A 446963-nucleotide genomic window follows, 5' to 3' on the forward strand; every position below is an offset into this window, starting at 1 on the left:
TTCGGAGCGCTTGAATGCAGCCTTGCCGCCACCCCCGCCCGGGGCAAATGTCCCTGAAGCCCTTGGCCACAGGTGGGGCGCGCTTTCGCGCAGAGACTCAGCCCATTCGAGCGGAGTCAAAGGGGTCTTGCCGTCTTTACCGAGGATGACCTGGCCGGATTCATCAACGGCGACTGCATCGCCATCTTCGTTAAGGGTGAACACGCCTTTGGCGCGCAGGATGATGTCGTCGGTTGCTTCCGGCAGTGCGCCGGCTTTCAGTGCAGCGCCGCGCACCGAGTCGCCCAGGACTTTGCCCTGGAACTTGGCAGCGAAGGACTCAGCCTTTTCGGCGCGCTCGCTGATGGTCTTCAACTGCTTGTCGTAGTCACCCCGCAGGCGCTCGGTGCGACGGTTGAAGACCTCGTCCACCTTGCCCTCGGTCAGCAGCTTGGTTTCTTCGTCCTGGCCGGCACGACTTAGCAGGCCTTTGACGGCGTCGATGTCGATGCCTTCAAATTGGGTTTCGAACTGGGTCAGCTTGCCGGAGGTTTCCTTCAGCTTACCCAGCAGTTCCGAGTTCTTGGTTTTCAAACCCGAGACGGATGCTTCAACGGCAGTCGCGATAGCGGCCTTGATTGCCGGGTTTTCCAGGTCGATTTCGTTTTCTTCTGCCACGTTGATGCACCCCTTGGGTATGTGTTGCCCGCTTTGCAGGCGTAAAAAAACCGCCCGGAGGCGGCTGATTGAATGTGTTCGGTTAAATTCCAGCGCTCTCGAATGCCAGCGGTTCAAGCCCTTTCATCTGCACCAGCGTCAGCGGCGAGAAGTTGCGATCAAGCTGCAGCTCCGCGAAGCGCTCCACGGTCAATCCACCCTCCCGGAACAGCTTGGCCCGGACCGGGCCGATGGCCACGTCCTGAAACGCTGCCGGCTGAAGCTGAAGCCAGTGGTAATAGTCGAGGTCGGCACTGACCTGCTGCCCGCCATTGGCGCCCACCGAAGCCCGGGTAGCGCCCTTGGCGAACATCGCGCTGAGCTTTGTCAGCAAGATAAACGTGGTGCGGCAGTTCGGGTGAAACGGCGGCCTTGGGCCTGAATCCACTGGAAACTTGCGCTTGTCCATCGAGCGGCATTGCTGGCTGGTCTTGCTGTCCAGCGTGGCCACCATCTGGATTTCTTCCACGATGTCAGTGTTGGCCTTGGCCACCTCCATGCGCGCCTGAGACGACACATGCTGAATCGCGGTATGTACGACCGTGCCGGCATTGCGGTTGGTGGTCGCCAGGATGCCGTCTTTGTAGCCTGCCGCCTTAGTGCCGCGAATGTTGCGGATGATCTGGAAGTTCGTCTGCCCTTCGAAGAAGCCCTGCCGTATGGTGCCGGTGACGCGCTCTCGCTCGGCGCCGTTCCAGCCCTTGATGAAGGACTTCAGCAGCTTCCCGCCGCCGGTGCCGCGCACGCCGAGTGGATTCGTCAGCACTGCGGTTCGGATTGCCGCAGCCGTCGGGGCGACCACGTCCAGCGAAACCCCAACCGGCGCCGACCGGGCAAGGCTGGTCGCTTCGAACTCTGCCTCATAGTTGGCGATATCCACCAAGTCGAGGTTCAGTTGCGCGCTGTAGCGGTCGAATATACCCAGCAGCAGGCTATCCACCTCTTTCAGCAGCGCCTCAAGGCGTTTGACGTTGTACTCGGCCAGGTCCGACTGGGTCAGCCGGTCGCGGATCGAGCGATCGATCTCCTTGAGGAAGGGGGCGAACTTGCCCACCTCCCCCGCCTTCAGCTTTTCGAGGAAAACCGCGTGCCGGATAGTGGCGTCATGGATTGCTTGGTTTGCCGCCATTTGGTGTGTCCTCGTTGTCCAGGCCCAGGCCGTCGACCTGCTCCTGCAACTCGCCGTCGATCTGCAGGTCAGTGCGCTCTGGCGCGATCAGGCCCAGCTTCCGCAGGTAGGCCCGAAGGTCAGCCTTCGCGAATCCGCCGTTCTGCCACAAGCCGACCAGGGCCGTGATCATCTGCGGATCAGCCGTCAACTCGACGAACTCCTGATTCACCTGGTAGGCAACCTTCTTGTCAGCGATGCCCATGTAGGCACAGCACCACATGATTGCTCGGGTGTAAGCCTCGCTGACGTTTGCCACGCAGCCGGCCAGCACCGAAGTGGAAGCCGACTGATCGCCACGGGACTCCGTAGCAGTCTTGGTGGCAAGTGACGCAACCACCATCCGCGCGCCAAGCTCGATCATCATCTGGTTCTTATCGGCCATCGCCTCCTTGACCAACGTGTTTGGAGCGGGTTGCGCGTAACCGAAGGAGCCGCCCGCGGGCAGAAGCATCGGCGCACGCGACCCAACATAAACGCCCTTTGCCTCGAGCAGCTTTACCCACTGCTCGGTCAGGCCGGAAATCCATGGTTGAGCCTGGCCGCACCAGAAGACACTGTCTTCATAGTCAGCACTGTTCCGGTAATGGCCCAGGTTGATCATGGCGATGTCGTACAGCGGTGATTCGTCGATGCTGGGGTCGTTGTTCTGCGCGCCGACAAAGGTGAACGGGATCTCCTTGAGACGCCCCGTGACGCCTTCCGGCCTGAATTCTTCGATGACCGCCAGTGGCCCGCCACCTTTCGGGCCGGACCGGCGCCAGACGCGACAGACAAAACCGTCATCCTCCAGCGCCAACTCCCGGTATTGCTCAACTGTCTTGAAGCCGAAACCGTCGGGTATCTCCGGCGACTCACGCAGCACCACCAGCGTCAGCACGCTATGGCCGTTTACCATGCCAGTACGCCAGTTGATGATGTCTTCAGCGCAGTAGGACAAGATCACCGAATGCCCGCCAATACCGTCATCCTGGTGGTAGTCGACGTACAGGCCATGCCGTCCGGCCTCAAGCACCTTTTCAAGCGTGCCCTGCGAGTGCTGGTAAATGCTCACCCCGGAGCCGTTGGCATTGTCCTGCAGGTACTCCAATTTCTTCGGCACTGTGAGCGTCGGGTCTTTGTGGAAGGCCAGGCCCAGCAACCCGTTACGGGTGTGCCCAGTAGCGTTCTTGAACACCGCCCGCTCGCGGTAAGCCCGGTTCCGGTCTTCGTTCTCCGGCGACTTGTCGTGCGCGTTGATGTAGGGCAGTCGGTCGACAACCCGGTGCTGCCCGGCGCAGACATCGCGAACGGTCGCCCAGCGGTCCAGTACTGCCGTGTATTCCGCCCGCTTGAAGGAGACGTCGTTGCTCATCGGGCGTATCCCATTTTGATAGAGGTGGCCGGTTTCCTGGCGCTCTTCGCCACTGCGAAGTACCGGAACCCATCAGACCCGTGAGAGGTCCAGTCATGAAGTGGTCTGTCTTTCCAGCAGCCGCGCTTGTCATCCCATTCTTTTCGGTAGTTTTCGATGCAGTTGATGCCCTCTTCGCACTTCGACTCATCGAACACACAGAGCGGAAGAATCTCCCGCACCGCCTCTATGCCGTCGCTGATGCCAATTTTCGGGACTACGTCGAATGTCATACTGTAAATTTGCCCGTCGATCTCATAGCCCTCTTGGGCCAGCTCCCTGCGAGTCTTGGCATCACTGCCGAACTCCCGGTTATCGATATCGTGCGGCCCCCAGTGTTCGGAGTAGGTGTAGCCCTTGTCCTTGAGCACCTTCATGTAGTGCCGCAATCCCTCGCCACTGTTCTCGTAGTAGTCAATGACGTGAAACTCTTCGCCAACCTGGCGCACGAACCAAATGGCCGTGGAGTCGCCAACGCCGATGTCCCAGAAGGTCATCACCGGCAGGTGGTTGTTGTTCGGGATCACGCCGATGCGCTGCTGCGCGTAGAGCTTCGTCAACTGCTGGGCGTAGTAAGCACCCTCGACCGACTGCTGGAAGGCTTCGACCGGGATCGACGGGTATTCCCGCTTCATGTCGTCGCCGAGCGTCTTCTCCTTCGCCGCGTACCAGGCGCGCTGGCCTGGGTTTGTGTCGATTCCGTGCTTGGCGAACAGGTCGTTGAAATAGTCGGTCAGGCGCTGCGGGATGACGACGTCAGTCGGGTCAAGCCAATAGGCCTTGTTCTTCCACCAAGAGAAGAAGAAAAACTTCCAGTCCAGCAAGCCCAGGGGCACGCCGGCCAGTTGTTGGCGCTCCGCGCTCTGCGAGTAATCGAAGAAGTAGCCCGCCCTGCCCTCCGCCGTCGACTCAATCGTGACGAAGCAATCGGTGGCGACAGCCTCGAAGGCGCCGGTGACGATCTCCCGCGCCTTGTGCGGAAACTTGGCGCAGATCTTTCCGAATTCGGATACGTGCAGGTAACGCAGCGTGCCGCCCCGAAACGAGGTGCTGACGTAGAGCGAACCACCCTTGCTGAAGACCAGCTCGCCGGCGGCGTCATTGCTCGCGGGGTTGGCAGCGCGGATCTCAGCAGGCAGGTTGTCGTAGGCGTACTTCACCTTCTCCCGGAACAGGCGCTTGGCGTCGTTCAGGGTGTGAGCGATCAGAGCGCACTTGGCCGACTCGAACAGCGCCGCGTCGAGCTGAATGATGCAGCACTCGGTGGTGAAGCCAAGCTGCCGGGCCTTCAGGATGATGTTCCGGGTGTGCATCCCCTCGAAGTATTCGATCTGCTCGTCCGTCATCCGGAAGCGGACCTTCTTGCCCTGCTTGTCCGTGATGAAGTAGAGGTTGTTCAACCGCCAACGCTTATCCCGGAGCAGCTTCAAGTGCTCGGGCTTCATGTCAGGCTTCCTTCGATAGATCGTCCATCATTTTCGATAGCTCGTCGGCGTCACTGTTGCCGGCTTTGGTGTCGAGGTCGTAGGCCTGTCGCTCCAGGGTGATTAGGGTTTTCAGCGTCTCAGCCATTTCCTTCATCGTCTTGGATCGGCCCGGCAGATCGATAATCTTCTGGTACAGGTCGTTCCGCTTGTCCTGCCCTTTGTCGTCTTCAGAGCGCAGCAGCTCGCCCAGCTCTTCGAATAGCTGGCGGTTGTCCGTCAGCCCTTCCAGTTCATCCAGCAGTTTGTTTGCGAGTCGCCGGCCGCGTGAGATGTCGCCGCGGTGGGCCATACGGATGTTCGCGATGACCTCAGCGTTGACCTCGATGATCTCTCGCTCGGTTTCCACTGATTTGCTGGCAACCTGCGTGGCAACCTCTCGTTTGGCAACCAACGAATCAGCCTTGGCCTTGATCTTCGCCTTGAGGTCGCGCTCCCAGCCATTGGCCTTGGCACGCTTCTGGATGGCTGTATGTGAGACACCACAGGAAGCGGCGATCTCTCTGACGGAAAGCAGACCGGCCCGGTAGGCGCGTTCGATTGCCTCCCAGTCGGGTTGCTTGGTTGTCATAAATTGTCTCAGGTAACGCTAAAGGCGGGATTGAAATAGTGGCGCGTTGCCGGTATTGGTGGGGATCAACTCATCAGCAAGGAGAGCGACATGTCCGAACACTTTAAAAACCTGCGCCGACACTCAGGCATGAGCGAGGGCTCAGTTGAGTCCAAGCGTGAGGCTGCAGTTGCAGCCGCGCTGACACTCATCCAGGCCAAAGCGTCTAACTCACCCACTAACGGGGGACTGCTTGAGAACGAACTGAACAACTTGGGCAAGTACGCCGATCAGATCCAAGAAGCCTTGAAGGTGAAGTAACCCATCCGTGCCGCATTCACCTGCGGCACACCCTACATAACAATGGCTGGAGATCGGAAATGAGTGATCAGTATCTTCCCCACCACCTCTGGGTGGGAGCAATGCACTATGTCGCTGCAAAGCTCGTTCTTTCAGCTCCGGAGTTCAGCCAAGCAGATAGAGACAAGGCGTCAATCGTTGTCGAATACACCGGCGGCAAGCTGTCTTCGGCTGGCTTTGCGCCTGGCGAGGGGTCCTGGCTTCCGCCGGAAAATCTGGCCGTAGAGAACGTCGGCGGACCGGTCTACGCAATCCCAATGGCTGATGGCGACCATGTAGTCCCTGTTCCTAGTGACTCGTATCGCAAAGCGATCCAGGTTGCGTACAGCTGCCTTCTGATCTCCGACCCATCGAAAACTATCACGTAGCCCGGACAGCCATTGCAGCCTCGCTATACACATCCGGCAGGACCACCAGCGTCCGAACCTGCCCGCCAGTACACGTATCCCGCTTCTTGGACATCTCTACGGCTCCGGCAGCAGTTGCGCCCATGTCCATGGCGGCCAGGGCGAATGCTGAACCACTACCGATAGCGTCACCCGTATCCGGCCTGATTCTGTTCTTCCAGAACCCTGTATTGTCGTCGTGACCAAGAAGCCAGAGGGCTTCACCGTCGAACGCATAGCCGGATGCTTCAACGGGTGCCGATGCAGTAGCTCCGAAGTAGGCAGCGATCAGCGCGTCGAAGTCGCAGGTACAACCAGTGCAGAGGAAATGGACACCCTTCACACTCCAGCTTCTCGCAGTCGTCATCAGTGATGGTCGTTCCGCGCGTGCAGCGAGAGTCATAGGCGATCACGCCGTCTTTGTAGGCAATGGTCGTCATCTGCTTCCCCTTTTTTGAAAGCGCCGCATAACTTGATTGGCTCACCCGATGGCGGTATTGATACGTCTCGACACATAACAAGGTGCAATCGCATGGATCACAACAAGGCCGGGATCGTCATTCACACCGAAAATGTTGAGCCAGAGCAGCTAACCGACGTCCAGTTTCATTTCGCCCCTGGCGAGCGGTCACTCTATGCGGGCGCAGACAACACTGGCGCAATTGTCCAGAGGTCGGGCTGGCTAGGGATTCGAACCGCTCCGTTCTCAAATTGGCCAGGGAGCTTCTTAATTGAGCTGAGGCCTTCGCATGATCTACGAAGTGAGCATATGTTCGAGGTGACGCGCAGCTTCCATGAACCGCTTCAAGACGGCGAGTGGTTGTGGTTCCCCGTGAAGCCGGTGGTGGTGACGGCCTATAGCGATCACGACTAGATCGCGCCACGATTTGGCGCAGTCGAAAACGTGGCGCGGATTAATCGACCTTGCGACCGGGCAGTTTGAAGTCAGTCACCCTGTCAGCAATCGACCGGATCTTCTCCACACCCAGGAAGCCAACCCAGCCGCCTGCGAAGGTGGCCATGCTCTGGGGTAGACCGAAGAAGTCCAGGCCGCTGATGATCGTCAACGTCAGGCCGCCACAGATCGCGCCCTCCACCAGCATCTGGCGCCGCGTGCCGCCGCCGTAGGTGATGCGCAGGACGGCCATGGCGCAGGACAGCGCAGCCGCATAGAGGATTGGCGAATGCTGGCTAAACCACGCAAGCGCAATCGCCCATGTGTCTGGTTTGTCTGGCATGTTGGACATCTCGGTTCCTCCCCGTCAGGGAGTTATGAATATGACAGGCCATGACCTGCGGAATAGATCAGCCCCGGCGGCACTCCCAGCTCAGAGCGAAGGGTGCGGCGGGGCCGAAAACGAAAGGACCTCAGCGACTGCTAAAGCCTCAAAAATGAGCATCAAATTGATAGATCGAACGATTGGGGGGCTAATTAGTCGAACTTTAAAGCGATCCCATAACGCAGCGTCCGCAGTTCAGGCATCACGATTTCTATCGGTATCACCATCCGACAGACCTCTCTGAATTCCAGTTTCTAGGATCGACCCTTTTGGGTATGGCTTAGGCCAAGAGGCTCTAATGGCAAATTTAATACCCTATAAAATCCATTACCTACGCGATGGGGAGCCGGAGCACTTCTATACGAGTGCAACGGCATTCAGCGAAGATGATGCGATTCGCATGGCTGCAAGACATGCTGGTGAGGGCCCTGAATATTGGATACCGATAGGTCTGTCTCGGGACTCAATATTAAAAATTGCTGACAAGCTGGGTGTTACGAAGGTCCGTTGGAATAAAGCCGGATAAAACTGCGGGCGCTGCCGCAGTTCTAACACGCAAATTTTTCGAATAAAAACCCCAGCGTGGTGGCCGGGCTTGTTGACTGATACTTCAATCAGTTGTCGGGGTGCTCGCTCGCAACTGAATCGGCAGCGTCAACGTCCGACATATCCTCTTCAAGAGGTGCATCGTCGTCGGGCGGCAGCGAAGTCTTGTCCTCGTCACGCCTCGGATCGTGCCCTGTCTCATTATCCGTGCCGCGGGTCACTTCCTGTTGAGAAATGTTGCCTGGCGCACTCTTATCAATGTCCATGCTGACTCTCCGTTCAAACGCTCGGAATATCCGCGCTTAAACATTTGAGTCGGCAGGTCGCAGCGAGTGCCGAACACTGGACGAACGGCGCAAAGCAAAAAGCCCCGCACGGTGGCGAGGCTTTTTAGTGTCAATCCCTAACGCGCAAGATCGACAGGATGGGTAAATATTCTCTCACTTTCTCACTCATTGCAATGGCTAACTGCTACGCAGCGCAACTTTCGATGAGCCCCTCCGCATCGAGCAGCTCCTGGGCAGCAGTCAGCGCCTTGTTCACCTGGTCATCCAGTGCCTTGCGGATCGACGAGCGCCACCGGTAGCGGGTTGATTCCGGCTTGCCGTCGTTGTCCCAGTTGGTGATGTCGTACCAGGCGGCCGGCAGCACCGCGGCGGAACGCTTGCCCTCGGCACCTGCAACCTGCGGAATGGCCCAGGTCAGCACGGCGCACTCCCGAAATCGTTTCGGCGCCGGCGTGCGCACCGAGTTGAGCAGCTCCAAGATGGCGCCGTGCTTGCGCTCTTCGTGGGTTGAGTACTTCGCCACCAGCACCCGCCAGTGCGCCGGGGTAAGCGCTTTGTGCAGGCGACCGAACACCCAGCAGTCCTGGAGAAACGCCGCCTCTTTGCCGACGATCTCCCCCTTCTGCTTGGCGCATTGCACCTTGGGCTCAAAGTCGTAGCCGCCTGCGGACGAGATTGTCTCGGCGGCCAGTGCCCGAACCACTGCTGAAACAACGTTGCGATAGGTCATGCTGCGGCCCTCCGAGCCAATTTCTGTTCACATTTTTTGCAACGATCCCAGTTGCCAGGCTCGAACATCGGCATTTTGTCCGTGCTTACCGTGTCGATTCCGCAGAGCGAGCGCCAGAAATATGCCCTGCCTTGCGCTGTGATCGCAGCGAACTCCTTTTCCTGATTGAAGTAGTGGGCCTTACCCGTGATCGGGAACATAGGCTTCAGCCAGCCCTTGGAGGGCCTGCTTGCGCCGCCAGTGATTTGCACAATCTGATTCATGCTGCAGCCCTCTTGAATTCTCTGGACATTGCCCGGTACTCGGCCTTGATGACCTTGATCTCTTCCATGTCTCTAGGCCCTCAAATGCGGCAGGTCGTTCGCCGCCAGGTAATCGTTGCGCGCCTTAATTGCGTCCTTGATGTCCTTGAATCGGCCGAGATGTATTTGCTTTTTCTGCCACTGGACCTTTGCCGACCACTTGCCTCGATCCCAAGAAACCCCGACATGGCCGCTGGTGTTCTTATCGGTGAGGCGACGATTTGCCGCCTGGACGTTGTAGTCCGCGTACCGGCAGTTTCCTGGCTCGTACCCTTTGGAGGACTCGATGCGGTCAAGGGTCAGCTCATCGGTGTAGCCATTGGCTAGCGACCACTGCATGAATGGCTCGAAGCTCATCCACTCATCGCAGAGGGTGACGCCCTCGTACTTCTGCACCTCGGTGCCCCTTGGTTTCAGGCATCGCCTTTTCATGTTTGACCAGGTCACATGCAGCCGGCTGTTTCTGTTGTTGAACCCGTGGGTTGAACGCTTCTGACCGCCACGCTTGTTAGCGCAAGGGATGCAAAGCCCGGTCATGACCTTTGCCCGCTCAGTGCGCGTCTCAAACTCACCAAGGCAATCTCGGCACTGGAACACCCCGATAGATCGCCGTCCACCGGAGCGAATTTCGGTGAATTTCCGCAGAAGAATCACATCGCTGCACATGAGCCGAACTCCTCGTATCGTTTTTCAAGGCGCTTTGTCTTCTTCGTGAATACCGACTTCAAGCGCTTCAGATATGGGATTTCATGGCGAACCAGATCCTGATTGCGCTCCAGCCACGCCACCTTTTCGGCGCCGATCTTCTCGACCAGGCGAGGCCGGTAAACCATGATGTTTCCGCTCAGGTGGGCATTGCACTGAGAGCAGGACTTGTTCATGTTCCAGAGGTTGAAGCGCAGATGTGCGGCGGCGCCAACGCTGCGGAAGTGAGAGCAATGCCATTGGCCGCCCCAGGTCGCCGGCTTGTCGCAACTGATGCAGCCAAGGTGCGCGTCACGCAGACGGACATAGCGGTTTATGACTGCCTGGGCTTCCTTGGCGTAATCGCCGCGTCTTTTCAGGGCCTCCTTGCGGACCTTGATCTCGCGGCGCTCTACATCCGCCAGGGCCTTGCGAGCGCTTGCCTGCCCCCTCTCCGACTGACCGTGATCGATGGCGCACTCGATCTCACCGCACACAGCCTGCGAGCTTCTGGATGGCACGAACATCACCCGGCAGGACGGGCAGCGCTTGCGGCGTGGGCCGCCTGATGTGAGCGGGGTCTTTCGCTGTAGTGGGGTGCGCTTCATGCGTAGCTCCCAATCTGGTCGGCAGCGCTCAAGGCCGCCTCTTCGGTTTCAAAATGTGCAGACAGCACCAGGCGCCAGCAGGCGTTGAACACGTCGCGGTAAAGGGGCTCAAACGCCGTATCGTCCATTGACGCCCAACTGATCGACTTGGCCTCCTTGCGCACGCCGTCGGGCGTTCGCACCAGGTGGAAGTGACCGGCCTCGATCGTCACCCACTCGCGGAATGCCTCGCGGGACTTGTCCACGGCAGGAAAGCGCTCGGCCCTGGCCGACTCTAGGCCGGTAATGTACGCATCAACCGCATGCGACAACTGCCCAGGCTTTCCGCTCTGCGCCTCAAAGAACTTGGCCAACCCCTGGATACCGCGCAACTCCTGACGCGGCACCAGGCCGCCGACCGGCTCCCAGTACTCCCACGCCAGGTCCAGCATGGAGAAGAACTTGCCGTGGAACTTGGCGTTACGCATACGGGTGAACTTGCCATGGACGACCTGGCCCAGCTTCCATTTCTGGGTCAGCTCACGATCAGCCTCAGTGGCCGGCATTAAACCGTGGGCAGTGCGGATAAGGGCGAGTTCAGCCATTGTTCACCTCCGCCGTTTCTGCGATGAATGCCAGGCGCTCCAGGCGCTCGGATGCTTGACTGGCGAGGTTAGCGCCGTCGGCCTCATCTACCACCGGCATACACACAAAACGGATTCCGTGCCTAACCAGGGCGTTGGCCACCTCAAGGGATTGGCGCAGTTGGGCTGGGTTTGCACGCTTCATTGCGATATCCCCTTCAGCAGCTCCTGCAGCTGTTTCAGCTTGTTCACGGCCTCGGCATTGCTCTCGCGCTCAATCTCAACCGATAGCGCCACCTCTTCGATGCGAGTGGCGAGCGCTTTCATGCGCTTGCTGAAGTCGTCGGCCAGATTCACCACCTCACCGGAAAGGCTTGCCAGGACGTCCAGCGCGCCGGTCTCAGGCTTCTTGATCGAAACAGCGGATGTCTTGGCTACCTGGGTCACTGCCTGCTCCTTCTTAGGTTTTGGGGTTGCTGCGTCACGCTGAAACTTGCCACCGATCGGCTCGCGGATCAGGCCGGCTTCCTTGAGCTCGCCCAGGGCGCGACGAATTGCATAAGGCGATGCGCCGGTGGCCTTGGCCGTCGATACCGCACCGTGGATTTCATGGTTGCTCCAGCTCGTTTGGATCGGGACGTAGGCGAAGACCTTCTGTGCGATTGAAGACTGGCCCGCGAGGATCTGTTGCTGCCTGGATTCGTTCATTGCGCCGCCCTCTTCGCTTCCAGCTCCTGAGCCTGCTTGATCAGCATCGCCCGGCGATCAGCCAACTCATTGGCCGCATCAATTCGAATTTCATCCTTCCGCTTGGCCGTGGCCTTGCGCATTTCCAGCATCGAGTTCTTCACGATCTCGAGCTTTGCGCGAAGAGCCGGCTCTGGCCGGGCAACTGCACCTGTGAGCAGCCCGACGACAGCCCGGCCATCCTCGGTGATTGGCTCAATGCTCAGGTCTGCCAAGTACTTCTGGCCGTATTCGCGGGGGATACGCTGCATCTGCACTGCCCTGGTGACTGCCTGGATACGGCGGTTGGCGTCAAAGCCTACGGACACATGCCAGTTGACTGCCTTCGCATCCTCGCGGGCCTGGCCCACGAACCGCTCATACGCGCTGATGAAAGCCATGCGGGCACCTACCTTGTCGCCGGCATCGAGCACCGGCTTTGCAGCGGCCAAGGCCAACTGGATTTCGTCGGTCAGCACCACAGTTTCGAATTCGTCGTTGGTGGTCATGGCAATGGCCCAGGCCTCGTCCTTGCCTGGGCGGCCGTCGGAGGTCTGGACACGCTGCAGGATGTCAGCCATAGCCAGCTTGCCCTTCACTTCGAAGCGGCACGCCTTCAACGCGGCTTTGACGACAGGCACCGGGTAGGCACAGAGGTCTTCGGCCATCATCGCCGCAGTGCCTGGGTTCATTTCCTGACCCATGGCCTCGGCCGTCGCGCAGATGGCGGCGGCCAGTCCGGCAACCTGCTGATCATTCATTTCAGAGGTATTCATTTCGGTCACCTGCTTGGCGCTTGGCCAGAACCATCTGGGCGGCCTGCTCGGCTGCGGAGAGGTTTGCCTCAGTCCTTTCCATCTGGCGGGCGGTTGTTCCGTTGATGCGCTGCCCGGTGACCCACTGCGTGTGATAGCTCTCGGCGTTAGCCAGCAGTTCGTTGAGGCTGTGGCACTTGCGCAGGACGGCGGCATCACTGGTTTTCAGGAAGTGGGCTGCCACGTGGTGGGCGACGTCGGCGCCCAGTCTGTCGACGAGCAAAGCCATCTGCTTGCCAGTCTTGGCGTTCCACACCGGCCAGGCGTTGTAGCGTTTGCGGTAGGCCATGGCGTAGTTCGCCCAGACCTTGAAGGTTTTGCAGGTTTGGTCTTTAGGGCCTGGCATGTCGGCAGGGATCTCAACTCGTGGTTGCTGCGGAACGAATTGCACGACCTGCCCCGTCACGACCTTGGCGGTAGCCTGGGGCGTAATTGGTTCAATGACCGGTTCTATGACTGGTTCAAGAGAGTTACTGATTCTGGGTGCAGCTGCTGCACTACCCCCTGGTGCAGGAGATTCACTAGGGGGTGAACCTGCTGCATTACCCTGGTGAATCTGCTGCACTACCCCTGGTGCAGGAGGTACACCACCATCGAGGGTCAGGAAGTAGACGTTCGATGAGTTCCCCTTCGGGCCGCCCTTCCGAATTTCCTTACGCAACAGCCCTGCTTCACACAAGGCTGTAATGTGGTTCATGACAGAGCGCTTGCTGATCTCGCACTGATCGGCGATATGCTGATAAGACGGCCAGCACTCGCCTACGTCGCTCGCGTTGTCGGCCAGCTTGATCAGCACCAGTTTGCGCAATGGGTTGCCGACGCGAAGTTTCATCGCGGCGACCATGAGGGTCATGCTCATGTCGCACCTCCGGCGAAGGCGCGGAAATCAATCGTCTGCACGCCTTTCCAGCTATTGCAGGACATGCAAAGGGTTTGAAGGTTGCCCAAAGAGGCATCTCCGCCCTGGCTTTCAGGGGTGACGTGATCAGCCCTCAAACGCATCAGCACCGAGCAGCCACAGCGCAGGCAAGCGTGACCGTCGCGGGCGAACACTTGAGCGCGCAGACCGGAAGGTATTGGTTTCTTTTTCGTCCTGCGCCGAGTTGGGAGGACTGGAGGTTGGTAAGCAGTGACGTGGCCCATACGGTTCGGGTTCCACTCACAGCCTTTTTCGGTGAGTCGGAGTGCCTCAGGACGCAGCTCAATCAAACCGGCCTCTTCCAGGGCCTTCAGCATGCGGTAAGCGGTGTCCGGCTTGTCAGTGAGCAGCGGCAGCTCCTCGATGATCTTGGCCTTGCTGAGCGCAAAGAAGATACCGTTCTCGGTCTTTACTGGAGTCGTCCAGCTTGGGCATGAGTAGACGAAAGCGAACAAGAGCGCTTGCTGGGAGTTCAGACCCCACTCAAGCGACTTAACCTGGTTAATAGATAGCGTGAACTGCATGTCAGGCCTCCACCGCGCTAGCGATATCTGAGAGGCCTTGCAGCACTGGAAGAATGGCGGATAGCCGCGCCTGGATTGTGGCGTCCGCTTCGATCAAGTCAGAAAGAAACTGACCAGCAAAACTAGGCACACCAACCTCACTGCGCTCGACGTAGCGGCCTATCAGCTCCACCTGAGTGATTACGCTGAGGACGAGGTCAGATGCGCGAGCCTGCTCCTTAAGCGGCGCCTTGGCAGCCTTGGAGGCCTGCTGAATCGACTTCTTATCTCCGGCCGCAACAGATGCCTGCTGATCCTTTGGCAACACCAGCAGGGCTACGGCGCCAGATACCGAGGCGCGGCCCTCATCCATTGCCTGCACAAGTTCAGGGGCAGCCTCGTTAGCTACGCGCTTAGCCTGCTCATAGGTTTTGCCGTTGCCGAAACCAGCAGCCTTTGCTGCTATGTCTCGAGTCTGTCCCTGAGGGGTAAAGTCAGGAAATTTTTCCTTACTTTCATCTGATGGGCGGCCCATTCTGTCGCCGATTTCTCGCTCAATAGCCTCGCCAATAGCAACGCGCTCGGACGGGGTGAAGTCCTTGCGGAATTCATTCTCGGCCAGTTCGCCTTGCAAGATTGAATCGAGGTGAACGGTGCGGACCGGAATCTTCTTCCATCCGAGGGAAAGACACGCGCGCAGGCGCCGCTCACCGAAGACAAGGCGATACCCCGAGTCGATGCCGATTGGCTGCAAGAGCCCTATATCTGAAATACTTGCGGCCAGGCTTTCAATGTCGCCGAAGTCCTTGCGGAATCGATTCGCGACCTTGATCAGGGATGCCTGGCACTGAATGATTTGATCGGCCATTTTTTGACAGGGGACGGTTTCCCACCCCCATCCTATTTAGATGAAGGTCGGGAAGGTGTCGTCGACTCGCATAACGTTGGTCGCGTGCTTGATAGGCTTGCCACGCAGCTCTGCGTTCCAGGTGCGAATCAGGGCGGCAATGACTTGGCTGCGGTGGATCGGGCGACGATCAACCGAGGCGGCAAAGCAGCGATTGCGCAGATATAGAAGGTTGTCGTTGACCCCCTCAACGGCGCCCACCATGAAGCGCTCAAGGAATCGCTCAGCCAAGGGCTGGTTGCGCTGGCTTGCATAAAAATAAAACATTGCCGCGATGGAGCGCGGAACAGGAGATTGTCGAGGCAGGGTTTGGCCGTATTCGGCGGCAGCAATCAAGAGCGGGTTGCGTTTCACGAATTCAAGAACATCGGTCTTCTCAGCTTTGCCGGGGAAACCAAACTGCTCTTTCTCGTAATCAATGACCCAGGTGGTGGCGGTCGCCAGCATCTTGCAGGTTTCAACAGGTAGCCCCAACTGGACAAACAGCACATCCGACTTTTGGCGACCTTTCCCGCTATCGAGTACGTCGAAAATGCTTTCGTCAAAGCCTCGCATTACTACGCAAGTGACCGTGATACCGGACTGAAGAATGGCATGCAGGCGGTGCTGGCCATCCAGCAGGCTGCCGCCCTTTGAGAATCGGATGGGGTCGCCGGTCATCTTCCAGCCGCCATCCCGGATCGCTTTTTCCAGCTTCGCGACATGCGCCATGCTTGCCGCGCGATTTCCGGTGTTACGCTCAAGCCACGCACGAGCGATCTCAGGTGTCACCTGCTCGACGGTAATTGCCGGGCCGTTTACGTTGATGGCGTTTTGGGTTAAATTGCTCATGTAGATTGTCCTTTAGTTACGCAATGAGCCAGGCCACGAACCTGGCTTTTTTGTGCCTGGGATTCAGGCGATAGATTTCAGATTTGGTCGGGCGTCCTTGAGCAACTGCTCAGCCTTGCGCCCCAACTCCCCCGCCTTCGCTTCAACCTGACGACACTGCTTGGCGAACGCCGGCAAATGCGGCAGGTCCTGCTCGCACATCACCTGGTCGTCAAACACTTCGCTGCCGGTATCGATCACGTCGCCCAGGGCGCGGATCAGCGCGCCGAAACTTTTGTTCGCGCATTGATCGCTGGTCATCTGGCGAGCGCCGGTCAGGCCATGACGGCTCGCCAGCTCATTGATGCAGTGGTCGCGAAATTCAGGCTCAAGGGCGTTCACCCATGACTCTTCAAGCCAGGACGGCATTTCCTGATCGCCCGACAGCCAGCGCTGAACACGCTTGAGCCAGCGGCCGGTCGCCTTGATGAATTCACCTACGTCGTTTTGGCGGGCCAGTCCCTCAAAGTCAGGAACCTTTGCCAGCTCGATTTTCGAAGCGGGTACGGCCAGATAGATCTCGCGGCTCAGCGCCTGGGCGAAATCGTCTTGGCTCAGGCTGGTGCGCGCGATCTGGTTTGCAGCATGGGCGACCAGCACCTGATCACGGGTCTGTACGGTGTGTCTGGAACTGGACGTTTTCATGGGGACTGCTCTCTTCTAATCTGGCCTCAATGGAACGGCGCACAGGGATGTCGCTTAGGCGGCCATCTCGGCCCAGGGAAACGACGGACAAAGGGACTCTTTTTTGAAAGCACCTCCGGTCAACGCCTCCGCTCGCTTGGCAACCACTGGAGACATCCCGTGCTTTTCACGAACCCAACCGGAAACGGTGCTTTGATCAACCTTGAGCTTTTCAGCGGTGACCTCCTGAGTGCCGAAGAAGGCAACGAGGTCCTTATAAATAGTGTTCATGGTGCCCCTCCATACGGGAATACCCATATAGTAGATTATGGGAATACCGATTTGCAAGGATATGGGAGCACCCGTAATACTCGCCGAATGGAATTCAAAGACCGTTTAAAGACAGCGCGCCGACACGCCAAACTCAACCAGGGTGAGTTGGCTGCCAAAGCAGGCATCACGCAGACGTCGATTTCTGACCTCGAACGTGGAAAATCGAAAGCCACCGCGCACGTAGTGAAGATCGCCGACGCATGCGGAGTGAGCGCTAAATGGCTGTCCGATGAGATCGGGCCCATGCTATCGGCAGGTTCGACCGCGAGCTCTGGAGAGTCGAACATCTCCATTGCGGTCCAGCCCACCAAATCATTCCGCTACCCGGTAATTAGCTGGGTAGCCGCCGGCGCCTGGGCCGAGGCTGTAGAGCCCTACCCCGCCGGCTTCTCGGACAGCTATGAGTTTTCGGAGTACGACTCCAAAGGCACGGCGTTCTGGCTAAAGGTGAAAGGCGACTCGATGACGGCCCCTGCAGGCCAGAGCGTCACCGAGGGCACGCTGATCTTGGTCGACACCGAAGCCGAGGTCGCGCCAGGTAAGCTGGTCGTGGCCAAGCTGCCGGACAGCAATGAAGCGACATTCAAGAAACTCGTGAGCGACGGTGGCCGGCTGTTCCTGAAGCCACTGAACCCGAGCTATCCCATTGAGGCAGTCGACGAGAACTGCCGGATCGTGGGTGTGGTCGTACAGGCGCTGCAGAAATTTTATTGATCATCGCCGGAGCAGCTCCAAAATTATGGTGATGGCTCCACGCCAGATAGCTGATTCAACTGAGTAGGACTCGGGATGAACGAGGCAATCAAGCAGATTACCGAAACGCTAGACCAACAGATGGAGCTGAATTTTTTCATGGCCGGGAAGCTGATAGACCTGTCGCCTGCTGACGATCGAAAGCGACTGAAAAAAGAACTGCATACCAGGCTCAGCCTGCTTAGAGAGCGAACACTCGAAGCGACAATAGCCTTGGAAGACTTAGTAGGGCGGGGAAGCTCTCCGCAGGACTCGCTGCTGTCGAAGCTCGTCAAATCCTTCAGGCGAAGTGTATAGGAGGCTCCATGTCTCTCACCAAACTCAACCAGCAACTGCGCCGCGACCTCAAGGCCATCGCCTTCAACCTTGAGCAGTCCTGTATCGACCTGGGAAAGCTGGCGGAAAAGCTCAGCGATGCCGATGCCATAGCCCTGATGGGGCTGGTGGGCACGCTCTATGAGGAAGCCGACAGGTTGGTGGGTTATGCCGAGCAAGTGAAGAGCGGTCAAATAAAGCGGGTCGCGGAATAGCGCGGATGACTGCATGGCGAAATCAGAGCTTCTGGAGCAAGGTTGGGGTCATTGCTTGCCTGGCGTTGCTTATGGTGATTCCTGATGCTTCCGATGCGGTCGGGCTGGGCGGAAACCAATACGGCCGCAAGCGGGTGTTCAGCCCTGGCTTCCTCATGCTCTGCGTTTTCGTGGCCGTGTTTGAGCTGATAGCGCTGAACCATTTCTATGGTGTTCAAAAATGGGGTTAAATCGGAGTTCCTGTCGTAGAACAATAAGAGCCTATATTGCGAGCCGAAAAAAACCATCGAACTTAAACAAGCCACTAACTCTCATGGAACCGCCTCAAGGGCTAACAAGGAATATTTATGGTGTCCGCATTCAAGGCAAATGATTTTTCTGGAAACACTAAGATTACTGATGCCGGCATTCGAAACAACTTCAGCAAGTCTTTAGAGCCTTGGAGCCCGCTAGTCGAGCTAATCTGGAACGGTTTTGATGCGAATGCGGACAACATCTCAGTTACAACAAGAGACACCGGCCTGAATGCTACAGAGTCCATTACTGTTTTAGATGACGGCGCTGGAATCGACTTTACTCGCCCTGATGACAACTTCCTTAGATTCCGTGACTCACTAAAAAAGAAATCCCACGACGTGCACGGGGAAAAGGGCATAGGGCGACTCGCTTTTCATAGAATATGCAACAGGGCAATCTGGTACACGAAATTCAAAGATGAAAATGCAAGGATTGAGATAAGCAGCAGCTCTCTGAGCAGTGTGAAAGGCACAACAATTCCTGCAAGTGAGCAAAATGCACTTTTGGCAAATAGCACTTCCGGAACATGTGTTGAACTCTTAGAGTTCATCGGCTATTTCCCTAGCCAAGCCGCCCTAACCAATCAGCTTTCACTAGAGTTTGGGTGGTATCTTGCGTTGAACCCTAGCAAACAGCTTATTTTTAATGGCCACATTGTAACGCCACCAGAGCACTCATGTAGCGACACATCTTTCACAATCGAAGGCAGTGAGTTTAAATTAAGACTGATACATTGGCGAGATAAGCCGGCATCGGAGAGGTCGTATACATATTATAGAAGCAGCTCCGAAAATGTTATTTATCATGCGCCGAGCAGTCTTAACAAAAAGCCGAATTACCATACGACGCTATCGGTACTATCCTCTTGGTTTGACGAATTTTCAGAGGATGAAAACGGCCAGTCTTTAGATATGCGCAGTATGCAGCATTCTAAAGTATGGAAGGCTCTTCAAAAAGAGGTTGGCGCATTCGCCCAAGAGCACTATAAATCATATTTGGTTGGTCAGGCTGACGAACAGATCCAGAAGCTGATAGATGATGGTGATTTCCCAGACTATAGCGAGTTAGGAAAAAGTTACTCAGAGTGGCGCTTAGGGAACTTGAAGGGCATCCTCAGAATCATAATAATTTCAGAGCCAAGAATATTTAAGGATAGTAATAAAAGACAAAGGAAAATAATAATAAGGTTATTGGACAAAATATCTGTATCCAATGAAAATGACGCCATATTCGATGTGCTTGAGGGCATACTTGATTTAGACGAGGCGTCTATGCAGCTATTTTCCGATCAAATTAAAACCGCAAAATTGAATAATATTATTCAGACTATTGAAAAGCTTCAGAAGCGGGAAGCAGCAATCTCTCGCATATCCGAAATAATGCTTAATCATTATAACGAGACCCTTGAGACTCCAGATCTCCAAGGAGTTATAGAGGCTAACACCTGGCTGTTTGGAAATCAGTACGAAACTATCGGAGCTGAAGAAACCACTTTTACTGTCATTGCTGAAAATCTTCGCAACTCGATTGCAGGTATAAATGAAGTACTTGATGACGATGTCGACGACGGAGCTAATCTGTCAGGTGCCAATCGACAAGTAGATCTCTTCCTAGTCAGACGCAACATGCAGTATGACTCGTACAATAATCAACCGTACTTCAGATGCGTAATTATAGAAATAAAAAGACCAAGTATCGCTCTCAACAAAAAGCATCTTCGCCAGATTGATGACTATGCGGGAATTCTCGCAAAGCATCCGCAGTTCAATGGAATTCAAACTCGCTACGAGATTATACTGTTAGGTCGAAAGATATCCCCAAACGACTATGACATTTCCGAAAGGCTCGAGCAGGTTGCGGGACGAAATGATCCCGGCCTGGTAGGCGGCGGCCCCATCAAAAAATACGTGAAAACCTGGCAAACCATTATTGAAGAATTCCGAATTGCAAACGACTATCTTTTATCGACTCTTCAAACTCAGCGTGACACGCTTGAAAGCTCGAAAGAAGATCTTTTGAAGCATCTGCATTCGCCAACTCACTAAAGATTACGCCCGGCCCAGCGCCGGGCTTCTTGTATCTGCCCTTCCCTTCAGCAATCTGGCGATCGGCGGCCATTACTACGCATTCTCATGGGTTAAACTTGGGTTGAGATATGGAGGGAATACCAATGGAAAAGTCGAAAACCGCAGAAGAGATTCGAACGCTTCTGCTGTCCCAGCGTCCCGACCTGAGAGATGAGCTTGCGAAGATTTCCGACCTTGAGGTGCTGCAGCTCACGGCATGCGCCTACAAAAGCGCGATTGATATCAAGGAAGCCGAACTGATTGAGGTAGAAGCTCGCCTGGACGACGCCGCAAGGGCTCTATTTTCTCCTGTACCCCACTGACTTCATTAAGGCCATGCAATTGGACGGGCTTCTTGTACTGCCCCCCGATCAGAACTCTACTCTGCTAAGGTGGCGCACTCTGAATGCAATGGAAGCTTCGAAGAATGGACTCATGGAAGACACTGGCGATCGCCCTACTGGCATCTGTCAGCACTCAGGCCGTATCAGGTGATGGCGCCAACCCTATCGCTGCCGCGATATTTCTCACAATTTCCGCGCCAACCATTTTAATTGGGGCGACCACATCCCTCACGACCGAGCCGCCTGAGATTTTCAAGTCAGCCAAGACTGACGCTCTGGCCTTCATCGGTTCGGACGGGGAGATTCGCGGCGCGGAGTTTGAGCAGGCGTCCAGATACTACCAGTCGACCTATCCTTCTCCGCTCATGTCAGACATGCAACTGGCCCAGTCGATAGCTACATCATTCTGAAAGCGACCTTCAAGCCAGCCACCACACCATACCTTTCGTTTCGGCGACATCCTTTTCACCTGGCTTTTACAGGACAGAGTGCAAAGTCGCCCTACTCCTTTGAAGAATTCCCTTTAGGTCCGCCCACAAGCGGGCTTTTTTTTGCCTGCTGCTACGCTTTCCATGCCCTCTATGGAGACAGAGCCATGCCTTCCCCCGAATACTCCCTCACCGACACCCTTGAAAGAATCTACGAGAACCAGCTCGCCCTTGAGGCTGCGCTGATGGAGTTGACGTTGCTCGTCGAAAGCCAAGGCCATGCGGATGCAGGCCAGAACGTCCGAGGCGCCCTGGAGGCGATCGGGGAGAACGCCGGGCATATCAAGCAGGGCCTGGCCAGACTGAAGGCGCAGGAGCCGGATTGACCACTCTACCCCGGCCCGCCCATACATTGTGCAGTGCTGCAAAGCAATGCTCCGGCGTGCTGCACAAGCCTTCTCCACTCATCACTTGTGATGAGGTCGGCTCGCTCCATGGCGTCAGCCCGCCTCAGCAATTCGAAGTATTTAACCTCTGCGTCCATTCGACTTCCAGCCAGTGCAGAAAGCTCGCGCCAGCCTGTGAGGGCCAGGCCCCGCTGTGCCTCTCTCATTGATAGCCCCTAATGATCATATACGGGAGTATGGGCCAGGTTGCAGGGGTCGTTCAGTATGATGGAACGATGGGCGACCAATGGTGGCTGTACGCCTCTATCTGCAAAATGGCACGATGGAGTTCCCGCATCAAAAGTGATGGAGAGTCGCGGATGTTCAGTCACATCACCGTTGGAACAAACGATCTTGATCAGGCTGCCGCGTTTTATGACGCCATATTGATCCCTCTTGGGCTATGCCGCCGGGTTGTAACCCCCGATGGAGGGCCTGCCTCCGCATGCTGGGTTAACCCCAACAGGCCCTTGCCTCGCTTTTATGTTTACTGCCCTTACGATCTCAAAGAGGCCGAGGCGGGAAATGGCAGCATGGTGGCTTTTTCCGCGCCACATGCAGACGCTGTGGATGAAGCCTACGCCGCAGGCCTTAGCAATGGCGGTGTTGATACAGGCTCACCAGGGCCACGCCCGCACTATGGGGACGGCTACTATGGCGCTTACCTGCGTGACCCGGACGGTAATAAAGTGCACATAGTCCATCGTGGCGATTTGCACTTGCCCGGGTAGATGCGACTCTCGGTGTTTGCTTGAAGCCCGGCCCAGCGCCGGGCTTCTTGTGTCTGCCCTTCGTCGTGCCACCATTGAGCTGGCAATCCGCGTGATTGCAAACTGGCAGCGCTGAGGGATCAGCGCCCCAAGTATTACAGAGAGCCCGCCTCGTGCGGGTTTTCTGCTTTAGCGACATCCTTTTCACCTGACATTTACAGGACAGAGCGCAAAGTTGCCCTACTCATTTGAAGAATTCCCTTTAGGTCCGCCCACAAGCGGGCTTTTTTTGTCCGTAATTTGGCTTTCGTTATCGCGGGCCGATTGGAGCTAGATCGCCTCAACCTTTCTACATTGAGAAATCTCGGGCAATGCCTGATTGGCAGAGACTTTATTGAGCTGCCACTTCAGCTCAACCGCAACAGCATTGAATCGTTTTGCCTGCACTCTCGTACTGCTGGATGTGAGGCTGACGTAGGAGGCATCTGAGCTTTTGACGTCGACTACAGTGGTCGTGGTGCCGCCCTCAAGATCGGAGTTCCCCAATATTCCAGCTTTCCATTTCTGAGTAATCGTGTGCTCGCCAGGTGCAACTGGCACAGCTACGTAACCACCGTTCTCCAGAGAAGCTATCTGCTTTCCATCCAAAGAAATCAAGGCGGACATTAGGCCCATATCGTAGTTACTGGGCCTGTACACGTAGATCACGCCGTGTTGAGAATCCAAGTTTTCGAGTGGTGTGAATTTTGGTCCCGTCATCGTGCAGGAGCCGACAAGCCCAAATAAGACAAATGCTGAGATCTTCCATACCCGAGTCATAACTGCTCCATTCTGATTAAGTGCTTCATGATCAACACCGCCAGACCGTCAATCAAACCCTTTGTGCTGATTTTTCACGCACCCACTCCTGCCGCCCTCTCCTCCAATGGTGGCTGTACGCCACGAATGGTAAAGTGCGGGCTCAATTACGGGAGGGATCCAATGAAAGGATTTGGGACGTTCGCGCTGATCGTCGGCGTCTGCTGGCTGATCTTCGCGCTGAGCATGGATGTGTCCGTGTCGACTGGCGCCGGCGGCCGGGTGAACAACTTGGGTCTCATTGCGGACCGCCAGATGCACACTATTGTCGGCGGCATGATCGCGCTCGCTGGGTTGCTTATGGTGCTGCTCGGCGGCAAATCCTATGCACTGCAAGCCGCGACTGAGACAGATACTCGACCCTGCCCGCTCTGTGCTGAGACCATCAAAAAAGCCGCTATCAAGTGCAAGCATTGCGGTGGTGACGTGCTGCCATCGCCATCTGCACAAGCACCTTTGACATCAGGATGGACTGTACGAGTGGAGTGCGAGCCGTGGGCGCACGCAGAGGCGACCCGGTCAGTAAAGCGCCTGGGCCTCCCTACCACGAAAGGGTCAGCGAAATTTGTGGCGGTCGGACCCTTCGGCTCAGAATCCGAAGCATCAGATGCGCGCGATAATATCCGCTCGGTGAGCGACCTAATCGGAGAGATTCATATCGTAGCCCCGGACGCGTAGCGCTCCAGTTGAGTTCAAGCCCGCCGAGAGCGGGCTTTTTCATACCCCAAGCAAAGCGTCTGTGCGAATTATTTACACGCACCCTAAAGGCAATTCAATTCTTCCTTGCCATTATCTGGCGGCACAAATACTGTATATACATACAGTTACAGTAAGGAATGCCACATGTCTCACCCTGCTTTTTCTACCTCGCAAATGACCTCTTCCTACGAAGCCACAGGTCGGCGCCTGCAAGCGCTGATTGCCGCGCCAGGTGTTCAAAAGGTGCAAGCAGTGACGGTGGCGAGACTGGATCACGAAAGCCCTGAGGACTGGAAGCGACTGCTTGATGAGATCAGTGAAACCGCCGGTGTACGGATTGAGCACTTGGAAGGTGGCGTAGTCAGGATCGGTTGGCACGAGTACTTCGACGCGTAAATGAGCCCGCCACTGAGCGGGTTTTTTATCGCCTCCTATAAAAAATATGGGAATACCCATTGACGACAAATATGGGATTACCTATATTTACATCCATCGAGACGCCACCGCGAATCGCCATAGCCAAAAGCTCGCCGCTCTTTAGCGACACCCCTTGCCGGATCACCACCGGCCCAGATTCAAAGGCAGCGATGAACCGGCCTAAACGGTTCAGAGGGTTGGCAACTGACCCGGGCGTGCAGCGTAAAGCGCCAAGAACAGTTATCCAGCGGGAGAACAAGCCGAAAGGCCCGCGGCTGGAAGAACATTTGAGTCAAACCAGTGACCGACGCCAGTAGCGGGTCACGGCCAGCTCCAAAAGATTTGAATTAGCGATCCCGATAGCCTCGGCTGGGAACGCCGGACCTCATGCACCCTGCCCCACTCAGCCGGGCACTCAGAGCTGTAGCGTGCATGTTGTAGGGACCTGAGATCCATGGCGAACAGATGCTGTTTGACGCCGTGAGGAGGAAGCTCGCCGCCCACCCACGAAGACGACCGGCCAGCCCTGCAATCAGCAGCGGGCAACGGGCCACACCGCTGACGCAACAAACCCAGGCTGTCGCCAGTAGCGGGCCTGGGATCCACAGATTTACTGATGCCGCTTCGATGAGGCGGCATTGGAAATCAACGGAGGAATGAGCGATGCACCTGAAAGACCAAGGGTTCAAGTTCTGCATCAGCCCGGACAAGCAGCGAGGCCGCTGGCTTCACCCGGTCGAGATAAAGCAGGGGCACCAAGACTGGATCGATGTGACCGAATGGCCGAGCGAAAAGATGGTGGCTTTTTTGATGCCGAAACCGGCCCAGCAAGAGCTGTTCGCGGCATGACGCTTTCACTGGCAGGCCCTCGCAAAAGGGCCTGACGGGAAATCAACCCGGAGCAAGACCATGACCAGAACCGAATACGAAGACATTGAAGGCTACGCGGTGGCAGCAATCGTTGGCCTTCTCGCCAGCAAAGATGAACGTCCAGCGGAAACAATTTCCGCCCAGGCTTTCGGCTTGGCAAAGGCTTTTCAGGCGGAGAAGTTGAAGCAGCTCGGTGAAAAACCGGGTTACGAAGGCTGAACAACCAGCGCCACGACAGCCTGTCGTTAACTGCCCGGTCACCTGCGCGCCGAAGCGCAGGCTGTATCGGATATCGCTCGGCCCTCTGTCGTGATAGCAGGGTGCCCACCTTGTCCCGAGCCTGAGCGGATTTTGTCGCGGCGAAGACGGGCAACACTCGGAGGGATTCGAGCGATATCCGATGCAGAAGCGACGTTGAAAGCTGGGTTGAACGCTTAGGCGGCCCTGGAGAAACGCAGGTTAATAGGGCGCCAGCTATGCGTGGTTAGCCTCTCCGAGCGGTCGTCCCGAAAGGGTCCGCTCTCGCCGGGATCGCGTCCGGCCTTCTGCATCAAGGCGTTCGGTGCCATTAACCGACGGCGTGGGAAGCGTCGACAACTCTATCTCTGACAGCCGGAAAGACGGCACTCACCCTCTCGCCCCTACCCGTCACCCCCTCCGCCCTACCAGATCAGAGGTGCAGATGAGCATAAGCAGCTCCTACGTTATTTGTTTGCTCCGTTACGACCCCGCAGACGGCGCCATGTACTGGAAGCCTAGGACGACACATCAAGTTAGCCGCCCCGAAATGCTTGATCGCTGGAACAGGAAATACGCCGGAAAGCGTGCTGGATCGGTGAATAGCGACGGTTATGAGGTGATACGAGTGGGCGGAAATCAATTCCGCACCAATCGGCTAGTTTGGGAGCTGCACCACGGGCCCATCCCAGATGGCATGCAGATAGACCACATAAATGGCGATCGCCGGGACAACCGTGCCGCCAACCTGCGTGCTGTAACGATTACCGAAAACAACCGGAACATGAGGCTTTCGCACCGCAACACCAGCGGATTGCATGGGGTTGTGTTCCTCCGCCGTTACAGCCGGTTCCAAGCCACGATAGTCGTAGACAGGAAGCACATCCACCTGGGCTATCACCAAACCCTAATTGACGCAGCAGCGGCCAGGAAGTCAGCAGAATTTTGCCATGGCTTCCATCCAAATCACGGCCGCTGATTCCGCCTAACCCCAAACACTGGAGGTCGCCATGAGCGATTGGATCAAGTGCAGCGATCGGCTGCCGCCAGAAGGCGAGAAGCGCGATTACCTGTGCCTGTTCGAGTACGGCGAGATGCAGGTCACTGAGTGGCTGTACGACAAAACTCTCGGATGGTGCTTCTGGTACGGCGATCCAAGTCACTGGATGCCGCTCCCACCTCTTCCCACTGAATAACGCCATCCTGGAGGCGACCATGCACCACAGCATCCAATTGCGCCGCGACATCGTCGACGGCCTGCATCAGCGCTCCCGTATCGCCACTGCCGAATTCTACCGACTGATTAGGCGACCTGAGCCGGTGGTCACCTTCCGGATGATGGTGAAGCCTGCAGGCCGCGACTTCTTTCATGTGGTGGACAGCCGAACCGGAAAGGTCATGGGGTTCCGCCGCAGCCACAACGAAGCCTGCGCCCTCGCTCGGCGCCTGGAGCGCCTGCATGCCAACCAGCTACGCGGATAGCGCCCAGGCCAGGGAATCAGACAGGCGCTGGGACTTGCCGGACTTCGGCAAGAAGCAACACGTCGACCTGTTCCACGAGTACACGGCTGACAACCTGGCAGAGCGCGAGGCTCGGCGTATCAAGGAGCGCGCCAGCCTCAAGCTGCGCATTGGGCTGGCGATGGCGCAGATGGAGGCGATCTGTCCGCCGGCAGGAGGCGATCAATGAACGCTACTCAGCGGGACCACCTAAACGCCGTGAACTGGATCGAGGGAGAGATCAAAAACATGATTCTCGAACTTGGCAAGCCAAACGCCAGTGCGGCGGCCACATCATGCGTCACCCTCGCTTTCATGCTGCGGGTTATCGACGAAAACGAACACCGGCACTTCCGGGCACTCATCGACAAGATTTACGCCGACTACAACGCATCGCTCGTTTCTGCCGCCTGACGGCACAACCCAACCCCACCACTTTCAATGCTGCGCCTGGCGCGGCGAGGGATCGTCATGTCCAAAAATACCAACCAAGCAATCGCACAAGAATCGCTCCAAGCGAGCGAAACCGAAGAATCCAAGAAGTCCATTGCCCCTGCTGTCGCCGTCACCGACATCGTGGAGTATCGGCCGCACGAGGAGCAAATCGTTCGCCTGGAAACAACTTACGCGAAGCTGGTCGTTGACTGCTCGACGAGCGAAGGCTTGGCGAGCGCGAAGGAAGTTCGCGTCGATATCCGCGATGTGCGCTACGCCCTGGATAAGACCACCAAAACCGCATTGGTGCCATATCAGCAAAAGGTCAAAGAAGCTCAGGCTCGCGTGAATCAAGTCAAGGAGTTCGGTGAAACGCTCAAGACTCGTGTGCTGGCAATTGAAGAGCCTGTCGATGAAGCGATCAAGGCCGAAGAAAAGCGTATAGCTGATGCCAAGGCAGAGCGCGAGCGTGTCGAGGCTGAACGCATCGAAGCCATCCGGGCAAAAATCAACCGCTTCAGTTCTGTCGCTGCCGCCTATGCGAACCGCAGCGCCGCAGACGTCTCCAGCATTCTGCTAGGCGTCAAAGAGTCGGTGATCCTGCCAGAAGAGTATGGCGAATTTGAAGCCGAAGGCACCATCGCTCGTGACAACGCCATTGAGCAACTCGAAGCGCTGCTCAAGTCTGCCGTTGAGCGAGAAGAGGCTGCTGCCAAGTTGCTGGCCCAGCAGAAAGAACTGGATGAGTTGCGCGAGAAACAACGCATCGCCGACGCCGAAGCCGAGGAACTACGTAAGCAGCGAGCAGAGGAAGACCGCAAGCGGTTGAAACAGCAGCAGGACGAACTGGACCAGCAGCGCCGAGACATGGAGGCACAGCAACGCCAGCAGCGTGAACAGCAGGAAGAGCAACAACGCCAGCAGCGCGAGCGCGAGGCACAGTATCAACGCGACCAGGAAGAGCTGGTCCGTCTGCGCGCCCAGGCTGCCGCGCCTGCGCCCGTGGCGGCTGTCACCGCCGCTCCAATCGTTAAGAAAGCTGAAACCGCGCCTGTTGCCGTGGTTGCCGTATCCGTTGAACCCATCGACGTGGACCCGGCCACTCCCCCGGCTGACGACATTGTCGAGGTTGTAGCACTCGGCTTCGATGTGACCATCGCCACTGCCCGCGATTGGCTACGCGCCACCCGCTTCTAACCATCCTTTCCATCTGCCGGCCGACCCACTCCACGTCGACCACGGAGAGCGCAATGACCGATACAGACACCCAAGCACAAACCGGCCTCGCCACTTATCACGATCCATCGCACAACGCGGCCGCGCTCATCCTCGACCCTGGCACCATGCGGTCGATGAGCGACCTCGCGATGATGATGTCGAAGGGAGTGACAACCGTCCCGAAACATCTTAAAGGGAACCAAGCCGACTGCATGGCGGTGGTGCTTCAAGCAATGCAGTGGCAAATGAACCCCTTTGCTGTGGCGCAGAAAACGTTCATCGTCAACGGCGGCGCATTGAGCTACGAGGCGCAGCTTGTTAACGCAGTGATCACCGCCAAGGCGCCAGTCAAAGGTCGATTGAACTTTGAATGGTTCGGCGCTTGGGAAAACGTCATCGGGAAGATGCGCGAAGTTACCAGTAAGACCAAGAAGGATGAGGACACTGGCGAGTTTAAAAAATATCGCGTCCCCGCCTGGAGCTTTGACGACGAAAAAGGGCTCGGCATCAAGGTTTGGGCGACCTTTCGGGGCGAAGACGAGCCGCGCATTCTGGAACTTCTGCTGACCCAGGTCCGCACGCGCAACTCTACGCTTTGGGCGGAAGACCCCAAACAACAGATCGCCTACTTGGTGACCAAAAAATGGGCACGCCTCTTCTGTCCTGACGTGATCCTCGGCGTTTATACGCCCGATGAATTCGAGGATTCATACGGCGGCGAGATTGACATCACTCCCACCAAACAAGCCGCAAACATCGCTGCCGCTGCTGGCGTTTCGTTCGGCCCAAAATCCCCATCACCGGAAATAGACGGTGTATTCGCAGACCTCATGGTCGTTGCAAGGCAACAGGACATCGACGCCTACGCGGCCGCCTGGGCAGGTCTCAAGCCGAAGCAGCGCGCAGCGATCGGATTGGAATGCCACGAAGCCCTAAAAGGCTTGGCGGCTACCGTCGATGCCGACTTTACCGATATAACCGGTCCCAGCGGTGACCAGTCCCATTCAGAGGAGGCTGCGTAGTGAGAACGGAGCTTCAGGGCACAGAAAAGTGGCATGCGGACCGATCTGGGCGCGTGACAGCCAGCCGCTTCAAAGACGTGGTGGCCTGGGGGAAGCCTGACAAAAATGGTAAGCGCGAGCCTATGGGCGCGCGCACCTCGTACATGCGTGAGCTTTGCTTCGAGCGCCTGGCAAAGAAGTCCAAGCACAACGTCAGCAGCGCTTCTATGAAGTGGGGCCACACCGAAGAACAAAAAGCGCAGGACGCCTACGAGATGTTGACCGGCAACATCGTCCTGCCGTCGGAGTTCATCGTCCACCCGAAGTACGACTGGCTCGGCTGCTCGCCAGACGGCCTGATCAACGACGACGGGGGCACCGAATCGAAGTGCCCATTCAACGAAGCGGTACACGTCAGGACCTGGCTGGAAGGCATGCCCGAAGAGCATATGCCGCAGGTCCAGGGCTGCATGTTCGTTACAGGTCGCAAGTGGTGGGACTTTCTGTCTTTCGATTCTCGCCAAGATGAAGAGTGTCAGCTCTATATCGAGACGATTTACCGCGACGAAGACTACATCGCCAACCTGCACAAAGAACTGGTCCAGTTCAACCTGGAACTGAACCGCATGGTTGATGAGGTAGCGGACAAAGCTCGGGCGCAAGCCCATCGCCTAGGAGCCTGACCATGATCAGCAACCTAAAATCAGACATCGAGTTTCGGCGCGAGAAAGCACTGGAGCTTTCCGGCCAGGTCCATCGGCACCTGGCCGCCGGCGGAAAGCTCACCATCGGCGATAGCCCGGCGATCAATCCAGAGCCGGCCAAGCGTTCGGAAAAGATCGATCCCGACACCATCCTCAAGCGCCGCAAACCTCCGATCTCGAGGGCTGAACGTAGCGCGCTGCGCAAACTCGCGGAGGCATTATGAGCAAGCGCAAGCCGCATAACCTGCAGGCGCGCATTGCCCGGTCGTGCCGCTCGCTGCTGGCATCCAATCACGTCGCCGTGGTGAACATCGACCCCAGTGGCCGCCAGGGCATGATCAATTACAAGTCGCTGAAGAACATCGCACCGGGGAAGATTGGCCAGGCCGTCTGCGGCATCCCTCACCGGTGGACGATCTACCTCAGCGCCCTTTGCATCGATGCCCGCGGCGACCGCTACAGCAAGTCGGTGGAGGTGGCGCCCGATGGCGTCTACCTCTCCGACCACCTGGAAGACGTGATCGAGCATTGCTACAAGAAGCTGCGCGACGAGGCCAACCAAAGCCAGATGGTGGCTTCGGGCTGGATCGCCATTCCCGAAGCGATTTCGCTGGACGAGGCACACGCCGCGCAGATCTTCGAAGCGGTCGGCGCCTGGCACCAGGTGAAGGTGGATTCATGCGCCGCATAGCCCGCATCCAACAACGCAAACGTCAAACCTGGCTCGCACTGCCGGCCAGCGGAATAGAAGAGGTAGGCCATGGCCAAATCAGTACAGGAACGGTCGGCCAAAGCTGCTCAGAAGCGTCTGGCGGTCGCAGAGAAGGAATTGCGGCACAAGGTCAGGCCGGGTATCGAGCAGGCCATGGAGCGTATCCGGCTTCGCGGCCAGGTGCCGATCATCAGCGAACTGTTGCAGATCGCCATCATGAAGATGGACTTGATGGCAGACGACGAGCTTGCGGCGTTCTTGAGTTATCCGCGCCACGAAATCGTGATTAACGAAAACGTGGCGCTTGAATTCAGAAATCAAAGCCTGGCCGAGATTAGGCGCGACCCAGGTGACGAGGTTATAGCTCCAGATCAGCTTCAATCGGGGCGCCATGGTTGATAGTGCCAAACCATTCAAACTGACCGATCGTTTTTAACGCTGCACGCTTGATGTCTTCAGCGACCTCATCGAATTCTTCAACTGAGGGGCACAGCTCGAATGTGCAGCAGCAGCTGTTGGAATCGTAGAACAGGCTAATTACCCGGCTTTGTAATCCGGTTTTTTCAATAGCAACACAGAAACTCAACATCTCCGCTAACTCATTTGCTTTGCCATGCCTTGTATCAATGGCAATGCCAAATGCTTTCATCGAGTCTACGGACACTTCACCTGCATACATTTTATAGCTCCTTGATCCGGCTCCATGCCGGTCACCCGTAATACCCCATATCAACGAAATCTGCCAGAAGACTCAATCTCAAATAGTCCGGCCAGGTCACACCACCTTAACTTAATTTCGATGCTTCTCTAAGTTCTCTGAAATGAGAGTCCATATTGTTAGTGGCAGAATCTAAATCTCGCGAAAGCTCAAACATCTCCGCACTCTCACGACTATTCATTTCTATATTTTTCCTAGCAGCAACTACTCCTCTCTCCATCTGTGACTTAATTCCTATAAAAGGTACGAGCATTTCCTCGTAGGGAAAGGCAGTCAAGTCCACACTATTCAATGTTGCCATATTGGCCTCCGCAACTTTGAGAGCTGTTCCAAGAGAACCAAGTTCGCAATCACTCTTAGCCAAGTCATCCCTAAGGCTCACCATCGATACTTGAGCTCCTTGAGCAATATTGATAATTGCCAACTTAAAAACTTTTATTTTCTTTACATTCTCTTTTCTAAGCCGCTTCTCTGGAACATTTGCAATTCCAATCGCTACAGCAATCGCAATCATAGAGCCAACAAACTGCCCCCACGAAGCCAGACCCGGATGCTGTTCAATCCAACATAGCAAAAAACTCATAACTAACTCCCCTGTAGATCCCGGAACTATACCGGCGAGGATCACCTATGTCCGCACAACAGAAGAAACATCCCTTCGATTTCAAAACCCAATACGGACTCGGCTTCAACCCTCAGGACGATGAGATCGTTGTCGACTTCTTCTGCGGTGGTGGCGGCGCCGGTACCGGCCTGGAGATTGGCCTGGGCCGCGCGGTGAACGTCGCGAAGAACCACAGCCCGCAAGCCATCAGCATGCACACCATGAACCACCCAGGCGCCCAACACTTCACCACCGACGTGTTCGAGGGTGATCCGGACACCGAGTGTGGCGGCAAGGCCGTTGGCTGGTTCCACATGTCGCCGGACTGCACGCACCACAGCCAGGCAGCCGGCGGCCAACCGCGCAAGCGCGAGATCCGCAACCTGTCATGGATCGGGCTCAAGTGGGCAGGCATGAAGCGCCCCCGGGTGATCAGCCTGGAGAACGTGAAGCAGATCCTCCAGTGGGGCCGATTGATCGCCAAGCGCGACAAGGCAACCGGTCGCGTGGTGAAACTCAGCGGCGAAATTGCAGCACCTGGTGAAGTTGTGCCGGTGGGCCAGCAGTTCCTGATCCCTGACCCGAAGCAGCGCGGCCGCACTTGGCGCCGTTTCGTAGCCTTGCTGGAAGGCATGGGCTATGTCGTTGAGTGGAAGGTGATCAGGGCCTGCGACTTCGGCGCGCCGACCAGCCGGGAGCGGCTGTTCATGATCGCCCGGTGCGATGGACAAACGATCATGTGGCCGGAGCCGACCCACGCGAAAAACCCGGTCAAGGGCCAGCAGAAGTGGAAAACCGCTGCTGACTGCATCGACTTCACCGACCTGGGCAAAAGCATCTTTGGAAGGAAGAAGGACCTGGCCCCGGCCACCCTGCGCCGCGTTGCCAAGGGCATGAAGAAGTTCGTTATCGACAGCGCGGCCCCGTTCATTGTGCCGATCGCCAACTGGTCGGGAGAGGCAGTGCAGTCGGCCGGCGAGCCGCTGCGTACCATCACCTCCTACCCGAAGGGTGGTGCCTTCTCGGTGGTCAGCCCGGTTATCGCACCGGCAACTCACCAGGGCAGCGACAGGATCAACGACCCGCTCGAGCCGCTGCCGACGGTGACCTGCGCGAATCGCGGCGAGCTGACGCTAATCAGTCCAGTGATGGTTGGGGCCGGTGGGCCGGTGTACGCCGGGCACCCGGTATCAGCAGACCAGCCGATCGGCACACTCATGACTCGCAGTCACCGTGCGGTTGCATCGGCCTGCATCGTCCAGGCCGGGCACGGCGAAGGTTCTGGCGCAAACAAACGCCGCTCCCATGGGGTGAACGATATATGCGGGCCGATCGGCACCGTTACAGCCAGCGGCGGCGGCCAGTCCATCAGCACCGCAGTGATGATTCAGGCCAACGGCGGATTCAACACCACGCATGCCAAGGATATGCGCGAGCCGATGACCACGGTGACCAACACCGGCAGCCAGCAGCAGTTGGCCGTGGCGAACCTGGTGCACCTGCGTGGCAACTGCGATGCACGCGACCTCAACGACCCGCTGCACACCGTCAGCGCCGGCGGTCAACACCACGGGCTGGTCAGCGCATTCATGGAGCGAGCATTCGGCGGCAGTGTTGGCCAGGGCCTGGAAAATCCGGCGCCGACCATCACGGCAGGCGGCGGTGGCAAGAGCTCGCTGGTGTCGCTCACCTTGTCGCCTGAACACGAAGCCGGTGCCCTGAGGGTCGCCGCGTTCCTGATCAGCTACTACGGCACCGAGAACATCAGCGCTTGCGACTCGCCGTCGCCGACGATCACGACCAAGGACCGCTTGGCCATGGTCACCGTCATGGTTAAGGGAACCCCCTATGTGATCGTCGACATCTGCCTACGGATGCTGAAGCCGGCCGAGCTGTACAAGGCCCAGGGCTTCCCGGCCGACTACATCATCAGCCACGGTGCCGATGGCAAACCGTTCACCAAGACTCAGCAGGTGCACATGTGCGGCAACAGCGTAAGCCCGCCGCCGATGGCTGCAATTGCCAAGGCGAACGATCCGTGGCGGAACGCTATCGCTCAAATCGCGGCGTGAAAGACTTTACTCAGGTGTCGCATATAAATGGCTTACGCAAGTGCCGCAAACTTTCCTTCCAAGTTTGGCAGCCTTGGCTCTAGCCACGTCTTCGCTCCGGCAGCTCTCATTGATGTTGTCGGTGTCCTCATGCGCTACTTTTTTGCAGATTGATTCGGGTTGGTTATTGCACTGCAAGGGATCAGTTGTAAGCAGCTCTCCCTCGAAGATGTGGTGCTCTTCAGAATCTTTCCGCTTCCGTATTGAGTAAGTGATCATTCCGTAATCTCGATTAATGATGGCGGTACGCCACCCCTAATAGTGCCTAGATCCGTAAATTATTAACACCCCTCACACTTCAAAGTCAGCCGCTATAGCGGCAAGGAACTCTATGCGCCTGAAGAAAGCTGAGCGCGAGCAAGTGCGCCTGAAGTATGGCGGGCACTGCGCCTATTGCGGCGTGCTGCTGGGTGACCGCTGGCACGCCGACCACCTCGCCCCGGTGGTTCGTGAGCTGCTGTCCAAGCAAACAGCCGCCGGCACCTGGAAGCTGGTGTCAGGCAAACCGCTACGGCCTGAGTATGACGTGTTGGAGAACATGATGCCGGCCTGTGCGCCCTGCAACATCAGCAAGGGCGGCCAATCCCTGGAAGGCTGGCGGACCTGGATCGCCGGGCACATCAACTCCCTCAACAGCTACCACCCCATCTACCGCCTGGCCAAGTCCTACGGGCTGATCGCCGAGACCGGCGCGCCGGTGGTGTTCCACTTCGAAAAGGAGCAGCAGCCATGATCGCCACCCTCTGGTTCGCCTACGCCTTCATCTACAAGGTGAATAAGCCATGAATCAACACGTCCGAGTGAATACGGCTGAGCTGATCGGCCAAGCCCTTAACTGGGCAATGGCCCTGGCCGAAGGAAAGCAGGCCAGGATCACCAAGAGCGGGGTTCGCCTGGCGCTGGGCGGCAGCACTTACGGAATGATTAATCCGGCCACCGATGAGAAGGCCGGGACGCTGGCGATACTGCGGCACCGCGTGCGCTTTGATGTTCGGATGCCGGGGCATCAATGGGCTGCCAGGGTTGGCGAGGTCATCGCAGGCGGGCCAACTATCACTATTGCAGCTTGCCGCGCTATCGCCGTCGCCAGCCTGGGCGATGTCATCGATATCCCCGCCGAACTCATCTAACCCCAATCCCCCTACATGCCTGCCGGTGAGCGGCGGGCGCGCACCTGGAAATAAATATGACCATCACCGCCCCGGTCATCCGGTACCACGGCGCCAAGTTTCGGCTCGCGCCGTGGGTGCTGCAACACTTTCCACCGCACACCTGTTACGTCGAGTCATTCGGCGGCGCTGCGGGCGTGCTGATGCAAAAGCCACGATCGTATGCAGAGGTATACAACGACCTGGACGGCGACATCGTGAACCTGTTCCGGGTGCTGCAGGATCAGGACTCGCGATCAGGACTCGTCGAACGCCTAGTGTTCACCCCCTACTCCCGCGAGGAGTTCGAATTGTCCTGGGAGTCCAGCGCCGAACCGATCGAGCGCGCAAGGCGAACAATCATCCGTGCCCAGATGGGCTTTGGCTCCGCCGGCGCCACAAAGGGTGTGACCGGCTTCCGCATCGACACCAAACGACAGTACGGAACTGCCCAATCGCTTTGGGCAACCTATCCCGAACAGCTCGCCGAGGTTGGCCAGCGCCTGAGTGGCGTACTGATAGAAAACAGACCGGCGATCGAGGTGATTAAGGCGCACGACGGCCCGCAAACTCTGCACTACGTCGACCCGCCCTACGTGCACGACACCAGGTACAAGGGCGCGTCCAGCGGCCGTTACTACCGGCACGAAATGGACGATACCGAACACCGTGAATTGCTCGGAGCCTTGCTCGAGCTAGAAGGAATGGTCGTGCTGTCTGGATACCCGAGCGACCTGTATGCGGAACTGCTACCCGGCTGGGCCTGCTACAGCACATCAGCTCGCATCAGCGCCGGCCGGGGCACCGCCAACCGAACCGAATGCATCTGGCTAAACCCGGCCTGTGTCGATCGCGCAAGCCAAATCGGCCTGGATCTCTGCGAAAGATCATAACCCCAGCCCACCTTCTGCCGCCCAGCGCGGCAAGGACATCCCATGTTCGCAACGAAACTCACCCTGATCCTGCTGGGCGCTTTGCTGTACCTAGCTGGCACCGGTTGCTGGATCTTCTGGATCGGCCCCGGGCTGGTCATGGACGGAAAAATATCTGACCTCCTGTACGCATTCGCCGGCACCTGTGCCTGGATGCTGATCACCTTCGGCCTGGTCATCCACATCATCAAGACAGCGCGGCCCGCCGGCTCTCTCGACAAACCCGACGTATAGAGGTGCATAGCATGGAGATGCAAAGCGAAACGCTTGCCGAGGAAGAGCTGGCGGCGATCACCGGATACATGATTCCGTCAGGCCAGATCGCGTGGCTCAACCGGAACGGATGGAAGTACGTGCTGACCAGGGCAAGGCGCCCGGTAGTCGGCCGGGTCTACGCCCGCATGAAACTGGCAGGCGTGAAACCATCAGCAGAAAACGTCGCGGCTGAAGCCTGGTCGCTGGATCTGTCAAAAGTAGGATAAAGCGATGCGAGCAAAAAAGGCGGCAAACAGGGACCTGCCGCCGCGAATGATTCGGCGTGTGCGCACGTTGAAAGGCGGCAAAGAGTGGGTTGGGTACTACTACGACGGGAGGAACGAAGACGGGAAGCGGGTAGAAATCCCGCTCGGGGGTGACTTGGATATCGCCAAGGCTGAATGGGCAAAGCTCGACTGCAAGCCAGTACCGAAGAAGAACGCCCTGCTGGGCCAGGTGTTTGATCGGTACGAGCGGGAGGTCATCCCGGGAAAGGCGCCAAAGACGCAGAGCGACAACCTGCTGAGCCTGAAGCAACTACGCAAAGCGTTCACCGACGCCCCTATTGATGCCGTGACGCCGCAGGTCATAGCCCAATACCGGGATAGACGGAGCGCCAAGGTGAGAGCCAACCGGGAGATCTCCCTGCTTTCGCACATCTATAACATCGCACGCGAGTGGGGGATCACCGAGAGCAACCCGGCCGCCGGCGTGCGAAAGAACAAGGAGGTGCCGCGGGACTTTTACGCAACCGAGGAAATCTGGAGCGCCGTGTATGCGGTCGCGACCTCGGAGTTGCGCGACGCCATGGACCTGGCTTACTTGACTGGCCAGCGCCCCGCGGACGTGCTTTCGATGCGGGAAGCAGACGCGGTTAACGAGTTCCTGCAGGTTGCCCAGGGCAAGACTTCCAAAAAGCTACGAATCCGCCTGACTGCCGCCGGAGTTTTGAATGACTTAGGCACACTAGTGGAGCGGTTGATAGAGCAGAGGCGTTCCCGCGGCGTGCGGAGCCCGTACCTGATTGTCACGGAGGATGGGCGGCAGGTGACCAAGCCGATGCTGCGGCTGCGCTTTGACGATGCCAGGAACCGGGCGATTGCAACAGCTCGCGAGAAAGGAGACGGGATTCTCGCCGCGAGCATTCGCCAGTTCCAATTCCGAGACATCCGACCGAAAGCCGCCAGCGAGATCCTCGACCTGGGCGATGCCAGCCGCCTCCTGGGTCACACGGACAAGCGCATCACGGAGACGGTCTACAGGCGCGTTGGCGAGATCGTGAAGCCGACTCGTTGATCTAGAATCTGGCAGAGTTGCGGAAACCGCCTGAAATGATGCGGAAACGATCAGATGTTTCACTGCCGACATTCCCAAACCCCAGAAACGCAAAAGCCCCGCTAGTGCGGGGCTTTCGTGTAAATCTTGGCGGGAAACCAGGGATTCGAACCCTGGGAACGCTATTAACGTTCGCCGGTTTTCAAGACCGCTATGCAAACTCACGCGGGCCGACGTCCTGAAGACCGTCGGCGTTCCATTACTCATCGCAATCGATCAAGCTACAGGCCGCATTCTACAGGGGGTGCTTTTTGAGTTTGGGAACTGTTTTGCCCTCCCCCGGCGTCCCGCCGAATGAACGCAAAATACAGAAATGCCAAAGATTTACGAAAGGGATTGAGCCGCTGGGCTTCGACCCTGCCTTAGTCAGTGACTACCTCGACTGCTTCAAGTCAGATGCGTCGAAGGCTGCAGTCATGGACGAATTGGAGTTCCACTACGAAGAAATGGATCCCGAGGAAAGGAAGCAGCGGCTCGAAATGATGGGAGTTATCGGCGCGCCGACTGTCTACTTTTACGACAATGACGAAGATGAGCCGATAGAGGGTGTAGTGGTCTAATGAAACCGGACACCCTTTTAGGCGAGAATACTCGCCAGATCGAGGTGTCAGATGACCAAACAACGCCGTACCTTTTCCGCTGAATTCAAACGCGAGGCTGCCGACCTCGTGCTCAAGCAAAACTACAGCTTCATCGAAGCCAGTCGTTCACTGAGTGTTGGTGAGTCGGCGCTGCGCCGCTGGGTCGACCAGCTTCAGCAAGAGCGCACCGGCGTCACGCCCCAGAGCAAGGCCCTGACACCAGAGCAGCAAAAAATCCAGGAGTTGGAAGCTCGGATTGCTCGCCTCGAGCGCGAGAAATCAATATTAAAAAAGGCTACCGCGCTCTTGATGTCGGAAGATCTCGAGCGTACGCGCTGATCAATCAGCTAAGCGTCCATGAGCCTGTTGACTGCTTGTGCGAGGCGTTTGAGGTCGCTCGTTCGGGGTACTACGCGCATCGTCTAAGGCGGCGAACACCAGATGTTGAGCGGCTCAGGCTGCGTAGCCGAGTGAGCGAGTTGTTCACCCAGGGCCGAAGTGCTCCCGGCAGTCGAAGCATCACGTTGATGATGCAAGAAGAAGGTGAGCAAATTGGACGGTTTAAGGTACGCAGGCTGATGCGTGAGCTGGAGTTGGTCAGCAAGCAGCCAGGATCACACGCCTATAAAAAGGCGACAGTCGAGCGGCCGGATATCCCAAATATATTGAACCGAGAATTTGATGTCGAAGCGCCCAACCAGGTCTGGTGCGGCGACATCACCTACATCTGGGCACAGGGGAAATGGCACTACCTTGCGGTTGTCATGGATCTTTACGCTCGTCGAGTGGTGGGCTGGGCGTTATCAGAAAAGCCGGATGCAGACTTGGTGATCAAGGCGTTGGACGTGGCTTACGAGCAGCGTGGCAAGCCGCAAGGCCTGCTATTTCACTCAGACCAGGGATCGCAATATGGCAGCCGCAACTTTCGCCAGCGGCTGTGGCGTTATCGCATGCGTCAGAGTATGAGCCGCCGAGGAAACTGCTGGGATAATGCGCCGATGGAGAGGGTTTTTCGCAGCTTGAAAACAGAGTGGATACCAACCACTGGCTACATGACCGGCCACCAGGCTCAGAGAGACATTAGCCAGTACCTGATGCATCACTACAACTGGATCCGACCTCATCAATTTAACGATGGATTGGCCCCAGCGAAAACGGAAGAAAAACTCAAAACCGTGTCCGGGATGAGTTGACCACTACAGGTAAGGGTGGCGCATTGAAAACGGGCATAGCTATCGCACGTGATCGGGGAATGCCTTTTGTTCTGACTGCTGACGCCGACGGCCAACACTTGCCGGTAGACATTCTACGTGTCATGGCGGCCGGTATCGAAACAAACGATTCGGTGGTCCTCGGTCGTAGAGTATTTGACCAGTCGACGCCACTGCGATCCAAGTTCGGCAACGAACTAACTATTCGGGTATTCCACGTTGTGCATGGCAAGCGCGTGAACGACACCCAAACCGGACTGCGCTTTATTCCGGCGGGTTTTTATGAGGACTTGCTGGCCATCCCCAAGGACAAATACGACTTCGAACTGGCGGCGCTGATTATCTTCGCGCGCAGGGACAGACTGCAGGAAGTAGTAATTCAAACCGTCTACGAGCCGGGTAACCCGTCTTCGCATTTCCGCAAGTTGCAGGACTCGGCAAAGATCTATGCCGTACTGCTGCGCGGCGTCATGGTCTCGTTGTTCCTCGCCCTGATGGATTTCCTGACCTTCCACCTAGTCGATTCGATCACAGGTTCCACTACGCTGTCCGTGGTAGTGGCCCGTAGCGTAGGTACCTTGGGCTATTTCTATTTAGCCCGCAGCTTCATCTACAAGGTCGGCGGCAACACCGTCAGCACCTTCATAAAGTATCTACTCCTGGTGCTCCTGAACATCTCGATTCTGGTTCCGCTGATCGACTTGGCCAAGGAACAGCTCGAAATGCCTAAAGTGCTGACCTATATGCTCGGCACCCTCGGCCTGTTCTTCTTTAACTTCATCTTACAAAAGACTTTTATCTTCAAGGAAGCCGCCGCAGTGTCGACTGCATCGCCAGTCGTGGTAGCTGCTCCTCATAGCGCGGAAACGCCTCGTTAACTCCCTATCGGTCCGGGGCTGGTCAGCGGTGACTGGTCCTTGTGCTTTCGTGCGTCCTGGCTGTCGGTTTCCACCAAGGGAGCTACCGCTACCCTGCCTTTGCGAGCCATACATGAATCAGATCAATCAAACGCGTCCCTCCTCGCTGGGTAACGATCTGCAACTACCCAAGCGTACTTTCCGCTGGGTTGCGGTATTACTGGTACTGTGGCTTTTAGCAGGCACTAGCTACCTCTACCGGCAAGAGCTGTCCATGCAACTCGGACTGTGGGACGACTACGACATAAGTGCGGTTAACTACTCCCGCTATGTCGATTCTCGTGACTCCCAGCAGGTTTTCCAGGACCAATTGTTCCTAGTGCGCCAGGGCCACCATAGCGGTGCTCTATTCGTCGGACCTAACAACCTTTACAGCCGTCAGTTGCTGCCCATCGACAGTAACAAGAGCTACCAGATGAGTTTCGAACTGATGGCCGTCACCGACGGTACCGACGACAAGGGCTCGGCCACCTATGCCGGTGTGGTGTTCTTCGACAAAGACAAGAACATCATCATCGACCCACAATCACATATGTTTGGCGTAGCCGCGAACGAGGTGATCACCCGTGCCACCGGGCGCCTCCATCTCAAAGGCGTATTCTCGCCCATCGGGAGCGGGCCGAGCCGTATTCCGCCCAATGCCCGCTACATGAAGATCGCTATCAACCTCAACTATGGTGATTCGAAGGCCGCAGTGGTGCTCTCGGGCGTCAATTTTGTACCTTATGTCGCTGCTGGAGACAACAAGTGACGCTGTTTTTCGGATTTTTAGCTGTCGCGCTGTTCATGGTGCTGATCGGCTTCATCTGGCCGGTCAGGGGCCGCATCGACGCTCTATCCCTTACCACGCTGACGGTGGCCAAGTCGCTGTGGCTGAGCTGGCTAGTGGTGTTCATATCCTACTGGCTGAATCTGGGCGACATGTCGTTACTGATCCTTCTTATGGTGGCAACAGTCACCGTGCGCCGCTTTCTCAAGGGAAACGACGCCAGCGTCACATTCAGTTTCTGCGACCTACTACTGATGGTCGCGCTCATGATGCTCGGTTTGCTACTGAGCCCGCTGGGAGCACTCAAGCCGATCTTCGGTGGAGAAATCGTCCTCTCCGGTTGGGACGTTAACGCCTCCTGGAACAACTGGGCGATGCAGTTGTTCGAGAACAACTATTCCCCTTACATTGCCGCCTATCCGCTCTTCCTGCCGGGACTGTGGTCGCTGGTGTACAAGGCCCAGGCTAATCCGATGGTCTGGGTCATGACCCGTCTGCTATTGTGCGTCTTCCCTATGCTGCTGGTCGTGCAGATCGGATCGCTGACCATTGCGCGCCGGCCACTGGCGGCACTATTGGTATTTCTCTCGGTATGGGGCATATACCTGCTCAACCCATTTCTGCTGGCAGGTATCACCGACCCGATCGTGATGATGCTTTCCCTGATCGCCAGCGTGGCATTGTACCTGGCAACATGCTGCGACCACCGAGACGAACGGATCGACCATTACACACTATGCGCTGCACTGTTTGCCGGTATCTCTGCGATCACCAAGCAGCCGGGCATCCTCGGCGCGGTCGCAGTTACGCTGGGCCTGATCCTGATCGGTCTGCGCACGTCGAAAGGGCTTGGCTGGTACCTCGCTCGCCTAGTGGTGATATTTGGGCCGCCCACAACGTTCATGATAATCTTCTCCTCCGCACCATCAATGCCAACTGCGCTGGGCAACCTTAGCTTCCTCATGAGCCTTACCTCGCGGGCGTCCGACGGGGCGGGCATCTACGAGCATGGCTGGAGCTTGGTCGTGAGCATGTTCGGGCGCTTCCCGCTGCTACTCATGCTGACCCTAGCCACATTCAACCTTTTCACCCCAAAGCGCCTAGTCAGCCAGATCGGGCTGATCTACCTAATGTGCTCGGGGGTGGCTTTCGTCGCATACTCAAACTGCTGCGCCTATGACGAACGTAACGGCTGGTTCCTGATGGCCCTACTTGGTATGTCAGCGATCTGCGGCGCCTCGATCCTCGAAGGCCCGCTGATGCGTGAACTGGCGCCGTTTCGGACTCTCTTAGGTTCGGCGCAGAGCGCCCTGCAGCGTGAGCACACCTATGGCAGCGCGACGATGCAGCTCATAGGCCTGGTCCTCGCCGTTGCAATCGCCGGCCTGCTGCAAATTGTAATTGGCGAATCTCGCTACCTTGAAGCGGCAAAGCAGGCCCGTCGTGAAATTGTATGGCCCACCGTCAACCACCTGGCCTACACCGATATCGACAACCTTGGCGACGGCTTAATCATTACCAATTATCAGTTCGTCGCCTTGCTGCCGGACCTGGAAAAGCGCCATCGCATCTGCCCGGATATCACTTGCGTCATCGCCACCATCAAACAGAACCCGGGCAGCCGTGTCCTGATGGGACCAGATTCCTTCAACTACCCGGCACTGCGCGGGTCGCTGGCGAACACGGACTATCTGGCCAACGAGGATAAATATGGGTTCGTGATTACCCGGAGTTTGAGGATCGAGGATCTCCCGGCGGGGGTATTGGCCGAATCAAATCCTTAATGCGAGCTTCCTAGGTAGAAATGAAAGACCTGCGAGTTGCTTGTCTTTCACCTACCCAACGTGAGATTAAAAGACAGCAATACCAGCAGCGCGGGCAATTTTAGTTGAGTGAGGCCAACGCGCCACCGCTCAAGACGGCGGAACGCGTCAGACGAAATCGACATACCGTCAGCTCGCGCATAACTCACTTTGCGGGGGTTCTAGGTAGTTCCTATCGGAACAGCCCTCCCAATTCTGCTGGCTCCCAATTCAGGATTACCAACTCTACGCGGACCTCGGCCTTCCCCTGGCGCTGATTAACCGTGCTGTATCGAATATCCACTATCTCGAAGTGAAAGCCTTCAAACACACGTTGGATATCGGGATGGTCATTGATGCTTACCATTACCTTTCCCTCACAGCGACGCATGAAGTGAGCCATAAGCTCGTAGTTCTCGAAGGGAAAGTCCACGCCATAGCCTGTCGTCTGCCAGTAAGGCGGATCCATGTAGTGAAAGGTGTGAGCACGGCCGTAACGCTCGCCGCAGTCCAACCAGGGCAAGTTTTCAACGTAGGTGCCGGACAACCGCTGCCAAGCTGCAGAGAGGTTCTCCTCGATCCGCAGCAGGTTGATAGCCGGACCGGTGGTCGCGGTACCAAACGTCTGCCCCGTCACCTTGCCGGCAAAGGCATGGTGCTGCAGGTAGAAGAATCGAGCGGCGCGCTGGATGTCGGTGAGGGTTTCAGGGCGGGTCATCTTCTGCCACTCGAACACCTGGCGCGAACTAAGCGCCCATTTGAACTGGCGCACGAATTCTTCCAGGTGGCTCTGCACAACGCGGTACAGAGTGAATTGGACGCAGCTTCCCTGAATGCGCCGCTTTCGATAAGCGTTGAGCGGCCACTCTCCTCGCAATTTCCAAGTAAGATGCAATCTGGTGGACCAATGCTATGCTTTCCTATTTTCGTTGGAGCAGTGCACATGTCAGAGGAGTACTCATTACCGGATTTGCTTGAAAGAATGTACGAGAATCAGCTTGCGTTGGAAGCGGCTGTGATGGAGTTGACCCTCCAAAACGAGAAGCAAGGCTTGAGTGAGATGGGTGATAATGTACGTGGCGCTCTGTTCGTAATCGATGAAAACGCAGGTCACATTAGCAAGGCCTGGCGAAGCTACGAGCCAAATATATCTAACAATCACACCCCGATTGTGTAGGGGTATGTGGGGGATTTTGAGGGAAAGGCCCTTGGTTGCGGGCTGTGAAGTCCGTTCACAGAGGGTTGCTTAAATGCATAATTGGCATTGGATGGCATAGATTTGCGTATGGTTTGCCCAATTTTTGCCCCATACATGGTCTCAGAGTTCATCCCCCCCTCCACTCGATTATGGATTGGACCGCTCTAACGCTAACGCCCGTTTTCTCTTGATCTTGAAGACGAAAACATCTGCCGATTTAGCAATTTTCAAGCAACTGCAACGCGGGGCGGCAGCACCGTAAGCCGCAATTCCCATGCGTGCCTTACCGAGGCTCCCACGACGTAGTATCCTTAAATTTAAATATCAACTACCTCAATCACTGACAATGCACAAAACCCAGTCATTTTCACCAAACAAAATTGGTCGAGATTTTATAGTCGGTGACATCCACGGGCACTTCAAGCTATTAGAGCTTCTTTTAAAAAAATCAAGCTTTGATGGAAGCGTAGATCGAATTTTCTCTGTGGGTGACCTCATTGACAGAGGACCCGACTCCATTGACGTCATGGTCTGGCTACAGAAGCCCTGGTTCCACGCCGTGAGAGGCAACCATGAACAGATGGTTATCGACTGTGTTTCTGGTAATGGAGACATTGCCAGGCATTCACGCAACGGAGGGGCATGGTTCTACAAGCTATCACCCATATTTCAACAGACCCTGTCTGACGCCTTACAAAATCTTCCTCTAATAATAGAGGTTGAGTTAACGGATGGACGAAAAATTGGGATTGTGCACGCAGAGACCCCGCTGACACATAACAATGACACCTGGCAGAGTGCAAAAGACGCTATTACGGGTCAATTTGGCGAACCCCATCAACGTTTAGCGTTAGAAAAAGCACTGTACGCCAGAAGAAAAATCGAAAGTCTCGATGAAGTCTTAATTCAAGGTATCGATCAAGTTTATGTCGGCCATTCAACTGTACCTTCCGTTATGTATTTGGGAAACACGATCTACATAGACACAGGCTGCTCCTTTGACGACGGAGCGTTAACCCTCATTGAGCTAACGACTCAGACCCACACAAACATTTCCATGCAAGCGATGCAATAATAAAACCGCACACCAGGCCAGCAGTTCGCCGTGCCGAGACCAAATTATTACCGCCAGACAGGCATAGAAATAATGCCACTTCGCTTACACGAAACTCTATCGCGCTAGCGTCTTTGCTCTTATGTTTGCGATGAAGTTCAGAGCCTTTGCCGAGACACGCTTATGATAGTCCTCAGTAACTGACGCAACAACAAAAGCAATTATATTCGCTAGAACGAACGCTAAAAATAAACCAAACGCTCCCGCCCCCCCCATCTTATGCAACCAATACAGCACAGTATAATGCGTTAAAAACAACGTAAAACTATAACCCGCCAACTTATTAAAACACCACGAAATCCTTGAACCAAAAGACACTTCATTACCATTGAAATGAACAGCCATAAACAGCAGGCCAGATGAGAAAAGCAAACCGGCAAAAATATTATAAGCATCACACGTCAACAAATAAATAATCATTGCAAACGACAGAGACGCCCAAGCAATATATCGGGAATACGCATATTTTCCAATACGTTCAAAAACCATAGATGCAACAGCCCCCGCCATCCAAATCACCTCTAGATGACCAGCCTCTCCTTTCGCATTGACCTTAAAAGTATAATAGCCACCCACCCCAATGCATATCGCCGAAAAAATCCAATTTTTTCGAAAAAACACAACTCCACCGAATAGGATATATATCCACCACTCAAACATCAAACTCCAGATCGGCCTCATTGTTCCGAATGGCATCGACGGGGTAAGAAGTAGATTTTTGAAAAACGTGCTGAATGTTAAGTTAACCCCCAATTCGAAATCTGAAACTTGAAAAGAGAAGAAAAAATCCACCAAAAAAACAAAAATCAAACATGGAATAAGAGTGGTATACACTCTCGACAACCTATCAACATAATAGCGCACATAGTCGCCACCTTTATACCTTATGTTCGTCATTGCACTCCGACATATTAGAAACCCAGAAACAAAAAAGAACCCGACAACTGCAACCGACTGAATATAAGGTGCCTTGGATGGAAAAAAACCACCCCAATAGCCGAAAAAGAAGCCAAAACCATGACCTACGACTACTACTTGAGCCAATAAAAATCTCAAGCAGTCGAAGTAAGTAATACATCTAGAACTTAACGGATTCACAACCACCATCCTTCGAATGCAAACAAGAGGTGCAGTCTATCAGCAGTTTTATTTTGAGCAACAAAAAAAAGCACTCAACACTGCAAAGCAATCTTGAAGAGCCACGAGCACAGCCTTTAATGCCACCAGAGCCAGAAGACTTATAAATTTAGTCATAACGCATTGACACCGAAACACAACCCAATCTAGATGAGCCGCATCGCCTATACTTCAAACTCCCCAGCTTTTATCAGATAAACCTCCCGAGGCACACACATAAGCTTTACGCCTTTTACTAGACCTCTATCAGCCCTTAATCGTTTATTGCTTTCATCCTTCTTATTAACCTGAAACCTTGATAAATTTTGCACTCGTAAGAAACAACCACTTTTGAAGATTGATAAACTTGGCAGCGAACACTCACTGAACGGACCCTCACCTTAGCCATCGAAATCGTTAGACCAATTCAGATACTAGTTCAAGATTAAAACAGTCTGCCAAGAGCAGAAGGTACCCAGTTCATTATGACAAGTTCACCGGTCACCTCTGTTTTACCTTGGCGCTGGTTGGAGTTGCTGTAACGGATCTTCAGGCACTCGAAATGAAACCCTTCGAAAGCACGCCGAATGTCAGGATGGTCGTTGATGCTAACCATCACCTTCCCTTTACAGCGCCGCATAAAGTCGGCCATGCGTTCGTAGTTCTCAAATGGGAAATCCACGCCATAGCCCGCCGTCTGCCAGTAAGGCGGATCCATGTAGTGAAAGGTGTGGGCACGGTCGTAACGCTCGGCGCAGTCCAACCAGGGCAAGTTTTCAACGTAGGTACCGGACAACCGCTGCCACGCTGCAGAGAGGTTCTCCTCGATCCGTAGCAGGTTGATAGCAGGACCAGTGGTCGCGGTACCAAACGTCTGCCCAGTCACCTTGCCGGCAAAGGCATGGTGCTGCAGGTAGAAGAACCGAGCAGCGCGTTGGATGTCGGTGAGGGTTTCAGGGCGGGTCATCTTCTGCCACTCGAACACCTGGCGCGAACTAAGCGCCCACTTGAACTGGCGCACAAATTCTTCCAGGTGGTTCTGCACCACGCGGTACAGCGTCACCAGGTCGCCGTTGATGTCGTTGAGGACTTCAACTGTCGCGGCCTGGGGACGCATGAAGTAGAGCGCGGCGCCGCCGGCAAAGACTTCGACGTAGCATTCATGCGGCGGAAAGAGCGAAATCAGGCGATCAGCCAAGCGGCGCTTGCCGCCCATCCATGGAACGATTGGGTTTGTCATTTTTGCAATCCTTTGCAAGGTAGGTGTTCATTGGGTGTCACGTTAATTTTTGCGGCCGTAAATGTAGGTCAGCGGGCAATAGCTCTCACATAAGCCTGGCATGCCCGCAGCGCGATCAGTCCTTGATCGCCGTCACCGGTGATGGCGAGAATTCGTTGAGCATGCGCTGGGTCAAGTTGGGCTCGCGCGGCTCCATGAACCACGCCAACGGCACCGGGGGCGGCAGGCACGTTGCAACCACCGGCTGAATCGGCCGCGTCGAGAAGGACTGACAGCCGGACATCAGAAGTGGCAAGGCGATCGCGTAGAACAGCCTGGTTGCGTTGGGCATCGGATAATTCCCTGGTGTGTTGTTGGTCCTGGCCGGCGAGCTGCTGCTCCAGGGCCAGGCGCTTGTCGGTCTCGTCGCGCGCCTGTTTGGCTGCTGCAGCACTGACCAGGCCGAGGTCCGTCTGGAATTGGCCGGCCTGATCCGCAAGCTTTCCGTCGTAGCGCCAGTCTTGCACCCGCCAGGTACCGGCGGCGCTGACGGCCATCGCCAGCAGGATCGCGGCCAGGATCTGCCCGGGCGTCACGACATCACTCCGCCCGCCAGCCGGTACTGCTTCAGCAGATCCTCCAGGCGGTGTTCGCGCTGCCCATATCCCGCGCCGGGCAGGCTGGCCCAGATGCTCCGGCACTTCGCGATAGCCGTTTCGATCCGCCCGGCCACCACATCGGGCAAAGCCCGGCACTCGCGGACGTGCTGCAGCGCCAGAAGGTCTTGGCTGATCGGGCTGAAGTCCGGCAGCTTGAGCAGCGCCTTGTAGTGCGGCCAGTCCTTCAGCATCTGCTGGTATCGACCGGAAGCATTGGACGTCAGCCCCTTGCTGTTGATGACATTCGACGCGCGCCCCTTGGCGAACGGGTGATCTGTGAAGTCCTTGAAGACCTCGGGCTTACGATCGGCCCCGGTGACGATCACGTCGTAACCTTCCATGGCAGTGGCCGGAGATGTGCTGGTGCCCTCGCCCCAGGCGAGCATGTCCAGGAATGCCAACGCGTTACGGCCGCCGGCGAGCGATTCGGAAAGTCGTGCCATTACATTTCTCCAGGCAAAAAAATACCGGCTCGAGGGCCGGCGTTCGGGAGGATCTGCAGCAACTGCTGCTGGGTGATGGGCATACAAGCTCCTAACGTGAGTAGCCCGCACTTGGCGGGGGTTGTGGTGCGCGACCGCTAAGCCAAGCTGACGACTTTGACTGGCTTGGCGGCGTTCTTCGTTTTCTTGCCCTTCGCTTTGGCCTTACCCTTTTTGCCGCCGTTGCACTCGACGGTGGTGGACCAGCCCGCTTGGGTGAATGTCTGCTCCACCGAATCCACCAAGTACTCGCCATCAAGCCCCACCTTGAAGCCCTGGGCATTGATAGAGCGCTCCGCGAATAGGTCCGTGCGCCCGGGCATTTCCAGACGCACGCCAGCCGTAGATCGGTTGAACGCAGCCAAGCGCGCCTTGGCCGCGGATTCGGCAGCGGTCTTGTTCGGGTGGATATGGCGGTCGGTGTGTACTGCCGGTAGGCCGTCCGGCACGTCGTCATTCTCCAGGGAGACCACCGACAACTTGCCCGTCTTCTTGTCCTGATGCTTGGCCGCCACGGTCTTGTGCGCGTTGCGATCACCTAAGCGAAACTGCCAGCGGCTTACGTCGCTGCGCGTGAGGGTGATCGCGCCAATCACCTTGCCACTTGCACTAAGGCCCGCTTGGCGCTGCATCACCATCAACTTGCCGTCGCCCACCTTGGCGGTGCAGTCGTATTGCTTGGCCAGGCGCGTGACAAAGCTGAAGTCCGATTCGTGGAGCTGATCAGCCCGGGCGACCTTCGTGGCGATGGTGCAGGCCGACGTCCAGCCATTGCGTGCTGCGATGTCGGAAACGATTTTCGACAGCGGCACGTCTTCCCAGCTACCGCTGCGGATCGATTTACCGGTGCCGCGCATATCGCTGGCCTTGCCCCGAATAGCGATGGTGTCCGGCGGACCGGATACCTCGATCTCGTCGACCACATAGCGCCCCAAGCGCACCAGGGACGTTTCGGCATAGCCCAGGTAGACCTCGATCCCGGCGCCGCGCTTAGGCAGCGTCACCAGGCCATCACGGTCATCAATGCGCAACTCAAACTCGTCCGACTCCATGCCGGGCTTGTCTGTGGTGCGCAACAGCAAAAGCCGATCGTTAATCAGCGACGTGATATCGGAACCGTTCGCGACGATTCTAAATTGGGGAGTCATAGGGCATTGGCCAATAAAAAACCCGCACTGGGCGGGTTTTAGGGAAAAGGGGCGTTCCGCATAACGGAACAAGGGCGCAGCCGATAGAACTGAATCAATCCCACAGGGCCACCTGTTCATCCACAGGGCCTGGCAGATCCGGCAAGACAATCACCACGCCAGCACGGTAAGGCTGATCCTCATCCGCTAAGCCCTGATTGGCCGCCAACACCGCCTCGATACTGCCCACCAGATGGCCATAGAAGTTATGGCAAATGGTATCGAGCAGATCCCCGTCAGATGTTCTGCATGTCGTCGCCATAGCGCACAAACTCCAAGGTAAAGGCCTGCTTGCGAGGGATACCACCCTGCATCAGCGCGCTTTGGTCTTCGTCAACGTTCGTGAGGCACCAGGTGCCCAGCACAACGCCATAGCCCGTGGTCAGGGTTACCGGCTTGAGCTGGGAGCCTATCGAACGCAGCGTGTTTAGCTGTCCCAGGCCGCCCCGATAGCCCGGGAAAATATCGCCCTTGAGTGTGATTTTCTCGTCACCCATGCCAACGGCCTGCTGGGCCGACCGGCGCGTCAGGCGCTCTTGTGAGGCCCAGCGGTATGCCGTCGAGCGGCGCAATGAGTCAAAGGCCGCCGTATCAAGGTTGAAATAATACGGCTGCGCCTTCGGGTCCAGCGGCTGAATGATCAGCAGATGGGGGAAAGGCTTCACGGCCTCTTTCGCCGGCGTTGCATCCGTGGCGAATGCACCGGTGGGAATGATGTTGGCCAGTGACGGGTCAATCATTCCGGCGATCTTGTTGATAGCGGTTGCCGCCCTCCCTGCCTGCTCTTTTAGCGTGCCCATGCGCTCATCAATCTGCGACAAGGCGCGGGAAGCACGATTGTAGGTTGCGATAACCTTCCCAACTTTGGCCTGGGCCGTAGAAATTCCGCGCATGACTCGCTGTAGCTTCGCCCCCACCGCAGGACCAATAAACGGCAGATCCTCCAATTCATTGGCCGCGCCGGTGATTTCGCTGATCGCACCGTTTACCGGTCCCATCATGCCATCGATACTGCGCCGGCCCGCTTCACCGGCCGAGGCCAGATACTTCAGGCCGGACTGTAGCTGTGCCAGTGATTCCATATTTCCCCCTTAGACATGCGGCGCGTCGTAGAGCTTGCGGTTTTCGAGCTGCTGGGCGATTTCCCGTTGCTGCTGCTCCATCAGCGGCCGCAACTGGGCAATGATCTCGTTTGGATCCTTCACATCGCCTTGCACCGTCAGCGTGATAGGCGCGTGAATATCCACCTTGGTCTCGAACTTCGCCGGCTGCACCTTCGCAACCACGGCCGCCGCAAGTGGCCCGGCCGTCGCTTCTGCGTTGGCCTGAGGCATCATCATGGACCGCGCGACATCACCCGGATTAACAGCGCCAGGTGCTGCTGACAAAGCACCTTGACCTGGGTTGGTCAGCATTAGCGGCCCGGTGCGCGAAGGCGCAAACGACTTGGCGATATCCCCCAGCACTGGGGGAATGTCCTTGCCGGCATCCCGCATCATCAACGGCCCCGCCACCGGCATGGCCTTCGTACTTTCGTCAGAGCCAAACATCGACTTGCCGATGGTACCGCCCAGGGCGTCACCGCCCATGCTGCCCAGCCAGCCCCCAATCAAGCCGCCCAGGACGGTGCCGATTACCGGTACCGCCGAACCGATGAACGCACCGGCCGCCGCACCGGCGAGCGTGCCAGCAAGTCCGCCAGCCGCAGCGCCATATCCTTCGGCTTTTTCGTCCTGGGTTTCAGCGTTGTCGTAAGTGTCTTTGACCTTAAAACCGGCTTCTATCACGGCCAATACTGCCGGCCCCTTCATGCCTGCCCCAATGCGACGCCCGGGGCTTCGGCCACCACGGCCGCCGCCCTTGCCCTTACCTTTTCCATCCTTGCCGCCAGCGTCATCGACGCCGCCTAAATCCATGCCACCAGATCCGCCAACGGGCATGTTGGTGACAATGACTTTTTGCGGGATGTTTGGATTGCCCATCAGCGAGCCGCGCCCAATGTTGAGCAGCCCCTTGGCGATCTTGAATCCACTCATAGCGGTCTGAAAAGCGATCACCGCCGCGACAGCGGCGCCGATCCCCGTCACAACCCGGGGCGACTCGTCCGACAGCTTGGCCAGCCCCTGGGTGACATAGGCCAACCCATCCGCCACTTTGTCAGTGACCGGTCGGAACGCGTCACCAATGGCGCGCATGGCTTCATCCATGCCCTGGGCCATTTCCGACCATTTCTGCGCTGACGCCTGCCGGCGCTCCTCAAGGTTCTTATCAAGGATCCCGGTGGCACTGGCCGAGTCTTTCTTGAGCTGGGCATACAGCTCTTTGTTCTGCAGGTAGGCCGTCAAAGCGCCCTTAACCTGCATGTCCGCGAACAGATCCCCGGTCCGCAAAGCCTGCTCCAGGGACGCAATCATGGCTTTGGCTTTCTCCGGATCAGTCTCCTTACTGATCTTCGCCGTAGCAGCCGCCATGGCGGCGGCCTTCTTCGGATCCGTTGCCGCAATGTACTTCTGTGCCAGCTCAAAGCTGGATTCAAGGGTGGATTTACCATTCTGCAGGCCGGTATTCATCGACCCTTGGTAGTCAATCCCGGCGTCCTTGTAGGCTTTGACCGTATCGCCAGAACCGATTTTCTCCATCCAGTTCTTGAGGTTGTTGGCTGCTTCATCAGCGCCGCCGGCGGTCTTCATTTGCACCTGAAGCATTGAGCCCAGTTGCGTCACAGCATCCATGCCGGTAATGCCGATATTGCCCATTTTTGCCAATAGGTCAGGAAACCACCGAGCCATGTCAGCCGCTTCAAAACTGCCCGCTTGGCCCTGATAAGCGATAGCCTCCAGCGCCTGCTGCATCACAGCTGGGTCGGAGATCTTGGCGTTCTGTCCCAGGGCGTTGATCATTCGGGCCGTTTCTCCGCCGTCCGAACCCTGGCCAATTGCAAACTTGGCCGCCACAGGCGCGTATGACAGAGCCTTATCCAGCTCCATGCCAGCACCCACCAGGGCGTTGACCACCTCGGCCACCTGATTGCGAACCATGCCAGTATCACGCGACGTGCCGATGATCGTTTTCGACATCTGCGCTTCTTCGGGCTTGTTGGCAATGTTCGCCTTGATCGCAATGTCACGAATGATCGCGCCGTAATCCGCGCTCACTTTCGTAGGAATGGCCATCGCTGCCGTGGCGGCCGCCGCCTGACCAATGCTACTTTTCATCTGCTGCTTGCCAGCATCGAGCTGCATATGGCCCTTGGCCTTAAACTCGGCCTTAGTCGCCGTCTGCCCCATGGCCGCATAAGCCTTGGTCAGGTTGCGCACTTCCACGCCCTGCTTGCGCAGGCCATCCAGATTGTTCTCCAGCTTGCGCCGGAGAGCTTCGGCGCCCTTGTCGCCGGCCATGTGCGCTTTGCGCCATTCATCGCGCAGACGCATGGTCTCGCCGATGGTCTTTTCCAGCACCCGCGCCCGGGAACCTTGTTCCTCCAGCTTCTTGATTTTGTTGCTGACGTCCTTGAACGCCGCCCCTACCGTCGAGCTGACAGCCCCGCCAATGACCAGGCCGAGAGCAAGTTTGTTTGCCATGTGCGCGCCCTATACGTCGGGAAGATCAACAGCGGCTCAATCCGTGAGCCACCACACCATCACGTTAAAGGGCATGGCCAGGATCTCGGCAGACGAAAATCCCGTCTCTTTTGCCAAGCGCTTGGCCAGCACCTTAAGCGTGCCCTCGTTACACGTCGTCTTCTTCAACCAGGCGAAAATAGCCCGCCTGAAGGCGCATGTAATCCTTGTATTTGAGGCTGGTGAGCTCTGCCTCGGTAGCCGTGAGCAGACTGCAAAACAGGTTCAACTCCACCTTTTCATGGTCACCATTGCCGGCGATTTTGGCGGCCATAACGTCTTTTACGCTGGGTGCGCGCATCATCAGTTTGTCGGTCAAAACGCCATTGAGGTTGGCCTTGTGCTTGAGCGTTACGGTAACGCCGTCGTCGCTCAGGACCAGCCAGGACGGGAGCGGTGCAGTTAGAGAGTCGGTCATATCATCAATCCTTAAAGGCCCAGGGCCGAACGCTCAGCGGCCAACTGATCAACACCGTTAATCACCTGCACCATGTTGGCAAAATCGATTTCGTACATCACACGCCCATCGATTTCGAGCTTGTAATAGGTGACGGCCATGCCGTGCTTGATTTCGGACTTGTCGCCTGGCTTCCAATCGCCCATGTCCACTTCTTTGAGCGACCCGCGCAGCGTCACAGTTACCGCTTTGACAGTGCCTTTCTGGCCCTTGAACGAGCCACGGAAAACGGCATTGCAAGCCGTCTGGTCCGCCAGCCCGAAGAACTTCAGCGACTCTTTGCGCACGCCGTTGGTGGTCCATGCCGCCTCCAGCTTTTCCAGGCCGGTAGGCAGGTCGACAGGGCCGCTCATACCGCCGCCCCGGTATTCCTCGGATTTGGTCGCCAGCTTGGGCAGCGTCATGGACGGCACGTCACCGGAAAAGCTCACGCCATCAACGAACATGACGCAGTTGGTCAACATTTCAGGAATCATCAGACGGCCCCCTTAGGCTGCTTCAAGTACTTCGGTCAGCCACTCGTTGGTGACCTCGATCAGGAAATTCGGGTTTTCGGCCGGAGGCACGTCGGTGAAACGAATGCGCCAAAAGATTTTGCCCTGCTCGATTTGGCTGGCCGTGTTGCGCTCGGTGTCCGCGTAGACTTCGAAGTTGATCACCGCGCCGGCGTTCTTCTGATCACGCATGAAGGCCTGAAGCCCTTCAGTCACGTCCGATACATAGGTTTTCGTGATCGAGCGGTCTACCGCCCACTTGTGGCCGGCCTGGATCGCATCCATGAGGATGTCGCAGGTACGCACACGGGTAACAAACGACCACTTGGCATCAGCGGAGCAAGTACGGTTGCCCCACAGGCGGTAACCGCCATCGCGAATGATCGTGGTGATATTCGCGTTATTGAGCAGGTTGGCCCGGCACGTTTCGTCGCCGTCCAAGTACTCCACCGGCCGGGTGGTACCGGTGATGCCAACAAACTCTTTGTTCGATGGCGACGCCCAGTAGCCGTACTCGGCATCGGTCCAGGCAAACAAGCCCGCCACCCAGGCCGAGGCCGGGGCATCCACGGTCGCGCTGTCGACGGTGCTCCAGAACTGCACGCCCGGATCGACCAAGTAGATGCGCTTGCTGCCGAAGTTCAACGCGTAGGCCATAGCGGCCTCGTCGGTGGTATTCGGGCCATCAACAATGGCAATCGCGCGCAGCTTGCCGGCCAGGGCATCCATGGCGGTGGCCACCGCCTGCGTGGCCGAGTGCCCCGGGGCGATCAACAGCTTGGGCTGGGCGTTGTGTCGGCTCTTGCCGTCCAGCAGCGCCTGAAGGCCCGTGCGCTGCCCATCCGCCAGAACACCACCAATGATGGCGGACGTTTGCAGCGCGACATCAGCGAGCTTAGGGACGCCAATGGCAACGATCACAGCCTTTGCCCGCACATAGATCGCCTGGCAAGCGCGGGTAATCGCCGAGTCAGCTCCGAACGCTGCAATGGCTTCGCGCTCGGACGTGATCAGCTTCAGCTCGCCGGCCTTGGCATTACCGCCGCCAAGAATGCCCGGGGTGAAGGTGTCGCACAGGCCGATGATCGAGGACGACGGGAGCGTGATGGTGCGCGCGCCGGTGTCGATCAACGAGGTAGTGATGCCGTGAAAGAAACTCATAAGGCTCAATCTCCAGAAACGAAAAAGCCCCGCATAAGCGAGGCCGTTTTTGTTGTTACGCGTAACGCAGAAAGGAAAACGCCCCGTTGTGCGGGGCGTTATTGGGTTTGATCAAGCAGCCAGCTAGGTGGCGCCGGACGGCTATCCGCATCAGGAAAAACATCTACCGATGGCCACTCCCGTAGCGCCTGGCGGTATTTCAATAGCTCGGTGAATTGCTGAACGATCAGCGTCGTGGCTCCGCCCATGTCCTGCTCATCGCGGTGACGGGTAACCACCCACTCGTAACGAGCAAGCTCACCGGTGCGCCAAATCCGTTCACGTTCTTGCTGATCCCCGGAAGAAGGCGGGGCAGGATTAGAAGCCACCGGCTCACCTTTTTTACCGGGCCGTAAAACCTTACCTGTCGCGCTCTCCGCCAGTAACTGCGCATGATTTTCGCGACTGATTTCGACACCGCCATTGTCCGTAAGCCCGAAAGTAAAGCGCTGGTCAACTTCGACCCACTTGGCCCAAATGCTCATAGCTAGTCCTTAATAACCGATAGCAATCCAGCGAATGAACGCCGTGCCACTGAAAGATGAAATGCTGGTAATGTCCTCACGACGGGACTGAAAACCCGTCGCTGTTAACGTTCGAACCTGCGAGGTTACCGTCGACTGACTTAGCACCCCATCATGGCCGAAGGTACTGACGCACGCGGGAGTAACGTTAAAACCCAGTGGGAATGTAACGACTGTTTCAGCGTCAGCCACTTGTGCAAGGTGCACGCCCCACTGAATCATCACCCCCCCCAGCCACGTCGGGAACACGATGGCGTTATTGGCCCCGCCGCCACCCTTGATGAAAGCGAAGCCAAAACGCATCTTGGCGGGCGGCACAAATTTGTTATCCGCACTTCCGGTATCGACCTCTTCCTGGCTTGCGGCCTTACTAGCTACAAGGCTATCAACCTGCGTTTTTGTATACGCGTCGCCGATCCCGTAACCTGCCAGAGTGATCGCCCAATTGGCCTTGGGAGCGAGCAAACCGTCGACTTGCGTTCGGGTATACCCATTTGCCAGCGTCATATAGCTTGCCGGATTAAAGTTACCGCTGTGCCACAACGTGCGCGTGTTGCCCCACTGCCCGGAAGCTTTGGTCGAACGAGCAAGTATCGTAGGCTCGTCGCCGGCGTACTTGAACCCTAGCTGGGCGCTGTAATCGGCAGTGATGTAAGGGAAGCTCAAGACAGATACGTAATTACCAAAATTTGTATCCCCTCCCGCAAACGAATGAAACCCACCATCTAAGGCGATCGTTTCAATCTCACCAACTGGGGCAGTCTTCCCGCCCAAACCGACATAACCTTTTTGCAGGCCATCTGTAATGCCATGACCCGCCAATGTCGAAGGGTTGGTGCCAGCGATAACCCGACCGCATTTGTCGACCGTCACATTGGCGTAAGAGCCAGCGCTAACGCCTGTGCGGCCAACGGCCATTTCGAAGGAAAGCGCGGTAGTGCCCAGGACAATCGGCGCATCCGTCACCAGTTGCCAAACACTGTCGCCGTTTAAGGTGCCAGTTTCGACACTCACGAAAAGGCCCGGCGTCACCTCGACGCTGGTGTCTGCGTCCTGGGTTCTCTTCCACACGCCGGCAGAAGAAACCACGTACAGGCCGTTGTCCTTGGCTGCCGCCTGATTCTTCACCAGCACGCGCGCATCCGCCGGCAACAGCACGCCGTCGATGGTCTGCACACCGCTCAATGCGATGTTGGCAGTGGTGGCCACCAGCACCGAGTGCTTGAAGTCCATTTTCGCCATGGCTTCAACAATCTGAGAGTCAACGTATTCACGGGTCGCCAGGACAATCGCCGGGTCAATCTTCAGGACGACGCTCGCGGTATTCGCGACGATGAAATTCATTCGAATGATTTGGGTCTTTCCGGTCCCCTGCACAAGCAAAGGCTTGAAGCTCGGGGCACAGTTGGCCACCGCCACCATGTCGCCATCGGCGTCATACAGAGCAATTTCCCGGATCCATTTACCACCCACATCCGCCGGAATCACCTGCTCGGTAATGATGATGTTCGGGTTCGCTGGATCGGTTCGCACCTGATTGACCGAAGCCCGGCGCCACTCGTTGATCAGCCGCGTTTGGGTCCGAGTTGGAATAGGGTCTGTGTTGTTGGCATCACCTACGCCCATTTGCGAGAAGGTCCAGGGCTGGCCCAGGGCAGTTGCGTTTGCCTGTTTTGCCTCACCCACTGCTGTGAGGATGGCGAAAAACTGACTGTTCTGATCAATCATGGATACACGTCCAGGGTGTCAATTTCATCAATACACATGACCAGGCCATAGGTGCCGGTCACCTCGATGTCGCGGGGGGTTGGTGGGTAAACGTCGATCACTTCACCCTCACTTACACAGGCGCCAATGCAGATGTACCCGGTGGTTTCCAGGCTGATAGCCAGGCCGGTCATATGCCGACTGACAGGCTTGGCGTCATCTATGAGCCGGGTCAGCTCTTCGTACATTTCCTCGGTAATTCCGGTGTCCAGAACACCGACCTTCAGTGCGAACGTGCCCGGCACGCCCTCGGGCGCTGTCTGCCACCACTCCATGACCTCGATCAGGTAGCCCAGCGGCTCGACCACGCGGCGCAATGCGCCAATCGTGCCTTTGTGCTTGTGGATGTAATACGAGGCCTTGATGGCGGCCCGTTTGGTCGCCTCGCTCCACCGGTAATCCCAGCGGTCGACCGACCAGGCCCAAGCCAGATGCAGCAGCAAATGGGCCGGACAGGTATCGGCGTTGTAGAGCGTGCGCAACGGAACAATGGTTTTTTCGTAGAGCGCTGCCTCCATGGCCCGCTCTAGCTGTGTGCTATTGCTGGGCAGTAGGCTTTTCATCCGCCAACCTCACGCTGTAACCAGTGCAGTACGCGGCCTGGGCTTTAGTAGGGGCCAGGTCGACCCATCCGGGCAGCTCGACGCGCGAAACGCCAGCAACGTGCGCCTGGGCGTCCACGGCGGACCGGGCCACCTCAACGCCCAGGCGTTTACGGGGATTGATCCATTTCGAAAGGCGGCTTAGGGCTTCGGCCCGGGCCGCATCACCTTCTGGCCCGGCGCTATTCATGTGCAGGATTGCGTCAATTCGGTAATTCAGAATTTCGGCGCCCTGGACTGTTACCCGGTCACCCAGTGGCCGCACGTCATCGTCATTCAGGGCCAAAGCCACGGTGGCCAACAACTCCGACGTGGCAGTCCCATCCCCTTCGGTACTCAGCACCGTTACGGTAACGCTCGCAGGCGCCGGACTTTCCGCCGAGGCGTCCAGCACAAAGCCGGACACGTTACGCGCGTGCAGGATGTAGCTGTTACGCGGGCCCGCTGTGGTCAGCCCCTCATAGGCCAACTGGATGCGCTCACGAAACGGGTCATCATCCTCAAGAACTTCAGCCAGCGGCGGAACCGCTAGCAAATCCTCGGGCCGAATCACCAGGCGCTGAAGGTTGACGTTTGCGCCCAACTGATCGAGGTCGCCCTTGATGGCGTGAGCCAACAGCAGCGCCTTGCAGGCATCGTTAACCCGGGCGCGGTTACCGACCTTGTTGTAAGCCCCCACCTCCAGCACTTTGGTAACAGGATCGCTTTCGAGTGCGGCGTTCCAGTTGCCGCCCATGTAGTCGCGAAACGCTGACAGTCCTTCGTCGTAGACCTCTTCGAAGTCCAGCGGCTCAAGCACCTCCGGCGCCGGCAAAGCCGACAAGTCCACGATGCTCATACGCTTACCTCCAAGACAAAACTGTCGCCCAGGTACTCGCCAGCAACGAGCATGTTTATTTTCCCATCCAGCAGCGATAGAGCCGTCACGCGCTCAAGTTTCAGGCGCGGCTCATGAAGACCCAGGGCACGGGCCGCTTCGGCCTGAACCGCACTTTTCCAGCCTGCATTGATTGGCAAGTCAACGAACAGGCGTAGCTTGCTGCCGTACTCGGGCCGCTGCCGGCGACTGTCCAGAGGCGTACTCAATATGTCGGCAATGGACTGTCGCAAATGCTCGATGCCGGATATGGGCTGCCCGGTGTGGCGATCCATTCCGATCATCTGGCTTAGCCCTCCTGGGCGGCGTATTCGCTATTAGCCTTCAGGAAGGCCACAGCCTCTTTGTCGGACTCCGGCACCACCACCAGGCCCTTGGCCACCGGGTAAGTACGATCGGTGTCTGGCACAACCAGCGTGCGCGACGTGTAGACCAGATCGCGGAACGTCAGCGACGCTTGCGCGGCCGGGGCCTGTTCTTCGGGTGCGGGCTTCTCGATGGTCTTGGCCATGATTTCTCCGGGCATGAAAAAGCCCGCACGCGGCGGGCTGTAAGTGAATTGGGTTAGTGCTTGTGGTGGTTGTCGCTGTTACCGGCCGCCAGGATGTCGGCGGCGCCGGTGATGCTTTGCGTTACGTGCAATGGGCCGTCGATTTCCACCGCGCCGATCAACGCTATCTGTGGCGACTTAATAGCCGCCCAGCCGGGCGCCAGATCAAACTCGGTACCGCCCACAGTGGCATTCACCGCGTTATCCGTAACGGTCACAACGGTGCTGCCCACTTTGATAGTGACCGTACCAGTCGGCAGGGTGATGGTGTAGGTTTTGGCCGCCCAGTCGTAGACCAGCGAGCCGCCGTCGTCAAAACGCCAGACTTCGACATGATCGCGGTTATCCGGCGGGCCGCCGGCATTGCCGTACAGCCCAGGGATAAACGTGCCCATGCCCGCCTGGCCGCTGGGATTGAACAACACCCCCTGCTCGCCCAGGCTTGGCGCGCGCCAGTGCCGCGCCTTGCCGGCCGCCAGGCTGTGCCAGCGCACCCAGGCGCTCGTCCATTCGCCGTTGCTGACACGCACCGCCGGCGCCACCAGATCAACACCTACCACCACACAGGGCATCAGCATGGCGGCAATCATGCGGTCATGTTCCGCCTCGGCGTAACTCACGAAAGATCCTCGGGCGCCACAGGTTCGTCGCCCGGCTCGATGTTGAACACCAGCGAGCCAGGCGGCTCATCCGGCCAAGGCCATTCCTCAGCGCCCAGGTAAACCGTCTGATCCCACTCCACCAGCCAGACGAAGTAGCCATCCAGTTCGGGTTTGGTCCAGTCCTGGGTGGAGCGCACGAACTGCGCGCAGGCGACCTCCAAGCCCCAGTTCTGCCCTCGCAGAAGCACCGCCAGTTGTGAGGCCAGTTGCACGGCCTGACGTTGCGGATCCGCGCTGATCGAATCGACAATGATCCGCGCCTCGAACTTGCAGGTCACCGAGGTTTCACCGGTACCGATATCCGGCGCCGGTTCCATCTCGGCCATTTCCAGTAACACCACCGGCGTAGGAATGCTGGTGTCTGCCGACAGATCCGGCCAGAACGATGCGCCCCGAATGCCCGGCAATTGCTCCTGCAGGTGCTGCTCGATGGCGTCATACAGACAGTCGAGGCTGAAAGGCTGATCAGACACGGGCGGTCCCCTTGAGGTACTTCTGCAGTTCAAAGTTGAGTTCTTGCTTGAGGATCTCCAGCAAGCGTTCATCGGCACGTTTCACCCAGCTTTCGAAGTGAGGTCGCACCTGGTCCAACGAGACTTTGGCTTTCGCCAAGGGGAAGCGGTTGTCGCTTTCCGCAATGAAGCCAGAGCTGCGCCGCCCCTGCGTGCTGTCGGGGTAATCCGTGGCGTTGAAGTGCTTGCTCGACGTGCGGATCCAGATGTCAGGACTACTGCCGTACACCTGCTTGAAGAACGCGCCCTGGTAGCGCCGCCCCGCCACCGAGACACCGGCGCGGGATTGCCGAGGCCGTCCGATGCGGCTAGCCTCAATAGCGTTGACCCCAAACCACAACTTGCCGCGCATCGTCCCACCGCTGACCGGATAAGCCCGCAAGCGTTGCCGGACGGCGCCGATGGCGATCCGCTCCTGCTTGCCTACCGCCCGAGCTATGTGGGTACGCAGCCGACCCAACGTTTTATTAATCGCTCGACGCTGAGCCGCTGCCGCCGCCTTGGGCACCAGTTGGCCGAGCTCGCGCAAGACCTGGGAATGCACCGCCGACGGCAGGATGTTGATCATCCCGCTGTCGCGGTTTTGCTGCACATGGCTGCCGACGCTCATGGTCGCTTCCTCAAGATCAGGGCCACCAGGCCATCGCCGCCGGGCTCCAGTTGCAGCAGGTCGTAGTCGCCGCCGCCATCCAGGGTCGGCAGGTCGATGGTGACCCGCAGCCCCTTGCTCAGTCCGTCAGAATCCTTCACGCGGATCTCAAAGCGAGGTTCACGTAAGCCGGTGTGGACCTTGCCGAACTGCGGTTGCTTCCACGGCGCCGCGAACATGCCCAGCACGGGCTCAGCGCGGCCTTCGATCTGGGCGCTGTCGCCCAAGGTCTCGAACACCACGTCGTCGATGTCGTCGATCAGATCGCGGAAGGCCACGGTTAAAGTTCCAGCAGGATCTGCGCCAGGGGCCGCGTGCACAGGTGCAACGGGTTGGACTGGGCTTCACCGGCCACACCCTTGTTGAACGGCAGCGGCTCGATCTTGCTGTAGTACGGGATGCCCTGGGTGTTGACCGTTTCCATGTAGTCGGCCGGTGCGAAGGACGAGATGTACAGATCCGGGACGCCTTCGGGGATCAACAGGGCCTTGTCGTCGTGGACGAACGAAACACCGGCCACCTTGCCACGATAACGCTCCCAGACGATCCCGCCGAACTCGAAGCTTTCACGGGCATCGCCACGCAGGGACGCGGCTTGCATAGTGTTGAGGTAGGTCTCTTTGACCGACCGGTGAACGATCAGCTTGTTCCAGAAGTTCTTGCCGCAGAAGGCGCGGGAGCCGGTGCTGGTGATACTGCCCAGGGCTTCCTCTTGCATATCGAGAGCTTCACCGGCACGAACACGCAACTCAGTGTCCGGGTTGCCCAGGCCCATCGGCAGCTTTTTGCGATTGACGCCAAACGTCTTGTAGATATCCAGCAGCGAGGTCTTGCCGTCCGCGTCCAGGATCTGCCCGTTCAGGGCACCCATGCGCTGAAATTCGTGCGTGGCATCCAACTGGCGGCGAGCCTTCGCTAGGCGTTTGTTGACCACATCTTGCACCGACTGCAACTCGGTGCGAGTGCCGAAGGCTCGGATACCCTGGATCTCATCGGCCTTGATGGTGAAGCGTTCAGGCAGGTGCACGGTGTTGAATGGGATCAACTGACGCTTGGTCCCGCCGACCACCAGGCCCGAGGTGCCACGCTCCCCCGCCGGCACCAGGGCCAGCGTGTCGCCGTCCTTCTCGATCTGCACGGTGATCGTGCTGATGCCCTCTTCGCGAAACAGACCCAAGCTACTGATGCGGCCCGGCAGGTATTCCTGTTCATTGATTGCAGCGGTCAGCGAGGAGACGCTGAACGCATCGTCTTCAAAAATGGCGATATCGGCCATGGGGGTACTCTCCAGAAACGAAAAATCCCGCACTCGGCGGGATGGATAAACAGGGTGAGCGTCTTAGCGGACGATCAGGAAATGGGCGGCCAAAGCCTTTTCGGCAGTGGGGTCGAGGCCGGTCAAATGGGCTTCGCTGACCTCGGCCAGCCGCACAATAGCGCGACCACGACGGACAACATCAGACTGCCCCAGCGGACCGTAGAGGATCGCGATGGCGTTTTCAGTGCCGTCTTCAGCAGTTGGCTGATACGGCCCGAACTCACCGGTGGCAGTGATCAAGCCCAGGATCTGGCCCGGTTCCAGCGCCGGCCCGGCGGCGACATTGATCGCTTCGCGGGAAATGGTGCCAGCGCCTTCGGACAACAGGAATTCGCCCGCGTGCATCGATTCGATTTTCATGCTCTTGCTCCTTTCGAGGTTCCGTTCTGTGCTGCATGGCGAGCCGCCCAGACTGCGTGGGTGTCGACCTGTTTGGCCTTGATCGTTGGAGCTGGATCATTGTCCAGCAGCAGGCTGTTGTTGATTTCAAACCCACCGCCGCTGCCCACCAGCTTGTCGAACAGGCGCGCCCTGACGGCCGCCTCGTCCAAGCCCGCACTGACAAACTCGCCGGTCAGCTCTGGCAAGCGTGCAGCGACACATAGGCCGTGCAAGGCTTTGGCTTTGATCAGCGCCGCCTGGACTATCGCTTCGCTTTCCAGCTTCGTAGTGGCAAGTATCGGGTCCACCAGGTTGCTGATACCTGCCGCCGCACAGCCCTGAGTGACCAGCAGCGCCAGTTTGGCCGTGTCCAGCACGGGGGCCGGATCGGGTTCCGGCGGTTCAACTTCCGGTTCTTCGTCCAGTTGGGCGAGCAGCTCGGGCGGGGCATTCTGGAAGCGCTGCAACACGTTGCCCTGGCCGAGACAGGCGCTGACCTTGAGGCCGTCGCCGACTTCATCGGCCAGGCCCAGCGCCACTGCCTCATTGGCCGTGAGCCAGGTTTCGGCGTTGACCATGCGCCGCAGCTCGGCTTCGTCGATGTCCGGAGCCTTGGCTTTGTAGGCCGCGATGATCGCTTCCAGGGTCTGGTCCAGCACGTCAGCGACGCGGCGGAAGTCTTCAGCATCACCACCGGTAAAGGTGTAGGGGTTGTGAATCATCAACATGGCGTTGGCCGCGATCACGACCCGGTGAGCGCCGCACACCGCGACACTGGCCGCGCTGGCCGCCAGCGCGTCAATACGACCGGTGCAGCGCTCGCCCAATCGCGACAGCGCGTTGTGAATCGCCAGGCCGTCGAACAGATCACCGCCGATGCTATTGAAAGCGACAATCACGGGGGATGCGCCGTCATCCATGGCGCGCAGATCCTGCACGAACTGATTGGCGGTGACGCCCCAGGCACCGATCTCGCCGTAAACGAAGATCTCTATGCTGCGCTGCTCGGCTTCGCCGCTGGCTTGGAGGGTGTACCAGCTTTTATCGGCGACCGTCACCTGCTTGCCCGCCTTGTCATAAACGCGGGGCTTTGTCTTTTTGCTCATGGTTGTTCCTTGTCATCGATCAGCTCGATGGCTTCAAGAGTCGTGTAGTTGAGGCCAAGATTGGTGGCCCTAACGAGGTCGGCGGCGTTTTCCGTGTCGACCGTTTCCGCGTCGTAACCGGTACGCAGCACCATCTCGCTACGAGAGGCGAAGCCCGCTTGCACTTCCATCCGACGCGCCTGTACGTCCTGCACCGGCTGGATGTAGGCCCAGCCTTGCGGTACCCAACGCGTGCGCAAGTATTCGCGGCGACGTTGCGCGTAGTCCTCCAGCACCAGGGCACCGGACAACACCGCCATGTCCATCCAGGCAGCCCGTACCGGGCGACATAGCTGATGCACATACACGCCGAATTGCAGTTGCTCCAGGCGCCGCCGAAACTCGTTGAGCACCACCCGCAGCGCCCGGTCGTTGACCTCGCGCATGTCGCCGGTGAGGATCTCGTAGGGCGTGCCCGAACCCGCCGCCGCAGCCATCAGTTGCTGCCGCATGAAGTCCGGGTAGTTGTTGCCGGCGTCCGGTGGCTTGGAGAACTCCACCTCTTCACCTGGCCCCAGCTCCTGCATGGTGCCGGGCTCCAGGGCGACCATCGGCGTAAAGCCGTCGCGGTCGGTGGTCAGGAGTTGTCCCGTGACAGGGTCGCGTGGTTGCTGCCCCATGTCCGGCGATGGCCGTTTGATGAAACCGGCGAACAGGTTCGCCACTTCCTGGCGGAATAACACCGCGTCGTCGTAGTTGTCCAGGCTGCGCAGACGCTTCAGCACCGGGGCCAAACGCGGCACACCACGCAGTTGCCCTGGCTCCATCGGTTCAAAGATGTGCAACACCTGAATCGCCGGCACACGCACCAGTTGGTTGTAACCGGCGTTCAACGACGAAGAGTCGCGCGGATGTGAGAGATACATCCAATACGCCACACGCTTGCCGGCAGGGTTGAACTCGATCCCGGCGCGGATCACGTTGCCGTTTTTGGCGGTCTCGAACTTGTCGTGTGGGACAAACTCAGGGGCCAGCGCCTGCAGCTGCAGCGGCACCGCCAAGCCTTCGCTCGGACTGCGCGGCCTGAGCCGCACAAAGCACTCACCGGCCGTTTCCACGGTGCGCGCCACCAGGGCCTGCATGCCGTAGAAGTCGGTCAGCTCGTCGGCGTCCGCCTCATCCACCCAGTCATCCCACAGCTGTTGCTTGAGTTTGCGCAGGGCCGCGTCATCCGTGGTCGGCCTGGGCGTGATGCCGGTACCGATCAGGTTACTGACGCGCTTGTCGATGACGTTGAACGCATACGGATCATTGCGCACCGCCGCCCGCGAACGCGCCCGTAGATTGCGCAGTGCCGGGGTGTTGATGCTGTTGATGCCGTTGTCGGTAGCTTCCCAACTGGCCGAACGCCGGCCCTCCCCGGCGCCTTCGTAACTGGCCTTGATGTTCGACGGCAGCAAGAATCCACTACGGGTCAGCGTCGGATAATGTCGGGCCATTAGAGTCCCTTGCCTCCGTGAGTGAGCCGAACCACGCGAGAGCGCGGCCCGGCGGCGTTGGTCAGCGACGTGCGGATCTCGTCGCGCGCCTTGAGCAGTTCGTCGATGGAGCGGTACTCCACCGTGCGGTCGCTGTAGCGCACGGTCTTTTCACCGCGCGCAATGGCGCGCTCGATGGCTTCGAGGTGCTTCGGGGTAAACGACATATCAGCGTCTCTTCAGGTAACCGCTGGTGGAGCTGCGGCGTTGAGGGGGTGCAGCGGGTCGCGGTTCGGCGACAGGTGCAGCAGGTGGCGGTGCGGGTAGCGACTGACGCGCCGCAACTGGTGCCGGTGCCTGTGTTTCGTCAGCGTCGACGCGCTCGCCCTGCACGGACTTGACGCCCAACACATCGTCGAACAAACCGGACTGAGCCAGCGCCTGGTGTACCCGATCCCAGTCGTGTTCCTGGTAGCGGTTGATGCCGAGGTAATGCGCCATTGCCAGGCAGTACACCATCAGGTCGAGCGCCTCGTTGCGCTCTGCTTTGCTCTTGACCCATTCGATACGAACGGATTTGCCCCGGATATAGCGGGCAACTTTGCGCTCAGCGACGCACTGGGCGAAGAACTCGTCCGGTAGATCGTTGGCAAAATGCAACGAGCCAGGCCCGTCCTCGAAGGAGTAGCGGTTGTAGATCCAGTCCTTCGCAGTGTCAGTACCAACAAACCATAGCTCTACACCATTGCGCTCCGTCTGACCTTTCCAGGTCACATCCATCATGGATGGGCGTTGAGCAATCACGTTCCTACCAGGCTTGCTCGCACCTTTGATAGCGAGGATGTTGCGCCAACGTCGCACGCGGCAGAACTGGTAAACCTCGTCGGTGTGGTGACCGCCGGAGTCGACCCCCGTCGCCAAAATCGCCAGACCAACGCCGCAAGGGTGCCGGTATCGAACCTTGAGTTTTTCGTCCAACACTGCCCAGGTGCGTTCATCGGCAGGATTACCCCAGATCACCTGGTGGTCGACCACCCAACGCTCCATCCCTACACCGAAACCCATTACCATCAGCTCCAGGCGGTTGGCCTGGACGTCGACGGCACCGGTCAGCATCATCACCCCTTCCGGCATGCTGCCAAGGGTGTAGGTTTCCAGACGCGCCCGGGCGATCAACACCTCGGCCTTGGTTTGCTCTTGCGCGCTGTCCCAGACTTTGGCGAGACGAGTGTTGTAGAACACCTGCATCAGACCCAAGTTGCCTAGTGCTTGGGCTTTCTTGGCGTCTTCAAACTCCTCGGCCAGCGAGGGCCAGTCCTTCCAGCCAATCGGCGAGTAAAGCGCGTTAAGGTGGAAGCCCACCGTCTTGCCATCGCCATTGCCATGGGCACGCCACTCGCCACGGGCGAGCATGTCGGTCTTGTGATGCTCCTCGATCAGGACGTCACATTCAGGCGCGGCGCACTGATAGTGAACCGTGCTGTAGTCCTTGCTGTAGAGCAGCCGCTCCCACTCCAGCACCTGCATATGCCCGCAGGTGGGGCATGGCACGTAGTAGTAACGCTGGTCGCTGGACTCGAACAGGTCCGAGATCCGCGAGGCGCCCTTGATCGTTGGCGAACTGGAGAAGTAGATCTTGGCGTTGCGCCCAAAGTTGGTCGCCCGCGTCTCTGCCAGCACGATGGGATCACCCTCCTGGCCGACGTCATTCTCCCACCGGTCGACCTCATCGCCGTAGATGTAGCGTGCCGACAATTCGGATAGGTTGGCTGCCGAGCCCGCCGTGGTGACATACAAGGCGCCGCCCTCGAACTCCTTGGTGTCCATGGTGTTGCGGGCGTCCCGTGAGCGGCTGGCTGCCACACGCTTCGCCAGTTCTGGGGTCGCCTTGATCGTCTTGCTGATCCGTCCGGAAACCCGCTTGGACAGGCTCAGACTGGGCAACAGCGCCAGGATGTTGGACGGTGCCATGTGGATCAGGCCGCCCATCCAGTTCAAGGCGATCTGGGTTTTCATCAGCTGCGAGGCCACCATGGTGACGACCCGCCGGCACGGGTGAGCCGGTGACAGGCAGCGCATGGGTTCGCGAGCGTACGGCGTCCGATCCGTGCGGTACTGGCCGGGCTCAGGGGCACCGGTATCGCGCGGGATTCGCATGTACTCGTCGGCCCACTCGTCGATCCAAAGGTCTGGATCAGGTCGCAACCCACGGAAATACGCCTCACGGTACGCACGGTCCCCGTCAGGAATTTCCGTGGTCATAGGTCAGCTCGCTGTCATCGCTCGTTCAAGGTCGGACGAGGACATGCGCTCTGCCTCTTCCAGTGATTTACGGAGTGTCGCCGTCAGGTGCTTTTCGATGTCCCAGGGGTCGGACATGACTGCCAGCTTGTGCGAAAGCTGGGGCAGCAGGCCGAATAACTGGTCACGCAGATGGCGCCCGGCGTTGTAGGCCCCAAGCTCAACGGCATCCCTGGCAACCAGCGAGCCCTTCGCCTTGTGCAGTTCGATCTCGGCCAGTTGCGCCAGGTTGTGTTCGCGCATGGCGCGAGCCTTTTGAAAGTCGTGGCCCTTGGCGGTAAGAGGCTGCTGCGGCGCAGCCGTGTTAGTCGGCTCGACCAGGGGGGACAGTTGGCTGTAAACGTCACGCTGAATCCGGTCCTGCTGGTGTCGAGCAGCGACGGCGGCCTTGCTGGGGTCGGCGGTTTCGAGGATCAGCGCTTCGGTTGCCAGTACGTCGACCTTCTTGCCGTTCGGCGACAGCACCAGGCGATTGTTGTCTTTTAGCCAGGTGATGTAACTCGGCGTCCTGCCGATGCGAACCGCGAAAGCGCTTTTAGACAGATAGAGGGGCAGCATATCTAGATTTCCCTAGCTGAACGGAGGAGTACTGCCAGACACTCCTCCTCCTATTCGATTTGGGAGTCGGAACTACATGGTGAAATGGGCTTCCATGTACGTCAGCAATGTCGAGGTGGTCAGTTGGCTTTCGGGAAGCACCTCGTGCTTGACGTCATCATTCCCATCTTTCTTGTTTGCCACTGCGATGGCGAACTCACCGGGCTTACTATCCGCAGTCATTACGATGATCCGATTGTTCGTATGCGCGCAGTCGAGCACGGCAGAATAGCCGCCTTGGATATTCAAAGGCCCGCCGGATACACGGGCACCGTCATAAAGCTCTGTAAAAACGCTAACAGACTCAGCTACAACCATCATCATTTGTTGACCAATTGCCATGTGCTCTCCGAGTGTTTGATGAAAAACACATAGAAGCACATTCCTAGCGACAATGAATAGCGAAAAGCCACCACCAAAATTCAATGGAAAAGGACGGTTTTTCAATCCGGTTATTTCAATTTCAATGGATTGAATTTCAGTAAGCTGGCAGCCCATTCGCTAACGCTTTCCCGCGGGTTTCATGCCCCGTGTCCCTCGAATGCTGCCAGGGTCCCCGCCGACTTTTCGGCGCACCATTTTGGTGCGTCTCGATACAGGCCACGTATTACGTGGCCTCCAGCACATCACGCCTGACCACCGCCCGAGGGTGGCACATCGCACACGCCCAACCGCTTGGCGGCCCAGCGTTCGTACAGCCCGATGGCGACATCGGCGCCGGCCATCGCGGTGAGGCAGCCGATACTCCCCGCCGCCAGGACCGACATGCCCGAGGCGTGCAACAACATCATGGTGGAAAGCCCGCAGACCACGCAGGCCCCGGATCGAAGCAGCAAGCGGCGAACCAAGGACCAGCCGCTCACCCCCGCCTTGTCGGCCCGCCATGCCTCGCCGGAAATCCCGCCGACCAGGGACAGTACGATCACCATCCAGATCGGCATCTCAATAAGCGCTTGCTGCTCGTTCGTCATCGCCCTACCCCATAAACGCAAAAACCCGGCGCAATGGCCGGGTTCAGTGTGGTGGTGTGTCCCGCTGCTTGCGGTCGCACCTATCGAAGATGGGTACTTTTTACAGGTGGATTTTACTGGCAGCAAGCTGGTTTTAATGCCATGGCGCAATACGGGTGCAATACAGGTATGACGCAGGGACAACGTAGGGACAACGCATTCAATCGGCTATCGCTTCTGGTGCCCTGTCTTACCTGTCCCACTATTCTGAATTGAAGTAGGACAGCTACAGACGCCTGAATACGGGGCTCTGCCCTACTGTCCTACCTTTATTCCTTTTCCCTTGTGTATAGAAAGAAAGCTAAAAGCACGCGTGCGCGCCATGGGCACGATTACGTGTCCGCTATGCTCATGTGTGCGTGGGGCGGGTGAAGGTTGGACGGTAGGACAGGCCAACAACGGCGCGGCCTGCGCCTGTCCAACTGCGCCAAATGCGAGTCGGACAAGGCGGGACAGTCGGACAAAGGCACGCGGAGTGACGCCGAGGGTCATGCAGCTTTCCCCATCAGCATCCCCTGGATGAACACATGGGCGTCATGCAACCGCATGTAGTAAGTCCGCGAGCTGCATGCACAGTGCAAAAGCTTCTGAGACAGGAAGCTTTCGTGGTTGCAGTAGTGTTCCCACACGACCAGGGCAAGCCGAGGTGGAAGGTGTTTCCTAACGATCAGCTCGATGTCGGCCGATTCATCCAGCAGCACCCGACTGCCGCGTGTGCCGCGTATCAACTCGCCCTTGCATTCCATCAGCATGGCGATCATGTTGCCGCCGCTCGGCCCGCCCATGTTTTCCGGCATGGGTGAGTGCAGATCCTGCGCCCATAGTTTGAGCATCTCGTCGATTCGCTTAATCAAAGCAAGGCTCCTCGATCACCGACTGCTGCAACGCAGACGCACGTCCCCAGCCCTTCGGCTTTTCATAGGCCCATGGCCGCACGCCACTTTTCGGCAGTGCCGGCATACGCCGCTTGCGCCAACCCAGCCGGTGCATGATCGCCCCGACCCGCATCTGCTCAGGCTTACCCCAATGGCCGAAGTCCAGCTTCAGAGCCTGGGTAAGGATCTCGTTGCCTGTGGCGGTCTCGCCGATCTGCGACTCTTCCATCCAGGCCAAGATCGGCCCTTCCCATTCATCGACGACGAATCGCTCGTCTTGGGCCTCGGCGAACATCCAAGATTCGTCCTTGGTCACCCACCAGATGTCGCCAGCTTCAAAGCAAAACAGCGCCTCGGCCCATAGCTGGTCGCGGATCTCACGCAATTGTTCCAGGTCGACCTTGTTGCAGAACACCGGCCAGTAGCGGCGATTGCCTGTGGCGTCCTTGAGGTATTCCTCTTGGTTGGTGGTGCCCACGAAAACACACTGGCGTGGCACGTCATTCGTTCTGCGGCCGTAGCTCTCGCGGTAGGTGTCGGTGGATGCGGAGAAAAACTGTTTGGCCTTGGTGCTTTCGGCCTTGTTGAAGCTGTCCAGCTCCCCCAGCTCGACGATCCACTTGCCGCGAATCGCCTGAAAGCTGTCCTTATCGCCGAGGGCAAAAGGCGTATCCATGAACCACTCGCCGCCGAGGACGCCCATGGCCGTGGACTTGCCAGCGCCCTGCCCGCCTTCGAGGATCATCACCGAGTCAGCCTTGCAGCCTGGACGCATCACCCGAGCGACCGCAGAGATCAGCCAGCGCTTGCCGACCTTGGCCGAGTACTCGCTTGCCTGGACGCCCAGCACATCAGTGAGCCAGGTTTCGATGCGAGGCACGCGGTCCCACTCCAGCTTCTCAAGGTACTCGCGCACCGGGTGGAAGGCGTGGTCGTGTGCAACCACGCTGACCGCCTCGATCACATGGGATGCCTTTACGCGGAGGTTGTATTGCTGCGCGAGCCACTTCATCACGCGCATGTCGTCGATGTCAGCCCAATCGCCGGCACCGCCACCGAAGGGCGCGGACCGGAGCTTGACGATCTTGGAGCTGAACACGCTGTAACCTATGACTCCGGCCCAGCGCTCGTCATTACCCAGGATCAGCTCGACGTTTTGCATGTGCGCGATCAGGGAGCCGTTTTCGGTGCGGGCGAGCTGGTCCTTCCAACCACCCGCTGCAGGAGGCTTGACCACCGCAAGGATCTGTCGGCGAACGGCCTCCAAACCCTCGGAGACATGCAGGTCGTTAAAGTCGGTCCATTTGATCTCGCGTTCGCCGGAGAACACCGGGGCCACAACCTGGCCGCCGACAACCAACACGGCGTTGTTGGCCTTCTCTTCGCCAGGGTTCCAGGGATCGCCGTTGGGGCGTTTGGTCTTCCAGTCATCATCGCGACAGATGATCAGCGGGCAGCCGGGGAAACGCTCGCGCATGGCCTTGGAGACCGGCAGCAAGTTGCCCGCGTCAAAGGCGATGGCGACGGTGAGCGAAGTCGCCATGTGCAGGCTTGCGCCAGTGGCGTAGCCCTCACACACCAACACCGGTTCGCCGGGTTCAGGGTGTGGGCCGATCAGGTGGAAGGCGCCTTCCTTCGACATGCCGTAAGGCCAATACGCTTTGTCGCGCCCGGTGTCCTCTTGCTTCGCGGGGAAGATCACCTGCAGACCGACAATCTGGTCTCGCACATTGCACATGGGCACTAAAAAAGCGCCGGTACGGGGCGCATAGCGAACCTTGAAGCCGACGATCTGCTTTCTATCCAAGTAAGCGCTCTTGCCCTTTTCCGGCATGCGCCTGAACAGGCCGGCGGCACGGTTGGCGGCTCGACGTGAAGCATTGGCAGCGATCTCAGCAGCCTTGCGCTTGGCGTCTTCCTGGCGAGCGCGCATGACTTCACGCTCCTCAGGACTCATGCGTCCGGGCTTGACCTTGATCTTCTGGGTCTCGCCGGAGCGCCAGTCACCGAAACTGCCAAAGATCAGCGTCTCGTTCTTGTCGGTGCGGTGTTCGTGGATGACGTACCAACCGTTCTTTTCCTTGCCCTTATCCTGGGTGGTTTTGCAGCGAGTGAGCTTTCCGTATACGAGGGGCTGCGCGGGTTCGAGACCGTAGTCCGCGAACTGATTGAGCACGTCATCGAGCATAACGGGCAGCCCTCTGGTCATCGACGGTCTTGCACTCAATGCAGAGCGTGCAACCGGGTTGTGCCAAACGACGGGCTTCGGGGATGGGGCCATCGCATACTTCACAGAACATCAGCGAATTCTGAGCCGTGTTGGACATCAGCGCCAAGCGTGCAGCAACGGCTTGATCGATGCGCTCTTGCACCAGGTCATTTGCGAAATCAGCGATATCAGCCACGTTCCACCCCACAAGTCGTCTGGTTGACGTAGCGGGCGCGGTTGTACATGCCCAACAATCCTTGGATGCCTCGAAACACCAACTGGCGTATTTCGGCCAACTCGCGGTCATCGACCTTGCCGTCGCCAATGTGCTTGGCCCAGGTTTCGGACAAATCGGCAACCTGCCGGAAAAACATAGCGATACCCGTGGTCAGGGTCTCAGGCATGTCGTTGGTGTACGCCTCAGCCAGTTCCTGCCAGATCGTGTCGCCGACAAGGGCGTGCACCGCATCGAGAATGCGGCGGTCCTTGGTCAGTTCGAGGATCTCGCCGAACTCCTGGATGTTGACGGTGTGCGAGGGATGGGTGGGAGACAACTTGTGCTGCAGCGTGGTGGCATTGCGGCCGGTGGTGGCGGCGATTGCTGCGGCACCGCCGGGATAGTCCCGTGCGGCGTGATACAGGGCTAATTCGAGCGTCAGTATTTCCTTTTGCGCTCGATCAACACAGCTTAAAGCTACTCGGCTCATGGCATTAATCCTACTAAGTTGCCAGTGCCCCGCGACGTGTAGTGGTGATACATTTGCCGCGTGGCTTGAAAGGGCCCAAACGCCGGCTAGATCTAGGGATCGAAACCGGCACCGTGCCGAGGCGAACAATCCGTTGCTCACCTCTGGCGCAACAGCTGCCTAATCTGTGGTGGAAAAGGCAGCAACCCAAGACATCCGTGTCTTGGCAGCGCGATAAAGGGAGGTGGTTTGCATGTGGTGTGCCCTCCTACCTACGTCGCGACCCGACAGCACTGTGGTGGTGTGTGCCGGGAGGAACTGGGCGGCCCTTGGGTCGCCTTTTTTCTGACTATGCTGCTTTGCTTGTCGGAGATGCTTCAGTGATACCGAAATGCTCCAAAACCTCAGCTAGCGACACGCAACCTTCACTTTCACGGGTCAAGGACTTGATCAAAGAGACGCTTGGGTCCTTGCTCGCGTATTTGACGTGAAAACGCAAGTAGCTCACAGCAATCCGACAACGCAGGGCGTAGGCCTTGAGTGCTTCTGAATCCAAACGGTTGATGTATTCGCGCAGCTTCATGTGGTGTACCTCCTGACACGCAATTTAACCATTAAGGTTAATTTTTACAATACCAATATGGACATTCACCTTAAAGGTTAATCCAGCCAGAATCGACACATGAAAATCTCAGATACCCGCCTACAGAATTTCCGAAGAGTCCTGGCCGAGAAAAAGCTCCGCCTAACTGACATCGCCGACCTTCTGGGTAAAGCACCTGCGCAGGTGAGCGCATTCGGGGGCAAGAACCCCACGAAAGGCATCGGCGACCAGATTGCGCGAGAGATTGAGAAAGCGCTGGAGCTCCACAGTGGCTATCTCGATATGCCCTACGGGCTTGGTGAGTTCAATAACGCCACGGTGCTAAGCCATACAGGACGAAAATTGCCAGTTATCGGATCAATCGCTGCTGGAGCTTGGTGTGAAGCACACGGCAGTTTCGATCCGAGGGATGCAGAAGAATGGATCGATGCACCAGGGCCAGTTGGCCCACGCGCTTTCATTCTTCGCGTTGAAGGGATGAGCATGGAGCCAAAATTTGTGGAGGGCGATAAAATAGTAATTGACCCATCACTTGAAGCATTACCTGGCCATTTCGTTGCAGCTAAAAGGACTAGCGATCAAGCGGCTACGCTTAAGCAACTGAAACAAGAGGGAAATGAGCAATATTTGTTTGCGTTGAATCCTGACTGGCCAGAGCGAATTATTCGAATGTCTGAAGAATGGAGTATCTGCGGTAGGGCTCGTTGGAAAATATCAGACTTATAGCACGAATTAAAATAATGTAGACTGCCTATCTACATTTCTCAACAACTCAAGATCCACACCATCTACACCACCAATAAGAAATGGGCTATTACAGTCATGCGATTTTCGATTCTTTAGCACTACTTCTTTATTAAAGGTTGCATAACAATAAGAACACTCATGTAAACAAGTATTATACACCCCTATATCAACACTTCTCACACACCCGCACGCATCCCGTTGCCCTTGATCTTTCTTATTACTTAACGCAAGACCGAACACATCTCTTAGAAGCTGATCATCTACGCACTTACCATGAGGGACACCCGCCTCACTGGTATTGACAACCTCCGCACAGCTTTGAATCTGCATACCGAAATCATTAGCCACCTTTGCCATATAGCTAGACAAGTCCATCAACCTAGCATGCTCATCAATAATATCTGAATATATCAAGCCATCTACTGCATTTAAATTGCGCTCCGTTTTTTTATAAAAATCTGAAAAACTAATCACGACCCGTTCCGTTTTGCCCGCAAGAAGCCCTGCAATTTTTTTGAAGAGTCTTTTATGCTCTTCCAAATCAACAATATTCGACAGAAGAATTGGATCATATCGCCATACAACTTTGTCCTTCCCAATCAAGTCACTCAAGAGAATAAACATACGAATAGCATCGAGAGGCTTTGGAACTGATCGCTCAAGGGATCTTGGATACCCCGTAATCGTATATTGGAAATAGTATCTGAAACCCATTTTATCCAAGGTACTCAATGAGTGCATAAGCGCCTTTGGATTCCTAGTCCAAAATACGATAGCGTCGACATCTGACGGCCGCAATGAAATCCGAGATATTTGATTATAATTGAAAGGATTACGGGATAGTAAGAAACCCTCTTCAATTCTATTCATGAACCACTCATGATAGAAGGCCGGTATATCTGTACGCCTACTTGCACTGATGATCATTTAGCGAAAATACTCCATGAGTTGATAATCTATAAAACGATTACTCAGGATAGGTTTCTTAACTACATTACACCCATTACAAAGGGCAACATCCTCCTTCTTTCCACACTGAATCATATATTCATCTGGATAACAAAAATCAGAATGTATTTTCCGCAATCCGACGGACCCCTCTTCGGGCGTTCCCCCCCAACAATATGTCTGATTCCATTTTTCATTCGTACTAAATCCACTTGCTAGCATAGCATCATGAACGTATTTGAAAAAATTCACATCAGAAGATATCTTGTATCCATTACCACTCGACACGAATGAATTTAGAAAAAATACACGATCATTACTGGTAGAGGCAATCAATCTAGCCATTTCCGGCATTGCATTGACATCGCTCGCGGCTATATCTCCAATAGATTTTGGAAAGACAAATACATCTACGTTACTAATATCAGAAGTTGTTAAATTAAGGACGGTGTTACATGTAAATGCAAAATTTGCATCCGGGGAAGGTACTAATGCCTGAGTACTCCAAGACAAATGATCAAAACCATGATAATCGAAAGCAACATTCCCTAAATTGTCTCGCAATGCATAATAATCAGGAGCCAACCCACAACCAAACGAATAGATATTCAAATAATCATAATCATAATCATCTTCAACTTTTTTGCGTAAAAGGTCAGCCAATATACAATATTCAAGATAATATGCCGGAAAATACCTTAAAGCATACAACTTCTGAAATTTTTTGCTCATGTAATGATTGCCGCTTGGCTCATACCGGGCAATCTTGCACCAATCATTGTAGTCACCCATAAATGAGGTGTGAAAACTAACAAGCAACTCATCGACAAACTCAGCATTATATTCCATTAATAAACTCTGTCATTCCTTAGCAACTGTTTATATCGAATGTAGATCGATATTAGAGATATCAAATTGGCACTATCATATATTTTTAACCAATCCCAGTGCCCTCCTCTTCAACCACGTCTAACGAAAAAATCCTAAAAACAACCTAAAGGGTTATTTTTATCTTGACGAGTTAACCTTTAAGGTTATTATCCTCCTCACTCTCCCACCACAGAGCGAGGCAACACCATGCACACCACAGCCACCCTGCACGTCCACCCGGCCGCTGCTAACCCCTCCCGCATCTTCGAAATACGCCGCCTGGCGCAAGACTGCGGCTGCGCCTTCATCGCGTCCAAACCCAAGCTGAAACACCGCTCCGCACCTGACCCATTTGACCCAAACGGCGGAGGGCACGCGGCATGAACAAGTACAAACTCGACAACCGCACCCTGGCCCTGCTCAAGGCCCAAGTCAGCCTGACCGAAACCTTCAACCACCTCCTGCGCACCGAGACACAGCGCCAGGCCCTGTCCTTTCGCCTGAAAGTCGAACGCCGCATTGCCGACACGCACTTCACCGTTGAGCTGGGCAGCGAACGCCACACGCTGACCCTGACCAACAGCAAGAAGATGCACCTCAAGCTTGCGGACTTCATCGAAGAGATCGTCAACGGACCATCTAACCCTGCCGAAACACCTGCCACGCCGCATGCAGATCGACGCTACGGCGTGTTTGAAACCGAACATAAGCAACAGGTGTTCGATCTGGTACGCACCGGCGGCGCGCTCAGCCTCGACATGGGTTTTGAGCAACCGATCAACCTGGCGATCCATCGCAACAAATCCCGCGCCGGCATCACCACCATCATGAGCATCGGCGTCAGAAAGCCGCGCTCCAAGTGCTTCACGGTGTACGGCAGCGACGTGGAGATCTATTCCATGGTCGCGGAATCCATCACCCACCTGGCTGCCGTGGCGACTCCTGCCGCGCATGCAGCCTAGGAGATCGCGATGGAACGTAGCCTTGAAAAAGCCGCCAAGTACTTCGGCCTGACACGCCCAAAGCTGATTGCACTAATGCGCGAAAAAGGTCTGCTGAACGACCGCAACCTGCCGACCTTCCCGGTGCGGGATCGCGAGTACCTGCGCGTCAAAGACAGCAACTGGTATCACGAAACTGCCGGCATGCAGTACAGCCAATCGACCAAGGTCCGCCAAGCCGGCATCCGCTGGCTTGCCGACCAGCTGGGGCTCGAACTGCCAGCCATCCCGGCAGACAACCGTGACGTGGCCTAGGGAGTACGCCCGCCAGATCGTCGCCATGGGCACACGCGAGGAGCGCAACGCTGCGCTCCTCGAAGTGCCGGAACATCTGAGGGAGCTGACCAAACGCCATTGCCTGAACGCCTGGAACCACCCCTCACGACTCAAACGCAAGGAGGCCACAGCCCATGAGCAACACCAGCCAGACACCGCTACGACTGCAACCCGCACCGGATAGCGCCACCGTCGAGATGCTGCACCAACTTTTCGGCGACGTGCTTATCCCCCTAGAAAAGCTGCGCGTGCATTACTTCAAGAACCTCAATGAAAAGACCTTCACCGAGGCGATCAACAGCGGCCGCATTCAACTGCCGGTGACCACCTTGGACCACAGCGTCAAGGCGATCCGGTATGCCCACATCAAACACGTCGCAGCACTGATCGACATCCGCGCTTACCGAGCGGACGAAGACATGCCGCGACCACAAAACGACTCAACCGAGCAAGACCAGTAACCCCAACGGCTGCCACCACCAGCCACGAAACTACCAGGAGCACACCACATGACTGCAATTCAAATTTGCGCACTGATCAGCCTCATTACCGCTGCCGCAATTCTCTATTGGACCGGCTACCGAGGCGGCCTTACTGACGGTAAAAATGACGGTTACGAAGACGGCCATTCTGATGGTTTCACCATGGGGCAGAACGATGCCTCAGCCGCGTACGCAACCTCTATCCAAAAGGTGTCGACGCGTTGCCAGCGCCTTGAACAAATGTTGCATCGGGAACCACAAGACCGCCTGGACCTTCTCGCAATAGCAGAAAAGCTCAAGCTAGCCGCTGATACCTTCCGAGCGGTTAAAGCAGAAAGCCAGGCATCACAGGCCCTTGCCTTGCGTGAAAAAGCCTTGAACATGGCTGCAGGGCTGGACTCCTTCTTTCAGGAGGACGCTGCATGAGCCAGGCCATCCAAACGCTTCGCCTGACACCTCAGGCCGCCGGCACACTGCAACAGCAGCACACCAAGGCGACCAAGGAGCTGCGCGCACTGACCCGCTACAACAAGGAGCTCGACCGCCAGTTGAAAGCTCTGATCGGCCACGACTCCCTGCGTCAGCTGTACAAAGCCACCGCCAGCGCCCTGCTGCTGGCCGATCTTGTGAGGGAAGCCGCATGAACTGGATCCTCACCTCCACTGGCAAGCGCTTCGACCTGTTCGAGCCCGACGCCGACATGATCGACCCACGGGACATCTCGCACTCGCTGTCCCACCTGTGCCGCTTCAACGGCCACACCCGCGAGTTCTACAGCGTGGCCCAGCACAGCTGCATCGTTGCCGAGCTGGTGCCGGAAGAACACAAGCTCGCGGCCTTGCTCCACGATGCCGCCGAGGCGTACGTGGGCGACATGACTCGGCCACTCAAGCAGTGGATTAGCGCCTACCAGCACTTCGAAGATTGCATCTGGTGGCGGGTTTGCGAGCGGTTCGACATCGCTCCAGAACTCCCCGCCTGCATCTACAAGGCCGACTTGATTGCACTGGCGACCGAACGCCGCGACCTCATGCCAACCGATCCGGCTATCTGGGATTGCTTGGTCGGCATCGAACCCATGGCCGAAACCATCCGCCCATGGCCTGCAGCAGAAGCTCGACTCACCTATCACCAGCGCCTGATGGACCAACTCGCTATCGAACACCGGAGGAAAGCGGCATGAAGAATCACCAGGAGAACACCAGCGCCCTGCCCGCTTTGCTCCGCACAGACAATGATGGCGCCACGCTAGAAACAAACAGTCTCTGCTGCGCAGCAGCAGGCATTACTGCTCCTATCAGCGCCACTGCCGAGGCACTTATACCCCACAAAAAGCTGCGCGGGGCAGCGCTCGCTGATGCAACGCTAAACGCTCAGGAACGCCCGCTCGCGCAGCCTGCCGTGGGGTATACGCAGCATTCACCCACCAGAACTATAGAAACTGAAATTTTCTCTGACGAAGAACTGGCCGACCTGACTGGATACAAGCAGCGTGCCCATCAACGAAGATGGCTCAACGATCGCAATTGGGTATTCGTTGAGAGCCGTGGTGGCCGCCCATTGGTCGGGCGCATGTACGCTCGTATGAAGCTTGGCATGACCAGTCCAACGTTCGCAGAACAGAGCACACCGCCGCTGAGACCAGCTTGGACACCTGACTTCTCCAGGGTGAACTGAGATGCGACCTCGAAACACTGAAAACAGGGACTTACCGCCGGGAATGGTGCGGAGAAAACGCCCTCGCAAGAACGGTAAAGTGTGGGTTGGTTATTACTACAGAGACTCAACGGGAAAGGAGATACCGCTTGGGGGAGACTTGAGCAAAGCCCGATTGAAGTGGGCAGAGCTTGAGTCCAAGGAAAAGCCAGCCGATCTGACGATGATGAAGGGGATCTTTGATCGATACGTCCGCGACGTCATTCCGAAAAAAGGCGAGCGTACCCAGAAGGACAACCTAGCCGAGCTCAAACAATTGCGGCCCATGTTCGACGGGGCGCCCATCGACTCAATCACACCAGCCAGTATCGCCGGATACCGCGACGCCCGTACCGCCAAGGTACGGGCCAATCGGGAGATCGCCCTACTCTCCCACGTGTTCAACATGGCGCGGGAATGGGGCCTGACCGAGCGGGAGAATCCGTGCCAGGGCATCCGCAAGAACAAGGAAACGCCACGTGATTACTATGCCAACGCCGCGGTTTGGGATGCGGTCTACGGGATGGCTGAGCCGGAACTCAAGGAAGCCATGGACCTGGGCTACCTGACAGGCCAGCGGCCAGCAGACGTGATCGTCATGCGCAGGGACGACGTTGAGGGCGATTACTTCTTGGTCACGCAAGGCAAGACAGGGCTAAAGCTTAGGATCCTGATGTGCACAGAGGAGGGAGAAAACAGCTTGGGCAGGTTGATTCGGGAAATTACGGAGAGGAATGCCGGCCACATCTCGAAGTACCTGCTGATAAACAGACACGGAAAGCGAATGACGAAGGGAATGCTGCGCTTGCGCTGGGACAAGGCGCGGGAGAAGGCTTGTGCCAAAGCAATCGAAGAGGGCGATCCGCTCCTCGCCGCGAAGATTGGCGGTTTTCAGTTTCGCGACATCCGACCGAAAGCGGCATCGGAAATCATCGATATTGGCGACGCAAGCCTGCTACTAGGGCACAGCAAGCAGGAGATCACGAAGCGGGTTTACAGGAGAATTGGCGCCACTGCTAAACCAACAAAATAGGCAAAGTTTCGGAACGCCTACTCGAAAGTTTCGGAACGCCTCTCAAAAACCGTCGTGTTCCACCCAAACCCCAGAAACACAAAAGCCCCGCATTGCGGGGCTTTCGTATGAATCTTGGCGGGAAACCAGGGATTCGAACCCTGGGAACGCTATTAACGTTCGCCGGTTTTCAAGACCGGTGCATTCAACCACTCTGCCAATTTCCCTTTTGCATCACAGGATTATAGCAGCCCATCCTGTCTCAGCGGGCGCCATAATACCCGAATGAAACACACTGTCAAACTCTCACCATCGCTTGTTACAGAGCGTCTGTTATGATCTTTGCGACTGAACGTTTCAAAATCGAAGGAGTGTCGCCATGCGCGAACAGAATTACGCAGTGAATGGTAACGCGCAGGCTGAGCAGCTTGAAGTCAGCCGCGTCTTGCGCAACACCTATGGCTTGCTCGCCCTTACCCTCGCATTCAGCGGCGTGATGGCGTTCATGGCCCAGCAGATGCGCGTCGGCTACCCGAATATCTTTGTCGTGTTGATCGGCTTCTACGGTCTGTTCTTCCTGACCAACAAGCTGCGCGACTCGGCCTGGGGCCTGGTGTCGGCATTTGCATTGACCGGTTTCATGGGGTTTATCCTCGGCCCGATCCTTAACCGTTACCTCGGCATGGCCGGCGGCGCGGAAGTGGTCAGCTCGGCGTTTGCGATGACAGCCCTGGTGTTTGGTGGTTTGTCGGCGTATGTGCTGATTACCCGCAAGGACATGAGCTTCCTGGGTGGCTTCATCACCGCCGGTTTCTTCGTGTTGCTAGGGGCAGTGGTTGCCGGTATGTTCTTCCAGATCAGCGGTCTGCAGTTGGCGATCAGCGCAGGCTTTGTGCTGTTTTCCTCCGTGTGCATCCTGTTCCAGACCAGCGCCATCATCCACGGCGGTGAGCGCAACTACATCATGGCGACCATCAGCCTGTATGTGTCGATCTACAACCTGTTTATCAGCCTGTTGCAGATCTTTGGCATCATGAGCCGCGACGACTGATTGCCAGCAGCATAAAAATGCCCCGCATCGCGAGATACGGGGCATTTTTGTTTCAGAGGGCTTTGTTCTGGGCTCAGTACTGGTTGGGCTCCATCTCCAGATCGACCTTGAAACGTTCGGCAATATCCTGCTGGATACGTAGCGCCAGGTTCGCGATGTCATGCCCTGTGGCGCCACCGTAGTTGACCAGCACCAATGCCTGCATCTTATGCACGCCGGCATCGCCATCACGAAAGCCCTTCCAACCGGCCTTGTCGATCAACCAGCCGGCGGCGAGTTTCATCTGGCCGTCCGCCTGGGGATAGGCCACCAAGTCCGGATACAAGCCTTGCAGCTCAGCCGCCAACGCCTGGGATACCAGTGGGTTTTTGAAGAAGCTGCCGGCGTTGCCCAGCTCTGCGGGGTCCGGCAGTTTTTCCCGACGAATGCTGCAGACTGCCCGACTGACATCGCTCGGAGTGGCTTCGGTAATCCCCTGCCCGGCCAGGCGCTGTTGCACTGGGCCGTAGTCGAGCTTGAGGTGGCTGACGCGGCTCAAGGCAAACCGTACTCGCAGGATCAACCAACGCCCGATTTCGTGTTTAAACAGGCTGTCCCGGTAGGCGAAGTTACATTCTTCCAGGTTGAAATCACGCAACTCGCCGGTCTGGCGGTCCAGGGCCGTCAAGCCGGCGAACACATCCTTGATCTCCACACCGTAGGCGCCGATGTTTTGCATCGGTGCCGCGCCCACGGTGCCGGGGATCAAGCTGAGGTTTTCGAGACCGCAGAGGCCATGTTCCAGGGTCCACAATACAAACGGATGCCAGGCTTCGCCCGCTTCGGCCTCGACCAGCACGTGCTTGCCATCATCCTGCAGCACCCGAATGCCCCGGGTAGCCATGCGCAATACCAGGGCTGGAATGTCCCGGGTCAGCAGCAGGTTGCTGCCACCGCCGATCACCAGCAGCGGCACTGCCTGCGCAGCGGCGTAGGCCAGGGCTTCGCGAACATCCGCGTCGCTATGGGCCTCGGCGAAGAGCTGGGCACGCACGTCGATACCAAAGCTGTTGAATGGCTTGAGCGATACCTGCGCAAGCACGTGCAAGGTCATAACCGCCCCTTCAATTCGATCACCAATAAATCACAGGCTCGCTCGATCAGGTCCAGGACCCGCTCAAAGCCTTGTTCGCCTTCATAGTAAGGATCTGGCACCTCGTCCACTTCCGAGTCGTAGCGGCGCAGGAACAGGTCCAGCTCGGCCTTGCCCTGCCCCGGTTGCATGGCCTTGAGGTTGCGCAGGTTGCTGTGGTCCATCGCCAGGATCAGGTCGTAGCGCGCAAAGTCGGCGCTGCTGACCTGCTGAGCACGCTGGGCCGACAGATCATAACCCCGCGCCCGCGCTGCACGCTGGCTACGCTGGTCCGGTGGGTTGCCGACATGCCATTCACCCGTGCCGGCAGACGCCACGTCGACCTGGCCGGCCAAACCCGCTTCGTACAATTTATGACGCAATACACCTTCAGCGGTTGGCGAGCGGCAGATATTGCCCAGACAGACAAACAGAACCTCCATCAGGCCCCCAGCAGGCGGCGGACGCGGTCGAGGTCTTCCTGGGTGTCGACACCCGCAGGCGGTGCTTCCAGAGCATCGGCGACGTGGATGCGCACGCCGTGCCACAGGGCACGCAGTTGCTCCAGGGATTCGGTGTTTTCCAGCCAGCACGGGCCCCAACTAACGAAGTCCAGCAGGAAACCGGCGCGGTAGGCATAGATACCGATGTGACGGCGGTACGGCACGCCCTCTGGCAACAGGTCAGGGTTCCTGGCAAAAGCATCCCGCGCCCAGGGCAACGTCGAGCGACTGAACGTCAGCGCCAGGCCGTTGATGTCGCTGACCACCTTGACCACGTTCGGATTGAACAGGGTGTCGATATCTTCGATGGGTTCGGCCAGGGTCGCCATGCGCGCTTCACCATGGGCAGCCAGGTTGGCGGCCACTTGGTCGATCACGCTCGGCGGGATCAACGGCTCGTCACCTTGCACATTGACCACGATGGCATCAGGCGCCAGGCCAAGCTGTGTGGCCACTTCGGCCAGGCGGTCGGTACCGGAATTGTGGTCTTCGCGGGTCAGTACCGCTTCGGCACCGAAGGTTTTGCAGGCGTCGATAATACGTGGATCATCGGTAGCCACCACCACGCGCTCGGCGTTGCTTTTGCAGGCCTGTTCCCATACCAACTGAATCATCGGCTTGTTGCCGATCAGTTGCAGCGGTTTACCCGGCAGGCGGGTCGAGGCGTAGCGCGATGGAATGACAACGGTAAAGGCTGTAGTCATTTATCCAGACGCTCGTCGGTAGTCAGCGTGCGGGCTTCGCTTTCCAGCATCACCGGGATGCCATCACGGATCGGGTAAGCCAGGCCGGCGCCTTTGCTGATCAGTTCGGTCTTGTCAGCACTGAGCTTGAGTGGGCCTTTGCAGATCGGGCAAGCGAGGATGTCGAGCAGTTTGGTGTCCATGAGTGTTTCCTGGAATGAAGCGTTTAAGGCAAGAGACGGGAGGGCAACAGACGCATCAGTTGCGTGTCGAACCAGGCGACAAACGCCGGCGACGGCACCGCATCCACCGCAAGGTACCACCAGTCAGGCTGGGCAAAGACGCGGCACTTCACCGCGTCCTTCTCGGTCATGACCAGCGGCAATGATGGTGTGAAATTCAAGACCTCGGCGCTGTAGGGCGCATGGTCGGCAAAAACATGGGGTATCGGTTGCCAGTGTAGCGTTTCAAGGGTGTTGAAGAAACGTTGCGGGTTGCCGATCCCGGCGACCGCATGCACCTGCTGGCCTGCTGGGAAGTAATCGACCGGCTGGCGCTCGCCGGTTTGCAAGTTGACCAACGCCGTGGGCCGCAGGCAAAAGGCGAAGCCATCTTCGCGATCGGCCCCGGCGCCATTATAGAGCAGCGCATCCACGCTCTGCAGGCGCTCCACCGGTTCGCGCAACGGCCCGGCAGGCAGGCAGCGGCGATTGCCCAGGCCCCGAGCGGCGTCGATCAGCACCAGTTCAAGGTCGCGAGCCAGCCGGTAATGCTGCAGGCCGTCGTCGGAGAGGATCAGGTCCAGGGTTTCGCTGGCCAGCAGCGTCTTCACCGCGCGACTGCGGTCAGGGTCGATCATCAAGGGGACGCCGCAGCGCTGCACGATCAGCAAGGGTTCATCGCCAGCCACTTCGGCACTGTGGCCGGCCTCGACCCGCCACGGCAATTGCGGTGGCTTGGCGCCATACCCGCGACTGACCACGCCCACGCGCAAACCGCTACGTTGGCAGTGCTCAATCAACCACAGGATCAACGGTGTCTTGCCAGTCCCGCCCACGGTGATGTTACCGACCACCACCACCGGCACCGGCGATTGGTAGATCTCGCCCTCGCCCGCCAGGAAGCGCGCGCGCTTGCGCTGCACCACCGCGCGATACAGCGACTCCAGCGGCCGCAACAACGTCAGCGCCGGATGGCCCTCGTACCAGGCCTTGAGCAAACGATCGGACATGGCCATCAGGGTTGGCTCGCCGCCTCGACGGTGCTCATGCGCAAGTGGCTGAACCCCAGCTTGCCAGCAGCGTCCATCGCGGTAATCACCGCCTGGTGCTGGGTCTTGCCATCGGCACTGATGGAGAGTGGCATCTTGGTATCGCCACCGGACTCTTTCTGCAGGGCCTCCATCAGGCTGTTGAGGTCGTTCTTCTCGAGCAACTGGTTATTCACTGAAAACACGCCGTCGGCACTGATGGCGATATCCAGTTGCTTGACCTCCTGGTCCTCGGCCGGCGAGCCGCTGACCGCTTCCGGCAAATCGACCCGCAGCTCGGTCTGCCGTGTAAAGGTGGTGGTCACGACAAAAAACAGCAGCAGGATAAACACCACGTCGATCAGCGACGCGAGGTTGATATCAACATTTTCCCGTTGCTTGCGGCGAAATTTCACGCTTTGCCCCCGACCAGGTCCACGTCACGATCGCCCTGCACCACTTCCACCAGCTTGATGGCTTCCTGCTCCATGCCGACCACGAGCTCATCGATCCGGCGTTGCAGGAAACGGTGGAAGAACACCGAGGGAATACCGACCATCAGACCCGCCGCCGTGGTGATCAAGGCCTTCGAGATACCACCGGCCAGCACCGCCGCGTTGGTGGTCATGCCCGAGCCCATGAACGAGCTGAAAATATCGATCATGCCCAGGACTGTGCCCAGCAGACCGAGCAACGGTGCCATGGCGGCGATAGTGCCGAGGGCGTTGATATAACGCTCCAGCTCATGGATAACCCGCGCCGCAGCCTCTTCAATGCACTCTTTCATGATCTCGCGACCATGCTTGGAGTTGGCCAACCCGGCCGCGAGGATTTCACCCAGGGGCGAATTGGCGCGCAGTTCCTTGAGTTTCTGCTTGTCGAGTTGCTTGTTCTTGATCCAGCCCCAGACCTGTCCCAGCAGATGCTCGGGCGTGACGCGACTGGCGCGCAGGGTCCACAGGCGTTCGGCAACGATGCCGAGTGCGGCGATGGAGCTCAAGATGATCGGCAACATCATCCAGCCGCCGGATTTGACCAATTCCCACACAGTGAATGTCCCCTCGAAAAAGTGCGCCACTTTACCATATAGGTCAGGCGGCGGGGCTCGTCGACCCACGACCCGCCTGTCGCAGGCTTCGGTCATTGGTAACGCCCGGTTACGGTAACGCTTCTCGCCAGAAGCGGCGTTGACTGCGCGCAACAATCGGTGGCGCGAAGGTCCCTAATCGCAAACGCACCGCACCCTGTTCGGCGCTGTCATACACCTGACTACCCAATGCTTGATAGCGTTCCACCACCTGCGGATGAGGATGGCCGAACGCATTGCCACGCCCTCGGGAAATCAGCACCGATTTCGGCGCCAGCCGCTGCAGAAAGGGCCCGGATGAAGAGCTGCGGCTACCGTGGTGAGGTGCTTGCAGCCAATCGGTCGGCACCGCCAGGGCCGAGGCCAGAAACGCCTTCTCAGCGGCACGATCGATATCGCCAGTGAGCAGCAGGCGTTCGCCATTGGCCTGCACCTGCAATACACAGGACTTCGGGTTGCTGCTAATGGCGTCGGGCCATTACCAAAGTTCAAATGACACACCATCCCACACCCACTGCTCACCGCTGATACAAGGCTGAGTGTGAAGAAACGCCGGCAACCCTTCGGTTTCGCCACCGACGACCCGTTTGATCGGCAGCCCGCTGGCGACAGCTGCCGCACCGCCGGCATGATCGGCATCGGCATGGCTCAATAACATCATCTCCAAAGCGTCTATTCCGAGTTTCTTCAGCGACGGCAACACCACCCGCGCGCCGAGATCGGCCGCCCCGGAGCGCGGGCCGGCATCGTAGAGCAAGGTGTGATGGCGGGTGCGCAGGATCAATGCCTGCCCTTGCCCGACATCCAACTGCAGAACATCCACCTGCCCGTGGGGCACCGGCTCGCGCGGCGGGAACACTGCCAACAACAGCATCGGCCAGCCCAGCAGCCGAAACGGCACGCCCTTGGGCAGCAGCAGCAACACCGCACCGACCAGGCTTACCAGCCAATACCCCACGGGTACCTCGGCCGGTATCCACGCAGGTAATTGCGCCGCCAGTAGCGCAAGGGCGTTGAACAAGCCGCCCAGCGCCCCACCCGCCAGCCATAACAAGCCCTCGCCCACGAACGGCAGCGCCAGCAGTGCAGTCCCTAGTAAAGCTAGGGGCAACACCACCAGACTGATCCACGGCACCGCGAATAGATTGGCCAGCGGCGCGCTGAGACTGATGGGCAAACCGAGCACCAGCAACACGGGGAAAAGACCGATGGCAATCAACCATTGCGGACGGGTCCATGCCTGCCAGACGCTCCACCGCCCCAATCGCCCACCGAAAGTCAGCGCCAGCACCGCCACCGCCGCAAAGGACAGCCAGAAACCCGGCTGCAAGCTGGCCAAGGGCTCAAGGATCAGCACACCATTGAACGCCAGCAACAGTGGCCACCAGATGCCCAAATGACGGAAACGCAAACGCCACAGCAACACCAGCCCCACCATCACACAGGCGCGCTGCACCGGCACGCCGAATCCCGCCAGCAGGCCGTACCCCAGCGCGGCGCTAAACGCCAGGCCACACGCCCACGGCAGCCACGGCCAGGTGCGCGGCCAGCAGCCGTAGCGCGCCAGAGCGGCGACGAGCGCGTAGATCAACCCCGCCAACAGGCCGATGTGCTGGCCGGAAATCACCAGCAAATGCACCGTGCCGGTGTCCTGCAAGACACGCCAGTCCTCGGCCGCCAGCCCCGATCCGTCCCCCAGCACCAGGGCCGCCAGTCCTGCCTCGCGCCCTTGGGCATCCACCGCCATCAAGCGCTGACGGACCGCGTCGCGCCAAGCATTGCGGGCCGGCGCCAGGCGTTCGCCGTCCTTCACCGAGCCGGTGGCGCCAATACGTTGGGCCAGCAGCCAGGCTTCATGGTCAACGCCATGGAAGTTGAGCAAGCCCGACGGACGTTTAAGCGTCACCGCGAGGCGCCAGCGTTCACCGCTGCGTACCGGTGGCCCACCGTGCCAGGACAGCCGAATCCGCGCGGGCAGCCGGGCTTTGCGCGACCGGCTGTCGGTCAGTTCGAAACGCACGCCGCTGTCGGTCTGCTGCGGCAACCCGGTCACGCGCCCCTCCAGCCAACGTGTCTGGCCGTCGAGCGCCGGACGCAAGCGGTCATCCAGCGCCCACTGCGCGCTCATGCACGCCCAGCTCAAGCCGAATAGGAAAAACGCCAGCGGGTAAGTACGAAACGGCAGCAGCATCAACGCCACCAGCACCAGGGCCAACAGCGCCCCGGTAGGCGGCAGTGCGGGTAGAAATCGCAGCGCAAGCAGCCCGAGTGCAAGCGCAAACATCCCTGTCCTCATGGATCATTCCTTTGAAGTGATCCACTCAGTCTTAGCCGCCGCCCGGGCACCGCCTATGATGTTTTGTCACAAAGTCTGAATTTTCTGTTTATAGAATGCGGGCATACTTGCCCCTCGATCTGACCTGGACCCCTTATGCCCCGGCGCTTATTCAAACGGTACATGCCCGACCCCACGAGTATCAGGGAACACAAGTCATTACAGTTTCTTGGCACTTTGTTGCATGACCCGAACCTCTGGCACCTGAATCGGCACTCGGTGGCACGCGCCATGGCGGTGGGCCTGTTCGCGGCCTTTATCCCGATCCCCTTGCAGATGCTATTGGCGGCAGTGCTGGCAATCACAGTGCGTGGCAATATGCCGATTGCCATCAGCCTGGTGTGGTTGACCAACCCGATCACCATGCCGGTGGTATTTCTGTGTACCTACATGACTGGCGCCTGGCTGATGAATGTGCCACCGCGCAGCCTGCCTCACGACCTGACCTGGGAGTGGATCAGCGGGCAGTTGAGCACGCTGTGGCAGCCGTTCCTGCTCGGCTCGGTGGTACTGGGCGCGGTGCTGGGCACGCTGGCTTATTGCCTGACCATGGGGTACTGGCGCTGGTGGGTCGCGCACCAATGGAAAAAACGCAAACAGCGTCGCGCTTGAGCCCTAGGCTGCCAGCAAACGCACATGCACACGCAAGCCTTGGCCGGTATTTTCCGCCCACAGGCTACCGTCCTGACGCTGCACCGCATTGCGCGCGATGCTCAACCCTAGCCCGAAGCCGCCGTCGCCAGGTCGTGAGCCATCCAAACGGGTAAACGGCGCGAAGATCCGTTCTAGGTCGCGCTCATCAATGCCCCCGCCCTGATCCTCCAGCCACAGGTGCCAGTATTCGCCATCACGGCGCCCATCCAGGCTGACGACACCGTCCACCGGTGAATGCCGTATGGCGTTGCGCAGGATATTTTCCAAGGCCTGGGCCGATGCGTTCAGATTGCCGCGTACCCAACAGTCTTGCCCCAGCAAGCATGGCAGCCGCGAGGCTGGCCAATCGCTTTCGAAACAGGCGTTTTCCTTGAGCATGTCCCAGAGCGCCTGAACCTGAATATCTTCGACAAGCAGCGGCGTCCGTTCGGTATCCAGCCAGGCCAATTGAAGACTGTCCTCCACCAGGCGCTGCATCGCGTCGATCTCTCGCCCCAACCGTTCACGCAGTTGCGCCAGATCCTGCTCGCTGTCACAAGCCACGCGCAAACGGCTCAGAGGGGTGCGCAGTTCATGGGACATGTCCCGCAACAACTGTTGCTGCAACACCACCGTGCCCTGCAAACGCTCGGACATATGGTCAAATGCCCGACCCAGCTCGCCCAATTCATCCTGACGACTGGTGGCTGCGTAGGACAGCCGTGTGTTCAATTGGTCGACACGCCAGGCATTGGCCTGCTCGCGCAGCTGGTTCAGCGGCACGATCAGCAGCCGATAGAGGCCGATGCACAACAACAGGGTAAACAGACCGGGAATCACGCCATTGGTCACCACCCGCCAAAACAGTTGGTAACGTCCCGGCATAAAGCGCTGGGGCAACTCGATCACCAGCGAGCCGACGCTGGGGTCCAGGGGAAACGGGATTTTCAACCATGGCAGGCCTTTGACGTGGCGGCTGACCGGCCAGTCCAGGCCACGCAGGAAGGTCAGGCGCTGACTTTCCTTGTCGGTCAACGGCGTGCTGCCAAGGGACTGCAGGTCGTTGCCGATCACGCCGATCCAGATGCTTTCACGCGCCGCCATCAGTTGCAGCCAGGCGTCCACGCCGGCACTGTCCTGGGTCCTCCAGGCCAACTCCGCTCCCGCCGCATAACCGCTGAGAATCTCGCGAGAGGTTTCGGACAGGTAGGCGTTCTGCTGCTCCATGTACCGACCCCAGGACCAACTGAGCCAGATCATCAACAAACAGAAGGCAATCAGCAGGCAGGCCAGTTTCCAGAATAACGAGTGTTTACCCGGCAGCCGTTTCAAGCCCCCTTCAAAGGCCGTCATCGTGACCGCTCAGCACATAGCCCTTGCCCCACACCGTGCACACTTCACGCTCGCTGTAGCCGATGGCTTTGAGTTTGCGGCGAGTCTGGCTGATATGCATGTCGAGGCTGCGGTCATGCGGCGCATAACCGCGCTGCAGCACATGCTGATAAAGGAAGGCCTTGCTCAGCACTTCCTCGCCGCTGCTGTGCAAGGTGTGCAGCAGGCGGTACTCGCTGCGGGTCAAGCCGGCCCAGTGTCGCTGGTAGAAGACGTCGGACAGTTCGTCGTCAAAGCGCAGGCTACGGGCGTCGTCGCGCACGGGCGGCAAACTCGCCAGCGGGCGGCGATCCAGGGCCACCCGGCGCAGGATGGCTTCGATACGCACCCGCAACTCGACCATGCTGAACGGCTTGGGCAGGTAATCGTCCGCGCCCAGGCGAAAGCCGTTCACGCGATCGGCTTCGGCGCCCAGGGCCGACACCAGGATCACCGGCACCGAATGGCTCTGGCGCAGGTGCGTGAGGATCTCCAGCCCATCCAACCCAGGTAGCAGAATGTCCATCAACACCACGTCGAAGGCTTGCTCGCGGGCCATTTTCAGGCCTTGCTGACCGTTCTGGCACCACGTGACCTGGAAGCCACAGCGCCCCAGATGCTCATGGACATAGGCGCCCAGCACGGGGTCATCTTCGATGGTCAGGATACTGGGTAGGCCAATTGCTGCGGGATTCATTAGCGTCTGCAAGTAATTCTCAATCACTGATTATTCAAGATTCCCCTCCGCCAGGCAATCGCCACGTCGTGCCAAATGGCTCGTAGATTGCCATCCGTGATTAATTTGCAAGATTCCAGACCGCGCAAATGGCTACACTGCGCGGGTGACGCGGGCCGGATGCCCGCACGGACGATTGATAACAACGTGGTTGCAGGAGAGTGGCGTGCTTACAAGAATGGGGATAAAAGGCCGCGTACTGTTGCTGACCTTATTACCGACCAGCCTGATGGCCTTATTGCTGGGCGGCTATTTCACCTGGATGCAGCTCTCGGAGTTGCAGTCCCAGTTGCTGCAACGCGGCGAAATGATCGCCGAGCAGTTGGCCCCGTTGGCGGCTCCCGCCCTGAGCAGCAAGAACACCGACCTGCTGGAACGCATCGCCACCCAATCTCTGGAACAACCGGACGTGCGCGCCGTTTCTTTCCTCGCACCGGACCGCTCGTCCATGGCCCACGCCGGCCCGACCATGCTCAACCCGCCGCCGGCGGGTAACAGCTCACACCTGTTGCAGCGCACCGGCAACGATGCCACCCGCTACCTGCTGCCGGTGTTTGGGCGCCATCGCAACCTTGCCGGCGAGCTGATCCCCGATGAAGCCGACCGCCTGCTCGGTTGGGTCGAGGTGGAACTGTCCCACAACGGCATGTTGCTGCGCGGTTACCGCAGCCTGTTCGCCAGCCTGCTGTTGATCGCCATCGGCCTGATCTGCACGGCGGCCCTGGCCCTGCGTATCAGCCGCACCATCAATTCGCCGATCGGCCAGATCAAGCAAGCCGTGGCCCAACTCAAGGACGGCAACCTGGAAACCCGCTTGCCTGCGCTGGGCAGCCAGGAACTGGATCAACTCGCCTCGGGCATCAACCGCATGGCCGAGACCCTGCAGAACGCCCGGGAAGAACTGCAGCACAGCATCGACCAGGCCACCGAAGACGTGCGCCAGAACCTGGAAACCATCGAAATCCAGAACATCGAGCTGGACCTGGCCCGCAAGGAAGCCCTGGAGGCCAGCCGCATCAAGTCGGAGTTCCTGGCCAATATGAGCCACGAAATCCGCACGCCGCTCAACGGCATCCTCGGTTTCACCCACCTGCTGCAAAAAAGCGAGCTGACGCCGCGCCAGTTGGATTACCTGGGCACCATCGAAAAGTCCGCCGATAACCTGCTGGGCATCATCAACGAGATCCTCGATTTCTCGAAGATCGAAGCCGGCAAGCTGGTACTCGACAGCGTGCCCTTCAACCTGCGGGACTTGCTGCAAGACACCCTGACCATCCTCGCCCCCGCCGCCCATGCCAAACAGCTGGAACTGGTGAGCCTGGTGTACCGCGACACACCGCTGGCATTGGTGGGTGACCCGCTGCGCCTCAAGCAGATCCTGACCAACCTGATCAGCAATGCGATCAAGTTCACCCGCGAAGGCACCATCGTGGCCCGCGCGATGATCGAGGATGAACAGGAAGACAGCGTGCAACTGCGCATCAGTGTGCAGGACACCGGCATCGGCCTGTCCAACCAGGACGTGCGCACGCTGTTCCAGGCGTTCAGCCAGGCCGACAATTCGCTGTCGCGCCAACCGGGCGGCACCGGCCTGGGCCTGGTGATTTCCAAGCGCTTGATCGAACAGATGGGCGGCGAAATCGGCGTCGACAGCACACCGGGCGAAGGCTCGGAGTTCTGGATCAGCCTGAACCTGCCCAAGACCCGCGACGACGTCGAAGACCTGCCCTCTGCGCCGCTGCTCGGCCGCCGCGTGGCCGTGCTGGAAAACCACGAACTGGCGCGCCAGGCCTTGCAGCACCAACTCGAAGACTGCGGCCTGGAAGTCACGCCGTTCAATACCCTGGAAAGCCTGACCAACGGCATCACCAGCGCGCACCAGACCGAACAGGCGATCGACCTGGCGGTACTCGGCGTCACCGCCAATGACATCCCGCCCGAGCGCCTCAACCAGCATCTGTGGGACCTCGAACACCTGGGCTGCAAGGTACTGGTGCTGTGCCCGACCACCGAGCAAATGCTGTTCAACCAGTCCGTGCCCAACCCCAACAGTCAGTTGCAGGCCAAGCCCGCGTGTACGCGCAAGCTGCGCCGCGCCCTGGCCGACCTGATCAGCCCGCGCCCCTCTCGCTGCGAGCCGGGCGAGCCACTCTCCAGCCGCGCACCCCGCGTGCTCTGTGTGGATGACAACCCGGCCAACCTGTTACTGGTGCAAACCCTGCTGGAAGACATGGGCGCCAAGGTCCAGGCAGTGGAAAGTGGTTACGCGGCCATCGAGGCAGTCAAGCAGGAGACCTTCGACCTAGTGCTGATGGACGTGCAGATGCCGGGCATTGACGGCCGTAAAAGTACCGAGGCGATTCGCCAGTGGGAAAGCGAGCGCCACGGCACGCCGCTGCCGGTGGTGGCCCTCACCGCCCACGCCATGGCCAACGAAAAGCGTGCGCTGCTGCAAAGCGGCATGGACGACTACCTGACCAAACCCATCAGCGAGCGGCAATTGGCCCAGGTGGTGTTGAAGTGGACCGGCCTGGCCCTGCGCAACCAAGGGCCGGAGCGCCCGACCGAAGGCCTCGGCCCAGGCGTGCGATTGCTGGTGCTGGACCACGAGGAAGGCCTGCGGCTGGCCGCGGGCAAGGCTGACCTGGCGGCGGACATGCTCGCGATGTTGCTCGCCTCCCTGGAAGCCGACCGCCTGGCGATTACCCTCGCGCGCGAAGCCAATGACAACCACGCCTTGATCGAACGCGTCCATCGCCTGCACGGCGCCACCCGTTACTGCGGCGTGCCGCAACTGCGCGCCGCCTGCCAACGCGCCGAAACCCTGCTCAAGCAGGACGACGCCAAGGCCATGGCCGCGCTGGACGAGCTGGACATGGCCATTGCCCGGTTGGCCAGTGAAGCGCGGGTCAGCGCCTGACACTTTTTATGGAGGCGAACCCTGTGGGAGCGGGCGCGTTCGCTCCCACAGGGTTCGCGTTACCAAAACGTAGATTGCAGGGAGCATTTTAATGCGCGTCATTCTTTTCAGCAGCCAGACCTACGACCGCGACAGTTTTCTCGGCGTGCCGCTACCGCCCGGCCTGGAACTGCAATTCCAGCCCGCCCGGCTCACCCTCGACACCGTGGCCCTGGCCGAACATCACGAAGCGGTCTGCGCGTTTATCAACGATGACCTCAGCGCACCCGTGCTCGAGCACCTGGCCAAGGGCGGCACCCGCTTGATCGCGCTGCGCTCGGCCGGTTACAACCATGTCGACCTCGCCGCCGCCAAGCGCCTGGGCCTGACCATCGTGCGGGTGCCCGCCTATTCGCCGCATGCCATCGCCGAACACGCCGTGGCGCTGATTCTCGCCTTGAACCGGCGCCTGCATCGTGCCTACAACCGCACCCGCGAGGGCGATTTCAGCCTGCACGGCCTGACCGGCTTCGACCTCGTCGGCAAGACCGTCGGCGTGGTCGGCACCGGGCAGATCGGCGCCACCTTCGCCAAAATCATGGCCGGCTTCGGCTGCCACCTGCTGGCCTACGACCCGTTTCCCAACCCGCTGGTCCAGGCCCTCGGCGCTCGCTATGTGAGCCTGCCCGAACTGCTGGCCGAGGCGCAGATCATCAGCCTGCACTGCCCGCTCACCGCCGACAGCAAGCACCTGATCAATGCGCGCTCCCTGGCGCAGATGCAGCCCGGCGCGATGCTGATCAACACCGGACGCGGTGGCCTGGTGGACACCCCCGCGCTGATCGAAGCGCTCAAGGACGGCCAACTCGGCTACCTGGGGCTGGATGTGTACGAAGAAGAAGCCCAGCTGTTTTTCGAGGACCGTTCCGACCTGCCCCTGCAAGACGACGTGCTCGCGCGCCTGCTGACGTTCCCCAACGTGATCATCACCGCGCACCAGGCATTCCTCACCCGCGAGGCCCTGGCGGCGATCGCCGACACCACCCTGGCCAATATCGCGGCCTGGGCCGATGGCCGTGCGCAGAATCGTGTCGACGGATGATCAGCGGTCACATACCAGGCGCATGATCCGCAGGCGCGCGTGCTAGGATGCCGCGCCTATTTGGAGGAACCATGGCCGAACACGATTTCCGCTTCAGCTTGCTGAGCCCGCAACACACCCTGATCGAATGCCGCGCCCTGGTGCCGGGCCGTTACCAGGTCACCGGCAACGGTGGTTCGATCAAGCATGGCGACGTACTGATCGTCACCCTGCGCGGCAGTAAAACCCTGTCGATGCGCCTCACCGTCGAAGGTGACGCGCGCTACTCCATCCGCCCGGCGGGCCAGTGGGTCGCCATGGCCCAGGGGCCGAAGTTCGGCGAACTGGAGATTCACACCTGGAACGTCAACTGCGACAGCTGCGAGGCCGTGCTGGAGTTTGAATTCGCGGTGGAGACCAAGCTGACCAAGGAACCGCTGCAACCGGCCGCCAATGCGCGCATTGCCGAGTTGGGCTGGGCCAGCGAAGGCGCCAAGCACCGCTGCCCGAAATGCCAGAAGGCTGCGCAATGAAGGGCCTGCTTCTGCTGGCCGCCGTCGGGGCCGGCCTGATGGGCTGCGCCGGTGATGCGGTAAAGCTCGAGCAGGATCACAGCTACGTGGTGGAATGGATCGGTGAGCGGCCGCTGATGGATTACGCGCACCTGAGTGTCACCCTGGGCGCCGATGGTCGCGCCTACGGCAACGGCGGGTGCAACCACTGGTTTGCACCGTACACCGTGGAGGGCGACAAACTCAGCTTCGGCAAGATCGGCAGCACCCGCAAACTCTGCGGCGACGCCCTGATGGAACAGGAACACCGTTTCTTCCAGGCCCTGCAAGGCGTTGAGCGCTGGGACATCTCGCCGATCGAGCAGACCCGTTTCTGGCCTGCCGAAGGCAAACCCATTCGCCTGTGGCTTGAAGAAGGCTGATAGCGAAGCCCGCAGGCTCAATGTGATCTAACTGTGGGAGGGGGCTTGCTCCCGATGACGACCTATCAGTCAGCTCGTGTATCGACTGACACACCGCCATCGGGAGCAAGCCCCTCCTACATATTCAACCGCGCAGGGCCTTGAGTTTGGCCAGCACGCCTTGCGCCGTCTGCTCGCCCATCAACTGCTCACGCACCTTGCCCTTGTCATCGATGATGTAAGTCACCGGCAACGCTTCGCTGCGTGGAATATCAAAGATCCCGTCCGGGTTCTGTGCCAGCACGGTGAACTTGATGCCCAGCTTGTCGCTGGCGTCCTTCAGTTCTGCGCCCTGCACATTGTCGAAATTGACTCCGAACACGCCGACGTTCTGCCCTTTCAACTGTTCCGACAAGGCGTTGAGCTCAGGAATTTCCGTGCGACAAGGGCCACACCATTCCGCCCAGTAGTTGACCACCAGCCATTGCTTGTCCAAGCGCTCGGCCGCTACTTTCTGGCCATATTGGTCAACGCCGTAGTCATTACCGCAGCCGCTGAGCAGCAGGGTTGTGATGATCGCCAATGCACCGATCAGTCGCCTTGTCATGGGATAATCCTTCGCAAAAATGAACGTTGGCTGCGGCTGATCGCCTCTTACGGTTTAAGGACCGGGCGCAGCGCAGGTAGAATACCCGCCACCTTACGCAAGATGCGACCCGCACATGACCGATCTGACGCTTTATCACAACCCGCGCTGCTCGAAATCCCGCGGAGCGCTCGAACTGCTGGAAGCTCGCGGCCTCGCCCCGACGGTGGTGCGCTACCTGGAAACCCCGCTGAATGCCGCGCAATTGAAAGCCCTGCTGACCAAACTGGGGCTCAGCGCACGCCAACTACTGCGCACCGGCGAAGAGGAATACAAAACCCTCAACCTGGATGACGCGACGCTCAGCGAAACACAGTTGATCGCCGCCATCGCCGAGCACCCCAAGTTGATGGAACGTCCGATCCTCGAAACCAGCGACAAAGCCATCATCGGCCGGCCGCCGGAGAACGTGCTGGAGATCCTGCCGTGAGTACGCCGTATGTGCTGGTGTTGTATTACAGCCGCAACGGCTCGGTCAGCGAAATGGCCCGGCACATTGCCCGAGGTATCGAACAAGGCGGGATGGAAGCACGCCTGCGCACCGTGCCGGCGATCTCCGCCGAGTGCGAAGCCGTAGCGCCGAGCATTCCGGCCGAAGGCGCGCTGTATGCCAGCCTGGATGATTTGAAGAACTGTTCAGGCCTGGCCCTGGGCAGCCCGACCCGCTTCGGCAATATGGCCGCGCCGTTGAAGTACTTTATCGACGGCACCAGTAACCTCTGGCTGACCGGCGCCCTGGTCGGCAAACCGGCCGGGGTATTTACCTCCACCGCCAGCCTGCACGGCGGCCAGGAAACCACGCTGATGTCGATGCTGCTGCCGCTGCTGCACCACGGCATGCTGATCACCGGCCTGCCTTACAGCGAACAAGCGCTGCTCGACACCCAGGGTGGCGGCACGCCTTACGGCGCCAGCCACCATGCCGGGCCCGACGGCAAGCGCCTGCTGGATCAACATGAAATCGCCCTGTGCAAGGCCCTTGGCCTGCGCCTGGCGAAAACCGCTGTGCTGCTGGAGAACGGCCGTGGCCAAAAAACCTAAAATCCTGCCACCCCAGGCCTGGCTGGCGCCGCGGGTCAAAGTCGCACGCGCGCTGAGCCTGCTGGCGTTTTTCGGCCTGGTCGGTCTGCTCTGCGTGTATTACCTGTTCATCGCCGACCTGCACGGCGCACGCCCGTGGGTGATCCTGCTGATCGAGTTGGTGCCGCTGCTGGTGCTGGCGCCGGGGATGGTGAGCGGCAGCGCGCGCGGACACTCGTGGATGTGCTTTGTGGTGAACCTGTATTTCATCAAGGGCGCGCTGGCGGCCTATGACCCGAACCGCCAGTGGTTCGGTGTGCTGGAAATGCTCGCGAGCCTGGCGCTGTTCTGTACGGCGCTGCTGTATGTGCGCTGGCGGTTCCAGTTGGATCGGCGCTTGGCGGGCGAGGGTCAGCCAGCCTGACCCGCCGTCAGCGCGAGCAAGCCCCACGCTTGGAATGCAGTTCCTTGTGCTTGTGGGAGTGGGCTTGCCCGCGATGGCATCACCTCGGTTTCAATGATTGACCGTATACGCCAGCATCATCGACAACTGGCACATCGGCCGCCCACTCTCGGCATGCCACTGGTTGAACGCCCCCTGCACCGTCGCCAGGTCGCGCAGGCTGGTGGGGGCCTTGTCGACGATCTTCTGCGCATGCAGTGCCGCGACCACGTCATCGCTCGGCACGAACGTATCCTTGCCCACCATGCGCAGAAAGCGCGGCGCCGACAGCCCGCCCAACTGATGACCGTGCTTGCTCAAGTATTTCCACAACCCGACGATGTCGGTCACCGGCCAATCGGCGATAAACGCGCCGAAACTGCCCTTCTCCTGGGCGATGTCGAGGATCATCTGCGCGTTGCGCGGCACGCTCTTGAGCTTGCCCAAGTGGCGGATGATGCGCGTGTCCTGCATCAAGCGCTCCAGGTGCTCGGCGCCCATCAGCACGACTTTTTCCGGGTCGAAGCCAAAGAACACCTGCTCGAACGCGGGCCATTTGGCATCCACCACGCTGTGCTTGAGCCCGGCGCGAAAAACCCGCAGCGCCAGGGTCGACAGGTAACGATCATCACTGATCTGGCGTAATTGCGCCGGGGTGTTGGGGACAGGCAGGTGGGCTTCCAGCTCGGCCGCCGAACCGAAGCGGTTCAGACAATATTCGTGCAGCCATTTGTAATCGCGCATGCCCTCTCCTGGGGATTGAAATGAAAACGGCGCCTGTGAGCGCCGTCGTTCAGAGCGTTGAAAAGCGTCAGAGGTTCACTACGTTGACGAAGCGCGAAGCGGCGCTCTCGTCGATACGCAGGCTGGTGAAGTCGAACAGGTTACGGTCGGCTAACTGCGATGGGATCACGTTCTGCAAGCTGCGGAAGATACTCTCGGTCCGCCCCGGGGTCTTGCGTTCCCAGTCCTGGAGCATCTCCTTGACCACCTGGCGCTGCAGGTTTTCCTGGGAGCCGCACAGGTTGCACGGGATGATCGGGAATTGCTTGAAATCGGAGTAGGCCTGGATGTCCTTCTCGTTGCAATACGCCAGCGGGCGAATCACCACGTTGCGTCCGTCATCGGCGCGCAGCTTGGGCGGCATGGCCTTGAGGGAGCCGTTGAAGAACATATTGAGGAAGAACGTCTCGACGATATCGTCGCGGTGATGCCCCAGGGCCATCTTGGTCGCACCGATCTCATCGGCAAACGTGTAGAGCGTGCCACGGCGCAGGCGCGAACACAGCGAGCAGGTGGTCTTGCCCTCCGGGATCAGTTCCTTGACCACCGAATAGGTGTCTTTTTCAACGATGTGGTACTCGATGCCCAGTGCCTTGAGGTAGGCCGGCAGCACCTCTTCGGGGAAGCCCGGTTGTTTCTGGTCCATGTTGACGGCGACGATCTCGAACTTGATCGGCGCGACCTTTTGCAGGTGCAGCAGCACGTCGAGCAGGGTGTAGCTGTCTTTGCCGCCGGAGAGGCAGACCATGACTTTGTCGCCGTCCTCGATCATGTTGAAGTCGGCGACCGCTTCACCGGCCAGGCGACGCAGGCGTTTTTGCAGTTTGTTCTGGTTGACCGTAAGAGTGCCCATGGCGCTTGGATCCGCTAGAGGTGTGTGACGAAAAGCGCGGTATTTTACCGGTAAGGTTGACCAAGTTCCAATGTGGGAGGGGGCTTGCTCCCGATAGCGGGGTGTCAGCCACCCATTTGTTAGTGACAGACTGCCATCGGGAGCAAGCCCCCTCCCACACTTGACTGCATTGCCAACCTACAGACCGCGCCGCGATTAAGCCCGCTGTTTACAGCGCAATTTGCTCTAAAGCCCTACGGTTTTTCCGGTCATCACTTCCTATACTGCGACTTGAGGTCGCACATAACTATCCAGACCTTTCAGGCCATCTGGCCCGTGGGCGCTCCGATGGGGGGCGATGGTAATAACGACAGGAGTGACTGGCATGATCCATCACGTCGTGGGGCTTTTTACCCATCCCGACCAGGAATGGCGGGAAATTCGTGGCGATAAAGAAGAAAGCGTCGGCCACATGTACCTCACACACACCTTGATTCTTGCGGCGATCCCCGCCGTATCAGCCTTTATCGGCACCACCCAGGTCGGCTGGGTCATCGGCAACCGCTCCCCGGTCATGCTGACCCAGGAAAGCGCCTTGTGGATGACCCTCATGTCTTACGTGGCGATGCTCGGCGGCGTAGCGGTCATGGGCGCCTTCATTCACTGGATGGCGCGCACCTACGACGCCAGCCCCAGCATGGCGCGTTGTGTCGCCTTTGCCACCTACACCGCCACACCGCTGTTTATCGGCGGGCTGGCGGCGCTCTACCCGCACATGTGGCTGGGGATGGTCGTCGGCACGGCGGCGATCTGTTACACGGTGTACCTGCTGTATGTGGGGTTACCGACGTTCATGAGCATCGATCCGGACGAGGGCTTCCTGTTTTCCAGCTCGGTGTTGGCCGTGGGCCTGGTCGTGCTGGTGGCAATCATGGCGTTTACGGTGATCGTCTGGGGCTTGGGCGTTGGCCCGATCTATACCAACTAAGCGGTTTCACCCAGCAGGCAAGGCCACCGCAAGGTGGCTTTGTGCGTCATGCACGACCATTCGGCGCCTGACCGATTCGGAAACACCCGCCTTTGCGGCATACTGAGCGCCTCTGGAGATAGGTACAGCATGCCTGAGCAACTCAATACCCGCGTCGAAGATTGTTTCCTGCTAGCCGAATCCTTTTTCAAACGAAACTTCAAACGCCCTCAGGTCAGCCTCAAGCTGCGGGGCCAGAAGGCCGGTGTCGCGCATTTGCACGAGAACCTGCTGCGCTTCAACCCACAGTTGTACCGAGAAAACAGCCAACACTTCCTGAAACAGACCGTGGCCCATGAAGTGGCGCACCTGATCGCCCACCAATTGTTTGGCGAACGCATCCAGCCCCATGGCGAAGAATGGCAACTGATCATGCGAGGCGTGTATGAACTGCCGCCGGACCGTTGCCACACCTATGAAATCAAGCGCCGCCAGGTGACCCGCTATATCTACCGCTGCCCGTGTGCCGACAGCGACTTCCCGTTTTCGTCACAGCGCCATGGGCTGGTGAGGCAGGGGCGGCGTTATCTGTGCAGGCGCTGTCGGCAGACGTTGGTGTTTACCGGGGAAACCCGCGTCGAGTGAAAGGTGCGGTGCCTGTAAGCGCCTCATCGGGGGCAAGCCCCCTCCCACATTTTGACCGCGTACATCCTTTGGAATGCAGTCAAATGTGGGAGGGGGCTTGCTCCCGATAGCGCCCGCCCAGTCACTACACAATCACCTTGGCGCTGCGCAGTTCGCTGATGCGCTGTGGGCTCAAGCCCAACTCCATCAGCACTTCATCACTGTGTGCGCCCACAGCGACCCCAATATGCCGGGGCGCTGGCAACCCCTCGGAGAACTTAAGCGGGCAAGCCATTTGCGCCTGGGTCGAGCCGTCGGCCCGAGGCACCTGGGCGACCAACTCCCGCGCCTTCAACTGCGGATGCTCCACGCCTTCGCTCAGACTCAACACCGGTTCCACGCACGCATCCACCCCGGCAAACAACTCGCACAGTTCCTCAAAACTGCGCTTCTCGAACTCAACCTGCAGCGCCTGCTTGAGCGCCTTTTGCTGCGCAGGCTTGGGCGACAAGCCTTGTGCCGCCAACTCCGGTCGTCCCAACGTTGCACACAATTGCTGCATAAACGCCGGCTCCAGACTGCCCACCGACATCCAGCGCCCATCACGGGAGCGGTAATAATCGTAGAAACTGCCGCCATTGAGCACATGGGTCTCCCAACCGGGCTCCACGCCACAGGCCAGGTATCCAGCGCCGGCCATGGCATTCAAGCTGAACGAGCAGTCGGTCATGCTCACATCCAGGTATTGGCCGACGCCGCTCTGTTGTCGCGCAATCACCGCCGCGAGCAGGCCCACCACCGCGTGCAGCGAACCGCCGGCGACATCTGCCAATTGCACGCCCAAGGGCAGCGGCCCGCTGTCCTGACGCCCGGTATGGCTGGCTATTCCGGCCAACGCCAGATAGTTGATGTCGTGCCCGGCGCGATCCTTGTAGGGGCCGGTCTGACCGTACCCGGTGATCGACACATAAATCAGCCGCGGGTTGATCGCCTTCAACGCCGCATACCCCAGGCCCAGGCGCTCCATCACCCCCGGGCGAAACTGCTCGAGCACGATGTCGTAGCCCTTGACCAGCTCGCGCACAATCTCCAGCGCCTCGGCCTGCTTCAGATCCAGGGCGAGACTGCGCTTATTGCGATTGAGGTAAGCATGGCTCGCCGAGGTGCCCTGATCATGGGGCGGCAGCACGCGTAGCAGGTCCATGCGCGTGGGCGATTCGATGCGCAGCACCTCGGCGCCCATGTCCGCTAGCATCAGCGAAGCGAACGGACCGGGCAGCAAGGTGGAAAAATCCAGTACTTTAAGGGACGCCAAGGGACCTGACATGGAGACTCCGTTTCCGATTCGACTGACGACAGCGTAGTCAGCCTTCAGCGCCCAGGGCAATCGTCAGAACGATCATCGGCCGTGACCGTTTTGATCACGGCGGGCTTTTTCCCGGCGGCGGCCTTATCATTGGCCCACGTTTGCTTGCAGGGTGTTCCATGAAATTCGCGATAGCAGTGTTTTCCGCCGCCCATGCGCCCTCCTCGCGTCGCGCCTTGCTGTTCGCCCAGGCGGCGCTGGCCGGCGGGCATGAGATTGTGCGGCTGTTTTTTTATCAGGATGGCGTCTACAGCGCCTCCAACACCATCGTTGCGCCACAGGATGAGCAAGACATCGCCCGCCAATGGCGTGAGTTTGTCAGCGCACAACAGTTGGACGCCGTGGTCTGCATCGCCGCCGCCCTGCGCCGTGGTGTGCTCAACCGTGAAGAAGCCGCACGCTACCAACGCAGCGCGGTGAACGTGGATGCGCCATGGGAGCTGTCGGGCCTTGGGCAATTGCACGACGCGAGCCAGACCGCCGACCGCTTGATCTGTTTTGGAGGGCCGTGACATGTCCAAATCCTTGCTGGTGATCAGCCGCCAGGCACCGTGGTCCGGGCCGAGCGCGCGGGAAGCGCTGGATATCGTGTTGGCCGGCGGCGCGTTCGATCTGCCCATCGGCCTGCTGTTTCTGGATGACGGCGTGTTCCAACTGGCACCGCACCAGGACGCCAAGGCCGTGCAGCAAAAAGACCTCGGCGCCAACCTGCAGGCACTGGGGCTGTTCGGTATCGACGCGGTGTTTGCCTGCGAGCACAGCCTGGCCGCGCGCGGGCTGACGCACCCCGTCAATGCACAGCCGCTGAACAACGAACAGATCTCCCAGTTGATTGACCGTTACGACCAGGTGATAACCCTCTGATGTCGACTTTACATGTGGTGTCCCACTCCCCGTTTACCGATAGCCGCCTCGACAGTTGCCTGCGCATCTGCGGCAGCGACGATGCGATCCTGCTCTGTGGCGACGGCGCCTATGGGCTGCATCACCCGGCCCTGCAACTCAAGGGCGTGAAGGTGTTTGTGCTGGCCGAAGACAGCCTGGCGCGCAACCTGCCGCTGCCCGACTGGGCCGACTGCGTGGATTACCCGGGTTTCGTGCAACTGTCGATCGACTACGACAAGGTCAACACCTGGCTATGAACACCCTGACCGTGGGCGCGCACGCCCTCGAACTGGACAAGGACGGCTACCTCGTCAACCTGAACGAGTGGTCGGTCGACGTGGCCAACGCCCTGGCCGCCGCCGAAGCCCTCGAGTTGACCCCGGCGCACTGGGAAATCCTCGAGCTGCTGCGCCAGTTCTATCAAGAATTCCAGCTGTCCCCCGCCACGCGCCCGCTGATCAAGTACACCGCCTTGAAGCTGGGCACGGACAAGGGCAACAGCCTGCACCTCAATAAACTGTTCAACGGCACTCCCGCCAAACTCGCCGCCAAGCTGGCGGGCCTGCCCAGGCCGACGAATTGCTTATGACCGATTTTGCCCCGCTGACCCTTGAAACCCCCGCCGAGCACCCGTTTGCGCCGTTCGTGCGCATCCTGGGCAAAGGCAAGCGCGGCGCGCGCAACCTGACCCGCGAAGAAGCCCGCGAAGCCATGGGCATGCTGCTTGACGAGAAAGTCGAAGACACCCAGCTCGGCGCCTTCCTCATGCTGCTGCGCCACAAGGAAGAAAGCCCGGAAGAACTCGCCGGCTTCACCGAAGCGCTGCGCGAGCGCCTGCACGCGCCGGCGCTGAAGGTGGATGTCGACTGGCCGACCTACGCCGGCAAAAAGCGCCACCTGCCGTGGTTCCTGCTGGCCGCCAAGTGCCTGGCGCAGAACGGTGTGCGCATCCTCCTGCACGGCGGCGGCGCCCACACCGCTGGCCGGTTGTACACCGAGCAATTGCTGGAAGGCCTGCAGATCCCGTTGTGCCGCAATTGGCAGCAGGTCGAGACGGCCTTCGAGCACGGCAACCTGGCGTTTATCCCGCTGGGCGACTGGGCACCGCAACTGCAACGCATGATCGATCTGCGCAACACCCTGGGCCTGCGCTCGCCGATCCACTCCCTGGCACGCCTGCTCAACCCACTGAATGCCCGCTGCGGCCTGCAAAGCATCTTCCACCCCGGTTACCAGGGTGTACACCGCGATGCCAGCGGCCTGCTCGGTGACAATGTGATTGTGGTCAAGGGCGATGGCGGTGAGATCGAGATCAACCCCGACACCATCAGCCACCTCTACGGCACCACCGGCGGCGAAAGTTGGGACGAAGAATGGCCCGCCCTCTCCGCCCAGCGTCATGTCAAACCGGCCAGCCTGGAGCCCGAGCAGTTGAAAGCGCTGTGGCGCGGCGACGTCGAGGACAGCTACCCGCAACTGGCCTTGATCGCCACCATGGCCGTGGCCTTGCGCGGCCTGGGTCATCCGCGAGAGCAAGCGTTCGAACTGGCCCAGCACTACTGGGACGCGCGGGATAAATCGATTTAATCGATCATTGCGCCGCAGTTTTTGCGCTTTTAGTTCGAACTCATCCCTTTAGACTGGGCTCTAACGCTTATTAGCCAAGGAGCCAGTCATGGGTTTGCTGATCGAAGGACGCTGGCACGACCAGTGGTACGAAAGTAGCGCGGATGGCGCTTTCCAGCGGGAACAAGCACAACGCCGCCACTGGGTGACCGCGGACGGCCAGCCCGGCCCCAGCGGCGAAGGTGGCTTCAAGGCCGAAGCCGGTCGCTACCACCTGTATGTGTCGCTCGCCTGCCCATGGGCCCATCGCACGCTGATCATGCGCAAACTCAAAGGCCTCGAAGGTCTAATCGACGTGTCCGTGGTCAGTTGGCTGATGCTGGAAAACGGCTGGACCTTCGGCAAGGCCCGCGGCTCCAGCGGCGACACGCTGGACGGCTTCGACTTCATGCACCAGCGCTACACCGCCGACACGGCCGACTACACCGGTCGTGTCACGGTGCCAGTGCTGTGGGACAAACACCTCAAGCGCATCGTCAGCAATGAATCAGCGGAGATCATCCGCATGTTCAACAGCGCGTTCAACGGGCTGACCGGCAACACCCTGGACTTCTACCCCGAGGCTCTGCGCCCGAGCATCGACGCGTTGAACGAGCGCATCTACCCCGCCGTGAACAACGGCGTGTACCGCGCAGGTTTCGCCACCTCGCAGCAGGCGTATGAACGTGCGTTCGATGATCTGTTTGCCGAACTTGACCACCAGGAACAGCACCTCGGCGAGCATCGCTACCTGGCCGGTGAATACCTGACCGAGGCTGATGTGCGGCTGTTCACCACGCTGATTCGCTTTGATGCAGTGTATTACAGCCACTTCAAATGCAACCTGCGCCGGATTGCGGATTATCCGAATTTGTCGAACTGGTTGCGGGAGATGTATCAATGGCCGGGAGTGGCAGAGACGGTCGACTTTGAGCACATCAAGGGGCATTACTATGCCAGCCACCGCACCATCAATCCGACGGGGATTGTGCCCAAGGGGCCGTTGCAGGTGTTTGATGCCCCGCATGATCGTGGGCGGTTGAGCGGTAAGGGTGTCTGGAGCTGATCCGGAGGACTGGTTGGATCAAATGGCCTTATCGGGGGCAAGCCCCCTCCCACTTTTTGGAATGCATTTCAATGTGGGAGGGGGGCTTGCCCCCGATGCATTTAGGCTCAGACTTGGGCCTGGGCGCCTTCAAACCATTTGAGTTTCTCGCGCAGCACTACCACCTCACCGACGATCACCAGCGTCGGCGCATGCACTTCATGCTCCGCCACCATGCGCGGCAAGTCGGCCAAGGTACCGGTAAACACGCGCTGGTTGGACGTGGTGCCCTGCTGGATCAAGGCCGCCGGGGTGTCCGCCGAACGTCCATGCTTGATCAACTGTTCGCAGATGATCGGCAAACCGATCAAGCCCATGTAGAACACCAGGGTCTGCGACGGGCCCACCAGATCACTCCAAGGCAGGTCCGAGGTGCCGTTCTTCAAGTGCCCGGTGATAAAGCGTACCGATTGCGCATAGTCGCGGTGAGTCAGCGGAATCCCGGCATACGCCGCGCAACCGCTGGCCGCCGTGATGCCCGGCACCACCTGGAACGGAATGCCATGGGCCGCCAGTTCTTCGATCTCTTCGCCGCCACGGCCAAAGATGAACGGATCGCCACCCTTGAGACGCAGCACACGCTTGCCTTGCTTGGCCAGGTCGACCAGTTGCTGGTTGATCTGGTCCTGAGGCACGGTGTGGTCAGCACGCCGCTTGCCCACGTACACGCGCTCGGCGTCACGCCGGCACAGTTCAAGAATCGCTGGCGCCACCAGGCGGTCGTAGAGCACCACATCGGCCTGCTGCATCAGACGCAAGGCGCGGAAGGTCAATAGGTCCGGATCGCCGGGGCCGGCGCCAACCAGGTAGACTTCGCCCGGCGCATTCGGCGGTGCGCCGTTGACCTTTTCAATCAACAGACGCTCGGCTTCATCGCCCTGCCCGGCCAGTTGCCGATCGGCAATCGGGCCCTGAAAGACTTCTTCCCAGAACGCGCGGCGTTGCTGCACATCCGGGTACAACCCTTTGACCTGGGCTCGAAAGCGCGCCGCCAGCCCGGCCAGTTGGCCATACGTGGACGGAATCCAGGTTTCCAGCTTGGCCCGGATCAAGCGTGCCAGCACCGGCGCATCGCCGCCGCTGGACACCGCGATCACCAACGGCGAACGGTCGACAATCGCCGGGAAGATCACGCTGCACAGGGCCGGCGCATCCACCACATTGACCGGCACGCAACGGCGTTTGGCATCGCTGGACACTTGCGCGTTCAGCGGTTCGTCGTCCGTAGCGGCGATGATCAGGGTGCAACCGTCGAGGTCGGCCTCCTGATAACCGCGCACGATCAGTTCCCCGCCACTGCCCTGCACCAGTTCACGCAACTGGTTTTCGATCTGGGGAGCAACCACCCGCAGCAGCGCGCCAGCGTCGGCCAACAGCCGGGACTTGCGCAAGGCAATCTCCCCGCCGCCGACGACCAACACACGACTGCCGCGCAGGTTATGGAACAGCGGCAGAAATTCCATTTAGCCGATGACCTCGATGCCCGCCATGTAAGGCTTGAGCACGTCCGGCACACGGATCGAACCGTCGGCCTGCTGGTAGTTTTCCAGCACGGCCACCAGGGTACGGCCTACGGCCAGGCCCGAACCGTTGAGGGTGTGCACCAGTTCCGGCTTGCCGGTTTCCGGGTTGCGGAAACGCGCCTGCATGCGACGCGCCTGGAAATCACCGCAGTTGGAGCACGACGAGATCTCGCGGTATTTGTCCTGGCTCGGCACCCACACTTCGAGGTCGTAGGTTTTCACGGCGCTGAAACCCATGTCACCCGTACACAGTGCCAGCACGCGGTACGGCAGTTCCAGCAGTTGCAGCACGCGTTCGGCGTTGGCGGTCAGGCCTTCGAGGGCCTCCATGGAGGTCGACGGCTCGACCACTTGCACCATCTCGACTTTGTCGAACTGGTGCTGGCGGATCATGCCGCGAGTGTCGCGCCCGGAGGCACCGGCTTCACTGCGGAAGCATGGCGTGTGGGCGACGAGCTTGAGCGGCAGCTGCTTGGCGTCGAGGATCTCGCCGGCCACGATGTTGGTCAGCGACACTTCGGCGGTCGGGATCAGGTACAGGTCGGCTTCGCCATCGCGGCTGATCTTGAACAGGTCTTCCTCGAACTTCGGCAACTGGCCGGTACCCTGCAGGGCCGGGGCCTGAACCAGGTACGGCGTGTAAGCCTCTTCGTAACCGTGTTCGCCGGTGTGCAGGTTGATCATGAACTGCGCCAGGGCGCGATGCAGGCGGGCAATCGGACCACGCAGCAAGGCAAAGCGCGCGCCGGACAGCTTGGCGGCGGTTTCGAAATCCAGGCCACCGCTGAGTTCGCCCAGGGCGACGTGGTCCTTGATCTCGAAATCAAAGGCCTTCGGCGTGCCCCAGCGGCGCACTTCGACGTTCCCCTCTTCGTCCGCACCGACCGGCACCGACTCGTGCGGCAGGTTCGGAATGCCTAGCAGGATTGAATCCAGCTCGCCTTGAATCTTGTCCAGTTCGACTTTGCCGTCGGACAGCTCGGTGCCCATGCGCTCGACGTCCGCCATCAACGGCGCGATGTCTTCGCCGCGCTGCTTGGCCTGACCGATGGATTTGGAACGCGCATTACGCTCAGCCTGCAGTGCTTCGGTGCGGGTCTGGACGGTCTTGCGCTGTTCTTCCAGCGCTTCGATGCGCGCAACATCCAAGGCAAAGCCACGGGATGCCAGGCGGTCCGCTACGTCCTGAAGGTTGCTACGTAACAGTTTGGAATCGAGCATGTCGGTCTCTCGTTTATCAAAGTTTGGTCAAGGACAGGCCGGCCCAGGTGGCGAGCAGCCCGCCGAATATGCTGATGCCCAGGTACCCGAAAGCGACCAGGGCTTGCCCGCTTTCCAGCAGGCGCAGCGTATCCAGTGAAAAGGATGAAAAGGTCGTCAGACCGCCTACAAAGCCGACAATCAAGCCGGTACGAATTTCAATCGGCACGTCCGGGCGCAGCAGGAACCAGCCGTACAGCAGCCCGATGATCAAGCAGCCCACCAGGTTGACCGCCAGGGTCGCCGCATAAAAATGCTTTGGCCAGTTGGCGTTTACCCAAGTACCGGTGGCGAAACGCAATAATGTACCAGCGATGCCGGCAACGGACACGGCAAGAATCGTCTTGAGCACTACTTTCTCCGCTGTTTGGGGCTGAGGCGATCGAGTTGAGCGAGGTGATTGAGCTTTTCACCGATCTTCAGCTCCAGGCCACGGGGCACCGGTTGGTAGAACGGCTGCGGCTCAAGCTCGTCGGGGAAGTAATCTTCGCCGGCGGCATAGGCGTCCGGCTCATCGTGGGCGTAGCGGTATTCATCACCGTAACCCAGTTGTTTCATCAGCTTGGTGGGTGCATTGCGCAGGTGCAGCGGCACTTCGAGGGAGCCATGTTCGGCCGCCGCGCGCAGTGCTGACTTGAAGCCCATGTACACCGCGTTACTTTTCGGCGCACACGCCAGGTAGGTAATCGCCTGAGCCACCGCCAGCTCGCCTTCCGGGCTGCCGAGGCGCTCCTGAACTTCCCACGCCGCAAGGCACAGGCTCAGGGCGCGCGGGTCGGCGTTGCCGATGTCTTCACTGGCCATGCGCACCACGCGGCGCGCCAGGTACAGCGGATCACAGCCACCGTCGATCATGCGCGCGAACCAGTACAACGCGCCGTCGGGGTTGGAGCCGCGTACCGACTTGTGCAGCGCCGAAATCTGATCGTAGAACGCTTCGCCACCCTTGTCGAAACGCCGGCGTGTGTCGCCGAGCAGGCTTTGCAGGAGCTCGACGCCAATCTCGCTGCCGTCCTCGGCCAGGTCGGACGCGTTCTCCAGCAGGTTGAGAAAACGTCGCCCGTCGCCATCGGCGGCGCTGAACAGGATCTTGAAGCCTTCATCGCTGAGGCTCAACTGGCGCTTGCCCAAGCCCTTGTCTTCGCTCAAGGCGCGCTGCAGCAGCTTTCGCATCGCCGCGTCATCCAAGCTTTTGAGCACATACACCCGCGCCCGCGAGAGCAAGGCGTTGTTCAATTCGAAGGACGGGTTCTCGGTGGTTGCACCGATAAAAATCAGCGTGCCGTCTTCGACATACGGCAAGAACGCATCCTGCTGCGACTTGTTGAAGCGATGCACTTCGTCGACGAACAGGATGGTGCGCTTGCCATATTGCCCGGCCTGCTGCTTGGCCACTTCCACCGCCTGGCGGATCTCCTTGACCCCGGCCAGCACCGCCGAGACCGTTTCGAAGTGGGCATCCGAGACTTTCGCCAGCAGCCGCGCCAGGGTGGTTTTACCCACCCCCGGCGGCCCCCAGAAAATCATCGAGTGCAGCGCACCCTGCTCCAGGGCTTCGCGCAAAGGCTTGCCGCGAGCGAGCAGGTGTTCCTGACCGACGTACTCATCCAGATTGGTCGAACGCAAGCGTGCGGCCAGGGGTTGAGCGATCGGATCACTTCGAAACAGGTCCATGGGCAGCGTTTGAAACCTCTAGGCAGGTTATTCCTGGATCACGTCGGCACCCTTGGGGATGTCGAACTTGAACTTGGAGGCGGGCACCGGCTCGTTGGCCTTGACCCCGGTGAACAGGATATTGGTGCGCTGGCCAACGCTGTCGACCAGTTGCATGTCATTGATCACACCGTTGCGGAACGACAGGCGCAGGCTGTCGAACAGCGTGTCCTTGGATTTCGGCTTGAGGGTGAAGTCGATCACATTACTGGCTTGCTTGGAGGTGATGTCGAAACTGTCGCTGATTTTCGATACATCGCCCGACAGCAGCAGCGCCGGGGTCTGGTTCAGGCGCGGGTCGAGCTTCTTGATGGTCGCCTGTTCCAGGTCCGGGTCCCACAACGTGACTTTTTGGCCGTCCGAGACGATGGTCTGCTCATTCGGCGCGTCGGTCTTCCAGTAGAACAGCCCTGGGCGCTGCACGGCCATTTCACCGGCGGTTTCCTGCAACTGGGTGCCGCCGCCGTCCAGGGTCAACTGGGAGAAGCGCGCAGTCAGGGTCTTGGATTTGTCGAGCAGGTTGGTCAGGCTGGCGACGGAGGCCGGATCAGCGTGAGCAGAAACAGCAGTCAGGGCCAGTACCGGCAACAACAGCATGCGGATAAGACGCATGGGAGTCCTCATTGAGTCGTTAGGGCGCGCCGCGTGCTGCCACGCGGCGCGTGATCAGTCGCGCATCTGCCCGGGAGCGATGACTTCGCGCGAGCCGTTGGTGTTCATTGCGGTGACGACACCGGCATTTTCCATGGATTCGATCATGCGGGCGGCCCGGTTGTAGCCGATTTTCAGCTTGCGCTGCACGGCCGAGATCGAGGCGCGGCGGCTTTCCAATACGAAAGCCACGGCCTCGTCGTACAGCGCGTCGGTTTCGGCATCATCGTCGCCACCGCTGCCGCCGTCGAAGCCGCTGCCGGCCTCTTCAACACCCGCGAGAATGTCGTCGTTGTATTCCGGCGCGCCGCGCAGTTTCCAGGCTTCCACCACGCGATGGACTTCTTCGTCGGAAACGAACGCGCCATGCACGCGAATCGGCAGGCTGGTGCCCGGCGGCATGTAGAGCATGTCACCGTGGCCCAGCAGCTGTTCGGCGCCACCCTGGTCGATGATGGTCCGCGAGTCGATCTTGCTCGATACCTGGAACGCCATGCGCGTCGGGATGTTGGCCTTGATCAGACCGGTGATCACGTCCACCGACGGCCGCTGGGTCGCGAGAATCAAGTGGATACCGGCGGCACGGGCCTTCTGGGCGATACGCGCGATCAACTCTTCAACCTTCTTGCCGACGATCATCATCATGTCGGCAAATTCGTCGACCACCACGACGATGGTCGGCAACTTGGTCAGCAATGGCGCTTCGTCGTGGATGCTTTCGCGCTTGTACAACGGGTCGGTCAGCGGCGTGCCGGCGTCCTGGGCTTCCTTGACCTTGGCATTGAAGCCCGACAGGTTGCGCACGCCCATCTTCGCCATCAGCTTGTAGCGCCGCTCCATTTCGGCAACGCTCCAGCGCAGGGCGTTGGCGGCGTCCTTCATGTCGGTGACGACCGGGCACAGCAGGTGCGGAATGCCTTCGTAGATCGACAATTCGAGCATCTTCGGGTCGATCATGATCAGCTTGGCGTCTTCCGGGCCGGACTTGAACAGGATCGACAGGATCATCGCGTTGACACCTACCGACTTACCCGAGCCGGTGGTACCGGCCACCAGCAGGTGAGGCATTTTCGCCAGGTCAGTGATCACGGGCTTGCCGCCGATGTCGTGGCCCAGGGCCAGGGTGACCGGCGATTTGAAGTTGTCGTATTCCGGGGTCGACAATACCTCGGAGAAGCGCACGATCTGGCGGTCTTCGTTGGGAATCTCGATGCCCACAGTGGTTTTGCCGGGGATCACTTCCACCACGCGCACGCTGGTCACGGCCAGGGAACGGGCGAGGTCTTTGGCCAGGTTGGAGATACGGCTGACCTTGACCCCGGCCGCTGGCTGGATTTCGTAACGGGTAATCACCGGGCCGGGGTGGATCGAGTCCACCGAGACTTCGACGCCGAATTCCTTGAGTTTGATTTCCAACAAATGGCCGACGGCCGCCAGGGATTCAGGGGAGTAGTTGAGTTGTTTCTTCTCGGCCGGGTCGAGAATCGAGATCGGCGGCAATGTGCCTTCGACCGCGCTGTCGACAAACAACGGCGCCTGTTTCTCTTTCTGCACGCGATGACTCGGCTCGGGAGCCTTGATCGGTGCCGGGGCGATGACCGGCGGCACTTGCTTCTCGCGGTCCGACATGTGCTTGCTCAGGGCTTGCTCGCGCTCGATCAGGCGTTCCTTGGCCTTGGCTTGTTCACGCCGGTCCGGCGTGCTCGGGGCCACGACCTCGTTGACGCGGGTGTCCACCTCGCGCAGTTGGGCCACCATGCGCTTGCGCTCGACCCGAGCCGACCACCAGCGGTTGGCGGCGCCCTGGAACAGTTCCAGCAGGTCGAGGGTGATTTTGCCGGTCACATCCATCACCTTGAACCACGACAGGTCGGTGAACACGGTGAGGCCAAACAGGAACAGCGCGATAAACATCAGCGTGCTGCCCTGGATATTCAGGGTCTTGCGGGCCAGGTCACCGAGACTCTCACCCAACGCACCGCCGGCTCCCGCCGGCAGGCCGGTTGGGGCATGGAAATGGATATGCGCCAACGCCGCACCGGACAGCACCAGGAACACCAGGCCGATCAGGCGCCAGGAAAACAGCCAGCCGCTCCACTGCCACGGCTCATGACGCTGGCGGAAGATCTGCCAGGTCTTGATCGCCAGCAGCAACGGGAAGATGTAAGCGAAATAACCCAGCACCATGAACAGAATATCGGCGCTGTAGGAACCGGCAGGCCCACCGAAGTTCTGCACGTCTTCGATCTTGCTGTTGTGGCTCCAGCCCGGATCGTCCTTGCCATAGGTGAGCAAGGCCATCATCAGGAACAGGCACAGGGCGCCGATGGCGATCAGTGCACCTTCCTTGAGCCGATAATGCAGGTGCTGACGCCAGGCCGGCACGACTGTTTTTTGTGTCGCGGTGGATTTCTTCAAAACGGGTCTTTTCCTGCGCCTTTAGCGCGTCCATCTGTTGAATGACTGCACACTGCCGCCCAATCCGAGCAGCTGAAAAAATATACGAACGTCGTTAAATCTACCTTTAACACCGAGCGATTGACGAGTGAAACGGCGACAACGCCAGAATGCCCGCATTGTACGGGTTTGTGTCCCTGATGCCACGCACTTGCCCCTTGCGCGGCAGCCTGAACAATTCAAGTGTCACATACTGTTCAATTTGAGCACGCATTGTCTTTGCTGACAAAGGCTTATGCGCTGTTTATAGCAATCCAGGCAAGGTTGGCAATTGGCCTGCATGGGGCAATCCCGAATACGACCACGTCTCTAAGAGAGAGTTGCAGAAACACCCGTTCACGCTAATCCACACCAATGCCCGATTCGGGCTGGCTCCCTGGCGCCGGGTCGACAATAATCAATCATCTACAGGGCAGGCCCCGTACCTGCCACTCCCCTCCCCTTCCGTAAGCCTGGATGCCATGCTGACCTGGTTACAACGCGACACTCTGACCTTCCCCCCGCTGGCCAAAGCCATGCGCGAACCCAATGGCCTGCTCGCCGCCGGTGGCGACCTGTCGGCCGAGCGACTGATCCAGGCCTATCGCCACGGCTGCTTTCCGTGGTTTTCGCAAGGTCAGCCGATTCTCTGGTGGTCACCGGACCCACGCACCGTGATCTTCCCCGACGAACTGCACGTATCCCGCAGCCTCGGCAAATTATTGCGCCAGCAGCGCTACAGCGTGACCTTCGACCAGGACTTCGCCGCAGTCATCCAGGCCTGCGCTGCGCCACGCGCCTACGCAGATGGCACCTGGATCACCGAGGGCATCCAGAGCGCCTACCAGGAGCTGCACGCGCGGGGTTACGCGCATTCGGTAGAGGTATGGGACAACGGCGAACTGGTGGGCGGCCTGTATGGGCTGGCGATGGGCCGGTTGTTTTTTGGCGAGTCCATGTTCAGCCGCGCCGACAACGCCTCGAAGTTCGGCTTTGCCACACTGACCCGACAGCTACAGGCGTGGGGATTTGTGCTGATCGACTGCCAGATGCCCAACGATCACCTGCACAGCCTGGGTGCGCGCGCCATACCGCGCAGCGACTTCGCCGGCTTCCTGCGCGATTATCTGGACCAACCCAGCACTGGACCGTGGGTTTCCTAGGCGACTTCCTCGCACCTGGCTTACACTTATTTCAAAGCTTATCCGAGGGTTGATCATGACCGAGCTGGCGCGATTGAAGTTTTATGCCACTCAAGCCCACGCTTGCAGCTATCTGCCCGACGAGCAGGCCACCACGCTGTTCCTCGATCCCAGCCAGCCGATGGATGTGCATGTGTATGCCGACCTCTCGGAAATGGGGTTTCGGCGCAGCGGCGATCACCTATACCGACCGCACTGCCAAAACTGCAATGCCTGCGTACCGGCCCGAATTCCGGCGGCGCAGTTTGTGCCAGACCGCAACCAGAAGCGCATCCTCAAGCGCAACGCGGACCTGACTGTCACGGCGGCCAATCCCAGGTTCAGTGAAGAGTATTTCGACCTTTACCAGCGCTACATCGAACAGCGCCACGCCGACGGCGACATGTTCCCACCCAGTCGCGACCAGTTTTCCACCTTTCTGGTGCGTGAACTGCCCTTCTCACGCTTCTACGAATTTCGACTCGACGGGCGCTTGCTAGCCGTCGCCGTGACCGATTTGCTGCCCAATGGCCTGTCGGCGGTGTACACCTTCTATGAACCGGCCGAAGAGCGGCGCAGCCTGGGACGCTTCGCGATCCTCTGGCAAATCAGCGAGGCCCTGCGCCTGGAACTGGAGGCGGTGTACCTTGGATACTGGATCAAAAACTGCAAAAAGATGAACTACAAGACCCAATATCGCCCCATTGAACTGCTGATTAATCAAAGATGGGTCACGCTTAACTAGAACCCCTTGGCTTAAACACCCTTTTTCGGGCACAATGCACGCCGCTTTTGCCTGGCGCAGTTGCACCGGGCCATTCACTGGATACCGAGGGCTTTACTGCATGTCGAAAGAAGACAGCTTCGAAATGGAAGGCACTGTCGTCGACACCCTGCCCAACACCATGTTTCGTGTGGAGTTGGAAAATGGGCACGTCGTAACCGCGCATATCTCCGGCAAGATGCGCAAGAACTACATTCGTATTCTTACCGGTGACAAAGTGCGCGTCGAGCTGACGCCCTATGACCTGAGCAAAGGGCGCATCACTTACCGCGCCCGTTAATCAAGTCAATACAAGACGCCCGGTTATGCCGGGCGTTTTTGTGTGCGCGCAGGATTTACCTGACACCCAAAACCCAATGTAGCAGGGGACTTGCTCCCGATAGCGGTCACTCAACAACAAATTTAGCTGCCTGACCCACCGCTATCGGGAGAAAGCCCCCTCCCACACTGGACTTCCATTGTTCTGGAAATTGCATCTCAAGACAGCAAAAAGGCGCCTTTCGGCGCCTTTTGCGTAGCTGCAGAACAATCAGGCCATTTCGGCCGTGGTTTCGAACTCGAAGGTCAGCTCGCCGTCCTTCAGGTCGATATGCACCACGCCACCGTGGTCGGCAAGTTCGCCAAACAGGATCTCTTCGGCCAATGGCCGCTTGATCTTGTCCTGGATCAGACGCGCCATCGGGCGAGCGCCCATTGCCGCGTCGTAACCACCCTCGGCCAGCCAGTTGCGCGCCGCGTCCGTCACCTCCAACTGCACGCGCTTGTCTTCCAACTGCGCTTGAAGCTCGGTGAGGAACTTGTCCACCACGTTTTTGATGACCTCATGACTGAGGCGACCAAACTGGATAATGGTGTCCAGGCGGTTGCGGAACTCCGGCGTAAAGCTCTTCTTGATCACTTCCATCGCATCGGAAGAGTGATCCTGATGCGTAAAGCCGATCGAAGCCCGCGCGGCGGTTTCAGCACCGGCGTTGGTGGTCATGATCACGATCACGTTGCGGAAGTCCGCCTTGCGCCCGTTGTTGTCGGTCAGCGTGCCGTGATCCATGACCTGCAGCAGCAGGTTGAAGACTTCCGGGTGTGCCTTCTCGATTTCATCGAGGAGCAATACGCAATGCGGTTGCTTGGTGATCGCCTCGGTCAACAGACCGCCCTGGTCAAACCCGACATAGCCCGGAGGCGCACCGATCAGGCGCGACACGGTGTGACGCTCCATGTATTCGGACATGTCGAACCGCACCAACTCAATACCCATGGCCTTGGCCAACTGCCGGGCCGCTTCGGTCTTGCCAACGCCGGTCGGACCGGCGAACAGGAACGAACCGACCGGCTTGTCCGGCGACTTGAGGCCCGCCCGCGACAACTTGATCGCAGTGGACAGCGAGTCGATGGCCGCATCCTGGCCAAACACGGTGAGCTTGAGGTCGCGCTCCAGGTTACGCAGCAGCTCTTTGTCGGAACTGCTGACGTGTTTTGGCGGAATCCGCGCGATCTTGGCCACTATCGCCTCGACCTGAGACACATCGATGCGCTTCACACGCTTCTCGACCGGCTGCAGGCGCTGATAGGCACCCGCCTCGTCGATCACATCGATGGCCTTGTCCGGCATGTGCCGATCATTGATGTAGCGCGACGCCAACTCGGCAGCGGCACGCAGCGCTTCATCGGTGTACTCAACGCCATGGTGCGCTTCGAAACGCCCCCTGAGGCCACGCAGGATACCGATGGTGTCCTCAACCGAAGGCTCGGACACGTCGACTTTCTGAAAACGACGCGCCAGGGCGCGGTCTTTCTCGAAGATCCCGCGAAACTCCTGGAATGTGGTCGAGCCGATGCAGCGGATATCACCGGACGACAATAACGGCTTGAGCAGGTTGGAAGCATCCATCACCCCACCAGACGCCGCACCAGCACCAATGATGGTGTGGATCTCATCGATAAACAGGATCGCCTGCGGGCGTTTTTTCAGCTCGCCGAGCAACGCTTTGAAGCGCTTCTCGAAATCGCCACGGTACTTGGTCCCGGCGAGCAACGCGCCAAGGTCAAGGGAGTAGACGACGCTGTTGGCCAACAGGTCCGGCACCTGGTTGTCGACGATACGCTTGGCAAGGCCTTCGGCAATCGCGGTTTTACCCACGCCTGCCTCGCCCACCAGCAACGGGTTGTTCTTGCGACGACGCGCGAGGATCTGCGCCACACGCTCAACCTCAGACTCGCGCCCCACCAGCGGATCGATCCGCCCCTGGCGCGCCAGCTCATTGAGATTGCTGGCATAGGCATCCAATGGATTGCTCGAAGAAGAAGACTCACCGCCCTCGTCGTCCTGCATATCTTGCTCACCCTCGGAATGTTCGCCGTGCCCAGGCACTTTGGAGATACCGTGGGCGATATAGTTGACGACATCGATACGGGCAACGCTCTGCTGTTTAAGCAGAAACACTGCCTGGCTTTCCTGTTCACTGAAGATGGCGACGAGCACATTGGCGCCCGTAACTTCACGCTTACCGGAGCTCTGCACGTGGAAAACAGCACGCTGCAATACCCGCTGAAAGCCTAGGGTCGGCTGGGTTTCACGGTCCTCGTCATGCACGGGGATCAGTGGCGTCGTGGAGTCGATGAACTCCTGCAGGTCATGCTTGAGTTTGTCGAGGTTGGCGCCGCACGCACGCAGAACGGTGGCGGCAGCTTCGTTATCCAAAAGTGCCAGCAGCAGGTGCTCGACGGTCATGAATTCATGACGCTTCGAACGAGCCTCCTTGAAGGCAAGATTGAGGGTGACTTCGAGCTCGCGGTTTAACATAGCTTCACCTCATACCCAAGTGGTCGGCGTTAACCGTCCTTCTCGATTTCACAGAGTAGCGGATGCTGGCTTTCCCTGGCGTACTGGTTGACCTGCATGGCCTTTGTCTCGGCGATGTCGCGGGTAAACACTCCACATACTGCCCGTCCTTCTGTGTGAACGGCCAGCATTACCTTGGTCGCCAACTCGCGGTTCAGGTTAAAAAACACCTCGAGCACTTCGACGACGAAATCCATCGGTGTGTAGTCATCGTTGAACAAAACCACCTTGTACATCGGCGGCGCCTGTAGAGCAGGCTTAGCCTCCTGAACAGCAATGCCTGCAGAACCGTCGTCATCGTGTTCGTGATCCGGGCGATCCTGATTGAATGTTAGTCGAATCTGGCTGATTGCATGCATGGAAAGAAAGGTTCGTCAGTGGTTCAAATACAGTGGTGGGGGCGACCTGTCAGAATTTCAACTCTGACCGTTCGGTCACCTTGACTATCGGTAAATCGGTGTTACAACCAATAGAACCCACAGTGGGTAAAAAAGGTCCGCGCAGTCAACCTTATTATTCGGGTTAGGACGGATAAACTGGATGATACTCCAGTGATGGAGTCTGGTGCAGAGGGATATGGGTATGTCTGGCGTCAAGATCAGTGGCAAGGTCAAGTGGTTCAATAACGCCAAGGGATATGGCTTTATTAACGAAGAAGGTAAAAGCGAGGACCTTTTTGCGCACTATTCGGCGATCATCATGGATGGGTACAAAACGCTGAAGGCGGGACAAGCTGTGAGCTTTGAAATCATTCAAGGACCGAAAGGGCTGCACGCCGTGAACATTGATGCAGTGAAAGTTGGAACACCTGAAAAGCCCGCAGCATCGCACGCTCATAAAGAAAAGAAACAAACGGCCTGATTCGCCGCCGAGCATGCAGTCTTGCAATACGAAAACGGCCACCCCAGTCAATCCAGGGTGGCCGTTTTTTTATGCCACTTTGCTTACATATGCGAAATCAACGCATCGCCAAACCCCGACGAAGACAGCAACTTGGCACCGTCCATCAAGCGATGGAAATCATAGGTCACGGTTTTGGCCGAGATCGCGCCATTGGTGCCCTTGATGATCAAGTCAGCCGCCTCGGCCCAGCCCATGTGGCGCAGCATCATTTCCGCCGACAGAATCAATGAGCCCGGGTTGACCTGGTCCTTGCCCGCATACTTGGGCGCAGTACCGTGGGTAGCCTCGAACATGGCGATGGTATCGGACAGGTTGGCCCCCGGCGCAATGCCAATGCCCCCTACTTCCGCCGCCAGCGCATCAGAAAGGTAGTCGCCGTTGAGGTTCAACGTGGCGATCACATCGTATTCGGCCGGGCGCAGCAGGATCTGCTGAAGCATGGCATCGGCAATTGCATCTTTAACCACTACGTTCTTGCCGGTTTTTGGATTCTTGAACTGCATCCATGGACCGCCGTCGAGCAGCGTCGCGCCGAATTCTTTCTCGGCGATGCCGTAGGCCCATTCCTTGAAGGCACCTTCGGTGAACTTCATGATGTTGCCTTTGTGCACGATGGTCAGCGACTCACGATCGTTATCCACGACGTATTGCAGGGCTTTGCGCACCAGACGCTCAGTACCCTGCTTGGAGACCGGCTTGATACCGATGCCGCAATCCTGGTCGAAACGGATCTTGGTAACGCCCATTTCCTCCTTGAGGAACTTGATCACTTTGATCGCTTCTGGCGAACCGGCTTTCCACTCGATCCCGGCGTAAATATCTTCGGAGTTTTCGCGGAAGATGGTCATGTCCACGTCGCCAGGCTTCTTGACCGGGCTTGGCACGCCTTCGAACCAGCGCACCGGGCGCAGGCACACATAGAGGTCGAGCTGTTGGCGCAGGGCCACGTTCAACGAACGGATGCCACCACCGACCGGGGTGGTCAGAGGGCCCTTGATGGACACCACGTAATCCTTGACCGCGTCCAGGGTTTCTTGGGGCAGCCAGGTGTCCTGGTCGTAGACTTGGGTCGCTTTTTCGCCGGCGAACACTTCCATCCACGAAATTTTGCGCTTGCCGCCGTAGGCTTTTTCAACAGCTGCGTCGACCACCTTGATCATCACCGGGCTGATGTCGACGCCAATACCGTCACCTTCGATATAAGGGATGATCGGTTGGTCAGGAACATTGAGAGAATGGTCTGCATTGACGGTGATTTTGTCGCCGACTGCCGGAACCTGAATCTTCTTGTATCCCATGCTGAACTCCATCTATGGATTGAACATCTGGCTGCGTTCGAGCCTACTCCAGATAAATGACGACTGAAACCTCACGCCACGCTCATTTGCATCGAAAACAGCATATTTAGTTGCCTACTAGCTTGAAAGAAAAGGGAAAAGCGCCAATCTTGAGCACATCATGCGACTTTAGATGTAACGGGGTCCCTGCGACCTTTAGACCAATGGACGCCCCACCTTTTGTATGAGAGCTCGGCGTAAGCATAGCGACCTATGTATAATGCCGCCGCTGACCAAAGAGTCACGATGGCCGACCGCTTGCTTCTTCAATAGAAAGCATCGCCCTCCGCCTGAAAAAGCCGGACTAAACAATAGTCCACCCGCTTGACGCTCGACTGATGCAACCCAACATCACCGCGAAGAAATCTCGACCTTTCGCTCATGGATGACTTTGAACGAACGCGCTCTACCCGGCGCATCTCGAGTTTCTGCGCACGCTTTCAGCAAAGAAGAGAGTTAATCCGAATATGCCCACCCGCTCGAAGATCATCTACACCTTCACCGACGAAGCACCAGCCCTCGCCACCTATTCACTGCTGCCTATCGTAGAGGCCTTCACCGCTTCCGCTGATATTGCCGTGGAAACCCGCGACATCTCCCTCGCCGGGCGCATCCTCGCAAGCTTCCCCGAGCAACTGGGCGCCAAAGCCGTACCGGACCACCTCGCCGAACTGGGCGCCCTGGCCGTTACGCCTGAAGCCAACATCATCAAGCTGCCTAACATCAGTGCCTCGACCCCTCAACTGCAGGCGGCGATCAAGGAACTGCAGGCCCAGGGCTACGCCCTGCCGGACTACCCGGAAACCGTAACCACCGACGCGGAAAAAGAAACCCGCGCACGTTACGACAAGATCAAGGGCAGCGCCGTGAACCCGGTACTGCGCGAAGGCAACTCTGACCGCCGCGCACCGCTGTCGGTCAAGAACTATGCACGCAAGCACCCGCACAAGATGGGCGCCTGGGCTGCCGACTCGAAGTCCCACGTTGCTCACATGAGCCACGGCGACTTCTACGGCAGCGAAAAAGCCGTACAGATCGAGGCCGCCGACGCGGTCAAAATCGAACTGATCGCTAAAGACGGCACCGCGACCGTACTGAAGGAAAAAACTTCGGTACAAGCTGGCGAAATCATCGACAGCTCCGTGCTGAGCAAGAACGCCCTGCGCAGCTTCATCGCCGCCGAAATCGAAGACGCTAAGAAACAAGGCGTACTGCTGTCGGTTCACCTGAAAGCCACCATGATGAAGGTCTCCGACCCGATCATGTTCGGCCAGATCGTTGCCGAGTTCTATAAAGACGCCCTGACCAAGCACGCCACCGTGCTGGAGCAGATCGGCTTCAACCTGAACAACGGCATCGGCGACCTGTACGCACGCATCAAGGCCTTGCCGGCCGAGCAGCAAGCGCAGATCGAAGCCGATATCCAGGCGGTCTACGCCTCGCGCCCTTCCCTGGCGATGGTCAACTCCGACAAAGGCATCACCAACCTGCACGTGCCGAGCGACGTCATCGTCGACGCCTCGATGCCAGCCATGATCCGTGACTCCGGCAAAATGTGGGGCACCGACGGCCAACTGCACGACACCAAGGCCGTGATCCCGGATCGCTGCTACGCCACCATCTACCAAGCCACCATCGAAGACTGCAAGGCTCATGGTGCTTTCGATCCGACCACCATGGGCAGCGTGCCGAACGTTGGCCTGATGGCACAGAAAGCCGAAGAGTACGGCTCGCACGACAAGACCTTCCAGGTCAAAGCTGACGGCGTCGTCCGCGTCACCGACAGCAAGGGCAACCTGCTGATGGAACAGCCCGTCGAAGCCGGCGATATCTTCCGCATGTGCCAGGCCAAAGACGCGCCGATCCAGGACTGGGTCAAACTCGCCGTCAACCGTGCCCGCGCCAGCAACACCCCGGCCATCTTCTGGCTCGACCCACAACGCGCCCACGACGGTGCGGTGATCGAGAAAGTCCAGACCTACCTGAAAGACCACAACACCGAAGGCCTGGACATCCGCATCATGTCGCCGGTCGACGCGATGAAGTTCACCCTGGAGCGCACCCGCAAGGGCCTGGACACTATCTCGGTGACCGGCAACGTACTGCGCGACTACCTGACCGACCTGTTCCCGATCATGGAACTGGGCACCAGCGCCAAGATGCTGTCGATCGTGCCGCTGATGAACGGCGGTGGCCTGTTCGAAACCGGCGCTGGCGGTTCGGCACCGAAACACGTGCAGCAGTTGCTGGAAGAAAACTTCCTGCGCTGGGATTCCCTGGGCGAGTTCCTGGCCCTGGCCGCATCGCTTGAGCATTTGGGTGTGACATACAACAACCCCAAAGCCCTGGTACTGTCCAAGACCCTGGACCAGGCCACCGGCCAGTTCCTCGACAACAACAAGTCGCCATCGCGCAAAGTCGGCAACATCGACAACCGCGGCAGCCACTTCTACCTGGCGCTGTACTGGGCCCAAGCCCTGGCCGCGCAGACTGAAGACACCGCACTGCAAGCGCAATTCGCCACACTTGCCAAGACCCTGGCCGCGAACGAGGCAACCATCGTTGCCGAGCTCAACGCCGTACAGGGCCAGCCAGTGGACATCGGCGGCTACTACGCGCCGAACCCGGAGCTGATCAGCAAGGTCATGCGCCCAAGCAACACGCTCAATGCGGCGATTGCCAAGCTGAAGTAAGGTTGTAACGCTGCAAACAAGCCCCGGCCCAGTGCCGGGGTTTCTGTTTCCAGCGTTCAACTGAAGAAACCGAATCCAAATGTGGGAGGGGGCTTGCTCCCGATCGCGCTGAGTCAGTTACCAATAAGTCGACCGCCCCACCGCCATCGGGAGCAAGCCCCCTCCCACACTGACTGTAATCCTGCTTGAAGACCGCACCGTACTCAGAATCGAGAGGCATCCAATGACCTGGCAACCCCACATCACCGTCGCCACCATCGTCGAAGACAACGGCCGCTTCCTGATGGTCGAAGAACTCAAAGGCGGCCGTGCCGTGCTCAACCAGCCCGCCGGCCACCTCGACCCGCACGAAACCCTGACCGAAGCCGCCGTGCGCGAAACCCTTGAAGAAACCGGCTGGGACGTCGAAGCCACCGGCATCGTCGGCATCTACCTGTACACTGCCCCGAGCAACGGCGTGACCTACCAGCGGGTCTGCTTCACCGCCAAGGCGCTGAAACACCACCCGGACTATCAACTAGACGACGGCATCGTGCGCGCCCGCTGGCTGACCCGTGAGGAGCTGATGGCCCTGCGTGACACCTGGCGCAGCGAGCTGATCATCCGCTGTATCGATGATTATCTGGCAGGCTTTCGCCACAGTCTCGAATTGATCCGACCTTCTCTTTAGCCTTGAAGGCTTGGGCCTGTTAGAATCGCGTCCTTTTTCAAGACACCCGTTGAAACCCTATGCGTGATCCAGCCCCTTCTGACACACAAAAGAAGCGCGTCATCGTCGGTATGTCCGGCGGCGTGGATTCTTCCGTTTCCGCCGTTCTGCTCATGGAGCAGGGTTATGAGGTGGAAGGCCTGTTCATGAAGAACTGGGAAGAAGACGATGGAACGGAATATTGCACCGCCATGGACGACCTGGCAGATGCCCAGGCCGTGTGCGACAAGATCGGTATCAAGCTGCACACCGCCAATTTCGCGGCCGAGTACTGGGACAACGTGTTCGAGCACTTCCTGGCCGAATACAAGGCCGGCCGCACGCCGAACCCGGACATCCTGTGTAATCGCGAAATCAAGTTCAAGGCGTTCCTCGACTACGCCATGATCCTCGGCGCCGACCTGATCGCCACTGGCCACTACGTGCGCCGTCGCGATATCGACGGGCGCACCGAACTGCTCAAGGGCCTGGACCCCAACAAGGACCAGAGCTACTTCCTGCACGCCGTCGGCGGCGAACAGATCGCCAAGACCCTGTTCCCCGTAGGCGAACTGGAAAAGCCCGAAGTGCGCAGGATCGCCGAGCAGCACGACCTGGCCACCGCCAAGAAGAAGGATTCCACCGGGATCTGCTTTATCGGCGAGCGCCGCTTCAGCGACTTCCTCAAGCAATACCTGCCGGCGCAACCGGGCGAGATCAAAACCACCGAAGGCGAGGTCATCGGCCGCCACCACGGCCTGATGTACCACACCATCGGCCAGCGCCAGGGCCTGGGCATCGGCGGCTTGAAAGACGCCGGTGACGAGCCGTGGTACGTGCTGGTCAAGGACCTGGAACACAACGAACTGATCGTGGGCCAGGGCAATGAGCACCCATGGTTGTTCTCCCGCGCGCTGCTCGCTTCAGACATCTACTGGGTCAACCCGGTGGACCTGAGCGCCCCGCGCCGCCTGACCGCCAAGGTACGCTATCGCCAGAGCGACCAGCCCTGCACCCTGGAAAAAACCGCCGACGGCTACCGCGCTACCTTCGATGACCCGCAGCGCGCGGTCACGCCTGGCCAGTCCGTGGTGTTCTACGATGGCGAGGTGTGCCTGGGGGGCGGCGTGATTGAAATCGCCGAACCCTGGAGCAGCCAGGCATGAGCCCGACCCAGGAGCAATTGACGGCGCTTGGCGGGGTATTCCTCGCCGCAGTGCTGGTGGACAAGATCGCCAAGACCGGCCAGGTCACCGAGGCCGGCCTGACCTGCATGCTCGGCAGCCTGCTGATTCGCGACCCCAAGGACACCCTGGAAGTCTACGGCGGTGACGACCTGGCGCTGCGCGAAGGCTACCGTGCGCTGGTCGGCGCACTGGAACGCGACCCGAGTACCTTGCAGCGCGAACCACTGCGCTACGCCCTGTCGATGCTCGGCCTCGAGCGCCAACTGGCCAAGCGTGACGACCTGCTCGAGACCATCGGCAAGCGCCTGCCGCAGATCCAGTCCCAGGTTGAACACTTCGGCCCGGCCCACGAAAACGTCATCGCCGCTTGCGGCGCGCTGTACCAGGACACCTTGAGCACATTGCGCCAGCGCATCCAGGTGCATGGCGATATGCGCAACCTGCAACAACCGAACAACGCCTCGAAGATCCGCGCCCTGCTCCTGGCCGGTATTCGTTCGGCGCGGTTGTGGCGCCAATTGGGTGGTCATCGTTGGCAGTTGGTCATCAGCCGTCGCAAATTGCTCAAAGAGCTTTACCCGTTGATGCGCAACGAATAAGTCGCAGCCACGGGCTATTTTCAAGCCGTTACGCGTAATACGCCGGTCAGTTGGCAACGGACCGGCGGATTTTTTCATGTATGATACGCGCCCCATTTCGTTGCCCGACTGTCCGAGAACACCCCATGCAGCTCTCTTCGCTCACTGCGGTTTCCCCTGTTGACGGCCGCTACGCCGGCAAGACCCAGGCCCTGCGCCCGATTTTCAGTGAATACGGCCTGATCCGTGCCCGCGTACTGGTTGAAGTGCGCTGGCTCCAGCGCCTGGCCGCTCACCCTGCCATCAGTGAAGTGCCGGCGTTCTCCGCCGAGGCCAACGCTGCATTGAACACGCTGGCGGAAAACTTCTCTCTGGAGCACGCCGAGCGTGTCAAAGAGATCGAGCGCACCACCAACCACGACGTCAAAGCCATCGAATACCTGCTCAAAGAGCAAGCGGCCAAGCTGCCGGAACTGGCCAAGGTCAGCGAATTCATCCACTTTGCCTGCACCAGCGAGGACATCAACAACCTGTCCCACGCGCTGATGCTGCGCGAAGGCCGTGATGACGTGATGCTGCCGCTGATGCGCCAGACCGCCGAAGCCATCCGCGAACTGGCGATCCGCTTCGCCGCTGTGCCGATGCTGTCGCGCACCCACGGTCAACCAGCCTCGCCGACCACCCTGGGCAAAGAACTGGCCAACGTGGTGTACCGCCTGGAGCGCCAGATCGCTCAAGTCGCTGCCGTCCCGCTGCTGGGCAAGATCAACGGCGCCGTAGGCAACTACAACGCCCACCTGTCGGCCTACCCGGAGATCGACTGGGAAGCCAACGCCCGCGCCTTCATCGAAGACGAACTGGGCCTGGGCTTCAACCCGTACACCACGCAGATCGAACCGCACGACTACATCGCCGAGCTGTTCGACGCGATTGCGCGCTTCAACACCATCCTGATCGACTTCGATCGCGATGTCTGGGGCTACATCTCCCTGGGCTACTTCAAGCAGCGCACCATTGCCGGTGAAATCGGTTCGTCGACCATGCCGCACAAGGTCAACCCGATCGACTTCGAGAACTCCGAAGGCAACCTCGGCATCGCCAACGCGCTGTTCCAGCACCTGGCCAGCAAGTTGCCGATCTCCCGCTGGCAGCGAGACCTGACCGACTCCACCGTACTGCGCAACCTCGGCGTGGGCTTTGCCCACAGCGTGATCGCCTACGAAGCCAGCCTCAAAGGCATCAGCAAGCTGGAACTCAACGAGCAGAAAATCGCCGCTGACCTGGATGCATGCTGGGAAGTACTGGCCGAGCCGATCCAGACCGTGATGCGCCGCTACAACATCGAAAACCCCTACGAGAAGCTCAAAGAGTTGACGCGCGGCAAAGGCATCAGCCCTCAAGCACTGCAAACTTTCATCGACGGCCTGGACATGCCCGCCGCTGCCAAGGCCGAGCTGAAACTGCTCACCCCGGCCAACTACATCGGCAACGCCGTGGCCCAAGCCAAACGCATCTGATCATAGCAAGCCCCTTTGAGACGCCCGGCCGCGCCGGGCGTTTTTATTTCAGTCTGAAAAGTGCTTTTTTTCAATAGGTTACACATGAATCCTGATATCCCTCTTCAACTTCTGGGCGGCATCACGGCACGGGAATTCCTGCGCGACTACTGGCAGAAAAAACCGCTGCTGATCCGCCAGGCCATTCCTGACTTCGAAAGCCCGATCGATGCCGATGAACTGGCCGGCCTGGCCCTGGAAGAAGAAGTCGAGTCGCGCCTGGTGATCGAACACGGCGAGCGTCCGTGGGAACTGCGCCGCGGTCCGTTCGCCGAAGACACCTTCAGCACCCTGCCCGAGCGCGAGTGGACCCTGCTGGTGCAGGCGGTCGACCAGTTCGTGCCGGAAGTCGCCGAACTGCTCGAGCAGTTCCGCTTCCTGCCTAGCTGGCGCATCGACGACGTGATGATCAGCTTCGCCGCGCCCGGCGGCAGCGTGGGCCCGCACTTCGATAACTACGACGTGTTCCTGCTGCAAGCCCATGGCAAGCGCAACTGGAAGATCGGCCAGATGTGCAGCTCTGAAAGCCCGATGCTGCAACACGCCGACCTGCGCATCCTCGCCGAATTCGAAGAGAGCGCCGAATGGGTGCTGGAACCGGGCGACATGCTCTACCTGCCGCCACGCCTGGCCCACTACGGCATTGCAGAAGATGACTGCATGACCTACTCGGTAGGCTTCCGCGCGCCTAGCGCTGCCGAAGTGCTAACCCACTTCACCGACTTCCTGAGCCAGTACCTGACCGACGAAGAGCGCTACACGGACGCCGACATTCAGCCGGCCAGCGACCCGCACCAGATCCAGAGCGACGCCCTCGACCGTCTCAAAAGCCTGCTGGCCGAGCACATGAGCGACGAGCGCATGCTGCTGACTTGGTTCGGCCAGTTCATGACCGAGCCGCGCTACCCGGAACTGGTCGCAGGCCCAGAAGAGCTGCAGGAAGAAGACGTGGTCGGCAGCCTGGAAGACGGCGGCGTACTGATCCGCAACCCAAGCGCGCGCATGGCCTGGTCCGAAGTGGACGACGACCTGCTGCTGTTTGCCAGCGGCCAGAGCCGTTACCTGCCCGGCAAATTGCGCGAACTGCTGAAAATGATCTGCGCAGCCGAAGCCCTGCACATCGACAACCTCGGTGAATGGCTGGCGGACGAAGATGCCCGCGACCTGCTGTGCGAACTGGTCAAGCAAGGAAGCCTGGGGTTTGCCGATGAATAGGATTCACGTAAGTGTCGCGGACTGGCATAAGGATATCGCCGAGATTCGGCGCATTCGTGAAGCGGTATTTATCGCCGAACAATCGGTTCCACCGGAACTTGAATGGGATGCAGATGACGCGGACGCCGTGCATTTCCTCGCGTTCGAGGGCGACTTTCCGATTGGCACCGCACGCCTGCTGCCCAGCGGCGAGATCGGCCGCGTGTCGGTCCTCAAGGACTGGCGCGGGCTGAAAGTCGGCGACAAGCTGATGGAAGCGGTGATTGGCGAAGCCGAAAAACGCGGCCAGCGCAAACAGTTCCTCAGCGCACAGGTCTATGCTGCGCCGTTCTATGAGCGACTGGGCTTCAAGATTGTCAGCGAGGAATTCCTTGAAGTCGGGATTCCGCACGTCGATATGGTGCGCGAGGGCTGATCCTAGACCGCGTCGCGGCTATCGGGGGCAAGTCGAATCGTCGCACCGCCCCTCCCACACTTGACCGCATTCCAAGGGATGTCTCGGTCAAAATGTGGGAGGGGGCTTGCCCCCGATAGCTATTTCAGCAACACCAAAAATACCCTGCCCCGCCAGGGTGTTTTGCCGTCTACGATTCAACTTGCGACCCGCCAGGCCGACAAACTGGCACTATCAAGCCTTATGACTCGCAGAGATAACGGACATGTCCCTACGCACCCTGCTCACCGCCCTCCTCCTGACCGCCAGCTTCACGGCAGTGGCCGACACCGAAGTCGTCAACCTGAGCAACCGCACCAGCGCCGACCTGCTGCCCGTGGCGCAGAACTTCCTCGGCAAGGATGGCACCGTCAGCGCCTACGGCAATCAACTGATCGTCAATGCCGACCCTGCCAAGATCCAGGGCCTGCGCGCCCTGCTCGCGCAACTGGACACACCGGCCAAGCGCCTGCTGATCACCGTCGACACCAACGAAAACAACCAGCAAAACAGTGGCGACAGTCAAACCCGCATCATCAGCTACGGTACCGCCAGCCGCGACGGCGGGATCCAGCAGATCCAGGCCAGTGAAGGCGTGCCCGCACTGATCCAGGTGGGCCAGAGCGTGCCGCTGACCACCACCCAACCCGACGCCTATGGCCGCCCGCAAAACCAGACCCAATACCGCAACGTCACTCAGGGCTTCTACGTGACCGCCAGCGTGACAGGCGACACCGTACACCTGGCGATCAGCACCAACCGTGACCGTATGAGCCAGGAACGTCCCGATGTAGTGAACGTGCAGAGCACCGACACAAGCGTCAGCGGCCGCCTGGGCGAGTGGATTCCGCTGGCCGGCATCAATCGCGAAACCCAGGCCGACAAATCCTCTACAACCCGCACCTACACTACCCAGGGCCGCGACGACCTGACTTTACGCGTTAAAGTCGAGACCTTGAACTGAAGCACCAATAACTGACTGACGAGTCGTATGAGACTAAAGATGTAGTGCCAGAAAAAAAGCACTACAAAACATTTGACGATCCAAAAAAGCATGGGCATGATGGCGTCGCTCCCGCTAATCAGAGGCCCTGGCAAGGGCCTTCGGATCGTCACTCTAAGTTACCCACCTGAGCCGATTCGTGTCTGTACCGCCCACAAGGTGTGTTTGACGAGGTTGCGACTGGAACGAAGTTGTCCCGAGGGACGGAAGCTAACCAGGTAACGCGGCTACACACTGATGGATCGCCCAAAGGCCCACGATGCCCGAAGACCGTTCGCAGTTTGCCCTTACCTGCCCAACTCCCCTCTCGCCCTTCGTTCATCCCGTCGCCTCCCCGCCAGACTTGACTTGAACACCGGTGCTTCTGGTCAGCGAGCAGCCATCCCCACGCACTGTATACGTGGCTGGCAAACGGAATTTTCCACCCAGACCTATGCGACGAGGTTTATCTCCATGGCACTGACACGCGAACAGCAAATTGCAGCCCTTGAAAAAGACTGGGCTGAAAACCCACGCTGGAAAGGCGTGACCCGCGCTTACTCCGCTGCTGACGTCGTCCGCCTGCGTGGCTCGGTTCAACCTGAGCACACTTTTGCAAAACTCGGCGCCGAGAAGCTGTGGAACCTGGTCACCCAGGGCGCCAAGCCTTCCTTCCGTCCCGACAAAGATTTCGTCAACTGCATGGGCGCCCTGACCGGTGGCCAGGCAGTCCAACAGGTAAAAGCCGGTATCCAGGCGATCTACCTGTCCGGCTGGCAAGTGGCTGCGGACAACAACTCCGCCGAATCCATGTACCCCGACCAATCGCTGTACCCGGTGGACTCCGTGCCAACCGTGGTCAAGCGCATCAACAACTCGTTCCGTCGCGCCGACCAGATCCAGTGGAAAGCCGGTAAAGGCCCGGGCGACGAAGGCTACATCGACTACTTCGCACCGATCGTGGCTGACGCCGAAGCCGGTTTCGGCGGCGTGCTGAACGCCTACGAGCTGATGAAGAGCATGATCGAAGCAGGCGCTGCCGGCGTTCACTTCGAAGACCAACTGGCCTCGGTAAAAAAATGCGGCCACATGGGCGGCAAAGTACTGGTACCGACCCAGGAAGCCGTACAGAAGCTGACCGCTGCCCGTCTGGCTGCTGACGTTGCCGGTACACCGACCATCATCCTGGCCCGTACCGACGCCAACGCTGCCGACCTGTTGACTTCGGACTGCGACCCATACGACCAACCGTTCGTCACTGGCGAACGTACCCAGGAAGGCTTCTACAAAGTGCGCGCCGGTCTCGACCAGGCCATCGCTCGCGGCCTGGCCTATGCCCCTTATGCTGACCTGATCTGGTGCGAAACCGCCAAGCCGGACCTGGCAGAAGCCCGTCGCTTCGCTGAAGCGATCAAAAAGGAATACCCGGACCAACTGCTGTCCTACAACTGCTCGCCTTCCTTCAACTGGAAGAAAAACCTGGACGACGCAACCATCGCCAAGTTCCAGCGCGAACTGTCCGCCATGGGCTACAAGCACCAGTTCATTACCCTGGCCGGCATCCACAACATGTGGCACAGCATGTTCAACCTGGCGCACGACTACGCCCGCAACGACATGACCGCCTACGTGAAGCTGCAGGAGCAGGAATTCGCTGACGCCTCCAAGGGTTACACCTTCGTGGCTCACCAGCAGGAAGTGGGCACCGGCTACTTCGACGACATGACCACCGTGATCCAGGGCGGCAGCTCGTCCGTGACCGCGCTGACCGGCTCGACCGAAGAAGAACAGTTCCACTGAGTGACTGAGCAAACGGCCATTGCGGGCCCTATGAAAAGCTAACCGCAATGCCGCTCGATCTATGCCCCGACTGGTTCGGGGCGTTTTTTTGCCCGAAAAAACTCCCCCTGACACCACGCAAATCAAAAATATGGGAGGGGGCTTGCCCCCGATTACGGTGTGTCAGTCAATACTTCGTTGCTGATCCAGCGCAATCAGGGGCAAGCCCCCTCCCACATTGGGAAATGTGCCCAACCTAAAATTTTGGGCAAAACATTGATCCAAAGCGGTATTTTGTTCAGATAAATCGGATAAAAGATCCGCTCCGGCAACTAGCGGTATTCAAGCAAGTAACGACAACTTCCTGTGCCGAACCATGACCATCCGCTTAACGCTCACCCAAACAACATTCATTATCATTTGGACCATGAAAGCGTCGTTACAGGTTAAACAAAACATATTTGATAAAAAGCCCGCTAATGCCCGTAAATCAAGGGCTGCAGCCTCAAGGAGGTGTACTATGTGCTTATTCCACCGAATAATTTCGCTATAGGAATTTTACTTGCCCGGTGTTTAGCCATAAAATCACCGCGATTGATTCCGCTGCGACATATCGTCACTGCATTGTTACTTTTTCGAGCTCAGAGACCTTTGCTCTCTGTTAAGGATTACCAGCATGACCGAAGCGACAGGACTCATGGCCCACAACTGGGGCTTTGCCATTTTCCTCCTCGGTGTTGTCGGCCTCTGTGCCTTCATGCTCGGCGTCTCCAGCCTACTCGGGTCAAAAGCCTGGGGCCGCAGCAAAAACGAACCGTTCGAGTCCGGCATGCTGCCCACAGGTGGTGCCCGCTTGCGGCTCTCAGCCAAATTCTATCTGGTCGCGATGCTGTTCGTGATCTTCGATATCGAAGCCCTCTTTCTCTTTGCCTGGTCTGTGTCCGTCCGCGAAAGCGGCTGGACCGGATTCGTCGAAGCCCTCGTTTTCATAGCAATTCTGTTGGCAGGCCTTGTCTACCTATTTCGAGTGGGCGCCCTTGATTGGGCTCCGGAAGCTCGTCGCAAGCGGCAAGCGAAGCTGAAACAATGAGGCTTTGGCGATGCAATACAATCTCACCAGGATCGACCCGGATGCTCCTAACGAGCAGTACCCCATCGGCGAACGGGAAACCGTTTCCGATCCGTTAGAAGACCAAGTCCACAAAAACATCTACATGGGCAAGCTGGAAGACGTGCTGAGCGGTGCGGTCAACTGGGGGCGTAAAAACTCCCTGTGGCCGTACAACTTCGGTCTGTCCTGCTGCTACGTGGAAATGACCACCGCCTTCACGGCGCCCCACGACATCGCGCGCTTTGGCGCCGAAGTGATCCGGGCATCGCCGCGTCAGGCGGATTTCATGGTTATCGCCGGAACCTGCTTTATCAAGATGGCGCCGATCATTCAGCGTCTCTACGAGCAAATGCTCGAGCCAAAGTGGGTTATCTCCATGGGTTCGTGCGCCAACTCCGGTGGCATGTACGACATCTATTCCGTTGTTCAGGGGGTGGACAAGTTCCTGCCCGTGGACGTCTACGTGCCTGGCTGCCCGCCCCGCCCTGAAGCATTTTTGCAAGGCTTGATGCTGTTGCAGGAATCGATTGGCAAGGAGCGTCGCCCACTTTCCTGGGTTGTCGGAGATCAAGGCGTTTACCGCGCCGAGATGCCGTCACAAAAGGAACAGCGCCGCGAACAGCGTATTCAGGTCACCAACCTGCGCAGCCCCGACGAAGTTTGATCCAGAGCCGCTTCTTTTATAGAACGAAAACCTGGCTTCATTCTTTACGTTGACCGAAAGCGATAAAAAACCATGACTACAGGCAGTGCTCGACGCATCCCGCCTTATAAGGCAGACGACCAGGATGTGGTCGTCGAACTCAATAACCGTTTTGGCCCTGACGCCTTCACCGCCCAGGCCACACGTACCGGCATGCCGGTGCTGTGGGTGGCGCGTGCCAGGCTCGTCGAAGTCCTGACCTTCCTGCGCAACCTGCCCAAGCCATACGTCATGCTCTATGACCTGCATGGCGTGGACGAGCGCCTGCGCACCAAACGCCAGGGACTGCCGAGCGGCGCCGATTTCACCGTGTTCTACCACCTGATGTCGCTGGAACGTAACAGCGACGTGATGATCAAGGTCGCCCTGTCCGAGAGCGACCTGAGCGTCCCGACCGTGACCGGTATCTGGCCAAACGCCAACTGGTACGAGCGCGAAGTGTGGGACATGTTCGGCATCGACTTCCCGGGCCACCCGCACCTGTCGCGCATCATGATGCCGCCGACCTGGGAAGGTCACCCGCTGCGCAAGGACTTCCCTGCCCGCGCCACCGAATTCGATCCGTTCAGCCTGACGCTTGCCAAGCAGCAGCTTGAAGAAGAAGCCGCACGCTTCCGTCCGGAAGACTGGGGCATGAAGCGTTCCGGCACCAACGAGGACTACATGTTCCTCAACCTGGGCCCGAACCACCCTTCAGCGCACGGTGCCTTCCGCATCATCCTGCAACTGGACGGCGAAGAAATCGTCGACTGCGTGCCCGACGTCGGTTACCACCACCGTGGTGCCGAGAAGATGGCCGAGCGCCAGTCCTGGCACAGCTTCATCCCGTACACCGACCGTATCGACTACCTCGGCGGCGTGATGAACAACCTGCCTTACGTGCTCTCGGTCGAGAAGCTGGCCGGCATCAAGGTACCGGACCGCGTCGATACCATCCGCATCATGATGGCCGAGTTCTTCCGGATCACCAGCCACCTGTTGTTCCTGGGTACCTATATCCAGGACGTCGGCGCCATGACCCCGGTGTTCTTCACCTTCACCGACCGTCAGCGCGCCTACAAGGTCATCGAAGCCGTCACCGGTTTCCGCCTGCACCCGGCCTGGTACCGCATTGGCGGTGTCGCCCACGACCTGCCCAATGGTTGGGAGCGCCTGGTCAAGGAATTCATCGACTGGATGCCCAAGCGTCTGGACGAGTACCAGAAAGCCGCCCTGGACAACAGCATCCTCAAGGGCCGCACCATCGGCGTCGCGGCCTACAACACCAAAGAGGCCCTGGAATGGGGCGTCACCGGTGCAGGCTTGCGTTCCACCGGTTGCGATTTCGACCTGCGTAAAGCGCGTCCGTACTCCGGCTACGAGAACTTCGAATTCGAAGTCCCGCTGGCGGCCAACGGCGATGCCTACGACCGTTGCATCGTGCGCGTCGAAGAAATGCGCCAGAGCCTGAAAATCATCGAGCAGTGCATGCGCAACATGCCGGCCGGCCCGTACAAGGCGGATCACCCGCTGACCACGCCGCCGCCGAAAGAGCGCACGCTGCAGCACATCGAAACCCTGATCACGCACTTCCTGCAAGTTTCGTGGGGCCCGGTCATGCCGGCCAACGAATCCTTCCAGATGATCGAAGCGACCAAGGGTATCAACAGTTATTACCTGACGAGCGATGGCGGCACCATGAGCTACCGCACCCGGATTCGTACTCCAAGCTTCCCGCACTTGCAGCAGATCCCTTCGGTGATCAAAGGCGAGATGGTCGCGGACTTGATTGCGTACCTGGGTAGTATCGATTTCGTTATGGCCGACGTGGACCGCTAAGCATGAATAACACGCTTATCCAGACAGACCGTTTCACCTTGAGTGAAACCGAGCGCTCGGCCATCGAGCACGAGCTCCATCACTACGAAGACCCGCGCGCGGCGTCGATCGAAGCCCTGAAGATCGTCCAGAAGGAACGTGGCTGGGTGCCGGACGGCGCCCTCTACGCCATCGGCGAGATACTCGGCATCCCCGCCAGCGATGTTGAAGGCGTGGCCACGTTCTACAGCCAGATCTTCCGCCAACCCGTGGGCCGCCACATCATTCGCGTATGCGACAGCATGGTCTGCTACATCGGTGGTCACGAGTCGGTGGTCAGCGAGATCCAGAACAAGCTGGGCATCGGCCTCGGCCAAACCACCCCGGACGGCCGCTTCACGCTGCTGCCGGTGTGCTGCCTGGGCAACTGCGACAAGGCGCCGGCGTTGATGATCGACGACGACACATTCGGTGACGTGCAGCCTGCTGGCGTGACCCAATTGCTCGAGGGCTACCCATGACCCTGACTTCCTTCGGCCCGGCCAACCGCATCAAGCGGTCGCCCGAGACTCACCCGCTGACCTGGCGCCTGCGTGACGATGCCGAGCCTGTATGGCTCGAGGAGTACCAGGCCAAGAACGGTTACGCGGCTGCGCGCAAAGCGTTTGCCGACATGGCTCAGGACGATATCGTCCAGACCGTGAAGGACGCCGGCCTCAAGGGCCGCGGCGGTGCAGGCTTCCCCACTGGCGTGAAGTGGGGCCTGATGCCCAAAGACGAATCCATCAACATCCGCTACCTGCTGTGCAACGCGGATGAAATGGAGCCGAACACCTGGAAAGACCGCATGCTGATGGAGCAACTGCCCCATCTGCTGATCGAAGGCATGCTCATCAGTGCACGCGCGCTGAAAACCTACCGGGGCTACATCTTCCTGCGTGGCGAATACACCACCGCCGCCAAGAACCTCAATCGAGCAGTGCTAGAAGCCAAGGCTGCAGGCCTGCTGGGCAAGAACATCCTCGGTTCGGGTTTCGACTTCGAACTGTTCGTACACACCGGCGCCGGGCGTTATATCTGCGGTGAAGAAACCGCACTGATCAACTCCCTCGAAGGCCGCCGCGCCAACCCGCGCTCCAAGCCGCCCTTCCCTGCCGCCGTTGGCGTGTGGGGCAAGCCGACTTGCGTGAACAACGTCGAAACCCTATGCAACGTGCCGGCGATCATTGCCGACGGCGTGGACTGGTACAAATCGTTGGCCCGCGAAGGCAGTGAAGACATGGGCACCAAGCTCATGGGGTTCTCTGGCAAGGTCAAGAACCCTGGCCTGTGGGAACTGCCATTCGGCGTGACCGCGCGCGAGCTGTTCGAGGACTACGCCGGCGGCATGCGCGACGGCTACACCCTCAAGGCCTGGCAGCCAGGCGGCGCCGGCACCGGCTTCCTGCTCCCCGAGCACCTCGACGCACAAATGTATGCCGGCGGCATCGGCAAGGTCGGCACCCGGATGGGGACTGGCCTGGCGATGGCGGTGGACAACACTGTGAACATGGTCTCGCTGCTGCGCAACATGGAGCAGTTCTTTGCTCGCGAATCCTGCGGTTTCTGTACCCCGTGCCGCGACGGCCTGCCGTGGAGCGTCAAGCTGCTGATGGCCCTGGAAAAAGGCGAAGGCCGCGAGGGTGACATCGAAACCCTGCTGGGGCTGGTCGGCTTCCTCGGCCCAGGCAAGACCTTCTGTGCTCACGCACCGGGCGCCGTGGAGCCATTGGGCAGCGCAATCAAATATTTCCGCTCGGAGTTCGAAGCCGGCATCGCGCCCACCAGCGCCGCCGTCCCGCCTCTGGCGAGGCCGATCGTAGTCGGCGCGTAACGCTTAAACCGGCGAAGGGTCCGTGCCCCTCGCCTCGTCATGTGCTGACGCCGTCAAGGCTGTGTTGATGCACATGAATAACAAGATTCCATTAGCCACGCCCGCTGACAACGGGCCAACGAAGAACTTTGAACCATGGCCACTATCCACGTAGACGGCAAAGCGCTCGAAGTCGATGGGGCGGACAACCTGTTACAGGCGTGTCTGTCACTAGGCCTCGACATCCCTTATTTCTGCTGGCACCCCGCTCTTGGTAGCGTCGGTGCCTGTCGCCAGTGTGCGGTCAAGCAGTACACCGACGAGAACGACACCCGTGGTCGTATCGTCATGTCCTGCATGACCCCAGCCACCGACAACACCTGGATCTCCATCGACGATGATGAATCCAAGGCGTTCCGCGCCAGTGTCGTCGAATGGCTGATGACCAACCACCCGCACGACTGCCCGGTCTGCGAGGAAGGCGGTCACTGCCACCTGCAAGACATGACGGTGATGACCGGCCACAACGAGCGCCGCTATCGCTTCACCAAGCGCACCCACCAGAACCAGGAGCTGGGCCCGTTCATTTCCCACGAAATGAACCGCTGCATCGCCTGCTACCGCTGCGTGCGTTTCTATAAAGACTACGCCGGCGGCACCGACCTCGGCGTATTCGGCGCCCACGACAACGTGTACTTCGGTCGCGTTGAAGACGGCGTACTGGAAAGCGAATTCTCCGGCAACCTCACCGAGGTTTGCCCAACCGGCGTGTTCACCGACAAGACTCACTCCGAGCGCTACAACCGTAAGTGGGACATGCAGTTCGCCCCGAGCATCTGCCATGGCTGCTCCAGCGGTTGCAACATCTCCCCGGGCGAGCGCTACGGCGAACTGCGTCGCATCGAAAACCGCTTCAACGGTTCGGTCAACCAGTACTTCCTGTGCGACCGTGGCCGTTTCGGCTATGGCTACGTCAACCGCGAAGACCGCCCACGTCAGCCACTGCTGGCCGGCGGCGCGAAGCTGAACACCGACGAAGCCCTGGATAAAGCCGCCGACCTGCTGCGCGGTCGCAACATCGTCGGCATCGGTTCGCCACGCGCCAGCCTCGAAAGCAACTACGCGTTGCGCGAACTGGTCGGCGCCGAACACTTCTACTGCGGTATCGAAGCCGCTGAACTGGAGCGCATCCGCCTGGTCCTGCAAGTGCTGAACGACAGCCCGCTGCCGGTGCCGAACATGCGCGACATCGAAGACCACGATGCGATCTTCGTGCTCGGTGAAGACCTGACCCAGACCGCCGCGCGTATGGCTTTGTCGCTGCGCCAGTCGGTCAAAGGCAAGGCCGAAGCCATGGCCGACGCCATGCGCGTGCAGCCTTGGCTCGACGCCGCAGTGAAAAACATCGGCCAGCACGCGCTGAACCCGCTGTTTATCGCCAGCCTGGCCGAAACCAAGCTCGACGACATCGCCGAAGAATGCGTACACGCAGCGCCAGATGACTTGGCCCGCCTCGGTTTCGCCGTGGCCCACGCCCTCGACGCCAGCGCGCCTGCCGTTGAAGGCCTGGACGCTGAAGCCGTGGCACTTGCCCAGCGCATCGCCGACGCCCTGCTGGCGGCCAAGCGCCCATTGATCATTGCCGGCACCTCGTTGGGTTCCAAGGCGCTGATCGAAGCGGCGGCCAACATCGCCAAGGCCTTGAAGCTGCGCGAGAAGAACGGTTCCATCAGCCTGATCGTGCCGGAAGCCAACAGCCTCGGCCTGGCCATGCTCGGTGGCGAGTCCGTCGACAGCGCCCTGCAAGCCGTGATCGATGGCAAAGCCGACGCCCTTGTGGTGCTGGAAAACGACCTGTACACCCGCACGGATTCGGCCAAGGTCGACGCCGCGCTGAACGCCGCCAAAGTACTGATCGTTGCCGATCACCAGAAGACCGCCACCAGCGAGCGTGCCGACCTGGTATTACCGGCTGCGACCTTCGCTGAAGGCGACGGTACTTTGGTCAGCCAGGAAGGCCGCGCCCAGCGCTTCTTCCAGGTGTTCGATCCGAAGTACATGGACGCCAGCATCCTGGTTCACGAAGGCTGGCGCTGGCTGCATGCCCTGCGCTCGACCCTGCTGAATCAGCCGATCGACTGGACCCAGCTCGACCACGTCACCGCAGCCGTCGCTGCGAGCGCCCCGCAACTGGCGCGCATCGTTGACGCAGCACCGTCCGCCGCGTTCCGCATCAAGGGCATGAAACTCGCCCGTGAGCCGCTGCGTTACTCCGGTCGTACCGCCATGCGCGCTGACATCAGCGTGCATGAACCGCGTACTCCGCAAGACAACGACACCGCGTTCGCCTTCTCCATGGAAGGTTACTCGGGTTCGGTCGAGCCACGTCAGCAGGTGCCATTTGCCTGGTCGCCGGGCTGGAACTCGCCGCAGGCCTGGAACAAGTTCCAGGACGAAGTCGGTGGTCATATCCGCGCTGGCGACCCGGGCACCCGCCTGATCGAAACCCAGGGCGACGCGTTGAACTGGTTCGCCGCCGTACCGCGTCCGTTCAACCCAGCCCAGGGCACCTGGCAGGTTGTACCGTTCTTCCACCTGTTCGGCAGCGACGAGACCTCGTCCAAAGCCGCACCGGTTCAAGAGCGCATCCCGGAAGCCTACGTGTCCGTGGCCAAGTCAGAAGCCGACCGCCTGGGCGTCAACGACGGTGCCCTGCTCAGCTTGACCGTGGCCGGTCAGACCCTGCGTCTGCCGCTGCGCATCAACGACGAGTTAGGCGCCGGCCTGGTTGCACTGCCAAAAGGCATCGCCGGTATTCCACCGTCGATCTTTGGCCAAACCGTTGACGGTCTGCAGGAGGCAGCGCAATGACCTGGTTCACCCCTGAAGTCATCGACGTGATCATTGCGGTCGTCAAGGCCATCGTGATCCTGTTGGCCGTGGTCGTGGCGGGCGCTTTGCTCAGCTTCGTCGAACGTCGTCTGCTCGGCTGGTGGCAGGACCGTTACGGTCCGAACCGCGTTGGCCCGTTCGGCATGTTCCAGATCGCTGCCGACATGCTGAAAATGTTCTTCAAGGAAGACTGGACGCCACCGTTTGCCGACAAGGTGATCTTCACCCTGGCACCGGTGGTGGCCATGAGCGCCTTGCTGATCGCCTTCGCGGTCATCCCGATCACCCCGACCTGGGGCGTGGCGGACCTGAACATCGGCCTGCTGTTCTTCTTCGCCATGGCCGGTCTGTCGGTCTACGCGGTACTGTTCGCCGGTTGGGCCAGTAACAACAAGTTCGCCCTGCTGGGCAGCTTGCGGGCCTCGGCCCAGACCGTGTCCTACGAAGTGTTCATGGGCCTCGCGCTGATGGGCATCGTGGTGCAGGTCGGCTCGTTCAACATGCGCGACATCGTCGAGTACCAGGCGCAGAACCTGTGGTTCATCATTCCGCAGTTCTTTGGCTTCTGTACGTTCTTCATCGCTGGCGTCGCCGTGACTCACCGTCACCCGTTCGACCAGCCGGAAGCGGAACAGGAACTGGCCGACGGTTACCACATTGAATATGCCGGCATGAAGTGGGGCATGTTCTTCGTCGGTGAGTACATCGGCATCATCTTGATCTCGGCCCTGCTGGTCACGCTGTTCTTCGGCGGCTGGCACGGTCCGTTCGGCATCCTGCCGCAGCTGGCGTTCTTCTGGTTTTTCCTGAAGACCGCGTTCTTCATCATGCTGTTTATCCTGCTGCGCGCTTCCATTCCGCGTCCACGGTATGACCAGGTGATGGATTTCAGCTGGCGCTTCTGCCTGCCGCTGACCCTGATCAATTTGCTGGTGACTGCTGCCGTTGTGTTGTTGAACACGCCAGCGGGCGCGGTTCAGTGAGGATTTGACCCATGTTCAAATATATTGGCGACATCGTTAAGGGTACCGGTACCCAGTTGCGAAGCCTGGTGATGGTGTTCGGTCACGGCTTTCGCAAACGCGACACCCTGCAATACCCGGAAGAAGCGGTGTACCTGCCGCCGCGCTATCGCGGCCGCATCGTACTGACTCGCGACCCCGATGGCGAAGAGCGTTGCGTAGCCTGCAACCTGTGCGCCGTGGCATGCCCGGTGGGTTGTATCTCCCTGCAGAAAGCTGAAACCGAAGACGGTCGCTGGTACCCGGACTTCTTTCGCATCAACTTCTCGCGCTGCATTTTCTGCGGCCTCTGCGAGGAAGCTTGCCCGACCACCGCGATCCAGCTCACACCGGATTTCGAGATGGCCGAGTTCAAACGTCAGGACCTGGTGTACGAGAAAGAAGATCTGCTGATCTCTGGTCCCGGTAAAAACCCTGATTACAACTTCTATCGTGTTGCAGGTATGGCCGTTGCCGGTAAGCCGAAAGGCGCCGCACAAAACGAAGCCGAACCGATCAACGTGAAGAGCTTGCTGCCTTAAGGAAGAAAGATGGAATTCGCTTTCTATTTCGCATCGGGTATTGCAGTGGTGTCCACGCTTCGCGTGGTCACCAACACCAACCCCGTGCACGCCCTGCTCTACCTGATCATTTCGCTGATCGCCGTGGCCATGACCTTTTTCAGCCTCGGCGCACCGTTCGCCGGTGTACTGGAAGTGATCGCCTACGCTGGCGCCATCATGGTGCTGTTCGTGTTTGTGGTGATGATGCTAAACCTCGGGCCGGCCTCGGTCGCCCAGGAACGCGTTTGGCTCAAGCCCGGCATCTGGCTCGGCCCGGTGATCCTCGCCGCGCTGCTGCTGGCTGAACTGCTGTATGTACTGTTCGCTCACCAGAGCGGCCAGGCCATCGGCCACACCACCGTTGACGCGAAGGCCGTGGGCGTTAGCCTGTTCGGCCCGTACCTGCTGGTGGTCGAACTGGCTTCGATGCTGCTGCTCGCCGCAGCCATCACCGCCTTCCACTTGGGCCGTAACGAAGCCAAGGAGCAATGACGATGCCTGCTATCCCTTTGGAGCATGGTCTGGCGGTCGCCGGCATCCTGTTCTGCCTTGGCCTGGTAGGCCTGATGGTTCGCCGTAACATTTTGTTCGTGTTGATGAGCCTGGAAGTCATGATGAACGCTGCGGCACTGGCGTTCATTGTTGCGGGTAGCCGTTGGGGCCAGCCGGATGGACAAGTCATGTTCATCCTGGTGATCAGCCTGGCAGCCGCCGAGGCCAGTATCGGCCTGGCGATCCTGCTGCAACTGTATCGTCGCTTCCACACGCTTGATATCGACGCTGCCAGTGAGATGCGCGGATGAACATGATCTTTCTGACTTTCGTATTTCCCCTGATCGGTTTCCTGCTGCTGTCGTTCTCTCGCGGACGCTGGTCGGAAAACCTCTCGGCCCTGATCGGCGTGGGCTCCATCGGCCTGTCGGCGATTGTCACCGCCTACGTCATCTGGCAATTCAACGTCGCACCGCCCGAAGGCGGTCACTACACCCTGGTGTTGTGGCAGTGGATGTCGGTGGAGGGCTTCAAGCCCAACTTCGCCCTCTACATCGACGGCCTGTCGATCACCATGCTCGGCGTGGTGGTGGGTGTAGGCTTCCTGATCCACCTGTTCGCGTCCTGGTACATGCGCGGTGAAGCCGGTTACTCGCGCTTCTTCGCGTACACCAACCTGTTTATCGCCAGCATGCTGTTCCTGGTGCTGGGCGATAACCTGTTGTTCCTGTACTTCGGCTGGGAAGGCGTGGGCCTGTGCTCGTACTTGTTGATCGGTTTCTACTACAGCAACCGCAACAACGGTAACGCAGCACTCAAGGCCTTTATCGTCACCCGGATCGGCGACGTGTTCATGGCCATCGGCCTGTTCATCCTGTTCCAACAGGTGGGCACGCTGAACATCCAGGAACTGCTGGTGCTGGCACCGCAGAAGTTCCAGGTCGGTGACTTCTGGATCACCCTGGCGACCCTGATGCTGCTGGGCGGCGCCGTCGGTAAATCCGCACAACTGCCGCTGCAAACCTGGCTGGCGGATGCGATGGCCGGTCCTACCCCGGTGTCGGCACTGATCCACGCCGCCACCATGGTGACCGCCGGTGTCTACCTGATCGCCCGTACCCACGGCCTGTTCACCCTGGCGCCGGACATCCTGCACCTGGTGGGCCTGGTCGGCGGCGCGACCCTGGTACTGGCCGGCTTCGCCGCGCTGGTACAGACCGACATCAAGCGGATCCTCGCCTACTCGACCATGAGCCAGATCGGCTACATGTTCCTGGCTCTGGGCGTCGGTGCCTGGGACGCGGCGATCTTCCACCTGATGACCCACGCCTTCTTCAAGGCCCTGCTGTTCCTGGCCTCCGGTGCGGTGATCGTTGCCTGCCACCACGAGCAGAACATCTTCAAGATGGGCGGTCTGTGGAAGAAATTGCCACTGGCTTACGCCAGCTTCATCGTCGGTGGTGCCGCACTCTCGGCCCTGCCATTGGTGACCGCCGGCTTCTACTCGAAAGACGAAATCCTCTGGGAAGCCTTTGCCAGCGGTAACCAAGGCCTGCTGTACGCCGGCCTGGTGGGTGCGTTCATGACCTCGCTGTACACCTTCCGCCTGATCTTCATCGCCTTCCACGGTGAAGCCAAGACCGAAGCACACGCAGGCCACGGCATCTCCCATTGGCTGCCGCTGTCGGTGCTGATCATCCTGTCGACCTTCATCGGCGCCTTGATCACTCCGCCACTGGCCGGTGTACTGCCGGAAAGCGTCGGCCATGCCGGCGGCGACGCCAAGCACAGCCTGGAGCTCGCCTCAGGCGCCATCGCGGTGGCCGGTATCATGCTCGCAGCCCTGCTGTTCCTCGGCAAGCGTCGTTTCGTCACCGCCGTCGCCAACAGTGGCATTGGTCGCTTCCTGTCGGCCTGGTGGTTCGCCGCCTGGGGCTTCGATTGGATCTACGACAAACTGTTCGTCAAGCCTTACCTTGCGATCAGCCACGTACTGCGCAAAGACCCGCTCGACCAGACCATCGGTTTGATCCCGCGCGCCGCCAAGGCTGGCCACACCGCCCTGAGCCGCAGCGAGACTGGCCAATTGCGTTGGTATGCAGCTTCCATGGCGGCGGGTGCCGTTCTGGTGATCGGCGCCATCGTTGTGGTAGCGGTCTGACCATGTCTAAGTACATTGCGAACTTTGCGAACTTGCGAAAGGAAACGAGCCCGTCATGATTCTGCCCTGGCTAATCCTGATCCCCTTTATCGGCGGCCTGCTCTGCTGGATGGGTGAACGCTTCGGCGCCACCCTCCCCCGCTGGATTGCGTTGCTGACCATGTCCCTGGAACTCGCTCTCGGCCTCTGGCTGTGGGCCCATGGCGACTATTCATTTGCTCCGGCGCCTGGCGCCGATCCGACCTGGGCGCTCGAGTTCAAGCACGTCTGGATTCAGCGCTTCGGCATCAACGTACACCTGGCCCTCGACGGCCTGTCGTTGCTGATGATCCTGCTGACCGGCCTGCTGGGTGTCCTCTCGGTACTCTGCTCCTGGAAAGAGATTCAGCGTCACGTGGGCTTCTTCCACCTGAACCTGATGTGGATCCTGGGCGGCGTGGTCGGCGTGTTCCTCGCCCTCGACCTGTTCATGTTCTTCTTCTTCTGGGAAATGATGCTGGTGCCGATGTACTTCCTCATCGCGCTCTGGGGCCATAGTTCTTCGGACGGCAAGAAAACCCGGATCTACGCGGCGACCAAGTTCTTCATCTTCACCCAGGCTTCCGGCCTGATCATGTTGGTGGCGATCCTGGGTCTGGTATTGGTCAACTTCAACAGCACTGGCGTGATTACCTTCAACTACGCCGACCTGTTGAAAACCAAGATGTCCCTGACCACCGAGTACATCCTGATGCTGGGCTTCTTCATCGCCTTCGCGGTGAAGCTGCCGGTGGTGCCGTTCCACTCCTGGCTGCCGGATGCTCACGCCCAGGCGCCGACCGCCGGTTCCGTGGACCTGGCCGGTATCCTGTTGAAGACGGCGGCCTACGGCCTGCTGCGTTTCGCGCTGCCGTTGTTCCCGAATGCCTCGGCCGAGTTTGCGCCGATCGCCATGACCCTGGGTCTGATCGGGATCTTCTACGGTGCGTTCCTGGCCTTCGCGCAAACCGACATCAAGCGCCTGATTGCCTTCTCGTCCGTTTCCCACATGGGTTTCGTACTGATCGGCATCTACTCCGGCAGCCAACTGGCATTGCAAGGCGCCGTGATCCAGATGTTGGCCCACGGTATTTCGGCCGCCGCGCTGTTTATCCTCAGCGGCCAGTTGTACGAACGCCTGCACACCCGTGACATGCGTGAGATGGGTGGCGTGTGGTCGCGCATCGCCTACCTACCGGCGATCAGCCTGTTCTTTGCCGCCGCGTCCCTGGGCTTGCCGGGCACCGGTAACTTCATCGGCGAGTTCCTGATCCTGATGGGTACCTTCGCACAAACGCCGTGGATCAGCGCCATCGCCACTTCCGGCCTGGTATTCGGTTCGGTTTACTCGCTGATCATGATCCACCGTGCGTACTTCGGTGCGGCCAAATCCGACACCGTCCTGCACGGGATGGATACTCGCGAACTGATCATGGTGCTCGGTCTGGCGGTCCTGCTGATCTACATCGGCGTGTACCCACAACCGTTCCTGGACACTTCTGCCGCAACGATGCATGGCGTGCAGCAGTGGTTCGGCACCGCCTTCTCTCAACTCGCTTCGGCCCGGTAAGAGCGCTATGGAATTCACGATCCAACACTTTATCGCGCTTGCGCCGCTGCTGATCACCAGTCTCACCATTGTGGTGGTGATGCTGGCGATCGCCTGGCGTCGCAATCACGCGCAAACCTTCCTGCTGTCCTGCGCGGGTTTGAACCTGGCTTTGCTGTCGATCATCCCGGCACTCAAGGTCGCACCCCTGGCGGTGACCCCGCTGATGATGATCGATGACTTCGCGCTGCTGTATATCGCGTTGATCCTCGTCGCCACCCTGGCCTGCGTCACCCTCGCCCACGCCTACCTCGGCGAGGGCGGCACCGGCTACCCGGGCAACCGCGAAGAGCTGTACCTGCTGATCCTGCTGGCTGCAGCCGGCGGTATCGTGCTGGTCAGCGCGCAGCACCTGGCGGGCTTGTTCATCGGCCTGGAACTGCTGTCGATCCCGACCTACGGCCTGGTGGCCTACGCCTTCTTCAACAAGCGTTCCCTGGAAGCCGGCATCAAGTACATGGTGCTGTCGGCCGCCGGTTCCGCGTTCCTGTTGTTTGGTATGGCCCTGCTCTACGCCGAAGCCGGCAGCCTGAGCTTCACCGGTATCGGCCACGCCCTGGCGGCCACTAGCATGCCTGCGCCGATCGCCCAACTGGGCCTGGCGATGATGCTGATCGGTCTGGCCTTCAAACTGTCGCTGGTGCCTTTCCACCTGTGGACGCCGGACGTGTACGAAGGCGCTCCGGCGCCGGTGGCTGCGTTCCTGGCCACGGCGACGAAAGTGGCGGTGTTTGCGGTGGTGGTGCGTCTGTTCCAGATCTCCCCGGCGGCCAATACCGGCGTGTTGAGCGACGTACTGAGCGTGATCGCCGTTGCATCGATCCTGTTCGGTAACCTGCTGGCGCTAACCCAGAACAACCTCAAGCGTCTGCTGGGCTACTCGTCCATCGCCCACTTCGGCTACCTGCTGATCGCCCTGGTGGCGAGCAAAGGTCTGGCCCTGGAAGCGATCGGCGTGTACCTGGTCACCTACGTGATCACCAGCCTCGGCGCCTTCGGGGTCATCACCCTGATGTCCTCGCCTTACAAAGGCCGTGACGCCGACGCCCTGTACGAGTATCGCGGCCTGTTCTGGCGCCGTCCGTACCTGACCGCCGTGTTGACCCTGATGATGCTGTCCCTGGCTGGTATCCCGCTCACTGCGGGCTTTATCGGCAAGTTCTACATCATCGCGACCGGGGTTGAAGCGCATCAATGGTGGCTGGTTGCCTCACTCATCTTGGGTAGCGCCATCGGCGTGTTCTACTACCTGCGCGTGATGGTCACCCTGTTCCTGATCGAGCCAAACCTGCGCCGTGTGGATGCTGAGCTGCACTGGGAACAGAAAGCCGGCGGCGTGATGCTGCTGGCTATCGCCCTGCTCGCCTTCTTCCTCGGCGTGTACCCACAACCGTTGCTCACGCTGGTGCAGCACGCGGTACTGGGCGTTTGATCGCTTAGCGGTATGTGGTAAACAAAAACGGCACCTTTGGGTGCCGTTTTTGCATTTATGGGGCAGAGAACACGCTATCTCAAAGATTCTAAAGATCGGCCAACACTAAACCATCGAGCGTTTCGCGAAGTCGCTGATGCACCGGCAGGCGAAGGCCAAAGGTGCCGCGCAGCAAATCAAGCAGTTCATCGGCACTCGCTATCGCACGTTTTTCGCTGGGACCTTCCAGGGAGTGCACCGCGTAGTGGCCGTTGTTCAAGGTATGACGCTTACCCGGCGCTAACAGCGCCACTTTCAACTGACCGAGAAACGGCGAACCCGCATGCGTGGAGACATACCAGTTGCCGATTTCATAGTCGATGTCTGCCTGCACCAGCAGGTCGAACACATATAAGCCACGCCACTCCCCGCCGACCTGGGCCCACAAGGTGTAGCTGCCTTGCTTGCAGGTCAGGCGATAGGGTTCGTGGGCAGTCGCCTGGATCGCTTCGCTGTCCAGGCGTAACGGGCTGCTCGCCACCATGCCGCCAAAGCCGACGTCGCAGATATAGCGCACACCGTCCACCGTCACCAGACTCAGGCGATGGGTGCGCGCGGTGTGTGCGTCCGGCGGCCCGCCCATCACAACCCGTCCGGTGATACCGCGTGCGTCGAAGCCCAGTTCTTGCAGCAGTTCCAGGAACAGTTGATTCAGTTCATAGCAATACCCACCACGGCCATCGAGCAACACTTTTTGCTCGACACTGGGCAGGTCGATCGGCACTGGCAAGTGCAGCAGGGTCGACAGGCTTTCAAAGGCGAACGTACACACATGCCGCAATTGCAGGTCTTGCAAGGTTTGCAGGGTCGGCGGCGGCGGTGCATCGTAGCCCAGGCGTTGCAGGTACAGCTGGCTATGGGTCAGGCGGGACATAACGCGATCCTTGGGCGCGTGGCGAAGGCCTCACTATGACGCCCGGCGCAGTAATTTGTCATTTTGAATGAACCTTTTTGAACGCTTTCCTATCCATCTATAACAAGACAGGGAGGCAACATGATTACCGCAAAAATCTACACCATTACCTACCAACTGCACGGTCAACCGAAGTCCTTCGTAGTGCGTGCCGAAGTGATGAATAACGCCGAGGCCTGGCACTGGGCAGCGGTTGATGCCGATATTGCGCACGTCAGCCGCATTGGTCGGGTCGGCCATGAACAAGTGAAAAAAACCACCCGGCCCTGGGCCGAGAAGTACGGCATCAGCGACGTCACCTGGACACCGCCCAAATAAGCAAAAGCCCCTTCAATGCGACCTGTACCCTAATGGCACATAGTTTTGTGGATAGGTACAGGAGGTCTAGCAGGCGGAGGCTTTCGAACACCGACACCTTGCGCTGCAAAAACACATCGCAAGCCATTGCAACGTCTAAGCGCTGACAGCGATGTCGGCGCTTTTTATTACGGCTTTCATACTCATGTAGTGCTTTGTGTCCCGACTTCAACCACAGCCCCTCAGTCTCAGCTAAGTGTCTCTGCGTATCTTCCCCTCTACGCAAGTTCAGCGCAGATCAGCAGAGGCTACTCGCACATGAATCACATAAAAGCCGGATGGCTCAATAAAGTGCCCGAAGTGACACTGTCTTTCTGGGTCATCAAGATTCTGTCGACGACCGTGGGTGAAACCGGCGCTGACTTCCTGGCAGTAGATGCAGGTTTCGGCGCGGGCTGGACCAGCATTGGCATGGCGCTGTTACTGGCGGGCGCAGTATTTTTTCAGATGCGTAAAACAGCTTATTCGCCTTGGATCTACTGGTTGACCGTGGTGCTGGTGAGCGTCGTTGGCACGCAGATCACTGACATCATGACCGACATGCTCGACATCAGTCTGTACGTCAGCACGGCGGTCTTCTCGGTCCTGTTGGCGATCAATTTCCTGCTCTGGTACCGCGTGGAGCACAGCCTGTCGATCCGCGACATCGACACCCCACGGCGCGAGTTTTTTTACTGGACCACCGTACTCTGCACCTTTGCCCTAGGCACCGCCGCCGGGGACCTGGCCACTGAAGCGCTGGGGTTGGGTTTCACCGTCGGCAGCGTGATTTTCGGCGCACTGATTGGCGCGACGCTGCTGGCCTGGCGCCTAAGGGCCAATGCAGTGCTGACGTTCTGGATCGCCTACATCCTGACCCGCCCGTTCGGAGCTTCCCTCGGTGACTTGCTGACCCAAGCCAAGACCTATGGTGGTTTGGGTATGGGCGCGGCCTGGACCAGCGCCATCTTCCTGACGGTCATCGTGCTGTTGGTGGCCGTCGCGCAAATCAGCCTCGGCAATCGTAAAACCGTCACTCAATAACCGTTCAGACATCTCTCAAAGGAATCAACATGCGCTCGTTCCAAACAGCTCTTCGCCACGTAGCGATCATCTCGTCTCTGGTGCTGCTCGGCAGCATGGCCGGCTGCTCGAAACCCGCCGACAAACCCGGCACCGGCGCACCCACCACGTCTGTCAGCGTGCCTGCTCAGGCAGGCTCAAAACTGGGTGACCTGAGCGAGTTCCGGGCAATCGCCGTCGACGTTGCCGCGCTCGTCGAGAAGAACGACCTGCCCGGTGCCAAGGCCCGCATCAAGGATCTGGAAACCGCCTGGGACTCCGCCGAAGCAGGCATCAAACCGCGTGCGGCCAGCGACTGGCATGTACTCGACAAAGCAATAGACCATGCACTCGATGCGCTGCGAAGCAATCCTGCGAAGCAAAACGAATGCACGGCGGCAATGGGTGATCTGCTCAAAACCTTCGATTCCATGAAAGGCAAACCGTGAGCATGCACGGAACCGGTGGCGGACAAACACCGGTTCAAGTGCTTCAATACAGCGGCGATGGTTGTGAGCGTCGCGCCTTTTTCTGCCGGAGCGTGCATGCGGACTTTACTGGTCGAAAATGACCTGATGATTGGTGATGCCATCGAGGGTGCGCTCAACGATGCGAGCTACGCCACCGACTGGGTGAAAAACGGCCTCACCGCCTTGGCGGCTCTGGACACCCAGACCTATGATCTGGTGCTGCTCGACCTGGGTCTTCCCGGCAAAGACGGGCTTGATGTGCTGGACGCCATTCGTGCGCGTAACAACCCCGTTCCATTGATCATTATCACCGCACGGGATGACCTCGACGATCGCTTGCGTGGCCTCGATGGCGGCGCTGATGACTTCTTGCTCAAACCGTTCCCGATGGCCGAGTTGTTGGCGCGCATGCGCGCGGTATTGCGCCGCCGGGGCGGTAATGCTCAATCGGTACTGAATAACGGAACGGTGTCGTTAAATCTCGTCTCTAAGCAAGCAACCACCGCCGAAACCACCGACGTGCAACTCTCCAGTCGAGAATTCGCGCTATTGCAGGCACTTTTGATAAGGCCTGGCGCCATTCTGTCTCGCAGCGAACTCGAGGACCGTATTTACGGCTGGGGCAATGAAGTGGAAAGCAACGCAGTAGAGTTTCTGATCCATTCATTGAGACGCAAGCTGGGCAGCCACGTCATTAAAAACGTCAGGGGTATGGGATGGATGGTTTCAAAAGGCGCTTGAGGGACTCGGTACAGTTAAGGCTCTCTATAACGCTGTCACTCGCCATCCTGATCGTCGCCGTCCTGGCCGGTGCATTCGCGTTTGTCTCCGCCTTCGATGAGGCGCACGAAATGCAGGACGACGTCCTACGTCAAGTAGCGGCATTGTTTGATCGACAGCACATGACGCTGCAGTATCCCAGCGCAGACCCGATCGTCAGCGACGACGACGACGCCAAGGTCATCGTGCAATACCTGGCCGACAGCGAGAAAGCGAGCGGCAATAACGACGCCGTCATACCCCTGCCCTTTCCCACAACGCTGGCCGATGGTTTATCGACGTTGACCATCGCGGGCGAACAGTTTCGGGTACTGGTCAGAACCACTGCTGAAGGCCGACGTATCGCGGTAGCCCAAGAAGCAGACGTGCGCGACAAGGAAGCACGCGAAAGCGCATGGCGCAGTCTTTTGCCCTTCCTCATTCTCTTTCCGGTGCTGCTGGTGGTGGTGGGCGACTTGGTGCGCAAGCTGTTCCGTCCGATCGCGACGCTTTCGGCAGAAATCGATCAGCGCGATAAACAGGCGTTGCATCCTATCAACGAGAGTCACCTGCCGACGGAGATCCGGCCTTTCGTTGTGGCGATCAATCGATTGCTCAAGCGCGTCGAGCAGGCCATGGAAGCACAACGGCGTTTCATTGCCGACGCAGCCCACGAATTACGATCGCCAATGACGGCGCTGTCACTCCAAGCGGAGCGATTGAAGGCTACGCAAATGTCAGCCGACGCCGCAGAACGCTTTTTGCCATTGGCTCAGGGGATCGAGCGCAGCAGAAAACTGATCGAACAACTGCTGGCCTTGGCAGCCGCACAATCGATTACCGAGCGACCACAAGCATCGGTATCCATACATGCCGTTTTTCGCCGGGTGCTGGAGGACTTGCTGCCGTTGGCAGAGCACAAGAACATTGATATCGGTGTTGAAAGTCTCATGGATGTTCAGATCATCATCAACGAGATGGACCTGTTCATCCTCCTCAAGAACCTGGTCGACAACGCCATTCGCTATACCCCTTCTGGTGGCCGTGTCGACCTTAAGGTCGGATTGGATCGGGGGACAGTCAATATCGAAATCAAGGATTCGGGGCCGGGCATCAGCGTTGCGGAACAACTTCTAGTATTCGACCCGTTTTACCGCAGCCTGGGTACCGACGAAACGGGTTCCGGGCTGGGTTTATCCATCGTCATGGCGATCGCGGATCGTACCGGAGCACGCATCCAATTGAGCTTTTCAGATGAAGTGAAGCAGAGCGGATTGCGTGTTTCTGTCTGGTTAAAAAGGCGTTAGACCCCATGGGGATTGTGGCCTACACCGATTTAGAGAACGCCGCATCAGCCATCGTTCAACTTGTTTAGCGCACACCGCGTCGTCAAGCATGAGAAGATGCCGCCCTGCTCTATCCCCTACAAACGCCAAGGAGATTCCCCCCGGATGTTCGAGCTCAAACCCTGCGACCCCATCACCTACCGCCAGCAGACCCGCCGCAGTACGTTAATCGTGGCTGTGTTGTTCGTGTCCCTGGCGATGCTGTTGTCGAGCCTGGCGGTGATGCTGTTCGGCGAAGCTGGCGGCGACAACTTTCGCTACAACGTGGGTGGGGTGTTTGCCGGGGTGTTGATCACCCTCGCCCTGGTACGCGGCCCGTTCTGGACCCAGCCATGGCTGGCGCCGGCGGTGTATGGCTGGCAGCTCAAGCGCAACCTGATGCGCGTGACCAACGTGATGCACAAGGTCACCGACCGCGTGCAGGCCAATGACCCGATGGCGCTCAAGGTCCTGCGTTTCTATCACCTAGGGTTGACGCAGATGCATGAGCTGGACGCCAACTCCAGCGCCCAGGCGCAGTTGGTCGGCGAGATCGAGGCACATAAGGCGAAGATGCAAGCGTTGGGGCTCGATACCGAGCAAACCCGTTTCGACCCGTCCTGGCTGGTCAGTTTCAAAGGCGCTTAAGCCAACACCCCAATGCGCTGCGCATCCGGCCAGAACAGCGCCGCCTGCCCACACGGCAGGCCGGCGGCATCGAGCAACGTCCACACCACACCGGCATGGATCATGAACGGCTGCTGATGCGCATCCACCCGCCAGCCGCTGTAGCCATCGGCGATGCCGTTGGCGCTGACGTGCTCCAGCAATACCTGGCGCGCGGCGCGGTCAAGTTCCGACGCACTGAAGCGTGACGGCATGCCGATGAAGGTCTCGCGCGGGTATTTGAAGCACTGCAGGGCGCACGCATTGGCGTAGGTAAACCGCGGGTCCGCCGCGCCGTCATGGGCCAGCAGGCTGTAGGGCGCATCAGCGTGCAGCCAGCTCAGGCGTTGCTGTGCGTCCAGATGCTCGGGGGCCGGCAAGCCCTGGCCGGTCCAGTGTCGGTAGGCGTCATCCAGCACGCGCACGAAGTCTTCTTGTCGGCTCACACTCTACCTCTCATTGTCAGTTGGAACGCTTTGCCCGCCAGCAAAACACGGCGCTGACGGCTATCGCTGCGCCCGCCAGGCCAAACACCCAAGGAGCTGCGGCGACCGGCAGCAACAGCCCCGCCAGCAGCGGCCCGAGGCCGGCGCCGATATCGCGCCACACCGCGTTGGAGGCCAATGCCGACACGCGCATCGAACCGGGGTTGCGCTCGGCCACCAAGGTCGTCACCAGGGGCAATTGCAACGCCCGCAACACCAGCACTGCAGCCGCGCCGACGATCACCCAATAACTGCCGAAAGCCGCCAGGGCCAACGCGCTCAGGAATGAAAACAGCAACAGCATCGACGTCGCACCGAAGCGTTGCGCCGCGCGACCGCCCAACGGGCTCAGGAGCATTTCCGAGACATAACGCAAAGCCATCAAGCCACCGGCGATCAACACTGCGTCGCCACCGAGGAGTTTCTGTGCCTGGATCGACAGGCCAAAGATAAACAGCCCATCCAGCGCCACACCTTCGATAAACGACCACAGCGCGACACTGTCGGGCCACTTGAAACGGCGCCCCGGACTGCTGTGCAAATCGTGGCCGACAGTAGGCAACCCCCGCGCCATCCACAAGCCCAGCAGGCAGCACGCGGCGAGAATCAGAAAGATCGGACGCGGCCCGACCGATAAGGTCAGCCAGCCCCCGAGTGGCAATGCAAGCATCGGCCCGAGGGCGATCAATGCCCGCGAGCGCCCCGCCCGGCGCGCGGCGCCCGTCGGCTCGGCGGTCGCCAGCACTTGGGTCGACAGGTTCAACGCCGCAAAACACAGGCCCCAGACCAGCCGCAACCCCAACAATGCAGCGAAGCCCGACAGCATCGAGTTACCCAGGGCACACAGCATCGCGGCACCGGCGGCGATCATGCAGGTCAGACGATCGCCGTGGCGGGCATAGAAATTAAGCACATGCCGGTAACCGAAAATCCGCACCAGTCGGTTGGCCGCCAGCAGCACCCCGGCCTGGGCCAACGTGATACCGAACGCCTGGGATTCCATAGGCAGCAGCAGATAAAGCAACACATCACTGGGTAGGCATAAAGCCAAGGTCAGCGCGGCGCGGCGGGAGGTAATGTCGGCAGTGCGTTGGGCCTGGCTTGACATAAATCTGAAACATCCCGAAATATTCAGGTCGCCACCGTAGCCTTCTCGAATGGCTTTTTACAACGATCCATTAAACCTTTTTGTCATAAGGCAACAACCGCAGGCCGCTGGCCAGGGACCTGCAAGGCGATCGAAGGTATGCGCAGCCATGGAAATGACCGGCAATGTGCGTAGGCCCAACATCGGCGCCAGCAACCCCAGCGGCACATTGATCAGGTACAGCCAGTGCCAGCCCGCGACCGACAGAATCGCCGACGCAGGCAAGTGCCAGGCCTGAGGCGTGATTACATCAACACGGTGCTGAGGTCCAGGCGCCCGTCCTTGAGCGGCGGGCACCAGTAATAGCCGCCGGTCAACGGTGTGCTGATGCGGTACAGGCCGTCGACGATACCGTCTTCCAACCCACTCATGCGGCGCAGTTGTGCTTCAAACGCATCGAAGGAATGCCCGAACGCGAGGAACATCAAGCCGGCCTGGCCGTTTTCCGCCCACGGCATCGAGCGGCGGACCACAAACGCTTCCGGGGTGAAGCTTTCCTGGGCGGTGCGTTTGGTGTGGGCGGATTCGGGCGCATCTTCCAGTTCTTCGTTGTCGCCATGGCGGCGACCGATGATGTGGTCGCGTTCCTGGGCAGGCAACGCGGCGAAACCATCGAGGTCGTGCTGCCATTGCTGGATCGCGGCGAAGCTGGCGCCGCTGTCGGTCAGTGCGGCTTCGACGGCGGCATCGTCGTGGGGGTTTTCGGTGCCGTCTTCGTAATCGGTCAGGTCAAAACCGCTCTTGTAGCGGAAGCCTTCGGTCGACTGCACCAGGCGGAACGCCGGGGCCAGGGCTTTCTCGAGCGCACGGCTACGCAAGAGCAATTCACCGCGATCCACGCCATGCAGCCACACCCACAACGCCTGCTGGGTGGAGGGGTTATGCGCGCCCGGCCCGCTGACGGCAGGAAAGGCGCGCAGCCCTTCAATCTGCGCGCCCAGTGCGTTGACCAGCGGCTCACCCAGGCCGACCACTGCCGCCGAATCCGCCCACTGCACCAGTGCGTCCAACGCGGCAGGGACAGCGGCCAGGGAGTCCACGGCAAAAAACAGATGGCGTGCCTGCAAAGGCACCGGTGCGGCAAGAATGCCCGGCTGGTACTGACTCATGTGAACTCCTTCAAGTAAGCCGCGCAGTTTACCCGCCACGCGCCGCCGTGCGTACAAGAAAGCGCGCAAGCCTTGCCACAGAACCCGTTGTTGGGTGACTCTCTAGTCATGTTTTGCAACTATTCCAGGGGTAGCAACATGACCACCGATAACCTGCTCGCCCAACTGTTTCCCACCCGTGCCGCCGATATTCCAGAGCAATTTCGCCTGGCCGCGCCCATCGAACAGCGTGATTACCTGGTCGACGGCCAGTTGCAGGTCTGGAACGGCCCCTTGGCCCAGGTCCTCAGCCCGGTGCAACTGGGGGACGAACGCGTGAACATCGGCAGCACGCCGCTGCTGGATGCCGACACCGCCCTCACCGCCCTCGACGCCGCCGTGCGCGCCTATGACCGTGGCCAGGGTGAATGGCCGACAATGCGCGTGGTTGACCGCATCCGGCACGTCGAAGCGTTTTTGCGGCGCATGCGCGAACAGCGTGATGCGGTGGTCAAGCTGCTGATGTGGGAAATCGGCAAAAACCTCAAGGACTCGCAGAAAGAGTTCGACCGCACCTGCGACTACATCACCGACACCATCAATGCCCTCAAGGAACTCGACCGTCGCAGCAGCCGCTTCGAGCTGGAACAGGACACGCTCGGCCAGATCCGCCGCGTACCGATGGGCGTGGCGCTGTGCATGGGGCCTTATAACTACCCGTTGAACGAGACGTTTACCACGCTGATCCCGGCGCTGATCATGGGCAACACCGTGGTATTCAAGCCGGCCAAGCTCGGCGTGCTGTTGATCCGCCCGCTGCTGGAAGCGTTCCGCGACAGCTTCCCGGCCGGGGTGATCAACGTGATCTATGGCAGCGGCCGCGAAACCGTCAGCGCACTGATGGCCAGCGGCAAGATCGATATTTTCGCGTTCATCGGCACCAACAAGGCCGCCAGCGACCTGAAAAAACTGCACCCACGTCCGCACCGCCTGCGTGCTGCGCTGGGCCTGGACGCGAAGAACCCAGGCATCGTGCTGCCCCAGGTCGACCTGGACAATGCCGTCAGCGAAGCCGTCACCGGCTCACTGTCGTTCAACGGCCAGCGCTGCACCGCGTTGAAAATCCTGTTTGTGCATGAAGACGTGGTCGACAGCTTCATCCAGAAATTCAACGCCAAGTTGGCGACATTGAAGCCCGGCATGCCGTGGGAAGACGGCGTGGCACTGACGCCGCTGCCGGAAGCCGGCAAGGTCGATTACCTCAACGCGCTGGTGGCCGATGCGGCCCAACACGGCGCCCGCGTGGTGAATGCCAATGGCGGCGTCAGTCGCGGTACATTTTTCTACCCGGCGGTGCTGTACCCGGTAAACCCGCAGATGCGCGTGTACCACGAGGAACAGTTCGGCCCGGTGGTGCCGATCGTGCCCTACCGTGACCTGGAAACAGTGATCAATTACGTACTGGACTCGGATTTCGGCCAGCAACTGAGCCTGTTCGGCACCGACCCGGCCGAAATCGGACGGCTGGTGGACGCCTTTGCCAACCAGGTCGGCCGCATCAATATCAACGCACAGTGCCAGCGTGGCCCGGACGCGTTCCCCTTCAACGGCCGCAAGAACTCGGCCGAAGGCACGCTGTCGGTACATGACGCCTTGCGCGTGTTCTCGATCCGCACCCTGGTGGCGACCAAGTTCCAGGACAATAACAAGGCGCTGCTCAGCGAGATCCTGCGCAACCGCGACTCGAACTTCTTGACCACTGACTACATTTTCTAGAGGACGGCTTGCCGTTGATTAACCTGCATTTGCCTGTGTTTGCGCGGCGCTTACTGCGCCCGCTGCTCGACCCTTACCGCCGCTATCGCCACGCCAAGCTGATCCACGCCGTGCGCGTGTCCATCGGCTTGCTGGCGACGATCCTGCTGACCACCGGCATCAACCTGCCCCACGGCGAGTGGGCGTCGGTGACCATGCTGGTGGTGATCGGCGGCCTGCAGCACCACGGCAATATCGGCAAGAAAGCCATGGAGCGCGCCTACGGTACGCTGATCGGCGCCAGCGTCGGTTTGCTGCTGGTGGTGCAGGAGGCGTATGTGGGGCAGCCGCTGCTGACCTACCTGTTAATGTCGGTGGTGTGCGGGTTCTTCTCCTATCACGCCATCGGCAAGGGCGGGTACACCGCGTTGTTGTCGGCGATCACCGTGTTTATCGTCGCCGGGCATGGCGACAATCCGCTGTCGGACGGGTTGTGGCGCACGGTCGACATCCTGATCGGTATTGCGTTGGCCCTGGCGTTTTCCTTCGCTCTGCCGCTGTATGCCGTGTACTCCTGGCGCTACAACCTGGCCAGCGCCTTGCGCGACTGTGCCGCGATTTATAGCCGCATCATCAGCGGCCAATCGGTCACCGACGACGAACACCTCAAACTGCTCAGCCGCGTGAATACGGCGATGCTGCAATTGCGTTCGCTGATGCCCTCGGTGTCCAAGGAGGTGCGGATCTCCATGACCGAACTGGACACGATCCAGCGGCATTTGCGCATGTGCATCAGCACCCTGGAGATTCTTGGCAACACCCGGCCGGACCCTCGCGACGAACAGGCAATGGCGCGGATGCAGGTGATGTTGAAAGCCGAGCACCGGCAGATTCGGGTGCAATTGGTGGGGATGGCGCGAGCGCTGAGGTCTGGCGTGACACCCCGGTTGGAGCGGCCTAGCCAAGCCGTTGCCAGCGAGCCGACATTGGATGCGCCGGTCTACAGTGCATTGGATGGGTATCGGTTGTTGACCGTGCAATTGGCGGCGAATGTGGATGAGATGCGCCAGCGGTTGGCCAAAAGCGCTGGCCATTGGAAGATCTAATCCTCAGGGGTTTTAACGCGTTTACCCGCGACAACACTTTCACACTTTCTCTTACATATTTTTCACGATTTATTCACATGGCGAGCCGTAGGGTGAAGCCTCATCCGTTACAAACGTTGCACATCAAGCCCGCCGCCCCAGCGGGCTTTTTTTTGCCCCGGATTCGGGCTAGCGCGCCGCCTTGCCGACGGGCGCTGTCGCTTGCTCGCGAATCGCGCGCTGGGTGTCGAGCACCTTGGCCAACGCCGTTTGCGCCTCAGGGCTTTGCTGCGGCACGCGAATCGCCGCCGAGACCAGCGTGATCAACTTGGCCATCACTTCGGCATCCGTGGCCGGGCGGCCCAGGCTCATGGAGTTCATCAACAGGCGCAGTTCGGTACCGGCCATCACGCCGGAAATTGCCTTCAGGGCAAACTGCAGGCGTACCCCCAGTTCGTTGCGCGGCAAGTCCGGCAAGGCCAGGGCGAAGGCTTCGAAGAAGCGCTGGAACACCGGCTGGTAATGCACCTTGAGGTATTCCTGGATAAACGGCGACGTATCGCTGTAGACCCGCCCGAGGAAACGAATGAACGAACGCCCTTCCCCGCTCGCCGGATCACTGCGCTCCAGGCCCATGGCCGGAGCGAACAGTACGCCGAGCAGCGTGTCGCAATCGAGGGGGCCGTCGGATTCGGCTTCACAGCGTGCCAGCAATTCCAGGCGCTGCTCGTTGAGCGGCTCAAGGCGCTGCATCAGCAGGGTTTTCATCAGGGAATCCTTGTCCCCGAAGTGATAGTTCACGGCGGCCAGGTTCACCTGGGCACGTTCGGTAATCTGCCGTAACAAAACGGCGTCATAACCATATTTGATGAAGAGAGCCTCTGTCGCATCCAGCAATCGAGTCTTGGTAATGTTTGGAGAGCTGACTTTCTTCACGACCATAAAAGTTCCACGCGGGAAATATTGTTTTAAAAATAAATTTGATTTTTTATACCGGGGCCATCGTTCGAAAGCAAGCAGTGACACGCCACCATAGCATCGCAAGCCCTTGCAGCCCGGCTCGTTGAAGCTCGCCAACGGGTTTTTGAGCCGTCGATTTCGCCCCCGGTAGATTTATTTCAAAGGGTAAAAACCCTCTACAACGATGGCTGGCGGAGCTGGTTGAACGCGGTTAGTATTCAAACAATATTTTAAAAACAAGAAATCAAACCAGTCCGTGACGCGTTCCAGGCAACCCCCGAACTTGTTACAAATTTTTACCGGGGCGGCACGACGGCGTCGAGACTGCAGGCGTAGTCATGATGACAGACACCCCCGCGCACCCAGGCTTGATCTCCCTGCAAGGCATCGGCAAAAGCTATCAGCTCGCCGGTCAGCACCTGTCCATCCTCAATGATGTGTGCCTGTCCATCGCCCGCGGCGACAGTTGCGGCATTCTCGGCGCCTCCGGCTCCGGCAAAAGTACCCTGCTCAACATCCTCGGCCTGCTGGACTTGCCCGACGGCGGCCAGTACCGCTTTGCCGGCCACGATATTTTCAGTGCCAGCCCCGATGAACTGGCGGCAATCCGCAACCAGCAGATCGGCTTCGTATTCCAGAGTTTCAACCTGCTGCCGCGCCTCAGTGCCCTGGACAACGTCGCCCTGCCTCTGAGTTATCGCGGGGTGTCGCGCCATGAGTCGGTGGAACAGGCGCTGCGTATGCTCGAGCAGGTCGGCCTGGCCGAGCGCGCCCACCACCGCCCCGCCGACCTCTCCGGCGGCCAGCGCCAGCGTGTGGCGATTGCACGTGCGCTGGTGGGCAAGCCCTCGGTCATCCTGGCCGACGAACCCACCGGCAACCTCGACAGCAGCACCGCCCAGGACATCATGGACCTGCTCCTGGCGCTGAACCGCGAGCAACAGGTCACGCTGATCATCGTCACCCACGACGCGCACATCGCCGAGCGCCTGGAGCGCAAAATCCTGGTGCGTAACGGCGTGGTGCACGAGGCCGGCCGCCCATGAGCCTGCGCGTCGAGCAGAGCCTGAGCCAATTGCTGCATGAAGCATTCGTCAGCCTGCGCACCCTGGGTAAACGCTCGATCCTCGCGCTGCTGGGCATCGTGATCGGCAGTTCGTCGGTGGTGGCGCTGATCAATATCGGCCATAACGCGGCGGTGGACGCCGCGCTGATTTTCAAGGAAATGGGCACCGACACCCTGATCGCGCAGTTTCCGCCCAAAGGCGACAGCCGCGCACCGATGCGCTCGCGCCTCGACCTCGACGCCGTGCGCCAGGCCGTGCCCGGGATCGCGCACATCGGCGCGCTGAGCCTGTTCAGCGGCCCCGTCGTGTTCCATGGCCGCAGCGTCAACGCCAACTTCGTCGGCAGCACGCCGGATATCCCGGCCGCCCTGCGCCTGGTGCTGCACGAGGGGCGCTACCTGTCGGCGTTCGACGCCAATGAAACCTACGGCGTGATCGGTGACCAGATCGCCCAAGCCCTTGGTGCCCCCGGTGAGCCACTGAAACTGGGCGACCGCGTGCGCATCAACGACTACCTGTTCCTGGTGGTTGGCATCCTGCACAACCAGCCCCGGGCGATGCTGATGCCGGTGCAAGCCAACGAATCGCTGTTCATTCCCGCCGACGGCATGCGCCGCATCTACGCCAGCCCGCAAATCGGCAACGTGATCATTCGCGCCGCGCCAGGGCAGGACATGGAACGCATCGCACGGGACGCCGCTGCCGCGCTGCAACGCCAATTGACCGAGCACACCGTCGACATCACGGTGCCCCAGCAAATGATCGACGGCATGACCCGACAAAGCCGCACCTTCGCCTACCTGCTGCTGGCACTGGGCGCAATCTCCCTGGTGGGCGGCGGTGTCGGGGTGATGAACGTGATGCTGATGAACGTCTCCGAACGTCGCCGCGAGATCGGCATTCGCATGGCCCTAGGCGCGCGCCAACGGGATATTCGCAACCTGTTCCTGCTCGAAGCCATCACCCTCACCGCCGTCGGTGCGCTGTGCGGCGCGGTGCTCGGCATGACCGCCGCCTGGCTCTATGCCTGGCTGTCGGGCTGGGCCTTTGCCCTGGCGGTCGCCGCCCTGCCCCTGGGGGTGGGCAGCACATTGCTGGTGGGCTTGTTCTTTGGCATTTACCCGGCGGTCTCGGCCTCGCGGTTGCAGCCGGTGGAGGCGTTGCGCGATGAATAAACGCCTGCTGCTGCTCCTGGCCCTGTTCAGCCTGCCGAGTATCGCCGCCGACGTGGTGATCCGCCCCGCAGCGCCCAGCACCACGCGCAGTGGCTACGATCGCGGCGTCTCGCTGAATGCCCAGGTCACCGCCCTCACCCTGGGCGACGCGGTATACCTGGGCCTGCGCAACAACCCGGCGATTCGCAGCGCCTACCTGCAGCGGGTCGCGCAGAAGTTCGACCTGCGCGTGGCCGAAGACGTGTTCAACCCCAAGCTCAGCCTCAATAGCTATTACCGCAGCACCCGCGGCTCCGCCGACAACGCACGCAATGCCAACGTGGCACCGGCCACCAGCCTGCTGGGTGAGTACGGCACGCGCCTGAGCATGGCCTGGACCCAGCAACTGAATAACGCCAACCGTGCCGGTCGCTACCGCAGCGACGGCCTCGACCTGGCGCTCATCCAACCGCTGATGCGCGGCGCTGGCTGGGATGCGACCACCGCGCCGCTGCGCCTGTCGCGCCTGTCGGAGCAGGCCAACCGCCTGAACCTCAAGGCCACCGTGGCGCAAACCATCAGCCAGATCATCGCCACCTACCGCGAATTGCTGCGCGCCCAGGAGCAACTGAACATCGTCCAGGACGCACTGAAACGCTCCGGCACCTTACTGGACGTGAACAAGGCGCTGATCAGCGCCGGGCGCATGGCCGAGTTCGAGATCGTGCAGACCGAAGCCGACATCGCCACCCAGCAACTGGGCGTGGAAGAAGCGCAGAACCAACTCGACAGCAACCGCCTGGCCTTGCTGCGCCTGCTGGCCCTCGACCTGTCGACACCGATCCGCGCCACCGAGGCCCTGGAGGCCAAGCCCATGCAGGTCGACAAGCGCGAGGCGTTCAACCTGGCGCAGAACCAGCAACCGGAATACCTCGCCGCCCTGCTCGGCAGCCAGCAGGCCGACATCAACCTGGTGATCGCCAAAGACTCCGGGCGCTGGCAAGTGGACTTGGTGGCCGGGGCGAACCAGTTACGCGACAACTACAACAACGACGCCGGCAGCGGCAACAACCGCAGTTGGGACAGCTACGCCGGGGTGCAGGTGCAAATCCCGATCGGCGACATCAGCACGCACCAGGCCGAAGTGCGGGCGCGGGTAAATGTGGAGGATCAGGCCATCCGCATCACCGACGCCCGCCAGGAACTGGAACGCAGCGTGAACAACGTGGTACGCGACCTCGGCACGCGCTGGCGCCAGTATGAAATCTCCCAGCGCGCCGTGGAGTTGTCGCGGCGCAAGATCGAGATCGAGCGCGAAAAGCTCAGCGCCGGGCGCTCCACCAACTTCCAGGTGCTGAGTTTCGAAACCGACCTGCGCAACGCCGAAAACGCGCGCCTCAATGCGCTGATCGCTTATTTGAACGCCCAGACCCAGCTCGATCTGACCCTGGGCATGACGCTGGAAAGCTGGGAAATCGCCCTCAATGACTACTAACCAAAAACGCCTGCTGGCGGCTGGATTGATCGTGCTGCTGGCGGGCGCGGGAATTGCCGTGCAAAGCCATCGCAGCGCCGCCGAACCGCTGAACACGACCGAGCAGTGGCTGGCGGTGAAGCCTGACGCGCTGGTGCACCAGATCGGCCTGGTGGGCAAAATCGAGCCCGACACTACCCTCATCCTCACCGCGCCGTTCGACGGCAATGTGCAGGCTAACCTGGTGGAGCAAGGCCAGCGGGTCGACGCCGGGCAAGTGTTGCTGCGCATGGACCCGGCCCTGCTCGAAGTGCAACTGCGCGATGCGCTCTCCGCGCAACTCAAGGCCCGGCGCACCGTGCAGGACATGCAGGACTGGGACAACAGCCCCACCGTCAGCCGTGCGCGCCGCAGCCTGCGCACCGCGCAAATGAGCGCCGGCAACACCCAGCGCAAACTCACCGAAAGCGAAAACCTGTTTCAGCGCGGCATCATCCCGCGCAACGAACTGGACGACCTCAAGCAACAGACCCAGCAACAACAGCTGGACCTGATCGCCGCACGCGATGAACTGCAACATGCACTGGAGCAAGGCAAAGGCGAATACCGACAGATCGCGGATATGGAGCTGACCAATGCCACGGTAAAGTACGACGCCCTGTATCAGCAGCTCGAAGGCAAGGAGGTCAAGGCGCCCTTCTCCGGCATCGTGGTGCCCGCGCCCGGAAGCGGCAACGCGGCACAAGGCGCTGGCAACACCAACGCCCCGGTGCAGGCCGGCAGCAAGGTCAGCCAGGGCCAGGTGCTGTTCGGCCTGGCCAATATCGAACGGCTGAAAATCATCGCCAAAGTCTCCGAGCTGGACATCAACCAACTGCACCAGGGCCAGGCGGTGGAAGTGATGGGCGATGGCTTCGACGGCGAGCGGCTGAACGGCTCGGTGAGTGTGGTCAGCGGCTTGGCGATTACCGGTGATACCCAGGGCAGCGCGCAGTTTCCGGTAACTCTATCGATCCCCAAGCTGACCCCGCAGCAATTGCAGCGGGTGCGGCTGGGGATGAGCGCGCGACTGACCATCGTCACTTACAACAATGCACAGGCGATCGTGATCCCGAGCCAGGCGATCCAGCCGGACATGACGGTCGAATATCGGCCGGCGATGGACAAGCCGGTAGAACGTGTGACCGTGACCACCGGGCAATCGACGCCGCAGGGCGTCGAGGTATTCGGGCTAAAACCCGGCTTTGTGAAGACCCCTAGGTAGAAGGAATTCCCCTCTGGGAGGGGGCTTGCCCCCGATGGCGGTGGGTCAGTCCGCTTGTTTGTAACTGATCCACCGCCATCGGGGGCAAGCCCCCTCCCACATTTGGATCTCCATGGATCAGATAGATCTCATTTGGCTTTTGATATTGGCGAGGCGGCCCTATAGCTGACCTGGTACTGGAAGCCGAGCGCGGTCAAAAAGGTGGGAGGGGGCTTGCTCCCGATAGCGGTGTATCAGACACAGGTTTTTAACTGAACCACCGCCATCAGGAGCAAGCCCCCTCCCACATTTGGATATCCATGGATCAGATAGATCTCATTTGGCTTTTGATATTGGCGAGGCGGCCCTATAGCTGACCTGGTACTGGAAGCCGAGCGCGGTCAAAAAGGTGGGAGGGGGCTTGCCCCCGATAGCGGTGGGTCAGTCCGCTTGTTTGTAACTGATCCACCGCCATCGGGGGCAAGCCCCCTCCCACATTTGGATCTCCATGGATCAGATAGATCTCATTTGGCTTTTGATATTGGCGAGGCGGCCCTATAGCTGACCTGGTACTGGAAGCCGAGCGCGGTCAAAAAGGTGGGAGGGGGCTTGCCCCCGATAGCGGTGGGTCAGTCCGCTTGTTTGTAACTGATCCACCGCCATCGGGGCAAGCCCCCTCCCACATTTGGATCTCCATGGATCAGATAGATCTCATTTGGCTTTTGATATTGGCGAGGCGGCCCTATAGCTGACCTGGTACTGGAAGCCGAGCGCGGTCAAAAAGGTGGGAGGGGGCTTGCTCCCGATAGCGGTGTATCAGACACAGGTTTTTAACTGAACCACCGCCATCAGGAGCAAGCCCCCTCCCACCTTTAGATTGTTGTCACTTTCAACGCCAGCGCCTTGGCCTGAAGCGCCACATCCGTCACCGCCGTGCTCTCCCACCACATCCCGCGCAACGGCGGGCCCATGGCGAACAGTCGCGGGCTGGCCTGGCCCTGGGCATCCAGCACCGCACCCGAGGCATCCGCCGCAATCCCCAGCGCCAACGGCCCCGGCTGGATCAACCCGCGCTTGAGCAACTGCTGGGGCAACGGCCGGGCCACGCGGCGCCAGTCGTATTCGATGCCGCTGGAATTGATCAGCGCCGCGCCCGCGACCTGGGTGATCGTTTGCTCGCCACGCTGACGCAAGCGGATGCTGACCCCGTTGACCGCAGGCGCCAAGCCCTTGAACGACGCCGCGCGAATGCGCAGGCGCCCCTCTTCATGCAGGCGCGCCACCAACTGCGCGCTCAGCGGCGGCGAACGGTGGTGATGACTTTCCCACCACGGCCGCACATGCCGCACGAACTGGCGCTTCTCGCGTTCGCTGGCCTGGCTCCACAACCGGCCGATATGCGCGCGCACGGTGTCCAGCGGCGCCTGCCAATCGATGCCCCGCGCCGTCGCGATGCGGCATTGCCGACGCACCTCGCGCAGCAACTGCCGAGGGCTGCGCAGGCAGTGGTCGGCGGCGAGAAAATCGTCCCAGACCGGTGGCTGTCGACGCACATGGGGCAGCAGACCGTGGCGCGAGAACACCTCGATCGGCCCCCGGTGCCCGGCCTGTTCCAGGGACACCACGGCATCGACCATGGTCAGCCCGGAACCGATGATCAGCACCGTCGACCGGGGGTCGAGTTGGGTCATGGCCTGCACGTCCCACGGGTCTAGCGCGGCGGCGTTCAAGCCGCTGGATTCGGTCTGTGGCGTGCGCGCCGCCGGGAACATCCCGGTGGCCAATACCGCCTGGGCGCCACGCAGTTGCTGGCCGTTATCCAGGGTCAGCAGCGTCGCGGCGGGCTCCACTTGCAGGTCGACCACTTCGGCGCGGAGATGCTCGACGGTGGACGTCGACAGCACCTTGGCCTCGGCCAAGCGCTGCTGCGCGTACAACCCGAAAATCCCGCGCGGCGGGAACAGCTCGCTGATCGGCACGTGCTGCTGGTTCGACTCCGGCCAGCCACCAGCGCCGATGTAATCGGTAAGCCATTGAGTCAGGTCGTCGGCGTTATCCGGGTCGACACTCATGCGCGCCGCATTGCCGTTCAAGGTATGGCCCAGCTCGACCGCGCTGTAGGCCTCGCCACGGCCGAGTTCGGCGCGCGGTTCGATCACTAAAATCTGCCGTTGCCCGGGCAGGCGCAGCAGTTGCACGGCCAGCATCGTGCCGCTCAGGCCGCCACCGATGATCAGGACATCAGCGTTGCGGATGGATTCAGTCATGCCTGTTCGCCTTTACTGTTTACCCAGATAAATGTCATGCAAATCGCCCCGCGCCAACAGTTCAGCGGCATTGCCACTCAAGACCACGCGCCCAGTGTCCAGCACGTAGCCGTGGGACGCATAGTTGAGTGCGACGTTGATGTTCTGCTCGGCAATCAGGAAGCTCACCTGCTGCTCACGGTTGAGCTGCGCGATGATCTCGAATATCTCCTGCACGATCATAGGCGCCAAACCCATGGACGGCTCGTCGAGCAGTACCAAAGTAGGACGGGTCATCAACGCCCGGCCAATGGCGACCATCTGCTGCTCGCCGCCGGAGGTGAGGCCGGCGCGGGTGTGGCGCTTGGTCTTGAGCCTGGGGAACCAGGCGTAGATGCGCTCCAGATCGGCGTCCATGGCCTGGCGGCTCAGGCGGCGTACAAAACCGCCGCTGCGCAGGTTGTCCTCTACCGTCAGTTGACCAAACACATGGCGCCCCTCCAGCACATGCACCATGCCCTGGCGCACCCGTTGGCTGGGGTCGACACCGGCCAGGTCACGGCCTGCGTATTCGATCACGCCACGGCTGACTTCGGCACGCTCGGCGCGCACCAGCCCGGAGATCGCCTTGAGCGTGGTGCTCTTGCCCGCGCCATTGGCGCCGAGCAAGGCGACGATCGCGCCCTTGGGTACGCTCAGCGACACCCCGGCCACGGCGAGAATCGCGCCGTCGTAGATCACCTCGATGTCGTTGACCGTCAGCAGCGCGGCGTGTGCAGATCCAGCGGCGGGTAGGTTCATGATTTATTCATCCCCGGCGCAAGTGCGTGGCGTCAGGCCTTTTTCTTTGGCGAACGCGGTGGACTTTTCATCGATCAGCGGGCGCAGTAGCGCACGGTCGGCGGCGATCCAGTCGCTGACCAGCGTCCAGTTGGCGCCATCCCACTGCTGCACCCGCGCCGAACCGCCGCCTTCGTGGTCACGGCAGGACAGCTTGAGGTTCTGCATCAGGCCCAGGTAGCCCATGGCCTTGAGTCGCGCGTCGTCGATATTCAGGTGTTCCAGACCCCAGCGGCCTTCTTCGCCATTGAGCGGGCGCTTGCCGAACTTGGCCTGGGCGGTGCGGATCGCTTCCACCGCCACGGCGGCGTTCACCAGGCCGGAGTTGTAGTAAACGCTGCCGAAGTTTTTCAGGTCCTTGAGGTCGCTATGGCCTTTGTCGAGGACGTATTGCTTGAGGCGCTTGTGGATCTCGAAGTCGGCGCCGGCCGGGTATGGCGTGAGCGCCAGGTAGCCTTTGGCAGCGCTGCCGGCGGGCAATACGTCTTCGCTGGAGCTGGCCCAGATATCGCCGATGATATGGTCGACCGGGAAGCCAAAACGTGCGGCGGTTTTCACCGCGACCGGGGTGGACACGCCCCACGTGCGCAGGAACACCCAGTCCGGATTGGCCTGGCGCACCTGGCGCCATTGCGCGGACTGCTCGTTGCCGGGGTCGGCGACCGGAATTTGGATATTCTCAAAGCCGTACTTCTCGGCGAGCAGCTTCAGCGGGCCGAGGGTTTCGCGACCGTAGGCCGAGTCGTGGTAGACCGTGGCGATCTTCTTGCCCTTGAGTTTGTCGAAACCGCCTTCGCGCTGGGCGATGTAGTTCACCAGGCTCGACGCCTCGCTGTAGAAGGTCAGCATCACCGGGAAGTTATAGGGGAACACGGTGCCGTCGGTGGCTTCGGTGCGGCCATACCCGAGGGTGATCAACGGGACCTTGTCCACTTCGGCACGCTCACTCAAGGCATAGGCCGCAGGTGCGCCGTTAGGCTGGTACACCGCGACCGGCGCGCCATCCAGGCCGTTCTTGAAGCGCTCGTAGCACTCGATGCCCTTCTCCGCCGTCCATTCGGTCTCGCATTCCTGCCACACCAGTTTTACGCCATTGATACCGCCTTCGACCTCGTTGATGTAGCGCAGGTAGTCAATCATCCCGGCCCACACCTGCACGCCGCTGGAGGCATAGGCGCCGACGCGGTAGGTGGCCAGGGGAAAGAACTGCTGGTCGGGCGACGCCACGGCCTGGGGCACTGCACCGGCCAGGGCGGCCAGCGCGAAGGCGGCGCCGGCCAGGGAACGTTTCAAGGATGCACGCATGGGGGTTCTCATAGAGGTCAGAAACGTAGGGGCCACTGACGCAGCCGATCGCGAAGGTTATGCAACAGGCGAATCAAGCCTTCGGGTTCCTTGATCAGGAACACGATGATCAGCACGCCAAAGATGATTTTCTGCAGGTTCTGCAACTGCCCCGCATCCACCGAGCCGCCGAACAGCGCCTGCCCGGCGTGGCTGAGGAAGATCGGCAGCAAACTGATAAATGCCGCGCCGACGAAGTTGCCGGCGATGCTGCCCATGCCGCCGATAATGATGATGAACAGGATCTGGAACGAACGATTGATATCGAAGCTGCTGGCGCTGGCTGTGCCCAGATAGGCGAAGGCCCATAGCGCACCGGCGATGCCGAGGTAGAACGAGCTGACCGCAAACGCCAGGCGCTTGTAACGCACCACCGGGATGCCAACCACGGCGGCGGCGGTGTCCATGTCGCGGATCGCCATCCAGTTACGCCCCACCTGGCTGCGCACCAGGTTGACGGCGCTCCAGGTCAGCAGCAGCACGGTCAGCAACGTCAGCCAGTAGCGCCCCAGCGGCGTGTTGAGGTCATACCCGAACAACGCCAGCTTCGGCGCGGAGAGGGTGCCGGACGAACCGTAGTTGTAGAACCAGGGGAATTTGACGAACAGCCACTCGAGAAAAAACTGCGCGGCCAGGGTGGTGACCATCAGGTAGAAGCCCTTGATCCGCGAACTGGGCAGGCCAAACAGCAAGCCGACCAGCGCACTGATAAGGCCGCCACCGAGCAACGCCACCGGCAAGCCCAGCTCCGGCAGGCGCAGCAGAAAGCCGTAGGTGGCAAACGCACCGACCGCCATGAATCCGGCGGCGCCCACCGAAGTCTGCCCCGTGTAGCCGGTCAGCAGGTTCAGGCCCAGCCCGGCCAGGGACAGCACCAGGAACGGGATCAGGATCGCACTGAGCCAATAATCATTGCCCCACAGCGGCACCACGATAAACGCCAGCACCAACAGGCCGAGCAGGCCCCAGGGCACTCGGCGCTGAATCAGCAGTAACGGTGCGGTTTCTTGAGCAACAGGGATCGACATGGTTTCAGACTCGCTCGATGGCGCGCTCGCCGAACAGGCCGGCGGGACGGATATACAGGAAGGCCAGGGCCAGGACGTAGGCAAACCACGGCGTGATGCCGCCGCCGAGCAGCGGGCCGATATACACCTCGGCGAGGTTCTCCGCCGCGCCGACAATCAGCCCGCCGACAATCGCCCCGCCAATCGAGGTAAAGCCGCCGATGATCAACACCGGCAAGGCCTTGAGCACCACCAGTGACAGCGAGAACTGCACACCCTGGCGCGCGCCCCACAACAGCCCGGCCACCAGCCCGACGATCCCGGCCACCGCCCAGACGATCTGCCAGATCCGGTTGAGGTTGATGCCGATGGACAGCGCCGCCGTGGTGTCATCGGCCACGGCGCGCAACGACACGCCGATGCGGGTCTTGTTGAAGAGCAACGCCAGGACCGTCACCAGCACCACGGCGGCCGCGGCCGCGATCAGGTCGAACTGGCTGAGCATCAGCGGCCCGACGAACAGCGGCACATCGTCGATGCCCAAGTCCAGCGCACGCACCTGCGAGCCCATCAAGCCCTGGGCCAGGCCCTCGATAATGAACGACAGGCCCAGGGTGGCCATGAACAGGGTGATCTGCGAACGGTTCACCAGTGGGCGCAGCACCAGGCGCTCGATGAGCAAGGCGCCGACGATCATCACCACCACCGTCAGCAATAGCGCCAGGGCAAACGGCACGCCCTGGTCATGCAGGCTGACGAAGGTCAGCGCAGCAAACAGCAGCATCGAGCCCTGGGCGAAATTGAACACGCCGCTGGCCTTGTAGATCAGCACAAAACCGATGGCGACCAGCGAGTACATGGTGCCGGCGAGCAGGCCGCCGAGCAGGGTTTCGAAAAAGAACGTCATCAGTGGACCACTCCCAGGTACGCCGCGATCACGTCGGGGTTGGCCTGCACTTGGGCGGGGGTGCCGTCACCGACCTTACGCCCGTAGTCGAGCACCACCACATGGTCGGACAGGCCCATGACCACGCCCATATCGTGCTCGATCAACACCACGGTGGTGCCAAGGTCGCGGTTCACATCGGCGACAAAGCGCGCCATCTCCTGTTTTTCCTCGGCATTCATCCCGGCCATGGGCTCGTCCAGCAACAACAGGCTGGGCCCGGCGATCAACGCCCGGCCGAGCTCCACGCGCTTTTGCAGGCCGTAGGACAAGTTGCCCACCAGCACATCGCGGTGGGCCTGCAGCTCAAGAAACTCGAGGATGCCCTGGGCACGTCGGCGGAACGCTGCGGCCTCGCGCCGCGCACGGGGTAAGCCGAGGGCCTGTTCGATAAAGCTCGTGCGCATATGCCGCGACAGGCCGGTGAGAATGTTGTCGAGCACGCTCATCTTTTTGAACAGCGCGTTGTTCTGGAAGGTCCGCCCAATGCCTCGGCGCGCAGCGCCCAAGGGGTCGATTCGGTGGAAATGCTGCTGCTCGAACACGATCTCGCCGGCATCGAAGCGATACACACCGTTGAGCACATTGAGCAGCGAACTCTTGCCGGCGCCGTTGGGGCCGATCAGCGCGCAGATCTCGCCGCGCTGTACGTCGAAGGACAAGGCATTGATCGCCTTGACCCCCTTGAATGACAGCGAGATATCCCGCACCTGGAGAATGGCTTGGCTCATGCGATGTCCCGTTTGAATTCAGCCAGCCACACCGGGTCGCTCACGGACGTGCCCGTGCTGGGTGGCTGCCAGATAGAGGCCAGGCGTTGGAAGCCCAGCAGTTTGCGCACGCGGTTTTTCAGCAGACGGCGCAGGCCGCTGTGCGGCTGGGCAACGGCCCAGTCACACAGGCGTCGGCGCCAGGTGCCGTAGGGCGCGAGGCGGCTTTCGATGTCGTCAGCCAGGTGCTGCAGGCGCGCGGGTGACAACAGCAAGCCGGTGGGCGCAACTTCGCTGCGATCACGCCGGGCCGAAGCCGGGCTTTCCGGGAAGGCCAGGCCGCGACCGCTGCTCAGCCATTGCTCCAGCAGCACCGCCAGGCCGCCTTGCCAATGGGTGCCCTCCTCGCTCCACAGCACGGCCTCACCGGCAGGGTGCCACCAGCGGCTGAGGAGGCGGGCCGGATCGACGGGGCCAAGCAACTGGCCGAAGTCCAACACATTGATCGATGCCCCAGGCTGCTGCCGGCGATCGTGCACATGGGCATGGCTCGGACGAATGCGCCAGAGTTGTTGACGCAGGGCCTCGGGTTCCAAGTCATCGGCCAGGGTCAGCACCTGGCCGCCGACGGATTGGGCGGCCAGCGCCAGCAGCAACAAATTGGGTTCGAAAGCACCGCAGAGCGCCAACCGCGATTGTTCGTTGAACCCCTGCTGGCGCAAGCCATCGGCCAGACGCTCGACATCGCGCAAGGCGTCGATCCAGCGCCAGGCGTACCACTGGCCCTGGCGCTTGTGGCGCAGCGCGGTGTGCAGCGGCGTGATTTGCGCCCAGTGACGCAGTTGTTCCAGGGCCTTGGGCCGGTGACCGAGCAGCTCGGCCGGCCATTCCAACGCCAGTGGGCGTTTGAGGTCATGCACGCTCATAGGGGTAATGCTCCTATTGGGTGGGTAAGCGTGCGGTGGTCCGCTGGCTGATGTTGATCAGGCAATGAAGATCGAAACGTGGGAGGGGGCTTGCTCCCGATAGCAACGGATCAATCAAATATGTTCTAACTGACCCTCGGCTATCGGGAGCAAACCCCCTCCCACATTGGATTTGTTTTGGCCGGACAAATCGCGGTAGCCGGCGCCAGGGTGGTTCGACGGCAACCTCGGGCCTTCACCAAACAACTTCTCGCGCAAGGTGCCCTGGGCGTATTCAGTCTTGTACACGCCGCGCTTTTGTAACTCCGGCACCAGCAGCTCCACCGCGTCGATAAAGGTTTCGTGGGTCAGCGCATAGGCCAGGTTGAAGCCGTCCACGTCGGTCTCTTCCACCCACTCCTGCAGCAAGTCCGCCACCGTTTCCGGACCGCCGACAAACAGCGGGCCAAAACCCCCGATGCCGACCCAGTCGGCCAGCTCTTTGGGGGTCCAGACCTTGTTCGGATCGGCCGTGGAAAACGCTTCCACCGCTGACTGAATGGCGTTGGTATGCACATGCTTGAGCGGCTCGTCGGGCTTGAACTGGCTGAAATCGATGCCGGTCCAGCCGGAGATCAGCGCCATCGCCCCTTCGTAGCTGACGTAGGATGTGTATTCGTCGAACTTGGCCTTGGCCTTCGCGTCGGTCTCGCCGACGATCACCGTCTGCAGATTGAAGATCAGGATCTTGCGCGGATCACGCCCGGCCTCGGCCGCACGGCGACGAATGTCGGCGACGGTCTTTTTCAGCTGCACTTTGGACGGCGCGGCGACAAACACACACTCGGCCTGTTCGGCGGCGAACTGCTTGCCACGGCTGGACGCGCCCGCCTGGTACAGCAACGGCGTGCGTTGCGGCGACGGTTCGCATAGGTGAATGCCGGGCACCTGGAAATGTTTGCCGACGTGGCGGATCTCGTGAATCTTGCTCGGGTCACTGAAAATCCGCCGCTCGCGGTCACGCAGCACGGCGCCGTCTTCCCAACTGCCTTCCCAGAGTTTGTAGCAAACCTCCAGGTACTCTTCGGCGTAGTCGTAGCGGGCATCGTGTTCGGTCTGGGCGTTCTGGCCGAGGTTCTTGGCGCCGCTTTCCAGGTAGGAGGTGACAATGTTCCAGCCGATCCGGCCCTTGGTCAGGTGGTCGAGGGTAGAAAGGCGCCGAGCGAACGGATACGGGTGTTCGAAGGACAACGACGCGGTCAGGCCAAAACCCAGGTGTTCGGTGACCAGCGCCATCGGTGCGATCAGCGACAGCGGATCGTTGACCGGCACTTGGGTCGCCTGGCGAATCGCCGCGTCGCCATTGCCGTTGTACACGTCGTAGATACCCAGCACGTCGGCGATAAACAAGCCGTCGAACTTGCCGCGCTCGAGGATTTTCGCCAGGTCGGTCCAGTATTCCAGGTCCTTGTACTGCCACGAGCGATCACGCGGGTGCGCCCACAGGCCGGGGGATTGGTGGCCGACGCAGTTCATGTCGAAGGCATTCAAGCGAATTTCACGGGCCATCAAACAGCACTCCCGGGGGCGACACCGTTGAGGTGGTAGTTGCCGACAATCTGGTACTTCCAGCGCAGCGGGTCTTCGAGGGTTGGCGCCAGCGCGGTGCGTTGGCCCGTCAGTTCGAATTCGGCGGCGCTGGCGAACAGCAAGGCTTCGGCGGCGGCGATCTGCGCTTCGGTGACGGCGACAGGCGTTGGGTGGGTTTGCGCGTACTCGAGCAACGCGGCGGCCACCTCCACGCGGATCTGCCAGTCGCCGAAGCGGCTGATCACGTAGGGGTCATCACTTGTTTGCACAAGACGTCGGGTGCTCTCCAGCAATTGGCGAGCCTGGTCCAGCGCGGTGGGTTGGGTCAGTGCATTCATGGGGCAGACTCCTCAGTTCCAGGCATGGCGTGCGGGTTTGACGCCGTTGAGCACGAAGTTACCGATCAGGTGGTATTTCCAGCGGGCCGGATCGTGCAGGGTGTGGGTGCGCGCGTTGCGCCAGAAGCGGTCGAGGTTGTGCTTGCCGGTCACCGAGCGGGTGCCGCCCAGTTCGAAAAGCTTGCTGCTGGCGAGCAACGCGGTTTCGGCCGACAGGACTTTGGCCTGGGCGACGATCAGCGAGGCGTTGGCGACGGTGTCTTCGTTCGGTTCGGCGAGGGCCTGGTCGACCGCTTTACCGGCCTTGGCGAGAATCGCTTCGGTGCCGTGTACGCGCCATTCCAGATCACCGATGGCGGCGATGGTGAATGGGTCCTGCCAGCCGTGATCCTGTTGGCTGTCGATCCATGGACGGGCCTGGCGCGCGTAGATTTTTGCTTGTTCGAGGGCGCCCACGGCGATGCCGGTGTCGATCGCCGCCTGGATGATTTGCGAAATCGGGCCGTCGGCGGTCGGTTGATCGAACGCCAGGTGCGCGGGAATCACCGCGCTCAGGGGCACCGTCACGCCGTCGAGGGTCACGCCGCCGCTGGCGGTGGTGCGCTGGCCGAAGCCGTCCCAACTGTCGATGACCGTGAGGCCCGGCGCATCGCGCTCGACGAAGGCAATAAAGGCCTTGCCCTGTTCGTTGGTGCCGACGGCGGGCACGATATGGGCGAACAGCGCGCCGGTGCAGTAGAACTTCTCGCCATTGATCTGGGCGTGATCAGCGTGTACGCGAATCTGGGTGTCGAAGGTGCCGGCGTTTTTGCTCTTGGCTTCGGAGAACGCATTACCGAAACGGTAGCCGGCCAGGACCTTGCCGAAGTAGTGGCGCTTTTGCTCCTCGCTGCCGGTTTGCAGCAGGATATCCACCACACCCAGGTGGTTCTGCGGGATCTGCCCCAGGGACGGATCGGCGGCGGCGATCAACTTGATCACCTCGGCCACCGTCACATAGGACACTTCGGCACCGCCGTAAGCCTTGGGGATGGTGATACCCCACAGGCCACTGGCGGAAAACTCGTCGAGTTCGGCCACCGGCAGGCGGCGTTCGCGGTCGCGCACGCTGGCATCGACGGCGAAGCGTGCGGCCAGACGCGTGGCAACCTCGATGGCTTCAGCGTCTGAACGGATGATATGAGCAGGGTGTTGAGGGTGGGCTGACATGGGCCGACTCCAGAGTCCAAGGGGATACTGGAGTGATTGCAGGAGTCGTGCCTGAAACCAATCGTCAATAAAATCAGTGGGTTGCTAACATTTTAAGGCATGAGCACTCGCTTGCGATCGCGCAAAGTGCCCATCCACTGTTGCCCGGTAAACAGTTAGATCACCACATTGCGCACAAAGCACACCGCAACGTCGCCGTCATTGCGATAGGCGTGGGCCTGGCGGCTGGCAAACATGAAGAACTCACCGGCGGCGAGCGGTTTTTCCTGGTCATCCAGAATCAACGTCAGGCTGCCCTCGAATACGAACAACTGCACGCTCCAGCCATCCGGGTCCGGCTCGGGGCTGTAGCGATCGCCCGGCTCCAGGCGCATTTCCCACAGTTCGACTTCACGCCGCGCCGTGGCTTTGGCGAGCAGCACGGCTTTGCTGCCAGGGATGTCCCCGGCCCAGGCCAGTTCGTTGATGCGGCTATGGTCAGGCGCGTCCGGTGCCTGGATCAGGTCGCTGAAGGCTACGTCCAGCGCTTCGGCGACACGGTCGAGGGTGGACAGGCTGACGTTTTTCTCGCCGGCCTCAATGGCCACCAGCATGCGCCGGCTGACCCCGGACTTTTCCGAGAGCGCTGTCTGGCTCAAGTCGGCGGCATGCCGCAGGCGACGAACATTCTGGCTGACGTGCTGCAGGACCGAGGCCCGTTGCGGATTTTCTTTGTGCACTATATTGCTCAATGGGTGGGTGTGCGCAGTATACTGCCCAGCGTGCGGCGCATTGTGCGTTCCGCGCCCTTCCCTTGCAAGACTGAGCCGCCATGACCACCCCGAATGCTCCCTCGCGTTTCAACCGCTTCAGCAAAGCCGAATGCATCCTGGTGTTCATCACCATGATCTGGGGCGGCACCTTTTTGCTGGTGCAGCACGCCATGACCGTCAGCGGGCCGATGTTTTTCGTGGGCCTGCGTTTTGCCGCGGCGGCGATCGTGGTCGGCTGCTTTTCCGTGCGCACCCTGCGCGACCTGACCCTGTTTGAGTTGAAAGCCGGGGTATTTATCGGCGTGGCGATCATGTTCGGCTACGGGTTGCAGACCATCGGCCTGCAGACGATTCTGAGCAGCCAGTCGGCATTTATTACCGCGCTCTATGTACCGTTCGTGCCGTTGTTGCAATGGCTGGTGCTGGGCCGTCGTCCGGGGTTGATGCCGAGCATTGGCATCATGCTGGCGTTCGCGGGGTTGATGCTGTTGACCGGCCCAGCCGGCGCCTCGCTGAATTTCAGCCCCGGCGAAATCGCCACGCTGATCGGCGCGGTGGCGATTGCCGCCGAGATCATCCTGATCAGCGCGTTTGCCGGGCAAGTGGACGTGCGTCGAGTGACCGTGGTGCAACTGGCCACGGCGTCGTTGTTGTCGTTCCTGATGGTGGTGCCGATGGGCGAGGCGCTGCCGGGGTTCTCCTGGTTGCTGTTGTTCAGCGCGGTGGGCCTGGGCTTGACCAGCGCAGTGATCCAAGTGGCGATGAACTGGGCGCAACAGAGCGTTTCGCCGACGCGGGCCACGTTGATTTATGCCGGGGAACCGGTGTGGGCCGGCGTGGTTGGGCGGATCGCCGGGGAGCGGTTCCCGCCGATTGCCATGGTCGGGGCGGCGTTGATCGTGGCGGCGGTGGTGGTGAGTGAGCTGAAGACGCGCGGGCAGAAAGCCATCGAATTGCAAAATGCCAAGGAACAGGAGCAGCAGGGCTAAGGCCCGAGCTGTAGCGCTGGCAGTAAAATCGCCATTGTGGGCAAGCCCGGCGTCCACCTGGGGCGGTGGCGTTTGTGGGAAAGGGCGTTTGAAACAATGCCAAATGGGCGTTTTCAGCCTACCTTGTAGGATTCAGCCACATGTTGCCGTTTGGTGATCGACAAAGCGGCACGTATGATGCATCCCAAACTCCCGCAGATTAGAAGCCTATGTCCCTGATAGTTCTACTGCTTCTGCCTTTTATCGGCAGCTGTCTGGCGGCCTTGCTGCCGCACAATGCGCGCAACACCGAATCCCTGCTGGCCGGCCTTATTGCCCTGGCCGGTACCGTTCAAGTCGCCCTGCTCTACCCTCAAATCGCCCACGGCGGGGTGATCCGCGAAGAATTCATGTGGTTGCCCAGCCTGGGCGTGAATTTTGTCTTGCGCATGGATGGCTTCGCCTGGTTGTTCTCGATGCTGGTACTCGGCATCGGCACGCTGGTGTCCCTGTATGCGCGTTACTACATGTCGCCGGACGATCCGGTGCCACGCTTCTTTGCGTTTTTCCTGGCATTCATGGGGGCCATGCTCGGCCTGGTGATCTCCGGCAACCTGATCCAGATCGTGTTTTTCTGGGAACTGACCAGCCTGTTCTCGTTCCTGCTGATCGGCTACTGGCATCACCGCGCCGATGCGCGACGCGGTGCCTACATGGCGTTGATGGTCACCGGCGCGGGCGGTCTGTGCCTGCTGGCCGGGGTGATGCTGCTGGGGCATATCGTCGGCAGCTATGACCTGGACCGGGTACTGGCGGCGGGCGATCAGATTCGTGCGCACTCGCTGTACCCGGTCATGCTGGTCCTGGTGCTGGTTGGTGCCTTGAGCAAAAGCGCGCAGTTCCCGTTCCACTTCTGGCTGCCCCACGCCATGGCGGCACCGACGCCGGTATCGGCCTATTTGCATTCGGCGACGATGGTGAAGGCCGGCGTGTTCTTGCTGGCCCGCCTGTGGCCGTCGCTGTCCGGCAGCGACGAATGGTTCTGGATCGTCGGCGGTGCCGGCGCCGTGACCCTCCTGCTCGGCGCTTACTGCGCCATGTTCCAGAACGATCTCAAGGGTCTGCTGGCCTACTCCACCATCAGCCACCTCGGGCTGATCACCCTGCTGCTCGGCCTCAACAGCCCGCTGGCCGCCGTCGCTGCGGTGTTCCATATCCTCAACCATGCCACCTTCAAGGCCTCGCTGTTCATGGCGGCGGGCATCATCGACCACGAAAGCGGCACCCGCGATATTCGCAAGCTCAGCGGCCTGGTGCGCTTGATCCCGTTTACCGCGACTCTGGCGATGGTGGCCAGTGCGTCCATGGCTGGCGTGCCGTTGCTCAATGGCTTCCTGTCCAAAGAGATGTTCTTCGCTGAAACGGTGTTTATCTCAGCAACCGCCTGGGTGGAAATCACCCTGCCGGTGATCGCGACCATCGCCGGCACCTTCAGCGTGGCCTACGCGCTGCGCTTCACGGTGGATGTGTTCTTCGGCCCGCCCGCAACCGACCTGCCGCATACGCCCCATGAACCGCCGCGCTGGATGCGCGCGCCGGTGGAGCTGCTGGTGTTCACCTGCCTGCTGGTGGGGATATTCCCGGCCCAGGTGGTCGGCTCGATCCTCGCCGCCGCCGCGCTGCCGGTGGTCGGCGGGGTGTTGCCAGAATACAGCCTGGCCATCTGGCACGGCTGGAACGCACCGATGATCATGAGCCTGGTGGCAATGTCCGGCGGCGTGGTGCTTTACCTGCTGCTGCGCAAGCAACTCAAGCGCGGGCGCTTCAAGTACCCGCCGATCATCAGCTACTTCAATGGCAAGCGCGCCTTCGAACGCTGCCTGGTGGTGATGATGCGCGGCGTGCGCAGGATCGAGAAACGCATCAGTACCAAGCGCCTGCAGACGCAGTTGTTCCTGCTGGTGCTAGTCGCCGTGATCGGCGGCATGATCCCAATACTCAACAGCGGCCTCAGTTGGGGCGACCGGCCGAAGATCCCGGGGTCCATCGTATTCGTCACCCTGTGGCTGCTGGCGATTGCCTGCGCCCTCGGTGCCGCCTGGCAAGCCAAGTACCACCGGCTGGCGGCCCTGACCATGGTCAGCGTGTGCGGCATGATGACCTGCATCACCTTCGTGTGGTTCTCGGCGCCGGACCTGGCGCTGACGCAGTTGGTCGTGGAAGTGGTGACCACCGTGCTGATCCTGCTGGGCCTGCGCTGGCTGCCACGACGGATCGAAGAAGTCTCACCACTGCCCCATACGTTGCGCAAGGCACGCATTCGCCGGCTGCGCGACTTCCTGCTGTCCACCGTGGTCGGTGGCGGCATGGCGCTGCTGTCCTATGCCATGCTGACCCGCCAGACGCCCAACGATATTTCCTCGTTCTACCTGAGCCGCGCCCTCCCCGAAGGCGGCGGCAGCAATGTGGTAAACGTGATGCTGGTGGACTTCCGTGGCTTCGACACCCTGGGCGAAATCACCGTACTCGGCGCCGTGGCGCTGACTGTGTACGCGCTGCTGCGGCGCTTCCGCCCCTCCAAGGAAAGCATGCAATTGCCCGCGCAACAGCGCCAACTCGCGCCGGACGCGGCCACCGACCTGATCAACCCACGCCAGGCCAGCGACACCGCGTTGGGCTACATGATGGTGCCGGCGGTGCTGGTGCGCCTGCTGCTGCCGATTGCGCTGGTGGTGTCGTTCTATCTGTTCATGCGCGGCCATAACCAGCCGGGCGGTGGTTTCGTCGCCGGCCTGGTGATGTCGGTGGCGTTTATCCTGCAATACATGGTCGCCGGCACCCAGTGGGTCGAGGCGCAGATGAGTTTGCGACCGATGCGCTGGATGGGCTTCGGCCTGTTCTCGGCGACCCTGACCGGCCTCGGTGCCTTGTTCGCCGGCTACCCGTTCCTCACCACCCATACCTGGCATTTGAGCTTGCCGGTGCTGGGCGACATCCATATCGCCAGCGCGCTGTTCTTCGACGTCGGCGTGTACGCCATGGTCGTCGGCTCGACGCTGCTGATGCTCACCGCTCTCGGTCACCAATCGGTGCGGGCCCATAAACCGAGCAACCAGCCGAAAACCGTTGCTACACCGGAAGGAGCCGCCTGATGGAAGAAGTCATCGCAATTGCAATTGGGGTCCTGGCGGCCTCCGGCGTCTGGTTGATCCTGCGACCACGGACGTTCCAGGTGGTGATGGGCCTGTGCCTGTTGTCATACGGGGTCAACCTGTTCATTTTCAGCATGGGTAGCCTGTTTATCGGCAAGGAGCCGATCATCAAGGACGGCGTGCCGCAAGACCTGTTGCACTACACCGATCCCCTGCCCCAGGCATTGGTGCTGACGGCGATCGTGATCAGCTTCGCCATGACCGCGCTGTTCCTCGTGGTACTGCTGGCGTCGCGGGGCCTGACCGGCACCGACCATGTGGACGGCCGGGAGCCCAAGGAATGACGTGGGTCAATCAACTGATCGTCGCGCCGATCCTGCTGCCGTTGCTGACCGCCGCCCTGATGCTGATGCTCGGCGAGAAGCACCGCCCGCTCAAGGCGCGTATCAACCTGTTCTCCAGCGTGCTCGGCCTCGGTATCGCGATCTTGCTACTGTACTGGACACAACAAGGTGGCCCCGGTTCGATTGGCGTGTACCTGCCCGGCAACTGGCAAGTGCCGTTCGGCATTGTGCTGGTGGTGGACCAACTGTCGGCGCTGATGCTGGTACTCACCGGGATCATCGGCGTGAGTGCGCTGCTGTTCGCCATGGCCCGCTGGGACCGCGCGGGCACCAGTTTCCATGCGTTGTTCCAGATCCAGATGATGGGCCTCTACGGCGCCTTTCTCACCGCAGACCTGTTCAACCTGTTCGTGTTCTTCGAGGTGTTGCTGGCGGCCTCCTATGGTTTGATGCTCCACGGTTCCGGCCGTGCGCGGGTGTCGTCAGGGCTGCATTACATCGCGATCAACCTGCTGGCGTCGTCGCTGTTCCTGATCGGCGCGGCGCTGATCTATGGCGTCACCGGCACGCTGAACTTCGCTGACCTGGCGCTGAAAATCCCGCTGGTGCCGGAGGCCGATCGCGGCCTGTTGCACGCGGGGGCGGCGATCCTCGCCACGGCGTTCCTGGCCAAGGCCGGCATGTGGCCGCTGAACTTCTGGCTGGCGCCTGCGTACTCATCGGCCAGCGCGCCGGTGGCAGCGATGTTCGCGATCATGACCAAGGTCGGCGTGTACACCGTGCTGCGCCTGTGGACCCTGCTGTTCTCCAGCCAGGCCGGGCCGTCGGCGCTGTTCGGCGGCGACTGGCTGGTGTACGGCGGCATGGCGACCATCATCTGCGCGGCGCTGGCGATGGTGGCTGCGCAGCGCCTGGAGCGCATGGCCAGCTTGAGCATCCTGGTCTCGGCCGGCATCCTGCTGTCGTCGGTGGGTTTCGCCCAGCCCAGCCTGACAGCCGGGGCACTGTTCTATCTGGTCAGTTCCACACTGGCCTTGAGCGCGCTGTTCCTGCTGGCCGAATTGATCGAACGCTCGCGCTCGGCCAACGACCTGCCGCTGGACGAGGAGATCGACGCGCTGCCCAAAGCCATGGAATCCCTGCATCCACGCCCCGGCGTCAACCTCGATGACGAGCAGAAAGCCGTGGTCGGCCAGGTGATCCCCTGGACCATGGCATTCCTCGGCTTGAGCTTTGTCGCCTGCGCGCTGCTGATCATCGGCATGCCGCCGCTGTCAGGGTTTATCGGCAAGCTCAGCCTGTTGAGCGCGCTGGTCAATCCGCTGGGCTTGGGGCATTCGGTGGATGAGCCCATCCGCCCTGCCGCGTGGGGCCTGGTGACGTTGCTGATCCTGTCCGGCCTGGCCTCGCTGATCGCCTTCGCCCGCCTGGGCATCCAACGCTTCTGGACCCCAGAAGAGCGCCCTTCACCGCTGCTACGCCGTTACGAGTGCGTGCCGATCTTCTTCCTGCTCGGCCTGAGCATCCTGCTGACCTTCAAGGCCGAGCCGCTGATGCGCTATACCCTCGACACCGCCAAGCGCCTGAACAACCCGGAACAGTATGTGATGGCGGTCATGGCCACACGCCCGGTACCCAGCCCTGAAGCCAAGACCGCCGCGCTGGAGGTGCAGCCATGAAGCGCCTGTTCCCGGCCCCGTGGTTGTCGCTGGCGTTGTGGGTGTTGTGGCTGGTGCTGAACCTGTCCGTGAGCCCTGGCAACCTGCTGCTGGGCGCGCTGTTGGGCGTCCTCGCGCCGCTGCTGATGGCGCCGCTGCGCCCGTTGCCGATTCGTATCCATCGTCCCGGAGTGATCATTCGCCTGTTCTTCCGGGTAGGCCGTGACGTGATCGTCTCCAACCTGAAAGTGGCCTGGGGCGTGCTAGTGTGCGGCTCGCGGCCACCGCGTTCGCGCTTTATCAAAATCCCCCTGGACCTGCGCGACGCCAACGGCCTGGCCGTGTTGTCGATGATCACCAGCGTGACCCCAGGCACCGTCTGGTCGGAACTTGCCCTGGACCGCAGCATCCTGTTGTTGCACGTCTTCGACCTGGACGATGAAGCGCAGTTTATCCAGCACTTCAAACACGACTACGAACGGCCCTTGATGGAGATCTTCGAATGAGCGCCCTGCTCGCCAATGCGATCCTGTTCAGCCTGTTCCTGTTCTCGCTGGCCATGGTGCTGACGCTGATCCGCCTGTTCAAAGGCCCCTCGGCCCAGGACCGGGTCCTGGCGCTGGACTATCTGTACATCCTGGCAATGCTGATGATGCTGGTGCTGGGCATTCGGTATGCCAGTGATACCTACTTCGAAGCGGCGCTGTTGATCGCGCTGTTTGGCTTTGTCGGGTCATTTGCCCTGGCCAAATTCCTGCTGCGTGGCGAGGTGATCGAATGATGCCGTTATGGATTGAAGTGTGCGTGGCCGTGTTGCTGGTGCTGAGCAGCGTGTTTGCACTGATTGGCGCAATCGGGTTGCTGCGCATGAAGGATTTCTTCCAGCGCATGCACCCGCCGGCACTGGCCTCGACGCTGGGCGCGTGGAGCGTGGCGTTGGCGTCGATCATCTATTTTTCGGTACTCAAGTCCACGCCGGTGCTGCATGGCTGGCTGATCCCGATCTTGTTGTCGATCACGGTGCCGGTGACGACGCTGCTGCTGGCGCGCACGGCGTTGTTCCGCAAGCGCATGGCCGGTGACGATGTGCCCGCCGAGGTCAGCAGCCGTCGCTGAGTGCTGAAGCGAACACGGTCAAAAAATGTGGGCGGGGGCTTGCTCCCGATAGCGGTGTGTCAGTCAATGCATCTGTCGCTGACACACCGCTATCGGGAGCAAGCCCCCTCCCACATTTGGATCGACGCTAGGCGAAGGACCGGATGTGTGCCGCCAACTCCGCCAATTCGGCATCATCCGCCCGATCCGAATCGTGCGACGAGATATACCCTTCATAGGCCTCAAAGAACTTATCCACCTTCGAGCTCAACGGTTTGAACGTGCTGTCCTGCCCCGTCCCATGCATGGGAAACAGCTTCGCATGCAGATGATCCACCCCGTACCCTTCGAGGATCATCCCCGTGCGCGCCACATCGGGAAACGCCCGGTCAATCTGCAGCGCCGTTTTCTTCGCCGCCACCACCAGACCTGCCAGCACTTCATCCGACTGTGCAAACGCATAACTGCCGTAATGTTGCTTGGGGATCACCACGCTGAAACCTGGGGTGTTGGGGAAAATAGACAGGAAGGCCATATGGTGTTCGTCTTCCCACAGAATGTGGGCCGGGGAGGTTTGTCGGACAATGCTGCAGAAAATACAATCCATTTGAATCACCGTCAGTTTCATCATGGGTCGGGTTATGGCAACTATCTAAAAGCACGCTTCGGCCGGCGTCAAAAAAACCGTAGAAACGAGAACTTTCCGACATCTTTTTAGGGTTGCCCCTCGGAAGATGCATCACTAATCTTCGGCGGTCGCTGCAAATTCAGCGACCGGGTTTCGCAGCCCGGTTAAACTCTAGACGCACAGCGTCCACCTCAGATAGCGGGCGCTTTTTTATGCCTGATGTTATGGCGGCTGTGCGCGGGATACCTTCGGGTATGCCGGGTGCCTAGAGTCCCGGTCTGCGAACCTGCGTACAGCTGCCACCCGGGTATCGTTTCGCAGCGATGGGTGGTGGCTCCAATACTCTAGGAGCTAAGTCATGATTAAAGACAGTCCGAATCCGCCATCGAATTCAAACGCGTTTCAAGCTGCTGCTCATCGAGCGATTAACCATTATTTGAACTCACCCAAGAACACCGAACAGCCTGCACCAAACCATGGCCTCTTTGCCGTGCGCGATGGCGTGGATGCCGAGACACTTCTGGTCAATGCGTCGGAGGATCTTGCGTCAGCTCAGGCACTGGCGAGCCATTTGGCGTTCGAGATTGATGGCGCTTCGCGTAGCGTGGCGCTAGGAATTTGCCGAATGCTGGAGGGAATTGAATTATTAGTGGATAGAGCATTGGATCAGTATCCACTCCCAGCTCAGCGTTAGGACGAGAGCGACCTTACAACTGGCGTATCTATGAGGGGAGTAAATAGATACGCTCCTGCTACTTGATCGCAGCCGACGTGAACCTGATCTAGGGTTTTGATATTTTGCGGATTGAAGCGATTAATTTCTGTACCAACATTCCAACTGGATCGCTTGGATAGCCCAAGGAAAAACTCACTAACGCGTCTTAAAAAGCCAAAAGGAAACAGGGCAAATGGATTCACGCACCTTCAACATCCAGCAGATGTTCCAAGACAGGCGTCAGTATCGAGTTCCGTTCTACCAACGGCCCTACGTATGGAGTCGAGAAGACCAATGGGAGCGCCTTTGGGAAGACATACGCGACAAAGCAGAATCTCGTCTTACAGGCGATAAGGCAGTGCCTCATTTTATGGGGGCCGTCGTGCTGGAACCCCAAAAGAAGACAGGCCTGTTAGGAGTCGAGCGACACCACATCATTGATGGACAACAACGTTTGACAACGATGCAATATGTACTGACTGCATTGATGCACGCTTTGCGCGAATGGGAACAGCCAAATTTCCTGCCCGTCATCGAAACCTGTCTACGCAACAGCAACCAAGAGACCATGGAAGAAAAAGAGGTAGAGCTTTTCAAGCTCTGGCCCACATTTCGAGACCGTCATCAATATACCCAAGCGATGACGGCTATATCGATCGACGACCTGCGTGAAAGATTTCCTTCGAGCTTTACGCAAAGCGGCAGTATTCGAAAAATAGGCATTCACCATCCTCCAGCACTAGAAGCGATTGTATTTTTCCGTAATGCGATGATCGAATGGGGAGAGAGTCAGACGGAAGAGTCTTACCACACCGTCGCAGTGGCTTTAGCGACAGCTGTCCTTACAGACCTTTCAATAGTATGCATTTCACTGGGCGAAGACGACGATGCCCAAGTCATATTTGAAACACTCAATGGTCATGGCGCACAACTCCATGCGACCGATTTAATTCGCAACTTCATTTTTATGCGTGCTGGATTGAATGCTGATGATCTTTACAAAAATCTCTGGTCCAGATTTGAAGATGAATTATGGTCAGAGCCACAGTCACGTGGCCGACTCAACCGGCCCCGACTGGAGTGGTTCGTACAAACCGTACTGCAAGCAGAAACTGCTGAAGAAATAGATATCGGACGGTTATACGCTGGCTATCGCCGTTTTGTGGATGACACACCGAAACTATACAGCGCAGACGCCCAACTTGAGTTGCTCAACAGCCACGCCGAACACTATCGTAATTTGGTAAAAGGCAATGGAGAGACACCCATTGGCATATTCGGTCGACGCGTTGCTGCGTGGGATGCTTCTCCTACGCACGCCTTGGCGCTCAAGGTTGCTTCATCGTATCTTTCGTTTGAAGACCAGCACAACATTTTTGACTGCATAGAATCATATCTAGTGCGCCGGGCGGTATGCGGACTCACCAGAAAAAGCTACAACAAAGTTTTTGCACAACAACTGAAAAAACTTCAAGCTGGAGAACTAAGCGCCACTGCGTTTCGAAACAACTTGGCTGAACCGCTTGGGGACGCTTCGCGCTGGCCAACTGACGAAGAGTTTCTACACCATTGGCTGGAAGGTGATATTTATCCAGGTCGCCTCGATGCGATAAAACTACGGACCACCTTCCACCGTCTAGAAACGGCACTCCGTACAGAGCGAAGTGAAGAGCGCGTGCCATTGGCGTTGGATACCTTAGACATCGACCACATCCTTCCTCAGTCTTGGTATGCGCACTGGCCACTCTCCGACGGTACACTTTCAACCGCTGCTGAAGCAACTGAAGCGTACAAACTTGAATATGTATCAGGCCACTTAGACAATCGATCACAAGCCATTCTTAATCGTGAATACTCCGTACCTCGCATGGGCAATCTCACGCTCGTACACTATGGAGTTAACCGTTCACTGCAAAATCATGCATATTCTCAGAAGCGACAGGCATTGTTTGAACACTCAAATCTTCATCTAAATCGTGAGTTGATGCAAATAACTCAGTGGAACGAAACAACTATCACTGAACGTGGCGCCAAATTATTTGAGGTCGCACGGACATTGTGGATTGGTCCAAGTACGTGACGCAGGCCAGCACCTACATTTGATTGGAGCTCTGTCACGGTTTCAGACGCTTAGCCCCATTAAAAAAACGCCCCGAACCAGTCGGGGCGTTTTTCATTCAGCGCTGACTGATCAAACCTGATCAGCCAACCGCCACGTCGTCCCACCCTTGCCGTCTTCCAACACCACACCCATCGCGGTCAGTTGGTCACGGATGCGGTCGGACTCCGCCCAGTCCTTGTTGGCCCGAGCGGCCAAACGCGCCTGGATCAGCGCGTCTACTTCAGCCGCATCCACACGCCCTTCAGCGCCGGCTTGCAGGAAGTCTTCGGCTTGCATCTGCAACACCCCCAGCACGCTGGCCAGTTCTTTCAAGCGCGCAGCCAGGCCGGCCGCTGCGTCGAGATCGCTCTCACGCAGGCGGTTGATCTCGCGCACCATCTCGAACAGCACCGCGCAGGCTTCCGGTGTGCCGAAGTCGTCGTTCATCACTTCGGTAAACCGTGCCACGAACGCTTCGCCGCCGGCCGGGGCCACGCAGGGCAGGCCTTTCAACGCGTGGTAGAAACGCTCCAGGGCGCCTTTGGCATCCTTGAGGTTGTCTTCCGAGTAGTTGATCGCGCTGCGATAGTGGCTCGACACCAACAGGTAACGCACCACTTCCGGATGGTACTTTTCCAGCACGTCGCGGATGGTGAAGAAGTTGTTCAAGGACTTGGACATCTTCTCGCCATTGATGCGGATCATGCCGCAGTGCATCCAGGCGTTGGCGTAGGTCTTGCCGGTGGCGGCTTCGCTTTGGGCGATTTCGTTTTCGTGGTGCGGGAACTCGAGGTCGCTGCCGCCGCCATGAATGTCGAAGGTCTCGCCCAGGCAGCAGGTGGACATCACCGAGCATTCGATGTGCCAGCCCGGACGCCCGGCGCCCCATGGCGATTCCCAGCTCGGCTCGCCGGGCTTGGTGCCTTTCCAGAGCACGAAGTCGAGCGGGTCTTGCTTGGCTTCGTCGACTTCGATACGCGCGCCGATGCGCAGGTCTTCGATTTTCTTGCGCGACAGCTTGCCGTAGCCCATGAACTTGGCGACGCGGTAGTACACGTCGCCATTGCCTGGGGCGTAGGCGTAGCCCTTGTCGATCAAGGTCTGGATCATCGCGTGCATGCCAGGGATATGGTCCGTGGCGCGCGGTTCCATGTCCGGCTTGAGGATGTTGAGGCGCGCCTCATCCTCGTGCATCGCGGCGATCATGCGCGCGGTCAGCGCGTCGAACGACTCGCCGTTTTCATTGGCGCGGTTGATGATCTTGTCGTCGATGTCGGTGATGTTGCGCACATAGGTCAAGTCGTAGCCGCTGAAACGCAACCAGCGGGTCACCAGGTCAAAGGCGACCATGCTGCGGCCGTGGCCGATGTGGCAGTAGTCGTACACGGTCATGCCGCACACGTACATGCGCACCTTGTTGCCATCCAGCGGCTTGAAGACTTCTTTGCTCTTGCTGAGCGTGTTGTAGATCGTTAGCACGACGGTTCCTTAAATCACTGGCCCCACGAATCACGCAAGGTCACGGTACGGTTGAATACCGGGTGACCAGGTTTCGAGTCCTTGATATCCGCGCAGAAGTAACCTTCGCGCTCGAACTGGAAACGGTCTTCCGGCTGTGCATTGCCAAGGGATGGCTCGGCACGACAACCCGTGAGTACTTGCAGGGAGTTCGGATTGATGTTGTCGAGGAAGCTCGCGCTGTCTTCGGCTTTCTCAGGGTTCGGCGAACGGAACAGACGATCGTACAGACGCACTTCGCACTCGACGCTGGCAGCGGCCGGCACCCAGTGGACCACGCCTTTGACCTTGCGGCCTTCAGGGTTCTTGCCCAGGGTCTCTGGGTCATACGAGCAACGCAGTTCGACGATATTACCCTCGGCGTCCTTGATCGCTTCGTCGGCGCGGATCACGTAGCTGCCGCGCAGGCGCACTTCGCCGGCAGGTTCCAGGCGCTTGTAGCCTTTTGGCGGCTCTTCCATGAAGTCGTCATGGTCGATATAGATTTCACGGGCAAATGGCAGTGCGCGCACGCCCATGTCTTCTTTCGGGTGGCGTGGCAGTTCGAGGTTCTCGACCTGGCCTTCCGGGTAGTTGGTGATCACGACTTTCAGCGGGCGCAGCACGCACATGGCACGCGGGGCGCTGTGGTCGAGGTCGTCACGGATGCTGAATTCGAGCATGCCGAAGTCGACCACACCGTCGGAACGGTTGGTGCCGACCATTTCGCAGAAGTTGCGGATGGATTTGGGCGTGTAGCCGCGACGACGGAAGCCCGACAGCGTCGACATGCGTGGGTCGTCCCAGCCGTTGACGTGCTTTTCATCCACCAGTTGCTTGAGCTTGCGCTTGCTGGTGATGGTGTAGTTCAGGTTCAGGCGGCTGAATTCGTACTGGCGCGGCTGTGCCGGAACCGGCAAGTGCTCCAGAAACCACTCGTACAGCGGACGGTGGCTTTCGAACTCCAGGGTGCAGATGGAGTGGGTGATGCCTTCGATGGCGTCCGACTGACCGTGGGTGAAGTCGTAGTTCGGGTAGATGCACCACTTGTCACCGGTCTGGTGGTGGTGGGCATGGCGGATGCGGTACATGATCGGGTCGCGCAGGTTCATGTTCGGCGAGGCCATGTCGATCTTGGCACGCAGTACACGGGCGCCATCGGCGAACTCACCGGCGCGCATGCGGGCGAACCAGTCCAGGTTCTCTTCCACGGAACGGTCGCGGAACGGGCTGTTCTTGCCCGGCTCGGTCAGGCTGCCACGGTATTCCTTGGCCTGTTCAGGGGTGAGGTCGTCGACGTAGGCCTTGCCGGCCTTGATCAGTAAGATGGCCCAGTCGAACAACTGGTCGAAATACTTGGACGCATAGCGCACTTCACCGGACCATTCGAAGCCCAGCCACTTGATGTCGCTTTCGATGGCGTCGATGTATTCCTGGTCTTCCTTGGCCGGGTTGGTGTCGTCGAAACGCAGGTGCGTGACGCCACCGAACTCCTGGGCCAGACCGAAGTTCACACAGATCGACTTGGCGTGACCGATGTGCAGGTAGCCGTTGGGCTCTGGCGGGAAGCGGGTGACGATCTGCGTGTGCTTGCCCGAATCCAGGTCCGCCTGGATGATCGGGCGCAGGAAGTTGACCGTGGCGGCAGGGCCGGCCTTGGCGTTCGAGGTAGGGTCGACAGTGGGCTTGCTCATAATATCCTTGAACAGACGAGTACGTGGCCTTGGTCAGGCCAGATAAAACAAAGGGCTTATCATAGCCGAAGCGGCCAACCGCCTGACAGAGCGCGGCCCAAAACTGCTGCTTTAATTGCCCGGGCGGTAAAAAACCACCTCGAAATTCCCGCAGGGCACGCTAAACTGCGCGCCTTGGCCATCGTTTAGCCAAACAGGTCAGGCGCACAGCGCCTGAACCCACGAATTCCCTGAAAGAGTAGTGAACATGACTCAAGTCAAACTGAGCACCAACCACGGTGACATCGTCATCGAACTGAACGCCGAGAAAGCGCCGATCACCGTCGCCAACTTCATTGAATACGTGAAAGCCGGCCACTACGAAAACACCGTTTTCCACCGTGTCATTGGCAACTTCATGGTCCAGGGCGGCGGTTTCGAGCCTGGCATGCAAGAAAAGAAAGACAAGCGCCCAAGCATCCAGAACGAAGCGGACAACGGCCTTTCCAACGACAAATACACCGTCGCCATGGCCCGTACCATGGAGCCGCATTCGGCCTCCGCGCAATTTTTCATCAACGTCGCCGACAACGCCTTCCTCAACCACAGCGGCAAGAACGTGCAGGGCTGGGGCTACGCGGTGTTTGGTAAAGTCACCGAAGGCACTGACGTCGTCGACAAGATCAAAGGTGTTGCCACCACCAGCAAAGCCGGCCACCAAGACGTACCAGCAGACGACGTGATCATCGAGAAAGCCGAGATCATTGAGTGATATTGCTGATTTCAGACTTGCATCTGGAAGAGGAGCGCCCGGACATTACCCGGGCGTTTCTGGATTTACTCCACGGCCGCGCCCGTGGCGCCCAGGCGTTGTACATTCTCGGGGACTTCTTTGAAGCCTGGATTGGCGACGATGGGATCACCCCTTTCCAGCGCTCGATTTGCGCGGCCCTGCGCGAACTGAGCGACAGCGGCACGCCGATTTTCATCATGCATGGCAACCGTGACTTCCTGCTCGGCAAGGCGTTCTGCAAAGCCGCAGGCGCCACCTTGCTCAAGGACCCGAGCGTCGTGCAGCTCGCCGGCGAGCCCGTGCTGCTGATGCACGGCGACAGCCTCTGCACCCGCGACGTCGGCTATATGAAGCTGCGGCGCATCCTGCGTAACCCGATTGCGCTGTTTATCCTGCGTCACCTGCCCCTGCGCACCCGCCACAAGCTGGCCCGCAAGCTGCGCAGCGAAAGCCGGGCGCAGACGCGGATGAAGGCCAACGACATTGTCGATGTCACCCCCGAGGAAGTGCCGCGGGTGATGCAGCAGTTCGGCGTGCGCACCTTGGTCCACGGCCATACGCACCGCCCCGCCATTCATAAGTTGCAGATTGGTGACCAGGCGGCCAAGCGCATTGTGCTGGGGGATTGGGACAAGCAAGGCTGGGCATTGCAGGTGGATGAGCAAGGGTTTCAGTTGGCGGCGTTTGACCTTGTGAACCCGCAACTGGCGCTTCCCGGCGCCTGACCAAATGTGGGAGGGGGCTTGCTCCCGATGGCGGTGTATCAGTCAGCCTGTTTGAAGCTGACCCACCGCTATCGGGAGCAAGCCCCCTCCCACAGTTGATTGCATTCCAGCCTTGGTTGATTGCTTTCCAGCCCTGGCTGATTGCATTCCAGCCTTGACAGATTGCATTCCAACCTTGGTTGATTGCTTTCCAGCCCGGGCAGATCAGTGCCCTGATGCAGCCGGCCCCGCCTTCGCGGTGAACGGCGGCTTGGCCAGCCACACCAGCAGCATCAAGCCCATGAACATCCACCCCAGCAACGTGAAGTAATCCACGGTGGACATCATGTACGCCTGGCTGGTGAGGATCTGGTCCAACTGCGCATAAGCCTTGTGCCCTGCCCCACCGAGTGCGTCCAGTGCATTGCGGGTGGCCGCGTCATAGGTGGTCATGTTCTCGCTCATGTACGCATGGTGCTGGTCCGCGCGGCGAATCCAGATCCACGTGGTCAGCGAGGCCGCGAAGCTACCGCCCAGGGTCCGCAGGAAGGTCGCAAGACCTGCACCGTCGGCGATCTGGTGCGGCGGCAGGTCGGACATCAGGATGCTCAAGGTCGGCATGAAGAACAGCGCCACGCCGATACCCATGAACAACTGCACCAGGGCGATGTGCTGGAAGTCCACCTCATTGGTGAAGTTGGCGCGCATGAAGCAGCTCAAGCCAATCGCCAGGAACGCCAGGCCCGCCAGCAGGCGCAGGTCGAATCTGTGCGCGTACTTGCCGACAAACGGCGACATCAGCACCGGCAGAATACCGATCGGCGCCACCGCCAGGCCGGCCCAGGTCGCGGTGTAGCCCATCTGGGTTTGCAGCCACTGCGGCAGGATCAGGTTGATACCGAAGAAGCCCGCGTAGCCGAGGACCAACACGATGGTGCCGATGCGGAAGTTGCGGTAGGCGAACAGCCGCAGGTTGACCACCGGGTGTTTGTCGGTCATCTCCCAGATGATGAACACCGCCAGGGCAATCACCGAAATCGCCGCCCCCACGAGGATGAAGTTGGACTCGAACCAGTCCAGGTCGTTGCCCTTGTCGAGGATGATCTGCAACGCGCCGACCCCGACGATCAAGCTCAACAGCCCCACATAGTCCATCGGCTGGTAGCTGGTGACCACCGGGCGTTTCTTCAGTTGCGAACGCACCACCATCACCGCAAAGATGCCGATGGGCACGTTGATAAAGAAGATCCACGGCCAACTGTAGCTGTCGGTGATCCAACCGCCGAGGATGGGACCGGCAATCGGCGCCACCACCGTGACCATCGCCAATAACGCCAGGGCCATGCCGCGCCTCGCCGGCGGGTAGACCGCGATCAGCAGCGTTTGGGTCATCGGGTACAACGGCCCGGCCACCAAGCCTTGCAGCACCCGAAAGCCAATCAGCTCGGGCATCGAAGTGGAAATACCGCAAAGAAACGAGGCCAGCACGAACAGAATGGTGGCCCAGAGAAACAGCTTCACCTCGCCAAAGCGCCGGCTCAACCAGCCGGTCAGCGGCAGGGCAATGGCGTTGCTCACCGCGAACGAGGTGATCACCCAGGTGCCCTGCTCCGAACTCACACCGAGGTTGCCGGAGATGGTCGGCAACGCCACGTTGGCGATCGTGGTATCAAGCACCTGCATGAAAGTCGCCAGCGACAGGCCAATAGTGGCCATCAGCAAGCTGGGCGGCGAGAAGGACGCGTTATTGCTCATCAGCGTTGCGCAGCCTTGGGCGCGGCGAGGCTGTTGTCATGGATCAACTGAGTGATCATGGCGTCAGCCTCGGCCAATTGGCGATCATACACATTGGTGGTGAACGAGGCCTTTTGCGGCGCCTGTTGCGCCAATACCGGGCCGCTCTGGTCGTGCAGGTCAACGTTGACCACGGTGCTCAAGCCCACGCGCAGCGGGTGCTTGGCCAATTCTTCAGCATTGATATGAATGCGCACCGGCACCCGTTGCACGATCTTGATCCAGTTGCCGGTGGCGTTCTGCGCAGGCAGCAAGGCAAACGCACTGCCGGTGCCGGCGCCGAGGCTGTCGATGGTGCCGCTGTACTTCACATCGCTGCCGTAAATGTCAGCTTCGATGTCCACCGGCTGGCCGATGCGCATATTGCGCAGTTGGGTTTCCTTGAAGTTGGCGTCGATCCACAACTGGTCCAGCGGGATCACCGCCATCAATGCCGTGCCCGGCTGCACGCGCTGACCCAGTTGCACGGTGCGCTTGGCCACATAGCCGGTCACGGGGGCGATCAAGGTGCTGCGCGCATTGCCCAGGTAGGCCTGGCGCAGTTGCGCGGCGGCAGCTTGCACGTCCGGATGGGACGAGATCACGGTGTCATCCACCAGGGCGGTACTGGTCTTGAGCTGCTGTTCGAGGTTGGTCAGGGCGTTCTTGGCCGCAGTCAGCCCGTCGCGGGCGTGGGACAGCTCCTCCTGGGAAATCGCCCCCCCCTGGGCCAGCGTCTTACGCCGGTTGAAATTGTCCTGGGCGGTTTGCATGTCGGCTTTCTGCGCATTGACCTGGGCTTTTATGCCATCGACGTTGCTGTACAACCCTCGCACCTGGCGCACGGTGCGGGCCAGGTTGGCCTGGGCACTTTGCAGGCCGACGGCTGCGTCGTTGGGGTCGAAGTTGATCAGCACCTGGCCTTCGTGGACCAGGTCGCCATCGTCGGCGCCGATGCTGACCACCGTGCCGGTGACCAGCGGGGTGATTTCCACCACGTTGCCGTTGACGTAGGCGTCGTCGGTGCTTTCATTGAAGCGACCGTAGAGTTCATACCAGCCCCACACGCCGACGACGCTGAGGATGACGATCAGCGTCAGGCCGATCAGCATCACTTTACGTTTGCGTGGGTTGTTATCGGGTTTTCCCGTTGCGGTGTTGCTTTCGGCAGTGGCCATGTCAGTTACCTCAAATTATTCCGTGCGTGTAGCTGGGGTGGTCGACGCCACGTTTGCGGCGCTGTAGCCGCCACCCAGGGCTTGCATCAATTGGATCGACAAATCGATTTGCGCGGCATTCAGGGCCGCTAGCTGGCGCTGCGCTTGCAGCAATTGCTGCTCGATGCTGAGCACGTCCAGGTAGTTACCGATCCCAGAGCTGTAACGCAGCATCGCGGTGTCGTAGGACTGCTGGGCAATGTCCGCGGCGTGTTGCTGGGCCTGGATCTGCCGACCGGTTTCGCGCAGTTGTGAAAGGGTGTTGCCAATATCGCCCAGGGCTTGCACCAGGGTTTTGTTGTACTGGGCCACAGCCAAGTCGTAGTCGGCATCACGCGCATCGAGGTTGGCGCGCAGGCGACCGCCGTCGAAGATCGGCAGCGAGATCGTCGGCGCAATGTTGAAGAACCGGCTGGCCGAACCGAACATCGCGTCCCCCAGCAACGACTCGGCCCCGGCGCTCGCGCTCAGGTTGAGGTTGGGGTAGAAGTTGGCCTTGCCGGCGGCGATGTTCTTGCTCGCGGCCTCTACACGCCAACGGGCGGCGATCAGGTCCGGGCGGCGGCCCAGCAATTCGGCGGGCAGCACCGAAGGCACTGCGACGGCGCTGGGCTTGAGCACCGCCGGACGCGCCAGTTCGTTGCCGCGATCCGGGCCTTTGCCGAGCAACACCGCCAGGGCGATTTTGGCGCTCTGCAGTTGTTTTTCCGCATCGATCAGTTGCGACTGGGAGCTGGCTTCCAGGCTTTCGGTCTGTTGGAACTGGTACTGGCTGTCGATGCCTGAGTTGAGGCGGCGCTGGCTCAGGTTGAGCATTTGCCGGGTGCGTTTGAGGTCGTCATTGGCCAGGTCACGCACGATATGGGCCTGGCCCAAATCACTGTAGGCCTTGGCCACATCGGCCGCCAGGGTCAGGCGCGCGGCCTGTTGGTCGACTTCGGCGGCGCGGGCCTGGCCCAAGGCGGCTTCCCAGGCAGCACGCTGGCCGCCCCAGAGGTCGAAGTTGTAGTTGAAGCTCGCGCCGATATTTCGCACGGTCGAGTAGGCATCGCCCTGCCCCAGCGGGTCCTGGTCCTTGGCCAGGCGCGAACGGCTGACACCGGCGCTGGCGTCCAGGGTCGGCATGCGTGCGGCATTGGCGGCATAGGCGGCGGCTTCGGCCTGATGGGCACGGGCGCTGGCCACTTGCATGTCGGGGCTGTTTTGCAGGGCTTCCTGGATCAGGCCGTCGAGCTGCGGGTCGCCGAGGCTTTTCCACCAGTCGGCGCTGGGCCAGGCGGCGCTCGACAGGGTCACGCCGGTCAACGACTTACCGGTCTGCAGGGTGTTGGCGTCGAGGCGCTGGCCCTGAGTGTCGAGGCCGCTGAAGTTGGCGCAACCGGCCATGCTCATGGCCGCCAGCACCAGGCAAAGGGCACGTGTGTTCATTCTCTACCTACCCGCTGAAGGGTGATGGGATCACCGGCAGCTATCAGAATTTTCTTGAGGATTTTTTCCAGGGTTTGCAACTCACCCGGTTCCAGTGCGCTGGCCAACTGGTTCAACGCCTCGGCGCCGATGTAGGGCAGCATGTCCGCCAGGCGCTGACCGTCATCCGTCAGCACCAACTGCACTTGGCGGCGGTCCAGCTCCGAACGCTTGCGACCAAGCAGGCCCTTTTGCTCCAGGCGGTCGAGCATGCGGGTCATCGAACCGCTGTCCAGCGACAGGTTGCGGCACAGCTCCGCCGGGGTGTCGACCCCGAACTGCGCCATGATGATCAACACCTTGAACTGCGCGGCGGTGATGCCGTGGGGTTCCATATGGGTGTCGATGATCTTGTCTTTAAGGATGGCCGCACGGCCGAGCAACAGCCCAAGTTGGCAGTTGTGGAAGTTGTCCGGGGTGAAGTGCTTCATCGAAAGTCACCTTATTACTGCCTAGGCAGTGAATGTGTGACGAGATATTACTGCTTAGGCAGCGAATGTCAAATGGAATAATTAGCTTGCTTGGTATGTGCGAGCGAGCCCGCTCGCACTTTTTCATCGACGGCGGATCTAGAAATCCCGTTTGTAGAAAATATCCAACGAACTGGCCACGCCACTGGCCACTTCCAGGTAGACCTTCTTGCTCAACAGGTAGCGCAAAGCAATGGTGCTGGCCGGCTCGAACACCCCAACCCCATAACGCAGGCTGAGTTTCTCCGAGATCTTGCCGCTGGCGACCACGGCGGTGTTGGTGCCGCTGCCTTGGGTGTCGAGTTCGAAGTCCTGGATGCCGAGGTTCTTGGCAATGTCCGAGGTCACCCCGGCACTGCCCATCAAGCCCAGGCCCAGGGCGGCTTGGGCGAGCATATTGTTGTCTTCACCCGTGGTGGTGCGCGAACGTCCCAGCACGAGGTATGACAACGCATCCTCCTGAGCCATGGCCGGCTCGGAGAAGATCTGCGTCGTCGGCTGTTCGGCACTGCCACTCAAGCGGATACCGGCGGTGACGGTCCTGGAGGGCTCGGTAGTGACCCGCACCGCTTCGATATCCAGGAACGGTTGATCAAGAGGCCCGGCGAACAACAGCCGCGCTCGACGCACATTGAGCTTCTGGCCGTAGGCACGGTAGCGCCCATCGTTCAGCCACAGCTCGCCACGGGTGTCCAGGTTGTCGCCGATATGCACATGCCCCTGCACTTTGGCGGTGAGGCCGAAGCCCGAGAAGTTGAGCTGGTCTTCACCGACCGCCACGTCGATATCCATCGCCATCGCCATGGGCGGCTTGCCCTCTTCGGTCTGGGCGCCGACGATCACCGTGTCATCGGAGACCTTGACCGTCGACGGCGGCAATTCGCGCACAGTGATATCACCGCGCGGGATCTGCACCTTGCCGGCGATCGCGAGCTTGTCGTTCTTCAGGCTGATCTTCAGGTCGGGCGCGACTTCCAGCACCGCGTAAGGCTCGACGGTGACCGGCAGTTGCGAGCCTTGCAGGCTGAGGTCGACCACCAGGGCGCGACTCCAGTCGATATGGCCCTTGAAGCTACCCTGCCCGGCTTTGCCGCTGTGCCAGCCGCCATCGAGTTGCACACTTTCGCCAGCAATCAGCGCCTGCACGTTCAAACCTTCGAGGCTGATCGGCAGTTGCGGCCCGGAAATTTCGCCACCCACCAGGTTCACGTTGCCGTTGACCAGCGGCGCCAACAGACCACCGGAGATACGCCCATTGCCGTTGAGCTTGCCGTGGAGTTTTTCCACCATCGGCACAAACGGCCGCGCCACAGCAAGATCGAGACCGGTGAGGCTGAAGGTGCCGCTGATCGGCTTGTTTTTCGCCAGCGGGTTGATCTGTGCCTGCAACAGCAACTCACCGAGTTTGCCGCCCTGGAAGTTGAGCCGGGTGTCGATGCGCTTGGGGTTGAGGGTGGCGTCCAGTTTCAGCGTGTCGTAGGGGAAATCCAGCCACTGGTGCTTATCCTTGACGCGCAAAATGCCGCCGCTGGCATCCACCGCGATCACGCCTTTGGGGCCGCTGGCCGGTAGGTCGAGCTGTACGTCGGCGTTGAGCGTGCCCTGCCAGGCAAAGTCCTTGGGCAACCAGGCGGCCAGGCTGTCGATGGGGAATTGCTTGAGGTGATAACGCAGCTTCGGTTCGGGCATCAGCCGCTGGTCTTCACCGCACAGGCTGGCCGTGCCTGCGACCCAGCAGTGAGCGGCGAAGGTCAACTTGCCATCGGCCAGGCGCTCGATTTTCGCCGGGGCCTGCAGCTTCCAGTCCTGGCCACCGGCTTGCACGTCACCGCTGGCCAGGCGCCCACGCCAGTTGCCTTTGTCGAGGTTGCCGTCCAGGGCCAGGGCCAGCTTGACCAGTGGGCCGGCCAGATCCAACTGGACCTTCTGCTGCCTGATATCGCCCTGGGCGCTGGCAGTCAGTGTGCCGACTTGGGTGTCGCCGCTTTGGATGCCACTGCCCTTGAGGTCGATCTTCGCGCGCTGGGCGTTGTCGAGCGTGGCGTCGAGGCTCAGGCTTTGCAGGCGATTGTCGGCAAACGCCAGTTGCTGGCCCTTAAGGTCGAGTTTGCCTTGCGGCGCTTTGAGGCTGCCGGCCACATCGAGTCGGCCATTGATCTGCCCGCGCAACTGCGGCCACAACTGGGCCAGACGCGTCAGTTTGATATCGATCTGCCCCGCCAGGCGTTGTTGCAGGCTGCCGCTGCCGTTGATGCGGTTGTCGCCCAGGCGGATATCCAGGTTGGCCAGGGTCCATTGCTCGCCCGCGCCTTCGGCCTTGGCGGCCAACACGGCGGGCTGCCCGCGAAGACGGCCCTTGAGGTCGAGGTCGGCGTTCAGCTTGAGCTGTTGGTTTTTGAACTCGCCTTTGCTGCGCAGCGGTCCGGCCAGGGTGCCCGGCAATTCCGCGAGCCAGTACGCCGGGTTCAACGCCGACAGGTCGAGCGCCGTGTCCCAGGCGATGCCGTCGGCGAACTGCAGGTTGAGGTGGCCCACGGCCTTGCCTTGGCCAGCGGCCAGTTTCAGCTCGGGCAGGAACACTTGCTTGAGGTCGCCACTGAACGGTGTGACCACATTGAATTTGCCGGCGGGGCCATCGAGGTCGGCCTTGAGGTTGCCGAGGTAGTTGCCGTCCTTATAGGAAATTTCGCCATTGAAGGTGCGCACGGTGACCTGCGGCTCGTCGATCAATGGGTAGAGGCGATGCCAGGGGAAGTCCAGCCAATCGATCTTGGCGTCGGCACTGAAGCCTTGCTGCCAATCCAGCTGTGCCGTGAGTTTCAGGCTTTGTTTGTCGCCGGCCGTCAGATCCAGACCGGCGATTTGCGCGCCCTTGGCGTCCACCCGACCTTGCAGCAGCATAGCCACCGGGCCTTTTTCCGCCGGCAGTAAGGCTTTGCCGAGCAATTGGTAACCGCTGTTCAGGTCGCCTTTGGCGGTCAGGTCCAGTTGATTGAGTTGCAGGGTGTCCGGCAAATCGGCGCTGGGTTTGAAGGCGTCGGCGGTGATGTGCAGTTGCGCCGGCAGGTTTTCCACCAGCGGCTGCAACTCGCCGCTGAGCGTGGCCGACAGGTAGCCGCTGCTGTCGGCGTCGAGCTTGAGGGTCTTGAGCAGGTCGCCATCGACCTTGAGCGCGACTGTCCACGGCGCGCCGTCTGGCGCGTAGGGCAGGCTCAGGTTGCCGCTGGCGGTCAACGGCCAGTCGCCGACAGGTTGAAGCAGGCCCGACAGGTCCAGCACAAGGTCGTCGCGTTGCAGGTGTACGGCATCGATTTGCAGGCCGGCGGCGGTCCAATGTGCGGCCAATTGCAGGTCCTTGAGTTCTTCACTGCCATTAAATAGCAGGCTGCCGACGCGAACCTCGCCCAACTGGAGCGCAACCGGCAACTTCAGCGCCGGCAACTGAAGCGGCCCGCTGCTCTCTTCGGTGCTCGGCGCAAATTGCAGGCTGACTTGATCCACATCCAACCGATCAATGCACAGCGTCATGCGCAGCAGGCAGGCTGGCGACCAGTCAAAGGTCGGCGCATTAAGTTCGACGCGACTGCTGCCCTGCTGCCACACCAGATGATCGGCGCGCCACTGACCGCCCAAACGGCCCTGGAAATTGTCCACGTTCAAGCCCGGCACCTGGCCCAACGCCCAACGGCTGCCCGCCTGGGTCCCGAGTACCGTCCACAACGCCAGCAACACCACGCCCAGGAGGCCGACGGCAACCAGCCCGGCTATTTTCAAACCACGCATCACAGCTCAGGCCCCATGGAAAAGTGCAAACGAATACCGCCCGGGTCTTCCAGGGCATGGGCCAGGTCGAGGCGAATCGGCCCGACGGGGGACACCCAGCGCAGGCCGACGCCCACGCCGGTTTTCAGGCTGGGCATTTCCAGGGTGTTGAAAGAGTTGCCCTGGTCGATAAAGGTCGCGATCCGCCATTTTTCGGCGATGGAATATTGATACTCAGCGCTCAAGGCCACCATGTAGCGGCCACCGATGCGGTCGCCGCGGTCGTTCTCCGGCGACAGGGTCTGGTACTCGTAGCCACGCACGCTCTGGTCGCCACCGGCAAAGAAGCGTAGCGACGGCGGCACCGACTTGTAGCCGTTGGTGGCACTGCCGCCGATTTGCGCCCGTGCGAGGAAGCGGTGGTTGTCCCACAAGGTGGTCAGGCCTTTGACCATGGCCGTGCCGTAAAGCAGGTTGGTGTCGGAGCCGAGACCTTCCTTGGCCAGCTTGGTGTCGAATTGCAGGTGGTAGCCGTGGTGGGGATCGATGCGGTTGTCGCTGCGCAGATAGGAATAGCTGAGCCCCGGCATCAGCAGGTTGCTGAGGCCCGAATCGTCGCCCAAACGATACTCTTCACGCTGCCACTTGAGGGAGATCACCCGGGTCCAGCCGCTGGGCAACTTGCTGTGCCATTCCGGGCCGAGAGTGAGCAATTTACTCAAGGTGTCGGTGTTGGCCAGCTCTTCATTCTGGTAGCCGCCGGCGAAACGCAGCTTGTCGGTAAGCGGTGGGTCGAGCGGGATGTCGTACCACAGGCCGACGTTCTGCCGTGGCGCCGACAGTTCGGCTTCCCAGCCGTAACTGTGACCCTGGGAGTTGACCCAGTGGCGCGTCCAGTTGGCCTTGCCCCGCGGGCCGACGTCGGTGGAAAAACCCAGGCCCAGGCCCATGGTGCGTGGCTTGCGGGTTTCCAGTTGCACCGCGACCGGAATGACATCGTTAGTCGACGCGGCCGGCGCGGCGTCCACCCGCACGCCCTCGAAAAAGCCGCTGCCTTGCAGGTTCTGGTTCAGCTCGGCGATCAGTTCGGAATCGTAGGGCGCACCGTTTTTGAACGGCACCATGCGCTGCAGCAGCTCTTCATCAAAGGGCGTATTGCCGGCAAAGCTGACCTTGCCCAAGGTGTAACGCGGGCCGCTGTCATACACCAGTTCGATATCGGCGACGCCCGCCTTGGGGTCGACCGACAGGGTCTGGCGGGTAAAGCGCCCACTGAAGAAACCGTAGCGCGAGGCCTGGTTCTGGATCAGACGCTTGGCGTCTTCGTAATGGCCGTGGTTGAGCACGGCACCGGTTTGAAGGTCGTTGCTGGCGGGCACACGAAAGGCCTTGAGGGCCGCCGCCGGGCCATCGACCCGAATAGTCACGTTGCGCAAATGCACCGGTTCGCCGGGGTCGATGGTGAGGGTCAGGCGCGGGTTCTTGCCGCCCTGCACATCACTGCTGATCCGCGGCTGATAGAAGCCCAAGGCCTGGGCCGCTTTGCGCGCCTGCTCCTCGGCGCCACGGCTGAACCGCAGCAACGCTTCTTCATCGCGATCGCCTACCCCGCCGATGTAGCCTTCGATGTTGGCTTTCAACGCGTCGTTTGAGGGTTTGACGCGCACGTCCAGTTCGCTTTGCGCCAAAGCGCCGCAGCTTGTGAACAGCAGAATCAAGCCGCTGGTAAATCTTCCTGGAAACTTCATAGGCGCGGATGCTACACGAGCTGGGGAGCGTCTTTGAACTCGGATTTATCTGAAAAATCCTGACTCAAGTCGTTGCCGCCTGTAACGGCTGCGGATTGGCATGGAAAAACACATGCTCAAGGACCGGTCCTATGGCGACTTCGCCGATTTCCTCATAGCCCTGACGCTTGTAGAACTCCAGGTAACGCGAGTTGCCCGTATCGAGCACCACGCCGGACGAATGCGGGTCCTCGGCGCACCAGTCGTGTACCGCGCCGAGCAGTTGCTCACCGAAGTGCTTGCCTTGGAATTGCGGGTGAATGCCCAGCAACGGCAATACATGCACCGACTCGCTGGGCAGGCACGCCAGTACCGCTTGGTGATAATCCAGGTAACGCCGCGTACCGCGCACACCGGTGCTCAACCACATGCGCAATTGCCAGGCCCAGCTCTCGGTGATGCCCAGGCGCCGCTGGGGCGGCGCGATCAACGCAATGCCGATCAAGCGGTCGTCGACGAACAGGCCGATGGCGGGAAGTTTCTGGAAGAAATGCTGTTTGACCAGCTCGCGCACGGTGGCGCGCACCCGCTGCTCATACCCCGGGCGCTCAGCTTCGAAGATGTAGGCGAACGTCGGCTCATGGCGATAAGCCTGGTACAACAGGGAGCGTGCTTCGCGGGAATAGTCGCTATTGAGCAGACGGATTTCGGCAATCGCAGTTGAAGTGTCAGGCATACGGTGAATCTCCCTGGGCGCCATTCAAAAGACGGCGTTCTTATGGGTACGAACTTACGCAGCGCGAGTCGTTCCCAGACATTAGCAGTGCATCCGTCCTACCGCCACGCTGGCCCCCGTCCGACTTGTCGGCTAGCATCGCCCTTTTTCCAGACTGGACAGCCGACCATGAAAATCGTCTCTTTCAATATCAACGGGCTACGGGCTCGCCCGCATCAGTTGGCGGCGCTGATTGAAAAGCATCAACCCGATGTAATCGGCCTGCAGGAAACCAAGGTCCACGACGACCAGTTCCCGTTGGCCGACGTGCAGGCCCTGGGGTATCACGTGTACTACCACGGCCAGAAAGGCCATTACGGTGTGGCCCTGCTCTCGCGCAAAGAAGCATTGAGCGTACACAAGGGCTTTGCCAGCGATGAAGAAGACGCCCAGCGTCGCTTTATCTGGGGCACCTTCGCCGATGCGCAAGGCAACCCGGTCACCATCATGAACGGCTATTTCCCCCAAGGCGAAAGCCGCGACCACCCCACCAAGTTCCCGGCCAAGCAGCGCTTCTACGCCGACTTGCAACAGTTGCTGGAAAGCCAGTTCAGCAACGACCAGGCGCTGGTGGTGATGGGCGATGTGAATATTTCCCCGCAAGACTGCGACATCGGCATTGGCGCCGACAACGCCAAGCGTTGGCTGAAAACCGGCAAGTGCAGCTTCCTGCCGGAAGAGCGCGAGTGGATGGCCCGCCTGAAGAACTGGGGCCTGGTGGACAGCTTCCGCCACCTCAACCCCGACGTGACCGACCGTTTCAGTTGGTTCGACTACCGCAGCCGTGGGTTTGAAGATGAGCCCAAGCGTGGCCTGCGTATCGACGTGATCCTGGCGTCCAACGGCTTGCTGCACAGGATCAAGGATGCGGGGGTGGATTACGAACTGCGCGGCCTGGAAAAACCCTCGGACCATGCGCCGATCTGGCTGGAATTGAGCTGATTTCAAGGACGACGCGCTTAAACAATGTGGGAGCAAGTTCCTTCCACATTTTTACGCCTGGGTGTCAGTCATATTACTGAAACCCAACTGACTTAATCTCGCAGCACTCCCTTTGCCTTGAGACGGTGCCGGCATGATCCCGCGCGTTCTGTTACTGCTGACCCTTTTTCCGCTGTTTGCCGTTAGCGCGCCGCTGCCCGTTCCCGATCAGGGCCCCGCCTTGCGCATCCAGGGCTCTAACACGATTGGTGCGGCGCTTGGCCCGGCGCTGGTCAAGGGGTTGATGGAGCGGCAGGGTCTGCAAGGGGTACACGCTGAACCCGCCGAAGGCGCCAATGAAATGCGCGTGATCGGCAAGACTCGCCAGGGCCAGACGCTGACCATCGAGGTCGCGGCCCATGGTTCCAGCACCGGGTTTGCCGCGCTGCACAAAGCCAGCGCCGACCTTGCCGCCTCATCCCGCCCGATCAAAGACACCGAGCTGGTGGACCTCGAACCCCTGGGCGACCTGAAAAGCCCCGAGGCCGAACAGGTGATCGCCATCGACGGTCTGGCCATCATCCTCAACCCACGCAACCCGCTGAATACGCTGAACACCGAGCAACTGGCGCAAATTTTCAACGGAGAGATCAGCACCTGGGAGGCACTCGGCGGCATCGGCGGGGCGATTCATTTATATGCACGGGATGACCAGTCGGGCACCTATGACACGTTCAAGGACCTGGTGCTCAGCCGTCGCGGCAAGCCCCTCGCGGCGTCGGCCAAGCGGTTCGAGGCCAGCGAGCAACTGTCGGATGCGGTGAGCCAGGACCCGCAAGGCATCGGCTTTATCGGCCTGCCCTATGTGCGCCAGGCCAAGGCGGTGGCGATCGTCGACGGTGACTCGCAACCGATGTTGCCGCTCAACAGCCTGATTGCCACCGAGGACTACCCGCTGTCGCGCCGCCTGTTCTTTTACCTGCCGCCGACCACGCACAACCCGTGGGCCAAGGCACTGGTGGACTTTACCCAAAGCAGCAAGGGCCAGGCGATCGTGGCGGCCAACGGGTTTATCGCGCAGCGGGTCCAGGCGATGGGCGTGGAGCCGCGCCCTTCGATGCCCGAGGACTATCAGGCAATTGCCCGCGAGGCCCAGCGCCTGACGGTGAATTTTCGCTTCGAAGAAGGCAGCGCCAGCCTGGACAACAAAGCGCGCCAGGATGTCCAACGCGTGGTGGCGTATATAAAAAGCCACGACAAGCTCGACAAGCAGGTGACGCTAGTGGGGTTCGGCGATATCAAGAATGACCCGCAACGCGCGGCGCTGTTGTCCAAGCTGCGAGCGATGGCGGTGCGTCGGGAACTGGTCAAGAACGGCGTGGTGCTGCGCGATATTCGCGGGTTCGGCGCGCAGATGCCGGTGGCGGCGAATACGGCGGATGAAGGCCGGATCAAGAATCGGCGGGTGGAGGTGTGGGTGTACTGAGACCTTAGCCTTGCGGTGTTCGGAATGGCCTCATCGGGAGCAAGCCCCCTCCCACCCTAGACCGCGTTCTCATGCACAACTCGGTCAACTGTGGGAGGGGGCTTGCTCCCGATGGCAGGCGACGCGGTGTTACTGCCCGCCGCGCATCAGCTCTTTAGGCACATACTTGCCAACCTCGAACTTGCCGATCGCCGCACGGTGGACTTCGTCCGGACCGTCGGCCAGGCGCAGGGTGCGTTGCATGGCGTACATGTAGGCCAGCGGGAAGTCGTTGGAGACGCCCGCGCCGCCATGGATCTGGATCGCGCGGTCGATCACCTTCAACGCCACGTTCGGCGCCACGACCTTGATCTGCGCGATTTCGCTTTTCGCCACTTTGTTACCCACGGTGTCCATCATGTACGCCGCCTTCAGGGTCAGCAGGCGTGCCATGTCGATTTCCATCCGCGAGTCGGCGATCTTGTCGATATTGCCGCCCAGGCGCGCCAACGATTTGCCGAACGCGGTACGGCTGATGGCGCGTTTGCACATCAGTTCCAGCGCGCGCTCGGCCATGCCGATGGAGCGCATGCAGTGGTGAATGCGGCCAGGACCAAGACGTCCCTGGGCAATTTCAAAGCCACGGCCTTCACCCAGGAGGACGTTTTCATACGGCACGCGCACGTTATCGAACAGCACTTCGGCGTGCCCGTGGGGCGCATCGTCATAGCCGAATACCGGCAGCGGGCGCACGATTTTCACGCCAGGAGCGTCCACCGGCACCAGGATCATCGAGTGCTGCTGATGGCGCGGCGCATCGGGATTGCTCAGGCCCATGAAGATCAGGATTTTGCAGCGCGGGTCACAGGCGCCGGAGGTCCACCATTTTTTGCCGTTGATCACCCACTCGTCGCCCTGGCGCTCGGCGCGGGCAGCCATGTTGGTCGCATCCGATGAGGCGACGTCGGGCTCGGTCATGGCGAAAGCCGAACGGATCTCACCGCGCAGCAGCGGTTCGAGCCAGCGCTGTTTCTGTTCGGCGTTGGCATAGCGCACCAGCACTTCCATGTTGCCGGTGTCCGGCGCGGAGCAGTTGAACGGCTCCGGGCCTAGCAGCGAACGGCCCATGATTTCCGCCAGCGGCGCGTATTCAAGGTTGGTCAGGCCGGCGCCTAATTCGGATTCGGGCAGGAACAGGTTCCACAGGCCTTCGGCTTTCGCCTTGGCTTTCAGCTCTTCCATGATCGCGGTGGGCTGCCAGCGGTCGCCTTCGCTGACCTGGCGTTCGAACACCGGTTCGGCTGGGTAAACGTAAGCGTCCATGAACGCAGTGACGCGTTCACGCAGTTCCTGAACCTTGGGCGAATAGGCGAAATCCATGAGCAGCTCCCTTCTTTGAGAGGTTGTTTAGGTCATGCAATCGATGCTAGAACAGCGCTGATAATTTACCTAGCCTATTCTCGGCGTGTATTAACATTCATCACCGATATATGATCGGGGCATGGACACCTAACAATAAGAGCGCAACGAAATGAATCTGAGCAAGGTCGACCTCAACCTGTTTATCGTCTTTGACGCGATCTACACCGAAGCCAACCTGACCCGTGCCGGGCAGATTGTCGGCATCACCCAACCGGCGGTGTCCAATGCTCTGGCACGCCTGCGCGAGACCTTCAACGACCCGCTGTTCGTGCGCACCGCCCAAGGCATGGTGCCCACGCCGATGGCGCAGAACATCATCGGCCCGGTGCGCAATGCGCTGTCATTGCTGCGGGTGTCGGTGCAGGAAAGCCGGATTTTCAACCCGCAGCAAGCGGCCAAGACCTACCGCATCAGCATGACCGACTTGACCGAGGCGGTGATTCTGCCGCTGCTGTTCCAGCGCCTGCGTCGCCTGGCGCCGACGGTGGTGATCGAGAGTTTCCTGTCCAAACGCCGCGAGACTACCAAGGAACTGGCCGCCGGGCGCCTGGATTTTGCCGTCGATGCGCCGCTCAACACCGACCCGCAGGTGCGTCATGTCAAGCTGATGGAAGACCGCTACGTGTGCGCCATGCGCAAGGGCCACCCGATGGCGGGCAAGGACAAGTTCACCCTGGATGATTACCTGTCGCTGACCCATATCCATATCTCCAGCCGCCGCAACGGCTTGGGCCATGTCGACCTGGCCCTGGGCAAGATGGGCATCCAGCGCAAGATCGCCCTGCGCTCCCAGCATTACCTGATGGCCTCGCAAGTGTTGCAGCAGACCGACATGGTGATGACGGTTCCCGAACGCTTCGCCCGCCGTCATGAACTGCACTGGTTCAATCTGCCGGTCAACGACGTGCCAGCGGTGGAAACCCACTTGTACTGGCACGAAAGCACCGACCAGGACCCGGCCAACCGCTGGATGCGTGAGCAAATGATCGAGTTGTGCCAGCAGGTCACAGCCCATGAAAATAAGCTGGATAAACAACAAGCCTGAGGTTGAAGAACGCCCCCTGTGGGAGGGGGCTTGCCCCCGATGGGCTGCGCAGCGGCCCTTGACGTTTACGTCAACCTGACATTAGCTTAGCGCCAAGACCTTCTTGAGCGCCCTCATGAGCACGACCTACAGCATCTCCGACCTCGCCCGCGAGCTCGACATCACCACCCGCGCCATTCGCTTCTATGAAGAACAAGGCCTGCTGGCCCCGGAACGCCGGGGCCAGGAGCGCATCTACTCGGCGCGGGACAAGGTCAGCCTCAAGCTGATCCTGCGTGGCAAGCGCATCGGTTTTTCCCTGGCAGAGTGCCGTGAGCTGATCGAACTCTACGACCCCACCAGCGGCAACCATATCCAACTCAACAGCATGCTGGTGAAGATCGCCGAGCGTCGCGAACAGTTGGAGCAGCAGTTGTTGGATATCGAACAAATGAAGCTGGAACTGGACACCGCCGAAGAGCGCTGCACCCAGGCCCTGGCCGAAACCATCCAAGGCCAGGCTGGCCGTTGATCATAAGGTAGTTGCCATGTCCCTCCCCTCCCACGTGCGCCTGGTCGAAGTCGGCCCGCGCGACGGTTTGCAGAACGAAGCCCAACCCATCAGCGTGGCCGACAAGGTGCAGTTGGTGGATGCCCTAAGCGCCGCCGGCCTGAGCTATATCGAAGTCGGCAGTTTTGTCTCGCCTAAATGGGTGCCGCAGATGGCCGGCTCCGCCGAAGTCTTTGCGCAGATCCAGCGCAAGCCCGGCGTGACCTACGGCGCGCTGGCGCCGAACCTGCGCGGTTTTGAAGATGCGCTGGCCGCCGGGGTCAAGGAGGTCGCGGTGTTTGCCGCAGCGTCCGAGGCGTTTTCCCAGCGCAACATCAACTGCTCGATCAGCGAAAGCCTGGAGCGATTCGTGCCGATCATGGCGGCCGCCAAACAGCAGGGTGTCAGTGTGCGCGGCTATGTTTCCTGCGTGCTGGGGTGCCCCTATGAAGGCGCAGTCGCCCCGGAACAAGTGGCGGCGGTGGCCCGCGAACTGTTTGCCATGGGCTGCTATGAAGTGTCCCTGGGCGACACCCTCGGCACCGGCACGGCGGGGGCCACGCGCCGGCTGTTCGAGGTGGTGGGCGCGCACGTGCCACGGGACAAGTTGGCGGGGCACTTCCATGACACCTATGGGCAGGCCGTCGCCAACGTCTATGCCAGCCTGCTGGAAGGGATCAACGTATTCGACAGCTCTATCGCGGGCCTGGGCGGTTGCCCCTATGCCAAAGGCGCCAGCGGTAACGTCGCCACCGAAGATGTGGTGTACCTGCTCAACGGCCTAGGGATCGAGACCGGGATCGACCTGGAGCAATTGATTCTCGCGGGCCGGCAGATCAGCAACGTACTGGGCCGACCCAGCGGCTCACGCGTTGCCAAGGCGCGTAACGCCAGTTGAGTCGCTTAGCCGTGACAATGTGTTACCGCAGGCCGGCCAGACGAGTAACACGGGAACATATTTTGTCGTGTTTGCTACAGACCATTTCCTACAAAAAATACAACACATTGATTTTAAAAGATTTTTAAAAGTTGGCACGGCTTCTGCTATCTCTATTACATAACAAGAATAAAAAGCGCCAAACCTAATAAAAATAAGACGAAACGACTCTGACATAACAAAAACAACACGGCAGAGACGCAGCTAACAGATTTTTTTGGAGAAGATGTGCTTCGCAGGGTACGGCTTGCCGAAACCCGCAACCGGATAGAGAAAAATAAAACTACCTCAGGTAGCTACCCACTGGTTGGATCGCGTGCGAAGAAGCAGATCAGCGCTCAAAAAAATACGTTTGCTCTTGACCCCGAATGGGGGTCGCCAAAAACAGCGGTAAAGGGTAACGGTTGCTAAAAACAACAATAGACCGCCCCTCAATAATAAAAAAAGAGCACGTAACAACAAATTAAAGGGGACCTTCGGGTCCCCTTTGTGCTGTCTGGGATTGCGCAATTTTCAAGCACAGCCTCGATTTAAACTGTGGGAGGGGGCTTGCTCCCGATGGCAGTGTGCCAGTCATTGAGTGGGTTGACTGATGCACCGCTATCGGGAGCAAGCCCCCTCCCACAGTTTGATTGCAGGGTGTCAGCCCCGTCCCAGTGGCGTGAGTATGAAGGCGGCGACCACGCGATCATGGTCGGCTCGGTGAAGAACCTCATCGTGCCCCAGCGGAACGCCGGGCCATTAGTGTATTGCCACGGCAAGATAGTCGCCCTGCCCATGCCGGCCTAAGCCACACATCCAATCATGTGGGAGGGGGCCCCTCCCGCTGGGTTTCAGTGAGGCAACTAAGACTGCGTTCGCAGCTCCTCAAGCGAAATCTCGCGCATGCGAAATTTCTGGATCTTGCCCGTCACCGTCATCGGAAACGCGTCGACAAACTTGAAATACTTGGGCGTCTTGTAGTGCGCGATACGGCCCTTGCACCAGGTTTGCAGTTCCAGCTCATTGGCCACATGCCCGGGATGCAACTTGACCCAGGCGACGATTTCTTCACCGTAACGCTCATCGGGGATGCCAATGACCTGCACATCGGCCACCGCCGGATGGGTGAAGAAAAACTCTTCCAGCTCGCGCGGGTACACGTTCTCGCCACCGCGAATAATCATGTCCTTATTGCGCCCGACGATGCACACGTAGCCGTGCTCGTCCATGGTCGCCAGGTCACCGGTGTGCATCCAGCCGGCGGCGTCGATGGCGTCGCGGGTGCCGTCGGGGTTGTTCCAGTAACCGAGCATCACGCTATAGCCTCGGGTACACAGTTCGCCGATCTCGCCGCGCACGACGGTGTTACCGGCCAGGTCGATGATCTTGCTTTCCAACTGCGGCTGGGTGCGGCCGACTGTGGTGACGCGGCGCTCCAGATCGTCATCGGCGCCGGTCTGCAGGGACACCGGGCTGGTTTCGGTCATGCCATAGGCAATCTGCACCTCACTCATGTGCATCTCGCTGATGACCCGGCGCATCACTTCGATCGGGCACGTGGCACCGGCCATGATGCCGGTACGCAAGGTGGCCAGGTCGAACTCGCCCCGCCGTGGGTGATCGAGCATGGCGATAAACATCGTCGGCACGCCGTACAGGCCGGTGGCGCGTTCTTCGGCAACGGCGGTCAGGCTCAGCAGCGGATCGAAGCCGTCGTTCGGGTAAATCATGGTGGTGCCGTGGGTGATGCAGCCCAGGTTGCCCATCACCATACCGAAGCAATGATAGAGCGGCACCGGGATCACCAGGCGGTCCTGCGCAGTCAGGCCCAGGCTTTCGCCGACCATGTAGCCGTTGTTGAGGATATTGTGGTGACTGAGGGTGGCGCCCTTAGGGAAGCCGGTGGTGCCGGAGGTGTACTGGATATTGACGGCCTGGTCGAAGTGCAGGCTGGCTTGGCGCGCGCTCAACCGCTCAGGCGCGATGCCTGTACCGAGGGCCGAGAGCTGCGACCAGGGCAGAAATCCCGAAGGTGGACTGGCGGCGAGGCTGATCACGCCCCGCAGGTCCGCGAGCTTTTCGCAGTTCAATTGGCCGATGGATTGCTCCGCCAGCTCAGGCACCAACGCCTGCAACATTGCGTGGTAGTCGGAGGTTTTGAAGGAACCGGCACACACCAACCATTGGCAACCGGATTGCTTGAGCACGTATTCCAGCTCAGTGCTGCGGTAGGCCGGGTTGATATTGACCAGAATCACCCCGAGCTTGGCGCTGGCCAACTGGCTGATGCACCACTCGGCGCAGTTCGGCGCCCAGATGCCCAGGCGGTCGCCAGTTTGCAGGCCCAACGCCAGCAGCGCGCGGGCGTGCAGGTCAACGCTCTCGGCCAGTTGCCGCCAGGTGTAGCGGCGTTGCTGGTGACGCACCACCAAGGCTTCCCCGTCGGGATACTGCGCAACGGTGTGATCGAAGGCCTGACCGATCGTCATGGCCAATAAGGTCTTGTCCTGAGAGCCACGGCTGTAGCTCTGATTCGGTTGATCCATAACGACCCCTGTTGTCTTTTTTGTAGGTTGACGTAAACGTAAACTACGATTGACAGCGCCGCAACGCAAGTTTACGTTAACGTAAAGGTGAGCGCCCCTCCCCCGGCGCCGTCACCCCACAACAACAAAGCTCAATAAAGGTGCCTTCCATGAGTTATCCCTCCCTGAACTTCGCCCTCGGCGAAACCATCGACATGCTGCGCGACCACGTGCAGTCCTTCGTGGCCAAGGAGATTTCTCCCCGCGCGGCACAAATCGACATCGACAACCTGTTCCCCGCCGACCTGTGGCGCAAGTTCGGTGACATGGGCCTGCTGGGCATTACCGTGGCAGAAGAATACGGCGGTGCCGGCCTGGGTTACCTGGCCCATGTGGTGGCCATGGAAGAAATCAGCCGGGGTTCGGCGTCGGTGGCGTTGTCCTACGGGGCCCACTCCAACCTCTGCGTGAACCAGATCAACCGCAACGGCAACCATGAACAGAAACTCAAGTACCTGCCCAAGTTGATCAGTGGCGAACACGTTGGCGCCCTGGCCATGAGCGAGCCGAATGCCGGCTCCGACGTGGTCTCGATGAAACTGCGCGCCGACAAGCGCGGCGACCGCTACGTGCTCAACGGCAGCAAGACCTGGATCACCAACGGCCCCGACGCCAACACCTACGTGATCTACGCCAAGACCGACCTGGAGAAAGGCCCCCACGGCATCACGGCGTTTATCGTCGAGCGCGACTGGAAAGGCTTCAGCCGCAGCAACAAGTTCGACAAGCTCGGCATGCGCGGTTCCAACACCTGCGAGTTGTTCTTCGATGACGTGGAAGTGCCCGAAGAAAATATCCTCGGTGTACTCAACGGCGGCGTCAAAGTGCTGATGAGCGGCCTGGACTACGAGCGCGTCGTACTGTCCGGCGGCCCGACCGGGATCATGCAAGCGTGCATGGACCTGATCGTTCCCTACATCCATGACCGCAAGCAGTTCGGCCAGAGCATCGGCGAATTCCAACTGATCCAAGGCAAAGTCGCCGACATGTACACCCAGCTCAACGCCAGCCGCGCCTACCTGTACGCGGTGGCCCAGGCCTGCGAGCGCGGTGAAACCACGCGCAAGGACGCGGCCGGGGTGATCCTCTACAGCGCCGAACGCGCCACACAAATGGCCCTCGACGCGATCCAGATCCTGGGCGGCAATGGCTACATCAATGAATTCCCCGCCGGACGCCTGCTGCGTGACGCCAAGCTGTACGAAATCGGTGCCGGCACCAGTGAGATCCGACGCATGTTGATCGGTCGCGAACTCTTCAACGAAACCCGCTGAAGGAGCGCGTCATGGCCACCTTGCACACCCAGCTCAACCCGCGCTCGGCGGAATTTGCCGCCAACAGCGCGGCGATGCGCCAACAGGTCGACGCCCTGCACACCCTGCTCGCCCAGGTGCAGCAAGGCGGCGGCGCCAAGGCTCAGGAGCGTCACACCTCGCGTGGCAAACTGCTGCCACGTGAGCGGATCAACCGCTTGCTCGACCCGGGCTCGCCGTTCCTGGAACTCAGCCAGCTGGCCGCCCACCAGGTGTATGGCGAAGACGTGCCTGCGGCCGGGGTGATTGTCGGGATCGGCCGGGTCGAAGGCGTCGAATGCATGATCGTCGCCAACGACGCCACGGTGAAAGGCGGTTCCTACTACCCGCTGACGGTCAAGAAACACCTGCGCGCCCAGACCATCGCCGAACAGAACCGCCTGCCGTGCATCTACCTGGTGGATTCCGGCGGCGCCAACCTGCCACGCCAGGATGAGGTATTCCCGGACCGCGAGCACTTCGGGCGGATCTTCTTCAACCAGGCCAACATGAGCGCCCAGGGTATCCCGCAGATTGCCGTGGTGATGGGCTCGTGTACCGCTGGCGGTGCCTATGTGCCGGCGATGGCGGACGAAGCGATCATGGTACGCCAGCAAGCCACCATCTTCCTCGCGGGCCCGCCGCTGGTGAAAGCCGCCACTGGCGAGGTGGTCAGCGCCGAAGACCTCGGCGGTGCCGATGTACATTGCAAGATCTCCGGCGTGGCCGACCACTATGCCGACAGCGATGAACACGCCCTGGCCCTGGCACGGCGCAGCGTGGCCAACCTCAACTGGCGCAAACAGGGCCAGTTGCTGCAACGCACACCGGTGGCGCCGCTGTACAGCAGCGAAGAGTTGTACGGCGTGATTCCGGCGGATGCCAAGCAGCCGTTCGATGTGCGCGAAGTGATTGCGCGGCTGGTGGACGGCTCGGTATTCGATGAGTTCAAAGCGCTGTTCGGCACCACACTGGTCTGTGGTTTTGCGCACTTGCACGGCTACCCGATAGCGATCCTGGCCAACAACGGGATTCTGTTCGCCGAAGCCGCACAAAAAGGTGCGCACTTTATCGAGCTCGCCTGTCAGCGTGGGATTCCTTTGTTGTTCCTGCAAAACATCACCGGTTTTATGGTCGGCCAGAAGTACGAAGCCGGCGGCATCGCCAAGCACGGCGCCAAGCTGGTCACAGCGGTGGCCTGCGCCAAAGTACCGAAATTCACCGTGATCATCGGCGGCAGCTTTGGCGCCGGTAACTACGGCATGTGCGGCCGCGCCTACGACCCGCGCTTTTTGTGGATGTGGCCCAACGCGCGCATCGGCGTGATGGGCGCCGAACAGGCGGCCGGCGTGCTGGTGCAGGTCAAGCGCGAGCAGGCCGAACGCGCCGGCAACGGGTTCAGTGCCGATGAGGAAGCGGCGATCAAGCAGCCGATCCTCGACCAGTACGAAACCCAGGGTCACCCCTATTATTCCAGCGCACGCCTGTGGGATGACGGCGTCATCGACCCGTTGCAGACCCGCGACGTACTAGCCCTGGCCCTGTCTGCCGCGCTGAACGCCCCCATCGAGCCGAGCCGCTTCGGCGTGTTCCGCATGTAAATGGAGCTGTACCCCATGAACGATTTCAACACCCTCGAACTGATCACCGACAGCCGTGGTTTCGCCACGCTGTGGCTCAGTCGTGAAGCCAAGCACAACGCGTTCAACGCCCAGATGATCCGCGAACTGATCCTCGCCCTCGACCACGTGCAGGGCGATGCGTCGCTGCGCTTTCTGGTCCTGCGCGGGCGCGGCAAACACTTCAGCGCCGGCGCCGACCTGGCCTGGATGCAGCAATCGGCCGAACTGGATTACGCCACCAACCTTGACGACGCCCGCGAACTGGCGGAGCTGATGTACAACCTGGCCAAGCTGAAAATCCCGACCCTGGCGGTGGTGCAAGGCGCCGCCTACGGTGGCGCGCTGGGCCTGATCAGTTGCTGCGACATGGCGATTGGGGCGGATGAGGCACAGTTCTGCCTGTCGGAAGTGCGCATTGGTTTGGCGCCCGCCGTGATCAGCCCGTTTGTGGTGCAAGCCATTGGGGAGCGCGCCGCGCGTCGTTATGCGCTGACCGCGGAGCGCTTTGGCGGCGAGCGCGCGCGCGACCTCGGCCTGCTGGCCGAAAGCTATCCGGCCGAAACCCTGGATCAACAGGTGGACCAATGGATTGCCAATCTCCTGCAAAACAGCCCGGCGGCGATGCGTGCGAGCAAGGACTTGCTGCGCGAAGTCGGTAACGGCGCCCTTACCCCGGCGCTGCGGCGCTATTGCGAAAATGCCATCGCACGGATCCGCGTCAGCGCCGAGGGCCAGGAAGGCTTGCGCGCGTTCCTGCAAAAACGCCCGCCCAGTTGGCAGTCGCAGGAGCCACGCGCATGAACACACTGACCAGCGTGCTGGTGGCGAACCGTGGCGAAATTGCCTGCCGTGTGATGCGCACCGCCAAGGCAATGGGGTTGACCACCGTGGCGGTACACAGCGCCACCGATCGCGATGCGCGCCATAGCCGCGAAGCCGATATCCGCGTCGACCTCGGCGGCAGCAAAGCGAGCGACAGCTACCTGCAAATCGACAAACTGATCGCCGCCGCCCAGGCCAGCGGCGCCCAGGCGATTCATCCGGGGTACGGCTTCCTTTCCGAAAACGCCGGTTTTGCCCGCGCCGTCGAGGCCGCCGGGTTGATCTTCCTCGGCCCGCCCGCCTCGGCGATCGACGCCATGGGCAGCAAATCGGCGGCCAAGGCCTTGATGGAGACCGCCGGCGTGCCGCTGGTGCCGGGCTACCACGGCGAGGCTCAGGACCTGGAAACTTTCCGCGCCGCCTGTGCGCGTATCGGCTACCCGGTGCTGCTCAAGGCCACGGCCGGGGGCGGTGGCAAGGGCATGAAGGTGGTCGAGGACGTCAGCCAACTGGCCGAAGCCCTGGCCTCCGCCCAGCGTGAGGCGTTGTCGTCGTTCGGCAACGCGCAGATGCTGGTGGAGAAGTACTTGCTCAAGCCGCGCCATGTGGAGATCCAGGTGTTTGCCGATCAGCATGGGCACTGCCTGTACCTCAATGAGCGCGACTGTTCGATCCAGCGGCGCCACCAAAAGGTCGTCGAGGAGGCCCCGGCGCCCGGCTTGAGTGCCGAACAACGCCGGGCGATGGGCGAATCCGCAGTGCGTGCGGCCCAGGCCATTGGTTATGTGGGCGCGGGCACGGTGGAGTTTTTGCTGGATGCCCGGGGCGAATTTTTCTTTATGGAGATGAACACGCGGCTGCAGGTGGAGCACCCGGTGACCGAGGCGATTACCGGCCTCGACCTGGTAGCCTGGCAGATTCGCGTGGCCCAGGGCGAAGCGCTGCCGATCACCCAGGCGCAGGTGCCGTTGATCGGGCATGCGATCGAGGTACGCTTGTATGCCGAAGACCCGGCCAATGATTTCCTCCCCGCCACCGGCCACCTGACGCTGTACCGTGAGTCCGCGCCCGGCCCGGGCCGTCGGGTGGACAGCGGTGTCGAGCAAGGCGACAGCGTTTCGCCCTTCTACGACCCGATGCTCGGCAAACTGATCGCCTGGGGCGAGGACCGCGAACAAGCGCGGCTGCGCCTGTTGAGCATGCTCGACGAGTTCGCCGTCGGCGGGCTCAAGACCAACCTGGGCTTTGTGCGACGCATCATCGGTCATCCGGCGTTTGCCGCCGCTGAGCTGGATACTGGGTTTATTCCGCGCTATCAGGACGAGCTGCTGCCGGTGCCTGGCGCATTGAGCGACGCGTTCTGGCAGGCCGCAGGTTCGGCCTTCATGCAGAGCCTGCCAGCGGGTGACGGGCCATGGGCGGACACCCGTGGCTTTCGCGCGGGGCTGCCCGCCGACGTCTCGCTGCACTTGAGCTGCAACGGTCAGGATCGCCTGGTGACGTTGGCGCAGCACGCGCCGCGACTGCAAGGCGAACAGCTGCTGATCGAACACCAGGGGATACGCCGCGCCCATCTGGCGGTGCGCAGCGCCAGCACGCTGTTCCTGCGCTGGGATGGCGAAATGCATGCCATCAGCCTGTTCGATCCGATTGCGGCGGTCGAGGCCAACCAATCCCACCAAGGCGGCCTCACCGCACCGATGAACGGCAGCATCGTGCGTGTGCTGGTGGACGTCGGCCAGACCGTCGAAGCCGGCACGCAATTGGTGGTGCTGGAGGCGATGAAGATGGAGCACAGCATCCGCGCACCCCAGGCCGGCGTGGTCAAGGCACTGTTCTGCCAGGAAGGCGAAATGGTTGCCGAAGGTTGCGCGCTGGTGGAGCTTGAAACAGCGGACTAGAACTTCGCCGAGGCCTGCACGACGACGCCGAGGATGCGGCAATCGTCGCTGAACAGCCGCTTGGGGTAAGTCGGATTGAGCGGCACCAGGTACAGCTGGCCGCTCTCTTCGCGCAATTGGCGAAAGGTCGCCTGCGTGCTCTGCGCGCACTGCGCGACCACCAGCTTGCCGGGTTCGGCGTCGATGGCCGGGTCCACCAGGATGATCATGCCATCACCGATGCTCAGGCCACTGGGCGCGGTCATGGCATCGCCGACCACGGGCAGCCAGTAAGCCTCGCCCTGGGCGTGATAATCCGTCAGTTCAAAGCGTGCCGCGCCGTAGGCCGGGCGCTCTTCGCGAAGTTCGCACACACCTTTCCAGTCACTGACCGGGTAGCGAAAATACGGGTTGTAGTGTTGTAGCCCGGCCGGCAGTGCATCGGTCTTCTGGCGAATATCCAGCGCAACTTCCAGGTCGCCCAGCCCCAGTTCCTCCAGCACCCGGTTCATGTCCGCCAGGCTTGGCACCCGGCGCTTGTTCAGCCAATGCCCCACACCGCCCTGGGACATGCCCAGGCGTTCGGCCAGTTCATCCTGCGTGACCTTGCGGTCTTTCATGTTGGCCCTGACCAACGCTATCCAGTTATCCATGGTGCCTGACAATACGTTGCGTATTTTTCAGGGCAATAAACAGTTTGTAGTAATCCATAAAACGACATAAATACGATACGTACTATTATCGGGCATCCGCGTTTCGACACCCAACCCGAGTACCGACCTATGACGACAAGCCCCTATCGCCTGCCCGGCGAACCCGAATCCCATGAACTGCTCGACATGCGCAGCAGCGGCGCCGCTCAACGGGCGCTGGACTATTATTTGAAAGAAGATATGTGCGACTCAGCCCCGAATGACGCCTTCTTCAGCATCAAGCCCGGCATCAGCCCGGAAGAAGCCCTGGTGCATGCCTCGGACCTGTTGCGCAGCGCGGCCGCCACGGCCTACGAATCGGCGAGCAGCCATCAAGGCAACCAGCGCGACCTGGCATTTTCAGTGGTGTATTTGATTGATATGGCGAAGGCGATGGTGGAGCGATCGTTGCAGGCGCCGCAGGCTCAGGACAATCCATGAGCCACGCGAAAGAAAAATATTCCTATCCCTCGGATAAAAACATTTGACTTGCAAATGATAATGATTATTATTGGAGCCAGCTGATCGCGAGATCAGTCGATAGGCCAAGAGACCTTAGGTCGGACTCTTGGAATATCTCCTCATCAGGCTAATCACGGTTTTTGACCCGGCTCTTTGGCCGGGTCTTTTTTTTGCCAGTTTCCCTGGCATGGCTTCAGGCTAATGAAGACTGTGTGTTGCTTGATGACGCAAATGATAGCAAAAGACCATCGTCGAAAGAAAGCCGGGCGACCGCTCTAGCTCAGATCTTTGCGAAATAGCGCTTGAGAATCAATCTCATAGACCCTAAGCTGCAGCGGCGTCAAGGACGACGCCCCCCTCCTCTCGCAACAATTTTGCATCCAGATTTTGCCCAACCTCTGTGTAAGATAACCGCCACAACACTCATACTCAGGCAACCAGACTATGACCGTGGCCTTGACCTCCATCAAGATAAGCACCGACTTCGACAGCGGCAACATCCAAGTGCTGGATGCCAGCGATGCCTATCACTTGTTGCTGGCAATCAAACCCGATACCCGCAGTCACCATTTCCAATGGTTCCACTTCAAGGCCGAAGGCATGCATGTGGGCCACACCCACACCTTCCGCCTGAGCAACGCCGGGCAATCGTCCTATAAGCACGCCTGGAGCGGCTACAACGCCGTGGCTTCGTATGACCATGTCACTTGGTTCCGGGTGCCTACGCGCTTCGATGGCGAAACCCTGCACATCAGCCTGGAAACCCGCGAGAAGCATGCGTGGTTTGCCTACTTCGAACCCTACAGCCGCGCGCGCCACGCCGGGCTCATCGACCAGGCGCTGAACCACGCGGGCACCCAGCTACTGGCCACCGGTAAAAGTGTCGAAGGCCGCGATATCCAATTGTTGCGCCGTGGCAAAGGTGGCGCAGGTCGGCGCAAGGTGTGGATCATCGCCCAGCAGCATCCCGGCGAGCACATGGCCGAATGGTTTATGGAAGGCATCATCGAACGCCTGCAACAGGACGGTGATGCCGAGCTGAGAAAGCTGTTGGCCGTCGCCGACCTGTACCTGGTGCCGAACATGAACCCCGACGGCGCCTTCCACGGCCACCTGCGCACCAACGCCATGGGCCAGGACCTCAATCGCGCCTGGCAGAACGCCAGCCAGGAGATCAGCCCGGAGGTGTTGTTCGTCCAGAAGCAAATGGAAAAGTATGGCGTCGACCTGTTCCTCGATATCCACGGTGACGAGGAAATTCCCTACGTATTCGCCGCCGCCTGCGAAGGCAACCCCGGCTACACCCCGCGTATCGAAGGGCTGGAAAAACACTTCCGCAGCCACCTGAGCGCCTTGACCCGGGACTTCCAGACCACCCACGGCTACACCCGCGACCTGCCGGGCGAAGCCAATATGACCCTGGCCTGCAATGCCGTCGGTGAGAAATACGACTGCCTGTCGCTGACCCTGGAGATGCCCTTCAAGGACAACGACGACGCCCCCAACCCGCACACCGGCTGGTCGGGCAAACGGTCGATGCAGTTGGGCAAGGATGTATTGAGCAGCGTGGCCGATATCGTCAGCCTGTTGCGCTGAATGCGGCGAGCGTACTCGCCACAACCATCGAGCGCGGGCCTCAGTCCTGGGTGCCCGTCATGCTCCGCAGCACGCCATCACGGCGAATCAACCCATGGAACAGCGCTGCCGCCAGGTGCAACAGCACCGTGAGGAACAGCACGTAGGCAAGATAGCCATGGGCCTTGCGCAGTAACGCGAACAACGGCGCGTTGGCCGCCACCAGCGCCGGCAGTTGCACCGAACGGCTGAGCATCACCGGGTCGCCCGCCGCCGAAATCATCGCCCAACCGAGCAGCGGCAACACCAGCATCAACGCATATAGCACCCGATGCGACGCCTTGGCCGCCAAGGCTTGCCACAGCGGCAAGTCGGCGGGCAACGGCGGTTGGCGCGTAGAGAAACGCACCATCAAGCGCACGATCACCAACCCCAGGATCGCGATGCCCAGCGGCTTGTGCAGGTGAATCAACCATTCATGGCGTTCGGAAACCGAGGCCACCAGGCCCGCGCCGATAAACAGCATGGCGATGATCATCAGCGCCATCAGCCAGTGCAGCAGGCGCGCCAGCGGGGCGAAAAACCGTGGTTGGGCATTCATGGCTTCGACTCCTGAGCGCTGCGGTGCAACGGGCTGACTTCTGCGGCGCGACGCAGGTAAGAACTGGCGTAAGCGGCCGAACGTGCGGCCAGCAACGGGTCATTCGAGGCTTCGATACCGCTCGGCAGAATCAGCGGATCAAAGTTGATGTCGCGGCAATCGCCGTCTGCTTGCGCTTGGCTGCTTTGCAGCACCAGGGTGCCGGCGTTCAGCACTGTGTGCTCGCCGATCCAGGGTTTGCTTGCATCGTCGAGCGGATCGCCGGGGTTGCCCAGGGTCAGGTTCAACTGCCAACGTAGCGGTCCTGAAGCCAGGCGTTGCATCAGATCTTTTTCCAGGAAATCACTGCCGGCTGGCGCGGTATCCCCCGCAGCATCCAGGCTCTGCGGGACAACTCCCCAACGCACGGCCTGGCGCTTACCATCGGCGCCCACGAGGTAAAACGCATTGATACCGTTATAGGTTTCAGTCGTATAGCTGGCGGATGGCTTGGCCGTCTTGACCCACGCCAGGAACGGCGCGGCCTCGGGATGGGCCGCAAAGAACGCCGGCATATTCGCCGGGTTCGGCTTGCCGGTGGCCGGGTCGGGCGCGCCGGCCTTGAGCATTTGGTAGAACGCCTCAGGGGTGCCCACCGGGAATACCGGCATGCTATTCATCCCGGTGCGCCACTGCTGGCCGTTGGCCTGGCTGAATTGCACGGCAAAGCTGCGGATGGGCACGCTGCTGTCCGGCGCGTAGGGATTACCGTTGGGCAAGGCAAAACGGCCGATCAGCGGGGTCTTGGCCGCGTTGAATACCTGAGCACTCGAGTAGGCTCGCGCCTCGCTGCTGCTCTCGAAATACCCGGCGACACACACACCCTTGGCGTGGTTGCGGCGGAACCCCGGGTGTACGCCGTTATTGGTTTCCAGGGCATTGACCAGGGTTTTGGGCTGCAGACGTTGTGGGTCGAAGGTGCCGTTGACGTAGGCAAACGCCCCGGCGACAACCGCCACCACGCCACCGATACACGCCAGCCTGAGCACCAGGCTGGCCGTGCTGAGTGGCCGACGGGGCGGTGATGAGTGATCTACCATGAAAGCTCCAGGGCGCGTGGCCAAGGGGGAATTGAGCTATGAGACGAATCCCATGTAGGTTTATTCCCCCTTCACTGTAGTTTTTTTCATAGTAGCCCCAGCACCGCGTCCTGCGCCCTCCTAGACCTGATTAAACACGGCCGCTCGCTTGTCGAGAAACGCCCGCATGCCCTCCTGCTGATCAGGCGTGGCGAACAGGCTGTGGAACAGCCGGCGTTCCAGCCGCACGCCCTCGTGCAAGCCGAGCTGCAGGGATTGCTCGACCGCTTCACGCGCCGCCCGCGTGGCCAGGCGAGAAAAACCGGCGATTTGCGCGGCCACTGCCAGCGTCCGCTCGAGCAAGGTCGCCGCCGGATAGACACGTGACACCAGCCCGGCCTGTTCAGCCTCCTGAGCGCTCATCGGCCGCCCGGTCAGCACCAGGTCCATGGTCTTGGCCTTGCCGATCAAGCCTGCCAAGCGCTGGGTCGCGCCCATGCCCGGCATCACGCCGAGCTTGATTTCCGGCTGGGCAAAGGTGGCGGTATCGGCGGCAAAAATCATGTCGCACATCAGCGCCAGCTCACAGCCGCCACCGAAGGCGTAACCGTTGACGGCGGCAATGGTCGGCGTGCGCAGGCGGCTAAACGCCTCCCAGCCGACGAAGTAATCCTCGTTGAGCATGTCCAGATAGGACTTGCCACTCATCTCCTTGATATCGGCTCCGGCGGCGAAGTACTCCGCTGCGCCGGTGATGACAAAACACCCGACCTCGGGGTCTTGGTCGAGGGCCTCCAGACAGGAAACCAGCTGCGTCATCAGCGCCGAGTTCAGCGCGTTCTTGACATGGGGACGATTGAGCCTGGCCAGGACCACCCGGCCATGACGCTCGATCACTACATTCATAGGCACCTCCAGTGATTGATATCGTTGAATGAACACGCGCTTTTCAGGAATCCCAGATCGCGCCATAGGCGGGTATTCCCCGGGCTTCCAGTTCTTGCACCACCTGTCGCGTCAGACGCTGGTTGGCGATACAGATCACAGCCTCCGCGCCAAAGGCTTGCACCGCGCCGTAGGCCAACTGCACCAGGTCAGGTTTGCCGCGCGCATCGGTGTCCCAGATCAACGCGCCGGGCTGGGCGCGCAGGATCTCGTCGACCCATTCGTCGCCGTAGGTCTTTCTCGGGCTGCGGGTCGACCAGATCAGCTGGATCGGCAGCCGCGCCGCGAGTAAATGCGGCATGACCGGGCCGATCCCGCTGCCGGTGGCGACGTACACCACCGACTTGAACAGGGTTTCCACATTGGCCACGCCGGCAGTGGTGATGCCCTTGACCCATACATGGCTCGGCAAGTCCTCGATAAACCGCCCCGTCCAATCGCCGGCGCGGGAGATGGTCAGACGAAACCCGGCCTGGCCCGGCGTGGGGATGTTGGCAAAGGAGTGCCACTCCAGCAGCGGATGCCGGCTGATCGCGGTCGACGAACCGGCAAAAGGCGTGGTGTGGGTAAAGCGCGTAATTACCGCATGCCCGGAAGGCCGCGTGTGTTCAACGGCAACTTTGCGCAGCCGCAGCCAGGGCAGCGCGATGCTCAGCGTCAACAGCACCAGCATCCAGAACGCGCCACTGTGCAGCAGGCTCGCAAAGCTATCGACGGACGCCAGCAACGTCAGCGCCCAAAACAACAGCAACGCAGCCCACCCCGCAAACCGATGAACCCGCTCGAAGCCATTGTGAAACCGCCCCCGAATGCGTGGTTGAGCCATGACCACCATCAACAGCAACACGCCGAGCAACGTAGCGCCGAGCCACAACTCGGCGAGCGAAACACTGCCCGGCTGCTGCAGATAGTCCGTGGCCCGCACACCGACCCACCCCGCGAACCAACCCGTGGCCGCCAGGGCCGCGCCGCTGTGCAGCCCACCGAAGTGGTACACCTTGGCCGCACTGCGCCGCACACGCAGCGGCCAGGTGACGGGAACACGCGTCGCCAACCAGAACAACGCATTGATCAGGTATTGCTGGCGAATCAGGATGGCCAGCGACAGGTTGATCAGCACCAGCTCCGACAACGTCTGGGCGCTGATGCCCGGCAGGCCGACGCCGAACACGGCAAACGCGAGGTTGCTGATCAACACCAGCGCCACCAGGCGGTTGTAGTAGGAAAACACCGGCAACGCCGTCCAGCGCCGCCAGAGCGCCGGTTTGGGTGGCACCACGGTTTGGCTCAGCGCATCAAGCATGGCCAGACTCCTGCGGCGCGAACGCCTGCCATGCCACCCACCTTTCGCGCGCCCGTTGCAGCAACAGCGCCTTGTCGATCTTGCCCCTGGCGGTCAGTGGAAAATGCTCCACCACGTCAATCAGTGACGGCACGCAGTAGTAGGCCAGGCGTTGCTCGCACTGCAATCGGCAAGACGCCACGTCGGCGCTGGCCGGCGAAACAAAGGCCACCAAGGTGCGGCTGTCGAGCTTCAGCGTGACCGCCCGCGTGCAGCCATCGCCGGCCTCCAGGGCGGTGGACACCGCGTCCAGTTCCACGCGGAACCCGCGGACTTTCACTTGGTCATCGACGCGCCCCAAGTGTTCGAGTTGCCCGTCGGCCGTCCAGCGCCCCAGGTCGCGCGTGCGGAACATCATGGCATCGCCGCCCAGAAAGGGGTCCGGGCGGTAGCGTTCGTGGGTCAGTGCGCGGTTGTTCAGGTAGCCCGCCGTCACCCCGGCGCCGCCTGCCCACATTTCCCCGGTTTGCCCCAACTCACAGGGGCGTCCCTGTTCGTCGAGCACGTACACGCTGTTGTTGGGTGTCGGCTGGCCGATGGTCAATGGCGCGCCAGGCACATGCCGATGCAACGTGTTGACGATGGTGGTTTCGGTGGGCCCGCAGCCGTTGTAGAACGTACAGTGCTCGGCCCAACGCTCGGCCAGGGCCTGGGAACAGGGTTCTCCGGCGACCGCGACCACCTGGAGATCGGGGCACTGCCGAGGGTCGAGGCGCGCCAGTATCGAGGGGGTTGCAATCAACACATGGCACTGTGCAGCGGTCTGTGCAATGGCTTTGCCGCGAATCAGCAAGGTCGCGCCATGGGCCAGGCAACCGAGTATTTCCCAGACCGCCATGTCGAACCCGATATTGAGGATCTGCCCCACGTTGCGGCCCGGCGCCATGCCCATCCGCCCGGGCTGCGTCAGCAGGATGTTGCAGACGTTACGGTGACTGACACACACGCCGTTGGGGCGCCCTGTCGTGCCGGAGGTGAACAGCACGAAACACAGGTCATGGGTGTCGGCGGCGGCGAACACGTGATGATTGTCCTGGGTGATCCAGGGCTCTTCGGCCAGGAAGCTGTCAAGGCACAGGCGGCGCTGGGCGGCGTCCGGCGGAATGCGATCCGCCAGGTTCGACAGGGTCAGAATCACTGGGCTGGTCAAGGACTCGAGGACCATGGCCAGTTGCAGGGTAGGTACGATTCTGGCGTCCTGCGGCACATACGCGGCGCCGACCTTCAACACCGCCAACAGGCCCACCACCATGGGGATCGAACGCTCGACGAACAGCGCCACGGTGTCGCCGCGTTTCACGCCCTGTTCGACCAGGCGCGCGGCCAAACGATTGGCTTGGCGGTTGAGTTGTTCGTAACTGATGCGCTGTCCCGCCCACACCGCCGCCGTCGCGTGCGGCGCCAGCGCCGCTTGCGCTTCGATGGCGTGGTGGATACAGCCGTAGCCCGGAGGGGTTGACGGACCAAAGCCCCATTGCTCGAACAAGACTCGCTGCAGGACAGGCAAATGAGCCAGCACCGGGTGGGAAAAAAGCCGCTTGTCGGTCGGTGAAAACGTCATGGATACACCCTCATCGGTTGACTGCCGAAAAATAGCTGGCAGGTACGAGGGTGGATTGAGGCGCGAGCCGTTGATTACAGGTGCTCAGGATTTACAGAAACGTCTCACCGACACGCGTAACGTTTCTTTTCATCGCGAGTGGAATAACCTACAGGGAGCAGCGTCTACCTGCATACAACCGGCTAGACTCAACTCCCCATGCATGAACTCGACGAACAGTTACGTGAACTCATCCCCAGGCTGCGGCGTTTTGCCGTGTCCCTGAGCCGTAACGCCAGCAGCGCCGACGACCTGGTGCAATCGACCCTGGAACGGGCGATCACGCGCTGGGCCGACAAAACCGTCGACGGCGACCTGCGCGCCTGGCTGTTCTCGATCCTCTACCGGCAGTTCCTCGATGCCCATCGGCGCACCCGGCGCTATGCACGCATGCTCGAGTTGTTTACTGGCCGCGATGATGTGCAGCCCTCGGTCGAACGCACGGTGATCGCCCAGTCGACCCTGCAAGCCTTCGACCAGCTCAACAGCGAACAGCGCGCCCTGCTGTTGTGGGTGTCGGTCGAAGGCTTGAGCTACAAGGAAGTCGCGCAGATTCTCGATGTGCCCATCGGCACCGTAATGTCGCGCCTGTCCAGGGCGCGCCAAGCCCTGCGTCAACTCAGCGATGGCGAAATTAGCCGCCCTTCCCTGCGGATACTCAAATGATCAGCCTGCCCCCCAGCGAACATGATTTGCATGCCTACGTCGATCAGCAACTGCCAGAGAGCGACCGGCGCGTGCTGGAAACCTACTTGGCTGCCCACCCCGAGGTCGCCGCCCAGGTCCATGCCTGGCAGCAGGACGCGCACGTATTGCGCGCCGCCTTGAGTGGCGCACTCCAGCAGCCGGCCAACCCGAACCTGGACCCGGCGCTGATCCGCCAGCGCATCAAGCAGCAGTCGCGCCGCCATTTCGCCACGGCGGCGCTGCTGCTGATAGCGATCAGCCTTGGCGGTCTGGGCGGCTGGCAGGCCCGCGAAGCCACGCAATCGCCCATGCTGCCCATGACCGATGCCATGCAGGCCTACCGTCTGTTTGCCCAGGACGGTGTGCTGCCCGCCGACTATCACGCCCAGGGCAGCGACACCATGCAAGCCTGGCTCGACCGCTATTTCAACCAGGCCCAGCGCCTGCCCGACCTGAGCCAGGCGGGCTTCAGCCCTGTCAGCGGGCGCTTGCTCAGCACCGAACAAGGCGCGGCGGCGATGGTGCTGTACGAGGATCTGCAAGGCCGGCACATCAGTTTCTATATCCGCCCACCGGGCCCGGAAAACGCCTTCCTGCCCCGTGGCAGCCGCAGCGCCGATGGCTTGCAGGCCGAGTACTGGTCCGGCGGCGGGTACAACTACGCGATGGTCAGCCCGGTGGGTCAGCCGGCCACGCCGCTGCTGCGCTTCTAGAAACCGACGGCCAGGCGTTTTCGAGATAGCTGGCGGCGCGTTTCTCTATTGGTCAAATCCAAGGTGTCGCCCTAAAGTGAGCGACCACCGCACACAGAGTGACTCCCATTGGCGCCGCGTTCCCTGATCCGTCGTTTGCTCGGTAAAAAACACCACACCCACGACGACTCGCCCATCCCGACGTTCTTTCAGACCAAGGCCGCGCAGCACGGCTATACCCTCAGCGCCGCACAGGCCCAAGCGATTGCCGCGATGGCGCGCGAGACCCGGCACCTGCTCGCCGGCCAGCCTACCCGCAGCCTGTATTTGCACGGGCCGGTGGGGCGCGGCAAAAGTTGGCTGCTGGATGGTTTTTTCCAGGCATTGCCGATTGCTGAAAAACAACGCGTGCATTTCCATGACTTTTTCGCCCACCTGCACCGGGGCATGTTCGCCCATCGTCAGCACCACGACGCGCTGGCCATGACCCTTGATGCGCTGCTGGACGGTTGCCGCGTGCTGTGTTTCGACGAATTCCACGTCCACGATATCGGCGATGCAATGCTGATCAATCGCCTGTTTAAGGCGTTGTTCCAACGTCGCGTGCTGGTGCTGGTGACGTCCAATTACCCGCCGCACGGGCTGTTGCCCAACCCGCTGTACCACGAGCGCTTCAAACCGGTGATCGAGCTGATCGCGGCGCGCATGGACGTGCTGGAAGTCAGCTCGCCCGAGGATTTCCGCAGCCTGCCCCAGGCCCATGCCGAACAGCGCTTCAGCAGCGGTCAGTACGTGTGGCCAGGCACGACGGCGCAGCGCGCCGCGCTCGGGCTGCCGGCCACGGATTGCACGGCGCAGGTGCTGAGGGTCGGCAACCGCCAGTTGCGCTGCCGCAGCCAGCAGGCACGGCGCATCGCCTTCACGTTCGCTGACCTCTGCGAACAACTCACGGCGGTGATGGATTACCTGCTGCTGTGCCAGGACTTCGACCACTGGATCATCGACGGGCTGCCGCACCTGGCAGACTGCCCGATTGCCGTGCAACAGCGCTTTATCAATTTGGTGGACGTGCTCTACGACCAGGATAAACAGCTGATCCTGATCGGTGCGCACCCGCTGGAGCAGGCCTTGAGCGGCCAAGCCATTGATCTGGCGCGCACTGCCAGTCGCCTGAACCAATTGCAAGTGGTCCACCCGCAACACACGCCCGACCCGCTATCATGAGCGCCTTTTACACCCCCCTTGCCGAGTGACCGCGCCGTTCATGAATACCCTCGCCCAACTCAAGGCCGGCCAATTGGCCGGCATCCAGCGCCTGGACCTGTCCTGCGGGCTGACCGAATTCCCCCGGGAAATCTTCGAACTGGCCGACTCCCTGGAAATCCTCAACCTCAGCGGCAACGCCCTGAGTAGCCTGCCCGACGACCTGCATCGCCTGCCGCACCTGCGCGTGCTGTTCTGCTCGGACAACGCCTTTACCGAACTGCCGGCCTGCCTGGGCCAATGCGCAAAGCTGAGCATGATAGGCTTCAAAGCCAACCGGATCAGCCACGTGCCGGCCGCCGCGCTACCGCCGCTGTTGCGCTGGTTGATCCTCACCGACAACTGCATCAGCCAACTGCCCGACGAATTGGGCCAGCGGCCGCTGCTGCAAAAACTGATGCTGGCCGGCAACCACCTGGCGCACCTGCCGCCAAGCCTGGCCAACTGCCACAACCTCGAGCTGATCCGCATCGCCTCCAACCGCCTCACCGGCCTGCCGCACTGGCTCCTGGCACTGCCCAGCCTGACCTGGCTGGCCTACGCCGGCAACCCGGTGGAAATGGCGGTAGACGTAGCTGACGACGACGCGACGCCGGACATTCCGTGGTCGGCACTGGAACTGGCCGAGGTCCTCGGAGAAGGCGCCTCCGGGGTGATTCGCAAGGCGCTCTGGCAACCCTCGGCCAAGCCGGTGGCGGTCAAGTTGTATAAAGGCAGCATCACCAGCGATGGCTCACCGCTGCACGAAATGCAGGCGTGCATTGCCGCCGGGCTGCATCCCAACCTGATCAAGGTGGAAGGCCGCGTGGTTGACCACCCGGATGACCAGGCCGCGCTGGTGATGGACCTGATCGAGCCGAGCTACCGCAACCTCGCCGCCCTGCCGAGCCTGGCGTCCTGCACCCGCGATATCTACGAACCAGCCACCCGCTTCAGCCTCGCCGTGGCATTGCGCATGGCACGCGGCATCGCCTCGGTGGCCGCGCACCTGCACCGCCACGGCATCACCCATGGCGACCTGTACGGCCACAATATTCTGTGGAACGCGGCGGGCGACTGCTTGCTCGGGGATTTCGGCGCGGCATCGTTCCATGCCTCGGCGGACACCGTGGAAACCCGGGCGCTGCAACGCATTGAAGTACGGGCGTTCGGGGTGTTGCTCGGGGAGTTGCTGGAGCGGATTGACACGGGCTTGAGCGACGCCACGCGCCAGGCACTGGAAGGCTTGCAGGGGCGTTGCTGTCAGCCCGAGGTGTTGGCGCGGCCGAGCTTCAAAGAAGTCGAAGCGCTGCTGCAATCTATTCCACACCACTGAACCCAATGTGGGAGGGGGCTTGCTCCCGATGGCAGTAGCACATTCAACATCATCGTTGACTGAGGCACCGCTATCGGGAGCAAGCCCCCTCCCACCGCTTGGAGCGCGTTTATTCAGCCACGAATCAGCCAGCCAAGCCTTCGAGAAAGGCTTCGAATCTGCTCATCGTGGAAACCAGGGCGCTGCAACGCAGTCTATTCCACACCACTGAACCCAATGTGGGAGAGGGCTTGCTCCCGATGGCAGTAGCACATTCAACATCATCGTTGACTGAGGCACCGCTATCGGGAGCAAGCCCCCTCCCACCGTTTGGAGCGCGTTTATTCAGCTACGAATCAGCCAGCCAAGCCTTCGAGAAAGGCTTCGAATCTGCTCATCGTGGAAACCAGGGCGCTGCAACGCAATCTATTCCACACCACTGAACCCAATGTGGGAGAGGGCTTGCTCCCGATGGCAGTAGCACATTCAACATCATCGTTGACTGAGGCACCGCTATCGGGAGCAAGCCCCCTCCCACCGTTTGGAGCGCGTTTATTCAGCCACGAATCAGCCAGCCAAGCCTTCGAGAAAGGCTTCGAATCTGCTCATCGTGGAAACCAGGGCGCTGCAACGCAGTCTATTCCACACCACTGAACCCAATGTGGGAGGGGCTTGCCCCCGATGGCAGTAGCACATTCAACATCATCGTTGACTGAGGCACCGCTATCGGGAGCAAGCCCCCTCCCACCGTTTGGAGCGCGTTTATTCAGCCACGAATCAGCCAGCCAAGCCTTCGAGAAAGGCTTCGAATCTGCTCATCGTGGAAACCAGGGCGCTGCAACGCAGTCTATTCCACACCACTGAACCCAATGTGGGAGGGGGCTTGCTCCCGATGGCAGTAGCACATTCAACATCATCGTTGACTGAGGCACCGCTATCGGGAGCAAGCCCCCTCCCACCGTTTGGAGCGCGTTTATTCAGCCACGAATCAGCCAGCCAAGCCTTCGAGAAAGGCTTCGAATCTGCTCATCGTGGAAACCAGGGCGCTGCAACGCAGTCTATTCCACACCACTGAACCCAATGTGGGAGGGGGCTTGCTCCCGATGGCAGTAACACATTCAACATCATCGTTGACTGAGGCACCGCTATCGGGAGCAAGCCCCCTCCCACCGCTTGGAGCGCGTTTATTCAGCCACGGATCAGCCAGCCAGGCCGACGAACATATCCTGCACGTCATCGTGGTTGTCCAGGCCTTCGAGGAAGGCTTCGACTTCAGCCATCTGCTCGTCGGTCAAACCCGACACCGGGTTCTTCGCGATATAGCCCAGCTTGGCCGACAGCACGGTAAAGCCCTGCTCCGGCAGCGCTTTCTGCACGGCGTCGAGGTCGGTGGTTTCGGTGATGAACTGAGTGGTGCCCTCTTCTTCGCCCTCTTCGAAATCCTGGGCGCCCGCTTCAATGGCCGCCATTTCAGGATCGGCATCCGGGCTGTCCGGCGCGGCTTCGATCAGGCCGACGTGGTTGAAGTCCCAGGCCACGGAGCCGGAAGCGCCCAACTGGCCCTTGCGGAACGCCACGCGGATTTCCGCCACGGTGCGGTTGATGTTGTCGGTCACGCATTCAACGATCAACGGCACTTGGTGCGGGGCGAACCCTTCGTAGGTCACGCGGTGGTACTGCACGGTTTCACCGAGCAGACCGGCGCCTTTCTTGATGGCGCGGTCCAGGGTTTCCTTGGGCATCGAGGCTTTTTTGGCCTGCTCCACCACCAGACGCAAGTGGGCGTTGGTCGCGGTGTCGGCACCGTTACGGGCGGCGATGGTGATCTCTTTCACCAGTTTGCCGAAGATCTTGCCCTTGGCATTGGATGCCGCTTCTTTATGTTTGACTTTCCACTGTGCGCCCATGACTCACTCTCTTTCTCGTCCATCGCGCCGAGACGTCTACTGGCCAGCGCTTTGGGGGCAGAGTTTATAGGGCAAAAACGCAACGTTCCACCAAAAAACCTTCACGGCGCCAGCTCGAAAAACGCCTGAATCAAACGCAGCGACCGACGGCGCTCCATGCACCCCAGGCTGTGTCGGTTGACCAGCCCCTCCCCGTGGATCGGCAGCGCACGCACGCGTGGGTCCGGGCTGACCTCCATCGAGGACACCACGCCCACCCCCAACTGCGCGGCAACGGCTTCGGTCACCGCCTCCCGGCTGTCCAACTCCAGCAGTACTTTCGGTTGCACACCCGCCCCCAGGCAGGCGTGGTCAAAGGTGCGCCGCGTGATGGACCCGGGCTCGCGCAGCACCATGATCACCTCGTGCAATTGCGCCAGTTGAATGCCCTCGGCCAGCGTCGCCCACGGGTGGCCGGCCGGTACCAACGCGCAGATCCGCGACTCGCTCAACGCTTGCAGGTGCAGGCCGTTGCGCGGTTCAACTTCGGTGAGCACCGCCACATCCGCGTGCTCGGACAGCAGCGCCGCCAGGGTTTCCTGGGCATTGCCCAGCCGCAGGTTAACGGTAATGCCCGGGTAGCGCGCGCGCAGGCTGGCGATCATCGGCATCACCAGGTGCGGGCCATCCGCCGCCACTTCGAGGCGCCCGGTGAGCAACTGCCGATTCGCCTCCAGCAGCGCCTGGGCCTCATCCACCAGGCCGAAGATCGCCCGGGTGAGCGCCGCCAGGCGTGTGCCCTCTTCGGTCAACTCCACACGTCGCGCAGTGCGGCGCAACAACGGGATCTGGTAGTGCTCTTCCAGGGCCTTGATGTGCCCGGTCACCGCCGGTTGGCTGATGAACAACCGCGCCGCCGCACGGGTAAAGCTGCCCTCGCGGGCCACCGCATCGAATGCGCGTAGTTGGAACAAGTTCATGCTGACTGACCTGATTATCGGCCTAACTGATAGCTTGCATAACAACAAACAATTTGATTGATGACAAGCCAAACTGCAATTTAGGCGCCGTAACGTCAACCCCCGACACCTAGCAAGGACTTGAGATGAGCACCGCCGCGCCGATCCTGCTGACCCCTGGCCCCCTGACCACCTCTGCCCGCACCCGCCAGGCAATGCGGGTGGATTGGGGTTCATGGGATGAGCGTTTCAACCAGTTGACCGCCAGCGTCTGCTCGCAACTGTTGGCGATCATCAACGGCGCAGACAGCCACCATTGCGTGCCGTTGCAAGGCAGCGGCACCTTCGCCGTCGAAGCCGCCATCGGCACCCTGGTGCCACGCGACGGCAAGGTGCTGGTGCTGATCAACGGCGCCTATGGCAAGCGCCTGGCAAAGATCTGCGAAGTGCTCGGCCGCGACTTCACCACCGTTGAAACCGCCGAGGACGAACCCGCCAGCGCCGCCGACGTCGACCGCCTGCTGCACGCCGACCCGGCCATCACCCACGTCGCGTTGATCCACTGCGAAACCAGTACCGGCCTCCTCAACCCGCTGGCGCAGATCGCCCAAATGGTCAAACAGCATGGCAAGCGCCTGATCGTCGACGCGATGAGTTCCTTCGGCGCGCTGCCGATCGATGCCCGCGAAGTGCCGTTCGATGCCCTGATCGCTGCTTCAGGCAAATGCCTGGAAGGCGTGCCGGGCATGGGGTTTGTCTTCGCCGAAAAACGCGCGTTGGGCGCCGCCCAAGGCAACTGTCACTCCCTCGCGATGGACCTCTTCGAGCAGCACCACTACATGGCCAAGACCGGCCAGTGGCGCTTCACCCCGCCGACCCACGTGGTCGCCGCGCTGCACGAAGCGCTGCTGCAATACCACGAAGAAGGCGGCCGGCCCACGCGCCACCGACGCTACGCCAACAATTGCCAGGTGCTGCTCGAAGGCATGGCCGAACTGGGCCTGCGCAGCTTTCTGCCGGCGGCGATCCAGGCCCCCATCATCGTCACCTTCCATGCGCCGAAAGACCCGCGCTACCAGTTCAAGGCGTTCTACGAACGGGTCAAGGCCAAGGGTTTCATTCTGTACCCGGGCAAATTGACCCAGGTGGACACCTTTCGCGTGGGCTGCATCGGCCACGTCAATGCGGCCGAGATGCGTGCGGCGGTCGCGGCGGTTGCGCAGGTACTGCAAGAAATGCAAGTGCTGGACATCTGATTGCCCTTTACCCACAGGATCTGAACCATGAACTATCAACATCCCGACACCCTGCAGGCCGTCATCCTCGACTGGGCCGGCACCGTGGTCGACTTCGGCTCGTTCGCCCCAACGCAGATCTTTGTCGAAGCCTTCGCCGAGTTCGATGTGCACGTCTCTATCGAGGAAGCCCGTGGCCCGATGGGCATGGGCAAATGGGAGCATATCCGCACCCTGTGCAACCAGCCGCAGGTCGCCGAGCGTTACCGCAAGGCGTTCGGCCGCACGCCGACCGATGACGACGTAACCGCGATCTACCAGCGCTTCATGCCGCTGCAGATCGAAAAAATCGCCGAGCACTCGGCCCTGATCCCCGGCGCCCTCGACTGCATCGCTGCGCTGCGTGCGCAAGGGCTCAAGATCGGCTCCTGTTCCGGCTATCCCAAGCAAGTGATGGACAAGGTCGTCGCGCTGGCCGCCACCAACGGCTACGTCGCCGACCACGTGGTCGCCACCGACGAAGTGCCTAATGGCCGCCCATGGCCGGCGCAGGCGCTGGCCAACGTGATCGCCCTGGGGATTGACGATGTAGCGGCGTGCGTCAAGGTCGACGACACCGTGCCGGGCATTCTCGAAGGCCGTCGCGCCGGGATGTGGACCGTGGCCCTGACCTGCTCCGGCAACGCCCTGGGCCTGACCTACGCACAGTTCCGAGCCCTGGACAGCACCGCCCTGGCCCGCGAGCGCACGCGTATCGAAGCCCTGTTCGAAGGTTCGCGGCCGCACTACCTAATCGACACCATCACCGACCTGCCAGGGGTGATCGCCGACATCAACCGGCGCCTGGCACGTGGTGAAATGCCGCAAAGCCACTGATCAAGGTCAACTCAACGGCATTCACGTCGGGCAAACCCCGCAAAACAGGCTTAAAGTAAAAGAACTTCGTCGCCAAAGAACGGAGATTTGCCCTGATGAGAGAGGAACCAAGCGATGCCGTGGAAAAATTCCGAGTCACGTTACAGCACTATGTCGATAGCGTTGCATTGGTTGATGCTTGTGCTGCTGGCGGTGGTTTACGCCTGTATTGAGTTTCGCGGGATCTTCCCCAAAGGCAGTGGCGGGCGAGCACTGATCGTGGAAATGCACTACATGCTCGGCCTGACCGTGTTTGTGCTGGTCTGGCTGCGCCTGTTTGCGCGCTCGCTGGGGGTTGCGCCGAAGATTGTACCGGCACCGCCGCAATGGCAGAGCCTGCTCGCGACCCTGATGCATATTGCGCTGTATGCCTTGATGATCGGCATGCCGATTGCCGGCTGGCTGATCGTCAGCGCTCAAGGGCACTCCGTGATGTTCTACGGAATCGAGTTACCGCCCTTGATCGGCGAAAACAAGGACTTGTCCAAGCAGATCAAAGAGTGGCATGAACTGGGCGGTTCCATCGGTTATTGGTTGATTGGCCTGCATGCCGCAGCCGGTCTGTACCACCACTACTTCATGCGTGATAACACGGTGTTGCGCATGATCCCCAAACGCTAGGCAGCCAACCCTCGGCGGCCTTGCAAGCCGCCGGTGTGGACGAAGATCAGACGCGTGCCCGCAGGGAAGCGTCCGGCTGCGACCTGTTGCTTCAACGCCAGCAGTGCTTTGCCGGTGTAGAGCGGCTCCAGCGGTAAGCCGCAGGCCTGTTGCGTGGTCTCGATAAAGTCGAGCAATAACCGGTCGACCTTGGCGAAGCCGCCCCGGCTGGCGTCCAACAACTCATGCCCGCCCTGCACAATGGCGCGCACGTTCTGCGCTACGCCGTGATCGTCCGGCACCGCCATTGCGCCGTACACCGGGTGAGCGCCCTCCTCGGCCAATGCCAGCCCGGCCAGCGTCGTGCCGGTGCCTGCCGCCAGCCACCATGCGTCGTAATCATCCCACCCCACGTTGCTCAACTGCGCGCGCGCCTGCTCGACCAATACGCCGCAACCCAACGCCCCGGCGACGCCCCCGCCGCCTTCGGGCACTGGATAGAGATGGGGATATTGCTCGCGCCACGGCAGCCAGAAACCTGGCTCATGCCGCGCACGGTAGCCGCCATAACCCAGCCAATGCAGCTGCATGCCGAAGGCTTTCAGGTCGAGGACAGTGGGCGTGTCTTGGGGATGGCCGCGCAACAGGCCGACGGTGGGAAAATCAAAACGCTTGCCGGCCGCCGCCAGCGCATGCAGATGGTTGGAGTACGCCCCTCCAAGGCTGATGATCCCGCCGGCACCGGCCTGTTGCGCCTGGGCCAGGTGCTCGGTGAGCTTGAACCACTTGTTGCCGCTGATCAGCGGGTCAATACGGTCCAGACGCAGCACGGCCAACTCAACCCCGTTCAGCCAATCCAGCGGCAGCGGTTCCAGGGGCGCATGGGGAAGCCAATCGAAAGGGCCCATCGGGGCAAGTCCGCATGAAAAAAGGGGCGGTAGTCTAACACCGCCCCTTCCAGGCATTTTACAACTCAGCCGCCAGGCGCGAGCCCTGGTTGATGGCGCGCTTGGCGTCCAGTTCGGTCGCCACATCGGCGCCACCGATCAGGTGGACGTTCTGGCCCGCCGCGACCAGGCCGTCCTGCAATTCGCGCAACGGGTCCTGGCCGGCGCAGATCACAATGTTGTCCACCGCCAACAGCTGCGGCTCGCCCTCGGCGCCGATGCGGATATGCAGGCCCTCATCGTCGATCTTCAGGTACTCGACGCTGTTGAGCATCTGCACCTGCTTGTTCTTCAAACCGGTGCGGTGAATCCAGCCGGTGGTCTTGCCCAACCCATCGCCGACCTTGGAGGCCTTGCGCTGCAACAGGAACACCTCGCGCGCCGGCGGGTGGGGTTGAGGCTTGATCCCGGCGACACCGCCACGCGCTTGCAACTGCGTGTCGATGCCCCACTCTTTCCAGAACGCGTCGCGGTCCAGGCTGGTGGACACGCCCTGATGCACGAGGAACTCCGACACGTCGAAGCCGATACCACCGGCACCGATCACCGCGACGCGCTTGCCCACCGGTTTGCGCTCGAGAATCACGTCGAGGTAGCTCAGCACCTTGGGGTTGTCGATACCCGGAATCGCCGGCGTGCGTGGTGCGATACCGGTGGCCAGGATGATCTCGTCGTACCCGCCCGCCGTCAGCTGCGCGACGTCGACACGGGTGTTGAGGCACAGCTCCACATGGGTGGTCTGCAACTTGCGATTGAAGTAACGCAGGGTTTCGAAAAACTCTTCCTTGCCCGGCACGCGCTTGGCGATGTTGAACTGGCCGCCGATCTCGCTGGCCGAATCGAACAATGTCACCTGATGGCCACGCTCGGCCGCCACCGTGGCCGCGGCCAGGCCCGCAGGACCGGCGCCGACCACGGCGATTTTCTTGATCTGCTTGACCGGCAAGTAGTTGAGTTCGGTCTCGTAGCACGCGCGCGGGTTGACCAGGCAGGTGGTCAACTTGCCGCCGAAGGTGTGGTCCAGGCAGGCCTGGTTACAGCCGATGCAGGTGTTGATTTCATCGGCACGGCCGGCGGCGGCCTTGTTGACGAACTCTGGGTCGGCGAGGAACGGCCGCGCCATCGAAACCATGTCGGCATCGCCTGCGGCGAGGATCTGCTCGGCAATCTCCGGGGTGTTGATGCGGTTGGTGGTGATCAGCGGGATCTGCACCGCGCCACGCAATTTGGCGGTGACTTTACTGAACGCGCCACGCGGCACCTTGGTGGCGATGGTCGGGATACGCGCTTCGTGCCAGCCGATCCCGGTGTTGATAATGCTCGCACCAGCCTGCTCGATGGCCTTGGCCAGTTGCACGATTTCTTCCCAACTGCTGCCGCCTTCCACCAGGTCGAGCATCGACAGGCGGAAGATGATGATGAAATTCGGGCCGACGGCTTCGCGCACCCGGCGCACGATCTCCACCGCCAGGCGCATGCGATTTTCATAGCTGCCGCCCCAACGATCGGTACGGTGGTTGGTGTGGGCGGCGAGGAACTGGTTAATGAAGTAGCCTTCGGAGCCCATGATTTCCACGCCGTCGTATTCGGCGGACTGGGCCAGCAGCGAGCAGGTGACGAAATCCTGGATCTGCTTCTCGATGCCCGCTTCGTCCAGCTCCTTGGGCTTGAACGGGTTGATCGGCGCCTGGATCGCGCTCGGTGCAACCTGCTTGGGGCTGTAGGCATAACGACCGGCATGGAGGATCTGCATGCAGATCTTGCCGCCGGCGGCGTGTACGGCGCGAGTCACGATCTTGTGCTTCTGCGCCTCTTCGTCGGTGGTCAGCTTGGCCGCGCCGGAATACACCCCACCTTCATCGTTCGGGCCAATGCCGCCGGTGACCATCAGGCCCACGCCGCCAAGGGCACGCTCGGCAAAATAGGCCGCCATGCGTTCGAAACCGCCCGGTTTTTCTTCCAGGCCCGTGTGCATCGAGCCCATCAGGGTACGGTTGCGCAAGGTGGTAAAACCCAGGTCCAACGGGGCCAGCAGGTGCGGGTACGCAGCAGCGGTCATGGTCAAGCTCCACAACGGATCATCACGGGACGTGGCACGCTCTAACGGCTTGCCATCGGTTTATGTCCCACAGACTATAGAGGCGATCAGCCAGGGCTCAATGACTGAAACTGACAAGTTATTGATCCAAATGCACAGCACCCCTTGGCAAGCAGAGCCACGGGCCCTACCCTAGTCGCGAACCCTGCACTTGGTCCGTTGTCTGTTCCCCCATGCGTAAACTTCTAGCTTTTACCGTCACCATGGCGTTGGTTGCCGCCGTCGCCGCCTATCTGGTCTGGACCCAGGAGCGCCCCGTGGCGCATTACCTGTCCGACCTGCGCATCACCCTGGCCGTCAACGAGGGCCAGCCTGCCGATCGCGGCAACCTGCTGGGCATCCAGCCGGAACTGTTCCCCGGCGATTACCAGAGCCTGGAGCGCTTGCACCTGAAGCTCGCGGCCTACCTGCAAACGGCCCGAGACCAGGGGCTGCTCAATGAAAAAACCATCGTAGTGCTGCCGGAACACATCGGCACCTGGCTGATGCTCAGCGGCGAAAAAAACGAGCTGTATCAGGCGCCCCATCTGAAAGACGCGATGAATTGGCTGTCGATCAGCAACCCGGTGCAATTCATGCGCGCCTGGATCAGCGCCACTGGCGACAACCGCATGGACGACGCTTACTTACGCATGAAAGCCCCGGCGATGGCGCGGGACTACCAGGTGTTGTTCGGCGGCTTGGCCAAGGAGTTTGGCGTGACCCTGGTGGCCGGCTCCATCGCGCTGCCCAACCCCAGCGTAAGCCAGGGGCAACTGCAGGTCGGGGATGGCGCGCTGTACAACGCCAGCCTGGTGTTTGCGGCCGATGGCCTGCCCCTGGGCCAGCCGCAGCGTCAGCTCTACCCGATCTACGACGAGCGCGGTTTCATTGCGCCAGGCGATGAAAACACCGTCAGCGTGGTCGACACCCCGGCCGGCCGCCTGGGCATCCTGATCGGCAGCGACAGCTGGTACCCGGACAACTATCGCAAGCTCAATGAGCAAGGCGCCCAGTTGATCGCCGTCCCCGCGTTTGTCATCGGGCGCGACACGTGGGACCGCCCATGGCGCGGCTTCAAGAGCGTGTCGACGCCCACGGAAATCAGCCTCAAACCCGAAGAGCTCAGCGAGGGCGAAGCCTGGCGGCGCCTGACCTTGATCAGCCAGCAACCCATCAGCCAGGCCACCGCAGGCATGAGTGTGTTTTTGCGCGGGCAGTTCTGGGACCTGGGCAGCGCCGGCCGGAGCTTTCTCAGCAGCAACGGTCAAGTGTTCGCCGACGGCGACGCCCGTGGTGCGCGCTTGCTGAATCTCTGGTTGTAACGCCGTGAAGCCGGTACGCCTGGGGGATATGTCGGTGGGCTTCGTACACACCCTGGCCGACGCAATCACCCACCACGGGCTGGACCCGCAACCGCTGTTGCTGCAATACGGCCTGGACCCGGCGCGGCTCGCTGAAGCCGGCGCACGCTTGTCGATCCCGCGCTATATGCGCCTGGGCCATGCCGCCATCCAACTGACCGGCGACCCGGGCCTTGGCCTGCGCATGGGCCAATTGAGCCGCTTGAACCAGGCCGGCCTGGCGGGCGTCACGGCCGCCCAGGCGCCCAACGTGCGCGAAGCGGCCCGCACCCTCACGCGCTTTGAAGCGCTGTATGGTTCCAACTATCGCGGGCAATCGAGCTTTCATGAAGACGCCGAAGGCGCCTGGCTGCGTTTCTATTCCATCAGCCCCTACAACGCCTATAACCGCTTTGTGGTCGACTCGATCATCGCCGGCTGGTTGCACCAACTGTCGAGTCTGGCCCAGCAACCGGTGCAGGCGCAGCGCATCGAGATCGAATTCGACGCACCGGACTACAGTGAACAATACCGCGCGTTGGGCGACAGTCCGGTCCACTTCGGCGCCGACGCCAATCAACTGCGCCTAAGCCAACCAACCCTGGCCCTGCGCAACCCGCAGCATTGCCCAAGCACCTGGCACCTGCTGTTACAGCTATGTGAAAGAGAGTTGGAGCAGTTGACCCGCACCCGCAGCCTGCGCGAGCGCATTACCCGTTTGCTCGGGCCGATGCTCAATGGTGGCCGGGAGCCCGACCTGGAAGAAGTGGCGGCGCGCTTGAAGCTGCCGACCTGGACCCTGCGCCGCAAACTGGCCGAAGAAGGCACTCAGTTCCGGGCGATCCTCAACGATACCCGCCGCGACCTGGCTATGACCTACATTCGCGATACGGAACTGGCATTCGGCGAGATTGCCTACTTGCTCGGCTTTGCCTCGGCTCAAGCCTTTCAACGAGCGTTCAGGCGGTGGAACAACCAGACCCCAGGGGAGTTTCGCCGCAGTCAGCGGCATTCCGCCTGAAATCGGTTTTATAGCTCGGTGGCATCGTCGGCGGGGTCCAGCGGATCCCATTCAAAGGCCTGGTACTCGAGCAGTTCTTCCTGATAATCGTCCATATTAAGCTCCTTTAGGGTGAAAGCGGCTGCAGGTTAATGACCTACAAGACCAGCCTAAAGTGCCGTCATGACGAAAAAATGTCAGCGCCATGACGTTCCTGCACTACAGGATTAAACGTAGCAGCGCTGCAAGAATTTATCAGGTGCCAATCAGCCCCGCCCCGTCGAAGGCCGTCGGTGTCACTGGGAAGGCGTCGGCAGGGGCGGAATAGCTTCCGTCGGCGGCGGCAGCGTGGGAGCCGCTGGCTCTTGTTGCGGAGCAATCGGTGCGGGCTCGGCCGGAGGTGCGACCGGCTCGGAAACAACCGGTGCGGCGAGCTCCTGCTTCGGCGCTTCAACTTTTTCGGCGGCCGGCGCGGCTTTAGGCTCAGGCACGCCCAACTCCGCCTTAGGCTGCTCGGGAATATGCGCAGCCTTTTTCACTTCCTGCGGCAGGAATACATCCACCAACGCAAAGTACCGCTCATAGAACTTCGGTGCCGAGACAGTCTCACTCGCCACCTTCACCATCGAGTCGTCGGTGGAGCCGATCGGCATCGATACCGAGCCCAACACGCCCACACCCAGGCTTGCGGAGTTATTGACCTTCTTCAGCGCATAGCGATCCTGCAGGGCGTTGGCAAATATCGTCGAATGATTTTTACCTTTGCCATCGTCCGCACACACCACGTTGAAGCTGATCTGCAGATGAGTTTCGCCGGTCTGCTGGAAACTCTTGTTACCCACCACCAGCTTCGGATCGCTGCTGGTGATGATGTAACCCTGGCTCAGCAGTGCACGGCGCGCGGCCTCGCACGCGGCGATGTCACTGACCGGGTAATCACGGGAGAACGTACCGGAGTCGTCGAAATTCTCGTGCTCGTAAATAGCGGTCTTGGGTGACGAGCAGCCCGTGGCGCCCGCCAACACCAGCGCCAAGCCGAGGCTACGCAAGTGAAATGATGTCGACATTGAAAATCCTGAGGAAAACGATCTGGGCGGTATTGTGCAACAGAACGAGGCCTTGGCGCGCGCATTCCTGTCGGTAAAACGTCACAAGCCTACACAGCGGTGCCTACGGGGAAAAGCCCGGCGTACATATGGTCGATAAACACGCGTAACTTGGCTGAGGCATGGCGACTTGATGGCCACAGCAGCCAGAAACTGCCACGGTGTTCGAGATAATCATCCAACACCCGTTGCAAGCGCCCCTCCCGCACGGCCTCGTTGACCATGTAGTCCGGCAAGCAGGCGATGCCCAACCCCTCGTGTACCACATGCTTGAGGGACTCGATGGTGGTGCTGACCAGCGGTGTACGCAACGTGGGCTCGGCGGCGCCCGAAATGTGACGCAACGGCCAGTTTTCCAGCTTGCCGGTGGTACAGAATTTGTGGCGCAAGCAGGCGTGATTGCTGAGGTCCTGCGGTTGCTGCGGGGTGCCGTGTTGAACGAAGTAGCCCGGCGTGCCGACAAGTACCAACTGGTAATAGCCCAGATGACGCGCCATCAAGCGCGAATCTTCCGGCTTGCCCGTGCGAATCACCGCATCGAAACCTTCCTCGATCACGTCGACCATGCGGTCGGAAAAATCCACATCCAGCTCGATATCCGGGTAGGCGCGCATAAAGTCACTGAGTACCGGCATCAACAACCCGCGCACCTGCGGCAGACTGATGCGCAACTTGCCCCGGGGCGTGGCGCTGGCGTCCGTCAACTCCTGCTCGGCCGCCTCGACCTCGGCCAGAATACGCCGCGAACGCTCAAGAAACAGTGAGCCTTCGCTGGTCAGCGTGATACTGCGCGTGCTGCGGTGAAACAGCCTTACGCCCAAGCGCTCTTCCATGCGCGCGATACTTTTGCCCACGGCCGAAGAGGATACCCCCAGCACACGGCCAGCAACGGTAAAGCTGCGTGTCTCCGCCACCTGCACAAATACCGACAGGCTGCTCAAGCTGTCCATGATGACGCCCCGACCGATTACGGACATCCACGCCCGATAAGTTCGGAACCTTAGCCTGTTTTTCCGCGCACCACAGCCCCTTACTCTGCCGCCTTGCCCCTTTTATATGGATAGAGCGTTATGAGCGACAACCCGTCACTGACCCATTGCCCGGCGAACGCCCAGCCTGACGCGCTGCCGCTCGGTGGTTTGCTGGCCCTGGCTTGCGCAGGATTTATTACCATCCTCACCGAAGCCATGCCCGCAGGGCTTCTGCCGCAGATGGGCGCAGGCCTGGGCGTGTCACCCGCCCTGGTTGGCCAATTGGTCACCCTCTACGCCCTTGGATCGTTGCTCGCGGCCATCCCCTTGACGCTGCTGACGCGTGGTTGGCGCCGCCGACCTCTACTGCTGGTGGCCATTAGTGGCTTTGCCCTGGTCAACAGCGTGACTGCCGTATCCAGTCACTATGGGCTTACGCTGGTAGCGCGCTTTTTCGCCGGGGTATTCGCCGGGTTGCTCTGGGCCCTGTTGGCGGGTTATGCCAGTCGCATGGTCGCCCCTCATCTGCAAGGCCGGGCGATTGCCATCGCAATGCTTGGCGCGCCGCTGGCCCTGTCCCTGGGCGTGCCGGCCGGCACACTGCTGGGCACTCTCGTTGGCTGGCGCTTGAGCTTTGCGATCATGACCGGACTGACGCTGGTGCTACTGCTCTGGGCGCGCTGGCAACTGCCGGACTTTGCCGGTCAAGCGGCACAACAGCGCCTGGGCCTGCGCCAGGTGATGACGTTGCGCGGCATTCGCCCGGTGCTTTGGGTGACCTTTACCTACGTGCTGGCCCACAACATTCTCTACACCTACATCGCCCCACTGCTGGAGCACGCCGGAATCGAGGCCGATATCGACCGGGTGCTGCTGGTGTTTGGCCTCGCGGCGTTGTTGAGCATTTGGCTGGTGGGCCTGCTGATCGATCGATGGTTGCGCCCGCTGGTGCTGCTCAGTTGCGCGCTGTTTGGCCTGTCGGCGCTGGCGCTGGCGTTCTGGATCGACTCGCCGGCGGTCATCTACACCGCCGTAGCGGTTTGGGGCCTGGCATTCGGTGGCCTGCCGGCCTTGCTACAAACCGCTCTGGCCAAGTCCGCTGGCGAGTCGGCGGACGCAGCGCAATCGATGCTGGTGACCGTGTGGAACCTGGGCATTGCCGGTGGCGGGTTAGCGGGGGGGTTGCTGCTGCAGAGTTGGGGCGTGTTCGCGTTTCCCTTGGCGGTAGTTGCTTTGATGCTGCTTGCCCTTAGCAAACGCCCATGAAAAAGCCCCCGGTCTTTTCAGGCCGGGGGCTTTTTATTCAAACCGAGATCAGTACTTCTTGATCTCAGCCTTGGTTTCCAACTGCTTGCGGTACGCCGCAAAGTCCTGCTGACCCACACGGGAGGCGAGGAAACGGCGGTATTGCGCCTTCTCGTCGTCCGATGGCGCCGCCGCTTCGTTGACGCTGTTCAAGCGCACGATCACCAGGCTGCCATCAGCGAGGGTCACGGTGGTGAAGGTCGGTTTGTCCTTGGCCGCAGGCTTGGGCATGCGGAACAGGGCTTGCAGCACGACCGGGTCGATCGCTTCCTGGCTACGAGTAGCCACGGCGGTGACTTTCCAGGCCTGACCATCAATGGGCTGGTTCAGCGGGGTTTTGCCATCACGCAGGCTGGCGATCAACTCGTCAGCGTGAGTCTTGGCGGCCGCGCTGGCGCGTTCCTTGGTCATCTGTGTGCGGATCGCCGCTGACACGCTTTCCAGCGGCAGTTGCGTAGGCTTCAGGTGTTCTTTTGCCCGCAGCACGATGATGGTTTCCGGGTCGAGCTCGATGGCGGTGCTGTTGGCACCCTCATCCAACACTTCCGGACTGAACGCGGCAGTGACCACGGCACGGTTGGCTGCAACACCCTCCCCGCCGTCGCGACCAAACGGCGCAGAGGTGTGAACGGTCAGCTTGAGGTCGGACGCTGGCTGAGCCAGGTCGGAGGCTTCAAATGCCGCATCTTCCAATTGCTTGGTCGCTTCGACAAAACGCTGTTCAACCTGTTGATTCTTGAGCTCGTGAGTCAGCTTGCCTTTCAGGCTGGCGAACGATGGCACTTCTGGCGCTTCAACGCCCAGCAGCTTGATCAGGTGCCAACCGAAGGTGCTGCGCACCGGTGCCGAGACCTGGTCCTTATTCAAGGCATACAGGGCTGCTTCGAAGTCCGGATCGTAGACGCCAGGACCGGCAAAACCGAGGTCACCGCCATTGCTGGCCGAACCCGGGTCCTGGGAGAACTCCTTGGCCAGGGCTTCGAACTGCTCACCCTTGGCCAGGCGCGCCTGGACCTCCTCGATCTTGGCCTTGGCTTGCGCGTCAGTGACCTTGTCGTTGACTTCAATCAGGATGTGCGCGGCACGACGCTGCTCAGAGAGGTTAGCGGTTTCTTTCTCATACGCCGCCTGCAGTTCATCGTCCTTGACGGTGACCTGGTCGAAGAAGGACGACTTCTTCAACTCCAGATAGTCGATGACCACCTGGTCCGGAGTCATGAACTCTTTGGCGTGCTGGTCGTAGTAAGCCTTGACCTCGTCGTCAGTGAGTTTCACCGCCGCAGGGTTGGCCTTGATATTGACGGTGGCGAAATCGCGGGTCTGTTTTTCCAGACGGGCGAATGCCAGCACCTGTGCGTCAGTCACAAATGCGCTGGCGCCGATACCGTTGCGAACTTGCCCGATCAGCATTTCCTGGCTCAGCATCTGACGGAACTGCAGACGGCTGTAGCCCAGTTGACGGATCACCTGGTCAAAACGTTCGGCGTTGAACTTGCCGTCCACCTGGAATTGCGGCGTCTGTAGGATCACCTGATCCAGCGCAGCTTCAGAGAAGCCAAACTTGGAATCGGCGGCGCCTTGCAGCTCCAGCTTACGATCGATCAGCCCCTTGAGAGCGGCGTCGCGCAGTAGCTTTTCGTCGAGCAAGGAAGCATCGAAATCCTTGCCGAACCGTTGCATCAACTCGCGACGTTGCATGTCGACGGCCTGGCTCAGTTCGGTCTGGGTGATTGCTTCACCGTTGACCTTGGCCACGTCCTGCTTGGTGTTGGTCGAAGCCTGAAAAATAGCCTCGATACCGGTGAACGCCATCAATGCGACGATGATCCCGATAATGGTCTTGGCAATCCAGCCTTGTGAATTGTCCCTGATATTTTGCAGCATGCGTCCCCCAGAAACGGTTGAACTTCAAAAATTGGCAACCGTGGAGCGTGGGTAGAGTCCGGATAGAAGAAAGGCGCATCCGAGGATGCGCCTTCTCGTAACTGGCGGAGCGGACGGGGGTTAGAACCCACACCCCCGGCGTGGTGACCCGATGGATACGTGGGTCAGCTGCCGCTCCGCTGCCAGGCCAGACCTGCGTCGGACCCGGGTAGGTAAAGGCTTGAGCGAGGCTTAGTTAACGGCTTCTTTCAGGGCTTTACCGGCTTTGAAACCTGGTTTCTTGGCAGCAGCGATTTGCAGTGCTTTGCCAGTCTGTGGGTTACGGCCAGTGCGAGCTGGACGGTCAGTCACAGAGAAAGTACCGAAACCTACCAGTACCACCGAGTCGCCGGCCTTAAGAGCGCCAGTGACGGATTCGATTACTGCGTCCAGCGCACGGCCAGCAGCAGCTTTCGGGATATCAGCGGATGCGGCGATAGCATCAATCAGTTCCGACTTGTTCACTCTAAGTCCCCTTATATATCTATTGAGTATGATTCTAAGTTTTTTGGTGAAAGCAAAAACCAGTGCTGAATGGACTACAGACACTTAAGAGCCGCTTTATAACAAGGGCTCTAAAAAGCTGTCAAGGAAGCCCCCAGGCTTTAACGCATTAATGCGTGCTAATTCTTTCCTTGGAATCAGACTCGCGCTTTTCGTCCTTAGCGACTATCTCCGGAGCCACATCCGGCAAGGGCTCCGGCGCGTATTGCAGCGCAATTTGCAGGACCTCGTCAATCCATTTAACTGGTTTAATCTGAAGATCTTGCTTGATATTGTCAGGAATTTCCTTCAAGTCGCGGACATTCTCTTCAGGAATGATCACAGTCTTGATTCCACCCCGGTGTGCGGCGAGCAATTTCTCTTTCAGACCACCGATGGCCAATACCTGGCCACGCAGGGTGATTTCGCCGGTCATGGCCACATCAGCGCGCACCGGAATGCCGGTCAGGGCCGATACCAGGGCCGTACACATGCCTACGCCAGCGCTAGGGCCGTCTTTTGGGGTCGCCCCTTCCGGCATGTGGATGTGGATGTCGTGCTTCTCGTGGAAGTCCAGGGGAATCCCCAGGCTCCGGGCGCGGCTGCGCACCACGGTCTGCGCAGCGGTGATGGATTCGACCATCACGTCACCCAAGGAACCGGTCTTGATCAATTGGCCTTTGCCTGGGATCACCGCAGCTTCGATGGTCAGCAATTCACCGCCCACCTGGGTCCACGCCAGGCCAGTCACCTGCCCTACCTGATCCTGCTGTTCAGCCAAGCCGTAACTGAATTTACGCACGCCGAGGTAGTGCTCCAGCGCATCGGCCGTGACCTTCACCGAGAAGCGTTTTTCCAGTGCATGTTCCTTGACCGCCTTGCGGCAAATCTTCGCGATCTGGCGCTCAAGCCCCCGTACACCGGCCTCGCGGGTGTAGTAACGCACCATGTCGCGGATCGACTCGACCGCGAATTCAATCTCGCCTTTCTTCAGGCCATTGGCCGAAATCTGCTTGGGCGCGAGGTATTTGACGGCGATGTTGATCTTCTCGTCTTCGGTGTAACCCGGCAGACGAATCACCTCCATCCTGTCCAGCAACGCTGGCGGAATGTTCATGGAGTTGGAGGTACACAGGAACATCACGTCGGACAGGTCGTAGTCGACTTCCAGGTAATGGTCGTTGAAATTGTGGTTCTGCTCGGGATCGAGCACTTCGAGCAACGCCGATGCCGGATCGCCGCGCATGTCGCTGCCCATTTTGTCGATTTCATCGAGCAGGAACAGTGGGTTGCGCACACCCACCTTTGTCATCTTTTGAATCAATCTTCCTGGCATCGAACCGATATATGTCCGGCGATGACCACGAATTTCCGCTTCATCACGCACGCCGCCGAGGGCCATTCGCACGAATTTACGGTTGGTGGCATTGGCAATCGACTCGGCCAGGGAGGTTTTACCCACACCAGGCGGACCGACCAGGCACAACACCGGGCCACGAATCTTCTTCACACGCTTTTGCACGGCGAGGTATTCGAGAATGCGTTCTTTGACTTCTTCGAGGCCATAGTGGTCGGCGTCGAGGATATCTTCGGCGCGAGCCAGGTCCAGGCGGACCTTGGTCTGAGCCTTCCACGGCACCTGCACCAGCCAATCGATGTAGGAACGAACCACCGTGGCTTCGGCCGACATCGGCGACATTTGCTTGAGCTTATTCAGCTCGGCATTGGCCTTGGTCAGGGCGTCTTTTGGCAGGCCGGCGGCATCGATGCGCTTTTTCAGCTCTTCGATTTCGTTGTGGCCCTCCTCGCTGTCGCCGAGTTCTTTCTGAATGGCCTTCATCTGCTCATTCAGGTAGTACTCGCGCTGGCTGCGCTCCATTTGTTTCTTCACGCGACCACGGATGCGTTTTTCAACCTGCAGCAGGTCGATTTCGGCATCGAGCAGCGCCAGGACGTGTTCGACACGGGCCGGCAGGTCGATGATTTCAAGGATGTCTTGCTTCTGCTCGATCTTCAGCGCCATGTGCGCGGCCATGGTGTCGACCAGGCGGCTAGGCTCATCAATGCTGTTGAGGGAAGACAGGACTTCAGCCGGGACTTTCTTACCCAACTGCACATACTGCTCGAACTGCGAGAGCAGGCTGCGTACAAATACTTCGGACTCGCGCTCCGGGGCCTCGACTTCGTCGATCAGCGCCACTTCGGCACGCAGGTGGCCGTCCACCTCCATGAAACGCTCGACAGCACCACGCTGCTCACCTTCCACCAGCACCTTGACGGTGCCATCGGGCAGCTTGAGCAGTTGCAGGACAGTCGCAACGGTACCGACGCGATACAGGGCATCTTCGCCTGGATCATCATCAGCAGGGTTTCTCTGGGCCAACAGCAGGATCTGCTTGTCGCCCGTCATCGCAGCCTCGAGGGCTTCGATAGACTTCTCGCGCCCCACGAACAGCGGGATAACCATGTGCGGATAGACGACGACATCACGCAACGGCAGGAGAGGCAATTCGATGGTTGTCTTCATGATTTCGCCTCTATGACAGTTGAAAAGTAAGCATGAAACCAAGATGGGGGCTGCTAGCAAAAAAAACAAGCTCAATGCCAGCAGTTAAACGCAGGAAAAACACACCCTTAAAACAAAAGGGGCCCCTAAAGGCCCCTTGTTGTTATGCAGCTACAGGACGCTTAAGCGTCTGGTGCAGCCTTGGCAGCCGGCTCACTGTTTTCGTAGATATACAGTGGCTTGGACTTACCTTCGATAACGCTTTCGTCGATCACCACTTTACTCACCTCGGACTGCGAGGGAATTTCGTACATGGTGTCGAGCAATACGCCTTCGAGAATCGAACGCAGGCCACGCGCACCGGTCTTGCGCTCCAGTGCCCGCTTGGCCACTGATTTGAGTGCGTCGGTACGGAACTCGAGGTCTACGCCTTCCATTTCGAACAGCTTGGCATATTGTTTGGTCAGGGCGTTTTTCGGCTCGGTGAGGATCTGAATCAGAGCAGCCTCATCCAACTCGTCCAATGTCGCCAGAACTGGCAGACGACCAACGAATTCCGGGATCAGACCAAACTTGACCAAATCGTCAGGTTCGACTTCACGCAGGGACTCGCCCACCTTCTTGCCTTCTTCCTTGCTGCGCACTTCTGCACTGAAACCGATGCCGCCACGGGTGGAACGGTTTTGAATAACCTTTTCCAGTCCGGAGAACGCACCGCCGCAGATGAACAGGATATTGCGCGTATCAACCTGAAGGAATTCCTGCTGCGGGTGCTTGCGGCCACCTTGTGGCGGTACGGAAGCAACCGTGCCTTCGATCAGTTTCAGCAAGGCTTGCTGCACGCCTTCACCGGAAACATCCCGAGTGATCGACGGGTTGTCGGACTTGCGCGAAATCTTGTCGATTTCGTCGATATAGACAATACCCATCTGGGCTTTCTCTACGTCGTAGTCGCACTTCTGCAGCAACTTCTGAATGATGTTCTCGACGTCTTCACCCACGTAGCCAGCCTCGGTGAGGGTGGTAGCGTCGGCGATGGTGAACGGAACGTTCAGCAGGCGAGCAAGGGTTTCTGCAAGCAGGGTTTTACCCGAGCCTGTAGGACCGATCAGCAAGATGTTGCTCTTGCCGAGCTCGACTTCGTCGTTTTTCTTGTCACGCTGGTTCAAACGCTTGTAGTGGTTGTACACCGCTACGGCCAGAACCTTTTTTGCACGCTCTTGACCAATCACGTACTGATCAAGGATGCCGCTGATTTCTTTAGGCGAAGGCAATTTATGCGCGCTGCTCTCGGCCTGGGCTTCCTGCACCTCCTCACGGATGATGTCATTGCACAGGTCGACGCACTCGTCGCAGATAAAGACCGAGGGGCCGGCAATCAATTTGCGCACTTCATGCTGGCTTTTGCCACAGAAGGAGCAATAGAGCAGCTTGCCGTTGTCCTCGCCGTTGCGGGTGTCAGTCATTCGTTCGATCCAAATCCGATAGGCTTGCAACACAAGATGAAGGCTTATGCGGGCTTTTTCAAGCCCACAGGTGATCGGACTTGCCGACCAGCCCTATTTTGAGCTGCTTATATTAAGCGGGGCGCTTTTCAATCACTGCGTCGATCAACCCGTAATCACGCGCGGCTTCAGCGCTCATGAAATTGTCACGGTTGGTATCACGCTCGATTTCTTCCAAGGTGTGCCCGCTGTGCTTGGCCATCAGCGTGTTAAGACGCTCACGAATAAAGAGGATTTCCTTGGCATGGATTTCGATGTCCGATGCCTGACCCTGGAAACCGCCCAGTGGCTGGTGAATCATCACGCGCGAGTTCGGCAGGCAGTAACGCTTGCCTTCGGCACCCGCGGTCAGCAGGAAAGCGCCCATGCTGCAGGCTTGGCCGATGCAGGTGGTCGACACGTTTGGCTTGATGAACTGCATGGTGTCGTAGATCGACATACCTGCGGTCACCGAACCGCCCGGCGAGTTAATGTAAAGATGGATGTCCTTGTCCGGGTTTTCCGCTTCAAGGAACAGCAGTTGCGCACAAATCAGGTTGGCCATGTAGTCCTCTACTGGGCCCACCAGAAAGATCACTCGCTCCTTGAGCAGGCGCGAGTAGATGTCGTAGGCGCGTTCGCCACGAGCGGACTGCTCGACAACCATCGGGACCAGGCCGCCTGCGGCCTGGATATCAGAGTTCTGCTGAATATAGGAATTACGGAACATGCTCTGCAGTTACTCCCAAATAGTCATGTCTTGAAAACGCATAAGCCAGCGCGAGGCTGGCTTATGGTTGTATTTCGAACGAGTTGGACAATCAGTCGGCTTGTGCTGCTTCCGCCGGCTTGACTGCTTCTTCGTAAGAGACCGCTTTATCGGTCACCTTAGCCTTCTGCAGAACAGTATCCACAACTTGTTCTTCCAGCACAACCGAACGTACTTCGTTCAGCTGCTGGTCGTTCTTGTAGTACCAAGCCACAACCTGCTCAGGCTCCTGGTAGGCCGAAGCCATTTCCTGGATCATTTCACGAACGCGATCTTCGTCAGGCTTGAGATCGAACTGCTTGACCACTTCAGCCACGATCAGACCCAGCACGACGCGGCGCTTGGCTTGTTCTTCGAACAGCTCGGCCGGCAGTTGGTCAGGCTTGATGTTGCCACCAAACTGCTGAACAGCTTGTACGCGCAGGCGATCCACTTCGTTGGAAAGCAGAGCCTTAGGCACTTCGATCGGGTTGGCGGTCAGCAGACCGTCCATGACCTGGTTCTTGACCTTGGACTTGACGGCCTGACGCAGCTCACGCTCCATGTTCTTGCGAACTTCGGTGCGGAAGCCGTCGATGCCGGTTTCCTTGATGCCGAATTGAGCGAAGAACTCTTCGTTCAGCTCTGGCAGCTTAGGCTCGGAAACGCTGTTGACCGTCACGGTGAACTCGGCGGCTTTGCCGGCCAGGTCCAGATTCTGGTAGTCAGCCGGGAAAGTCAGGTTCAGAACGCGCTCTTCGCCAGCTTTTGCACCAACCAGACCCTCTTCAAAACCCGGGATCATGCGGTTGGAGCCCAGCACCAACTGAGTGCCCTTGGCGGAGCCGCCAGCGAATGCTTCGCCGTCAACCTTGCCCACGAAATCGATGTTCAGTTGGTCTTCGTTCTGAGCAGCACGCTCGGCCACTTCGAAACGCGTGTTCTGCTTGCGCAGGACTTCCAGCATGTTATCCAGGTCAGCATCAGCCACTTCAGCGCTCAGACGCTCGATCGCGATACCTTCGAAACCGGCAACTTCGAACTCTGGGAACACTTCGAATACAGCAACGTACTCCAGGTCCTTGCCCGCTTCCAGGGACTTAGGCTCGATCGACGGCGAGCCGGCCGGGTTCAGCTTTTGCTCAACAACCGCTTCGTAGAAAGAAGCCTGGATCACGTCGCCTACCGCCTCCTGACGCGCATCAGCACCAAAACGGCGCTTGATTTCGCTCATTGGCACTTTGCCTGGACGGAAGCCAGCGATCTTGGCCTTTTGGGCAGTCTGCTGCAGACGCTTGTTGACCGCAGTCTCGATGCGCTCTGCCGGCACGGTGATGCTCAGGCGGCGCTCGAGAGCAGTAGTATTTTCAACAGAAACTTGCATGGATATTCCTCGTTGCACAGACGTTAGCCGGCCGTTTCCGACCCCAGAATCAAGGGCATGCATTCTAGTGGGTCAAACTCAAGAAGTCACCCTACTGGAAACGGGTAAAAAAACAGCAGGCAATTTATCGGTACGAAGACACTGTTGCGCCTCGCCCCGGTGACAAATACAGCCAATCACGCCAGGGCTCTGCGCCGACCCTTCTATATATAGAAGCAGTCGCCAATCATCTCCCTGACGGCCCGCCCTGCGAACAGGACAGGCAGGCAGCGCGGCATCATCGAGACACATAAATACGACGAAACGCCCTGCCTTGCGACCCAGAACCTGCGGCCGCGGAATACTCGAACCGCTAAAACAAAAAAGGCGCCAGACTGTTAAATCTGGCGCCTTTCGAATATGGGGTGGACGAAGGGGATCGAACCCTCGACAACGGGAGTCACAATCCCGTGCTCTACCAACTGAGCTACGCCCACCATATTGCGTTAACAAAGAAACCAAACCACTTCTTTGTCTAACCTCACCCAGCCTTTCGGCCGGGCAAAGCTTTAATTGGTGCGGATGAAGAGACTCGAACTCTTACGCCTCGCGGCGCTGGAACCTAAATCCAGTGTGTCTACCAATTCCACCACATCCGCGCTTGAAGCTCTTAAAGCAAAGGCGCCAGATGGTTAATCTGGCGCCTTTTTCAAAATATGGGGTGGACGAAGGGGATCGAACCCTCGACAACGGGAGTCACAATCCCGTGCTCTACCAACTGAGCTACGCCCACCATCTAACGCTACTTGTGCCAAAGCTGCCTAATGGCGCACCCGGCAGGACTCGAACCTGCGACCATCCGCTTAGAAGGCGGATGCTCTATCCAGCTGAGCTACGGGCGCCTGATTAATCTGTACTCTTGGAGGATTACAAACTAAGTGCTTCCAGCCTTACAGAGCAACAACCCTGCTTGACCTTCTTAACCAGTGCTAGGCTGTGCCCGACAAGTGCGACGAATAGTATAGACGCACCAGAAAGCCGTCAAATCTTTTTTGAAAAAAATTCATTTTATTTAAGGGGTTAGGCCAATTTGCAGACCAAGCGCCTTTGCCCTCGCGCGTTGGCATGCGAGAATGCGCGCACTTTTCTTCCCCCTCTCGATGGTTAATCACGCGTAATGACTGCACAACTTATCGACGGCAAATCAATCGCCGCCAGCCTGCGCCAGCAGATCGCCAAACGCGTCACCGAGCGTAGCCAGCAAGGCCTGCGCACGCCTGGCCTCGCGGTGATCCTGGTCGGCAGCGATCCTGCGTCTCAGGTTTATGTCTCGCACAAGCGTAAGGACTGTGAAGAGGTCGGCTTTATTTCCAAGGCCTACGACTTACCTTCCGAGACCACCCAGCAGGCCCTTACCGACCTGATCGACGGCCTCAACGATGACCCGAACATCGATGGCATCCTGGTGCAACTGCCATTGCCCGCGCATCTGGACGCCTCCCAGTTGCTCGAACGCATCCGCCCGGACAAAGACGTCGACGGTTTCCACCCGTATAACGTCGGCCGCCTGGCCCAGCGCATCCCGCTGCTGCGCCCATGCACGCCGAAAGGCATCATGACCCTGCTGGAAAGCACCGGCGTCAATCTTTACGGCCTCGACGCCGTGATCGTCGGCGCCTCCAACATCGTTGGGCGCCCGATGGCCATGGAACTGCTGCTGGCCGGCTGCACTGTGACCGTGACCCACCGCTTCACCAAAGACCTCGCCGGTCACGTCGGCCGTGCCGACCTGGTGGTGGTGGCCGCCGGCAAGCCGGGCCTGGTCAAGGGTGAATGGATCAAGGAAGGCGCGATCGTCATCGACGTCGGCATCAACCGTCAGGCAGACGGCAAGCTGGTCGGCGACGTGGTGTACGAAACCGCCCTACCCCGTGCCGGCTGGATCACCCCGGTACCGGGCGGCGTTGGCCCGATGACCCGTGCCTGCCTGCTGGAAAACACGCTGTATGCGGCCGAAACCCTGCACGACTGATCATCTGCCGCACTGAAAAAGCCCTGCCTTATCGCAGGGCTTTTGGTTTCTGGTGAACCTCATGCTCTGCTATCGTGCATCTGCGGCTGACATTTTCGGTATCAACCAAATGCCGCAGGAACCCCAGGAGTGCTTTTAGTCATGCGTAATCTTCATGCCGCCCCTCTGCTGATCCTCATTGCGGTGTTGATCTCGGCCTGCACCACCCAGCTCACTGAAGCGGGCAAGCAAATCAACCTCGTCACAGCCTCATCCGCCAACGCTTGCCACGTCGTCAAAGCATTCACGGTAGAGGGTTCCTCCAACGGCGACGCACTGAACACGGCATTCAATAAAGCCGCCGAGGTTGGCGCTGACAGCGTGAGCATCGTCGATGTGAGGGACGGTGGCAAAATGCAGGTAGCCGCCTTGAATTGCCGACGCTGACAAATCCGCCCAATAAAATACTTACCCGAACATCCGGCTCGACAACCCGTGCGCAGCGCCGGGTTTCTCGTTTCTTCGACATCCTTTTCACCCGCTATCGACGGGATCGGGCGCAACTTACCCCTACTCCTTTGAAGAACTCCATTAGGCCCGCCCATAAGCGGGCCCTTTTTTTGCCCACGAATGCGTACAAACCCAACCAATCATCGTCTTACAGCCTTTATTTAAAGGCTCTCTATCGTTTTCTGATCCATACTCCTAAAATGTAACGTCATTTTTCATATAGCCCGTTGCAGAACGGTATTTCTTACTTTTTTTAGCGAGTTCATCCGCGTGAAAATTCGTCTCTCTCTCGTCAGCCTTTTATTTGCTTTCACCGGCACCTGTGCGCACGCCGCCGAAACCACCCTGGCCCCGCGTGACACCTCGAAACTGCAAATCGCTTCCGGCAGCGCCATGCTGGTCGACCTGCAGACCAACAAAGTCATCTATTCCAGCAACCCGGACGTGGTGGTGCCCATCGCTTCCGTGAGCAAGCTCATGACCGGCTTGATCGTGCTGGAAGCCAAGCAAAACATGGACGAGTACATCGACATCAACATCACCGACACGCCGGAAATGAAAGGCGTGTTCTCCCGAGTGAAGATCGGCAGCCAAATGCCGCGCAAAGAGATGTTGCTGATCGCCCTGATGTCCTCGGAAAACCGCGCCGCCGCCAGCCTGGCCCACCACTATCCGGGCGGCTACCCAGCCTTCATTGCGGCGATGAACGCCAAGGCCAAGGCGCTGGGCATGACCAGCACCCATTACGTCGAGCCTACCGGCCTGTCCATCCATAACGTGTCGACCGCCAGGGACTTGAGCAAGCTGCTGGCCTACGCGCGTAAATTCCCGATGCTGAGCCAATTGAGCACCACCAAGGAAAAGACCGTCGCGTTCCGCAAGCCCAACTACACCTTGGGTTTCTCCAACACCGACCACCTGATCAATCGCGCCAACTGGGATATCAAGCTGACCAAGACCGGCTTTACCAACCAGGCCGGCCACTGCCTGGTGCTGGTGACCAGCATGGGTAACCGCCCGGTGTCGCTGGTGATCCTCGATGCCTTCGGCAAGTTCACCCACTTCGCCGACGCCAGCCGTATTCGCAACTGGGTCGAGACCGGCAAGGGCGGTTCGGTGCCGGACGTTGCGTTGCGCTACAAGGCCGACAAGAACCTGAAAAACCGCCCGAACACGGCAGAAGTTCGCCGCTGAACCAAAACACACCCGTCTGACCAATGCCCCGACCTGTTCGGGGCATTGTTTTTTCTGCATGCACCACGCAAAAACAGACGGTTGGTCTGCGGCAAAATAGCGCACGAACGGGCTTTTACTTTGTGCCTGAACTGCCGCTAAATGTTCACCCCTTTTAATCGACTTCGTTCATGGCTCGTCTCAAACGCATCAGTCCCTGGATAGCCTGTCTGGCCGTCGTGCTGAACATGCTGGCCATGCCGCTCAGCCGCGCCATGCAGACGCCGGACATGGGACTGTTGCTGTGGGGCGGATTTTGCTCGGGGGGCGCCTCGCAAGCGCTGCCGCCCAACTTGAGCAAGCTGATCGACCCGCTCCAGACGGCGCCGTCAAACACTGCCATGAAACACAGCGATTGCTGCTGTGGCCACGCAGGGCTGGCGGCGCTGCCATCCAACTACTACAGACATTTCCTACCGCGCTACGCGCCCGACACCGCCCTCGACAACCCCGAGTTGCCGACGCTGCACCCCAGAATCCGCTGGCCGAGCCTGAGCCCGCGCGCCTCCCCTACCGCTTGATCGACACCGGCGCCGCCCCACAGGCGGCCCGATCTGCTTATCAGCCGCCCGACCGGGCGTCCTCGAAGTGTCTTGATCATCAGGAAAGGTGCGTTATGCCTGCTCGAATGACTTTGCCTCGCGCAAAGCGTGTCTCTGTGTCCCGCCCGCTAGGGCCCTTGCTGTCCATCGGCCTGTTCGCCCTCAACCCGTTGTCCTCGGCGCTGGCCGAAACCGGCAAAACCGAAGACTCAACCCTCACCCTCGGCACCGTCACGGTCCAGGGCGCCAGCGCCAGCAGGGGCCCGCTAAGCACCAGCAGCGTGCTCAGTTCGGTGGATGTGCTCGGCGCCGACATCCTCGAAAAAATGCCGGTCAACTACAGCTGGGAGCTGTTCAGCCGTGCGCCAGGGGTGATACTCACCGAGTTCAACCAAGGCACCACCTCCGGCAAGATTTCCTTTCGCGGCTTTAACGGCGAAGGCGAAGTCAACGCAGTGAAGCTGTTGATCGACGGCATTCCAAGCAATAGCAATGACGGCAACATGCCGTTCATGGACATGATTTTCCCGATGGAACTGGACAGCATCGAAGTGGTGCGCGGCACCAGCGATGCGCGCTATGGCCTGAACAACATCGCCGGCAACGTCAATATGCTGACCCGCACCGGCGGCGACTACACCAAGGCGCGGGTGCGCTACGGCAGTTACAACACCCAGGAAACGCAACTGGCCAAGGGCATCGAAGGCAGCAACTGGACGCAGAACTACTTCTTCGCCTATCAGAAGTCCGACGGTTACCGCGATCACGCCGAGGCGGACAAGTTTTCCATGTCCGGCAAATGGTTCTACACCCCGGACGACGACAGCTACCGCATCGGCCTGATCGCCCGTCACTACGAAACCGAGGCGCAGGAACCGGGCTACTTGAGTGAAGAGGATGCCCACCAGCACCCGAGCATGACCAACAGCTACAACGCCACCGACAAAGGCACGCGGCGGATGAACCAGGTCAGCGTGCACTTCGACACCGACCTGGCCGAGACGCTGGCCTGGTCGGCAAAAACCTACGTCAACACCTTCGACGACCGGCGCTGGACGCAATACTGGCGCACCAGCGCCCAGCAGGAGCGCGACGCCTACGAAACCCAGTACGGCGCCCTCACGTCCCTGACCTGGCGCCCGGAAGTCAGCTGGCTGTACGACTTCGCCCTGGAAGGCGGCGCGGACATGCAGCAGCAACAGAACAAGAGCGAGCGCTACCGCACCAAAGACCGCGTGCGTCTGGCCCAAACCCGCGACCAGCAATTCGACTTTGACACCTACGGCGCCTACGTCCAGGCCGAGATCAAGCCGTTCGAGTCGCTGAAAATCGTCCCGGCGTATCGCGTCGATAAAATCCAGGGCAACTTCACCAACGAAATGACCGGCATGGACTACGACATCAACGACTATGGGCTGATCAAACAACCCAAGCTCAGCGTGGTGTATTCACCGTGGGACGTGGCCAGCGTCTACGCCAACTGGGGGCGTACCTTCCAGGTCGGCACCGGCGCGGCGGCCTATAAGATTCCACCGCGGGATACCAACCTGGCGCCGTCGATCAACGAAGGCTGGGAAACCGGGATCAAGTTCACCCCGGCCGATTGGATCGATGGCCGCGTCGCCTATTGGCAGCAAGAGGCCAGTGGTGAAGTCAGTCGCCGGCTCAACGACCCGAGCGGCGAGTCGGATAACGTCGGCGAAACCCGGCGCTGGGGATATGACGCGCAGCTCAACCTGCACCCGAACGAGCGCACCGACATCTGGATGGCCTACTCCTGGCAGTATTCGAAAATCCTCCAGCCGAGCTCGAGCTTGCCCAACAGCAAAGGCCAGGAAATCGACCACATCCCTCATCACCTGTACAACGCCGGCGTCAGCTACAAGGCCACGCGTGCGCTGCAGTTGACGGCGTGGATGAACGGCCAGACCAACTACTACCTGGAACGCGAGAACACCAAGGGCACTTACGGCGGCTACGTCTTGATGAACCTCGGCGCCACGTACCAGGTGACTGAATCGGTCAGTGTCGACCTGCAGTTGAAAAACCTCACCAACCGCTACTACGAATACGTCTGGTATGACCCGGACGGCGCCCAGGCCTCGCTGCACTCACCCGGCGACGGGCGGGCGCTATACACCGGCGTCACCGTGGACTTCTGAGTGGCACAGCCGCCGGGGCTCGATGAACGTTCATGTCGGCAAGCGTAAAAACTGAACGTTCACTTCAAACCCGTCTTCCCTGCCTGGCGCTGGCGACGCCAGGGTCATACGCGCCTTGACCCCGTGGGCGATGGTCTTGGCAATCGCCAGCCCCAGCCCTGTACCGCTGGCCTCGCTGCTGCCGCGCACGAAACGCTCGGTCAGGCGCTGCAACACCGACGCTGGCACAGCCGGTCCACCGTTGACCACCCGCAGCAGTGCCTGGTCCGTGAGGCTGACGTCGACCGGTTGATCCGCCGCGCCGTACTTCAACGCATTCTCGATCAAGTTACGCAGCAAGATGCCGAACGCGTCCGGGTCAATCGCGCAATAAACGCTGCCCTCAGTTGGCAACTGCAACCGAATGCGCTGCCCGCTGCTGGGATTCCACTCATCGACCCCATGGGCCAGTAATGGAATCAGGTCCTGTGGTGCCTCGGACAACAGCCCGCCGCCCTCGGCTTTGGCCAACTGCATGAGTTTTTCCGAGAGCCGCGCCAGTTCGCGCAGGGAGTCTTCGATCTTCGCCGCACGCACGCGCAACGGGCCTTCCGGTGCTTCCTGGCGCAAGCGCTGGATCTGCGCCAACGTCGCCGCCAACGGCGTGCGCAATTCGTGGGCACTGTTGGCGGTGAAGCTGCGCTCGGCCTCCAAGGCCTTGCGCAAGCGCTCCAGCAGGTGGTTGACCGCATCGGCCAACGGGTCGATTTCAGCCGGCAGCCGCGCCACGCTGATCGGCGACAAATCCCCCACGCCACGGGCTTCCACGGCACGGCGATAAGCCAACACGCTACGCAGGCTGAGGCGCACAAACAGCCAAGTGCCCAGCAGGCTGATGGGGATCAGTGCCAATAACGGCACCAACAAGGCCAGCAAGGCTTCCCGCGCTGCTTCACGGCGATGCGCCAGCGGCTCGGCGATCTCAATGAACACGGTGTCGCGCAGCGCACTCGCGCCATACAGCCGGTACTTTTGCGTGGTGGAAAACCCTTCACTCGGCCGTTCGTTGAAGATCTTCGGATCGGCGTCATGGGACTGCATCAGAATCTGGCCCTGGGCGTCGCGCACCAGGTACGTCAGGTATTCCTTATGCACCTTCAAGGTGGCGACGTGCTGGGCCGCGCGCGGCTCCTCGCGGTTGCTGATTTCCAGCACGGCCAAGGGCAGGATGCGTTGGGCCGTCTCTTCCAGAGCGCTGTCGAACGCCTCGTTCAATTCGTGTTGCACCACCAGCCAGGCCCCGACAGTCGCCCCCAGCCAGAGCAAGGTCATGCCCAGGGTCAACCCCAGGCCGAGGCGTTTTTGCAGGCTGATCGACGACTTCATACGGCCATCAACCGATACCCCATGCCACGCACGGTTTCCACCAGGTCGCGGCCGAGTTTTTTGCGCAGGCGGCTGATGTAGACCTCGATGGTGTTGCTCTCGATTTCCGCGCCAAAGGCGTACAAGCGCTCTTCAAGCTGCGACTTCGACAGCAACGCCGTGGGGCGCTGCACAAACGCCTCAAACAATGCCCATTCACGCGCCGTCAGGTCGACGGTGATACCGGCGCGCTGCACGGTGCGCGCGTTCATATCGATCTGTAAGTCGCCGAGTTTGATCAGCGGGTTGGGGTTGCCGCTGTAACGCCGGGCCACGGCGGCCACCCGGGCCGAGAGTTCGAACAGGTCGAACGGTTTGACCAGGTAGTCGTCGGCCCCGGCGTTGAGGCCGGCGATGCGATCGGATATCTGGTCCTGGGCGGTGAGGATGATCACCGGGGTCACGTTGCCGGCCGAGCGCTGCTGGCGCAAAAAGTCCAGCCCGCGACCGTCGGGCAGCATCAGGTCGAGCAGGATCAGGTCATACGGCGTGGTGCGCACGCTGTTGTTCGCATGGTCCAGTCGCTGCACCCAATCGACCGCGTGGCCGTCATCGGCAATCTGTTCGCGCACCGCCTCGCCCAGCCCGAGTGCATCCTCGACCAATAAAACCCGCATCTGGCACCTCCTGTGATGGTTGTCGTGGAGCACCTTACCCACCTTTCCTGACGCGAATCTGAAGATTCAGCCAGTTGTCAGGAATGACCTTTAGGGTAAGCCGCAAATGCCAATCCGGCCGGAGACAGATCATGAAATCAGCTTTTATTGTCAGCACCACATTGCTCAGCGTCCTGCTCAGCGGGTACGCCTTGGCCGATGAAGACTGCAGCGAGCCGGTCAGCGACTGGCAACCACGCGAAACCCTGCGCCAGCAAGTGGAGCAGCAATACGGCTGGAGCGTGCAGCGCATCAAGGTCGACGACGGCTGCTACGAGCTCAAGGGCGCCGACCGCAAGGGCAATGCAATCGAAGCCAGCTACGCACCAGCCTCGCTTCGCCTGCGCAAACTGGAAATCCATTTCGGCGCCAACGGCGACGCCCGGGATTACCTCAACCGTCCTGGATCTGAATGATCGTCGCGTCTTTGCAAGGCTTTCAGGTTGCTGTCAGCCAGCAGGTCCAGGCTCTCGCCACAACGTTCAACCAGGACATCCTCATGAAAAAAATCATTGCTGCAACTTGCCTCGCCGGTGCCATTGCCCTGCCGGGGCTGGCCCAGGCCCGCGAAGTGACCCTGACCACCCAGCTCAAGGACTACAGCGGCAACGGCGCGTACCTGGCGATTTACGTCACCGACGCCAACGGCCAGTACCAGAAAACCCTTTGGGTCGCCGGCAAGAAGGCCAAGTACTACCGGCACCTGAGCGACTGGGCACGTGGCAGCGCCATGAACCCGAGCGAGTTTGACGGCCTCAGCGGCGCCAGTGTCGGCAGCGGCCGCAGCCTCACCGTCAGCGTGGAACTGGCCGACACCTTGATCGATGCTGGGTATCAGATCCGTATCGACAGCGCCGTGGAAGACAAGCGCGACAGCCGCGCCGACGTCAGTGTCCCGCTGACATCGGGCGGGGCGGGCAAGCCGGTCAGCGGCAACGGCTATGTCGAGTCCTTTACCTACGACCTGTAGCACCTGCGACTTCTGGAGGCTAAACATGCTTCGCCAGTTCCACTCACTGCCCGGTCTGATCGCCGCCCTGCTGGTCATGATATTGGCCATCAGCGGCGCAGTACTGTCCGTCAATCCGGCTTTGGAACGCCTGCACAACACGTCAACCGCAGCCGGGCAGCTCACTGTCGGCCAGTTGGCGGGGAACATCGCCAACCACTTCCCGGGGGTGGAGCAGATCCAGCGCAGCGCCTCCGGAACCGTGATCATCTACTACAACCAGGACGGCCAGGCCGGTGCGCAAACCATCGACCCACTCACCGGCCAGGGCCTCGGCCCCTATGAGCCGTCTGCCGTGTCGCGCTGGGTAAAAGACCTGCACCGCTCGCTGTTCATGGGCACAACGGGGCATGGGATCGCGGGCGTCGGCGCATTCGTCATGTTGCTGCTTTCCGTGTCCGGCGCGCTATTGCTGGCGCGCCGCCTGGGCGGCCTGCGCAACCTGTTGCGGCCGCTGCGCGGCTCGTTCAGCCAGCGCTGGCACGCCGAAGTCGGGCGCCTGGCCGTGCTCGGGCTGCTGCTGTCGGCCTTGACTGGGCTGTACATGTGCGCCACGACGTTTGGCCTGATCGCCGACGGCAGTCAGGCTGAACCGGCCTTCCCCGCGCATATCAGCGTCGGGGCGGCGCAGCCGGTGGCCAACCTGCAAGCCTTGCAGGCCACCGATTTGAATGACCTGCGCGAATTGGTTTACCCAAGCCCCGGCAACCCCGAGGACGTGTTTTCCCTGCGCACAGCCCAGGGCGACGGTTACGTGGACCCGGTCAGCGGCGCGCTGTTGTCGTATCAGGCCCACGACTCAATGCACAACCTTTATCAATTGATCTATCAACTGCACACCGGTGAGGGCCTCTGGTGGCTGGGCTTGCCCCTCGGGCTTTGCGCCCTCAGCGTGCCGTTGATGAGCGTGACCGGTATTGTGCTGTGGTGGCGGCGACGCAAAGCCGCGCCGAAGATTCGCCATAACAGCCCCGCCCACTCAGCCGACAGCGTGATTCTGGTGGGCAGTGAAAACAACAGCACCTGGGGCTTTGCCAATACCTTGCACGCGGCGCTGCACCAGGCCGGGCACCGGGTTCACAGTGCCGCGATGAATGAATGGAAAGGCACGTACCGTGACGCTCAGCGCCTGTTCATCCTCACCGCCACCCACGGCGACGGCGATGCACCCGCGTCGGCCACACAGTTCCTGGAGCGCCTCAAGCAAGTGGGCCTCAAACCCGGCCTGTCCTTTGCGGTACTCGGATTTGGCGACCGGCAGTTTCCCCGATTCTGTCAGTACGCCCATCAGGTGCAGGACGCGATGGTGCAGGCCGGCGGCTCGCCATTGCTGGGGCTGGAAACCGTGAACCGGCAATCCTCGCAGGAATTTGCGCGCTGGGGCGACGCGTTGGCTACGCCATTGGGCCACGACCTGCCGCTGATCCACACGGCGCAGCGGCCGCGCACTCGTCAACTTGAGTTGACCGAGCGCATCGTCTACGGCGAAGCCGTGAACGCACCGACCCATATCCTGCGCTTCAAGACAGCTGGCGAACTACCGAGCTTCCAGGCCGGTGACCTGGTCGGCATTTTCCCGCCGGACAACCCGGTGCCGCGCTTTTACTCGCTGGCCAGCCGCGCTGAAGACGGTGTGCTGGAAATCTGCGTGCGCAAACACGAAGGTGGCCTATGCTCGGGGTTCCTGCATGACCTGGAGATCGGCGCGTCTGTCGAAGCGTTCATCCAGCCCAATCCACAATTTCGCCCGGCTTCAGGCACGCACCCGGTGATTCTGATTGGTGCCGGCACCGGTATCGGGCCCTTGGCCGGTTTTATTCGCCACAACACCGCCAAACACCCAATGCACCTGTATTGGGGCGGACGCAACCCGGCCTCGGACTTTCTCTATGAGCCGGAGCTCAACCGTTACCTCGCCGACCACCGCCTGACCGCATTGCGCGCGGCGTTTTCCCAGGTTCAGGACCGCAGCTACGTGCAAGACCGCCTGATCAGCGACGCCCTGGCGTTGCGCGCCCTGATCGAAAACGGCGCCCAAGTGCTGGTGTGCGGCAGCCGCGAGATGGCCAAAGGCGTGATGCAAGCGCTGGATAACGTGTTAGCCCCGCTCCACCTGAGCGTGCTGGCCCTGAAAGCACAAGGACGCTACCGTGAAGACGTCTACTGAGATGCAACGCTACAGCCTGAACGGCGAGACCATGGGCACGCGCTACAGCGCCGTGTTCTATGCCCAAGCTGCCATCGACACCGCAGCGATCAACCGCAGCCTGGCTCAGGCCGTGGGTCGGGTGGACCAGCAAATGTCCACCTGGAAAGCCGATTCCGACCTCAATCGCCTCAACGCGGGCCCCGAGCAGACATGGCTGGCGGTGCCCAAAGAACTGGCCACTGTGTTGGCCGCCGCGCTGCGGGTCAGCCAGCAATCCGGCGGGGCTTTTGATATCGGCGTGGGTGATCTGGTGGACGCCTGGGGTTTCGGTCCGGGCGCACAATCAGTCACCGAACAGACCATCGACACCCTGCCGCCACGCGGCGGTCTCTCGGCCAATGCAGCGTTGACGGTGGACGCCCAGCGCCACCAAGTGCGCAAACGCGCGCCGCTGCACCTCAACCTCAACGGTATCGCCAAAGGCTTTGGCGTCGACGAACTGGCGCGCTGTCTGGACAGCTTCGGGCTCACGCGCTACCTGGTCGGCATCGATGGCGAAATGCGTGCCCGAGGCGCCAAGCCGGATGCTCAACCGTGGGTCGTGGCCATTGAAAAACCGAGCCGTGGCCAGCGTGAAGTGATGGGGGTCATGGAGCTCAGCGACGCGGCCATCGCCACCTCCGGCGACTATCGACACTGGATTGACGTGAAGGGCCGCCACTATGCCCACACCATGAACCCGGCCACCGGCGCTCCGTTGTGCAATACGATCGCGTCCGTCACCGTGGTGGCGGCCTCATGCATGCTCGCCGACGCCTGGGCCACGGCGTTGATGGTGCTGGGCGAAATCGAAGGCCCACGCCTGGCGCAGGCACGCGGGATGGACGCGCTGTTCGTGCTGCGCGAGGGTGAACAACTCAAAGAAATATCGATTGTCGGCGGCATTCTGCAAGCGCAGATTGAAAGCCGTCCGCCCCTAACCAGCCCACACACGTGAGTCCCGCACCCCCATGAAATTCATGCACCGGCACACCGAATCCCACCGCAGTGACCGTATCGGCTGGCTGCGCGCCGCAGTCCTGGGGGCCAATGACGGCATCGTCTCCACCGCCAGCCTGTTGATCGGCGTAGCCGCCGCCAACGCCAGCCACGCCTCGCTGATCGTCACCGGTATGGCCGGCCTGGTGGCGGGTGCGATGTCCATGGCGGCCGGTGAATACGTTTCCGTGCATTCCCAGGCCGATACCGAACAGGCCGACCTGGCACGGGAACGGGCAGAACTGGCCAGCAACCCCAAAGCCGAACACAGCGAACTTGCGCACATCTACATGCACCGTGGCGTATCACCCGAATTGGCCCATCAGGTCGCCGATCAATTGATGGCACACGACGCCTTGGGCGCACACGCACGGGACGAGTTGGGCATCAGCGAAGCCCTCACCGCCAAACCGCTGCAAGCGGCGCTGGCCTCGGCGGCGAGTTTCGTGGTCGGTGCCGCGTTGCCGCTGGCGGTGACGGTCATCGCACCGGCGCACAGCGTTGTGCCGTGGATATCCGGCACGTCCCTGCTGTTTCTTGCCAGTCTTGGCGCCGTGGCGGCCAGGGCCGGCGGGGCGAAAGTCATCGTCGGCGCTTGGCGCGTGACCCTGTGGGGCGTGCTGGCCATGGGCATTACGGCCGCCGTGGGGGCGATGTTCGGCGCCGTGGTGTAGTGCAAAACCACACCGCGCCCCAGCGTGGCGGGCGCGGTGTGTTTTACTTTCTTTCGGCCAGCACCTTGAGCGCCTGCGCCGCGGCCTGCTCTTGCCCGGCCTGCGCGGTGGCATTGGCCGCGTCGCGCCAGCGCTGCGCATCCACATTGGCCGGCAACTGGCTCGGGCGCTGGGTGACGATGGCCCAGTGACCGGCGCCTTTCCAGGCGGACTCGAAATCACTGAAGCCCATCAACAGTCGCCGGTCCATGCCCGAACTCAACAACACCGTGCTTTTGCGCTGGTTAAACCCTACCACCACCACGTAGCGCGGCTCAGACCAAAACCGCCCGCTGATCCGCGCCATCACCGGGTACCCCGCGGACACCTGCGCCAACACCGACGTGAGCTTGGCGTCGAGCGGATACACCATCAGCCCGTATTCACGCACCAGCACCTGCATGTTGCGCTCAAGGTTCGCCTCGCCGCCCGGCAAGTGCAGCGGCTTATCCAGTAAACCCGGTGTCATGACAATGCCTTGTTGCGACAGCATGCTGGCTAACGCCGTAGGGCCGCTTTGATAGGCGTCGCTGCGAAACGTCGGCACACCATTGAGTTCGACGCGCTCCGGCAAGCCCGGCAGCTTCGACGGGTGCCCGGAACAGGCCGCGAGCCCGAGGGCGCAGGCCAGCAGCAAGGAGGTTGTAACGTTCGACCGTAACCGCAATTTTTTACTCTCTTGATCAACTGCCGGTAAGGGCCCTGATCATAGGACGCTCTTCAGCCCGGGTATAGCCTTGAGCCGCAGTAAAACGCCCGGGATAGAGCAAAGAAGTTGGATCGACACGACCATTGGTCAATAGCAGGCAACCGTCGACTGACTAGACTGTCCATTGAGAAGACTGTGTGTGCCCCCTACTGGGCGAAAGGAGGCCAGAATGAGCCTTGCAACGACGATTTTCCTGTTGTTCTGCGGTTGGCTGGCGGTCGCCGGCGCCATGTTGTGGGGGGTGTTGCGCATTACCCGTCGGCACCATCACCCCCACGTCAAACCGGCTGCATCCGCCAAGCTGCACAATGCGGCGGTTCATCACGCCTAGCCAGGCATGCAATTGAAGTCCTGCGTTGCCGCGACTTCCTTGCCGTGACCATCCATGAGCGATGCGCGCACGGTGCTGCCCAGGCTGGATTCCACCAGGGTGTAGTGCTCACCCGCCTTGAAGTCCTTGTACTCCACGCGGCCCTGGCAGTCCTGCTGGTTGTCGTCGCCTGGCTCCTCTTCGAATAACGTCACATCCAAACGATGGTCGCCCGGCGGCACTTCAAAAAAGCGCCCGTCGTCCACGCGCTTGCCATCGACGCGCTCGGCCATCAGGTCATTCGGCGCTTCTTCTTTCAATCCGATCCAGGCTTCGCTGGGGTCGGCTTTGGGCATCGGGCCGGCGCAGGCCGACAGTAACAACACAGCGCTCAAGGCGGGGATCAGCAATAAAGGTTTCAGTGACATGGCAGGGCTCCAAAGGATTTCAGTTAAAAGACGCATCGCATCCGATGGGTCACAAGCTTGGAGAGGCGCCCCTTGTAGAACAAATGAATACACATGAAACGATCTTCAGCCCATACCTAAATCTTCCTTCACCTGGCTGAAAGGTGCGTGTTAGGTGGGTCGGGCAAGACTGCCGGGGTTTGCAATCCTGCTCCCTCGGAGGTTCACGCATGCTCGGGCTGGTAAAGACCGCACTGCACAAGCCGTACACGTTTATCGTGTTGGCCATATTCATCTGCATCATCGGGCCAATGGCGGCCCTGCGCACCCCCACCGATGTGTTCCCCGATATCGGCATCCCCGTCGTTGCAGTGGTCTGGCAGTACAACGGCCTGTCGCCGGACGCCATGGCCGGGCGGGTGATCTACACCTATGAACGCTCCCTGAGCACCACCGTCAACGACATCGAACACATCGAATCGCAATCCCTGCCGGGCATGGGCATCGTCAAGATTTTCTTCCAGCCCGGCGTCGACATCCGCACTGCCAACGCGCAAGTGACGGCGGTGTCACAAACCGTGCTCAAGCAAATGCCCCCCGGCATCACCCCGCCGCTGATCCTCAACTACAGCGCCTCGACGGTGCCGATCCTGCAAATGGCGTTCTCCAGCCCGACACTGTCGGAAGCCAAGATCCGCGATCTGGTGCAAAACAATATCCGCCTGCCCCTCAGCGCCCTGCCCGGCCTGGCCATGCCCACGCCTATGGGCGGCAAGCAGCGCCAGATCACCCTCGACCTCGACCCGCAGGCGCTGGCCGCCAAAGGCTTGTCGGCCCAGGACGTGGGCAATGCGCTGGCGTTGCAGAACCAGATCATCCCGGTCGGCACCGCCAAGCTCGGCCCCAACGAATACACGATCCTGCTCAACAACAGCCCCAAGGCCATCGATGAACTCAACGACCTGCCGATCAAGACCGTCGACGGCGCCTTGATCACCATCGGCCAGGTGGCCCACGTGCGTGACGGTTCGCCGCCGCAGACCAACATCGTGCGCGTCGACGGCCATCGCGCTGTGCTGATGCCGGCGCTGAAAAACGGCAGTATCTCCACCCTGTCGATCATCGACGGCATCCGCCAGATGCTGCCGCGCATCAACGAAACCCTGCCACCGTCGCTGAAGACCTCACTGCTGGGCGACGCGTCGGTGTTCGTCAAACAATCGGTGGGCAGCGTGGCCCAGGAAGGCATCATCGCCGCGCTGCTGACCAGCGCGATGATCCTGCTGTTCCTCGGCAGTTGGCGCTCGACGCTGATCATCGCCGTCTCGATTCCCCTGGCGGTGCTCGCGGCCATCGCGCTGCTGGCGGTCAGCGGGCAGACACTCAACGTGATGACCCTCGGCGGGCTGGCGTTGGCGGTGGGGATTCTGGTGGACGACGCCACGGTGACCATCGAAAACATCAACTGGCACTTGGAACAGGGCAAGGCGGTGAAGACCGCGATCCTCGACGGCGCCGCGCAGATCGTCGGCCCGGCGTTCGTCTCGCTGCTGTGCATCTGCATCGTGTTCGTGCCGATGTTTTTGCTGCAAGGCATTGCCGGGTACCTGTTCCGACCGATGGCCCTGGCGGTGATCTTTGCCATGGCCAGCTCGTTCATCCTCTCGCGCACCCTGGTGCCGACATTGGCGATGTACCTGCTCAAACCGCACACGCCGGAACCCGGCACCGGCCATCACCCGGAAGATGCATTCATCAACCATCACGAAGGCGAGCAGCACACCAAGCCACGCAACGCCGTGCTGCAGTCGGTGCTGAATTTCCAGCAGGGTTTCGAGCGGCACTTCTCGAATATCCGCGACACCTACCATGGCCTGCTGACGTTGGCCCTGGGCAATCGCAAGCGCTTCATCGTCGGCTTTTTGGCCTGCGTGCTCGCCTCGTTTCTGCTGCTGCCCAGCCTTGGCCAGGACTTCTTCCCGGCCACCGACGCCGGCGCGCTGGCGCTGCATGTGCGGTTGCCGTTGGGTACACGGATCGAAGAAAGCGCGGCCGCGTTCGACCGGATCGAGGCGCGGATACGCGAAGTGATCCCGGCCGCAGAACTCGACACCATCGTCGACAACATCGGCATTCCGCTGAGCGGCATCGACATGGCCTACAGCAGCAGTGGCACCATCGGCCCGCAGGACGGCGATATCCAGGTCAGCCTGAAACAGCACCACGCGCCGACTGCCGATTACGTGAAAAAACTGCGTGAAGCACTGCCGCAAAGTTTCCCCGGCAGCCACTTCGCGTTCCTGCCGGCGGACATCAGCAGCCAAATCCTCAACTTCGGCACGCCGGCGCCACTGGACGTGAAAATCTCCGGACGCAGCGATGCAGAAAACCGTGCTTACGCCGTGGAACTCGAACGCCGCCTGCAACACGTACCGGGCATCGCCGACCTGCGCATCCAGCAGTCCACCGGCTACCCGTCGCTGCAAGTGAATGTCGACCGCCTGCGCGCCAACGGCCTGGGCATCACCGAGCGCGATGTGACCAACAGCATGGTCGCGTCCCTCGCGGGCAGCTCGCAAACGGCGCCGACCTTCTGGCTCAACCCGGCCAACGGCGTGTCCTATTCCATCGTCGCCGCCACCCCGCAATACCGCCTCGACAGCTTGCCGGCGCTGGAAGCGCTGCCCGTGACCGGTGCCGATGGCCAGTCGCAAATCCTCGGCGGCGTGGCCAGCATCTCCCGCGTGCAAAGCCCGGCGGTGGTGACCCACTACAACATCGAACCGACCCTGGACCTCTACGCCAACGTGCAAGGCCGCGACCTCGGCGGCGTCGCGCGTGACGTGCAAAAGGTGCTGGACGATACCGCGTCCATGCGCCCCAAGGGCTCAGTGATCAGCCTGCATGGGCAGATCGATGCGCTGCATGAAGCCTTCAGCGGTTTGAGCGTCGGCCTGCTCGGTGCGGTGGTGCTGATCTACCTGCTGATCGTGGTCAACTTCCAGTCGTGGGTCGACCCGTTCGTGATCATCACCGCATTGCCGGCGGCGCTGGCGGGGATCGTGTGGATGCTGTTCCTCAGCGGCACGTCATTGTCGGTGCCCGCGTTGACCGGCGCCATCCTGTGCATGGGCGTGGCCACAGCCAACTCGATCCTGGTGGTGAGCTTCTGCCGCGAACGCCTGGCCGAACATGGCGATGCGCTCAAGGCCGCGCTGGAAGCCGGTTACACGCGCTTCCGTCCGGTGTGCATGACCGCCCTGGCGATGATCATCGGCATGCTGCCGCTGGCCTTGTCCGAGGAGCAGAACGCGCCGCTGGGCCGCGCCGTAATCGGTGGTTTGATCCTCGCCACCGTCGCCACCCTGTTATTTGTTCCCGTGGTCTTCAGCCTGGTCCACGGTCGTCAGCCTACTCGCGCAACTGTTGGAGAAACGCCCCATGTCGTCTGATCACAAACCCTCGCGCAAGCGTCTGATGCTCATGGGTGTCGGCGGCCTGACCCTGGCCGCCCTGCTGGTCGCCAACGGCCTGTACGCCCGCACAATGCACGAACGATCCGTCACGGCCTGGACCGAAACCGCCGCCGTGCCGCAGGTGATGGTGTTTGAGCCGCAACAGAACGTGGCCGGCGACACCCTGCGCCTGCCCGCTCACCTTGAAGCCTGGAGCAAAGCGCCGATCCATGCGCGGGTCAGCGGCTACTTGAAGGACTGGAAAGTCGACATCGGCAGCCAGGTCAAAGCCGGGCAAATCCTCGCCGAAATCGACAGCCCCGATCTCGATCAACAACTGGCGCAAACCCATGCGCGGCTGTTGCAGCAACAGGCCAATGCGCGGCTGGCCGCCACCACCGCGACGCGTTGGCAAAACCTGCTGGCCAGCCATTCGGTGTCGCGCCAGGAGGCCGATGAAAAAACCTCCAACGCCGCAGCGGCCAAAGCCAACGCCGAAGCGGCCGCCGCTGACTACGCACGGTTATCCGCGCTGGAAAGCTACAAGACCCTGCGCGCACCGTTCGCCGGCACCATCACCGCGCGTAACACCGACATCGGCCAGTTGATCAAGGCCGACACCGACAGCGACCCGGAGCTGTTCAGCATCGCCGACACCCACCAACTGCGCCTCTACGTGCCGGTGCCGCAGAACTATGCGGCCGTCATCCACCCAGGGCTTGAAGCCGAGCTGACCGTTCCCGAGCACCCCGGCGAGCACTTCAAGGCGCACCTGATCGGCGACTCCACCGCCATCGACCGCCGCTCCGGCACCCTGCTCGCGCAGTTTGTCGCCGACAACCCCAACGGCGAATTGCTGCCCGGCGATTACGCCGAAGCCACCCTGCCGATCCCGGCGGACACCCATGGCGTGAGCATCCCGGCCAGCGCGCTGATCTTCCGCGCCCAAGGCACCCAGGTCGCGGTGTTGGATGCGCAAAACCACGTGCACCTGCAGGCCATCCATATCGGCCTGGATCTGGGCGAACGCCTGGTGATCGACCAGGGCCTGAAACCCGCCGACCGCGTGGTCGACAACCCGCCCGACGCCCTGCGCGAAGGCGACCCCGTGCAACTGGCCGACGCCTCCGGAGGTGCCCATGCGCCCAAGGCTTAAACCGCTTGCTGCCGTGATGCTGCTGGCTTTACAAGGTTGCTCGCTGACGCCGACCTACAACGTGCCGGCGATCAAACTGCCGGCCAACTACCGCGAACAGACCAGCGACGGCCCCTGGCACAGCGCGCAGCCGTCCGACCAACTGGCGCCGCAGTGGTGGGCGCTCTACCACGAGCCGCGCCTGGATCAGTTGCAACAGCAATTGCTCAAGGCCAACCCGGACCTGGCGGCAGCGCTGGCGCACTTCGATGCGTCCCAGGCGTATGCCAGCCAACTGCATGCCGGGCTGTTCCCGCAAATCACTGCCAGCGCACAACCGCTGCGTCAGCGCCAATCGGACTCGCGACCGCTGCGCGGCACAACGCAGCCGTCGGTGTACAACAGCAACACTGCGGGGTTTTCGTTGAGCTACGACTTGGACCTGTGGGGCAAAATCCGCAACCAGGTGGCGGCGGGTGATGCGCAGGCGCAAGCGTCGGGCGACGATTTGGCGGTGGCGCGTTTGAGCTTGCAGCATCAGTTGGCGACCTTGTATGTACAGCTCAATGGGCTGGATGCGCAAAGTCGGATTCTCAACAACTCGCTGGAGGATTTCAGCCAGGCCCTGCAACTGACCCGCAGCCGCTACGAGGGCCAGATAGCGTCGGAACTGGACCTGACCCGCGCGCAAAACCAGCTCGCCCAAGCCAAGGCGCAACTGGATGAAGTGCGTGGGCAACGCAACCTCACCGAACATGCCATAGGCGAACTGGTCGGCGTGGCGGCCAGCGACTTCACGCTACCGGCAAGCCAACAACTGATCGCCCTGCCAGGGATTCCGTCGCAACTGCCAAGCCACCTGCTGCAACGTCGTCCGGATATTGCGGCAGCGGAGCGCCGAGTGTTTGCGGCCAACGCGAATATCGGCGTGGCCAAGGCCGCGTGGTACCCGGATTTCAGTCTGACCGGATTGATTGGCGGACAGACCCAAGGCGTAGGGAATTTACTCTCGGCAGGCAATCGGTATTGGGCGCTGGGGCCGCTGATGAATTTGCCGATCTTCGATGGGGGTCGCTTGAGTGCCAACGAACGCCAGGCCAAAGCCGAGTTTGAACAAGCCTCGGCGCAGTACCGCAGCCAGGTATTGAAGGCCGTGCGCGAGGTGGAAGACAACCTGGCGCAGCTAAGGGATTTGCAGCAGGAGGCGCAGGATGAACAAGCGGCGGCAGATGCGGCGCAGCACACGCAAGCGTTGGCGATGAACAGCTACCAGGCCGGCGCGGTGAGTTATCTGGATGTGGTGACCGCGCAGACCGCGACGTTGCAGGCGCAAATGACCTTGCAGACGGTGCAGACGCGGCAGTTGCAGGCGAGTGTGGGGCTGGTCACCGCGCTTGGCGGCGGCTGGCAACCTGGCGCCTGAGACTTGTTTGTGCAAACCGGCTCGAAGGTGGGGGCTGGTTTGCCTGTGATGGCGGTAGATCAGCCAAACATCACCGACTGATCCATCGCATATTCAGGCCTCCGGCCCGACCTTGACACCGAAACGCTGCTGGTCAATGCCACCCAGGATCTGGAATCGATCAACTCCATCGCCGCACATCTAGCCTTCGAATGTCGATGGGCCGCAGCGCGGTATGGCGCTGGGAATTTGCCGGATGCGGGAAGGCGCGCAGGTTCGGCCGCAATAGCGGTGGCGTCAGTTCCGGCCTCATCGGGAGCAAGCCCCCTCCCACACTGACCCTGCACCAGACACACCATGTATGAACACCGCAGAACCCATGTGGGAGGGTTCAAGCCCACCCCCACACTGACCCTGCACCAGACACACCATGTATGAACACCGCAGAACCCATGTGGGAGGGTTCAAGCCCACCCCCACACTGACCCTGCACCAGACACACCATGTATGAACACCGCAGAACCCATGTGGGAGGGGGCTTGCTCCCGATTGCGCTCTTTCAGACACATCCTGCCAAAAGCATGTCCATCAATCCCAAGCCCCTCTATCTAACCTCTCAAAACACACCCAGAAAGAGGCCAAGGAATGCCTGACTTACCCGCTTCACACCGCCTGCGCATCGGTCGATTCAGCGAACCGAACCGTATCTACCTCATCACCACCAACACCCACGAACGCATCCCGATATTCAAGAATTTCCATCTCGGTCGCTTGGTGGTCTGGCAGTTTCGATTAGCTCAGTACCAAGGGCTGGCTAACTCCCTGGGATGGGTGATCATGCCGGACCATTTCCATTGGCTGCTCGAACTGAAAAAAGGCTCGCTGGCGGACTTGATGTGCCAGGTGAAGTCCAAAAGCACCAGGACCGTTAATGGCGCAAGCGGACGCAAGGGGCGGCTTTGGCAGGAAAGTTTCCATGACCGGGCGCTGCGCCAGGAAGACGACCTGGTGAAAATGGCCCGGTCTGTGGTGGCCAACCCATTGCGAGCGGGATTGGTTCGCCGGATTGGCGACTACCCGTTGTGGGATGCCATTTGGGTATAGACACAGTTCAACTGTGGGAGGGGCTTGCTCCCACACTGATCCTGCGCCAGACACACAATGTATGAACACCGCAAAACCCATGTGGGAGGGGGCTTGCCCCCGATAGCAGTGGTTCAGCCAGCTTATCTGTAACTGACCCACCGCCATCGGGAGCAAGCCCCCTCCCACAGTTTTTAGCGCATTTCAGGCAGCCAACTTACCGCTGGCGATGGCTGCCGAGGCAGCCACCATTGCCCGCAACAACACCGCACACCCCGCCGCCAGGTCATCCGGTGCGGCGTTTTCGATTTCGTTGTGGCTGATGCCACCTTCGCACGGCACGAAGATCATCCCCGCCGGGCCGAGTTCGGCGACGAAGATCGCGTCGTGCCCTGCCCCGCTGACGATGTCCATGTTCGACAACCCCAACCCATTCGCAGCATCGCGCACAGCGTCCACACAGCCTTTGTCGAAATACAGCGGCGGGAAGTCGGCGGTGGGTTCCATTTCAAAACTCAACCCATGTTTGGCGCAGGTTTCGTCGATCACCTGGCGCACCTGGGCAATCATCGAATCCAATCGCGCCGGTTCCAGGTGACGGAAGTCCAGGGTCATGCGCACTTCACCCGGGATAACGTTGCGTGAGCCCGGATAAGCCTGCAAGCAACCGACAGTGCCACACGCATGCGGCTGATGCCCCAACGCCGCCGCATTCACCGCCGTGACCACTGCGGCCGCGCCGACCAGGGCGTCCTTGCGCAGGTGCATCGGCGTCGGCCCCGCGTGGGCTTCAACGCCGCGCAGTGTCAAGTCGAACCACTTTTGCCCGAGGGCACCAAGCACCACGCCGATGGTTTTTTTCTGGTCTTCCAGAATCGGCCCCTGCTCGATATGCGCTTCGAAATAAGCGCCGACTTTATGCCCACTCTCCGCCCGCGTCCCCGCGTAGCCAATCGCATTCAGCGCATCGCCTACGCTGACGCCAGCCGCATCGACCTTGGCGAGGGTATCAGCCAGGCTGAATTTCTCGGCAAACACCCCCGAGCCCATCATGCACGGCGGGAAGCGCGAGCCCTCTTCGTTGGTCCACACCACCACTTCCAGCGGCGCCTCGGTTTGCAGCTTGAGGTCGTTGAGGGTGCGCAGCACTTCCACACCGGCCAACACCCCGAAGCACCCATCGAACTTGCCACCGGTGGGCTGGGTGTCGATATGGCTGCCGGTCATCACCGGTGGCAGGTCGGGATTGCGCCCCGGCCGGCGGGCGAAGATGTTGCCAATACCGTCGACGGTCACGCTGCATCCGGCCTCTTCGCACCATTGCACGAACAGGTCGCGGGCCTGGCGGTCTAGGTCGGTGAGGGCCAGGCGGCACACGCCGCCCTTCGGGGTGGCGCCGAGTTTGGCCAGGTCCATCAGCGACTGCCACAAACGGTCGCGGTTGATGTGCTGATGGGTCGATTGCAGAACGTCCAGGGCAGCGTTCATGGGGATCTCCTCAGGCTACATTTCTTATGGATTGACTCGGTCAATGGTGGGAGCCAGCTCCCACCTTGAGCGGGTTTACAACGAAGATTTAACGGCGACCGGGCTGACCCCGCGCCCGGCATTCAGGCCGTAATACAACACGCCGCCCAACGCCGAACCGGTAAACCAGCCATAGCTGTAGAACCAACTGAACGCATCGCTGCCCAACGACAACAGCGTCAGCACCACCGGCACGCCAAACGCAAGAAAGCCTTTCCAGTTCCACGCCGGGTACACGTCATCACGGTACAAACCGGCCAGGTCCAATTGCTGTTTACGCGTAATGAAATAGTCCACCACCATGATCCCGGCGATCGGTCCCAGCAGGCTTGAATAACCGAGCAACCAGTTGGAATACACGGTTTCCAGGCTCACGTCGGAAACGATCAGCCCGAGTTTTTTCAGCAACTCGTGCCCCATCAACACCAACCCCACCAACCCGGTGAGAATCACCGCCGTGGTGCGGTTGATCAGCTTGGGCGCGATGTTCTGGAAGTCGTTGGTGGGCGACACGATGTTCGCCGCAGTATTGGTCGACAAGGTGGCGACGATGATCAACGCCATGGCCACGGCGACCCACACCGGGCTTTGAATATGCCCGATCAGCGTCACCGGGTCGGACACGCTGACGCCCACCAGTTTCACCGACGCCGCAGTCATGATCACGCCGAGGGCGGCGAACAGGAACATGGTCAACGGCAGGCCGAAAATCTGCCCGAGGATCTGGTCCTTCTGGCTCTTAGCGTAGCGGCTGAAGTCGGGAATGTTCAGCGACAAGGTAGCCCAGAAGCCCACCATCGCGGTCAGGCCGGCCATGAAGTAACCGGTCAGGCTCGCACCTTCGGGGCGTTTGGGCGGGATCGCCATCAACTCGCTGAGGGACACGTTCGGCATCGCCCACACCAGCAGGCCAATGCCCACCGCCACCAGCAGCGGTGCCGACAAGGTTTCCAGGCGCTTGATCGACTCGGCGCCCCGCAGCACCACCCAGAGGTTCAGGGTCCAGAAGATCATGAAGCCGATCACTTCACCGGTGCCGCCCAAGGCCTTCCAACCCTCGAAAATCGAGCCCAGAAACAGGTGAATCGCCAACCCGCCGAACATCGTCTGGATACCAAACCAGCCACACGCCACCAGCGCCCGGATCAGACACGGCACGTTGGAGCCGAGAATGCCGAATGAAGAACGCAGCAACACCGGGAACGGGATGCCGTATTTGGTGCCGGGGAAGGCGTTGAGGGTCAGCGGGATCAACACCACGATATTGGCCAGGAGGATCGCCATCAGCGCCTCGCCCACCGACAAACCGAAGTACGCGGTGAGCACCCCGCCCAACGTGTAGGTGGGCACGCAGATCGACATGCCGACCCACAGCGCGGTGATGTGCCACTTGTTCCAGGTACGTTCATGCACCTTGGTCGGTGCCATGTCGTGGTTGTAGCGAGGGCTGTCGAGGACGTCGGGGCCGGCGTCGAGTTCGTACAGGCCGTTGCGTTCAATAACTTGCGATCTGTTCTGTTGCATGGCCGCTCCACGGTTTTTTTCGAATTATTGTTGCTCACCTGCAAGGTCGGTGCAGGTGGCCGGAGTACCTCGTAAACAACATGACATCACGGGTCCGGCCAGCCGCCACTGCACTCAATAACCGTGCCGACAACCCAACCCGACCCCGCACCGCGTATATAACTCGCTGATGTTTATCAGCTTTATTTCAAACGCCGATTAATCCTGCGGTACTTGCCGCGTGACGCAGGCTGGATAACGCGAAAGTTGGCCGAACATTCAGGACTCAATCTGGTGCAACACAATTATTTTTATTTGCCACCGCCGTCAAGTGGCAAGTCTCAAGCGCCTGATTTGCAATAAGAAATGTTACTCATATTGTAAACCTGTCAAGTGCGTCAAAATGGTGAGCGCTCGCTACATTTTGGTGATCTTTATTTTTTATCGTTTAAATTCAACTAGTTAATATACAAATAGACGCAGGAAAAATCTTCTTGCTCATTCTAAAAACACCGGCTAGTTTCTATTCCTGTCACCCATGACAGGTTTTACCAAGCCTGCACTGGAAAGAACTACAACACTTAGAACTGGCACAAGCCGGTCAAGCCTTGTGAGGAACTCGACATGTCGCTGTTGATCCGTGGCGCCACCATCATTACCCACGATGAAAGTTACCGCGCCGATGTTTTATGCGCAGACGGTCTAATTCGCGCGATTGGCACGGACCTGGACATTCCCGCTGGCACCGAAGTACTCGATGGCAGCGGCCAATACTTGATGCCCGGCGGCATCGATCCGCACACCCATATGCAACTGCCCTTCATGGGCACCGTGGCCAGTGAGGATTTTTTCAGCGGCACGGCGGCGGGTCTGGCGGGGGGCACCACCTCGATCATCGACTTTGTGATTCCCAACCCGCAGCAATCCTTGCTCGAAGCCTTTCACCAATGGCGCAGCTGGGCGGAAAAGTCGGCGGCCGACTATGGCTTTCACGTCGCGATCACCTGGTGGAGCGAGCAGGTGCGCGAGGAAATGGCCGAGCTGGTCAGCCACCACGGCATCAACAGCTTCAAGCATTTCATGGCCTACAAGAACGCGATCATGGCGGCCGACGATACGTTGGTGGCCAGCTTCGAGCGCTGCCTGGAGCTGGGCGCGGTGCCCACCGTGCACGCAGAAAACGGCGAGCTGGTGTATCACCTGCAACGCAAGCTGATGGCCCAGGGCATCACCGGGCCGGAAGCGCACCCGCTGTCGCGTCCGTCCCAGGTCGAAGGTGAAGCGGCGAGCCGTGCGATCCGTATCGCCGAGACCATCGGCACGCCGCTGTACTTGGTACACGTCTCGACCAAAGAGGCGCTGGATGAAATCACCTACGCTCGCGGCAAGGGCCAGGCGGTGTACGGCGAAGTGCTCGCCGGGCACCTGCTGCTGGACGACAGCGTCTACCGTCACCCCGACTGGCAGACCGCCGCTGGCTATGTGATGAGCCCGCCATTCCGCCCGCGCGGGCATCAAGAGGCGCTGTGGCATGGCCTGCAATCGGGCAACCTGCACACCACCGCCACCGACCACTGCTGCTTCTGCGCCGAGCAAAAAGCTGCCGGGCGTGACGACTTCAGCAAGATCCCCAACGGCACCGCCGGTATCGAAGACCGCATGGCGTTGTTGTGGGACGAAGGGGTCAACACTGGGCGCCTGTCGATGCAGCAATTCGTCGCGCTGACCTCCACCAACACCGCGAAGATCTTCAACCTCTACCCACGCAAAGGCGCAATCCGCGTCGGTGCCGATGCCGACCTGGTGCTGTGGGACCCCGAGGGCACGCGCACGATTTCCGCCAAGACCCACCACCAGAACGTCGACTTCAACATCTTCGAAGGCAAGACCGTGCGCGGCGTGCCGAGCCACACCATCAGCCAGGGCAAGCTGGTCTGGGCCGATGGCGACCTGCGCGCCGAACGCGGTGCCGGGCGGTATGTGGAACGGCCGGCGTACCCGGCGGTGTTCGAGCAGTTGAGCAAGCGGGCTGAGCGCTCCAAGCCGGTTGCTGTGAACCGCTGAGAGCGCTATCGGGGGCAAGCCCCCTCCCACAATTGACCGCATGCTTTCAGACACAATGCGATCACTGTGGGAGGGGGCTTGCCCCCGATGAGGCCAGCCCAGGCAACAAAAATGCCCGCCAGAGGCAATCCAAAAAAACCGTGAGGCCCACACCGTGATCCAGACCCTGACCCACCTCCCCCATCCCCATGAAGACGGCGCCACCCTCGCCAGCCATTTCACCGACCTGGCGCCGCCCCTCAACGCCCGCCAGGCGCAATTGGAAGCCTCGCGCTGCCTGTATTGCTACGACGCGCCGTGCGTGAACGCGTGCCCCAGCGAAATCGACATCCCGTCGTTCATCCGCAACATCCACACCGACAACGTGCAAGGCGCCGCGCAGAAGATTCTCTCGGCCAACATCCTCGGCGGCAGCTGCGCCCGGGTCTGCCCCACCGAGATACTGTGCCAGCAAGCCTGCGTGCGTAACAACGCCGAAGAATGCGCCCCGGTGCTGATCGGCCTGTTGCAACGCTACGCCATCGACAACGCGCACTTCAGCGAACACCCGTTCCAGCGTGCCACCACCACCGGCAAACGCATCGCGGTGGTAGGCGCCGGGCCGGCCGGCCTGGCCTGCGCCCATCGCGCCGCGTTGCACGGTCACGATGTGGTGATCTTCGAAGCCCGGGAAAAAGCCGGTGGCCTGAATGAATACGGGATCGCCAAGTACAAGCTGGTGGATGATTTCGCGCAGCAGGAGCTGGATTTCCTCCTGCAGATCGGCGGTATCGAAATCCGCCACGGCCAGCGCCTGGGCGACAACCTGACCTTGAGCGAACTGCACCAGCACTTCGATGCGGTATTCCTCGGCCTCGGCCTGGCCGCCAGCAAGCAACTCGGCCTGCCCCATGAGGACGCTCCCGGCCTGCTCGCCGCCACCGATTACATCCGCGAACTGCGCCAGGCCGACGACCTGAGCCAACTGCCGCTGGCCGACCGCTGCATCGTGCTCGGCGCCGGCAATACCGCCATCGACATGGCCGTGCAAATGGCCCGCCTCGGTGCCCGCGACGTGAACCTGGTGTACCGCCGGGGCCTGGCAGACATGGGCGCCACCGGCCATGAGCAGGACATCGCCAAGGCCAATCAGGTACGCCTGCTGACCTGGGCCCAGCCCGAAGAAGTGCTGCTGGACGCTGAAGGCCACGTGCGCGGCATGCGTTTCGCCCGCACACACATGGACAACGGGCGCCTGCAGCCCACCGGCGAGACCTTCGAACTGGCCGCCGATGCGATCTTCAAGGCCATCGGCCAAGGCTTCGACAACGCCGCGCTGCACGACCCACTGGCGCAGCAACTGCAACGGGTCGGCGCGCGCATCTTCGTCGACGAGCACCTGCGCACCAGCATCCCCGGCGTGTATGCCGGCGGTGATTGCGTCAGCCTCGGCCAGGACCTCACCGTCCAGGCGGTGCAACACGGCAAGCTGGCCGCTGAAGCCATGCACGCCCAACTCATGCTCAACGTGGAGGCTGCGTAATGGCCGATCTCTCGATTGTCTTCGCCGGTATCAAAGCCCCCAACCCGTTCTGGCTGGCCTCCGCGCCGCCCACCGACAAGGCCTACAACGTGGTCCGCGCCTTTGAAGCGGGCTGGGGCGGCGTGGTCTGGAAAACCCTCGGCGAAGACCCGGCGGCGGTCAACGTGTCGTCGCGTTACTCGGCGCACTATGGCGCTAACCGCGAAGTGCTGGGCATCAACAATATCGAGCTGATCACCGACCGCTCCCTGGAGATCAACCTGCGCGAAATCACCCAGGTCAAAAAGGACTGGCCGGACCGCGCGTTGATCGTGTCGCTGATGGTGCCGTGCGTCGAAGAATCCTGGAAAAATATCCTGCCCCTGGTGGAAGCCACCGGGTGCGACGGCATCGAGCTGAACTTCGGCTGCCCCCATGGCATGCCGGAACGCGGCATGGGCGCGGCGGTGGGCCAGGTGCCGGAGTATGTGGAACAGGTGACGCGCTGGTGCAAGACGTACTGCTCGCTGCCGGTGATCGTCAAGCTCACGCCGAACATCACCGACATTCGGCTGGCGGCGCGTGCGGCGTATCGCGGCGGGGCGGATGCGGTGTCGCTGATCAACACCATCAACTCCATCACCAGTGTGGATCTGGAGCGCATGGTCGCCCTGCCGACGGTCGGCACCCAGAGCACCCACGGCGGTTACTGCGGTTCAGCGGTGAAGCCAATTGCGCTGAACATGGTCGCCGAAATCGCCCGCGACCCGCAGACCCACGGCCTGCCGATCTGCGGCATTGGCGGTATCGGCAACTGGCGCGATGCGGCGGAATTCGTCGCCCTCGGCTGCGGCGCTGTGCAGGTGTGTACGGCGGCGATGCTGCATGGCTTTCGCATCGTCGAAGAAATGAAGGACGGCCTGTCGCGCTGGATGGACAGTCAGGGTTACACCAGCCTGCAGGATTTCTCCGGGCGCGCAGTGGGCAATACCACGGACTGGAAGTACCTGGATATCAACTACCAGGTGATCGCCAAGATCGATCAGGCCGCCTGCATCGGCTGCGGGCGTTGCCATATTGCCTGTGAGGATACGTCGCACCAGGCCATCGCCAGCTTGAAACAGGCGGACGGCACGCATAAGTACGAGGTGATCGATGATGAGTGCGTGGGCTGCAACCTGTGCCAAATCACCTGCCCGGTGGCCGATTGCATCGAGATGGTGACGGTGGACACCGGCAAGCCGTTCTTGAATTGGACCCAGGACCCGCGTAATCCCTATCGGGAAGCGGTGTAGTCCTGTAGACCGCTATCGGGGGCAAGCCCCCTCCCACATTGAGCGCATTATGTCTGAAAAATGCGATCCACTGTGGGAGGGGGCTTGCCCCCGATGAGGCCCCCAACCTCACCAAAAAACTAAAGCCTCAAACAGTTGACCGCATTCCTTCAGACAAAATGCAGTCAATGTGGGAGGGGGCTTGCCCCCGATGAGGCCCCCAGCCTCACCACAAAACTCAAGCCTCAAACAGTTGACCGCATTCCTTCAGACAAAATGCAGTCAATGTGGGAGGGGGCTTGCCCCCGATGAGGCCCCCAGCCTCACCACAAAACTCAAGCCTCAAACAGTTGACCGCATTCCTTCAGACAAAATGCAGTCAATGTGGGAGGGGGCTTGCCCCCGATGAGGCCCCCAACCTCACCACAAAACTCAAGCCTCAAGGCTCCAACCCAATCCCACGCAAAATCACACTGGTCACCGTCTGAATCGCCCTCTCGAACTGCATATCCGACAACGGCTGGTGATCGTTCAGAATCTTCACCTGATGATCAAAGTCGGCGTAGTGCTGGGTCGAGGCCCAGATCATATACAGCAGGCTCGCCGGCTCCACCGGCAGGATGCGTTTGTCTTCCACCCATTGGCGAATCTTCGCTTCCTTCATCTTGGCCCAGTCGTACAGGCTTTCATCCAACGCCTCACCGAGCGTCGGCGCGCCGTGCATGATTTCGTTGGCCCAGACCTTCGACCCATACGGCCGCGTGCGTGAGCGTTGCATCTTGGCGCGGATGTAGCTGCTGAGCACCACCCGCGGGTCATCGAAGGTTTCGAAGCTCAAGGCGTCCTGCTTCCACACTTCCAACAGGTCAAACAGTACCGCGCTGTACAGCTCGCTCTTGGTGGTGAAGTAGTAATGCAGGTTGGAACGCGGCAGTTGCACTTCTTCGGCAATATCGGCCATGGCGGTGCTGCCATAACCCTTCTCGGCGAAGATCTTCTCCGCGGCCAGCAGGATTTTTTCGACGTTGACTCGACGGATTCCGATCTTGTGATTGCCCATAAGGGCTCCCTGACAAAGACATAACGGAAAGACTACCACCCGCTCTAGATCGGGGCGACAGGCGGAGCCGAAACTTCGTACACTGGCGCCCCTACCCATTGATTGGTGTTGCCTAATGTTGATCAAGAAAACCCTGACCACCGTCGCCCTGCTGGCCTCCCTGCTGGGCGCCTCGGCCGCGTTTGCCCATGCGCATCTCAAGAGCGCGACGCCTGCGGCAGACAGCAGCGTGACCGCACCGAAAGAGGTGCGCCTGAGCTTCAGCGAAGGCGTGGAGGCGACTTTTTCCAAGGTATCCCTGAGCAAGGACGGCACCGAAATCGCAATCAAGGGCCTGGCAACCCCGGATGCCGACAAGAAAACCCTGGTGGTGACGCCCGCCGCTCCACTCGCGGCCGGCACCTACAAAGTGGTGTGGAACGCCGTCTCGGTCGACACCCACAAGAGCAACGGTGAATACAGCTTCAAGGTCGGCCAATAACCTATGGCGACGCTGCTGGTGCTGTGCCGCTTCCTGCATTTCATCGTCGTCTTGTTGATGTTCGGGGCCTGTGTGTTCAGGCCCTGGCTGATGGGCAATGAACCGCAGCCGGCGCTGGACCGGCAATTGCTGCGTATCAGCCGTGGCCTGGCCTGGCTGGGGCTCGGCTCCGGCGTGGCCTGGTTGCTGCTGATTACAGCCAGCATGGCCGGCAGCTGGGACGCCGCACTGCAACCGGCCACTGTGCAGTTGGTACTCGGCAAGACCTTTTTTGGCCAAGTGTGGCTCTGGCATCTGCTGCTCAACCTGTTGCTGCTGATCGCCTTGATCAAACCCTGGCCGGCGTTGCGCCTGCCCTTGCTCAGCCTGCTGCTGGCGACCCTCGCACCGGTCGGTCACGGCGCCATGCTCAACGGGCTCAGCGGGCAGTTGCTGATCCTCAACCAGGTCGTACACCTGGCGTGCGTGGGCGCCTGGCTTGGCGGTTTGCTGTTGCTGGTGTTGATCCTGCGCCAACCGCAACGCCAGGGGCTGGAGCCGATTTTGCGGCGTTTCAGCGGCGTGGGTTATGGCCTGGTCGCCGGCTTGCTGATCACCGGGTTGATCAATGTTCGCGTACTGACCGGACAACTGTGGCCCACCCCGCTATTCAATGGTTTCGCTCTGATTCTGCTGATCAAGGCGATGCTGGTGCTGGGCATGTTGGCCCTGGCGCTGCTGAACCGCTTGCGTATCGATCGCTGCGAACAACGACTGGAGACCTTGAAGGCCAGTGTGACGGCCGAATGGTTACTAGGTGTTTCAGCGGTAGCCGCCGTCTCCCTCCTCGGCACCCTGCCGCCGATGGTCGTGGCTGGCTGAATCCATCGTCGGCACGATCCAGCGCCCTCCCTGGACTGCGGCCACTTTTGATCAGTCAAGCCTGGTTATCGTATAACTTCTGATTGACAAGCCACAAAAACCCCGCAAGTATCGCCCCAATGTTGTACGACGACGTATGACAAATAATAAAAACAACAAACAAAATGGAGCGTCACTGTGCGTCAATTCGCCCGCAATTCCTCCTCGCGTCTCGGCCTTATCGGTCTCAGCAGCCTGGCTTTCACCCTGCCTCTCACCGCCCAGGCCGAAGGGTTTGTCGACGACGCCAAGGCCACGCTCAATTTGCGCAACGCCTACTTCAACCGCAATTTCACCAACCCGTCCAACCCCCAGGCCAAGGCCGAAGAGTGGACGCAGAGTTTCATCCTTGACGCCAAATCCGGCTACACCCGGGGCACCGTGGGGTTCGGGATTGACGTGCTGGGCCTGTATTCGCAAAAGCTCGACGGCGGCAAAGGTACCGCCGGCACCCAGTTGCTGCCGGTTCACAACGACGGGCGCCCCGCCGATAACTTCGGGCGCCTGGGCGTGGCGCTGAAAACCAAGCTGTCGAACACCGAATTGAAAGTCGGCGAATGGATGCCCGTGCTGCCGATCCTGCGCTCCGACGATGGCCGCTCCCTGCCGCAGACCTTCCAGGGCGGCCAAGTCACCTCCAATGAAATCGCCGGCCTGACCCTCTACGGCGGCCAGTTTCGCGGTAACAGCCCGCGCAACGACGCGAGCATGGAAGACATGTTCATGAACGGCAAAGCCGCCTTCACCTCAGACCGCTTCAACTTCGGCGGCGGCGAATACACCTTCAACGACAAGCGCACCCAGGTCGGCCTGTGGTACGCCGAACTGAGCGATATCTACCAGCAGCAGTACCTCAACCTGACCCACAGCCAGCCGCTGGGCGACTGGACCCTGGGCGCCAACCTCGGTTTCTTCAACGGCAAGGAAGACGGCAGTGCCCTGGCCGGCGACCTGGACAACAAAACCGCCTTCGCCCTGCTCTCGGCCAAGTACGGCGGCAACACCTTCTACGTCGGCCTGCAAAAACTCAGCGGTGACAGCGCATGGATGCGAGTCAACGGCACCAGCGGCGGCACCCTGGCCAACGACAGCTACAACGCCAGCTACGACAACGCCAAGGAAAAATCCTGGCAACTGCGCCATGACTTCAACTTCGTGGTGCTCGGCGTTCCGGGGCTGACCCTGATGAACCGCTACATCAGCGGCAGTAACGTCCACACCGGCGCGATCACCGACGGCAAGGAATGGGGACGTGAATCGGAGCTGGCCTACACGGTGCAAAGCGGTGTACTGAAGAACCTCAACGTGCGCTGGCGCAACTCGACCATGCGACGGGACTTTAGCAATAACGAATTTGATGAGAACCGGATCTTCGTCAGCTATCCGATTTCGTTGCTTTAAAGATCTAAAACCCGTGCACATCCATTGCGGGAGGGGGCTTGCTCCCGAAGGCTGTGGGTCAGTCACAGAGACATTGCCTGATACACCGTCATCGGGAGCAAGCCCCCTCCCACATTGACAAGCGGGGACTCTCTAACAATACTTCGGCATAGTCATACGACAACCTACAACAAAACTGGAATCCAGATGACCACCACGACCCCAGCGCCCTTCAACCGCCTCCTCCTCACCGGTGCCGCCGGCGGCCTCGGCAAAGTCCTGCGCGAACGCCTGCGACCGTATGCCCAGGTGCTGCGCCTGTCGGATATCGCCGACATGGCCGCCGCCGGCGCCGATGAAGAAGTGCAACCCTGCGACCTGTCCGACAAACAAGCGGTCCACCACTTGGTCGAAGGCGTCGACGCCATCCTGCATTTCGGCGGTGTTTCGGTAGAGCGCTCGTTCGAAGAAGTCCTCGGTGCCAATATCTGCGGGATATTCCATATTTACGAAGCCGCGCGCCGCCATGGCGTCAAACGCGTGATCTTCGCCAGCTCCAACCATGTCATCGGTTTCTACCCACAGGGCGAACAACTCGATGCCCACTCGCCGCGTCGCCCGGACAGCTATTACGGGCTGTCCAAGTCCTACGGCGAAGACATGGCCAGTTTCTACTTCGACCGCTACGGCATCGAGACCGTGAGCATCCGCATCGGCTCGTCGTTTGCCGAACCGCAGAACCGTCGGATGATGCACACCTGGCTGAGCTTCGACGACCTGACCCAACTGCTCGAACGCGCGCTGTACACGCCAAACGTCGGCCACACCGTGGTCTATGGCATGTCGGCCAACCTCGATACCTGGTGGGACAACCGCTACGCCGCGCACCTGGGCTTTACCCCAAAAGACAGCTCCGAAGGGTTCCGCGCCCAGGTCGAGGCCCAGCCGCCGCTCGCCGCCGATGACCCGGCCAAGGTCTACCAGGGCGGTGCTTTCTGCGCCGCTGGGCCGTTCGGTGACTGACGCAACACTCACCCAAGGGAATGAGTTGCCATGACTGCTGAGTTGATTGTCGACGCCCGCAATGCCGTGGGCGAATGCCCGGTGTGGGTGCCCGAAGAAAACGCCCTGTACTGGGTGGACATTCCCAACGGAGGGCTACAACGCTGGAGCGCCGCCACCGGTCATATCGACGCGTGGAAAGCCCCGCAGATGCTCGCCTGCATTGCTCGCACCGGTGCAGGCAACTGGGTCGCCGGGATGCAAAGCGGCTTTTTCCAACTCACCGCGCACAACGACGGCAGCCTCGACACCACGCCGCTGGCCGAGGTCGCGCACCCGCGCGCGGGCATGCGCCTGAACGATGGGCGCTGTGATCGCCAGGGCCGTTTCTGGGCCGGCAGCATGGTCATGGATATGGGCGCGAATGCCGCCGCAGGCATCCTCTACCGTTACGCTTCGGGCGCCGCGCCCCATGCGCAGTTAGAGGGTTTTATCACCCTCAACGGCCTGGCCTTCAGCCCTGATGGCCGCACGCTGTACGTCTCGGACTCGCACCCGCTGGTGCAACAGATCTGGGCCTTCGACTACGACACCGAAACCGGTACGCCGAGCAACCGCCGCGTGTTTGTCGACATGCAGCAACACCCAGGCCGCCCTGACGGCGCCGCTGTGGATGTCGACGGTTGCTACTGGATCTGCGCCAACGACGCCGGCCTGATCCACCGCTTCACCCCCGACGGCCGCCTGGACCGCTCCCTGAGCGTGCCGGTGAAAAAACCCAGCATGTGCGCCTTCGGCGGCAGTCGCCTGGACACTTTATTCGTCACCTCGATCCGTGACGACCAGAGTGAGCAGTCGCTGTCCGGCGGCGTGTTCGCCCTCGACCCTGGCGTCCAAGGACTGCCCGAACCGCACTTCACCCTCTAGCTGCATCGCTGTGCCTTGAATACAACAATAACAAGACAGGAGTGACCGCCCATGGACTTCAAACGCACCTTGCTCGCCGCCGCAGTCTTCACCCTCAGCAGCGCCGCCCACGCGCTGGAAATCAAATTCGCCGACGTCCACCCCGCCGGCTACCCCACCGTCGTGGCCGAAGAGAACATGGGCAAGGCCCTCACCCAAGCAAGCAACGGCGAACTGACCTTCAAGTACTTCCCCGGCGGAGTCCTGGGTTCGGAAAAAGAAGTCGTCGAACAGGCCCAGGTCGGCGCGGTCCAGATGACCCGGGTCAGCCTCGGTATCGTCGGCCCGGTGGTGCCGGACGTGAACGTGTTCAACCTGCCGTTCGTATTCCGCGACCAGGCGCATATGCGCAAAGTCATCGACGGCGAGATCGGCGATGAAATCCTCGCCAAGATCACCGACTCCGAATTCGGCCTGGTCGCCCTGGCCTGGATGGACGGCGGCACGCGCAACCTCTACAGCAAAAAGCCGGTACGCAAAATCGAAGACCTCAAGGGTATGAAAATTCGCGTGCAAGGTAATCCCCTGTTCATCGACGCATTTAATGCGATGGGCGCCAACGGTATCGCCATGGATACCGGCGAAATTTTCAGTGCCTTGCAGACAGGCGTGATCGATGGCGCCGAAAACAACCCACCGACCCTGCTGGAACACAACCACTTCCAAAACGCCAAGTTCTACACCCTCACCGAGCACCTGATCCTGCCCGAGCCGATCGTGATGTCGAAAATCACCTGGAACAAACTCACCCCCGCGCAACAGGTCATGGTGAAAAACGCCGCCAAGGCGGCCCAGGCCGATGAGCGCGTGCTGTGGGATAAAAAAACCGCCAGCAGCGAGGAAAAACTCAAAGCCGCCGGCGTGGAGTTCATCAGCGTCGATAAAAAACCCTTCTACGACGCCACCGCAGCGGTTCGCGCCAAGTACGGCGCGCCTTTCGCCGACATCATCGCGCGCATCGACGCCGTTCAATAACCTGCCCTGCCTCTCGCATAAGGCCCGGCGCGGTCGGCATTGCCGCGCCCGGTCACGGTGAACGCCATGAAGAATCGACTGCTGCGCATCAACGACCGTATTTACATGACCTGCATCTGGGTCGCCGGCCTCTCGGTCCTTGGGGTCGCGCTGATCATCCCCTGGGGCATCTTCGCCCGCTACATCCTCGGCACCGGCTCCAGTTGGCCGGAGCCCACCGCCATCCTGCTGATGCTGGTCTTCACCTTTATCGGCGCCGCCGCCAGCTACCGCGCCGGGGCGCATATGTCGGTGGCGATGGTCACCAACCGCCTGCCTGCGCGCCAACGCCAGATCGTCGGCATCCTCTCGCAATTGCTCATGGGCACCATCTGCCTGTTCATGACCATTTGGGGCAGCAAGCTGTGCCTGTCCACCTGGAACCAGTTCATGAGCGCCATCCCCACCCTGCGCGTGGGCATCACCTACATGCCGATCCCGATCGGCGGGTTGCTGACCCTGATCTTCGTGGTGGAAAAACTCCTGCTCGGTGACCAGAGCAACCGACGGGTTGTGCGCTTCGACCTGGTTGAAGAAAGCGAAGGGGCTGCCTGATATGGACGCATTGATTCTGTTGGGCAGCTTTATCGCCTTGATCCTGATCGGCATGCCGGTGGCCTATGCCCTGGGCCTGTCGGCGTTGATCGGCGCGTGGTGGATCGACATTCCGTACCAGGCCCTGATGATTCAAATCGCCGGCGGGGTGAACAAGTTTTCGCTGATGGCGATTCCGTTCTTCGTGCTGGCCGGCGCGATCATGGCCGAGGGCGGCATGTCGCGGCGGCTGGTGGCATTTGCCGGGGTGTTGGTGGGTTTTGTGCGCGGCGGCTTGTCGCTGGTGAACATCATGGCCTCGACATTTTTTGGCGCGATCTCCGGCTCGTCGGTGGCCGACACCGCCTCGGTCGGTTCGGTGCTGATCCCGGAAATGGAACGCCGTGGCTACCCCCGCGAGTTCGCCACGGCGGTGACCATCAGCGGTTCGGTGCAGGCGCTGTTGACCCCGCCCAGCCACAACTCGGTGCTCTACTCCCTGGCGGCGGGCGGCACGGTGTCGATCGCCTCGCTGTTCATGGCCGGCGTGGTCCCGGGCCTGCTGATGAGCGCGTGCCTGATGGTGCTGTGCCTGATCTTCGCGAAGAAGCGCGACTACCCCAAGGGCGAAGTCATCCCGCTCAAGCAAGCGCTGAAAATCTGCGCCGACGCGCTGTGGGGCCTGATGGCCATGGTGATCATCCTCGGCGGCATTCTCTCCGGCATCTTCACCGCCACCGAGTCCGCCGCGATCGCGGTGCTGTGGGCGTTCTTCGTGACCATGTTCATCTACCGCGACTACCAATGGAACGAGCTGCCCAAGCTGATGCACCGCACGGTGCGCACCATTTCCATCGTGATGATCCTGATCGCCTTCGCGGCCAGCTTCGGCTACATCATGACCCTGATGCAGATCCCGGCGAAGATCACCACGCTGTTCCTGACCCTGTCGGACAACCGCTACGTGATCCTGATGTGCATCAACGCCATGCTGCTGTTGCTCGGCACGGTGATGGACATGGCGCCGCTGATTCTGATCCTCACGCCGATCCTGCTGCCAGTGGTACTCGGCATCGGCGTCGACCCGGTACACTTCGGCATGATCATGCTGGTCAACCTTGGCATCGGCCTGATCACCCCGCCGGTCGGCGCGGTGCTGTTCGTGGGGGCGGCGGTGGGCAAGGTGAGTATCGAGAAAACCGTGAAGGCGCTGCTGCCGTTTTATGGCGTGCTGTTTTTGGTGTTGATCGCGGTGACTTACATTCCGGCCTTGTCGCTGTGGTTGCCAGGGCTGGTGCTGTGATGCTGATTGAACTGCAAGACCACCTGACCCACCTCACCCTCGCCCCGGCCGTGGGCGGCAGCATCGTCAACTGGCACGTGCGCGCCAGCGGCCAGCCCCTGCTGCGGCCTAGCGATCAAGCGGCGCTGGACACCGGCCTGCCCGGCAAACTGGCCTGCTATCCCCTCGCGCCCTGGTCCAATCGCATCGCCAACGGCGGTTTCGACACGCCCGCGGGCTGGCTGGCACTCACGCCCAACAGCCTCACCGATCCGCTGCCGATTCACGGGTCGGCCTGGCAACAGGCGTGGCGCGTGGTCAGCCAGTCGGCGGATGAAGTGCTGCTTGCGTTGGAATGCGCCACGCCGTTCGCCTATCGCGCCGAGCAGCGGTTTCGACTGCGCAACGGTGAGCTGAGCATCGCCTTGCGGGTCACCCATCTGGCCGAACAGGCGGCGTGGCACGGCCTGGGGTTGCATCCCTACTTGCCGCGCCTGCCGGGCACGCGGTTGCAGGCCAAGGCGTCGCAGGTGTGGCTGAGCGATGCGTCCAAGCTACCCACGGGGTTGGCGGCGGTGCCGCACGCTTGGGACTTCCAGGCGTCGAAAAACCTCCCCGAAGACCTGGTGGACAACGGTTTTTCCCAGTGGGACGGGCATTGCCGGATCGAACAGCCGGAGCTGGGTTATGCCCTGGAATGCCAGGCCACGGGCGCCGATTACTTCCTGCTGTACTGCCCGCCGGGGCTGGGGTTCTTTTGCATCGAGCCGGTGAGCCATCCGGTGAATGCCCATCACCTGCCGGGGCGGCCGGGGTTGAAATTGCTGGAACACAATCAGTCGGTCCAACTCAATTTCACCCTGAAATACATTCCAACTGTGGGAGGGGGCTTGCTCCCGATGGCGGTGGATCAGTCATGCATGTAGTGGCTGACACACTGCCATCGGGAGCAAGCCCCCTCCCACAGTTTTGATTTGTGTTGTATCAGTGGTGTCAGGGCGGACTGTTTTTCAGGCGGCCGGCCGTGTCGATACTGACGACAACCGACAACCCCGGCCGCAAGTGCTCGCTCTGCTCCTGGTCGGGATCAACGGTGATCCGCACCGGCAAACGCTGGGCGATCTTGACGAAGTTGCCGGTGGCGTTATCCGCCTGCAACAGGCTGAACTCCGAGCCGGTCGCCGGGGAAATATACTGCACCGTGCCGCGAAACTTGCGGTGGTTGAGCGCATCGACGGTGAACGTTACCGGCTGGCCAACCTGCACGTGGGCCATCTGGGTTTCTTTCATGTTGGCGATCACCCACAGCTGCTTCGGCACCAGCGCCATCAACTGCGCGCCGGAGTTGACGTAAGCGCCAAGGCGCACGCCAATCTGCCCCAACTGGCCGTCACGCGGCGCAGTGACGCGGGTGTTGGACAAGTCGATCCGCGCCAGCTCCACCGCCGCTTCGGCACTGGCCACGGCGGCTTCCAGTGAACCGCGATTGACGATCACCGTCTGCAGGTCCTGACGCGCGATTTCCAGGCTGGCCTGGGCCTGCGCCACGGCGGCGAGGGTCTGGGCATTGGCGGCCCGGGTCACGTCCAGTTCGCGCTTGGACACTGAACCGTCGCTGATCAGCGCTTCATTGCGGCGCAGGTCGGCGGTGCTTTTGCGCGCCTGGGCCTGGCTGTCCACCAGCGCGGCCTGGCGCAGTTTGATACTGGCTTCGGCGCTGTTGCGTTGCTGCACCACATTCGCCAGCGCGGCCTTTTGCACCGCCAGTTGCGCCAGGGCCTGGTCCAGGCGCTGCTTGTAGATGCGGTCATCCAGGCGCACCAGCAGGTCGCCGGCCTTGACGTACTGGAAGTCCTGCACCGGCACTTCGAACACATAGCCGCTGAGCTGCGGGCCAATGATCGTGACCTGGCCGCGCACCAGGGCGTTCTCGGTGGTTTCCACCGCGCTGCTGAACGGCGGCAATTGCCAGGCATACAGCACGATCAACACGCCGACGAGGGCAATCGCGGCAAAGCCCAGTGACGAGAGAATGCGCACCCCCAAGGAGCGCGGTTCGGTGACCGTGGCACCCGGTGGGGTGGCGCCTTCAGGGGTGGCGGCGATGGCGTTGGTGGTGGTCGTTGTGGTGGTCGGTTCGGTCATGAAGAAGCGCCGCTGGGTTGAACGGGAGTGGCCGCTTTGGTGGTGCTTAACAGCCACAGACTGCGGGTAAAGATCCAGAGCATGGTCAGGATCGCGACGATCGCGATCAGCATGAACACATCGTTGTAGGCCATCACATTTGCCTCGCGGGTCGCCGCCGTGGCGAGGCTGCGAATGCCCATGAGGTTACGCAAGTCCGGGTCGGCGACGATACCGCCATAGGCCGCACCGCCGCTCTGCACCCGCGCGGCGACACGCGGGTCGAGCAGGGTCAGGTGCTCGACGATCATGCTCGAATGAAACTTCTCGCGCACCACCTGGAACGTCCCGAGCAACGCCGCGCCAATCAGGCCGCCGAGGTTCTGGCAAATGCCGAACATCACCGAAAAACTCACCAGGTTGCGCGGGTTGGTCAATACGTTCTTGGTGCCCAGCACCATGGTCGGCCCGAGAAAAAACGTGCCGCCAAAGCCTAGCAGGAACTGGCTGATGTACAGGTTCTGCGGGCGAGTCAGGTTGCTGGAGAAACTGTCCATCACCGACCCGGTGGCCATCAGTGCCAGGGAAATGACCAGCGGCATCAGCAAGTGCGCCGGGTTGATCGTCAACGCACTGACCACCAGCCCGGCCACCGCGCCCGCCAACATCACCACGTACAGCGTGTGCATTTGCTGGTAGCTCATGTTCAACATCTGCATGAAGCCCACCGCGCCGGTGGACTGCTCCGACAGCACCATGCGAATCAGGATCACCGCCAGCGCCAGGCGAATCATGGTGCCGCTGCCCAGCCAGCGGGTCATCAGCAGCGGGTTGGCGCGGTTATGCTCAATCGCCAGGCCGGTCATGATCAGCACCAGCGAACAGGCCGACGCCACACCGATCCACGGCGCTTCGAGCCACCAGTCGATCCGCCCGAGGGACAACACCGCGCAGAGCAGCGCCACCCCGCTGGCGAGGATGGCGAAGGTGAGGAAGTCGAGTTTTTCAAAGGTCTTGAAGCGGTCGCCAGGTGGCAACTTGAGCAGGAACACGCAGCCCAGGCAGATCAGCGCCATGCCCAGCTCAAACAGGTACAGGCCACGCCATTCGGCGATTTGCAGCAAATCTTCGGAAAACAGCCGCGCCAACGGCAACGCCAACTGCGCGGTGCCCAGGCCCAGCACCAAGGCTTTCAAGCGCCACTTGGCCGGGAACGCCTGGATCATGTAGTACAACCCCAGGGAACTGAGCGCCGCGCCGACCATCCCGTGAGCGGCGCGCACGGCGATGGCGGAGTTGAGGTCGTTGACGAACAAGTGGCCGAAAGTCACCAGCGCATACAGCACCAGAAACACCTCGGTAAACGCACGCAGGCCAAATTGCTGACGGAACTTCACCAAGAGCAGGTTCATGCACACGTTGGTCATGACGTAGGCGGCGGGCAGCCAGGCCATTTCCGCCGTGGTCGCGCCGAGGGCGCCTTGCAGGTATTGCAGGTTGGCGATTACCAACGAGTTGCCGAGGCCGCCGGTGATTGCGACCAGGACGCCGACCAGTGCATACAGCCAGCGTTTGTGGGTGGGGTGCAGCGGCGTCGACGGCGAGCCCGGCAGGGCCGGACGCTCGTGGGGTTGCCAGGTGCGGGGGGTGTAGTTGTCCATTCAGTGACCTTGATGAGCCGACACGCAAGGTCGGTGACTCCATTACTCAGGGAGTAGTAAACCTGAGCGGCGTTCATCTTGCCATGTTGAGGGGGCAATTGATTCTTGGAGTGGGCGTGGTCAAGTGTGGGGGTTGGCGGTGATGGCGGCCTCTGGGCCGACCGGCTTTTTGGGTTGAGTTGAGTTGGGTTGAGTACATATCCGTTTTTTCGGTAACGGCCGCTTAGGGTTCCGCTCTTACAGCGGGTCACTTTGGAAAAGCCCCAAAGTAACCAAAGGGCTCTTGCCCCACCACTCGGCACCTCGCTCAGGCTCGGTGTGCCCGAACGCAGGCATTACTCCGCGGGCCGCCGTCACGGGCCATCCATGGCCCGGGACGGCTAAACCGGCATCCCTGCCGGTTTACCCGCTGCGTAATACCTGCGTTCGGCCAGCGTGGTTTTACGGGGCGCCTAAGATCAAGATCAAGAGCAGATCAAGAACAGAGCAAGAACAGAGCAAGAACAGATCAAGGTCTATCTGATCTATGGAGATCCAAATGTGGGAGGGGGCTTGCCCCCGATAGCAGTGTGTCAGCCAATACATGCATGACTGACCCACCGCTATCGGGGGCAAGCCCCCTCCCACATTTTTGACCGGGTTCGGCTTCCAGGATCAGGTCGGCTATAAGGCCGCCTCGCTTTGGCTCTGGCTTTTGATCTTAGGCGCCCCGTAAAACCACGCTGGCCGAACGCAGGCTTGAATCCGTGGGTAACCCGGCAGGACGCCGGGTTAGCCGTCCTGGGCCAGGGATGGCCCATGACGGCGGCCCACGGATTCAAGCCTGCGTTCGGGCACACCGAGCCTAGGCGAGGTGCCGAGTGGTGGGGCAAGAGCCCTTTTGGTTACTTTTGGGGCTCTTTTCCAAAAGTGACCCGCCGTAAGGGCGGAACCCATAGCAGCCGTTACCGCTGGAATGGATATGTACTCAACTCAACCAAAAAAAATGGTCGGCCCAGAGGCCGCCATCGGGGGCAAGCCCCCTCCCACATTGGATCTCCTTTGTACATTGGATCTCCTTTGTATTGGCGACCACATGTGTATTGGAGACCCCACAAAATGTCAGATCCAGCCAAGCCAATTCCAGTACGTCGCCGCAAACACCAACATCAACAGGTAACCAATCAACGTCACCAAAACCCCCACCTTGGCAAACTGCCGCGCCGTAAATGTCCCGGTCCCCAGGCACACCATGTTCTGCGGCGCATTGATCGGCAGAATAAACCCGTAGCTCACCACAAACCCCAACAGCATGGTCATCCCCAACCGGTTGAACTCTCCCGGTAAGGTCTGCAACACCGCAATCAAGATCGGCAACAACGCCGAGGTCAACGCCGTCGCACTGGCAAACCCCAAGTGGATCAAGATCAAAAACGCCCCGAGGATCGCAAACACGCCCAGCGGCCCGACCTGGTCCAGCCCGGTGTGCGCCACCACCTGCGAGCCCAGCCATTGCCCGGCCTGGGTAGTCAACAACGCCGTACCGAGGCTGATACCGACACCGAACACAATCACCGTGCCCCACGGAATCCGCGACTGCACATCCTTCCAGGTCATCACGCCAATCCCCGGCAACAGCAGGAACACCAGCCCGGCATAGGTGGTCGAGGTGGTGTCGAAATTGTGCAGGCGCCCTTCGGTAGCCCACGCCAACAGCAACAGCACCGATACGGTGAGCAAGCGTTTTTGCGGGCCGGTCATTGGGCCGATGTCCACCAGCGACTGGGCCACGGCTTCTTTGCCGCCGGGGATGCTGTCGCTTTCCGGCGGCAGCAGTTTGATCACCAGGAACAGCAACACCGCCGACATGATCAGCGCCCACGGCGCGCCGGCGATCAGCCAGTCGATCCACGACACGCGCTGGCCGAGCATCTTGTCCATAAACCCGACGGTCAGCAGGTTCTGCGCAGCGGCGGTCTGGATGCCGACGTTCCAGATGCTGGTGCCCTGGGCCACCACGATCATCAGACCGGCAGCGATGTTCGAGCGTTTATCGACGCCAAACGCCGCCACCACGCCCATCATGATCGGCACCACACAGGCACTGCGCGCGGTGGCGCTGGGCACCACGAGGCTCAGGAGGATGGTCACCGCGATCGCCCCCAGCAGAATGCCACGGGTGCTGGTGCCGACCCGGGTCAGGGTGACCAGGGCGATGCGCCGGTCCAGGCCGGTGTGGGTCATGGCGGCGGCGATGAACAACGCGCCGGCCACCAGGGCCAGCGCCGGGTTGGAGAAACCGGTCAGGGCCATGCTGATGGCCGGGCTGGAGCCGATCAGGTGAGTAGGGTCTTGCAGCGACGGCGCGGTGCCGAGCAAGAACGCCATGAGCGAGGTGATCATGATCGCGCTGGCTTCATAAGACACCGCCTCGGTGATCCACACCACCACGGCAAACGCGAGGATCGCCAGCATGCGATGCCCAGCGACCGGCAAGTCAGCGGGCAGCGGCAACAGCAGCACTCCGACCATCACCAGCACAGCGGCGACCAGGCCCAAGGGCAACTTGAAGGATGCAGCGGTTGTTGCGGGGGCGCTCATGGGGGGTCTCCGTCGGCCATCAAGTCAGGCTGGGAGCATGGCGCAAAATGTCGCAGGCGGTGTTGACAGGTATCAAACTTCTAGGCCAACAACTGACTCAACACGGCCCGTAACTTCCCGGGCTTGACCGGTTTGTTCAACAACGGTGCGTCCAGCCGCCGCAGGATGCGCCGGCACTGGTCGGTGCGGTCGGCGCTGATGATCACGGCGGGAATCGACTGGGCGAAATGCTCGCGCAGGTACTTGACCACCTCACTGCCCACCACACCGTGGTCCAAGTGGTAGTCCGCCAGGATCAACTCCGGCGCCCTGCCCTGCAACGCCAGCAACGCGCCGGCCTGGTCGGTGGCCGTGACCACCTCGCAACCCCACTGCCCGAGCAGCGCGCTCATGCTTTCGAGGATGCTGACCTCGTTATCCAGCACCAGCAAACGCCGCCCCGGCAGCGGGTTGCCGGTGGTCGGTTGCACCGGCAGCAGGCTGATGGCCAACGGCATTTCTTCGCTGATGGGTACTTCGATGCTGAACATCGACCCGCGTCCCGGCCACGAGCGCACCGCCACCGGGTAACCGAGGATCTCAGCGATACGTTCGACAATCGCCAGCCCCAGGCCCACGCCCTTGCGGTCCGAGGCGCGGCCGACGTCCAGTTGGTTGAATTCGAGAAAGATCGCATCGAGCCGGTCGGCCGGGATGCCGCGCCCGGTGTCCCACACTTCCAGGCGCAGGCGATCGCCCCGGCGGCGGGCGCCGAGCAGGATGCAGCCCTCGTCGGTGTAGCGGCAGGCGTTGCTGAGGAAGTTGCGCAGAATCCGCGTCACCAGGCGCAGGTCGGTCCGGATCGCGTAATGGCCGGTGTGTGAGCGTAAATTCAGTCCGGCGGCCAGGGCGACGGACTGGAATTCGGAGACCAGCGGCGCAAACAGCTCGTCCAGGCGATACAGCGCCACGTCCGGCTTGACCGCCGCCTGGTCCAACCGCGAGATATCGAGCAAGTCGGTGAGCAAATCCTCGGCCCCTTCCAGGGCCTGGTGCGTGCGCTCCACCAGCACCTGTTCGACGCTGGGCAATGGCCGTTCGCGCAAGGTGGCGATCAGCAGCCGTGCGGCGTTGAGCGGCTGCAACAGGTCATGGCTGGCGGCGGCGAGGTACTTGTCCTTGCTGCGGTTGGCGGCCTCGGCGGCGTCGCGGGCGTCGCGCAGTTCCTGTTCGACCTGTTCACGCTGGGCGATCTGCTGTTGCAGGTTGCGGTTGGCTTCGAGCAATTCATCGGTACGCGCCGCCACCCGCAACTCCAGCTCGTCGTTAAGGCGAATGTAGCGGTTGCGCTCGGCCTCCAGCTCATGGAGGCGCGCCGTGAGTTCCGGGTAGTGGCTCTTGCGCGCCGACTGGTCGCCCAACCCCAGCAGCCCAGCGAGGGCGCGCTGCTGGTCGTCAGAGTGCTTCGCCATAGACGACCTCGACATCACGCTGGCTCGATTCGCGGGGGTTGGTGAGGATGCACGGGTCGTGCATGGCGTGCTGGGACAGGAACGGAATGTCCGCGACCCGCACGCCGTGCAGGCCGAGGGTTTCGTGGAAGCCGATCGCATGCTTGAGCGCGATCAGATGCTCCACGAGCCGCCCACGGATCTGCAGATGGGTCAGGCCGCGGCAGTCGATGCCGAACGTCTCGGCAATCACCTTGAAGCGCTCCGGCGCCGAGTTGTAGTTGAACGCCACCACATGCTCCACCAGCACCGCGTTGCACAGGCCGTGAGGCAGGTCGAGGAAGCCGCCGAGGCTGTGGGACATGGCATGCACTGCGCCGAGGATCGCATTGGAGAACGCCAGCCCGGCCTGCATGCTGCCGAGCATGATTTTCTCGCGCAGGGCGATGTCCGTCGGGTTAGCGATCATCTGCACCAGGTTGCCGTTGATCAGGCGCATGGCTTCCAGCGCGTGGGGGTCGGTCAGCGGGCCGTGGCCGGTAGAGACGAACGCCTCGATCGCATGCACCAGCGCATCGATGCCGGTACAGGCGGACAGGAACGGGTCCATGCTGGCCGTGGTTTCCGGGTCGATCAGCGACACATCCGGCACCACCGCCTTGCTGACGATGGAGAACTTCATGCGCTCTTGCTGGTTGGAAATGATCACGAACTGCGAGACATCCGCCGAAGTGCCGGCGGTGGTGGGGATCAGGATCAACGGGGGGCTGGGCACGCGAATGGTGTCCACGCCTTCGAATTCGAGGATGTTGCGCCCATGGGCGACCACAATGCCGATGGCCTTGCCGCAATCCATCGGGCTACCGCCGCCGATGGCCACGATCACGTCGCAATGGTTGTCGCGGTACACCTCGGCGCCGAGCATGACTTCTTCGACACGGGGGTTGGGCGAGACGCTGCTGTACAGGCAGTAATCGATACCGATGGCCTGCAGGCTGGCTTCCACATCGGCGACCCAGCCGGCGGCGATCACACCGGGGTCGCTGACCACCAGCACTTTGCGCGCACCAAAGGTCTTGGCGTAATTACCGACGTTGTGCCGGCAACCGGCACCAAAGATGATTTCAGGCGAGACGAATTTACGTAAGAGGCTGAGATTTGGGCTCATTGGAAAGCCTGTTTTTATTATTTTTGAGAGATGCGCTCCACACTAACCCATCCGCGCGCGAATGCAATCAGACCAAAGAGTCATTCCCCAAACGACCCCGGCCAGCGCAGGGCTGGCCGGGGGTGAATCAGCGGCTGGCGAAGTACATGGTCACTTCAAAGCCGATACGCAGGTCGGTAAACGCGGGTTTAGTCCACATGGGGCGATCCTCTTGTTGTGCCGGAAGATTCCGGTAATGGCATTAATGCATGGGGGGATGGGGGTGCGAATGCTACTTTCGAACGAGCCTGGAGCATGCCTTGGTAGCGGGTGTACACAGAACAAAATGTGGGAGGGGGCTTGCCCCCGATAGCGGTGGGTCAGTGACATAAATCTTGACTGACCCACTGCAATCGGGGGCAAGCCCCCTCCCACATTGGATTGCATTTCAAGTCGGGGTTAGAAGAAGCCCAACGGGTTAATGTCGTAGCTCACCAGCAGGTTCTTGGTCTGTTGGTAGTGATCGAGCATCATCTTGTGGTTCTCACGCCCCACACCCGACTTCTTGTAGCCGCCAAACGCAGCGTGCGCCGGGTACAGGTGGTAGCAGTTGGTCCACACTCGACCGGCCTTGATCGCCCGGCCCATGCGGTACGCACGGTTGATGTCGCGGGTCCACAGCCCGGCACCCAGGCCGAATTCGCTGTCGTTGGCAATGGCCAGGGCTTCGGCTTCGTCCTTGAAAGTGGTGATACCCACCACCGGGCCGAAGATTTCTTCCTGGAACACGCGCATCTTGTTATGACCCTTGAGCAGGGTCGGCTGGATGTAGTAACCGCTAGACAGGTCACCCTCCAAACGCTCGGCCGCGCCGCCAGTGAGCAGCTCGGCGCCCTCTTCCTGGGCGATTTTGAGGTAGGACAGGATCTTGTCGTATTGCTGCTCGGACGCCTGGGCGCCGACCATGGTTTCGGTATCCAGCGGGTCGCCACGCTTGATCTTGGCGATCTTTTTCATCACCACTTTCATGAAGTCGTCGTAGATCGACTCCTGCACCAGCGCACGCGATGGGCAGGTACACACTTCGCCCTGGTTGAAGAACGCCAGTACCAGGCCTTCGGCGGCTTTTTCGATGAACTGTGGCTCGGCACTCATGATGTCTTCGAAGAAGATGTTCGGCGACTTGCCGCCCAGTTCAACGGTCGACGGAATGATGTTCTCGGCCGCGCAATGCATGATATGCGCGCCGATTGGCGTGGAGCCGGTAAAGGCGATCTTGGCGATGCGCTTGCTGGTGGCCAGCGCCTCACCGGCTTCACGGCCAAAGCCCTGCACGATGTTCAGCACGCCCGGTGGCAGCAGGTCATTGATCAGTTCGGCAAATACCATGATCGACAGCGGCGTCTGCTCGGCCGGCTTGAGCACGATGCAGTTACCGGCGGCCAGGGCCGGGGCAAGTTTCCAGGCGGCCATCAGCAACGGGAAGTTCCACGGAATGATCTGCCCGACCACGCCCAATGGCTCATGGAAGTGGTAAGCGGCGGTGTGTTCGTTGATTTCGGCGGCGCCGCCTTCCTGGGCACGGATGCAACCGGCGAAGTAACGGAAGTGGTCGGCGGCCAACGGCACGTCGGCGTTGAGGGTTTCGCGCACGGCTTTGCCGTTGTCCCAGCTTTCGGTGACGGCCAGGACTTCGAGGTTCTGCTCGATACGGTCGGCGATTTTCAGCAGCACCAGGGCGCGATCCTGGACCGAAGTCTTGCCCCAGGCGTCGGCGGCGGCGTGGGCCGCGTCGAGGGCCTTGTCGATGTCCGCCGCGTTGGAACGCGGGAATTCGGCGATGACTTCACCGGTCACCGGCGAAGTGTTGGTGAAGTATTCACCGCTGACTGGCGCGACGAATTCGCCGCCGATGAAGTTACCGTAGCGCGGCTTGAAGCTGACGATGGCGCCTGGGGTGCCAGGTTGTGCGTAGATCATGTTGAAGCCTCTGTCTGGGTCCGGGCCTGTCGGTCAACAGGCGATAACCCGATAGTAAAGAGGCCCCGCTGCCGGGCGAATGCGCCGTTGGCAGGGGGATTCTTGTCATTTGGTCGTAGATTCAGCGTTTGCCGACCAGGTCTTTGGGCAGTTTGAAGGTCCAGAGCATGCCGCCCTGGTTGAAGTCCTTGATACGCTTGGCCACTTCACCGCCCCACAACGGCACCGCGCCGCCCCAGCCGGAGAGCACCGAGACGTACTGTTCGCCGTCCATTTCCCAGGTCACAGGCGAGCCGAGTACGCCGGAGCCGGTCTGGAATTCCCAGACCTTCTCGCCGGTCTTGGCGTTGAAGGCCTGCAGGAAGCCTTCCGGCGTACCGGTGAACACCAGGTTGCCCTTGGTCGTCAGTACCCCGCCCCACAGCGGCGCGTAGTTCTTGTGGCGCCAGACTTCCTTACCGGAGACCGGGTCGATGGCGCGCAGCACGCCGATGTAGTCTTCGTTCAGCGGCTTGATGGTGAAGCCCGCACCGAGGAACGCCGCACCTTTTTTGTAGGTGATGCCTTCGTTCCACATGTCCATGCCCCATTCGTTGGACGGCACGTAGAACAACCCGGTGTCGCGGTTATAGGCCATCGGCATCCAGTTTTTCGCGCCGAGGAACGCCGGCGCAACGAACACCGACGTGCCCTTGGCTTCGCTGCCGGGCGCACCGGGGCGGCTGGCGTCGTTGTAGATCGGCCGGCCATTTTTATCCAGGCCGGTGGCCCAGGTGATTTTGTCGACAAACGGGAAGCCACGGATGAACTTGCCGTTGGTGCGGTCGAGCACGTAGAAGAAGCCGTTACGGTCGGCGGTGGCCGCCGCTTTGATCTCTTTGCCGCCTTCGGTGTAGTTGAAGGAGACGAGCTCGTTCACGCCGTCGTAGTCCCAGCCGTCATGAGGCGTGGTCTGGAAGTGCCACTTGATGGTGCCGTCATCCGGGTTCAATGCCAGACGCGAGGACGAGTAGAGGTTGTCGCCAGGGCGCAGGTGGGAGTTCCACGGTGCCGGGTTGCCGGTGCCGAACAGCAGCAGGTTGGTTTCCGGGTCGTAGTAGCCGCCGAGCCACGGCGCCGCGCCGCCGGTTTTCCACAAGTCGCCAGGCCAGGTCTTGCCTGCCTCGCCACCTGAAATACCGTTTTCCACGGCCTTACCGTCCTTGTAGACGTAACCCATGTGACCTTCGACAGTCGGACGGGTCCACAACAGGTCACCGTTTTTCGGGTCGTAGGCTTCGATCTTGCCTACCACGCCGAATTCGCCACCGGCCACACCGGTAATCAGCTTGCCGTTGATCACCAGAGGCGCGGCGCTGATCGAGTAGCCTTCTTTGTGGTCGGCGACTTTTTTGCTCCACACCACTTTGCCGGTGTCTTTGTTCAGGGCCACCAGCTTGGCGTCGAGGGTGCCGAAGAACACCAGGTCGCCGTACAGCGCCACGCCCCGGTTGATCACGTCACAGCACGGGCGGATGTCATCGGGCAGACGCGCATCGTACTGCCAGAGCTTCTTGCCGGTGCGCGCGTCCACCGCAAACACCCGCGAATAGGAACCGGTGAGGTACATCACCCCGTCCTTGATCATCGGCTGCGCCTGCTGGCCGCGCTGCTTCTCGCCGCCAAAGGAGAATGCCCAAACCGGGCGCAGGTCCTTGACGTTGTCCACGTTCAGGGTATCGAGCGGGCTGTAGCGCTGGCCCTGCACGCCCAGGCCGTTGGTGACGATCTGCCCGGGGTTTTTCGGGTCCTGGAGGATGTCCTGGTCGGTCACGGCGGCCATGGCCTGGCCGGATAACAGAATGGCACCGAGCAACACACTCAAGGCGAAGGGTTGGCGGCGTGCGGGTTGGGTCATGACGGCTACCTCTGCGGTTTTTTGTTATACCCGGGAAATTTTCCCGGTCTGGTACAGATTCTTGGGCGCAGGGGCGGTTGTCACAATTGACCGCAGTATCGAGATTGCTAGTTCCTTAGTAGCGGGTCGGGCCTGTCAGCGGGCGGAATCGACGCGCTGCATCTGCTCGCGCTCGTAACGCGGGTACAGGTGGCTGACGCTGCGGATCAGTTCATAGCGGCTCAGGTTGATCGCGGCGAAGCGCTCGGGGATGGGGCTGCGGATCATCTCGGCCATGTCGGTGCCCTGGGCGGCGCCGTCGCGCAGCAGTTGGTCGAGCCAGGTGAGGTAGTCGCGCATCTGCGCGAACGGCTGCGCATCGTTGGCCACCGGGCCATGACCGGGCACGACCAGGGTCCAGGCCAACGCCTGCAGGGTGTCGATGTCCGCCAGCCACGCCGCCAGCCCGGGGCTGTTGGGGGTGGTGAGGGCACGTTGGTAGAACACCAGGTCGCCGGCAAACAGCACACCGGTGCTCTGGTCGAGGATGGCCAGGTCGGCGCAGGTGTGGCCGGTCAGCGCGAGCAGGCGCAGGTCGTGGCGGCCAACGCTGAGCACGCCGGGTTCGAGCACTTGCGTGGGCAATTGCACTTCGGTGCCGCGCATCCAGTCGCCGACCATGCGGTAGAGGTTTTCCGCCATGCTATTGCCCTGCTCATGCAGCAGGCGCGTGGTGCCGGCCAGGGCGCCGATGGGCACGTCCTTGAAGGCCTGGTTGCCCAGCGCATGGTCGGGGTGGTGGTGGGTCAGCAGCACCTGGATCACCGGTTTGGCGGTGACGCTGGCGATGGCCTGGCGCAGGGCTTCGCCGTAGCGCCGCGACGGCCCGGTGTCGATCACCACCACACCGGCCTCGGTGACGATGAACGCGGTATTGACGATGTTGCCGCCGTTGTCCTTGGCAAAATTGTCGGTACTGCCTTCCAGCAGCCAGGTGTCGTCGGCGATCAGCCGTGGCTTGAGGGCGTAGTCGAGGTCTGCCAGCGCGGGCAGGCTCAGGCTCAGGCACAACAATAGAATCCAGCGCATGCCGCGCTCCTTCTGGTCAGGGGATGGCTGCGTCGAATTCATTGCCGCTGTTGTCGCGCAGCACCAGGCGCGTCGGCCCGGGTGCGTCGATGTCAAAGGCCAGGTTGGGGTTTTCGCTGACCGCCGGGAACAGCTCCAGCTCGGCCAGCACCTGACCGTCCTGGCCACGCAGTTGCGCGTGGTTGAGATAAAACTCGGGGATGCCGCTGACCATGCCGTTATCCATCGGGTGCGCCACCTGCACGCGCACCCGGCTGAATTCACCGCGTGGGTAACGCCCGCCGAGGACTTCACCGATATGCTCTTCCCAACCCGGCTGGGTGCGGACCACGCTGGGCGCGGTGCAACCGCCGCCGGCAGCGTCGATCAGGGTCGAGCCGACGTGCCACAGCCCGTCATCGGTGAGCACCGCCGCACGCAGGGGCGTGGCCTGTTCGATGCGGATACGGATCGACAGCCAGGGCAACACCCCGGCCTTGGGCTGAAAATCGACAATCCTGGGCAACGGGTTGAGCTCGGCCCAGGCGAGGATCTTCACCACATGGCCCTTGAATGCCCGCGCATCGATTTCCAGCGGCACCTGCCGCGCATCTTCGGCGAACGGCGGCGCCAGCAGCTTGACCCGCTCGTCGAACACGAACGGCGCATCGGCCAGCAACTGCTTGTGGTAGAACGCCCACATCACCGACGGCACCGGGTCCGGGCCCGGTTCGACCGCCGCGGCGTGGGCCGCCAACGGCAACCAGCAGGCCAACATGCAGTTCAGTCGCCAGTTCATCGCCTGCTCCTATTGGTACATTTCGGGCACTTCGTACTGCAGGCCGTAATGGCTGTAGATGGTTTGCAGCGAGCCGTCGCGGATCAGGCCTTCCAGCGCCTCTTCCACCGCGTAGGCCAACTGGCGATTGCTCTCGTGTACCGCCATGCCGATCTCCCAGCGCTGCCGACCCATGCTCGGGTAAGCGTTTTGCGCCAGGGCCAATTGCGGATCGTGCGCCTCATGCACCTGCCAGTCGATCTCGCCGCGCATCGCCATCACCGCGTCGACTTCACCGGCCTTCATCGCCGCAAACGCCTGAGGTACGCCGGGGTAGTGATGGGTCTGGCGGGCGAGCATGCCGTTGAACACCGAGGTCAGGTAGAACGACGGCACGCTGTCGACTTCGACGCCGATCGGGTGCTCCTCAAACACCGCCACGCTGGCGACCTTGTCCAGGCGCCGGCGGTCGTAGGCCACCTGCCATTGTTCGTTCTGGTAAGGCCCGAACATCACCACGTGGCCGTTTTCCAGTTCACCCTGATCGTTACGCCTTTGCGCGTAATCATGGTCGTAGGGTGCGCGCATCATCAAGTCGGCCAGTTGCTGGTTATGCAACTGGCTGCCGCGCCAGATGTAGTCGCGCAGGTCGTCGTCGAGTTTTTCCCCGGCCGGCGCCCAGATCAATTTGAGCTGCACCCCCAGCGCCTTGGCCAGGGCCTGGGCCAGCTCCACGTCGACCCCGCGCGGGGTGGCACCGTCTTCGAAACTGTAGGGGGCAAAGTCTCTGTACACCGCCACTTTCAGCTCACCGGCGGCGATCATCTGGTCATAGCTGCGCACCTGCGCCTGTGCCGTCTGGCAACACAGCAGGGCCAGGCCGAGCACATAAGCGAACAGGCGCATGGCTTACTCCTCGACGTGAACGCTGTCCAGGTAGGTACGTACCGCCCACAAGGCTTCCTGGCTCAGGTAATCGGCCATTTTCGGCATATACACCCGACCGTCGCGCACCGCGCCGTGACGCACGCGCTGCACAAACCACTCATCACCGGCCTCGCCCACATCCAGCAAGCGCAAGTCGGGGGCGATGCCGCCAGACTTGGCTTCCAGGCCGTGGCAGGCGGCGCAGTTCTGATTGTAGGCGGACGAACCGATTTCCAGGGCCCGATCGTGTTCAGGCGACGTGCGATAGGGGTTCACCGCCGCCCAGCCGTCCTCATCGACCGCCACGCCGGCGTCTTTGACCGAGGTCAGGCCCTTGGTTTCCACTGCTTGCGGGACCACGTTGCCGTGGGCCCAGGCTGGACCTGCACCGATCACACCGGCCAACAGCCCGGCGACGAGCAAGGCATTGAGTTTTGTTGTCATTATTTTTGCCCTCAGGATTGCACGCAAAACCTCATTGCAGAGGTTATGGCGACCATCTTAGGAACCCTGGGGCATGGGCCGTATGCTGCTTTGGTGGCCGGCTTATCCTCCCTTGGTAGTAGGGCTTGTGGGGCACGCCTAAAACAGCGGCGCGCCGGGAAGTCTTCCCGGCAACAGCGGGACTTTTTCCGTATCCGCCCAGCACCTTGGCGCTCCACCCTGTGCAGGCCAAAACCTCCACTGGGAACTGCAACCATGACAAGAACAAGATCGCTACCCGCCCTCTCACCGCTGAGGCTCACCCCTTTGAGCTTAGCTGTGCAGGCCTTCCTGCTGGTCGGCAGCCTGTCCTTGAGTGCGGCCAGCTTCGCCGCCGCTGAACCTGCCACCAAGCCGACCCGCAACGTCACCTGGGAAGACATCGCCAACGACCACCTGACCACCAAGGACGTGCTGCAATACGGCATGGGCACCAACGCCCAGCGCTGGAGCCCGTTGGCCCAGGTCAACGACAAGAATGTGTTCAAACTCACCCCGGCCTGGTCCTACTCATTCGGTGACGAAAAGCAGCGCGGCCAGGAATCCCAGGCCATCGTCAGCGACGGCGTGGTCTACGTCACCGGCTCCTACTCCCGCGTGTTCGCCCTCGACGCGAAGACCGGCAAGCGCCTGTGGACCTACAACCACCGCCTGCCCGAGAACATCCGCCCGTGCTGTGACGTGGTCAACCGCGGTGCGGCGATCTTCGGCGATAAAATCTACTTCGGCACCCTCGACGCGCGCCTGATCGCCCTCGACAAGAACACCGGCAAAGTGGTGTGGAACAAGAAATTCGGCGACCACGCCGCCGGCTACACCATGACCGGCGCCCCGGTGCTGATCAAAGATAAAGTCAGCGGCAAGGTGCTGCTGATCCACGGCAGCTCCGGCGATGAGTTCGGCGTGGTCGGCCAGTTGTATGCGCGCGACCCGGACACCGGCGAAGAAGTGTGGATGCGCCCGTTCGTCGAAGGCCACATGGGCCGCCTGAATGGCAAGGACAGCACCCCAACCGGCGACGTGAAAGCCCCGTCGTGGCCGGATGACCCGACCACCGAAACCGGCAAAGTCGAGGCCTGGAGCCACGGCGGCGGCGCGCCTTGGCAGAGCGCGAGCTTCGATGCCGAGACCAACACCATCATCGTCGGCGCCGGCAACCCCGGCCCGTGGAATACCTGGGCGCGCACCGCCAAGGACGGCAACCCGCACGACTTCGACAGCCTCTACACCTCGGGCCAGGTCGGCGTCGACCCGAGCACCGGCGAAGTGAAATGGTTCTACCAGCACACCCCGAACGATGCCTGGGACTTCTCCGGCAACAACGAGCTGGTGCTGTTCGACTACAAGGACAAGGACGGCAAAGTGGTCAAGGCCACCGGCCACGCCGACCGCAACGGTTTCTTCTACGTGGTCGACCGCAACAACGGCAAGCTGCAGAACGCCTTCCCGTTCGTCGACAACATCACCTGGGCCAGCCATATCGACCTGAAAACCGGCCGTCCGGTGGAAAACCCAGGCCAGCGTCCGGCCAAGCCGTTGCCGGGTGAAACCAAGGGCAAGTCGGTGGAAGTCTCGCCGCCGTTCCTCGGCGGCAAGAACTGGAACCCCATGGCCTACAGCCAGGACACCGGCCTGTTCTACATCCCGGGCAACCAGTGGAAAGAGGAATACTGGACCGAAGAGGTCAACTACAAGAAAGGCTCGGCGTACCTGGGCATGGGGTTCCGCATCAAGCGCATGTATGACGACCACGTCGGCACCCTGCGCGCGATGAACCCGACCACCGGCAAGGTGGTGTGGGAGCACAAGGAATCCCTGCCACTGTGGGCCGGCGTGCTGGCGACCAAGGGCAACCTGGTGTTCACCGGCACCGGCGACGGTTTCTTCAAGGCCTTCGACGCGAAAACCGGCAAGGAGCTGTGGAAGTTCCAGACCGGCAGCGGCATCGTCTCGCCGCCGATCACCTGGGAACAGGATGGCGAACAGTACATCGGCGTCACCGTCGGCTATGGCGGCGCGGTGCCGTTGTGGGGCGGCGACATGGCCGAGCTGACCAAGCCGGTGGCACAGGGTGGGTCGTTCTGGGTGTTCAAGATCCCGAGTTGGGATAACAAGACCGCGCAGAAGTAACCCCTGCGAGGATGCCGGGTCGCCTTCGTGGTGAGGGAGCTTGTCGAACCGTCCCGTTGGGCTGCGAAGCGGCCCCGGCATTCCTTCAGCAACATCGAGCATTCAGGTTTACGGGGTCGCCTTCGTGGCGAGGGAGCTTGTCGAGGCGTCGAACCGTCCCGTTGGGCTGCGAAGCGGCCCCGGCATTCCTTCAGTGACACCGTGCGTTCAGGCTTTACGACTGCTGCGCAGCCGAGCGGGAGCAAGCTCCCTCGCCACAGGAACCGCGCCACTCTCGAGGTATCGTGATGAAATATCTGCCCCTGTTACTGATGCTAACGCTGCCCGTGGCCCACGCCGACGACGGCGACGACGCCCCGCTGGTCATCAACGGTTGCACCATCGCCGAACACAGCCAATGCCCCGGCGCCAACCTCAAGGGCGCCAACCTGAGCAACCAGAACCTCGCCAAAATAAACCTGGCCGGCGCCGACCTGCGCGATGCGGACTTGCGCCACGCCAACCTCGACCTGGCCAACCTGGAAAAAGCCCAACTGCAAGGAGCCAACCTGACCCGCGCCAGCCTGCAACAAAGCAACCTGCGCCTGGCCGACTTCACCGGCGCCACGCTGATGGCGATCCAAGGTTGGGGCCTGTTCGCCCAGGGCGCGCAGTTTGAAAACGCCAACCTGAGCGCGGCCTACCTGCAATTCGCCCGACTGTCCGGGGCAAAAATGCGCAAGGCCAACCTGCGTGCGGCGGATCTGGAAATGACCTGGCTGAGCAAGGCCGACCTGCAAGGGGCGGATCTGAGCGATGCTAATTTGCAAGAGGCCAAGTTCGGTGAGAGCAACCTGGAACAGGCCACCCTCACGGGCAGCCGCCAGCACTATGCGAACTTTCAGGATGCCAATATGGAAGGCTGCAAGGACTGCCCTACCACCTGGGACCGTTAGAGCACCGCGATTCAAAATGTGGGAGGGGCGGTGCGACGATTCGACTTGCCCCCGATAGCAGTGTGTCAGCCAATACATGCATGACTGATCCACCGCTATCGGGGGCAAGCCCCCTCCCACATTTGAATGGTGTGAAACAGAGAGAAAATTGTCAGCCCGCTACTCTCACCACGCCCATGTCGATGCCCAAGTGGACCAGTTCGGCATGGGAACTCACCTGCAGCTTGCTCTTGAGCAAGGTCAGGTGGTTGGACACGGTCTTGCTGCTGATATTCAGTTGTTCGGCAATGGTCCGTGTGGGCGTGCCCCTGGCCAGCATCAGGAAAATTTCCAGCTCACGCGGCGTCATGCCCTGCAAGCGTTGATCGCTTGGCGTGTAGGCCAGCTCGGTGGCCAGGGCCTGCTCGATGTAGGCGTGGCCGTCGAGGATGCGCCGCACCGCTTCGATCAACACCTCGGGCGCCGAGCTTTTGGTCAGGTAGCCCGCCGCGCCGGCCTCCAGGGCTTGGCGCACCAGCGGCAGTTCGTCGTGCATGCTGAAGAACAGCACACGCAGTTGCGGCAGGCGCTGGCGCAGGCGGCGCGTGGTTTCCAGGCCGCTGATACCGGGCAGGCCGAAGTCCATGATCACCAAGTGCGGCACCGCTTCCTGGACCCGGCTCAGCGCCTCTTCGCCGCTGGCCGCCTCGCGCACTTCAATCGCCGGCAATAGCGCACGCAACAGGCTGGCATAGCCCTGGCGCACCACCGCATGGTCATCCACCAACAGAATATTCATCAGGCCTCCAATGGCATGTTCAACGCCAGCGCCCAACCGGCGCCGGGGTGGCTGAGGATTTTCAGGTCGCCGCCCAGGCAGCGTGCGCGCTCGTACATCGAATACAGACCGACGCCGGGGCGCTGCGGCGTTTGCGCACCACGCCCGTTATCGCGCACCCACAGGCGCAGACGCGAACCGCGATGTTGCAGACGTATACGCACTTGGCTGGCGTCGGCATGCCGCACGATGTTGGTCAGGGCTTCCTGCAGCAGGCGATAGAGATGGGTCTTGCTGGCCCCGGACAACGCCGGCAGGTCCGCACTGACCCGCAGCCGGCAATCGATGCCATGGCTGGCCTGCCACTGCGTCACCAGCATCGAGAACGCCTCGGCCAGCGGCAGGTGTTGCAGGGCCACCGGGTACAGGTCGTGGACCAGCGCACGAAAGCCTTGCTGCAGGTGGTCGCAGTGATCTTCCAGTTGCCCCACCGTGCGCGCCAGCAACTGCGGTTGGTCGGTGACCAGGCGTAACAGGCAGGCCTGGGCGCGAATACCGGCCAGGTATTGGCCGAGGTCATCGTGCAGGGTCTGGGCCAGGTGGTTGCGCTCCTGCTCTTGCACCGCCATCAGGGTTTGGGTCAGTTGGGTGTTGTCGGTGTGCGCCTGCTCCAAAGCATCGGTCATGCGATTGAAATGCAGCGCCAGTTGCCGCGCTTCCGGCGAACCGGCGCTGCGCAGGCGCACATTGAGCTGGCCGGCGCAGACCTGTTGCAGGGCGTGCAGCAGTTCGTCAAGTACGCCCATGCCACGGCGTACCGCCCAGCGGATGGTCAACAGGCTCAGTGCCAGCGCCAGGGCGCACAGACTCGCCAGTTGTTGCAGGGAGTCCCAGACTTCGTCGATCTCATCACGCGGGTCGACCACAATCGACACGCGCCGCCCATCCGGCAAGTCCATCACCTGGGCGCTGCGCCGTGCCTCGGCGAACAACAGGCGCCCGAGCCAGGCGTCCAGGCCGTCCGGCAGCGGCGCTTGCAAGGTCTCGTCGGGGGCCAGCCAATGCACGCGCACATGCCGCAGGCTGGCCGTGAGGCGCGGTTGCAGGCTGGCCGGGTCGCGCTCGGCGGTTTCGCTCAAGTAATGCACCACCGCTTCGGCCGATTGCAGCTCACGCTCCACATCCGTCAAGGCCTGGTGCAACAACAGCGCGGTGCAGGCGCAGGTGACGAGGGCGAAGAAACCGCACACCCACAGGTTGATGCGCCACAGTGCCGACATGCCTAGTGCGCCACGCGGGCGGGCACGCTCAACGCTTGCAGTGGCGCGTGCAGCTTGTCGACGCCAATCAGGCTGACGATCAGCAGGAACGGTAACAGCAAGGCTTTGAGGATTTGCATGAGCAGTCATCTCCCGAGTCTGCGCGAGGGTTGTGCCCCATGCTAAGACCGCACCCCGTGCGCGGGGCTACTACCTTGGTACTGCCTCAGCGGTACTTTCTGCATATTTGCAGCGGCCTCAAGGGTTCCTATGCTGGCGCAACCTGACATGGAGTGCCTTATGCGCCAGCTCGCCCCCTACGCCGTGCTCTACCTGCTGGCGATTGCCTGCGCCGCCGGGGTGGCCACCGCCAGCCAGGCCGCCGAGGCACCGCTGGCGGTGCAGATCGGCTACCTGGGCTATCGACCTGATCCGGGGCCGCTACTGTCGAATGTGATTCCCGAGCCCGCGGATGCCGGGCAGCGTGGCGCGGAGCTGGCGATCATCGACAGCAATAGCACCGGCGCCTTTCTCAACCAGCGCTACAGCCTGACCGTCGCCACGGCGGACAGCCCCGACGCCCTGCTCGCCGCCGCCCAGGCCCAGCACGCCCAAGGCCTGCGCCTGTTCGTGGTCAACGCCCCCGCCGCCAGCCTGCGCCAGCTCAGCGCGGCCTTGCCCGACAGCCTGCTGTTCAACGCCGGCAGCCCCGATGACAGCCTGCGCAGCACCGATTGCCTGGGCAACGTGCTGCATACACTGCCGAGCCGGGCCATGCTCGCCGATGCCCTGGCGCAATTTCTGGTGGTGCGCAAATGGCAGAAGGCGTTGCTGATCGTCGGCCCCACCGAGGATGACCAGGCCTACGCCGCCGCCCTGCGCCGCGCCGCCAAGCGCTTCGGGGTGAAACTGGTGGCGGAGAAAGCCTGGCGCTTCGATAACGACCAACGCCGCAGCGCCCAGGCGGACATGCCGCTGTTCACCCAGACCGCCGAATACGACGTGGTGCTGGTGGCGGACGAGCGCGGTGACTTCGGCGAGTACGTGCCCTACCAGACCTGGTACCCGCGCCCCGTCGCCGGCACGCAAGGCCTGACGCCCACCGGCTGGCACAAAACCGTCGAGACCTACGGCGCCGCGCAATTGCAAAAACGCTTCGAGGCCCTGGCCGGGCGCTGGATGAACGACCGCGACTTCGCCGCCTGGATGGCCGTGCGCAGCGTCGCCAGTGCGGTGAGCAAGCTGCGCCAGGTCGATCCCATGACCATCCGCCAACTGGAAATCAGCGAGCAACTGCCGCTGGACGGTTTCAAGGGCCGCAAGCTCAGCTACCGCCCCTGGAACGGCGAACTGCGCCAACCGATCCCCATCGTGCAACCGCGCGCCCTGGTCAGCACCTCGCCCCAGGACGGTTTCCTGCACCCTTTCAATGAAATGGACAGCCTGGGCTATGACAAGCCCGAGGTGACCTGCCGCTTCCCCTGATCGCTCACACAATAATAAGGAATCTGCCATGCGCCGCACCCTGCTCTCATGCGCCCTGCTGCTTGCCGCCGGGCACGCCGTGGCCAGCACCGCCTGGGTCTCCAACGAGAAAGACAACAGCCTGAGCCTGATCGACATGCAGACCCTGCAAGTCACCGACACGCTCAAGGTCGGCCAGCGCCCACGGGGCCTGCTGCTGTCCCATGACAAAAAGCTGCTGTACATCTGCGCCAGCGACTCGGACCGCGTGCAGGTGATGGACGTGGCCACGCGCAAGATCATCAAGGAACTGCCCTCCGGCAAAGACCCCGAGCAGTTCGCCCTGCACCCCAACGACCGCTGGCTGTATGTGTCTAACGAAGACGATGCACTGGTCACGGTGATCGACACCGAGACCTCCAAGGTACTCGGCCAGATCAACGTCGGCGTCGAGCCCGAAGGCATGGCCGTAAGCCCGGACGGCAAGTGGGCAGTGAACACCAGCGAAACCACGAACATGCTGCACTGGATCGACACCAGCACCCAGACCCTGGTCGACAGCACCCTGGTGGACCAGCGCCCGCGCTTCGTCGAGTTCAACCACGATGGTTCGCAACTGTGGGCCTCGGCGGAGATCGGCGGCACCGTGACCATTCTCGATGTGGCCAGCCGCGCGGTCCTCAAGACCCTGACCTTCAAGATCAAGGGCGTCCACCCAGACAAGGTACAGCCGGTGGGGATCAAGCTCAGCGCCGACGGCAAGTACGGCTTTGTCGCCCTGGGCCCGGCCAACCATGTGGCAGTGATCGACGCCAAGACCTTCGAGATCCTCGACTACCTGTTGGTGGGCCGCCGCGTGTGGCAGATGGCATTTACCCCGGACGAAAAACAGTTGCTGGCCACCAATGGCGTCAGCGGCGATGTGTCAGTGATCGATGTGGACAGCCTCAAGGTGATCAAGTCGGTGAAGGTCGGGCGTTATCCGTGGGGCGTGGTGGTCACGCCATGAATGCCCTGGAGGTGCGCGACCTGAGCTTCGCCTATGGCGCGCGCCAGGCCTTGCACGAGGTGAGTTTCAGCCTGGCACCGGGGCGCTTTGCCGCGTTGCTGGGGCCCAACGGTGCCGGCAAGTCGACCTTGATCGCCCTGCTCACGCGCTTGTACGACCTGCAAAGCGGCGACATCCGCGTGGGCGGCCATTCCCTGCGCGACGCACCGCGCGCGGCCCTCACGCAATTGGGGGTGGTGTTCCAGCAAAGCACCCTGGACCTGGATTTGAGCGTCGAACAGAACCTGCGCTATCACGCCGCGCTACACGGTTTGTCGCGGCGCCAGACCGACGTGCGCGTCGCCGCCGAGCTGGCGCGCCAGGCCCTCACCGAGCGGCGCCGCGAAAAAGTCCGCGAGCTCAACGGCGGGCACCGGCGCCGCGTGGAAATCGCCCGGGCATTGCTGCATGAACCGCGCTTGCTGTTGTTGGATGAAGCCAGCGTCGGCCTCGACCCCGCCAGCCGCCTGGCGCTGAACCAGCACGTGCGCAACCTGTGCCTTGAGCAAGGCATCAGCGTGCTGTGGACCACCCATCTGCTCGATGAAGTGCAACCCGACGATGCGTTGATGATCCTGCACCAGGGCCGCTTGGTGGCCAGCGGGCAAGTCGATGCGCTGATCCTGGAACAGGGCGGCGACCTCGGCAGCGTGTTCGCGCGCCTGACCCGCGCCACTTCGACGGGAGCCCCGGCATGAATGCTTACTGGCAATGTTTGCGCGGCATCGTCCTGCGCGAGTGGCTGCGCTTTGTGTTGCAGCGCACGCGGTTTCTCAGCGCCCTGGTGCGCCCGCTGTTGTGGCTGCTGGTGTTCGCCGCTGGGTTCCGCGCCGCGCTGGGTATCTCGGTGATCGAACCCTACGACACCTACATCCCCTACGAGGTCTACATCATCCCGGGGCTGGCCTGCATGATCCTGCTGTTCAACGGCATGCAGGGTTCGCTGTCGATGGTCTACGACCGCGAGATGGGCAGCATGCGCGTGTTGCTGACCAGCCCGCTGCCGCGCACGTTTTTGCTGTGCAGCAAGTTGCTCGCCACCGCGTTGATTTCGCTGTTGCAGGTGTACGGGTTCCTGGCGATTGCCTGGGTCTACGGCGTGCAACCACCGGCGATGGGGCTGTTGATCGCCCTGCCGGCGTTGCTGCTGGTGGCCTTGATGTTGAGCGCCTTGGGCCTGCTGCTGTCGAACGCGATTCGCCAACTGGAGAACTTTGCCGGGGTGATGAATTTCGTGATCTTCCCGCTGTTTTTCATGTCGTCGGCGCTGTACCCGTTGTGGAAGATGCGCGACTCCAGCGAGTGGCTGTATTGGCTGTGCGCAATCAACCCCTTCACCCACGCCGTGGAGTTGGTGCGCTTTGCCCTGTATGAACGCTTCGCCGGCCTGGCCCTCGCGGTTTGCCTGGGTTTGACCGTGCTGTTCGCACTGTTGGCGGTGCTCACCTTCAACCCACAGCATGCGGCGTTGCGCAAAAAAGGCTGAAGGCGGCAAAAACTACTACTTTAGTACTGGTTTTCATGTCTATCGTCGCATTCCCAAGGGCTCGGGACTCACGTGTAATGGGCGCATAACGATAAGGATCGCCCTGCCATGCTGCCTGCCCGACTGCCCTTGTTGGCGCTGCTGTGCCTGTTTGCCGCCAACGTACAGGCCGATACCGCCTTATTTTCCGCCGATGGCTATCGCATCAGCCTGTACCGCAGCCCCACACCCGATCACGTGCAGGGCGCGACGATCATCGACACCCCTGCCCTGCAAGCCCTGCTGACCCAGACCCCAGCCCCGGTACTGATCGATGTGTACCGCCGCCAATGGCTGCAAGGCCGCTTCATCGAAGACCAGCCCCACGCCAACCTGCCCGGCAGCCGTTGGCTAGCGAACACCGGCGACGGCGACCTCACACCGGAGTGGCAAAGTTATTTCGTGCGCCATGTGTACGCCTACAGCGGCGGCAACCTTGCGCGACCATTGGTGTTCTATTGCCGCGCCGATTGCTGGCTGAGTTGGAACGCGGTAAAACGTGCCGCCAACCTGGGCTATACCTCTGTGTATTGGTATCGCGATGGTCTGGATGCCTGGGAAGCGGCGAAGCTGCCGGTGTCGGTCGCCCAACCCGAGCCATTTGAATAACCACAATAAGAAAGGTGAACGGCCATGTACAAAATCCTGATTGCCGATGATCACCCACTGTTTCGCGAAGCGATGCATAACGTCATCAGCGACGGTTTCCCCGGCAGCGAAGTGATGGAGACCGCCGACCTGGAGAGCGCCCTGGCGCTGACCCAGGAACACGACGACCTCGACCTGATCCTGCTCGACCTGAACATGCCCGGCATGCACGGCCTCAATGGCCTGATCAACCTGCGCAACGAATCGCCGACCATCCCGGTGGTGATCGTGTCCGCCGAGCAAGATAAACAGATCGTGCTGCAGGCCATCACTTATGGCGCCGTCGGTTTTATCACCAAGTCGTCGCCGCGCCTGCAAATGACCGAGGCGATCCAGCAGATTCTCAACGGCAATGTGTACCTGCCACCGGACATCATCCGCACCCAGAAACCCGGCACCCATCGGCGCCTGAACGAAAACCCCGGTTTCGCCCCCGAATTGCTGCAGGCGTTGACCCGTAAGCAGTTGCTGGTGTTGGAGCGGATGACCAAGGGCGAGTCGAACAAGCAGATTGCCTACACTCTGGAGATCGCTGAAACCACGGTAAAGGCGCATGTGTCGGCGATTTTGCGTAAGTTGAATGTGCATAATCGGGTGCAGGCGATTCTCAGTGCCGGGGATATTGATTTTGGTTCTTACTTGCGCCGCTGATCGTCCAGAAACGACATAGAACCCTTGTGGGAGGGGGCTTGGATGGGGCTTGTGTGGGAGGGGGCTTGCTCCCGATAGCGGTGGATCAGTTATAGGTGCAGTGACTGGTAGTCAGCTATCGGGGGCAAGCCCCCTCCCACATTGGATCTCCATTTGATCTCTGGATCTCTGGTTCTCTGGATCTCTGTTTGATCGCTGTTTGAGGAGCGTTCGGTGGTCACTTGCCTAAGAGGTGGCTCATCGCGGTCTTGAGTTTCATCGGCCGCACCGGCTTGTGCATCAAGGTGTGCCCCAGCTCGCGGATCTGCAGTTTCAGCTCGTTGCTGTAGTTGGCGGTGATCATCATCGCCGGGATCGGGCTGGCGCGTCGGGCGTTGATGCGCGCCACGGCGTCGACGCCGTTCTGCTCATCGTCCAGGTGGTAGTCGGCAATCAACAGATCGGCCTCGGCGTGGTAGTTGTCCACCTGCCGCGCCAGGTCTTGTTCCGACAAGGCGGTGACCACCCGGCAGCCCCACCCTTCCAGCAAGGTGCGCATTCCCGCGCAGATCGCTGCGTCGTTATCCAGCACCCACACCCGGGCGCCTTGCAGGCGTTCCAGCATCGGTTCGCTCATGCACGGCTGGGGCAGCGATTTGGGCGCGGTGGCGCTCAAGGGCACGTCCACCGCGAACATCGAGCCCTTGCCCGGCCACGACTTGACGGTGATGCGGTGGCCGAGAATACCGGCGATTTTTTCCACGATGGCCAGGCCCAGGCCCAGCCCGCGATCCTGGTCGCGCCGCTGCACATCGCCGCGCTTGAACTCCTGGAAAATCTCCTCCAGGCGATCCTCGGCGATGCCCATGCCGCTGTCCCAGACCTGGATCGACAAGCGCTGGTGCTGGCGTCGACAGCCCAGCACCACGCGCCCCGAATAGGTGTAGCGAATGGCATTGCTCAGCAGGTTGCGCAGAATCCGCGCCAGCAGCTGGATATCGCTGCGCACCAACGCCGAACAGCCGATGAAGTGCAACTCCAGGCCTTCGCTGCGCGCCAGTTGGGTGAACTCGACGGCCAGGTTGTCGAGCAGTTCGCTGAGGGCGAACGGGGCGATATCGGCTTTGATCACCCCGGCATCCAGCTTGGAAATATCGACCAGCGTGCCCAACAGGTTTTCCACGTCTTCCAGCGAGTTGCTCACGTTGCGTACCAGGGCCTCATTGGCCTGGGGTTCGCGGCGTTCGAGCAAGGCGCCGGTAAACAGCCGCGCGGCGTTCAACGGTTGCAACAGGTCATGGCTGACGGCAGCAAGGAATTTGGTTTTCGACAGGTTGGCCTGCTCGGCTTCGAGTTTGGCTTCGCGCAGGCGCGATTCCACGCGGCGGCGTTCGTCGATTTCGCGCAGCAACTGGTCGTTCAGCGCGGTCAGTTCCGAGGTGCGCTGGGCGACGCGCAGTTCCAGGTTTTGATAAGCCTGGTGCAAGGCCTCGGCGGTGCGCCGGCGCTCGGTGATGTCGCGGATCAGCACAAAGATCCCCACCACTTCGCCACTGGCCAGGCGGTTGGGCACGTAGGAGCGCAGCATGTAGCGCTCCTGGTTGTTGATGTTGGTTTCGGCGAATTCGAAGGTCACGCTCTCCCCCGCCAGCGCCTGCGCGACGTAGGCATCCAGGCGCTGACAGTGCTCTTCGCTGTGGACTTCGCGCAGGCTCTGGCCGAGCATCATGCCCCGCGGCCAGCAGTACCATTCCTCATAGACCTTGTTGGTGAATTCATACACCAAGTCGGCATTGAGGTAGCCGATCAGGGCCGGCACATGGTCGGTGATCAGGCGAATCCAGCGCTCGCTCTCCTGGGCTTTTTGCGCCGCAGCCTGTTCACGGCGCAGGGTTTCGGCGCGCAGCCGGGCGTTGATCAGCAAGTGGTTGCTGGCGCGCAGTTCGGCCATTGCCTGGTTCAGCGCGTCGGTGCGCTCGCGCACTTGTTCGGCCAGCACCACCGAGTGCTGGAACGTGGTGTAGGGGTCGTTGCCCTGGGTCACCCCGGACTCGATGCGCTCGATCAGCGCCGCGTTGATCCGTGTCAGTTTGTGATTATCCAGGCGCAGCCGCGCCAGTTCGGCCAACAGCTCATTGCGATCCAGGGGCGCGTCCTCGGGCAATGGCGACGCCGGTGAAGGTCTGGTTGATGTGCATGCCATTGAACTGTTCTCCGTAGGTGTTGAACCCCATCACCCGCTGGTCGCGCAAGTAGCTCCCGATCTGCTCGAGGGTGCCGCTGTCTTCCAGCTCCAGGCGGCGCAGGAAGCAGTCGCAGCCAATGGTCAACAGCAACTCGCCGAGGCGCGATTGCAGGCCGTCGAACAGGGTTTGCAGGTTCGGCAGGATCGGGCCGGGTTTCATCACCGTGAGGACGATGCCGTTTTCCACGGCGCAGTAGAAACTCAGGCTCAGGTCGTCATGCACCTGCTGGATCGCCCTGACGTAGTACTGGTCGTGGATGCGCACCGCCAGTGGGTGCGCGGCGAAGACGCGGTGGTCAAGGTCGGCTACGGCCACGCCGATATGCCGCGCATACTCCTCGGCGGCGGGCTCGGCGTTGAGCTCGAATACCCGCCGTGACGGGCTGTCGGCGCCGGTCACCACGAGTTTTTCCGCACGCGGCAGAATGTGGTGGGTGGTGAACACTTCGAAGTCCAGCCAGGTATTGACCAGCACCACCACGGCCGCGCCGCTGTGGAACACGCCGTTGAAATACACGTGGGTGTGCGTGAGGTAATTGTCGTCGCCGGCCGAGCCGCCGAAATGCGGGATATCGCCGAGCGCCGCGCTGAGGGCCGCGAGCACCATTTCTTCACGGCTGGACAGGCCGTCGAGCAAGGTCAGGGCAAAGGTGTTGCCCTTGATCGGCGCCAGGGTGTTGCTGCGACAGCCGCCCACCAGGCGTTCGACCATGTGCTGGGCGTCGATCAGGCTGAAGTGTTCCACCTGGTCGATCAGTTCGGTGGCAATCGAAAAATGCGCGTGGTTGAAGCCCATCGCCGTCACGCAATTGCGGCCGTAGCCTTGGGGCGTGATCTCGCCGGCGCTGGTGCAACCGACGAGGCGCACATTGCCGAAACAACGTTGCAGGGCTTGGCCGAGCGCCTGCAGGTCGTAGGTGGCCGAGCAGAAAAACAGCACGAAGCCCAGGTACGGATGCAGCAGTTGCTCGGCCAATTCTTCGGCGGCCTGCTCGGCATCGGTGGCCAGGGACATGGCACTGACTACGCCTTCATGGTTGTGCATCGTCGACTCTCCGCTCTGATGCATGAGTGTACGAAGGCTGGGGGGGCGGAACCTATGCTACTTGGGTACTGGGTGGGGGGATGCGATGGGATTAGACGCTCAGGGTGCAGGTAATCCAATGTGGGAGGGGGCTTGCTCCCGATGGCGGTGGATCAGTCACTGATGATGTGGCTTCAACACCGCCATCGGGAGCAAGCCCCCTCCCACATTTTGACCGCGTACCACTTGAAGACCAGGCCAGGTCTTCAATGCATTGGCCACTCAGCAGAGGAAGGTACAGGGTGTAAACAACACCCAAGCCCCCTCCCACACTTGGATTGCGTTTCAGGTCTTACCAGGTGAGTACGGCACCGACGGCGAAGGTGTCGGTGTCTTCATTTTGGGCGCTGGTCTCATGCCCCTTGATCTGGAACTGGTTGTATTCGGCGACCAGCTTGAGGTTGTCGTTCACGTCGTGAAACAGCGCAATGCCGCGGGTGTCATAATCCGCGCCGCTGCCCACCACGCCGTTGCCGTCGTCCTTGGTCTTGCCATACGACAGCGCCAGGCGGTTCTTGCCCAACTTGTAGGAGCCTTGCAGCAGGTAGCCGTTGCTGTCGACATTGCGCAGGGTCGCTTTGCCGGCATTGTTGGTGAAAAACGGGTTGATGCCCTTGGCCTGGAAGCCCGAGCCGGTCAGGGACAGGCCGCCCATTTTCGCCTGCACGCCGTAGCCCAGGCCCTTGGAGGTGACGCTGTCGACATTGGCGTCGGTGTTGTCCGAGGTCTGGTAGCTGCCGTTGAGCCAGCTGTAGATCTTCGCCCCGCCCACGTCGAACTGGTAGGTGATCTCGCTCTCGGTGCGCGGGTTCTTCTGGTAGGCCTTGCCTTGGGCGCTGCTGTCGTTGGTGTCGACCGGGTCGAGGATGCCGACGGCAACACGCAAGCCGTCCATCACCGGGGTGCGGTAGGTGATCTGCGAGGTCGGGAACGGGTACGGATAGCCGCTGCCGATATTGCCGAACGAAACCCCGCCGCCATCGACCAGGCCGAGGCTGTCGCTGACCTGGCCGTAGCCCGCCAGCAATTCATCGAGCAGGATATTGGAACGGGCGAAGAGGCCGAAGTCCTTGCCGATCAGCACTTCGCCCCACTCCGGGTTGGCCACGGTGCCGTAGAACTGGCGCACATCGATGGCGGTGTCGGTGCCGTTGGTCTGGCTGTCGTTGATGGTCACCCAGAACGAGGCACGGGCGCCGAGTTTGAGGTCGTCGGCCTGCTTGGTCATGTTGAAGCCCAGGTAGTTGGGCAAAAAGCCCATCTTCACCCGGGCCTGGCGGCGGTCGTATTGGTCACCGGCGCGGTCAACTTTGCTGTTGACGTAGAAGGCGTTGATGTAGCCATCGGTGGAGAAGGTGGTTTCGTCTTTGTCGTACAACATGATTTCGGCGTTGGCGAGTGGGCTCAGGCCCAGGCCAACGAGAAACACAGGTAACAGACGCAAGGGGAGATTCTTATTGTTATGCATGGTGCGCTCCGCAACGTTGACGTGATGTCGGAGGCGATTATCGGAAGCTGCCAGGCCACGGCCTACGCTGCCTTGGCCCTGGTTTGCGGGTGCTTTGGGTGGGCCACGGGTGCCCGGCAAGTTCGGTGTAAGACGGGCCCGGTTACAGGCCCGGCACTTAGGGTGTACGACCGGCCCTGAACAACATGCCGAAAGATCGCGTCGACGGTTCGCAGTTCGACCACTTGTTCGCCCCGGATGAAGTCTTCCCTATCGGCAGTTTGAACGCACCCAGCGCGATGCCGGGCTGGGGATGCCGACGCTGTTGCTGCCGGCGATCCAGGTGAATGTGCGGGCGGGGCATATGCCGCCGCCCGAAGAGCATGGGGTGATGTACCGCAAGATTCCGCTCAATCAGCTCTGAGCGCGCTCCAGCCGGAGCGCACGTTGAGGACGCATGCCGTTACTCAACTGACGGAGAACTTGGCAACGATTTGCTTGAGGTCGACCGCCAGCTTGGAAAGCTCATGACTGGCGATGGAGGTTTGCCCAGCGGCGGAAGAACTCTGGATGGACAGATCCCGAATGCTGATCAGGTTCTGGTCCACCGAGCGGGCAACGTGGGCCTGCTCCTCGGATGCCGTGGCGATCAACAGGTTGCGGTCATTGATATCTGCAATGGCCTCAGTGATTTGCGTCAAGGCCACACCGGCTTCATGGGCGATTTTCAGCGAGTCCACTGCGTCGTTGCGGTTCAGCGCCATAGAGGACACCGCGTCGCTGGAGCAGGTCTGGATTTTCGCAATCATGTGCTCGATTTCCTGGGTCGAGGTTTGCGTCCTGTGGGCCAGCGCCCGAACTTCGTCGGCCACCACCGCAAAGCCTCGCCCCTGTTCCCCGGCCCTGGCGGCTTCAATAGCGGCGTTCAAGGCCAGCAGGTTGGTTTGCTCGGCAATGGAGCGAATCACCTCAACCACCCGCGCAATATCCTGAGCCTGCTTGGCCAACCCTTCGACTTCCACGCCAGTCTGCTGCACCGTGGCGCTGAGCTTCTCGATGGACGCGATGGTTTGCGTCACGCGCTCCTGGCCGATTTTGGCCGAACGCTGGGAATCCTGCGTCGATTGGGAAGCCGAGATCGCATTCCTGGCCACCTCTTCCACCGCCGCCGTCATCTCGTTAACCGCCGTGGCCGCCTGATCCGTCTCCATGCTTTGGCGTTCAATACCTGCACTGGACTCGCGGGTGATCGAACTCATCTCCTCCGCCGCCGAAGCCAGTTGTCCAGACGCCTCCGAAATATTCTGCAGGGTGCTTTTCAGGTTCATCTGCATGGACGCGGTAGACCGTTGCAATTCGGTCAGCTCATCATTGCCATTGATGGCAATGGCCACACGCAAATCCCCATCGGCAATTTTGCCGGTCGACACCAACAATTCGTGCACCGGTTTAATGATGCTGCGGGCAAACAGACGAGCGACCACGACGGCGACCAGTAACGAGCCGACCATCAAGATCCAGGTAAACAAACGCGCTCCTTGATACTCGCTGGACGCGACCTGTACCGCCTCGGCGGAGCCCCGCGCGTTCAACGCGATCAGTTCGCCGATGGCACGCTGCACATCAAGTGCAATCGGTCCGTTAACCTCACGCAAATAGGTGGCCGCCTGCTCGGCGGAAAGGCTGGAGGCTTGTGCGAGGAACTCATCCGTTTTCTGGATGTAGTTCTTTATCCCGCTCAATGCCTCGTTGTACTTGGCTTGTTCCTCGGGGCTCGACACTAACGGCGCATAGCGCTCGGCAACTTCGAGCGCTTGCGCGCGAACACTTTTGAGCTTCTCAAGCGAAGCGGGGTCTTGACGCGTGGCTTCCATGGCAAAACGACGTAGATCAAGACGCAGTTTGTAAAAAGCCACATCTATCTCACCGCCCAGGCGAATACTGGGGAGCCAGTTGTTTTCGATTTCAACGGTCGAAGAATAAACCTTATCGACTTTTATAAGCGTCATTGCTCCTTGTACTAACAGCAGAAGACACACCACACCAAAACACAGAGTGGTACGAACGTTCAACTTCAAGGCTCTCATGGACATCGCGGCTCACCCTTATTCTGGGCCGCGAATTTCACGGCCTGCTGGGTGCTAATGTGTTGAGTTAGATGTGAAAAATACGTGACTGATTAAGTAAATTTTTATTTAGAGAAAGAAATAAAAACAGCGCCGGTAGTTATCTAGCTAACTATCAAAATAACTTGGGTTATCCCAAGCCGAGATCAAACCATCAATCCATCCGGCGGCAGCGGCAACGCGGTCTTATAGCGCACTTGTTTAAGAGCGAAGCTGGAGCGGATATTGGCAACGCCTGGCACTTTGGTTAGAAAGTCCATCATGAAACGTTCCAGCGACTGGATCGTCGGCACCAGCACGCGGATCAGGTAGTCCGGGTCGCCGGCCATCAAGTAGCACTCCATCACCTCGGGCCGGTCGGAAATCGCCCCTTCGAATTGCTGCAAGGCCAGTTCGTTCTGCTTTTCCAGGCTGACGTGGATAAACACGTTGACGTGCAGCCCCAGCAGGTCGGCATCCAGCAGGGTCACCTGGTCACGAATCAGGCCCAGTTCCTCCATCGCCTTGACCCGGTTGAAGCACGGTGTGGGCGACAGGTTGACCGAACGGGCGAGGTCGGCGTTGGTGATGCGCGCATTCTCCTGCAGGGCATTGAGAATGCCGATATCGGTACGGTCCAGTTTGCGCATGAGACAAAATCACCTGTTTATTGTGTTTATGCAGTTTTTTTATCCGCAAATGAGCCCAAGCGCAATGAAACACAGATAAATATTCTTCTACGCCCCGCCTATGATTGTTGTAGGACAAGATTTCTCCTACCCGGAGGAAGACCGTCAGCTAGCGCGCCCACTACAAGAAATTCACAAGATCGAGCGTAGAAAGCCATGAACCAGCCGTATGCCCCCCTTTGCCTGCATGTTCCCGAACCCTCGGGCCGCCCAGGCTGCAAGACCGACTTTACCTACCTGCGTCTGACGGACGCGGGCCTGGTGCGCAAACCCCCTATCAACGTAGAACCCGCCGACACCGCCGACCTGGCCAAGGGCCTGATTCGCGTGCTCGACGACCAGGGCCAGGCCCTCGGTCCGTGGGCTGAAGGCGTGCCTGTCGAGATCCTGCGTCGCGGCATGCGTGCCATGCTCAAGACGCGGATCTTCGATAACCGCATGGTGGTCGCCCAACGTCAGAAAAAAATGTCGTTCTATATGCAGAGCCTCGGCGAAGAAGCCATCGGCAGCGCCCAGGCCCTGGCCTTGAACATCGACGACATGTGCTTCCCCACCTACCGCCAGCAAAGCATCCTGATGGCACGCGACGTGCCGCTGGTGGACCTGATCTGCCAACTGCTGTCCAACGAACGCGATCCACTCAAGGGCCGGCAGTTGCCGATCATGTATTCGGTGAAAGACGCCGGTTTCTTCACCATTTCCGGCAACCTTGCTACCCAATTCGTACAAGGTGTGGGCTGGGGCATGGCCTCGGCAATCAAGGGCGATACCAAGATCGCCTCGGCCTGGATCGGCGACGGCGCCACTGCCGAATCGGACTTCCACACCGCCCTCACCTTCGCCCACGTTTATCGCGCGCCGGTGATTCTCAACGTGGTCAACAACCAGTGGGCAATCTCGACCTTCCAGGCCATCGCCGGCGGTGAAGCCACCACCTTCGCCGGACGCGGCGTCGGTTGCGGCATCGCCTCGCTGCGCGTGGACGGCAACGACTTCATCGCGGTGTACGCCGCTTCCGCCTGGGCCGCCGAACGCGCGCGGCGCAACCTCGGCCCGACCCTGATCGAATGGGTCACCTACCGCGCCGGGCCGCACTCCACTTCGGATGATCCCTCCAAATACCGTCCCGCCGATGACTGGAGCCACTTCCCGTTGGGCGACCCGATTGCGCGCCTCAAGCAGCACCTGATCAAGACTGGCCAGTGGTCCGAAGAGGAACACGCGGCGGTCAGTGCCGAACTGGAAGCTGAAGTGGTCAAGGCGCAGAAAGAAGCCGAACAGTACGGCACCCTCGCCGGCGGCCAGATTCCAAGCGCCGCGACCATGTTCGAAGACGTTTACAAAGAGATGCCGGAGCACTTGAAGCGCCAGCGTCAAGAGTCGGGGGTCTGACATGAACGATCACAACAACAGCATCGAATTGGAAACCGCCATGACCACCACCACCATGACCATGATCCAGGCCCTGCGCTCGGCCATGGACGTGATGCTTGAGCGTGACGACAACGTGGTGGTGTTCGGCCAGGACGTCGGCTATTTCGGCGGCGTATTCCGTTGCACCGAAGGCTTGCAGAACAAGTACGGCAGCTCGCGGGTGTTTGATGCGCCGATCTCCGAAAGCGGCATCGTCGGCGTGGCGGTGGGCATGGGCGCCTACGGCCTGCGCCCGGTGGCGGAAATCCAGTTCGCCGACTACGTCTACCCGGCCAGCGACCAGATCATCTCCGAAGCGGCCCGCCTGCGGTATCGCTCGGCCGGCCAGTTCACCGCGCCGTTGACCCTGCGCATGCCCTGCGGCGGCGGCATCTACGGCGGCCAGACCCACAGCCAGAGTATCGAAGCGGTGTTCACCCAGGTCTGCGGCCTGCGCACGGTGATGCCGTCCAACCCCTATGACGCCAAGGGCCTGTTGATCGCCTCCATCGAAAACGATGACCCGGTGATCTTCCTTGAGCCCAAGCGCCTGTACAACGGTCCGTTCGACGGTCACCACGACCGCCCCGTAACGCCATGGTCGAAACACCCGCAGGCCCAAGTGCCGGACGGTTACTACACCGTGCCGCTGGATGTGGCCGCGATCGTGCGTCCGGGTTCGGCCGTCACCGTGCTGACCTACGGCACCACCGTGTACGTGTCGCAAGTCGCCGCCGAAGAAACCGGCATCGACGCCGAGGTCATCGACCTGCGCAGCCTGTGGCCGCTGGACCTGGAAACCATCGTCAAGTCGGTGAAAAAGACCGGCCGTTGCGTGGTGGTGCATGAAGCCACCCGCACCTGCGGCTTTGGCGCCGAACTGGTGGCGCTGGTGCAGGAACATTGCTTCCACCACCTGGAAGCGCCGATCGAACGCGTCACCGGTTGGGACACCCCCTACCCGCACGCGCAAGAGTGGGCGTATTTCCCAGGGCCGTCCCGAGTGGGCGCGGCGTTGAAACGGGTCATGGAGGTCTGAATGGGCACGCACGTTATCAAGATGCCGGACATTGGCGAAGGCATCGCAGAAGTTGAACTGTCGGTCTGGCATGTGAAGGTTGGCGACATGGTCGTCGAAGACCAGGTGCTGGCGGATGTGATGACCGACAAGGCGATGGTGGATATTCCCTCGCCAGTCCACGGCAAGGTGATTGCCCTCGGCGGCGAGCCAGGTGAAGTCATGGCCGTCGGCAGTGTGCTGATCAGCATCGAAGTCGAAGGCGCGGGCAATACCAGGGACGTGCCGGTGGCGGCTGAACCGGCCAAGGCGGCGCCTGCGCCGATGCCTGCCAGCCAGCCGGCTCCGGTGCCGGAAAGCCAGCCGGCGCGCAAACCGTCCGTCGCGCCCCAGGCTCCCGTGGCCCGCGATGCCAACGAACGCCCGCTAGCCTCGCCCGCCGTGCGCCAGCATGCGCTGGATGCGGGCATACAACTGCGCCTGGTGCAGGGCTCCGGTCCGGCGGGCCGGATTCTGCACGAAGATTTGGACGCTTACTTGCTCCAGCGTCCGGCGCAAAATACTAAGGCAGCCAACCCCTACGCCGAACGCAACGACGAAGAACAGATCCCGGTGATCGGCATGCGCCGCAAGATCGCCCAGCGCATGCAGGACGCCACCCGGCGCGCCGCGCATTTCAGCTATGTGGAAGAGATCGACGTCACCGCCCTCGACGAGCTGCGTGTCCACCTCAATGAAAAACACGGTGCGACACGCGGCAAGCTGACGCTGCTGCCGTTCATCGTGCGCGCCATGGTCGTGGCGTTGCGCGACTTCCCGCAGATCAACGCGCGTTACGACGACGAAGCCCAGGTCATCACCCGCCTCGGTGCGGTGCATGTGGGCGTCGCCACCCAGAGCGATGTGGGCCTGATGGTGCCGGTGGTACGTCACGCCGAAGCACGCAGCCTGTGGGGCAATGCCGAGGAAATCGCCCGCCTGGCCACCGCCGCGCGCAACGGCAAGGCCAGCCGCGACGAGCTGTCGGGGTCGACCATTACCCTGACCAGCCTTGGCGCCTTGGGCGGCATCGTCAGCACGCCGGTGCTGAACCTGCCGGAAGTGGCCATCGTCGGCGTCAACCGCATCGTCGAGCGGCCGATGGTGATCAAGGGCCAGATCGTGATCCGCAAGATGATGAACCTCTCCAGCTCGTTCGATCACCGCGTGGTCGACGGCATGGACGCGGCGCAATTCATCCAGGCCATTCGCGGCCTGCTCGAACAACCCGCCAGCCTGTTCCTGGAGTAAGGGCATGACTCAGACATTGCACACCACCCTGCTGATTATCGGCGGCGGCCCTGGCGGTTATGTGGCCGCGATCCGCGCCGGTCAACTGGGTATTCCGACCGTTCTGGTGGAAGGCCAGGCACTGGGCGGCACCTGCCTGAATATCGGCTGCATCCCGTCCAAGGCCTTGATCCATGTGGCCGAACAGTTCCAGCAAAGCGTCCACCACAGCCAGGGTTCGCCCCTGGGGATCGAAGTCGATGTACCGACCCTGGACATCCGCAAAAGCGTGGAATGGAAAGACGGCATCGTCGATCGCCTGACTACCGGGGTTGCCGCGCTGCTGAAGAAACACAAGGTGCAGGTCATCCACGGGTGGGCCAAGGTGGTGGACGGCAAGACCGTCGACGTCGGCGACCAGCGCATCCAGTGCGAACACCTGCTGCTGGCCACCGGTTCGAAAAGCGTCAACCTGCCGATGCTGCCGATTGGCGGGCCGATCATTTCGTCCACCGAAGCCCTGGCGCCAACCCGCGTGCCCAAGCACCTGATTGTGGTGGGTGGCGGTTATATCGGCCTGGAACTGGGGATTGCCTACCGCAAGCTCGGTGCCGAGGTCAGCGTGGTCGAGGCGCAGGAACGCATCCTGCCCGCCTATGACGCCGAACTGACCCAGCCGGTGGCTGATTCCCTCAAGCAATTGGGCGTGAAGCTGTACCTCAAGCACAGCGTCACCGGCTTTGAGCACAACCGCCTGCAAGTGCGCGACCCGAAGGGCGACACCGTGTCGCTGGACACCGATCAGGTGCTGGTCGCCGTGGGTCGCACCCCCAACACCCAGGGCTGGAACCTCGAAGCGCTGAACCTGGACATGCACGGCGCGGCGGTCAAGATCGACCACCGCTGCCAGACCAGCATGCGCAATGTGTGGGCCATCGGCGACCTGAGCGGCGAGCCGATGCTCGCCCACCGGGCCATGGCCCAGGGCGAAATGGTCGCCGAACTGATCAGCGGTCAACACCGCGAATTCAACCCGGCAGCGATCCCGGCCGTGTGCTTTACCGACCCGGAGTTGGTGGTGGTCGGCAAGACGCCCGACGAGGCCAAGGCGGCGGGCCTGGACTGCATCGTGTCGAGCTTCCCGTTCGCGGCCAATGGCCGGGCCATGACCCTGGAGTCGAAAACCGGCTTCGTGCGGGTGGTGGCGCGGCGTGACAATCATCTGATTGTCGGCTGGCAGGCGGTGGGCGTCGGCGTGTCCGAGCTGTCCACCGCCTTTGGGCTGAGCCTGGAAATGGGCGCGCGCCTCGAAGACGTGGCGGGCACCATCCACGCCCACCCGACACTCGGCGAAGCCGTCCAGGAAGCCGCCCTACGAGCCCTGGGCCATCCCCTCCACCTGTAAAAACGCCCCCCACCCCGTGGGAGCGGGCATTTGTGGGAGGGGGCTTGCTCCCGATAGCGGAGTGTCAGTCACTGGAGGTATCGACTGACCCACCGTCATCGGGAGCAAGCCCCCTCCCACAAAAGCCCGCTCCCACATGAAGCAAGAATGCAGTATTGTTGCGCCCATTCAGAAAAAAACCGACTTGACCAGAGATAGAGGGTGTCATGGGTAACGAAAGCATCAATTGGGACAAGCTGGGTTTTGACTACATCAAGACCGACAAGCGGTTTATCCAGACCTGGAAAAACGGCGAGTGGCAAGCGGGCACCCTGACCGAAGACAACGTGCTGCACATCAGCGAGGGCTCCACCGCCCTGCACTACGGTCAGCAATGCTTTGAAGGCCTCAAGGCCTACCGCTGCAAGGACGGCTCGATCAACCTGTTCCGCCCGGACCAGAACGCCGCACGCATGCAGCGCAGCTGTGGCCGCCTGCTGATGCCGCAAGTGCCGACCGAAGCCTTCATCGACGCCTGCAAGCAAGTGGTTCGCGCCAACGAGCGGTTCATCCCGCCGTATGGCAGCGGCGGCGCGCTGTACCTGCGCCCGTTCGTGATCGGCACCGGTGACAACATCGGCGTGCGCACCGCGCCGGAGTTCATCTTCTCGGTGTTCGCGATCCCAGTCGGCGCCTATTTCAAGGGCGGCCTGGTGCCGCACAACTTCCAGATCTCCGGCTACGACCGCGCCGCACCACACGGCACCGGCGCCGCCAAGGTTGGTGGCAACTATGCCGCCAGCCTGCTGCCAGGTTCGGAAGCGAAAAAAGCCGGCTTCGCCGACAGCATCTACCTGGACCCGGCCACGCACTCGAAGATCGAGGAAGTCGGTTCGGCCAACTTCTTCGGGATCACCCGTGACAACAAGTTCATCACACCGAAGTCGCCTTCGGTGCTGCCAGGCATCACCCGCCTGTCGCTGATCGAACTGGCCAAGACCCGCCTGGGCCTGGAAGTGGTCGAGGGCGAAGTGTTCATCGACCAACTGGATATCTTCCAGGAAGCCGGCGCCTGCGGGACTGCCGCCGTGATCTCGCCGATCGGCGGCATCGAGTACAACGGCAAACTGCACGTGTTCTACAGCGAGACCGACGTCGGCCCGATCACCCAGAAGCTCTACAAAGAGCTGACCGGCGTGCAATCCGGCGACGTCGAAGCGCCAGAAGGCTGGATCGTCAAGGTCTAACCCAAACACACTGCAAACCCCTGTAGGAGGGGGCTTGCCCCCGATAGCGGTGGCTCAGTCAATATTGCCGGTGACTGACACTCCGCTATCGGGGGCAAGCCCCCTCCCACATTTGATCTGCGATCATTCTCAGGATTGAGTCGGGATATTTTCCACCATCTTCTTCCCCATACTGATCCTCGGCTCCACCCCATACCCCAACGCCTCGTAGAACCCCACCACCGTGTCATTACCGCCGGTGATCTGCAGGTTGATCTTCATACACCCCAAGGCACTCAAGGCCTGCTCCGCGTGCCGCACCAGCGACGCACCCAGCCCTTGCCGACGATAGTCAGCGCGCACCGCCACCGAATACAACCAACCACGATGCCCGTCGTACCCCGCCAGAATCGTGCCGATCACAACGTTCTTATCCGTCGCCACGAAGAACAGCCCGTCATTGACCGCCAGCTTCTTATCAATCGCCAGGGTCGGCAGGTTATGGGCGGTGTCGTAACCAAAAGCCTCCTGCCACAACGCAACCACCTGCGCCCGGTGCAGACGGTCGCGATAGGCGCCGATGGGGTGGCGCGACGACAGCGCCTTCTCCATCACCAACGTGCGTTCGTTGCCATGGTAAATATCACGCACGGTGTGAAAACCCAGCTTGGTGTAGAACGGCTCGGCCGTCAGCGAGGACGGCACACTCAACACCGTCACCCCGGCCTCGCGGGCGCGCAATTCGATTTCAATCATCAGCAGCCGACCAATGCCCTGCCCTTGCAGCGCCGGGTTGACGAACACCGAGCGCACTGCATTGCCGTCAAGGGCCGCGGTGGCAACGATCACCTGATCCTGAACCGCCACCAGCACCACCCGGCGCCTAAGCAGTTCCAGCACCGCAGCGGGCGAAAAGTTGCCCGCAACCCGGACGATCACATCGGCCGGGTAGTCCCGCGCATTGCTGCTGTGCAAGGCGGCGAGGATGACCTGGCTGATCCCGTCTGCATCGGCGGCCTGGGCAATACGAACGGCGATAGACATGCACTCTCCTTCCTGACTCGGATACCACAACCATCCCCATACTAATGTGGGAGCTGGCTTGCCTGCGATAGCGGTCCGTCAGTCAGCACAGCCGATTCGGCTGCCCCACCCAACTTTTCAGCTTTCCCGGCTGAGCACCCCCTGGGTTTCAGCCGAGATTCCGCCGCCACAACGCACAAAATAGCCCCACTGCTCAACCCATGGATTCGTGCCCCCATGCAAACCACCAACACCGTCTTGATGATTCGCCCGGCGCGCTTTGCTTTCAACCCGGACACCGCGATCAACAACCGTTTCCAACGCCAGCCCCTCGATCCGCTCAGCGCACAGCAAAAAGCGCTGGAAGAGTTCGACGGCTATGTCGACACCCTGCGCCGGCATGGCGTCGACGTCCTGGTCGTGCAGGACACCCCGGCGCCGCATACCCCCGACTCGATTTTCCCCAACAACTGGTGGAGCAGCCATGCAGACGGCAGCCTGGTGCTGTACCCGATGGAAGGCCAGAACCGCCGGCTGGAGCGCAACAAGGGCGTGCTGCAAGTTCTCGAACAACGCTTTGCGATCAAAGACACCATTGACCTCAGCCATCTCGAACACCAGAACATCTTCCTCGAAGGCACCGGCAGCATGGTGCTCGACCGCCAACACCGCATCAGCTACGCCTGCCACTCCGGGCGCACGCACCACGACGCCCTGCGCCAGTTCGCCGAACGCCTCGACTACCAACTCTGCGTGTTCCACGCCGTCGACCGCCACCACGCGCCGATCTACCACAGCAACGTGATGATGAGCGTCGGCCGCAACCTCTCGGTGGTATGCCTGCAAGCCTTGCCGGACGCCAACGAGCGCCAGGCCCTGGAACGCTCCCTGCGCGACACTGGCAAGGACATCCTCGCCCTCGACTTCGACCAGTTGGAAGCCTTCGCCGGCAACATGCTCGAAGTCCACGACGGCGATGGCCAACCGCTGCTGGTGATGTCCGCCAGCGCCTGGAACGCACTGCAACCTGCCCAGCGCCAGCATGTGGAACGCCACACGCGGCCGGTGGTGGTGAACATCGACCACATCGAACGCATCGGCGGCGGCAGTGCCCGCTGCATGCTCGCGGAAGTGCATCTGCCCGCCCGCGCCACCTTCCAATAAATACAGGAGCCACTCCATGACCCGCTATATCGACGTCAACGACCTCAGCTACCTGGTCTCGCAAAAAGGCCTGCAAACCTGCATCACCGAGATGGCCGACTACATCCGCGCCGACTACCTGCGCTGGCAGGATTTCGAGAAATGCGCACGCCTGGCCAACCACTCGCCGGAGGGCGTGATCGAACTGATGCCGGTGTCCGACGCGTCGCTGTACGCGTTCAAATACGTCAACGGCCACCCGAAAAACACCCAGGCCGGCATGCTCACCGTGATGGCCTTCGGTGCCTTGGGCGATGTGGATACCGGTAAACCGGTGCTGCTGGCGGAAATGACCCTGACCACCGCGATTCGCACCGCCGCCACCTCGGCCCTGGTCGCACGCTACCTGGCCCGGGACAACAGCCGCAGCATGGCGCTGATCGGCAACGGCTCGCAAAGCGAATTCCAGGCGCTGGCCTTCCACACCTTGCTGGGCATCAATGAAATCCGCCTGTTCGACATCGACGCCAAGGCCACCGCCAAGCTGGCGGCCAACCTCAAGGCGTTCCCGGCAATCAAAGTCATCCTGGCCGCCAGCGTGGCCGACGCGGTGAAAGGCGCGGACATTGTCACCACCGTCACCGCCGACAAGGCCTACGCGACCATCCTCACTGACGAGATGATCGAACCCGGCATGCACCTCAACGCTGTCGGCGGCGATTGCCCGGGCAAGACCGAACTGGACCGACGCATCGTCGAGCGCGCCCGGGTGATCGTCGAATACGAACCGCAAAGCCGCATCGAAGGCGAAATCCAGCACATGCCGGCCGATTCGCCGGTCACCGAACTGTGGCAAGTGATCAACGGCCAGGCGCCCGGCCGCGAGAATGCGCGCCAGGTCACCCTGTTCGACTCCGTGGGTTTTGCCATCGAAGACTACTCGGCCCTGCGCTACGTGCTGGACGCGGCCAAGGCGCTGGACATCGGCAGCGAACTGGAACTGGTACCCGACCTGGCCAACCCGAAAGACCTGTTCGCGCGCCTGGCCCAAGCGCCACGCGCACAGCACAAAAAGCGCGCCTGAAACCGCTCTGGCCTGCCGCTTTGCGCCAAGGGCAGGCCAGGATTTCAAGGGTGAAAAGCCGATTCAGCGGGTGCGACAGCCGATTCCGCTGCATTGCTTGTTTTAACAGCGCAATTCGCGCTTTGAGCACGGGGTAAACGACACAAAAAACGCACCATCTTGAAGCATTCTGAGCGCGACCGAAGAGTCAGTAAATGAATGCACGCTGCACCCCTTTGACTGCCCTGACATCAATTACAAAATATAGGGACTCAACATGACGCCACTCCGCTCACTATTCGCTGCGTTGCTGTTGCCGCTGTGCGCCACCGCTGCACACGCCCAAGACTGGAAAGAAATCCGCTTCGGCGTATTCCCCGAGTACCCACCCTTCGAATCCGTGGCCGCCGATGGCAGCCTGCAAGGCTTCGATATCGAGTTGGGCAACGCGATCTGCGCCAAACTCGAAGTCAAATGCACCTGGGTGCATAACGAATTCGACGGCATGATCCCCGCCCTGCGTGCGCGCAAGTTCGACGCGATCATGTCGTCCATGGCCATCACCCCGGCTCGCGAGAAAGTCATCGACTTCAGCGACCGATTGTTCCTCAGCCCCACCTCGGTCATCACCCGTAAAAGCGCCGACTTCGGCGAAACCCCAGACTCCCTGAAAGGCAAGCAAGTCGGCGTGCTGCAAGGCTCGTTGCAGGAAGCCTATGCGCGTGCGCACCTGGCCAAGCTGGGCGCCCAGATCAAGGCCTACCAGTCCCAGGAGCAGAACTACGCCGACCTGCAAAACGGCCGCCTCGACGCCACCCTGACCGACAAACTCGAAGCCCAGCTCAACTTCCTGTCCAAGCCTGAAGGCGCCGACTTCAAAACCGGCCCGGCCTTCAAGGACCCGACGCTGCCCCTGGACATCGCCATGGGCCTGCGCAAGAACGACCAGGAACTGCGCGCGCTGATCAACAAGGGCATCGCTGCCGTACAGGCCGATGGCACCTACGCCCAGATCCAGAAGAAATACTTCGGCGATCAAGACATCTACAACGAGTAAGCCAACACCGCCCCTTTTGTGAAAAGGCTTGTGTGGGAGGGGGCTTGCCCCCGATAGCGGCGGCTCAGTCAGTACATGTGTCGACTGGAACACCCTCATCGGGGGCAAGCCCCCTCCCACCAAAGCCCGCTCCCCCAGGGGTATGTCTGCGCCCTTTAGAGATCTCCCCCATGAACGAATTCCTCAACCTGCAGGGCTACGGCCCGATGCTCGCCCAGGGCGCCTGGATGACCGTCAAGCTGGCGTTCCTGGCGCTGGGCCTGAGCCTTGGCCTGGGCCTGATCGCCGCCGGCGCCAAGCTCTCCAGCGCCAAATGGCTGCGGCTGCCGGCCACGCTCTACACCACGCTGATTCGCAGCGTGCCGGACCTGGTGCTGATCCTGCTGATTTTCTACAGCCTGCAACTGTGGCTGAACGACCTGACCGAAACCTTCGGCTGGAACTACGTTGAAATCGACCCGTTTACCGCCGGGGTGATCACCCTGGGGTTTATCTACGGCGCCTATTTCACCGAAAACTTTCGTGGCGCGATCCTCAGCGTGCCGGTCGGCCAACTGGAAGCCGCGACCGCCTATGGCCTGAGCCGCTGGCAGCGTTTTCGCCTGGTGCTGTTCCCGCAGTTGATGCGCTTCGCCCTGCCGGGGCTGGGCAATAACTGGCTGGTGTTGCTCAAGTCCACGGCGCTGGTGTCGATCATCGGCCTGTCGGACCTGGTCAAAGCCGCGCAAAACGCCGGCAAGACCACCAACGAACCCTTGTACTTCCTGATCCTCGCGGGCCTGGTGTACCTGGTGATCACCACCCTCTCCAACCGCATCTTCAAGCGCCTCGAACGGCGCTACAACCTGGGCATCAAGGGGATGGCGCGATGATCGAACTGTTCCAGCAATACGGCCTGGCCTACCTGTTCAGCGATGGCGCGGGCTTGTCCGGGGTGGCGATGACCCTGTGGTTGTTCATCATCTCGGTACTGTTCGGGTTTTTCTTGTCGATCCCCTTGGCGCTTGCGCGCGTCTCGCAGCACTTTTGGCTGCGCTGGCCGGTGGAGGTGTACACCTACCTGTTTCGCGGCACGCCGCTGTATATCCAACTGTTGGTTTGCTACACCGGGCTGTACAGCCTGGAGGTGGTGCAGGACAACGCCCTGCTCAACCAGTTCTTTCGCAACGCGCTGAACTGCACGCTGCTGGCGTTCGTGCTCAACACCTGCGCCTACACCGTGGAAATCTTCGCCGGGGCGATCCGCAACATTCCCCATGGCGAAATCGAAGCGGCACGCGCCTATGGCCTGCACGGCTGGCGGCTGAACCTGTTTGTGCTGGTGCCCGCCGCGCTGCGCCGTGCGCTGCCGGCCTACAGCAATGAAATGATCCTGATGCTGCACGCCACGTCGCTGGCGTTTACCGCCACCGTCGCCGACATCCTCAAAGTGGCCCGCGATGCGAATGCCGAGACGTTCCTGACGTTCCAGGCCTTCGGTATCGCCGCGCTGCTCTACATGCTGCTGTCCTTTGCACTGGTGGGCCTGTTTCGACTGGCCGAACGTCGCTGGATGCGTTTTCTTGTTCCTACCCGAGGCTAACCCATGAATCAGTCCGCGCAGGCCCTGGCCACTTATCCGGTTGATGCACCACTCGCTGCCAAGACCGCTACCGACACCGCCGCGATCAAACTCCAGGTCGAAGGCATCCACAAACGCTACGGCGAACACGAAGTGCTCAAAGGCGTGTCCCTCAACGCACGCAATGGCGACGTGATCAGCCTGATCGGCGCCAGCGGCTCGGGCAAAAGCACGATGCTGCGCTGCATCAACTTTCTCGAACAGCCGGACGCCGGCGTCATCACCCTGGACGGCATCAGCATCGAAATGCGCCAGGGCCGTGCCGGCACCCGCGCGCCGCACCAGGCGCAACTGCAAAACCTGCGCACGCGCCTGGCGATGGTGTTCCAGCATTTCAACCTGTGGAGCCACATGACCGTGCTGGAAAACATCACCATGGCCCCGCGCCGGGTGTTGGGCGTGAGCGCGGCCGAAGCGGAAAAGCGCGCGCGAATGTACCTGGACAAGGTGGGCTTGCCGGGCCGTGTGGCGGATCAATACCCGGCGTTTCTGTCCGGCGGCCAACAGCAGCGCGTCGCCATCGCCCGAGCCCTGGCGATGGAACCGGAAATCATTCTGTTCGACGAACCGACCTCCGCCTTGGACCCTGAGCTTGTAGGAGAAGTCCTCAAAGTCATACAGACGTTGGCTGAGGAAGGTCGTACCATGTTGATGGTCACCCACGAAATGGGCTTTGCCCGCCAGGTGTCCAGCCAAGTGCTGTTCCTGCATCAGGGCCGGGTCGAAGAACAAGGCGGCGCCGAGATCCTCGACCATCCCAACAGCGAACGCTTGCAGCAATTTCTTTCCAACCGCTTGAAGTGAAACCCATGGATACCAAGGCCAACGGACCCCATTCCTCTACTGCGCTGGATCGCATCGATGAGGCGATCATCGACGTGCTGCGGCATCAGGGGCGTATCACCTACGAAAAGCTCTCGTCGCTGGTGCATCTGACCCCCAGGCCCTGCCTGGAGCGGGTGCGCAAGCTCGAACGACGCGGGGTGATCCGTGGGTACGGGGCGATCATCGACGTGCAGATGGTCTCACCGGGGCTGTCGCTGCTGGTGCTGGTGGCCTTGTCCAACCAGAGCGGGCGCTCGGCGCAAAAGGCTTTCGAAGCCTGCGTCAAAGCCTGCCCGCAGGTGTTCGAATGCCAGTTGATCAGCGGGCCGTTCGACTACAGCCTGCGCATGCGTTGCCGGGACATGGAGCATTACCGGGTGCTGACGGAAACCTGGTTGAACAACGACGAGTTGCACATCGACAAATTGGTGGCCCACCCCGAGCTCGCGGTAGTCAAAAACACCGCCACCGAACTGGCCTGACCGCCTCCTCCTAACAAACACCGAAGATCAAATGTGGGAGGGGCTTGCCCCCGATTGCGGTGGATCAGTCATGCATGTATTGACTGACACACTGCTATCGGGGGCAAGCCCCCTCCCACATTTGGATCTCCGTGGATCAGATAGCGCTCATTCTGCTCTTGCTCTTGGGCGCGGCCTTATAGCCGACCTGATCCTGGAAGCCGAACGCGGTCAAGAGTGTGGGAGGGGGCTTGCTCCCGATTGCGGTGGATCAGTCATGCATGTATTGACTGACACACTGCTATCGGGGGCAAGCCCCCTCCCACATTTGGAGCTCCGTGGATCAGATAGCGCTCATTCTGCTCTTGCTCTTGGGCACGGCCTTATAGCCGACCTGATCCTGGAAGCCGAACGCGGTCAAGAGTGTGGGAGGGGGCTTGCTCCCGATTGCGGTGGATCAGTCATGCATGTATTGACTGACACACTGCTATCGGGGGCAAGCCCCCTCCCACATTTGGAGCTCCGTGGATCAGATAGCGCTCATTCTGCTCTTGCTCTTGGGCACGGCCTTATAGCCGACCTGATCCTGGAAGCCGAACGCGGTCAAGAGTGTGGGAGGGGGCTTGCTCCCGATTGCGGTGGATCAGTCATGCATGTATTGACTGACACACTGCTATCGGGAGCAAGCCCCCTCCCACATTTGGAGCTCCGTGGATCAGATAGAGCTCATTCTGCTCTTGCTCTTGGGCGCGGCCTTATAGCCGACCTGATCCTGGAAGCCGAACGCGGTCAAGAGTGTGGGAGGGGGCTTGCTCCCGATTGCGGTGGTGAAGTCATGCATGTATTGACTGACACACTGCTATCGGGGGCAAGCCCCCTCCCACATTTGGAGCTCCGTGGATCAGATAGCGCTCATTCTGCTCTTGCTCTTGGGCACGGCCTTATAGCCGACCTGATCCTGGAAGCCGAACGCGGTCAAGAGTGTGGGAGGGGGCTTGCTCCCGATTGCGGTGGATCAGTCATGCATGTATTGACTGACACACTGCTATCGGGAGCAAGCCCCCTCCCACATTTTCTACCCCTGCATCAACTTACCCTCCGGCAGATGCAGCCAAAAGTCCCTAAACGCGTGCAGCCCGAACACCCGTTCGTCAGCTCGCCGTAGCGAGCAGCAAATCCTGCACCGAACGCCCCTGCCCACGGTGGCGATCATGCGCGTACAACGACGCCGCAATCTCATCCGCCCGAATCGGCAGCACCGACAGCAACGTATCGCTCAACCCATGGCTGGCCTGGCTGAAGCCCTGGATGTAGATGCCAGCCTTGCAACGCTCGTCGGTGACGATGCGGTAGTCGCGGCTGACTTCGAAGTCACTCATATAAGCCTCCAGCGGCGCCAGCAGTTCACGGTGCATCTGGCGTTCGTAGCCGGTGGCCAGGATCACCGCGTCGTAATGGCTGACGCTGGTTTCGCCGCTGGCGTTGTTGCGCAGGGCCAACTCGATGCCCAACGGGCCGGCGCTGACGTGCTCGACCACAGTCAGGGTGCGGAAGGCCTGGCGCGCAGTGCCGGAGACTTTCTGGCGATAGAAGATGCCGTAGATGCGCTCGATCAAGTCCAGGTCGACCACCGAGTAGTTGGTGTTCTGGTACTCGGCGAGCAGGCGCTCACGCTCGGCGCCGACCTGCTGGAACACCCGGTCGGTAAAGGCCGGCGAAAACACTTCGTTGACGAACGGGCTGTCATCCGCCGGTTTCAACGCCGAACCGCGGAGGATCATGTCGACCTGCACCGACGGGAAGCTGTCGTTCAAGTCGACGAACGCTTCGGCCGCACTCTGGCCGCCGCCGATCACTGCGATGCGCATCGCCTTGCCCTGCACACAGGGTTGCTGGGCCATGCGCGCCAGGTACTGGGAATGGTGGAAGACGCGGGGGTCATCCTTGAACGCCTTGAACACCTCGGGCACACGCGGCGTGCCGCCGGCGCTGACCACCACCGAACGGGTGGTGCGCACATGCTGCTCACCCAGCGCATCGCGGGAAATCACACGCAGTGCGTCAACCTGCTGCTGGTGCAGGATCGGCTCGATGGCCAGCACTTCCTCGCCGTAGCGGCTCTGGGCCTGGAACTGCCCCGCGACCCAGCGCAGGTAGTCGTTGAACTCCATACGGCACGGATAGAAGGTGCCGAGGTTGATGAAATCGACCAGGCGGTTGTGGGCTTTCAGGTAGTTGACGAAGGAATACGGGCTGGTGGGGTTGCGCAGGGTCACCAAGTCTTTGAGGAACGAAATCTGCAGTTCGCTCTGGGTCACCAGGGTATTGCCGTGCCAACGGTAATCGGCCTGTTTGTCGAGAAACAGCACGTCCAGTTTGCCCTGGGCCTTTTCGCGCTCCTGCAGGGCGATGGCCAGCGCCAGGTTCGAAGGGCCGAAACCGATACCAATCAGGTCGTGAACCGCGGGCGAAGCAATTGCCTGTGTCATTCCAGTGTCCTCTGGATAAGCCCCTTGGCGGTGGGGCGGGAATACCTTCACGACCTGCACAACAGGTCATGTGTTGATAGGAAACGAGGACAGTGAATTAAAATTTAACCGATCGACGCTCAGGGCGCGTCCCACTCGCGCATCCGCACCCGACAGTGCTTCATCGCGTTGACGATGTGTTTTTCCACCAGGCTGCGGGAAATCCCCAAGCGCTCGGCGATTTGCGGGTGGGACAGGCCGTCGAGTTTGCGCAGCAGGAAGCTGTCGCGGCAGGCCGTCGGCAACTCGGCCAACGCGCGTTCGAGCATCTGCAGGCGCTGGGCGTGATCGTGGGTGGCGTGGGGCGATGCGTTGGAGAAACGCTCTTCGGCATCCAGCACTTCCAGCGGCTCGACCTGGCGCAAGGCGTTGCGCCGATGGCCGTCGATCACCAGGTTCAGCGCGGTGCGATACAAAAAAGCGCGGGGCTGGTCGATGGGGGTGTCACTCGCGCGTTCCAGCACCCGCACATAAGCGTCATGCACCACATCTTCGGCCACCTGACGGTTGCCCAGCTTGGCGTTGAGGAAACACACCAGCTCGCGATAGTAGTTTTCCAACATGACTCCCGACCACCTGGCGGCGGCATTAGGTCCCTGAATGCTTAAAAATACAGCCCATTCAATGATGGCAGTTTGGGTGAGTGCAATTTATAGTAATTCTCATCTACTTTTAAAGAAGACTTGCTTCAGCAGACGTTTTTTTTACTCGGCGGCACTGTAACTACTTGTGTAACAGCCTAAATCTTCGGGCCATGCGCTCGTTTAACTGTCAGCCCCCCGCAACTGCGGTCCGAACTTTCCTGGCTGGAACCAACCCATGAAACGCCCCCGACCTGCCCGACGCGCCCTGCTTGTGGTGGCGTGCCTGCTGCCTGTGATCGGCATCGCCGCCTGGCAATTACAGCCGCCGGGGCGCGACACCCTGGCCACCGTTACCGTGACCCGTGGCAACATTGAAAACAGCGTCACCGCCCTGGGCACCCTACAACCGCGACGCTACGTGGATGTGGGCGCGCAGGCGTCCGGGCAGATCCGCAAGATCCATGTCGAGGCCGGCGATACGGTGCAGGAAAGCCAGTTACTGGTCGAGATCGATCCCTCGACGCAAAAAGCCAAGCTCGACGCCAGCCGCTACGCCATCGAAAACCTCAAGGCCCAATTGCAGGAGCAGAAAGCCCAGCACGTACTGGCGCGCCAGAAGTACCAACGCCAGCAACGCCTGGCCGCCGGCAACGCCACCCGCGAAGAAGACGTGCAAACCGCCAAGGCCGAATTGAGCGCCACCCAGGCGCGGGTCGCGATGTTCCAGGCGCAGATTCTCCAGGCCCAGGCCAGCCTGCGCAGTGACGAGGCGCAGCTGGGCTATACGCGCATCTATGCGCCGATGACCGGCACCGTGGTGGCGGTGGACGCGCGGGTCGGCCAGACCCTCAATGCCCAGCAGCGAACGCCACTGATCCTGCGCATCGCCAAGTTGTCACCGATGACCGTGTGGGCCGAGGTCTCGGAAGCCGATATCGGCCACGTCAAACCCGGCATGAGCGCCTACTTCACCACCCTCAGCGGCGGCAACCGCCGCTGGACCAGCAGCGTGCGGCAGATCCTGCCGATCCCGCCCAAGCCACTGGACGAAACCCAGGGCAGCGGCAGCCCGAACAGTTCGAGTAAAAACGGCAGCGGCCGCGTGGTGCTGTACACCGTGCTGCTGGACGTGGACAACACCGACAACGCCTTGATGGCCGAAATGACCACCCAAGTGTTTTTCGTCGCCAGCCAGGTCAAGGATGTGCTCACCGCGCCGGTCGCCGCCCTGCAAGGCAGCACCGAACGGCAGATCGCCCGCGTGGTCGCAAAAAACGGCCGCATCGAAGAGCGCGCCGTGCGCCTGGGCATCAGCGACCGCCTGCGCGTCGAAGTGCTGGAAGGCCTGAGCGAAGGCGATCACCTGCTGATCGGGCCAGTCGACGGCAGCGGGGGTTGAATTGACCACGCCCCTGATCGAACTCAAGCACATCACCAAATCCTACGGCGGCGGCGACAGCCCGCAGGTCGACGTACTGCGCGGCATCGACCTGTCGATCCATGCCGGGGAATTCGTCGCCATCGTCGGCGCCTCGGGTTCCGGCAAATCCACGCTGATGAACATCCTCGGCTGCCTCGACCGCCCCACCGTCGGCGACTACCTGTTCGCCGGCGAAAACGTCGCGCACCTGGACAGCGACGCACTGGCCTGGCTGCGCCGCGAAGCCTTCGGTTTTGTGTTCCAGGGCTACCACTTGATCCCGTCGGGTTCGGCCCAGGAAAACGTCGAAATGCCGGCGATCTATGCCGGCATCAGCGCCGCTGAACGCCACGCCCGCGCCAAGGCCCTGCTCACGCGCCTGGGCCTGGCCGACCGCACCGGCAACCGTCCGCATCAACTGTCCGGCGGCCAGCAACAGCGGGTCTCCATCGCCCGCGCACTGATGAACGGCGGGCATATCATCCTTGCCGATGAGCCCACCGGCGCCCTCGACAGCCACAGCGGGGCCGAGGTCATGACCTTGCTCGACGAGCTGGCCAGCCAGGGCCATGTGGTGATCCTGATCACCCATGACCGCGACGTGGCGGCGCGGGCCAACCGCATCATCGAGATTCGCGACGGCCTGATCATCAGCGACTCGGCCAACAGCGCCACTCACGTCCCGGCCAGCGCCAACAGCGCGGCGCTGCAAGCCTTCGACCTGCGCCAGCGCCTGGCCGAAGGCGCCGAGCACAACGGCGCGTGGAAGGCCGAACTGATCGACGCGGTGCAGGCCGCCTGGCGCGTGATGTGGATCAACCGCTTCCGCACCGCCCTGACCCTGCTGGGGATCATCATCGGCGTGGCCTCGGTGATAGTAATGCTGGCGGTGGGCGAAGGCAGCAAGCGCCAGGTCATGGCGCAGATGGGCGCGTTCGGCTCCAACATTCTTTACCTCAGCGGTTCCTCGCCCAACCCGCGCACGCCGCTGGGCATCGTCACGCTCAACGATGTCGCGGCGCTGGCGGCGTTGCCGCAGGTCAAGCGGATCATGCCGGTCAATGGCAGCGACGCCGGCATCCGCTACGGCAACCTGGATTACCTGGCGTATGTGGGCGGCAATGACGTCAACTTTCCGCAGATTTTCAACTGGCCGGTGGTCGAAGGCAGCTACTTCACCGAGGCCGACGAGCGCGCCGGTGCCACGGTCGCGGTGATCGGCCATCGCATCCGCGAGAAACTGTTCAAGCACGTCAACCCGATCGGCCAATACATCCTCATCGAAAACGTGCCCTTCCAGGTGATCGGCGTGCTCGCGGAAAAGGGCTCCAGCTCCGGCAACAAAGACAGCGACGACCGCGTGGCCATCCCCTACACCGCCGCCAGCGTGCGCCTGTTCGGCACGTACAACCCCGAATACGTGACGATTGCCGCCGCCGATGCGCACAAGGTGCAGGAAGCCGAGCAAGCCATCGACCAACTGATGCTGCGCCTGCATAACGGCAAGCGTGACTACCAACTGACCAACAACGCGGCGATGATCCAGGCCGAGGCGCGCACGCAAAACACACTGTCGCTGATGCTCGGTTCGATCGCCGCGATTTCGCTGCTGGTGGGCGGCATCGGGGTGATGAACATCATGTTGATGACCGTGCGCGAACGCACCCGCGAGATCGGCATCCGCATGGCCACCGGCGCGCGCCAGCGCGACATCCTGCGCCAGTTCCTGACCGAAGCGCTGATGCTCTCGGTGGTCGGCGGCCTGTGCGGTATCGCCCTGGCGCTGCTGGTCGGCGGCGTGCTGATGCTGGCCAAGGTGGCGGTGCAGTTTTCCCTGGTGGCGGTGCTCGGCGCGTTTGGCTGCGCACTGGTCACCGGCGTTGTATTCGGCTTTATGCCGGCCCGTAAAGCTGCCCGGCTCGATCCGGTTAAGGCGTTGACCAGTGAATAAACCATCTCCCGCACCGCACGTGTGCGTATTCAGCCTGTGCCTGCTGCTCAACGCCTGCGCCGGCAGCCTGCCCGCCGTCGACAGCGGCATGGCCGCGCCAGCCGCCTGGCAGTACGCCGAGCGTGACGCCGCCCAGGCCAGCAACCAGCGCTGGTGGACGCAATTTGGCAGCCCGCAACTGAACCGCCTGATCGAACAGGCGCGCCGCGACAGTTTCGACGTGGCGGCCGCCGTCGCACGGGTGCGCCAGGCCCAGGCCAAGGCGGTGATCGCCGGCGCGCCGCTATTGCCGGAAGTGAAGTTCAACCTGTCCACCAGCCATGAGAAGTTACTGCGCGGCCAGGGCGGGCCAAACCTGGATGTAACGCAAAGCGATGACGTGGCCAACAGCTTCGGCGCCAACCTCAGCGCCAGTTATGAAGTGGATTTCTGGGGCGGCCGCGCCGCCGCACGGGACAGCGCCCTGCACGGCCTGCGGGCCAGCGCGTCGGACCAGGCCACCGTGGAGCTGACGCTGCTCGGCAACGTCGCCGACCGCTACGCGCAAACCCTCGCCGCACGCCAGCGCGAGCAGATCGCCGCGTTGAACCTGGCCAATGCGCGCACGGTGCTGGAACTGGTGCAGACGCGCTACGACGCCGGTTCTGCCACGGCCCTGGAACTGGCCCAGCAGCAAAGCCTGGTCGCCAGCCAGCAACGGCAAGTGCCGCTGATCCAACAACTGGCCGAAGAGTCGCGGATCACCCTCGCGGCCCTCCTCGGCCAGCCTGTCCAGGCGTTGGACCTGGGCACAGAGCCCTTCCAGGCACTCACCTGGCCGAGCATCGGCGCGGGCGTGCCCAGCCAGTTGCTGAGCCGGCGCCCCGACCTGGCCAAGGCCGAGGCCGACCTGGCGGCGGCGCAAGCGGATGTTCGCGTTGCCCGCGCGGCCATGCTGCCCGGTGTAACCCTCGGCGCGACCCTCGGCTCCGACGCCGGCAGAGCCTTGGAGATCCTGCGCAGCCCGTATTACTCGCTGACCGCCGACCTGGTCGCCCCGATCTTCAACAATGGCCGTTTAAACGCCGAACGGGACAAGGCCCGCGCGCGCCAGGATGAGCTGCTGCAGACCTATCGCGGGGCGATCATCAACGGTTTCGCCGATGTGGAAAAAGCCCTCAGCAACATCACGCGCCTGGACCAGCAGCGCCAATGGCAAACGCAAGAGCTGCAGGCGGCGCAGAGCGCTATGCGCATCGCCGAAAGCCGCTACCAGGCGGGCGCCGAAGATTGGCTGAGCGTGCTGGAAACCCAGCGTACCCTGTACGCAGCCCAGGACCTGAATGTGCAACTGCGCTTGTCACGCCTGCAAGCCAGCATTGCCTTGTACAAAGCGTTAGGCGGCGGCTGGGAGGCCGACATCCGATAAACGAAAGTCGCATTTCGTACACGCGCCGTTTTGTCCTCCTACATTTTTTCCCCCACGGTCCTTGGTAAAAAAGTCGTCCCGAATCAGAAGCCACAACAGTGGCTTCTTTTTCTCACACGACTGGCCAGGATCGCTGATGAACCCCCTTCCAGCTGCAAGCGCAATTACCTACCGTTGCCTGGTGCTGGTCGCAGCCCTGGCGCCCGCCAGCGCTCACGCTGAAGTGCCGCGTTCACCGTTCGGCATCGAATGGTTCCTGGACTGCCCGCAACCGGCGCTCGAACGTCTGGACCCAGAGGTCATCGAACGCACCCAATGCGGCATCGTCACTGCGCCACTGGACCATGCGGCGCCCGAGCGCGGTCGCATCAGCTTCGACATCACCCGCGTCGGCGCCAAATTGCCGCTGTCACGCCAGGGGGCGTTATTCGCCAACCCAGGCGGCCCCGGGCTCGACGCCGGCGGCGCCTTCGCCGTACACCTGGCCACCGTCTGGAAGCACTACGCCCAGCAACCCGACTGGGGCGACACCTACCGCCAGTTGGCCGATACCTACGATGTGATCGAAGTCACCCCGCGGGGCCTGGGCCGGCTGCCGGGGTCACGTCTGGAATGCCGCTCCGAGGGGCGGATCGTGCCGCAAGGGGATGTCAGCGAAGACCGCAGCGCGGCCAACCTCGCCGCTGCGCGCCAGAATGCCCGGTTGATTGCCCAAGCATGCGCCAGCCACCCGCTGACGCCTTACATCACCACCGAGCAAACCGCCCGCGACCTGGAATTTGTGCGCAAACAATTGGGCGAGTTGCAGTTCAACTACCTGGGCAACGCCTACGGCACTTGGCTCGGCGCCTGGTACGGCGGCCTGTTTCCAGCGAACGTGGGGCGCATGGTGCTCGATTCGAACATCAACTGGACCTCAACCTTCGAGCACGCCAGCCTGATCGTCGCCGGCGAAAAGGAGAAGATTTTCGAGCGCTTCGTGGCCCAACCCGCCGCCCTCGACCCTGGCGTGTATCAACTGGGCGACACGCCAGTCGCGGTGCGCCGTGTGTTCATGGAACTGCTGCCCAGCGTGCGCACGGCCCTGCGCTCCAGCAACCGCCTCTACAGCGACCCCACCGGCCTGATGAGCGCCCACCTGCTCAGTCGCTGGCTGCGGGAAACCCCCGACAGCGACGACCTGGCGCTCGAGGCGCGTGCCCGTGCGCATCGCTTCAGCCCCGACCCGGTCATCGAAGAGCGTGCCAAGTCGATGTTCAGCCTGCTGCTGCAACGCGTGCGCGAACCCTTGCAGGCCAACGTGCCGAAGCCTGGGCCGCTGCGCATGTCGGCCGCCGACTCGGTCAAAACCGCGATCCTGTGCAACGACTCGACCTACTCCAGCGAAGACCTCTGGCAGCAAAAAGAAACCGAATCGCTCACCAAGTACCCGGTCGCCGGCAGCGCCCTTGAGGCGCGCCAATGCACCACCTGGCCGCGAAACCACAGCCGGGGCTTGCCCTACAAGGAACTCGCGCGGCTCGACAGCCTGCTGATGGTGCAGGCCGAATTCGACGACCACACCCCGTCCACCGGCGCCGCCTGGGCCTTTGAGCGCACGTTCCCGGCGAGCCGCGTACAGCTGAAGAACGCCTATGCCCACGGGGTTTCGTTCAGCGGCGTGAGTGCCTGTGTGAACCAGTGGGTAGGCGATTATCTGATGCATGGGAACAAACCGCCGCGTTCGACGGTGTGTACGGACGCCACGGTGCAATGAATCTCCGTTTACGACCTTTCCATACCAGAAACGACACCCTGCGTTGACGCTACGGCCCAATCGTTATTAAGTGCTATTTATCCGCATTAATACGATAAATAGACACCATGCTCACTCGCCCGCTACGACGCAAACGCCAGAAGCTGTCCGACGTGATTGTCGAGTCGGTCAAGCGCTCCATCGTCACCGACGCCTTGAAGCCCGGCGACCGCCTGCCCACCGAGCGCGAGCTGATGGAAAGTTTCCAGTGCTCCAAGGGCTCGGCCCGCGAAGCGCTCAAGGCCCTGGAAGTCGAAGGCCTGGTCAGCACGCGCACCGGTCCCAGCGGCGGCGCCTACCTGAACCAGGCCGGCACCGAACCGGCCAGCCGTGCGCTGCGCAATTACCTGCACTTCCAGCATCTGGATGGTGAGCAGGTGTACCAATTGCGCAAGGTCATCGAAGTGGAACTGGCGGTGTCGGTGCTCGGGCGCCTGAGCGAGGACGACTACCAGGCCCTGCAGGCCAACGTGGACTTTTGCAGTGCGCCGGAAGACAGCGAGGCCGGCCAGCGCGAACAACGCCTGGCGGAACTGGAGTTCCACAACCTGTTGGCCAAGGCCTGCCCCAACCCGTTGCTGAGCTTTATGGCGCAGTTTCTCAACGACCTGCTGCGCGACCTGGTGGTGCTGAAAAAAGCCTACAAGCCCAAGCGCAAGCAGTTCGACGCGGCCAACCTCGACTATCACAAGCAACTGTTGAACGCCTTTCGCGCCGGCGATGAAAGCGCGGTGCGCAGCCTGATGCATGAACACATGTGCGACGCCGAACACCATATGACCGCCCTCGAAGGCCAGGTCAGCCCGCATTTTCTACTGGAGTTCGATCACTCTTAATAACACCCCAGATCCAATGTGGGAGGGGGCTTGCTCCCGATGAGGCCGGCACATTCAACCTCTATATCGACTGACACACCGCAATCGGGAGCAAGTCGAATCGTCGCACCGCCCCTCCCACAGTTGACTGCATTCCAACCCGCACACTGCGTTACCCCAATAAAAAAGCGCCTGCCCACAGGCCCTGCTCCACCGTATCGCCATTGCCACTCCTGCCAATAACTAAACCAGGGAGTCACCCCATGCAGCGTCGTACGTTATTGAAAGCCAGCCTCACCGCCGCCGCCGCCCTCAGCCTTCCGCTGAGCGTGCGTTCGGCATTCGCCGCCGAGCCCTTTACCCTTTATGGCCTCAAGTCCATGTCTGGCGCCTTTGCCAGCTATGGCAAGTTTGCCGACATGGGTTCGCGCCTGGCGGTGGCGCAGCACCCCGAGATTCTCGGGCGCCCGCTCAACTACAAGGTCATCGACACCGAAGGCAACGCGGGCAAGGCGGTACGCAAGGTGCAGGAAGCGATTGCGCAGGACGGCGCGCGGTTCTTCCAGGGCTGCACCTTGTCGTCATCGGCGCTGGCGGTGGCCAAGGAAGTCGACAAGGCTGGTGGCGTGTTCATGACCCCGGTGGGCGCCGATGAAGTCACCGGCAAAGACTGCAACCACGCGACCTTCCGCTGGTCGGTGCCCACCTACGGCGCAATCCGCGAAACCCTGGTGCCGCTGATCAAGCTGCTGCCGGACGCCAAGCGCTGGTACACCATCACCCCGCAATACGTGTTCGGCGAAGCCTTGCTCGAAGGCGCCAAAAACGTGCTCAAGGAACACGGCCTGGAACACGTCGGCAACAGCTACCACTCGCTGCAGGAGCAGGAATTCTCCGGCTACCTGACCAACGCCATCGCCACCAAACCTGACGTGCTGGTGCTGCTCAACTTCGGCAGCCAGTCGTCCAACACCCTGCGCCAGGCGGTCAACTTCGGGATCAAGGAGCGCATGAAAGTGCTGCTGGTATGGTCCGCCGGCCTCGACCAGTTCCAGGAACTGGGCAGCGACATACTCGAAGGCGTGTACCTCGGCGCGCAGTACTGGCACCAGGTCGACAGCCCGCTCAACCGCGAACTGGTCAAGCTGACCCAGGCTAAGTACGGCATCAACCCCACCTACCCGCTGGCCGCCGACTACATCAGCACCAAGGTCATGCTGGACAGCATCATCGCCACCGGCAGCTTCGACGGGCCGACCGTGGCCAAGGCCATGCAAGGCCTGAGTTTCGAGGGCCCCACCGGCAAGGAATCGATCCGCGCCGGCGACCACCAGGTGATCAAGGATTACTACCTGCTGATCGGCAAGGCCGCTGCCGACATGGCCGACAAGGACGACCTGGCCAAGGTGCTCAGCGCCGGCCAGTCATTCCCGCCGGTCGAGGCCACGGGCTGCACGCTCGCCTGACCCCCTGAATATTGCACCGCAGGGCCGCGCGAGCGGCGTCCTGCCGAGGGTTCCTGCATGCTCAATCTTTACCTGTTCCAGATACTCAATGGCCTTGGCCTGGGGATGATCTACTTCCTGATCGCGGTCGGGCTGACGATCATTTTCGGCCTGCTCAACTTCGTCAACTTCGCCCACGGCGCGTTCTTTCTGCTGGGCGCCTACATCTGCTACACCGCCGTGAGCCTCACCGGCAGCTTCTGGCTGGCGCTGCTGCTCGCACCGCTGGTGGTGGCCGCGCTGGCGTGGGTGATCGAGCGTTTGCTGATCCAGCGGATTTATCACTTGCCGCACATGTTCCAGATCCTGGTGACGCTGGGGATCGCGCTGATCATCCAGGAAGCCAGTGTGATGATCTGGGGCCCGGTGGGCAAAAGCGTCGCCGTGCCGGAACTGCTGCGTGGGGTGCTGGTGCTGGGTGATTTCGTCTACCCCTACTACCGCCTGTTCCTCATCGTGTTTTCCGGGCTGGTGGGCCTGGGCTTGTGGCTGCTGCTGGAACGCACGCGCTTCGGCGCACTGGTGCGCGCCGGCAGTGAAAGCACCGAAACCGTGTCGCTGCTCGGCACGAATATCTTCCGCCTGTTCTCCATGACCTTTGCCCTTGGCGTCGGCCTGGCCGGCATGGCCGGTGTGCTGTTCGCGCCGTTGCGCGGTGCCCAGCCCTTTGTCGGCCCGGAAATTCTCGGGATCGCCTTTGTGGTTGTCGTCATCGGCGGCATGGGTTCCTTCAGCGGCGCGCTGGTCGGCGGTTTGCTGGTGGGCGTGGTGCAAAGCCTGATGACCACACTCTGGCCCCAGGGTGCGAGCCTGATGATCTACGGCGCGATGGCCGTGGTGATTCTGGTGCGCCCTTACGGCCTGTTCGGGAGAGCCTGACATGAGCGAGAAAAACCCCCTGCCGTTCGCCAAGACTCAATCCAAAGCGATGTTGCTGTGGGTGCTGGCGGTGCTGATCGGCTTGCCGCTGATCTTGCCCTCGGCGACCCTGGCCAGCGAGATCCTGATCTTTGCTATGGCCGCCCTGGCCTGCAACCTGTTGCTGGGCTACACCGGGCTGTTGTCATTCGGCCAAGGCATCTTCTTCGGTGCCGGCGCCTATTGCGCGGCGCTGCTGATGATCCACCTGCAAATGGGCTTGTTCACGGCCCTGTTGGGCGCTGCGATTGCCGGCGGTTTCCTCGCGTTGCTGGTGGGCGCCCTGGCGATCCGCCGCACCGGCATCTACTTCGTCATGCTGACGCTCGCGTTCAGCCAGATGGCCTACTTCGTCGCCTACACCTTGAGCGACTGGACCGGCGGCGACAACGGCCTGCTCAGCGTGCCGCGCCCGGAGATCCGCATCGGCGACAGCGTGTTGCTGTCGTTGGCCGACGCCCGCGCGTTCTACGGTTTTGTCGCGGTGCTGTTCCTGCTGATCTTCATCGGCGCACGCCGCGTGATTGCCTCGCCGTTCGGCAGCACGCTGATGGCGATCCGCGAAAACGAAACCCGTGCCTCGGCCATCGGCTATGACACGCGCCACTTCAAGATCCTGGTGTTCGTGCTGTCCGGCGCGGTCACCGGGATTGCCGGCGCGCTGTACGCCATGTTGCTGCACTTTGTGCCGCTGTCGAATATCGACCTGGCGATGTCCGAGAACATCCTGATCATGACCATCGTCGGCGGCACCGGCTCGCTGTTCGGTTCGTTGCTCGGCGCCGGTTCCATCGTGCTGCTGGGGGATTTCCTCTCCGACCTGTGGCCGCGCTGGCTGATGCTGCTGGGGGTGATCCTGATCCTGGTGGTGATCTTCATGCGCGGCGGGTTATGGGGCGGCCTGGCGTCGCTGTTCGAGAACGTGCGCGGCCGCCGCAAAGCCGCCGTCGTCGCCAAGGAGCAAGGACTATGAGCATCCTGCTGGAAACCAAAAACCTGGAACTGGCCTACGGTGCGTTCCATGCGGTCAACGGCGTCAACCTCAAGGTCGAAGCCGGCACCATCCACACCATCATCGGCCCCAACGGCGCGGGCAAGACCAGCCTGTTCCACTGCCTGACCGGTGAACGCCAGGCCACCGCCGGGGCGATCCATTTCGACGGCCAGCACCTGATGCGCAAACCGGCCCACGCCCGCGTCGGCCTGGGCATGGCGCGTTCGTTCCAGCTCACCAGCCTGTTCCAGAACCTCAGCGTGCGCGAAAACCTGCGCCTGGCCGCCCAAGGTCGCGACGGTGTACGCGCGTTGAATTTCTGGCGCCGGGTCGAGAGCCAACGCGAACACCTGGAGATGGCCGACCAGGTGCTCGAACGCCTGCAACTCAGCGCGCGCGCCGCGACCCTGGCCGGTGAGTTGTCCCACGGCCAGCAACGGGTGCTGGAGGTGGGCATGTCGATCTGTTCCAAACCCAAACTGCTGATGCTCGACGAGCCCACCTCGGGCATGGGCATCGATGACATCCCGATCATGACCCAACTGATCAGCGACCTGGGCCGCGACCACACGGTGCTGTTGATCGAACACAACATGAGCATCGTCATGTCCATCAGCCAACGCATCACCGTGATGAGCCACGGCCAGATCCTGGTGGAAGGCACGCCCGAATTCGTGCGCGCCGATGAACGCGTGCGCACGGCTTATCTTGGGGAGGCTGCCTGATGCTGATCGTCGAAAATATCCATGCCTACTACGACAAGAGCCACGTGCTCGAAGGCGTGTCGTTGACCGTCAACCCCGGCGAACTGGTGACCCTGCTGGGCCGCAACGGGGCCGGCAAGACCACCACGTTGCGCAGCATCCTCGGCATCATCTGCCCGCGCCAGGGCCAGATCCACTTCAACGGCCAGCCGCTGGTGGGCCAGAAGATCTTTGAAATTGCACGCCAGGGCCTGGCGCTGGTGCCGGAGAACCGTGGGATTTTCCGCCTGCTCACTGTCGAGGAAAACCTGCGCATCGCCGCACGCAAGACCAGCCGCTGGCAGCTCGAAGACGTCTACGGCATGTTCCCGCGCCTCAAGGAGCGGCGCAAAAACGCCGGCCACGCGCTCTCCGGCGGCGAGCAACAGATGCTCGCCATCGCCCGCGCCTTGCTCAACGATCCCAAGTTGCTGATCCTCGACGAACCCACCGAAGGCCTGGCCCCGGTGATCGTCGACGAGTTGGTGAAGATCCTGCGCAAGGTCAAGGACGACGGCCTGCCGGTGCTGCTGGTGGAACAGAACCTGATGGTCTGCGACAAGCTCGCCGACCGCCATTACGTGCTCGAACAGGGCCGCGTGGTGTACGAGGGCAGCGCCGCCGCCTTCCGCGCGGACCCGACGATCAAGAACCGCTACCTGGCCCTGAGTGCCTGACCGGAGTTCGAAGATGAATAGCTGTGCACAACCGCTCCAGAGCAACGCCCCGCTGATCAACCGCGACCGCCTGTGGCAATCGCTGATGGACCTGGCCCGACTCGGCGCCACCGTCAAAGGCGGCGTGTGCCGCCTGGCCCTGACCGACCTCGACCGCCAGGCCCGCGACCTGTTCGTGCAATGGTGCGAGGCGGCCGGGTGCAGCGTCAGCATCGACGCCATCGGCAATATTTTTGCGCGCCGCGCAGGACGTAATCCGGCGCTGCCGCCGGTGATGACCGGCAGCCACATCGACACCCAGCCCACCGGCGGCAAGTTCGACGGCTGCTTCGGGGTGATGGCCGGCCTGGAAGTGATCCGCACCCTCAATGACTTGAAAATCGAGACCGAAGCGCCGATCGAAGTAGTGGTGTGGACCAACGAAGAAGGCTCGCGCTTCCCGCCGTGCATGATGGGCTCCGGGGTGTTTGCCGGGAAGTTCGACTTGCAGGACACCCTGGACAAACAGGACGACCAGGGCCTGTCGGTGGGGGCCGAATTGCAGCGTATCGGTTATGCCGGTTCCCGCGCAGTGCTGGGCCACCCGGTCGGTGCGTATTTCGAGGCGCATATCGAACAAGGCCCGGTGCTGGAAGACCAGGCCACCACCATCGGCGTGGTGATGGGCTGCCTGGGTCAGAAGTGGTTCGACCTGACCCTCAGCGGCGTCGAAGCCCACGCCGGCCCGACGCCGATGCACCTGCGCAAGGACGCCCTCGTGGGCGCGGCCGAGGTGGTCAGCGCGGTTAACCGCATCGCGCGTCAGCAGCAACCCCACGCCTGCGGCACGGTCGGTTGCCTGAGCCTGCACCCCGGCTCGCGCAATGTGATTCCCGGGCAGGTCCACATGACCATCGACCTGCGCCATCTGCATGCCGACAAGCTGCAGGCGATGGTCGATGAAGTGCGCGGCGTGATCGAAGCCAGCGCCACGCACCACGGCCTGACGTTCGAGCTGACCCCCACCGCCGACTTCCCGCCGCTGGACTTCCACCCGGCCTGCGTCAACGCCGTGCGCAACGCCGCCGGCGCCTTGGGCCTGAGCCATATGGACATCGTCAGCGGCGCCGGGCACGACGCGATTTTCGTCGCCGAACTGGGCCCGGCCGGGATGATCTTTGTGCCGTGCGAAGGCGGCATCAGCCACAACGAAATCGAAAACGCCGCACCGGATGACCTGGCGGCAGGTTGCGCAGTGTTGCTGCGCGCCATGGTCAATGCGGCACAGGGGATCGACCATGAGTGAGATCGGCCAACTGACGGCAGTGCAACTGCTGCAGCATTTTCGTGACCAGACCTTGTCGCCGGTGGAGGTCACCGAAGACGCGCTGCTGCGCATCGAGCGCTACAACCCGCGGGTCAACGCCTACTGCCATGTCGACCCCGAGGGCGCACTCAATGCCGCACGGGCCTCAGAAGCGCGCTGGCTGAAGGGCGAACCCTGCGGCGCGCTGGATGGCGTGCCAGCGTCGATCAAAGACCTGACCCTGACCCTCGGCATGCCCACGCGCAAGGGTTCGCGCACCTCTTCGGCCGACGGACCATGGGCGGTGGATGCGCCCTTCCCGGCCCTGATGCGCAAGGCCGGCGCGGTGCTGCTGGGCAAGACCACCACCCCGGAATTCGGCTGGAAAGGCGTCACCGACAACCCGCTGTACGGCATCACCCGCAACCCGTGGGACACGCGCATGACCACGGGCGGCTCATCCGGCGGCGCGGGTGCGGCGGCGGCGTTGAATCTGGGGGTGTTGCACCAGGGCAGCGATGCCGGCGGTTCGATCCGGATTCCCTGTGCGTTTACCGGCACCTTCGGCATCAAGCCGACCTTCGGCTATGTGCCGCAGTGGCCAGCCAGTTCGATGACGATCCTGTCGCACCTGGGGCCGATGACCCGCACCGTGGAAGACAGCGTGTTGATGCTGCAAACCGTCGCACAACCGGATGCGCGGGACGGCTTGATCGGCGCGCCGAGGACCACGCCCTGGTTGTCGGACGCAGCGGACCTGAAAGGCCTGCGCGTCGCCTACAGCCCCACCTTCGGCTACGTCGACGTCGACCCGCAAGTGGCCAAGGTAGTCGCCGAGGCGGTGGCGGGCCTGGTGCAGTTGGGCGCCCATGTCGAACAGATCGACCCAGGCTTCAGCGACCCGCTGGAGCTGTTCAGCACCTTGTGGGCGGCCGGCGCCGCCCGCCTGACCGGCCCGATGAGCGACGCGCAAAAACACCTGCTCGACCCCGGCCTGCTGCGCATCGCACAGCGCGGCGAGCGCTTGAGCCTGGACGATTTCAGCGCGGCCCTCGAAGCACGGGCAGCGCTGGTGGCGCGGATGGCGGCGTTCCATGAGCACTACGATGTGCTGGTGTCGCCGATGATGCCGATCACCGCGTTCGAGGTCGGGCACAACGTACCGCCAGGTTCCGGGATGCAGGAATGGATGGAGTGGACGCCGTTTACCTACCCCTTCAACCTGACCCAGCAGCCGGCGGCGTCGGTGCCGTGCGGGCTGGCGGCGAATGGCTTGCCGGTGGGGTTGCACGTGGTGGCGGCGCGGTTTGCCGATGAGACGGTGTTGCGGGTTTGCCAGGCATATGCCAAGGCATTCCCGACCGCCCCTCTGCCAGCCCCGATCACCGGAGCAGCGTAGATCCAACTGTGGGAGGGGGCTTGCTCCCGATGAGGGTGTGCCAGAACCCGCTCGGTCAACTGACACACTGCAATCGGGAGCAAGCCCCCTCCCACAGTTCTTGATCGCATTCCACTACAATAGGCCCCCATTCATCCCCGGGGGCTTCATGGACATCGAACTGGCACGCACTTTCCTCGAAATCACCCGCTGCGGCAGCCTGGCCGCGGCGGCCGAGAAACTGCACGTCACCCAGACCGCCATCACCGCACGCGTGAAGAACCTCGAAAGCCAGCTAGGCAGCACGCTGTTTGTGCGCAACCGCGCCGGTGCGCGCTTGACCGCCGACGGCGAGGCCTTTGTGGTGTACGCCAACCAGTTGCTGCAAACCTGGGAAGCCGCGCGCCGCGACCTGCCATTGCCCGAGGGCTATCGCAATGTGCTGCATATCGGCGGCGAGGTCAGCCTGTGCAACCCGTTGATGCTCGGCTGGGCGAAGGCCTTGCGCGAACATATCCCGGGGCATGCGCTGCGCACGGAAATCCGTGAAGGCGACTACCTGCTGCGCCAATTGGAACTGGGTGTGATCGACGCGGCACTGGTGTTCCAGCCGCAGTACTGGCCGGGGCTGCAAGTGGAGCAGGTGCTGGAAGAAAAACTGATCCTGGTGCAACGGGTGAGCAAGCCGACCCCATACGTGTATATCGATTGGGGCCCGGGGTTTCGCCAGCAGCATGACGCCGCCCTGCCCGACAAGGCCCGCGCCGCGCTGAGTTTCAACCTCGGGCCGTTGGCGCTGCAGTACATTCTGGAGCACGGCGGTGCCGGGTATTTCCGTACCCGAGTGGTGCAAAGCTACCTCGACAGCGGCGTGATGCAACGCGTGCCCAAGGCACCGGAGTTCAGCTTCCCGACGTTCCTGGTGTACTCACGGGCGCGGGATTCGGCGGTGTTGCAGCAGGCGCTGGAGTTGCTGCGCGGCGTGGTCAAGGCGGAAGCTGACTGGTCGCAACGCTGGGACCCGCTGATTTGAATGTTCGCGCCGGAAACTCGCACATCCCCCACCGGCAGCGAAGCTCGCTTCCACGTTCAAATTGGGATGTTGCACCACCTGCGCCAAACCGACCAAACCACCGTTGCGATAGCCCAAATGAACGCAAGGTAATAGGGCCACAACACCCAACGTTTGAGCGCTAAAGGAATAGACGCCAGTTCGGCTTCGGTCACAAGACCGGCTTTCACATGGCGTTTAGAGTCTGCAAGGTATTCAAAAATCAGCATCATGCGATATTGTCTGTCGATCCACTGGTTTCGTCGCCAAAAGCGCTTGTTGTTGCGAACTTCTTCGTTTTCACTGAAGTAACTTTCCAACTCGTCGAGTTTTGTATATTCGGCAAATAGCATCAGTCCCAAGACGACAAACATTCCAAAAAACCAAACCATCGTATATGCGAGAAAAAAATCCATGGTTAAGCCCCCTCTGGCTGGAATATCAAATCACCATCGATCTCTAGGATCTTTCCACCCAGAACCAAGCCGCATGCACGACGCGCTAATGCAGCGCCTAACCCTCCCAGCAGCCCCAGGCGCAGGTGATGATTCAATACATCAAAATGGTCAGCCTTATGGTGACTCGTACTGTGGCCCATCAGCCAGGATTGCAAACTACTGTAGTCGATTGTCATGTCGTTGATATATCCCCGCGCAATGCCTTACATCCTTGATGCAATGAAGTTGGCGTCGAAATACAGGCAAGCGAATTCCGTCCGAATACAAGCCCGAGGGGGCTCAATTACATTCAGGAAGTTGCCTACAAAAAAAGATCGGCGCCTACAGAAAGTGCTAATACCTGGTCATCTCCAGAGTCCCTTAAACCTCACCGGCCCTTCCAGTACGGAATACTCAGGTTCATCCAGGTGGCGGTGAAGACAGGTGAGCTACCATCGGTACCAAATGCCCCAAACGACTGATGCAGCCAGCCAAATAAAAGAAAGACGATACGGCCAAAGTGCCCAACGCTTGAGGGATATCGGGATTGAAGCCAGCTCTGCCTCAGTCACATCGCCCCTCTTTACATGCAGTTTTGGCATTCCTAACAATTGATTGATCAAGAGCATGCGCTGAAACCTGTCGATCCGCATATTTCTTCCCCAAAAACGCTTGTTATCGCAAACCAGCTTGTTTTCACTGAAGTAGCTTTCCAACACTTCGAGCTTTTTGCACTCGGCGTATAACATCAGCCCTACGCCAACCAGAGAGCCTACACACAGCAAAATACTAAAGACGAGAAAAAAATCCATAGTCAGGCCTCCTCGGATTGAAAGATAAAAACACCATCGTTCTCTATGATTTTGCCGCCTAGAAACCCCACCTTCAAACTGCACCGGCCCTTGCCAGTACGGAATATCCAGGCCTTCGGGTTGACAGCTTCAGTTATGGACAGCAGCGTTGTGCAGGGTTTGGGTTGACCCTCGCGGTCGCTCCAGGTGCCGGAGAGATAACCCGTACTGTCCTTTTTCCTTACGCGAAACAGCATCAACTGCTCAGGTGTAGGAAAACGAGCGACCACTAGAGCCAAGTGCACCAATAGCCCCAGCTAATAGCCAAAATCATCGCAAGGCAATATGGCCACACGGCCCAACGCTTAAGTGATAACGGAACGCAGGCCAACTCTTCCTCAGTCACAAGACCTTCTTTCACGTAGCGTTTTGACATTAGCAGGATATCAATCATCAGGCCCATGCGATGAAATCCGCCGAACCGCGGGTTTGGCCCCCAGAGTTGCTTACGTTTACGAACCTCTGCGTTTTCACTGAAGTAACTTTCCAGCTCGTCGAGTTTTGTACGTTTGGCAAAAAGCATCAGTCCCAGGACGACGAACGTCCCAATAGACATTACAAGGGTGTAAGCAAGAAAAAACGACATCGTTAAACTCCCTCCCTCTTTCAAATTGGGATGTTGCACCACCTGCGCCAAATAAAGCCAAGATAATAGGGCCATAGCGCCCAACGCTTGAGCGCTAAAGGAACAGACGCAAGTTCAGCCTCAGTTACAAGACCTGCTTTTACAAAACGTTTTGAATCTGACAACAACTCAAACATCAAAAGCAGGCGATACATTCTGTCAATTCGCTGGTTTCTTTTCCAAAATCGCTTATGGTAACGAACCTTTTCGGTCTCACTAAAGTAGCGTTCCAACTCGTCGAGTTTTCTATATTCAGCAAAAAACAGCAGTCCCAAGTTGACCAGCGCCACGGTAAAGAGCAAAACCGTGTAGGCAAGAAAAAACGACATCGTATCGTAGGAAATATCCATCACCACTTATACCAAACGGACCAAACGCCTAATGCAACAAGCCAGATATAAGAAATGCGATATGGCCACAACGCCCAACGCTTGAGTGCTATAGGAACAGACGCCAGCTCGGCCTCGGTCACAAGACCTGCTTTCAAAAAGGGTTTTGGGTTTGATAGAAAATCAATCATCAGGCCCATCCGATGAAATCTGTCGATCCGCTGATTTCTTTTCCAAAATCGCTTATGGTAACGAACCTTTTCGTTCTCACTGAAGTAACTTTCCAACTCGTCGAGTTTTTTATATTCGGCAAATAGCATCAGTCCCAAGAGGATAGACATCCCAACAAACAGCACAATGGTATAGGCGAGAAAAAAATCCATAGTCAGGCCCCCTCTGGTTGAAAGATCAAATCACCATCGATCTCTATGATCTTGCCGCCCAGAAACGCACCGCTATCCCCGCCTGCATTTCCTCCTATATACCCTCCCCCGGCGCCGCCAATAATTCCACAGGCCAACTCAGCGCGTCCTTTCGCGTAAACACCCAAAAAAACCGTACATATGCGACGCGCGGCTTTAGCTCCTACCGCCGTTCCCCAAGCCCCCCCCTCTACCCCGCCCGCCAGCCGCCCACTCTCCACATACTTCGCCCGCCGACACTGCGCCTCCCGCCCCACCACACACGCCTCCTTGATCTCCAAACCCGCTGCGCCCACATCCAGCGCCAACCCAACATAAGTACCCTTGCCCAACCACTTCGACGTCTGCGAAATCGCCTTCAACCGCTGTGCATACCCGGCGATCTCGCCTTTATTCAGATAGCTTTTGGTCGAAATCCCCAGCACCTTTTTCAGCGATTGATTGCCGCGCAACCCCGTGCCAAATCGTGCGGCACCGCGCAGTTGCGTGCCCAGCAGCGCCAGCAGCACCTGGCGCTGGCGGATAAACGCCTGGCGATCCAACCCGCCCGCTTTCAGGCGTTGATGCAGGCGCTCGATTTCCTCCAACGTGTTCACGACTTCATCCAGGTGCCGCGACCACGCCGATGTGGCACTGCCGATACCTATCGAGCCATACGTCAGAAGGCTCTGCAGCAGGTCGTAGTTATCGATCATCGTCTGTGCAGCCGCAGCGTCCAGCTCCAGGTTGCGATCAATTTCCTCGGCATAACGCACCCACCAGGATTCGTTCCAGGAACAACTGACGCTCTCCGTGTCTGGAACAATCACCATCCGCCCCGGCATCACCCACCCACGGCGCAGGTGATGATTCAACACATCAAAATGATCAGAGTGCTGGCGGCTCACGCCGTGGCCCATCAGCCAGGTTTTCAAACTGCTGTAGCTGATTGGCTTGTCGTTGATGTATCCCCGCGCCATGCCTTACATCCCGAATGCAATGAAGATGGCGTCGGAATATAAGCAAGCGAATACGGCCAGGACACAAGCCCGAGGGGGCTAAATCACATTTGGGAAGTTGCCTACGCAGAAGAGGATCAGTACCTACAGAAAAGTGCTAATACCCGGTCATCTCCAGATACCCAACCCCACCCTCAAACTGCACGGGTCCTTCCCAGTACGGAATATTGAGGTTCATCCAGGCCTTCGGGTTGACGGCTTCTGTGGTGATATCGAGCTGTTTGCCGGGAATTTTCAGCGACCAGCGTGTGGGAATACGCCGCCCGTCGATGGCCGTGGTGGCCAGTGGCGTAAGTTGGATATCGGCGTTGTGCAAGGTTTGGGTATGGCCCTCGCGGTCGATCCAGGTGCCGGTGAGATAACCCGTGCCGTCCTTTTGTCTTACGCGAAACAGCATCAACTGCTCGCCACGGTCCAGGTGCAGGGAAAACCAGTCCCAGCCGGTCTGGCTGGCGGCCAGGGGTTGGCTGCTCCACTCGCGGTCGAGCCAGGCCGGGCCCGTGACCTGGTAAACCTTGCCGTCGAGACTGATGCTGCCGTTGGCGGTAAAAAACGGCTGACTGTAGTAGTAAGAGGCCTGGCCTTGGTCGGACTTGCGGCTGTAGCCGTTGTCGCCTTGAAGCACCAACGGGCGACTGGACGTCAGGTGCAAGTCGTAGGCGAATTGCGCGCCACTGGCCTTGAGCTGCATGTCCGCCAAGGGGCCGGTTGCGCCTGGGCGGGTGGCGAAGTTCCAGTCGTCGATCCAGGCACTGAACGGCGCGGCCTGGGCCCCGGCCTGGCCGACGCCGCCACGGGCGTAGCGCTCGGCGGCGTAGTGCCGGGTGGCCGAGGTGACGGCGGCGTGGCCGAGCCAGATCGTTGAATCCTGCCAGCCCGATTGCGTCGGCCCGGCCTTGAGAGCATTGCGAAACAAGGTCCATTGCACGCCGAACACGTGGCCCTGAGCGTCTTTCAGGTTGGCGGTAACGTACCACCACTCGATACGAAAACCGGCGTGGGGGCCGTGGTCCTCGGGAAAATCGAAGACCTTGCCGGGCAGCACCTGGGCAAAATCTGCCGCCTCACTGCCCAGGCCGGCGAAACTTTCCTCGGGCGCGGGGGCTTTGTCACAGCCGCTCACCAGCAACAGAACGACGCACAGCAGCGCCTTAATCTTCATGGGCGAACGTCCTCAGCAAATCCGCCGGGCGACTGCGGTACAACTGCCACAGCGGCCATGCCGACGCCAGCAACGTGGCAAGCAGCGCCAACCCCAGCAGTTGCGCCAGTTGCCAGGGGAAAATATGCAATGGCAGGCGCCAGCCAAATGCCTGCACATTGATCACCGCATCCAGGCACCACGCCAACAGCAACCCCAAGGGCAAGGCCAGCAGTAGCGTCAGCACCGCCAACAACCAGGTCTGCCCCAAGTTGAGCAGCATCAATTGCCGGCGCGTCACCCCCAATGCCCACAGCGGTGCGAGTTGGCCGAGGCGGCTTTGGCTCTGGGTCAGCAGGCTGATGAACAGCGCCACGCCTGCCACGCCGAGGGTCAGGCTATTCAGCGCGGCGGTGGCGGCGAAGGTGCGTTCGAAGACCTGGCTCGACCAGCCTTTGAGTTGCTGCTGGTCAACGATACGGCTGTCGTCCAGGGCAAACTCGCGCTGCACTTCACGCACCAGCGGCGCCACGTTTTGCGGCAGTACGCGCAGGTTGAAGCGCGCCGGCGACAGCGTCGGCCAATGCGCCAACAGGTGCTGCGCATTGACCAGCACGTGGCCCTTGGGGTTGCCGTAGTCGGCGTAGATCCCCACCACCTGGGGCGACCACACACCCTCGGGCGTGGGAATGTCAACGGCGTCGCCGACTTGCACGTTCAAGCGCCGCGCCAGTTGCTCGCTGAGCATCAGCGTGTCATTGCGCAGTAATTGGTCCCACGGCGCACGCGCCGCTTGCAGCAACGGCCAGTGCTGGCGATAGGTCGGGGCGTCAACTACGCCGAACACATCCGCCGGCCAGCCCTGCAATTGCACGGCGACCTGCCAGGTGGGCAGCACCGCCTGCACCAGCGGTTGGTGCGTGAGCCAGGTATTCAACTGTTCGGCCTGGGCCGGGTTGTGTGGGTTGAGGTACAGCTCGGCGGTGAGGCGTTGTTCCAGCCAGTTGTTGAAGGTCAGGCGAAAGCCCGAGGTCATGGAGCCCGCGCCGATGTTGGCCGCCAGCGCCAACAGCAACGCCATCAGCGCCAGGCTCAAGGCCGGCAACTGTTGGCGGCAGTCGGCAAGAAACCATTGTCCGAGCACCGAGCGGCTGCGCCCCAGCAGCGCTTTCAACAGTGCATTGAGCAGCACCGGCAGCCCCAACGCGGCACCGAGCAGCAAGGCCGCCATTAGAACAAATCCAGCGGCCAGACTGTCGCCCCACCACAGCGCCAACAGCGCGATCAACAACGCCGCACTCGCCACCCAGCCCTGGCGCCGCAACCAGCGCCCATGGGCCTCATGCCAGGCCTGGGGATTGGCCAGCGCCAGCAACGGCAAGCGCGCCGCCCGCCACACACTGCCGGCGCCGGCGAGCAACGCACCGAGCAGGCTCAGGCCCAACCCGGCGAGCCACCACCAGGGGCTGAGGCTCAGTTGCCCCGGCACTTCGGCACCGTAGAGGCCGCGCAGGCTGGCCGCCACGTCCGGCAACAACACGCTGGCGAGCACATAGCCACTGGCGACACCGAGCACACCGCCAAGCAAGGCCAAGGCACCCAACTCCATCCCCAGGCCGAGGATCAACATCCGCGCACTCACCCCGCAAGCGCGCAAGGTGCGCAGCAGCCCGCGCCGTTGCTCCAGGGCCAGGCCGATGGCCGCATGGACAATAAACAGCCCGACCACAAAGGATAAAAAGCCCAGCGCGTCCAGGTTCAGGTGAAAGCTCTCGGTGAGGCGCGCGAGGTTATTGTCCTCGCCCTGCTTGAGCTGCAGTCCCGCCGGCGGCGTGGGATGGGCGGCGGCGAACGACTTGTCGAGCAGCAGCCGGGACAGGCGCCCAGGCATGTCCAGCAACGGTTGGGCAAAACCGATATCGGTCAGCAACATGCCAGGGGCCATGTCCGGTTGAACCTGCAACGGCGGCAGGGCTTGCCCGCTCGCCGTCAGCGGCCGTTCACCGGCCTGCAACCCCAGCGCCTGCAACGTATGCGGGGCGATCCAGGTACGCCCCGGCGGGTCGAAGAACGCGACCATTTGCGCCTGACTCAAGCGCTGCCCCGCCACCGCCCCGCTGCCGGGCAGCGACAGCGGATCGATGCCCATCAATTGCAGGCGCTGATCTTCATGCCCCTTGAGCAGCACCCGCCCCTGCACCACCGGCGACACCGGCCAGCCGGCGCGGCGCAACTCGGCAAACAGCGCCTGGGGGAAACTGGCAGCGTCCGGCGTGCTGAGGCTGGCCTGGGGTTCGCCGCCGATCAATTGACTGGCGCGCGCGTAGCTGTCCCGCGCCTGGCTGTTGAGCGCTTGCACCCCGGTCAGCAGCGCGGTGGCGAGCCACAGACCGGTCAGCACACTGAAAAACTGCACGGGATGGCGCCGCCAGTGGCTAAGCAACGCGCGTAACGTCCAATAGAACACCGCCATCTCAGCCAACGTCCGCAGGCAGGACGTGGCCGCGGTGCAACACCACCTGCCGGTCGAGCCGCGCGGCAATGCGCGGGCTGTGGGTGACCATCAACAGGCTGGTGGGGGTATCGCGCAACAGGTCCAGCAGCAGTTGCAGCACCTCATCGCTGGTGGTTTCATCAAGATTGCCCGTAGGCTCATCCGCCAACAGCAAGCCAGGTCGAGACGCCAACGCCCGCCCTACCGCGACCCGCTGCTGCTGGCCACCGGAGAGTTGTTCCGGGTAGCGCTTGAGCAGACCCCCCAGGCCCAGGCGCTCGACCAACTGCGCTTGCCAGATCGGATCAAACCGCCCTGCCAGGCGTGCCTGGAACGCCAGGTTGTCGTCGACACGCAAGCTGCCGATCAGGTTGAATTGCTGGAACACCAGGCCGATGTCAGTGCGTCGCCAATCGGCCAACTGCCGCTCGGTCATCTGATCCAGACGCTGCTCACCCACGCGGATACTGCCACCGTCGACGCGATCCAACCCGGCCACCAGGTGCAACAGTGTGCTTTTTCCGCTGCCGGACTCGCCCATCAGCGCCAGGCTGCTACGCTCAGCCAACTGCAGATCGACCCCGGCCAATACCGTCAGCGGGCCCTGCGCAGTGACGTAGCATTTATGGACACCTTGCACCTGCAACATGGGAATGCTCGCTCGCCAATGGACTGCAACCGAGGATAACGGCTGACCGACCTCGCCACGCAAATTTTTCACATGCATTTCACCGGTTACCTACCGATCACCGAATAAAGTGCCCGACAAGCGCCAATGACGCTCAACTTTTTAGTTGTCGGCACGCCTTATTTTTAACGCTCCAATTTTCAGCAAAAAGACAGCAACTGTATGACAGGCTCTTGCTCCACTAAGGGCACTGTCAAACAGTTGCGCCTGACTAATAAAAAGCTGCCTGACGTACCTACGGTGAATAGTGTGGTTAACCTGACCTTGACCAAACCGCGTTCGTATCAAACGCGAGCAAAACGTCTGAAAAAACTTTGGCAGGGCATTGCAGCAATCACCTTGCTCGGCGTGTTGCTGGCAGGTTTTCTGGCCTGGCCTGTGTCGCCACCGAACCTGGGCGCGGGCAATCGCCTGCTGACGTCAGGCCTGCTGACCAGCTGGCGCGAGGGTAATCTGGTGGTACTGGTGCGCCATGAAGAGCGCTGCGACCGCTCCTCCAACCCCTGCTTCGGACCCGCTGACGGTCTGACGGCCAAAGGGACTCAACAGGCAGCCGAAACCGGAAAAGCCTTTAAAACATTGGGCATGGAGCGTGCAGACGTGTTCAGCACCCCGACCACCCGTACCGCCCAGACCTCGCTGTTCATGTTTGGCAAGACCGAACTGTCGCCAGGCCCGCTGGCGATCTGCGGCGATGCCATGGGTGAAGAACTCCTCAGCCACAAGCAGCCTGGACGCAACCTGGTGCTGATCACCCACAGCGGCTGCATCAGTGACATCGAACGTGCCCTAGGCTACCCCCACGCGAAATCCACCGAATACGGCAGTGCATTGTTCATCAAGGTGCTGGGCAACGGCGAACTCAAGGCCGTGGGAATTATAAACAGCGGCGATTGGCCGGCGGCGCTCAAGCAACTTTAGACACTTTTCAACCGATACAAGAGGCGGATGTTCAGCCAAACGACAGCCAACTTATGGCATGTTTAACTGCGCCTGTTAGTTAAGGACGTCATGAATAATTTAAGACCCTTAGTGAACACTGTGACTTTTTACCCCCGTGCGTCCTTACACAAATTCCCTACACTTAGACGTCAAGGAGCGACGTTCGCATGACCCGATTCAAACCCCTACCTTTATTGCTGCTGGCCGTTGTCGCGTTTTATCTCCTGCCTTTGGGCCTGCACGGTCTATGGATACCCGACGAGACCCGCTACGCTCAGGTCAGCCAGGAAATGCTCATGAGCGGCAATTGGGCCGCACCGCATTTCATGGGCGTGCGTTATTTTGAAAAACCCGCCGCCGGCTATTGGCTGATTGCCCTCGGCCAGGCGGTCTTCGGCCAGAACCTGTTCGGCGTGCGCATCGCCTCGGCGTTGACCAGCGCCCTGAGCGTGCTGCTGGCCTACCTGATCGCCCGGCGCCTGTGGAACGACCCGCGCAAAAGCTTCGCCTGCGCCTTGCTCTACTTGAGCTTTGGCCTGGTGGCGGGGCAAGCCGGCTACTCCAATCTCGACCCGCAATTCACCTTTTGGGTCAACCTCAGCCTGGTGGCGCTGTGGTTTGCCCTCGATAGCCGCACCCCGCGCGCCCGACTCGGCGCCTGGGCGGCGCTGGGGCTGGCCTGCGCGATGGGCTTCATGACCAAGGGCTTCCTCGCGTTGTTGCTGCCGGTGCTGATCGCCGTGCCCTATATGCTCTGGCAACGCCGCCTGGGCGAATTGCTGCGGTATGGCCCACTGGCGATCGTCGTGGCAGTCGTGGTGTGCCTGCCGTGGGTGTGGGCGATCCATGTGCAGGAGCCCGACTACTGGAATTTCTTCTTCTGGCATGAACACATCCGCCGTTTTGCCTCCGGCACCGCGCAACATGCGCGGCCATGGTGGTTCTTCCTGCCGATCATGGTCGTCGCATGCCTGCCCTGGGCGGCGCTGCTACCGACCACGCTGCACAAGACCTGGAAAGAAAAGCGCCAACCGGCGATAGCCTTTCTCGCCCTGTGGATGCTGCTGCCGCTGGGTTTCTTCAGCCTGAGCAGCGGCAAGCTGCCGACCTACATCATGCCGTGCCTGTTACCGCTGGCGTTGTTGATGGGGCATGCCTTGATCGATGTGATGCAGCAGGGCAAAACCCGCGCACTCCGCATCAACGGCCTGCTCAACTTCGTGATCGGCATGGCCGCGATGGTGACGTTGATCTATCTGCAAATCGGCGATCCGCTATACGGCAACAGCCACGCGGAAATGTTCAGCCTGTCGTTGACCTTCATTGTGCTGCTGGGCTGGGTCCTGACCAACCTGCTGCAAGCCTTTCGCCCGTTGACACTCTGGGCGACGCCAGCCCTGGGCATCGGTTTGCTGGTGCTACTCCTGCCAGCGGGCATGCCGGCGCGGATATCGAATAACGAAATGCCTGACCAGTTTGTGCTGGAGCATCTGGAAGAACTGCAGCAAACCCAGGCGTTATTGAGCAACGAATTAGGCTCGGCATCGGCACTGGCTTGGCGCCTGAGCCGGCCGGATGTCGCGTTTTATGACACCGAAGGCGAGCTGCAATACGGCCTGCAATACCCAGACGCGGTACACCGCAAAGTCGGGCTGGACAACGTCCAGTCGTGGCTGGCCGAGGCGCGCCAACAGGGTTCGGTCGGGGTGCTGATGCGCGTCAGGAGCACCAACGAACACCTTGAGGAAGGGCAACTGCCACCCGGCGGCAAGCGCTATCGCAAGGGCGACCTGGTGCTCACCCTCTATCCGAAATCCCCTTAGGAACCGTCCATGACTGTCTGGAAAACCGAACGTGGCGCCTTGCTGCTATTGCTGGGCGTTTCCGCCCTGCTCCTGCTGCTCGGCCTGGGCAGTCGCGACCTGTGGGGCCCGGAAACCCGCTGGGCGAACATCGCCGTGCAGATGCTGCAAAGCGGTGACTACTTCGACCCCTACCTCAAAGGCACGCCGTATTACGACAAGCCCCTGCCCTCCTACTGGCTGATCACCGGCTTCGCCAACCTGATGGGCGGCCTGGGGCCCTGGTCGCTGCGCCTGTCGTCGGTGATTTCCGCATGGTTGAGCATCTGGCTGGTGTACCTGATCGGCGAGCGCCTGTTTCGCAAAGGCACCGGGCTGATTGCCGGCTGGATGCTCGCCACCACGTTCTATTTCCTGTTCTGGGCACGCGTGGCCACGGCGGACGTGCTCACCGTGTGTGGCGTGCTGGCGGCGGTGTGGTGGTACTGGCGCGGGCCGGATGACACACGACTGTGGCGCTACACGGTGTTTTTCCTGCTATTGGCCGCGACCTCGCTGTTCAAGGGTTTGATCGGTTTTGTGCTGCCGGGCCTGGTGCTGCTGCCGCACCTGCTCAGCGAGCACCGCTACAAACGTCACCTCAACCTGCGCGTGGTGCTGGCGCTGCTGATTGCCGCCGGGTTCTATGCCATCCCCTTTGTGCTATCGCACCTCTACGGCGCGCCGACCTACGGCGAAAGCGGCCTGGCCCTGGTATTTCGCGAAAACGTCGTGCGTTTCTTCGACCCCTTCGACCATATGGGGCCGATCTATACCTATCTGATTTACCTGCCCGCCTACACCCTGCCCTGGGCACCGTGCTGGTTGCTCGGCCTGTGGCTGGCCGTGCGACATTGGCGTCAGACCCCGCCCAACGTGCGCTGGCTGGTATGGGGCCTGGGGCTGCTATTCGTGTTCTTCACCGCCAGCGGCAGCCGCCGCAGTTACTACGTGCTGCCGCTGGTGCCGTTCGCCCAGTTGCTGGGAGCGTGGTGGCTGAACGAACGGCTGGCGAAAAAAACCGCTAGCTGGCCACGCTGGCAGAAAGGCTTTGGCGTTGCCGCCGCACTGATGCTGCTGGTGCTCGGCGTGGCGTACCCGTGGACCAACGGCAACGGCGGCGTAACGCGTTTCGTCGAGGATGTGCACGCTCAAGCCGAGAAGACCGCGCCATGGAACCAATGGCAAATGGTGCTGGTGGAAGTCGACAACAAACTGCCGATGTACCTGCAAAACGGCGGCCAGCCGTTCTACTACGTCGCCGAAACCCAGGACTTCCCTCGCCAGGGCGACAGCGCTGCGTTCATGGCCTGGCTGGAACGCACCAGCGGCCGCCACTTCGACCCGCAACACACGATTATCATCGCGCAGTACTCCAAGGACGATCCCACGCCCCTGGCATACCTGGGCACCGATCATCAAGTGATCACCACTCAGCCGGACAATGGCGAGCGGCTGTTTCACCAGCGTGCGGATGGGAGTGTGGCGTTTATCCCTATGTCGCGCTGACCTGCCCGCCCCTGGCGCTCGACGATAGCCAAAGCCACACGCTGTTGGCGACGCGGGGGTTGCCGCTGCGGCGCGATCGCTTGATTCCCTACCGGCTCACTGATAGGGAATCAAGCGATCACGGTCCAGGTCTCGCATCAGGTCGCCGAGCATTTCACTCTCGCTGCGAGGTTCGATCATGGGGATGTACCAGGTCGTGGCCGTCCAGCCGCCGCGCTTGTAGGCATAGGTTTTCAACAGTTGACCGTCCTTGAACACCGAGCCATGCAATTGGCGCTCGTAGGTGTAGGGCACTGGCACGGTCAGCAGCGTCAGAGCGCCGAGTACTGCGGGGAGCACTCCGGCCCCTTTACCGCCGCTCTGGTCGACCAGCAGGCTGTAGCCGGTCTTGCTGAAACCACCGTCGAGGAAACTGAAGGCGCCGGTATCACGCAGCAACTGGATGACTTCGCGCTGCTTTTGCTGATCGAACCGGGATTCGGGCAGCGGCATGGTGACACTCATCGGCACATAGGCGTGCTGGGCTTTGTAGTCCAGGGGCTTGAGGGCGGTGCTGCAGCCGCCGAGCAACAGCACGGCAGCCATTAAGGTGATCCTGATCATTGCGTGTGCTCCACAGGCAGCAGGCCATCACGTTGTACATCCTGGGCAAAGGCACGGGTGATACGGTTTACGTTCTCTTGCTGCATCCCGCCGCTGCCATCGAGCAGCCAGGTGTATTTGTGGGTGACGTTGCGATAGCTGTATTGCTTCAACAGCTTTCCATTTTGTTGCAGGGAAAACTCGGTGGTGGTGTCGATACTCTGGGACAAGGGCAGCAAAAACAGTGTCGCCGTACTCAGCAGAATTACCGGGAAAGGTGGCAAATCGCGCTGGCTATTGAAGCGGATCAACACCGAATAATCCCCTGCCTTGCCCTGGCCGGTTTCGACACTTCGAAACACCCCGGTTTCGCGTAACTGGTTACGGATTTGCGCGGCATTCAGCGGGTCGTCGACCATGACATGGATCGGCTTGAGGTAGTCCTGACCGTCGGGCAACGCGCGTTCGGGCAGGGTATTGGTGGCCGCACAGCCAGTCAGCAGCGCCAGGACGCTCAGGGTAATAACGCGGTTCATGGACGCATCTCTTGAAGGGTATTCTGGCCCGCAGCGGTAGACAGCGGCGCGATGATATGCGGGGCGGCGCTGCGATAATCCAGCGGTATCAACTCCAGCGCCGGCAAGCGCGGAACCGATTGTCGCGCGATCGGTTCATCGCGACCTTGCTGGTCACGCCAACGGAAGGCGCACAGGGAAGCCCCCAGGCACAGCGAGCGAAATTCACCGAGGTAATAGGCCTTGCCGGCTTGCAGGCGCATCGGCAGGTTGAACTTCTCCCGAGCCTGGACCGAGGTGTAGGTGGTGCCCAGGGTGGGTGAATAGTTGCTGGAGAAGAACTGGAAATCATAAAACTCATAATCTCCCGGTTTGAGCGGCAGCACGAACACACTGGCGGCACCGGCCTGGTCCTTCACATCCTGAGGCGTTTCCCGCCCGGCACCGACCCATATACCGGCGGCCCCGAAGGCGGAGCCACGCTTGCGAAACAACAGGCGCTGGTTGGGTGCGGGAGAAGCATTGAGGTTCTGCGGGCCGATGGAGCCCACAAGATAAGCCACCGGTTCTTCGGGGCCTGGTTGCAGCGGCTGACTGACCAGCGACGCGGGCTGAGTACCGCACCCCGCCAAGGCTGCAGCCATTAAGAGCAAGGCCAAAGGCCTGGAAAAGCAAAACATGTCGAATCCTGAACGCGGGCAAAAAGGGAGCTGCAGACGCCACAGGAAAGACATGCAATGAGCCATCCTGGCGCTGCGCCTCGCGTCACTGCGAGGGGGGCGAATGGTACGGGAGGGATGAAGGTTTTACCACCCGCTCGCCACCCCAGGCTTTCCAGCACCGCCCTACCAACGCCCCATCGCCAGGCTGTACGGCGAAAACTCCGCACCCCCCCACCTCAACGCCAGCGCCGCCGGGCGGCGCACCACCTGCTCCACCGTAACGGTCCACAACCGCTGCGCGCCCTCGAACCGCGCCACCTCGGCCCCGCTGAGGATCAGTGAAGTGCGCCCGGCCAGGTGCATCACGTCCCCCGATGCAAAGTCGATGAACAACAACCCCGCCACCGGATTGGCGTGCAGGTTGCCCAGGGTGTTGAAGAACAGGTTGCCGGCAAAGTCGGGGATGGTCAGCACGTTGCCTTCCACGCGCACGAAGCCTCGGTTGCCGCCGCGATGGGAGACGTCCACCGAGCGTTCGCCGCCGATGTCCACGTAACTGGCGACGAAGAAGGTGTCGGCATTGCGGATCATTGCGCACGCGGCGTCATCCAGGCAGTTGCTGCGCTCGACCACATCCCCGGGTTTACGGGCGACCCCATCGACAGGCCGCAGTTGGATGTATTTGGGGCAGTTGCCGAAGGACTGCACCACATCGACCGCAAAGCCCTCATGATCCAGCGCGCCGACCCGGCCATTCAGGCGATTGCGGCGGCGCGTGTCGAGGTCGATGCCGAGTAAGCCGACCGCGGCCCCTGGATGCAGCGCGGAGCGTGCAGGGTCGCCGGTGCCCGGCAGGCTGTCGATCTGCAAGGTGTGGGGGTCGGGCGAATGGGCAAACCCCGGCGCGCCTTCGATCATCGTCGCCCAGGGCATGCCGTGCGCGTCCACCACGCCGAGCAGCAAGTACGGCAACAGCGGATAAAACCCTCGGTGTTGCTCGGGCAGATGATCGCGGATCACCTTGGCGCCAATCATGTCCATGCGCTCGGCAGCACCTGCGCTTGCTTGCATCTGCCGTTCACCGGCATGCCAGGGGGAGTGTTCGATCGGGTTCATGGCGATCACCTCGAGTTAGATAACCCAATGCTGCGCCCCGCCAGGCAGCGAGAGAATACCCACGTTGAGCAATCGAGCATTACGCCAACTGAAACGCCGGATGCTCGCGCAGCGCCGCCACGCAGTGATCGACAAAACTGCGCACGCGCATCGGTGCATGGCGGCCTTCGCGGTAGACCACGTTGACCGGCAACGGCGCCAACTCGTGGGCGGGCAAGACGCGGCGCAACTGATTGCTGATCAGGTGCTCGTGAACCGGGTAGCTCAGGCAACGGATGATCCCCGCGCCATGCACGGCCGCATTGATCGCACCTTGCACCGTGGCGCAGCGCAGGCGTGTACGGGCCTTGAGGTGGGCGTGGGGGAAATCCCAGTGGACCTGATCGACGCTGGCGATCAGGCGATGTTGTTTGAGATCGTCCGGGTGCGCGGGTGCGCCGTGGGCAGCGAGGTAATCGGGACTGGCGCAAAGGATCTGCCGCACCTGGCCGACCGGCCGTGCGATCAGCGACGAGTTCGGCAACGCGCCGACCAGGATCGCCACGTCCAGCCCTTCTTCGTGCAGGTTGGGGTAATAGTCGTGGTAGCGGGCCGTCAGGTACACATCGGGGTGGCGGTCCAGATAACCGGCCAAGATCGGCGCCATCACGTACCGGCTGAACAGCAACGGCAAGAACACCCGCAGATTGCCCTGGGCCTGCACATGCGAGCCCTTGGCCGAGGCTTCGGCGGCGTCCACGGCGGCCAGCAGGCTTACGCAGTCGGCCAGGTAGGCGCGGCCTGCGTCGGTGAGGCTAACACCCCGCGTACTGCGCTGCAGCAACGCCACGTGCAGGCGTGCTTCCAACCGCGCCAGCGCACGCACCAGCGTCGCGCCCGACACCTGGGCACTGCGCGCCGCCGCAGCCAGGCTCGGTTGCCCGGCCAGCGCCGCAAACAGCTGCATATCGCGATAGCGCTCCATCAGCTAGGCCGCTGCGGCGCCGGGTTCAGGCCACGGTCCTGGGCGAAACGCTGGGTGAGGAAGTCGACGAAGGTCTGCACCTTCGCCGGTACACGGGCGCCCTTCTGGAACACCACCTGGATCGGCAGCGGCGCGGGTTCGAAGGCGTCGAGGACAATCTCCAGCTCACCGGCCGCCACCGCCGCCGCCACCTGATAGGACAGCACCCTCGTCAAGCCCCAGCCGATACGCGCCAGGTTGATCGCGGCGTTGTTTGCCGTGACCACCAGGCGCGGCGCGATGGGCACCGTCAGCAGCCGGTCGCCGTCGACGAATTGCCACTCGCTGATCAATTGGCTGGCCGACGACGTGGCGATCTTGGCTTCACGCAACTGCTCGGGACGTTGCGGCCGCCCGTGCTGATCGAGATAGCCGGGCGATGCGCACACCACCCGCCGCACTTCACCGACCTGGATCGCCTGTTGCCCCGGCTCCTGCAGATGACCGATGCGCACGGCCACGTCGACGCCTTCGTCGGTCATGTTCACCACGCGGTCGACCAGCAAGGCGTTGATGTTCACCAGGGGAAAACGATCGAGATACGTCCCCAGCAACGGCGCCACATACAGCTCGCCAAACAGCACCGGGGCGGTCACGGTCAGTTGCCCACTGGGGATGGAATAACTGCCCGCCGCCGCTTCCTCGGCTTCGTTCAGCTCGGCGAGGATGCGTCGACAGTCTTCTAGGTAGCGCTGGCCGGCTTCAGTCAGGTGCAGACTGCGGGTGGTGCGCGCCAGCAATTGGGTGCCGATGCGCTGTTCCATCGCGGCAATCGCCCGGGTCACGCTGGGCGGCGAAGTTTTCAGGCGGCGCGCGGCGGCGGCAAAACCCTCCTCCTCGGCCACCGCGAGGAACACCTGCATTTCATGAAATCGGTCCATCGGCGTCCCTCTTGAAGGTTACTGTGCTTGCAGACCCACCGCCGTGCGTGGCATGCCGACAAAACCCGGCAACGCTTCGATACTGGCCAGCCACGCGCGCACTTGAGGGTAGTCGGCCAGCGACACATTGCCTTCCGGCGCGTGGGCCACGTAGGTATAGAAGGCGATATCGGCAATGCTCGGCTGCTCACTGGCCAGGAAGCGACTTTGGCCCAGTTGCTGTTCAACCAATTGCAGCAAAGCGTGGGAGCGGCTGATGGCGGTCACGGTATCGACATCCGCGCCAAACACCACCGCCAGCCGCGCGGTCGCCGGCCCGACGTGGAGCTGACCGGCGGCGGCCGAGAGCCAGCGCTGCACACGCGCCTGGCCCAGCGGGTCGCTCGGCAGCCATTGGCCGTTGCCGTACTTGCTCGCCAGGTACACCAGAATCGCGTTGGAATCGGCGAGTACGGTGCCGTTGTCATCAATCGCCGGCACCTGGCCGAACGGGTTGATGGTGTCGACGAATTCAGCGGCCTTGTGTGCGCCTTGCTTGAGGTCTACCAGAATGAATTCACTGGGCAGGCCCAACAGCGACAACATCAGCTCGACCCGATGGGAATGGCCGGACAGGGGGAAACCATAGAGTTTGATCGCAGACTGGGACATGAAAGGCTCCAAAGAAGTGGGGGTCTTGACGCCAGGCATGTTCCGCCGCGGCGTCTATCGATGGAATCACCAGGATTTACAATCGAGCATTTCAGCCGGTGAAACAATCACCAGCGGTTCGTCGCCTGACCTTCAGCGCTCTTGCAGCCGATCCCGCAAAAACCGATGACTCCTGGAAAACAGGCGCCGGTAGGTAAGCAGCACCGCGCCGACCGTGCCCAACGCCGACGAAGCGGCGATCAAAAACATGATCACGATCTGGTACCGCACCGCGTCCACCGGGCTCTCCCCCGCCAGCACCTGGCCGGTCATCATGCCGGGCAGGCTGACGATACCGACCACGGTCATCTGGTTCAGCGTCGGGATCATCCCGGCGCGCACCGCCTGGCGGATCGCTTCCTGCGCCGCTTCCCAGCGTGAGCCGCCGAGGGCCAGGATCATCTCGATGGTGTTGCGGCCCGAGGTCAGTTCCTGGGTCATGCGCTCGATCCCCAAGGACACGCCGGTCAGGGTGTTGCCGAGGATCATGCCGAGGATCGGGATCGCATACTGCGGCTCGTACCACGGGTGGATACGAATTACCGCAAACAAGCCCACCGCCGTGACCAGCCACGAACTGCCCCACACCGACACGATGCTGTCGATCCGTTGCCCACGGTACGTCCGCCGCCCACGCCCCGCCGCCGACAGGCCGGCAATCAGGGTCATCGCGCACATCAGCGGGAGCACCACGTACCAATAGGCGAACGCGAACACCCAGCCCAGCAGGTAACCGATCGCCAGCAGTTGCACCACGGTACGCACGGCGGCCCACAACAACTGGCGCTCCAGGCCCAGGCGCAACGCCAGCGACAGCGCGCCGTTGATCAGGATCAGCGAGGCGGCGATGGCCATGTCCAGCGCGGTCAGGTTTTGGTAGTTCATGGTGGTGTGGCTCCGCTCAGCACACCGGCGCGCATGTGCAGGTGGATGTCACTCATGCGTTGGGCCTGTTCCAGGTCATGCGACACCCAGACATACGCGCGGGTGGGATCATCGGCGAACCAGGCGTCGATCAGCGCTTCGACATCGTGCGAGGACGCGGGGTCGAGGGCGGCGGTGGGTTCGTCCAGCAACAGCACGTCGGGGTTGAGCTGCAGCGTGCGGATCAACGCCACTACCTGAGACTCGCCGCCCGACAGGTCGCTGGCGTTTTTTGCCAGGAAGTCGGGCGACTTGCCGGCGTGCTGCAGCAGCGCCGTGACGGTCGCCAGCTCGAAATGGCGTTTACGCAGGGTCTTGAGGCTGAAGGGGAAACGCAGATTGTCTTGCACCGTGCCGTCGATCAGCGCCGGGCGTTGGGACAGGTAGCAGATGCGGCTGCGGTACTCGGGAATGTCTGTGTCAGCGATCGGCCGGCTATTCCACAGGACCTGCCCCGATGTGGGCGCGTCCAGCAACGCCAGTGCCCGCAGGAAGACGCTTTTGCCGGAACCGGACGGGCCGGTGATCGATACGCGGTCGGCGCGGTGCAGGGCGAAGCCAGTGGGCTGGAGCAAAGCCACCTGGCGACGCTCATCCCGGCACGCAAGGGCGCGGGTTTCGATCAGTGCGCTCATGGACGCGATGCTCCTCATGGTTCGGTCAGGCGCAATGGTGAAGCAGGCGAGCGGGCTTTTCATAGCAAAAGTTCAAACGATGGCGACCGGCTCCGTGGCGGGCGCCTTGCAATCAGCCCCTGCCCTGCCTATATTTGCCGCCTGGCGCTCTCTACGCCACCTTCCGCGGAAAGGGCTGCGCCCAAGACAGTGAAGCACTCCCTCGTTTCTACGACTCCCAACCTTAAAGCGGAAAAGGTGTGTGCAAGGAGCTCGTATGTCGCAACGCCGCGTATCCTCGACCACTGATGGCCGTCTCAACCTTGAGCAGCAGCGCAAGCGCGCCAAGGAACTGTTGGCACGCCTGAAAAGCGAAAACCCCGACGCCACCCTGTCCCAGGCTCAATGGCAGATCGCTAAACAACTGGGTTTCAGCAGTTGGCCCCAGCTCAAGGCCCATGTCGACGCCATCGACTTCGCCGCCCGCCATCCCGACTTCGCCGCCAGCGACGAAGCCCGCACCACCCATTGGCGCTGTGGCAACGACATTGCCCATAGCCTGCAATTGGCGGGGTTCAAGGGGCGCTTCCAGATGCTCAGCGACCCGCTGTGCATGGGCCCGGTTCGCGACCTGCCCCGCGACGAATTCCGCGCCATGCGCAGCGCATTCATCAGCCAGGCTTTTGGCCTGGGCGAAGCGGATGTCGCACGCCGTGTCGCCGATGAATACAACCAACTGGAAACCTTGGCCAGCGCCGAACACAGCGTGCTGTGGTGCGAGGCGGATGCGTATGACCAACTGTTCCTGATCCGCGCCCTGGCCGGTCTTGACCAGGCGCCGCGCAAGCTGGAGCTGATCGAGGTGGAGCGCATCCCAGGGGTAGAACGCTTTATCGGCATTGGCCAATTGGCCCCCGATGTACTGGCGTGGTTATGGCCGCAGCGGCGCTTGATCGATGACGACGCGGTGCAGTTGGCCCGTGAGGCATGGTCAGCCTACTGCGCCAGTTCTCCGCTTGAGGTGGCGGCACTGGCCCAAGGTACGCATCCCGCCCTACCCTTGCTGGCACCCGCCTTGCGACGCCAGTTGCAGGAATTGCCAGGTGCGAGGGATGGGTTGTCACTGACCGAACGCCTGTCCCTGGCCTACATCGCCGAAGCCGGGCCGGTAGCGTTCGGGCGCGTGTTTGCCGAGTTGATGGGCAAGCGCGAACCGCTGCCGTTCCTGGGAGACATGATGTTTCATGCACTGCTGCGGCCGTTGATCGACGGCGAGCAGCCTTTGTTGACGGAAACCGAGACTCATCTTGAATGGCCTCGGCGGGTGCTGGCGTTGACGGCGTTGGGGCACACCGTGCTGAGCGGCGATGCTTATTGGCTGGACCACGCCAGCCATGAACGCTGGGTTGGCGGTGTTTGCCTGAGGCCCGGTCAATCCCATTGGAGCCTTGATGAACAGCTGTCGCCGGTATGGCGGCCTTGATTCGCGGGGGGGATTTCGTCCGGGCCGGACACAACATCGGTGAGGCCCGGCGCAAGGCGGTCGTGCCTTATGGGAATGAAGCAGCGGGTAGTGCTGCTGCAGGAATAGTGAAGGGACGAAGACTGGCGCCCGGATGCGCAAAGACGCGCTATCCGGGCACAAGGTGCAGCTTCACGCTTTGACGTTCTGCCGGATATTCCAGCCGAACTTCACTGGCCCGCCGTCCTTGGCGCCGTCGGCCTTCTGCGGCTGGTAGCTGACGTCGACGCTGGCGAAGTTCAAGGCGATGCTGTCGTAGAGCACCTCATCCTGACTTTCAGCACCGGTGCCGTAGGACACCACCATGACTTCCTTCAGGGTGATCACCAGATACTCCACCGGGCTGGAACCGCCCGCCTTGCGCACCACCAGTCGTGCTTCGGGATAATGCTTGCCGGTCGTGCAGGCCATCATCAGGTTGGGGCTGGATTTATCCAGCGGCTTTTTCAGGTTCAGGTTGGCAAAGTCGGCCTTGCCCGCGCCGCCACCGGTGCCGGAATGCATCGACCCCGTCTGCGACAACCCCCACGCCCACTCGCTGACATCAATCTCATCCCGATGGGCCTGGTCCCGTGATTCACCCTTGATATCGCCCAGTTTCAAAAACATATCGACGGCCATGTGAGCTCCCTGTCCTGTTATGCGTCGGTAGCGACGTGGGGCGCACTGTTCCTGAATCGATACGCCGCTCACAAGACGCCAGGGCGGGATTGGGAAGTGCCTTTCTTGAAAAAACGAAACTTCCGACATTCATCCGCGCGACGCCATCTTTACTCTCTCGACTCTCGCCAATCAGGAGTTAAGGAATGACGATCTCCCAGTTCAAGGATAGATATCTCTCAGCCCATCTCAACACGCGCCAACGTCTCGAAGGCAGCCTCAACCTGCGGCGGTTGTTCTTCGCCATCGACGCCGACCCGGCGCTGATCGGCGCGGGGGTGGTGTACATCGACGAAGCGTTCAACGTGGTGACACTGCGTGAGTTCCAGGCGATTTGCAGTGTGCGGCCGATTACCGTGGTGCTGCGTGAAGCGCCCCGGTATGTGGGGCCGGTGGAATTCAAGCGGATGCTGGAACATGAGCCGCGAGAGTCGAGGTTGATGGCGGAGGCGATGAGTACGGCAGTGACGTGTGCGGGGGCGCTGTTGAGTTGGCGTGTTATATACAGCGGGATAGCCATGATGCCCTTTACTGCTGGCGCAAGCGTTGTCATCTCTTTCATCGGCACAACCGCAGCAGTGGCGGGCTCGTTCCAGTGCGCAGCAGGAGTCTATCGAACCGTAAACGAAGTTTGGGACCCTCAGAGGAATGACTATCTGGACAGTAGCGCGTGGTACGAAGGAATGATGGCGGCTCTGGACGCCGTTTCCTTACTTGGGGTGGCCACTTCTGCCGTAACGACAGTGAAAGTTATCAACCTGTCCAAGCGGGCAACAGGCAAACCACTTCGAGAGGTACTTCGTGGGCTAAGCCGGCAGGAGCGGGCAAAATTGACGGATGAACTGTTGAGAATCCAAGACCCACGACTGACACCGAAGCTCCTCAAGCTCAAGCAGGCCGCAGGCAATGCGTCCAAACGCATTCCAGCGGCACAGATAAAACCAATCACCGCAATCCATCGCACGGACACTTTTGCAGCAGCGCTGGGTCTCACCAGCAGCGCGATGTCCGGAAATACGAAGACACTGGCCATCGGTATTTACCAAGAGTTCAGCGAATGAAAAACCACAGAGAATCCCTTTACATCGTAGATCCTCGCCCACTTTTGGCTCACTACAGGCTGGCGTTGTTTGGCGGAGTTTTAGCCCTGTGCTTTTCGATTGCCACTGCCAGCACGCTAATGAACCTTACTTACTTCTCTGACGCATCTGATGGGGTTAGCGATGGGGTATTTTTTCTCGGAGGCGGCATGGCATGCGTGGTATTTGGCGTCGCACAGAGCATTGTCCTCCACGGTTATCCTCAGTGGGTTTGGCTTCAGGTTGGCGTGTTCATGATTTATTTGCTGCTTGTAGTTCCGACAACCATCTATAGCCCAGATCACGCCCTATTTACCTTTGCCCTGCTGAGCCCGTTACTTGGACTGCTGTGCCTGAACAGCAAGCGCCAACGAGAAATGCGTCTAAAGATGGTAGAAATCCGCCACAAGCGCGAAGCCATCATCGCCACCCTGAAAAAACAAGGCCGCTGGAAATGGTGGTAACCCGCGCGGTTGCTGGCACGGTCGACTTCCGATCACCGAGACCCGAACGCCACCCTATCGCGAGCAAGCCTGCACACATTTTTTTTACCGCAGTCCTTTAGTTTGCCGGCTTCAGCAACTGCATCTGCTGGCGATAATCATCCGTCACCTGCCGCGCCTGGCTGCTGCTGGTGATCACCCTCGGCGTAATCAGCACAATCAGCTCAGTGCGGTCCTTGGATTTGCTGGTGTTGCCGAACAGCCAGCGCAGGCCGGGGATTTTGCCCAGGTACGGCACGGCACTGACGCTCTCGGCGTTGTCCTGTTTGATCAACCCGCCGAGCAACACCGTCTGCCCACTTTGCACCGCCACTTGAGTCGAGACCGAGCGCGTTGAGATACGCGGATTTACCGGCGTGTCACTGCTGCTGGTCTGGCTCTCGGCATCGCTGACCTGCTGCTGGATGTCCATGTACACCAGGCCGCCCGGGTTGATGCGCGGTACCACATCCAGAATCACCCCGGTCTGCACGTATTCGACGCTGCTCAGGGTGCTGTCGGCGTTACCGGTATTCACCGTGGTCTGGCTGATGGGGATGTTGTCCCCGACCTGGATCTGCGCCGGCTGGTTGTTCATCACCACCAGCGACGGTGCCGACAGCACCTGCGTGCGGCCGTTGGTCTCCAGCGCGTGCAAGGCCACTTGCAAGTTGGAGCTGACGAAGGAATAGAACAACGAATCCGACGCCCCCAGCCCTGCCCCGCCACCGCCCAGCGCGCCCTGGCTGCCGGACGCGTTGGCGACGGTGGTGCTGGAGGAGTTGCCCGCCAGGCGGCCGAGGTACCACTGCACGCCAAGGTCCAGTTCACCGGTGAGTTTGACTTCGAGGATGCGCGTCTCGATCTGCACTTGCAGCGGCGGGTTGTCGAGGCGTTTGATCGCGGCTTCGATCTCTTTCCATTGCGCGGGGCGGGTGCGCACCAGCAGTTGGTTACTGCTTTTTTGCGCGGTGATGCGGGTGCCGGCTTCGAGGCTTTTATCCGCTGCGGGTTCGGGCGCTTCGGCGCTTTGCTCAGGTTCTTCAGCCGGCGGCGGAGTGCTCTGCAGGCCACCGGCATTGTTGTTGAGCGATGACAACGTAGTGGTGCGCAACCCCGGTGCGACCTTGGCCGGCGTATCGTCCTTGATCGCGCCGTTGCCGTAGATCTGCCGCAGGTATTTGGCCAGGTCAGAGGCCTTCATGTTGCGCACGTCGTACACATACATCTGCGGCTCGTTACCACCACCTTCGTCGATGGTGCGAATCCAGTCGCCCACCTCGCTGAGGTACTGCGGCTGGGAAGAAATCGCCACCACCGAATTGGTCCGCTCGATCGGCAGAAAGCGCAGCATGCCGGCCAAGGGCATACCGCTGTCCGGGCCGAACATGGCTTGCAGCTCGGGCATCAGCTCGGCCACCGACGCGCGTTGCAAGCCGAATACGCCCACCGACATGCCCTTGAGCCAGTCCACATCGAAGGTGTCGATGGTGGCCTGGTAGTTGGCCAATTCTTCCGCAGTGCCGGCCAAACTCAGGACGTTGCGCGCCGGGTCCACCAGCAGAAAGGCGTTTTCGCGGGCGAACGGCTTGAGCAGTTTCTGCATCTCGGTGGCGGAGATATACCGCAACGGAAACAGCCGCGCCGACAGGCCGCTGGACGGTTGAGCCACGTTCATTTGCGGGACCAGCTTGCCCGCCACCGCCTGGTTGGCCGGCAGGATCACGTAGCGCTTGCCCTGCTTGATCATCGCGTTGTCAGTCCAGGACAGCAGCGTTTCGAGAATCGACAGCGCCTGCTGTTTGTCCACCGGTTTAGACGTGGAAAAGCTGACGCTGCCTTTCACCCCTTGGGCGATGCTGTAGTTCTCGTGCAGCAGGTCACCCATCACGCTGTTGATCACCGCTTCGATAGGCTGGTCGGCGAAGTTGAACACGATATCGCCGCCGCCCTGCTCTTCGTCACGCGGGCTGGCGCTGGGTGGGCGCACGAATTGCTGGTTGCCACGTATCAACTGGCGTTGGGCCGGCGCCTTCGCTGCGGGCGGCGGGCTGTCCACCGCCGGCGTCTCACTCGGCGGGCGTTGCGCGCCGGTGCCTTGCATGGCTTCGTGAAGTAAAGCGTCGTCTGCGTCGAGACGCTCGGGCAGCGAGCCACAGCCTCCAAGGGAGACGGCGGTAGTCAGGCAAAACAACGAGGTGCGCATGTCGATCAAGGGAGGGGCTCGCGAGGCAGGGAAATCGGTGGCCGGGTCGACGGCGGCGGCAAACGCTTGGCGTACAGGCTCAAGGTTTGCGTGCGACCGTCCAGGGTAAAACGGGCGGATTGCGGCGTGAGGTGTTCCAGGCGCCAGCCGTTGGGCAGCACCTGGCCCAGGCGCACGGTCAGCGGGCGACCGTCGGCTTGCTTGAGCATCACCATTTGCAGGTTGTCGGTGATCAGGATGCCGCTGAGGGTCAGGTTGGCCAGGCTGCTGGCCTGGGTGTTGCCGACCGCACGATCGGGGCTGCGATCCGCGCTGAACAGCGGGGTTTGCCACGTGGCGGCGAGGCGGTCCAACGCGACGCTGGGCGCGACTCGCACCCGCGCAGAGGCATGCTCGCGCACGGCCGGTTCGGGCAGCCACTGCGGTTCGTCGCCGATGCTGCTCAGGATGACCGCCATCAATAGGCCCAATACCCCGACCAACCCGAGCAAGCCCCATTCCAAGGGGCGCAAGACACCGATCATCGGGCCACCTGCGGTTGCAGGTAGCCGCGCACCAGCAACTGCACCACCAACTGCCCCGCCCCGCCACTGACCGGCGCCTGTTTGCCACGGCGGATGCGCAGCTCATCGACGAACAGAAACGGCGGCTGGTATTCCAGCTCATGCAGGATCGCGGTCAAGGGTTCGATGGCGCAATTGAGGGTCAGGCTGACCTGCACCTGTCGATACGGTTCGCCGTCGTCCTGCTCCGGGGTGATCGGTTTGCGTTGGCTCAGGCTGCAGCCGCCGCCGAGGGTGACGTGGCGGTTGATCAAATCGGCGAGGCGTTGCATCAGGTCGGCGGCGACCGCATCCGGGTCATCCCCCGGCAGCAGGCTGGTTTGGCTGGCCGGGTCCTGGCGGGCCTGGTCCAGTTGCTCGCGCAGTGCATCGCCCTGGCGCAACACACCGGCATAGCGTTGCTGCTGTTCGCGCAACTGCTCGGCCTGTTCGCCCATGGCACGCAAGGGCCCGGCGAACCAGCTGTCGATCAACAGCCAGTACGCCGCGCCGAGCACCACGGCCAGGATCAGCAAGGCCGTGCCACGGCGTTCACGGGGTGTGAGGGGTCGGCGCATCGGCGGCCTCCGGGCGAAGATGGGCACGCAAGGCAAACTGATCCTTGCCGCTGCGCACATCGGGTTGAATCACCCCTTCAAACTGGGCGTTGTCCAGGCGGTGGCAGCCTTTGATCCGAGTGATCAGGGCGCTGGCCTTGGCGCTTTGTCCGGAGAAGGCAATGTCTCGACCCTTGATGTCCAACTGGTCGAGCCAGGTGTCGGCGGGCAAGCACGTGGTGAGGTCGTCGAGCAGCGCCACCAGCGGTGGCTGGGCCAATTTGCGCCGGGTCAGGTACTGCGCCGCGCCGCGGGTGGTGAGCAGTTGCTGACGCAGCGCATGCACCTCGGCGACCTGGGCTTTTTGCTGCTGGACGCTTTCGTGCATGGCGTCGAGCACGCGCTGGCGGTCGTTGAGCCAGAGCAGCATCGCCGCGATCAGCAACGCGCCGCACAGCCACGGCAAGCTGCGTTGCAAGCCCTTGCCTGCCGGGCGCGCACGCGGGCGCAAAGGCGCGGGCAGCAGGTCGATGCCCAGGTTGCCCACATCCACGCGATGAGGACGCAGACCGAGGGCGGCACAGTCGCTGAGGATTTGATCGAGGCGTTCGCGCAGGATCGCCACCAGCGTCACTTGCAGGTGGGTCGGCGTGCGCCGCTCCTGACGTGCGACGAAGTACAACTGGTCGGCCTCGAACGGCGTGTAGCGATCCAGTTCATAACCGACCACAGCGCTGAGGTTGCGGGCTGCGGCGGCGGGCAACTGCACGGTTTGCACCAGCACGGCGTCGGCCGCGAGCACCAGCACCTGGCGCGCGTTGCCCGGCGCCAGCTCAACCGGCTCGCTCAACGGCCAGTGATAGCGCTGCTCGGGCGGCTCGTGCAGCGCCAGCCACGCTGGCACGCACGCACGCAGCTCCGCGAGCCACAGGCGCCAACCTTGTTGCGCCAGGCTGCCACGCCAATACCGGGCGATGGGTTCCAGTCGATTCATTCTTGCCAACGCAACACCCGGTAGGGCTGTGCGCCGTCCTCCGTTGGGCTCAATAAAACCGTGACGTGCAAACGCGCTTCATAACCGCCGGGGCGCTGTGCGCGGCTGTCGACCACCAGCACCTCGCCGGGATCGACGCCCTGCGCGCTCTGCTGCGGCAGGTTCAGGGCCTGGCGCATCAGGGCGCTGGCGAACGCCGGAGCGGGCCGATCGAGGTCGCTCCACAAAGTGATCTCGGGCAACAATTGGCTGTACAGCGCCTGGGTCATGCCCGGCAATTGGCGCACTTCTTCGAGCACGCGAAACGGCGCCAGGCCCTGGTTGCGCCGCGCCTCCAACGCCTTGGCCAGTTGCGTGGCCTGGGCCGGGGTGGCGCCGCAGGCCAGGGCCAGGCGCGTGAGGTCATCCGCCTCGGCGTTGATCAGGTACAGCTTGCCGCGCTCGCTGCGTAGGCTGACGTGCAACTGCGCGTCATCGAAAGTCAGCGGCATTTCACGACCATCGGCGATCCAGCGTGGATCGGCCATCGCCAGGGCGACGCCGGCTTCGGCCGCCAGCACCGTCTGGGTGTGCTGGCGATGCCACAGCGCCTGGCGACTTTCCAGCTGTACCCAAGCGGCCAAGCCACCCAGCAACACGCTGAGCAAGGCCAGCACCCAGAGCACCAGCAGCAGCGCCGCCCCGCGTTGACGCCTCATTCGCCCGTGGCTCCGCTGGACAGGTTCAAGCGCAACGCAATCACCTCGGTGACCCAGGGCACCGGCCCGTCGACACGCGCGGCAATCCGTACCGCAGCGGGCAAGCGCCGGGGCCACGGCCACTGGTCAATCCATCCGGTGGGTTGGCCCAAGGGCGATACGCCGCGATAACTGAACTGCAGCGCCGCAAGGTTCGTCAATAGCACTTGCGGCTCATCGCGGGAGACCGTGGTCTGCGCCTCCAACCGCGAGAACGCCACCTGCAAATCCTCTGCGCCCCGTTGCAGGGTGAAACGCTGAATCCCGCCACCGAGCACACCGGGCAACGTCGCGACAAACTGCAGTCGCTCGGAGTCGCCCACGAAAAACCCATCGGCCTGGCTGTCGTCTTCCGTGACATCCAGTGGCAATGCTTCACTGATGGCGGTGCGTAAGAACTGCTGGGCGGCGCGCATTTCGTCCAGGCTGACGGTATAGCGCTGGGCCTTGGACACCGCGCGATTGGCGCCGAGCAACGCGCCGCTCAACAACACCAGCAGCACCGCGAGCAAGCTGAGTACCACGAGGATTTCCAGCAGGGTGAAGCCCCGCTCGCGGCACCTCACTGGCGCACCTTCAATGTGCTGAAACGGGCCTGGTGCGAGCCCTCGCTGACAATAAGGTCAAGGCGATACAGCTGCGGTTGCTGGCGCACGCACGTCAGTTGCCAATGGATGCCGTCCAGCTCGCCCTGGCGGACCCCGTCGGCCAGGTGCCCCGCCGTTTCCTGGTCCAGCACACTGAGGGCGGCATGGCTCAGGCGATCGCTGCGGGCCACTTGCGCCAACGAGCGCGCGCTCTGGCCGAAGGCGACCAGCAACACCGTGCTGCACACCGCCATCAACGTCAGGGCGGCGAGCATTTCGAGTAAGGTAAACCCGGCCTGGCGCTTCATGGCAGCGCCTTGGACTGCACGCTGCCGGTCAGCCAGCCAATGTCGATGCGCCAACGCCGGCTGCCGTTGGCCAGCAGCAGATTGCCGCCGGTGGAACTGCCATCGGGGTAGAACTCTACGGCGCTTGCGACCTGTTCGGCGCTGTGCAAGGTGACTCGCAGGCTCGCCGGCCACGCGTGAGGGGCGCGGCCCGGCGCCTGGAAGGTCAGGCGCTGCAGATCGAATTCGGTCCTGGCCGCACGCCCGCTGACAATCGCCCCGGCCCGCGTGGTGCGCAGGGCGTCGACCATCTGCCCGACCACGCGCCGCTCGTTCGCCGCCTGCACGGCCTGGCGCGCACCGAGCCCCAACAACCCGACAGCGAGGCTGATCAACAGGATGACCGCCAGCATCTCGAGCAAGGTAAAGCCGCGTTGGGGCATGGGCGGGTTATTCCCAGTTGCCCAGGTCGGCGCTGTAGCCCTCGCCGCCCGGTTGGCCATCCTGGCCGTAGAAGATCAGGTCGAAGGCCCCATGTTCGCCCGGGAAGCGATAGCCGAACGCATGGCCGAACGGGTCTTTCAGCTCCGACGGTTTGGCATACGGTCCGGCCCAGCTTGCGGCATTCCCGGGTTTGTCCACCAGTTGCTGCAGGCTGTTGGGCGGTGAACCGACATCCAGGGCGTAGCTGTCGAGCTTCATGCTCAGGCTGGCCAGTTGCGCCTTGCCCGCGCCGTACTTGCCCTTGTCCACATTGCCGCCGACCTGGCGCACCACAATGGTTGCGACAATGCCCAGCAGCACGATCACCGCGAGCATTTCCAGCAGGGTGAAACCGCTTTGACGGCGTTGAGTTCTCATCGATCGGGTTCCTTGAAGGTTCATATATGGCTGGTCAGGCTCATCAGCGGCAGCATGATCGCGAGCATGATCACCGCCACCAGCACCGCCATGACCACGGTCAGGGACGGCACCAGGGCCGCGAGCAGGCGGTCGATACCGCGTTTGGCTTCGACGTCGAAGATGTCGGCGACCTTGAGCAGCATGCTGTCGAGTTCGCCGGCCTGTTCGCCGACGTCAATCATTTGCAGGGCCAGGTCGGGCAACAGCGCTTGCGTACCGAAGGCGCTGGCCAGGGTGCCGCCGCCTTTCACCGATTCAGCCGCATCGGCCACTTGGGCCTGCAATGCGCGGTTGGTGCAGACCTGCCGCGCGATGACCAACGCTTGCAGCAAGGCCACGCCATTGCTGAGCAAGGTGCCCAGGGTGCGGGTCAGGCGCGCCGCTTCAACCCGCTGCAACAACGGGCCGAGCACCCGCAGGCCGAGCAGACGGCGGTCGTAGCGTTCGCGGCGCTGGGGATCGCGCAGGCGTGCCGCCAGGGTCCCCAGCGCGACGATCGACCCGGCCAACAGCAGCAGACCGTAGGCACCGAGGAATTGACCCAGGGCCAGAATCACGTCGGTGATCAGCGGAATCGGCACGCCCAGGTCCTGGAAAATCGGCACGAACTGCGGCACCACATACGCCAGCAACAACGCCAGCGAACCGAGCACGCCGACCACCAGGAACGCCGGGTAGATCAGCGCATTGATGACCTCGCCGCGCAGCCGCTCGCTGCGTTCGAGGTAGTCGCTGAGTTGGCGCAGGGTGCTTTCCAGCGCACCACCGGCTTCACCGGCGCGCACCATGCTCAGGTACAACGGTGAGAAGCTCGCGCCCTCGTCCTCCAGCGCGGCCGATAACGGTTTGCCGGCATTGACCTGGTCGCGGATGCGTTCGATCAGCGCGCGCACCTGGGGCTGGCCGGGTTGCTTGAGCAGCAGGCCCAGGGAGCGCTCCAACGGCTGACCGGCGCCCAACAGCGTCGCCAACTGCTGGGTGAAACTCACCAACGCGGCGCCCTTCAACGCCCCACGCACAAAGGCATGGCGCAGGCCCTGGCTGCCGGCCGTGTCGATCTGCAACAGCAGCCAACCGCGCTTGTGCAGGATTGCGACGGCGGCGGCTTGATCCTTGGCTTGCAGCGTGCCGCGCTGGGTCACACCCTGGCTGTCCAGGGCGCGGAAGGTGAACAGACTCACGCGCCGTCACCACGGGTAACGCGCAGCACTTCTTCCAGCGAGGTGACGCCCGCCACCGCCTGGCGCAGGCCTTCTTCATGCAAGGTACGCAGGCCCGCGCGACGGGCGGCCTGCTCCAGCGTCGCGGCGTCGGCGTGGCGCATCAACAGGCCACGCAGTTCGTCATTCATCACCAGCAATTCGGTGATGGCGCTGCGGCCGTGGTAACCGCCTTCGGCGCCGGGCCGGTAGAGCAGGATCGGGCGCTCATCGGTAAAGCGCTCCAAGCCATGCTCCTCGATCAGCTCCGGCGGCGCTTCGAAGGCGACGCGGGTCGCCGGGTCCAGGCGCCGCACCAGGCGTTGCGCGAGGATGCCGGTGACGGTCGAGGCGATCAGGTAACGCTCCACGCCCATGTCCAGCAGGCGCGTGATGCTCGCGGCGGCGCTGTTGGTGTGCAGGGTGGAGAGCACGAGATGGCCGGTGAGCGACGATTGGATGGCGATGCGGCAGGTTTCCAGGTCGCGGATCTCGCCGATCATGATCACGTCCGGGTCCTGGCGCACGATGGAGCGCAGCGCCCCGGCGAAGTCCAGGCCGATGGCCGGTTTGACCTGGATCTGGTTGATGCCCTCGAGCTGGTATTCCACCGGGTCTTCGACGGTGATGATCTTGCGCTCGGCGCTGTTGAGCCGCGCCAGCGCGGTGTAGAGCGTGGTGGTCTTGCCGGAGCCGGTGGGCCCGGTGACCAGCAGGATGCCGTGGGGCCGTTCGAGCACGTCGAGGAAGGCGGCCAGGCGCTGGCCGTCAAAGCCCAGGCTGGGGAAGTCGAACTGCACGGTTTGCCGGTCGAGCAGGCGCATCACCACCGACTCGCCAAAACTGGTGGGCACCGTGGACACCCGCAGGTCCAGCTCCTTGCCCTGGATGCGCAACATGATCCGCCCGTCCTGGGGCAGGCGCCGCTCGGCGATGTCCAGGCGCGCCATGATCTTCACCCGCGAGATCACCGCCGCCGACGAACTGGCCGGCGGCGCTTCGGCGTCGTGCAGCACGCCGTCGACGCGGTAGCGCACCTTGAGCTGGTTTTCGAAGGGTTCGATATGGATGTCCGATGCACGCTGTTCCACCGCCCGCTGCAGGATCAGGTTGACCAGGCGAATCACCGGTGCTTCGGAGGCCATGTCCTTGAGGTGTTCGATATCTTCCAGCGCGCCGCCCTGCTCATCGAGGTTCTCGATCAGGGTGCCCATGGCGGAACGGCCCTGGCCGTAGTAGCGCTCGATCAACGTATCGACTTCGTTGCGCGGGCCGATGGCCAGCCATATCGGCACATCGCAGGCGTAGGCCAGGGCCTGAAAGGGATAGTGCTGCGCCGGGTTGGCCGCGAGGACGCGCAGCCCGCCTTGGGTCCACCCCATCGGCACCACTTGGTAATGGCGCATAAAGCGCTCGGTGAGCGTGGGCAACGGGTCGAGCAGCGGCGGCGCGGCATCGGCCAGCAACAGCGGCGCACCGAGCAACGCCGCCCAGGCGCGGGCCAGTTCGATTTCGGACACCAACCCCAGGCGCGTGAGCAACCCCAACAGGTCGCAGGCGTCGGTGGACAAGCGCCGGGCACGCTCCAGATCGACGGTTTTCAGCCCGGCGTGCTGCATCAGCCACGCGCACACGGTGTCGGTGTGCGGTATCTGCGTATGGCAGGCATCGATGGGCATGGACGACATAGTGGGGTGTCTAGTTGCGAGAAAGTATGGCTATTTGGAACTACTGGATATAAAAAGAAAATGCCATTAGTTCGCCACGCCGCAGTCGGAGTTAACTGGGTTAATCGACTGGAAGTTCCAACGCTAGTTCCGGAAGCAGGGAAACAAACTGAAAAGAATAGGCTTCGGCCATCTTTAAATGGCCTTACAAGCCTTGATTTAAAGGCTCAGCACCGAAAAGGCCGAATTTAGCTAATTGCAATTAGCCACTTCGCTAATTAGCGCCACGCGCCGAAGTTTCCCTCGGCGGACATCATGCTAAAACTTTCAAATAGCCTGTGTGTTTTTCACTGCCGATGGCACCTGCGAACCGCGCGCGAGTAAACAAAGGCGATCTCCCGATCAGAAGTCGACCGTGGCCGACAACAGGTAAGTACGCGGCGTCGACAAGGTCAACCCCGGCTCACTGTCGTCCGACGCGCCCGCCGAACTCCAATAGCGTTTATCGGCGACGTTCTCCACATTCGCGCGCAGGGTGATGCGTTTGTCATCGACCTTGAACGCATACCGCGCGCCCACGTCGATGCGGTTCCAGGCGTCGATTTCCTTGACGTTCGACTGATCCAGGTATTGCGAGCTGGAGTGGATGCCGCGGCTGGTCAAGGTCAGGCCTTCGAGGCTCGGCACGTCCCACTCCGCGCCGAGGTTGACGTTGTACTTGGGGGTGGCCGGGGCGCGGTTGCCGTCGTAGGTGCCGTTGGTGGTGTGGGTCAGCTCGCTGTCGATGTACATCACCCCGCCAAGCAAACGCACACCCTTGAGCGGCTCGCCGAACACGCTCAGTTCCACCCCTTCGTTCTGGCGCTTGCCGTTGGGGCCGAACACGTTCGAGGTGGCGTTGGTTTCATAGGCCGGTTGCTTGATGCGGAACACTGCCGCAGTCACCGCGAAAGCACCGGCGTCGTATTTGGCGCCCACTTCCACCTGGCGGCTGATGAACGGCGGGAAGATTTGATTTTCGTTGTTCGAGGTCGACGGCGCGACCTTGCCCTGGCTCAGGCCTTCCATGTAGTTGGCGTACAGCGACAGCGTGTCGGTGGCCTTGAACAGGATGCCACCGGACGGCGAGATTTTTTCTTCGTCGTAGCCAGTGCGGCCTTTGACGTCGTTGGTCCAGTCATCCACCTTCACGCGTTGCCAGCGCGCGCCAAGAGTCAGCAGCAGGCGGTCGTCGAAGAAGCCCAGGGTGTCGGACAGCGCCACGCCGCTGAATTTATTCTCGGTGTACACCTTCGCATCCTGGCGGGTGGCGGTGGACGGCGTCGGCGTTTGCACCGGGTCGTAGAGATTGCTCGACGGCGACGCATACCGTGCGCCGCCGTTGGTGAAGTCCATGTAGAAGTAGCTGGCAGCCAGGTTGACCTCGTGACTCACCGGCCCGGTCTGGAACCCGTTGCGCACGCCCGCCGTGGCAGTGCGCACATTTTCATCGCGGGTGAAGTCGCGGGGCTGCACGCTGAAATCCCCTGCGCTGTTGCTGACGGAAACGGCGTGGCGCAGGAAGTCGTGGTTACTTTTGCGCGCACCTACGCCGCCGTACAGCATCACGTTATCGCTGAGGTCAAACTCGGCATTGACCGTGCCAAACGTGTCGTTGGTGCTGGCCTTGCTCCACGACTGCGCATAGTTGCGGCGCACATCGTTGGCGCTGGGCACCGGGGCAGCGGCGGCCACCTGCACACGTTCCTGGGGCGCATCGGTGTCGCGCTCGGTGTGGCCGATATCGGTGGAAAGGCGCAGGCGCTCGCCGCGAAAATCCAGGCCCAGTACGGCCATCTCGCGATCGACGCTCTGATGGTCCCATTCGGTATCGCCGGACTGCTTCACGCCGTTGAAGCGCAGGCCGAACTTGTTGTCCTCGCCAAAGCGCCGGCCCACGTCCACCGCGCCGCCGGCCTGGCTGCCGGAGGCCCAGGTGCCGGTGAACGAGGTGATGTCCTTGTCGGTGGCGCGCTTGGGCACCACGTTGATCCCGCCGCCCACACTGCCGCGCGGCGAGATGCCGTTGATCAATTGGCTGGGGCCTTTGACGACGTCGACGCGGTCGGCCATTTCCATGTCGATGGTGTAGGTCGGCAACACGCCGTACAGGCCGTTGTAGGCCACATCACTGCTGAACAGGCTGAACCCGCGAATGGTGAACTGCTCATAGCGCCCACCGGCCGGGTTGGTGGCGCGCACCGACGGGTCGCTGGCGATCAGGTCGCCGAGGGTGCGGGCCTGCTGGTTCTTCACCGCCTCCTGGGTGTAGGTGGTCATGCTGAACGGCGTGTCCATGAAGTCCCGCGAGCCCAGCAGGCCTTGCGAACCACGCCGCGCCACTTGCCCACCGGCGTAGGTATCGCCGTCGTCCAGACTGCTGGTGCCGAGGATGGAGGTCGGCGCCAGTTGCAGGCTGCTGCCATCGGGCACCGGCACCAGCATGTAGGCCTGCTCCCCCATAGGTTGCAGTTGCAGGCCAGAGCCTTGCAGCAGCCGCGCAAAGCCTTCTTCCACGGCGTACTCGCCGGACAAGCCAGCGCTGCTGCGGCCACTGACCAGCGCCGGGTCCACCGACAGGTTGACCCCCGACAGCCCGGCGAAACGCGTCAGCGCGGCACTCAGGCTACCGGCTGGCACCTGGTAGCTGCGCCGGCTGGCGGTGTCTTCGGCATAGCTGACGGGCACGAACAACGGGCTGGCGCTGAGGCTCAGCAGCAGGCTCAGGTTGAGCAACGGGCGCAAGCGCAAGGAGGGGACTGCGGACATGGGAAGAAGCTCTCGATTTTGTTCACTTACCTGGGATGACAGGCGAGGTGAAAAAAAGGGACAGGCTTCGTCAAACTATTTTCCGCAACGGCTACCCACAGCCTCCCGATACGCAGGCCGCCCGTTTTACCACACGGCGATATGCGAGTCCGCCCGCGGCTCGGTCCCTGCGCACAGCACCCCGCTGACCGGGTCGCGCAGGATGATCTGCCCGCGCCCATAGTCGGTGAGGTCGCTGTCGATTTGCACCTTGTGGCCACGCCGCGCCAACCCATTGGCCAGATCGCGAGAAGCGCCCTGCTCAATCCCAACCTTCATGTCGCCCAGCCATTGCCAGCGCGGCGCATCCAGTGCGGCCTGAGGGTTGAGGCCGAAGTCCACCAGGTTCATCACCATCTGCACATGGCCCTGGGGCTGCATGTACCCGCCCATCACGCCGAACGGCCCGAGGGCCTCACCGTTCTGTGTAAGAAAGCCGGGGATGATGGTGTGGAAGGTTTTCTTGCCCGGTGCGAGGCAGTTGGCGTGGGTCGGGTCGAGGCTGAATTCCTGCCCGCGATTCTGCAGTGCGATGCCGCTGTCGGGCAGCACCACGCCGGAACCAAAGCCGTGGTAATTGCTCTGGATGAACGAGACCATATTGCCTTCGGCGTCCGCCGTGGCCAGGTACACCGTGCCGCTGGCGTGCGGGTCGCCGGGTTTGGGCGGCTGTGCCTGCTCGCCGATCTGGTTGCGACGGCGGGTGCTGTAGTCGTCGCTCAGCAGGTCGGCCACCGCCACGCGCATGTGCTCGGGGTCGGTGATGTAATGCAAGCCATCGCTGTAGGCGAGCTTCATCGCTTCCAATTGGCGATGCCAGGTTTGCTGGCTGTCGCGGTGATCGAAGCTGAAACCTTCGAGGATCTTCAGCGCCATCAGTGCCACCAGGCCCTGGCCGCTGGGCGGGATTTCCCAGACATCGACGCCGCGATAGTTGATGTGGATCGGCTCTACCCACTGTGCGCGGTAATCCTTGAGGTCACAGGCGCGCAGGTAGCCGCCACTGGCCTTGGAATACGTCTCCAGGCGTGCGGCCAGGGCCCCGCGATACAGGCTTTCGCAGCGGGTCGCGGCGAGTTCTTCCAGCGTTCGGGCCTGGGCCAGGTTGCGGAAAACCTGCCCCGCCTGGGGGGCGCGCCCGTCGATCAGGAACGTGTCGAACCAGGCGTCCAGTACGGCGTCGCGATGGGGGGTGAATTCGTTCAGCGCAATCTGCCATTGATGGGCGACCACCGGCGACACCGGGAAACCCTCCCGCGCCAGGCTGATGGCCGGTTGCAGCAGTTCGGCAAACGGCAGCTTGCCGAAGCGTTGCGACAGCTCGGCCCAGGCCGAGGGGCAGCCGGGCACAGTGACCGGGGTCCAGCCATACAGCGGCATCCGGTCATGCCCCGCCGCCTTGACCGCCTCGAGACTCAAGGCGGCCGGCGCGTGACCGTTACCGTTCAGGCCATGCAACTGGCCCTTGCACCAGACCAAGGCAAACGCATCGCCGCCCAGGCCGCAGCCGGTGGGCTCCACCACCGTCAAGGCCGCCGCCGTGGCAATGGCCGCGTCGATCGCGTTGCCGCCCTTTTGCATGATTTCGATGCCCGCCTGGGCGGCCAGGGGTTGGGATGCCGCGACCATGCCGCGCCGGGCAAACACACTCTGGCGTTGCGACGGATAGGGGTACTCGTGAGCAGAAAATTTCAACATGGCAAAGGCTCTTCGATTTATTGGCCGGATTTGATCCGGTTCCATTCCCGGGTCATCAGACGCTGGATGTTTTCCGGCAGGTCGGCGGAGACGAAGGTGTGGCTGATCACGTCGTCGCCGGGGTAGATGCCCGGGTTGCCGCTGACCTTGGGGTTCATCAGCGCCGTCGCATCCTTGTTGGGGTTGGCGTAGCCCACGTAGTCGCTGATCGGCGCGATCACCTCGGGCCGCAGCAGGTAGTTGATCAGCGCATGGGCGTTGGCCGCGTTACCGGCATCCTTGGGAATCGCCAGCATGTCGAACCACAGGTTCACGCCTTCTTTGGGTATCAGGTAGCGGATGTCGATGTTCTTGCCGGCCTCCTTGGCTCGGCTCTGGGCCTGCATGACATCGCCGGAATAACCGACCGCCACGCAGATATCGCCGTTGGCCAGGTCGGCGGTGTATTTCGACGAATTGAAGTAGGTCACCGACGGCCGCAGCGCCATCAGCCGTTTCGAGGCCTGCGTGTAGTCGTCTGGCTTGACGCTGTTGGGGTTCAGGCCAAGGTAGAGCATGACCTGGGGAATGATCTTCACCGGCGCATCGAGAAAAGCGACTCCGCAACTTTTGAGTTTGGCCAGGTTGCCGGGCTCGAAAACCATCGACCATGAGTCCAGCACCGCCTCTTTGCCCAGCACAGCCCGCACCTTTTCTGCGTTGTAGCCGATGCCCACGGTGCCCCACATGTACGGCACAGCGTAGCGGTTGCCGGGGTCGGCCGCGTCCAGGCGTTGCATCAGACGCGGGTCGAGGTGCTTCCAGTTATCCAGCAGCCCGCGTTGCAGTGGCTGGTAGGCGCCGGCACGAATCTGCTTGGACAGGAACTGGCTGGATGGCACCACCACGTCATATCCCGAGTGCCCGGAAAGCAACTTGGCCTCGAGCATTTCGTTGGTGTCGAAGATGTCGTACTGCACCTTGATGCCGCTGTCTTTCTCGAAGTTTTTCAAGGTGTCAGGCCCGATGTAATCGGACCAGTTATAGACCTTCACCACCGGGTCGGCGGCCTCGGCCATAGGGACAATGGCGGCGCAGCACAGGGCCGCGAAGAAGCTCGATAAGCGCATGGAAAATCTCCTTGGACGGGTCATAACACGCGGCTGAGAAAGGCCCGGGTACGGGGGTGGCTGGGGTGGCTGAATATCTGTTCCGGAGGGCCTTGTTCGATGAGCTCGCCCTGGTCGAGCACCACCACGCGGTCGGCCACTTCACGGGCAAAGCCCATTTCATGGGTGACCACCACCATGGTCATGCCCTCCTCGGCCAGTTCCTTCATCACCTGCAGCACTTCGCCGACGGTTTCCGGGTCGAGGGCGCTGGTGGGTTCGTCGAACAGCATGGCCTGGGGTTTCATCGCCAACGCGCGGGCAATCGCCACCCGTTGTTGCTGGCCGCCAGAGAGCATCGACGGGTAATGGCTGGCCTTGTCCGCCAGGCCGACCCGCGCGAGCAAACCACGCGCCTGCTCCAACGCCTCGGCACGCGGGGTGCCGAGCACGTGGATCGGTGCTTCGATGATGTTTTCCAGCGCGGTCATATGGGGGAACAGGTTGAAGCGCTGGAACACCATGCCGATGTCACGGCGCTGCCGGGCGATGTTGCGCTCCGAGTCGCGCACCAGGCTGCCGTCGGGGCGTTCGCGATAGCCCATGGCGCGGCCGTTGACGCGGATGCGCCCACCCTGGATGTCTTCCAACAGGTTGATGCAGCGGATGAACGTGGTCTTGCCGGAACCGGAGGCACCGATCAGCACCACCACTTCGCCGCGCCGCACTTGCAGGGAAATGCCCTTGAGAATCTGCAGTGCGCCGAACGACTTGTGGATGTCCAACGCTTCGATGATCAGTTCTTCACTTTGGTGCGCCATGGTTAACGTCCCCTCAGCAGTTTCAGGGCGCTGCGCCCGAACATGCGGCTGGCTGCCGGCGGTGGCTCAGAAGGCCGGTCGGACTGGCTGAAGCGCGTCTCCAGCCAGCGCTGGAAAAAGCCCCACAGGGTGGTCAGTGTCAGGAAATACAGAGCGACCACCAAGTACAACTCGAACACGCGGAAGGTCGCCGAGGTGATCATCTGGGTGCTGAGCAGCAACTCCTGCACCCCGATCACACTGACCAGGGTGGTGTTCTTGAGCATCACGTTGAACTCGTTGCCCAGCGGCGGCACGATCACCCGGAATGCCTGGGGCAGCACGATACGCCGCATCAATTTGGCAAAGCCCATGCCCAGGGAGCGCCCGGCTTCGTATTGGCCCTTGTCTACCGCACCGATGCCGGCGCGAATGATCTCGGCCATGTACGCGCCTTCATTGAGGCCCAGGGCAATGATTGCCGCCTGGATATTGCCGGGCACGATCAGGCCGAACAGCTCGATATCCTCGAAGCGGAAAATCCCGCCCGCCGCCAGCGCGGTGTACAAAAACACGATCTGCACCAGCAGCGGTGTGCCGCGCATCAGCCACACATAAAAACGCACCGGCAGGTGCAACAACGGGTTCTTCGACAAGCGCAGCAGCGCCGCCGCCAGCCCCAGCACACAGCCGAGCAGCATCGCCAGCACGCTGATCAGGCAGGTCAGCCACAACCCGGTGAGGTACACCCCACTGGGCTGCAGCAGGTACTGCCAGAACACATCCCAATTGAAATTCATCGCAGGTTTGCCTCAGTCGAGTGTGTCGCTGCTGACATGCCATTTGTCCAGCAACCGCACGTAGCTGCCGTCGCTGCGCATATCGCTGATCACCTGCTGCACGGCGGCGGTCAGTTGCGGATCGTCCTTGCGCATGCCCAGGCCGGTGAGGATGCGACTGAACGCTGGCACGCCTTCTTGGAACAGCTCCGGGGCCATCGCTGCGTAGTAACCGGCGGTTTCCACGGTGGTGCCGTAGGCGTCGACCTGGCTGATGCGCAGGGCCTGGAACGCGTCGGTGTCGGTGTTGTAGACCACCAGTTTCATCAAGGGCTTGCCAGCCTTGGTCAGGCTGTCGTTTTGCGCGTCCAGCAGGGTCTTGATGGTGGAGCCGTTGAGCACCGCGACTTTGTGCCCGGACAGCTCATCCAGGGTCTTGATGCCCTTGGGGTTGCCCTTGGGCACCACCACCGACTGGCTGGAGTACATGTAGTTGACGATGTCGATCACTTGGCGCCGCTCGGGCTTGTCGAACAACTGGTCGACGATCATGTCGCATTGCTGGGCAAGCAACGCCGGCACTAAACCGGAGAATGGGATCACCCGCCATTGCACCTGTTTGTCGCCCAGGCGCTTGGCGATTTCCAGGCCCAGGTCGACGGTGAGCCCGCGCGGTTTCTGGGCTTCGTCGAAGGACACCAGGGGCGGTGAGTCCATCCCCGAGCAATACGTGAGCTTATCGACTTTCTGCAGGCGCTCCGGCACCTGGGGCGCAGCAAAAGCCCATTGGGTACAGAGGCCGAGGGAGACAGCCACCAGCAAGGCACGGCATTTATGCATGACCAGACACTCCAGTTCGTTGAATAACGGGGGCAGGAATCAACGTCAAAACACGACAGCTTTTTTATTGTTCGTTTTGCAGAAATTGGATCAGCGCCGGCACCGTACCCTCGATGTGTTCACGCACCACGGCTTCGGCGCGCGCGGCATCACCGGCACGAATGGCGTCGAGGATCACCGCGTGTTCCTGGCGTGCGCTGAGGGGTTTTTCGCCGTGCTGCAACCACAAGCGCATGGGCGCCTCGACCAGCGAGTACAGCGCCGAAATCTGCTTCATCAAGCGCGGCCGGCCGCTGAGGCTGCACAGGTATTCATGAAACGCGCGGTGCCGGCCGACCCACGCGGCGCTCTCGTCGCGGTAGTCATCCATCTCATCCAGCAGGCGCTCCAGCGCCGCGAGCTGGCGCTCACCGATGCGGCCGACCGCCACACGCACCGCCAGACCTTCAAGGGCGCTGCGCATCTCGAACACCTCATGCAGCTCATCGATATCCAGACCACTGACGATGGCCCCGCGATTGGGGCGCAGGGTCACCAGGCCCTGGGCATCCAGGCGACGAAATGCCTCGCGCACCGGCATGCGGCTCATGCCGATCTCGCTGGCGATGTCTTCGGCGATTAGCCGGTCGCCCTTGCAGTAGCGGCCACGACAAATGGCGTCCAGCAGGAAGTTATAAGCCTCTTCCTCGGCGGTCAGCGGCTGACGATCAACGTAAGCGCGGGCAAATTGCATCGGCGGCACCTTTTGAATTTTTGTATCCAATTATCCACGGATACAAAAAAGCAGAATACGTGCCAACTTCTTGAGCGCTGTGCCAAGTGATTGATTTAGATGAAATCGGCGAGAACGTATCGGCAGGCAACGGGGGGGAGGACGGAGGAATTTGCTACCCAATGGCTCAACCCGCACCAAGGGTGGGCAGCGGTAACACACAATGTGGGTTGCACAGGCGAGCCTTGCGCCCGCCAGGTACCTGAAATAATCACGCGCTCCGAGCGGATGACTCAGCCGAATAGATGACCGTTTGCGCACTGCCCGGCGCAACGGTTGGCCGGGTGAAGTAGGTGTCGCCTTCGTCGGTGCGGATCTCGTAGTCGGCTTTGCGCGTGGCGCTGGCGTGCTTGATGATTTTCAGCACGCGCTGGAATTTCACGCTTTGCGTACCGTTCTGGTTGGGCCCGGTCAGCACGTTGACGCTTTGAAACCAACCCGCGTGCTGCTTGTTGCCCACCAGCGCGCTGGTCATCGCCTCGAACCGCTCCAGTCGGGTGAAGCCCCACAGCGTCTGCTCCTCGACCGTGGCGTCCGGCGTGGCGGCGCCGGTGAACACGAAGAGATTGATCGCCGGGCTGTCTTCGCAAAAGAAGTCGTAAGGAACCAGGCCATCGACCATTTTCCTGCCGGGCACAAAGCCCTTTTTATGCACCTGAAACATCGCCACCTCCGCTCAATCAATGGTGACCAGTCTAATGAGCGGCGACGTACAGGGCGGTCAAGCCAATGTAATGTCGTGTAAAGATCGTGCGCTGTGCAGGTTGATTTCCACGGTCAGCCCGCCGCCCGCTTCGTTGCGGGCCGCGATGGTGCCGCCGTGCATCTGCACCGCCCGTGCGGCGATGGCCAAGCCCAGGCCGAAGCCGACGCAGGCATCCCCCGCGCCCCGCTCGAACGGCTGGAAGATGCTGTGCAATCGGTCATTGTCGACGCCCGGCCCGTGGTCGGTGATGCGCACCGTGAGGCGGTTCGCGTCGCGGCTGATATGCGCCGAAACCCGCACCGTGGTGTCCGGTCGGGTGTAGCGCACGGCGTTGCGGATCACATTCTCGAAGCAGCGGTACAGCAACTCGCCGCTGACACACGCGATAAACGGCGGGCAGGCCTGCAGGTGCACGTGACAGCCTTTGATCCCGGCCTCGAACTGCGCGTCTTCGACGATCATCGCCAGCAACTCAGTGATGTCCACGGGCTCACGCTCGATGCTTTCGGGCCGGCCTTGCAGGCGTGCCAGGGTCAGCAGCGCTTCGATCAGGGTGTCCATGCGTTCGGATTCATGCTCGATGCGTTCGAGCATTTCCAGGCGTGCGGCGTCCTGGCGCAACAGGCCGATAGCCGCTTGCATGCGTGTCAGCGGCGAGCGCAGTTCATGGGAGATGTCGTGCAGCAGATGCTGCTGGGCTTGCACCAGCACCTTGAGCTGGTTGGCCATGCGATCGCAGTCTTCGGCCAGGTCGACGATTTCATCACGGCGCTTGCCCATCGCGGGCTTGACCCGGGTTTCGAAGCGCCCCTGGGCCACATCGCTCATCGCCCGACGTAAGTACGCCAATGGCCAGGCCAGGTAATACGCCATGTAACCGCTGAACAGCGCACTCATCAGCGTGCCGATGATCAGCGGGATTTGGTGCCACGGCCTGCCGCCGTCAATACCGGGGAAGTGGGTCGAGCGCAGCGAAAGCGCCAGGCCTTCCTTGCTGATGACCGCTTGTTCATAGGCCGGCCGCGTAACGGGGGCCCCCACCAGCAACTGTCCGGCGCTGTCATAGACACCGATGGCTTGGTCCGACGGATGCTCCCATACCGCCAGAAGCTGGGCGGCCGCTTCGACACCAAATTGTTGCAGCAGCTTCTGTTCACTCGCGAGGATGGCTTCAACATGCGGGTCGCCTGGGCGGAAGCGGCCCAACTCAAGCACGCCGATCCCTACCAGAAACGTCAAGGTGGTCGCCAACCAGAAAGCCAGGAACAGTTTCCAGAACAGCAGGCTGGGCTTGATCATTCGGCAATCAACAGGTAGCCGAGACCGCGCACGCTCTGGATCCAGGCCTTGGCATCCGGGCGCGGCCCGAGCTTTTGCCGGATGCTGCTGATGTGAACGTCGATACGCCGGTCATAGCGAGTCAGCGGACAGCCCAGGGCGTTGAGCGACAGATCCCTTTTGCTCACCACTTGGCCGGCGCTGCGGGCCAGTTCTTCGAGCAGGCTGAACTCGGTGCTGGTCACACCCAGCTCGGCGCCGTTCCACAGAGCCTGGCGCTTGCCCGGCCACAACACCAGCGAGCCGGTCTTGATCACCTCGGTGGTCGGCTGGCCCACCGCCTGCACCCTACGCATGATGGCGCGCAGGCGCGCCACCAATTCGCCCGGGGAACTGGGCTTGGGCACATAATCGTCGGCGCCGAGTTCCAGGCCGGTGATGCGATCGATGTTGTCGCCACGGGCAGTGAGCAATACCACCGGCACTTGGCTGACGGCACGGATACGCCGGAGTACCTCGATACCCGAGCGCTGGGGCAGCATGACGTCCAGCACCACAATGCTATGGCGCCCCGACAGCGCCTCGACCTCACCCTCCTCACCGGTATGCACGGCCGTGACCTCGAAGCCTTCACACGCCAGGTACTGGCTCAGCATTTCAGTCAATTCCTGATCGTCGTCGACTAACAGTACGGAGATCATTGCGGGCTCGTCAGTAGAGTGGGGGCGCATTATCAGCCTTGCAGCAGGGATTCGGGCCAACCTTTACCTAACTTGACATTCAGTTAACCGCACCAAACGCGATGCGCTCTTATGCTGGGTGTTCACCAGTCTGGCCGCGCGGTGAATTATCCAAGCGAGCCGGCGCTGCTTGTCGATGTATTCTGGAAAAGATCTTGATGAATTTTTCGCGCCTGCTCTGCTCGGTTGCGCTGCTGCTCAACACCTCACTGGCACTCGCCCAAGGCTTCAAAATCTCCGATATTCGAATCAATGGCCTGCAACGGGTCTCGGCGGGCAGCGTATTCGGCGCATTGCCGCTGAACGTCGGCGACGAAGCGGATGACCGGCGTTTGGTGGATTCCACTCGCGCGTTGTTCAAGACCGGGTTCTTCCAGGACATCCAGTTGAGTCGCGAAGGCGACGTGCTGATTATCAATGTCGTCGAGCGCCCTTCGGTTGCCAGTATCGAGTTCGAGGGCAACAAGGCGATCTCCACCGAAGACTTGATGAAAGGCATGAAGCAATCGGGCCTTGCCGAAGGCGAGATATTCCAGCGGGCCACCCTGGAAGGCGTGCGCAACGAGTTGCAGCGCCAGTACGTGGCCCAGGGCCGTTACTCGGCGTCGGTCGACACCGAAGTCGTGGCTCAGCCGCGCAATCGGGTCGGCCTGAAAATCAAGATCGATGAAGGCCAAGTGGCGTCGATCCAGCACATCAACGTGGTGGGCAATACGGTGTTCTCCGACGACACGTTGAACGACCAATTTACGCTCAAGACCAGTAACTGGCTGTCATTTTTCAAGAACGACGATAAATACGCGCGGGAGAAACTCTCCGGCGACCTCGAACGACTGCGCTCCTATTACCTGGACCGTGGCTATATCAACATGGATATCACCTCGACCCAGGTCTCCATGACCCCGGACAAAAAGCACGTCTACATCACCGTGAACATCCAGGAAGGCCAGAAATACACGGTGCGCGAGGTCAAGTTGAGTGGTGAGCTGAAAGTCCCGCAAGACCAGGTCCAGTCATTATTACTGGTGCAAAAGGGCCAGGTGTTTTCGCGCAAGTTGATGACGACCACCTCGGAACTGATCACCCGCCGCCTGGGCAACGAAGGCTATACGTTCGCCAACGTCAACGGTACGCCTCAGGTACATGAAGAAGACCACACGGTGGACATCATCTTCAGCGTCGACCCCGGCAAGCGGGCTTACGTCAATCGCATCAACTTCCGGGGCAATACCAAGACCGACGACAAGGTGCTGCGTCGCGAGATGCGCCAGATGGAAGGCGGCTGGGCGTCGACTTACCTGATCGACCAATCCAAGGTGCGCCTGGAGCGCCTGGGGTTCTTCAAGGAGGTGAATGTCGAGACGCCGGCCGTGGCCGGGGTGGATGACCAGTTGGATGTGAACTACGCCGTGGAAGAACAAGCCTCCGGCTCGATCACCGCCAGCATCGGCTTCGCCCAAAGCTCGGGCCTGATCCTCGGCGGGTCGATTACCCAGAACAACTTTCTCGGCACGGGCAATTACGCCAGCCTGGGGCTGACCCGTTCGTCCTACCAGAGCAAGTACAACATCGGTTTCACCGACCCCTACTTCACCACCGATGGGGTTAGCCTGGGTTACAACGCGTTCTACAGTGATACCGACTACAACAAATACTACGATAGCGGGGTGTCTTATTACTCCATCAACAGTTATGGCCTGGGCACCAGCCTTGGTTACCCGATCAATGAGACTTCCCGCCTGACGTTCGGCCTGACGGCACAGCACGACAACATCGAGCCGGGCACCTACAGCGCCGACGAGATCTACGACTTCATCGAGCGCGAAGGCAAGCAGTTCACCAACTTCAAGGCCAGCGCAGGCTGGTCGGAATCGACCCTGAACAAAGGCGTACTGGCGACGCGCGGGCATTCGCAAAACCTCAACCTGATGGTGACCGTACCCGGCAGTGACCTGAGCTTCTACAAAGTCGACTACACGGGGCAAACCTTCCTGCCAATCAGCAATGCCACGGCCCTGCGCTTGCACACCAAACTGGGTTACGGCAACGGCTATGGTTCCACGGACGGGTTACCCTTCTATGAAAGCTATACGGCGGGCGGCGAAGGCACGGTACGCGGGTTTAAAAGCGGTACCCTCGGCCCACGCAGCACGCCGGCGACCGGGGCTTATGCCAGTGAGGGTCAGGCGTACTATTCGGACCGGAGCACGGACGCGCTGGGCGGTAATATCCTGATTACCGGTGGCGCGGAGTACTTGTTCCCCGTGCCGTTCATCAAGGACAACAAATCCGTGCGCACCTCGGTGTTCTGGGATATGGGCACGGTGTATTCGGACAAGTGCTACCTGAGCACCACCCAAAGCTGCGACGGTGTGGACCTGAGCCAGATGGCCAGTTCGGTAGGGGTGGGTGTGACGTGGTACAGCCCGCTGGGGCCATTGAGTGTCAACCTGGCCTATCCGATTCGCACACCCGAGAACGCCGAAAAGCAAATATTCCAGTTTTCCATGGGGCAGACGTTCTGATTGTTTCAGCGCGTTAAGGCGACTGATCCCGCCCCTAAATAGAGATGATTCCTACTCTCTATAGAGACTAATCTGACGTCCGTTTATAAATTATTATTTATAAATCAACTCTCCTGAAGACACCCGGCTTGAGGACGTGTATATCTTTTTCACTTATTAGCAGTACGAGTAGGTCAGATGAAACAGGTGTCCCTCAAGGACCAGTACGGTGAGAACACTGAGCAGGCTCTGCATGACCCAGAGTCGGTAGCCACACATTCAAACCAACGCGAGTTGACCGTGCACGATTTTGATAGCTGTCGGAATATCGAATCAGGCGCGGTTTTTATTCTTGCATCCGGCCTGTCGGCGAAATCGTTCCCCATCGAAAAATTTGCGCACGTTCCGATGATCACAATGAACGGCGCTATTTCGATGTTTTTGAACACCGACGTAAAACCGTTTTTTTATGTCTGCTCGGATAGAAGTTTTTCCGAACAGCAGCCGCATTTATTCAACTACGCCATGACGGTCAGCCAAAGAGTCGCGCTGTGGGAAGACCACGCGCGTACTTCGGGTATTTGTCCCAGCGGGCAACTCTATGCGTTGTCCAAGGCTAAAAAACCGTCCTGGTTCCACTGCGTATTGGGACGACACACGCCGCTGGTCACCCATCCCCCCTTACGGGCTTGCGGGAAAGGACACATTGGTTTCAGCAAAGACATGCGCGAGGGGTTTTTTGATGCCCGGACGGTGGCGTATCTGGCCATTCAACTGGCGTTCCACGTCGGGTTCTCCAAGGTGTTTCTTGTGGGCGTGGATCTGAAAGAGAACTCGGGACGATTTTATGAAAATCATGATTCCATAAACTCACCCTGCGGACTCGATCAGCACTACCACACTCGCATACTTCCATCGCTAGAGCTGATGTCGCAGAAAATCATCGGCGATGACTTTAGGGTCTACAACTTATCCGACTGTTCAAGAATTCCGGAGAGCGTTATACCGCGCATCACGCTTGCGCAGGCCGAGACGCTGATTTAGTCGTATTGCATGCGCCGGGACAGACTCGCGCGACGCTTCCCGGAGCAGACCTAGCCAAAAACTGTATGGATTGACGATCCCGCCGCCCCGCAGAGCCGCCAGCGTGGCGCCGGGATCGTCGGCTTTCAGTGCAGGAACTTCAACCCGCCAGCCAGTGCCAGCGCGCCAAAGCAGGTCCAGCCCGAGAACAAACAACGCCACACGCGCGCGCGCGGCACGAAGCCCACGCCCCGCACAAAGGCCACACTCATCGCCGTGAACAAGGCCATTGCCAGCCCATGATCAGCTTTCCCGTCCGGGGCGGCCATCAGGGGCGGATAGAGCGTACACACGAGCATGATCCCTACCGCGATAAGCAAGCTCAGCGGGTGAAGGCGTGAGGGTGCCGGGGCGTCGGCGACACGCGGCATCATGGCCGCGGCTCCTCACGGTCGCTCAGGGCGCGAGCGGCTTCGTTCTCGCCCCACATCGCATTTAATATGGCCAGCAGCAAGGCAAAACCGACTCCCAGCATCCAGGCGAAATACCACATAGTCTTTGCTCCTCTGATGGCGTTAGTAGGCCGAATGTTCGTTGGCTTCGATCTGTGCCACGGTGACCTTGCCGCGCATGACGCGATAGGCCCACGAGGTGTAGATCACGATCAGCGGCATGAAGATCAACGTGGCCCAGAACATGATGGACAGGCTCAGATGACTGGACACACTGTCCCACACGGTCAGGCTGGCCGCAGGCACGGTTGACGACGGCATGACGAAGGGAAACATCGAGACACCGGCCGTGCTAATCACCCCGATCACCGCGAGCGACGACGCGACAAACGCGACCAGTGTGCGGCGCATCAGCATCAACAACGCGGCGCCGGCTGCGCCAACCAAGCCCAGCGCGGGCAGCAGCCACAACACAGGATAATGACCATAGTTGGCCATCCAGGCCCCCGCTTCGCGCACCACGGTCTTGTTGAGAATGTCCGGCAGCCCGGCGGTATCCACCACCGAGGTAATGCGATAGCCGTCGATCCATTGCAACCACACGCCGGCAATGACGAATGTGCACAGCAGCACCAGCGCCGCGCCAACCCCGCCCTTGATCGCACGGGCCTGGATCACGCCTTCAGTGCGGTGCGCCAGATAGGTCCCGCCTTGCAGGGTGATCATTGCACTGCTCACCACACCGGTCAGCAGCGCGAAGGGGTTCAGCAGTTGCCAGAAACTCCCGGTGTACGTCGATACCAGCATGTTATTGAAGTGGAACGGTACGCCTTGCAACAGGTTGCCGAACGCGATGCCGAATACCAGCGGCGGCACGGCCCCGCCGACAAACAGCCCCCAGTCCCAGGTGCTGCGCCATTTGGCGTTGTGAATCTTGCTGCGATAGTCAAACCCCACCGGGCGGAAGAACAGCGCCCACAGGACCAGAATCATCGCCCAGTAAAACCCGCTGAACGCGGTGGCATACACCACCGGCCACGCGGCGAACAACGCGCCGCCCGCGGTGATGAACCACACCTGGTTGCCGTCCCAGTGCGGCCCTACGGTGTTGATCGCGACGCGGCGTTCCACGTCCGAGCGGCCCACGAAGGGCAGCAAGGTGCCGACCCCCATGTCGTGGCCGTCCATGATGGCGAAGCCGATCAGCAGTACGCCGACCAGTGCCCACCAGATAATTTTCAGCGTGAAGTAATCAAGCATGGTGGAGTTCCTTCAGGTTGGCATCGTAAGCGTAACGGCCGGTTCCGAGGCTGCCGGGCCCTTGGCGGGCAAACTTGACCATCAGGAACATTTCAACCACCAGCAACACGGTGTAAAAAGCCACAAAGCCTGCCAGCGAGCCATAGAGGTTATTGACGCTAAGGGTGGAGACACTCATGTGAGTGGGCAGCACGCCGTAGATGGTCCAGGGTTGACGACCATATTCAGCGACGAACCAACCCAGCTCACAGGCCAGCCAAGGCGCAGGCAGCATGCACAGCGCCCAACGCAGCAACCAGCGGCGGCGTGTGCAGACCGACTTCAAGGTGCTCCAGAAGGCCAGCCCGAACAGCAGGAGCATGGCAAAACCCAGCGCGACCATGATCCGGAACGCCCAGAACATCGGGGTCACACGCGGTACGGTGTCGTTCATCGCCTTGTCGATGATCTCCGGCGTGGCCTGGTTGACGTCTTCAACGTACTTTTTCAGCAGCAGGCCAAAGCCGAGGTCCGCTTTGTACGCTTCAAAGGTATCGAACGCCGCCTTATCGGTGCGATCGGCCCGCAGGGCTTCAAGCGCATTGACGGCGGTAATGCCACGCAGAATGCGCGCGCGGTTTTTCGCTTTGATGTCATGAATGCCAGGAATCTGCTTGCTCACCGAGCGGGTGCCGATCAAGCCCATCACCCACGGCACATCGACTTCCCAGTTATTCCTGGACTCGGCTTCATTGATGCTGGCCAGCAAGGTCAGGCCTGCGGGTGCGGGTTTGGTTTCCCACATGGCTTCCATGGCCGCCAGCTTGGTTTGCTGCGCCTCACCCACCGTGTAACCCGACTCATCCCCCAGCACGATGACGCTCAGCACCGAAGCCAGGCCGAAGGCCGCCGCCACCCGAAAACTGCGCTTGGCGAACTCGACATCACGATTCTTGAGCAAGTACCAGCTGGAAATCGACAACACAAACATCGAACCGGTGACGTAACCGGCAGACACCGTGTGTACAAACTTGGCCTGGGCCACCGGATTGAACAGCACCGCCCAGAAATCCACCATCTCCATGCGCATGGTGATGTAGCTGAACTCCGAGCCCACCGGGTTCTGCATCCAGCCATTGGCGATCAGAATCCACAGCGCCGACAGGTTGGTACCGATGGCCATCAGCAGCGTGACCAGCAAGTGGTGCTCTCTCTTCAGGCGATCCCAGCCAAAAAAGAACAGACCGATCATGGTCGATTCGAGAAAGAACGCCATCAAGCCCTCGATGGCCAGCGGCGCACCGAAGATGTCACCCACGTAGTGCGAGTAGTACGCCCAGTTGGTGCCGAACTGGAATTCCAGGGTGATCCCGGTTGTCACCCCCAGGGCGAAGTTAATGCCGAATAACTTGCCCCAGAAGCGCGTCATGTCCTTCCAGATGACATTCCCGGTCATCACATAGACGCTTTCCATGATGACGAGCAGCCACACCATGCCAACCGTCAGCGGTACGAATAGAAAGTGGTAAAGCGCAGTGGCTGCGAACTGCAGCCGTGACAAATCCACCAGTTGTTCTGATATCACTTGCTTGCCCCTTGAGTCGAGGTGGGTACACCGAAACGGTTGCCGACAATGTTCGGGTCGACACTGACGTGCGAATCCCGGATGAACAGCCACCACAGCACGCTCAACAGCAGGAGCTTGATCAGCACCGCTGTAATCAGATGGCGTAGGAGGCGTTTGTCGGAAATGGTCATGCCTATGCAGTAAGCACAGGACATGCCAAAGGCAAAATCTCTATTTTTATCTTTTAAAAACAGACAGTTAACATTTTATCGCGACAGATTTAGCACACCGCCGCAGATCAATTCGCTGCCAATCTGCCAGCATGGCAGTCATTGGCAGTCGTCGATGACTAGGCCAGGCCCTGTTCTTTCAGGCGCCGGTACAAGGTGCGGTCGCTGATCCCCAGGTGCTTGGCCAACTCGCTACGGGTGCCTTTGAATGTCGCCAGTGCCTGCGCCAGCGTGCTGTCATCGAACGACGTCGAAGCAGCAGAAGCATCAGCAGCAGCCTGAAGCGGCAGCGCCACGGACGCCTGGGGTAAATGGATGGCACGGATGACGCCATCGTCAGCGAACAGACTCGCTCTTTCCAGGGCATTGCGTAACTCACGGATATTGCCAGGCCACGGATACTGTTGAAGTCTTGCCAGGGCTTCGGCGTCGATGGTCAGCCGACGTTTGCCGGCACCGCGACGTTGCAGAAATGAATTCACCAGCAAGCCGATGTCTTCTACCCGGTTGCGCAAAGGGGGCAAGTGAATGGGAAAAGCGCTGATGCGGTAGTACAGGTCCTGCCTGAACTCGCCTTTTTCCATCATTTTTTCCAGCGGTTTGTGGGTGGCGGCAATCAATCTGAAATTGGCGTGGAAAGTCTCGACACTGCCGACCCGGCGATAGGTGCCCGATTCGATCAGGCGCAACAGTTTGACCTGCATGGACAACGGCACATCGCCAATCTCATCTAGAAACAACGTGCCGCCCTGGGCCGTTTCAACCAAGCCGGGCTTGCGCGTGACAGCGCCGGTGAAGGCACCTTTTTCATGGCCGAACAACTCGCTCTCAAAGAGTGTCTCGGTCAAGCCTGAACAATCCACCACGACAAACGGCCCGCTGGCCCGCTCGCTGGTTTCATGGACGGCGCGCGCGAACAGCTCTTTGCCCGTGCCCGACTCGCCCAGAAGCAGCACCGGCAGCATGGAGGGCGCCACCCGCTGCAGTTCCGACAGGGCGAGGTTGAAGGCCGGTGAACAGCCGACCAAGCCATCGTTGCTCGGGCGCGCGGAGGCGCTGCGCACCAGCGTCAGGCGCTCCACATAAGCGGTGATCGCACCATGCTCGTCGAGGATCGGGCGCAATTCGACATCGACGTGCTCAGGCCCACGCGGTGTGTGGTGGATGTGCAAGACACGATCCGGCCCGCGCATTTCCTGGGCCTTTTTCATCGGGCAATTCTCACCCGCCTGGTCACAGGGGACGTCGTAATGGTGTGAGACCTGATAACACTTATGGCCGATAAACGGTTTGTCAGCGCTGCCGAACTGGCGCTGATAGGCCGTATTGGCCGCCAGGATGTTGTAGTCCGGATCGAGCACGATCATTGGATGGGGTTCGTGTTCCAGAAACGAAACAAGCGACTGCACTTGATCCGGGCGTGGGACGGCGTCGGGTGGGGTAGGCAGAAAAGTCTTCATCACGGCTCCTGGTATCCATTCTTCCATCCTGTTGTGGCACTGCCACCTCTGTCAAGGCACTGCCAATGGCAGAGGACTCCACCAGATTCAGGCCGGAACACCCCCATACAAAAACACAAAGCCCAATAAAATCAATTGGATATTAGGCTATTTCGCTACAGCCATGGCCTGGCAAACTTATTGCATCGACAGTCCTTAGTCTAAGCGGCTCGAAAAAAAAGCCCCCCTAAGGAGACAGTTCATGCGCGTCAAACTTCACGTCGAAGGCTTCTTCGATTCTGCTACCCACACCGTCAGCTATCTGGTGCTCGATGAGGCCACCCTCCACTGCGCGATTATCGACAGCGTATTGGATTACGACCCTAAATCAGGCTACACCGCCACCACCTCCGCCGACTGTCTGATAGCACGGGTGAACGAGCTGAACGCAAAGGTCGAGTGGATTCTCGAGACCCACGTCCACGCCGACCACCTGACCGCCGCGCCCTACCTGAAAGAAAAGCTCGGTGGAAAAATAGGCATCGGCAGCCAGATCTCGACGGTGCAAAAGGTCTTCGGCACGCTGTTCAATACCGGTAGTGAGATGCCCCGCGACGGCAGCCAGTTCGATCACCTGTTCGTCAACGACGAATCGTTCAGCATCGGCACGCTGCACTGCACCGCGCTGCATACACCCGGCCATACGCCGGCCTGTATGACTTACCTGATCAGCAAGGGCAGCGAAACGGCGGCCTTCGTCGGCGATACGCTGTTCATGCCCGACTACGGCACCGCCCGCTGCGACTTCCCCGGCGGTAATGCGCGCACGCTGTTCCAGTCAATCAACAAAGTGTTGAGCCTGCCAGCAGATACGTTGCTGTATATGTGCCACGACTACCAGCCAGGCGGCCGCGAGCTGCAATTCGTCAGCACCGTTGCCGAACAACGCGAGCACAACGTGCATGTGCGTAACGGCATCAGTGAGGAGGAGTTCGTGGCGATGCGTACCAAGCGGGATGCCTCGATGGACATGCCGACACTGATCCTGCCCTCGGTCCAGGTCAACATGCGAGCCGGGCATTTGCCCGAGCCTGAATCGAACGGGACCCGCTATCTGAAAATCCCGCTCAACGTCGCCTGACACTCATCCCCCCCCCCAAAAAACATATAAGAAAAAATACCCATAACGGAGACACTTATGGATATCCGCCGCCTTGCACCTGCTTTATCGGTATCAGAACAGATTCTCCCCAGCCAACTGGCTGAACTGAAAGCCGCCGGCTTTCGCGCCATCATCTGTAACCGCCCCGATGGCGAAGGCAGCGACCAACCGTTGTTTGCCGAAATCAAACGCGCCGCCGATGCGGTCGGCATCGAGGCGCACTACCTTCCCGCCGAATCGGGCAAAGTCACCGACGAGCAAGGGGTCGCCTTCGGCACGCTGCTGGAAACGCTGCCCAAGCCGGTATTGGCCTATTGCCGCTCCGGTATGCGCTCGACAACGATGTGGGCGCTGTCACAAGCGGGTCAACACGACCTGCCGCACATCGTCGAAAGCGCCAAAAAAGCCGGCTTCGACATGAAAGGCGTGATTCGGCGGATTGCGAACCAGGGTCGCACGCCGGTCGAAGTGGCTGAGGCGCAGCACACCGTGGTCATCATCGGCGCGGGCGCGGCGGGTATCGCCACCGCCTCCAGCCTGCTGGCCCGCGCGCCGGGGCTCGACATTGCGATCGTCGACCCGGCCGATGTGCATTACTACCAGCCTGGCTGGACGCTGGTGGGCGCGGGTGTGTTCGACGCGCGCCAAACGGCTCACACGATGGGCACCACCCTGCCCCGCGGCGTGCATTGGATCAAGGCGGCGGTGGCGGCTTTCGAGCCCGAGCGAAATGCGGTCATTCTGGATGGCTGCCGGGTCGTCAAATACGAGCAACTGATCGTGTGCCCCGGCCTGAAGCTCGATTGGCACGCCGTCGAAGGGTTGTCGGAGACCCTGGGCCGCAACGGCGTGACCTCCAACTACCTGTATCACCTGGCGCCTTATACCTGGGAAAGGGTGCAGCAACTGCGCGGTGGCCGGGCGATTTTCACGCAGCCGCCGATGCCGATCAAATGTGCCGGGGCACCGCAAAAAGCCATGTACCTATCGGCCGATCATTGGAAACGCAGCGGCGTACTGGATGCCATCGAGATCGAGTTCTACAGCGCCGGTGCAGTGCTGTTTGGGGTTCCCGATTATGTGCCGGCGCTGATGGAATACGTCACGGCTTACGGTATCGACCTGAATTTCGGCAACACCCTCACCCGCGTCGACGGCCCGGCACGGACGGCCACGTTCAGCGGCGTGAACCCGGATGGCAGCCCCCGTGTGGTGACCCGTGAGTTTGATTTGCTGCATGTGGTACCACCGCAGGTCGCGCCGGATTTCATTCGGGTCAGCCCGTTGGCTGACGCGGCCGGCTGGATTGATATCGACCCCGCCACGCTGCGGCATAAAACCTGGGCAAACATTCATGCGCTGGGCGACGCGGCCAATTCGAGCAACGCCAAGACCGCTGCCGCCGCCCGCAAGCAGGCGCCGGTGGTGGCCCATAACGTGTTGGCGGCCATGGGTAAGGCGAACGGTTGCGCCCAGTACGACGGTTATGGCTCCTGCCCGCTGACGGTGGAACGCGGCAAGATCGTCCTGGCGGAGTTCACCTATGGCGGCAAGGTCGCCCCCAGCTTCCCGTCATGGCTGATCGACGGCACCCGCCCCTCCCGACTGGCCTGGCTGCTCAAAGAGCGGATTCTTCCACCGCTGTATTGGAAGGGCATGCTCAAGGGCCGCGAATGGCTGGCGAAACCCGAGTTGACCGACCAATGAAATCAGGGCTGAACGCAAGGAGACTGAAATGATCATCGTCTTACTGCTCGGGCTGACAGTGGGCGTGATTCTGGCGCTGACCGGCGCCGGCGGTGGAATACTCGCGGTGCCGTTGCTGGTGTTCGGGGCGGGCTTGAGCATGGCCGAGGCCGGGCCCATTGGCCTGCTGGCCGTCGGCCTGGCCGCGACCCTGGGCGCGGTGATGGGCCTGAAAAACGGCACCGTCCGCTACAAGGCAGCGCTGTTAATTGCCACCGCAGGCATCATCTGTTCGCCCCTGGGCCTTTGGTTGGCGCAGCGCACGCCGAATCGTCCGTTGACGATCCTGTTTGCCTGCGTGCTGATGTATGTGGCGTTCCGGGTATTCAAACGGTCGTTGCCGCCCTCCCCCACGTCGAAGGCGACTGCGACCAAGCCGCCGCCCTGCGTATTGGACGCCCAACGAGGCAAGCTGAACTGGACGGCGCCGTGCGCCTGGGCGCTCACAGTGTCTGGCGTGGTTGCGGGCGGGCTTTCAGGCCTGCTCGGCGTGGGCGGCGGCTTTGTGATGGTGCCGGCGCTACAGCGATACACCAATTTGACCGCGCAGTCGGTGCTGGCAACGTCCCTGGCGGTGATTGCACTGGTGTCGATGTCCGGCGTTGCCGCCAGCTCTGCGGCCGGGCATCTGCAGTGGGCGATTGCCCTGCCGTTCTCCATAGGTGCATTGTTTGGAATGGCCTGCGGGCGCCTGATCGCAGCGCGGCTGGCAGGCCCGCACTTGCAACGCGGGTTTGCCGCCGTGTCGATGCTGGTTGCGGTGGCCCTACTGGTCAAAGCGATTGGATCATGAGCCTAGACTAGCGACTTCCAGGCGTGCCTGAACTGGGCCGACGCCAGGTTGGCGGCAGCCTGTTATTTGGCATCGGTTGGGACATTGCCAGGATTTGCCCTGGCCCGGCGGTGGCCATCCTGCTGAAGGGACACTGGCAAGCCATCGTGTTTTTGCATCTAAGACGCAACTACCGCCGCAGCATTTTATTGAATAACGGTTAAAGGCAGACTCAACTTATCAGCTGAATCGAATCATCTGCTTAATACGACAAACCACTCTAGCTGCGCGGGCAACATTATAAGCCGGGTGAATATCCGCACCCAAAAAAATCCAATTTTACTCCGCCTTCTCGTTAGCCATTAGTCGAATACTGCCCCTCACGAGCAGGGCTTTATAGTGCGCGATAGAAAAACCAACCACGATTAAAATCGACTCTCGGTACTTTTAATGTCGCCCATACACGCCTCACCCAACACCCTTCAGATAAATGAGGAACTGTTGCAATTACTCCGAGCGACGGCGAACGCCCAAACGCTCTGGATGACAACTGTCAATCATTTAGAGGCGGCCTGTGATGAGGTATGGCTGGCTCGCATGTTTGAGGTGGAGAGCCTTGAAAACCAATACAGGGCCTGCCAGGACCAATTGTTTTCCTATCTAAAAAAAGCGATCAAGATCTAAATCCCTAATGACGACCCTGCACTCTTTTCGGGCGTTGGCGCCCTGAATACGGGCCCGCCAGAACCCGGACCGTCTGAATATTCGACTAAAGTACAAGGCCGCACTGTTACGCTCGTAAACGCCCCCTTAGTTGAAGAGCCTGCCTCTTCTCCAACGCCCTACAGACGTGGGCTGTAACCTTACAGTCCCACCGCCCCACAATGTCTCGCACATTCCAAAGTTTTTAGACACGCCGCGAATTGTCCTTCGGAACAGCGCGACCGTCAGACTAAAACTAAAGCATTGGAATGGATGGTCGACATTCAGGGAATCAAGGATCACTCAACCTGCGTTACAACCTGGAGTCCATATGTTCGGCTGGATCAGCAATATCCGCGTCAGTGCTAAATTAAGTTTGGGATTCGGCCTGGTACTGGGGCTTACATTGCTACTGGCCGCCACCGGCTGGTACGCCGTGGTGACATTGACCGATCGCGGGCTCAAGGTTGAGGAAATTGCGCAGATCAGCGATTACACCAAAGACTTGCGCATCATTCGTTTACGCATCGGTAAGAATACCCAACCGGATGCCTATCAACCGCTGCAGCAAACCCTGGACCGCCTGGCGGCCCACCTGGACAGTATCAAGGGAAAATTCATCGACCCACGGGATCAAGACCTGATTCAACAGCAGGGAAATGCGGCCAAAGAGTACGGGCAACTGCTGCATGACCTGGCCATGCCCAACGTTGACCAGGCGTCCCTGTTTAAACGAATGGGACAGTTGGGTGACGTGCTGCTCGACACCACGCAAAAACTGATTGAATCGCAAAATGCCAAACGCGATACCGATGCCGCGTCCGCCAAGACCTCGCTCGGACTCGTCGCGACCCTGGCCCTGCTGCTCGGCGCACTCGCCGCATGGGGCATCACACGGCAAATCGTCAATCCACTGCAGCACACGCTCCAGGCGGTGAACCGCATTGCCCGAGGCGATTTGACCGAGCATGTGGCGGTGACCCGGCGTGATGAACTGGGCCAACTGCAGTCAGGCCTCCAACAGATGATGCTCAACCTGCATGAGCTGATCGACGGCATTCGATCCGGCGTCATCCAGGTTGCCAGCGCTGCCGAACAGCTGTCGGCGGTCACCGAGCAAACGAATTCCGGCATCAGCAACCAGAAAGCCGAAACGGATCATGTCGCCACCTCAATGAACGAGATGACCGCCACCGTGCACAACGTCGCCCGCAACGCCGAGGAGGCCTCCGCCGCCGCGTCCGCCGCAGATCAGCAAGCCTGCGAGGGCGAGCAGATCGTGGGGGAAGCCATCGCGCAGATCCAGCGCCTGGCGGCAGAACTCAACCAATCGGCAGACGCCGTCCGCCACCTGCAGGAACAAAGCGATAAAATCGGCGGCGTACTGGATGTGATCAAGGCCGTCGCCCAGCAAACCAACCTGCTGGCGCTGAACGCTGCGATTGAAGCCGCCCGCGCCGGAGAGGCCGGTCGCGGTTTTGCGGTCGTGGCTGACGAGGTGCGCAACCTCGCCCTGCGTACCCAGCGCTCCACCGAAGAAATTGAAATCCTGGTCGCCGGCGTACAAAGCGGCACCCAAGCCGTGGCCACCGGCATGGAAAGCAGCCTGTTGCTGAGCGAAAGCAGCGTGGAATACACCCACCGCGTCGTCAGCGCGCTGGAAAACATCACCAGCAAGGTCTCGATCATTCAGGCGATGAATCAGCAGATTGCCACGGCGGCGGAACAGCAAAGCGCCGTCACCGAGGAGATCAATCGCAGCGTGATCAACGTTCGCGACATCTCCGACCAGACGGCAAACACCTGCGAAGAAACCGCCGCGTCGAGTAACGAACTGGCGCGGCTGGGGCATGAGCTGGAAAAGCTCGTGGAGCGTTTCAAGGTTTAGGTGTGGCAGGGCTGCTGCCGGTTTCCGGCAGCAGTGTGTGAGGGATGACGCGCCACGCAGCCAGGACGGCCTTTTGCAGTCGGGCCTATCCGCATGCAATCACACGATTGTGTCCGCCATCGCCCGCAGCTGCGCCAACTCCTGCTCCGCGATTGCCACTCCGTGCTGCGCGCAATGTTCGCGTTCGCGGTAACGACGCTCGCCCGGCATACGCTGCAAGCCGGCTTGATGCATATGCGCCACCAAGGTCTGGGCACGCTGGGCAAAACGCTCGCCAACGGACTTGCGCGGATCGATCACGATAATCAATTGCCCGGTCCACGGCGTTTTCGCCCCGGGGTGCTGATGCCAGTCGAACTCAAAAGAGAAGTTGCCGCCGGTCAGCGCGGCCGCCAGCAACTCCACCATCATCGACAGGGCCGAGCCCTTGTGCCCGCCAAACGGCAACAATGCGCCGCCATTGAGAATCGCGTTTGGGTCCTGTGTCGCCAGCCCCTGGCTATCGACACCAATGCCCGGCGGCAAGGTCTCACCCGCCCGCGCAGCGATCTGCACATCGCCATGGGCCATGGCACTGGTCGCCATGTCGAAAACGATCGGATCGCTTCCCGCACAAGGCGCCGCGAAGGCAATCGGGTTGGTGCCAAACAGGGGGCGTTGAGCGCCATGGGGCACCACGCAGGTCATGCTATTGACCACACTCAAGGCCACCAGCCCTTCCTCGGCGAAGGGTTCAACATCTGGCCAGAGCGCCGCGAAATGGTGGGAGTTGTGAATCGCCAGGACGGCAATCCCGGCACTGCGGGCTTTTTCCAGCAATAACTCGCGGGCAGCGGCCAGGGCCGGTTGGGCGAAACCGTTGCGCGCATCGACCCGGACATAACCCGAGGCGACATCTTCCACCACCGGCACCGCCCGGCCATCGACCCAGCCACTGGCCAGGGTCGAAACGTAGCCGGGAATCCGGAACACCCCGTGGCTGTGAGCACCGTCGCGCTGGGCGCTGGCGCAGTTATGGGCCAGTACCGCAGCGACTTCGGCCGACGTGCCATGACGCTCGAAAATGGCGCGCAGCAACACGACCAGATCGCTGAAAGCAATAGGCTCTACAGCAGAATGTGCAGGTGAAGACATGTAAAAACTCCCGGATCGAGGTAGGGCAAAGCCAGGGCCGTTGCAGGCATTCGACTATCTGGTCATGACAGCAAACTGTCAAATGTTGACTTGATGACAGAAAACATTCATTTTCTGTCGCAAGCAAAAAATACAGTGAGTCGTACCGTGAGCCAACCGATCAAGCAACGCCTTGAAAACAGTCTGTCGACAGCTGCCGCTTCCGGTCGGACGATTGCCACGTACATGCTCGCCAACCTACATGAGCTGCCCTTTCAGACCGCCGCCGATATCGCCCAGAAACTCGGGGTCAGCGAATCGAGCGTGGGGCGCTTTTGTCGCTCACTCGGTTACAGCCATTTCAAGGATCTGAAAAACGACCTGAAAGATGACCTCGGCGATGGCCCGTGGCTGGTGGGCGACCGGTTGCAAGAATTTCGTCAGCAGCAGAGCCACAACCCGCAAGGCCCTTCACGCAGCCTGGAACTGGAAGTCGCCGCGCTGGTACGCGTCTACGAACACAGCCAGACGCCCGCCTGGAATACCGTCAGCGAACGCTTGGCAAACACCCCAAAAATCTTCGTTGCCGGCTTTCAGACCGAACGCGGCATCGCCCTCTCGATGGTGCACCTGTTGCAGTACCTGCGCGATGGCGTGCAGGTGGTGGACGGCGCTGCCGGGCATTTCGGCGACGTGTTGCTGAGCAACCCCGAACACACCGCGCTGGTGGTGTTCGAGGCGCGCCGCTATTCGCGCCACGCCCTGACCCTGTGCCGCAAGGCCCGGGCGGCCGGCATCCCGGTGACGCTGATCACCGACACCTTTTGCGATTGGGCCGAACTGCACGCCGACGAGGTCTTTCGCCTGCCTACCGAATTCAATCTTTTCTGGGAATCGACGGCGACGATGCTGTCGCTGGTGCACCTGATGGTCAACGAGGTCTGTAAGAAACTCGGCCCCGATGTAGAGAAACGCTTGGAAGCAACTGCCGCGCTACACAACGAATTCGTGGGTTACACATCGTCACTCGCGAGCAAACAAGAGCAATAGGCCAGCAGATTGAGAGGCAACGATGAAACGATTCATTCGCTTTGCAAGTGTGTGTGCGGTATTCGCCGCCAGTGTCGGTGTCGCTCAGGCCGACGTCTTGAAAATCGCCACTGAAGGTGCTTACCCGCCGTTTAACTATGTCGATTCGGATAACAAACTCCATGGCTTTGACGTCGATATTGCCCTCGCCCTGTGCGAGCGCATGCAGGCCCAATGCACCCTTGTGGCACAAGACTGGGACGGCATCATTCCGGCCTTGATGGCCAAGAAATATGACGCGGTCGTGGCGTCGATGATCGACACCGAAGAGCGCCGCAAGAAAATCAGCTTCACCCGTCACTACTACAAAACCCCACTGTCGGTTGCGGTTCCCAGCGACTCGGACATCAGCGACGCGCAGACCCACTTCAAAGGTAAAACCGTCGGCGCACAATCCTCTTCCACCCAGTCAATTTATGCCGAAGACGTGTATGGCAAAGCCGGCGCCAACGTGAAGCTCTACCCGACGCTGGACGAGGCCAACAGCGACCTGGCGTCGGGTCGGCTCGACGGTGTGATTGCCGACAAATTCCCGCTCGCCGACTGGATCGACAAGGCCGGCAAGAGCTGCTGCAAAATGCTCGGCGACGTCAATGGCACCCAGGCGGATGCCGCGATTGCAGTGCGCAAGGAAGACAACGCGCTGCGCGAACGCTTCAACAAAGCCATCGATGAAATTGTTGCCGACGGCACGTATCAGAAGATCTCCAGCAAGTACTTTGCTTTCGATATCTACCACTGATGCGTCGCCGCTCCGAGCACTGACTGTCCACCCGCTGCCTGAGCCCGGCCCTGGCCGGACGCAGGTTGGCCGGTGTTCATTCCACGATGTCCTTTCACGAGGGTTCGAGCATGATCGAACATCTATCGCTGTTGTCGTTTGCCAGCGGCGGCTGGGGGCAAGCGCTGCTGGCCGGGGCGCTGGTGACCCTGGGACTGGCGCTGGCCTGCTTGCCGATCGGCTTGCCCCTGGGGCTTGGACTGGCCTTGGCCGCGCGCTCGAAAAAGCCTTGGCTGCGATCATTTTCCACGCTGTTTTCCACGGTGTTCCGTGGCTTGCCCGAGTTGCTGACGCTGCTGATCATTTACTATGGCTGCCAGATTGCGGCACAAAAAATACTCGCGGCCATGGGCTACGAAACCCAGGTCACCATCAATACCTTTCTGGCCGCCATGGTCGCCTTCAGCTTCGTCTTTGCAGCGTTCTCCAGCGAGATCTGGCTCGCTGCGTTCAAGACTGTCCCCAAGGGTCAATACGAGGCGTCTGCGGCCCTCGGCCTGAGCAAGGCCACGACCTTTCGCAAAGTGGTGTTCCCGCAACTGGTGCGCATCGCCCTGCCCGGGCTGTCGAATAACTGGTTGTCGCTGCTCAAGGACACGTCGCTGGTCTCGACTATTTCTCTGGTCGACCTGATGCGCCAGACCAACCTGGCGGTGAGCGTGACCAAGGAGCCGTTGTTCTTCTATGCCGTGGCCTGCTTCGGTTACCTGTTCTTCTCGGCCCTGTCGGGGCGCGTGTTCGCGTTTATCGAGCAGCACTTCAATCGGCATCTGCGGAGCGCACGACCATGACGCTCGAAAGTTTTGCGCAGTGGTTTATCGACCTCGACCTGTTGCAGCGCTATGGCCCGCGCATGCTCGAAGGCTTGCTGGTAACGGGCAAGCTGGTAGCGATTTCATTCACCCTCGGCGCCCTGCTCGGCCTGCTGATTGCCTTGGCTCGGGTGTCTAACAGCCTGCTGTTGCAGCGCTTGAGCGCCCTCTACGTCTACTGCTTTCGTGGCTCGCCATTACTCGCGCAGTTGTTCCTGCTGTATTACGGCCTCGGGTCGTTCAAGGGGTTCTGGCAAGACGTCGGGCTGTGGTGGTTTTTCCGCGACGCGTGGTTTTGCACGCTGCTGGCCTTCACCTTGAATACGGCGGCGTATCAGGCAGAGATTTTCCGCGGCAGCCTGCTCTCGGTGTCCCAGGGGCAGCATGAGGCGGCCAAGGCGTTGAGCCTGAAACGCTCAACGACATTCTTCAAAGTCATCCTGCCGCAATCGCTGGTGGTCGCCATCGGCCCGCTGGGCAACGAGCTGATTCTGATGATCAAGGCCAGCGCCATCGCTTCGCTGGTGACCATTTACGACCTGATGGGCGTCAGCAAGCTGGCCTTCTCGCGCAGCCTCGATTTCCAGATTTACCTGTGGGCAGCCGTTCTTTATCTGCTGATCGTCGAAATTATCCGCCGCGTGCTCAAGCGCGTCGAAGCCCGACTGGGTCGCCATCTGCTCTGATGCCTGTCGTTTACCCCCACGCCCGCAGGGCGCGTTACAAGGAATTTTTCATGCACTGCCAAACCATCGTTCTGGGCGCCGGGATTGTCGGCGTCTGCACTGCACTGCACCTGCAAGCACGTGGTGTTCAGGTCATCCTGATCGACCGCCAGCAACCCGGGAACGGCACCAGCCATGGCAATGCCGGGTTGATCGAGCGCTCCAGTGTGATTCCCTATGCGTTCCCGCGAGCGCTGTCGAGCCTGGTGCGCTACGGCCTCAACCAGCAATCCGATGTGCGGTATAGCTGGCGCTACCTGCCCAAGGTTGCGCCTTGGCTGTTCACCTACTGGCAGAACTCGTCGCCGCCCAGGTTGAACCTGGCCGCCCGCGCCATGCTGCCGTTGGTGCAGCGCTGCGTGGATGAGCACGATGTGCTGATCGAGGCCGCCGGCATGAGCGACCTGATCAAAGCCAATGGCTGGATCGAGGTGTTTCGCAATCAACCGGCCTTTATCAAGGCCCAGGCCGATGCCCATGCCCTGCGGCCTTATGGCTTGCGTTATGAAGTGCTGGACGGCGAGCAATTGCGCGAGCGTGAACCGTCGCTGAGCGAACAGGCGGTGGGCGGTATTCACTGGCTTGATCCGAAAACCGTCAGCGATCCCGGGGCCCTGACCCGCGGCTACGCCGCGCTGTTTATCAAGCGCGGCGGGCAGTTCATTCAGGGCGATGCGCTGACGCTGAAACAGCTCGACGGCGGCTGGCAGGTTCAGACCGAACAAGGCCCGGTGAGTGCCGAACAGGCGGTGATCGCGCTCGGCCCACAGGCGCCCGAGCTGTTCAAGCCACTGGGCTATCGCATTCCGCTGGCAATCAAGCGCGGCTACCACATGCACTACAGCTCTTTGCATGATGCACAGTTGCAGCATTCCATTTGCGATGCCCAGGGCGGCTATGTCCTGGCGCCGATGGCTCAGGGTATCCGGCTGACCACGGGCATCGAGTTTGCCGAGAGCAGCGATCAGGCCAATGACATTCAGCTCAGTCGCTGTGAAGCCCTGGCGCGCAAGTTCTACCCACTCGGCGAGCGTCTGGACCCCGAACCGTGGCTGGGTCGTCGTCCGTGCCTGCCGGACATGCGCCCGGTGATCGGCCCGGCGGTGCATCACCCGGGCCTGTGGTTCAACTTCGGCCATGCCCACCACGGCCTGACCCTCGGCCCGGTCAGCGGGCGCCTGCTTGCCGAGATGCTCACCGGCGCCGCGACCTTTACTGACCCGGCGCCTTACAGCGCAGAACGTTTCCACTGATTTGCGGAGTAACCGCCATGCCAGCGACAAACACCCAACGTCACCTGCCCGGCAACGCTGCGTTACCGGACACACGCGATGTCGTGGTCAGCATTGAAGGGCTGAACAAGTTCTACGGCGCCTACCATGTCTTGCATGACATCGAGCTGAACGTGCGCGAAGGCGAACGTATCGTGCTGTGTGGGCCTTCTGGCTCGGGAAAATCAACACTGATCCGTTGTATCAACCGCCTGGAAATCGCTGAGAAAGGCCATATCCGGGTCAACCACACCGACCTGGCGCTGGACACCCGCCAAGCGGCTCAGGTGCGTAGCGAGATCGGCATGGTGTTCCAGCACTTCAACCTGTTCCCGCACATGAGCGTGCTGCAAAACTGCATGCTGGCGCCGATGTCGGTGCGGGGCCTGTCGCGCAAGGAAGCGCAAGAACTGGGGCGTTTCTACTTGAACAAAGTCGGTATCGAGAACCAGGCCGACAAGTTCCCCAGCCAGTTGTCCGGCGGGCAACAGCAGCGCGTGGCCATCGCCCGGGCGTTGTGCATGAAACCCAAGATCATGCTGTTTGATGAACCGACTTCAGCCCTCGACCCGGAGATGGTTGCCGAGGTGCTGGATGTGTTGGTCAAACTCGCCGACACCGGCATGACCATGCTCTGTGTCACCCATGAAATGGGCTTCGCCCGGCAGGTCGCGGAGCGGGTGCTGTTTCTCGACGGCGGCCGGATTATTGAAGACAGCCCACCAGAGGCTTTCTTCAATAACCCGCAAAGCCCCAGGGCGCAGAGCTTTCTTGCGCAGATCCTGCATTAGCGTTCAGTGGGCTCCGAAGCCACTGCATGCCCTGCGAATCGCTGCGCCATGACCCTCAACAATTGATCATCCTCCCCTGCTGCGCCAATGACCTGCAGCCCCACCGGCATCCCTCTCACCAGCCCCACCGGCAGGCTGATTGCAGGTAACCCGATGAGGTTCCAGGCACTGGTATGACTGAGCAAGGCGGCGCGCACATCAATGTCCTGCGCGCCAACCTGCACCTCACGCGCATCAACCACCGTCGCGGTGATCGGCACGCTGGGCGAGACCAGCAAGTCATAGCGCTTGAACACCTGCGCCATCGCAGCCTTGAGGCGTGCCTGGCTGGACTGCGCGCGGATGTATTGCCAACCCCTGACTTCACACGACAACTCGAGGCGTTCGCGCACCTCGGCCTCGAACATGTGCGGCGCACTCTGCATGCGCTCGGCGTGAACATTGAAAGCCTCGGCGCGTTGTAACACCTGCAAGGTCGCTTTCATGTCGGCCGACAGTTGCGCCAGTTCGTCGACCTCTTGTAGCCCCTCGCCAAAGAGCTGTTGCGCCGCCTGGTACACCTGGCTATCCAGCTCCGCGTCTACCGGGCCGAAGCTGCCAGACCTGATCCAGCCAATCCGCAACGGTCTGGGGTTAGCCAACGGCGCACACGTGCGCCCGGCGATCACCTCGAACAACAGACGCGCATCCTCGACGTGGTTGGCGATCGGGCCCACATGGTCGAGACTCGACGCAAGCGGGAACACGCCGTCCAGCGGCACGCTGGCAAATGATGGCTTGAAGCCGACCACGCCGCACAACGCCGCAGGAATACGGATCGAGCCACCGGTATCGGTACCCAGCGCCAGCGGCACCATGCCGCTGGCGACTGCGGCGGCGCTGCCGGCACTCGACCCACCAGTGATGCAGTTGGCGTTCCAAGGGTTGCGCGCGGCGCCCTGCAGCGAGCGGTCGCCCGTCGGGCCGTAGGCGAATTCATGCGTCAGGGTCTTGCCCACGATCACCGCGCCCGCCTCGCGCAAACGCTTCACGCACACCGCATCGTGCTCGGGTTTAAAACCTGCAAAATGCGCCGAACCGTAGGTGGTGACATAGTCGAACGTATCGATGTTGTCTTTGACCGCCACTGGAATACCCTGCAACGGCCCCAGGTCCAGGCCCTGTTCGAACAGTTCATCAGCCTTGCGCGCCTGCGCCAGCGCCACGCTTGCATCGACGCACACGAAGGCGTTCAAGATCGGATTCAGCCGCTTGATGCTGTCAAGGGCAGCCTGCGTCAGCTCGACACTGGTCAGGCTGCCCGCACGAAGGCGCTGGGCCAAATCAGTGACCGATTGAGCAAAAAAATAGCCAGCATGGGTAGGCTTCGTCATGTTCATACAAACAGCTCCATCAAACCACGGCGGGTAAAGGGGACGGGGCAACGTGCCGACTGCCAGGGCGCACCATCAACATCGCGCCCATGCCCAGCGCAGTGGCCACCGCCGCCGCGACGAACATCGACGAGTAGCCGTAGCGAACGGTCAAGTAGCCGGTCAGCATCGGTGCGATGAACGAGGCGGTGTTGGCAATGAAATGCGTCATGCCGCTGTAGGCGCCCACGCGGTTCGACGGCGCGGTATCGATCACCACGGCCCAGTAAACAGAGTTCGGTAGCGCATTGAGGGCGTTGGCCACGGTCATCAGGGCAATCACACCCCACACCGTCTGGGCCTGCGAGACCAAGATGAAGCACAGCGTGGTCAACAGCAGGCAGGTCGCGGCCAGCCAACTGCGCGCCACCTTCAGGTTGCCGGTGCGGCGTAGCAGCCAGTCGGATAGCTTGCCCCCCAGCAACACGGTGAAGCAGGCGCCGGTCCAGGGGATCATGCCCATGTACCACAGCGACGAGAGGTTGTAGTGAAACTCGTCCTGCAGGTACTTGGGGGTCCAGGTCAGCAGTAGGAACGTCACATACACGAACGAGAAGTAACCGACAGCGTTGAGCAGCAGGTCCTTGTTCTTGAAGAAATGCCACACCGGCGTGACGCTTGTGTCAGGGGGCGAGGCATGGGCTGCCGTGGCACGCTCCTGACGCAGGAAGTCGAGCTCGGCCTTGGACATCCGAGGGTTCTCATCAGGGGTGTTGGTGAAGCGTGTCATAAAGAAAATCAGCAGCGCCAGGCTGACCACGCCCAGCACCACGAACATGCTACGCCAGTCGCCAGTCAGGGTTTGCAGGCCCACCGCCACCGGTGCCGTGAGCAGCGCACCGAGCGGGGTGCTCAGCAGGCCGACCGAAACCACGAAGCCTCGCTCCTTGGGCGTCGCCCAGTTAGCGACGCTCTTGTTGATCACCGAATACGCCGGGCCTTCGGCAAAGCCAAACAGAACGCGAATGGTGGCGAAACCGGCCATGGCCGAGCCGCCCATGAACGCGAGCCCAAAGTCGCCTGCAAACGCGGTGGCGATCTCAAAGATCGACCAGGTGGCCCCGGCAATCAGCCAGATGCGCTTGGCGCCAAAGCGGTCGGCCAGAATGCCGCCGATCAACGCCCCGAGAATGTAGCCGTAGCCGAAGAACCCCAACACATTGCCCCAGTCAGCCTTGTCGAAGCCGTACTCCGGAAGGATGCTCGCCGAGGCATAAGAAATCGCGCCACGGTCGATGTAGTTGAGCAATGCCATCAGCATGATCAGGAAGAAAATCTGGTAGCGGAAACGTGGGATAGCGGGACTGTTCATAGGATCTGACTCTTCAAATGATGGCAGAAGTCAAAAAATCGGCCGCGTCCGGCGTTTTTTTATTGTTTTACCCAAACGTTTGGGTTGGCAAAATGTAGAGAGTGGAAAAGTGTTAGTCAATCGTTTGGGTAAAGATTTATTTCGCGGGCGGGCGCGTCGATTGAGATAGAATCGCGCGCTGGAAATAGATGCTTGGAAGCCTCTCAGACATGCCGAATCAATCTCGCCCCGCCACACTGAAGTCCATGGCGACTGCTCTCGGGGTACACGTCTCGACGGTGTCGCGGGTGCTCAATGGCGACCCGGCCGGGGTCGAGCGAGCGGCTTCGACGGAGGTCGTGGCGCGTATTCGTGCATTGGCCAAAGAGCTGGATTATCGGCCGAACACGCAGGCATCCAACCTGAAATTGCGTAAAAGCCAGGAGATCTGCGTGCTCATGCCACGCCTCACCGACCTGGTGATGGCGACCATTTACGACAGCATCGACAGCGCGGCCGAGCAAGCGGGCTATCTCACATTCGTCGCCAACACCGACGACCAGCAGGCACGCCAAATGGCACGTGCCGAGCACGCTTTGCGCCGCTCGGTGGCCGGGCTGATCGTCGGTGACTCTCACGTGGGTGAAACCCAGCCATTGCTTGACTTGCTTCAACGCAAACACATGCCCTACGTACTCGTCAGCCGCCAGATTGGCGGGCACCTGACGGCGGGCAGCGACGACGAAATGGGCGGCTGGTTGGCGGCCGAACACCTGTACCAACAGGGCTGCCGCGATGTGGCGATACTGGCGGGTGAACGGCATGCGTCCACCGGGGCAGATCGGACCCGTGGGTTCATCCGCTATTACCGCGAGCAAGGCATAACACTGCGCCCGGAGTGGACCCTCAATGGCCCTTTTGACAGCCTCACCGGGCACAAGCAAGGCGAGTATCTGTTGGGACTCAACCCTGCCCCGCAGGCGTTTTTCGCGGTCAACGACTTCCTTGCCATCGGCCTGATGGGGGCGGCGCGCGATAAGGGATTGGCGCCGGGCAAGGACATTGCAGTGGTCGGTTTCAACGACACCCCACTGGCCAAAGAACTTTTCGTGCCGCTGACCAGTGTGCGCCTCCCGCTGGCGCAGATGGGCCTGCATGCGGTGCAGTTGCTGCACAAGCGCATTCTGGGCGAACCTGCCGAGTCGATCATCCTGGCGCCACAGTTACAGGTGCGGGCTAGCTCCTCGCTGTTGCGGCGCACGGATTGAAGGGTGACCCGCCTAGACGTCTGTGCCGGCCAGCGTTCGGCGCCGACGCCATTACCGGCCCAACGAGCACCCACCGCGACCATCGGTACTGCGGGGTAGGTCTTACCGCTGGTCACATCGGGGAAATCGAGCCTGCGTAATCGAAACTACAGACTCAAGTAGCCCGAGAACAAGCCCAGCAGCCCCGCACACGCCATCGCTACCACCCCCAGACACACGACCCATTCCACGGCGCTGAGTTTTTGCCGCTGCTCCCGCTTGCCAAGGATAAACAGCGGTAGACCGACCATCCACACCACGGCCGCCAATAACACGTACTTCAAGCCAGCGCCGTAAAGCATGAACAACACAAAGCACACCGCAAAGCCTGCCAAGGCCATTTCCCAGTAACGCCCGGGCGCCTTTTCAGGCTCGTAGCCTCGCCCATTAAGGCCGCACTTGAACGAGTACATTGACGAGAGCAAATACGGAAACAGCGCCAACGAGGTAGAGAACGACAGCAGCGCCAGGTAACCGGCGTTACTGAAGCCCGCCACCAGGATCATCGCTTGGGCGATGCCCGTGGTCAGCCACATGGCATTGCGCGGCGCACCGTTTTTGTTGAGTCGGCCCAGCCATTGAGTGGCACTCTTGCCCCGCCCTGCGAGCATCACCTCTTCGGCGCTCAGGGCCACCCAGGCAATTAACGCCCCGACGACCGAGACGATCAGGCACAGGTTAATCAGCAATCCCCCCCACGGGCCGACCATCGAGGCCATCAACCCCGCCATGGACGGCTGGTGCAAGGTGGTTACACGCTGATCCCATGGCGCGGGAAGCCTGCCAGCGAATGCCCAGACGGCCCCCGATACAAGGCGATCGGCAACAGCAAGGCCGTCACAGTGGTTCGCTGGATCGGCCGGCGCCTTCTGCAACAACTCTGAACTCCCCCACTCCACCGCCCGGGCATGGCCCGGCAAGGAAATTGCTGTGTCCGAAGTAACGAAATTCAAGATAATCGGCTACATGGTTGAGCGTTCGCGGGTTGGTGGTGCGGAGTACGTCATGCTTTCCGACTTCGACCGTGTAACCGCCGAGCGTAACGCGGCGCTGGGGCGTGAAGCTGCGTTGCGGGAACAGATTGCCTCGGCAAACGAATGCGCGCTGACTTACTCAGTACAAGCGGAAGCCCTGCAACAGCGCCTGACCGCAGCGGATGAGCGGGCGGATGTGCTGGAGGGCCGCAAGGGTGATCTTGAGCTTTCGTTGATGTGGGTTCGCAGCCAGCTCACAGACGCTGTGATCCTTCGGTTTATCGACATTGCACTCAAGCCATCAGAGGGTGGTGGCGATGAGGTGATCTGCACCCTGTGCATGGATCATAAGACGATCAAGGTTTCATCGTCGCCATGGGCTCAGGGCTGTCCCGACTGCTGCGGCGAGGAAGGCTGACATGCAACAACTCCCCGCCTACTGCTGGTGCCTACTGGCACTGGCACAACTGATTTGCTGAGGTGATTTATGCGGAACATCAAAAACCGCGAAGGATATGACCTTTGGGACAAAGTGCACCAGTTACCGCGCTTCAACTTCTGGCGCGGCGGCGAGGATGAAAAAGGCAGCGTCATTCGCGTGCCGGAAAAGCATGGGAACTGGGTCAACTTCAACGACCTGACGACACTGGCCGATCAGTACCAGGACGAAATCAACAGCCTGCGCGAGCGAATTGCTCGCCTTGAACCGAAATCGGTGAAGCCATGACCACCAACCAAACGATTGACGGCGTGCCGCGTGAGCTGCTGGAACCCTTTGCGACATATGTGTCGGATAGTCCTAATGCGATTATGCGGGCAAGGGCAAAAGAGCTGCGCGCCCTGCTGGATGCGCCCGCCAATCCCCCTACATGCCTGCCGGTGAGCGGCGGGCGAGGAATTCGTATGTCAGGAGTTCAACGATTTCACGAAGCAGCCAACGACGCATTGGTCAAACTCAGCAAGCATTGCGTGCCGGGCACCAAGATGGCCTTGGTGATTTACGCACCAGGCGAGCCAGAGCTCGACATCGTCCTTCAAGACAAAGGTTTGAGCCTCGACGAGGTGATCTCAACCTTGCGTCGCAGCGGGCTGAGCATCGACGGCGACAACGCCTACAAGCGCGATCTGTGTGACTCGATTGTCGGAGCCCTGGCCATGGGCGCACAGAACACCAACCCGCCGCCGGCGGATCACTGGGGGCAGCGCTTCTGGGACATCGGCCGGGAGGAACGCGAGCTGCACGAAGAGCTGGTCGCCGCGCTGAAGATCACCCGCGAGAACCTGCGGGCCTGACAAGCAACCATCCACCTGTGTGGCGGCTTTGATCCGGCATATGTAAACGATGCCCAGGCAGCAATTAAGGTTGCAGATGCCGTACTCGCTAAGGCCACCCGATAACCCATCTTCTGCCGCCCAGCGCGGCAAGGACACCAAATGACCATCAATTCAGCACGGCCCGGAATGGGCTGTGGGTGGTAGCTATGGGCGCTCAACAGCTAATCCCGCGATTCATTCGAGCAAAGGAAGCGCCCGGCTATCTGGGCATGTGCCGGGCAATTTTCGACGAAACCGTCCGGCCCTACGTTAGCGAATTCCCCATAGAGGGCCGTGGCGTCGGGTTCGACAGGCAGGAGTTGGACGACTGGGCCACGGCATACGTCGAGGCAAAGGCGATTGATAAAAAAGGCGCAACGGAGCAACAATCGCCCCGCAGCGAGCGCCAGAAGGGAGATAAATCATGGCGCGAAAATCGATCACAGGCCTCTCCCAAAGGAAAGGTCTCTGGCATATCGACAAGAAAATCAACGGAGAACGACTTTACGAAAGCACTGGAACTGGTGACCGGGAAGAAGCGGAGCGCTACCTGATCTACCGGCTGGAGCAGATCCGGCAACAGAAGGTGTACGGCGTAAAGAAGGTCAGGATCTGGCGGGAGGCGGCGACTCGCTTCCTGCTGGAGTTCAAAGACCAGCCTTCAATCAAGCTGTCGGCGCATCACCTTTCGCAGCTCGACCCATTCATTGGCGACATGCCGCTGACCCACATCGATGACCAGGCCTTGGTGCCATTCATCAAGGATCGGTTGGCGACGAAGAAGCTGGAGGACGGGAAGGTAAAGAAGGGAGTCAGCAACAGGACGGTGAATATCTCGATCGAGCGCGTGGTTCGGGTTTTGTCGTTGTGTGCCAGGAAGTGGCGAGACGATGAGCGCAGGCCATGGCTGGATAGCGTGCCGATGCTCACGAAGCTGGAATAGAAGAAGTCGAGCCGCAAGCCGTACCCAATGTCATGGCCGGAGCAGTCGATTCTTTTTGGAGAGTTGCCGGCTCACCTGCAAACGATGGCGCTGTTCAAGGTGAACACCGGCACGCGTGAGCAGGAGGTCTGCAAGCTGAGGTGGGACTGGGAGATCGCGGTACCGGAACTGGGCACCAGCGTCTTCCTGATACCGGCCGACTTTGGGGGGAGGCACGAACGCTCCGGCGTCAAGAACGGCGACGAGCGGCTGGTCGTGCTGAACAGCGTGGCCAGGTCGATCATCGAGAAGCAGCGCGGCATCAGCAAGGAGTGGGTTTTCCCATACGACGGAACCGCGATGCACCGAATGAACGACTCGGCCTGGAAGAAGGCGCGGGTGAGAGCGGCAAAACTCTGGCAGGAGGAAAACCTTCGCCCCGCTCACCCAGGCTATGCATCCATAAGGATTCACGACCTTAAGCACACATTTGGCCGCCGGCTGCGCGCGGCAGGCGTAACCGAGGAAGACCGCAAGGCTCTTCTGGGGCACAAGAACGGCAGCATCACCAGTCACTACTCGGGCGCAGAGCTCGGGCATCTGATTGAAGCTGCGAACATGGTATCAGCAACCGATTCGCGAGGACCGGTCCTGACAATTTTGAAGAGGAAGCAGGCGTGAAAAATAGAGAAGTCACGCAAAAGTCACGCACACGAAAAAGGCCAATGCTGTGAACATTGGCCTAAGTCATTGAAAAATATGGTCGGGACGGAGTGATTCGAACACTCGACCCCTAGCACCCCATGCTAGTGCGCTACCGGACTGCGCTACGCCCCGACTAGGCGTGTTACTGGGTTCGCTTCGCAACGAAGCGATCAGGAATATACCGCAAGCTTTTGAAATGTGGAAGTATTTTAAAAGCCTGAATTATTTCTTCAGAACCACCAGCACATCTTCGAGTTCGGAGATCATCTGGCGGATCAGTTGCTTGTATTGGGTGGTGTCGTCTTTGGCTTCATCACCGGACATGCGCTGGCGCGCGCCGCTTATGGTGAACCCCTGGTCGTATAGCAATGCACGGATCTGTCGGATCATCAGCACATCCTGGCGCTGATAATACCGACGGTTCCCGGTGCGTTTGACGGGGTTGAGTTGAGGAAACTCCTGCTCCCAATAGCGCAGCACGTGCGGCTTTACCGCACAGAGCTCGCTGACTTCACCGATGGTGAAGTAACGTTTGCCTGGGATGACGGGGAGCTCGTCGTTATGACTTGGTTCCAGCATAAGCCTCAACTCGGGCCTTCAACTTCTGCCCTGGACGAAAGGTGACCACACGGCGAGCCGTGATCGGGATTTCTTCTCCCGTTTTTGGATTGCGGCCAGGCCGCTGGCGTTTGTCCCGCAGGTCAAAATTGCCGAAACCGGACAATTTGACCTGTTCGTTGTCTTCCAGAGCGTGTCTGATTTCTTCAAAAAACAGCTCGACCAATTCCTTGGCCTCGCGCTTGTTCAGACCCAACTCTTCGTACAGACGTTCCGCCATCTCAGCTTTCGTCAAAGCCCCCATACGTCACTTCCTTAACGTGGCGTTTAACCTTTGTTCGAGCGATGTGAGGATATTTTGTGTCGTGGTATTCACCTCATCGTCATTAAGAGTGCGCGATGGATGCTGCCAGGTCAAGCCAACTGCAAGGCTTTTTCTATGCGGATCAATACCTTTACCCTGATAAACGTCAAATAGCCTGAGGTCCGTCAGCCATTCGCCTGCATTTTCACGGATTACATCCAGAACAGCCGTGGCGGACACTTCGCGATCAGCGATCAACGCCAGGTCGCGACGTACTTCAGGGAAGCGCGACAGCTCGCTGAATTTCGGCATCTTGCCCGAAGCGACTTCGGCCAGGACCAGTTCGAAAACGAAGACCGGACGGTCGAGACCGAGGGTTTTCGACAGTTCCGGGTGAAGAGCGCCGACGAAGCCCACCAGGCGACCTTCGCGCTCGATACGCGCCGTCTGGCCAGGGTGCAGCGCCGGGTGGCTGCCCGGCACGAACGTGAAGTCGTTCAGTGCTCCGGCAAAACCCAATACGGCTTCCACGTCAGCTTTAACGTCGAAGAAGTCCACCGCATCGCGGCCTTGGGCCCAACCTTCCGGCAAGCGGCTGCCGCAAACAACACCGGCGAGCATCGGCTCTTGCTTCAAGCCATCCAGTTGGCCGACGAAACGCAGGCCACTTTCGAACATGCGCACGCGGTCTTGCTGGCGGTTCAGGTTGTGGGAAAGCGCTTTCACCAAGCCTGGCCACAACGACGAACGCATGGCGGCCATGTCGTTGGAGATCGGGTTGGCCAACAACAGCGGCTCGACGCCTGGGTTGAACAGTTCGAACTGCTTCGGATCGATGAAGCTGTAGGTCACCGCTTCCTGATAGCCACGGGCAACCAGCAGACGACGCAGTTCAGGCAGGTGCGCGCGCGCTTCAGCCTTGGGTTGCGGCGCCAGGCGCGCTTGCGGGTAGCGAACCGGCAGACGGTTGTAGCCGTAGAGACGGGCCAGTTCTTCGATCAGGTCGACTTCGAGGCTGATATCGAAACGATGGCTTGGCACTTCAACGCGCCACTGCCCGGCTTCACCCACAGCAATACCCAGGCCGAGGGCCGAAAGCAGACGCTCGATTTCAGCCGGCTCGATCACCAGACCGAGCATCTGCTCAACGCTTTTGGCGCGCAGGGTGATCGGTGCAATCGACGGCAGGTATTGTTCGCTGACGGTTTCAGTGATCGGGCCCGCCTCGCCACCGGTGATTTCCAGCAGCAGACCAGTGGCGCGCTCCATGGCTTCACGCGCCAGTTTCCAGTCAACGCCACGCTCGTAGCGGTGCGACGCATCGGTGTGCAGGCCGTAGGAGCGAGCCTTGCCAGCGATGGCGATCTGGTCGAAGAACGCGCTCTCAAGGAAGATGTCACGCGTGGTTGCGGACACACCGCTGTGTTCGCCACCCATCACACCGGCAATTGCCAGGGCGCGGGAATGGTCAGCAATCACCAAGGTGTCGGCACGCAGGCTGACTTCCTGGCCGTCGAGCAGAACCAGCTTCTCGCCCTCTTCCGCCATACGCACACGGATGCCGCCATTGATTTCGGCGAGATCGAACGCGTGCAACGGCTGGCCGAGTTCAATCATCACATAGTTGGTGATATCGACGGCAGCGTCGATGCTGCGCACGTCGGCACGACGCAGGCGCTCAACCATCCACAGCGGCGTTGGCTTGGACAGGTCGACGTTACGGATCACACGCCCCAGGTAACGCGGGCAAGCGTTGGGTGCCAGCACTTCGACCGGGCGCACTTCATCATGCACCGCAGCGACTGCGGCAACCACCGGCCGGGTGACGGGAGCGTTGTACAGCGCGCCTACTTCACGAGCCAGGCCCGCCAGGGACAGGCAGTCGCCGCGGTTCGGGGTTAGGTCGACCTCGATGCTGGCGTCTTCCAGTTCCAGGTAGACACGAATGTCCTGGCCCACGGGCGCGTCTGCCGGCAGCTCCATTAGGCCGTCGTTACCCTCGCCCACCTGCAGCTCCGCCTGAGAGCACAGCATGCCGTTTGACTCAACGCCACGCAGCTTGGCCTTCTTAATCTTGAAATCGCCCGGCAGTTCTGCGCCGATCATGGCGAACGGAATCTTCAGGCCCGGGCGCACATTGGGCGCTCCGCACACGACCTGGAACGTCTCCGTGCCATTGCTGACCTGGCACACACGCAATTTATCGGCATCGGGGTGCTGCTCGGTGCTCAGCACCTCGCCCACGACCACACCGCTGAATACGCCGGCGGCCGGAGTAACGCTATCGACCTCAAGACCGGCCATCGACAGACGAGCAACCAGCTCGTCGCGGCTTACCTGCGGGCTTACCCAGCCACGCAGCCATTGTTCACTGAATTTCATCCTGCTCTCCTAAAGATTCGTTACGACTAGCGAAATTGCGCGAGGAACCGCAAGTCGTTGTCGAAGAACAGACGCAAGTCGTTCACGCCGTAACGCAGCATGGCCAGACGCTCAACGCCCATGCCGAAGGCAAAGCCCGAGAACTCTTCCGGGTCGATCCCGGACATGCGCAGCACGTTGGGGTGAACCATGCCGCAGCCCATCACTTCCAGCCAGCCGGTCTGCTTACAGACGCGGCAGCCTTTACCGCTGCACATCACGCATTCCATGTCGACTTCAGCGGAAGGCTCGGTGAACGGGAAGAACGATGGACGGAAACGCACCGCCAGCTCTTTCTCGAAGAACACCCGCAGGAACTCTTCGATGGTGCCTTTGAGGTCGGCGAAATTGATATCGCGATCGACCAGCAGGCCTTCGACCTGGTGGAACATCGGCGAGTGGGTAATATCGGAGTCGCTGCGGTACACACGGCCTGGGCAGACAATGCGGATCGGCGGCTTGTTCGCTTCCATGGTGCGGACCTGTACCGGCGAGGTATGGGTGCGCAACAACATGTTCGCGTTGAAATAGAAGGTGTCGTGCATCGACCGGGCCGGGTGATGGCCTGGGATGTTGAGCGCCTCGAAGTTGTGATAGTCGTCTTCGACCTCAGGGCCTTCGGCGATGCCGTAGCCGATATGGGTGAAGAACTGCTCGATACGCTCCAGAGTCCGGGTGATCGGATGCAGACCGCCCGAGGCCTGGCCACGGCCAGGCAAGGTCACGTCAATGGACTCGGCGGCGAGCCTGGCCGCAAGTTCGGCCTCCTCGAGCGACGCCTTTCGCGCATTGAGAACCTCTGTGACACGCTCCTTGGCGACGTTGATCAGCGCTCCGACTTGCGGACGCTCTTCAGCCGGCAAATTCCCCAGGGTCTTCATCACCTGAGTCAATTCACCCTTTTTGCCAAGGTAGTGAACCCGGATTTGCTCCAGGGCATTGATATCTTCAGCGCTTTGCACAGCCTCAAGAGCTTGAGCGACGAGCGCGTCCAGGTTTTCCATGTACAGACTCCAGATACAAAATAGGGGAAGAGCTTGAAGGCTCTTCCCCTATTTATGACGTTTAACACCTTGGGCCACAGGAGTAGCCCAGGGTGACTGTCGGGGGTACTTAAGCCAAGGTGGCTTTAGCTTTCTCGACAATCGCAGCAAACGCCGCTTTTTCGTTCACTGCCAGATCAGCCAGAACCTTACGGTCGATCTCAATGGACGCTTTTTTCAGGCCAGCAATGAAACGGCTGTAGGACAGACCGTTAACACGAGCACCAGCGTTGATACGAGCGATCCACAGAGCGCGGAACTGACGTTTTTTCTGACGGCGGTCACGGTAGGCGTATTGGCCTGCCTTGATTACCGCTTGTTTGGCAACACGGAATACGCGTGAACGCGCGCCGTAGTAGCCTTTAGCAAGTTTCAGAATTTTTTTGTGACGCTTACGGGCCATGACGCCACGCTTAACACGAGCCATGAGTTACTTCCTCTATTCTTGATCCAAAATTAACGAAGGCGCAGCATGCGCTCGACTTTTGCCACGTCAGACGGATGCAGCAAGCTGCTACCGCGCAGTTGACGCTTACGCTTGGTCGACATTTTGGTCAGGATGTGGCTCTTGAAAGCGTGCTTGTGCTTGATACCGTTAGCAGTTTTCAGAAACCGCTTAGCAGCACCACTTTTAGTCTTCATCTTTGGCATGTTCGGATACTCCGCATTCAGTTGATAAACATAATCAGAAGGCCTGCCGTGCCCTATTGATTACTTCTTCTTTTTCGGGGCGATGACCATGATCAGTTGGCGTCCTTCCATCTTAGGATGCTGTTCGACCGAACCGTACTCGAGCAGGTCAGCTTCAACCCGCTTGAGGAGTTCCATCCCCAGCTCCTGGTGGGCCATCTCACGGCCGCGGAATCGCAAGGATACCTTGGCCCTGTCCCCATCACTCAGGAAACGTACCAGGTTGCGCAGTTTTACCTGGTAATCCCCTTCCTCCGTCCCTGGACGAAACTTGATTTCTTTAACCTGGATCTGCTTCTGGTTTTTCTTGGCAGCGGCAACCTGCTTCTTCTTCTCGAAGATCGATTTGCCGTAGTCCATCAGCTTGCAGACAGGCGGTATAGCATCGGCGGAAATCTCCACCAAATCGAGCTTGGCTTCTTCAGCCTTAAGAAGCGCGTCTTCAATTGACACAATCCCAAGCTGCTCACCCTCAGCCCCAATTAACCGAACCTCGCGTGCCGAGATATTCTCGTTGATCGGGGCTTTCGGTGCAGCTCGTTTATCTTGTCTCATTTCACGCTTAATAGTAATTACTCCGAATCTGGGCGACCACGCCGGGAAACCGCTTGCGCGAGGAACTCAGCGAACTGGGCGACGGGCATCGAGCCCAGGTCAGCACCTTCACGAGTACGCACAGCGACAGTCTGCATCTCGACTTCCCGATCTCCGATAACCAAAAGATAGGGAACCTTGAGCAAAGTATGCTCGCGGATTTTAAAGCCGATCTTTTCATTTCTCAAGTCGGACTTGGCACGAAATCCGCTTTCGTTGAGAGTTTTTTCAACTTCAGCAGCAAAATCGGCCTGTTTATCAGTGATATTCATGATCACTGCCTGGGTCGGAGCCAACCACGCGGGGAATGCGCCCTCGTAGTGCTCGATCAGGATACCGACGAACCGTTCGAATGAGCCGAGGATCGCCCGGTGCAGCATAACCGGGTGTTTACGGCTGTTGTCTTCGGAGACGTATTCGGCTCCCAGACGGATCGGCAGGTTAAAATCGAGCTGCAAAGTACCACATTGCCAGACACGACCAAGACAATCTTTCAGCGAGAACTCGATTTTCGGGCCGTAGAAGGCACCCTCACCCGGCTGCAGATCATACGCAAGGCCCGCGTTGTCTAGCGCAGCGGCCAGTGCCGCTTCGGCGCGATCCCACAGCTCATCTGAACCGACGCGTTTTTCCGGACGAGTGGACAGCTTCATTTCGACTTCGGTAAAGCCGAAATCGCGATAAACGTCCATGGTCAGCTTAATGAACGCAGCGGATTCGGCCTGCATCTGCTCTTCGGTGCAGAAGATGTGGGCGTCGTCCTGAGTGAAGCCACGCACGCGCATGATGCCGTGCAGCGCACCCGACGGCTCGTTACGATGGCAGGCACCGAACTCGGCCAGGCGCATCGGCAACTCGCGGTAGCTCTTCAAGCCCTGGTTGAACACCTGCACGTGGCATGGGCAGTTCATCGGCTTGATGGCGTAGTCGCGGTTTTCCGACTGCGTAGTGAACATGTTGTCAGCGTAGTTGGCCCAGTGCCCGGATTTCTCCCACAGGCCGCGGTCAACGACCTGAGGCGTCTTGATCTCTAGGTAGCCGTTTTCGCGCTGAACCTTGCGCATGTACTGCTCAAGCACTTGGTACAGGGTCCAGCCGTTCGGGTGCCAGAACACCATGCCCGGCGCTTCTTCCTGGAGGTGGAACAGGTTCAAACGCTTACCGATCTTGCGATGGTCGCGCTTCTCGGCCTCTTCGATGCGCTGGACGTAGGCGGCCAACTGCTTCTTGTCAGCCCAGGCAGTGCCGTAGATGCGCTGCAACTGCTCGTTCTTAGCGTCGCCACGCCAATAGGCGCCGGACAGTTTGGTCAACTTGAACGACTTGAGGAAACGCGTGTTCGGCACGTGCGGGCCACGGCACATGTCGACGTATTCTTCGTGGTAGTACAGGCCCATGGCCTGCTCGTCCGGCATGTCTTCCACCAGGCGCAGCTTGTAGTCTTCGCCACGGGCGGTGAACACGTCGATCACTTCAGCGCGCGGCGTGACTTTCTTGATCACGTCGTAATCTTTTTCGATCAGCGCGTGCATGCGCTGTTCGATCGCAGCCAAGTCGTCCGGAGTAAAAGGACGCTCGTAGGCGATGTCGTAATAGAAGCCTTCGTCAATGACCGGACCGATCACCATTTTCGCCGTCGGGTACAGCTGCTTGACCGCGTGGCCAATCAGGTGCGCGCAAGAGTGGCGAATGATCTCCAGCCCCTCTTGATCCTTGGGCGTGATGATTTGCAGGCTGGCATCAGTGGTGATCAGGTCGCTGGCGTCGACCAGCTTGCCGTCGACCTTGCCGGCCACGGTGGCTTTGGCCAAGCCGGCACCAATGGATGCGGCGACCTCGGCTACGGAAACCGAATGATCGAATGAACGTTGACTGCCGTCGGGAAGAGTAATAGTTGGCATGGCGCCTCCTCTCCTAGTGGTGACCCCTACCAAAGGTCACGTGGGTTGGGATGAGCCAGTACAAGATCCAATACCAGGCCGTTCAGTGATGAACGCCTGCCTTACAGCGGCAGGAGCCTTTCGGCCAACCGATGATCGAACCAGAGTGACTGGAGTGGAAAAAAAAGGAACATGGCAAGGCGGCATTTGGCGCGCCCGGAAATAGCCAAGCGCAAGATGCTAGCACAGATGAACGGTCATCGCGCCCGCAGCGCCGCAGGTAATAACAAATTCCCGCCTTTATAGAGGGAAAAGTGAACTTGGGCTGTACGCCGGCCCTCAAACCCATCGAGAATCGCCGTTCGTCCTCACGACTTTGGAGCATTTAATGATGCGTTTTTCCTCAACTTTTGCGCTTGCAGCATCCCTTACCCTTATCTCCCTTGGCGCACACGCAGCGGCCCCTTCGAACTGGCCTGCGGGTGCCAGGGACGCGTTCGTGAATGACTGCAGCTCAGCCGCCAGCCAGAACGTGGACGCCAAAACCGCCAAAGAACACTGCGAATGCGGCGCCGACAAAATCAATGCCGAATTGAGCACCGCGGAAATCAAGGAACTCATGACGAACCAGAACGCGAGCCAGCCGCTAAAAAACAAAGCGGTTGCGGCTATTTCGTCCTGCAAAGTCGTGAAGAAAAACTAAGAATCGCCGCGATTCGGATGGCAGTTTTTCAGTAAAAACCCTCTTAAAACTGCCATTTCGCACAAATTACGCAGCTTTTACGGCTTTTTTTACCAGTTGATATTTCGCGCACAAGCCCCGTAGATCGGGGCTTTCAGCCAACCGAAGGACTAAACCCAAGGCTATTGATTAGCAAACAGTGCCTTGGGGGGGCTCCCAAGCCGAACATTTCGACTATGATAGCCCTGTGTGCCCAGTTGGCCTGAGCAGCACAGCACTACTGAAAATATATGTTTCTTGGAGATACACCATGTCTAATCGCCAAACCGGCACCGTTAAATGGTTCAACGATGAAAAAGGCTTCGGCTTCATCACTCCTCAAGGTGGCGGTGACGACCTGTTCGTACACTTCAAAGCTATCGAAAGCGACGGTTTCAAAAGCCTGAAAGAAGGCCAAACCGTTTCCTTCGTGGCTGAGAAAGGCCAAAAGGGTATGCAAGCTGCACAGGTTCGCGGCGAGTAATTCTCCGCTGAGCTAAAAAAACCCCGTCCATGTGACGGGGTTTTTTATGGGCGCTGCAAAAGCCTGTGGCTATCAGCCGCAATTGACCCGGGTGATCACCAGATTGTCGTCGGTGTTCAGGTTCAGGCGGTCGGAACGGTATTCCAGGGTGATCATATCGTTAGGCTTGAGAATTCGGGCGTTCTGCGCACCGGCACGGGTACGCGCCTGCTCCAGCAACTGCGGCGAGGCTTTCTGGCCGATCGTGAACTCAGCGGCCTTCGCCTCACAGCGGCTATGACCTGCATCGGTCACGGCGGCGTCTTTGGCTGGCTCAGAGGTACCCGGGGTGCTGCAACCCGCCAACGCGAGTGCTGCCAACAAAGTACCGAATGATGCGAGCTTCCAAGGCATGAAGCCTCCTATGATAAAAAATGGACAGAGATCGTGCGACAGCAGTCAGGCGGATTGGTTTCAAGACGTAAATCGCTCGCTGGCAAGTCTGCCTGACTCAGGGCAAGCATTCGCCCGGTCAATCGTCACCAGATATGAACGAATTCAGTAGATATCGATGTAGTCAAACGGCGGTTTTGGCCAATTCTGTTTCAAAGCATTGAAAATCTGCGTGACCCAGACCTCATCGCTGGCGGCCACATTTCCGACGTAGCCGGAGCCCTTGGCCCAGGTTTCCAGGCGAAACAGCAACCCATCGATATCGACTCCCCCGACAGCCTCGCCGGAGGAAATGTAGGCAATACCAGCCCTGGTGACTCGCAATTGGGTGTGTTCATCGTCGCTGGCACTGGCGAGCAGTTGGCGCACGGCGGTCAGTGTCAGGTTCTCGGGGTTGTTCAAGTCGATCTGCACGCGGTGTTCCCCGGCAATTAAAACAGGCTGGCAGTGTCGCACACGGCCGGCCCCATTCCGAAATACCTCATGCATAAGTAGCAGTGCCAAATGCCGTACAAAATGGTTAACTGCCGGAGTAAGAACCGCGTTTTAGCGCATTACCCCGTACTTCCTGCTCGCGAGTCCCCCCATGACCACCGTAACGCTCCAAGCCGACATCAAAGCCAAGTGGCCCCAAGGGCAGAGCTCCTACAGCCCCGGAAGCCCGGAAGAATTGGCGATCATCGGTATCGACCTGCTGGTCAAGGAGTTGGGCACCCAGGCCGCGCAAGCGTTCATTGGCCAGGTTTTCGAGAAATACCCGGCCAATCACATGGGCGCCCACAACCCCGGGCGCGAATAAGAACCGGCCAGCGAGCGCCGACCGGCAATCACCTTACTTCAGGCGCGCCAGGCGCTCGGTCAGCAGATCGAAAAAGCCTTGGGCGTCGCCATTCTCAACCCAGAACACATTCTTTTCCTGCTTCAGTCCGTCATACCAATCGACGATGGTCTGGCCAAAGGTCGGTCCTTCGCGGCTGTCCACCACCATATTGGTCTGACGCCCACTGAACAACGACGGCTTGAGCAGGTACGCGATGACCGTAGCGTCGTGCACCGGGCCGCCAGGAATGCCGTAGTGCTCCATATCGCCCTTTACGTATTCATTGAGAATATCGCCGACGACTTTGCTCGCATTGTTCTTGATGTCGGCGATTTTCTTCAGGCGCGCCTCACTGGTCAGCACCTTGTGGGTCACGTCCAACGGCAGATAGGTCAGCTTGACGCCGCTCTTGAGCACAATTTCGGCTGCGACCGGGTCGGCGAACAGGTTGAACTCGGCCACCGGTGTGATATTGCCGCCATTGAAGTGCGCGCCCCCCATCACCACCACTTCCTTGATACCTTGGGTGATTTCAGGCGCCTGGGTCAGCGCCAGCGCCAGGTTGGTCTGCGGGCCAAGCATGGCGATGGTGATACTGTGGGGCTTGGCGGTGCTCAGGGTCTTGATCAGGTAATCAACGGCATTGCCTTCGGCCAGGCCTTTTTTCGGCTCGTGTACGGCGACACCGGAGATGCCCTCCTTGCCGTGGATATTTTCGGCGTAGATCGGCGTGCGCAGCAGCGGCTTCGGCGCGCCCGCATACACCGGGATATCCTCACGCCCTGCCCACTCACGGGCCAGGCGCGCGTTACGCGAAGTCTTGTCCAGGCGCACATTGCCGGCGACGGTGGTCAGCGCCCGAATGTTCAACTCCTCCGGGGAAGCCATCGCAAACAGCAAGGCCACTACATCGTCGGCACCTGGGTCAGTGTCGATGATCAGGTCGATTTTTTCCGCCGCTTGGGCGCTCGCTGCGGTGAGTGCGGACAAAAGCAGAACACTCCGGAACAGATTTTTCAGGGTTGGAAGACGACGGTGCATAAAACACTCCTTGTCGTTGGGGAACTCTAGAACGTTACGCCGGACACCAGCGCGATATTGCAATAAGGTTGGCACTCGCCTGTGCGGACAATGGCACGCGCACCGCGACTCAATTGCTTGAAAGCTTCGTGGCTGACCAGACGCCGCTCGCCGAGCGCCGCCTGGTCGGTCAGGGCGTTGAGCACACTGAGTGCCGGCGGTTGCTTGAGCAGGATTTCTTCGGCCAGCACATGGTTTTCCACCTGCATTTCACTGAGCACAACGCGCAAGGTGCTGATGAAGTCGGGAATGCCCTGGGTCAGTGCCAGGTCGATCAACTCGACGCCCGGCGGCACGGGCAGGCCCGCATCACCGATAACCAGGATGTCGCCATGACCAAGGGAGGCGATCAGGCGTGACAGGGCAATATTGAGCAGCGGTGTCTTTTTCATGAGGACACAAAACCTTGAACGTCGTGCAGCGTAGGAATGGAGGGTTGCGCACCCGCGCGGGTGACTGACAGCGCGGCAGCCACCTGGCCAAAACGAATAGCCTCTGCTTCGCTTTTGCCATCGGCCAGCGCTGCGGCAAAGCCGCCGACAAACGTGTCACCGGCAGCCGTGGTATCCACCGCCTTGACCTTTGGCGCGGGCAAATGCTCAAAATGCTTGCCGTCGCTGAACAGTGCGCCCTGAGCACCTAGGGTGATGATGACTTTACCGGCGCCAGCCTTGATCAACTGCATCGCGGCGAGCTTGGCGCTGTCCAGGGAGTCCACCGTCACGCCGCTCAGGGCGGTGGCTTCGCTTTCATTGGGGATCAGATAATCGATCGAGGCGTACCACTGCGCCGGTAAAGGACCGCTGGCCGGGGCCGGATTGAGGATCATCGTCTTACCCAGTTCACGCCCGCGCTTGAGCGCATACCCGACGGTCTCCAGCGGCACTTCAAGCTGACAGACGATTACGTCGGCGGCCTGCAACACCGCGTCAGCCGCCTGCAACGAAGCGGGCATCAGCTCACCGTTACTGCCGGCAACGATCACGATCGCATTCTGGCTACTGTCATCCACCACAATCAACGCCACGCCGCTGGAACCGTCGACGCGGCTCACAGCCTGGCAATCGATGCCTTCCACCAGCAACGCATCGCGCAACTGGCCGCCGTAGGCGTCAGTGCCGACGCAACCGATCATCGCAACCTCGGCCCCCAGCCGCGCCGACGCGACGGCCTGGTTGGCGCCCTTGCCACCGGGGACGGTGGAGAACGACTGGCCTATCAGGGTTTCACCGGCGCGGGGCAACCGACTGGCACGGGTCACCAGGTCCATATTCAAGCTGCCTACTACCACTACTTTTGCTGGCATACATCAGTACTCATCAATTCGGTTCAGCGGTATTGGGCGAACACACCGGCGAGTGGCGCCGTCGACTCACGCAAGACAATACTTGGCGTCACGATGCGTTGATCGATCGGCAGTTGGGGGGTCGCAATTCGTCGCAGTAACAACTCGGCCGCCGTCTCGCCCAATTGCACGATCGACTGCCCGACCGTGGTCAGCGCCGGGTACACGTAACGGCCCATTTGAATATCATCGAAGCCGATCACCGACAATTCACCCGGCACGCGGATGTTGCGCTCGGCCGCTGCACGCAATACGCCGAAACCGATCATGTCGTTGCTCGCGAAAATTGCGCTCGGCGGGTTTTCCGACAGCAACTTCACCGCAGCGGCATAACCGCCGATGCTGGTGAAGTCACTTTCCTGGGTGCGATTGGCCGCCACATCGACGCCCGCCTCGCGCAAAGCGCGGTGATACCCAGCCAGACGCATTTGTGCCACCCGGGTATGGCAGGGACCGCCGATGCAGGCGATATCACGATGGCCCAGTTCAAGTAAATGTCGGGTCGCCAAGTAGGCGCCCTGCTCATGATCAATGCGCACCTGGTCGACATCAATACCATCCAGCGCCCGGTCGACGATCACCATCGGCGTGCGCACCGCGCTCAAGCCCGCGGCAAGGCCGCTGTCGTCGCCGCCCACCGAGGTCACGATCAAACCGTCGACGCGCTTTTCCAGCAACACCCGCAAGTAACTGCGTTGTTTTTCCGCGTCGTCGTCGGAGTTGCAGAGGATCACGCAATAGCCATTGCGCTCGCAATAGTCCTCGATACCCCGGGCCAGCTCGGCGAAATACGGGTTGAGGCTGTTGGGCACCAGCAGGCCGATGGTGGCGGTGGTCTTGGCCTTGAGCGAACGCGCCACGGCACTGGGCACATAGTCCAATTGCTTGATCGCGGCTTCCACCTTGAGGCGTACCGGCTCGCTGACTGGGCGCGTCTTGTTCACTACATGAGACACGGTGGTGTAGGAAATACCTGCAAGCGCTGCCACATCCTTAATCGTCGCCATGGTTCAGCCTCGCCGACTTGCGCGTTGGCTGCGGTAGGTATCGAGGACCACGGCAATCACGATCACGGCACCGGTGATGATGCGTTTGGTGGGTTCCGTAGCACCGATCTGCGCAAGGCCAGCCGCCAGCACCGAAATAATCAACACACCGAAAAACGTGCTGATCACCGAGCCGCGTCCGCCCATCAGGCTGGTGCCGCCGATCACCACTGCCGCGATCACTTGCAGCTCCAGACCAGACCCGGCATTCGGGTCCGCCGCTTCCAGGCGCGAGATCTGGAACAGCGCCGCGACACCGGCCAGCAGGCCCATCAGGCTAAACACCAGGATCTTGTAAGGCTTGGGATTGATCCCAGCCAGACGCACAGCCTCTTCATTCGTACCGATACCGATCAAGTAACGGCCGAATACAGTACGGGTCAACACCAATTGGGCGGCGGCGATCACCAGCAAAGCGATAATGAACGAAGGCGAAATCCCGAAGGCAATCGGGTTGGACAGCCAGGCAAAGGAGTCTCCGATATAGGCCGTGCGCGAACCGGTCATCTGGTACGCCACGCCGCGCGCCATTTCCAGCACACCAAGGGACACAATAAACGACGGGATTCGCCAGGCCACGGTGATCGAACCGGTGATGGTGCCGGCCAACGCGGCGCAACCCATGCCGAGCACGGCGGCCGGCAACACGCTCCAGCCCCAGCTGAGAATCGCCACGCTGACCGCCGACGCCGCCAGGGCCAGCACCGAGCCCACCGACAGGTCGATACCGCCGATGATCAGGATGAAGGTCATGCCCACCGCCAGCACCATCAGGTCCGGGATCTGGTTGGCCAGGGTGCTGAAGGTGTCGTAGGACAGGAAGTGATCGCTGAGCACCGAGAACAGCGCAATCATCGCCAGCAACGCACCCGCCAGCCCCAGGTAGGTGCCCATGCCGTAAAAGTTGCCACCCGTTTTACCGGGCGAAGTTGTTGTTTTCATGGGGTATCCCTAAGCACTGCGTCGTTGAGCAGCGCATCACGTTTCTG

General features: G+C 60.7%; 448 protein-coding genes, 6 tRNA genes and 12 pseudogenes (2 of these 466 running past the window's edge). 228 read left to right on the forward strand and 238 right to left on the reverse strand.

What is annotated here, in order from left to right:
* From ACS5Q8_RS17035 to ACS5Q8_RS17055, 5 genes are all read right to left on the reverse strand, one after another.
* Positions 1–657, reverse strand: the 5' portion of a protein-coding gene (locus tag ACS5Q8_RS17035) for a hypothetical protein (protein ID WP_017479625.1). Its footprint begins 72 nt before the window's first position; the window shows 657 of its 729 coding nt (coding positions 1–657); it begins with the start codon at positions 655–657; its stop codon lies off the left edge, out of view.
* An 82-nt stretch (positions 658–739) separates the two neighbouring features.
* On the reverse strand, positions 740–1825 hold the full coding sequence (locus tag ACS5Q8_RS17040) for a minor capsid protein (protein WP_465159191.1): 1086 nt from the start codon (positions 1823–1825) through the stop codon (positions 740–742).
* Positions 1800–3218 (reverse strand): DUF4055 domain-containing protein, encoded by a 1419-nt coding sequence (locus ACS5Q8_RS17045; RefSeq protein ID WP_465159192.1) that lies wholly within the window; start codon positions 3216–3218, stop codon positions 1800–1802. The genes ACS5Q8_RS17040 and ACS5Q8_RS17045 overlap by 26 nt, the downstream gene beginning before the upstream one ends.
* A complete protein-coding gene (locus tag ACS5Q8_RS17050; RefSeq protein WP_465159193.1) occupies positions 3215–4702 on the reverse strand; it encodes a terminase large subunit in 1488 nt (495 codons plus the stop codon). The genes ACS5Q8_RS17045 and ACS5Q8_RS17050 overlap by 4 nt, the downstream gene beginning before the upstream one ends.
* A 1-nt stretch (position 4703) precedes the next feature.
* Positions 4704–5312: a hypothetical protein gene (locus tag ACS5Q8_RS17055; RefSeq protein WP_465159194.1), complete on the reverse strand. Its 609-nt coding sequence runs from the start codon at positions 5310–5312 to the stop codon at positions 4704–4706.
* 90 nt (positions 5313–5402) lie between these two features.
* Between ACS5Q8_RS17055 and ACS5Q8_RS17060 the strand changes: the two genes are divergently transcribed.
* Both ACS5Q8_RS17060 and ACS5Q8_RS17065 read left to right on the forward strand, forming a co-directional pair.
* A complete protein-coding gene (locus ACS5Q8_RS17060; protein WP_465159195.1) occupies positions 5403–5612 on the forward strand; it encodes a hypothetical protein in 210 nt (69 codons plus the stop codon).
* A 59-nt stretch (positions 5613–5671) separates the two neighbouring features.
* Positions 5672–6019, forward strand: a complete 348-nt coding sequence (locus ACS5Q8_RS17065; RefSeq protein ID WP_465159196.1) for a hypothetical protein — start codon at positions 5672–5674, stop codon at positions 6017–6019.
* On the opposite strand, the gene ACS5Q8_RS17070 is transcribed toward ACS5Q8_RS17065, so the two are convergent.
* On the reverse strand, positions 6012–6440 hold the full coding sequence (locus ACS5Q8_RS17070; RefSeq protein ID WP_465159197.1) for a proteasome subunit beta: 429 nt from the start codon (positions 6438–6440) through the stop codon (positions 6012–6014). The genes ACS5Q8_RS17065 and ACS5Q8_RS17070 overlap by 8 nt on opposite strands.
* A gap of 129 nt (positions 6441–6569) precedes the next feature.
* On the opposite strand from ACS5Q8_RS17070, the gene ACS5Q8_RS17075 reads away from it, so the two are divergent.
* Positions 6570–6911, forward strand: a complete 342-nt coding sequence (locus ACS5Q8_RS17075) for a hypothetical protein (protein WP_104902922.1) — start codon at positions 6570–6572, stop codon at positions 6909–6911.
* 40 nt (positions 6912–6951) lie between these two features.
* Here the strand turns inward: ACS5Q8_RS17075 and ACS5Q8_RS17080 are convergent, their stop codons facing one another.
* Positions 6952–7284 carry a phage holin, lambda family gene (locus ACS5Q8_RS17080; protein WP_465159198.1) on the reverse strand — a complete coding sequence of 111 codons (333 nt, stop codon included), beginning with the start codon at positions 7282–7284 and terminating at the stop codon, positions 6952–6954.
* 331 nt (positions 7285–7615) lie between these two features.
* On the opposite strand from ACS5Q8_RS17080, the gene ACS5Q8_RS17085 reads away from it, so the two are divergent.
* A complete protein-coding gene (locus ACS5Q8_RS17085; protein ID WP_489990328.1) occupies positions 7616–7843 on the forward strand; it encodes a DUF6555 family protein in 228 nt (75 codons plus the stop codon).
* Positions 7844–7931: 88 nt separating this feature from the next.
* Here the strand turns inward: ACS5Q8_RS17085 and ACS5Q8_RS17090 are convergent, their stop codons facing one another.
* The 16 genes and pseudogenes from ACS5Q8_RS17090 to ACS5Q8_RS17165 form a co-directional block, all read right to left on the reverse strand.
* A complete protein-coding gene (locus ACS5Q8_RS17090; RefSeq protein WP_465159199.1) occupies positions 7932–8129 on the reverse strand; it encodes a hypothetical protein in 198 nt (65 codons plus the stop codon).
* A gap of 205 nt (positions 8130–8334) precedes the next feature.
* Complete coding sequence (locus ACS5Q8_RS17095) at positions 8335–8880, reverse strand: hypothetical protein (RefSeq protein ID WP_465159200.1); 546 nt, start codon at positions 8878–8880, stop codon at positions 8335–8337.
* The gene (locus ACS5Q8_RS17100) at positions 8877–9143 is read right to left on the reverse strand and encodes a hypothetical protein (RefSeq protein ID WP_465159201.1); all 267 of its coding nucleotides are present in this window, start codon (positions 9141–9143) and stop codon (positions 8877–8879) included. Before ACS5Q8_RS17100 ends, ACS5Q8_RS17095 begins: the two co-directional genes overlap by 4 nt.
* A 72-nt stretch (positions 9144–9215) precedes the next feature.
* Positions 9216–9848 carry a hypothetical protein gene (locus ACS5Q8_RS17105; protein ID WP_465159202.1) on the reverse strand — a complete coding sequence of 211 codons (633 nt, stop codon included), beginning with the start codon at positions 9846–9848 and terminating at the stop codon, positions 9216–9218.
* Positions 9833–10474, reverse strand: a complete 642-nt coding sequence (locus tag ACS5Q8_RS17110) for a recombination protein NinG (RefSeq protein WP_465159203.1) — start codon at positions 10472–10474, stop codon at positions 9833–9835. Before ACS5Q8_RS17110 ends, ACS5Q8_RS17105 begins: the two co-directional genes overlap by 16 nt.
* Positions 10471–11058: a DUF1367 family protein gene (locus ACS5Q8_RS17115; protein ID WP_465159204.1), complete on the reverse strand. Its 588-nt coding sequence runs from the start codon at positions 11056–11058 to the stop codon at positions 10471–10473. The genes ACS5Q8_RS17110 and ACS5Q8_RS17115 overlap by 4 nt, the downstream gene beginning before the upstream one ends.
* A complete protein-coding gene (locus ACS5Q8_RS17120; protein WP_465159205.1) occupies positions 11051–11242 on the reverse strand; it encodes a DUF1382 family protein in 192 nt (63 codons plus the stop codon). The genes ACS5Q8_RS17115 and ACS5Q8_RS17120 overlap by 8 nt, the downstream gene beginning before the upstream one ends.
* Positions 11239–11745 carry a hypothetical protein gene (locus tag ACS5Q8_RS17125; protein WP_465159206.1) on the reverse strand — a complete coding sequence of 169 codons (507 nt, stop codon included), beginning with the start codon at positions 11743–11745 and terminating at the stop codon, positions 11239–11241. The genes ACS5Q8_RS17120 and ACS5Q8_RS17125 overlap by 4 nt, the downstream gene beginning before the upstream one ends.
* Positions 11742–12539 (reverse strand): hypothetical protein, encoded by a 798-nt coding sequence (locus tag ACS5Q8_RS17130; protein WP_465159207.1) that lies wholly within the window; start codon positions 12537–12539, stop codon positions 11742–11744. Before ACS5Q8_RS17130 ends, ACS5Q8_RS17125 begins: the two co-directional genes overlap by 4 nt.
* Complete coding sequence (locus tag ACS5Q8_RS17135) at positions 12526–13437, reverse strand: helix-turn-helix domain-containing protein (protein WP_465159208.1); 912 nt, start codon at positions 13435–13437, stop codon at positions 12526–12528. The genes ACS5Q8_RS17130 and ACS5Q8_RS17135 overlap by 14 nt, the downstream gene beginning before the upstream one ends.
* On the reverse strand, positions 13434–13721 hold the full coding sequence (locus ACS5Q8_RS17140) for an HNH endonuclease (RefSeq protein ID WP_465160366.1): 288 nt from the start codon (positions 13719–13721) through the stop codon (positions 13434–13436). Before ACS5Q8_RS17140 ends, ACS5Q8_RS17135 begins: the two co-directional genes overlap by 4 nt.
* Before the next feature lie 9 nt (positions 13722–13730).
* Positions 13731–14021 (reverse strand): annotated as a pseudogene (locus ACS5Q8_RS17145) (phage replication protein); the annotation flags it as partial.
* A gap of 1 nt (position 14022) precedes the next feature.
* On the reverse strand, positions 14023–14868 hold the full coding sequence (locus ACS5Q8_RS17150) for a ParB/RepB/Spo0J family partition protein (protein ID WP_465159209.1): 846 nt from the start codon (positions 14866–14868) through the stop codon (positions 14023–14025).
* A gap of 36 nt (positions 14869–14904) precedes the next feature.
* Complete coding sequence (locus ACS5Q8_RS17155) at positions 14905–15738, reverse strand: hypothetical protein (protein WP_465159210.1); 834 nt, start codon at positions 15736–15738, stop codon at positions 14905–14907.
* Between the two features lie 63 nt (positions 15739–15801).
* Positions 15802–16422 (reverse strand): DUF8585 domain-containing protein, encoded by a 621-nt coding sequence (locus tag ACS5Q8_RS17160; RefSeq protein WP_465159211.1) that lies wholly within the window; start codon positions 16420–16422, stop codon positions 15802–15804.
* Between the two features lie 54 nt (positions 16423–16476).
* Positions 16477–16692: a helix-turn-helix domain-containing protein gene (locus ACS5Q8_RS17165; RefSeq protein WP_003218319.1), complete on the reverse strand. Its 216-nt coding sequence runs from the start codon at positions 16690–16692 to the stop codon at positions 16477–16479.
* 87 nt (positions 16693–16779) lie between these two features.
* Between ACS5Q8_RS17165 and ACS5Q8_RS17170 the strand changes: the two genes are divergently transcribed.
* The 9 genes from ACS5Q8_RS17170 (at position 16780) to ACS5Q8_RS17210 (ending at position 22329) form a co-directional block, all read left to right on the forward strand.
* Positions 16780–17448 carry a LexA family protein gene (locus tag ACS5Q8_RS17170; RefSeq protein WP_465159212.1) on the forward strand — a complete coding sequence of 223 codons (669 nt, stop codon included), beginning with the start codon at positions 16780–16782 and terminating at the stop codon, positions 17446–17448.
* 75 nt (positions 17449–17523) lie between these two features.
* The gene (locus tag ACS5Q8_RS17175; RefSeq protein ID WP_247395612.1) at positions 17524–17784 is read left to right on the forward strand and encodes a hypothetical protein; all 261 of its coding nucleotides are present in this window, start codon (positions 17524–17526) and stop codon (positions 17782–17784) included.
* Positions 17785–17792: 8 nt separating this feature from the next.
* Positions 17793–18017 (forward strand): hypothetical protein, encoded by a 225-nt coding sequence (locus tag ACS5Q8_RS17180; RefSeq protein WP_465159213.1) that lies wholly within the window; start codon positions 17793–17795, stop codon positions 18015–18017.
* Positions 18018–18022: 5 nt separating this feature from the next.
* Positions 18023–18247, forward strand: coding sequence for a hypothetical protein (locus ACS5Q8_RS17185; RefSeq protein WP_465159214.1), 225 nt, complete (start codon positions 18023–18025; stop codon positions 18245–18247).
* 120 nt (positions 18248–18367) lie between these two features.
* A complete protein-coding gene (locus ACS5Q8_RS17190) occupies positions 18368–20359 on the forward strand; it encodes an ATP-binding protein (RefSeq protein WP_465159215.1) in 1992 nt (663 codons plus the stop codon).
* 125 nt (positions 20360–20484) lie between these two features.
* Positions 20485–20703, forward strand: coding sequence for a hypothetical protein (locus ACS5Q8_RS17195; protein WP_247395624.1), 219 nt, complete (start codon positions 20485–20487; stop codon positions 20701–20703).
* A gap of 104 nt (positions 20704–20807) precedes the next feature.
* A complete protein-coding gene (locus ACS5Q8_RS17200) occupies positions 20808–21134 on the forward strand; it encodes a DUF2388 domain-containing protein (protein ID WP_275958705.1) in 327 nt (108 codons plus the stop codon).
* 185 nt (positions 21135–21319) lie between these two features.
* Complete coding sequence (locus ACS5Q8_RS17205) at positions 21320–21538, forward strand: hypothetical protein (RefSeq protein WP_465159216.1); 219 nt, start codon at positions 21320–21322, stop codon at positions 21536–21538.
* A 380-nt stretch (positions 21539–21918) separates the two neighbouring features.
* Entirely contained in the window at positions 21919–22329 is a 411-nt protein-coding gene (locus ACS5Q8_RS17210; RefSeq protein ID WP_425262804.1) for a VOC family protein, read from the forward strand.
* A gap of 309 nt (positions 22330–22638) precedes the next feature.
* Here ACS5Q8_RS17210 and ACS5Q8_RS17215 read toward each other — a convergent pair whose 3' ends face one another.
* Positions 22639–23127, reverse strand: a complete 489-nt coding sequence (locus tag ACS5Q8_RS17215; protein ID WP_465159217.1) for a DUF2846 domain-containing protein — start codon at positions 23125–23127, stop codon at positions 22639–22641.
* A 27-nt stretch (positions 23128–23154) separates the two neighbouring features.
* Here ACS5Q8_RS17215 and ACS5Q8_RS17220 point away from each other — a divergent pair, with 27 nt between their 5' ends.
* From ACS5Q8_RS17220 to ACS5Q8_RS17290, 15 genes are all read left to right on the forward strand, one after another.
* Entirely contained in the window at positions 23155–23844 is a 690-nt protein-coding gene (locus ACS5Q8_RS17220; RefSeq protein ID WP_465159218.1) for a hypothetical protein, read from the forward strand.
* 165 nt (positions 23845–24009) lie between these two features.
* Positions 24010–24261: a DUF1654 domain-containing protein gene (locus tag ACS5Q8_RS17225; protein WP_465159219.1), complete on the forward strand. Its 252-nt coding sequence runs from the start codon at positions 24010–24012 to the stop codon at positions 24259–24261.
* Positions 24262–24945: 684 nt separating this feature from the next.
* A complete protein-coding gene (locus ACS5Q8_RS17230; RefSeq protein ID WP_465159220.1) occupies positions 24946–25131 on the forward strand; it encodes a hypothetical protein in 186 nt (61 codons plus the stop codon).
* A gap of 60 nt (positions 25132–25191) precedes the next feature.
* Positions 25192–25371 carry a hypothetical protein gene (locus ACS5Q8_RS17235; RefSeq protein WP_465159221.1) on the forward strand — a complete coding sequence of 60 codons (180 nt, stop codon included), beginning with the start codon at positions 25192–25194 and terminating at the stop codon, positions 25369–25371.
* A 568-nt stretch (positions 25372–25939) separates the two neighbouring features.
* Positions 25940–26368 carry an HNH endonuclease gene (locus ACS5Q8_RS17240; protein ID WP_465159222.1) on the forward strand — a complete coding sequence of 143 codons (429 nt, stop codon included), beginning with the start codon at positions 25940–25942 and terminating at the stop codon, positions 26366–26368.
* 31 nt (positions 26369–26399) lie between these two features.
* Positions 26400–26585, forward strand: coding sequence for a DUF551 domain-containing protein (locus ACS5Q8_RS17245; RefSeq protein WP_443693958.1), 186 nt, complete (start codon positions 26400–26402; stop codon positions 26583–26585).
* 19 nt (positions 26586–26604) lie between these two features.
* Positions 26605–26871 (forward strand): hypothetical protein, encoded by a 267-nt coding sequence (locus ACS5Q8_RS17250; RefSeq protein WP_465159223.1) that lies wholly within the window; start codon positions 26605–26607, stop codon positions 26869–26871.
* Entirely contained in the window at positions 26849–27079 is a 231-nt protein-coding gene (locus tag ACS5Q8_RS17255) for a hypothetical protein (RefSeq protein ID WP_465159224.1), read from the forward strand. Before ACS5Q8_RS17250 ends, ACS5Q8_RS17255 begins: the two co-directional genes overlap by 23 nt.
* Complete coding sequence (locus tag ACS5Q8_RS17260) at positions 27076–27303, forward strand: hypothetical protein (protein WP_465159225.1); 228 nt, start codon at positions 27076–27078, stop codon at positions 27301–27303. Before ACS5Q8_RS17255 ends, ACS5Q8_RS17260 begins: the two co-directional genes overlap by 4 nt.
* A 57-nt stretch (positions 27304–27360) precedes the next feature.
* A complete protein-coding gene (locus ACS5Q8_RS17265; protein WP_465159226.1) occupies positions 27361–28521 on the forward strand; it encodes a coiled-coil domain-containing protein in 1161 nt (386 codons plus the stop codon).
* 53 nt (positions 28522–28574) lie between these two features.
* Positions 28575–29564: a RecT family recombinase gene (locus ACS5Q8_RS17270; protein WP_465159227.1), complete on the forward strand. Its 990-nt coding sequence runs from the start codon at positions 28575–28577 to the stop codon at positions 29562–29564.
* Complete coding sequence (locus ACS5Q8_RS17275; protein WP_465159228.1) at positions 29564–30226, forward strand: lambda exonuclease family protein; 663 nt, start codon at positions 29564–29566, stop codon at positions 30224–30226. The genes ACS5Q8_RS17270 and ACS5Q8_RS17275 overlap by 1 nt, the downstream gene beginning before the upstream one ends.
* A gap of 2 nt (positions 30227–30228) precedes the next feature.
* Positions 30229–30471: a hypothetical protein gene (locus ACS5Q8_RS17280; RefSeq protein WP_465159229.1), complete on the forward strand. Its 243-nt coding sequence runs from the start codon at positions 30229–30231 to the stop codon at positions 30469–30471.
* Positions 30468–30938: a hypothetical protein gene (locus ACS5Q8_RS17285; RefSeq protein WP_465159230.1), complete on the forward strand. Its 471-nt coding sequence runs from the start codon at positions 30468–30470 to the stop codon at positions 30936–30938. Before ACS5Q8_RS17280 ends, ACS5Q8_RS17285 begins: the two co-directional genes overlap by 4 nt.
* Before the next feature lie 69 nt (positions 30939–31007).
* Positions 31008–31358 (forward strand): hypothetical protein, encoded by a 351-nt coding sequence (locus ACS5Q8_RS17290; RefSeq protein ID WP_465159231.1) that lies wholly within the window; start codon positions 31008–31010, stop codon positions 31356–31358.
* On the opposite strand, the gene ACS5Q8_RS17295 is transcribed toward ACS5Q8_RS17290, so the two are convergent.
* Together ACS5Q8_RS17295 and ACS5Q8_RS17300 are read right to left on the reverse strand one after the other, a co-directional pair.
* Entirely contained in the window at positions 31318–31638 is a 321-nt protein-coding gene (locus ACS5Q8_RS17295; protein ID WP_465159232.1) for a hypothetical protein, read from the reverse strand. The two genes, ACS5Q8_RS17290 and ACS5Q8_RS17295, sit on opposite strands and share 41 nt — an antisense overlap.
* Before the next feature lie 106 nt (positions 31639–31744).
* Positions 31745–32260, reverse strand: coding sequence for a hypothetical protein (locus ACS5Q8_RS17300; protein WP_465159233.1), 516 nt, complete (start codon positions 32258–32260; stop codon positions 31745–31747).
* A 47-nt stretch (positions 32261–32307) separates the two neighbouring features.
* On the opposite strand from ACS5Q8_RS17300, the gene ACS5Q8_RS17305 reads away from it, so the two are divergent.
* From ACS5Q8_RS17305 to ACS5Q8_RS17360, 12 genes are all read left to right on the forward strand, one after another.
* Complete coding sequence (locus ACS5Q8_RS17305) at positions 32308–34353, forward strand: DNA cytosine methyltransferase (RefSeq protein ID WP_465159234.1); 2046 nt, start codon at positions 32308–32310, stop codon at positions 34351–34353.
* Positions 34354–34723: 370 nt separating this feature from the next.
* A complete protein-coding gene (locus tag ACS5Q8_RS17310; RefSeq protein ID WP_465159235.1) occupies positions 34724–35125 on the forward strand; it encodes an HNH endonuclease in 402 nt (133 codons plus the stop codon).
* Positions 35126–35174: 49 nt separating this feature from the next.
* A complete protein-coding gene (locus ACS5Q8_RS17315; RefSeq protein ID WP_465159236.1) occupies positions 35175–35522 on the forward strand; it encodes a phage protein NinX family protein in 348 nt (115 codons plus the stop codon).
* Positions 35523–35578: 56 nt separating this feature from the next.
* Complete coding sequence (locus ACS5Q8_RS17320; protein WP_465159237.1) at positions 35579–36433, forward strand: DNA adenine methylase; 855 nt, start codon at positions 35579–35581, stop codon at positions 36431–36433.
* 42 nt (positions 36434–36475) lie between these two features.
* The gene (locus ACS5Q8_RS17325; RefSeq protein WP_465159238.1) at positions 36476–36706 is read left to right on the forward strand and encodes a hypothetical protein; all 231 of its coding nucleotides are present in this window, start codon (positions 36476–36478) and stop codon (positions 36704–36706) included.
* A gap of 11 nt (positions 36707–36717) precedes the next feature.
* Positions 36718–36954: a DUF4224 domain-containing protein gene (locus ACS5Q8_RS17330; RefSeq protein WP_017254529.1), complete on the forward strand. Its 237-nt coding sequence runs from the start codon at positions 36718–36720 to the stop codon at positions 36952–36954.
* Positions 36955–36958: 4 nt separating this feature from the next.
* Positions 36959–38023 carry a tyrosine-type recombinase/integrase gene (locus ACS5Q8_RS17335; RefSeq protein ID WP_465159239.1) on the forward strand — a complete coding sequence of 355 codons (1065 nt, stop codon included), beginning with the start codon at positions 36959–36961 and terminating at the stop codon, positions 38021–38023.
* Between the two features lie 290 nt (positions 38024–38313).
* Positions 38314–38622, forward strand: a complete 309-nt coding sequence (locus ACS5Q8_RS17340) for a hypothetical protein (protein ID WP_465159240.1) — start codon at positions 38314–38316, stop codon at positions 38620–38622.
* 51 nt (positions 38623–38673) lie between these two features.
* Positions 38674–39836 (forward strand): IS3 family transposase gene (locus ACS5Q8_RS17345; RefSeq protein ID WP_095019831.1). Its coding sequence is split into 2 segments (ribosomal slippage): positions 38674–38929 and positions 38929–39836, totalling 1164 coding nucleotides; the frame shifts between segments, so codons are not numbered across the junction.
* Positions 39833–40732 (forward strand): GtrA family protein, encoded by a 900-nt coding sequence (locus ACS5Q8_RS17350; protein WP_465159241.1) that lies wholly within the window; start codon positions 39833–39835, stop codon positions 40730–40732. Before ACS5Q8_RS17345 ends, ACS5Q8_RS17350 begins: the two co-directional genes overlap by 4 nt.
* A 112-nt stretch (positions 40733–40844) precedes the next feature.
* Entirely contained in the window at positions 40845–41522 is a 678-nt protein-coding gene (locus ACS5Q8_RS17355) for a hypothetical protein (protein WP_465159242.1), read from the forward strand.
* Positions 41519–43324 carry a hypothetical protein gene (locus ACS5Q8_RS17360; RefSeq protein WP_465159243.1) on the forward strand — a complete coding sequence of 602 codons (1806 nt, stop codon included), beginning with the start codon at positions 41519–41521 and terminating at the stop codon, positions 43322–43324. Before ACS5Q8_RS17355 ends, ACS5Q8_RS17360 begins: the two co-directional genes overlap by 4 nt.
* A 211-nt stretch (positions 43325–43535) precedes the next feature.
* On the opposite strand, the pseudogene ACS5Q8_RS17365 reads toward ACS5Q8_RS17360, so the two are convergent.
* Positions 43536–44153, reverse strand: a pseudogene (locus ACS5Q8_RS17365) (DNA adenine methylase); the annotation flags it as partial.
* Between the two features lie 132 nt (positions 44154–44285).
* On the opposite strand from ACS5Q8_RS17365, the pseudogene ACS5Q8_RS17370 reads away from it, so the two are divergent.
* A pseudogene (locus ACS5Q8_RS17370) lies at positions 44286–44497 on the forward strand (hypothetical protein).
* Positions 44498–44886: 389 nt separating this feature from the next.
* On the forward strand, positions 44887–45615 hold the full coding sequence (locus ACS5Q8_RS17375) for a metallophosphoesterase (RefSeq protein WP_465159244.1): 729 nt from the start codon (positions 44887–44889) through the stop codon (positions 45613–45615).
* 96 nt (positions 45616–45711) lie between these two features.
* On the opposite strand, the gene ACS5Q8_RS17380 is transcribed toward ACS5Q8_RS17375, so the two are convergent.
* The 36 genes and pseudogenes from ACS5Q8_RS17380 to ACS5Q8_RS17555 form a co-directional block, all read right to left on the reverse strand.
* On the reverse strand, positions 45712–46761 hold the full coding sequence (locus ACS5Q8_RS17380; RefSeq protein WP_465159245.1) for an acyltransferase family protein: 1050 nt from the start codon (positions 46759–46761) through the stop codon (positions 45712–45714).
* 454 nt (positions 46762–47215) lie between these two features.
* Positions 47216–48010: a DNA adenine methylase gene (locus ACS5Q8_RS17385; RefSeq protein WP_465159246.1), complete on the reverse strand. Its 795-nt coding sequence runs from the start codon at positions 48008–48010 to the stop codon at positions 47216–47218.
* Between the two features lie 68 nt (positions 48011–48078).
* Positions 48079–48585, reverse strand: coding sequence for a lysis system i-spanin subunit Rz (locus ACS5Q8_RS17390; protein WP_465159247.1), 507 nt, complete (start codon positions 48583–48585; stop codon positions 48079–48081).
* A complete protein-coding gene (locus ACS5Q8_RS17395) occupies positions 48582–49091 on the reverse strand; it encodes a glycoside hydrolase family 24 protein (RefSeq protein WP_465159248.1) in 510 nt (169 codons plus the stop codon). The genes ACS5Q8_RS17390 and ACS5Q8_RS17395 overlap by 4 nt, the downstream gene beginning before the upstream one ends.
* A gap of 11 nt (positions 49092–49102) precedes the next feature.
* Positions 49103–49174: pseudogene (locus ACS5Q8_RS17400) on the reverse strand (glycoside hydrolase family 19 protein); the annotation flags it as partial.
* 54 nt (positions 49175–49228) lie between these two features.
* Positions 49229–50278 carry a phage late control D family protein gene (locus tag ACS5Q8_RS17405; RefSeq protein ID WP_465159249.1) on the reverse strand — a complete coding sequence of 350 codons (1050 nt, stop codon included), beginning with the start codon at positions 50276–50278 and terminating at the stop codon, positions 49229–49231.
* A 94-nt stretch (positions 50279–50372) separates the two neighbouring features.
* Positions 50373–50579 carry a tail protein X gene (locus ACS5Q8_RS17410; protein ID WP_465159250.1) on the reverse strand — a complete coding sequence of 69 codons (207 nt, stop codon included), beginning with the start codon at positions 50577–50579 and terminating at the stop codon, positions 50373–50375.
* A complete protein-coding gene (locus ACS5Q8_RS17415; RefSeq protein ID WP_465159251.1) occupies positions 50554–51399 on the reverse strand; it encodes a phage tail protein in 846 nt (281 codons plus the stop codon). Before ACS5Q8_RS17415 ends, ACS5Q8_RS17410 begins: the two co-directional genes overlap by 26 nt.
* A 9-nt stretch (positions 51400–51408) precedes the next feature.
* The gene (locus ACS5Q8_RS17420) at positions 51409–53898 is read right to left on the reverse strand and encodes a phage tail tape measure protein (protein WP_465159252.1); all 2490 of its coding nucleotides are present in this window, start codon (positions 53896–53898) and stop codon (positions 51409–51411) included.
* 148 nt (positions 53899–54046) lie between these two features.
* A complete protein-coding gene (locus ACS5Q8_RS17425) occupies positions 54047–54355 on the reverse strand; it encodes a phage tail assembly protein (protein ID WP_465159253.1) in 309 nt (102 codons plus the stop codon).
* Between the two features lie 11 nt (positions 54356–54366).
* Entirely contained in the window at positions 54367–54870 is a 504-nt protein-coding gene (locus tag ACS5Q8_RS17430; protein WP_465159254.1) for a phage major tail tube protein, read from the reverse strand.
* Positions 54871–54882: 12 nt separating this feature from the next.
* Complete coding sequence (locus ACS5Q8_RS17435; protein ID WP_465159255.1) at positions 54883–56049, reverse strand: phage tail sheath subtilisin-like domain-containing protein; 1167 nt, start codon at positions 56047–56049, stop codon at positions 54883–54885.
* Between the two features lie 98 nt (positions 56050–56147).
* Positions 56148–56573 (reverse strand): tail fiber assembly protein, encoded by a 426-nt coding sequence (locus ACS5Q8_RS17440; protein ID WP_465159256.1) that lies wholly within the window; start codon positions 56571–56573, stop codon positions 56148–56150.
* Between the two features lie 9 nt (positions 56574–56582).
* Complete coding sequence (locus tag ACS5Q8_RS17445; protein ID WP_465159257.1) at positions 56583–58340, reverse strand: phage tail protein; 1758 nt, start codon at positions 58338–58340, stop codon at positions 56583–56585.
* Positions 58337–58942 (reverse strand): phage tail protein I, encoded by a 606-nt coding sequence (locus ACS5Q8_RS17450; RefSeq protein WP_465159258.1) that lies wholly within the window; start codon positions 58940–58942, stop codon positions 58337–58339. The genes ACS5Q8_RS17445 and ACS5Q8_RS17450 overlap by 4 nt, the downstream gene beginning before the upstream one ends.
* Complete coding sequence (locus ACS5Q8_RS17455) at positions 58917–59819, reverse strand: baseplate assembly protein (RefSeq protein WP_465159259.1); 903 nt, start codon at positions 59817–59819, stop codon at positions 58917–58919. The genes ACS5Q8_RS17450 and ACS5Q8_RS17455 overlap by 26 nt, the downstream gene beginning before the upstream one ends.
* Positions 59816–60142, reverse strand: a complete 327-nt coding sequence (locus ACS5Q8_RS17460; protein WP_017848168.1) for a GPW/gp25 family protein — start codon at positions 60140–60142, stop codon at positions 59816–59818. The genes ACS5Q8_RS17455 and ACS5Q8_RS17460 overlap by 4 nt, the downstream gene beginning before the upstream one ends.
* 5 nt (positions 60143–60147) lie before the next feature.
* A complete protein-coding gene (locus ACS5Q8_RS17465) occupies positions 60148–60384 on the reverse strand; it encodes a hypothetical protein (RefSeq protein WP_256822135.1) in 237 nt (78 codons plus the stop codon).
* Between the two features lie 38 nt (positions 60385–60422).
* On the reverse strand, positions 60423–61028 hold the full coding sequence (locus ACS5Q8_RS17470; RefSeq protein ID WP_465159260.1) for a phage baseplate assembly protein V: 606 nt from the start codon (positions 61026–61028) through the stop codon (positions 60423–60425).
* Positions 61025–61543 (reverse strand): hypothetical protein, encoded by a 519-nt coding sequence (locus ACS5Q8_RS17475; RefSeq protein ID WP_465159261.1) that lies wholly within the window; start codon positions 61541–61543, stop codon positions 61025–61027. Before ACS5Q8_RS17475 ends, ACS5Q8_RS17470 begins: the two co-directional genes overlap by 4 nt.
* A complete protein-coding gene (locus ACS5Q8_RS17480; RefSeq protein ID WP_465159262.1) occupies positions 61536–62192 on the reverse strand; it encodes a phage tail protein in 657 nt (218 codons plus the stop codon). Before ACS5Q8_RS17480 ends, ACS5Q8_RS17475 begins: the two co-directional genes overlap by 8 nt.
* Positions 62189–62509 carry a head-tail joining protein gene (locus ACS5Q8_RS17485; RefSeq protein ID WP_236238584.1) on the reverse strand — a complete coding sequence of 107 codons (321 nt, stop codon included), beginning with the start codon at positions 62507–62509 and terminating at the stop codon, positions 62189–62191. Before ACS5Q8_RS17485 ends, ACS5Q8_RS17480 begins: the two co-directional genes overlap by 4 nt.
* A 2-nt stretch (positions 62510–62511) precedes the next feature.
* On the reverse strand, positions 62512–63507 hold the full coding sequence (locus ACS5Q8_RS17490) for a major capsid protein (protein WP_074059106.1): 996 nt from the start codon (positions 63505–63507) through the stop codon (positions 62512–62514).
* Between the two features lie 63 nt (positions 63508–63570).
* Positions 63571–63909 (reverse strand): head decoration protein, encoded by a 339-nt coding sequence (locus ACS5Q8_RS17495; RefSeq protein WP_465159263.1) that lies wholly within the window; start codon positions 63907–63909, stop codon positions 63571–63573.
* Complete coding sequence (locus ACS5Q8_RS17500; protein ID WP_465159264.1) at positions 63906–65036, reverse strand: head maturation protease, ClpP-related; 1131 nt, start codon at positions 65034–65036, stop codon at positions 63906–63908. The genes ACS5Q8_RS17495 and ACS5Q8_RS17500 overlap by 4 nt, the downstream gene beginning before the upstream one ends.
* On the reverse strand, positions 65033–66514 hold the full coding sequence (locus tag ACS5Q8_RS17505; protein WP_465159265.1) for a phage portal protein: 1482 nt from the start codon (positions 66512–66514) through the stop codon (positions 65033–65035). Before ACS5Q8_RS17505 ends, ACS5Q8_RS17500 begins: the two co-directional genes overlap by 4 nt.
* The gene (locus ACS5Q8_RS17510) at positions 66514–66720 is read right to left on the reverse strand and encodes a phage head-tail joining protein (RefSeq protein WP_048729082.1); all 207 of its coding nucleotides are present in this window, start codon (positions 66718–66720) and stop codon (positions 66514–66516) included. Before ACS5Q8_RS17510 ends, ACS5Q8_RS17505 begins: the two co-directional genes overlap by 1 nt.
* 1 nt (position 66721) lies before the next feature.
* On the reverse strand, positions 66722–68755 hold the full coding sequence (locus ACS5Q8_RS17515; protein ID WP_465159266.1) for a phage terminase large subunit family protein: 2034 nt from the start codon (positions 68753–68755) through the stop codon (positions 66722–66724).
* Between the two features lie 3 nt (positions 68756–68758).
* On the reverse strand, positions 68759–69352 hold the full coding sequence (locus ACS5Q8_RS17520) for a terminase small subunit (protein WP_465159267.1): 594 nt from the start codon (positions 69350–69352) through the stop codon (positions 68759–68761).
* Between the two features lie 72 nt (positions 69353–69424).
* Entirely contained in the window at positions 69425–69889 is a 465-nt protein-coding gene (locus ACS5Q8_RS17525; RefSeq protein ID WP_465159268.1) for a hypothetical protein, read from the reverse strand.
* A 128-nt stretch (positions 69890–70017) separates the two neighbouring features.
* On the reverse strand, positions 70018–70362 hold the full coding sequence (locus ACS5Q8_RS17530; protein WP_191947147.1) for a phage holin family protein: 345 nt from the start codon (positions 70360–70362) through the stop codon (positions 70018–70020).
* Between the two features lie 527 nt (positions 70363–70889).
* A complete protein-coding gene (locus ACS5Q8_RS17535; protein ID WP_465159269.1) occupies positions 70890–71255 on the reverse strand; it encodes a PA0613 family protein in 366 nt (121 codons plus the stop codon).
* Positions 71248–73464, reverse strand: a complete 2217-nt coding sequence (locus ACS5Q8_RS17540) for a VapE domain-containing protein (protein WP_465160367.1) — start codon at positions 73462–73464, stop codon at positions 71248–71250. The genes ACS5Q8_RS17535 and ACS5Q8_RS17540 overlap by 8 nt, the downstream gene beginning before the upstream one ends.
* Positions 73454–73681 carry a TraR/DksA family transcriptional regulator gene (locus tag ACS5Q8_RS17545; RefSeq protein ID WP_465159270.1) on the reverse strand — a complete coding sequence of 76 codons (228 nt, stop codon included), beginning with the start codon at positions 73679–73681 and terminating at the stop codon, positions 73454–73456. Before ACS5Q8_RS17545 ends, ACS5Q8_RS17540 begins: the two co-directional genes overlap by 11 nt.
* On the reverse strand, positions 73674–74192 hold the full coding sequence (locus ACS5Q8_RS17550) for a phage regulatory CII family protein (RefSeq protein ID WP_043046664.1): 519 nt from the start codon (positions 74190–74192) through the stop codon (positions 73674–73676). The genes ACS5Q8_RS17545 and ACS5Q8_RS17550 overlap by 8 nt, the downstream gene beginning before the upstream one ends.
* 328 nt (positions 74193–74520) lie before the next feature.
* Entirely contained in the window at positions 74521–74754 is a 234-nt protein-coding gene (locus ACS5Q8_RS17555; RefSeq protein ID WP_465159271.1) for a hypothetical protein, read from the reverse strand.
* Between the two features lie 99 nt (positions 74755–74853).
* Between ACS5Q8_RS17555 and ACS5Q8_RS17560 the strand changes: the two genes are divergently transcribed.
* Entirely contained in the window at positions 74854–75501 is a 648-nt protein-coding gene (locus tag ACS5Q8_RS17560; RefSeq protein ID WP_465159272.1) for a LexA family protein, read from the forward strand.
* A 6-nt stretch (positions 75502–75507) separates the two neighbouring features.
* Here ACS5Q8_RS17560 and ACS5Q8_RS17565 read toward each other — a convergent pair whose 3' ends face one another.
* Together ACS5Q8_RS17565 and ACS5Q8_RS17570 are read right to left on the reverse strand one after the other, a co-directional pair.
* The gene (locus tag ACS5Q8_RS17565) at positions 75508–76449 is read right to left on the reverse strand and encodes a DUF1848 domain-containing protein (protein ID WP_465159273.1); all 942 of its coding nucleotides are present in this window, start codon (positions 76447–76449) and stop codon (positions 75508–75510) included.
* Positions 76450–77319, reverse strand: coding sequence for a hypothetical protein (locus tag ACS5Q8_RS17570; RefSeq protein ID WP_465159274.1), 870 nt, complete (start codon positions 77317–77319; stop codon positions 76450–76452).
* A gap of 401 nt (positions 77320–77720) precedes the next feature.
* On the opposite strand from ACS5Q8_RS17570, the gene ACS5Q8_RS17575 reads away from it, so the two are divergent.
* The 8 genes from ACS5Q8_RS17575 (at position 77721) to ACS5Q8_RS17610 (ending at position 81827) form a co-directional block, all read left to right on the forward strand.
* On the forward strand, positions 77721–78302 hold the full coding sequence (locus tag ACS5Q8_RS17575; RefSeq protein ID WP_465159275.1) for a hypothetical protein: 582 nt from the start codon (positions 77721–77723) through the stop codon (positions 78300–78302).
* A 9-nt stretch (positions 78303–78311) separates the two neighbouring features.
* Positions 78312–78596, forward strand: a complete 285-nt coding sequence (locus tag ACS5Q8_RS17580; RefSeq protein ID WP_465159276.1) for a phage antirepressor KilAC domain-containing protein — start codon at positions 78312–78314, stop codon at positions 78594–78596.
* A gap of 155 nt (positions 78597–78751) precedes the next feature.
* Positions 78752–79078, forward strand: coding sequence for a pyocin activator PrtN family protein (locus ACS5Q8_RS17585; RefSeq protein WP_124527913.1), 327 nt, complete (start codon positions 78752–78754; stop codon positions 79076–79078).
* Positions 79079–79126: 48 nt separating this feature from the next.
* Positions 79127–79525, forward strand: a complete 399-nt coding sequence (locus ACS5Q8_RS17590) for a FliH/SctL family protein (RefSeq protein WP_465159277.1) — start codon at positions 79127–79129, stop codon at positions 79523–79525.
* Complete coding sequence (locus tag ACS5Q8_RS17595; protein ID WP_465159278.1) at positions 79522–79743, forward strand: hypothetical protein; 222 nt, start codon at positions 79522–79524, stop codon at positions 79741–79743. The genes ACS5Q8_RS17590 and ACS5Q8_RS17595 overlap by 4 nt, the downstream gene beginning before the upstream one ends.
* Positions 79740–80282 (forward strand): phosphohydrolase, encoded by a 543-nt coding sequence (locus ACS5Q8_RS17600; RefSeq protein ID WP_465159279.1) that lies wholly within the window; start codon positions 79740–79742, stop codon positions 80280–80282. Before ACS5Q8_RS17595 ends, ACS5Q8_RS17600 begins: the two co-directional genes overlap by 4 nt.
* 251 nt (positions 80283–80533) lie before the next feature.
* Positions 80534–80776: a DUF4224 domain-containing protein gene (locus ACS5Q8_RS17605; RefSeq protein ID WP_286819269.1), complete on the forward strand. Its 243-nt coding sequence runs from the start codon at positions 80534–80536 to the stop codon at positions 80774–80776.
* Position 80777: 1 nt separating this feature from the next.
* Positions 80778–81827, forward strand: a complete 1050-nt coding sequence (locus tag ACS5Q8_RS17610) for a tyrosine-type recombinase/integrase (RefSeq protein ID WP_465159280.1) — start codon at positions 80778–80780, stop codon at positions 81825–81827.
* 115 nt (positions 81828–81942) lie between these two features.
* On the opposite strand, the gene ACS5Q8_RS17615 is transcribed toward ACS5Q8_RS17610, so the two are convergent.
* Positions 81943–82033 (reverse strand) — tRNA-Ser (locus ACS5Q8_RS17615).
* 152 nt (positions 82034–82185) lie between these two features.
* Between ACS5Q8_RS17615 and ACS5Q8_RS17620 the strand changes: the two genes are divergently transcribed.
* Positions 82186–82857, forward strand: coding sequence for a Bax inhibitor-1/YccA family protein (locus ACS5Q8_RS17620; RefSeq protein WP_247404731.1), 672 nt, complete (start codon positions 82186–82188; stop codon positions 82855–82857).
* 73 nt (positions 82858–82930) lie between these two features.
* Here ACS5Q8_RS17620 and murB read toward each other — a convergent pair whose 3' ends face one another.
* The 8 genes and pseudogenes from murB to ACS5Q8_RS17660 form a co-directional block, all read right to left on the reverse strand.
* The gene (gene murB / locus ACS5Q8_RS17625) at positions 82931–83950 is read right to left on the reverse strand and encodes a UDP-N-acetylmuramate dehydrogenase (protein ID WP_426100871.1); all 1020 of its coding nucleotides are present in this window, start codon (positions 83948–83950) and stop codon (positions 82931–82933) included.
* Positions 83947–84411 carry a low molecular weight protein-tyrosine-phosphatase gene (locus tag ACS5Q8_RS17630; RefSeq protein WP_276197555.1) on the reverse strand — a complete coding sequence of 155 codons (465 nt, stop codon included), beginning with the start codon at positions 84409–84411 and terminating at the stop codon, positions 83947–83949. The genes murB and ACS5Q8_RS17630 overlap by 4 nt, the downstream gene beginning before the upstream one ends.
* The gene (kdsB, locus tag ACS5Q8_RS17635; RefSeq protein WP_276197554.1) at positions 84411–85175 is read right to left on the reverse strand and encodes a 3-deoxy-manno-octulosonate cytidylyltransferase; all 765 of its coding nucleotides are present in this window, start codon (positions 85173–85175) and stop codon (positions 84411–84413) included. The genes ACS5Q8_RS17630 and kdsB overlap by 1 nt, the downstream gene beginning before the upstream one ends.
* Positions 85172–85357, reverse strand: coding sequence for a Trm112 family protein (locus ACS5Q8_RS17640; protein WP_003174668.1), 186 nt, complete (start codon positions 85355–85357; stop codon positions 85172–85174). The genes kdsB and ACS5Q8_RS17640 overlap by 4 nt, the downstream gene beginning before the upstream one ends.
* A gap of 23 nt (positions 85358–85380) precedes the next feature.
* Positions 85381–86391: a tetraacyldisaccharide 4'-kinase gene (gene lpxK / locus ACS5Q8_RS17645; protein ID WP_276197553.1), complete on the reverse strand. Its 1011-nt coding sequence runs from the start codon at positions 86389–86391 to the stop codon at positions 85381–85383.
* Complete coding sequence (locus tag ACS5Q8_RS17650) at positions 86391–86819, reverse strand: ExbD/TolR family protein (RefSeq protein WP_024076131.1); 429 nt, start codon at positions 86817–86819, stop codon at positions 86391–86393. The genes lpxK and ACS5Q8_RS17650 overlap by 1 nt, the downstream gene beginning before the upstream one ends.
* Positions 86816–87451, reverse strand: coding sequence for a MotA/TolQ/ExbB proton channel family protein (locus ACS5Q8_RS17655; protein ID WP_247407985.1), 636 nt, complete (start codon positions 87449–87451; stop codon positions 86816–86818). The genes ACS5Q8_RS17650 and ACS5Q8_RS17655 overlap by 4 nt, the downstream gene beginning before the upstream one ends.
* 109 nt (positions 87452–87560) lie before the next feature.
* Positions 87561–89774 (reverse strand): annotated as a pseudogene (locus ACS5Q8_RS17660) (DNA internalization-related competence protein ComEC/Rec2).
* 147 nt (positions 89775–89921) lie between these two features.
* Between ACS5Q8_RS17660 and ACS5Q8_RS17665 the strand changes: the two are divergent.
* On the forward strand, positions 89922–90437 hold the full coding sequence (locus tag ACS5Q8_RS17665; protein WP_276197550.1) for a DUF2062 domain-containing protein: 516 nt from the start codon (positions 89922–89924) through the stop codon (positions 90435–90437).
* Between the two features lie 3 nt (positions 90438–90440).
* On the opposite strand, the gene ACS5Q8_RS17670 is transcribed toward ACS5Q8_RS17665, so the two are convergent.
* Positions 90441–91811 (reverse strand): histidine kinase sensor domain-containing protein, encoded by a 1371-nt coding sequence (locus ACS5Q8_RS17670; RefSeq protein ID WP_465159281.1) that lies wholly within the window; start codon positions 91809–91811, stop codon positions 90441–90443.
* Positions 91798–92526, reverse strand: a complete 729-nt coding sequence (locus ACS5Q8_RS17675) for a response regulator transcription factor (RefSeq protein WP_426100864.1) — start codon at positions 92524–92526, stop codon at positions 91798–91800. Before ACS5Q8_RS17675 ends, ACS5Q8_RS17670 begins: the two co-directional genes overlap by 14 nt.
* A 205-nt stretch (positions 92527–92731) precedes the next feature.
* Between ACS5Q8_RS17675 and ACS5Q8_RS17680 the strand changes: the two genes are divergently transcribed.
* The 4 genes from ACS5Q8_RS17680 to ACS5Q8_RS17695 all read left to right on the forward strand — a co-directional run bounded on the left by ACS5Q8_RS17680 (position 92732) and on the right by ACS5Q8_RS17695 (position 97479).
* The gene (locus tag ACS5Q8_RS17680) at positions 92732–95485 is read left to right on the forward strand and encodes a response regulator (RefSeq protein ID WP_465159282.1); all 2754 of its coding nucleotides are present in this window, start codon (positions 92732–92734) and stop codon (positions 95483–95485) included.
* Positions 95486–95576: 91 nt separating this feature from the next.
* Entirely contained in the window at positions 95577–96566 is a 990-nt protein-coding gene (locus ACS5Q8_RS17685; RefSeq protein WP_426100862.1) for a 2-hydroxyacid dehydrogenase, read from the forward strand.
* Between the two features lie 71 nt (positions 96567–96637).
* Complete coding sequence (locus ACS5Q8_RS17690) at positions 96638–97078, forward strand: hypothetical protein (protein ID WP_169881558.1); 441 nt, start codon at positions 96638–96640, stop codon at positions 97076–97078.
* Entirely contained in the window at positions 97075–97479 is a 405-nt protein-coding gene (locus tag ACS5Q8_RS17695; RefSeq protein ID WP_253396716.1) for an META domain-containing protein, read from the forward strand. Before ACS5Q8_RS17690 ends, ACS5Q8_RS17695 begins: the two co-directional genes overlap by 4 nt.
* A gap of 124 nt (positions 97480–97603) precedes the next feature.
* Here ACS5Q8_RS17695 and ACS5Q8_RS17700 read toward each other — a convergent pair whose 3' ends face one another.
* Positions 97604–98065, reverse strand: a complete 462-nt coding sequence (locus tag ACS5Q8_RS17700) for a TlpA disulfide reductase family protein (protein WP_247405160.1) — start codon at positions 98063–98065, stop codon at positions 97604–97606.
* A gap of 115 nt (positions 98066–98180) precedes the next feature.
* Between ACS5Q8_RS17700 and arsC the strand changes: the two genes are divergently transcribed.
* The 3 genes from arsC to ACS5Q8_RS17715 are packed head-to-tail and all read left to right on the forward strand — an operon-like array spanning position 98181 to position 99548.
* A complete protein-coding gene (arsC, locus tag ACS5Q8_RS17705; RefSeq protein ID WP_247405158.1) occupies positions 98181–98534 on the forward strand; it encodes an arsenate reductase (glutaredoxin) in 354 nt (117 codons plus the stop codon).
* A complete protein-coding gene (gene wrbA, locus ACS5Q8_RS17710) occupies positions 98531–99145 on the forward strand; it encodes an NAD(P)H:quinone oxidoreductase (protein WP_276197545.1) in 615 nt (204 codons plus the stop codon). Before arsC ends, wrbA begins: the two co-directional genes overlap by 4 nt.
* Entirely contained in the window at positions 99129–99548 is a 420-nt protein-coding gene (locus ACS5Q8_RS17715) for a DUF2069 domain-containing protein (RefSeq protein ID WP_276197544.1), read from the forward strand. The genes wrbA and ACS5Q8_RS17715 overlap by 17 nt, the downstream gene beginning before the upstream one ends.
* 90 nt (positions 99549–99638) lie before the next feature.
* Here ACS5Q8_RS17715 and ACS5Q8_RS17720 read toward each other — a convergent pair whose 3' ends face one another.
* Together ACS5Q8_RS17720 and ttcA are read right to left on the reverse strand one after the other, a co-directional pair.
* Entirely contained in the window at positions 99639–100310 is a 672-nt protein-coding gene (locus ACS5Q8_RS17720; RefSeq protein ID WP_276197543.1) for a DNA-3-methyladenine glycosylase I, read from the reverse strand.
* Between the two features lie 67 nt (positions 100311–100377).
* A complete protein-coding gene (gene ttcA / locus ACS5Q8_RS17725) occupies positions 100378–101202 on the reverse strand; it encodes a tRNA 2-thiocytidine(32) synthetase TtcA (protein WP_276197542.1) in 825 nt (274 codons plus the stop codon).
* A gap of 364 nt (positions 101203–101566) precedes the next feature.
* Between ttcA and ACS5Q8_RS17730 the strand changes: the two genes are divergently transcribed.
* Complete coding sequence (locus ACS5Q8_RS17730; RefSeq protein WP_276197541.1) at positions 101567–102169, forward strand: Yip1 family protein; 603 nt, start codon at positions 101567–101569, stop codon at positions 102167–102169.
* A 129-nt stretch (positions 102170–102298) separates the two neighbouring features.
* Positions 102299–102793 carry a SprT family zinc-dependent metalloprotease gene (locus ACS5Q8_RS17735; RefSeq protein WP_247405138.1) on the forward strand — a complete coding sequence of 165 codons (495 nt, stop codon included), beginning with the start codon at positions 102299–102301 and terminating at the stop codon, positions 102791–102793.
* Between the two features lie 124 nt (positions 102794–102917).
* Here the strand turns inward: ACS5Q8_RS17735 and ACS5Q8_RS17740 are convergent, their stop codons facing one another.
* Entirely contained in the window at positions 102918–104099 is a 1182-nt protein-coding gene (locus tag ACS5Q8_RS17740) for a CaiB/BaiF CoA transferase family protein (RefSeq protein WP_276197540.1), read from the reverse strand.
* A gap of 158 nt (positions 104100–104257) precedes the next feature.
* Between ACS5Q8_RS17740 and tusD the strand changes: the two genes are divergently transcribed.
* The 6 genes from tusD to ACS5Q8_RS17770 all read left to right on the forward strand — a co-directional run bounded on the left by tusD (position 104258) and on the right by ACS5Q8_RS17770 (position 107694).
* The gene (gene tusD, locus ACS5Q8_RS17745) at positions 104258–104650 is read left to right on the forward strand and encodes a sulfurtransferase complex subunit TusD (RefSeq protein ID WP_276197539.1); all 393 of its coding nucleotides are present in this window, start codon (positions 104258–104260) and stop codon (positions 104648–104650) included.
* A 1-nt stretch (position 104651) separates the two neighbouring features.
* Positions 104652–105002, forward strand: coding sequence for a sulfurtransferase complex subunit TusC (gene tusC / locus ACS5Q8_RS17750; RefSeq protein WP_276197538.1), 351 nt, complete (start codon positions 104652–104654; stop codon positions 105000–105002).
* Positions 105002–105280, forward strand: coding sequence for a sulfurtransferase complex subunit TusB (gene tusB / locus ACS5Q8_RS17755; RefSeq protein WP_253396735.1), 279 nt, complete (start codon positions 105002–105004; stop codon positions 105278–105280). Before tusC ends, tusB begins: the two co-directional genes overlap by 1 nt.
* The gene (locus tag ACS5Q8_RS17760) at positions 105277–105612 is read left to right on the forward strand and encodes a TusE/DsrC/DsvC family sulfur relay protein (RefSeq protein WP_276197537.1); all 336 of its coding nucleotides are present in this window, start codon (positions 105277–105279) and stop codon (positions 105610–105612) included. The genes tusB and ACS5Q8_RS17760 overlap by 4 nt, the downstream gene beginning before the upstream one ends.
* On the forward strand, positions 105609–106610 hold the full coding sequence (locus ACS5Q8_RS17765; RefSeq protein WP_465159283.1) for a glycosyl transferase family protein: 1002 nt from the start codon (positions 105609–105611) through the stop codon (positions 106608–106610). Before ACS5Q8_RS17760 ends, ACS5Q8_RS17765 begins: the two co-directional genes overlap by 4 nt.
* A gap of 88 nt (positions 106611–106698) precedes the next feature.
* Positions 106699–107694, forward strand: coding sequence for a glutathione S-transferase family protein (locus ACS5Q8_RS17770; protein ID WP_465159284.1), 996 nt, complete (start codon positions 106699–106701; stop codon positions 107692–107694).
* Between the two features lie 107 nt (positions 107695–107801).
* Here ACS5Q8_RS17770 and cysG read toward each other — a convergent pair whose 3' ends face one another.
* The 6 genes from cysG to ACS5Q8_RS17800 are packed head-to-tail and all read right to left on the reverse strand — an operon-like array spanning position 107802 to position 115298.
* Positions 107802–109196: a siroheme synthase CysG gene (cysG, locus tag ACS5Q8_RS17775; protein WP_276197534.1), complete on the reverse strand. Its 1395-nt coding sequence runs from the start codon at positions 109194–109196 to the stop codon at positions 107802–107804.
* The gene (serS, locus tag ACS5Q8_RS17780; protein WP_276197533.1) at positions 109197–110477 is read right to left on the reverse strand and encodes a serine--tRNA ligase; all 1281 of its coding nucleotides are present in this window, start codon (positions 110475–110477) and stop codon (positions 109197–109199) included.
* 16 nt (positions 110478–110493) lie between these two features.
* On the reverse strand, positions 110494–110868 hold the full coding sequence (gene crcB, locus ACS5Q8_RS17785; RefSeq protein ID WP_443697175.1) for a fluoride efflux transporter CrcB: 375 nt from the start codon (positions 110866–110868) through the stop codon (positions 110494–110496).
* The gene (locus ACS5Q8_RS17790; RefSeq protein WP_276197531.1) at positions 110868–112190 is read right to left on the reverse strand and encodes a replication-associated recombination protein A; all 1323 of its coding nucleotides are present in this window, start codon (positions 112188–112190) and stop codon (positions 110868–110870) included. Before ACS5Q8_RS17790 ends, crcB begins: the two co-directional genes overlap by 1 nt.
* A gap of 27 nt (positions 112191–112217) precedes the next feature.
* Positions 112218–112841: an outer membrane lipoprotein periplasmic chaperone LolA gene (lolA, locus tag ACS5Q8_RS17795; protein ID WP_276197530.1), complete on the reverse strand. Its 624-nt coding sequence runs from the start codon at positions 112839–112841 to the stop codon at positions 112218–112220.
* A 54-nt stretch (positions 112842–112895) separates the two neighbouring features.
* Positions 112896–115298: a DNA translocase FtsK gene (locus tag ACS5Q8_RS17800; RefSeq protein WP_443699914.1), complete on the reverse strand. Its 2403-nt coding sequence runs from the start codon at positions 115296–115298 to the stop codon at positions 112896–112898.
* A 500-nt stretch (positions 115299–115798) separates the two neighbouring features.
* Between ACS5Q8_RS17800 and aat the strand changes: the two genes are divergently transcribed.
* From aat to infA, 3 genes are all read left to right on the forward strand, one after another.
* Positions 115799–116479, forward strand: a complete 681-nt coding sequence (gene aat / locus ACS5Q8_RS17805; protein ID WP_276197528.1) for a leucyl/phenylalanyl-tRNA--protein transferase — start codon at positions 115799–115801, stop codon at positions 116477–116479.
* A gap of 55 nt (positions 116480–116534) precedes the next feature.
* A complete protein-coding gene (locus tag ACS5Q8_RS17810) occupies positions 116535–117242 on the forward strand; it encodes an arginyltransferase (RefSeq protein ID WP_276197527.1) in 708 nt (235 codons plus the stop codon).
* A gap of 100 nt (positions 117243–117342) precedes the next feature.
* The gene (infA, locus tag ACS5Q8_RS17815; RefSeq protein WP_002553999.1) at positions 117343–117561 is read left to right on the forward strand and encodes a translation initiation factor IF-1; all 219 of its coding nucleotides are present in this window, start codon (positions 117343–117345) and stop codon (positions 117559–117561) included.
* Between the two features lie 249 nt (positions 117562–117810).
* Here the strand turns inward: infA and clpA are convergent, their stop codons facing one another.
* Complete coding sequence (gene clpA, locus ACS5Q8_RS17820; RefSeq protein ID WP_276197520.1) at positions 117811–120081, reverse strand: ATP-dependent Clp protease ATP-binding subunit ClpA; 2271 nt, start codon at positions 120079–120081, stop codon at positions 117811–117813.
* 29 nt (positions 120082–120110) lie between these two features.
* Positions 120111–120479 carry an ATP-dependent Clp protease adapter ClpS gene (gene clpS, locus ACS5Q8_RS17825; protein ID WP_010567912.1) on the reverse strand — a complete coding sequence of 123 codons (369 nt, stop codon included), beginning with the start codon at positions 120477–120479 and terminating at the stop codon, positions 120111–120113.
* 223 nt (positions 120480–120702) lie between these two features.
* On the opposite strand from clpS, the gene cspD reads away from it, so the two are divergent.
* Positions 120703–120981 (forward strand): cold shock domain-containing protein CspD, encoded by a 279-nt coding sequence (gene cspD / locus ACS5Q8_RS17830; RefSeq protein ID WP_276197519.1) that lies wholly within the window; start codon positions 120703–120705, stop codon positions 120979–120981.
* 83 nt (positions 120982–121064) lie between these two features.
* Here cspD and icd read toward each other — a convergent pair whose 3' ends face one another.
* Positions 121065–122321 carry an NADP-dependent isocitrate dehydrogenase gene (gene icd, locus ACS5Q8_RS17835; protein WP_276197518.1) on the reverse strand — a complete coding sequence of 419 codons (1257 nt, stop codon included), beginning with the start codon at positions 122319–122321 and terminating at the stop codon, positions 121065–121067.
* Positions 122322–122827: 506 nt separating this feature from the next.
* Here icd and ACS5Q8_RS17840 point away from each other — a divergent pair.
* From ACS5Q8_RS17840 to nuoN, 22 genes are all read left to right on the forward strand, one after another.
* Positions 122828–125053 (forward strand): NADP-dependent isocitrate dehydrogenase, encoded by a 2226-nt coding sequence (locus tag ACS5Q8_RS17840; protein WP_276197517.1) that lies wholly within the window; start codon positions 122828–122830, stop codon positions 125051–125053.
* A gap of 223 nt (positions 125054–125276) precedes the next feature.
* Positions 125277–125723: an NUDIX hydrolase gene (locus ACS5Q8_RS17845; protein WP_276197516.1), complete on the forward strand. Its 447-nt coding sequence runs from the start codon at positions 125277–125279 to the stop codon at positions 125721–125723.
* 59 nt (positions 125724–125782) lie between these two features.
* On the forward strand, positions 125783–126907 hold the full coding sequence (mnmA, locus tag ACS5Q8_RS17850) for a tRNA 2-thiouridine(34) synthase MnmA (protein WP_426100846.1): 1125 nt from the start codon (positions 125783–125785) through the stop codon (positions 126905–126907).
* Positions 126904–127527, forward strand: coding sequence for a high frequency lysogenization protein HflD (hflD, locus tag ACS5Q8_RS17855; RefSeq protein WP_010172715.1), 624 nt, complete (start codon positions 126904–126906; stop codon positions 127525–127527). Before mnmA ends, hflD begins: the two co-directional genes overlap by 4 nt.
* 125 nt (positions 127528–127652) lie before the next feature.
* Positions 127653–129023: an adenylosuccinate lyase gene (gene purB, locus ACS5Q8_RS17860; protein ID WP_247397111.1), complete on the forward strand. Its 1371-nt coding sequence runs from the start codon at positions 127653–127655 to the stop codon at positions 129021–129023.
* A gap of 84 nt (positions 129024–129107) precedes the next feature.
* Positions 129108–130277: a ribosomal protein uL16 3-hydroxylase gene (locus ACS5Q8_RS17865; RefSeq protein ID WP_276197514.1), complete on the forward strand. Its 1170-nt coding sequence runs from the start codon at positions 129108–129110 to the stop codon at positions 130275–130277.
* The gene (locus ACS5Q8_RS17870; RefSeq protein ID WP_465159285.1) at positions 130270–130692 is read left to right on the forward strand and encodes a GNAT family N-acetyltransferase; all 423 of its coding nucleotides are present in this window, start codon (positions 130270–130272) and stop codon (positions 130690–130692) included. Before ACS5Q8_RS17865 ends, ACS5Q8_RS17870 begins: the two co-directional genes overlap by 8 nt.
* Before the next feature lie 244 nt (positions 130693–130936).
* Complete coding sequence (locus tag ACS5Q8_RS17875; protein WP_426100842.1) at positions 130937–131674, forward strand: secretin N-terminal domain-containing protein; 738 nt, start codon at positions 130937–130939, stop codon at positions 131672–131674.
* Between the two features lie 492 nt (positions 131675–132166).
* Positions 132167–133492, forward strand: a complete 1326-nt coding sequence (aceA, locus tag ACS5Q8_RS17880; protein WP_276197512.1) for an isocitrate lyase — start codon at positions 132167–132169, stop codon at positions 133490–133492.
* A 655-nt stretch (positions 133493–134147) separates the two neighbouring features.
* Complete coding sequence (locus ACS5Q8_RS17885; RefSeq protein WP_003219575.1) at positions 134148–134561, forward strand: NADH-quinone oxidoreductase subunit A; 414 nt, start codon at positions 134148–134150, stop codon at positions 134559–134561.
* Between the two features lie 10 nt (positions 134562–134571).
* Positions 134572–135246, forward strand: a complete 675-nt coding sequence (locus tag ACS5Q8_RS17890; RefSeq protein ID WP_003219572.1) for a NuoB/complex I 20 kDa subunit family protein — start codon at positions 134572–134574, stop codon at positions 135244–135246.
* Between the two features lie 72 nt (positions 135247–135318).
* On the forward strand, positions 135319–137103 hold the full coding sequence (nuoC, locus tag ACS5Q8_RS17895) for an NADH-quinone oxidoreductase subunit C/D (protein WP_276197511.1): 1785 nt from the start codon (positions 135319–135321) through the stop codon (positions 137101–137103).
* 2 nt (positions 137104–137105) lie between these two features.
* Positions 137106–137603 (forward strand): NADH-quinone oxidoreductase subunit NuoE, encoded by a 498-nt coding sequence (nuoE, locus tag ACS5Q8_RS17900; RefSeq protein ID WP_017848059.1) that lies wholly within the window; start codon positions 137106–137108, stop codon positions 137601–137603.
* Positions 137600–138955 (forward strand): NADH-quinone oxidoreductase subunit NuoF, encoded by a 1356-nt coding sequence (nuoF, locus tag ACS5Q8_RS17905; protein ID WP_276197510.1) that lies wholly within the window; start codon positions 137600–137602, stop codon positions 138953–138955. The genes nuoE and nuoF overlap by 4 nt, the downstream gene beginning before the upstream one ends.
* 135 nt (positions 138956–139090) lie before the next feature.
* Positions 139091–141805, forward strand: a complete 2715-nt coding sequence (gene nuoG / locus ACS5Q8_RS17910) for an NADH-quinone oxidoreductase subunit NuoG (protein ID WP_276197509.1) — start codon at positions 139091–139093, stop codon at positions 141803–141805.
* Positions 141802–142809 carry an NADH-quinone oxidoreductase subunit NuoH gene (gene nuoH, locus ACS5Q8_RS17915; protein ID WP_088426354.1) on the forward strand — a complete coding sequence of 336 codons (1008 nt, stop codon included), beginning with the start codon at positions 141802–141804 and terminating at the stop codon, positions 142807–142809. Before nuoG ends, nuoH begins: the two co-directional genes overlap by 4 nt.
* Positions 142810–142820: 11 nt before the next feature.
* A complete protein-coding gene (nuoI, locus tag ACS5Q8_RS17920; RefSeq protein WP_003174725.1) occupies positions 142821–143369 on the forward strand; it encodes an NADH-quinone oxidoreductase subunit NuoI in 549 nt (182 codons plus the stop codon).
* Between the two features lie 9 nt (positions 143370–143378).
* Entirely contained in the window at positions 143379–143882 is a 504-nt protein-coding gene (gene nuoJ, locus ACS5Q8_RS17925) for an NADH-quinone oxidoreductase subunit J (RefSeq protein ID WP_247396832.1), read from the forward strand.
* Positions 143883–143884: 2 nt separating this feature from the next.
* Positions 143885–144193 carry an NADH-quinone oxidoreductase subunit NuoK gene (gene nuoK, locus ACS5Q8_RS17930; RefSeq protein WP_026140165.1) on the forward strand — a complete coding sequence of 103 codons (309 nt, stop codon included), beginning with the start codon at positions 143885–143887 and terminating at the stop codon, positions 144191–144193.
* Positions 144190–146043: an NADH-quinone oxidoreductase subunit L gene (gene nuoL, locus ACS5Q8_RS17935; RefSeq protein ID WP_276197508.1), complete on the forward strand. Its 1854-nt coding sequence runs from the start codon at positions 144190–144192 to the stop codon at positions 146041–146043. Before nuoK ends, nuoL begins: the two co-directional genes overlap by 4 nt.
* A gap of 55 nt (positions 146044–146098) precedes the next feature.
* Positions 146099–147631, forward strand: coding sequence for an NADH-quinone oxidoreductase subunit M (nuoM, locus tag ACS5Q8_RS17940; RefSeq protein WP_276197507.1), 1533 nt, complete (start codon positions 146099–146101; stop codon positions 147629–147631).
* A 7-nt stretch (positions 147632–147638) separates the two neighbouring features.
* Positions 147639–149102 carry an NADH-quinone oxidoreductase subunit NuoN gene (gene nuoN, locus ACS5Q8_RS17945; RefSeq protein ID WP_247396845.1) on the forward strand — a complete coding sequence of 488 codons (1464 nt, stop codon included), beginning with the start codon at positions 147639–147641 and terminating at the stop codon, positions 149100–149102.
* A gap of 88 nt (positions 149103–149190) precedes the next feature.
* On the opposite strand, the gene ACS5Q8_RS17950 is transcribed toward nuoN, so the two are convergent.
* On the reverse strand, positions 149191–150015 hold the full coding sequence (locus ACS5Q8_RS17950; RefSeq protein ID WP_276197506.1) for an arylamine N-acetyltransferase family protein: 825 nt from the start codon (positions 150013–150015) through the stop codon (positions 149191–149193).
* 120 nt (positions 150016–150135) lie between these two features.
* Here ACS5Q8_RS17950 and ACS5Q8_RS17955 point away from each other — a divergent pair, with 120 nt between their 5' ends.
* The 6 genes from ACS5Q8_RS17955 to ACS5Q8_RS17980 all read left to right on the forward strand — a co-directional run bounded on the left by ACS5Q8_RS17955 (position 150136) and on the right by ACS5Q8_RS17980 (position 154654).
* Positions 150136–150372, forward strand: coding sequence for a DUF6555 family protein (locus ACS5Q8_RS17955; RefSeq protein ID WP_276197505.1), 237 nt, complete (start codon positions 150136–150138; stop codon positions 150370–150372).
* 297 nt (positions 150373–150669) lie between these two features.
* Positions 150670–151434, forward strand: coding sequence for a COG4705 family protein (locus ACS5Q8_RS17960; protein ID WP_276197504.1), 765 nt, complete (start codon positions 150670–150672; stop codon positions 151432–151434).
* A 29-nt stretch (positions 151435–151463) separates the two neighbouring features.
* Positions 151464–151901 (forward strand): hypothetical protein, encoded by a 438-nt coding sequence (locus ACS5Q8_RS17965; RefSeq protein ID WP_276197503.1) that lies wholly within the window; start codon positions 151464–151466, stop codon positions 151899–151901.
* A gap of 96 nt (positions 151902–151997) precedes the next feature.
* On the forward strand, positions 151998–152663 hold the full coding sequence (locus tag ACS5Q8_RS17970; RefSeq protein ID WP_276197502.1) for a response regulator: 666 nt from the start codon (positions 151998–152000) through the stop codon (positions 152661–152663).
* Complete coding sequence (locus ACS5Q8_RS17975; protein ID WP_443695614.1) at positions 152639–153988, forward strand: ATP-binding protein; 1350 nt, start codon at positions 152639–152641, stop codon at positions 153986–153988. The genes ACS5Q8_RS17970 and ACS5Q8_RS17975 overlap by 25 nt, the downstream gene beginning before the upstream one ends.
* A 144-nt stretch (positions 153989–154132) precedes the next feature.
* Positions 154133–154654: a DUF3087 domain-containing protein gene (locus tag ACS5Q8_RS17980; protein WP_465159286.1), complete on the forward strand. Its 522-nt coding sequence runs from the start codon at positions 154133–154135 to the stop codon at positions 154652–154654.
* Here ACS5Q8_RS17980 and ACS5Q8_RS17985 read toward each other — a convergent pair.
* From ACS5Q8_RS17985 to ACS5Q8_RS18000, 4 genes and pseudogenes are all read right to left on the reverse strand, one after another.
* Positions 154651–155118, reverse strand: a complete 468-nt coding sequence (locus tag ACS5Q8_RS17985; RefSeq protein WP_276197498.1) for an MEKHLA domain-containing protein — start codon at positions 155116–155118, stop codon at positions 154651–154653. The two genes, ACS5Q8_RS17980 and ACS5Q8_RS17985, sit on opposite strands and share 4 nt — an antisense overlap.
* A 16-nt stretch (positions 155119–155134) precedes the next feature.
* Positions 155135–156265: an MFS transporter gene (locus ACS5Q8_RS17990; RefSeq protein WP_276197497.1), complete on the reverse strand. Its 1131-nt coding sequence runs from the start codon at positions 156263–156265 to the stop codon at positions 155135–155137.
* 120 nt (positions 156266–156385) lie between these two features.
* Positions 156386–156523 (reverse strand): annotated as a pseudogene (locus ACS5Q8_RS17995) (MFS transporter); the annotation flags it as partial.
* Positions 156524–156549: 26 nt separating this feature from the next.
* Positions 156550–157413, reverse strand: coding sequence for a Dyp-type peroxidase (locus ACS5Q8_RS18000; protein WP_276197496.1), 864 nt, complete (start codon positions 157411–157413; stop codon positions 156550–156552).
* A gap of 138 nt (positions 157414–157551) precedes the next feature.
* On the opposite strand from ACS5Q8_RS18000, the gene ACS5Q8_RS18005 reads away from it, so the two are divergent.
* Together ACS5Q8_RS18005 and ACS5Q8_RS18010 are read left to right on the forward strand one after the other, a co-directional pair.
* Positions 157552–159168, forward strand: coding sequence for an NADP-dependent glyceraldehyde-3-phosphate dehydrogenase (locus ACS5Q8_RS18005; RefSeq protein ID WP_426100836.1), 1617 nt, complete (start codon positions 157552–157554; stop codon positions 159166–159168).
* A gap of 23 nt (positions 159169–159191) precedes the next feature.
* Positions 159192–160253 carry an FUSC family protein gene (locus ACS5Q8_RS18010; protein WP_276197926.1) on the forward strand — a complete coding sequence of 354 codons (1062 nt, stop codon included), beginning with the start codon at positions 159192–159194 and terminating at the stop codon, positions 160251–160253.
* Positions 160254–160421: 168 nt separating this feature from the next.
* Here the strand turns inward: ACS5Q8_RS18010 and ACS5Q8_RS18015 are convergent, their stop codons facing one another.
* Complete coding sequence (locus ACS5Q8_RS18015; protein WP_247406090.1) at positions 160422–161174, reverse strand: TetR/AcrR family transcriptional regulator; 753 nt, start codon at positions 161172–161174, stop codon at positions 160422–160424.
* Between the two features lie 356 nt (positions 161175–161530).
* Between ACS5Q8_RS18015 and ACS5Q8_RS18020 the strand changes: the two genes are divergently transcribed.
* Genes ACS5Q8_RS18020 through ACS5Q8_RS18035 form a run of 4 tightly spaced genes read left to right on the forward strand, consistent with a single transcriptional unit; the run spans position 161531 to position 166151 of the window.
* The gene (locus tag ACS5Q8_RS18020; RefSeq protein ID WP_276197494.1) at positions 161531–162238 is read left to right on the forward strand and encodes an ABC transporter ATP-binding protein; all 708 of its coding nucleotides are present in this window, start codon (positions 161531–161533) and stop codon (positions 162236–162238) included.
* The gene (locus ACS5Q8_RS18025; protein WP_443697842.1) at positions 162235–163434 is read left to right on the forward strand and encodes an ABC transporter permease; all 1200 of its coding nucleotides are present in this window, start codon (positions 162235–162237) and stop codon (positions 163432–163434) included. Before ACS5Q8_RS18020 ends, ACS5Q8_RS18025 begins: the two co-directional genes overlap by 4 nt.
* Complete coding sequence (locus tag ACS5Q8_RS18030) at positions 163427–164908, forward strand: TolC family protein (RefSeq protein ID WP_465159287.1); 1482 nt, start codon at positions 163427–163429, stop codon at positions 164906–164908. Before ACS5Q8_RS18025 ends, ACS5Q8_RS18030 begins: the two co-directional genes overlap by 8 nt.
* Positions 164898–166151 (forward strand): efflux RND transporter periplasmic adaptor subunit, encoded by a 1254-nt coding sequence (locus ACS5Q8_RS18035; RefSeq protein ID WP_276197491.1) that lies wholly within the window; start codon positions 164898–164900, stop codon positions 166149–166151. Before ACS5Q8_RS18030 ends, ACS5Q8_RS18035 begins: the two co-directional genes overlap by 11 nt.
* An 851-nt stretch (positions 166152–167002) precedes the next feature.
* Here ACS5Q8_RS18035 and ACS5Q8_RS18040 read toward each other — a convergent pair.
* The 11 genes from ACS5Q8_RS18040 to ACS5Q8_RS18090 form a co-directional block, all read right to left on the reverse strand.
* A complete protein-coding gene (locus ACS5Q8_RS18040; RefSeq protein ID WP_465159288.1) occupies positions 167003–168397 on the reverse strand; it encodes an FAD/NAD(P)-binding protein in 1395 nt (464 codons plus the stop codon).
* A gap of 12 nt (positions 168398–168409) precedes the next feature.
* Positions 168410–169177: an ABC transporter ATP-binding protein gene (locus ACS5Q8_RS18045; protein WP_443696192.1), complete on the reverse strand. Its 768-nt coding sequence runs from the start codon at positions 169175–169177 to the stop codon at positions 168410–168412.
* 3 nt (positions 169178–169180) lie between these two features.
* Positions 169181–170521, reverse strand: coding sequence for an ABC transporter substrate-binding protein (locus ACS5Q8_RS18050; protein WP_276193555.1), 1341 nt, complete (start codon positions 170519–170521; stop codon positions 169181–169183).
* A gap of 17 nt (positions 170522–170538) precedes the next feature.
* A complete protein-coding gene (locus ACS5Q8_RS18055) occupies positions 170539–171588 on the reverse strand; it encodes a branched-chain amino acid ABC transporter permease (protein WP_276193556.1) in 1050 nt (349 codons plus the stop codon).
* Between the two features lie 4 nt (positions 171589–171592).
* Positions 171593–172474: a branched-chain amino acid ABC transporter permease gene (locus tag ACS5Q8_RS18060; RefSeq protein ID WP_426102162.1), complete on the reverse strand. Its 882-nt coding sequence runs from the start codon at positions 172472–172474 to the stop codon at positions 171593–171595.
* The gene (locus tag ACS5Q8_RS18065) at positions 172474–173244 is read right to left on the reverse strand and encodes an ABC transporter ATP-binding protein (protein WP_426102160.1); all 771 of its coding nucleotides are present in this window, start codon (positions 173242–173244) and stop codon (positions 172474–172476) included. Before ACS5Q8_RS18065 ends, ACS5Q8_RS18060 begins: the two co-directional genes overlap by 1 nt.
* Positions 173241–174149, reverse strand: coding sequence for an AMP-binding protein (locus tag ACS5Q8_RS18070; protein ID WP_465159290.1), 909 nt, complete (start codon positions 174147–174149; stop codon positions 173241–173243). The genes ACS5Q8_RS18065 and ACS5Q8_RS18070 overlap by 4 nt, the downstream gene beginning before the upstream one ends.
* 114 nt (positions 174150–174263) lie before the next feature.
* The gene (locus tag ACS5Q8_RS18075; protein WP_276193560.1) at positions 174264–175697 is read right to left on the reverse strand and encodes an LLM class flavin-dependent oxidoreductase; all 1434 of its coding nucleotides are present in this window, start codon (positions 175695–175697) and stop codon (positions 174264–174266) included.
* Positions 175697–176056, reverse strand: a complete 360-nt coding sequence (locus ACS5Q8_RS18080) for an acyl-CoA dehydrogenase (RefSeq protein ID WP_443696196.1) — start codon at positions 176054–176056, stop codon at positions 175697–175699. Before ACS5Q8_RS18080 ends, ACS5Q8_RS18075 begins: the two co-directional genes overlap by 1 nt.
* 12 nt (positions 176057–176068) lie before the next feature.
* Positions 176069–177265, reverse strand: a complete 1197-nt coding sequence (locus ACS5Q8_RS18085) for an SfnB family sulfur acquisition oxidoreductase (RefSeq protein WP_463879611.1) — start codon at positions 177263–177265, stop codon at positions 176069–176071.
* 155 nt (positions 177266–177420) lie between these two features.
* A complete protein-coding gene (locus ACS5Q8_RS18090) occupies positions 177421–177984 on the reverse strand; it encodes a helix-turn-helix domain-containing protein (RefSeq protein ID WP_276193563.1) in 564 nt (187 codons plus the stop codon).
* Between the two features lie 92 nt (positions 177985–178076).
* Between ACS5Q8_RS18090 and ACS5Q8_RS18095 the strand changes: the two genes are divergently transcribed.
* The 7 genes from ACS5Q8_RS18095 (at position 178077) to ACS5Q8_RS18125 (ending at position 185255) form a co-directional block, all read left to right on the forward strand.
* Complete coding sequence (locus ACS5Q8_RS18095) at positions 178077–179006, forward strand: DMT family transporter (RefSeq protein ID WP_276193564.1); 930 nt, start codon at positions 178077–178079, stop codon at positions 179004–179006.
* 209 nt (positions 179007–179215) lie between these two features.
* The gene (locus tag ACS5Q8_RS18100; protein ID WP_276193565.1) at positions 179216–182137 is read left to right on the forward strand and encodes a monovalent cation/H+ antiporter subunit A; all 2922 of its coding nucleotides are present in this window, start codon (positions 179216–179218) and stop codon (positions 182135–182137) included.
* Positions 182137–182481, forward strand: coding sequence for a Na+/H+ antiporter subunit C (locus ACS5Q8_RS18105; RefSeq protein WP_007986256.1), 345 nt, complete (start codon positions 182137–182139; stop codon positions 182479–182481). Before ACS5Q8_RS18100 ends, ACS5Q8_RS18105 begins: the two co-directional genes overlap by 1 nt.
* Complete coding sequence (locus tag ACS5Q8_RS18110) at positions 182478–184160, forward strand: monovalent cation/H+ antiporter subunit D (RefSeq protein ID WP_465159291.1); 1683 nt, start codon at positions 182478–182480, stop codon at positions 184158–184160. Before ACS5Q8_RS18105 ends, ACS5Q8_RS18110 begins: the two co-directional genes overlap by 4 nt.
* Complete coding sequence (locus tag ACS5Q8_RS18115) at positions 184157–184645, forward strand: Na+/H+ antiporter subunit E (RefSeq protein WP_276193567.1); 489 nt, start codon at positions 184157–184159, stop codon at positions 184643–184645. The genes ACS5Q8_RS18110 and ACS5Q8_RS18115 overlap by 4 nt, the downstream gene beginning before the upstream one ends.
* Positions 184642–184920, forward strand: coding sequence for a K+/H+ antiporter subunit F (locus tag ACS5Q8_RS18120; protein ID WP_076950843.1), 279 nt, complete (start codon positions 184642–184644; stop codon positions 184918–184920). The genes ACS5Q8_RS18115 and ACS5Q8_RS18120 overlap by 4 nt, the downstream gene beginning before the upstream one ends.
* Positions 184917–185255, forward strand: coding sequence for a Na+/H+ antiporter subunit G (locus tag ACS5Q8_RS18125; protein WP_426102154.1), 339 nt, complete (start codon positions 184917–184919; stop codon positions 185253–185255). The genes ACS5Q8_RS18120 and ACS5Q8_RS18125 overlap by 4 nt, the downstream gene beginning before the upstream one ends.
* 127 nt (positions 185256–185382) lie before the next feature.
* On the opposite strand, the gene ACS5Q8_RS18130 is transcribed toward ACS5Q8_RS18125, so the two are convergent.
* The gene (locus ACS5Q8_RS18130; RefSeq protein WP_465160368.1) at positions 185383–185841 is read right to left on the reverse strand and encodes an HIT family protein; all 459 of its coding nucleotides are present in this window, start codon (positions 185839–185841) and stop codon (positions 185383–185385) included.
* A gap of 379 nt (positions 185842–186220) precedes the next feature.
* Here ACS5Q8_RS18130 and ACS5Q8_RS18135 point away from each other — a divergent pair, with 379 nt between their 5' ends.
* Entirely contained in the window at positions 186221–186556 is a 336-nt protein-coding gene (locus ACS5Q8_RS18135; RefSeq protein ID WP_276193570.1) for a DUF6124 family protein, read from the forward strand.
* Between the two features lie 214 nt (positions 186557–186770).
* Complete coding sequence (locus ACS5Q8_RS18140; RefSeq protein ID WP_276193571.1) at positions 186771–188657, forward strand: DUF262 domain-containing protein; 1887 nt, start codon at positions 186771–186773, stop codon at positions 188655–188657.
* Positions 188658–188768: 111 nt separating this feature from the next.
* Here ACS5Q8_RS18140 and cysS read toward each other — a convergent pair whose 3' ends face one another.
* Both cysS and ACS5Q8_RS18150 read right to left on the reverse strand, forming a co-directional pair.
* Positions 188769–190157 (reverse strand): cysteine--tRNA ligase, encoded by a 1389-nt coding sequence (gene cysS, locus ACS5Q8_RS18145; RefSeq protein ID WP_276193572.1) that lies wholly within the window; start codon positions 190155–190157, stop codon positions 188769–188771.
* Positions 190158–190171: 14 nt separating this feature from the next.
* The gene (locus ACS5Q8_RS18150; protein WP_276193573.1) at positions 190172–191869 is read right to left on the reverse strand and encodes a glutamine--tRNA ligase/YqeY domain fusion protein; all 1698 of its coding nucleotides are present in this window, start codon (positions 191867–191869) and stop codon (positions 190172–190174) included.
* Between the two features lie 247 nt (positions 191870–192116).
* Here ACS5Q8_RS18150 and ACS5Q8_RS18155 point away from each other — a divergent pair, with 247 nt between their 5' ends.
* Both ACS5Q8_RS18155 and lpxH read left to right on the forward strand, forming a co-directional pair.
* The gene (locus ACS5Q8_RS18155) at positions 192117–192620 is read left to right on the forward strand and encodes a peptidylprolyl isomerase (protein WP_276193574.1); all 504 of its coding nucleotides are present in this window, start codon (positions 192117–192119) and stop codon (positions 192618–192620) included.
* Complete coding sequence (gene lpxH, locus ACS5Q8_RS18160) at positions 192617–193366, forward strand: UDP-2,3-diacylglucosamine diphosphatase (protein ID WP_276193575.1); 750 nt, start codon at positions 192617–192619, stop codon at positions 193364–193366. Before ACS5Q8_RS18155 ends, lpxH begins: the two co-directional genes overlap by 4 nt.
* Positions 193367–193570: 204 nt before the next feature.
* Here the strand turns inward: lpxH and ACS5Q8_RS18165 are convergent, their stop codons facing one another.
* From ACS5Q8_RS18165 to ACS5Q8_RS18195, 7 genes are all read right to left on the reverse strand, one after another.
* A complete protein-coding gene (locus ACS5Q8_RS18165) occupies positions 193571–195100 on the reverse strand; it encodes a DHA2 family efflux MFS transporter permease subunit (RefSeq protein WP_276193576.1) in 1530 nt (509 codons plus the stop codon).
* Complete coding sequence (locus ACS5Q8_RS18170; RefSeq protein ID WP_276193577.1) at positions 195100–196296, reverse strand: HlyD/EmrA/EmrK family protein; 1197 nt, start codon at positions 196294–196296, stop codon at positions 195100–195102. Before ACS5Q8_RS18170 ends, ACS5Q8_RS18165 begins: the two co-directional genes overlap by 1 nt.
* 15 nt (positions 196297–196311) lie before the next feature.
* A complete protein-coding gene (locus ACS5Q8_RS18175) occupies positions 196312–197763 on the reverse strand; it encodes an efflux transporter outer membrane subunit (protein WP_276193578.1) in 1452 nt (483 codons plus the stop codon).
* Positions 197760–198233 (reverse strand): MarR family winged helix-turn-helix transcriptional regulator, encoded by a 474-nt coding sequence (locus ACS5Q8_RS18180; RefSeq protein ID WP_247407614.1) that lies wholly within the window; start codon positions 198231–198233, stop codon positions 197760–197762. The genes ACS5Q8_RS18175 and ACS5Q8_RS18180 overlap by 4 nt, the downstream gene beginning before the upstream one ends.
* Before the next feature lie 138 nt (positions 198234–198371).
* Positions 198372–202055, reverse strand: a complete 3684-nt coding sequence (locus tag ACS5Q8_RS18185) for a translocation/assembly module TamB domain-containing protein (protein ID WP_465159292.1) — start codon at positions 202053–202055, stop codon at positions 198372–198374.
* Positions 202055–203782, reverse strand: a complete 1728-nt coding sequence (locus ACS5Q8_RS18190; RefSeq protein ID WP_426102150.1) for an autotransporter assembly complex protein TamA — start codon at positions 203780–203782, stop codon at positions 202055–202057. The genes ACS5Q8_RS18185 and ACS5Q8_RS18190 overlap by 1 nt, the downstream gene beginning before the upstream one ends.
* Before the next feature lie 64 nt (positions 203783–203846).
* Positions 203847–204497 carry a GNAT family N-acetyltransferase gene (locus tag ACS5Q8_RS18195; protein WP_276193581.1) on the reverse strand — a complete coding sequence of 217 codons (651 nt, stop codon included), beginning with the start codon at positions 204495–204497 and terminating at the stop codon, positions 203847–203849.
* Between the two features lie 168 nt (positions 204498–204665).
* Here ACS5Q8_RS18195 and xthA point away from each other — a divergent pair, with 168 nt between their 5' ends.
* The gene (gene xthA / locus ACS5Q8_RS18200; RefSeq protein ID WP_276193582.1) at positions 204666–205478 is read left to right on the forward strand and encodes an exodeoxyribonuclease III; all 813 of its coding nucleotides are present in this window, start codon (positions 204666–204668) and stop codon (positions 205476–205478) included.
* Positions 205479–205611: 133 nt separating this feature from the next.
* Positions 205612–206943, forward strand: coding sequence for a substrate-binding domain-containing protein (locus ACS5Q8_RS18205; RefSeq protein WP_276193583.1), 1332 nt, complete (start codon positions 205612–205614; stop codon positions 206941–206943).
* Positions 206944–207072: 129 nt separating this feature from the next.
* Here ACS5Q8_RS18205 and ACS5Q8_RS18210 read toward each other — a convergent pair whose 3' ends face one another.
* Positions 207073–208302 carry an acyl-CoA dehydrogenase gene (locus tag ACS5Q8_RS18210; protein WP_465159293.1) on the reverse strand — a complete coding sequence of 410 codons (1230 nt, stop codon included), beginning with the start codon at positions 208300–208302 and terminating at the stop codon, positions 207073–207075.
* A 151-nt stretch (positions 208303–208453) separates the two neighbouring features.
* On the opposite strand from ACS5Q8_RS18210, the gene ACS5Q8_RS18215 reads away from it, so the two are divergent.
* The 4 genes and pseudogenes from ACS5Q8_RS18215 to ACS5Q8_RS18230 form a co-directional block, all read left to right on the forward strand.
* Complete coding sequence (locus tag ACS5Q8_RS18215) at positions 208454–209389, forward strand: LysR family transcriptional regulator (protein ID WP_276193585.1); 936 nt, start codon at positions 208454–208456, stop codon at positions 209387–209389.
* Between the two features lie 115 nt (positions 209390–209504).
* Complete coding sequence (locus ACS5Q8_RS18220) at positions 209505–209900, forward strand: MerR family transcriptional regulator (RefSeq protein ID WP_253396847.1); 396 nt, start codon at positions 209505–209507, stop codon at positions 209898–209900.
* A 16-nt stretch (positions 209901–209916) separates the two neighbouring features.
* The gene (locus tag ACS5Q8_RS18225) at positions 209917–210816 is read left to right on the forward strand and encodes a hydroxymethylglutaryl-CoA lyase (protein WP_443697792.1); all 900 of its coding nucleotides are present in this window, start codon (positions 209917–209919) and stop codon (positions 210814–210816) included.
* Between the two features lie 696 nt (positions 210817–211512).
* A pseudogene (locus ACS5Q8_RS18230) lies at positions 211513–211644 on the forward strand (flavin reductase family protein); the annotation flags it as partial.
* Positions 211645–211700: 56 nt separating this feature from the next.
* On the opposite strand, the gene ACS5Q8_RS18235 reads toward ACS5Q8_RS18230, so the two are convergent.
* The gene (locus ACS5Q8_RS18235; RefSeq protein ID WP_276193587.1) at positions 211701–213383 is read right to left on the reverse strand and encodes an AMP-binding protein; all 1683 of its coding nucleotides are present in this window, start codon (positions 213381–213383) and stop codon (positions 211701–211703) included.
* A gap of 149 nt (positions 213384–213532) precedes the next feature.
* Between ACS5Q8_RS18235 and ACS5Q8_RS18240 the strand changes: the two genes are divergently transcribed.
* The 4 genes from ACS5Q8_RS18240 to ACS5Q8_RS18255 are packed head-to-tail and all read left to right on the forward strand — an operon-like array spanning position 213533 to position 219059.
* Positions 213533–214696, forward strand: coding sequence for an isovaleryl-CoA dehydrogenase (locus tag ACS5Q8_RS18240; RefSeq protein ID WP_276193588.1), 1164 nt, complete (start codon positions 213533–213535; stop codon positions 214694–214696).
* Between the two features lie 11 nt (positions 214697–214707).
* Positions 214708–216315, forward strand: a complete 1608-nt coding sequence (locus ACS5Q8_RS18245) for a carboxyl transferase domain-containing protein (protein WP_426102147.1) — start codon at positions 214708–214710, stop codon at positions 216313–216315.
* A gap of 15 nt (positions 216316–216330) precedes the next feature.
* On the forward strand, positions 216331–217137 hold the full coding sequence (locus tag ACS5Q8_RS18250; RefSeq protein ID WP_426102146.1) for a gamma-carboxygeranoyl-CoA hydratase: 807 nt from the start codon (positions 216331–216333) through the stop codon (positions 217135–217137).
* Positions 217134–219059, forward strand: a complete 1926-nt coding sequence (locus tag ACS5Q8_RS18255; protein ID WP_465159294.1) for an acetyl/propionyl/methylcrotonyl-CoA carboxylase subunit alpha — start codon at positions 217134–217136, stop codon at positions 219057–219059. The genes ACS5Q8_RS18250 and ACS5Q8_RS18255 overlap by 4 nt, the downstream gene beginning before the upstream one ends.
* Here ACS5Q8_RS18255 and ACS5Q8_RS18260 read toward each other — a convergent pair.
* A complete protein-coding gene (locus ACS5Q8_RS18260) occupies positions 219056–219691 on the reverse strand; it encodes a LexA family protein (RefSeq protein ID WP_276193592.1) in 636 nt (211 codons plus the stop codon). The genes ACS5Q8_RS18255 and ACS5Q8_RS18260 overlap by 4 nt on opposite strands.
* 129 nt (positions 219692–219820) lie before the next feature.
* On the opposite strand from ACS5Q8_RS18260, the gene ACS5Q8_RS18265 reads away from it, so the two are divergent.
* Together ACS5Q8_RS18265 and ACS5Q8_RS18270 are read left to right on the forward strand one after the other, a co-directional pair.
* A complete protein-coding gene (locus ACS5Q8_RS18265; RefSeq protein ID WP_247405908.1) occupies positions 219821–220171 on the forward strand; it encodes a DUF6124 family protein in 351 nt (116 codons plus the stop codon).
* 465 nt (positions 220172–220636) lie between these two features.
* Positions 220637–221788 carry a M14 family metallopeptidase gene (locus ACS5Q8_RS18270; protein ID WP_426102140.1) on the forward strand — a complete coding sequence of 384 codons (1152 nt, stop codon included), beginning with the start codon at positions 220637–220639 and terminating at the stop codon, positions 221786–221788.
* A gap of 40 nt (positions 221789–221828) precedes the next feature.
* On the opposite strand, the gene ACS5Q8_RS18275 is transcribed toward ACS5Q8_RS18270, so the two are convergent.
* The 5 genes from ACS5Q8_RS18275 to ACS5Q8_RS18295 form a co-directional block, all read right to left on the reverse strand.
* On the reverse strand, positions 221829–222368 hold the full coding sequence (locus tag ACS5Q8_RS18275) for a cytochrome b (RefSeq protein WP_443694601.1): 540 nt from the start codon (positions 222366–222368) through the stop codon (positions 221829–221831).
* On the reverse strand, positions 222365–223447 hold the full coding sequence (locus tag ACS5Q8_RS18280) for a catalase family peroxidase (RefSeq protein WP_443694602.1): 1083 nt from the start codon (positions 223445–223447) through the stop codon (positions 222365–222367). Before ACS5Q8_RS18280 ends, ACS5Q8_RS18275 begins: the two co-directional genes overlap by 4 nt.
* A 120-nt stretch (positions 223448–223567) precedes the next feature.
* Positions 223568–224332 (reverse strand): enoyl-CoA hydratase-related protein, encoded by a 765-nt coding sequence (locus ACS5Q8_RS18285; protein ID WP_426102134.1) that lies wholly within the window; start codon positions 224330–224332, stop codon positions 223568–223570.
* A 43-nt stretch (positions 224333–224375) separates the two neighbouring features.
* A complete protein-coding gene (locus tag ACS5Q8_RS18290; RefSeq protein WP_465159295.1) occupies positions 224376–225674 on the reverse strand; it encodes a ferredoxin reductase domain-containing protein in 1299 nt (432 codons plus the stop codon).
* Positions 225667–227274, reverse strand: a complete 1608-nt coding sequence (locus ACS5Q8_RS18295) for an amino acid adenylation domain-containing protein (protein ID WP_443694606.1) — start codon at positions 227272–227274, stop codon at positions 225667–225669. The genes ACS5Q8_RS18290 and ACS5Q8_RS18295 overlap by 8 nt, the downstream gene beginning before the upstream one ends.
* A gap of 198 nt (positions 227275–227472) precedes the next feature.
* On the opposite strand from ACS5Q8_RS18295, the gene ACS5Q8_RS18300 reads away from it, so the two are divergent.
* The 4 genes from ACS5Q8_RS18300 (at position 227473) to ACS5Q8_RS18315 (ending at position 231270) form a co-directional block, all read left to right on the forward strand.
* On the forward strand, positions 227473–227979 hold the full coding sequence (locus ACS5Q8_RS18300; protein WP_247407728.1) for a sigma-70 family RNA polymerase sigma factor: 507 nt from the start codon (positions 227473–227475) through the stop codon (positions 227977–227979).
* On the forward strand, positions 227976–228713 hold the full coding sequence (locus tag ACS5Q8_RS18305; protein WP_276193597.1) for an anti-sigma factor family protein: 738 nt from the start codon (positions 227976–227978) through the stop codon (positions 228711–228713). The genes ACS5Q8_RS18300 and ACS5Q8_RS18305 overlap by 4 nt, the downstream gene beginning before the upstream one ends.
* A gap of 108 nt (positions 228714–228821) precedes the next feature.
* Complete coding sequence (zapE, locus tag ACS5Q8_RS18310; protein WP_443694607.1) at positions 228822–229916, forward strand: cell division protein ZapE; 1095 nt, start codon at positions 228822–228824, stop codon at positions 229914–229916.
* Between the two features lie 40 nt (positions 229917–229956).
* A complete protein-coding gene (locus tag ACS5Q8_RS18315; RefSeq protein WP_276193599.1) occupies positions 229957–231270 on the forward strand; it encodes a protein kinase in 1314 nt (437 codons plus the stop codon).
* Between the two features lie 1178 nt (positions 231271–232448).
* Here the strand turns inward: ACS5Q8_RS18315 and ACS5Q8_RS18320 are convergent.
* Entirely contained in the window at positions 232449–233156 is a 708-nt protein-coding gene (locus ACS5Q8_RS18320) for a YebC/PmpR family DNA-binding transcriptional regulator (RefSeq protein WP_276193600.1), read from the reverse strand.
* A gap of 101 nt (positions 233157–233257) precedes the next feature.
* Positions 233258–234115 carry a LysR substrate-binding domain-containing protein gene (locus ACS5Q8_RS18325; protein ID WP_276193601.1) on the reverse strand — a complete coding sequence of 286 codons (858 nt, stop codon included), beginning with the start codon at positions 234113–234115 and terminating at the stop codon, positions 233258–233260.
* A gap of 125 nt (positions 234116–234240) precedes the next feature.
* On the opposite strand from ACS5Q8_RS18325, the gene ACS5Q8_RS18330 reads away from it, so the two are divergent.
* The 3 genes from ACS5Q8_RS18330 to ACS5Q8_RS18340 all read left to right on the forward strand — a co-directional run bounded on the left by ACS5Q8_RS18330 (position 234241) and on the right by ACS5Q8_RS18340 (position 236865).
* Positions 234241–235350 (forward strand): 2-aminoethylphosphonate--pyruvate transaminase, encoded by a 1110-nt coding sequence (locus ACS5Q8_RS18330; protein ID WP_465159296.1) that lies wholly within the window; start codon positions 234241–234243, stop codon positions 235348–235350.
* Positions 235351–235377: 27 nt separating this feature from the next.
* Positions 235378–236205 carry a phosphonoacetaldehyde hydrolase gene (phnX, locus tag ACS5Q8_RS18335; RefSeq protein ID WP_276193603.1) on the forward strand — a complete coding sequence of 276 codons (828 nt, stop codon included), beginning with the start codon at positions 235378–235380 and terminating at the stop codon, positions 236203–236205.
* A gap of 114 nt (positions 236206–236319) precedes the next feature.
* On the forward strand, positions 236320–236865 hold the full coding sequence (locus ACS5Q8_RS18340) for a cytochrome b (RefSeq protein ID WP_465159297.1): 546 nt from the start codon (positions 236320–236322) through the stop codon (positions 236863–236865).
* Here the strand turns inward: ACS5Q8_RS18340 and ACS5Q8_RS18345 are convergent.
* Together ACS5Q8_RS18345 and ACS5Q8_RS18350 are read right to left on the reverse strand one after the other, a co-directional pair.
* Complete coding sequence (locus ACS5Q8_RS18345; protein WP_276193605.1) at positions 236862–237752, reverse strand: 1-aminocyclopropane-1-carboxylate deaminase/D-cysteine desulfhydrase; 891 nt, start codon at positions 237750–237752, stop codon at positions 236862–236864. The genes ACS5Q8_RS18340 and ACS5Q8_RS18345 overlap by 4 nt on opposite strands.
* Before the next feature lie 58 nt (positions 237753–237810).
* Complete coding sequence (locus ACS5Q8_RS18350) at positions 237811–239850, reverse strand: oxidoreductase (protein WP_465159298.1); 2040 nt, start codon at positions 239848–239850, stop codon at positions 237811–237813.
* Between the two features lie 212 nt (positions 239851–240062).
* Here ACS5Q8_RS18350 and ACS5Q8_RS18355 point away from each other — a divergent pair, with 212 nt between their 5' ends.
* Entirely contained in the window at positions 240063–241193 is a 1131-nt protein-coding gene (locus ACS5Q8_RS18355; RefSeq protein ID WP_276193607.1) for a carbon-nitrogen hydrolase family protein, read from the forward strand.
* Positions 241194–241197: 4 nt separating this feature from the next.
* Positions 241198–242232: an AraC family transcriptional regulator gene (locus ACS5Q8_RS18360; RefSeq protein ID WP_276193608.1), complete on the forward strand. Its 1035-nt coding sequence runs from the start codon at positions 241198–241200 to the stop codon at positions 242230–242232.
* A gap of 275 nt (positions 242233–242507) precedes the next feature.
* Here the strand turns inward: ACS5Q8_RS18360 and ACS5Q8_RS18365 are convergent, their stop codons facing one another.
* Positions 242508–243278 carry a DUF2242 domain-containing protein gene (locus tag ACS5Q8_RS18365; RefSeq protein ID WP_276193609.1) on the reverse strand — a complete coding sequence of 257 codons (771 nt, stop codon included), beginning with the start codon at positions 243276–243278 and terminating at the stop codon, positions 242508–242510.
* 89 nt (positions 243279–243367) lie between these two features.
* The gene (locus ACS5Q8_RS18370; protein WP_465159299.1) at positions 243368–244267 is read right to left on the reverse strand and encodes a LysR family transcriptional regulator; all 900 of its coding nucleotides are present in this window, start codon (positions 244265–244267) and stop codon (positions 243368–243370) included.
* A 120-nt stretch (positions 244268–244387) separates the two neighbouring features.
* Here ACS5Q8_RS18370 and ACS5Q8_RS18375 point away from each other — a divergent pair, with 120 nt between their 5' ends.
* A complete protein-coding gene (locus ACS5Q8_RS18375; protein ID WP_276193610.1) occupies positions 244388–245554 on the forward strand; it encodes an MFS transporter in 1167 nt (388 codons plus the stop codon).
* 48 nt (positions 245555–245602) lie between these two features.
* On the opposite strand, the gene ACS5Q8_RS18380 is transcribed toward ACS5Q8_RS18375, so the two are convergent.
* The 10 genes from ACS5Q8_RS18380 to ACS5Q8_RS18425 all read right to left on the reverse strand — a co-directional run bounded on the left by ACS5Q8_RS18380 (position 245603) and on the right by ACS5Q8_RS18425 (position 255002).
* Positions 245603–247477, reverse strand: coding sequence for a SurA N-terminal domain-containing protein (locus ACS5Q8_RS18380; RefSeq protein WP_426102116.1), 1875 nt, complete (start codon positions 247475–247477; stop codon positions 245603–245605).
* Positions 247478–247708: 231 nt separating this feature from the next.
* On the reverse strand, positions 247709–247996 hold the full coding sequence (locus ACS5Q8_RS18385; protein ID WP_221034285.1) for an HU family DNA-binding protein: 288 nt from the start codon (positions 247994–247996) through the stop codon (positions 247709–247711).
* Positions 247997–248129: 133 nt separating this feature from the next.
* Positions 248130–250526 (reverse strand): endopeptidase La, encoded by a 2397-nt coding sequence (gene lon / locus ACS5Q8_RS18390; protein ID WP_276193612.1) that lies wholly within the window; start codon positions 250524–250526, stop codon positions 248130–248132.
* Between the two features lie 161 nt (positions 250527–250687).
* The gene (clpX, locus tag ACS5Q8_RS18395; RefSeq protein ID WP_017848146.1) at positions 250688–251971 is read right to left on the reverse strand and encodes an ATP-dependent Clp protease ATP-binding subunit ClpX; all 1284 of its coding nucleotides are present in this window, start codon (positions 251969–251971) and stop codon (positions 250688–250690) included.
* A gap of 112 nt (positions 251972–252083) precedes the next feature.
* Positions 252084–252719, reverse strand: a complete 636-nt coding sequence (clpP, locus tag ACS5Q8_RS18400) for an ATP-dependent Clp endopeptidase proteolytic subunit ClpP (RefSeq protein WP_048725112.1) — start codon at positions 252717–252719, stop codon at positions 252084–252086.
* 91 nt (positions 252720–252810) lie between these two features.
* A complete protein-coding gene (gene tig, locus ACS5Q8_RS18405) occupies positions 252811–254121 on the reverse strand; it encodes a trigger factor (RefSeq protein ID WP_276193613.1) in 1311 nt (436 codons plus the stop codon).
* A gap of 400 nt (positions 254122–254521) precedes the next feature.
* Positions 254522–254597: transfer RNA gene (locus tag ACS5Q8_RS18410), tRNA-His, on the reverse strand.
* A 77-nt stretch (positions 254598–254674) separates the two neighbouring features.
* Positions 254675–254759: transfer RNA gene (locus ACS5Q8_RS18415), tRNA-Leu, on the reverse strand.
* Positions 254760–254817: 58 nt separating this feature from the next.
* Positions 254818–254893 (reverse strand) — tRNA-His (locus ACS5Q8_RS18420).
* A 32-nt stretch (positions 254894–254925) separates the two neighbouring features.
* Positions 254926–255002 (reverse strand) — tRNA-Arg (locus ACS5Q8_RS18425).
* Positions 255003–255277: 275 nt separating this feature from the next.
* On the opposite strand from ACS5Q8_RS18425, the gene folD reads away from it, so the two are divergent.
* The 5 genes from folD to ACS5Q8_RS18450 all read left to right on the forward strand — a co-directional run bounded on the left by folD (position 255278) and on the right by ACS5Q8_RS18450 (position 260558).
* Complete coding sequence (folD, locus tag ACS5Q8_RS18430; protein WP_276193614.1) at positions 255278–256132, forward strand: bifunctional methylenetetrahydrofolate dehydrogenase/methenyltetrahydrofolate cyclohydrolase FolD; 855 nt, start codon at positions 255278–255280, stop codon at positions 256130–256132.
* A 141-nt stretch (positions 256133–256273) separates the two neighbouring features.
* Entirely contained in the window at positions 256274–256558 is a 285-nt protein-coding gene (locus ACS5Q8_RS18435) for a DUF4156 domain-containing protein (RefSeq protein WP_247398721.1), read from the forward strand.
* Between the two features lie 333 nt (positions 256559–256891).
* Complete coding sequence (gene pbpG / locus ACS5Q8_RS18440; RefSeq protein WP_247398718.1) at positions 256892–257815, forward strand: D-alanyl-D-alanine endopeptidase; 924 nt, start codon at positions 256892–256894, stop codon at positions 257813–257815.
* Between the two features lie 170 nt (positions 257816–257985).
* Positions 257986–258375: a DUF2946 domain-containing protein gene (locus ACS5Q8_RS18445; RefSeq protein ID WP_443695223.1), complete on the forward strand. Its 390-nt coding sequence runs from the start codon at positions 257986–257988 to the stop codon at positions 258373–258375.
* A gap of 95 nt (positions 258376–258470) precedes the next feature.
* Positions 258471–260558, forward strand: coding sequence for a TonB-dependent receptor (locus ACS5Q8_RS18450; RefSeq protein WP_465159300.1), 2088 nt, complete (start codon positions 258471–258473; stop codon positions 260556–260558).
* A gap of 30 nt (positions 260559–260588) precedes the next feature.
* On the opposite strand, the gene ACS5Q8_RS18455 is transcribed toward ACS5Q8_RS18450, so the two are convergent.
* Together ACS5Q8_RS18455 and ACS5Q8_RS18460 are read right to left on the reverse strand one after the other, a co-directional pair.
* Positions 260589–261923, reverse strand: a complete 1335-nt coding sequence (locus ACS5Q8_RS18455) for a sensor histidine kinase (RefSeq protein ID WP_465159301.1) — start codon at positions 261921–261923, stop codon at positions 260589–260591.
* Entirely contained in the window at positions 261920–262579 is a 660-nt protein-coding gene (locus tag ACS5Q8_RS18460) for a response regulator (RefSeq protein ID WP_276193668.1), read from the reverse strand. Before ACS5Q8_RS18460 ends, ACS5Q8_RS18455 begins: the two co-directional genes overlap by 4 nt.
* A gap of 131 nt (positions 262580–262710) precedes the next feature.
* Between ACS5Q8_RS18460 and ACS5Q8_RS18465 the strand changes: the two genes are divergently transcribed.
* The 5 genes from ACS5Q8_RS18465 (at position 262711) to ACS5Q8_RS18485 (ending at position 267488) form a co-directional block, all read left to right on the forward strand.
* Positions 262711–263034 (forward strand): PepSY domain-containing protein, encoded by a 324-nt coding sequence (locus tag ACS5Q8_RS18465; protein WP_276193669.1) that lies wholly within the window; start codon positions 262711–262713, stop codon positions 263032–263034.
* A gap of 83 nt (positions 263035–263117) precedes the next feature.
* Positions 263118–263588, forward strand: a complete 471-nt coding sequence (locus tag ACS5Q8_RS18470; protein ID WP_276197960.1) for a DUF2271 domain-containing protein — start codon at positions 263118–263120, stop codon at positions 263586–263588.
* 25 nt (positions 263589–263613) lie between these two features.
* Positions 263614–265794 (forward strand): PepSY domain-containing protein, encoded by a 2181-nt coding sequence (locus ACS5Q8_RS18475; RefSeq protein WP_465159302.1) that lies wholly within the window; start codon positions 263614–263616, stop codon positions 265792–265794.
* On the forward strand, positions 265778–266773 hold the full coding sequence (locus ACS5Q8_RS18480; RefSeq protein WP_426102108.1) for an FAD:protein FMN transferase: 996 nt from the start codon (positions 265778–265780) through the stop codon (positions 266771–266773). Before ACS5Q8_RS18475 ends, ACS5Q8_RS18480 begins: the two co-directional genes overlap by 17 nt.
* 13 nt (positions 266774–266786) lie before the next feature.
* The gene (locus ACS5Q8_RS18485) at positions 266787–267488 is read left to right on the forward strand and encodes a VIT1/CCC1 transporter family protein (protein ID WP_276193672.1); all 702 of its coding nucleotides are present in this window, start codon (positions 266787–266789) and stop codon (positions 267486–267488) included.
* Positions 267489–267531: 43 nt separating this feature from the next.
* Here ACS5Q8_RS18485 and ACS5Q8_RS18490 read toward each other — a convergent pair whose 3' ends face one another.
* Positions 267532–268194: a peptidase C39 family protein gene (locus ACS5Q8_RS18490; protein WP_426102104.1), complete on the reverse strand. Its 663-nt coding sequence runs from the start codon at positions 268192–268194 to the stop codon at positions 267532–267534.
* Between the two features lie 211 nt (positions 268195–268405).
* Here ACS5Q8_RS18490 and ACS5Q8_RS18495 point away from each other — a divergent pair, with 211 nt between their 5' ends.
* Entirely contained in the window at positions 268406–268567 is a 162-nt protein-coding gene (locus ACS5Q8_RS18495; protein ID WP_276193674.1) for a hypothetical protein, read from the forward strand.
* Here the strand turns inward: ACS5Q8_RS18495 and ACS5Q8_RS18500 are convergent.
* Positions 268564–268974 (reverse strand): PA0061/PA0062 family lipoprotein, encoded by a 411-nt coding sequence (locus ACS5Q8_RS18500; protein ID WP_276193675.1) that lies wholly within the window; start codon positions 268972–268974, stop codon positions 268564–268566. The genes ACS5Q8_RS18495 and ACS5Q8_RS18500 overlap by 4 nt on opposite strands.
* A 209-nt stretch (positions 268975–269183) precedes the next feature.
* On the opposite strand from ACS5Q8_RS18500, the gene ACS5Q8_RS18505 reads away from it, so the two are divergent.
* The 5 genes and pseudogenes from ACS5Q8_RS18505 (at position 269184) to ACS5Q8_RS18525 (ending at position 276049) form a co-directional block, all read left to right on the forward strand.
* A complete protein-coding gene (locus ACS5Q8_RS18505; protein WP_465159303.1) occupies positions 269184–272405 on the forward strand; it encodes an efflux RND transporter permease subunit in 3222 nt (1073 codons plus the stop codon).
* Complete coding sequence (locus ACS5Q8_RS18510) at positions 272395–273564, forward strand: efflux RND transporter periplasmic adaptor subunit (RefSeq protein ID WP_465159304.1); 1170 nt, start codon at positions 272395–272397, stop codon at positions 273562–273564. The genes ACS5Q8_RS18505 and ACS5Q8_RS18510 overlap by 11 nt, the downstream gene beginning before the upstream one ends.
* On the forward strand, positions 273548–274966 hold the full coding sequence (locus tag ACS5Q8_RS18515; protein WP_247405002.1) for an efflux transporter outer membrane subunit: 1419 nt from the start codon (positions 273548–273550) through the stop codon (positions 274964–274966). Before ACS5Q8_RS18510 ends, ACS5Q8_RS18515 begins: the two co-directional genes overlap by 17 nt.
* 84 nt (positions 274967–275050) lie before the next feature.
* Positions 275051–275234, forward strand: a pseudogene (locus tag ACS5Q8_RS18520) (DUF6124 family protein).
* A gap of 356 nt (positions 275235–275590) precedes the next feature.
* Complete coding sequence (locus ACS5Q8_RS18525) at positions 275591–276049, forward strand: REP-associated tyrosine transposase (protein ID WP_465159305.1); 459 nt, start codon at positions 275591–275593, stop codon at positions 276047–276049.
* A 183-nt stretch (positions 276050–276232) separates the two neighbouring features.
* Here ACS5Q8_RS18525 and ACS5Q8_RS18530 read toward each other — a convergent pair whose 3' ends face one another.
* Positions 276233–277516 (reverse strand): Zn-dependent hydrolase, encoded by a 1284-nt coding sequence (locus ACS5Q8_RS18530; protein ID WP_465159306.1) that lies wholly within the window; start codon positions 277514–277516, stop codon positions 276233–276235.
* Positions 277517–277591: 75 nt separating this feature from the next.
* Complete coding sequence (locus tag ACS5Q8_RS18535; protein WP_276193681.1) at positions 277592–279079, reverse strand: NCS1 family nucleobase:cation symporter-1; 1488 nt, start codon at positions 279077–279079, stop codon at positions 277592–277594.
* Between the two features lie 603 nt (positions 279080–279682).
* On the opposite strand from ACS5Q8_RS18535, the gene hydA reads away from it, so the two are divergent.
* From hydA to preA, 3 genes are all read left to right on the forward strand, one after another.
* On the forward strand, positions 279683–281122 hold the full coding sequence (hydA, locus tag ACS5Q8_RS18540; RefSeq protein ID WP_247404992.1) for a dihydropyrimidinase: 1440 nt from the start codon (positions 279683–279685) through the stop codon (positions 281120–281122).
* Between the two features lie 154 nt (positions 281123–281276).
* A complete protein-coding gene (locus ACS5Q8_RS18545) occupies positions 281277–282644 on the forward strand; it encodes an NAD(P)-dependent oxidoreductase (RefSeq protein ID WP_465159307.1) in 1368 nt (455 codons plus the stop codon).
* Complete coding sequence (gene preA / locus ACS5Q8_RS18550) at positions 282644–283918, forward strand: NAD-dependent dihydropyrimidine dehydrogenase subunit PreA (RefSeq protein ID WP_465159308.1); 1275 nt, start codon at positions 282644–282646, stop codon at positions 283916–283918. Before ACS5Q8_RS18545 ends, preA begins: the two co-directional genes overlap by 1 nt.
* 418 nt (positions 283919–284336) lie before the next feature.
* On the opposite strand, the gene ACS5Q8_RS18555 is transcribed toward preA, so the two are convergent.
* On the reverse strand, positions 284337–284957 hold the full coding sequence (locus ACS5Q8_RS18555; RefSeq protein ID WP_253396948.1) for a TetR/AcrR family transcriptional regulator: 621 nt from the start codon (positions 284955–284957) through the stop codon (positions 284337–284339).
* A 115-nt stretch (positions 284958–285072) separates the two neighbouring features.
* On the opposite strand from ACS5Q8_RS18555, the gene copC reads away from it, so the two are divergent.
* The 9 genes from copC (at position 285073) to ACS5Q8_RS18600 (ending at position 293442) form a co-directional block, all read left to right on the forward strand.
* Positions 285073–285438 (forward strand): copper homeostasis periplasmic binding protein CopC, encoded by a 366-nt coding sequence (copC, locus tag ACS5Q8_RS18560; RefSeq protein ID WP_247403659.1) that lies wholly within the window; start codon positions 285073–285075, stop codon positions 285436–285438.
* A gap of 3 nt (positions 285439–285441) precedes the next feature.
* Positions 285442–286299 (forward strand): copper homeostasis membrane protein CopD, encoded by an 858-nt coding sequence (gene copD / locus ACS5Q8_RS18565; RefSeq protein ID WP_465159309.1) that lies wholly within the window; start codon positions 285442–285444, stop codon positions 286297–286299.
* Positions 286300–286476: 177 nt separating this feature from the next.
* On the forward strand, positions 286477–287739 hold the full coding sequence (locus ACS5Q8_RS18570) for an OprD family porin (protein ID WP_247403656.1): 1263 nt from the start codon (positions 286477–286479) through the stop codon (positions 287737–287739).
* Positions 287740–287925: 186 nt separating this feature from the next.
* A complete protein-coding gene (locus ACS5Q8_RS18575; RefSeq protein ID WP_276193687.1) occupies positions 287926–288741 on the forward strand; it encodes an NAD-dependent epimerase/dehydratase family protein in 816 nt (271 codons plus the stop codon).
* A gap of 30 nt (positions 288742–288771) precedes the next feature.
* Positions 288772–289647, forward strand: a complete 876-nt coding sequence (locus ACS5Q8_RS18580) for an SMP-30/gluconolactonase/LRE family protein (protein ID WP_276193688.1) — start codon at positions 288772–288774, stop codon at positions 289645–289647.
* Positions 289648–289698: 51 nt separating this feature from the next.
* Positions 289699–290661 (forward strand): TRAP transporter substrate-binding protein, encoded by a 963-nt coding sequence (locus ACS5Q8_RS18585; RefSeq protein WP_465159310.1) that lies wholly within the window; start codon positions 289699–289701, stop codon positions 290659–290661.
* A gap of 66 nt (positions 290662–290727) precedes the next feature.
* On the forward strand, positions 290728–291255 hold the full coding sequence (locus tag ACS5Q8_RS18590) for a TRAP transporter small permease (protein WP_247403648.1): 528 nt from the start codon (positions 290728–290730) through the stop codon (positions 291253–291255).
* A gap of 1 nt (position 291256) precedes the next feature.
* Positions 291257–292537 (forward strand): TRAP transporter large permease, encoded by a 1281-nt coding sequence (locus ACS5Q8_RS18595; RefSeq protein WP_247403646.1) that lies wholly within the window; start codon positions 291257–291259, stop codon positions 292535–292537.
* Positions 292537–293442, forward strand: coding sequence for an aldose 1-epimerase (locus tag ACS5Q8_RS18600; RefSeq protein WP_276193689.1), 906 nt, complete (start codon positions 292537–292539; stop codon positions 293440–293442). The genes ACS5Q8_RS18595 and ACS5Q8_RS18600 overlap by 1 nt, the downstream gene beginning before the upstream one ends.
* 67 nt (positions 293443–293509) lie before the next feature.
* Here the strand turns inward: ACS5Q8_RS18600 and ACS5Q8_RS18605 are convergent, their stop codons facing one another.
* The 12 genes from ACS5Q8_RS18605 to pedF form a co-directional block, all read right to left on the reverse strand.
* A complete protein-coding gene (locus ACS5Q8_RS18605) occupies positions 293510–294661 on the reverse strand; it encodes an HlyD family secretion protein (protein ID WP_276193690.1) in 1152 nt (383 codons plus the stop codon).
* A complete protein-coding gene (locus ACS5Q8_RS18610) occupies positions 294658–296301 on the reverse strand; it encodes an MFS transporter (protein ID WP_247407625.1) in 1644 nt (547 codons plus the stop codon). Before ACS5Q8_RS18610 ends, ACS5Q8_RS18605 begins: the two co-directional genes overlap by 4 nt.
* A 1101-nt stretch (positions 296302–297402) precedes the next feature.
* Positions 297403–298881 carry a DASS family sodium-coupled anion symporter gene (locus ACS5Q8_RS18615; protein WP_465159311.1) on the reverse strand — a complete coding sequence of 493 codons (1479 nt, stop codon included), beginning with the start codon at positions 298879–298881 and terminating at the stop codon, positions 297403–297405.
* Positions 298882–298961: 80 nt separating this feature from the next.
* Positions 298962–300332 carry an ATP-binding response regulator gene (locus ACS5Q8_RS18620; RefSeq protein WP_276193692.1) on the reverse strand — a complete coding sequence of 457 codons (1371 nt, stop codon included), beginning with the start codon at positions 300330–300332 and terminating at the stop codon, positions 298962–298964.
* The gene (gene ercA, locus ACS5Q8_RS18625) at positions 300316–301479 is read right to left on the reverse strand and encodes an alcohol dehydrogenase-like regulatory protein ErcA (protein WP_465159312.1); all 1164 of its coding nucleotides are present in this window, start codon (positions 301477–301479) and stop codon (positions 300316–300318) included. The genes ACS5Q8_RS18620 and ercA overlap by 17 nt, the downstream gene beginning before the upstream one ends.
* Positions 301480–301606: 127 nt before the next feature.
* Complete coding sequence (pqqA, locus tag ACS5Q8_RS18630) at positions 301607–301678, reverse strand: pyrroloquinoline quinone precursor peptide PqqA (protein ID WP_010209364.1); 72 nt, start codon at positions 301676–301678, stop codon at positions 301607–301609.
* Between the two features lie 239 nt (positions 301679–301917).
* Positions 301918–303438, reverse strand: a complete 1521-nt coding sequence (gene exaC / locus ACS5Q8_RS18635) for an acetaldehyde dehydrogenase ExaC (protein WP_276193693.1) — start codon at positions 303436–303438, stop codon at positions 301918–301920.
* Between the two features lie 121 nt (positions 303439–303559).
* Positions 303560–305335 (reverse strand): PQQ-dependent methanol/ethanol family dehydrogenase, encoded by a 1776-nt coding sequence (locus ACS5Q8_RS18640; protein WP_276193694.1) that lies wholly within the window; start codon positions 305333–305335, stop codon positions 303560–303562.
* 135 nt (positions 305336–305470) lie between these two features.
* A complete protein-coding gene (locus ACS5Q8_RS18645; RefSeq protein ID WP_465159313.1) occupies positions 305471–306403 on the reverse strand; it encodes a quinoprotein relay system zinc metallohydrolase 1 in 933 nt (310 codons plus the stop codon).
* A 16-nt stretch (positions 306404–306419) separates the two neighbouring features.
* Positions 306420–307181 carry a quinoprotein dehydrogenase-associated SoxYZ-like carrier gene (locus tag ACS5Q8_RS18650; protein WP_276193696.1) on the reverse strand — a complete coding sequence of 254 codons (762 nt, stop codon included), beginning with the start codon at positions 307179–307181 and terminating at the stop codon, positions 306420–306422.
* Between the two features lie 9 nt (positions 307182–307190).
* Complete coding sequence (locus ACS5Q8_RS18655; RefSeq protein WP_426103058.1) at positions 307191–308066, reverse strand: substrate-binding periplasmic protein; 876 nt, start codon at positions 308064–308066, stop codon at positions 307191–307193.
* Positions 308067–308069: 3 nt separating this feature from the next.
* Positions 308070–308531, reverse strand: coding sequence for a cytochrome c-550 PedF (pedF, locus tag ACS5Q8_RS18660; RefSeq protein WP_247406689.1), 462 nt, complete (start codon positions 308529–308531; stop codon positions 308070–308072).
* Positions 308532–308786: 255 nt separating this feature from the next.
* Here pedF and exaA point away from each other — a divergent pair, with 255 nt between their 5' ends.
* Both exaA and ACS5Q8_RS18670 read left to right on the forward strand, forming a co-directional pair.
* On the forward strand, positions 308787–310700 hold the full coding sequence (gene exaA, locus ACS5Q8_RS18665) for a quinoprotein ethanol dehydrogenase (RefSeq protein WP_443697429.1): 1914 nt from the start codon (positions 308787–308789) through the stop codon (positions 310698–310700).
* Between the two features lie 287 nt (positions 310701–310987).
* Positions 310988–311635, forward strand: coding sequence for a pentapeptide repeat-containing protein (locus ACS5Q8_RS18670; RefSeq protein ID WP_465159314.1), 648 nt, complete (start codon positions 310988–310990; stop codon positions 311633–311635).
* 151 nt (positions 311636–311786) lie between these two features.
* Here ACS5Q8_RS18670 and ACS5Q8_RS18675 read toward each other — a convergent pair whose 3' ends face one another.
* Together ACS5Q8_RS18675 and ACS5Q8_RS18680 are read right to left on the reverse strand one after the other, a co-directional pair.
* On the reverse strand, positions 311787–312413 hold the full coding sequence (locus ACS5Q8_RS18675; RefSeq protein WP_463858017.1) for a response regulator transcription factor: 627 nt from the start codon (positions 312411–312413) through the stop codon (positions 311787–311789).
* A complete protein-coding gene (locus ACS5Q8_RS18680; protein WP_465159315.1) occupies positions 312413–313672 on the reverse strand; it encodes a HAMP domain-containing sensor histidine kinase in 1260 nt (419 codons plus the stop codon). The genes ACS5Q8_RS18675 and ACS5Q8_RS18680 overlap by 1 nt, the downstream gene beginning before the upstream one ends.
* 279 nt (positions 313673–313951) lie before the next feature.
* Between ACS5Q8_RS18680 and ACS5Q8_RS18685 the strand changes: the two genes are divergently transcribed.
* From ACS5Q8_RS18685 to ACS5Q8_RS18710, 6 genes are all read left to right on the forward strand, one after another.
* Positions 313952–315136, forward strand: coding sequence for an ABC transporter substrate-binding protein (locus ACS5Q8_RS18685; RefSeq protein ID WP_276193701.1), 1185 nt, complete (start codon positions 313952–313954; stop codon positions 315134–315136).
* Between the two features lie 28 nt (positions 315137–315164).
* Positions 315165–316124 (forward strand): YVTN family beta-propeller repeat protein, encoded by a 960-nt coding sequence (locus tag ACS5Q8_RS18690; RefSeq protein ID WP_426103062.1) that lies wholly within the window; start codon positions 315165–315167, stop codon positions 316122–316124.
* Positions 316121–316861: an ABC transporter ATP-binding protein gene (locus ACS5Q8_RS18695; RefSeq protein ID WP_276193703.1), complete on the forward strand. Its 741-nt coding sequence runs from the start codon at positions 316121–316123 to the stop codon at positions 316859–316861. The genes ACS5Q8_RS18690 and ACS5Q8_RS18695 overlap by 4 nt, the downstream gene beginning before the upstream one ends.
* Positions 316858–317649: an ABC transporter permease gene (locus ACS5Q8_RS18700; protein WP_247402978.1), complete on the forward strand. Its 792-nt coding sequence runs from the start codon at positions 316858–316860 to the stop codon at positions 317647–317649. Before ACS5Q8_RS18695 ends, ACS5Q8_RS18700 begins: the two co-directional genes overlap by 4 nt.
* A gap of 108 nt (positions 317650–317757) precedes the next feature.
* Entirely contained in the window at positions 317758–318297 is a 540-nt protein-coding gene (locus ACS5Q8_RS18705) for a PQQ-dependent catabolism-associated CXXCW motif protein (RefSeq protein ID WP_247402980.1), read from the forward strand.
* A 24-nt stretch (positions 318298–318321) separates the two neighbouring features.
* Positions 318322–318987 carry a response regulator transcription factor gene (locus ACS5Q8_RS18710; protein ID WP_247402983.1) on the forward strand — a complete coding sequence of 222 codons (666 nt, stop codon included), beginning with the start codon at positions 318322–318324 and terminating at the stop codon, positions 318985–318987.
* Positions 318988–319204: 217 nt separating this feature from the next.
* On the opposite strand, the gene ACS5Q8_RS18715 is transcribed toward ACS5Q8_RS18710, so the two are convergent.
* The 3 genes from ACS5Q8_RS18715 to ACS5Q8_RS18725 all read right to left on the reverse strand — a co-directional run bounded on the left by ACS5Q8_RS18715 (position 319205) and on the right by ACS5Q8_RS18725 (position 323763).
* Complete coding sequence (locus ACS5Q8_RS18715; RefSeq protein ID WP_426103066.1) at positions 319205–321169, reverse strand: PAS domain-containing hybrid sensor histidine kinase/response regulator; 1965 nt, start codon at positions 321167–321169, stop codon at positions 319205–319207.
* Positions 321099–322256 carry a nitric oxide-sensing protein NosP gene (nosP, locus tag ACS5Q8_RS18720; RefSeq protein WP_247402985.1) on the reverse strand — a complete coding sequence of 386 codons (1158 nt, stop codon included), beginning with the start codon at positions 322254–322256 and terminating at the stop codon, positions 321099–321101. The genes ACS5Q8_RS18715 and nosP overlap by 71 nt, the downstream gene beginning before the upstream one ends.
* 331 nt (positions 322257–322587) lie before the next feature.
* Positions 322588–323763 carry a porin gene (locus ACS5Q8_RS18725; protein WP_276193704.1) on the reverse strand — a complete coding sequence of 392 codons (1176 nt, stop codon included), beginning with the start codon at positions 323761–323763 and terminating at the stop codon, positions 322588–322590.
* 265 nt (positions 323764–324028) lie between these two features.
* Here ACS5Q8_RS18725 and ACS5Q8_RS18730 point away from each other — a divergent pair.
* A pseudogene (locus ACS5Q8_RS18730) lies at positions 324029–324166 on the forward strand (MBL fold metallo-hydrolase); the annotation flags it as partial.
* A gap of 43 nt (positions 324167–324209) precedes the next feature.
* Here the strand turns inward: ACS5Q8_RS18730 and ACS5Q8_RS18735 are convergent.
* Together ACS5Q8_RS18735 and ACS5Q8_RS18740 are read right to left on the reverse strand one after the other, a co-directional pair.
* Positions 324210–325835, reverse strand: a complete 1626-nt coding sequence (locus tag ACS5Q8_RS18735; RefSeq protein WP_247402992.1) for a methyl-accepting chemotaxis protein — start codon at positions 325833–325835, stop codon at positions 324210–324212.
* A gap of 179 nt (positions 325836–326014) precedes the next feature.
* Entirely contained in the window at positions 326015–326497 is a 483-nt protein-coding gene (locus ACS5Q8_RS18740) for an Lrp/AsnC family transcriptional regulator (RefSeq protein WP_017847498.1), read from the reverse strand.
* A gap of 195 nt (positions 326498–326692) precedes the next feature.
* Between ACS5Q8_RS18740 and ACS5Q8_RS18745 the strand changes: the two genes are divergently transcribed.
* The 5 genes from ACS5Q8_RS18745 (at position 326693) to ACS5Q8_RS18765 (ending at position 332867) form a co-directional block, all read left to right on the forward strand.
* Positions 326693–327928 carry a thiamine pyrophosphate-dependent enzyme gene (locus tag ACS5Q8_RS18745; protein WP_465159316.1) on the forward strand — a complete coding sequence of 412 codons (1236 nt, stop codon included), beginning with the start codon at positions 326693–326695 and terminating at the stop codon, positions 327926–327928.
* A gap of 1 nt (position 327929) precedes the next feature.
* Positions 327930–328988, forward strand: coding sequence for an alpha-ketoacid dehydrogenase subunit beta (locus ACS5Q8_RS18750; RefSeq protein ID WP_276193706.1), 1059 nt, complete (start codon positions 327930–327932; stop codon positions 328986–328988).
* Positions 328989–330257, forward strand: a complete 1269-nt coding sequence (locus ACS5Q8_RS18755; RefSeq protein ID WP_443695967.1) for a dihydrolipoamide acetyltransferase family protein — start codon at positions 328989–328991, stop codon at positions 330255–330257.
* Between the two features lie 4 nt (positions 330258–330261).
* Positions 330262–331641, forward strand: coding sequence for a dihydrolipoyl dehydrogenase (gene lpdA / locus ACS5Q8_RS18760; RefSeq protein ID WP_276193708.1), 1380 nt, complete (start codon positions 330262–330264; stop codon positions 331639–331641).
* A gap of 206 nt (positions 331642–331847) precedes the next feature.
* Positions 331848–332867: a branched-chain amino acid aminotransferase gene (locus ACS5Q8_RS18765; RefSeq protein WP_247401936.1), complete on the forward strand. Its 1020-nt coding sequence runs from the start codon at positions 331848–331850 to the stop codon at positions 332865–332867.
* 129 nt (positions 332868–332996) lie between these two features.
* On the opposite strand, the gene ACS5Q8_RS18770 is transcribed toward ACS5Q8_RS18765, so the two are convergent.
* Positions 332997–333890 (reverse strand): GNAT family acetyltransferase, encoded by an 894-nt coding sequence (locus tag ACS5Q8_RS18770; RefSeq protein ID WP_465159317.1) that lies wholly within the window; start codon positions 333888–333890, stop codon positions 332997–332999.
* A 216-nt stretch (positions 333891–334106) separates the two neighbouring features.
* On the opposite strand from ACS5Q8_RS18770, the gene ctlX reads away from it, so the two are divergent.
* The 7 genes from ctlX (at position 334107) to ACS5Q8_RS18805 (ending at position 340060) form a co-directional block, all read left to right on the forward strand.
* The gene (gene ctlX / locus ACS5Q8_RS18775) at positions 334107–335033 is read left to right on the forward strand and encodes a citrulline utilization hydrolase CtlX (RefSeq protein WP_276193710.1); all 927 of its coding nucleotides are present in this window, start codon (positions 334107–334109) and stop codon (positions 335031–335033) included.
* A 16-nt stretch (positions 335034–335049) separates the two neighbouring features.
* Complete coding sequence (ocd, locus tag ACS5Q8_RS18780) at positions 335050–336096, forward strand: ornithine cyclodeaminase (RefSeq protein WP_443695972.1); 1047 nt, start codon at positions 335050–335052, stop codon at positions 336094–336096.
* A 256-nt stretch (positions 336097–336352) separates the two neighbouring features.
* Positions 336353–337132 carry an ABC transporter substrate-binding protein gene (locus ACS5Q8_RS18785; protein ID WP_247401944.1) on the forward strand — a complete coding sequence of 260 codons (780 nt, stop codon included), beginning with the start codon at positions 336353–336355 and terminating at the stop codon, positions 337130–337132.
* A 170-nt stretch (positions 337133–337302) separates the two neighbouring features.
* Positions 337303–338004 (forward strand): ABC transporter permease, encoded by a 702-nt coding sequence (locus tag ACS5Q8_RS18790; RefSeq protein ID WP_276193712.1) that lies wholly within the window; start codon positions 337303–337305, stop codon positions 338002–338004.
* On the forward strand, positions 338001–338714 hold the full coding sequence (locus ACS5Q8_RS18795; protein ID WP_426103074.1) for an ABC transporter permease: 714 nt from the start codon (positions 338001–338003) through the stop codon (positions 338712–338714). The genes ACS5Q8_RS18790 and ACS5Q8_RS18795 overlap by 4 nt, the downstream gene beginning before the upstream one ends.
* Before the next feature lie 3 nt (positions 338715–338717).
* Complete coding sequence (locus tag ACS5Q8_RS18800) at positions 338718–339557, forward strand: ABC transporter ATP-binding protein (protein WP_426103076.1); 840 nt, start codon at positions 338718–338720, stop codon at positions 339555–339557.
* A 5-nt stretch (positions 339558–339562) separates the two neighbouring features.
* A complete protein-coding gene (locus ACS5Q8_RS18805; protein ID WP_276193715.1) occupies positions 339563–340060 on the forward strand; it encodes an Lrp/AsnC family transcriptional regulator in 498 nt (165 codons plus the stop codon).
* A 1130-nt stretch (positions 340061–341190) separates the two neighbouring features.
* On the opposite strand, the gene ACS5Q8_RS18810 is transcribed toward ACS5Q8_RS18805, so the two are convergent.
* Entirely contained in the window at positions 341191–342528 is a 1338-nt protein-coding gene (locus tag ACS5Q8_RS18810; RefSeq protein WP_276193716.1) for a lysine N(6)-hydroxylase/L-ornithine N(5)-oxygenase family protein, read from the reverse strand.
* Between the two features lie 119 nt (positions 342529–342647).
* On the reverse strand, positions 342648–343130 hold the full coding sequence (locus ACS5Q8_RS18815) for a sigma-70 family RNA polymerase sigma factor (RefSeq protein ID WP_276193717.1): 483 nt from the start codon (positions 343128–343130) through the stop codon (positions 342648–342650).
* A gap of 256 nt (positions 343131–343386) precedes the next feature.
* Between ACS5Q8_RS18815 and ACS5Q8_RS18820 the strand changes: the two genes are divergently transcribed.
* The 13 genes from ACS5Q8_RS18820 to ACS5Q8_RS18880 all read left to right on the forward strand — a co-directional run bounded on the left by ACS5Q8_RS18820 (position 343387) and on the right by ACS5Q8_RS18880 (position 359073).
* A complete protein-coding gene (locus ACS5Q8_RS18820) occupies positions 343387–344550 on the forward strand; it encodes an efflux RND transporter periplasmic adaptor subunit (protein WP_465159318.1) in 1164 nt (387 codons plus the stop codon).
* A gap of 1 nt (position 344551) precedes the next feature.
* A complete protein-coding gene (locus ACS5Q8_RS18825; RefSeq protein ID WP_465159319.1) occupies positions 344552–346522 on the forward strand; it encodes a MacB family efflux pump subunit in 1971 nt (656 codons plus the stop codon).
* On the forward strand, positions 346515–347930 hold the full coding sequence (locus ACS5Q8_RS18830) for an efflux transporter outer membrane subunit (RefSeq protein WP_465159320.1): 1416 nt from the start codon (positions 346515–346517) through the stop codon (positions 347928–347930). The genes ACS5Q8_RS18825 and ACS5Q8_RS18830 overlap by 8 nt, the downstream gene beginning before the upstream one ends.
* Positions 347931–348066: 136 nt before the next feature.
* Positions 348067–349686 (forward strand): alpha/beta fold hydrolase, encoded by a 1620-nt coding sequence (locus tag ACS5Q8_RS18835; protein WP_443700404.1) that lies wholly within the window; start codon positions 348067–348069, stop codon positions 349684–349686.
* A 107-nt stretch (positions 349687–349793) separates the two neighbouring features.
* Positions 349794–350561: a FadR/GntR family transcriptional regulator gene (locus ACS5Q8_RS18840; protein ID WP_276193723.1), complete on the forward strand. Its 768-nt coding sequence runs from the start codon at positions 349794–349796 to the stop codon at positions 350559–350561.
* A gap of 242 nt (positions 350562–350803) precedes the next feature.
* Positions 350804–352006: an ABC transporter substrate-binding protein gene (locus tag ACS5Q8_RS18845; RefSeq protein WP_276193724.1), complete on the forward strand. Its 1203-nt coding sequence runs from the start codon at positions 350804–350806 to the stop codon at positions 352004–352006.
* A gap of 57 nt (positions 352007–352063) precedes the next feature.
* Positions 352064–352924, forward strand: coding sequence for a branched-chain amino acid ABC transporter permease (locus ACS5Q8_RS18850; RefSeq protein ID WP_046382793.1), 861 nt, complete (start codon positions 352064–352066; stop codon positions 352922–352924).
* A 1-nt stretch (position 352925) separates the two neighbouring features.
* The gene (locus ACS5Q8_RS18855; protein WP_247406724.1) at positions 352926–353936 is read left to right on the forward strand and encodes a branched-chain amino acid ABC transporter permease; all 1011 of its coding nucleotides are present in this window, start codon (positions 352926–352928) and stop codon (positions 353934–353936) included.
* Complete coding sequence (locus ACS5Q8_RS18860) at positions 353933–354682, forward strand: ABC transporter ATP-binding protein (RefSeq protein ID WP_465159321.1); 750 nt, start codon at positions 353933–353935, stop codon at positions 354680–354682. The genes ACS5Q8_RS18855 and ACS5Q8_RS18860 overlap by 4 nt, the downstream gene beginning before the upstream one ends.
* Positions 354682–355377 carry an ABC transporter ATP-binding protein gene (locus ACS5Q8_RS18865; RefSeq protein WP_465159322.1) on the forward strand — a complete coding sequence of 232 codons (696 nt, stop codon included), beginning with the start codon at positions 354682–354684 and terminating at the stop codon, positions 355375–355377. The genes ACS5Q8_RS18860 and ACS5Q8_RS18865 overlap by 1 nt, the downstream gene beginning before the upstream one ends.
* Positions 355378–355390: 13 nt before the next feature.
* Positions 355391–356662, forward strand: coding sequence for a Zn-dependent hydrolase (locus ACS5Q8_RS18870; protein WP_465159323.1), 1272 nt, complete (start codon positions 355391–355393; stop codon positions 356660–356662).
* Positions 356655–358061, forward strand: coding sequence for an amidase (locus ACS5Q8_RS18875; RefSeq protein WP_443700399.1), 1407 nt, complete (start codon positions 356655–356657; stop codon positions 358059–358061). The genes ACS5Q8_RS18870 and ACS5Q8_RS18875 overlap by 8 nt, the downstream gene beginning before the upstream one ends.
* 148 nt (positions 358062–358209) lie before the next feature.
* Entirely contained in the window at positions 358210–359073 is an 864-nt protein-coding gene (locus ACS5Q8_RS18880) for a LysR family transcriptional regulator (protein WP_426101371.1), read from the forward strand.
* 56 nt (positions 359074–359129) lie between these two features.
* On the opposite strand, the gene ACS5Q8_RS18885 is transcribed toward ACS5Q8_RS18880, so the two are convergent.
* The 11 genes from ACS5Q8_RS18885 to ACS5Q8_RS18935 all read right to left on the reverse strand — a co-directional run bounded on the left by ACS5Q8_RS18885 (position 359130) and on the right by ACS5Q8_RS18935 (position 367037).
* On the reverse strand, positions 359130–359507 hold the full coding sequence (locus tag ACS5Q8_RS18885; RefSeq protein WP_046382783.1) for a hypothetical protein: 378 nt from the start codon (positions 359505–359507) through the stop codon (positions 359130–359132).
* A gap of 2 nt (positions 359508–359509) precedes the next feature.
* Positions 359510–359725 carry a hypothetical protein gene (locus ACS5Q8_RS18890; RefSeq protein ID WP_426101369.1) on the reverse strand — a complete coding sequence of 72 codons (216 nt, stop codon included), beginning with the start codon at positions 359723–359725 and terminating at the stop codon, positions 359510–359512.
* Positions 359726–359977: 252 nt separating this feature from the next.
* Positions 359978–360340 carry a hypothetical protein gene (locus ACS5Q8_RS18895; protein ID WP_426101367.1) on the reverse strand — a complete coding sequence of 121 codons (363 nt, stop codon included), beginning with the start codon at positions 360338–360340 and terminating at the stop codon, positions 359978–359980.
* A gap of 2 nt (positions 360341–360342) precedes the next feature.
* Positions 360343–360576 (reverse strand): hypothetical protein, encoded by a 234-nt coding sequence (locus ACS5Q8_RS18900; protein ID WP_426101365.1) that lies wholly within the window; start codon positions 360574–360576, stop codon positions 360343–360345.
* A gap of 32 nt (positions 360577–360608) precedes the next feature.
* Entirely contained in the window at positions 360609–360965 is a 357-nt protein-coding gene (locus ACS5Q8_RS18905; RefSeq protein WP_465159324.1) for a hypothetical protein, read from the reverse strand.
* A 20-nt stretch (positions 360966–360985) separates the two neighbouring features.
* A complete protein-coding gene (locus ACS5Q8_RS18910) occupies positions 360986–361333 on the reverse strand; it encodes a hypothetical protein (protein WP_465160369.1) in 348 nt (115 codons plus the stop codon).
* Positions 361334–361353: 20 nt separating this feature from the next.
* The gene (locus tag ACS5Q8_RS18915) at positions 361354–361716 is read right to left on the reverse strand and encodes a hypothetical protein (protein WP_321847911.1); all 363 of its coding nucleotides are present in this window, start codon (positions 361714–361716) and stop codon (positions 361354–361356) included.
* A 2-nt stretch (positions 361717–361718) separates the two neighbouring features.
* Positions 361719–362714, reverse strand: a complete 996-nt coding sequence (locus ACS5Q8_RS18920) for a hypothetical protein (protein WP_465159325.1) — start codon at positions 362712–362714, stop codon at positions 361719–361721.
* A 136-nt stretch (positions 362715–362850) separates the two neighbouring features.
* Positions 362851–363915, reverse strand: coding sequence for a lipocalin-like domain-containing protein (locus tag ACS5Q8_RS18925; protein ID WP_276193735.1), 1065 nt, complete (start codon positions 363913–363915; stop codon positions 362851–362853).
* The gene (locus tag ACS5Q8_RS18930; RefSeq protein WP_465159326.1) at positions 363905–366367 is read right to left on the reverse strand and encodes an FtsX-like permease family protein; all 2463 of its coding nucleotides are present in this window, start codon (positions 366365–366367) and stop codon (positions 363905–363907) included. The genes ACS5Q8_RS18925 and ACS5Q8_RS18930 overlap by 11 nt, the downstream gene beginning before the upstream one ends.
* A gap of 1 nt (position 366368) precedes the next feature.
* Positions 366369–367037 carry an ABC transporter ATP-binding protein gene (locus ACS5Q8_RS18935; RefSeq protein WP_465159327.1) on the reverse strand — a complete coding sequence of 223 codons (669 nt, stop codon included), beginning with the start codon at positions 367035–367037 and terminating at the stop codon, positions 366369–366371.
* A 279-nt stretch (positions 367038–367316) separates the two neighbouring features.
* On the opposite strand from ACS5Q8_RS18935, the gene pmrG reads away from it, so the two are divergent.
* The 3 genes from pmrG to ACS5Q8_RS18950 all read left to right on the forward strand — a co-directional run bounded on the left by pmrG (position 367317) and on the right by ACS5Q8_RS18950 (position 371368).
* Entirely contained in the window at positions 367317–367997 is a 681-nt protein-coding gene (gene pmrG / locus ACS5Q8_RS18940; protein WP_443696156.1) for a lipopolysaccharide core heptose(II)-phosphate phosphatase PmrG, read from the forward strand.
* Between the two features lie 188 nt (positions 367998–368185).
* Positions 368186–369841 (forward strand): lipid IV(A) 4-amino-4-deoxy-L-arabinosyltransferase, encoded by a 1656-nt coding sequence (gene arnT, locus ACS5Q8_RS18945; RefSeq protein WP_426101351.1) that lies wholly within the window; start codon positions 368186–368188, stop codon positions 369839–369841.
* Between the two features lie 9 nt (positions 369842–369850).
* Positions 369851–371368: an ArnT family glycosyltransferase gene (locus ACS5Q8_RS18950; protein ID WP_276193740.1), complete on the forward strand. Its 1518-nt coding sequence runs from the start codon at positions 369851–369853 to the stop codon at positions 371366–371368.
* A gap of 96 nt (positions 371369–371464) precedes the next feature.
* Here the strand turns inward: ACS5Q8_RS18950 and ACS5Q8_RS18955 are convergent, their stop codons facing one another.
* The 9 genes from ACS5Q8_RS18955 to ACS5Q8_RS18995 form a co-directional block, all read right to left on the reverse strand.
* Entirely contained in the window at positions 371465–371971 is a 507-nt protein-coding gene (locus ACS5Q8_RS18955) for a hypothetical protein (protein WP_276193741.1), read from the reverse strand.
* Complete coding sequence (locus tag ACS5Q8_RS18960) at positions 371968–372486, reverse strand: hypothetical protein (protein ID WP_276193742.1); 519 nt, start codon at positions 372484–372486, stop codon at positions 371968–371970. The genes ACS5Q8_RS18955 and ACS5Q8_RS18960 overlap by 4 nt, the downstream gene beginning before the upstream one ends.
* Entirely contained in the window at positions 372483–373109 is a 627-nt protein-coding gene (locus ACS5Q8_RS18965) for a hypothetical protein (RefSeq protein ID WP_443696158.1), read from the reverse strand. Before ACS5Q8_RS18965 ends, ACS5Q8_RS18960 begins: the two co-directional genes overlap by 4 nt.
* A gap of 201 nt (positions 373110–373310) precedes the next feature.
* Complete coding sequence (locus ACS5Q8_RS18970) at positions 373311–374243, reverse strand: pyridoxamine 5'-phosphate oxidase family protein (RefSeq protein ID WP_276193744.1); 933 nt, start codon at positions 374241–374243, stop codon at positions 373311–373313.
* A 79-nt stretch (positions 374244–374322) separates the two neighbouring features.
* Complete coding sequence (locus ACS5Q8_RS18975) at positions 374323–375207, reverse strand: LysR family transcriptional regulator (protein ID WP_465159328.1); 885 nt, start codon at positions 375205–375207, stop codon at positions 374323–374325.
* Positions 375207–376127, reverse strand: a complete 921-nt coding sequence (locus ACS5Q8_RS18980; RefSeq protein ID WP_465159329.1) for a LysR family transcriptional regulator — start codon at positions 376125–376127, stop codon at positions 375207–375209. Before ACS5Q8_RS18980 ends, ACS5Q8_RS18975 begins: the two co-directional genes overlap by 1 nt.
* Before the next feature lie 18 nt (positions 376128–376145).
* Entirely contained in the window at positions 376146–376778 is a 633-nt protein-coding gene (locus ACS5Q8_RS18985) for a glutathione S-transferase family protein (RefSeq protein ID WP_276193747.1), read from the reverse strand.
* Between the two features lie 132 nt (positions 376779–376910).
* Positions 376911–377702, reverse strand: coding sequence for an ABC transporter permease (locus ACS5Q8_RS18990; RefSeq protein ID WP_253397130.1), 792 nt, complete (start codon positions 377700–377702; stop codon positions 376911–376913).
* Positions 377699–378376, reverse strand: coding sequence for an ABC transporter ATP-binding protein (locus ACS5Q8_RS18995; protein ID WP_465159330.1), 678 nt, complete (start codon positions 378374–378376; stop codon positions 377699–377701). Before ACS5Q8_RS18995 ends, ACS5Q8_RS18990 begins: the two co-directional genes overlap by 4 nt.
* 256 nt (positions 378377–378632) lie before the next feature.
* Here ACS5Q8_RS18995 and ACS5Q8_RS19000 point away from each other — a divergent pair, with 256 nt between their 5' ends.
* Complete coding sequence (locus ACS5Q8_RS19000) at positions 378633–379838, forward strand: DUF1835 domain-containing protein (protein ID WP_465159331.1); 1206 nt, start codon at positions 378633–378635, stop codon at positions 379836–379838.
* Positions 379839–380009: 171 nt separating this feature from the next.
* Here ACS5Q8_RS19000 and ACS5Q8_RS19005 read toward each other — a convergent pair whose 3' ends face one another.
* Positions 380010–380498, reverse strand: a complete 489-nt coding sequence (locus ACS5Q8_RS19005; protein WP_465159332.1) for an Hcp family type VI secretion system effector — start codon at positions 380496–380498, stop codon at positions 380010–380012.
* Between the two features lie 185 nt (positions 380499–380683).
* On the opposite strand from ACS5Q8_RS19005, the gene ssp4 reads away from it, so the two are divergent.
* Together ssp4 and ACS5Q8_RS19015 are read left to right on the forward strand one after the other, a co-directional pair.
* Positions 380684–381598 carry an Ssp4 family T6SS effector gene (gene ssp4, locus ACS5Q8_RS19010; RefSeq protein ID WP_276193750.1) on the forward strand — a complete coding sequence of 305 codons (915 nt, stop codon included), beginning with the start codon at positions 380684–380686 and terminating at the stop codon, positions 381596–381598.
* Positions 381595–382080 carry a hypothetical protein gene (locus ACS5Q8_RS19015; protein ID WP_276193751.1) on the forward strand — a complete coding sequence of 162 codons (486 nt, stop codon included), beginning with the start codon at positions 381595–381597 and terminating at the stop codon, positions 382078–382080. The genes ssp4 and ACS5Q8_RS19015 overlap by 4 nt, the downstream gene beginning before the upstream one ends.
* Positions 382081–382177: 97 nt before the next feature.
* On the opposite strand, the gene gspD is transcribed toward ACS5Q8_RS19015, so the two are convergent.
* The 21 genes from gspD to ACS5Q8_RS19120 all read right to left on the reverse strand — a co-directional run bounded on the left by gspD (position 382178) and on the right by ACS5Q8_RS19120 (position 403286).
* A complete protein-coding gene (gene gspD, locus ACS5Q8_RS19020) occupies positions 382178–384304 on the reverse strand; it encodes a type II secretion system secretin GspD (RefSeq protein ID WP_276197962.1) in 2127 nt (708 codons plus the stop codon).
* Between the two features lie 5 nt (positions 384305–384309).
* Positions 384310–384828 carry a hypothetical protein gene (locus ACS5Q8_RS19025; protein WP_465159333.1) on the reverse strand — a complete coding sequence of 173 codons (519 nt, stop codon included), beginning with the start codon at positions 384826–384828 and terminating at the stop codon, positions 384310–384312.
* Positions 384825–385424, reverse strand: coding sequence for a type II secretion system protein GspM (gene gspM / locus ACS5Q8_RS19030; protein ID WP_465159334.1), 600 nt, complete (start codon positions 385422–385424; stop codon positions 384825–384827). The genes ACS5Q8_RS19025 and gspM overlap by 4 nt, the downstream gene beginning before the upstream one ends.
* Positions 385399–386397: a PilN domain-containing protein gene (locus ACS5Q8_RS19035; RefSeq protein WP_465159335.1), complete on the reverse strand. Its 999-nt coding sequence runs from the start codon at positions 386395–386397 to the stop codon at positions 385399–385401. The genes gspM and ACS5Q8_RS19035 overlap by 26 nt, the downstream gene beginning before the upstream one ends.
* Complete coding sequence (locus tag ACS5Q8_RS19040; protein ID WP_276193755.1) at positions 386394–387095, reverse strand: general secretion pathway protein GspK; 702 nt, start codon at positions 387093–387095, stop codon at positions 386394–386396. The genes ACS5Q8_RS19035 and ACS5Q8_RS19040 overlap by 4 nt, the downstream gene beginning before the upstream one ends.
* A complete protein-coding gene (locus ACS5Q8_RS19045) occupies positions 387092–387700 on the reverse strand; it encodes a prepilin-type N-terminal cleavage/methylation domain-containing protein (protein ID WP_443694990.1) in 609 nt (202 codons plus the stop codon). The genes ACS5Q8_RS19040 and ACS5Q8_RS19045 overlap by 4 nt, the downstream gene beginning before the upstream one ends.
* Positions 387697–388029 (reverse strand): type II secretion system protein, encoded by a 333-nt coding sequence (locus ACS5Q8_RS19050; protein WP_426101323.1) that lies wholly within the window; start codon positions 388027–388029, stop codon positions 387697–387699. The genes ACS5Q8_RS19045 and ACS5Q8_RS19050 overlap by 4 nt, the downstream gene beginning before the upstream one ends.
* A complete protein-coding gene (locus tag ACS5Q8_RS19055) occupies positions 388026–388451 on the reverse strand; it encodes a prepilin-type N-terminal cleavage/methylation domain-containing protein (protein WP_426101321.1) in 426 nt (141 codons plus the stop codon). Before ACS5Q8_RS19055 ends, ACS5Q8_RS19050 begins: the two co-directional genes overlap by 4 nt.
* Positions 388452–388458: 7 nt before the next feature.
* Positions 388459–388869 (reverse strand): type II secretion system major pseudopilin GspG, encoded by a 411-nt coding sequence (gene gspG / locus ACS5Q8_RS19060; RefSeq protein WP_276193759.1) that lies wholly within the window; start codon positions 388867–388869, stop codon positions 388459–388461.
* Between the two features lie 20 nt (positions 388870–388889).
* The gene (gene gspF, locus ACS5Q8_RS19065) at positions 388890–390092 is read right to left on the reverse strand and encodes a type II secretion system inner membrane protein GspF (protein WP_465159336.1); all 1203 of its coding nucleotides are present in this window, start codon (positions 390090–390092) and stop codon (positions 388890–388892) included.
* Positions 390089–391798: a type II secretion system ATPase GspE gene (gene gspE / locus ACS5Q8_RS19070; RefSeq protein WP_276193761.1), complete on the reverse strand. Its 1710-nt coding sequence runs from the start codon at positions 391796–391798 to the stop codon at positions 390089–390091. Before gspE ends, gspF begins: the two co-directional genes overlap by 4 nt.
* A gap of 381 nt (positions 391799–392179) precedes the next feature.
* A complete protein-coding gene (locus ACS5Q8_RS19075) occupies positions 392180–394585 on the reverse strand; it encodes a TonB-dependent siderophore receptor (protein ID WP_465159337.1) in 2406 nt (801 codons plus the stop codon).
* A gap of 126 nt (positions 394586–394711) precedes the next feature.
* The gene (locus ACS5Q8_RS19080) at positions 394712–396322 is read right to left on the reverse strand and encodes a gamma-glutamyltransferase family protein (RefSeq protein WP_465159338.1); all 1611 of its coding nucleotides are present in this window, start codon (positions 396320–396322) and stop codon (positions 394712–394714) included.
* Between the two features lie 17 nt (positions 396323–396339).
* Positions 396340–397431: a polyamine ABC transporter substrate-binding protein gene (locus ACS5Q8_RS19085; protein ID WP_276193765.1), complete on the reverse strand. Its 1092-nt coding sequence runs from the start codon at positions 397429–397431 to the stop codon at positions 396340–396342.
* Between the two features lie 20 nt (positions 397432–397451).
* On the reverse strand, positions 397452–398231 hold the full coding sequence (locus ACS5Q8_RS19090; RefSeq protein ID WP_276193766.1) for an amino acid ABC transporter ATP-binding protein: 780 nt from the start codon (positions 398229–398231) through the stop codon (positions 397452–397454).
* Positions 398232–398233: 2 nt separating this feature from the next.
* The gene (locus ACS5Q8_RS19095; RefSeq protein ID WP_276193767.1) at positions 398234–399010 is read right to left on the reverse strand and encodes an amino acid ABC transporter permease; all 777 of its coding nucleotides are present in this window, start codon (positions 399008–399010) and stop codon (positions 398234–398236) included.
* Positions 399011–399022: 12 nt separating this feature from the next.
* The gene (locus ACS5Q8_RS19100; protein WP_276193768.1) at positions 399023–399829 is read right to left on the reverse strand and encodes an ABC transporter substrate-binding protein; all 807 of its coding nucleotides are present in this window, start codon (positions 399827–399829) and stop codon (positions 399023–399025) included.
* A gap of 64 nt (positions 399830–399893) precedes the next feature.
* Positions 399894–400562: a GntR family transcriptional regulator gene (locus ACS5Q8_RS19105; protein ID WP_276193769.1), complete on the reverse strand. Its 669-nt coding sequence runs from the start codon at positions 400560–400562 to the stop codon at positions 399894–399896.
* 250 nt (positions 400563–400812) lie between these two features.
* The gene (locus tag ACS5Q8_RS19110; protein WP_276193770.1) at positions 400813–401265 is read right to left on the reverse strand and encodes a hypothetical protein; all 453 of its coding nucleotides are present in this window, start codon (positions 401263–401265) and stop codon (positions 400813–400815) included.
* 57 nt (positions 401266–401322) lie between these two features.
* On the reverse strand, positions 401323–402606 hold the full coding sequence (locus ACS5Q8_RS19115) for a HAMP domain-containing sensor histidine kinase (protein WP_276193771.1): 1284 nt from the start codon (positions 402604–402606) through the stop codon (positions 401323–401325).
* Positions 402603–403286, reverse strand: a complete 684-nt coding sequence (locus ACS5Q8_RS19120; protein WP_247407170.1) for a response regulator transcription factor — start codon at positions 403284–403286, stop codon at positions 402603–402605. Before ACS5Q8_RS19120 ends, ACS5Q8_RS19115 begins: the two co-directional genes overlap by 4 nt.
* A 197-nt stretch (positions 403287–403483) precedes the next feature.
* Here ACS5Q8_RS19120 and bamA point away from each other — a divergent pair, with 197 nt between their 5' ends.
* Entirely contained in the window at positions 403484–405850 is a 2367-nt protein-coding gene (gene bamA / locus ACS5Q8_RS19125; protein WP_276193772.1) for an outer membrane protein assembly factor BamA, read from the forward strand.
* A gap of 177 nt (positions 405851–406027) precedes the next feature.
* Entirely contained in the window at positions 406028–406873 is an 846-nt protein-coding gene (locus tag ACS5Q8_RS19130) for a lipopolysaccharide biosynthesis protein (protein ID WP_276193773.1), read from the forward strand.
* Between the two features lie 125 nt (positions 406874–406998).
* On the opposite strand, the gene ACS5Q8_RS19135 is transcribed toward ACS5Q8_RS19130, so the two are convergent.
* From ACS5Q8_RS19135 to ACS5Q8_RS19160, 6 genes are all read right to left on the reverse strand, one after another.
* Positions 406999–407286 (reverse strand): cyd operon YbgE family protein, encoded by a 288-nt coding sequence (locus ACS5Q8_RS19135; RefSeq protein ID WP_276193774.1) that lies wholly within the window; start codon positions 407284–407286, stop codon positions 406999–407001.
* A complete protein-coding gene (gene cydX / locus ACS5Q8_RS19140; RefSeq protein WP_276193775.1) occupies positions 407283–407405 on the reverse strand; it encodes a cytochrome bd-I oxidase subunit CydX in 123 nt (40 codons plus the stop codon). The genes ACS5Q8_RS19135 and cydX overlap by 4 nt, the downstream gene beginning before the upstream one ends.
* A gap of 22 nt (positions 407406–407427) precedes the next feature.
* Positions 407428–408564: a cytochrome d ubiquinol oxidase subunit II gene (gene cydB, locus ACS5Q8_RS19145; RefSeq protein ID WP_276193776.1), complete on the reverse strand. Its 1137-nt coding sequence runs from the start codon at positions 408562–408564 to the stop codon at positions 407428–407430.
* Positions 408557–410128, reverse strand: coding sequence for a cytochrome ubiquinol oxidase subunit I (locus tag ACS5Q8_RS19150; protein ID WP_443694995.1), 1572 nt, complete (start codon positions 410126–410128; stop codon positions 408557–408559). Before ACS5Q8_RS19150 ends, cydB begins: the two co-directional genes overlap by 8 nt.
* Positions 410125–410301: a cytochrome oxidase putative small subunit CydP gene (gene cydP / locus ACS5Q8_RS19155; RefSeq protein ID WP_253397168.1), complete on the reverse strand. Its 177-nt coding sequence runs from the start codon at positions 410299–410301 to the stop codon at positions 410125–410127. The genes ACS5Q8_RS19150 and cydP overlap by 4 nt, the downstream gene beginning before the upstream one ends.
* 158 nt (positions 410302–410459) lie before the next feature.
* Positions 410460–411800 carry a sigma-54 interaction domain-containing protein gene (locus ACS5Q8_RS19160; protein ID WP_276193778.1) on the reverse strand — a complete coding sequence of 447 codons (1341 nt, stop codon included), beginning with the start codon at positions 411798–411800 and terminating at the stop codon, positions 410460–410462.
* Positions 411801–412041: 241 nt separating this feature from the next.
* Between ACS5Q8_RS19160 and ACS5Q8_RS19165 the strand changes: the two genes are divergently transcribed.
* The 5 genes and pseudogenes from ACS5Q8_RS19165 (at position 412042) to ACS5Q8_RS19185 (ending at position 418049) form a co-directional block, all read left to right on the forward strand.
* Positions 412042–412920 carry an MBL fold metallo-hydrolase gene (locus ACS5Q8_RS19165; RefSeq protein WP_465159339.1) on the forward strand — a complete coding sequence of 293 codons (879 nt, stop codon included), beginning with the start codon at positions 412042–412044 and terminating at the stop codon, positions 412918–412920.
* A 57-nt stretch (positions 412921–412977) separates the two neighbouring features.
* Positions 412978–414648, forward strand: coding sequence for a bifunctional protein tyrosine phosphatase family protein/NAD(P)/FAD-dependent oxidoreductase (locus ACS5Q8_RS19170; RefSeq protein WP_443699900.1), 1671 nt, complete (start codon positions 412978–412980; stop codon positions 414646–414648).
* A 28-nt stretch (positions 414649–414676) separates the two neighbouring features.
* A complete protein-coding gene (locus ACS5Q8_RS19175) occupies positions 414677–415480 on the forward strand; it encodes a sulfite exporter TauE/SafE family protein (protein ID WP_276193781.1) in 804 nt (267 codons plus the stop codon).
* Between the two features lie 11 nt (positions 415481–415491).
* Positions 415492–415683 (forward strand): annotated as a pseudogene (locus tag ACS5Q8_RS19180) (DUF6691 family protein); the annotation flags it as partial.
* Positions 415684–416492: 809 nt separating this feature from the next.
* On the forward strand, positions 416493–418049 hold the full coding sequence (locus ACS5Q8_RS19185) for a methyl-accepting chemotaxis protein (protein WP_276193782.1): 1557 nt from the start codon (positions 416493–416495) through the stop codon (positions 418047–418049).
* 99 nt (positions 418050–418148) lie between these two features.
* On the opposite strand, the gene ACS5Q8_RS19190 is transcribed toward ACS5Q8_RS19185, so the two are convergent.
* The gene (locus tag ACS5Q8_RS19190) at positions 418149–419183 is read right to left on the reverse strand and encodes an Ldh family oxidoreductase (protein WP_426101309.1); all 1035 of its coding nucleotides are present in this window, start codon (positions 419181–419183) and stop codon (positions 418149–418151) included.
* A 147-nt stretch (positions 419184–419330) separates the two neighbouring features.
* Here ACS5Q8_RS19190 and ACS5Q8_RS19195 point away from each other — a divergent pair, with 147 nt between their 5' ends.
* The 6 genes from ACS5Q8_RS19195 (at position 419331) to ACS5Q8_RS19220 (ending at position 424631) form a co-directional block, all read left to right on the forward strand.
* Positions 419331–420212 carry a MurR/RpiR family transcriptional regulator gene (locus ACS5Q8_RS19195; RefSeq protein ID WP_276193784.1) on the forward strand — a complete coding sequence of 294 codons (882 nt, stop codon included), beginning with the start codon at positions 419331–419333 and terminating at the stop codon, positions 420210–420212.
* Positions 420213–420234: 22 nt separating this feature from the next.
* Complete coding sequence (locus ACS5Q8_RS19200; RefSeq protein WP_426101307.1) at positions 420235–420993, forward strand: transporter substrate-binding domain-containing protein; 759 nt, start codon at positions 420235–420237, stop codon at positions 420991–420993.
* Between the two features lie 110 nt (positions 420994–421103).
* Entirely contained in the window at positions 421104–421823 is a 720-nt protein-coding gene (locus tag ACS5Q8_RS19205; RefSeq protein WP_253397185.1) for an ABC transporter permease, read from the forward strand.
* Positions 421820–422530, forward strand: coding sequence for an ABC transporter permease (locus ACS5Q8_RS19210; protein ID WP_426101305.1), 711 nt, complete (start codon positions 421820–421822; stop codon positions 422528–422530). Before ACS5Q8_RS19205 ends, ACS5Q8_RS19210 begins: the two co-directional genes overlap by 4 nt.
* A 50-nt stretch (positions 422531–422580) precedes the next feature.
* Complete coding sequence (locus ACS5Q8_RS19215) at positions 422581–423822, forward strand: NAD(P)/FAD-dependent oxidoreductase (RefSeq protein WP_465159340.1); 1242 nt, start codon at positions 422581–422583, stop codon at positions 423820–423822.
* Between the two features lie 17 nt (positions 423823–423839).
* Positions 423840–424631: an amino acid ABC transporter ATP-binding protein gene (locus tag ACS5Q8_RS19220; RefSeq protein WP_321863848.1), complete on the forward strand. Its 792-nt coding sequence runs from the start codon at positions 423840–423842 to the stop codon at positions 424629–424631.
* On the opposite strand, the gene ACS5Q8_RS19225 is transcribed toward ACS5Q8_RS19220, so the two are convergent.
* Positions 424628–426010 carry an amidase gene (locus ACS5Q8_RS19225; RefSeq protein ID WP_465159341.1) on the reverse strand — a complete coding sequence of 461 codons (1383 nt, stop codon included), beginning with the start codon at positions 426008–426010 and terminating at the stop codon, positions 424628–424630. The genes ACS5Q8_RS19220 and ACS5Q8_RS19225 overlap by 4 nt on opposite strands.
* A gap of 13 nt (positions 426011–426023) precedes the next feature.
* On the reverse strand, positions 426024–427355 hold the full coding sequence (locus ACS5Q8_RS19230) for an MFS transporter (RefSeq protein ID WP_276193789.1): 1332 nt from the start codon (positions 427353–427355) through the stop codon (positions 426024–426026).
* Between the two features lie 245 nt (positions 427356–427600).
* On the opposite strand from ACS5Q8_RS19230, the gene ACS5Q8_RS19235 reads away from it, so the two are divergent.
* Positions 427601–428602 carry a LacI family DNA-binding transcriptional regulator gene (locus tag ACS5Q8_RS19235; protein ID WP_443697587.1) on the forward strand — a complete coding sequence of 334 codons (1002 nt, stop codon included), beginning with the start codon at positions 427601–427603 and terminating at the stop codon, positions 428600–428602.
* Positions 428603–428748: 146 nt separating this feature from the next.
* On the opposite strand, the gene ACS5Q8_RS19240 is transcribed toward ACS5Q8_RS19235, so the two are convergent.
* Positions 428749–429387: an amino acid permease gene (locus ACS5Q8_RS19240; RefSeq protein ID WP_465159342.1), complete on the reverse strand. Its 639-nt coding sequence runs from the start codon at positions 429385–429387 to the stop codon at positions 428749–428751.
* A 184-nt stretch (positions 429388–429571) separates the two neighbouring features.
* Here ACS5Q8_RS19240 and ACS5Q8_RS19245 point away from each other — a divergent pair, with 184 nt between their 5' ends.
* From ACS5Q8_RS19245 to ACS5Q8_RS19260, 4 genes and pseudogenes are all read left to right on the forward strand, one after another.
* Positions 429572–430033 carry a hypothetical protein gene (locus tag ACS5Q8_RS19245; RefSeq protein WP_426101291.1) on the forward strand — a complete coding sequence of 154 codons (462 nt, stop codon included), beginning with the start codon at positions 429572–429574 and terminating at the stop codon, positions 430031–430033.
* A 69-nt stretch (positions 430034–430102) separates the two neighbouring features.
* Complete coding sequence (locus ACS5Q8_RS19250) at positions 430103–430342, forward strand: hypothetical protein (protein ID WP_426101289.1); 240 nt, start codon at positions 430103–430105, stop codon at positions 430340–430342.
* 176 nt (positions 430343–430518) lie between these two features.
* Positions 430519–431013, forward strand: a pseudogene (locus ACS5Q8_RS19255) (hypothetical protein).
* Positions 431014–431353: 340 nt separating this feature from the next.
* Positions 431354–432532, forward strand: a pseudogene (locus tag ACS5Q8_RS19260) (tyrosine-type recombinase/integrase).
* Positions 432533–432611: 79 nt separating this feature from the next.
* On the opposite strand, the gene ACS5Q8_RS19265 reads toward ACS5Q8_RS19260, so the two are convergent.
* The 9 genes from ACS5Q8_RS19265 to thrS all read right to left on the reverse strand — a co-directional run bounded on the left by ACS5Q8_RS19265 (position 432612) and on the right by thrS (position 440067).
* Positions 432612–432688, reverse strand: a tRNA-Pro gene (locus tag ACS5Q8_RS19265).
* Positions 432689–432778: 90 nt separating this feature from the next.
* A complete protein-coding gene (locus ACS5Q8_RS19270) occupies positions 432779–433135 on the reverse strand; it encodes a MerR family transcriptional regulator (RefSeq protein ID WP_003174972.1) in 357 nt (118 codons plus the stop codon).
* Positions 433116–433418: an integration host factor subunit alpha gene (ihfA, locus tag ACS5Q8_RS19275; protein WP_002553164.1), complete on the reverse strand. Its 303-nt coding sequence runs from the start codon at positions 433416–433418 to the stop codon at positions 433116–433118. The genes ACS5Q8_RS19270 and ihfA overlap by 20 nt, the downstream gene beginning before the upstream one ends.
* 3 nt (positions 433419–433421) lie before the next feature.
* The gene (gene pheT / locus ACS5Q8_RS19280; protein ID WP_426101267.1) at positions 433422–435800 is read right to left on the reverse strand and encodes a phenylalanine--tRNA ligase subunit beta; all 2379 of its coding nucleotides are present in this window, start codon (positions 435798–435800) and stop codon (positions 433422–433424) included.
* 26 nt (positions 435801–435826) lie between these two features.
* On the reverse strand, positions 435827–436843 hold the full coding sequence (pheS, locus tag ACS5Q8_RS19285) for a phenylalanine--tRNA ligase subunit alpha (protein ID WP_276194039.1): 1017 nt from the start codon (positions 436841–436843) through the stop codon (positions 435827–435829).
* A 109-nt stretch (positions 436844–436952) separates the two neighbouring features.
* On the reverse strand, positions 436953–437309 hold the full coding sequence (gene rplT, locus ACS5Q8_RS19290; protein WP_003219940.1) for a 50S ribosomal protein L20: 357 nt from the start codon (positions 437307–437309) through the stop codon (positions 436953–436955).
* 29 nt (positions 437310–437338) lie between these two features.
* Positions 437339–437533 carry a 50S ribosomal protein L35 gene (gene rpmI, locus ACS5Q8_RS19295; RefSeq protein WP_002553160.1) on the reverse strand — a complete coding sequence of 65 codons (195 nt, stop codon included), beginning with the start codon at positions 437531–437533 and terminating at the stop codon, positions 437339–437341.
* 60 nt (positions 437534–437593) lie between these two features.
* Positions 437594–438145, reverse strand: a complete 552-nt coding sequence (gene infC / locus ACS5Q8_RS19300) for a translation initiation factor IF-3 (protein ID WP_247395830.1) — start codon at positions 438143–438145, stop codon at positions 437594–437596.
* Entirely contained in the window at positions 438145–440067 is a 1923-nt protein-coding gene (thrS, locus tag ACS5Q8_RS19305; RefSeq protein ID WP_276194040.1) for a threonine--tRNA ligase, read from the reverse strand. Before thrS ends, infC begins: the two co-directional genes overlap by 1 nt.
* Positions 440068–440434: 367 nt before the next feature.
* Between thrS and ACS5Q8_RS19310 the strand changes: the two genes are divergently transcribed.
* Together ACS5Q8_RS19310 and ACS5Q8_RS19315 are read left to right on the forward strand one after the other, a co-directional pair.
* The gene (locus ACS5Q8_RS19310) at positions 440435–440749 is read left to right on the forward strand and encodes a hypothetical protein (RefSeq protein WP_276194041.1); all 315 of its coding nucleotides are present in this window, start codon (positions 440435–440437) and stop codon (positions 440747–440749) included.
* Positions 440750–441038: 289 nt separating this feature from the next.
* Positions 441039–441251: a cold-shock protein gene (locus ACS5Q8_RS19315; protein ID WP_003234260.1), complete on the forward strand. Its 213-nt coding sequence runs from the start codon at positions 441039–441041 to the stop codon at positions 441249–441251.
* Between the two features lie 72 nt (positions 441252–441323).
* Here the strand turns inward: ACS5Q8_RS19315 and ACS5Q8_RS19320 are convergent, their stop codons facing one another.
* Together ACS5Q8_RS19320 and ACS5Q8_RS19325 are read right to left on the reverse strand one after the other, a co-directional pair.
* Positions 441324–441644, reverse strand: coding sequence for an I78 family peptidase inhibitor (locus ACS5Q8_RS19320; protein WP_017847669.1), 321 nt, complete (start codon positions 441642–441644; stop codon positions 441324–441326).
* Positions 441645–441788: 144 nt separating this feature from the next.
* Positions 441789–442097, reverse strand: coding sequence for a hypothetical protein (locus ACS5Q8_RS19325; RefSeq protein ID WP_276194042.1), 309 nt, complete (start codon positions 442095–442097; stop codon positions 441789–441791).
* Positions 442098–442269: 172 nt separating this feature from the next.
* Here ACS5Q8_RS19325 and ACS5Q8_RS19330 point away from each other — a divergent pair, with 172 nt between their 5' ends.
* Entirely contained in the window at positions 442270–442482 is a 213-nt protein-coding gene (locus ACS5Q8_RS19330) for a hypothetical protein (protein ID WP_247395793.1), read from the forward strand.
* A gap of 33 nt (positions 442483–442515) precedes the next feature.
* On the opposite strand, the gene ACS5Q8_RS19335 is transcribed toward ACS5Q8_RS19330, so the two are convergent.
* The 6 genes in view from ACS5Q8_RS19335 to ACS5Q8_RS19360 are tightly spaced (at most 26 nt apart) and all read right to left on the reverse strand, a layout consistent with a single transcriptional unit that may run on beyond the window.
* Positions 442516–443544 carry a nucleoside hydrolase gene (locus tag ACS5Q8_RS19335; RefSeq protein ID WP_465159343.1) on the reverse strand — a complete coding sequence of 343 codons (1029 nt, stop codon included), beginning with the start codon at positions 443542–443544 and terminating at the stop codon, positions 442516–442518.
* Between the two features lie 26 nt (positions 443545–443570).
* Positions 443571–443975, reverse strand: coding sequence for a D-ribose pyranase (gene rbsD, locus ACS5Q8_RS19340; RefSeq protein ID WP_276194044.1), 405 nt, complete (start codon positions 443973–443975; stop codon positions 443571–443573).
* Positions 443972–444889: a ribokinase gene (rbsK, locus tag ACS5Q8_RS19345; protein ID WP_276194045.1), complete on the reverse strand. Its 918-nt coding sequence runs from the start codon at positions 444887–444889 to the stop codon at positions 443972–443974. Before rbsK ends, rbsD begins: the two co-directional genes overlap by 4 nt.
* A 23-nt stretch (positions 444890–444912) precedes the next feature.
* A complete protein-coding gene (locus ACS5Q8_RS19350; RefSeq protein WP_276194046.1) occupies positions 444913–445935 on the reverse strand; it encodes a LacI family DNA-binding transcriptional regulator in 1023 nt (340 codons plus the stop codon).
* Between the two features lie 3 nt (positions 445936–445938).
* The gene (locus tag ACS5Q8_RS19355) at positions 445939–446916 is read right to left on the reverse strand and encodes an ABC transporter permease (RefSeq protein WP_276194047.1); all 978 of its coding nucleotides are present in this window, start codon (positions 446914–446916) and stop codon (positions 445939–445941) included.
* Positions 446913–446963 carry the final stretch of a sugar ABC transporter ATP-binding protein gene (locus tag ACS5Q8_RS19360; RefSeq protein WP_465159344.1) on the reverse strand. The gene runs 1503 nt beyond the window's last position, so the window shows 51 of its 1554 coding nt (coding positions 1504–1554); the start codon falls outside the window, past its right edge; it ends in the stop codon at positions 446913–446915. Before ACS5Q8_RS19360 ends, ACS5Q8_RS19355 begins: the two co-directional genes overlap by 4 nt.

Source organism: Pseudomonas sp. PAMC25584, from assembly GCF_058135675.1.

Excerpts from the sequence above, each read along its gene's own strand:
- ACS5Q8_RS17045 (WP_465159192.1), bottom strand. The coding sequence starts at position 3,218 with ATGAGCAACGACGTCTCCTTCAAGCGGGCGGAATACACGGCAGTACTG.
- nosP (WP_247402985.1), bottom strand. The coding sequence starts at position 322,256 with ATGCACAACCATGAAGGCGTAGTCAGTGCCATGTCCCTGGCCACCGAT.
- ACS5Q8_RS17165 (WP_003218319.1), bottom strand. The coding sequence starts at position 16,692 with ATGAACACTATTTATAAGGACCTCGTTGCCTTCTTCGGCACTCAGGAG.
- ACS5Q8_RS18930 (WP_465159326.1), bottom strand. The coding sequence starts at position 366,367 with ATGGCGGTGTTCTATTGGACGTTACGCGCGTTGCTTAGCCACTGGCGG.
- ACS5Q8_RS17565 (WP_465159273.1), bottom strand. The coding sequence starts at position 76,449 with ATGATCATCAGTGCAAGTAGGCGTACAGATATACCGGCCTTCTATCAT.
- ACS5Q8_RS17665 (WP_276197550.1), top strand. The coding sequence starts at position 89,922 with ATGCCCCGGCGCTTATTCAAACGGTACATGCCCGACCCCACGAGTATC.
- rbsD (WP_276194044.1), bottom strand. The coding sequence starts at position 443,975 with ATGAAAAAGACACCGCTGCTCAATATTGCCCTGTCACGCCTGATCGCC.
- ACS5Q8_RS17215 (WP_465159217.1), bottom strand. The coding sequence starts at position 23,127 with ATGACTCGGGTATGGAAGATCTCAGCATTTGTCTTATTTGGGCTTGTC.
- copC (WP_247403659.1), top strand. The coding sequence starts at position 285,073 with ATGTTGATCAAGAAAACCCTGACCACCGTCGCCCTGCTGGCCTCCCTG.
- ACS5Q8_RS17685 (WP_426100862.1), top strand. The coding sequence starts at position 95,577 with ATGCGCGTCATTCTTTTCAGCAGCCAGACCTACGACCGCGACAGTTTT.
- lpdA (WP_276193708.1), top strand. The coding sequence starts at position 330,262 with ATGACTCAGACATTGCACACCACCCTGCTGATTATCGGCGGCGGCCCT.
- ACS5Q8_RS17285 (WP_465159230.1), top strand. The coding sequence starts at position 30,468 with ATGAGCAAGCGCAAGCCGCATAACCTGCAGGCGCGCATTGCCCGGTCG.
- tig (WP_276193613.1), bottom strand. The coding sequence starts at position 254,121 with ATGCAAGTTTCTGTTGAAAATACTACTGCTCTCGAGCGCCGCCTGAGC.
- ACS5Q8_RS18015 (WP_247406090.1), bottom strand. The coding sequence starts at position 161,174 with ATGGTCGTGAAGAAAGTCAGCTCTCCAAACATTACCAAGACTCGATTG.
- ACS5Q8_RS18135 (WP_276193570.1), top strand. The coding sequence starts at position 186,221 with ATGATTAAAGACAGTCCGAATCCGCCATCGAATTCAAACGCGTTTCAA.
- ACS5Q8_RS17585 (WP_124527913.1), top strand. The coding sequence starts at position 78,752 with ATGAGCAACACCAGCCAGACACCGCTACGACTGCAACCCGCACCGGAT.
- ACS5Q8_RS18305 (WP_276193597.1), top strand. The coding sequence starts at position 227,976 with ATGATCAGCCTGCCCCCCAGCGAACATGATTTGCATGCCTACGTCGAT.
- ACS5Q8_RS19130 (WP_276193773.1), top strand. The coding sequence starts at position 406,028 with ATGAAACAGGTGTCCCTCAAGGACCAGTACGGTGAGAACACTGAGCAG.
- ACS5Q8_RS19335 (WP_465159343.1), bottom strand. The coding sequence starts at position 443,544 with ATGCACCGTCGTCTTCCAACCCTGAAAAATCTGTTCCGGAGTGTTCTG.
- ACS5Q8_RS17590 (WP_465159277.1), top strand. The coding sequence starts at position 79,127 with ATGACTGCAATTCAAATTTGCGCACTGATCAGCCTCATTACCGCTGCC.
- ACS5Q8_RS18105 (WP_007986256.1), top strand. The coding sequence starts at position 182,137 with ATGGAAGAAGTCATCGCAATTGCAATTGGGGTCCTGGCGGCCTCCGGC.
- ACS5Q8_RS17170 (WP_465159212.1), top strand. The coding sequence starts at position 16,780 with ATGGAATTCAAAGACCGTTTAAAGACAGCGCGCCGACACGCCAAACTC.
- ACS5Q8_RS18795 (WP_426103074.1), top strand. The coding sequence starts at position 338,001 with ATGATCGAACTGTTCCAGCAATACGGCCTGGCCTACCTGTTCAGCGAT.
- ACS5Q8_RS19015 (WP_276193751.1), top strand. The coding sequence starts at position 381,595 with ATGAAAAACCACAGAGAATCCCTTTACATCGTAGATCCTCGCCCACTT.
- ACS5Q8_RS18075 (WP_276193560.1), bottom strand. The coding sequence starts at position 175,697 with ATGGCCCGTGAAATTCGCTTGAATGCCTTCGACATGAACTGCGTCGGC.
- ACS5Q8_RS17395 (WP_465159248.1), bottom strand. The coding sequence starts at position 49,091 with ATGGCACGACTTTCCGAATCGCTCGCCGGCGGCCGTAACGCGTTGGCA.
- ACS5Q8_RS19270 (WP_003174972.1), bottom strand. The coding sequence starts at position 433,135 with ATGCTGGAACCAAGTCATAACGACGAGCTCCCCGTCATCCCAGGCAAA.
- ACS5Q8_RS17970 (WP_276197502.1), top strand. The coding sequence starts at position 151,998 with ATGCGGACTTTACTGGTCGAAAATGACCTGATGATTGGTGATGCCATC.
- ACS5Q8_RS17510 (WP_048729082.1), bottom strand. The coding sequence starts at position 66,720 with ATGTCGTTTACCCCGAAGCACCTCGAAGCCATCGAGCGCGCCATTGCG.
- ACS5Q8_RS18180 (WP_247407614.1), bottom strand. The coding sequence starts at position 198,233 with ATGAAGCACTTCACCCCGGACAACTTCCACAACTGCCAACTTGGGCTG.
- ACS5Q8_RS17500 (WP_465159264.1), bottom strand. The coding sequence starts at position 65,036 with ATGAGCAAAAAGACAAAGCCCCGCGTTTATGACAAGGCGGGCAAGCAG.
- ACS5Q8_RS18050 (WP_276193555.1), bottom strand. The coding sequence starts at position 170,521 with ATGCGTGCATCCTTGAAACGTTCCCTGGCCGGCGCCGCCTTCGCGCTG.
- ACS5Q8_RS17450 (WP_465159258.1), bottom strand. The coding sequence starts at position 58,942 with ATGAAAAGCCTACTGCCCAGCAATAGCACACAGCTAGAGCGGGCCATG.
- ACS5Q8_RS17090 (WP_465159199.1), bottom strand. The coding sequence starts at position 8,129 with ATGGACATTGATAAGAGTGCGCCAGGCAACATTTCTCAACAGGAAGTG.
- ACS5Q8_RS18060 (WP_426102162.1), bottom strand. The coding sequence starts at position 172,474 with ATGACGTTCTTTTTCGAAACCCTGCTCGGCGGCCTGCTCGCCGGCACC.
- ihfA (WP_002553164.1), bottom strand. The coding sequence starts at position 433,418 with ATGGGGGCTTTGACGAAAGCTGAGATGGCGGAACGTCTGTACGAAGAG.
- ACS5Q8_RS19215 (WP_465159340.1), top strand. The coding sequence starts at position 422,581 with ATGCACTGCCAAACCATCGTTCTGGGCGCCGGGATTGTCGGCGTCTGC.
- ACS5Q8_RS18725 (WP_276193704.1), bottom strand. The coding sequence starts at position 323,763 with ATGCATAACAATAAGAATCTCCCCTTGCGTCTGTTACCTGTGTTTCTC.
- ACS5Q8_RS17965 (WP_276197503.1), top strand. The coding sequence starts at position 151,464 with ATGCGCTCGTTCCAAACAGCTCTTCGCCACGTAGCGATCATCTCGTCT.
- ACS5Q8_RS17765 (WP_465159283.1), top strand. The coding sequence starts at position 105,609 with ATGACCGATTTTGCCCCGCTGACCCTTGAAACCCCCGCCGAGCACCCG.
- ACS5Q8_RS19205 (WP_253397185.1), top strand. The coding sequence starts at position 421,104 with ATGATCGAACATCTATCGCTGTTGTCGTTTGCCAGCGGCGGCTGGGGG.
- ACS5Q8_RS18835 (WP_443700404.1), top strand. The coding sequence starts at position 348,067 with ATGAACCCCCTTCCAGCTGCAAGCGCAATTACCTACCGTTGCCTGGTG.
- ACS5Q8_RS18355 (WP_276193607.1), top strand. The coding sequence starts at position 240,063 with ATGCGTAAACTTCTAGCTTTTACCGTCACCATGGCGTTGGTTGCCGCC.
- ACS5Q8_RS18055 (WP_276193556.1), bottom strand. The coding sequence starts at position 171,588 with ATGTCGATCCCTGTTGCTCAAGAAACCGCACCGTTACTGCTGATTCAG.
- arsC (WP_247405158.1), top strand. The coding sequence starts at position 98,181 with ATGACCGATCTGACGCTTTATCACAACCCGCGCTGCTCGAAATCCCGC.
- ACS5Q8_RS17110 (WP_465159203.1), bottom strand. The coding sequence starts at position 10,474 with ATGAAGCGCACCCCACTACAGCGAAAGACCCCGCTCACATCAGGCGGC.
- nuoG (WP_276197509.1), top strand. The coding sequence starts at position 139,091 with ATGGCCACTATCCACGTAGACGGCAAAGCGCTCGAAGTCGATGGGGCG.
- ACS5Q8_RS17445 (WP_465159257.1), bottom strand. The coding sequence starts at position 58,340 with ATGATTGATCAGAACAGTCAGTTTTTCGCCATCCTCACAGCAGTGGGT.
- ACS5Q8_RS18345 (WP_276193605.1), bottom strand. The coding sequence starts at position 237,752 with ATGGGCCCTTTCGATTGGCTTCCCCATGCGCCCCTGGAACCGCTGCCG.
- nuoL (WP_276197508.1), top strand. The coding sequence starts at position 144,190 with ATGAACATGATCTTTCTGACTTTCGTATTTCCCCTGATCGGTTTCCTG.
- ACS5Q8_RS18670 (WP_465159314.1), top strand. The coding sequence starts at position 310,988 with ATGAAATATCTGCCCCTGTTACTGATGCTAACGCTGCCCGTGGCCCAC.
- ACS5Q8_RS19355 (WP_276194047.1), bottom strand. The coding sequence starts at position 446,916 with ATGAAAACAACAACTTCGCCCGGTAAAACGGGTGGCAACTTTTACGGC.
- ACS5Q8_RS17580 (WP_465159276.1), top strand. The coding sequence starts at position 78,312 with ATGGAACGTAGCCTTGAAAAAGCCGCCAAGTACTTCGGCCTGACACGC.
- ACS5Q8_RS18895 (WP_426101367.1), bottom strand. The coding sequence starts at position 360,340 with ATGGATTTTTTTCTCGTCTTTAGTATTTTGCTGTGTGTAGGCTCTCTG.
- ACS5Q8_RS19235 (WP_443697587.1), top strand. The coding sequence starts at position 427,601 with ATGGCGACTGCTCTCGGGGTACACGTCTCGACGGTGTCGCGGGTGCTC.
- ACS5Q8_RS19095 (WP_276193767.1), bottom strand. The coding sequence starts at position 399,010 with ATGAATTTCAATTGGGATGTGTTCTGGCAGTACCTGCTGCAGCCCAGT.
- ACS5Q8_RS17075 (WP_104902922.1), top strand. The coding sequence starts at position 6,570 with ATGGATCACAACAAGGCCGGGATCGTCATTCACACCGAAAATGTTGAG.
- ACS5Q8_RS18750 (WP_276193706.1), top strand. The coding sequence starts at position 327,930 with ATGAACGATCACAACAACAGCATCGAATTGGAAACCGCCATGACCACC.
- ACS5Q8_RS17095 (WP_465159200.1), bottom strand. The coding sequence starts at position 8,880 with ATGACCTATCGCAACGTTGTTTCAGCAGTGGTTCGGGCACTGGCCGCC.
- ACS5Q8_RS17355 (WP_465159242.1), top strand. The coding sequence starts at position 40,845 with ATGAATCAGATCAATCAAACGCGTCCCTCCTCGCTGGGTAACGATCTG.
- ACS5Q8_RS18140 (WP_276193571.1), top strand. The coding sequence starts at position 186,771 with ATGGATTCACGCACCTTCAACATCCAGCAGATGTTCCAAGACAGGCGT.
- ACS5Q8_RS17610 (WP_465159280.1), top strand. The coding sequence starts at position 80,778 with ATGCGACCTCGAAACACTGAAAACAGGGACTTACCGCCGGGAATGGTG.
- ACS5Q8_RS18155 (WP_276193574.1), top strand. The coding sequence starts at position 192,117 with ATGACTCAAGTCAAACTGAGCACCAACCACGGTGACATCGTCATCGAA.
- ACS5Q8_RS17195 (WP_247395624.1), top strand. The coding sequence starts at position 20,485 with ATGGAAAAGTCGAAAACCGCAGAAGAGATTCGAACGCTTCTGCTGTCC.
- ACS5Q8_RS18700 (WP_247402978.1), top strand. The coding sequence starts at position 316,858 with ATGAATGCTTACTGGCAATGTTTGCGCGGCATCGTCCTGCGCGAGTGG.
- ACS5Q8_RS18805 (WP_276193715.1), top strand. The coding sequence starts at position 339,563 with ATGGATACCAAGGCCAACGGACCCCATTCCTCTACTGCGCTGGATCGC.
- ACS5Q8_RS18580 (WP_276193688.1), top strand. The coding sequence starts at position 288,772 with ATGACTGCTGAGTTGATTGTCGACGCCCGCAATGCCGTGGGCGAATGC.
- gspG (WP_276193759.1), bottom strand. The coding sequence starts at position 388,869 with ATGAGAACTCAACGCCGTCAAAGCGGTTTCACCCTGCTGGAAATGCTC.
- ACS5Q8_RS18790 (WP_276193712.1), top strand. The coding sequence starts at position 337,303 with ATGAACGAATTCCTCAACCTGCAGGGCTACGGCCCGATGCTCGCCCAG.
- ACS5Q8_RS19085 (WP_276193765.1), bottom strand. The coding sequence starts at position 397,431 with ATGCGCTTATCGAGCTTCTTCGCGGCCCTGTGCTGCGCCGCCATTGTC.
- ACS5Q8_RS18240 (WP_276193588.1), top strand. The coding sequence starts at position 213,533 with ATGAGTTATCCCTCCCTGAACTTCGCCCTCGGCGAAACCATCGACATG.
- ACS5Q8_RS18990 (WP_253397130.1), bottom strand. The coding sequence starts at position 377,702 with ATGAACTACCAAAACCTGACCGCGCTGGACATGGCCATCGCCGCCTCG.
- ACS5Q8_RS18375 (WP_276193610.1), top strand. The coding sequence starts at position 244,388 with ATGAGCGACAACCCGTCACTGACCCATTGCCCGGCGAACGCCCAGCCT.
- ACS5Q8_RS19005 (WP_465159332.1), bottom strand. The coding sequence starts at position 380,498 with ATGGCCGTCGATATGTTTTTGAAACTGGGCGATATCAAGGGTGAATCA.
- ACS5Q8_RS17950 (WP_276197506.1), bottom strand. The coding sequence starts at position 150,015 with ATGTCCCGCCTGACCCATAGCCAGCTGTACCTGCAACGCCTGGGCTAC.
- ACS5Q8_RS17055 (WP_465159194.1), bottom strand. The coding sequence starts at position 5,312 with ATGACAACCAAGCAACCCGACTGGGAGGCAATCGAACGCGCCTACCGG.
- ACS5Q8_RS18915 (WP_321847911.1), bottom strand. The coding sequence starts at position 361,716 with ATGGATTTTTTTCTCGCCTATACCATTGTGCTGTTTGTTGGGATGTCT.
- ACS5Q8_RS18250 (WP_426102146.1), top strand. The coding sequence starts at position 216,331 with ATGAACGATTTCAACACCCTCGAACTGATCACCGACAGCCGTGGTTTC.
- ACS5Q8_RS17620 (WP_247404731.1), top strand. The coding sequence starts at position 82,186 with ATGCGCGAACAGAATTACGCAGTGAATGGTAACGCGCAGGCTGAGCAG.
- ACS5Q8_RS18110 (WP_465159291.1), top strand. The coding sequence starts at position 182,478 with ATGACGTGGGTCAATCAACTGATCGTCGCGCCGATCCTGCTGCCGTTG.
- ACS5Q8_RS18965 (WP_443696158.1), bottom strand. The coding sequence starts at position 373,109 with ATGGCTGCAGCCTTGGCGGGGTGCGGTACTCAGCCCGCGTCGCTGGTC.
- ACS5Q8_RS17230 (WP_465159220.1), top strand. The coding sequence starts at position 24,946 with ATGCACCTGAAAGACCAAGGGTTCAAGTTCTGCATCAGCCCGGACAAG.
- xthA (WP_276193582.1), top strand. The coding sequence starts at position 204,666 with ATGAAAATCGTCTCTTTCAATATCAACGGGCTACGGGCTCGCCCGCAT.
- ACS5Q8_RS18045 (WP_443696192.1), bottom strand. The coding sequence starts at position 169,177 with ATGAACCTACCCGCCGCTGGATCTGCACACGCCGCGCTGCTGACGGTC.
- ACS5Q8_RS18765 (WP_247401936.1), top strand. The coding sequence starts at position 331,848 with ATGGGTAACGAAAGCATCAATTGGGACAAGCTGGGTTTTGACTACATC.
- ACS5Q8_RS18875 (WP_443700399.1), top strand. The coding sequence starts at position 356,655 with ATGAGTGAGATCGGCCAACTGACGGCAGTGCAACTGCTGCAGCATTTT.
- ACS5Q8_RS18840 (WP_276193723.1), top strand. The coding sequence starts at position 349,794 with ATGCTCACTCGCCCGCTACGACGCAAACGCCAGAAGCTGTCCGACGTG.
- ACS5Q8_RS18970 (WP_276193744.1), bottom strand. The coding sequence starts at position 374,243 with ATGAACCCGATCGAACACTCCCCCTGGCATGCCGGTGAACGGCAGATG.
- ACS5Q8_RS18885 (WP_046382783.1), bottom strand. The coding sequence starts at position 359,507 with ATGGATTTTTTTCTCGCATATACGATGGTTTGGTTTTTTGGAATGTTT.
- nuoI (WP_003174725.1), top strand. The coding sequence starts at position 142,821 with ATGTTCAAATATATTGGCGACATCGTTAAGGGTACCGGTACCCAGTTG.
- ACS5Q8_RS18980 (WP_465159329.1), bottom strand. The coding sequence starts at position 376,127 with ATGGACCGATTTCATGAAATGCAGGTGTTCCTCGCGGTGGCCGAGGAG.
- ACS5Q8_RS17690 (WP_169881558.1), top strand. The coding sequence starts at position 96,638 with ATGGCCGAACACGATTTCCGCTTCAGCTTGCTGAGCCCGCAACACACC.
- ACS5Q8_RS18705 (WP_247402980.1), top strand. The coding sequence starts at position 317,758 with ATGCTGCCTGCCCGACTGCCCTTGTTGGCGCTGCTGTGCCTGTTTGCC.
- ACS5Q8_RS17515 (WP_465159266.1), bottom strand. The coding sequence starts at position 68,755 with ATGACCACGGAAATTCCTGACGGGGACCGTGCGTACCGTGAGGCGTAT.
- ACS5Q8_RS17100 (WP_465159201.1), bottom strand. The coding sequence starts at position 9,143 with ATGAATCAGATTGTGCAAATCACTGGCGGCGCAAGCAGGCCCTCCAAG.
- ACS5Q8_RS17220 (WP_465159218.1), top strand. The coding sequence starts at position 23,155 with ATGATCAACACCGCCAGACCGTCAATCAAACCCTTTGTGCTGATTTTT.
- ACS5Q8_RS17280 (WP_465159229.1), top strand. The coding sequence starts at position 30,229 with ATGATCAGCAACCTAAAATCAGACATCGAGTTTCGGCGCGAGAAAGCA.
- ACS5Q8_RS17560 (WP_465159272.1), top strand. The coding sequence starts at position 74,854 with ATGAAAATCTCAGATACCCGCCTACAGAATTTCCGAAGAGTCCTGGCC.
- arnT (WP_426101351.1), top strand. The coding sequence starts at position 368,186 with ATGACCCGATTCAAACCCCTACCTTTATTGCTGCTGGCCGTTGTCGCG.
- ACS5Q8_RS18595 (WP_247403646.1), top strand. The coding sequence starts at position 291,257 with ATGGACGCATTGATTCTGTTGGGCAGCTTTATCGCCTTGATCCTGATC.
- bamA (WP_276193772.1), top strand. The coding sequence starts at position 403,484 with ATGAATTTTTCGCGCCTGCTCTGCTCGGTTGCGCTGCTGCTCAACACC.
- ACS5Q8_RS18285 (WP_426102134.1), bottom strand. The coding sequence starts at position 224,332 with ATGAATGTAGTGATCGAGCGTCATGGCCGGGTGGTCCTGGCCAGGCTC.
- ACS5Q8_RS18475 (WP_465159302.1), top strand. The coding sequence starts at position 263,614 with ATGCTTCGCCAGTTCCACTCACTGCCCGGTCTGATCGCCGCCCTGCTG.
- ACS5Q8_RS18455 (WP_465159301.1), bottom strand. The coding sequence starts at position 261,923 with ATGAAGTCGTCGATCAGCCTGCAAAAACGCCTCGGCCTGGGGTTGACC.
- pedF (WP_247406689.1), bottom strand. The coding sequence starts at position 308,531 with ATGACAACAAAACTCAATGCCTTGCTCGTCGCCGGGCTGTTGGCCGGT.
- ACS5Q8_RS17200 (WP_275958705.1), top strand. The coding sequence starts at position 20,808 with ATGGACTCATGGAAGACACTGGCGATCGCCCTACTGGCATCTGTCAGC.
- tusC (WP_276197538.1), top strand. The coding sequence starts at position 104,652 with ATGTCCAAATCCTTGCTGGTGATCAGCCGCCAGGCACCGTGGTCCGGG.
- gspE (WP_276193761.1), bottom strand. The coding sequence starts at position 391,798 with ATGTCGTCCATGCCCATCGATGCCTGCCATACGCAGATACCGCACACC.
- ACS5Q8_RS18460 (WP_276193668.1), bottom strand. The coding sequence starts at position 262,579 with ATGCGGGTTTTATTGGTCGAGGATGCACTCGGGCTGGGCGAGGCGGTG.
- ACS5Q8_RS18325 (WP_276193601.1), bottom strand. The coding sequence starts at position 234,115 with ATGAACTTGTTCCAACTACGCGCATTCGATGCGGTGGCCCGCGAGGGC.
- ACS5Q8_RS19185 (WP_276193782.1), top strand. The coding sequence starts at position 416,493 with ATGTTCGGCTGGATCAGCAATATCCGCGTCAGTGCTAAATTAAGTTTG.
- ACS5Q8_RS18860 (WP_465159321.1), top strand. The coding sequence starts at position 353,933 with ATGAGCATCCTGCTGGAAACCAAAAACCTGGAACTGGCCTACGGTGCG.
- tusB (WP_253396735.1), top strand. The coding sequence starts at position 105,002 with ATGTCGACTTTACATGTGGTGTCCCACTCCCCGTTTACCGATAGCCGC.
- ACS5Q8_RS19025 (WP_465159333.1), bottom strand. The coding sequence starts at position 384,828 with ATGATCGGTGTCTTGCGCCCCTTGGAATGGGGCTTGCTCGGGTTGGTC.
- ACS5Q8_RS19230 (WP_276193789.1), bottom strand. The coding sequence starts at position 427,355 with ATGAACAGTCCCGCTATCCCACGTTTCCGCTACCAGATTTTCTTCCTG.
- ACS5Q8_RS18275 (WP_443694601.1), bottom strand. The coding sequence starts at position 222,368 with ATGAATGCCCAACCACGGTTTTTCGCCCCGCTGGCGCGCCTGCTGCAC.
- ACS5Q8_RS19210 (WP_426101305.1), top strand. The coding sequence starts at position 421,820 with ATGACGCTCGAAAGTTTTGCGCAGTGGTTTATCGACCTCGACCTGTTG.
- ACS5Q8_RS17420 (WP_465159252.1), bottom strand. The coding sequence starts at position 53,898 with ATGGCAAACAAACTTGCTCTCGGCCTGGTCATTGGCGGGGCTGTCAGC.
- ACS5Q8_RS19200 (WP_426101307.1), top strand. The coding sequence starts at position 420,235 with ATGAAACGATTCATTCGCTTTGCAAGTGTGTGTGCGGTATTCGCCGCC.
- ACS5Q8_RS18065 (WP_426102160.1), bottom strand. The coding sequence starts at position 173,244 with ATGAGCCAAGCCATTCTCCAGGTGCGGGATATCTCGCTGTCATTCAAG.
- ACS5Q8_RS17575 (WP_465159275.1), top strand. The coding sequence starts at position 77,721 with ATGAACAAGTACAAACTCGACAACCGCACCCTGGCCCTGCTCAAGGCC.
- ACS5Q8_RS18085 (WP_463879611.1), bottom strand. The coding sequence starts at position 177,265 with ATGTCAGCCCACCCTCAACACCCTGCTCATATCATCCGTTCAGACGCT.
- clpA (WP_276197520.1), bottom strand. The coding sequence starts at position 120,081 with ATGTTAAACCGCGAGCTCGAAGTCACCCTCAATCTTGCCTTCAAGGAG.
- ACS5Q8_RS19080 (WP_465159338.1), bottom strand. The coding sequence starts at position 396,322 with ATGTTGAAATTTTCTGCTCACGAGTACCCCTATCCGTCGCAACGCCAG.
- ACS5Q8_RS19110 (WP_276193770.1), bottom strand. The coding sequence starts at position 401,265 with ATGTTTCAGGTGCATAAAAAGGGCTTTGTGCCCGGCAGGAAAATGGTC.
- ACS5Q8_RS18210 (WP_465159293.1), bottom strand. The coding sequence starts at position 208,302 with ATGGATTTCGCCTATTCGCCCAAGGTTCAGGAACTGCGTGAACGCGTC.
- ACS5Q8_RS17670 (WP_465159281.1), bottom strand. The coding sequence starts at position 91,811 with ATGACGGCCTTTGAAGGGGGCTTGAAACGGCTGCCGGGTAAACACTCG.
- ACS5Q8_RS17955 (WP_276197505.1), top strand. The coding sequence starts at position 150,136 with ATGATTACCGCAAAAATCTACACCATTACCTACCAACTGCACGGTCAA.
- kdsB (WP_276197554.1), bottom strand. The coding sequence starts at position 85,175 with ATGACTACAGCCTTTACCGTTGTCATTCCATCGCGCTACGCCTCGACC.
- ACS5Q8_RS17125 (WP_465159206.1), bottom strand. The coding sequence starts at position 11,745 with ATGAACGAATCCAGGCAGCAACAGATCCTCGCGGGCCAGTCTTCAATC.
- gspM (WP_465159334.1), bottom strand. The coding sequence starts at position 385,424 with ATGCGCCGACCCCTCACACCCCGTGAACGCCGTGGCACGGCCTTGCTG.
- ACS5Q8_RS18485 (WP_276193672.1), top strand. The coding sequence starts at position 266,787 with ATGAAATTCATGCACCGGCACACCGAATCCCACCGCAGTGACCGTATC.
- ACS5Q8_RS17770 (WP_465159284.1), top strand. The coding sequence starts at position 106,699 with ATGGGTTTGCTGATCGAAGGACGCTGGCACGACCAGTGGTACGAAAGT.
- ACS5Q8_RS17505 (WP_465159265.1), bottom strand. The coding sequence starts at position 66,514 with ATGGCCCGACATTATCCGACGCTGACCCGTAGTGGATTCTTGCTGCCG.
- ACS5Q8_RS17130 (WP_465159207.1), bottom strand. The coding sequence starts at position 12,539 with ATGAATACCTCTGAAATGAATGATCAGCAGGTTGCCGGACTGGCCGCC.
- ACS5Q8_RS18220 (WP_253396847.1), top strand. The coding sequence starts at position 209,505 with ATGAGCACGACCTACAGCATCTCCGACCTCGCCCGCGAGCTCGACATC.
- ACS5Q8_RS17975 (WP_443695614.1), top strand. The coding sequence starts at position 152,639 with ATGGATGGTTTCAAAAGGCGCTTGAGGGACTCGGTACAGTTAAGGCTC.
- ACS5Q8_RS17460 (WP_017848168.1), bottom strand. The coding sequence starts at position 60,142 with ATGATCGGAATGGATCGCCACACCGGGCAGCCCATATCCGGCATCGAG.
- ACS5Q8_RS17315 (WP_465159236.1), top strand. The coding sequence starts at position 35,175 with ATGAATCAACACGTCCGAGTGAATACGGCTGAGCTGATCGGCCAAGCC.
- ACS5Q8_RS17405 (WP_465159249.1), bottom strand. The coding sequence starts at position 50,278 with ATGACTCCCCAATTTAGAATCGTCGCGAACGGTTCCGATATCACGTCG.
- cydP (WP_253397168.1), bottom strand. The coding sequence starts at position 410,301 with ATGACCATTTCCGACAAACGCCTCCTACGCCATCTGATTACAGCGGTG.
- ACS5Q8_RS18035 (WP_276197491.1), top strand. The coding sequence starts at position 164,898 with ATGACTACTAACCAAAAACGCCTGCTGGCGGCTGGATTGATCGTGCTG.
- ACS5Q8_RS18120 (WP_076950843.1), top strand. The coding sequence starts at position 184,642 with ATGAGCGCCCTGCTCGCCAATGCGATCCTGTTCAGCCTGTTCCTGTTC.
- ACS5Q8_RS18955 (WP_276193741.1), bottom strand. The coding sequence starts at position 371,971 with ATGATCAGGATCACCTTAATGGCTGCCGTGCTGTTGCTCGGCGGCTGC.
- ACS5Q8_RS17415 (WP_465159251.1), bottom strand. The coding sequence starts at position 51,399 with ATGGAATCACTGGCACAGCTACAGTCCGGCCTGAAGTATCTGGCCTCG.
- ACS5Q8_RS17530 (WP_191947147.1), bottom strand. The coding sequence starts at position 70,362 with ATGACGAACGAGCAGCAAGCGCTTATTGAGATGCCGATCTGGATGGTG.
- ACS5Q8_RS18095 (WP_276193564.1), top strand. The coding sequence starts at position 178,077 with ATGACCACCCCGAATGCTCCCTCGCGTTTCAACCGCTTCAGCAAAGCC.
- ACS5Q8_RS17140 (WP_465160366.1), bottom strand. The coding sequence starts at position 13,721 with ATGGGCCACGTCACTGCTTACCAACCTCCAGTCCTCCCAACTCGGCGC.
- ACS5Q8_RS17640 (WP_003174668.1), bottom strand. The coding sequence starts at position 85,357 with ATGGACACCAAACTGCTCGACATCCTCGCTTGCCCGATCTGCAAAGGC.
- ACS5Q8_RS18330 (WP_465159296.1), top strand. The coding sequence starts at position 234,241 with ATGAGCACCGCCGCGCCGATCCTGCTGACCCCTGGCCCCCTGACCACC.
- ercA (WP_465159312.1), bottom strand. The coding sequence starts at position 301,479 with ATGAGCCCAAATCTCAGCCTCTTACGTAAATTCGTCTCGCCTGAAATC.
- gspD (WP_276197962.1), bottom strand. The coding sequence starts at position 384,304 with ATGCGCACCTCGTTGTTTTGCCTGACTACCGCCGTCTCCCTTGGAGGC.
- ACS5Q8_RS19050 (WP_426101323.1), bottom strand. The coding sequence starts at position 388,029 with ATGAAGCGCCAGGCCGGGTTTACCTTACTCGAAATGCTCGCCGCCCTG.
- ACS5Q8_RS18000 (WP_276197496.1), bottom strand. The coding sequence starts at position 157,413 with ATGAGTCAGTACCAGCCGGGCATTCTTGCCGCACCGGTGCCTTTGCAG.
- ACS5Q8_RS17595 (WP_465159278.1), top strand. The coding sequence starts at position 79,522 with ATGAGCCAGGCCATCCAAACGCTTCGCCTGACACCTCAGGCCGCCGGC.
- ACS5Q8_RS17890 (WP_003219572.1), top strand. The coding sequence starts at position 134,572 with ATGCAATACAATCTCACCAGGATCGACCCGGATGCTCCTAACGAGCAG.
- ACS5Q8_RS17205 (WP_465159216.1), top strand. The coding sequence starts at position 21,320 with ATGCCTTCCCCCGAATACTCCCTCACCGACACCCTTGAAAGAATCTAC.
- pheT (WP_426101267.1), bottom strand. The coding sequence starts at position 435,800 with ATGAAATTCAGTGAACAATGGCTGCGTGGCTGGGTAAGCCCGCAGGTA.
- ACS5Q8_RS18710 (WP_247402983.1), top strand. The coding sequence starts at position 318,322 with ATGTACAAAATCCTGATTGCCGATGATCACCCACTGTTTCGCGAAGCG.
- ACS5Q8_RS18735 (WP_247402992.1), bottom strand. The coding sequence starts at position 325,835 with ATGTCCATGAGAGCCTTGAAGTTGAACGTTCGTACCACTCTGTGTTTT.
- ACS5Q8_RS18715 (WP_426103066.1), bottom strand. The coding sequence starts at position 321,169 with ATGGCATGCACATCAACCAGACCTTCACCGGCGTCGCCATTGCCCGAG.
- ACS5Q8_RS19040 (WP_276193755.1), bottom strand. The coding sequence starts at position 387,095 with ATGAGGCGTCAACGCGGGGCGGCGCTGCTGCTGGTGCTCTGGGTGCTG.
- ACS5Q8_RS17225 (WP_465159219.1), top strand. The coding sequence starts at position 24,010 with ATGTCTCACCCTGCTTTTTCTACCTCGCAAATGACCTCTTCCTACGAA.
- rbsK (WP_276194045.1), bottom strand. The coding sequence starts at position 444,889 with ATGCCAGCAAAAGTAGTGGTAGTAGGCAGCTTGAATATGGACCTGGTG.
- tusD (WP_276197539.1), top strand. The coding sequence starts at position 104,258 with ATGAAATTCGCGATAGCAGTGTTTTCCGCCGCCCATGCGCCCTCCTCG.
- cydX (WP_276193775.1), bottom strand. The coding sequence starts at position 407,405 with ATGTGGTATTTCGCCTGGATGCTGGGAGTCGGTTTTGCCTTGCTGCTG.
- ttcA (WP_276197542.1), bottom strand. The coding sequence starts at position 101,202 with ATGGGCACTCTTACGGTCAACCAGAACAAACTGCAAAAACGCCTGCGT.
- ACS5Q8_RS17455 (WP_465159259.1), bottom strand. The coding sequence starts at position 59,819 with ATGAGCATCGTGGACTTGTCGGCTTTGCCGGCGCCGGAGGTGCTTGAG.
- ACS5Q8_RS18685 (WP_276193701.1), top strand. The coding sequence starts at position 313,952 with ATGCGCCAGCTCGCCCCCTACGCCGTGCTCTACCTGCTGGCGATTGCC.
- nuoF (WP_276197510.1), top strand. The coding sequence starts at position 137,600 with ATGACCCTGACTTCCTTCGGCCCGGCCAACCGCATCAAGCGGTCGCCC.
- ACS5Q8_RS17885 (WP_003219575.1), top strand. The coding sequence starts at position 134,148 with ATGACCGAAGCGACAGGACTCATGGCCCACAACTGGGGCTTTGCCATT.
- ACS5Q8_RS18130 (WP_465160368.1), bottom strand. The coding sequence starts at position 185,841 with ATGGATTGTATTTTCTGCAGCATTGTCCGACAAACCTCCCCGGCCCAC.
- thrS (WP_276194040.1), bottom strand. The coding sequence starts at position 440,067 with ATGCCAACTATTACTCTTCCCGACGGCAGTCAACGTTCATTCGATCAT.
- ACS5Q8_RS17760 (WP_276197537.1), top strand. The coding sequence starts at position 105,277 with ATGAACACCCTGACCGTGGGCGCGCACGCCCTCGAACTGGACAAGGAC.
- ACS5Q8_RS17335 (WP_465159239.1), top strand. The coding sequence starts at position 36,959 with ATGCGAGCAAAAAAGGCGGCAAACAGGGACCTGCCGCCGCGAATGATT.
- ACS5Q8_RS17540 (WP_465160367.1), bottom strand. The coding sequence starts at position 73,464 with ATGCTCGATGACGTGCTCAATCAGTTCGCGGACTACGGTCTCGAACCC.
- ACS5Q8_RS18865 (WP_465159322.1), top strand. The coding sequence starts at position 354,682 with ATGCTGATCGTCGAAAATATCCATGCCTACTACGACAAGAGCCACGTG.
- rpmI (WP_002553160.1), bottom strand. The coding sequence starts at position 437,533 with ATGCCAAAGATGAAGACTAAAAGTGGTGCTGCTAAGCGGTTTCTGAAA.
- ACS5Q8_RS18295 (WP_443694606.1), bottom strand. The coding sequence starts at position 227,274 with ATGACGTTTTCACCGACCGACAAGCGGCTTTTTTCCCACCCGGTGCTG.
- ocd (WP_443695972.1), top strand. The coding sequence starts at position 335,050 with ATGACCCGCTATATCGACGTCAACGACCTCAGCTACCTGGTCTCGCAA.
- ACS5Q8_RS17150 (WP_465159209.1), bottom strand. The coding sequence starts at position 14,868 with ATGGCCGATCAAATCATTCAGTGCCAGGCATCCCTGATCAAGGTCGCG.
- ACS5Q8_RS18985 (WP_276193747.1), bottom strand. The coding sequence starts at position 376,778 with ATGTCCCAGTCTGCGATCAAACTCTATGGTTTCCCCCTGTCCGGCCAT.
- clpP (WP_048725112.1), bottom strand. The coding sequence starts at position 252,719 with ATGTTCCGTAATTCCTATATTCAGCAGAACTCTGATATCCAGGCCGCA.
- ACS5Q8_RS18350 (WP_465159298.1), bottom strand. The coding sequence starts at position 239,850 with ATGACCGCTGCTGCGTACCCGCACCTGCTGGCCCCGTTGGACCTGGGT.
- ACS5Q8_RS18910 (WP_465160369.1), bottom strand. The coding sequence starts at position 361,333 with ATGTCGTTTTTTCTTGCCTACACGGTTTTGCTCTTTACCGTGGCGCTG.
- ACS5Q8_RS17245 (WP_443693958.1), top strand. The coding sequence starts at position 26,400 with ATGAGCGATTGGATCAAGTGCAGCGATCGGCTGCCGCCAGAAGGCGAG.
- ACS5Q8_RS17550 (WP_043046664.1), bottom strand. The coding sequence starts at position 74,192 with ATGAGCCGAGTAGCTTTAAGCTGTGTTGATCGAGCGCAAAAGGAAATA.
- ACS5Q8_RS17730 (WP_276197541.1), top strand. The coding sequence starts at position 101,567 with ATGATCCATCACGTCGTGGGGCTTTTTACCCATCCCGACCAGGAATGG.
- ACS5Q8_RS18255 (WP_465159294.1), top strand. The coding sequence starts at position 217,134 with ATGAACACACTGACCAGCGTGCTGGTGGCGAACCGTGGCGAAATTGCC.
- ACS5Q8_RS17210 (WP_425262804.1), top strand. The coding sequence starts at position 21,919 with ATGTTCAGTCACATCACCGTTGGAACAAACGATCTTGATCAGGCTGCC.
- ACS5Q8_RS18340 (WP_465159297.1), top strand. The coding sequence starts at position 236,320 with ATGCCGTGGAAAAATTCCGAGTCACGTTACAGCACTATGTCGATAGCG.
- serS (WP_276197533.1), bottom strand. The coding sequence starts at position 110,477 with ATGCTCGATTCCAAACTGTTACGTAGCAACCTTCAGGACGTAGCGGAC.
- ACS5Q8_RS17270 (WP_465159227.1), top strand. The coding sequence starts at position 28,575 with ATGACCGATACAGACACCCAAGCACAAACCGGCCTCGCCACTTATCAC.
- ACS5Q8_RS17115 (WP_465159204.1), bottom strand. The coding sequence starts at position 11,058 with ATGGCTGAACTCGCCCTTATCCGCACTGCCCACGGTTTAATGCCGGCC.
- ACS5Q8_RS18070 (WP_465159290.1), bottom strand. The coding sequence starts at position 174,149 with ATGAGCGTGCATGACCTCAAACGCCCACTGGCGTTGGAATGGCCGGCC.
- ACS5Q8_RS18950 (WP_276193740.1), top strand. The coding sequence starts at position 369,851 with ATGACTGTCTGGAAAACCGAACGTGGCGCCTTGCTGCTATTGCTGGGC.
- ACS5Q8_RS18125 (WP_426102154.1), top strand. The coding sequence starts at position 184,917 with ATGATGCCGTTATGGATTGAAGTGTGCGTGGCCGTGTTGCTGGTGCTG.
- pheS (WP_276194039.1), bottom strand. The coding sequence starts at position 436,843 with ATGGAAAACCTGGACGCGCTCGTCGCTCAAGCTCTTGAGGCTGTGCAA.
- lpxK (WP_276197553.1), bottom strand. The coding sequence starts at position 86,391 with ATGGCCATGTCCGATCGTTTGCTCAAGGCCTGGTACGAGGGCCATCCG.
- ACS5Q8_RS17135 (WP_465159208.1), bottom strand. The coding sequence starts at position 13,437 with ATGAGCATGACCCTCATGGTCGCCGCGATGAAACTTCGCGTCGGCAAC.
- ACS5Q8_RS18150 (WP_276193573.1), bottom strand. The coding sequence starts at position 191,869 with ATGAGCAAGCCCACTGTCGACCCTACCTCGAACGCCAAGGCCGGCCCT.
- ACS5Q8_RS18505 (WP_465159303.1), top strand. The coding sequence starts at position 269,184 with ATGCTCGGGCTGGTAAAGACCGCACTGCACAAGCCGTACACGTTTATC.
- ACS5Q8_RS18080 (WP_443696196.1), bottom strand. The coding sequence starts at position 176,056 with ATGAATGCACTGACCCAACCCACCGCGCTGGACCAGGCTCGCCAATTG.
- ACS5Q8_RS18855 (WP_247406724.1), top strand. The coding sequence starts at position 352,926 with ATGAGCGAGAAAAACCCCCTGCCGTTCGCCAAGACTCAATCCAAAGCG.
- ACS5Q8_RS18465 (WP_276193669.1), top strand. The coding sequence starts at position 262,711 with ATGAAATCAGCTTTTATTGTCAGCACCACATTGCTCAGCGTCCTGCTC.
- ACS5Q8_RS17865 (WP_276197514.1), top strand. The coding sequence starts at position 129,108 with ATGAATCCTGATATCCCTCTTCAACTTCTGGGCGGCATCACGGCACGG.
- ACS5Q8_RS17430 (WP_465159254.1), bottom strand. The coding sequence starts at position 54,870 with ATGATTCCTGAAATGTTGACCAACTGCGTCATGTTCGTTGATGGCGTG.
- ACS5Q8_RS18530 (WP_465159306.1), bottom strand. The coding sequence starts at position 277,516 with ATGAACGCTGCCCTGGACGTTCTGCAATCGACCCATCAGCACATCAAC.
- ACS5Q8_RS17290 (WP_465159231.1), top strand. The coding sequence starts at position 31,008 with ATGGCCAAATCAGTACAGGAACGGTCGGCCAAAGCTGCTCAGAAGCGT.
- lon (WP_276193612.1), bottom strand. The coding sequence starts at position 250,526 with ATGAAGACAACCATCGAATTGCCTCTCCTGCCGTTGCGTGATGTCGTC.
- ACS5Q8_RS18235 (WP_276193587.1), bottom strand. The coding sequence starts at position 213,383 with ATGGATCAACCGAATCAGAGCTACAGCCGTGGCTCTCAGGACAAGACC.
- ACS5Q8_RS18815 (WP_276193717.1), bottom strand. The coding sequence starts at position 343,130 with ATGTTGGAAAACTACTATCGCGAGCTGGTGTGTTTCCTCAACGCCAAG.
- ACS5Q8_RS18615 (WP_465159311.1), bottom strand. The coding sequence starts at position 298,881 with ATGAGCGCCCCCGCAACAACCGCTGCATCCTTCAAGTTGCCCTTGGGC.
- ACS5Q8_RS17845 (WP_276197516.1), top strand. The coding sequence starts at position 125,277 with ATGACCTGGCAACCCCACATCACCGTCGCCACCATCGTCGAAGACAAC.
- ACS5Q8_RS18905 (WP_465159324.1), bottom strand. The coding sequence starts at position 360,965 with ATGTCGTTTTTTCTTGCTTACACCCTTGTAATGTCTATTGGGACGTTC.
- ACS5Q8_RS18800 (WP_426103076.1), top strand. The coding sequence starts at position 338,718 with ATGAATCAGTCCGCGCAGGCCCTGGCCACTTATCCGGTTGATGCACCA.
- ACS5Q8_RS19100 (WP_276193768.1), bottom strand. The coding sequence starts at position 399,829 with ATGCATAAATGCCGTGCCTTGCTGGTGGCTGTCTCCCTCGGCCTCTGT.
- ACS5Q8_RS17080 (WP_465159198.1), bottom strand. The coding sequence starts at position 7,284 with ATGTCCAACATGCCAGACAAACCAGACACATGGGCGATTGCGCTTGCG.
- ACS5Q8_RS17425 (WP_465159253.1), bottom strand. The coding sequence starts at position 54,355 with ATGACCGACTCTCTAACTGCACCGCTCCCGTCCTGGCTGGTCCTGAGC.
- ACS5Q8_RS18600 (WP_276193689.1), top strand. The coding sequence starts at position 292,537 with ATGCTGATTGAACTGCAAGACCACCTGACCCACCTCACCCTCGCCCCG.
- ACS5Q8_RS18315 (WP_276193599.1), top strand. The coding sequence starts at position 229,957 with ATGAATACCCTCGCCCAACTCAAGGCCGGCCAATTGGCCGGCATCCAG.
- cysG (WP_276197534.1), bottom strand. The coding sequence starts at position 109,196 with ATGGAATTTCTGCCGCTGTTCCATAACCTGCGCGGCAGTCGTGTGTTG.
- murB (WP_426100871.1), bottom strand. The coding sequence starts at position 83,950 with ATGACCTTGCACGTGCTTGCGCAGGTATCGCTCAAGCCATTCAACAGC.
- ACS5Q8_RS17105 (WP_465159202.1), bottom strand. The coding sequence starts at position 9,848 with ATGTGCAGCGATGTGATTCTTCTGCGGAAATTCACCGAAATTCGCTCC.
- ACS5Q8_RS19055 (WP_426101321.1), bottom strand. The coding sequence starts at position 388,451 with ATGCCCCAACGCGGCTTTACCTTGCTCGAGATGCTGGCGGTCATCCTG.
- ACS5Q8_RS17155 (WP_465159210.1), bottom strand. The coding sequence starts at position 15,738 with ATGAGCAATTTAACCCAAAACGCCATCAACGTAAACGGCCCGGCAATT.
- ACS5Q8_RS19330 (WP_247395793.1), top strand. The coding sequence starts at position 442,270 with ATGACCACCGTAACGCTCCAAGCCGACATCAAAGCCAAGTGGCCCCAA.
- ACS5Q8_RS18960 (WP_276193742.1), bottom strand. The coding sequence starts at position 372,486 with ATGAACCGCGTTATTACCCTGAGCGTCCTGGCGCTGCTGACTGGCTGT.
- ACS5Q8_RS18215 (WP_276193585.1), top strand. The coding sequence starts at position 208,454 with ATGAATCTGAGCAAGGTCGACCTCAACCTGTTTATCGTCTTTGACGCG.
- ACS5Q8_RS19315 (WP_003234260.1), top strand. The coding sequence starts at position 441,039 with ATGTCTAATCGCCAAACCGGCACCGTTAAATGGTTCAACGATGAAAAA.
- ACS5Q8_RS18935 (WP_465159327.1), bottom strand. The coding sequence starts at position 367,037 with ATGTTGCAGGTGCAAGGTGTCCATAAATGCTACGTCACTGCGCAGGGC.
- preA (WP_465159308.1), top strand. The coding sequence starts at position 282,644 with ATGGCCGATCTCTCGATTGTCTTCGCCGGTATCAAAGCCCCCAACCCG.
- ACS5Q8_RS18650 (WP_276193696.1), bottom strand. The coding sequence starts at position 307,181 with ATGAACTGGCGACTGAACTGCATGTTGGCCTGCTGGTTGCCGTTGGCG.
- ACS5Q8_RS17520 (WP_465159267.1), bottom strand. The coding sequence starts at position 69,352 with ATGCTGCCCCTCTATCTGTCTAAAAGCGCTTTCGCGGTTCGCATCGGC.
- ACS5Q8_RS19175 (WP_276193781.1), top strand. The coding sequence starts at position 414,677 with ATGATCATCGTCTTACTGCTCGGGCTGACAGTGGGCGTGATTCTGGCG.
- ACS5Q8_RS18880 (WP_426101371.1), top strand. The coding sequence starts at position 358,210 with ATGGACATCGAACTGGCACGCACTTTCCTCGAAATCACCCGCTGCGGC.
- ACS5Q8_RS18755 (WP_443695967.1), top strand. The coding sequence starts at position 328,989 with ATGGGCACGCACGTTATCAAGATGCCGGACATTGGCGAAGGCATCGCA.
- lolA (WP_276197530.1), bottom strand. The coding sequence starts at position 112,841 with ATGCGTCTTATCCGCATGCTGTTGTTGCCGGTACTGGCCCTGACTGCT.
- ACS5Q8_RS18510 (WP_465159304.1), top strand. The coding sequence starts at position 272,395 with ATGTCGTCTGATCACAAACCCTCGCGCAAGCGTCTGATGCTCATGGGT.
- ACS5Q8_RS18850 (WP_046382793.1), top strand. The coding sequence starts at position 352,064 with ATGCTCAATCTTTACCTGTTCCAGATACTCAATGGCCTTGGCCTGGGG.
- ACS5Q8_RS17120 (WP_465159205.1), bottom strand. The coding sequence starts at position 11,242 with ATGAAGCGTGCAAACCCAGCCCAACTGCGCCAATCCCTTGAGGTGGCC.
- clpX (WP_017848146.1), bottom strand. The coding sequence starts at position 251,971 with ATGACTGACACCCGCAACGGCGAGGACAACGGCAAGCTGCTCTATTGC.
- ACS5Q8_RS17435 (WP_465159255.1), bottom strand. The coding sequence starts at position 56,049 with ATGAGTTTCTTTCACGGCATCACTACCTCGTTGATCGACACCGGCGCG.
- ACS5Q8_RS17720 (WP_276197543.1), bottom strand. The coding sequence starts at position 100,310 with ATGCGCGATTACAAATGGCTGCACGAATATTGTCTGAACCGCTTCGGT.
- ACS5Q8_RS18590 (WP_247403648.1), top strand. The coding sequence starts at position 290,728 with ATGAAGAATCGACTGCTGCGCATCAACGACCGTATTTACATGACCTGC.
- ACS5Q8_RS17060 (WP_465159195.1), top strand. The coding sequence starts at position 5,403 with ATGTCCGAACACTTTAAAAACCTGCGCCGACACTCAGGCATGAGCGAG.
- ACS5Q8_RS18450 (WP_465159300.1), top strand. The coding sequence starts at position 258,471 with ATGCCTGCTCGAATGACTTTGCCTCGCGCAAAGCGTGTCTCTGTGTCC.
- ACS5Q8_RS17990 (WP_276197497.1), bottom strand. The coding sequence starts at position 156,265 with ATGTCAAGCCAGGCCCAACGCACTGCCGACATTACCTCCCGCCGCGCC.
- hflD (WP_010172715.1), top strand. The coding sequence starts at position 126,904 with ATGAGCCCGACCCAGGAGCAATTGACGGCGCTTGGCGGGGTATTCCTC.
- ACS5Q8_RS18245 (WP_426102147.1), top strand. The coding sequence starts at position 214,708 with ATGGCCACCTTGCACACCCAGCTCAACCCGCGCTCGGCGGAATTTGCC.
- ACS5Q8_RS17385 (WP_465159246.1), bottom strand. The coding sequence starts at position 48,010 with ATGACAAACCCAATCGTTCCATGGATGGGCGGCAAGCGCCGCTTGGCT.
- rplT (WP_003219940.1), bottom strand. The coding sequence starts at position 437,309 with ATGGCTCGTGTTAAGCGTGGCGTCATGGCCCGTAAGCGTCACAAAAAA.
- ACS5Q8_RS17555 (WP_465159271.1), bottom strand. The coding sequence starts at position 74,754 with ATGAAGCTGCGCGAATACATCAACCGTTTGGATTCAGAAGCACTCAAG.
- nuoK (WP_026140165.1), top strand. The coding sequence starts at position 143,885 with ATGCCTGCTATCCCTTTGGAGCATGGTCTGGCGGTCGCCGGCATCCTG.
- purB (WP_247397111.1), top strand. The coding sequence starts at position 127,653 with ATGCAGCTCTCTTCGCTCACTGCGGTTTCCCCTGTTGACGGCCGCTAC.
- aat (WP_276197528.1), top strand. The coding sequence starts at position 115,799 with ATGCTGACCTGGTTACAACGCGACACTCTGACCTTCCCCCCGCTGGCC.
- ACS5Q8_RS18925 (WP_276193735.1), bottom strand. The coding sequence starts at position 363,915 with ATGAAGATTAAGGCGCTGCTGTGCGTCGTTCTGTTGCTGGTGAGCGGC.
- ACS5Q8_RS18605 (WP_276193690.1), bottom strand. The coding sequence starts at position 294,661 with ATGACCGAACCGACCACCACAACGACCACCACCAACGCCATCGCCGCC.
- cspD (WP_276197519.1), top strand. The coding sequence starts at position 120,703 with ATGTCTGGCGTCAAGATCAGTGGCAAGGTCAAGTGGTTCAATAACGCC.
- ACS5Q8_RS18175 (WP_276193578.1), bottom strand. The coding sequence starts at position 197,763 with ATGAACACACGTGCCCTTTGCCTGGTGCTGGCGGCCATGAGCATGGCC.
- ACS5Q8_RS17675 (WP_426100864.1), bottom strand. The coding sequence starts at position 92,526 with ATGAATCCCGCAGCAATTGGCCTACCCAGTATCCTGACCATCGAAGAT.
- ACS5Q8_RS17065 (WP_465159196.1), top strand. The coding sequence starts at position 5,672 with ATGAGTGATCAGTATCTTCCCCACCACCTCTGGGTGGGAGCAATGCAC.
- ACS5Q8_RS18585 (WP_465159310.1), top strand. The coding sequence starts at position 289,699 with ATGGACTTCAAACGCACCTTGCTCGCCGCCGCAGTCTTCACCCTCAGC.
- ACS5Q8_RS18195 (WP_276193581.1), bottom strand. The coding sequence starts at position 204,497 with ATGCCTGACACTTCAACTGCGATTGCCGAAATCCGTCTGCTCAATAGC.
- ACS5Q8_RS17695 (WP_253396716.1), top strand. The coding sequence starts at position 97,075 with ATGAAGGGCCTGCTTCTGCTGGCCGCCGTCGGGGCCGGCCTGATGGGC.
- ACS5Q8_RS17255 (WP_465159224.1), top strand. The coding sequence starts at position 26,849 with ATGCCAACCAGCTACGCGGATAGCGCCCAGGCCAGGGAATCAGACAGG.
- ACS5Q8_RS18535 (WP_276193681.1), bottom strand. The coding sequence starts at position 279,079 with ATGCAACAGAACAGATCGCAAGTTATTGAACGCAACGGCCTGTACGAA.
- ACS5Q8_RS19105 (WP_276193769.1), bottom strand. The coding sequence starts at position 400,562 with ATGCAATTTGCCCGCGCTTACGTTGATCGTCAGCCGCTGACCGCCGAG.
- ACS5Q8_RS18040 (WP_465159288.1), bottom strand. The coding sequence starts at position 168,397 with ATGACTGAATCCATCCGCAACGCTGATGTCCTGATCATCGGTGGCGGC.
- ACS5Q8_RS17735 (WP_247405138.1), top strand. The coding sequence starts at position 102,299 with ATGCCTGAGCAACTCAATACCCGCGTCGAAGATTGTTTCCTGCTAGCC.
- ACS5Q8_RS18190 (WP_426102150.1), bottom strand. The coding sequence starts at position 203,782 with ATGAAGTTTCCAGGAAGATTTACCAGCGGCTTGATTCTGCTGTTCACA.
- ACS5Q8_RS19115 (WP_276193771.1), bottom strand. The coding sequence starts at position 402,606 with ATGATCAAGCCCAGCCTGCTGTTCTGGAAACTGTTCCTGGCTTTCTGG.
- ACS5Q8_RS19220 (WP_321863848.1), top strand. The coding sequence starts at position 423,840 with ATGCCAGCGACAAACACCCAACGTCACCTGCCCGGCAACGCTGCGTTA.
- ACS5Q8_RS18690 (WP_426103062.1), top strand. The coding sequence starts at position 315,165 with ATGCGCCGCACCCTGCTCTCATGCGCCCTGCTGCTTGCCGCCGGGCAC.
- ACS5Q8_RS17305 (WP_465159234.1), top strand. The coding sequence starts at position 32,308 with ATGTCCGCACAACAGAAGAAACATCCCTTCGATTTCAAAACCCAATAC.
- ACS5Q8_RS19135 (WP_276193774.1), bottom strand. The coding sequence starts at position 407,286 with ATGATGCCGCGTGTCGCCGACGCCCCGGCACCCTCACGCCTTCACCCG.
- aceA (WP_276197512.1), top strand. The coding sequence starts at position 132,167 with ATGGCACTGACACGCGAACAGCAAATTGCAGCCCTTGAAAAAGACTGG.
- ACS5Q8_RS18620 (WP_276193692.1), bottom strand. The coding sequence starts at position 300,332 with ATGGCGAAGCACTCTGACGACCAGCAGCGCGCCCTCGCTGGGCTGCTG.
- ACS5Q8_RS18820 (WP_465159318.1), top strand. The coding sequence starts at position 343,387 with ATGAAACGCCCCCGACCTGCCCGACGCGCCCTGCTTGTGGTGGCGTGC.
- ACS5Q8_RS18745 (WP_465159316.1), top strand. The coding sequence starts at position 326,693 with ATGAACCAGCCGTATGCCCCCCTTTGCCTGCATGTTCCCGAACCCTCG.
- ACS5Q8_RS19165 (WP_465159339.1), top strand. The coding sequence starts at position 412,042 with ATGCGCGTCAAACTTCACGTCGAAGGCTTCTTCGATTCTGCTACCCAC.
- ACS5Q8_RS17700 (WP_247405160.1), bottom strand. The coding sequence starts at position 98,065 with ATGACAAGGCGACTGATCGGTGCATTGGCGATCATCACAACCCTGCTG.
- ACS5Q8_RS17960 (WP_276197504.1), top strand. The coding sequence starts at position 150,670 with ATGAATCACATAAAAGCCGGATGGCTCAATAAAGTGCCCGAAGTGACA.
- ACS5Q8_RS17630 (WP_276197555.1), bottom strand. The coding sequence starts at position 84,411 with ATGGAGGTTCTGTTTGTCTGTCTGGGCAATATCTGCCGCTCGCCAACC.
- ACS5Q8_RS18320 (WP_276193600.1), bottom strand. The coding sequence starts at position 233,156 with ATGGGCGCACAGTGGAAAGTCAAACATAAAGAAGCGGCATCCAATGCC.
- ACS5Q8_RS17465 (WP_256822135.1), bottom strand. The coding sequence starts at position 60,384 with ATGCCCGGAGAAATCATGGCCAAGACCATCGAGAAGCCCGCACCCGAA.
- ACS5Q8_RS18020 (WP_276197494.1), top strand. The coding sequence starts at position 161,531 with ATGATGACAGACACCCCCGCGCACCCAGGCTTGATCTCCCTGCAAGGC.
- ACS5Q8_RS17325 (WP_465159238.1), top strand. The coding sequence starts at position 36,476 with ATGTTCGCAACGAAACTCACCCTGATCCTGCTGGGCGCTTTGCTGTAC.
- ACS5Q8_RS17085 (WP_489990328.1), top strand. The coding sequence starts at position 7,616 with ATGGCAAATTTAATACCCTATAAAATCCATTACCTACGCGATGGGGAG.
- ACS5Q8_RS17440 (WP_465159256.1), bottom strand. The coding sequence starts at position 56,573 with ATGAGCATTTGGGCCAAGTGGGTCGAAGTTGACCAGCGCTTTACTTTC.
- ACS5Q8_RS17570 (WP_465159274.1), bottom strand. The coding sequence starts at position 77,319 with ATGGAATATAATGCTGAGTTTGTCGATGAGTTGCTTGTTAGTTTTCAC.
- ACS5Q8_RS17240 (WP_465159222.1), top strand. The coding sequence starts at position 25,940 with ATGCTTGATCGCTGGAACAGGAAATACGCCGGAAAGCGTGCTGGATCG.
- icd (WP_276197518.1), bottom strand. The coding sequence starts at position 122,321 with ATGGGATACAAGAAGATTCAGGTTCCGGCAGTCGGCGACAAAATCACC.
- ACS5Q8_RS19160 (WP_276193778.1), bottom strand. The coding sequence starts at position 411,800 with ATGAAGACTTTTCTGCCTACCCCACCCGACGCCGTCCCACGCCCGGAT.
- ssp4 (WP_276193750.1), top strand. The coding sequence starts at position 380,684 with ATGACGATCTCCCAGTTCAAGGATAGATATCTCTCAGCCCATCTCAAC.
- ACS5Q8_RS18500 (WP_276193675.1), bottom strand. The coding sequence starts at position 268,974 with ATGTCACTGAAACCTTTATTGCTGATCCCCGCCTTGAGCGCTGTGTTG.
- ACS5Q8_RS18290 (WP_465159295.1), bottom strand. The coding sequence starts at position 225,674 with ATGCTTGATGCGCTGAGCCAAACCGTGGTGCCACCCAAACCGGCGCTC.
- ACS5Q8_RS17490 (WP_074059106.1), bottom strand. The coding sequence starts at position 63,507 with ATGGCCGATATCGCCATTTTTGAAGACGATGCGTTCAGCGTCTCCTCG.
- ACS5Q8_RS18525 (WP_465159305.1), top strand. The coding sequence starts at position 275,591 with ATGCCTGACTTACCCGCTTCACACCGCCTGCGCATCGGTCGATTCAGC.
- ACS5Q8_RS18170 (WP_276193577.1), bottom strand. The coding sequence starts at position 196,296 with ATGGCCACTGCCGAAAGCAACACCGCAACGGGAAAACCCGATAACAAC.
- ACS5Q8_RS18900 (WP_426101365.1), bottom strand. The coding sequence starts at position 360,576 with ATGCTGTTTCGCGTAAGGAAAAAGGACAGTACGGGTTATCTCTCCGGC.
- ACS5Q8_RS17600 (WP_465159279.1), top strand. The coding sequence starts at position 79,740 with ATGAACTGGATCCTCACCTCCACTGGCAAGCGCTTCGACCTGTTCGAG.
- cydB (WP_276193776.1), bottom strand. The coding sequence starts at position 408,564 with ATGCTTGATTACTTCACGCTGAAAATTATCTGGTGGGCACTGGTCGGC.
- ACS5Q8_RS18115 (WP_276193567.1), top strand. The coding sequence starts at position 184,157 with ATGAAGCGCCTGTTCCCGGCCCCGTGGTTGTCGCTGGCGTTGTGGGTG.
- ACS5Q8_RS18675 (WP_463858017.1), bottom strand. The coding sequence starts at position 312,413 with ATGAATATTCTGTTGGTGGATGACCATGCGGTGGTGCGCCAGGGCTAT.
- ACS5Q8_RS19225 (WP_465159341.1), bottom strand. The coding sequence starts at position 426,010 with ATGAACATGACGAAGCCTACCCATGCTGGCTATTTTTTTGCTCAATCG.
- ACS5Q8_RS17070 (WP_465159197.1), bottom strand. The coding sequence starts at position 6,440 with ATGACTCTCGCTGCACGCGCGGAACGACCATCACTGATGACGACTGCG.
- ACS5Q8_RS19250 (WP_426101289.1), top strand. The coding sequence starts at position 430,103 with ATGCGGAACATCAAAAACCGCGAAGGATATGACCTTTGGGACAAAGTG.
- ACS5Q8_RS17840 (WP_276197517.1), top strand. The coding sequence starts at position 122,828 with ATGCCCACCCGCTCGAAGATCATCTACACCTTCACCGACGAAGCACCA.
- ACS5Q8_RS17810 (WP_276197527.1), top strand. The coding sequence starts at position 116,535 with ATGACCGAGCTGGCGCGATTGAAGTTTTATGCCACTCAAGCCCACGCT.
- exaA (WP_443697429.1), top strand. The coding sequence starts at position 308,787 with ATGACAAGAACAAGATCGCTACCCGCCCTCTCACCGCTGAGGCTCACC.
- ACS5Q8_RS17525 (WP_465159268.1), bottom strand. The coding sequence starts at position 69,889 with ATGGGCTGCCAGCTTACTGAAATTCAATCCATTGAAATTGAAATAACC.
- ACS5Q8_RS18515 (WP_247405002.1), top strand. The coding sequence starts at position 273,548 with ATGCGCCCAAGGCTTAAACCGCTTGCTGCCGTGATGCTGCTGGCTTTA.
- ACS5Q8_RS18655 (WP_426103058.1), bottom strand. The coding sequence starts at position 308,066 with ATGCGCCTGTTCGCTTATGTGCTCGGCCTGGCCCTGCTGTGTTGCCAG.
- ACS5Q8_RS17410 (WP_465159250.1), bottom strand. The coding sequence starts at position 50,579 with ATGGCGACGACATGCAGAACATCTGACGGGGATCTGCTCGATACCATT.
- ACS5Q8_RS18270 (WP_426102140.1), top strand. The coding sequence starts at position 220,637 with ATGACCGTGGCCTTGACCTCCATCAAGATAAGCACCGACTTCGACAGC.
- ACS5Q8_RS19120 (WP_247407170.1), bottom strand. The coding sequence starts at position 403,286 with ATGATCTCCGTACTGTTAGTCGACGACGATCAGGAATTGACTGAAATG.
- ACS5Q8_RS18370 (WP_465159299.1), bottom strand. The coding sequence starts at position 244,267 with ATGGACAGCTTGAGCAGCCTGTCGGTATTTGTGCAGGTGGCGGAGACA.
- ACS5Q8_RS18575 (WP_276193687.1), top strand. The coding sequence starts at position 287,926 with ATGACCACCACGACCCCAGCGCCCTTCAACCGCCTCCTCCTCACCGGT.
- nuoC (WP_276197511.1), top strand. The coding sequence starts at position 135,319 with ATGACTACAGGCAGTGCTCGACGCATCCCGCCTTATAAGGCAGACGAC.
- ACS5Q8_RS19190 (WP_426101309.1), bottom strand. The coding sequence starts at position 419,183 with ATGTCTTCACCTGCACATTCTGCTGTAGAGCCTATTGCTTTCAGCGAT.
- ACS5Q8_RS19350 (WP_276194046.1), bottom strand. The coding sequence starts at position 445,935 with ATGGCGACGATTAAGGATGTGGCAGCGCTTGCAGGTATTTCCTACACC.
- nuoM (WP_276197507.1), top strand. The coding sequence starts at position 146,099 with ATGATTCTGCCCTGGCTAATCCTGATCCCCTTTATCGGCGGCCTGCTC.
- nuoE (WP_017848059.1), top strand. The coding sequence starts at position 137,106 with ATGAATAACACGCTTATCCAGACAGACCGTTTCACCTTGAGTGAAACC.
- ACS5Q8_RS18645 (WP_465159313.1), bottom strand. The coding sequence starts at position 306,403 with ATGCGCTGGATTCTATTGTTGTGCCTGAGCCTGAGCCTGCCCGCGCTG.
- ACS5Q8_RS17790 (WP_276197531.1), bottom strand. The coding sequence starts at position 112,190 with ATGGACCTGTTTCGAAGTGATCCGATCGCTCAACCCCTGGCCGCACGC.
- ACS5Q8_RS17375 (WP_465159244.1), top strand. The coding sequence starts at position 44,887 with ATGCACAAAACCCAGTCATTTTCACCAAACAAAATTGGTCGAGATTTT.
- ACS5Q8_RS17260 (WP_465159225.1), top strand. The coding sequence starts at position 27,076 with ATGAACGCTACTCAGCGGGACCACCTAAACGCCGTGAACTGGATCGAG.
- ACS5Q8_RS18260 (WP_276193592.1), bottom strand. The coding sequence starts at position 219,691 with ATGGATAACTGGATAGCGTTGGTCAGGGCCAACATGAAAGACCGCAAG.
- ACS5Q8_RS17235 (WP_465159221.1), top strand. The coding sequence starts at position 25,192 with ATGACCAGAACCGAATACGAAGACATTGAAGGCTACGCGGTGGCAGCA.
- exaC (WP_276193693.1), bottom strand. The coding sequence starts at position 303,438 with ATGATCTACGCACAACCTGGCACCCCAGGCGCCATCGTCAGCTTCAAG.
- ACS5Q8_RS18680 (WP_465159315.1), bottom strand. The coding sequence starts at position 313,672 with ATGTCGGCACTGTGGCGCATCAACCTGTGGGTGTGCGGTTTCTTCGCC.
- ACS5Q8_RS18100 (WP_276193565.1), top strand. The coding sequence starts at position 179,216 with ATGTCCCTGATAGTTCTACTGCTTCTGCCTTTTATCGGCAGCTGTCTG.
- ACS5Q8_RS17185 (WP_465159214.1), top strand. The coding sequence starts at position 18,023 with ATGACTGCATGGCGAAATCAGAGCTTCTGGAGCAAGGTTGGGGTCATT.
- nuoH (WP_088426354.1), top strand. The coding sequence starts at position 141,802 with ATGACCTGGTTCACCCCTGAAGTCATCGACGTGATCATTGCGGTCGTC.
- ACS5Q8_RS18975 (WP_465159328.1), bottom strand. The coding sequence starts at position 375,207 with ATGGAGCGCTATCGCGATATGCAGCTGTTTGCGGCGCTGGCCGGGCAA.
- mnmA (WP_426100846.1), top strand. The coding sequence starts at position 125,783 with ATGCGTGATCCAGCCCCTTCTGACACACAAAAGAAGCGCGTCATCGTC.
- ACS5Q8_RS19000 (WP_465159331.1), top strand. The coding sequence starts at position 378,633 with ATGTCGCAACGCCGCGTATCCTCGACCACTGATGGCCGTCTCAACCTT.
- ACS5Q8_RS17160 (WP_465159211.1), bottom strand. The coding sequence starts at position 16,422 with ATGAAAACGTCCAGTTCCAGACACACCGTACAGACCCGTGATCAGGTG.
- ACS5Q8_RS17180 (WP_465159213.1), top strand. The coding sequence starts at position 17,793 with ATGTCTCTCACCAAACTCAACCAGCAACTGCGCCGCGACCTCAAGGCC.
- ACS5Q8_RS19310 (WP_276194041.1), top strand. The coding sequence starts at position 440,435 with ATGATGCGTTTTTCCTCAACTTTTGCGCTTGCAGCATCCCTTACCCTT.
- ACS5Q8_RS18995 (WP_465159330.1), bottom strand. The coding sequence starts at position 378,376 with ATGAGCGCACTGATCGAAACCCGCGCCCTTGCGTGCCGGGATGAGCGT.
- ACS5Q8_RS17320 (WP_465159237.1), top strand. The coding sequence starts at position 35,579 with ATGACCATCACCGCCCCGGTCATCCGGTACCACGGCGCCAAGTTTCGG.
- ACS5Q8_RS18890 (WP_426101369.1), bottom strand. The coding sequence starts at position 359,725 with ATGACAATCGACTACAGTAGTTTGCAATCCTGGCTGATGGGCCACAGT.
- ACS5Q8_RS18365 (WP_276193609.1), bottom strand. The coding sequence starts at position 243,278 with ATGTCGACATCATTTCACTTGCGTAGCCTCGGCTTGGCGCTGGTGTTG.
- copD (WP_465159309.1), top strand. The coding sequence starts at position 285,442 with ATGGCGACGCTGCTGGTGCTGTGCCGCTTCCTGCATTTCATCGTCGTC.
- ACS5Q8_RS17330 (WP_017254529.1), top strand. The coding sequence starts at position 36,718 with ATGGAGATGCAAAGCGAAACGCTTGCCGAGGAAGAGCTGGCGGCGATC.
- ACS5Q8_RS17050 (WP_465159193.1), bottom strand. The coding sequence starts at position 4,702 with ATGAAGCCCGAGCACTTGAAGCTGCTCCGGGATAAGCGTTGGCGGTTG.
- ACS5Q8_RS18300 (WP_247407728.1), top strand. The coding sequence starts at position 227,473 with ATGCATGAACTCGACGAACAGTTACGTGAACTCATCCCCAGGCTGCGG.
- nuoN (WP_247396845.1), top strand. The coding sequence starts at position 147,639 with ATGGAATTCACGATCCAACACTTTATCGCGCTTGCGCCGCTGCTGATC.
- nuoJ (WP_247396832.1), top strand. The coding sequence starts at position 143,379 with ATGGAATTCGCTTTCTATTTCGCATCGGGTATTGCAGTGGTGTCCACG.
- folD (WP_276193614.1), top strand. The coding sequence starts at position 255,278 with ATGACTGCACAACTTATCGACGGCAAATCAATCGCCGCCAGCCTGCGC.
- ACS5Q8_RS18280 (WP_443694602.1), bottom strand. The coding sequence starts at position 223,447 with ATGGTAGATCACTCATCACCGCCCCGTCGGCCACTCAGCACGGCCAGC.
- ACS5Q8_RS17875 (WP_426100842.1), top strand. The coding sequence starts at position 130,937 with ATGTCCCTACGCACCCTGCTCACCGCCCTCCTCCTGACCGCCAGCTTC.
- phnX (WP_276193603.1), top strand. The coding sequence starts at position 235,378 with ATGAACTATCAACATCCCGACACCCTGCAGGCCGTCATCCTCGACTGG.
- ACS5Q8_RS18225 (WP_443697792.1), top strand. The coding sequence starts at position 209,917 with ATGTCCCTCCCCTCCCACGTGCGCCTGGTCGAAGTCGGCCCGCGCGAC.
- ACS5Q8_RS18785 (WP_247401944.1), top strand. The coding sequence starts at position 336,353 with ATGACGCCACTCCGCTCACTATTCGCTGCGTTGCTGTTGCCGCTGTGC.
- ACS5Q8_RS18025 (WP_443697842.1), top strand. The coding sequence starts at position 162,235 with ATGAGCCTGCGCGTCGAGCAGAGCCTGAGCCAATTGCTGCATGAAGCA.
- ACS5Q8_RS18435 (WP_247398721.1), top strand. The coding sequence starts at position 256,274 with ATGCGTAATCTTCATGCCGCCCCTCTGCTGATCCTCATTGCGGTGTTG.
- ACS5Q8_RS18870 (WP_465159323.1), top strand. The coding sequence starts at position 355,391 with ATGAATAGCTGTGCACAACCGCTCCAGAGCAACGCCCCGCTGATCAAC.
- ACS5Q8_RS18380 (WP_426102116.1), bottom strand. The coding sequence starts at position 247,477 with ATGCTGCAAAATATCAGGGACAATTCACAAGGCTGGATTGCCAAGACC.
- ACS5Q8_RS19035 (WP_465159335.1), bottom strand. The coding sequence starts at position 386,397 with ATGAATCGACTGGAACCCATCGCCCGGTATTGGCGTGGCAGCCTGGCG.
- ACS5Q8_RS19170 (WP_443699900.1), top strand. The coding sequence starts at position 412,978 with ATGGATATCCGCCGCCTTGCACCTGCTTTATCGGTATCAGAACAGATT.
- ACS5Q8_RS18470 (WP_276197960.1), top strand. The coding sequence starts at position 263,118 with ATGAAAAAAATCATTGCTGCAACTTGCCTCGCCGGTGCCATTGCCCTG.
- ACS5Q8_RS18205 (WP_276193583.1), top strand. The coding sequence starts at position 205,612 with ATGATCCCGCGCGTTCTGTTACTGCTGACCCTTTTTCCGCTGTTTGCC.
- ACS5Q8_RS17265 (WP_465159226.1), top strand. The coding sequence starts at position 27,361 with ATGTCCAAAAATACCAACCAAGCAATCGCACAAGAATCGCTCCAAGCG.
- ACS5Q8_RS18845 (WP_276193724.1), top strand. The coding sequence starts at position 350,804 with ATGCAGCGTCGTACGTTATTGAAAGCCAGCCTCACCGCCGCCGCCGCC.
- ACS5Q8_RS18810 (WP_276193716.1), bottom strand. The coding sequence starts at position 342,528 with ATGACACAGGCAATTGCTTCGCCCGCGGTTCACGACCTGATTGGTATC.
- ACS5Q8_RS17480 (WP_465159262.1), bottom strand. The coding sequence starts at position 62,192 with ATGAGCGTCGGCAGCCATGTGCAGCAAAACCGCGACAGCGGGATGATC.
- ACS5Q8_RS19075 (WP_465159337.1), bottom strand. The coding sequence starts at position 394,585 with ATGTCCGCAGTCCCCTCCTTGCGCTTGCGCCCGTTGCTCAACCTGAGC.
- ACS5Q8_RS18185 (WP_465159292.1), bottom strand. The coding sequence starts at position 202,055 with ATGCGTGGTTTGAAAATAGCCGGGCTGGTTGCCGTCGGCCTCCTGGGC.
- infA (WP_002553999.1), top strand. The coding sequence starts at position 117,343 with ATGTCGAAAGAAGACAGCTTCGAAATGGAAGGCACTGTCGTCGACACC.
- ACS5Q8_RS18740 (WP_017847498.1), bottom strand. The coding sequence starts at position 326,497 with ATGCGCAAACTGGACCGTACCGATATCGGCATTCTCAATGCCCTGCAG.
- ACS5Q8_RS18265 (WP_247405908.1), top strand. The coding sequence starts at position 219,821 with ATGACGACAAGCCCCTATCGCCTGCCCGGCGAACCCGAATCCCATGAA.
- ACS5Q8_RS17175 (WP_247395612.1), top strand. The coding sequence starts at position 17,524 with ATGAACGAGGCAATCAAGCAGATTACCGAAACGCTAGACCAACAGATG.
- clpS (WP_010567912.1), bottom strand. The coding sequence starts at position 120,479 with ATGCATGCAATCAGCCAGATTCGACTAACATTCAATCAGGATCGCCCG.
- ACS5Q8_RS18555 (WP_253396948.1), bottom strand. The coding sequence starts at position 284,957 with ATGGGCAATCACAAGATCGGAATCCGTCGAGTCAACGTCGAAAAAATC.
- ACS5Q8_RS19090 (WP_276193766.1), bottom strand. The coding sequence starts at position 398,231 with ATGGCGCACCAAAGTGAAGAACTGATCATCGAAGCGTTGGACATCCAC.
- ACS5Q8_RS17295 (WP_465159232.1), bottom strand. The coding sequence starts at position 31,638 with ATGTATGCAGGTGAAGTGTCCGTAGACTCGATGAAAGCATTTGGCATT.
- ACS5Q8_RS17380 (WP_465159245.1), bottom strand. The coding sequence starts at position 46,761 with ATGGTGGTTGTGAATCCGTTAAGTTCTAGATGTATTACTTACTTCGAC.
- ACS5Q8_RS17040 (WP_465159191.1), bottom strand. The coding sequence starts at position 1,825 with ATGGCGGCAAACCAAGCAATCCATGACGCCACTATCCGGCACGCGGTT.
- ctlX (WP_276193710.1), top strand. The coding sequence starts at position 334,107 with ATGCAAACCACCAACACCGTCTTGATGATTCGCCCGGCGCGCTTTGCT.
- ACS5Q8_RS18920 (WP_465159325.1), bottom strand. The coding sequence starts at position 362,714 with ATGGCGCGGGGATACATCAACGACAAGCCAATCAGCTACAGCAGTTTG.
- ACS5Q8_RS17300 (WP_465159233.1), bottom strand. The coding sequence starts at position 32,260 with ATGAGTTTTTTGCTATGTTGGATTGAACAGCATCCGGGTCTGGCTTCG.
- hydA (WP_247404992.1), top strand. The coding sequence starts at position 279,683 with ATGTCGCTGTTGATCCGTGGCGCCACCATCATTACCCACGATGAAAGT.
- ACS5Q8_RS17250 (WP_465159223.1), top strand. The coding sequence starts at position 26,605 with ATGCACCACAGCATCCAATTGCGCCGCGACATCGTCGACGGCCTGCAT.
- ACS5Q8_RS17980 (WP_465159286.1), top strand. The coding sequence starts at position 154,133 with ATGTTCGAGCTCAAACCCTGCGACCCCATCACCTACCGCCAGCAGACC.
- ACS5Q8_RS18030 (WP_465159287.1), top strand. The coding sequence starts at position 163,427 with ATGAATAAACGCCTGCTGCTGCTCCTGGCCCTGTTCAGCCTGCCGAGT.
- ACS5Q8_RS17870 (WP_465159285.1), top strand. The coding sequence starts at position 130,270 with ATGAATAGGATTCACGTAAGTGTCGCGGACTGGCATAAGGATATCGCC.
- ACS5Q8_RS18165 (WP_276193576.1), bottom strand. The coding sequence starts at position 195,100 with ATGAGCAATAACGCGTCCTTCTCGCCGCCCAGCTTGCTGATGGCCACT.
- ACS5Q8_RS17310 (WP_465159235.1), top strand. The coding sequence starts at position 34,724 with ATGCGCCTGAAGAAAGCTGAGCGCGAGCAAGTGCGCCTGAAGTATGGC.
- ACS5Q8_RS17740 (WP_276197540.1), bottom strand. The coding sequence starts at position 104,099 with ATGTCAGGTCCCTTGGCGTCCCTTAAAGTACTGGATTTTTCCACCTTG.
- ACS5Q8_RS18445 (WP_443695223.1), top strand. The coding sequence starts at position 257,986 with ATGGCTCGTCTCAAACGCATCAGTCCCTGGATAGCCTGTCTGGCCGTC.
- ACS5Q8_RS19320 (WP_017847669.1), bottom strand. The coding sequence starts at position 441,644 with ATGCCTTGGAAGCTCGCATCATTCGGTACTTTGTTGGCAGCACTCGCG.
- ACS5Q8_RS17495 (WP_465159263.1), bottom strand. The coding sequence starts at position 63,909 with ATGAAAATCGAATCGATGCACGCGGGCGAATTCCTGTTGTCCGAAGGC.
- ACS5Q8_RS18495 (WP_276193674.1), top strand. The coding sequence starts at position 268,406 with ATGAGCCTTGCAACGACGATTTTCCTGTTGTTCTGCGGTTGGCTGGCG.
- ACS5Q8_RS18610 (WP_247407625.1), bottom strand. The coding sequence starts at position 296,301 with ATGGACAACTACACCCCCCGCACCTGGCAACCCCACGAGCGTCCGGCC.
- ACS5Q8_RS18695 (WP_276193703.1), top strand. The coding sequence starts at position 316,121 with ATGAATGCCCTGGAGGTGCGCGACCTGAGCTTCGCCTATGGCGCGCGC.
- ACS5Q8_RS18770 (WP_465159317.1), bottom strand. The coding sequence starts at position 333,890 with ATGTCTATCGCCGTTCGTATTGCCCAGGCCGCCGATGCAGACGGGATC.
- ACS5Q8_RS18005 (WP_426100836.1), top strand. The coding sequence starts at position 157,552 with ATGACCACCGATAACCTGCTCGCCCAACTGTTTCCCACCCGTGCCGCC.
- ACS5Q8_RS18640 (WP_276193694.1), bottom strand. The coding sequence starts at position 305,335 with ATGACCCAACCCGCACGCCGCCAACCCTTCGCCTTGAGTGTGTTGCTC.